Below are 450,876 nucleotides of genomic sequence, written 5' to 3'. Positions count from 1 at the left end.
CGCAGCGGCAATCGCGTTGCCTATATCGCCGAGGACGCGATGTCCCCGCTATGGAGCGGGTCGGACTTCCCGATCGAGAATTGCATCTCGGGCCTCGCCATCCTCGAGGGCCGGCCGATCCACATCCCGGACATCTATGAAGATGACCGGGTGCCGGTGGACGCCTATCGCCCCACCTTCGTGCGTAGCATGTCGATGTATCCGATCGGCCTGATGGGCCCGAGCATGGCGATGGGCGCCTATTGGGCGACATCCGGCCCGGCCGACCCGAGCACCACCGCCCTGCTCGGCAGCCTGGCGCGCTATGCCGGCGTCACGCTGAACCGCGTAACCGAAGGCCGCGGCGCCGATCCGGCGGCTTGACTACTAGTCCCCCTTCCGCTTGCGGGAGGGGTTAGGAGAGGGGCTATCCTCCCTGACATCGTCAGAGCCTGCTTACAGCCCCTCCCCCCACCCCTCCCGCAAGCGGAAGGGGAGCAGAAGAGCCCCCTCAGCGAACCGCAATCCCTTCCTCGATCTCCGCCTCCAGTTCCTCGATCGAGAATTTCTCCCGCGCCATGCTGAAGCCGCCGGCCGCGGCGAGGTCGATCGTCCAGTTGCCGCTCGCCTGGAGGCCCTGGTCGTCCACGCCGCCTTCGTAGAGCACCGCATCGTCAGAGCGCCCGCGATATTGCTTCACGAACTGGATCAGCCCGCCGCTGCGCCGCCCGGCGACCGAGGCGCGGCGCACCCCGCCCCCTCCGTCGGGCTCGCTGATCGATCCGGAGAACACCCCGCCCGATTCCTCCAGCACCGCGATGAAGCCATTGTGCTCGCTGCCGGAGCTGCTCGCATAATGGCCGTACCAGACGCCGCTCATATCCCGCGGATCGCTCATGCCCGGCTCACCAGCTGGGCGAGCGCGGGCACGTCGACCGGCCCGGCGCACAGGAAGCCTTGGAAATACTGGCAGCCCTCCTTGGCGAGCAGGTCGAGCTGCTCGGGCGTCTCCACCCCTTCCGCGACCACGGCGAGCCCCAGCGAACGCGCCATGTCGATCACCCCGCGTACCACTACCCGGTCGCGGTGCGAGCCGGTGATGTCCTGGCTGAGCTTCTTGTCGATCTTCAGATAGTCGAGCGGCAGCGCCTTCAGATAGGCCAGGCTCGAATAGCCGGTACCGAAATCGTCGATCGCCACCCGACACCCTGCCGCGCGCAACAGGGTCAGCAGCCGCGCCGCCTCGCCCAGGTCGGACATGATGCCGCTCTCGGTCAGCTCCACGGTCAGGCGGTTGCGCGGGAAGCCGCTCGCATCGATCCGGCCGAGCAGCGCGTCGACGAAACCCGAGCGGGCGACATCGGCGGCGGTGACGTTGATCGACAGGCGCAGCTTGCTCAACGACATAGGCCAGTTGGCGGCCGCCGCCAGCGCGCGGCGCTGGACATGGTCCGACAGGGTCGCATCGAGCCCTGCCCGCTCCGCCGCGGCGAACAGCGTCTCCGCACCCAGCTCGCCGAACTCCGGATGGTTCCAGCGCGCCAGCGCCTCCACGCCGACGATCTGCCCCGTGGCGATCGAAACCTGGGGCTGGAACAGCACGCCGATCTCGCCGCGCTCCAGCGCGCGGTGGAGATTGTCGACCAGCGCGTCGACCGGCGGCGCGCCCTTCTCCAGCGGCACGTCGCCGAGCAGCGTCTCGCTCGCCCGGCGGAGCAGGATCGCGGCGCTGTCGCCAGCCCGGCTCTCCGCGGTCACCAGCCGGGCACCGAGCGGCGCGATGTCGCCGCCCGCGACGAAGGGCCGCGCCAGCGCATCTTCCAGCCGGGCCAGCGCGGTGCCGATCCGGGCCGCATCGGCATCGTCGCTGGCGACGAGGAATTCCGATCCGCCGATCCGCGCGACGATCGCGCCCTTGCCCAGTGCGTCGCGGGCCACTTCGCCCACCCGGCGCGATACGCTGCGCAGCAGTTCGTCGCCCACATTGCGACCATAGGCGGTGTTCACCGTGTCGAACCGCGTCAGCCCGATCAGGATCACGCCTACCTTGCCGCCCTCGGCCAGGCGCCGATCGATCCAGCGCCGTGCGCTGGGCCCATCGCGCGCGCCGGTCAGCGCGTCGCGCACCGCCGCATTGGCGTCGGGCGCCACGCCCAGCGCCTCGACCAGCGCGTGCAGCCGGTTGGTCTGCGCGTCATATTGCAGGTGCTGCACCACCCGCCCCACCCCGGCCAGATCATGGGCGAAGGCAGTGGAGGGCGTCTCGGCGTTCAACCGCTTCAATGCGCTGCGCGCGAGCGTCCGGTCGGCCGGGTCGAGCCGGGCGAAGAAGCTCCGCGTGCCCGGCGCCTCGGGCAGGCCGAGCAGGCTCGCCAATGCCGGGGTCAGCTGGAGCGAGCGCATGCCGGGATCGAAGCGCCAGCCCAGCGGCTCGGGCGGCCCCTTCTCCTGCCCGTGCCATCCCGAGAGCCGCTCGACATGGCGCTGGGCGAAGCGAATCGCGTGCGCCATTGCCGCCGAGGACATCGGGCTCGACAGGAAGTGCGTCGCGCCCGCATCGAAGAAGTGGCGCATGTGCACCGTGTCGCTCTGCGAGACGAGGATCAGCATCGCCGCGCCATGCGCCTCGATCGTGGCGCCCAGCACCTTGGAAGCATCCATCCCCTCGGAAAGCGCGCCGCGCGCGTCGATCACCGCGACGGCGGCGCCGCTCGCCAGGAAGCGCCGTTCCAGTGCATCGGAGCGTCGCGCCGCGACGACCCGCCAGCCGCCTCCCGCCGCCGCGGCCGCCACTTCGTCGCGCTGGCGGAAGCTGAGGACGAACACCGGTGCCGCATCAGCGTTGGCGCTTTCGATGACTGTGAAATCTTCAGACATTCCGCCCTCGATAACGCGAACGCTTGCCCACCGCTATCTTCAAGCTTACCTGCTCTTGTATGGCAGCCGCGCCCGCCTTGATCGACGCACATGGCCGCGCGATCCAGTATTTGCGCATTTCGGTCACGGATCGCTGCGACCTGCGTTGTCGCTATTGCATGTCGGAGAACATGCGCTTCCTGCCGCGCAGCGAATTGCTCAGCCTCGACGAGCTGGCGCTGGTTGCCGATCGCTTCGTCGCGCGCGGGGTGCGCAAGATCCGCCTCACCGGCGGCGAGCCGCTAGTCCGCAGCGACACGCTCGATCTGGTCCGCCGCATCGGCAGCCATCTCGGCCAGGGGCTCGACGAAGTCACCCTCACCACGAACGGCACCCGCCTTGCCGAGCATGCCGGCGCCCTGGCCGATGCCGGCGTGCGCCGGGTGAATGTCAGCCTCGACAGCCGCGATCCGCAGATCTTCCGCCACATCACCCGGCATGGCGACATCGCCAAGGTGCTGGCCGGGATCGACGCAGCCCAGTCAGCCGGTCTCGCGGTCAAGCTCAACATGGTCGCGCTCAAGGGGCTGAACGAGGGTGAGATTGCCCCGATGCTCGCCTGGGCGGCGGAGCGCCGCATGGACCTGACGCTGATCGAGACGATGCCACTCGGCGAGATCGACGAGGATCGCACCGATCGCTTCCTGCCGCTCACCGGCGTGCTCGCCGATCTGCGCGAGCGCTTCGAGCTGCTTCCCGACACCCACCGCACCGGCGGTCCGGCACGCTATTGGCGCGTCGCGGGCACCGAGACGCGGCTCGGCCTGATCACGCCGCTCAGCGCCAATTTCTGCGACGGATGCAACCGCGTCCGCCTCGCCACCGATGGAAAGCTCTATATGTGCCTCGGCCATGACGAGGGCGTGGATCTCAAGGCCGCGTTGCGCGGCCACGGGCTCGCCGGTCTCGACGACGCGATCGACGGCGCGCTGCGCCGCAAGCCCGCGCGCCACGATTTCCGCATTGCCGCCGGCGCCGCGCCGGCCACGCGTCGCCACATGAGCGTCACCGGCGGATGAGCCAGCTCCGCGCGCTGTTCGCATCGCCCACCGAACCTGCCCAGCTCGCCGCCGACGAGCTTCGCGAGGCGTATGACTGGGTGCCGCTCGAACAGGCCGAAGCGATCGTCGCGTTGGGCGGCGACGGCTTCATGCTCCAGACGCTGCACACGCTGCTGGAAGGGCGCCGCAACGTCCCCGTGTTCGGCATGAACCTCGGCACGATCGGCTTCCTGATGAACGACTGGCGACGCGAGGGGCTCGACGAGCGGCTGGCGCGGGCCAAGCCGTTCAAGGTCAGCCCGCTGCGGATGGAGGCGGTCAATGCCGCCGGCGAGCGGTTCGAGATGCCCGCGATCAACGAAGTCTCCTTCCTGCGCGAAACCCGCCAGACCGCGAAGCTCGAGATCACCGTCAACGATCGCGTGGTGCTGCCGGAGCTGGTCTGCGACGGCATGCTCATCGCGACCCCTGCCGGCTCGACCGCGTACAACCTCTCGGTCCAGGGCCCGATCCTGCCGCTCGGCTCGGGGATGCTGGCGATGACGCCGATCAGCCCCTTCCGGCCGCGGCGCTGGCGCGGGGCGATTCTCCCCGACAAGGCGCGCATCTCGATTCGCGTACTCGAGGCGGACAAGCGCCCGGTCAGCGCCGTCGCGGACCAGCGCGAAGTGCGCGACGTGGCGCGGGTCGAGATCGGAATCGACCATCACCGCGACCTCACTCTGCTCTTCGATCCCGAGCACGCGCTCGATGATCGCATTACGATGGAACAATTCGTCGCCTGACCCCTTGCAATCCTCGGAAACCCGCTGCATAGGGCCGCCTCCGCCGCGGTTCACCGCGCGGAAAGATGGTGATCCCTGATAGCTCAGCGGTAGAGCTCTCGACTGTTAATCGAGCGGCCGTAGGTTCGAATCCTACTCAGGGAGCCACCACAACCCCTTGAAAATTAGAGACTTTCCTAAATCGCGGCATACGTGCGTGCGCGATGTTCGTCATGTTCGCCGCACGAAAAAGCCCCGCCCGTGGGGGAACGGGCGGGGCTTCAGGGCCTTGGGGGAAGGCCCTCGGGGGGAAGGCCCTCGGGGGGAAGGCGTCAGATGAACTCGGGGCCGCGCGGCAGCGTCAGGACGAAGACCGCGCCCTCGCCCGGCTCCGAAGGCTCGATGGTCAGCGTGCCGTCATGCGCGTCGACGATCGTCTGCGAGATCGCCAGGCCGAGGCCGGTGCCGTCGACCTTGGTGCTCACCATCGGCTCGAACAGATGCTCGCGGATCGCCGGGGCGACGCCTGGGCCGGTATCGGCGACGCGGATGCGGATGCGACCGCCTTCGGTCCAGGTGGCGATCTCGATCCGCCGCACCGGGCTGTTCCACATCGCCTGCGCGGCGTTGAGCAGCAGGTTCGACAGCACCATCTCGAGCTGGATGCGATCGCCCAGCACGCAGGTCGCGCCCGGCGCGAAGCTGCGGACGACTTCGACATCCTCGAGGCTCGACAGTCGCGCGCTCACCGCGTCGAGCATCTCGACCAGGCACTCCGGGCGCGCATCGATCGCGCCGGTCTTCACGAAGGCGCGCATGCGCAGCACGATGTCGGACGCGCGCGCGGTCTGCGCCGCTGCGTCCTCGATATAGCCGAGCAGCTGCTCGAGGCCGTGGATCCGCTGGCGGATCACCGCCGCGCAGCCTTCCATGTAATTGCTAGCCGCGGTCAGCGGCTGGGCGAGCTCATGCGCCATCGCCGCTGCCATCGCGCTCATCGCCGTCAACCGCGCGCGCGCATCGGGCGCGTTCACAGCACAGCCCGCGATAGGCGAATCATTTGCCGGAAAGGGAATCGACTCGGCCGCCAGATCCCGACCGTTACCGCTACCAACATCGCACCTGACGGCCGATGCACCATCGAACCCCATGTTATTTTCTCCGTGCCCCGACCGGTTCCTGCCCAGGAAACCGGTTCCCAAGTCTTCTTTATGACGAGCTGCGACAAGCTGCTTTGCATTTCACGCCAGCCACTTGGCAGTTTGCGCCACGCTGCATAAGATTCGGAATGTTCCGGATGCACTCCGGGCATGGGGAGGGCCCTGCATGACCTCAGGACGTGCAGCCATATTGATGAACTATGTGTCGGTCGCCCTCGAAGTTGGCCTCGATCCTTATCGCATTCTTGCCGACACCGGCGTCAGCCCTTCCCAATTACGCAATCCGGAGGAGCGGCTGCCCAGAGGTGCGATAGCCTCCATCCTCGAACGTTCGGCGATGGAGGCCAATTGCCCGCAATTCGCGATGCTGATCGCAGAGCGCCGCGACCTTTCCTCGCTTGGCCCCGTCAGCCTCGTCCTCCAGCAGCAGGAAACGCTCGAAGACGCGATCCGCACGCTGATCCGCTACCAGCATCTGCTCGGCGACCTGCTCACCTTCCACCTCGAGATCGAGGGCGACAGCGCCGTGGTGCGCACCCAGATCGTCAGCAACATCGATTTCGTGCCGCGCCAGGCCCACGAGGCAGTCGCCGCCATCCTGTCGCGCGCCTTCACCGAAGTCGGCGGCGAGGCATGGAAGCCCGCTTGCCTGCACTTCATGCACGCCGCCCCGCGCTCGCTCGAAGTGCATCACCGCGTGCTCGGCTGCCCGGTGATCTTCGGGAGCGACATCAACGGCGTGGTCTATAACCGCGAGGCGCTGCGCGCGCGCAATCCAAGCTACCGTCCGAACCTCGCCGCCTATGCGAACAGCTATTTCGAGGCGCAATTCCCCTCCGCGCCGCCGATCTCCGAAACCGATCGCACCCGCCGCGCCCTGTATCTGCTGCTCGCATCGGGCAACGCCTCGATAGAGAGCGTGGCACGCCAGATCGGCATCTCCCCGCGCACGCTGCAGCGCCGGCTGGAAGCGGAGGGAACCGGGTTCAGCGCGGTACTCAACGGCGTCCGGCGCGAGCTGGTCGTCCGCCACCTGCTCAACAACGTCCAGCCCGTCGCCACGGTCGGCGAGATGCTCGGCTATGCCTCGCCCGCCGCCTTCACCCGCTGGTTCACTTCCGAATTCGGCATGTCGCCCAGCGCCTGGCGCCGTTCGGCAAGCGACGACCCGCCGCCCCCGCAGCCGCCACCGGCGGAGGACGACCCAGCCCGTACCGGCTGGCCGGGGATCAATGCGCCGCCGCCTCTGTAAAGGCGAAGCGATCACGCACCCGGTGGTTGAAATAGCGGCCCTTGGAGATCGCCTTCTTCATGCCCTCGGCGATGCGCGCCGGCACCTGGTGATAGCTGTAGCGGCGCCCGCTCATGAAGACGATGTCGAGCCGGTGTTCGGCTTCGTCATAGGCCCAGCTCCGGATCACGCTCGACGGCATCCCCCTCCAACGCGCGGATAGCCGCACCGCTCCCCTTGCGACTCCCCCGCGCGCCTGCGATGTTCCGTCGATGCGCGATCTCGACACTTTCATCGCCGGGCTGCCCAAGGCCGAGCTTCATCTGCATATCGAGGGCAGCCTCGAGCCCGAGCAGATGTTCGCCTTCGCCCAGCGCAACAATGTCGCCATCCCCTTCGCCTCGGTCGAGGAAGTGCGGGCGGCCTATGAATTCTCGAACCTTCAGGACTTTCTCGACATCTACTATGCCGGCGCCGACGTGCTGCGCACCGAGGAGGATTTCCGCGACCTCGCCCTCGCCTATTTCGAGCGGGTGGCGGAGGACGGCGTGGTCCATGCCGAGATATTCTTCGATCCCCAGACCCACACGCATCGCGGCATCCCCTTCGGCGTAGTCGCCAACGGCCTGCTCGCCGGGATGGATGAGGCCGAGCAGCGGCTGGGCATCACCTCCAAGCTGATCCTCTGCTTCCTGCGCCATCTCGACGAGGAAGACGCGTTCAAGACGCTGACCCAGGCCCAGCCCTGGCTCGACCGGATCGCCGGAGTCGGCCTCGACTCGTCGGAACTCGGCCATCCACCCTCCAAGTTCGAGCGCGTCTTCGCCGCAGCCGCCGCGATGGGCCTCAAGCGCGTCGCCCATGCCGGCGAGGAAGGCCCGCCCGCCTATGTCGAGGAAGCGCTCGACCTGCTCGCGGTCGACCGGCTCGACCATGGCAATCGCAGCCTCGAGGATCCGGCGCTGGTCGCCCGCCTCGCCCGCTCGTCGATGACGCTCACCGTCTGTCCGCTCTCCAACGTCAAGCTGTGCAACGTCGAATCGGTCGACGTGCACCCGATCGACCGGATGCTGGAGCTTGGCTTGCGCGCCACGGTGAACTCCGACGATCCGGCCTATTTCGGCGGCTATGTCGCCGACAATTACCGGGCGATCGCCCAGGGCCGCACGCTCAGCAGGCGCGACCTGGTGACGCTGGCACGGAACAGTTTCCTCGGTTCGTTCCTTTCCGATGAGGAAGTTGCCGCGCATCTCGCCAAGGTAGACGCCTATGCGGAGGAACACGCTTGAGCATCGTCTTCACCCATTTCACCCATGCCGAGATGGTCGCGGGCGTCCACGCCATCGCCGAGGCCGCGGAAGCCTGGACCCCGACGCTGCTCGTCGGCATCGGCCGCGGCGGGCTGACGCCGGCGGTGTTCCTGTCGCACCGCATGGGCCTGCCGCTGGTCTCGATCGACCATTCGACCAGGATCGCCCAGTTCGGCGAGGAGCTGGTCGCGGTGCTTGCCAGGCGGACTCGCGACGGCGACCGGCTACTGTTCGTCGAGGACATCAACGACAGCGGCAGGACGATCGGCGAGATCCGTAACGCGCTGGCCGGCGAAGGCGCCATCGCCAGCCGCATCCGCTTCGCCGTGCTGCTCGACAATGTCCGCTCCTCGCAACGGGTTGATTACCGGTCCCGCCAAATCGACCGATCGGTCGACAAGGACTGGTTCGTCTTCCCCTGGGAGGCCATGGCCCCACGCGAGACCCTCGCCGTGGAGGCGATGGAAGTTCCCGAGCGACTCGCGTGACTTGCTGCAGGTCGTTCAGCCGCCGTCAATCGTACTTATGGCACGCTCCGTCGTGGACACATCCCTGCCGGCGCGCGTTCGTTCCGTCATCGCAGTGCCCAGACTTTTAAACTCCGGAGGAACCATGTTGAGAACTCCCAAGCGCCCTCGGTTCGCAGCGCTTGCTCTCATCCTCGCCGGCAGCATCTCGCTGTCCGCCTGTATGACCGCGACCCCCTACCAGCCTGCCACCGGCGCAGGCCCGACCAGCCGCAACGGCTATTCGGACACGCAGATCGAAGGCAATCGCTTCCGCGTCAGCTTCGCCGGCAACAGCCTGACGGCACGCGAGACGGTCGAGCGCTATCTGCTTTACCGGGCCGCCGAGCTGACCCTGCAGCAGGGCTTCGACTATTTCGTGCTCGCGGATCGCGATACCGAGAAGAAGACCGATGTCGTCCGCACGCCGGGCGCATGGGGCGGCCCGGGCTGGGGCGGTGGCCCCTGGGGCTATTGGAGCCCGTCCTGGCGCTTCTATCGCGGCCCGCGCTGGGGCTGGCGCAGCTGGGATCCCTTCTATGACGATCCCTTCTGGCGCGACCGCGACTGGGACTATCGCACCGTCACCCAATATGAGGCCATGGCCGAAGTGGTGATGGGCAAGGGCCCCAAGCCCGGCGACAATGTCCGCGCCTTCGACGCGCACGAGGTGGTCAACCGCCTTGGCCCGTCGATCCAGATGCCGTCGCCGAAGTAAGCGAGCATCAGAAATCCTCCTGCACGCGTGGGAGAGACCAACGGGAGGGAGGGCTGACCGGCCCTCCCTTTTCCTTTGCCCCACTCAGGCCGTTCCAACACCGGCTGCAGGCGCGACTCGCGAAAGTTCACTAAGGTCACACCATTGGCGGTTTTCGCGGCACCTCAAGTTGAGACAATTCCCGGCATCGCCGAGCATCTCGCAACATTCTTGCGAGCGCTTGATCCCATTTTTCCAACGGAATCAAAGAGCAGCCAGCCTCAAGGCTAGCCGCGCGAGCCGAGCAGACGAAATCCTACATTGCAAGGTTCCCCGACGAAGGCCGGGGAGCAAAAGGGCGCACACCCCAAGAATCATCGTCCCCGCGCAGGCGGGGATCCAGCGTTGCAGGCGGCGTTGCCCTTGGCTCTGGATCCCCGCCTGCGCAGGGATGACGGAATATGGATGGGCGGGCCTGAGACCCGCCCCTGAGCTCAGGCCACCTGGCCGTGGCAGTGCTTGTACTTGTTGCCCGAGCCGCACGGGCACGGCGCGTTGCGGCTGACCACGCCTTCCCACTGCGCCGGATCGGTGCCGAGATCCTCGGTCGACGGCTGGGGAATGCCCAGCTGCGACATGCGGGTGGTGACCAGGCCGGCGGCGCCGGCGTCATAGTCATAGGTGTCGTCCTCGCCGGTCAGCGGGTCGATGTGGGTGGTCAGGAAGTCGGGCAGCTGCGGCAGATCGGGTGCCGGCTCCATGCGGAACTGGGCGAAGGCGAGCGTGCGGGTCACGTCTTCGCGAATCTGGCCGAGCATGCGCTCGAACATCGCGAATGCCTCGTGCTTGTACTCGTTGATCGGCGTCTTCTGCGCATAGGCGCGCAGGTGGACGACCTGGCGAAGCGCGTCGAGCATCGCGAGATGCTCCTTCCAGTGATGGTCGAGATTCTGCAGCAGGATCGACTTCTCGACCTGGCGCCAGGTCTCGACCTCGAGGTCGGCCGCCTTGGCCTCGACCATCTGGTCTGCGGCCTCGCGGATGCGCTCCTCGACCATTTCCGGCTCGATCTGCGCTTCGTCCCTGATCCACTGGTCGACCGGCGCCTCGACGTTGAGGGTGCCGAGCACCTTCTCCTTGAGCGCCTCGACCTTCCACTGCTCGGGATAGGAACCGTGCGGGCAGAATTCGCCGACGATCGCGTTCACCGTCTCCGCGCGCATGTCGGTGACGACATCGCCCACGGTCTCGGCGTCCATGATGTCGGCGCGCTGCTCGTAGATGACCTTGCGCTGGTCGTTCATCACGTCGTCATACTCGACGACCTGCTTGCGGATGTCGTAGTTGCGCGCCTCGACCTTGCGCTGCGCGGTCTCGATCGCCTTGGACAGCCACTTGGAGCCGATCGCCTCGCCGTCCTGGATGTTGTTGCGCATCATCTTGGCGAACAGCGTGTTCGAGCCGAAGATGCGCAGCAGATCGTCGTCGAGCGAGAGGTAGAAGCGGCTGAGGCCCGGATCGCCCTGGCGGCCCGAGCGGCCGCGCAGCTGGTTGTCGATGCGGCGGCTCTCGTGGCGCTCGGTGCCGAGCACGAACAGGCCGCCGGCCTGCTTCACCCGCTCCTTCTCGGCCGCGATCTCGGCCTTGATCTGCTCGATCGCGGCGTCCTTGGCCGGGCCCTCCTCCATTTCGGACAGCTCGTCATGGACGCGGAACTCGAGGTTGCCGCCCAGCTGGATGTCGGTGCCGCGGCCGGCCATGTTGGTGGCGATCGTCACCGCGCCGATACGACCGGCCTGGGCGACGATATGCGCCTCATGCTCGTGCTGGCGCGCGTTGAGCACGCTGTGCTCGACGCCTTCCTTGTGGAGGAACTCGCTGAGCATCTCCGACTTCTCGATCGAGACGGTGCCGACCAGCACCGGCTGACCCTTGGCCGAATGCTCTTTGATCTTCTTGGCGATCGCCGCGAACTTTTCCTCGAGCGTCTTGTAGAACTCGTCCTCCTCGTCGACGCGCTGCACCGGCAGGTTGGTCGGGATGGTGACGACGTTCATCTTGTAGATGTCGAAGAACTCCGGCGCCTCGGTCGCCGCGGTGCCGGTCATGCCGCCCAGCTTCGGGTACATGCGGAAATAGTTCTGGAAGGTGATCGAGGCGAGCGTCTGGTTCTCGGGCTCGATCGCCACGCCTTCCTTGGCTTCCACCGCCTGGTGCAGGCCGTCCGACCAGCGGCGGCCGTCCATCATGCGGCCGGTGAACTCGTCGATGATGACGACCTTGTTGTCCTTCACGATGTAATCGATGTCGCGCTTGAACATCACGTTCGCGCGCAGCGCCTGGTTCAGGTGATGGACGACCTGGGTGTTCTCGAAGTCGTAGAGATTGGCGCCCTGGAGCAGCCCGGCGGCCTCGAGCATGCGCTCGACCTTCTCGGTGCCGTCCTCGGTCAGCACGATGGTGCGCTGCTTCTCGTCCTTTTCGTAATCCTCGGGGACGAGCTGCTTCACGACGACGTCGACGCCCATGTAGAGCTCGGACTTGTCGTCGGTCGGGCCCGAGATGATCAGCGGGGTGCGGGCCTCGTCGATCAGGATCGAGTCGACCTCGTCGACGATCGCGAAGTTGAACGGGCGCTGCGTCATCGACGCGCGCTCATACTTCATGTTGTCGCGCAGATAGTCGAAGCCGAACTCGTTGTTCGTGCCGTAGGTGATGTCGGCGCCATAGGCCTCGCGGCGCTGATGGTCCGACAGGTTCGGGATGATCACGCCGGTGGTGAGGCCGAGGAAGCGGTAGACGCGGCCCATCCATTCGGCGTCGCGCGAGGCGAGATAGTCGTTGACGGTGACGACGTGGACGCCGTCGCCCGGCAGCGCGTTGAGATAGGTCGCCAGCGTGGCGACCAGGGTCTTGCCCTCGCCGGTGCGCATCTCGGCGATCTCGCCGCGGTGGAGCACGATGCCGCCGACCATCTGCACGTCATAGTGGCGCTGGCCGAGCACGCGCTTGGCCGCCTCGCGCACGGTGGCGAAGGCTTCGGGAAGCAGCGCGTCGAGCTTCTCGCCGTTCGCCAGGCGCTCGCGGAACTTGATGGTCTGGCCCGAAAGCTCCTCGTCGCTCATCGCCGAGATCGCCGGCTCGAAGCCGTTGATCTTGTTCACGATGCTGCCGAGCGATTTCACATAGCGATCGTTCGAGGAACCGAAGAGGGACTTGGCAATGCCGCCGAGCATGGGTTTTCCAGTCTAAATCTAGGGTGGTCGGACGGGCGCGCCGCTGCGGTCGGCGCCCGTTTGGATGCGAGAACGGTGGAAACGGCCTCGCGGTTCAGCGGGCCGTGGAAAAGCTCATTCGAGCCGGCGCTCGAAGGGCAGGCGCAGTTCGCCGAGCGGAAGCTGCACGGCCGCGAGCGGGGCGGCCTTTTCGGGCCGCAGCAGCGGCACGGGAAGCGCGGGCGTCGCGCGGCGGGCGGGAAGCACCGCCGCCTGGGCCGCCTGCGCAGCCTGGACCACCGCGACACCCTGGACCTGCCGGATTCCACCACGATCGGCCTGACCGACACCGGTCAGGCTCGCGAGGAAGGCAGTCAGGAGAAGCAGCAGTTCCAAACGGCAAGTCTCTAAAACGGCACGGACAGTCATCCGTGCAATAGCTTGGGACATAGTGACTCGATTCGGCTTCGCCAATCGGAAATCGTCGCGACGAAGCCCGGCCCGCATCCGATCGCTGGAACCGGATGCGGTCGGCTCAGGGCCTGGCCTGGTCGATCACTTGGCGGGCGCGGCGCCCGTCACGAAATCCACTGCCGCCGAACGCGATTCGGGCGCCTTGCCCTTCTCGACCGGCAGGGTGATGGTCTGCACCTGCTGGCAGGCGACCTTGTCGATACCCGGGCTGCCGCTGCTCTGCTCGAGCGTGCACGCCGAAACCGCGCCCTTGTCGGTGAAGTCGAGATGGACGACCGGCGCCTGGTGATAGGTGGCCGGCAGCTTCTGCACGGTGACGGTCATGATCGTGGCTGGCGCGGCGGTCTGGCCGGCCAGGGCCAGCAGGGTAGCGAGAATCATGAGATGCCTTTCGTATCCTTGGCGACTGACGCATTGCTATCAGTCGCCGGGCCGATGTCCATGCGACCGGACTATTTCGACGCTTCGAACCGCGCCGACACCATGCGGCTGTCGGGCTGCGGGAGCGATGCGCCATCGATCTTGAACATCTCCACCTGTGCCCTGGCCTGCTCGCAGGCGACCGCGTCCAGCCTGGCGTTGCCGGTGCTCGCCTCGATCCTGCAGGCCTTCGCCTTGCCATCGGCATATACCAGCCGCAGCAAGGCGGGCCCGGCATAGCTCTTCGGCACGGCCTGCAGCCCCACGGTCAGATCCAGCGGTGCGCTGGCGCGTGCAGCCACCGGGCTCGGCGCACGCGTGCCGCCCGGCAGGACCCAGGTGAAGGTGCCGTTATAGTCGCCTGGAGTGTCCTTGCCGGCGCCATCGCGCGCCGGTGTGAAGACCGCACGCCTGAGCAGCATCTCGCAGACCTTGTCGTCCAGCGTGGAATAGCCCGACGATCCCGTCACGCTGCAGGCAGTCGGCTTGCCCTGCGCATCGACGGCGAGCCGGAACTTGACCGCGCCGAACTCGCGGCGCAGCAGCGCGCCGCCGGGATAGTCGTCGTCGGTCAGCCAGGCCTGCGGGCGGCCGCGCGGCTGCGGCTTGCTCGTCAGCGGAGGGATCACCCCGTCCTGCGCTGCGGGCGCGGCCTGCATGACCAGCGCCGCCAAGACCGCCAAGACCATTGATCTTTCCCCCCACTTGCCCGAAGCGGTCGCCAACTTAGCAACAGGTCCGGCCATGTCCATCGAACGCTCCCCGCTCGCGCTGCCCTTCCCCGCCCTGCCGGCCATTCCCGGCGTCACGACGCGGGTCGCCCGGGCGCGCTACAAGGCGTGGGACCGCTGCGACCTGACCTTTGTCGAGCTGGCGCCGGGCACTGCGGTGGCGGGCGTGCTGACCAGCAGCAAATGCCCCTCGCCCGAGGTGGAATGGTGCCGCAAGGCGCTGCCGCTTGGCACCGCGCGTGCGCTGGTGGTCAATGCCGGCAACTCCAACGCCTTCACCGGCAATCGCGGCCGCGCCGCGGTGGAGGCGATCGCCGCCCGCGCCGCGGCGCATCTCGGCTGCCAGCCCTCCGACGTGTTCGTCGCCTCCACGGGCGTGATCGGCGTGCCGCTGCCAATCGACAAGGCCGAGGCCGGGCTCGACAATGCCTTCACCGCCGAGCCGTGCAGCTGGGAAGACGCTGCCGCGACGATCATGACCACCGACACCTTCGCCAAGGGCGCGGTGACGCGCGCCGTGGTCGGCGGCAAGACCGTCCAGCTCGCCGGCATCATCAAGGGTTCGGGGATGATCGCGCCGGACATGGCGACGATGCTCGGCTTCGTCTTCACCGACGCCGCGGTCGATCCGGCCTGGCTGCAGACCGCGCTCGGCGACGCCAACCGCAAGACCTTCTCGTGCATCACCGTCGATGGCGACACCTCGACCAGCGACACGGTGCTCGCCTTCGCCACCGGCAGCGCGGGCAATGCGCCGCTCGCCAGCGACGAGGATGACGGCGCCGACGCCTTCCGCGCCGCGCTCCGGGACCTGTGCCACCAGCTCGCCCTGCTCGTGGTGCGCGACGGCGAAGGGGCCCAGAAGCTGATCGAGATCACCGTGGAGGGCGCCGAGAGCGACGCCAGCGCGCACCGCATCGCCATGTCGATCGCCAATTCGCCGCTGGTGAAGACCGCGATCGCCGGCGAGGACGCCAATTGGGGCCGCGTCGTGATGGCGGTGGGCAAGGCCGGCGAGCCCGCCGAGCGCGACCGGCTGGCGATCCGCTTCGGCGCGACCCAGGTGGCGCGCGACGGGCTGGCGGTGGAAGGCTATGACGAGGCGCCGGTCGCCGAGCACCTCAAGGGCCGCGAAATCGAGATCGGCGTGGAACTGGGCCTCGGCGAAGGCCGTGCCACGGTGTGGACCTGCGACCTGACGCACGGCTATATCTCGATCAACGCCGACTATCGAAGCTAGAAGTCGGCCTGCAGTCCCGCCTGCTTCTGCGCCGCCGGCATATCGGCAGCCGGGATGGGCGCCGCCGAGATCACGCGATCGACGATGATGGCGCTTGGGGCGCCGAAATTGGCCGGATCGGAGGTACGATCCAGTACGCGCCGGCCCATGAACACGATCCGGACAAGGTCGACCGAATAGCGGGTGCGATAGGCAGGCAGACGCACGGCGTCGCGGGTCTGTTCGTCAAAGACCAGGGCAAATCCGCGATCGACATCCGCGGGCCCCAACGCGCCCTCGCGGAAGCTTCCGCCTTCGATATGGCGGAGATAGGTGCCCGTGTACCGGCGCGGCTCGCCCAATCCGGCGCAGGACCGCAGGGGCTGTGCCGAAAGATATCCACCGCAGCCATGTTCGGCGGCTTCATTGTGGAGATCGAGATCCACGACCGTAACCCGCTCGCGGCGCGCAACATTGCCGATCGAGCCAGTATCCTCACAGCCGGTGAGGCAGGCGAACACCCACAGGGTGCCCGCCCGTATCGAGAGGCTCAGAGCTGGGCTTCGAGCCACTTCTTGATGCCGCTCTTGGGCATCGCGCCGACCTGCGTCGCCGCCGGCTGGCCGTCCTTGAACAGGATCATGGTGGGGATGCCGCGCACGCCGTACTTGGTGGGCGCGTCGGGATTCTCGTCGATGTCGAGCTTGATGATCTGGACCTGCTCGCCCAGTTCCTCGGCGAGCTCTTCCAGCGCCGGGGCGATCATCTTGCACGGCCCGCACCACTCCGCCCAGAAATCCACGAGCACGGGCTTGCCGGACTCGAGAACGTCACTGCTGAACTGGGCGTCGGTGGTCGCCTTGGTGGCCATGTTACTACTCCTGATACGATGTCGGGGGTTAATTTATGTCGGCACTGCGCCGGGTCAAGCGCGCAGGCCCAAGCTTTGCTCCTTATCCGCGAAGCCGGGCTTGTGCGCGGCCAGCAACTCGGCGGGCAGCAGATGGAGAGTCGGCCCCGACACGTAGAGCAGGCCCGCCTCCACCGTGCGACCGGGGAAAATCACCGCGAGCGCAGCGACATAGGCCGCCATCTGGCGGAGATGATAGGGTGGGATCGCCTCCAGCCCGACAGGCGCGCGGCGGCCGGTCTTGAAATCGATGACCCGGACATGGCTGTCGGTCACCACCAGCCGGTCGACCGTGCCCGAGACGACCAGCCCCTCCCCCACAACCGCGGCGATCGGGGCCTCGCCGAGGGAGTCGGGGCCGAAAAGCGCGGAGAAGCGCGGGTCCTCGGTCACTGCCAGGGCGGCGGCGACCAGCTCGGCGCGCTGGGCCGGGTCGGAGACGCCGCCTGCCCCGGCCAGCCAGCGCTCGGCGGCGGCGGGGCGATCCGCCGGGCTAACCGACGGCAAACGCTCGAAAAGGGCGTGGAGGAGGCACCCGCGCTCGGCGGCCGCGCGGAGGGCTGGCGTGGGGGGCGGATCGGCGACCGCGTCGTCGCCCAGCGAGGAGGGCGCGAGGGGGCGCGGCGGGCGGGCTTCCTCTGGCGCGGGGCGGCGGGCCCAGTCGGGGAGCGCCGCCACCACCGCCGCGCCGGCGGCCGTGCGGGGCCTGGCGGGGACCGGCGCCTGAGGGTGCAAGCCCTTGAATTCGCGGGTCTCACCCTCGGCCACACCGAGGGCGTCGAGCGCGGCGGCGCTGGCGGCGTACCAGCTCTTGGCCGGGGGTACGCCCTTGGCTATGGGACCCAGCGCGCCGGCGATGACGAGGCGCTCCTCGGCACGGGTGGCTGCGACGTAGAACAGACGCCAATGCTCGCTAAGTTCGCGCGCATCGGCATTTTCGAGGACCTCGCCGAGCACGCCCCGCTCAGCGGCGCGCGGACGGAAGATCGGCAGCTTTCCGGACGCAGCGGACGGTTCCCAACCCAGAAAGTCGCGCGGGGACCTGGTCGGGTCCACCGTAGCGTCCGCCAGGATGACCAGGGGCGCCTGGAGACCCTTGGCGCCGTGCGCGGTCATCACGCGCACCGCCGCCTGGGGCTGGGCCGCATCGCGGACGATCTCGACATCGCCGCGATCGAACCAGTCGAGGAATCGCTGCAACGAAGGGGTCGCAACCTTTTCGAAATTGAGCGTCGCATTGAGCAGCTCCTCGATCGGATCGCGGGCTTCCTCGCCCAGCCGGCGCAACAGCTTGCGGCGACCATCCAAAGGACCAGAAAGTAGTTCTTCCAGAAAGCGATAGGGCGTGGCGATGTCAGCGCGTGCGAGGAGCGCGTAGAGCGGCGCCAGGCGCTCCTCGGGCTGGGTCCTGCGCAGGTGCCGCCACAGTCCGCCACCGGAGCGCACCGCAGCGTCCATAAGCGCCTCCTGCGTCCAGCCGATCAACGGTGACACCAGGAGCGAAGCGAGCGACAGATCGTCCTCGGGCTGGAGCGCGAAGCGGATCGCGGCGAGCAGATCCTGCACCGCAAGCGGCGCGTTCAGCCGCAGGCGATCGACGCCCGCCACCGGCACGCCCTCGGCATAAAGGCGCGCGACGATCAGCGAGGCGAGCTCGCCGCGGCGCTTGACCAGGATCATCACATCCTCGGGCGCCAGCTTGCGGCCCTTGCTCTCCAGGTCGAGCGTGCCGATCCAGCCCTTGATCGCCCGGGCGATGTCGCCGGCGAGCTTGCGGGTGGCGTCGCTGACCCATTCCTCCTCGTCGGCCTCGCTGCCGCCCTCGGTGACCGGGGGCCAGAGCGTGACCGTGCCGGGGCCGGGCACTTCGCTGGCATGTTCCTCGGCATCGGAGAGATCGCCCATGCCGGGCATCGGCAGCGCGCCGATCGCGGCATCGACGAACTCGAGCACCGGACGAGTGGAGCGGAAGCTGTGGGTGAGCGACAGCTCCTCGACCTCGCGCGGCTCGGGCTTGTCCGCATCGAAATCATAGTCGAGGTCGGCCTGGATCCGCGACTTGGCGAGGAAGCGCTCGAAGGCGGCGCGGAAGAAGATCGGATCGGTGCCCTGGAAACCGAAGATCGCCTGCTTGTAGTCGCCGACGGTGAACAGCGTGCGCATCGTCTGGGCGCGCACGCCCTCGCCGACGAAGAACTCGTCGGCGATCGCGCTGACGATCGCCCATTGCTGGGGATTGGTGTCCTGCGCCTCGTCGATCAGGACATGCTCGGTCGCCTGATCGAGCTTGAAGCGTACCCATTCGCCCATGCCGGGCTCGGCGAGCAGCGCGACGGTGGCTTGGATCAGGTCGTTGAAGTCGACCGCGCCGAGGCGGCGCTTGGCCCGCTTGTAGGTATCGGCATAGATGCGGCCGGCCTCCAGCCCGGAAGCGAGCAGGTCCGCATAGGCCGCCTGGGTCTTCATGCCGAGCAGCTGGCCGCAGGTCTCGAACAGCCGCATCGCATAGTCCGCATAGGATGGATCCTGCGGCGCCTGCCCCTTGCCGAAGGAGCGCGGCTCGCCCTTGGCGGTGGCCCAGATCGAATGGAGATCGGCAAGGCTGGCGGCGCGGGCATCGGGGCTCCTGCCGAGCCAGGCTGCGGCGATGTCGGCGCGCTCGAGCCCCCTGCCCGTGCCCCAATCGGCATTCATCACGGTGAGCGCGCGCAGGCTGGCAAGATCGAAGCTGTCGTCGGCGCAGCGGCGGGCGATCTCGGCATCGACGTCGCCCAAGGGAAGTCCCAGCGCTTCGCGGAGGAAGGGCTGGATCAGGACCGGCAGCTCGGCGAGCGCCTCGCCTTCGCGGGCGCAGGCCTTGAGGAAATCCTCGGCCTTGCCTTCGCCCAGCCGCAGCGACAGCGCGCCGACCGCATCGACCACCCAGGCGCGATGATCGCGCTCGGCATCGACGAGCATCTCGGCCAGCGCCTCGCGCGCCAGCACGGCCTCCTCGCGCTGGTCGAGCGGGCGGAAGCCTGGGACGAGGCCGGCCTCCATCGGGAAGGCGGCGAGCAGCGACTGGCAGAAGCTGTGGATCGTCTGGATGCGGATGCCGCCACCGGGCGCGTCGAGCACCTTGGCGAAGAGCTGGCGGGCCTTTTCGCGGCCCGCGGGCGAGATGTTCTCGCCCAGCGCCTCGAGGTCGGCGGCCAGCTCGGTGTCGGACGCGCGCACCCAGCGGGCGAGCCGGCTGGTGATCCGCTCGGACATCTCGGCCGCGCCTGCCTTGGTGAAGGTGAGGCAGAGGATCGCGCCAGGATCGGTACCGTTCAGCAGCAACCGCCAGACGCGCGCGGCAAGCACCTGGGTCTTGCCGGTGCCTGCGGACGCGGAGAGCCAGATATGGCGGCCTGGGTCGGACGCGGTCTTCTGGTTGCCCTTTAGTTTGTGGAGGGGGCGGACTTCAGACATGGGGGTTTCCGCCGAGATACAATCCTCCCCCGCCAGGGGGAGGTGTCAGCCAAAGGCTGACGGAGGGGGAGGCAAGCGACAAACAGGCGGTTCGCTTACCTCCCCCTCCGTCACGCTGCGCGTGCCACCTCCCCCTGGCGGGGGAGGATAAGTGAAAGCCGCCCTCACTCACGGCCATACCATTCGTCGCGGCGCATCAGCTGGTCGTACTCGGCATAGGGAGCGTATTCGGGCACCAGCTTGGCGGTGAAGGGCTCGTCGCCGGTGAGCCAGGCATTCACCGCCTCTGCGAAATGGTGCGCGGCAATGTCGACGAACTCCTCGGCGGGGATCGGCTCCTTCTTCTTCGGGTCGACGGGGCTGTCGACATAGCCGAAGCCACCGGTGCGCGGGGAACGGGCGAGCGACCAATATTCGAAGGCCCGCGCGACGCCCTCGATATCCGTGAACCCGCCGCGCTCGGCGATCAGGCCGAGCAGGCCGAGCTGGAGGCTGAACCCGGCGCGGACGGCACGAGTGCTGGGGGGCTGGCCGGTCTTGTAGTCGACGATCGCCAGGCTGCTATCGCCCAGCCGGTCGATCCGATCGAACTTGCCGCGCAGCTTCACCCCGGCGAACTCGATCTCGCCGTCCAGCTCGACCGCGAGGACCTTGCGGTCGGGATTCTCGGCGATCTGGCGGGCGATCCAGTCGATCGCCTCCATCAGCCGCGGCTGCCAGAGCGCGCGCATCATCGGATGGGTGCGCTCGTCGACCAGCATCGCCTCGGCGCGGGCGCGAAGTCTGGCCGGATCGCAATTGTCGAGTTCGAACCATTTCTGAAGAACGTCGTGCACCGCCGTGCCGCGCCACGCCGCGCTGGGATCGGCATCGACCGGATCGAGCGGCATGAGCTTGAGCATGCGGCGGGCGTAGAAGGCATAGGGATCGGCCTTGAGCCGATCGACCTCGGTGACCGAGATCGCCTTGGGCCGGTCCTCGACCGGGGGCGAAGGCTCCGGGCGCTTAGCGGGCTCAGGCGCGCCGGGGTCGTCGATCGCATGGACCCAGGCGGCAAGATCGGGTGCGCGATCGAGGCGGCCGGACAAGGCTTCGAGGCGGAGCCAGAAGCGCGAGGCGATGGTCGGCGCGGTGGCGTCGCGGCGGGCGCGGGTGAGGAGGACTTCGGGTGCGCCGAGCGCGCCGGCCAGGTCGTGCGCGGCGAGGCCGATGCGCCGTTCCAGCCCCGGCAGGCCCAGTTCGGCGCGAATGCGCGGGGCGAGCCAGGGATCGGGCGCGGGCAGGCCCGGCCAGACGCCTTCGTTGAGCCCGGACAGGATCATCAGGTCGGCGGTCTGCAGGCGCGCCTCAAGCTGGCCGAGGATGGCGAGGCGCGGATGTCCGCCCTGGGGCGGGCGGACTGCGATCTGGTCCATCAGCGTGCGCAGCATCGGGGCGAGCGTGTCGGGATCGGCGCGGTGCGGGCCATCGACGCCCTCGCGCTCGAGATCGTCGAGCAGGGTCGCGGCGGCGCGGCCCTCGGCACGGCTCCACAGCCCATCGCCGCCAAGCGCCTGGGCGGCTTCGCGGAGTGCAGCGAGGAGGACGGGGATCGGCTGGGCGCCGGCGCTGAAGGCGGCTTCGAGCGGGGTGAGCAGCGCGCGCGCCTCGGGCCACCAGCGCAGCGCCGCCTGACGGAGCGGGCCGTCCCTGCCCTCCTGCTCGGCGAGATGACGATCGATGCCGGCAAGATCGGGCGCCGGGCGCGGGCCCCTGAGGGCACGATCGAGCAGGCGGGCGCCGTCGAGCCATTCGGTGCGCGCCTCAGGCATCACCAGCGGGTGCTTGAGCAAGGTGAGCAGCGGCAGCGGGGCGAAGCGCTGGGCGGCGGCATCGGCGAGCGCGAGGAGCAGGGTGCCCGGCGGCAGGATCGATAGCGGCTGGCCGGCGGAATCGTCGACCGCGATGCCCCAGCGGGCGCAGTGCGCGGCGACGCGGCGGGCGAGCGCGCGGTCCGGGGTGACGAGCGCGGCGGTCCTGGCCGGCGTCTCCAGCACCTGGCGCAGCGCCAGGGCGATGGCCTGGGCCTCCTCGGCCGGGGTGGCGACTTCGAGGACGCGGACGCCGTCGAGCTTGCGCTCCTTCTCGGGGAGCGTAGTCCAGCCATGGGTCAGCTCGGGCGGCTGCATCGCCGAGGCGATCGCCTTGCTGCGCGAGGGCGCCGCGTCATGCTCGCTCATCGCCCGCCAGGGATCGAACTCGCTGCGGTGGACGCCCATCCGCTCGAGGAGCAGCTTGAGGTGGAATTGCGGATGGGTCTCGAGGTTGCGCTTGCGCCGGCCCGAGGGATCGGGCGCGTGCGGGCCGAGCATGTCCCATTCGGCATCGGAGATGGCGATGGCGAGATCGGGGAGGACGACCATGCCTTGGGGCAGCCCGGCGACGACGCGCTGGAGCCGGGCAATGGCGGGCGCGCTGGCGGTGATGCCGGCGGCGCAGACGAAGCCGGCCGGGGGTGCGGTCTTCCAGCGCTTCGCCACCTTGTCGATCAGCAGGCGGCGGCGATCGGCGAGGTCGATGCGGCCGAGCCGGGCGAGTTCCCTGGGCCAGCCTTGCAGGACGATCTCGAACAGGTGGAGCGAGCGCTCCCAATGGGCGGAGAGCTCGGGGCCGAGATCGAGCTCCTTGAGGCGGCGCGGCGGGACTTCCTCGATGAGGAGCTGGTCGAGCGTGGCGGCGAGGTCGCCGGCCAGGCGGACGGCTTCTGCGGCGTCGTGGCGGGGCTCGGCCTGCTGGATCAGCCGGGCGAGGATGAGCTGGCGCTGGAGCGGGCCGACCGCGGGGGCGACGGGCTCGGGGTCGCCGGCGGCATCGAACACCGCCTCGTCGAGCTCGGGATCGCCGACCGCGACGAGGCGCGGAAGGAGCAGGCCGCCGCCGCTGGCACGGACGAAGGCGTCCTGGATGGCGCGCTTGGCGCGGTTGTTGGGGAGCAGGACGATGCCGCGGGCGAGCGCCATCGGATCGGCCCCGAAGCGCTGGATCAGCCCGTTGGCGAGCGCATCCGCGAAGGCGCGGTGCGGGGGGATGGTGTAGAGGTGGAGGGCTTCGGGCATGGGCTTGGGCGACACCCTAGCGCCCATTTATTCAGCTAGGGAGTGGGGCAGCACAACGCGACTGTTGAAAACAGAAAACCACTCGTTGCGATAATCGCATGAAGTGAGATAGGCTCTGACGGCGTCGGTTGCCCGCCTAGGAACGAAATGGTTTTGGAGACCCTTCGTTGGACACCCGCGGGGGCAACCGACGCAGCCAGCCCGAAAGATGTTTGGACCACCTGTCGGACACTGAGTTCGTCAGTGCAGTAATGATTCTATTGCCGTTTCAGGCCGGAACAAGAGGAGATTGGTTAATCGACGCCCCTTTGGGGGTTTCGTGCACAGGAAAATCGCCTGTGGACGACTGAGCCCTCAAACCGCCGCCAATATCTCTTCGGCTTCCTTGACTGCCCCCGGCGTGCCGACATCGAACCACAGCCCCTGGTGGACCGTGCCCCACAGCCGCCCCTGCTCCATCGCGCGGTTCCAGAACAGGTTGGTCGAGAACGGGCCCTCGGGCCAGTCGCGGATCACGCGGGGGTGGAGGATCTGGGCGCCGGCATAGACGAACGGCGCGAGGCGGCCGGGCTTGCGGCGCTCGGTGATGCGGCCGAGCGGGTCGAGGCGGAAATCGCCCTGGCCCTTGTGGCTGTATGCGCGGGCAAGGGGCACGAGCAGCAGCAGCGCGTCCATCTTCTCGTCGTCCCAGGCGGCGGCGAGCGCGTTGAGCGAGCCGATCGGGCCGTCGACCCAGAGCGTGTCGCTGTTCACCGTGAAGAAGGGCTTGTCGCCGAGCAGCTCGCGGGCCTGGACGATGCCGCCGCCGGTCTCCATCAGCTGGGCGCGCTCGTCCGAGATCAGCACCTCGACATCGCCGGCGCGGACCTTGAGGTGCGCCTCGACCTGGTCGGCGAGATAATGGACGTTGACCACGGCGCGCTGGATCCCGGCCTCGCGCAGATGATCCATCGTATGGTCGAGCAGCGTCTTGCCGGCGACCTCGACCAGCGGCTTGGGGCGCGTGACGGTGAGCGGGCGCATGCGCTTGCCGAGGCCGGCGGCCATCACCATCGCGGTCTCGGGCAGGGCCACGTCCGGGTTCGGACGCAGCGAATAGGTGGCGGAGGGTTTCATGCGCCTGCGCCGGAACCTGCTATGGTGAGTGGGTCGCCGCGCATGTCGGCGGGGATGTTCGCCTCGAACCAGTCGGCGACCGGCTTGAGCGCCGGATGCTGGAGATCGCGGTTGAGATAGGTCCAGACGCGCGGGCAGAGGCCGGGGTAGCGTGGCTTGCCGTCGCGCTTCCACAGCCGGGTGAAGATGCCGACGATCTTGGCGTTCCGCTGGGCGCCAAGCACGTGATAGGCCACGTCGAACGCGTCGCCGGCGCCGGTGATGCGCTTGTAGCGATCGAGCATCGCGGTCTCGAGCTCGACCGGCACGTCGCGGCGCGCGTCCTGCAGCAGCGAGACGAGGTCATAGGCGGGATGGCCCGCCAGTGCGTCCTGGAAGTCGAGCAGGCCCAAGGTCTCCGCGCTACCGTCGATCAGCATGATGTTCTCGACATGGTAGTCGCGCAGCACCGTGACAGGCGTGTGACCCGTGAGCACCGGCGCGAGCACTTCGTCCCAGGCGGCGCGATAGCCCTCCATGTCGACGTCGAGTCCGACCGCGGGGCAATACCATTCGGGAAGCAGGTTCGCCTCGCGGTGGTACTCGGCGAGGCTGTAGGGCTTGAGCAGATCCGCCGCGGGGTGCCCGGCGAGGCGGATGATCAGGTCGATCGCTTCTTCGTAGAGCCTGAGCTCGCTCTCGGGCGCGGCATCGACGGTCTCGCGCATGCGGGCGTCGCCGAAGTCCTGGATGAGGACCAGGCCCTCGGTCAGGTCCTCGTGCAGGATCTCGGGCGCGGCGAAGCCATGGTCGGTCAGCCAGCGGGCGATGTTGATGAAGGGGCGCGGGTCCTCGTGCGGCGGCGGCGCGTCCATCAGGATCGCGGTGCGGTCATGCTCCACCACGCGGAAATAGCGGCGGAACGAGGCGTCGCCGGCGAGCGGACGGATCTCGGCGCCACCCCAGCCGGCGGCAACGAGGAAGTCGGGCGCCGCGGCGGGCGGATTCATGTCAGGGACCATCGGTCCTTCCATGCCGCGGGCACCTTCGCTGTCAAGACGCGCGCGCCGTCCGGTGCCACATCCAGGGACAGCCACAGCGCATCGTGCCACGCCGCCGCGCCCAGCCGCTCGGGCCATTCGACGATCAGCAGCGAATCGTAGCGGGCGTCGTCGAGGCCCAGCTCCTCGGCCTCGGACGGATCGTCGATCCGATAGAGATCGACGTGCAGCACCGGGAAGCGCACCTCGGGCGGCTCATAGGGCTGGACGATCGCGAAGCTCGGAGACGGCGCCTCCTCCTCCAGCCCGAGCGCCGCCAGAAGCCCGCGGGCGATGCTGGTCTTGCCGGCACCGAGCGGGCCGGACAGCGCGATCACGTCGCCGGGGCGGGCGAGACCGGCGAGGCGACGGCCGAGTTCGAGTGATTCTTCGGGTGTGTGGAGGTGCATGGTCATCAAAATCCTCCCCGAGCTTGTCTCGGGGAGGGGGACCATTCGCGCAGCGAATGGTGGAGGGGCGCGACAGTGAAACCGGCGCGGTGCGCCGGCCCCTCCACCACCGGCTTCGCCGGCGGTCCCCCTCCCCCAGCAAGCTGGGGGAGGATTTGAAGGGCGCCCTTCCTCATTTCCGCGGCAGCTCCACCGTCACCAGCGTCCCCTCCCCCGGCTCGGAGATTAGCTCGATGCGGCCGCGGTGCGCGTCGACGAACTGCTTGGCGATCGGGAGGCCCAGACCCAGCGAGCGCTGGTTGCCACGGGCATTGCCGAACTGGGCGAAGCGGTCGAAGGCGCTCGCCACCTGCTCCCGCGTCATGCCCGGCCCATTGTCCGAGACGATCACGCGGGCGACGCGCTTGTTGCCGTCGAGATGGAGCAGCACCCTGCCCCCGTCCGGCGTCGCCGAGACCGCGTGGCGCAGCAGATGCTCGATCACCTGGCGGACGCGGCGCGCATCGCCGGTGATGCTGCCCGCGCTGCCGGCATCCTCGACCACCAGCTCGATGTTCTTGGCCTTGGCGAGCGGCGCGACCGCCTCGGCGGCGTTCTGGGCGGCATGCTCGATATCGACCGGCGCCTTTTCCAGCGGAGCGCCCTCGCTCTGGGTCAGGTCCAGCACCTCGTCGATCATCGTGCCCAGCCGCTCGACCGAGACGAGGATCGCCTCCGAATATTCCTGGCCGCTCTCGCTCAGCTGGCCGGCAAAGCCGCCGTGCAGCATCTCGGCGAACCCCTTGATCGAAGTGAGCGGGGTGCGGAGCTCGTAGCTCATGTTCGCGAGGAACGAGGTCTTGACCCGGTCCGCCGCCTCCAGCGCCTCGTTGCGGGCGCTGAGCGCACGCTCGGCGCGGTGATGATCGGTGGTGTCGAGCATGGTCACCAGCGCATTGCCGTCGGGCAAGGGCACCGCGGTGATGTCGAAATGCCGGCCATCGGCAAAGGCGATGCTGGAGCCGCGCGACTGGCGATCCTGCGCGGCGATGCGGATCAGGTCGCCGATGATGTCGGCACGCGATGCCTTGACCAGCTTCGGCCCGAAGGCGCGGACCAGCGCCTGCACCTGGGGATGGCCATCGAGGAACGCGTCCTCGAAGCCCCAGACCTGGCGGAACTTGCGGTTCCACAACTGGAGCCTGCCCTTGCCGAACACGGCGACCGCCTCGGCCAGGCCCTCGAGCGTGGCGGTGCGCACCTGCTGCATCTCGCCATGCTCGCGCTGCAGCTCGAACTGCTGGGTCTGGTCCTCGAACAGCAGCAGCAGCCCGCCTTCGGGCAGCGGCTGGGCGACGACGCGCATGTGCGTGGCGCCGAGGCTCCAGGTCTCCTCGACCGCATCGGGCGCGACGAACCATTCGCGCCGCTCCGCCTTCCAGGCCGGATAGTCGCGCACCTCGGGCAGGCGATTGGCCTCGCGCATGCGATCGAGCACCCGGTCGAACTCGGGGCGGTCGGCCAGCCATTCGTTCTTCATCGCGAACATGCGGCGGAACGGCTGGTTGGAGAAGATCAGGCTGCGATCGGCACCGAACTGGGCGACGCCCGCCGAAATCCGGTCGAGCATCGCGCGCTGGGCGGCGGCGAAGCGCTTGAGCCCACCCCGCGCCTGTTCGAGCTCCTCGATATCGACCGCGAAGCCGGCGACGCCGCCGGTGCCGAGCGGCATGTCGTGGAGGCGCAGCATCCGGCGCTTGCCGCCGATCGTCGCGGGCATCGCCGCGGTCTGGGGCTCGCCGGTGTCGCGCGCGATCGCGGCATTGGCGAGCGGCCCGCCCATGCCGACGCCCTCGACCAGCTCGAGCCCGCGGGCGACAACATCCTCGGAATCCTTGCCCTCGACCGCCTCGACATAGGCGGTGTTGACCATGAGCAGGCGCAGGTCGGCACCGCGATACCACATCGGCATCGGCGCAGCCTCGATCAGCGCGGTGAGCGCGTCGAAGGCAGCGCGCAGGCGGGTCGCCTCCCGCTGAAGGCGGTTGATCTCGGACTGGCTCTCGGTCGCATCGAGGAACCAGAGGACGACCCCACCGGGGGCGTTTACGGCCTGGGGCGCCCGCTCGCCGATCACCAGCAGGGCACGCTCGGAGCCGTGCGCGCGCACGGAAAGGCTGAACGGCTTGCCGGCCTTCTGCGCTGCGGAAACCTGGACGCCCAGCGCATCGGCGTCCTCGGGCAGCAGCCCGGCATCGACAGTGCTGAGATCGCCCAGCTCGCGCGGCAGGTCCCGGAAGCCCAGCCAGTCGCCCAGCCGGCGCGGCAGCTCGATGCGGCCGTCGGCACGGACCAGCATCGCCTGGGCGGGCGAACCGCTGATCAGCGCGGCAAGTTGCGCATTGGTCTCGGCGATCGTGGCAGCCTCGGCCCGGGCGCGCAGCCCGGCGAACAGCGCCCATACCCCGCCGATGACGAGCAGCGCGAGCACGGCGCCTGCGACCACCGCAGCGGATTGCGCGATGTGGATCACAATTGTCGTTCGCCAGCCGGAAGCATCGACCACCCTTAGGCCAAGTTTCCCACCGGCGGAAAGCGCTCGCGCAACAAAAAGGGCCGGGCGGAAAACCGCCCGGCCCCGATTGCCTGAACTCGGGTTCGCTTAGAAGCGAATGGTCGAGCCCACGTGGAAGTAACGACCCAGTGCGCCACGGAAATAGACGTCGCTGGTGCCCGAGGACGGGAACGGCGGCGCCGTGTCGAACAGGTTGTCGACGTTCAGACGCACCTGGAAGCGCTCCGCCACGTCCATGGTCACGCCCATGTTGGTGAAGAAGATCGCATTCTCGTGGTTGAACGGCTCGTAGTTCGGAGCAGCGTTCACCGAACGCAGCGCCGGGCCGATATACTGGCCCTGCAGGAACAGCCCGAAGCCCGAGTTGTCATAGGTCAGCGAGACGACGCCCTTGTCGGTCGAGTAGCCGACCGAACCGTTGGTCGTGGTCTTGGTGCCAGCGGTCGTGCTCGAGAGCTCGAACAGGTGCTGGTAGCTGACCGAGAGGCCGATCGAGCTGTTGGCGCCGAGGAACGGCGTCTTGCTGCGATACTGGCCCTGGGCGACGATGCCGCGATAGCGCAGCTCGTCCTGGTTCACGTAACCGGTGACGATGTACGAGAGCTGGCCCGAGCTGTCGCGCAGCTGACGGCTGCAGAACGGGTTCGACGGATAGGCCGAGCTGTCATAGCAGCCATTGACCACGTCATCGCCGCTGAACGAGGTGATGACGCCCTTCACCCGGATATCGACATAGTCCGCGGTGAGCGAGAAGCCGCGGAGGAAGGTCGGCTCGAACACCGCACCCACCGTCCAGCTGTTGGCGGTTTCGTTGTTGAGGGTCGGCGAGCCCTGGATCGCCTGGGTGAACGAACGCTCGTCCGACAGCGCGTCGAAATTGGCGATCTGCGCCGGGGTCAGACCCGCCGCGGCCAGCGCCGCGGTGCAGTTCGCCGCACGGGTCGTCGGGTTCGGGCCGTTGGCACGCTCCAGACGGTCGCACGGATCGGTCGCGAAGCCGAAGAAGCTCTGCGCCGGGGCCGAGCTCTCGGTGATCGAGGGCGAGCGGATCGAGTGGGTGTAGTTGCCGCGGAAGGTGATGTCCGCGATCGGCTGCCAGCGGCCACCCGCCGTCCAGGTCACCGCGCCGCCGTTCACCGAGTGATCGACATAGCGGATCGCGCCCTGGAACTGCAGCGAGCGGATGAGCGGGATGTTGTTGTCCGGACCGATCAGGTCGGCCTGGATTTCGCCGAAGATTTCGTCGGTGTTGTAGCCCGCGTTGATCGGCGCCATCGGCACGTTCTGGCCGTAGGAAACGCGATCGTTGTTCGGGATGCCGTCGCCATTCTCGTCGACGTTCGACGTGGGATCCGGACCGCCGAGGAAGATCGCGCCCGGATCGAACTTCTGGTGCTCGTCGCGGTGCTCATAGCCGATCGCGAACGACAGGTCGCCGCCCGGCAGCTTGAAGAGCGGACCGGTCAGCGAGGCGGTGAAGTCCTTCTGGGTGTTCACCGAACGCGGCGTGGCGATGCCGGTGATATAGTCGCGAGCCGCCTGGCTGGCGACGCCCGAACCGAACAGGTTGAGCGGCGCGCAGGTCGAGCTGACCGTCGGCGCGCTCGAGTTCGGCAGGCCGGCAAGGCACGGCGTGCCGGTCGGGTTCGCGGCGGTGATCGCGCCCACGGCGTTCAGGAAGTTCTGCTCGACGATGGTCGGCTGGCGGCTCTTGACCGTCGACCGGCCATAGTTGCCGACGACTTCCCACTTCCATTCCTTGTCGCCGAACACGTTGAACGACCCGTCGAACCCGCCGACGAAGCGGACGATGTCCACCTGGCCACGGACGCGGCCGGTGGTCAGGTCGGTGTTCGCGCGGCCGAGGTAGAAATAGTCCTGGTTGGCCGTGTAGCCCATGCACTGGTCGCTGAGCGTGAAGCAGTTCGGATCGTTGATCGACTGGACGATCGACGCCCGCGCCGCCGGCGACAAGAACGGGTTGTTGATGCTCAGGATGACGTCGCCCGAGGGGGTGCCCGGCGCGCCGAAGAAGCCCGACTTGTATTCCGGCTGATCGCGCAGGTTGGTGCCTTCGGAGTGCGAGTACCAGGCCTCGCCGAAGAAGCGGATGTCGTCGCTGACGTCATAGGACGCCATCGCGATGCCGCTGTAGCGCTTGGTGTTGGTCAGCAGGTTCGACAGCTCGGTCAGGCTGAAGCCGTTGCCGCCCGACGCGTTGGTGAAGCTGGTCGGGGTGCCGAAGTTGATCGGAACCAGGTTGCCGTTCGCATCGAAGCGCAGGTTCTGGCCGGGGGTGCCGCCGTTGACGCCGGGACTGTAGGGGCCGCCGAAGAACGAGTTCTGGTAGCGCGGCGACAGCACCGAGTTCACGCCGAGCGCGTCATAGAGATAGCGGCCGACGAGCGGGATGCCGTACTGCGAGATGCCCGGGATGCGGCGGTCGTTGTAGAACTGGCGCGAGAAGGCGTAGCTCGAATCGACCTTGGTGTCGAAATAGCGGCCGCGCGCGGCGAGGTCGCGATCGGTGTAGAGCAGGCCGTCGGACTCGTTATACTCGCCCGCCACGGTGATGTTGAGGCGGCCGAAGGTGTGGCCGGCCAGCGCGCGGACGCGGAAGTCGGCGGCGTCGCCGCGATCCGAGATGCCCTTCTGCGCGTCGATCTCGAAGCCCTGATAGTCGCGCTTCAGGATGACGTTGATCGTGCCCGCGATCGCGTCCGAACCGTAGATCGGCGCGCCGCCGACGGCGACGGTCTCGACGCGGTCGATCAGCTTGGTCGGGATGACGTTAAGGTCGACCTGGTCGCCGCCCGAGCCGGTCGGGCCGAAGATCGCCGAGGTGTTCGAGCCGACGAAGCGGCGGCCGTTGACCAGGGTCAGGGTGCGCTGCGAGCCGAGGCCGAAGAAGTTCACGAAGCTCTGGCCCGGGCCGAAGCTCGACTGGAGGCCGACCGGCGACGAATCCGCGACGCCGAACGAGGGCAGTTCGTTGAGCGCCTGGCCCAGCGTGTTGAAGCCGCGGGCTTCGATCTGCTCGCTGCTCAGCGTCTGCACCGGCTCGACGGTGTCGTTACGGTTGCGCGCGATGCGCGAGCCGGTGACGATGATGGGGGTGTCGTCGGCCTGGGTGGCCGCCGGGGCGGCCTGGGTGTCGGACTCGGGCACCTGCGCGGTGTCCTGCGCCTGCGCAGCCCCGCTCGTGAACATCAACGCGAGCGCAAGCGTCGATGCAGAGAGGGTTGCGGCACGGCGCCGCGAGAAGGATTGGTTCATGTTTCGCCCCTTACTTGGTTCTTTAACCATTTCATCCGGTCTCGATCCTGCAAAAGATCGGACTGGCGATCACCTGAGCCTGCAAGATCAGCACATCATTCATCAACGAGCAATGTATCTCGCAACACCGGGGAAACACTTTAGGTTTGGCGGTGCGACATTTTTGACACGCCGATGCACGAAAGACGCTTCTTTTCGTGTTTTGCGGCGCACAATGCGCAATAAACGGAAAAGGGCCGCGCGACCTTTCGGCTGCGCGACCCTTTTGCACCGCAGCGGCCCGAAGGCCGCGCGCGGGATCAGTAGCGATAGTGATCCGGCTTGAACGGACCCTCGACGGTGACGCCGATGTAATCCGCCTGCTTCTGCGTCAGCTTGGTGAGCTTCACGCCGAGCTTGTCGAGGTGGAGCGCCGCGACCTTCTCGTCGAGGTGCTTCGGGAGCACATAGACGTCGTTCTTGTAGGTGTCCGACTTGGTCCACAGCTCGATCTGGGCGAGGACCTGGTTGGTGAAGGACGACGACATCACGAACGAGGGGTGGCCGGTCGCGTTGCCGAGGTTCACCAGGCGGCCCTTCGACAGCACGATGATCTTCTTGCCATCCGGGAACTCGACTTCGTCGACCTGCGGCTTGATCTCGGTCCACTTGAAGTTGGCGAGGCCGGCGATCTCGATCTCGCTGTCGAAGTGGCCGATGTTCGAGACGATCGCCATGTTCTTCATCGCGCGCATGTGATCGACGGTGAGCACGGCTTCGTTGCCGGTGGCGGTGACGAAGATGTCGGCGCGGGTGGCGGCCTCTTCCATCGTCACGACTTCATAGCCTTCCATCGCCGCCTGCAGCGCGCAGATCGGATCGATTTCGGTCACGAGCACGCGGGCGCCGCCGTTGCGGAGCGAAGCGGCCGAGCCCTTGCCGACGTCACCGAAGCCGGCGACGCAGGCGACCTTGCCGGCGAGCATCACGTCGGTGGCGCGACGGATCGCGTCGACCAGCGATTCCTTGCAGCCATAGAGGTTGTCGAACTTCGACTTGGTGACGCTGTCGTTCACGTTGATCGCCGGGAAGGGCAGCTTGCCCTTCTTCGACAGCTCGTACAGGCGGTGGACGCCGGTGGTGGTCTCTTCCGACACGCCCTTGATCGTGGCGACGGTCTTGGTCAGGTAGCCCGGACGCTCGGCGAGGAAGCGCTTCAGCGTGGCGACGAAGATCTCTTCCTCTTCGTTCGACGGGGTGAACAGCGCTTCACCCGCCTCGACGCGCGCGCCCCACAGCGCGAACATGGTGGCGTCGCCACCATCGTCGAGGATCATGTTGCAGGTCTGGTCCTGGCCCCAGTCGAAGATGCGGATGACGTAATCCCAATACTCCTCGAGCGTCTCGCCCTTGACGGCGAAGACGGGGATGCCGGCCTCGGCGATGGCAGCCGCGGCGTGGTCCTGGGTCGAGTAGATGTTGCAGGTCGCCCAGCGCAGCTCGGCGCCGAGTTCCTTGAGGGTCTCGATCAGCACGGCGGTCTGGATCGTCATGTGCAGCGAGCCGGTGATGCGCGCGCCCTTGAGCGGCTTCGAAGCGCCGAACTCGGCGCGGAGCGCCATCAGGCCGGGCATTTCGGTCTCGGCGATCTCGATCTCCTTGCGGCCAAAGGCGGCAAGCGAGAGGTCCTTGATGACATAGTCCTTGTCGAGCACGGTAGCCACGAGCTGTCTCCAGATGTGAATCGGTTACGCGCCGGGAATCGCCGGCTGCGGATGCGGGCGCCCTACAGGCTTCGCGGGAGGCACGCAACCCGGATATAAAGATATCTTTATATGTCGTGGCGAGCCGGTCTTTGTACAGGACACAGCAGCGTGATAGCCTCGCGCCATGCAGTGGCTGATGCTTCCGCTCCTGACGCTCACGGCTCCGGCTGAGCCGGCGCAGCAGAGCTATCCCCTCCCCTGCTTCCATGCCCCGCGCGGCGGCGAGCTCGACACCTTCCCGGACTGCGCCGCGCAGGCGAACGACGGCACGCTCCGGCTGGCGCCAGCGCACCTGAAGCGGCTGGACTTCGACCGCTCGGGCCTCGCCACCATCCATGTCGGCAAGAGCTTCCACTATGTCCGCCGCAACGGCCGCACCGCGCCGGTGATGACGATGGACAATGGCGCCGATCCGTTCGTGAATGGGCGGGCGCGGTCCGAGTGGCAGGGCAAGATCGGCTATGTCGACCGGACGCTGCGGCTGGTGATCGCGCGGCGCTATGACGGGGCGATGCCGTTCGAGAAGGGCTTTGGCGAGGTTTGCATGGGATGCTCGCTGACGGGGGATGGCGAGCATCACTGGTATGCCGGCGGGACGTGGCTGCGGGTGGACCGGGCTGGTCGGGAGGTGGCTGGGAAGCGTTAAATCGCCGCCGCCCCCTTCTTCCTCCATCATCCCCATCCCTATCCGCCGTCATCCCCGCGAAGGCGGGGATCCAGAGTCACGAAGGACATCGCTCTGCCACCCTGGATCCCCGCCTTCGCGGGGATGACGGAATGGAGTGCGCGAGGAGAGCCCCCTAGCCACGGACATAAAGACATAAAGAAATCTTTATATCACTCTTGACGCGCGACCCCGGCGCGCGGATGCTTATAGCGTCGAAGGTTCTTCCGGCTTGCCCGGAAGCCAAGACGGGAAGCCGGTGCGAATCCGGCGCTGCCCCCGCAACTGTAAGCGGCGAGCGGCGGTCCAGCATGTCACTGGGGGCAACCCTGGGAAGACGGATCGTCCGCGCTGACCCGTGAGCCAGGAGACCTGCCTTTGACGCGATAACGTCCACCGGCGGGGTGCCCGGTTTGGCCGCCTGCTTGCCGCGGCCGGGCCATCCGTCCGTTCGCGGTGCGTGTGCGTGTCCATGCCGGCCTCCCCCGCCCTTCATCGGGGTATGAAGACCATGACCGTCACTGTTGCCACGCTCGGCTTTCCGCGGATCGGTCCGCGGCGCGAGCTGAAATTCGCTCTGGAGAAATTCTGGAGCGGCAAGTCCACCGAAGCCGAACTGCTCGATTCCGCCGCCGGCCTGCGCGCCGCCGCCTGGGCCCGCCAGGCCGCGATCGGCGTCGATTGGCTCCCGTCGAACGACTTCTCCTTCTATGACCATGTGCTCGACACCAGCCTGATGCTGGGCGCGATCCCGGAGCGCTATGGCGTCGCCGCCGGCACGGCCGACCTCAGCACCTATTTCGCGATGGCGCGCGGCACGACGGGGGAAACCAGTGGCTGCGCGCATGGCCATGGCCACACCGCGCAGGAAATGACCAAATGGTTCGACACCAACTATCACTACATGGTGCCCGAGCTGGTCGCCGGGCAGCAACTCGCCCTCTCCTCCTCCAAGATCGTCGACGAATATCGCGAGGCCAAAGCGCTCGGCTATGAGACGCGGCCGGTGCTGCTCGGGCCGGTCACCTGGCTGAGCCTGGCCAAGGGCCGCGACGTCGATCCCTTCGACTATCTCGACGAAGTGCTCGGCCTCTATTCGGCAGTGCTGACCCAGCTCCAGCACGCCGGCGCGCAGTGGGTGCAGATCGACGAGCCGATCCTCGTCACCGACCTGAGCGACCGCCAGCGCGCCGCGATCACCCGCGCCTATGCCAAGCTGCCGCGTCTCGGCCTCAAGATCATGCTCGCCACCTATTTCGGCGCGCTGGAGGACAACCTCACTCTGGCGGTGAACCTGCCGGTGGCCGGGCTGCACGTCGATCTCGTCCGCGCGCCGGACCAGCTCGACAAGCTGCTGGTGGCCGCGCCCAAGGGCCTGTTGCTGTCCCTCGGCGTGATCGACGGACGCAACATCTGGCGGGCCGACCTGGAAAAGCTGCTCGACCGGCTGGAGCCGATCGCAGCGACCCGCGACCTGGTGCTCGCACCGTCCTGCTCGCTGCTGCATGTGCCGGTGGACCTGGCGCTGGAGCCGAAGCTCGACGAGGAAGTGAAGCAGTGGCTCGCCTTCGCGGTGCAGAAGATCGACGAGCTGGCGACACTCAAGGATGCGCTCAATGGCGGGCGCGGCCGGGTGGCGGACAAGCTGGCCGCATCGAGCGCGGCAGCAGCGGCGCGCAAGGTCTCGCCGCGCATCCACGACCCCAAGGTCGCGGCGCGGATGGCTGCGGTGACTGCAGCGATGCGCGAGCGGACCTCGCCCTATGCGACACGCGCCACCGTACAGGCGGAAGTGCTCGACCTGCCGCCCTTCCCGACCACCACGATCGGCTCGTTCCCGCAGACCGCCGAGGTGCGCCACGCACGCGCCGAACATAATCGCGGCAACCTCGACAGTGCGGCCTATCAGCAGTTCCTGCGCGAGGAGACCGAGCGGACGATCCGCTGGCAGGAGGAAGCCGGGCTCGACATGCTGGTGCACGGCGAGTTCGAGCGGAACGACATGGTCCAGTATTTCGGCGAGCAGCTCGCCGGCTTCGCCTTCACGGTGAATGGCTGGGTGCAGTCCTATGGCTCGCGCTGCGTGCGGCCGCCGATCCTCTATGGCGACGTCTCGCGGCCCGAGCCGATGACGGTCGAGTGGTGGCGCTATGCCCAGTCGCTGACGACCAAGCCGATGAAGGGCATGCTGACCGGGCCGGTGACGATCCTCAACTGGAGCTTCGTGCGCGACGACCAGCCGCGCTCGGCATCGTGCCGGCAGATCGCGCTGGCGATCCGCGACGAAGTGCTCGACCTGGAGGCGGCCGGCTGCAAGGCGATCCAGATCGACGAGGCGGCGCTGCGCGAGGGCATGCCACTGCGCAAGCGCGACTGGCAGGCCTATCTCGACTGGGCAGTCGATGCCTTCCGCCTGACCGCTTCGGGCGTGGCCGACGCCACGCAGATCCACACGCATATGTGCTATTCGGAGTTCAACGACATCCTGCCGGCGATCGGCGCGATGGACACCGATGTGATCTCGATCGAGACCGCGCGCTCGCAGATGGAGCTGCTCCAGGGCTTTGCCGCCTATCGCTATCCGAGCGCGATCGGGCCGGGCGTGTACGACATCCACGCGCCGCGCGTGCCGGGCGTCGACGAGATGGTCGAGCTGATGCGGCTCGCCCAGGCGCATCTCGCGCCCGAGCAGCTGTGGGTGAACCCCGATTGCGGGCTCAAGACCCGGAAATGGGAGGAAGTGAAGCCGGCGATCGACGCGATGGTCGCGGCTGCGCGGGTCCTGCGCGTCCGCGTGGCCGAGCCGGCCTGACGATCGGCGCCGCCCGGCCCGCAAACGGCCGGGCGGCAATTCGCCGGAAATGATGGTACCCCAGATTATGGCCCGTGACGAAAGCCGCGCCGTCGCGCAGGATAGCGGCGTCGTTCCCGATAGGTGAGGCCGCCATGTTCCGGTTCCTAGCGTCTGCCCTGCTCGCTTCGCTTGCCTTCGCCGCGCCCGCCAAGGCGCAGATGGAATTTGCCGGTTCGGTGCCGCAGCATGGCGTGGCGGACCAGGATGCCCGCTCGATGATCTGGGCACGGCTCAACGCGCCCGAGCACATCAAGGTCAATTGCTGGAAGCTCGGCTGCGTGCTGATCGTCAACGAGACCGCCACCTATGACGTGGTCGGCTTCTATGTCGACAACGCCAAGCCGGGCAGGAAGCCGCGCTGGAGCAACAACGAGTTCCGCCAGCCGCTGCTGCCGAGCAAGGCGACCTTGCGCTTCAAGGCGGGTGGCGCCAGCACCTGCAGCATGCCGGTGCGCTTCGTGCTCAAGAAGCGCGAGACCGAGGAAAGGGCCGAGATCAACGGCGTCAGCAGCTTCTGCACCGCGCCGCACACCGACACGCTGATCCGCATCCGGATGCAGGAAGGCAAGGTCTATGTCCGCGGCGACGACGAGCCGGATCCCAACGAGACCAACTAGGCTATCGCCTCAGCTGCACCACAGGACCGACTTGACCAGATGCGGCCTCGGACAGGCACGCCCGGCGGGCAGTGGCAACGGCTTGCCCGGCCGCCACAGCCCCAGGCGCTGCTGGAGGTTGGGCATCTCGGAATCGATCACCGCCAGCGGGTTGCGGTCGCCATAGATGGTCGCGCTGCGGAAGCGCAGCACCTGGCTGTAGCGCAGGCCGGCATCGGGCCGGCTGACGCTGATCCAATAGCCGAACGGCGCGTCGGCGGTCGGCTCGGCGAAGATCATCGCGCCCTTCAGCGCGCCGTCAGCGACATAGCGGACCTCCTCGTTGTTGTTGCGCCCGGTCCGCTGCGCATAGGCGGTGACGAAGCCGTCCCTCGCGCGATCATAGGCGAGCAGCCGGGTGGCGACGCGCTGGTTGCCGTTGCCGCTATGGACGCTCGCCACCCGCAGGAGCAGCAGCGCCCGCCCGGATGCCGGATGCACGATCTCGGGCGGATCGAGATAATGGGGATCCGAGAAGTAGTCGGGCTCGCCCGCGAGCAGCAGACCGGCCAGGCCCGGGTCGCAGCTGCGTCCCGCATCCTTGCTCAGGCACAGGGCGATCTTGCCGGGTTCCTGGTTGCCCGCAACGCCCTCGACATCGGGGCCCTGCGTCGCGGTCAGGCGCCAGGGCGAGCGCGTGGCGAACGGCTTGGCGAGGTCGATCGAGGCGACGACCTTCCCTTCCGGCGGCGCCACCCCGCCGGCGAGCAATATTGCGCCGGCCAGGAGCAAAAGGTGCTTCACGCCGTCCCCGCGCTGTTCGCAAGCAGCCGCGGATCGATGCCGGCCCCGGCAAAGGCGACCGCCCAGCGATCCTCGGCGTCGATGTCGTAGATCAGGTCGGGCGTGCCGTCGGTGTTGAACCAGCCGTGCCGCGCCAGCTCGCTGTCGAGCTGGCCCTCGCTCCACCCGGCATAGCCGAGCGCGACGATCCATTTGGACGGGCCGGTCCCTTCGGCGATCGCGCGCAGCACGTCGATCGTGCCGGACAGCGCCCAGCGCCCGCCAACGTCGATAGTATCCTGCCCGCCCCAATCGGGCGAGTGCAGTACGAATCCCCGCCGCGGCTCCACCGGCCCCCCGAAATGCACCGGCGTGTCGGGGGCGAGGCCGGGCTCGATCTCGAATTGCTTGAGCAGGTCGTGCAGCGTCAGCCCGTCGATCGTGTCGCCGATGCCGATGCCGAGCGCGCCCTCCCCGTCATGCGCGCACATCGCGATCACGGCGCGTTCGAAGCGCGGATCGCCGATGCCCGGCATTGCGAGGAGAAACTGGCCGGTGAGGAAGCGCGTCGAGTCCATCGCCGATCAACGTAGCCGCACCGTTTCGGCTCCGCCACGCTTGAAAATCATCCCCGGCGCGCCGATTGAACGGCTCCACTGAATTTCCAGACTCGAATTTCCAGGAGAGCAAGATGACCATCCAGGTTGGCGACCGCATCCCCAGCGTCAATTTCGTCAAGGTGACCGAGGGCGGCCCGGAGCAGATCGCCTCGGACGATTTCTTCGCCGGCCGCAAGGTCGCGCTCTTCTCGGTGCCGGGCGCCTTCACCCCCACCTGCTCGGCCAAGCACCTGCCGGGCTTTGTCGAGAAGGCCGAGGAGATCAAGGCGAAGGGCATCGACGAGATCGCCTGCACCGCGGTCAACGACGCGTTCGTGATGGGCGCCTGGGGCCAGCAGAGCGGGGTCGCCGGCAAGGTGACGATGCTCGCCGACGGCAATGGCGATTTCCCCAAGGCGATCGGCCTGACCATGGACGGATCGAAGTTCGGCATGGGCACGCGCGGCCAGCGCTTCTCTATGCTGGTCAATGACGGCGTGGTCGAGCAGCTCAACGTCGAGGCGCCGGGCCAGTTCGAAGTCAGCTCGGCCGATTATCTGCTCGGCAAGCTGTGATCTGAACACGGTGGCGTAACGGAACCGTCGGAGGCTCGCCGGAGTTGATTCGGCGAGCACTTCAGAAAGGGACCGTCATGGCCGATACCGAAACTGCCAACGCTACGCCGACGACTTTGGAAGAAGCGACCGAGAACGCCAAGAGCTTCCTCGCCCAGGCGCAGGAAGCGATCGGCGACGCGGTCGATGCCACCGTCACCGCGGTGAAGGAGCATCCGATCGCAGCGGCGGGCATCGCCGCGGGCGTCGCAGCCGCCGTCGGCGGTGCCGCCTATGCCGCCACCCAGCTCGGCGGCGACAAGGAGCCGGCGCCCAAGGCGAAGAAGTAACCTCTGAAAGCCCCTCCCCTTCAGGGGAGGGGCTTGGGGTGGGGGATGTCTCGCACCGCACTGCCCCTCCCCAACCCCTCCTCTGAAGGAGAGGGGCTTTTGAAGGGCAGTCTTGCCAGCGTCATCTTTGGGCACTAGCCCTGCAAGATGACTCAAGCATCCGACATCGTCGCCGATCTCGAGCGCCTCTACAACGCCTCGGTCGATCGCCTCAAAGCCGCCCTCAATCGCTATATCAACGAAGGCACGCCGCCGAGTCCCGAGGACCGGACGGACGGCAGCTTCGCCTATCCCGAGCTGCGCCTCACCTATCGCGGCGGCACCGATCGCAACCGCCCCACCCCGCGCCGCTCGTTCGGCCGGCTGGTCGAGGAAGGCGAGTATCGCATCTCGGTCACCCGCCCGGCGATGTTCAGCCGCTACCTCACCGAGCAACTGACCTTCCTGATCGAGGATTATGACGTCGAGGTCCATGCCGTCACCGGGCGGCAGGAGATTCCCTTCCCGTACGTGCTCGATCCCGGCCACATCGCGGCGATGGACCAGATCTCGGTCACCGAGCTGGGCCGCCACTTCCCGGCGACCGAGCTGGCGCATATCGGCGACGAGATCGCCGACGGGTTGTGGATGTCGGTGGACGAGACCCGCCCGCTGGCGCTGTTCGACGGGCTGCGCACCGATTTCTCGCTGGCGCGCCTGCGCCACTATACCGGCACGCCGGTCGAGCATTTCCAGCAGTACATCCTGTTCACCAACTATCACCGCTATGTCGACGAGTTCGTCCGCTGGGCGGTCGACCAGCTCGGCGAAGGCTCGCGCTTCACCGGCGTATCGGGCGCGGGCGGCATCCTGGTCGAGGCCGGGGACGATACCGACCGGCTGCTCAACGACACCTCGGCGTGGCGGCGGCACCAGATGCCGGCCTATCACCTGATGGCCAGGGACGGCACGGGCATCACGCTGGTCAACATCGGCGTCGGCCCGTCCAACGCCAAGACGATCACCGATCACCTCGCGGTGCTGCGCCCCGAGGCCTGGCTGATGATCGGCCACTGCGGCGGCCTGCGCCCGAGCCAGCGGATCGGCGACTATGTCCTCGCCCACGCATACCTCCGCGACGACCATATCATGGACGACGTGCTGCCGCCGGAGATCCCGATTCCGGCCATCGCCGAAGTCCAGCTCGCGCTGGCCCGCGCCGCCGAGACGGTCTCGGGCCAGTCGGGCGAGGAGCTCAAGCAGCGGCTGCGCACCGGCACGATCGTCACCACCGACGACCGCAACTGGGAGCTGCGCTACTCGAAGTCGGCGCTGCGCTTCTCGCTGAGCCGCGCGGTGGGCATCGACATGGAAAGCGCGACGCTGGCGGCACAGGGCTATCGCTTCCGCGTGCCCTACGGCACCTTGCTCTGCGTCTCGGACAAGCCGCTCCACGGCGAGCTGAAGCTGCCGGGCCAGGCCAATCGCTTCTACGAGCGCGCGATCGCCGAGCACCTCAAGATCGGCATCGAGACCTGCGAGGAACTGCGCCGCGAAGGCCCCCGCCTCCACTCGCGCAAGCTGCGCGCGTTCAACGAGCCGCCGTTCCGCTGATCGAGCGCGCGATCACCAGGATGCCCGTACGACAGGCGGCAATGCTGATCCGTATCGGAGACATCTGCCGCCTGCGCAGGTGGGCGCCGGGTTAAGCTTCCCTCGGAAGGGAGAATGCGATGCCCTATGCGCTCGCCGATGCAATCGCGGATCTGGAGATCGTCCTGGACAAAGCGCCGCCGGGCGCCGTCAGCGGCGAATGGATCGCCACCCCGCTGCAAGCCGCAGTCTCGACTTGCGAGGGCGGCTACCGGAACGCCGAGGGCACGTACGTGACCGGCCTGGACGACAGCGCGGCCGGCGACACGATCAGCGAGGTGGTTGAAAGGCTGGCGGAAGCGCCGACCGAGAGGTTCAACAAGGTCACGATCCGATGGAGTGCCCAGGCTGGCCAAGTGACGCTGGACACGGAATTCGACCCGGCGATCGTCCCGCGGGGGCCGGACGATCCTATCTACGAGGCTGCTGCCGCGGCGAGACGGGCCTTCTGGCAAACGCAAGGTGCGCTTGCCCCCGATTTCGTTTCCGATCGCAGCGAGACGAACGACCACAATCAGACGGAATGGGGCGGACCGCATCGACGCGTGTACGCCATCAGCACCGCGGAGGGGCTCACGCTCGCGACCGATGGCCTCTCCACGCCCTGGGCCGGCATCGCGGCGCCGGAGAACGGCTCGCAGTGCGAGCTGTTCATGGAGTTCGAAGATGGGGAAGCGCTGGATGCCCGACAGATCGAGAGTTGGGCGAAGGCACTGATCGACATCGGCGATTTCGTCTCAAGCGGCTTCGAGACAGCCCAGGACGTCGAGACGCATGGAGCAATTCTGTTTTGCGGGCTTGCTGACGACCATCGCCCCTTGAGCCATATCATTCTCAGCCGCGACGTGCGGACAATCGAAGGAGTGGCTTTCGGCTCCGTACCGCTGATCCGCGCGACCCCGGTCGCGGAATCCGAACTGGGCGACGAGGACCCTTCCGACACCTATTCGGCGCAGGCCGCCAGAAAGGCGCTTGCAGCCCGGGGCATCAAAACCGAGGGCTGAACGGTCTACAATGGCGGCACATCATGGTATCATGCATCCAGCCTTTTAGGAGATGCACGATGATCGATCCCGAGAAGCAGCCCGAAGCCGAAGCACCGCGCGCGCACCAGCCCGACGGCACCGACAGTTCGGCGGAGTGGGATGCGCAGATCATCGACGAGAACATGATTCCGGATGGGGAGGCCCCTCAGGAATCATGAAGCGTGACGGGCGACAGGACATAATGGTCCGAAACGGCCCGGCACACTTGTTGCCCCACCTGAAAGATGAGCAAAATTCCACTGACCGAAACCCTTCGGTCAGGCAGGAGTGCTTCTATGAAAATGCTTGGTGTGGCAGCCCTTTCGATACCGCTGATGCTGGTGACCACGACGGCATCGAAGGCGGACAATCTTTCCTACGCGCAATGCCAGACCATCGCCACTCGGTGCATCAACGCCAATCCCGAAGACTATGACGCGGCGCGTCAATGCTTCGAGTCGGATGTCGGCGGCGATACATGCCTCGGACCGGACGGTCCGCCGGACTACCTTCCGTCCCTGTTTCTCACATTCTGGAACGAGAACAGCACGCATTGCTCCAGCCGCCTCTGCGCCTGATCCAGGCGGATTGCGGCACGCAATCCCTGTGCTGACGGACCTTCTCCGACCGGCCCAATCCTCCCCCTTTCGAAAGGGGGAGGATTGAAAACGGGGCCGTTCCGGTCTTCCTTGCCAGGTCTCGGGTGCCCCTCGTTCTACCAACCGAACCGGTTCTCTAGCGGCTCAGCTGGAATTCCACCGACAGGTTGGCGTTCACCGTCACGCTATCCGAGCCCGCCCCCGGCTTGCTGGCGAACATGCCGATCAGCTCGAGGAAGAAGCTCATAGAGCCGGCGACCATGTCCTGCTTCTCGCTGATCCGCACGATCGACGCCTTGCGCAGTCCCAGCGCGGACGCATAGGCAGCCGCCTCGCCGCGCGCCTTGGCGATGGCGTCCGCCTTGGCCTGGCGCGTCGGGCCGACATAATCGTCGAGCAGCGCGATCACGTCGTCATCCTTCTTGCCGCTGTTCGCCTCGGCGATCGGCCCGGCGGCAGCCGCCGCGGCCCGGCTGGGCGCATCGAAGAACAAAGTCTCGCTCGCCGTCGATTGCGGCTTCTCGCCATCCTCCAGCGCGTCGAGCGAGAAGCTCGGCTTGCCGCGCCCGGTAAAGGCGCCGAACAGGCTGGCGAGCGGGTTGGAGGCAGCACCGGTGAGCGGCAGGCCCTCGCGAATGCCCTTCGCACCCAGCGCCGCCACCAGCCGGGCACGGTTGGCCGCCAGTGCGGCCTCCGCCGCCTTCTCGTCCGCGCCCTTGCCGGTGACCTTCACCGAGAAACGGAAGCGGTTGGCCGGCACCTTGACCTGGCCGGCGGAGACGATCTCCACCGCCACGGGGCCGTCGATGGGTGCGGACTGGGCCATTGCCATGTTGGGCACGGCAACCGAGGCGAGCACGAGCGCATATTTGAGCATGTCCGGAACTCCCTGAACGAAAAAGGGCGAGCCAGCGGCCCACCCCTCGAATGATCACCAGCCCTGAGTCTGGCCCTTGTTCTGCTGGTCGAGCCACTTCTTCAGCGGAGCGAAATATTCGGCCATCGCCTTGCCCGACATCTCGCGCGAGCCGGTGAATTCCTGCAGCGCGTCCGGCCAGGGCTTGGAGGCGCCCATCGCCAGCATCTTGTCGAGCTTCGCGCCGACTTCCTTGTTGCCGTAGAAGGAGCAGCGGTGGAGCGGGCCCTTCCAGCCGGCCTGGTCGCACGCCGCCTTGTAGAACTGGAACTGGAGCACCCGCGCGAGGAAGTAGCGCGTGTACGGCGTGGTCGCCGGGATGTGGAACTTGGCGCCCGGGTCGAACTTGCTCTCGTCTCGCGCCACCGGCGGCACGATGCCCTGGTACTGGAGGCGCAGCTTGTCCCAGCCGGCCTGGTAGCCATTGGTCGGGATCTGGCCCGAGAACACGCCCCAGCGCCACTTGTCGACGAGCAGGCCGAAGGGCAGGAACGCGACCTTGTCCATCGCCTGGCGGAGCAGCAGGCCGATGTCCTTGTCGGCACTCGGCACCTGGCCCTTGTCGAGCAGGCCGATCTGGACGAGATAGTCGGGCGTGATCGACAGCGCGATGAAGTCGCCGATCGCCTCGTGGAAGCCGTCGTTCGCGCCATCGAGGTAGAGCGGCGACTGCTTGTTGTAGGCGCGCTGGTAGTAGTTGTGGCCGAGCTCGTGGTGGATCGTCACGAAGTCGTCGGCATTGACCTTGATGCACATCTTGATGCGCAGATCGTCGACATTGTCGATGTCCCAGGCCGAGGCGTGGCAGACGACTTCGCGGTCCGCGGGCTTCACGAACTGCGAGCGCTGCCAGAAGGTCTCGGGCAGCTGCTTGAAGCCGAGCGAGGAATAGAAACCCTCGCCGGCCTTGACCATCTTGATGTGGTCGTAGCTCTTCGCCTTGAGCAACTCGCCCACGTCATAGCCGACGCTGCCGGCACCGGCGGGTGCGACGATGTCGTAGATATTGCCCCATTCCTGCGCCCACATGTTGCCGAGCAGGTCGGCGCGGATAGGACCCTTGTTGGCCTGGACGGCGTCGCCATATTTCTCGTTGAGCTTGTGGCGCACATAGGTGTGCAGCGCGATGTAGAGCGGCTTGAGGTCGTCCCAGATCTTGTCGGTCAGCGCGGCGAAGGCCGCCGGGTCCATGTCATAGCCCGAGCGCCACATCGCGCCGACATCGGCATAGCCCAGGCCCTTGGCGCCATCATTGGCGATGCCGACCAGCTTGGCGTAATCGGGGCGCATCGGCGCGCCCACATTGTCGTTCCAGCTGACCCACATCTCCTTGAGCTTGGCGGGATCGCGCACCTCGCCCATCGCTGCCTCGATGTCCGAGCCGTTGATCGGCTTGCCGTCGAGCGTGCCCTTGCCGGCGCCGTAGATGCCGGTGATCTTGGCCGAGAGGCCGGACAGTTCTTCCGCCGCACCCGCGCGGGTCGGTGCCGGCAGCACGATCTTGTTGCGGAGCATGCCGAGCTTGCGGGCGGTGTCATAGTCGAGCCCGGCGACGTTGCTGTACTTGGCCGCCTGGAGCGCGAGATCGACCTGGAGCTTGGTGAGCGCCGCGCCTTCGCGGGCGGTCATCGCCTCGGTGTCCTGGGTGATGAAGGTGTTGTAGACCCAGTCGGCCCGTGCGGCGACGACGCCCTGGGCGAACAGCTTCGCCTCGGCATCGGCGACGAAGGCCTTGGCCTCGGCGGCGGTGGGCGCGGCCTGGACGGTATCGCCGTCGCGGCCGCGCGCGCCCAGCGGGGCGGCGGCGAGCAGCGAGGCAAGCGCGAGCATCGAAATGCCGGTGCGGATCATTTGAACGGATTCCCCTCGGATTTTCTGGATGGCGGGACGATGCTCGCGCCCCGCCAGCCGGTCAAGCCGAGAAGAAATCCGCGATGGCGCGCCCCAGCTCGGGCCGGGTGACGGCGCTCATGTGGTTGCCCGGAATCTCGACGAAGGTGGCGTTGGGCAGCAGGTCGGCCAGCTCGTGCGCCGAGCCGTTGTGATCGTCCTCGACGCCGGCGACGACCAAGGTCTCCTCGGTCAGCCGCTGGAGATGCGCCTCCTGCGTGTCGACGAACGTGTCGAGCACCGGCAGCAGCGCCAGCGGATCGGCCTTGGAGGTCTTGAGGAAGGCCTCGGTCAGCCACTCGCTCGAGCCGCGCTCGAAGCTGCCGAGATTGGTGAGGATGCGGCGGAAATAGGTGCCGGTGCGCGAGGCGGCGACCAGGCCGGACAGCCCCATGCCGGCGAGCATCACCTTGCGCGGCGTGGCGCCGCCATCGACGATCATCCGCACCGTGGTGCGCGCGCCGAGCGAATAGCCGCCCAAATCATAGTCGGTGAGGCCGAGATGCTCGACCAGCGCCAGCCCGTCGCGTGCAGTCACGTCGGGCGGGTAGCTGGCCGCGTCGTGCGGCGCCGCGCTCATCCCGTGGCCGCGCAGATCGGGCATGATCACCCGGAAGCCCTTCTCCGCCAGCTTGGCGGCGTGCCCGTAGCGGATCCAGTTGATCTCCGCGGTCGAGGCATAGCCGTGGATCAGCACCGCATCCCTGCCCTGCCCCATCTCGGTCCAGGCCAGCTCGGTGCCGTCGAAGCTCTGGAAGCGGTGCGTTTCAGTCGGGAAGTCGGCCAACTTTGTCCATCCAGCGTTTGACGAGGCTCGGGTTCTCGTCGGTCCGTGATGCCGGCAGGCGGCTCGTGTCAAGCCACGCCCGGTGCCAGCTCTCGCACCCCGAATGCTCGGTGGGCACGAAGCGGCCGGGCGCGTCGAAGCTGCCGACGGTCAGGTCCATATAGGGATGGCCATCCGCTTCGTAAGTGAGCGGCGTGCCGCATTCCCGGCAGAAGCCGCGCCGGGCGATCGGCGAGGAAGCGTAGCGATCGGGCTCGGTCTCCCAGCGGACGTCCGCCTTGCGCAGGTTCTTGAACGCGATCGAGACGCCGCCGGTGGCGCGCTGGCACATGCGGCAATGGCAGAGATAGGCCTCGTCGTCCGCGACCTGCGCCGTGTAGCGCACCCGGCCGCACTGGCAGCCACCGGTCATTTCCTCCGCCATGTCGGCGCTCTCCTCATTCCCATTCTACCTCTGGTCGTCATCCCGGCGAAAGCCGGGATCTCGTGCGGCTCTTTTCCCGCCTCCGCCTGAGATCCCGGCTTTCGCCGGGATGACGGATTAGGTTGGATTGCGCCCCACGCAATTGCCGCATCGCACAATGCACTCTGGTTGCAGATTGCAATCTATAAGTATGCTTATTATGTGCGCGCTATGGCCGAGAGTCTTGGATTCCTCCTGAGCGATACCGCGCGCCTGCTGCGCCGCCGTTTCGACGAGCGCGCGCGCAGCAGCGGTGCCAGCGTGGCGCAGTGGCGCGCGCTGAAGATCCTGTCGCGTCATCCCGGCATGAACCAGGGCCAGCTTGCCGATCAGCTCGAAGTCGAGCCGATCACCGCCTGCCGGATGGTCGATCGCCTGGAGGAAGCCGGCTTTGTCGAGCGCCGTCGCGATCCCGCCGATCGCCGCGCCTGGCGGATTCACGTGACCGACAAGGCCAGCCCGGTGCTCGACGAGCTGCAGGTGCTGGCCGAGGTGATGATCGAGGACATGCTCCGGGGCCTGACGACGGAGCAGCGCGAGCAACTGACAGGATCGCTGCAGACGGTCCGCGACAATCTGAGCAACGTTCAAGAGGGCAATGAGGCCGCAAATGGCTGACGCAGATCCGAAGATCGAGAAGTCCGAAGAGACCAAGATCACCATCCCGACCGAAGGCACCACCGTCCCGGAGGCGCCCGAGGCCCCGGCCAGGCCGAAGCGCAGCCTGCTGCGCCCGCTGCTGATGTTCGGCGTGCCCGCGATCCTGCTGGCGATCGTCGGCTATTTCTACTTCACCGGCGGCAACAGCGTCTCGACCGACAATGCCTATGTCCAGCAGGACAAGAGCTCGGTCTCGACCGATGTCGGCGGCCGCATCGTCTATGTCGGCGTGAAGGAGAACCAGGCGGTCAAGGCCGGCGACGTGCTGTTCCGCATCGATCCCGAGCCCTACAAGATCGCCGTCGCCCAGGCCCAGGCCGCGATTGCCGCGGCGCAGGTGCAGCTCAACACCGACCAGGTGAGCGCGCAGGGCAAGGGCGCCGACATCCAGGCGGCGCAGGACGCGATCCAGAACGCCCAGGAGAATTACGAGCGGCAGTCTGCCCTCATGAAGCAGGGCTTCACCACTCGCGCCAATTTCCAGTCGGCGGAGCATGCGCTGGAGCAAGCGCGCGCGCAGCTGCTCAACGCGCAGGCGAGCGCGAGCGAGGCACGCGCCAAGCTCGCCACCGGCGCCGCGGTCCCGGGCGAGAACCCCGCGATCGCCGCCGCCCGCGTCCAGCTCGACAAGGCGCTGCTCGACCTGCAGCGCACCACCGTGGTCGCGCCGGTCAGCGGCATCGTCAGCCAGACCAAGAGCCTGCAGGTCGGCCAGCAGATGATCACCGGCCTCGCCGCGGTGACCATCGTCTCGGACAAGCCGGCCTGGATCGACGCCAATTTCAAGGAGACCGACCTCAACAAGATGCGGGTCGGCCAGTGCGCGATGGTCAGCTTCGATGCCTATCCGGGCCTTGAGCTGAAGGGCCATGTCGAGTCGATGGGCGCCGGCACCGGCTCCGAATTCTCGGTGCTGCCGGCGCAGAACGCCAATGGCAACTGGGTGAAGGTCACCCAGCGCGTGCCGGTGCGCATCGCGATCGACGAGAAGAGCCAGCGCGCCCTGATCGCCGGCCTCTCGGCCGATGTGAAGGTGATCTTCAGCGGCGCCTGCAAGTAACATGGCGACGGCTGCCCCCGGCCGCGCCACCAGGGCGGGTGAGGCGTCTCCCCCCACGCCTCCCCGCCCGCAAGCCGCGCCCTCGAGCGGGGGCGGCGCTGCACTGCCGGTCAAGTACCGGGGCCTGCTCACGCTCGGCGTGATGATGGCGACGATCATGCAGATCCTCGACACGACGATCGCCAATGTCGCCATCCCGCACATGCAGGCGTCGCTCGGCGCCACGCGCGACACGATCAACTGGGTGCTGACCAGCTATATCGTCGCCTCGGCCATCGCGATCCCGATCACCGGCTGGCTGTCCGACCGGATCGGCTCGCGCAACCTGTTCCTGATCTCCACCGTCGGCTTCGTCATCGCCTCCGCCCTGTGCGGCGCGGCGCAGAGCCTGGAGGAGATGGTCGCCTTCCGCATCCTGCAGGGCATCACCGCGGCGTTCCTCAACCCGCTGAGCCAGACGGTGATGCTCGACATCAACAAGCCCGAGGACCAGCCCAAGGCGATGTCGATCTGGGGCATGGGCATCATGGTCGGCCCGATCATGGGCCCGCTGATCGGCGGCTATCTGACAGACAATTTCAACTGGCGCTGGGTGTTCTACGTCAACCTGCCGGTCGGCGTGGTGTGCTTCGCCATCCTGTGGTGGCTCCTCCCCTCGCGCCCGATCCGCAAGCGCCAGTTCGACGCGTTCGGCTTCGCGCTGCTGGCGATCGGCATCGCCTCGCTCCAGCTGATGCTCGACCGCGGGCAGGACCAGGACTGGTTCTCCTCGACCGAGATCTGGGTCGAGATGCTCGTCTCGGTCGTCGCGCTGTGGATGTTCTTCGTCCATCTGTTCACCGGCAGGAACCCGATGTTCGAGCGCGAGCTGTGGAAGCACCGCAACCTCGTCACCGGCATCTTCTTCATGATGGTGATCGGCCTGGTGATGATGGCGACGATGGCGCTGCTGCCGCCGATGCTGCAGAGCCTGTACGGCTATTCGGTGTTCGACACCGGCCTGCTGCTGATGCCGCGCGGCGTGGGCGTGGTTATCACGATGTTCGCGGGCGCGCAGCTGATCCAGCGCGGCTGGCTCGATCCGCGCTGGTCGGTGGGCATCGGCCTGGCGATCGCAGCGGTCTCGCTGTGGGAGATGTCGGGCTGGACGATCGAGATGGGTAGCACGCCCTTCATCCTCTCGGGCTTCGTCCAGGGCCTGGGCCTGGGCCTGGTGTTCATGCCGCTCAACGGCCTCGCCTTTGCCGGCCTGCCCCCGCATTTCCGCACCGAAGGGTCGAGCCTGCTCAACCTGACCCGCAACATCGGCGCATCGGTGGGCATCTCGGCGGTGAGCGCGATCCTCGCCCAGAACATCCAGCGCAGCCACCAGTATCTGGGCGAGCACGTCACCACCCAGACGATGAACGGCATGGGCGTGATCATGCAGCAGCTGGGCGCGCAGGGCGCGATGATCACCGGCATGGTCGATGCCGAGGTCAACCGCCAGGCGGCGATGATCGCCTATCTCAACGACTTCTGGCTGATGGCGATCGTCACCGCGGTCAGCGTGCCGCTGGTGGTGCTGCTCCAGAAGCCGGGCGGCAAGGTGGAGAACGACCCGGCTGCGGCGGGGCACTAGGGCTCGGCCCTTCCCCTCCCTGAAAGGGAGGGGCCTGGGGGGGGTTCCAAACGGCCGGGCTCGATGCCCGGCCTTTTCTTTTTCACCCACCGGCTCGCTGGGCGCCTCCGGCATGCGCCGGGGTCGCAACCCACCCCCAACCCTCCCTTTCAGGGAGGGGAGCGACTAAGCCGCAACGGCGCGGGATGTCCCGGAAGTATCGTCCCTCACCCGCACCAACGGCTGCCACCGCACATAGGCCAGGCTCCGCCACACCCATTCCAGCGGACCGCTGACGAAGTAGCGCATCCACCAATTGGCGAAGCCGACCAGCAGCACGATGCCGATCGTCGAAACCAGGGCCGATTCCGCCCAGCCATATCGGCCCCAGGGCAGCAGCCCCCAGGGCGCGAACAGGATGTACTTCCCCACCGCCTGCTCGAGGAAATAGAGCGAGAAGGCCATACGGCCGGGCGCCTTGAACACCGCCAGCAGCGCGGCGCCGGCGCGGCCCTTCACCAGCAGGTTGACCAGGGCGAGATGGCCGAGGCCGATCGCGATCCGGGCGAACTCGCCGGTGATCCAAAGCGTGCGCGGGCCGGCGGTGAAGCTCAGCGTCTCCGAAATGCCCCAGGCGCGCGCGACCACGCCGAAGCCGTACCCGCAGGCGAGCAGCCACAGATAGAAGCGCGCGCTGCGCTGCCCCTGGATCACCCCCCATTTCCATAGCGCGATGCCGATCAGCATCGTGCAGAACGCCTCCAGCACGTCCCAGATCAGCCAGTTGCTGGCGAGATAGCTCCAGTAGTTCCACGCTTCCTTGGCATAGGGCAGCAAGCCGCCCTGATGCGCGGCATGCTCGCGCGCGACCAGCGTGGCGTCGGGCACATGGGCGGAGAGCTTGCGCCATTCGGCGAGCGCGGCGGGCTCGCCCTGCGCCACCTGCTGCACCAGCACCGTGCGCTCGGCATATTCGCGCGCGCCATATTCGGGGATGCCGATGCCGGTGAGCACCGCCCAGCCCAGCCCCAGCACCACCAGGGTCTTCGGCCCCAGCGTGCGGAACGGGAAGAGGAACAGCGCGGCGAGCGCATAGATGTGCAGGATGTCGCCCGGCCAGAGCAGCACGAACACGTCGAACAGCCCGAATGCCAGCAGCCACAGGTTGCGGCGATAATAGAGGTCGGCGACCGCCACCGGCCCGTCCGGCGTCATCGCCTTGCGCGCCAGCACCATCATGCCGGCGCCGAACAGGAATTCGAGCAGGCAGCGCTGCGTACCGGCGAGGAAGAGGTTGATCAGCACCCAGGCGTCGCGGTCCGCCGCGGTCCAGCCGATCAGCCGGACATCGGCCGAGAAGGTCCAGACGCTCGCCGCCATATAGGGCACGTTGATGAAGAAGATGCCGAGGATCGCGATCCCGCGCAGCATGTCGAGCACATCGATGCGCGCCTTGCCCCGCACCGGGGCCAATCCGGCATTGCTCGTTTCCACCACGCGACGCGACCCACCCCAGTGAACGCGCCTGTCTAACCTCGATCAGTCAATTCCCGGTAAAGATGTCTGCGACTTCCGAGGCGCCACGCCGTCTCGTCCTGCGCGCCGATTCAGGGTAGGACCGGGCGACGAAGAGGGGGATGCAGATGCGGATCAAGATGCTCGCCATGGTTTCCGCCGCGCTGGTGCTGGGCGCCGCCGCGCCGATGCGCCCTGCCCCCATCGAGCAGCTCGACGTCGCGCTGCGCGAGCTGGTGCCGGGCGAGGCGCCGTTCACCCTTGCCACCATCCCCGCGGAGGAGCGCGGCGCCTTTGCCCGCGCCCGGGTCGACCGGATCGAAGTCGATCCCGACGCGCTGGCGCTAGTCGAGGACCGGCAGAGCGCCCGCGCGCTCGCGGCGCTGCTGCTCAGCTATTATGCGATGCCCGATCCCGACCGGGTGAGCAAAGGTCCCTCGCGCGTGGGCACCATGGCCGCCGCCGCGGGCGCGATCCTGCTCGGCACCCAGGTGATCGATCCCATCGACAAGAAATATGCCGGCCAGGACGATCGCATCCGCCCCGCGCTGGAGCTCGGCTGGTTCCTGCCGGCGCGGGAGAGCGCGGAGGAGGGCGCGGTCCGTGCCTCGCGCATGGTCGCGCTGCTCAACAAGGTCGGTGGCTGCTCCGGCCCGCTCGCCGATGTGCTCGACCATGCCGAGAAGCTCGGCAACCGCGCGGCGACCAGCCTGGCCCGCCGCGTCCGCAAGGATCTGGGCCGCTCGATATACCCGCCCGACTATAGCTGCGACAGCTGATCCCCCGCACGAATAGCGCTCCATTCAAGTTGTTGCGCCAGCGTAACTTCGCGTGCGGCACGCGGCTGCCTGCGACCGCCCTATAATGATGGAAATTCCGACTTTTCGGCGTCGCTTCGGCGCCGCTCAACGAGATTTCCCATGCGCGAACGCCTTGCCAACCTGCCGCTTGCCACCAAGACCATGATCATCACCATCGCCAGCCTGTTGCTGCTGGCGCTGGCCACCTATGTCCTGAGCGACCGGGTGCTGACCGCCGATGCCGAGCGCATGGCGGCCGAGCGCCAGGAGACCAACATGCGCGTCGCCTGGAAGGTGCTGCGCGACCAGGGCGACGGGTTCCGTGCCGAGGGCGGCGACCTCTATGTCGGCAGTCACAAGCTCAATGGCTGGACCCAGCCGGTCGACGAGATCAAGACCCTGGTCGGCGGCACCGCGACGATCTTCGCGGGCGATACGCGGATCACCACCAACGTGCTCAAGCCCGACGGCAGCCGCGCGGTGGGCACGCCTCTGGCGGCGGGTCCGGCCAAGGATGCGGTGCTGGGCGAAGGGAAACCGTATCGGGGGTCCGCCGACATCCTCGGCAAGCCCTTCTTCACGGCCTATGATCCGATCAAGGATGCCAGCGGCAAGGTGGTCGGCGTGCTCTATGTCGGCATCCCGCGCTCGGATGTTCTGGCCGGAATTCAATCGGTTCGCAGCTCGATGGCGATCGCCGCGACGCTGATCACCCTGCTCGTCACGGTGATCGGCTTCCTGATCTGCCGCGCGATGTTCCGCCCCCTCGCCCAGATGACCGAAGCCATGCAACACCTCGCCGCCGGCGACGCCGCGATCACCGTGCCCGAGCATCGCAGCGCCGACGAGATCGGCCAGATGGCCCGCGCGCTCGAGCGCTTCCGCGTCGCCGCCAATGACAAGGCCGCGGCCGAGGCGAAGCACCGGCTCGGCGAAGTCGAGCGCGAGCGCGCGATGGCGATGCTCGGCGGTGCGTTGGAGCGCGTCGCGGGCGGCGACCTTACCGCCGATGTCGGCAGCGACTTCCCCGCCGACTTCGCCCTGCTCGGCGGCAACTACAATGCCGCGCTGGCCAGCCTGCGCGAATTGATCGGTACGGTTCTGGAGAGCACCGGCGCGATCCAGACCGGCTCGACCGAGATCGCCGCCGCCTCCGAGGATCTCGCCCGCCGCACCGAGGGCAATGCCGCCAGCCTGGAGGAGACTTCGGCAGCGGTGACCCAGATGAACCAGCGGCTGCGCGCCACCGCCGAGGCGGCCGGCCAGACCGTCACGCGCGCCGATGCGGCGATCGCGGTGGTCGGATCGGGCCGCGCCACCGCCGACGAAGCGGTGCAGGCGATGAACCGGGTGAGTGACAGCGCCAAGGGCATCGACAGCGTGATCGAGGGCCTCGACAAGATCGCCTTCCAGACGCGCGTCCTCGCGATGAACGCGGCGGTCGAAGCCGGCCGCGCCGGTGAAGCGGGCCGCGGCTTCGCGGTGGTCGCCGACCTGGTTTCCGCGCTCGCCATGCGTGCGGAAGAAGAGGCGAAGCGCGCCCGCGATCAGCTCACCGTCACCCAGGCCGAGGTCGAGACCGCCAAGGGCGCGGTCGAGCGGGTCGACAGCGCGCTGTCCGACATCGTCGACACGGTTGGCGAGGTGCACCAGCTGCTCGGCACGATCGCGTCGGACAACCAGGCCCAGTCGATGGCGATCAGCGAGGTGAGCGTCGCGATCGGCACGATGGACCAGGCGACCCAGCAGAACGCGGCGATGGTCGAGGAAACCTCGGCGGCGGCGCGGGCGCTGACCGACCAGGTCGGCCGGCTCGATGCCCAGGCCAGCACCTTCCGCATCGGCGACGGCCGCGGCGCGTCCGCCCCGCGCAGCTTCAAGCCGCTGACGAGCACGCGGCCTGTGCCGGCCAAGCCGGTCGGCAATGCGGACGCCTGGGCGAGCTTCTGACGAAAGCGCCGCGCCAAACACCCGTCATCCCGACGAAAGTCGGGATCTCAGGCGATGGCGCGGGAAAGAGCCGCACGAGATCCCGGCTTTCGCCGGGATGACGGATTGGGGCCGGATGACGGACTGAACCGGATAACGGATTGGTCCCCCGGTACAACCGGCACAAAAAAGGGGCGGTGGCGCGATGCCACCGCCCCCTTCCTTTGTCGTAGCGGCCTATGCCTTCTTCAGATGCCGGCGGCCGAGCAGCTCGGCGATCTGCACTGCGTTGAGCGCCGCGCCCTTGCGGAGATTGTCCGAGACACACCAGAGCGACAGGCCGTTCTCCACCGTCGAATCCTCGCGGACGCGGCTGACGAAGGTGGCATATTCGCCGACGCACTCGATCGGGGTGACGTATCCGCCATCCTCATGCTTGTCGACGAGCATGATGCCCGGCGCCTCGCGCAGGATGTTCTTGGCCTGCTCGGCCGAGATCTCGTCCTCGAACTCGATGTTGATCGCTTCCGAATGGCCGACGAACACTGGCACGCGCACGCAGGTGGCGGTGACCTTGATCTTCGGGTCGAGGATCTTCTTGGTCTCCACGACCATCTTCCATTCTTCCTTGGTCGAGCCGTCGTCCAGGAAGCTGTCGATGTGCGGGATCACGTTGAAGGCGATCTGCTTGGTGAACTTCTTCGGCTCGGCCTGGTCGCCGACGAAGATGTTGCGCGATTGCTCGAACAGCTCGTCCATGCCCGCCTTGCCCGCGCCGGAGACCGACTGGTAGGTCGCGACGACGACGCGCTTGATCCTGGCAGCGTCGTGAAGCGGCTTGAGCGCGACGACCATCTGCGCGGTCGAGCAGTTCGGGTTGGCGATGATGTTCCGCGCCTTGTAGCCGTCGATCGCCTCCGGGTTCACCTCGGGCACGATCAGCGGCACGTCCGGGTCCATGCGGTAGAGCGACGCATTGTCGATCACCGTGCAGCCGGCGGCGGCGAACCTGGGCGCGTGGAGCTTCGAGCCGTCCGAGCCGATCGCGAACAGCGCGATGTCCCAGCCTGCGGGATCGAAATGCTCGATGTTCTGGATCTTGTACTGTTTCCCGGTCTCGCCGAAGTCGACCATGTCGCCGGTCGAGCGCGACGAGGCCAGCACGGCCAGGTCGTCGATCGGGAATTCCCGCTCGGCCAGGATGTTCAACATTTCGCGCCCGACATTGCCGGTGGCGCCTGCGACGACGACACGGTAGCCCATTTCGTTCCTTTCCGAACCTCGCAGATACTCCGCGAGGACGCCTATCTGTCAGAGAGTGTCGGAATGCCAGTGCATTCCTGTGCTTCGCGGCGAGAATACCGCGTCGGCGCCCATTACGGGCGCGCGGTAATTCGTTTGCTAGTTCGTTTGAGCGTGCGAAGCATGGCGGCGGCCCTAGCAGAAGAAAATTGCGGTGGCGAGACGCTGGGTGAAACTTTTTGTCTCGGAATACCCAAGTGTGGCTTCTCGCCATCCCCTCCCCTTCGTCATCCCCGCGAAGGCGGGGATGACGGATCGGATAATGGAGCTACTTCGCCTCCGTCTTCCGCTCCAGGAAGTCGAGGATCGTGTTCCACAGGTGCACGCTGATGCCCGGGCCGCCGACGCGGTGGGTGTGGCCGGGGTAGAACATCATCTCGAACGGCACTTCGGCCTTTTGCAGCGTCGCCGCCATCGCGGTGCTGTTCTCGAACACGACGTTGTCGTCGGCCATGCCATGGATCAGCAGCATCGGATCGGCGATCTTCGCCGCCTCGCCGATATTGTCCGAAGCCTTGTACGCCTCGGGCACCTTGGTCGGGTCGCCCATGTAGCGCTCGGTATAATGGGTGTCGTACAGTTCCCACTTGGTCACCGGCGCGCCGGCCACGCCCGCGGCGAACACGCCCGGCGTCTTTTCGAGCATCTTCAGCGTCATGTAGCCGCCGTACGACCAGCCATAGGTGACGACCTTGTTCGCATCCACATAGGGAAGCGTCTTCAGGTAGCTGGCACCCGCGACCTGGTCCTCGACCTCGACACTGCCCATCGCGTGCCAGATCTGGCTCTCGAAATCGACGCCGCGATTGGCCGAGCCGCGATTGTCGAGCTGGAACCAGATATAGCCGCGCGAGACCAGATACTGCTGGAGCGCGCCGCCCCAGGCCTTGCTCACCGTCTGCGAATGCGGGCCGCCATAGTGCTGGAAGAACACGGGGTATTTCTTGCCCGGCTCCATCTTCGGCGTGATCATCTCCCAATTGAGCGTCGAGCCGTCGGCAGCCTTGATCGTGCCGAACGTCCGCTCGCGGTGCCCGGCGAGATAGGCGCTGTAGGGATGATCGGCGGCGGTGACCGCATTCTCGTTCACCCAGGCGATGCGCTTGCCGCTGGCATCGGCGAGATAGGTCTGTGGCGGCTGGTTCGGGTTGGAGCGCTTGACGATCGCGCGCGTGCCCGAGGGATCCATCGTCGCCTCGTTCCACCAGCCGGCCTCGGTCAGCCGGGTGATCGCCCCGCCCTTCCTGTAGTCGACCGAATAGAGGTGCCGCTCGAGCACGCCGTCCTTGTTGCCAAGGAAGAAGACGCGGCTCCTGGCCTCGTCCACGCCGACCACGTCCGGAGTCACCTCCCAGTCGCCCTTGGTGATCTGGGCGAACTTGCCCTTGGCGAAGCGATAGAGATGGCCGTGCCCGTCACGCTCGGACCACCAGAGCAGGCTGCCGTCGTCGAGCGGGGTCAACGCGCTCGACAAATTGACCCAGCTCTTCGCACGCGCCTTCTCGCTGAACAGCACGACCGACTTGCCGGTGGCCGGATCGACCTGGAGCAGGTCGAGCACCGTCTGCTCGCGGTTCTCGCGCTGGACGTAGAGCGTCCTGCCGTCCTTCGACCAGTCGACGCGGGCGAGGTAGATGTCCTTGTCGGCGCCCAGGTCGACCTTGACCTTGCCGGCGCCCGACGGGTCCATGACGTAGAGATCGACCAGCGCGTTGGGCGTGCCGGCCTTGGGGTAGCGCTGCTGGAACAGCTGGGTGCCCTCGGCGCCGATCGCGGCGCGGGTGACGATGCCGACCGGCGCCTCGTCGAAGCGCTCGACCGCGACATGCTTGTCGTCAGGCGACCACCAATAGCCCTTGAACCGGGCCATTTCCTCCTGCGCGACGAACTCGGCCTCGCCCCAATGAACGGTGCCCTGGCCGTCATCGGTGATCGGCTTCGGCGCAGCGCCGGCCAGGCCCATCACGACGAGGTTCTGGTCCTGCACGTACGAGACATAGCCGCCGGCCGGGCTGATCTCGGCGTTGAGCTTGGGGCCGGCATTGGCGGGCAGCTTGGCGACATTGCCGTCGAGCCCGGCACGGTAGAGTTCGCCGTCGAGCGGCACGAGCACCGACTTGCTGTCCGGCGCCCAGTCATAGGCGACGATGCCCTTGGTGCCGGCGATGCGGGCGCGCTCGCGCTGCATCTTCTCGGCCTCGGACATCTCGGCGCCGGTGCCGAACTTCTTGGAATCGACCAGCATCCGCCATTCGCCGGTGCGCGTGTCCATCGCCCAGAGGTCGAACCGTTCCTTCTCGTCGGCGCGGTTGCGCAGCAGCGTAAGGAACTTGCCGTCGGGCGAGAGCTTGGCCGCGCGCGGCTGCGGACCGTTCAGATCGGGGCTGGCGAACACGCGCTCGAGCGTGAGGTCCTTATTCTGCGCCAGCGCTTCATTCGCCATCAGCGGCGCTCCCATCATTGCAAGCCCAACCAAGTATTTCCGCATAGACCCCGATCTCCTTGGGGCCGCGTTATCGCGAGGTACGGGCGCGGGGTAAAGCGGCAGGCTGGAGGAATCTTGCGCAGGGCCGCAATAAAACCACGCGTTCAATCCAGCCCCAGCGCCACCTTGCGCGAAACCAGGATGAAGCGCGGGCCGGCGCCATTGCGGGCGGCGCGGTCGTCTGGATTGTATAGCGCGCATTTCTTCAGGCTCAGGCAACCGCAGCCGATGCAGCCATCGAGATCGTCGAGCGTGCGCTGCAGCCGGGCGATCTGCACTTCGATCCGCCCCCGGATGCCCTTGCTGATCCGTTCCCAGTCCTCCGAGGTCGGCGTGCGCCCCTCGGGCAGCTTGCCCAGCTCCTCGGCGATCTGCGGCAGGGTAAGCCCAAGCTGCTGCGCGATCAGCGCGAAGGAGATGCGGCGGATGTCCGAGCGCAGGAACCGCCGCTGGTTGCCGCCGGTGCGGATCGGATGGACGATCCCCTTCCCCTCGTAGAAGCGCACCGCCGACACCGCGATACCCGTGCGCGCCGCCAGTTCGCCGATCGTCAGAAGCTCGTTCCCGCGCACCGAAATTTCCCGCTTGACCTCAACTTAGGTTGAGGTTGTAGCTGCTCGCGGCATGGCATCCAACCGGAAAGGAAATCCATGTCCCAGCCCTATATCGAGCATGTGAACATCACCGTCCGCAGCCCCGAGCGCGCGGCGAAATTGCTCGGCGACCTGTTCGACTGGCATGTCCGCTGGGAAGGTCCGGCGCGTGACGGCGGGCGCACCATCCATGTCGGCGACGAGCGCACCTATCTCGCGGTCTACACTCCGCCCGAGACGCCCGACCAGGCGACGTTCGAGAAGGGCCGGCCGCTCAACCATGTCGGCATCCTGGTCGACGACCTCGACGCCATCGAGCGGCGGGTGGTGAAGGCGGGACTGATCCCCTTCGCCCATGCCGATTACGATCCCGGCCGGCGCTTCTATTTCCTCGACCATGACGGCACCGAGTTCGAGATCGTCAGCTACGCCTGAATACCTGGCTAACCATCAATTTTCGGCAACCCGCGGATGGTGCGCGGGGTTCTCCCTGCAATGACTTGCGAGGAGAGCCCGCGTGACCACCAACCATGACGTGTCCAAGCTCGACGACCTGATCGTCACCACCATCGACAGCGTGCGCGGCTACGAGCATTCGGCAAAGCACGCCGATGCCGGCCGCTTCCAGAAGTTCTTCGAGGACATGGCCGACGAGCGCCGCCGCGTGATCGAGGCGCTCTCGGCCAAGAGCCGCGAACTGGGCGGCACGCCGGCCGAATATGGCTCGACCGCCGCGACGATCCACCGCCGGGTGGAGGATTTCCGCCTGGCCCTTGGCGGCGGCGACAACGCGATCCTCAGCGAGATCGAGCGCGGCGAGGACTATCTGAAGGAGGAATTCGACCGGGTGCTCGCCGACGAGCGCATGTCGCCGGGCGCGCAGGGCGTGGTGCGCGAATGCTATACGTCGGTGCTCCGGGGGCACGACACGACCAAGAAGCTGCGCGACCTGTTGCAGGCAGCGGACTAGGCGCTTCCCTGCCGCCGCTTGCGGAACTCGGCGACCTTGGCCTTGTTGCCGCAGCGCTTCATCGAGCACCAGCGGCGCTCGCCGCTGCGCGAGGTATCGAGGAACAGCATCGCGCATCCGTCCGCCTCGCAGCGGCGGATGCGCACGGCCTGATCGCCGCCGAGCAACAGGGCCGCCTCCCCCGCCAGCGTGGCAAGCAGCGCGGATACGCCGCCCTGCAGCCGCGCACGCCCATCCACGCCGATCTGAGGTACTGCTGGCGCGCCTGCCGCAGCCGCATTGACCTGGGCGATATCGGCCGGCGCATCCGCTCCGCCAGCGAGCCGGGCATCGACGACCGCGTGGATCGCCTCGCGCAGCACCCGTGCGCGCTCCAGATCCTCGGGTGTCGCGGCGAGCGGCGAGCCCGTGAAACCCGCCACGACCAGCCAGCGGGCGAGATCCCCCGGCTCCGCCAGCAACTCGCGCTGCACGGGTTTCAGCCGGCCGGTACGCGTCGCCACCAGGTCGAGCGCCGGATGCCCGCCCCGGAAATGGAAGCCGTCGCGCAATTCGGCGGAAGGTTCGTCGCTGGTCATGAAACTCCATTGACAGGTTACGCTCAGCGCCGCAACACATCCATGTAACCGATTTGACAGGTTACATGGAGGAACGAGAGATGGTGAAACAGCTCATCCTCGCCGCCGGCATGCTTGCCGCGGCGGGCAGCGGAGGCGCGCATGCGAAGGACGGCGAACCGGGCCTGGCCGGCACCTGGGTGATGGATTCGGCCTATGAGATCCTTGCCGACGGGCGGCGGGTGACCAATTATGGCGAGCATCCGCTGGGCCTGCTGATCATCGACCAGGCCGGGCGCTACAGCCTGCAGATCTTCCGCCGCGACCGCCCCGCCTTCGCCGCCGGCGACAAGGCGCACGGCACGCCCGAGGAGTTCCGTGCCGCCGCGCTCGGCTCGAGCACACATTTCGGCCGGCTCCGTATCGATGCGGGCGCGAAGCAGCTCATCTTCGACATCGAGGGCGCTTCCTTCCCCAATTGGGAAGGCCGGCGGCAGGTGCGCGACTATGTCCTGCAGGACGGGCTGCTGCGCTACGCCGTGCCGGCCAGCGCCTCGGGCAACGGGACGACCGCCTATTCGATCTGGCGGCGCGTCGAGCAAGGGGACGGCGATGGATGATTTCTACGGGCGCGACTGGGCGGAGCATCGCCACAAGCTGTTCGATGCGATCGGGGTGGTGATCGGGTGGTTTTCCCTCTCCCGCTTTCGCGGGAGAGGGAGGGAGCCGACAAAGTCGGCGGAAGGGTGAGGGCCTGGAATGCGAGCAAGGCACCTGCTTCCAGGTCAGCCCCTCACCCGGCTCGGCTTCGCCTTGCCCCCCTCTCCCCCCAAAGCGGGAGAGGGTTGAAAAGAAAAAGGGCGCGGTGACCATCGCCACCGCGCCCTTTTCGATACCGTGAAGCCGGGAGCTTACTCGGCCGCGGCGACTTCCGTCGGACGCGGATCGCGGCGCTCGGCGATACGCGCCGACTTGCCGGTGCGGCCACGCAGGTAATAGAGCTTCGCGCGACGCACGACACCGCGGCGAACCACCTCGATGCTGTCGATGTTCGGCGAATAGAGCGGGAAGACGCGCTCGACGCCCTCACCGAACGAGATCTTGCGGACGGTGAAGCTCGAACCCATGCCCTTGTTGGCACGGGCGATGCACACGCCCTCATAGTTCTGCACGCGGGTACGCTCGCCTTCGACGACCTTCACGCCGACCTTGAGGGTGTCGCCCGGGCGGAACTCCGGAATCTTCTTCGCCTCGTTGAACTTGGCGATCTGCTCGGCTTCGAGCGTCTGGATCAGGTTCATTTCTTGTCGTCCTGTTTACGTCGCCGCGCGCCAGAGGGAGACTGGATCCGAGCGCCCTCATGGCGCTCCCAAAGATCCGGTCTCCGTGACCGTGTATCGATCTCGGCACGCTGGCGTCGCCAGGCCTCGATCTTCGCATGATCCCCCGATCGCAGCACTTCGGGGATCGTGCGCCCTTCCCATTCGACAGGTCGGGTATATTGCGGATATTCGAGCAGCCCCGTTTCGAAGCTCTCGTCCATGCCGCTGGAAGGCGCGCCCATTACTCCGGGAATGAGGCGAATGCAAGCGTCAAGGAGGGTGAGCGCCGCCATCTCGCCGCCCGAGAGGATATAGTCGCCGATCGAGACCTGCTCGATCTCGCGCGCCTCGAACAGCCGCTCGTCGATCCCCTCGAACCGGCCGCAGAGGATGACCGCGCCAGGGCCCTCGGCCAGCGCGCGGACCCGGTCCTGCGTCAGCGGCTTGCCGCGCGGGGTCATCGCCAGGATCGGACGCCCCCCATTTTCTCCATGGCTTGCGACGCTGTCGAGCGCCGCGGCGATCACATCGGCCCGCATCACCATCCCGGCGCCGCCCCCGGCAGGCGTGTCGTCCACCGAACGGTGCTTGTCGGTGGCGAAGTCGCGGATCTGGACGGTTTCCATGGTCCAGAGGCCTTCGCGCAGGCCCCTGCCCGCGAGCGATATGCCGAGCGGCCCGGGAAACATCTCGGGGTAAAGCGTCAGGACGGTGGCAGCGAAGGTCATTTGGTCCAGTTCTCGACTTCGAGGCCGGGGATGTCGGCGAAGTCCTTTTCGTTGTTGGTCACCAGCGTAAGGCCGAGCGCCAGCGCATGCGCGGCGATCAGGCGGTCGAAACTTCCACGACGAAAGGGGAGTTGGGCATAGTGCTTGGCTGCCAGAACGTCGAAAGGCAGTGGCGGAAAGCGTTTGGGGAGCTGATCCACTATGACAACTGACGGCGCCTTCCCACGCCAGCTGCCAATCGCGATTTCAGCAAATACGATCGCCGAAAGCGCCAGCTCGCCTTCAAGGCACTCAGAAACACGCGCCACGACGTTCGTGTGGCCCGCCAAAAGCAGGATCCACGTGTTGGCATCGAGCATGTATTTCATTCGGAGAGCTTTTTCCAACCGGGCCAGTCGGGGTCATCCCAAACACGCGGCGAATCTTCAAATTCACGCTCCTCGCGCGTCAGCGGCTTCAACCATGGCAGCGCCCCCGCAATCCCGGTCAGGTCGATCTTCTTCGGAGTCTCCGGGACCGGCTCGACGCTGAACCCGGTGCGCTCCTCGCGAAGCACGACTTCCGCACCTTCCTTCAGCCCAAGCGCCTTGGGCAGGCGCAGCGCCAGCGAATTGCCCGATTTGAAGATCTTGGCGCGATATTCCTCGCCCATCACTGTCTCCTGTATATACGCCATGTATATACACCCTCCGTCACCGTCAAGGAACCACCCTGCCCGCCAAGCGCTTCGCCGCGGCATGGACGATTGCATCATCATCGGCGGCGGCCCCGCCGGCCTTACCGCCGCGATCTATCTGGCGCGGTTCCACCTTGGCATCCGCCTGTTCGATTGCGGATCGAGCCGCGCAGCGCAGATTCCCTGCACCCGCAACCATGCCGGCTTCCCCGAAGGCATCTCGGGCAAGGACCTGCTCGCGCGGATGCTGGCCCAGGCCGAGAAATACGGCGCGGTGCGCGAACTGGCCGAGGTCGAGAGCCTGAGACTGCTCGATGACGGGTTCGGCGTGCGGGTCGGCGCGCGCGAGCATGCGGCGCGGACGGTGCTGCTGGCAACCGGCGTGGTGAACAACCGGCCGGACATGCCGCGCGACCTGCACGACGCGGCCCTGGCACGTGGACTGCTGCGCTATTGCCCGATCTGCGACGGCTATGAGGTGACCGACAAGCGGATCGGCGTGATCGGCACGGGCAGCCACGGCGTGGCCGAGGCGCTGTTCCTGCGTGGCTACAGCGCGGAGGTGACGCTGGTCGCACCCGAGGCGCATGACCTGTCGGAGGAGGATACCGCGAAGCTCGACGCGGCCGGGATCGCGCGGATCGACGGCCCGTGCGGCGGCTATGCGATCGAAGACGACCGGTTCGCCTTCGATACCGCCAAAGGGCGCCTCGCCTTCGACAGCGTCTATCCGGCGCTGGGCTCGAAGATCCGCTCCGGCCTGGCGATCCAGGTTGGCGCGCGGGCCGATGAGAACGGGTGTCTTGAGGTGGACGACCATCAACGCACCAGCGTCCCCGGCCTGTTCGCAGCCGGGGACGTGGCGCGGGGGCTCGACCAGATCAGCCACGCGATGGGTGAGGCCGGCGTCGCCGCCACCACCATCCGCAACCTGCTGGCCGAGCAGAGGCCGATCCGGCGCTAGCCGCCGCACCCGCCGCAGCCGCCTCCCCCGCAGCCGCTTCCGCCACCGCCGCCATCTCCGCCGCCGCTACTGCCGGCGTCGCCGCCCGAGCTGGCGGTGCGCATCTGGTGGAAGTCGCCCCAGTCCGATCCGACCAGCACCGCGGTGCCGAACAGCGCCACCGCAAGGTCGGTCTCGCCGCCCGCCGGCGCGCGCCGGATCCGCTCGCTGTGCTCGCGTGCCTCTGCCAGCGCCTCGTGCCCGGCGCGGGTCCGCCGGTCGAGCGCGGCGAAGCGGATGAAGGCGAAGATCGCCGTGACGATCAGGAACATGGTCAGGAAGCCGACCGGCTTGCCCCGCGCCTCGCCGATCAGCAGCTTGGTGTAGCCGAAGCCGATCAGCAGGAAGTAGGGCAAGGTCTGGAAGAAGCGCATCTGCAGCGCCTCGCCGGAGCCCATCAGCAGGTCGCCGGCGATCAGCCGCTCGCGGATGTTGCCGGCATGCTGGCCGACCGCTCCCTCGACCATGCCCCAGTTCGCCCCGTCGGGCAGCGCGAGTACGCTGCGCTCCACGGGCGTGCCGTTGCCGAGATGGCTGGGAGTGAACTTGTTCTTGCCGTCCATCGCCAGCTGGTTGGTCGAGAGCAGCCGCGCGGCGACGGTCTCGGCGAAGCGGGTGCTGCCGCCGGCGAGATAGGCAAGGTCATCAGTGTCGATGCGGCGCGGGGTGCGGCCTTCGGGCCGGATCCAGCGCGGGATGAGGAAACCGGCGAGGATCGTGACGACCAGCAGCCCGCCATAGAGTTGGAGAAACGGCCCGCCGGTAAGATCGAAGGGCGACATAAAGTCCTAGCTCCTCAACAAGAGCCCCAGGACCAGGACGAAGAGCGCTGCGAACGCTACGGGCAGCGCGATCCGGAATGGCCTCCGGGGCACGATGAATGCGTCGCGCGGATGCACGCGGCGCGCCTTGTGGTCCTCGAGCAGTCGCCGCCCCGCGTCGGGCCACAGATCCGCGGGCGGCGTGCCGAAGACGCGCTCGTAACTGCGCAGCGTCTCGGCATATTGGGTGAAGTAGCGATGCCCCTCCTCGCGCCCGCCGGCCGTGGGGCCGTGGTGGAAGGGGCGACCCAGCACCTGGGGGCAGAAGCGCTCCCAGTAGTCGCGGGTATAGGTGAGGTGCAGGTGCCAGGCCTGGTCGACCTGGTCGGAAGGGGTGACCGGATGGTCCGCGGTCGCCGCGAGGAAGCAGAAGCGCCTGTATTCCTCGATCACCCGATCGGCCTCGGCAAGGCTCCAGCCATTCTCGCGCGCGAGGCGCTGCGCGAAGCTGAGCTCCGCGTCCTCGGGGCCGATGGTATAATGGGAAAGCGCCGTCCAGACCGGGTGGTCGGTGGGGGTTCGAGAGAGACCAGGGGCCTTGCTCATCTATAATTCCCACTAACATAGTGGATTTAACTTGTCAATCGGCAGCATGGTAGCGCCCGGCATCGACCTGGACCACCTCCTGGCGTGTACTTCGTGTACTTTGAGCCTGGGGCTATCGAGCCATCCGGCCGGTGGCGAGCCCGACCGCCCAGTCGGAGCGGCCCTCCGCTTCCGCCTTCCGGGCCGCGGCGAGGTGATCATAGGCCACTGCGTGGAGGCTGATCTCCTTCCCGTCGATCACCGCATAGCGCGCCAGCGGGTCGCCATTCTCGACCGTGTAGGGCCACGGATGATCGTCATCATAGGCCTGTAGCCCGACGCTGCCGGGGTTGAGCACCCGGCGCCCGTCGGCAAGTGCGAGCAGCCGCGGGACATGGGTATGGCCGCACAGGATGAGCGGAGCCTCCTGCCCCACCAGTCGCTCGGCCAGCTCCACCTCGCTGGCGACGCGCAGGGTGTCACCTTCCAGCGTGTCGGTGAGCGGCGTCACGTCGCTCGCCGGCGTGCCATGGCAGAGGAACATGCCGTCCAGCGTGAGCGTCTCGGGTAATGCTGCCATCCACGCAAGCGCCTCGGAACCGAGCGCCGCCCTGGTGAACGCGTCGGAAGCGTTCATCCGCTCTACCGGCAGGGTCAGCACCTGGCGCTCGTGATTGCCGGCGATGGTCGGCCAGTCGCGCGCCATCAGCCATTCGGCGGTCTCGTCCGGCCAGAGCGGGCCCGACAATATGTCGCCCAGATTGAGGAAGCGCGTGCAGCCGCGCGCCTCGGCATCGGCGACGACTGCGATCAGGGCCGGCAGGTTGCCGTGGATGTCGGAAAGGACGGCGGTCTTCGTCATTCGACGAAGGCGGCGCTCACCACGAGCCGCTCGGCATCCCATTCGGGCACCGCGGCGGGGGTCATCGGCACCATGAAGCGCTTGGGCTTCTCGCCCTCGGCAGCCGGCCGCTCGATCTCGATCACGTCGCCCGCGCCGAAATCGTCGATCGCCACAACCTTGCCCAGCGCCTCGCCTTCATCGGAGACAGCGGGAAGGCCGAGCAGATCGACATGATAATATTCGCCCTCGCCGAGCGGGGGCAGCGCCGATCGGGGGACGCTCAGCTCGGTCCCGCGCAGGGCCTCGGCCGCATTCCGGTCGGCCACTTCGGCGAAGCGGGCGATGACTCCGTTGGAGCCACCGCGCAGCGACTTCAGCGTCAGCGCACCGCCATTGAACTGGCGGTGCACCGACAGGTCCTCGGCGAAGACCTTGAGACGGACCTCTCCCGTCACGCCGTGCGCACCAATGATGACGGCGAGGGTGACGGGAGAATCGCCGGACAAAGCTTACGCCTCGGCCGCCGGGGTCTCTTCGGCAGTCGCTTCTGCGACCTGCTCGGCTTCCGCGGTCGGCTCTTCGGTCGCGGCTTCGATCTCGGCGCCCAGCACGGCTTCGGCTTCCTCGTTCGAGCCCTCGGCCGGAGCCTCCTCGACCGGGGCCGGCGCAGCAGCGGCGGCAGCGGCAGCAGCCTTCGCCTCGGCGGCGGCTTCCTCGGCGGCCTTCAGCTTCTCGGCACGCTCCTCGGCGCGCTCGACGGCCTTCTCGCCCGGCTTGCCCTTGTTCGGGTTGCTCTTGGCGGCGCGCTCCTTGAGGCCTGCGGCGTCGAGGAAGCGGGCAACGCGGTCGGTCGGCTGCGCGCCGACGCCTAGCCAGTACTTGGCGCGCTCACCGTCGAGCACGACGCGCTTGGCATCGTCCTTGGCGAGGAGCGGGTTGTAGGTGCCGATCTTCTCGATGAACTTGCCGTCGCGGGGCGAACGGGCGTCGGCAACGACGATGCGGTAGTACGGACGCTTCTTCGAGCCGCCGCGCGACAGACGCAGGGAAATAGCCATTACAATCTTCCTTCTTCGTATTCGTCAGCCCGACCGTGACCGGGTCTGCTTTGGTTGTTGCCCCGCCGCCTGACGGCTGGGCGGGGTAATCACTTCTTCTTGATCAAATTCTCGAAACCGGGCGGGAGCTGCGGCGCGCCGGGGCCGCCAAGGCCCGGGAGCCCGCCCGTGTCCAGCTTGCCCATCATGTCGCCGAGACCGGCACCGCCCAGCGCGTTGCCGATGCCACCCATGCCGCCACCGGGACCGCCCTTGCCGAGCATGCCCAGCATGCCCTTCAGGCCACCCATCTTCTTCAGCCGCTTCATCGCGGTCTGCATTTCCATGTGCATCTTCAGCAGCTTGTTGACTTCCTGCACGGTGGTGCCGGAGCCCTTGGCGATGCGGATCTTGCGCTTGGCGTTGATCAGGTCCGGCTTGGCACGCTCCTTCGGCGTCATCGAGGTGATCATCGCGTCCATGCGGATCAGCACCTTGTCGCCACCAACCTGGTCGACCGCAGCCTGCGCCTTCTTCATGCCCGGCATCATGCCGGCGAGCGCGCCGAGGCCGCCCATGCGGCGCATCTGGGCGAGCTGGCCGCGCAGGTCGTTCATGTCGAACTGGCCCTTGGCCAGCCGCGCCGCCATCTTCTCGGCGTCTTCCTCCTGGATCGCAGCCGCCGCCTTCTCGACGAGGCTGACGACGTCGCCCATGCCGAGGATGCGGCCTGCGACGCGCTTGGGGTGGAAGGCCTCGAGCTGGTCGAGCTTTTCGCCCATGCCGGCGAACTTGATCGGCTTGCCAGTGACCGCGCGCATCGACAGCGCCGCGCCGCCGCGGGCATCGCCGTCCATGCGGGTGAGGATCACGCCGGTGAGCGGAACCTGCTCGGAGAAGCTCGACGCGACGTTCACGGCGTCCTGGCCGGTGAGCGAGTCGACGACGAGCAGGATCTCGTTCGGCGTCGCGATGTCCGCGACCGCCTTCATCTCGTCCATCAGCGCCTGGTCGACATGGAGTCGGCCGGCGGTGTCGAGCATCAGGACGTCATAGCCCTGGAGCTTGGCGGCGTTGAGCGCGCGCTTCGCGATCTCGACCGGCTGCTGGCCGGCGACGATCGGCAGCGTGTTGACGTCGGTCTGGGTGCCGAGGACCGCGAGCTGTTCCTGCGCGGCCGGACGGTTCACGTCCAGCGACGCCATCATCACCTTCTTGCCCTGGCTCTTGAGCAGGCGCGCAAGCTTGGCGGTGGTGGTCGTCTTGCCCGAGCCCTGAAGGCCGACGAGCATGATCACGGCGGGCGGGGTGACGGCGATCTCGAGCTCGGCCGTGTCCGGGCCGAGCATGTCCACGAGCGTGTCGTGGACGATCTTGACCACCTGCTGGCCCGGCGTGACCGAGCGGAGCACTTCGTGGCCGATCGCCTGCTCGGTAGCCTTCTCGACGAAGTCGCGCGCCACCGGAAGCGCGACATCGGCCTCCAGCAGCGCGATCCGCACTTCGCGCATGGCGGTGCGGACATCGGCTTCGGTCAGCGCGCCACGACCACGCAGGCGATCGAATACGCCACCCAGCCGTTCGCTCAGAGACTCGAACATTGACCCAAACACTCCAAATTCAGGACCGCGATTCGCCAAACGCAAAACACGCCGGCGGACGAAACCTCGTCGGCCGGCGTCACCCCTTGGGGTGGCAAATGTCTCGCGTTCAAAGAGAACGGTCGCGGCGGACCTACTCCATCCGCCCGCGCGAGGCAAGCCCGGGGCGCGGACGCAAAATATTGCGCGAACGTGTCGCCAGCTTAACCCGTTTTATACCGTACGCATGAGAAACGACCCCGATCACAGTTGGGGATCGTCGCCGGCATGTCGCTGGACTTCGAAGAACAAGCCGTATCGCAAAACCCTTCACGCCCGGGCCTGCTCTCGGGCGCGATCAGCGTGGCCGCGATCCTGCTGTTCGTCGGCACGGGCAGCGCCGTGCTGTCCAAGACGCTGCAATATTATTTCGAGGGCGGCGCGCCTGCCGATCGCACCCTGGTGATCGCGCTGCTGCTCAACGTCGCGCTGATCCTTTTCGGCTGGCGCCGCCATGCCGCGCTCAGCCAGGAAGTGCTGATCCGCACCGCCGCCGAGGAGCGCGCCCAGCAACTCGCCAACCGCGATCCGCTGACCGGCTTCCTCAACCGCCGCAGCCTGGCCGAGGAAGGCGCGGCGATGTTCGTCCGGGCCCAGCGCCGCCGCAAGGCGATGGCGCTGATCATGCTCGACCTCGACCACTTCAAGACGATCAACGACATGCATGGCCATGCCGTGGGCGACGCGCTGCTCCGCGCCGTCGCCGCCGAGATCGCCCATGTCCTGCCGCCGATCACACTCACCGCGCGGCTGGGCGGCGACGAGTTCGCCTGCGGCTTCCTGTTCGACCCCAGCGAGCCCGGCGTCGTCGAGCGCATCGCCGAGCGGCTGGTCAGCCGCATGGCCCAGCCCTTCGAGGCGGAAGGACTGCGCCTGCACATCTCCTGCTCGCTCGGCATCGCCCGCTCGGACTTCGACTGCGCGAGCATCGACGCACTGATGCGCTCGGCCGACATCGCGATGTACGCGGCCAAGAAATCGGGCCGCAACCGCTATGCCTGGTTCGATCATTCGATGGAGCGTGAGCTCCAGATGCGCAACGATCTGGAGAATGGCCTGCGCACCGCTATTCCGCGCGGCGAGATCGTCCCCTATTTCGAGCAGCAGATCGACCTGAGCACCAACCGTCTGCACGGCTTCGAGGTGCTGGCGCGCTGGGAGCATCCGACGCGCGGGCTGATCAGCCCCGAACAGTTCATCCCGATCGCGGAAGAGACCGGCATGATCGCCGACCTCTCGCTCTCGATCATGCGCCAGGCCTTCCTCGCCGCGCGCGACTGGGATCCCTCGCTTACCCTGTCGATCAACATCTCGCCCTGGCAGCTGCGCGACGCCTGGCTGGCGCAGAAGATCATCAAGGTGCTGGCCGAGACCGGCTTCCCGGCGAGCCGGCTCGAGGTGGAGATCACCGAAAGCGCGCTGTTCGACAATCTCGCCCTCGCCCAGTCGATCGTCGGCAGCCTGAAGAACCAGGGCGCCCGGCTGGCGCTCGACGATTTCGGCACCGGCTATTCCTCGCTGGCCCATCTGCGCGCGCTGCCTTTCGACCGGATCAAGATCGACAAGAGCTTCATCCTGTCGCTCAATTCGAGCGCGGACTCGGCGGCGATCGTCAACGCGATCATCAGCCTGGGCGAGAGCCTCAACTTGCCGATCACCGCGGAAGGCGTGGAGGATGCCGCGATCGAGGAGCGGCTCCGCGCCGCCGGCTGCGCCAAGGCGCAGGGCTGGTACTATGGCAAGCCGCTGTCGATGAGCGGCGTCCGGCGTCTGCTCGCCGAGCGCCGGCTGATCCTCGCCGCCGGCAGCACCCCGGCCGGCCCCGAAGCCAGTTCAGGCCAGCGCCTCGTCGGCTGAATCGCCGCTTTTCCGCACCTTCGACATATTCTATACTGCGTCGTTAATCAGGCGGAGAGTCGAGATGCTCGATCGTCGGACGACCCTGATTCTATTAGGCGGCGCGGCAGGCGGCCTTGTCGGAGTGGTGGCACTTACCCCCTCCCCCGGCAGCATTCGGGACGAAGCGCGGCCCGATCTCTACAATTGCGAAGGCTGCGCGGCGGTGGCCGAGCGCAACGCCCGAGGCCTTTCCGCCCGGGTCCGGCTCGCCTCGGCGCAGGAGCCGGGCGAGCGGATGACGCTGACCGGACGGATACTGACACGGGATGGCGCGCCAGCAGCCGGCGTGATCATTTATGCACATCACACCAATGCGGCGGGCCTCTATGCCGATGGCACGCCCGAGACCGAGTGGAGCCGCCGCCATGGCAGGCTGCGCGGCTGGGCGCGGACCGGGGCGGACGGGATCTACACCTTCGAGACGATCAAGCCGGCGCCTTATCCGGACCGGAGCATGCCGGCGCATGTCCACCTCTTCATCGGCGAGCCGGACAAGCGCCCATACTATATCGACGACGTGGTGTTCGACGGCGAGTTCGGCGTCACCGCCGCCTATCGCGCGAAACAGGAACTGCGCGGCGGCAGCGGGATCGTGCACCTGTCCCGCAGCGACGGCGGCGTGCTGCTGGCGCGGCGGGATATCCGGCTGGAGCGTCATCCGGGGAGTGCGGGGCTCGGAGCGGGCTAGCCCTTCACCACCCCGCCCCTGCCTCGCTTAGGAATGCCCGCTCCTCGGCCGTCGACTCCCGCCCCAGCGCCGCATTCCGGCTCGGGAAGCGCCCGAACCGCGCGATCACCTCGGCATGCTTCTGTGCGAAACCCAGCACATAGGCATCCCCCAGCGACCCGAACTTCTCTACGCTCAGCGCCTGGATCGCGGGATTTTCGGCATGTTCGAGGGGCAGATAGAGAAACTGGCGCCGGTCCTTGTCCATGCCAGCGTCCCAGCCCTTGCCGATCGCCTCCAGCGCCAGTTGCAGCGCGAGCGGATCGGCGGCGAAGGCCTCGGCGGTACCGCGGTGGATGTTGCGGCTGAACTGGTCGAGCAGGACGATCGCCGCCAGCAGCGTCTCGGGATCATCGCGCCAGCCCGCCGCGCCCGATCCCAGCACCAGATCGCGCAGCGGCCCGAAGCGCGCCCCGATCTCCGCATCGAGCCTGGCGGAGGTCGCGAAATGCTGCTCGGGGGTGAGCCCGAACCAGAAGCCCAGCACTTCACGGGCCTTCGCGTGGACATCGGGTGTAGCTACGCCTAGATCACCGGCCAAATGTCATCCCCTCACGTCATCAGTCTGGGTTGTCGCCTCAACCTCGCCGAAAGCGAGACGATCCGCACCTTATTGTCGGATCGCGACACTGTCGTGATCAACAGTTGCGCGGTGACCAACGAGGCCGTCAAGCAGACCCGCCAGGCGATCCGTCGCGCCCGCCGGGAACGGCCGGGCGCCGAGGTGGTGGTGACAGGCTGCGCGGCGCAGATCGATCCCCAGGCCTTCGCCGCGATGCCCGAGGTCGACCGGGTGATCGGCAATGCCGAGAAGCTGCAAGCCGCCGCCTGGCACTCGCCCGAGCCGGTGGCGGTGCAGGACATCATGGCCGTGCGCGAGACCGCGCCGCACCTCGCCGCCAGCTTCTCGACCCATGCCCGGGCGTTCGTCGAGGTGCAGAATGGCTGCGACCATCGCTGTACCTTCTGCGCCATCCCCTATGGCCGGGGGAACAGCCGCTCGGTGCCGGCAGGCGCGGTGATCGACCGGGTCGCCGCACTGGCGGAGAGCCATGCCGAGGTGGTGCTGACCGGCGTCGACCTGACCAGCTACGGCCCCGACCTGCCCGGTGCGCCGAACCTCGGCCAGCTGGTCGAGCGCATCCTGGCACATGTGCCGAAGCTCCAGCGCCTCAGGCTTTCCTCGCTCGACGGGATCGAAGTCGACGACCGGTTGTTTGCGCTGCTCACCGGGGAACCTCGCCTGATGCCGCACGTCCATCTCTCGCTCCAGGCGGGGGACGACATGATCCTGAAGCGCATGAAGCGCCGCCACAGCCGCGCCCAGTCGGTCGCGCTGGCGTCTCGATTAACAGTCGAGCGGCTCGATATCGCGATCGGCGCGGACCTGATCGCCGGCTTCCCGACCGAGACCGAGGAAATGTTCGAGAACACGCTGCGCCTTATAGAGGATTGCAACATCGTCCACGCCCATATCTTCCCCTACAGCCCCCGCAGTGGCACCCCGGCGGCGAAGATGCCCCAGGTGGAGCCCGAGATCGTCAAGGCCCGCGCCGCCCGCCTCCGCGCCGAGGCCGCCCGCGTAAGGGACAATTGGCTGCAAAGCCTGGTAGGCAGCACCCAGCAAGTGCTGGTAGAGCGCCCCGGAGAGCGGGGCCATGCCGGCAATTTCGCCGAGGTTCGCCTCGCCCCCCAAGAAGTCGGAGAGATTGTGAGCGTAAAGATCGTCGATGTCCGGGACGGGAAGCTGATCGCATGAGCGGTCCCAGCTGGCACGAGCGCCTTCTCGGCGGCTTCCGCAAGACGTCCGACCGGCTGATCGGCAACCTCGCCGGCCTGGGCCTGGCGCGGCTAGACGAGGCGACGCTGGACGAGATCGAGGAAGCGCTGATCGCCTCCGACCTTGGCCCCACCACCGCCGCGCGAGTCCGCCAGCGGCTCGCCGAGGGCCAGTTCGAGCGCAACATGGAGGAGCTGGGCATCCGCCTGGTCGTGGCCGAGGAAGTCGCCAAGGTGCTCGCCCCCGTCGCCCGCAAGCTCGAGGTCGAGGCGTTCCCTCGCCCGCAGGTTATCCTGGTGATCGGCGTCAATGGCTCGGGCAAGACCACGACGATCGCCAAAATCGCCAATCTGCTGATGGAGCAGGACTATTCGGTGATGCTCGCCGCCGGCGACACCTTCCGCGCCGCCGCGATCGGCCAGCTACGCACCTGGGCCGAGCGCATCGGCGTGCCGATCGTCTCGGGTGCCGAGGGCGGCGATGCCGCGGGCATCGTGTTCGAGGCGGTGAAGCAGGCGACCGAGAAGGGCACCGACGTCCTGATCGTCGACACCGCCGGCCGCCTCCAGAACAAGACCGAGCTGATGGACGAACTGGCCAAGATCCGCCGCGTACTCGGCCGGCTCAACCCGGCGGCGCCGCACGACGTGGTGCTCGTGCTCGACGCGACCACCGGCCAGAACGCGCTCAACCAGATCGAGGTGTTCAAGGAAGTCGCCGGGGTCACCGGCCTCGTCATGACCAAGCTCGACGGCACTGCGCGCGGCGGCGTGCTGGTCGCGGCGGCGGAGAAATACGGCCTGCCGATCCATGCGATCGGCGTGGGCGAGAAGGTGGACGATCTGCGCCCGTTCAACGCCGAGGAAGTCGCACGGATCATCGCCGGCGTGGAGGAATTGACCAATGGCTGAGAAGAAGGCCGCCTCGCCCGGCGTGCGGATGCTGATCGATTACGGGCCGCTCGCGGTGTTCTTCGCAGTGAACTCGCTGGCGCAGGGCCCCGTGCTCGCCCGCGTGTTCGCCGCGACCGTGGCGTTCATGGTGGCGATGGCCGGGGCGATCGCGCTCTCCTGGTGGAAGACCCGCCATGTCTCGCCGATGCTGTGGATCACCGCCGCCTTCGTGCTGCTGTTCGGCGGGCTGACGCTCTATTTCCACGACCAGACCTTCATCCAGATCAAGCCGACGATCATCTATGCGATGTTCGCGATCGTGCTGGGATACGGGCTTATCGCCGACAAGCCATTGCTCCAGACCCTGCTCGAACAGGCCTATCCGGGGCTTTCGGCCAAGGGCTGGCGGTTGCTGACGATCAACTGGGCGGCGTTCTTCGCGGTCGCCGCGGTGGCGAACGAGACCGTCCGCCATTTCGTCACCTGGGACCAGTGGGTGATCTTCAAGACCTGGATCATGATCCCGGTCACGCTCGTCTTCGCGATGCTCAACATCCCGATGCTGCTCAAGCACGGGCTGCAGCTGGAGACGCCCGAGGAGGCGCCGATCCCGCCGCAGGAGTAGTTATTTGCGCTGGCCGCTGCGCTTGGCGACCACGTCGTTGCGCAGCGCCTCGCGGCGGGCGAACAACTCGGCTTCCTCCGCAGGCGAGAGCCCGCCGGCGGTGTAGCGCTCCTCCAACGTGTCGATCTGCCCAGCCTCGCGCTTCAGCCTCTTCGCGTCGCGCCGAGTGAGCTGGCCGCTCGATCGGCCGTTGCGGATGTCGTCGCGGATCTTCGAAGTCTCGCCATAGCCGCGATCCTGCGCCATCGAGCCGCCCGAAGGACCGTGCATGGTCGGCCCGCCCCAGATCTGCGCGGAAGCCGGCGCGGCGACGAGCAGCAAGGGTGCGAGGATCAGATAGCGGCGCATCACGACTTTCCCCGAAGAAGTGTGGGCGGAGGTTCGCGTTCTGCGGTTGAATATGGGCTGAATGTCGTCCGCAAGGAGAAGCCGTCCCCGGCGAAAGCCGGGGCCCAGGGTCTCAAGCGACACGGCAGAGAAACCCTGGACCCCGGCTTTCGCCGGGGAACAGAACAAAAAAAGGGCGCCCGATCGCTCGGACGCCCCTTCCTTAAACCGGATCGCGAAAGATCAGCTGTCCTGATCCGCGCGGCTCACGCCGGCACCATCGAGGTTCTGCGACACGAAGTCCCAGTTGATGATGTTCGCGGTGATCGTCTCGAGATACTTCGGACGCAGGTTGCGATAGTCGATGTAGTAAGCGTGCTCCCACACGTCGATCGTCAGGAGCGGCTTCATGCCCTCATAGACCACCGGCGTGTCGGCGTCGTGCAGCGAGGTGACCTTGAGCTGGTCGCCGTCGAGCACCAGCCAGCCCCAGCCGTTCGAGAAGTGGGCGGTCGATTCGGCAACCAGCTTCTTCACCAGCTCGTCGGTCGAGCCGTACTGGCTGGCGATCAGCTCGGCGAGCTTGCCGCTCGGCGCGGTCTTCTCGCCGGTCAGGCCCTGCCAGAAGAAGCTGTGGTTCCAGATCTGCGCCGAGTTGTTGAACAGGCCCTTGTCGCCCGTTTCCTTGGCGTGCGCGATCACTTCGCTGAGCTTGCGCCCCTCGAGGCCCTTCTCGGCGATGAAGCCGTTGGTCTTGTCGACATAGGCCTTGTGGTGCTTGCCGTGGTGAAGCTCGAGCGTCTCGGCCGACATGTGCGGCGCCAGCGCGTCCTTGTCGAAGGGAAGCGGGGGAAGTTCGAAGGCCATTTGGTCTCTCCAGGGTTCACCAGGGGGTTCACCCGGGCAACGAACCGCCGGGCGATGCGGTCCCTCCCCTAGCGCGCAAAATTCACCGCTGTCGCGGAAAAATCGTTGCGTCGTGCAAATGAAAATTCCGATCGGGTGCGATTGGCGGAATTACTGTTGCGAACGCTAATCATTAGCTTGGAATTACTGGCCTTCTTCTCCCTCTCCCCATCGGGGAGATGGCCAGGGAGAGGGGCTGTGTCTTGATCAATGAGCCTTGGGACTAGTGGCACCGTCCGGCCCCTCTCCCAACCCTCTCCCCGATGGGGAGAGGGCTTTTTGCTCAGCCTCCCACCTGCAGAAGCTCGTGCCGCTTCAGCGCATGACGAAGCTGGTCATAGGTGAGCCCCAGCGCCTCCGCCGTCGCCCGCTGGTTGAAGCGGTGATCGGCGAGCGCACGCTGGAGCAATTCCTTCTCGAACCGCGCCACCCGGCCCTTGAAGTCGGTCGCCCCGGCAAGCGCCGGCTGCGCTTCCAGCACCACTGGTGCGGACGCGGCGGTAGCGGCCGGCGCCGGCGTGCTCGAGGCGCTGCCTTGCATCGTGCGCAGGCGGAACGGCGACTGGAAGGGATCGATCTCGATCGCGTCGATCGGCCCGTCCTGCTCCCAGCGATAGACGGCACGCTCGACGACATTGCGCAGCTCGCGGACATTGCCCGGCCAGTCATAATGGACGAGGATATCGAGCGCGTTCGGTCCCCAGCCCGGCCAGTCGACCCAGCCGATCTCGGACGCCATGCGCCGCCCATAGAATTCGGCGAGGACCTCGACATCGCCCGGCCGGTGCCGGAGCGGCGGAATGGTCACCACTTCGAAGCTCAACCGGTCGAGCAGATCGGCGCGGAACGTCCCCTTCTCGACCCGCTCGGGCAGATGCTCGTTGGTCGCCGCGACGATGCGGACATCGACCTGCACGGCCCGCGACGAGCCGATCCGGGTGATCTCGCCATATTCCACCGCACGCAGCAGCCGCTCCTGCGCACCCATCGAGAGCGTGCCGAGTTCGTCGAGGAACAGCGTGCCGCGATGCGCTTCCTCGAACCGGCCGATCCGCGCCTTGGTCGCGCCGGTGAAGGCGCCCGCCTCATGGCCGAACAGTTCGGCCTCGATCAGCGTCTCGGGCAGCGCGGCGCAGTTCATCGTGACCAGCGGCTGGTCCCAGCGCGGCGACAGGCGGTGGAGGCGCTCGGCGACCAGCTCCTTGCCGGTACCGCGCTCGCCGATCACCAGCACCGGGCGATCGAGCGCGGCCGCCCGGCTGGCACGTTCCAGCGCGTCGAGGAATGCCGAGGACTGGCCTATGACCTGGGTTACGCGCTCCATGCCAAATCCTTGGTGTATTTTCCTAACACTTGGCAAGTTAAATCCGCTACCTGAACGCCTTATGAACGGCAAAAACGGCAGATTTCTGCGGTTTTCACAATTTGGCACGCCCCCTGCAATGCATATGGCAAGCCCGCTGACGGGCCTGGAAAAACCAAGGTTCAGGGAACAAGATCATGAACGCCAACGCCGCCTACTACCGCAACGCCTTCTTCTCGGTGGCACTTTCGGTAGCCGCCAGCCTGGTCATCATGGCCGGCACGGCCGGCCTGGTGACGGCCTGAGAAACAGGGTCCCCGCTCGCAGCCCCTCGCGAGCGGAAACCTGACGGGAGGGGTCACCCCCTAGGCCCCTCCCGGCAGGAAACGAAATACGAAGGAGTAACGACGAAATGGGTATCTTCTCTCGAACCCGCGACATCATCGCCGCCAACGTCACCGATCTGCTCGACAAGGCGGAGGATCCCGCGAAGATGATCCGCATGATCATCCTCGAAATGGAGGAGACGCTGGTCGAGGTCCGCGCTTCCGCGGCCCGCACCATCGCGGACCAGAAGGAAATGCGCCGCCACATCGCCAAGCTCGAGAAGCTCCAGGAGAGCTGGACCGAGAAGGCGGAGCTGGCGCTCTCCAAGGGCCGCGAGGACCTGGCCAAGGCCGCGCTGGTCGAGAAGCAGAAGGCTTCGGACATGTGCGAGCAGCTGAACGAGGAGATCTCGGTGCTCGACGAGGCGCTGCGCGCTGCGGAAGAGGACATCAACAAGCTCCAGACCAAGCTGCGCGAGGCCCGCGCCCGCCAGAACTCGATCGTCACTCGCATGGAGAGCGCCAACAACCGGATGCGCCTGCGCGAGATCACCAACGGCTCGCGGGTGCAGGATGCCTTCTCGCGCTTCGATGTTCTCGAGCGCCGGGTGGACTTCGCCGAAGGTCGCGCCGAGGCTGCCGGCCTGGGCGGCGCCCCGAAGACGCTCGACGAGGAAATCGCCGAACTCCGCTCGTCGGAGAAGGTGGATGCCGAGCTCGAGGCCCTGAAGGCCCGCCTCAACAAGGGAGCCTAAGCGATGGAGGAAGTCTTCCTTCCGATCGTCATCGTCGGGATGCTCTTCATCGGGCTGCCCTGGGTGATCATGCACTATATCACCAAGTGGAAGCAGTCCGGCACGATCACCAACGAGGACGAGAAGCTGCTCGACGAGCTGCACTATACCGCACGCCAGCTCGAAGAGCGCCTGCTCACCGTCGAGCGGATCATCGCCGCCGACAACCCCGATTTCCGCCCTGTCCGCGACGTTCGCCCGGAACAGAGCCCCTATGACATTTCCCGGAGGAATTGAGATGTCGAGCCGCACCAAATTCTATCTCGACAAGGCCAATGGCAAGTTTCTCGGCGTCTGCTCGGGCCTTGCCGACTATACCGGGATCGACGTCATCTGGCTTCGCCTCGGCATGGTGATCCTGGCGCTCTCGACGAGCGGCACCGTGATCGTCGGTTACTTCCTGGTCGCCTGGCTGGCCTCGAACAAGCCGGCCGGCCTCTACGAAGGCCCGGAGGAAGCCAAGTTCTGGCAGGGCGTCCGCGCCAACCCGACGCGCTCGACCGCCGAGGTCCGCTCGAAGTTCCGCGACATCGACCGCCGTCTCGCCGATATCGAGATGTACTATACGAGCCGCAATACCCGGCTCGCCGATGAGATCGACAGCCTGCGCTGAGCCAATCGCCAGGTAAGTCAACAGGGAGGAAGAAATGAGGGAGTTAGCGTGGCTGGTACCGGTTCTGATCGTCACTGCGGTGATGGCGTCCAAGGCGTTCCAGACCTGGGTCCGCGCCAAGCACGGCTACCCGATCGAGAATGAAGGCATTCACGGCCTTCGCGGCCGGCGCAGCTTCCAGGGCGAAAAGAGCGACAATCTCGAAGCAGACCGCAAGATCGCCCTTCTCGCTTCGGAGAATGAGCGCCTGACCGGTCAGATCAGCCGGCTCGAGGAGCGGATCGCGGTCCTGGAACGGATCGCCACCGATCCCGCCGAGCGGGTCGCCCGCGAGATCGACAGCCTGCGCTGAGGAGTGACGAGATGAGCTTTCCCTTCGCAGCCTTCGCCCCCGTCGCCCTGATCATCGGTGCGCTAGCGGTGGGTGGCTGGGTCTTCACCACCTGGCTCCGGATCAAGCATGGCTATCCGCTCGATGGCAGCTGGGGCCAGGCGCTCTATCCGAAGACCAATGACGCGGCGATGGAGCGGATCAAGCTCCTGAGCCAGGAGAATGCCCAGCTCCGCGCCGAACTGGGCTCGATCAAGGACCGGCTCGCCAATGTCGAGCGGATCGTGACCGACGGCTCGCACCTGCTCGATCAGGAGATCGAGAAGCTGCGCAGCCCCCGCAACTGAGGAGGAAGCAATGGAGATCAGTCCCATCCTCGTTCCGATCCTGGGCATCCTGTGTGGAACGATCGCCGTGATCGGCGGTGTCTATCTCAAGCCCTGGTTCGCCCTGCAGCAGCGCAAGCTCGAGCTCGAAGCCCAGATGGTCGCCGAAAAGGCCGCGCAATATGCGGCCCAGACCGAACGGCTGGAGCAGCGGGTGCGGGTCCTCGAACGGATCGTCACCGACAAGGGCGTCGACCTCGCCGACGAGATTGAGAAGCTGCGGGATGCACCCCCGCTGAACTGAAATTCCCACGCGGCGCCGACAAGGGCCGCCAGTATTGAGGAAGTCCACCATGATTGCCATCGTAGTGTTCGCAGTGCTGTGCGCACTGTGCGGGGGAGCTATTGTCCTCGCCGAAAAGCGGGATCGCCCCGTCCGCCGCGCCGCGCGGCTCGCCCGGGCCGGCCAGCAGAACTGATCCAACGACGCGTTTGAAGGAGTAGTGGAATGAACCCGTTCGAGATGGTTGTCGCGATTATCGTGATCGTCACGATCGGCAGCGTGCTCAAAGCGCGCTACGGCATCCACAAGGACAAGGACGGCAACGAGGTCTATCGCGGCAACGCCGCGGACAGCGCCTCCGTCGCCGAGAATGCCCGGCTCCGCGACGAGGTCCGTGCGCTCAAGGAGCGCGTCCAGGTGCTCGAACGCGTGATCACCGACACCGAAGGCAGTGTTCGTCTCGACCGCGAGATCGAATCGCTGCGCGACAAGAACTGAATGCGTCAGACCAAGGGAGGCATGACGTGACCCAGGATCCGACTCTCTACCTCACCCTCGCCCTTTCCAGCCTCACCGGGCTGGGCATGCTGATCGCCGCCGGGCTCTCGGGCTGGCGTGGCTGGCTGGCCCTTAAGCGCCAGGAGCTCGATGTGCACCATGTGCCGGAAACGGCACCCGCAATGCCCACCGCGGCCTCGCGGATCGAGATCGCCGATCTCAAGGAGCGCATCCGCAAGCTCGAAGCGATCGCGGCCGGGGTGGACCTCTGAGGTCCATCCGGCTAGCGGCGGGGCATGAACAGCCTCGCCGACCTGCAGGACGAATATGCGTTCCTCGAAGCCGATGACCGCTATCGCCTGCTGATCGATCTGGGCCGCGGGCTGGAGGCAATGCCCGACGCGCTCAAGACCGACGCCACCTTGGTCCGCGGCTGCTCTGCCGCGGTATGGGTCTACCCCACCCGCCTCGACGATGGCCGGCTCCACTTCCTCGCCGACTCCAACGCGGCGATCACCAAGGGCATCATCGCACTGGTGCTGCTCACGGTGCAGGACAAGGCCCCGGCCGAGATCCTGGCGAGCGACATCGAAGGCGCTCTGGCGCCGTTCGACCTGCGGAACCAGCTCAGCTCGAACCGGACCCAGGGCATTCCCAACATGATCGCCCTGGTGCGCGAGACGGCGCAGCGTTACGCGGGCTGACATTCCCCTCCCTGGAAGGGAGGGGAATAGAATCGGCCTAGTCCTTCGCGAGCCCCAGTTCCTCCGCCACGCCATCCAGATCCGCGCCCTTCGGCACCAGCAGCCATTCCTTCGGCCCGCCGGCATCGATCACCGTCACCGCGCCGCGCGGGCAGACGCCCATGCACTTGACCTCGACGATCCCCGCCTCGGCCTTGCGGCCCTTCTTCAGGCCCAGATGCTTGCGCAGTGCCTTGGCGAGTGATTGCTTGCCCTTGGGCCCGAAGCCTCCATCCAGCTTCTTGGAGCATTTCGCGCAGACAAGGACGGCATGGTCCCAGTTGGAATGGACGCGGTGCTTCAATCGCCCTTCCACGTCCGCCGTTCCTCGGCGGCCTTGAGCACGTCATAGGCGGCCTGGATCGCGTGGAACCGCTTCGCCGCCTCGGCATCGTTGGGGTTCACGTCCGGATGGTTGACCTTGGCGAGCCGGCGATAGGCCATGCGCGCCGCGTCGAAATCGCTGTCGACCTCGAGCTCGAGTACTTCCAGCGCGCGCATCTCGTCGCGCGAGCGGCTGCCGTCGCCCGGCCCTGCCCAGCCATTATACTTGGCTTCGGCAAAGCCCGACGCGTCACGCCGCTCGTCCGCCTCGCGCTTGGCCGCTTCCTCGGCGGTCAGGCCGGCGAAATAGTCCCAGTTGCGATTGTATTCAGCGGCATGCGTCTCGCAGAAATACCAGCGCTCGGGGCTGTTGGGCGACTTGGGCGCGGGCCGGTCGCCCGGCTGGTCGCAGCCATGGCGGTCGCACAGGCGCACCTTCACGGCCTCGCGCTCGGCGCCATATTCGCGCCAGCGTGGAAAGCCCCAGTCTGAAGATCGCGTCTGCCTTGCCATGCCGTCCAGATAGCCACTCGTTCGGATGGCGCAAGCATAGCACCGCCGTGTTACGTGAAATGCCAGAGGATCTATAAGCCGGGTTCTGTCCACCCTCGAAAGGGATGGGCGACCATTCCTCTAGGCGACGGATCGCTCCGCCGCTCCAGCAACCAACCCGGGCGACGGGCCGGAACCAGGCCCATGCGCCGCCCCTATTCGGTCTTGCTCCCGGTGGGGTTTACCATGCCGCTTCCGTTACCGGTCGCGCGGTGCGCTCTTGCCGCACCCTTTCACCCTTGCCCTTAGTCCCGAAGGACCAGTGGGCGGTCTGCTCTCTGTGGCACTGTCCCTGGGGTCGCCCCCGCCGGGCATTACCCGGCACCGTGTTTCCGTGGAGCCCGGACTTTCCTCGCGTGCTTGCGCACCCGCGGCCGCCCGATCCTCTGGCACGGACCGCTCTAGCGAAGCGGCGCGTTACTGCAAGGGCTAGGAAATCGAACGGACCACGGCATCCGACAAATCCGCCCTCGCAAAATGATGTCCATCGCACGTGATCAGCATCGTCTCGCCTTGGACTGAGCGGAGCATCGAATAGTTTCCGCCGCATCGGCGCAATTGCGCCGCCGCTTCTTGCACCCCCTCCCGCCAACCAAGGCGCTCGAATGCCTCGAGCGCATGGCTGGAGCAGGTCTTGCGGAACAGACAGGTTCTGCCGCTGCGCGCAGAAAGGTGCCGCCGATATAGTCCGATCAGCGAGATTGCCCATCGCGCGGCAACCCGGTCCAGCCGACCCGGAACGCGATCATGATCGGCGGCCCACAGGACCAGCCTGACGACCGATTTGCCGATCACGTCAATTTAACCGCGGTACCCCAGGCATAGACCTCGAACGAAGGCTCGGCGGTGTTGCAACCCACCTGACTGGTCGCCATCCGATAATCATACCCGACATGAATTAGAGCGTCGGCATTGGAGAGCCTCGCCGCCTCCTGCAGCGCGACGGTGGCCGCCTGATACGCCGCTTCAACGGGGATGCCCCGGCTGTTACCGCAGCCTCCCTTTTCCGCAACACGCGCGGCTGTGGCGTGCACGACGCCGATGACTTCATATGGTTGATTGATGTTCCCGGTTGCCGTCAGCATGGCCCGTCCCCCCCCGGCATCTAGCTGAGGACAAATCTGACGGGCGGACAAGCGCCTTCTAAACCATTTCCGTACAAGCGCCGTGCAAGGGTTTCAGGCTTTTCCGTCACCATCCGGATCGGCGGCGCGCAGCACGGCGGTGCCCCAGGCCATCACCTCGACCTTCCACTGCACGCTGAGACCCGAGGCGAGTGCGATCCTGCGATAGTCCGATCCCAGGCCGACCACACCATCGGCGCCGCGCACCTGCGCGACACGCTCGACCGCTTCGGTCGCCTCGCTCACCGTGGGAATGTTGACCGAGGACGGCACCTCGCCCTTCGCATCGGCGCGCGCCACGCCGGAAAGATAGGCCTGGACCGGGCCAAGGGATGTCGAAGAACCGATATTGCTCAAGGCGAAACAACCTCCGCCTTCCTATAGATCATCCTATACTTGCAGAAGCCCGCACGAATTTAGTGCACGGACCCGTAACTAAACCGGCTCAGTCGTCACCCTGCGGCTTGGGCAGCAGCAGCGCGAGCAGCAGGCAGCGGCATTCCATGTCGATCTCGCCGTCGATCATCTCGGGACGGAAGCGGCGCTGGAAGGCGGTGACGGCGGCAGTCTCGTCGGTCACGTCGTACCCGAAGCGCTCGAGCGCCATGATGAAGCCGGCATCGGGCCAGCCCGGATCCATCAGGTTCCGGGTCGGCCGCGGCAGCGCAAGGCGCAGGCGTGCGAGCGCATGCCAGTTGAACAGCTCGCCGGGATCCTGCTTGCGCGCCGGCGCCACGTCCGAATGGCCGACGACATTGCCGCGGGTGATGCCGTAGCGCTCCTTGATCTCCGCCACGAGCGGGATCAGCGCGCCCATCTGCTCGGCTGGGAACGGGCGATAGCCATGCTCATGCCCGGGATTGACGATCTCGATGCCGACCGAGGCCGAGTTGACGTCCTTGATCCCGCGCCAGTGCGATCGGCCGGCATGCCAGGCGCGCTTGTCCTCGGCGACCAGCCGATGGATCGTGCCGTCCTCCTCGACCATGTAATGGGCGGAGACCTTCGCCTCAGGGGCGCGCAGCCGCGCCAGTGCCGCGTCGCCGCTTTCCATGCCGGTATAGTGCAGCACGATCATCGTGACCGGCAGCGCCCGCTCGTCGAAATTGGGCGAAGGGGCGTCGAGAAAGGCCAGGCCGTGGTGCATGGGCCGGAAGCTAGACCCGCAACGACACCGCGATCAACCCGCCGCGCGCACCGATCCCGGTGCCTCGACGCCGCGATAGAAGCCGCGATAGCGCTCGCAGGGGGTGAAATGCTCGGTCTGGCCGATCACCGTCTCGCCGGCGCCCAGCGCAAGCAGCCCGCCGGGCCGCATCGCCGAGGACAGCGTATCGAACACCTTCCGGCGCACCGCGACCGAGAAATAGAGCATCACGTTGCGGCACAGGATGATGTCGAACACGCCCGCAGGAGCGGGATCGAGGGTGAGGTTGTGCTGGCGGAACTGAAGCTTGCGCACCAGCTCGGGCTTGGCGACCCAGTCGGCGTTGACCGAGTCGAACCAGGTCATCATGCGGCGGACCGGAAGCCCGCGCTGGATCTCGAACTGCGAGAAGCGGCCGCTCCTGGCCCGGGCAAGCGCCGCGGGAGATACGTCGGTCGCCACGATCTCGGGATCGGGCATGCCGCGCTCGGAGAACAGCATGGCGAGGCTCAGCGGCTCCTGCCCGGTCGAGCAGCCCGCCGACCAGATGCGCAACCGGCGGTGGCCGGCCTCGGCCTGCATCGCCTGGGCGGCGTCCGCCACCATGTCGAGCACCGCGGTATCGCGGAAGAAGCTGGTTTCCTGGTTGAGCAGCGCATCGACGACCTTGTCCGCCAGCTCGCCGGTTCGCGCCGAGATGAGCTGGGCGACCAGCTCGTCGAGGCTCGCCAGCCCGCGCTCGCGCAGGATCGGCTTCAGCGCCGTCTCGATCCGCCAGGTGCGGTTGGCCGCGATCTGCTGGCCGGCGCGCTGCTCGAGCAGCGCCGCGATCATGTTCATCGCGCCAGCGGAGGCGATCGGCGCGGCGCCCGGGGTCGGGATCATGCCACGCCTCCGCGCCGGGCGATCAGGCGCCCGATCTCGTCCGGCGGCAGGATCGCGCTCGCCCGCCCGGCATTGGCAACGGCGCCGGGCATGCCCCACACCACCGAGCTCGTCTTGTCCTGCGCCAGTACGCGGGCGCCGGCGTCGATCAGGTCCTTGGCGCCCTCGCAGCCGTCACGCCCCATGCCGCTCAGCACCACGCCGAGCGCGCGGGCGCCGAACACCTGGGCGACGCTCTCGAACATCGGATCGACCGAGGGCATGCAGCCGCTGGTCGCCTTCTCGTGCGTCAGGCGGATCGCTGAGCCGTCGGAAGTACGGACCACGCGCATGTGTGCGTCGCCGGGCGCCACGATGATGCGGCCGGGCCGGATGCGCATCCGGTCGGCAGCGACGTCGCAGGGCCGCCCGCCGAGCACGGCGAGCTGGGTGGCGAAATAGCTCATGAAGGAGACCGGCAGATGCTGGGTCACCAGGATCGGCACCTGGAAGCGCGCCGGGATCGCGCGGAGCAGCTGGCTGAGCGCGTGGATGCCGCCGGTCGAGGCGCCGATCGCTACCAGCTCGAAATCGTCCGGCAGCTGGACCGGGCCGTGATGCTGGGTGTTGGCCGTCACAGGCGCGGGATGCACCGGCACCGCGGGCTCCGGGACCGAATGGCCATGCGTCTCGAGCAGGCGCGACAGCCGTTCCTCGAGCACTTCGGCGAAGCGGCCGCCGAACGCGCCGATGCCGGGCTTGACCAGCGTGTCCGCCGCGCCGAGTGCCAGCGCCTGCACCGTGACCGCGGCGCCCTGCTCGGCCGCAGAGGAGACGATCAGCACCTTGGCGCCCCGCCCTGCCCAGATCACGTCGGGCAGCGCGGTCAGGCCGTCGATGCCCGGCATCTCGATGTCGAGCAGGATGATGTCGACGTTATTGGTCTTGAGATAGTCGAGCGCCGCGCGCACGTCGCTATAGGCGGCAGCGACGCGGAAGCGCCGCGTGCCTTCCACCATGCGCCCCAGCACCGAGCGTGCGACGACGGAGTCGTCGACGATCAGCACCTGCGCCGGCCCGGCAGCTGCGCTGCCGAACCCGGTGTCCGCAAGAGATGCGTGCGCCACTGGGGCCTCTCCTATGCGTCGCTCAGGCGACGCCGACGATCTGCAGCTTGCTTTCCAGCGTCTCGCGGTCGAACGGCTTCATGACATATTCGTCGGCACCGGCTTCGATGGCGGCGCGGATATAGGCCATGCCGTTCTCGGTGGTGCAGAACACCACCTTTGGGCGCTGGGGGAGCCCCGAGTCCTTGAGCGCGCGCAGGAAGTCCATGCCGCTCATCACGGGCATGTTCCAGTCCAGCAGGATCACGTCCGGCGGGGTCTGCAGGCAGGAGTCGAGCGCCTCGCGACCGTCACCGGCCTCGCGCACTTCGAAGTCGAGAGTCTCCAGGATGTGCCGGGCGACCTTCCGGATCACCTTGGAGTCGTCGACGACCAGACAAGTCTTCATTTTCCCCTGTTCCCCGCTTTCAGGTGTCTAGGTTGGGATTGGACAGTGCACGAAAGATGTGAGTGCGACGTTAATCTTGCGAACTAATTGATCCCGGCATGGCCGGGGACGAGGCTGGCGAGGTCGATCGCGAGGATCGGCTCGCCGTCCCGCTCCACGATGCCCCGCCCTGCCCCGCGCCAGGCGGGATCGAGCGTGACGCCGTGCGCCAGCGGCAGCAGGTCGAACGGCGCGACATCGTCGAGCGCGTCGACCAGCATCGCATAATGATGCCCCTCGACCTGGGTGATCACCGCACGGCGCGCCGGACTGCCGCCCGCCATGCCGAGCGCCGACTGGGTGTCGACCACGGTCACCACCCGGCTGCGCAGCGCGGCAAGCCCGCGGACATGCTGCGAGGCACGCGGCACCGCCGTCACCTCGCCGATGTCCACCACGGACTCGACCTGCTCGGAGTCGATCGCAACGGCGCGGCCCGCTACCTGGGCGATGAGATAGAGATGCGACATCAGCGACCTGCCTTGCCCGAGACCCGGGCTTCGAGCGCGGAAAGCAGTCCCGCCCTGTCATATCTATAGACGCTGTCGTCGCCCGACCCACCCGAAGCGCGCTTCTTTCGCAAGCGGACGACCGGCGCGGGTGCGCCAAGCACGCCCTGCGCCTCCTCGGTGGAGAGCACCACGGCGGGCGTCTCGCCCGGCGCGAGGCGGAGCGCGACACGGTATCCGGAGGCCTCCAGAAGCGGCTTCACGAACGACGCCATCCAGCCATCCTCGTCGCCCGAGATCAGGCAGAGCGGCGGCGTGTCCTCCACCTCGCGCTCGGCATGCTCGTCGAAGATCCACAGCATGTCGACCAGCTCGATCTGCTCGCCATCGACCAGCACGACGCCGGCGATCGGCCCTGGCTCGCGCGCCGGCGCGATTTCCTCGGGCAGCACGACGATGTCGGCGGCTTCCTCGATCGCATAGGAGACTTCGTTGGTGCCGTCCTTGAGGCGCAACACGTTGATCCGCTCAAGCCCGTCCAGGTCGCCATGGGCGGCTAGCGGCAGGATACGGTCGTCGATGGTGATGCGGAAGCGGCCGGCGGCGAAGCGGACATTGGCCGCATCGACCTGCTCGACCCGATCGACCGCCGCCAGCGGCACCGCACGGCGCACGCCGTCCAGGTCGCGGAACAGCAAGGCGGGCAGGCCCTGCTCGACTTCGATCTCTTCCTCTTCCTCGAACAGCTGCTGGCTGTCACGGCTGAAATCCAGGCTCGCCGCCTTGGCCATGCCGGCGCAGTCGAGCAGCAGCATCGGCAGGCCCGAATCCGGCAGCGTCTGCCCGGCATAGAGGCCGGTCGACATCACCGCGGGCGAAGCCGGCTTGATCACCAGCTCCTCATTGTCGAGCACCGTGTCGACGGCGAGCGCATAGCTGCCCTCGCTCACGCTGACGATGGCGAGCATCTGCGCCCCCTCCTCGCGCGCAGTGCTGGCGGGCACGCCGAGCATCGAGGCCAGGTCGATCAGCGGCATGCGCCGCTCGCGCACCGAGGCGACCGGCGAGCCGCCGATCACGTCGACGCGGATCGCATCGCCGCGCTCGGTCACGATCTCCTCGATAGACTGGCGCGGGATAGCGAAGCGCTGGCCGCCCACGCCCACCACGATCGTCGAGATGATCGACAGGGTCAGCGGCACATGGATGGCGATGCGCAGGCCCTTGCCGGGATTGCTGTCGAGCTCGACGCGGCCGCCGATCTGCTCGATCGCCGCGCGCACCACGTCCATGCCGACGCCGCGGCCCGAGACTTCGCTCACCACGTCCTTGGACGACAGCCCCGGCTCAAACACTAGGTCGAGCTTGGCGCGCGCCGAGAGGCTGCGCAGCTTGGCCTCGTCCCGGCCCTGGATGACGAGCTTCTGGATCAGCCGCTCGGTATCGATACCGCGGCCGTCATCGGCGATCTCGATGATGATCTGGTTGCCCGACTGCCGTGCCGAGACCGACAGGCGGCCATTCTCGCGCTTGCCGCCGGCGCGGCGCTCGCCCGGCGCCTCGATGCCATGATCGATCGAATTGCGGATGATGTGGACCAGCGGGTCGCGCATCACTTCGATCATCTCGCGGTCGAGCTCGACGTCCGAACCCTCGACCTGGAGCATCACCGACTTGCCCAGCCCCGCCGCCGTGTCGCGCACCATGCGCGGGAGTGCGGAGAACAGCGCGTCGATCTTCTGCATGCGGGTGCGCGTAACCGTGTCGCGCATCTCGCCGACGGTGAGCGAAAGCCGCTCCAGCGCCGCCTCGATCGCGGGATCGATCTCGCCGTTGCGCAGCCGCCGGGCGAGCTCGTTGCGGGCCAGCACCATGTCCGACATGCCGGACATCATCCGGTCGAGCAGGTCGACGTTCAGGCGGACGCTGCGCGCCGGCGCGCGGCTGACGATCGGGCCGGCATGGGCGATTTCCTCGGCCCCTTCGGCCAGCGCCGCAACCAGCAGCTCGTCGCCGCTGTCGTCCAGGCTGGTGCCCGATTCGATCGCCTCGACCAGCTCGCCGATCCGGTCGACCACCGCCAGTACGGCGTTGACCAGCGCACGATCCGGCGCGCGCTTGCCCTCGCGCACCTGCGCCAGCACGTCCTCGGCGGCATGGCTGAGCCGGCCCAGGCGCGGCAGGTCGAGAAAGCCGCAGCTCCCCTTCACGGTGTGCACGAAACGGAAAATCGCATCGAGCCGGGCGCGATCCGCCGGATGCGCTTCCCACGCGACGATCTCGCCCGAAAGCGCTTCGAGCGTCTCACGCGTCTCGGCGATGAATTCCTGCAGCAGGTCGTCCATGGGGCCCCGGAAAGCAAATTTGCGCAGGTCTTGTGCGGGATGGGTGGTTAAAAGGGCGTTAGTGGAGGGACAGAACGGGGGCGTGGATGAATCCGGCAGGCTTGGAATGGCAGGGTGCGGCGGCAAATCTCGCCGGGGGCATTCTCTTTCTGCTCGGCCTTGGGTGGGCAATGTGGCGGCTCGGCACGCGCGGCCGCCGGCCCCGAGGCAACCGCATGGCGAAGGACGGCCCGGCGGACGAGCCCTACCGAGCCTTCACACGCGCCCATGACGTCGAGCTCAGCGCCGCGGACATTCCCGCGCGCCTTCGCGAACTCAGCCCGTTCCGGCCCACCCATTATGCCAAGGCAGAGCTGTGGGCGGCGCATCGCAATCACCTGCAGCGCTTCGATGCCGCCCAACCTCCCATAGCCGGGATCGAGCAGAGGCTTCGCGACGTGATCGCCGATCCGGTCGCACTGGCAGTCTGCCTGCTGGTCGATCAGTCCGGGTCGATGAAGGGCGCGCCAATCGCCGCCACCGCCAGCGCGGTCCGAGCCGTCAACGAAGCGCTGGTGCGGATCGGCGCGACCACCGAGATCCTCGGCTTCACGACCGCCGGCTGGCACGGCGGCTTCGCGCGCGAGCAATGGCTGAAGCAAGGCCAGCCGCGGCGCCCTGGCCGGCTCTGCGCGCTGGCCCACATCGTCTACAAGCGCGCCGACGAAATGGAATGGAGCGCGGAATCACGCGACGCCTTCCTCCATCCCGACGTGCTGCGCGAGAATATCGATGGCGAAGCGCTCGAATGGGCCGAGGCCCGCTTCGCGGCCCTGCCGCCACCCCGCAAGCTGCTCGTCATCCTTTCCGACGGCGCGCCAGTCGATGATTCCACGCTGCAGCAGAACGGCCCCAGCTATCTGATGCGACACCTTCGTGCGACGATCGCCCGCATCGAAGATGAGCGAAAGATCATGCTCGGTGCGATCGGTATCGAACATGATGTCGGCCAATGGTATAGCAACGCACGCAGCGCGCATGTCGATACGCTCTCGGCTTCCCTTGCCGACCTGATCGCCGACATCGCGGCTTAGTGCTTCCCTTGCGTAACGATCTGCGCTAATGGCCCGCCCGCTATGAAGACCAGCCTGCCCCTTAGCCTGCGTAATGCAGTCGGTACCCGCTTCGGGTAACGGACGGGTCGCTGCACCCGTCGGGGTGCAGCTTGATTGGGCACAAGCAACTACCGCGAGACCGCGCGGGCACTCCTGAAAAGCAGCACACCACAGGAGTGAGCAATGAACCAGTATAGCATTCACGAGACCCAGGGAGCGCCCCTCAAGCTGTGGGACAGCGCCGGCCCGTTCGAGGCCGGTGCTATGCAGCAGCTCCGCAACGTCGCCGCCCTGCCCTTCGTCTTCCGCCATGTCGCCGGCATGCCCGATGTCCATTGGGGGAAGGGTGCGACGGTCGGCTCGGTGATCGCCACCAAGGCGGCGATCGTGCCGGCCGCGGTGGGGGTCGATATCGGCTGCGGGATGATGGCGGTGCGCACCTCGCTCACCGCCGGCGACCTTCCCGACAGCCTCGCCGCGATCCGCGCCGAGATCGAGCGCGCCGTGCCCAAGGGGATGGAAAGCAGCCAGACTGCCAACCACACCAAGGGCGGCTGGTCGATCACGCCCAATTCGGTCGCGCGCGCCTGGTACGACAAGTTCGAGGCGCGCTGGCGCAGGATCGTCGCGCGGCATCCGAAGGTCGACGGCAAGACCAGCGACCAGTTGGGATCGATGGGCGGCGGCAACCACTTCATCGAGGTCTGCCTCGACGAGGAGGATCGCGTCTGGGTGATGCTCCACTCGGGGTCGCGTGGCACGGGCAACCGGATCGGCACCTATTTCATCGACGCGGCCAAGGAGGCGATCGCGAAGCAGCGGCTCGACTTCCACATGGCCGATCGCGACCTGGCGTTCCTGAGCGAAGGCTCGCAGCTCTTCGAGGACTATATCGAAGCGATGCACTTCACGCAGGACTACGCCATGGTGAACCGCGAGCTGATGATGATCCGGGTGCTCGAGGCGCTGCGCACGCATGTGCGCGGCTTCAAGACCGACAAGCAGGCGATCAACTGCCACCACAATTACGCGACCCGGGAGACGCATTTCGGCGAGCAGGTGTGGGTGACCCGCAAGGGCGCGGTCAGCGCGCGGGCGGGCGAGCTGGGGATCATCCCCGGCTCGATGGGCACCGGCAGCTTCATCGTCGAGGGACTGGGCAACGAACAGTCCTTCTGCTCCTGCTCGCACGGCGCCGGCCGGGTGATGTCGCGCGGCGAGGCCAAGCGGCGGATCACGCTCGACGAGCATGTCGCGGCGATGAAGGGCATCGAGGCGCGGGTGGACGAAGGCGTGCTGGACGAGAGCCCGGCCGCCTACAAGGACATCGGCGCCGTGATGGACGCGCAGCAGGACCTGGTGGCGATCCGCCACCGGCTCCGGCAGATCGTCAACATCAAGGGGTGAGGAAGGGTCGGCGCCGGCAACGGCGTCGGCCCTTTCCGCAACGGGCTTGCACGAGCCCGAACCGCATGGAAGCTACGCAGATGGACGGCACGCGCGCATTCAGGAAATCGGTCGGCGTCTTCGCGGATTGCGAGAAGGCCCCCGACTATGCCGAGCTGGTTCCGCTCCGCATCCCCGCGGGCTGGCAGATCGGCTGGAACACGCTCCACCGCGACAAGCGCGTCGAGGACGGCGATTTCGGCGGCTCCAGCGTGTTCAACGCCACCAACCAAGGTTGCCGCTTCGTCATCGACGTGGAGTTCAGGCCGGAGCACGACCCCGAGGGCCATTTCGAACTGAAGGTCGAGTATCAGCCCTGGCCACGGGATGCGCGCGGCAGGCGGCGCAACGACCTGCCCTTCCGCTTCGATGCCGACGCGAAGCTGATGCACAGCTTCAAGACGCGATCCTGTCTCGAACTGATCGAGCAGCTCGAAACCTGGATCGCGCGTTGCACGATCTGGACGGTGGAAGGCAACTAGCACGCCCGAAGGCATGCTTTTCGAGTTATTCCAACCCGATCAGATCGACAAATGCCTCGAAGTTCGCCGCCAGTGAGGCGACACTCTCCATAGGGTTGATATTCGTCATGTCGAAATAGACGATCCGATGGCCGGGATCCTCGGCATCGATCGCTATCGCTTCGCCGCCGCCATTGCCGCCGATCACAAACAGACCAGGGAAATGCGCGTGAAAATCGCCGTCCCGTGCGATCTGGGCTGTTTCAGAGGCCGGATACAGGCAGAAATAGCCCGGCCGGGTGGGCAAGGCCCCTTCCCCACCATTGCTCAGCTCCAACAATGCGACATAGGCTGCGGGCAAAGGGATCGGCGCCACCGCACGTAGCGCGGCTATCTCTCCCGGACTCGCTCGGGCGAGCCCGGTCCAATCGCGCCCTTCCAGCATTACCCGACCCGGAACGACGCCCCGAACAGCAGCACCTCGGCATCGGGCGGGCTCACCTGGAGCATGCCGCCGCCCTGCGTGACCAGCGCATGGACCAGATAGGCCGCTGCCGCGCGCGGGGTGATCGGCAGATCGTCCTTGCCGCCGGCAAGCGCGCTGCGCAGCTCGGGGTCGAGTACGATGCGCGGGCCGTCGGCGCGCACGACGATCTCAATCTGGCCATCGATGATCTCCGCGCCGATGTCGAGCTGGCCGCCGCGGATCAGCGCGTCGCCGCCGATCAGCGACAGGTTCATCAGCACCTTGATCGCCTGCTTGGGGAGGACCGGGTCCTCAACCATCCAGCCGACATTGACGCGGTGGTTCTCGCCGAACAGCCCCTCGATCGCCGCCTGCGCCTCGCGCGTATCAACCGTTTCGCCGAAGCCGCCCGCCGCGCCGAACGCCAGGCGGAAGAATTTCAGCTTGTTGGCGCTCGCCTTGGCGCTCTCGTTGAGCAGCTCCAGGCAGCGCGCCCGCATCTCGGGGTCATGCTCGTCGGCGAGCAGCTCCAGCCCGTTGTTGAGCGCACCCACCGGGCTCAGCAGGTCGTGGCAGAGCCGCGAGCAGAGCAGGCTGGCGAAATCGGTCGGACTGATGTTCAAGATGCGCGCTCCCCGGCAGGTACAGCTTCTTTGGCCCAGAGGGCGCCATGCTGCAAGCGCACAGCACCGGGCGCGACAAAGGTCGGGCTTGCCGGCCCGCCGAAGGTAGCGCTACCACCACCGAAAAATATTGAGAGGAGAGCCTATGCGCCCGATCCTGCCTTTCGTCGCCGCGCTACTGATCGCGCAGCCCCTGCCCGTGCTGGCGCAGGAGAAGCCCGCCGCCACCGCCAGCTTCCGGATCGACAAGGCCCGCCTCGACAAGGCGCTGGCCGAGATGGTCTCGAGCGGCCGCGCGAGCGGGGTCGAGGCGCTGGTCTGGAAGGACGGCCGCGAAGTCTATTTCGGCGCCAATGGCCTGGCCGACCGCGAGGCCAACCGGCCGATGAAGCGCGACACGCTGGTCCAGATCTATTCGATGACCAAACCGGTCACCGGCGTCTCGCTGATGCAACTCTGGGAACAGGGCAAGTTCGGGCTCGATGATCCGCTTTCCCGCTATCTCCCCGAGTTCGCGACGATGCTGGTGCAGGACGGCACCGATGCGAACGGCCAGCCGATCTGGCGCCCGTCGAAGCGCCCGGTGACGATCCGCGACGTGCTGCGCCACACCGCCGGCTTCGCCTATGGCGACGGCCCGAGCGCCGCCGAAAAGGCCTTTGCCGCCGCCGATCCGCTCGGGCTCGATCACGAGCTGACCGAGTTCGGCCACCGCCTCGCCCATTCGCCGCTGATCTACGATCCGGGCACCGAGTGGCGCTACAGCTCGGCGGTCGATGTGCAGGCGCTGCTCGTCGAGAAGCTCTCGGGCCAGAAGTTCGAGGACTATGTCCGCCAGCACCTCCTCGCGCCGCTGGGGATCAAGGAAGCCGCCTGGACCCAGCCGCAGGAACGGCTCGACCGCTTCGCCGCCACCTATCTTCTCGGCACCGACGGCAAGCTCACCCGCGAGCCCGACGCGGTCACCCGCGCGCGCAACTTCCCCAAGCCCGCGATGACGATGGGCGGCGCGGGCATCGTCGCGCCGATCGACGATTACATGCGTTTCGCCCGCATGCTGCTCGGCCAGGGCACGCTGGACGGCGTCCGCATCCTCAAGCCCTCGACGGTGCGGCTGATGTCGACCAACCAGCTCGATCCGCGGATCACCGAGCGCAGCTGGCTGCCCGGCAAGGGCAATGTCGGCTTCGGCTTCGATTTTGCGGTGCGCATCGGCCAGCCCCAGACACCCGAGGAACAGCGCGGCGCGGTCGGCGAGTTCTTCTGGGACGGCGCCGCCTCCACCCTGTTCTGGGTCGATCCCGCCAACAAGCTGACGGCGGTGTTCTTCGTCCAGACCAAGCCCTTCCAGGTGTCGCTCCACCGCGACTTCCGCAAGGCGGTCTATGGCGAGGGTTATCTGGGTCCGCAGGGAGATTAGGATCGCAGTCCCTATTCTTCCTACTCTCCCGGTTCCCCGGCGAAAGCCGGGGAACCGGATGCATCCTGATCCGGAATCCCGAACAGCGACCGCATCGAACTTCGGGAAACGAGCAGGTCTGCCAGCGTATAGCGGTCCAGCACCCCCAGGAACGCTTCCAGCGCCTCGTTGAGCGCGCCCTGCAGCCCGCAGGCTGGCGCGATCACGCAGTTGGGGCAATCGGCGAGACGGAAATCATCCTCGGTGTGGCGGACCACCTTGCCGACATTGATCTCCTCCGCCGGCGCGCCCAGCCTTATCCCACCCGATCGCCCGCGCACGCTGGCCACATAGCCGGCACGAGCTAGGTCGTTGACCACCTTCATCAGGTGATTCTGCGAGATGTGGTACGCCGTCGATATCTCGGCGATCGAGCTGAGCCGATCGGGCCGCGTGCCCAGGTAGAGCAGCACCCGCATCGCATAGTCGGTGTAGCGCGTCAGGCGCATCCTCAGCCTCTTTTGATCCCGGTCAATATTAGATGCATTTTTCTTGCATGTTTTAATGCGAGTGAATAGATGCATTTTCAAGACATGATTTGGAGTCGCGGCGATGGCCGAGCTTTCCGAACTCGACGACCCCGGCCTGCGCCGGGTGGTGGATGCCTTTTACGACCGGGTCCGGGCCGATCCGCTGATCGGCCCGGTGTTCAACGATGCGATCCATGACTGGCCTGCCCACCTGGTGCTGCTCGGCGATTTCTGGTCCTCGGTGATGCTCACCTCGGGCAGGTACAAGGGCCGGCCGGTGCCCGCCCATTTCCAGCATCGTGACCGGATCACCCCGGCGATGTTCGATCGCTGGCTCGCGCTCTGGGCGGCGACCACCGACGAGCTGATGGAGCCGCGCACCGCCGCCGCGCTCCAGGACCGGGCCGCCCGGATCGCCGAGAGCCTCCAGCTCGCCCTGTTCTTCAAGGTCCCCGCGTGATTTCACCGAAGGAGTAGTTCCATGTCCAACGCCCCGCTCGTCGACCTGTCGGTCCACCACAAGCCGGTCGACTTGTCGGACCGCATCGCGTTCGGCTTCACCAAGATGCTGCGCTTCTGCGCCGATACCTTCTTCGCCCAGCGCTACGGCCACCGGGCGATCGTACTCGAGACGGTGGCGGCGGTGCCCGGCATGGTCGGGGCGACGATCAACCACCTCCAGGCACTGCGCCGGATGCGGGACGACAAGGGATGGATTCGAACGCTTATGGAGGAAGCGGAGAATGAGCGCATGCACCTGATGACCTTCATCGAGGTGGCGAAGCCGACGCTGTTCGAGCGCTTCGTGATCCTCGCGGTGCAGTGGGTATTCTATCTCGCCTTCTTCGCGCTCTATCTGGTCAGCGCCAGGACCGCGCACCGTGTCGTCGGCTATTTCGAGGAGGAGGCGGTGATCAGCTACACCCATTACCTCGCCGAGATCGACGAGGGCCGCTCGCCCAACGTCCCCGCCCCGGCGATCGCGAAGCACTACTGGAAGCTGCCGGACAGCGCGACGCTGCGCGACGTGGTGCTGGTGGTCCGTGCCGACGAGGCGCACCACCGCGACGTCAACCATGGCTTCGCCAGCGAGCTGGCCGGGCTCGACGTCGATGCGGCGAAGATCGCCCCCTATCCCGCCCATGCGGCGGAGCTGGACATCGCGGCATGAGCCCGGCGCCCTATCGCTCCACCCCGGTGTTCGACGAGGGCTCGCTCCCCGCCGCGCTCCGGGGCGAGCACAGCACCAAGGCCGGCGTATGGGGTGTGATCCGGGTGCTGGAGGGCAAGCTCCTCCTCCGCCGGTCCGATCCGCCCGCCGAGCAGCTGCTCGAGCCCGGTTCGCCCGGGCTCGTGCTGCCGCAGCAGCCGCACCACGTCACCCCGCTGGGGCCGATGCGGATGCAGGTCGATTTCTACGATGCGGAGCCGGAGCTCCCCTAGACCACCCTGCGGCCGGTGAAGAGCTGGATCAGGCCGACCACCACGGCGATCACCAGCAGGATGTGGATCAGCCCTGCGCCGACATGGAAGGTGAATCCCAGCAGCCACAGGATCAGCAGGATGACGACGATCGTCCAAAGCATCGGCACGCTCTCCGTTTAGAGTTTCTCCCTCAACGGGTTGCGGCGCCGGAACGTTCCGTGCCGCGCGCTGGGGTTTTTCCGGATTTCGCCGCGTGGGGCGCTTCCTGCTACAAGGTGCAGGAAAGGGCGTGGCCCGGCCCCGGGAACGATCCATGACGAGTGCGGCGACGAACAGGCAAGGAAAGGCGGCTCCCGACCATCGTTGGGCGAGCCTCGGCGCGGCCAGCCTGCCCCAGTGGTTCACCGGCATCGGCTTCCTCATCCTCTCCGCGCCGCTGTTCGGCTGGCTGCTCGGCATCCCCCTGCTGCGCGGCTTCGGAGACCCCAATTACGCCGTGGCACCGCTCAGCGCGATCAACGGCGCCAGCGTGACGCTCACCGCCTTTCTCGCGGTGAGCGGCCATCCCCGGCTCGCCCGCCTCGCCTTCGCCCCGGCGGCGATCCTGCTCAGCCTGATCACGCTCCAGTACATCACCGGCGCCATTGCGGTGGAGCAGCTGTTCTTCCCCGAGTCCGTCCAGCGCCTGGGCGTGCGCAACAACGGGTTGCCCCCCGGGGGCGCGACCATGGTGCAGGCGGTGGGCGGGCTCGCGGCGGTCGCCATCACCTCGGACCGGCGGATTCCCCGCATCACCGCTTTGCTCCTGTCGAGCGCGGCAATGGCGCTCACCCTGCTCGCCGCGGCCGCCCTGCTCACCACCGGGCCCGGCCTGATCTCACCCGCCTTTCTCGGCAAGTCGACCATCTCCACCGCGATCGCCCTCCTCCCGCTCGCCGGGCTGACGCTCCACGCGATGCGACACCAGGCCGGCGAGCGCGGCTGGCACGTGCTGGTGCAGCTCGCCCCGGCGATCATCATCCTGCCCGCCATCCCCTCGCTGATCGGCATCGCCGCCCATCAGACCGGGCTGGTCGGCTTCGGCGCCGCGCAGTTCTTGGTCCTGGCCGGCGACGTGCTGATCCTCGCCCTGGTGCTGATGCGCGCCATCCGCCATGCCGACATGCAGAGCAGCGCCCTCGCCCTGCGCGAGGCGAAGCTCAGCGCGGTGCTGGCGATGGTGCCCGACGCGGTCATCCTGATCGAGGAGCAGGGCACGATCCTCGAGTTCAGCGCCGCCGCCGAGCGGCTCTGGGGCTATCGCGCCGAGGACGTGCTCGGCAAGCCGATCACCATGCTCGGCCCCGAGGCCCATGCCGATCGCTACCAGCGCGAGCTCTGGGACCTGCGCGAGCGCGAGCTCAGCCCCTGGGATGCCGAGCCGCTCAGCGTCATCGGCCAGCGCCGCGACGGCTCGGTCTTCCCGCTCGAGGCGCGCGCCGGCCGGGTGAAGGCCGACGCCGTCCAGTATCTGACTATCTTCATGCGCGACATGTCGGCCCAGTTCAGCGTCGAGGACCAGGTCGCCCAGCTCAACGCCGAGCTTGCCCATCTCGCCCGCCAGAGCGCGATGGGCGAGGCCGCCGCCGATCTCGCCCACGAGCTCAACCAGCCCCTCGCCGCCGCCGCCAATTATCTCTCGGCCGCGGTGATGATCGCCAAGGCCAGCGGGTCGGAGGGGCCCGGCACCGAGATGGTCGGCAATGCCCGCGAGCAGGTGATGCAGGCCGGCGAGATCATCCGCCGCCTGCGCAGCTTCACCGAGCGCAACGACACCGAGCGCAGCATCGAGCCGCTCCAGCCGATGATCGAGGACGCCGCGCGGCTCGTCCTGGTCGGCTCGGGCCGCCTCGCCGCCCAGATCGAATGCGACGTCGAGCCGCCGAACCTTCGCGTCTTCGTCGATCGCGTCCAGGTCCAGCAGGTGCTGGTGAACCTGATGCGCAACGCAGTCGAGGCGCTGCGCGAGACCGGCCAGAAGGACCCGCGCATCTGGATCACCGCCCGCCCCGCGCCCGACGCGATGGTCGAGGTGCAGTGCCGCGACAACGGCCCCGGCCTGCCGCCCGAGACGCTGGCCGAGCTGTTCAAGCGCTTCTCCGCCAACAAGACGAGCGAAGGCATGGGCATCGGCCTGTCGATCTCGAAGCGCATCGTCGAGATGCACGGCGGCGCCTTCTCGGCGGCGAACGCGCCCGAAGGCGGCGCGATCTTCACCTTCACCCTGCCGACCCTCGACCGCGAGGAAGCCGGGGAGGGCTGAACTGCCAGTCCCGATTTCTGCTGATTCAATCCTAGCCTAGACGAAATCCGCCACGCCTAGCAGCACCTCGCGCCCCGGCACGATCCGCACCCGGCGCGCCTTCCCGCCCAGACGGACCTCCCGCTCCCCCGCGATCGTGCCGCGCAGCCGGAGCTGCTCCAGCCGCCCGCCCCGCCAGCTGAGATCGAGCGTGCAGCCCCCGCGGGTGCGAAGGCCGGTCACCCGCCCCTCGGGCCAGGCGCGGGGCAAGGCCGGCAGCAGGTCGATCCGCTCGCCCTGATTCTGCACGAGCATCTCGACGATCCCCGCCGCGCCGCCGAAATTGCCGTCGATCTGGAAGGGCGGATGCGCATCGAACATGTTGGGATAGGTGCGCTCCGACCCGAGCAGGAACTTCAGGATCGCATGGGCATGGTCGCCGTCGCGCAGCCGCGCCCACAGGTTGATCCGCCACGCCGTCGCCCAGCCGGTCGCCTTGTCGCCGCGTATCTCCAGGCTGCGCTTCGCCGCGGCGGCCAGCTCGGGGGTACGCTCGGGATCGATCTGGCGGCTGGGATAGAGGCCATAGAGGTGCGAGACGTGGCGGTGGTGCACATCCTCGGCATCGGCATCCCAGTCAAACGGCCATTCCTGCAGCTGACCCTGCTTGCCCACCCGCATCGGCGGCAGCTTGGCCCGCGCCGCCTTGATCTCCCTCACCAGCGCCTTGTCACGCCCCAGCACGCCCGCCGCCGCGATCGTCTGGTCGAACAGGTCGCGCAATATCTGGCTGTCCATCGTCGGCGCGAAGATCAGCGACGCGCCATGGCCATGGTCATTCTCCGGCGACAGCGAGGGATTGGTGACGAGCTGCCCGCTCGCGGGATCGACCTGCAGCGTATCGAGGAAGAACAGGCAGGCGCCGCTCAGGATCGGCCAGATCGATTCCAGATAGGCCCGGTCGGGCGCATATTCGTAATGCTCCCACAGATGCGTGCAGAGCCACGCCCCGCCCATCGGCCAGAGCCCGTATTTCGCCCCGTCGATCGGCGCGGTCGCGCGCCACAGGTCGGTATTGTGGTGGCACACCCAGCCGCGCGCGCCGTACATGTCGCGCGCCGTCTTCGCGCCGGTCACCGCGATCTCGCGCACCAGCTGGACCAGTGGCTCGACGCACTCGGCCAGGTTCGTCGTATGCGCGGGCCAGTAGTTCATCTCGGTATTGATGTTGATCGTGTACTTGCTGCCCCAGGGCGGGCTCGGCTTGTCGTTCCAGATGCCCTGCAGGTTCGCCGCCTGCGTCCCCAGCCGCGACGAGCAGACCAGCAGATAGCGGGCGTACTGGAAGTAGAGCGCGGCGAGCGCCGGATCGTCGCTGGTCTCGGACTCGCGAATGCGCCGGTCGGTCGGCAGCGCCGCCGCCGGCGTGCTGCCCAGGTCGAGCGTCACGCGCCGGAACAGCCGGCGATGCTCGGCCGCAGTCGCGGCGGCAAGCGCCTCGAACCCCTTCTTCCTCGCCGCCGCGATCTGCCGCCCGGTGATCGCGCCCGGATCGCCACTGACATCGTCGAATCGCCTGTAGCTGGTCGCCATCGCGACCCGCAGCACCACGGCATCGGCGCCCTCGACCAGCAGCGCATCGCCCTCGGCACGCACCCGCCCGCCCTTGGCCGCGACCTCCACGCGCGCCTCGAAGCGCAGCGCGCCGGCAATGCCGCCATGGGGATCGTTGCGCCCGCCCAGCACCAGGGTCGCGCCCTCCGCCCGCACCTGCCACTGCTTCTCGGGCGAGGTGAAGGACAGCCGGCACGACACCGAACCGCGCCGGCTCGCGCTCAGCTCCATCGCGATCACCTGGTCGACCGGCGAGGCGATCACCCGCCGCCGATGCGTCACGCCGTCGAGAATGAGCAGCGTCTCGGCCAGCGCCGCGTCGAGATCGAGGCTGCGCCGATAGTCCGTCGCCTTCGCCGCATCGATCCCGGGCAGCGCGATCTCCAGGCTGCCGATCGTCTGGTACGCCGCCTGGCGCAACGGCGTCGCCATCACCTTCTCATTGGCCAGCTTCTCGGCCTCGGCGAACCTGCCTTCGAAGATCAGCCGCCGCACCTCGGGAAGCGCGGCCTTCGCCGCGGGATTGACCGGATCATAGGGCCCGCCCGCCCAAAGCGTATCCTCGTTGAGCTGGAGCCGCTCCTCGGCGATCCCGCCGAACACCATCGCGCCGATCCGGCCGTTGCCGATCGGCAGCGCCTCGGTCCATTCCTTCGCCGGCTGCTCGTACCAGAGCAGGTTGGCGGCCTGCGCGACACCCTTTGCCCGGGCGCCGGGCGCGGCAAGCACGGCCGCCGCCGCCGCGAACAATCCCATCGCCCCGCGCCGGTCGCACGCCATGTCCCGCATCGCCCTCTCCTGCTCGTTATCGGATGCATGATACCGGTATCATCAGCGAATGCGAGCCGACAAGTTGCGACAATTTCGGCTCCTCAACGAGAAATCCGCGCGACACTCCCGGCCTAATTCTCCGTCATCCAGACATCACTGGAGCGGAGAAAAGGCATGATGAAACTGAAACTCGCCGCGCTGCTCGCTGCCGGCGCCCTCACCTTCGGCACCGGTGCCGCGATGGCGGCCCCGCAGGACCGCGCCCCGCCCCGTGCCGAGAAGGCCCAGGGCCCCCGGCACAATCCGATCGACCTCAACAAGGACGGCTTCGTCAGCAGGGACGAATGGATGAAGGCCGCCGCCGCGCGCTTCGAGAAGTTCGACGTCAGCAAGGACGGCAAGCTCTCCCGCGAGGAGCTGCGCTTCGGCCGCTTCGAACAGATGCGCAGGTACGGTCGTGGCCATGGCGGCCGCGGCGGCTGGCATCGCGGCCCGCATGGCGGTCCCCAGGGCGGCCATGGCTTCGGCCCCGGCCGTGAAGGTCCGGGCGGCCCCGACCACCGCATGGGCCCGCCGCCGCCTCCCCCCGCCGACGCACCGGCGCCGGATGCGCCTGCCGGCAACTGAGGCTTCCCGCGCCATCCGGCGGGCCCGTTCCCCGGCGAAAGCCGGGGCCCAGGGTTTCTCTGCCGCATCGCGTGTGACCCTGGGCTCCGGCTTTCGCCGGAGAACAAGGTAGATGAATGCCTGAAGCCCTAGGCCGCGATCTCGATCGGATCGAAGCGCCCGTGGAGCGCACCCCGCTCCACGGCGCGCCAGGCGGTGACCGCATCGCCCCCGACAACCAGCCAGACCTTGCCGTCGGGCGCGGCCATCGCCGCATCGGTGGCCGAGGGCGTCGGGTCGCCGCTCGGATGCGAGTGCCAATAGCCTGCGATTTGGGCGCCGCCTGCCCGCTCTGCCTTCAGCGCGGCGAACAGTGTAGGAGGATCGATCTCGAAATGTATTTCTGGTGTTTCAGCTATATTTTCAGCCACTTGCCAGCCGGAGATCAGATCCGTCGATCCGAACAGCAGTCCACAGGCCTCACGCGGCGCCGCAGCCGCAGAAATCTGCCGAATACCGATCAGTACATATCTTGAAATTTCCAACACCATGCCCATTTACGATAAAACATGAATCCGGGGGTTTCCATCATCGAAGCACGTATCGCGGACACAGCCGATGGCTGGCGTCTGGATCGTGCGCTCGCCGACGCCGTGCCGACCATGTCGCGCGAACGGCTGAAGGTGCTCATCTCGTCCGGCGCGGTCACCGGCCCCCAGGGCCTGGTCCGCGATCCGGCGAAGAAGGCGCTGGGCGGCGGGCTGTACAGCGTCGAGGTGCCCGATCCCAAGCCGGCGCACAACGAGGCGCAGGAGATCCCGCTCCAGGTGGTGTTCGAGGACGAGCATCTGATCGTGATCGACAAGCAGGCCGGGCTGGTCGTCCATCCCGCCGCCGGCAATCTCGACGGCACCCTGGTCAACGCGTTGCTCCACCATTGCCAGGGCTCGCTTTCGGGCATCGGCGGGGAGGCGCGGCCGGGGATCGTCCACCGGATCGACAAGGATACGTCGGGACTGATGGTGGCGGCCAAGCACGACCGGGCGCATGTCGGCCTGGCCGCGCAGTTCAAGGCGCACTCGATCGACCGGCGCTACAAGGCGATCGTCAGCGGCAAGCCGCGCACTTTGCAGGGCGTCGTCGATGCCCCGCTTGCCCGCTCGCCGAACAATCGCAAGAAGGTCGCGATCGTGAAGAACGGCAAGCGCGCGGTCACGCATTGGCGTGTACTTCGTGAACTTCGCGACGCGGCGCTGGTCGAATGCAGGCTGGAAACCGGCCGTACCCATCAGGTGCGGGCCCATATGGCCTCTTTGGGTCATCCGCTCGTCGGCGATCCGGTTTATGGCAGCGTCCGCAAGGCGCACCGTGAACTTCTGGAAACCCTGAATTTCCGGCGCCAGGCCTTGCATGCGGCTCATCTGGGGTTCATCCACCCCATCAATAGTACCGCTTTGGCGTTCGAAAGCGAAATCCCTGCCGACATGCAGGAACTGTTCGATAACCTCATAGTATGATTTCGGGCGGCGCTGGCTTCGGCTATGCGCGCCCTAGGTAAAGGGAGAATAGATCATGGCTAGCGGCAGCAACGTCCCGGCGACGATCCCCGCGCTCGGTGGTGAGCAGAGCCTCAACCGCTATCTGGCCGAGATCAAGAAGTTTCCGATCCTGAGCCCCGAGCAGGAGTTCATGCTCGCCAAGCGCTTCCAGGAGCATGGCGACACGGATGCCGCGGCCCAGCTGGTCACCTCGCACCTGCGTCTCGTGGCGAAGATCGCCATGGGCTATCGCGGCTATGGCCTGCCCGTCTCCGAGCTGATCTCGGAAGGCAATATCGGCCTGATGCAGGGCGTGAAGAAGTTCGAGCCCGATCGGGGCTTCCGCCTGGCGACCTATGCCATGTGGTGGATCCGCGCCTCGATCCAGGAATTCATCCTGCGCTCCTGGTCGCTCGTGAAGATGGGCACCACCGCCGCGCAGAAGAAGCTGTTCTTCAACCTGCGCCGGATGAAGGCCAAGCTCGACGCGTTCGAGGATGGCGATCTGAGTCCTGAGCACCTCACCAAGATCGCCACCGATCTCGGCGTCACCGAGGAGGAAGTCACCTCGATGAACCGCCGCATGGCGATGGGCGGCGACACGTCGCTCAACGTGCCGATGCGCGAGGATGGCGAGGGCCAGTGGCAGGATTGGCTGCAGGACGACAGCGCGCTCCAGGACGAGCAGGTTGCCGAGGCGCAGGAGGCCGATGTCCGTCACGAGATGCTCGTCTCGGCGATGGAGGACCTCAACGAGCGCGAGAAGCACATCCTCACCGAGCGCCGCCTGACCGACGATCCCAAGACCCTCGAGGAGCTCTCGCAGGTCTATGACGTCAGCCGGGAGCGCGTCCGCCAGATCGAGGTGCGTGCTTTCGAGAAGCTGCAGAAGGCGATGATGCGCATCGCCGGCGAAAAGCGCCTGCTCACCGCCTGACGGACGACGTGGGGGATCAAGATCGCGATTCCGGCGCGGAAGGTCCGCGCCAGCCTGAGGCGTCGGCGGACATCCCGCCGGCGCCTTCCGCGTCTGCGCCTCGCCCGCGCGATTGGACGCCGCGCGCGACCACGGCCGGGCAGTCGGAGGAGCTCGGCGCTTCGCCGATGCCAGATCTTCGCCCGCTGGGGACAGACGCAGATCCATTTTCTTCTCCCCGGCGAAGGCCGGTGCCCAGCCCTGAATCAGACTCAGGCGCGGCAGCGCCTCTTCCAGACTCCAAGTCTGGGCCCCGGCCTTCGCCGGGGAAAGAAGAGCGCAAGACCAAGCCCCGCAGGCCGCTGCTCCGCCGCATCCTGTTCTGGATCCTCAAGGCGATCCTCGCCTTCCTGGCCGTCTCGATCGGCATGGTGGTGATCTACAAGTTCGTGCCGCCGCCGATCACCTGGACCCAGATCGGCGACGTGGTCGAAGGCCACGGCGTCACCAAGCGCTGGATGTCGATCAGCCGCATCGATCCCAACATGGCCCGCGCCGCGATCGCCGCCGAGGATGCGCGCTTCTGCACGCATCACGGCTTCGACTTCACCGCGATCGAGCAGGCCTATGCCCGCAATGCCACCGGCAAGAAGAAGATCCGCGGCGGCTCGACGATCAGCCAGCAGACCGCGAAGAACGTCTTCCTGTTCCAGGGCGGCGGTTATGCCCGCAAGGCGCTGGAGGCCTATTTCACCGTCCTGATCGAGAATATCTGGGGCAAGCGCCGGATCATGGAAGTCTATCTCAACGTCGCGGAGACGGGGATCGGCACCTACGGCGTCAATGCTGGCTCCATGCGCTACTTCAAGCACGACGCCTCGCAGGTGAGCCCGCGCGAGGCCGCCCAGATCGCCGCGGTGCTGCCGCTGCCCAAGAAGCGCGCCGCCATCGATCCGCGCGGCTTCACCCGGCGCTACGGCAATGCGATCACCGCGCGCATCGGCACGGTGCGCGGCGACGGGCTCGACGCCTGCATCCGCTGATGACCGCGCCGATCCGCATCGCCGCCGCGCTGATCGACGATGGCGAAGGGCGCATGCTGCTTGTCCGCAAGGCGGGCACCTCGGCCTACATGCAGGCCGGCGGCAAGATCGAGCCGGGCGAGACGCCGCTCGAGGCGCTGCGCCGCGAACTGGCCGAGGAGATCGGCCTGGTCCCTGCCGCCGATCCCGCCTGGCTCGGCCGCTTCGAGGCACCCGCCGCCAACGAGCCCGGCCGCATCGTCGAGGCCGAGATCTTCCACCTCACCGCCGCGCACCAGCCGGTGGTCGCCGCCGAGATCGCGGAGGCCCGCTGGGTCGAGATCGGGCAGGCCGACGCGCTGCCCCTCGCCCCGATGACGCGCACCCACGTTCTGCCGATCGCGCTGGCTATCTCGAAAGCGGTGGGCAGCGCGCCTCGATGAGCCGGGCAGCTTCCGGATCACCCTCCGCCATGAAGACCGACACCTCAGCCGATCCCAGCACCACATAGGCCGTCCCGTTCCGCCAGCCCCAGGGCCCGGTAGCGGATGGCGCGTAGCAAGGCGCCCCGAGCCTTGCCCGAAGTGCCTGGGCCGCCGCGTGCTGCCTGTCGCGCCCGTGGAAGCCGAGCCGCACCGACAGCACCCGCCCGTCCTTCGCGCCGACCAAGAGCGATGCGCCATCGGTGATCTTGGCGCCCAGCCAAGCATCCGAGCCGGCGACGAACAGGCGGCAAATCTCCAGCCCCGCGTCGAGGACCCTGCACGCCCGCTCGCGAAATCCCGAACTGCTGACCGAGGCTCCCAGCACCACGCCGGTATCAGAAGCGAAACGACCGAACACATGCAGCGGATCGTTGGTTGCACCATCTTCGGGCATCCACAGGAACGGCGCCCGCGCGATCCGCGGGCCAGCCCCGGCCGCAAGGTTGAACTGGGCGCGGCTCCGATAGACTGCGCAGGCCCGCGCATCGAGCGAAGCATAGCCGCTGCTCGCGAACACCTCGCATTTGCTCACCCGCCCGTCGGGCCCGACTTCCAGCGTGAGTATGCTGCGACCACCCAGCCCGTGCTCGATCGCCCAGCGCGGATAATCCTCGCTACCGGCGCCGAGCGGCACCACGAGATGCAGCTGCTCCGCATCCTGTGCCGCCGCCGGCGCCGCAGCCATCGCGGCCAGCCCCAACATCGCGTGCTTCATCGCTTCCCCCGGATCGCCCGCAGGAAGCTTCGTCGATCATGATATCGGGTTCAAGCCGGCTTCAGGTCGTCACTCGACCTTCTTGGCGGCATCCTGCGCCGCGTCGCCCACATCCTTGGCGGCGCCGCCGACATCCTTGGCCGCCTGTGTGACGGCGTCGGTCTTGGCATTCTCGCGGTTGTTCGCGTTGAACAGATAGACGGCGCCGATCACCACCGCGATCAGCAGCACCAGCCCGATGATCAGGCCGGTGCCGCCGCCGCCGCGCTCGACCACCACGGTGCCGCCGCCACCCGTCTCGGTGACGCGCTCCGCGGTCACGCCGTCGCTACGCTCGGTTACTCGTTCGACCATGTGCATCCTCCTCTATCTTTGCCGTAGCAACCGTGGAGGAAGAGCGATGGTTCCCCGTGACTTAGAAGGGCAGCTTGAACCCCGGGGGCAGCGGCAGGCCGCTGGTCATCTTCGCCATCGACTCCTGCGACGCCGCATCCGCCTTCGCGCGCGCGTCGTTGAACGCCGCCGTGAGCAGGTCCTCGAGCATGCCCTTCTCGCTCGGGTTGAGCAGCGAATCGTCGATATGGATGCCGATGATCCGGCCCTTGGCCGAGGCCTGGACCTTGACCAGCCCGCCACCCGACGCGCCCTCGACCTCGATCTTGTCGAGATCGGCCTGCGCCTTGGTGAGTTCGGCCTGGACGTTCTGCGCCATGGCCATCATCTTTTCGAGATCCATACTCAACTTCCTGTCTTGGACCAGCCGTTCAATTCGGCTCCGGGAAAGGCTTCCATTGCGGCGGCGACCATCGGCGAAGCGAGCACCGCATCGCGCTCAGCCTTGGCGTTCGCCGCTTGCTCCTCGCGCAGCGTCATCGCCTCCGCGGGCACATCGACGCATTGGAGCTTCCAGTTGGTGCCCGTCAACTCCTTGAGCGCGGCACCCAGCTCCTTCATGAAATCGAAGGGCAGGGGCCGCGCCGCGGCGAACTCGACCTCGGTGCCCTCGAAGCGCACCGGGCGGAGATAGTCCCGCACCTGAGTCGCCAGCTGGAAGCGGCGCTTCTCCTCCAGATAATCGGCGAGCTGGCCAAGCGAGGTCGGCATCGCCGAGCCATTGGGGCCCGGTGCCGCGGCCGGCGCGGCACCGCCGGAGATGGTGACGCTGCCACTGGCGATCTGGCGGGCAAGCTCGCCCGGATCGGGCAGCTGCGAGGCATGGATGACGCGCAGCAGCGCCATCTCCGCCGCCTCGATCGGCAGCACCGCCTTCGCCACTTCGTCATGCCCACGCAGCACCAGCTGCCAGAGGCGATGGAGCGCCGGGAAGCTCAGCCCCGCCGCCCAGCGCTCGAGCGCCTTCAGTTCCTCGGCCGACTGGCCCGAGCTGGCCTGGGTGCCGAGCTTGGCGAGCGTCACCGCGTGCACGGTCTCCAGCAGGGTGCGCAGGACCGCCTGGGGATCGACGCCAAGGTCGTACTGCCCGCGCAGCGAGGCCAGCGCACCCGCCGCATCGCCTTCGAGCAGCAGCCCGAACAAGGTCCGGATCGCGCCGCGATCGGACAGGCCGAGCATGTGGCGCACGGCGTCCGCCTTCACCCCCTCGCCCTCCAGGCCCGCATGCGCGATCGCCTGGTCGAGGATCGACAGGCCGTCGCGCGCCGAGCCTTCGGCCGCACGCGCGATCAGCGACAGCGCCTCGGGCTCCGCCTCGAAGCCTTCGGCCTGCGTCACCCTGGCGAAATGCTCGGCGAGCAGCTCGGCCGGGATGCGGCGCAGGTCGAAGCGCTGGCAGCGCGACAACACCGTCACCGGCACCTTGTTCACCTCAGTCGTGGCGAACAGGAACTTCACATGCGCCGGCGGCTCCTCGAGCGTCTTGAGCAGCGCGTTGAACGCGCTCTTCGACAGCATGTGGACTTCGTCGATGATGTAGATCTTGTAGCGCGCCGAGACAGCCGAATAGCGCGACGCTTCGATGATCTCGCGGACATCGTCGACGCCGGTATGCGACGCGGCGTCCATCTCGATCACGTCGATATGGCGGCCCTCGGCGATCGCCCGGCAGGGCTCGCAGATACCGCAGGGATCGATCGTCGGGCCGCCCTGCCCGTCCGGCCCGATGCAGTTGAGCGCCTTGGCGATCAGCCGCGCGGTCGAGGTCTTGCCGACCCCGCGGACGCCGGTGAGCAGGAAGGCGTGCGCCAGCCGGTCGCGCTTGATCGCGTTGCCCAGCGTGGTGACCATCGCATCCTGCCCGATCAGCTCGGAAAAGGTCTGCGGCCGGTATTTGCGCGCCAGCACCCGATAGGCGTTGTCGCGCGGCTGCGGGGGTTCGTCGAGGCCAAGCAGGGAATCGGACATTATGGTCCTATCTAGGGGCCCGCGGGCCGATTGTCGAAGCCCGGCAGCGATCCCGTTGGACTACATCGATACGGCCTCGATGACGGTCGCGGTCAGGATCGAGATATGATCGTAACGCGGCGCCCGGACGGCCTTGCCCTGGGCATCGCGCGCCGGCTTGAACCGTCCCTTGGCCTTGAGTTCGCTGCAGAAACCCTTGTCCAGCGCATCGCGGCGGCTGGGCAGCAACAGGCGGCAATCATCGACCCGTCCCTCTGCATCCACCCAGTAGAAGGCCGCGAATTCAAAGCCGCCATTCGCCGGCGGCAGCTTCACGAAATCGGTCACATCCCCTTCGGCCTGTGTCGCTATCTGGGCCATAGCGGCAGCGTCGATCCCCAACGTAGCATCAAGGTCCTTCCGGCAGGTATCGAGCGCGGCCCAGGCTGCCGCGAAATTGCCGAGCCGGAATTCGACATCGCCATTGCCGCGGCTCCAGAAGCGCAGACTCGACTTGACCGCATCGGGGTGGTGCGCGGCCAGATCGAGTCGATAGTCTCGTATCCGCGCGCCCGAAGCCGGCCTGACATGGAAGGTCACCGGCTTGCCGATCCGGCTGCCGTCGGCAAAGAGCACGGCCTTGTCGTCGATGGCCTTGCGGGCTTTGCCTTTATCGGCGAACCGCAAGGAAACCTCGGTAGCGAGCGGCTCGCGTTCGAGCGAAAAGATGGCCGGCTCGCCATCGACCAGGAACTTGCGGTTCAGCACGCATTTCCAGTCGGCATAATCGACCGACCATGCCCCGCCCTTCTCGATCACCGTCTCAGACGCAGTCGGGATGTCCTGCGCAAAGGCCACGACAGGCGCCGACAAGGTCATCAATACGGTCAGCCAGCGATGCATCTCGATTCCCCCATTTCGCCGCAGAAGAACGGACCACAGTGACGACTGTCAAGCACAGCACACGCGGCGCCGGACCCGGGCGAATGGATCGAGTTCTTCGTCGGGCGGAAATCCAGCGCATCGCGCAGGCCCGATCGGGCCGGCATCATCGCCAATGCTGCGTGGAAAGGTGGGAGCCGGAACGACCCGCAGCGAAATCGTTGTGGCTGCTTCGTTCCCGATCTGACCAGGTTGGCGACGACTACGTCCGCCCGACTCCCGCGGCGCATATGGGCAAAGTCAGACGGTTAGGCAAGGGCGGGAACGCAGGCACGTTCCCGCCCCCGGAAATTAACGCCAGTAACGGACCTTGCGGCACACGCGCTGGCGGTGGCCGTGGCGCCAGGTGGTCTTGCAGACATTGCGCCAATAGACGCGCTTGCGCGCATGCGGACGGTGGTGCTGGAACTCGGCCTTCGCCGCGACGGCGGGAGCCGACGGTGCGGCAGCGGCATTGGCGGCCGGAAGCGCAAGCGTCGCGGCAGCAGCGGCCGCGAGGATCGGAAGCAGTTTCATGGTGTTCTCTCTCCTGCTGGCGGGGGAAAGACCCGCATGGGCGGAAACCGGAACGATCGTTTCGGTTCCATGCACGATCCTGAAACGAGACGGATTGCGCGTGCCTGAATGTCTGGTTCGTTGCCGCAATGTGTTAAATCTGGCGACAGGGCGCTGCGCCATCGCTTCCGCCCTTCCGCGATGCTAGCCCGCCGTGATGGACAAGGCAGCAATACGGCGTTTCGTGCCCGCCGATCAGGACGGCGTGGCCGCGCTGATCGTATCGATCCAGAATGAGGAATTCGGCATCGCGATCACCGCGGAGGACCAGCCCGACCTCCACGAGATTCCGGACTTCTACCAGCGCGACGCCGGCGACTTCTGGATCGCCCAGGCGCCTGGCGGCGAGATTGTCGGCACGATCGGGCTCAGGGACATTGGCGAGGGTGCCGCGGCGTTGCGCAAGATGTTCGTCCACTCCGGCTATCGCGGTGCCGGCGGCCTGGCCCGCGCGCTGCTCGACACCCTGCTCGACCATGCCCGGGCCCAGGGCCTGTCGCGCCTCTATCTCGGCACGACCGACCGCTTCCTCGCCGCCCACCGCTTCTATGCGCGCAACGGCTTCCAGCCGGTCGACTCGGCGCTGCTGCCGCCGACCTTCCCGCGCATGATGGTGGACACGCGCTTCTACGCGCTGGCGCTCTAGCGGCCCTGCATGTCGCGGTGCCCGGCTGGCATCCGCACCACGAGCCCGTCCAGCTCGGGCGTGAGCAGGATCTGGCAGGCGAGCCGGCTGGTGCGCACCGCGCCCACTGCCAGGTCGAGCATGTCCTCCTCTTCCTCCGCCGCGCGGGGGAGCCGGGCGAAATGCTCGGGATCGACGATCACATGGCAGGTCGAGCAGGCCATCTGCCCTTCGCAGGTGCCCTCGAGCGGCTGGCCGTCATTCTGCGCGACCTCGAGCAGGCGCAGACCTTCCTCGGCCTCTACCTGATGCGAGACGCCATCGGCGCTGACGAAGGTGACGCGGATCATGCGGCGCGGCTCTGCGCGCGGGCAGCGGCGACGATCCGGTCGATCGCGTGGAGCAGCTCGTCCTCGCTGGTGTAGCGGCCAAAGCCGATGCGGATGCTGGAGCGCGCCTCGGCATCGCTGAGACCGATCGCAGCCAGCACATGGCTCGGCCGTCCCGATCCGCTCGCACAGGCGGAGCCCGCCGAGAAGGCGACGTCACGAAGGTCCGACATCAATCGCGCCACATCGAGCCCGTCATGGCGCAGGTTGAGATTGCCGCGATAGCGGTCCTCCTGCGCGCCGTTGAGTACCCAGTCGCCCGCGATCCGGCTCAGCGCCGCGCGGTAGAGCTGCTCGACATGGGCATGGTCGGCACCGAAGCGCTGCTTGGCGAGCTTCGCCGCCGCGCCGAACCCCGCGCAGAGCGCCGGCGAGAGCGTGCCCGAGCGCCCGGCCGGCTCCTGCCCGCCGCCATGCATCAGCGGCTCGATCGTCACCCCGTCACGGATCCACAGCGCACCGACGCCCTTGGGTCCGTGGATCTTGTGCGCCGAGACTGCGATCAGGTCGCAGCCATCGGGCATGCGCACCCGGCCATAGCCCTGTACCGCGTCGCACAGGAACAGCGCGCCGGCTTGGTGGGCGAGATGCGCCAGTTCCTCGACCGGCTGGATCACCCCGATCTCGTTGTTGACCAGCATCGCGGCGACAAGGCCGACGCCCGGCTTGATCGCCTCCCGCGCCGCGGCGAGATCGACCAGTCCTTCCGGCCCTACCGGCAGCACGGTCACTTCCCTGCCCTTGCGCGCTTCCGCAGCGACCGTGTCGAGCACCGCGGCATGCTCGGTGGCGATCGTCACGATCCCGCCCATGCTGCCCTTGATCGCCCAGTTGAGCGCCTCGGTCGCGCCGCTGGTGAAGCTGACCTTGCCCCCCGGCGGCAGCAGCCCGGCGACCTCGTCGCGCGCAACCTCCACTGCCGCCCTGGCCGCGCGGCCGGGGGCGTGCGCGGAGTGCGGATTGGCGAAATTGATCTCCAGCAGCGGCAGCATCGCGGCCAGCGCCTCGGGGGCGAGCGGCGTGGTCGCCTGATAGTCGAGATAGGTCATGCAGCCCTGTTTCTGGCCTCGATCGCGATCTGGCGCCAGAGGGTCGTGAAGGCATCGACCTCGACTTCGGTCGTCCCGCGTCCGAAACTCACCCGCACCACCTCGCGCAGCGCCGGCTCCTGCCAGCCCATCGCGGTCAGCACATGGCTGGGCCGCATGCTCCCCGAGGAGCAGGCGCTGCCCGCCGAGATCGAGATGCCGGCCATGTCGAAGCGGATCAGCTGCGCGGCCGAGGACACGCCCGGCATCCGGTACGCCCCGATCAGCGGGCTGCGCGACGTGCCCGCGCCAACGACTTCGCCGCCCTCCGCCAGGATCACCGCCTCGAGCCGGTGGCGCAGCGCCGCCATCGGCGCGAGGTCCTCGGGCAGAGACACCACGGCAGCATAGCCGAGCGCGCCGGGCAGGTTCTCGGTCCCCGCGCGATAGCCCTTTTCCTGCCCGCCCATCGGCAGCAGCGTGCCGAAGTCGCGGACCAGCAGCGCCCCGATCCCCGGCGGGCCGCCACGCTTGTGCGCCGATACCGCGACCAGGTCGGCATGGCGCAACACCGCCGCCGAGGCGCGGGCCGGCATCTGCGCCGCGTCGACGAGCAAGATCCCGCCCGCCGCGCGGACGATCTCCGCGATCGCCTCGATCGGCTGAATGACGCCTGTCTCGCTGTTCGCCCATTGCACGCCGACCAGCGTGCGCGGCCCGTCCGCCAGCGCGGCACGCAGCGCGCCGAGGTCAAGCACGCCGTCCGCATCCACCGGCAGCACCTGCGCGCCCTCGGCATGGCGCAGCACCGAATCATGCTCGACCGCGCTGATCAGCCGGCGCGGCGCCATCGACCGGGTCAGCGCCATATGCAGCGATTCGCTCGCCCCGCTGGTGAAGATCAGCTCGTGCGCCCAGCCATAGGCGGCGGCCAAGTCGGAGCGCGCCTTTTCCAGCGCGGCGCGGGCGGCGCGGCCCTCGGCATGGGGCGAGCTGGGATTGGCCCAATGGCGCATCCCCGTCTCCACGGCCGCGAGGGCTTCCGGCAGCATCGGCGTGGTCGCGGCGTGATCGAGATAGATGCGGTCGGCCAAGTTGCTCTCGTAATAATTGCGTAAGACGGCGCGGTGCCTATATAGCGCCCAACTCACCGCGCTCCACTGCGCGCCTCCAATTCTACAGGGACCTGCCTTGCCCGAAGTCATCTTCCCCGGCCCCGAAGGCCGCCTCGAAGGCCGTTTCGCCCCCGCGCCCAAGCCGCGCGCGCCGGTCGCCATGATCCTCCACCCGCATCCCAATGCGGGCGGCACGATGAACAACCGCATCGTCCAGGAACTCTACAAGACCTTCCAGCGCCGCGGCTTCGCGACGCTCCGCTTCAACTTCCGCGGGGTCGGCAAGAGCCAGGGCACGTTCGACAACGGCATCGGCGAACTGTCCGACGCCGCCTCGGCGCTCGACTGGGTGCAGAGCTTCCATCCGGAAGCGAGCAGCACCTGGGTCGCCGGCTTCGGCTTCGGCGCCTGGATCGGCATGCAGCTGCTGATGCGCCGCCCGGAGATTCGCGGCTTCATCTCGGTCGCCCCGCCGGCCAACATGTTCGATTTCACCTTCCTTGCCCCCTGCCCGTCCTCGGGCATCATCATCCAGGGCGAGCAGGATGAAGTGGTGACGCCGGGCGCCGTGCAGAAGCTGGTCGACAAGCTGCGCACCCAGAAGCACATCACCATCCACCACGACACCATCCCGGGCGCGAACCATTTCTTCGAGAACGAAATGGACGACCTGATGAAGAGCGTGGACAAGTATCTGGACATGCGGCTCGATCCAAACTCGCCGATCCGCTGAGTTCGGACGTCACCCAATATTCTGCGTCACCCCCGCGAAAGCGGGGGCCCATCTCGTGGACTATCCATCAACGCACGGTTGTATGTGCCGATCGCGCAGGAGATGGGTCCCCGCTTTCGCGGGGATGACGATAGAGCGCCGCGCCGCTCAGCCCTTCTTCAGATTCTTCGCCCCGCCGGCCAGCATCGCCGCCGTCGCCTCGGGCGCCCCGCGATAGGCTTCCTGGAACTCGGCGCTCCAATATTTGAGCTGGTCGAGCGGGATGGGCTCACCGCTGACGGCGCACAGCACATAGCTGCCGGGGCGGACGATATCGACTTCGGGCGTGCCGTAATGGATCTGAGCGGGACCGTTCATCGCGCCTATCTAGGGAAGCAGACGCAAAGGTCCAATATCCTCGGCGGGATCGGCGAACGGCAACGCTGCACAGCGGTCCGTGCGCGTCAGATCCGCAGGATCAGCAGGTTGCCCAGGATCACCACCGCGCAGACCCACATCAGGATCGCCTTGGTCCGGTCCGCGCGGAACTGCTTCCACCCGCCCCAGACCAGCGCGCCCATCGCCAGCACCGCGATGCTCAGCCATAGCGGCTCGAGGCCGGGATCGGGCATCAGCGCGCGATCAGCCAGATGATCAGCGCAATCGCCCCGATCACGCCGCCGAACAGCGCGATCATCTTGAGGTCGCCGCGATAGATGATGCGCAGCAGGCCCCAGAGGAAATAGCCGAGCGCGCGCGCGCCCACGCTCATCACGTTCGCGATAACGGATCCGAAGCGGTTCGCCACCGGGTCAGTCTTTCCCGGAAAGGACTTGGGCATAGGCATCGGGATCGGCATTGCCTCCCGAAAGCAGGACGAGCAAGCCCGGCCTGAAATCGACCTTGCCCGCGAGCAAAGCCGCCAGCGCCACCGCGCCGCCCGGTTCCACCACCACGCGCAGCTTCGCCGCGGCCCAGCGCTGCGCGTTGCGGATCTCCGCTTCGCTCACCGACAGGCCGGTGGCACCCCGCCGCGAGAGCACGTCGAAGGTCAGCGGCGAGACACGCGTGGTCTGCAGCGCATCGCAGGCAGTCGGCGGCGGATTCTCGCCCACCGGCTCGATCCAGCCCGCTTCCAGGCTGCGGCGCATATCGTCCCAGCCCTCGGGCTCGACCGTGACGATCTCCGAATCGGGCAGCGCCAGCGCGATGCCCGACGCCAGCCCGCCGCCGCCGCACGGCACCAGCACGTTCAACGGATCGGGCAGGCGCGCCTCGACGATCTGGGTCATCGCCTCGATCCCGGCGCTGCCCTGCCCCTCGATGATCCAGGGATCGTCGAAGCTCGGCACCAAGGTCGCGCCACGGGCATGGGCGAGATGTGCAGCGATCTTCTCGCGACTCTCGGTCGCGCGGTCGTAGGAGACGATTTCCGCGCCCATCGCCAGCGTCGCGTCGCGCTTCACCCTGGGCGCATCGGCCGGCATCACGATCACCGCGGGAATGCCCAGCTTCTTCGCCGCCCAGGCGACTCCCTGCGCATGATTGCCCGAGGAGAAGGCGACCACGCCCCGCTCGCGCACCTCGTCATCCAGGGCGGTCAGCCGATGCCAGGCGCCACGGATCTTGAACGCCCCGATCGGCTGCAGGCACTCGGCCTTGAAGCACACCGGAACCCCGTGAATTTCATGAACGAACATAGGGGTTTGCGGCAGGATGCTGGCGATCTTCGCAGCGGCGTCCCGCACCCCTGCCCGAGTCGGTTGTCGCACAATCGTCACACTTCACCCCCGCCGTAAATTTCCGGACCCCGAATCGCTTTACACAGGGGACCGACGTCCTTATGTGCCGCCTTCCGCTGCCCCATGGGACTTCCAACCGCAAGGCAGCTTTTGTCAACGATCGCCGTAAGGCACTTGGAGGTCCCTTGAGTTGCACAAGCATCATCGCGCGCTGGGGTTAGCGCCCCTCTCGACCGCCGGCTCCTCCGTGACCGGCATCGACATCGCTAAGCAGGGTCCGGTTCAGCCGGTCACGCTCGTCCGTCCGCACGCCGCGGCTCGGGCCGCTCGGTTCTTCGTCGAGAAGTTCCCGGGCAAGGCAATGTATGCCGTGAAGGCGAATCCCTCGCCCGAGCTGCTGCAGATCCTGTGGGAAAACGGCATCACCACCTATGACGTGGCGTCGATCGGCGAAGTTCGCCTGGTCGCGCGCACGCTCCCGGAAGCGACGCTCTGCTTCATGCACCCGGTCAAGGCCGAGGAAGCGATCGAAGAGGCGTACTTCACCCATGGTGTCCGTACCTTCTCGCTCGACAGCCTCGAGGAGCTGGAGAAGATCGTCCGCGCCACCAGCCGCGACGGCGTGGCCGCGAGCGACCTGACGCTCTGCGTGCGCCTGCGCGTCTCGTCGGACCATTCGAAGCTGAGCCTCGCGTCGAAGTTCGGCGCCGGCCCGGGCGAAGCCGCCAAGCTGCTGTTCGAGACCCGCCAGGTCGCCGACGCGCTGGGCATCTGCTTCCATGTCGGTTCGCAGGCGATGTCGCCGGAGGCCTATTCGAACGCGATGGAGCGCGTGCGTGCAGCGATCGTCGAGTCGGCGGTCACCGTGGACGTCATCGACGTCGGCGGCGGCTTCCCCTCGGTCTATCCGGGCATGACCCCGCCGCCGCTCGAAGCCTATTTCGAGACGATCCACCGCGCGTTCGAGAGCCTCCCGATCTCCTATTCGGCCGAGCTCTGGGCCGAGCCGGGCCGTGCGCTGTGCGCCGAGTACAGCTCGATCGTGGTGCGCGTGGAGCGCCGCCGCGGTGCGGAGCTGTACATCAACGACGGTGCCTATGGCGCGCTGTTCGACGCCGCGCATATCGACTGGAAGTTCCCGGTCGAGCTGCTGCGCGAGCCGGAATCGAACGCCAAGGACGTCGAGTTCAGCTTCTACGGCCCGACCTGCGACGACCTCGATTTCATGAAGGGCCCGTTCCTTCTGCCGGCCGACACCCGTTCGGGCGACTATTTCGAGATCGGCATGCTCGGCGCCTATGGCTCGGCGATGCGCACCGCGTTCAACGGCTTCGGCACGGACGCGACCGTCATCGTAGCGGACGAACCGATGGCCTCGATGTATGTCGAGCTCACGGAACGCCAGCCGGCCTGGAACGTCGTCAAGCTGTAACGCAACGCACGCTACTACCTCGTCACCCCGGCCTTGAGCCGGGGTCCCGCTGCCTTTACAGGCACCAGCAAGCGGGACCCCGGCTCAGGGCCGGGGTGACGAATGCTTTGGGTTTCCGCGTCCCCTTTTCTAAATGACGGCGGCCAAGAAGATGGGAGAAACCCCATGACCGACACCAACACGCTCAACAAGCAGGCGAGCGCCAACGCCCCGATCAACGACACCCGCAAGGCGGAACTGCTGTCGAAGCAGGTCAAGCACATCGACATCACGTCGTTCGACGCGCGCCCGATCGTCGACGCAATGGCCGATATGAGCTTCACCAGCCGCGACCTCGGCCGCGCCACCAAGATCTACAACGAGATGCTGGCCGACAAGGACTGCACTGTCGTCCTGGTGATCGCGGGCTCGACCTCGGCCGGCGGCTGCATGGACCTCTATGCCGAGCTGGTGCGCAACAACATGGTCGACGTGATCGTCGCCACCGGCGCCACCATCGTCGACATGGATTTCTTCGAGGGCCTTGGCCACAAGCACTATCAGGCGCTCGAGATCCCCGACGACGACACGCTGCGCTCGCTCTACATCGACCGCATCTACGACACGTACATCGACGAGGAAGCGCTCCAGAACGTCGACCACACGATCTTCGAGATCGCCGAGACGCTGGAGCCCAAGGCCTATTCGTCGCGCGCCTTCATCCGCGAGATGGGCAAGTATCTCGTCGAGCATGGCAAGAAGGACAACAGCCTGGTCAAGCTCGCTTACGAGCATGACGTGCCGATCTTCTGCCCGGCGTTCGTCGACTCGTCGGCCGGCTTCGGCCTGGTCAAGCACCAGGTGGACCGCGCCAAGGAAGGCAAGCCCTACCTGCTGCTCGACGCGATCGCGGACTTCCGCGAACTGACCGAGATCAAGATCCAGGCGGGCACCACCGGCCTGCTGATGATCGGCGGCGGCGTGCCGAAGAACTTCATCCAGGACACCGTCGTCTGCGCCGAGATCCTCGGCCATGAGGACGTGGAAGTGCACAAGTACGCCGTGCAGATCACCGTCGCCGACGTGCGCGACGGTGCCTGCTCGTCCTCGACCCTCCAGGAGGCCGCCTCGTGGGGCAAGGTCAACACCGGCATCGAGCAGATGGTGTTCGCGGAAGCGGGCTCGGTCATGCCGCTGCTGGCGTCGGACGCCTATCACCGCGGCCACTGGCGCGAGCGCGTCAAGCGCGGCTGGGCGAAGCTGTTCGCCTGATCGCCTGACGATCGGATGAGAAACAGGGCGGCCGGGACATCCCCGGCCGCCCTTTTCTTTTGCCTGAAGAAATTCGCAGGCCGCTGTCGATTCCGGGAAGCTTCGCTCGTCGTTCCGATGCGCGGCCAATGGGCCGCCCGACCAGGGAGACAGGCGATGCGCGTGATGGTGTTCGTGAAAGCCAGCGAGGATACCGAGAATGGCATCCCGCCCGCGGCCGAGGCGTTCGCGGCGATGGACCGCTTCGCCGAGGAGCTGGCCCATGCCGGCCTGCTGGTCGCCGGTGCAGAGCTCCAGCCGAGCGCCTCGGCAAAGCGCATCCTGGTCGATGGCTCCGTCCGCACCGTGATCGACGGCCCCTTTGCCGAAGTGCGCGAGATGGTCACCGGCTTCTCGATCTGGGAGGTCAAGGACATGGACGAGGCCGTCGCCTGGGCCAGGCGCTGCCCCAACACCATGGCCGTGCCCAGCACGATCGAGCTTTGGCCCTTCCTCGAAGCCGAGGACCCCGCCACATAGTGCAAAGGTGAACGCGATCGGTTCGGCGTCGTCTGAGACACTTGCCGGCCAGGCCGCCTTGTCCGACAAGGCCGCATGACCGCAGGCGAGACGCACCGGGCGATCGAAGCGACCTTCCGCATCGAGCGGGCCAGGCTCATCGCGGGCCTCGCCCGGCTGGTGCGCGACATCGACCGGGCCGAGGAGATGGCGCAGGACGCGCTGGTCATCGCGCTTGCCGAATGGCCCCGGACCGGCATCCCCGCCAATCCCGGCGCCTGGCTGATGACCGCCGCCAAGCGCCGCGCCATCGACACGATCCGCCGCGACACGATGCGCAGCCGCAAGCACGCGGAGATCGCGCGCGAGCTGGACGGCGCTATCGACGATCCGGCCGAAGCGATCGAGGCCAGCATGGACGACGATCTTGGCGACGAACTGCTCGGGCTGCTCTTCACCGCCTGCCACCCGATCCTCTCGGCCGAGGCCCGCGCGGCGCTCACCCTGCGCGTGATCGGCGGGCTGACCACCGACGAGATCGCCCGCGCCTTCCTGTCGAACGAGCCGACCATCGCCCAGCGCATCGTCCGCGCCAAGAAGACGATCGGCAAGGCCGGCCTCGCCTTCGCCGTGCCGCGCGGCGCCGAGCGGGCGGCGCGGCTCGCCTCGGTGCTCGAGGTGATCTACCTGATCTTCAACGAAGGCTATGCGGCGACGGCGGGCGAAGACCTCGTCCGCCCAAGCCTCTGCATGGAGGCGCAGCGGCTCGGCCGTATCCTCGCCGGGCTGATGCCGCAGGATGCCGAAGTGCTCGGCTTGCTCGCCCTGATGGAGATCCAGGCCTCACGCCTCCACGCCCGCGCCGGACCGGACGGTGCCCTGCTCACCCTCACCGAGCAGGACCGCACCCGCTGGGACCGGCTGCTGATCCGCCGCGGCCTCGACGGGCTCGCCCGCGCCGAAGCGCTGGGCGGCGCCGACGGCCCCTATGCGCTCCAGGCCGCCATCGCCGCCTGTCATGCCCGTGCAGCCAGGGCCGAGGATACCGACTGGGCGCGGATCGCGTCGCTCTACGACCGGCTGCGCGAGGTGATGCCGTCGCCGGTGGTCGATCTCAACCGTGCGGTCGCCCATTGCATGGCCTTTGGGCCGGAGGCGGGCCTGAAGCTGGTCGACGATCTCGCCGACGCGGCTGCCCTGCGCAACTATGCTCCCCTGCCCGCCGCCCGCGGCGACTTTCTGTTCCGTGCCGGCCGGCTCACCGAAGCCCGCACCGAATTCGAGGCGGCGGCGAAGCTCACCCGAAACGCACGCGAGGCCGCTTTCCTCACCGCTCGCGCCGAGGCGTGCGGCGGATAGGCACGAAAACTGTCCCGCCCCGGGAAAACAAACCTCCCGGCCTCCTAGATCTGCATGCGCTGCAACATGCGGGCATCAATCCCGGTGCAGCCTGTGGTTGATGCATCAGTGAGAGTTGAATGCCCCGTCTTACCGAAGCGACGGCCGCCAAGCGCCGCATGCACATTCTCGAGGCCGCCGCGCGCAGCCTGTACGAGCGCGGGCTGCTCGCCACCTCGGTCGACGACGTCTGCGCGACGGCAGGCATCAGCAAGGGCGCCTTCTACAGCCATTTCCCGAGCAAGGAGGCGCTGATCCATGCAGTGACCGACATGCTCTCCGCCGAGCTCGGTCCCGTCGAGGAAACCAGCATCGCGGCGCTCGCCGACTCCGTCTTCGATCACCAGATCGCCCCTGCCCTGCCGCCTGCGAATGCCCGCTTCGGCATCGAGATCACTGCCGCCAGCGCCGGCGACGCCGGGCTGCGCGAGCGCAACACCGCCAATCTCGAGCGGCTCCGCCAGGCCGTGGAAACGGCAGTCCGCGGCCTGATTACGGTCGGCAGCGCCCGCGCGGACGCCGACGCCGAGGCGATCGGCTGGCTGGTCCAGGCGCATGTGATGGGCGTGCTCTGCCGCAATGCGGTCTGGCCCGCCCAGGACGCAGCGGCGCTGCGCCGCGCCACCCATTTGCTGCTCGAAAGCCTGCTCTCGCCCGTTTAGTTGTATTCCCGAACTGATTGCGGCAGCCTCCCCCTACAGAAAGCAGTGGAGGGGGGACTGCAAATGCACAGCGAAATCCTGGCGCCGGTGGTGGTGCTCGTGGCCTGGACCCTGGTGATGCTGGTCTGGATGCTCGCCCTGCGCATCCCGGCGATGAGCAAGGCCGGTGTCGACCTGGGCAAGCTGGTCGGCTCCAAGGGCGCCGACGCCGACAGGATCCTGCCCGCCGAGGCGCAGTGGAAGGCGCACAACTACAACCACCTCCACGAGCAGCCGACGCTGTTCTACGCGATCGCACTGACGCTCGCGCTGCTCGGCCAGGGGCACGGCCTCAATTTGTGGCTGGCCTGGGCCTATGTCCTGCTGCGCATCGCCCACAGCCTGGTGCAGGCGACCTTCAACAAGGTCTCGGTCCGCTTCCTGCTGTTCCTGCTCTCGACTCTGGTGCTGGTCGCGCTGACGCTGCACGCGGGCGTGGCGGTGCTGCACCAGCAGACCGCGCCCTCGATCGAGGCGGTTGCAACGGTGGTGAACGACTAGCCCCTGCCCTTTCCCCGGCGAAGGCCGGGGCCCAGACTTGAAAGTCACGCGCCTTTTGGCGCGTCTGCGACGCGCACGCTTAGTCTGGGCCCCGGCCTTCGCCGAGGAAACAGGACCGGAAATTCAGCTCAGCCAAACAACCGGTTCAGGCTCCGCTCCAGCATCAGCAGCTGCCACAGTGTCCGACCGTGCTCGGCCCTGCCCGCCTTGTGGTCCGCGGCGAGCTTCTCGATCGCGTGCAGGTCGAACCAGCCGGTGCTGTGCAGCAGCTTCGAGCGCCCCAGCGCCGCCGCCTCGTCGGCCAGCGCCTTGCGGAACCAGGCGCTGATCGGCGTCACGAAGCCCATCTTGGGCCGGTAGAGCACGTCCTTGGGCAAATAGGGCTCGAGCGCCTTCTTCATCAGCCACTTGCCCTGCCCCGCCTTGATCCGCAGCGCAGGCGGCAGGGTCGCCATGAACTGGACCAGTCGATAGTCGAGCAAGGGCTCGCGCGCCTCCAGGCTCACCGCCATGCTGGCACGGTCGACCTTGGTGAGGATGTCCCCCGGCAGCCAGTGCTGGATGTCGGCATATTGCGCCCGGTCGAGCCCGTCGCGCGCCGGTGCCTGGCGCATCGCGTCGGTATAGCGCTGCTCGGCGGTGTGACCCGCCAGCGCCTTCTTCATCGCGTCGCTGTAGAGCGCATTCCGCAGCGCCGGCCCGGTGACGCCCACCGCCTTGGGATAGGCATGCTCGCCATTCTCGGCGAGCGCGAGCAGCGTCGTCTTGGCGCGGAACGGACGCGGCGCCCAGTCGGCCTTAGGATAGAGCCGCCCCAGCGTGCCGAACACATTCTCGCGCACGCCCTGCGGCAGCAGCGAGCGCGCCCGCTCCTCGGCCGCGAAGAACTTGTACCGCCGATAGCCCGCCATCGCCTCGTCCGCGCCATCGCCCGAAAGCGCCACCGTCACGCTTTCGCGCGCCAGCTCGCACACCCGGTAGGTCGGCAGCGCCGAGGCATCGGCAAAGGGCTCGTCGAATGCGCCGACCAGCGTATCGATCAGCGCGAAATCGTCCGCCGCCACCTTGCGCGTCCGGTGCGCGGTGGCGAAGCGCTCCGCGATCGTCTGCGCGTACGCCGTCTCGTCGTGATCCGCCTCGTCGAAGCCGATCGTGCAGGTCTTCACCGCCGCCTTGCTCGCCTCGGCCATCAGCGCAACCACCGCCGAGCTGTCGACGCCTCCGGAAAGGAACGCCCCCAGCGGCACGTCCGCGATCATCCGCGCGCGCACCGCGCTACGCATCATGTCGAGCAGCTCTGCCTCGAGGTCCTTGATCTTCCCCGTCGCGCGCCGGGAGAAGTCGATATCCCACCAGCGCTGCGGCCGCGGCACCGGCTTGCCACGCTCGAGCAGCAGGAAATGCCCCGCCGGCAGCTTCTTCACCCCGGCGAGGATCGAGCTGTCGTCGGGCACGTAACCGAGCCCCAGATAATCCTCGACCGCCTTGAAATCCGGCGTGCGGCGGAACAGCGGATGCGCGAGCAGCCCCTTAAGCTCGGAAGCGAAGGCGAGCGCTCCGTCCGACAGCTCGGCATAATGGAGCGGCTTCACCCCGAACCGGTCGCGCGCCAGGAACAGGCTCTGCGCGCCCGCATCGTAGAGCGCGAAGGCGAACATCCCGTTCAGCCGGTCGAGCATCCGCGGCCCCCAGGCCCGCCAGCCATGGAGCAGCACCTCGGTGTCGCTGCCGGTGGCGAAGCGCGCGCCCTTGGCCTCCAGCTCTGCGCGGACCTCCTGGAAATTGTAGATCTCGCCATTGTAGGTGACGACCACGCCCTGGTCCGGCGTCGCCATCGGCTGCACGCCGCCTTCCAGGTCGATGATCGCCAGGCGGCGATGCCCCAGCCCCACGCCCGCGGTCGTCCACACGCCCGACCCATCGGGCCCGCGATGGACCAGCGCGTCGGTCATCTGCACGATCCGCGCCGGGTCCACCGGCTTGGCCAGCGCGTGATAGTAAAGGCCGGCGATGCCGCACATGCTAGGCGAAGTCCCCCACGTCTTCAGTCGTCACCCCCGCGAAAGCGGGGGCCCATCTCCCGGACTGTCCACAAACGCACCGGCTCATATGCCGCACACGCAGGAGATGGGTCCCCGCTTTCGCGGGGATGACGGAAATTGGCAAGATCAGCGCGTACCCGCCATGCGATCGGCCAGCCCCTCGACGGGACCAAGCGCGCCCAGGAAATCCTGGATCGCCGCATGCGCGCCATTGTCGCCGCCCTGCTCGGCCGAGAGCAGCACGGCCACGCCGGCCTGGTTGCCGCCAAGCAGCTTGGTCCTGAGCGTCTCCAGCTTCACACGCTTCTCGCTACCGGTCAGCACGCCGCCGATCCGGTACCAGGTGACGACTTCACGCTCGACGCGCCCCGGACCGGTCATGCGCAGCGCCGCACCGCGCCGCACCGGACCTAGGTCCTCGATCTTCACCCAGCGGTCATTCTCGCGGATCGCGCCGATGCCGAAGCCGACCAGCTCGCGCCCCTCATGCTGCGTGGCATAGACCGCCACCGCCAGGTCCACGGCCCGCCCGCTGTCATCCGCATAGCGCCCGACCAGCATATGGTCCGCACCCGGGAAGTTCGGCGACCAGGGTGCACGGGCGCTGGAAACCACCCGGCGCCAGCCCGGCACCTCGGGCAAAGCGATATGCGCCGGCAGCTTCGAGGCGCGTGCATCGTTGAGGCTCGACCAGCCCAGGAACAGGCTCGCCACCAGCAGCACCAGCACAGCAGCGATCGGCGCATCGACGCGCTTCGCCGGCACCGCCTGCAGCTTGGCGGGATCGAACCAGCGCGCATCGGGGTCGCGGTCGAACCATTTCCAGCCGATCGCCAGCACCGCCGCCATCACGATCGCGAAGAACACCCAGCCATAGACGATATGATCGAAGCCGGTGGCCGCCTCGACCGAAGTCCACCAGGCCGCATAGATCGTCCCGAAGGCGCGCAGGCCGTTGGCGAGGATCGGCACCACGATCGCCGCGACCATGAACCCTGCGCGCCGCTGCCACGAGACATAGCAGACATTGGCGACCAGCACGCCGAACGCGACCATCGCGATCACGAACTTGGCGCCCGAACAGGCCTCGGCAACTTCGAAATAGCCGTTGGAGGTGGTGATCAGCACCCCGTCGACGCTCGCCGGCACGCCGAAAGCATGGAGCATCGGCATGATCATCGTGATCGTGATGTCCTGAAGCGGCCCTTCCATGAAGTCGCCGAACGGCACCAGGAACGCCATGTAGCAAAGCGGGAACAGCAGCGCCCGGGCGACGTTCGGCCCGAGCACGCTCACCACCGCGCCCTGCAGCATCAGCACCAGCCCGGCATGGCGGAACAGCGCGACTCCGGCGGCATCGCCGACCATCCAGCCGAGCCCGCCGCACGCCACGATCGCGAGCCCCGGCCACCAGCCCTGCGGCACGACTTCGCTCAGCTCCACCCGCCGCTGCCACACCAGCCATGCGATCACCGGCGCGATGAACAGGCAGTGCCCGAAGGTGGTGTTGGTCCAGTAGATCGTCGCCAGATCGCCGGTGTCGCGGCGGAAGATGACGAGCAGTGCCAGCCAGACGGCAGCCAGGATCGCGGCATGCCGCTTCCAGCGTGCGTCGAAGGTCGCGGTGGCGCGTATCTCGCTGCCGGCACCTGCGCCTGAGGGAATCGATATCTCGGCCACGCAAATTCTCCCGTCATCCCCGCGCAGGCGGGGATCCAGAGCCAAGCAGGACGTCGCTCATGACCCTGGATCCCCGCCTACGCGGGGATGACGAAGGAATAAGCGGGGATGACGGAGAAATGGTGAACGCCGCGCTTTTTTGAGCGCACGCCGCCTTTCAGGGCTCACGCCGCCCGGCGCGGCTTTTTCGGCACGTCCGTGACGCGCGCAACGCGTTCCGCCTTGGCGGGGCGCATCGGCTCGCCGAGCACCGCGTCGAGCGGGCTCAGCCGGGCTTCCCAGCTATAGCGGTCGATCACCCGCTGCCGTGCCGCCTCGCCCAGCTCGGCGCCCTTGCTGCGGTTGGCAAGCAGCCGCGTCAGATGCTCGGCGATCTCGCCCACCGTCGATCCGACCAGGATCGTGCCACCATGGTCGATGCCCGTCGCGGCGGCTTCGGAGGCGACCACCGGCCGCGCCATCGCCATGCCTTCCAGCACCTTGTTCTGGATGCCGCGCGCCAGCTTGAGCGGCGCGACGACCACCGCGGCCTGGGCCAGCCAGCCGCGCACGTCGGGCACTTCGCCGATCACCGCCACGCCCGAATGCTTGGCCAGCGCCTTCACCGCATCGGTCGGGTTGCGGCCGACGATCATGAAGCGGGCATCGGGATGCGCCAGGCGAACGTGCGGCAGAATCGTCTCGACGAACCAGGTCACGCCCTCGATGTTCGGGCGATAGTCCATCTGGCCGGTGAAGACGATCGTCGATCCCATCACGTCGACGCGCTTGAAGGTCGCCGCGGGGTCGAAATATTCGGTGTCGATGCCGTTCTCGAGCACATGCACCCGGTCGGCCCCGGTGCGCTGGCGGAACAGCTCGGCTTCCGCCTCGCTGACGAACAGGTTCGCATCGGCGCGCTGCGCGATCGCCTTCTCGTGCGCGAGCAGCATCCGCGCCTCGCGGCCGAGCATCCAGCTCATCGGGCCCTTCGAACTCTTTGCGTAGGCCGCGAACTTCGCCGAATCCATGTCGACGAAATCCATGATCACGCGCTGTCGCGGCCGCGGCGGCAGATACTGCGCCATCTGGCTGGAGAAGACATAGATCGTGTCGATCCGGTGCCGCTCGAGGATATTCTCCACCGACTGGCGCAGCGCGTCATTGTCGAACGCGGTCAGCGAGACCGGCCGGTGCTGGACCAGCGCCTGGAACCCCGCGACCAGCTGCGACTTGGCGCGCCACACGATCGATCGGTTGCCGGTGTACCTGGTCAGCCCGCCCTTCTGCTTCAGGTCGGCGGGGTCGTCGGCAAAGGCGATCAGGTGCACCCGCTGCTTGGTCGACAAATACTTCAGGACGTTGAAGCCGCGGATCTTGTCTCCCCGGTCGGGCGGATAGGGCACGCGGTGCGCAAGGAAGAGAATGTCGCCCATCAGCCCAGGCCCTTCGCGATCAGGGGACCCGCGCGATTGGCGATCCACAAGGGAAGCTTGCTCCAGACGCGCACCTGCAGCGAATATTTCGGGTTCACCGGGCTCGCGTCGCGCGGCTTCGCGCCTTCCGCCACCCGGTCGTAATAGCTCAGCGGCTTCGGCTCGAAGCCCCAGTTCTTCTTGTACGCCGCCGGACCGGTGCCGACCTTCGAGCGGCCGAAGTCGAAGCGCCTGCAGCCTTTGGTCCGGGCGTGGCGCATCAGCTCGAAATACATCCGGTCGTTCGCGCGCAGGCCGCGCGCCGCCTGGGTGCCGCCGCCCCAATAGGGGTACACCGTGCCCTTCCAGTAAAGGCTCAATACGCTCGACACTGCCACCCCGTGGTGACGGACGACCAGCACGTCCGCCGAGTTGCCAAATTCCCGTAAAACCTCGGAAAACAGACTCCGGGGAAATACCGGGGTGCCGAGGTTGCGGACCGATTCGGCATAGACGGCATAATGCGCGGCCACGTCATCCGCGTGACAGCCGGTGGAAATCTGGAGATCGGTCTCCAGCGCCTTGCGCACTTCCGCACGCTGCTTGCGTGGGATGGCGAGCAGCTGGGCGTCGTCGTCCGCGGCGAGATCGCGCACAAAGCCCAGATAGCGGGTGTCGTCCACGCTCCATTCCGGCCCCGGCAGCGGGCCGCCGCGCACTTCCATGACCGGGCATTTCAGCTGCTGGGCCAGCGCCCAGGCATGCTCGGCCATCTGCGAGACGATGCGCGGGTCGTGGGTGAGAATGCCCCCGCCCACGCCGAAGCCGGCTGAGGCGAGCACCTTGCCGAAGATCGGCGAATAGATCTCGGTCAGCGGCATCACGCCGGCCAGCTCGCCCCGGGCGTCCTCCGCGACGAGGTAATGGCTCTTCTGCCCGCAACCCCGCGCCACCGCGACGCTCCAGGCCGGCAGATGGAAGGGCGTGCCCTCGGGATGCTCGTGGACGAACGCGCCGATACGGGCACGCTCGATCTCGTCGCCCAGATCGGCGATGCGCAGCTGCACGGGCTTGGCGAGCAAAGGCGCGTTCACTTGGCGCACTCCGCCTTCAGCCGCTCCGCCTCGCCCTTCGCGATCTCGTCCATCCGGCCCCATCGATGCCCCGCGATCAGCGTCTCGAGCTTGCCTGCCATCGCGCCCAACCGGCTGTAATGGCGCAGCTTCGACTTGAACGGCGCATCCTGCACGCGCGGCTGGCCCGGGTCGATCTCCCAGGGATGAAAGTAGAAGATAGCGGGACGAGCCGCACCATTGGCGGCGCGAACGGCACGATAGGTCACTTCGCCCGGCAGCAGGCGGAAGAAGCCGCCGCCGGTGGTCACCTCGCGCCCGAAGAAGCTTGCCAGCGTGATCGGAATCTCGACGAGTTCCGCCCCCGGCACCGGCCAGAAGGCCCCGCGCGGCGCATCGTGCCAGCCATAATGATCATGCTTCACCGGCGCGACGCTCGACGAGTAGGTGTACCCCTCCTCCGCCAGCACCTCATGCGCCCAGGGCGTGCGGCGGTCGATCGAGAAGCTCGGCGCGCGGTAACCGCTGACCTTCTGCCCGCTCGCATCCTCCAGCGCCTTCTTCGCGGTGGCGAGGTCGGCGCGGAACTGCTCGGGGCCCATGGTGAAGACGCGCTGATGGTCCCAGCCATGGCTGGCGACCTCGTGCCCCGCCTCGGCGATGCGGCGGATCAGCGCCGGATAGCGCTCAGCCACCCAGCCGAGCGTGAAGAAGGTCGCCTTGACCCCGCCCGCCTCGAACAGCGCCAGCACCTTGTCGGTGTTCGCCTCCACCCGGTGCTCGAGCGAATCCCAGTCATCGCGCGCAATCGTGTTCTCGAAGGCGCCGACCTGGAACCAGTCCTCGACATCGACCGAGAGGGCGTTGACGACCATCGGATCAGCGCTCCCCGCAAGCCTTTTTGCGCTCCTGCGAAAGCAGGAGCCCAGAGCCAAAAGCGGCACCCTTCGTAACCCTGGGCTCCTGCTTTCGCAGGAGAACAAGAGAAGAAGTGCCCACAACCATCAGGCCACGTTCCCGCGCACGGCGGACAGGTCGGGACGGCGGCCCTGCGCCTCGCCCTGCTCCACCCAGTCGACCAGCAGGCCCAGCACGCGGCGCAGCGCCTCGTCCTGGTCGCGCAGCTGCGTCTCCAGGTCGGAGATGCGGCGCTGGAGCGTGTCGTCGCTCGCCGCCGCGGGCACCGGCGGGTGCGCGGCAAAGGCCGGACGCAACGGCACCGGGTCAGACGGATGCGGATGCGGCGAGGGCACCGGCGCGCCCATTCCCATCGGCGCCACATCGGTCAGCTCATAGGGCTCCGGCTCGGCGACCGGGGGCGGCGCGAAAGCCGCCGGCGTCTCGATCGGCGCCGGGCGATAGGCGGAGACCGGCGTGTCCTGATTGAGGTCGGCGATCACCGCCGCCAGCTCGTTCGCGCCGAACGTCTCCATCTCCTCGACCGCACCGAACAGCAGCACGCGGCTGGCAAGCTGGTTGATCCGGCGCGGACTGCCACCCGACCAGCGATGGATCGCCGCCACCGCGTCGTTGGTGAAGCGCGGCTTGCCCCGCCAGCCGACGCAGGACAGGCGGTGGATCAGATAGGGCTCGACTTCGTCCGCCTGCATCGGATCGAGATGGTGCATCGCGATCACCCGCTGGCGCAACTGCTCCAGCTTCGGGTCGCTCAGCGTCAGCCGGAACTCGGGCTGGCCGAGCAGGAATATCTGCAGCAGCGGATAGCCGCCCGCCTGGAAGTTGGAGAGCATGCGCAGCTCCTCCAGGCTCTCGATCGGCAGCGATTGCGCCTCGTCGACCACGACGAGCGTCCGCCGGCCGGTGCGCGCCACGGCATGCAGCCCGCGCTCGATCTCGCCCAGCATCTCGGCCTTGTTCAGGCCCGAGCTGTCGATCCCCAGCCCCTGGCAGACCAGCCGCAGCAGGTCCTCGGGGCGCAGTTGGGTCGAGACGATCTTGATCACGTTCAGCCGTTCGCGGTCGATCTCGCCGAGCAGATGCCCCATCAGCGTGGTCTTGCCCACGCCGGGATCGCCGGTGATCACCACAAAGCCCTCGCCCTGGCTCAGCCCATAGCCGAGATAGGCCATCGCCTTGCGGTGCGTCGCCGTGTCGAACCAGAATTTCGGATCGGGGGTCAGCTGGAAGGGCCGGCCGGTCAATCCATAGTGATCGTCGTACATGTTTTCGTCCCGACGCTTAGAAGCCGTAGCGCAGGCCGAGCAGCGCCTGGGCGCTGGCCGAACTGTCGCCATCCCGCTCGAACCCGAACACGCCTCCCGAGAGAGTCGCGCCCAGCCGTCCGAAGCGGTGGGTATAGGCCGCATTCGCTCCCCAACCGTAAATGCCGTCATTCCCGGGCAGGTCGCTATTGTAATAGCTGCCGAGGATGCTGCCCTGGAGCGAGCCGTTCGCGCCGACATCGGTCGAGGCAAAGGCCTGGGCATAGATGCTGGTGTCGCTGGTGCCGTTGGTGGTGAAGGCAGTGCCGCCCGACGGCGCGATGAAGTCGCGCCGCGCCCAGCCGCCGCCGATGCCGAAGCGGGTGCCGCCACGGCCGGCGACCATTACGCCGGTCACGCCGCGTGCGCGATAGGCCGAAGTCGCCGCCGAGGCGAAGATGCCGTTCATGCAGCCGCCCGCCGCCGCGCCCGTCGTGCCGTAGATGCAGCCCGAGAACTGGTTGCCGAACGGATCGGTGGTGCTGGCAAGCGCGGTCGGCAGCGTCGAGAGCTGGCCGTTGAGCTGCTGGCCGAAGGTCTGGACGGTGTCATAGACGCCGATCTGGATGCCGCTGCCCGGGCCCGCCTGGTAGCTGAGCGAGCCGGTATAGCTCATCGAGCCATAGCGCCGGCCGACGCGCGCCTCGAGGAAGGTGCGGCGGCTCGGCTTCCAGATCACGCCCGCGTCCCAGAACACGCCGTCCAGGTCGTATGCGATGCGGCGCGGCGAGTTCGGATCGGTCTGGAAGCGGCCGTTGCGGTCCACCACCGGCTGGCCCGCGCCGTTCAGCAGCGCGTCGCGCTGGGTGATCTTGATCCGCTCGTAGCCGACGCCGCCCGCCAGCGCGAGGCCGCGCAGCACCGGCAGCACCACGTCGCCGCGGCCCCACTTCCCTTCGAAGCGCTGGTCGAGCTGTCCGGCATCCTCGCGCGTGTACGATCCGCTGGCGGTGATGCCGATCGGCAGTACCGTGCCCGACTTCACGCCGACGCTGGCGGTCGCGACATGCACCTTGGAATCATCGTAATAGTCGAGCCGCGGCTGGCCCGGCGCCACGCCGGTCTGCCCCGGCGCCTCGACCTTGGTATAGCCGAAGCGATAGGCGCCGTTGATGAACATCGGCCCCAGATGCGTCGCCAGGTTCGGCCCGATATAGCCGGAGAAGACCTGCGCCGAGTTGCTGAAATTGCCGACCTGGCTGGTCTGCACGTCGCCGCGGATGTCCGAACGGGTGCGCGTCGCGATGCCGCCCGCCTCGATCGACAGGCCCGGCGCCACCGCCGCCTTCACCGTGGCGAGGCCGCTATGGGTATGGTCGTTGTTGAGCTTGTTCTGGTAATCGAAGCGGTGCTCGTAGCGATAGCTCACCTGCACCTCGACGCGGCGCGAATGCACGCCCACGTCGATGCCCGCGCCGACGGTCGAATAGGTCAGCACGTCGCCGCCGTTCAGGTCGGCCGCGACCACCTGGCTCGCCTCGATATAAGGCGCGACCTGCACCCGCTGCGCGTGCGCCGGCAGCGCGGCCCCCGCCGCGATGCCGGTCAAGATGATCAGCCGCTTCACCGGCTTTCCTCCCCATATTCGTAATAGCTGCCGAACCGGCGACCGCCGGGCTGGAACGAGACCGAGTTGAGCACGAGCTGGATGTCCTCGCAGCCGTCGAGCGTGTTGACCGCCTGGCGCAGGTCGCCTTCGCTGGTCCGGTCGGCGCGCACGACGAGCATCACCTGCCCCACGTGCAGCGCCAGCACCGAAGCGGGCGACGCGGCGAGCGCCGGCGGCGAATCGAAGATCACGATGCGACGCGGATTGGCCGTGGCCAGACTGTCGATCACTGCGCGCGCGCGGTCGCTCGCCAGCAGCTCCGTATCGCTGACCGAGCGGGTGCCCGCCGGCAGCACGGAGAGCTGCGGGATATCGGTGTCGATGATGCAGTCCTCGACGTTCGCCACCGATCCGGCCAGCACGTCGAGCAGCCCGGGGCCGTTCGGCAGGCCGAGACGCGGCAGCACGTCGGGCTTGGGGAAATCGGCGTCGACCAGCAGCACCTCGACGTCCCTCTCGGTCGCCATCGAAAGCGCGAGGTTGATCGCGCAGAAGGTCTTGCCCTCGCTCGGCTGGGCCGAGCAGACGAGGATCATCCGCGCCCGGTCCGCCGCCTTGGCGGTATCCTTGGCGGCGACGGCGCGCGCAGTGAGCAGCAGCTGGCGCTTCACCATGCGGAACTCCTCCGCCAGCGGCGTGATCGCCGCCCCGGGGATCAGCATCCCGCCACGCTCCAGCACGTCCCGATCGATCGGCGCGACATGGCGAATGCTGGTACGCGCCGTCGCGATCTGCGGTTCGGGTGCAGCGATCTCGGCCATTTCTGCTCCCCGGCGAAGGCCGGGACCCAGGGTTACAGGCGACTCATTGCTTGGCTCTGGGGCCCGGCTTTCTCCGGGGAACTGCTCAGCTTGGGGCAAAGGCTGCGACAGAACCATCGGTTCGACTGCCACAGGAGCAGGCGCAGCCACGGGAGCCGGCTCAGGCGCCGCCACCGGAGCGGCAACCGGCGTCTCCACAGGCGGTACGACCGGCCGCGCCACCGGCGCCTCGGCGCGCTTCGGCGCCGGCTTGGCAACCGGCGCGGCAGGCGCTTCCTCGACCGGCGCAGGCGCATAATGGAAAGACGGCGCCGCCCGTTCGAGCAGCGACCCCTTCAGGCGGCGGGGCGTGTGATCGTTCATCTCAGGCTCCCATGCCCCGCTGGAGGAACTCGACGCCGATCAGCCCGACATAGGCGACGGCCAGCGCCGCCACCCCGCCGGCGAACAGGGTCAGCGTCTTGCGCCGCATCGCGGTCTGCGTGGCGGTCACCACTTCGCCGATCGACCCGATCACCGGCATGCCGCTCGCCTTTTCCAGCTTGGCGGCGGTCGCGAAGGTCGTGGTCAGCTTGCCCAGCGCGAACGCCGCGGCGACGCCCGCGCCTAGCCCGGCGATCAACACCGCGGTGAGCAGCAGCGGCCGGTTGGGCGAAGTCGGCCCGCGCGGCTGGGTCGGCGGATCGACCACGTTGAACTTGTCGGCATCGGCGACATTCTGCGCCTGGCTGGCGATCTTCATCTGCTCGCGCTGGGCGAGCAGCGTGTCGTACTGGCCCTTGAGCACCTGGTACTGGCGCTCGATCTCGCCCTGCTCGGCAGCCACGCCCGGCGCCTCGGCCAGTTTTGCCTGGAGCAGGTTGAGGTCGCCTTCGATCTGCGCCTTGCGCTGGATCAGCGCGGCGACGGTCGCCTGCTTGTCCGCCCGCATGGACTGCAGCCCGATATAGACCGGATTGGAAGCACTGCCCGCGCCGCCGCCCACCAGCGGCTCACGCGCCGCCGCACCCTGTGCCGCGGAGAGCTGGTTCTTCAGCGCGATCATGTCGGGATGGCTGTCGGTATAGCCCTTGGCGCGCGCATCGGCGATCTGGCCCTGGATCGCCTGGAGCCGCGCCCGGGCCGGGCCGGCCACAGCACTGCCACCGGCGCCCGCAACGCTGGCCGGGGTGCCCGCCATCTGGGCATTGACCACGTTGAGGCTCGACTGCGCCGCCGCCAGGTCGCCCTGGATCTGGCCGAGCTGGGTGCGCGCCGCGGAGACGCGGTCGTCGATCGATCCGGTGCCCGGCAGCGATCCGAGGAACTTGGCCTGGAAGTCCGCCCGCTTGGTATCGGCGTCCTGCAGCTGCTTCTGCCGCTCGGCCAGCTGCTGGTCCATGAAGTCGAGCGATTGGCTCGACTGGTCGCGATTGTCGGAAAGGTTGGTCTCGACGAAGATGTCGATCAGCTTCTGCGCGATCTGCTTGGCCAGCTTGCCGCTCGGCGCCGTGACCGTGATCTCGAAGAGGTTGTCCTGCTGCGCGGTCAGCTTGATCGCCGCCTGCAGCCCGGCGACCCGGTCCGCCACGTCGCGGTCCGTCGCCACGGTCCGCGCCAGGTCGGTGCCGCGCACCACCTTCTCCAGGTTCACAGCAGACGTCAGCGTCTGGCGGATCCGGTCGAGGTCCTTCTGCTGGTTGAGCGCCGTCGTCCCGTCGGTCGGGATGATCTGGCGCAGCTGCACGAAGATGCGCGCGCGCGACTCATATTTGTTCGGCATCTGCGACACGACCAGCCAGCCGGCCAGGCAGATGCACCACGCCACCGCCAGCGCGATCCAGCGCCGTTGCCATACCGCGTGCAGTGCGCCGCGCAGCTCTTCGTAGAGGTTCCCCACCCGCGCTACCTCAGAACATGCTCGTAGGAATGATGATCACGTCGCCCGGCTCGAGCTTGACGTTGGCCCGGATGTCGCCGTCCTTGAGCAGGTCGCCCAGGCGCACCTTGTATTCGGTCTGCTTGCCGGTCTGCCGGTCGTAGCGCACCAGCCGCGCGCGGTTGCCCGCGGCGAACTCGCTCAGGCCGCCCACCGCGATCATCGCGTCGAGCACGGTCATGTTGGCGCGGTACGGGATCGAGGCGGGCTTCTCGGTCGCGCCGACGACGCGGATCTGCTGGCTGTAGGTGCCGTTGAAATTCTCGACGATCACCGAGACGATCGGGTCCTTGATATACTCGCTGAGCGCGTATTTCAGGTCGTCGGCCAGCATCGCCGGGGTCTTGCCCACCGCCGGCATGTCGCTGATCAGCGGCACGGTGATGCGGCCGTCGGGGCGCACCTGCACCTTCGCCGAAAGCTCGGGATTGCGCCACACGAAGATCTGGAGCTGGTCCATCGGCCCGATGACATATTCGTCGCTGGGCGTCTCGCGGCCCGCCACCGCTGCCGCGGGGGGCAGTTCGGGACGACCGCCGCCACCGCCGCACGCGGCAAGCACAGCCGCCATGCCGAGAGCCAGAACAGTCCTGCCGAAACCGATCAAACGCATACCGAGCTCCTTTTCCTGCCGGGCCGAAGCCGCCAACGTCTCGGCAGCAACCCGCACAGGATCAGGGTCAGCTATGCGCTTGAGAGGTAAACATCGGGTTAGGGGTCGCCGGGATTATCCCGCTCGGGCACGCGTACCGGGGCGGGACTAGCTACGGATGACGAGAGACTCTCCTCAAAAGGACCTCGTCACCCCGGCCTTGTGCCGGGGCCCACCGTTAGGCGAGTCATGGACAAGAGGGGTAAAGACAATCCGCGCGGCATAGTGGCCCCCGGCACAAGCCCGTCCTGAGCTACGCCGAAGGGGCCGGGGTGACGATTGAGTTGTCATTCCAGTCCCGATGAATTTTACTTAGCCTCCGGAACCAATCCCCCTGCCACGCGTTCCGCCCCCAACTGTGTTGCCCCAGCGCAACACCGCAGAAACGCCCTTTTGCCCGGACCAAGCTTTCCTTTCTATCAATTCCCAGTGGATTGGTAGAAATTCCGCTCACCATAAGAAAAGGTGGGCCATCATCATGCGTTTCCGTACCCCCTCGCTCCTCGCCATCGCCACCACGCTGGCGGTCGCAGCCTCCCCCGCCCTCGCGCAGGAAACTCCCGCCGCGGAACCGCAGGCCGACCAGGCCGCGCCGTCCGCCGAGGACACCCAGATCGTCGTCACCGGCACCCGCGCCCAGGGCCGCTCGCGGCTCGACACCGCCTCGCCGGTCGACGTGCTGAGCGGTACGGCGCTGCGCAACCAGGGCACCACCGAGCTCGGCGCCGCGCTCTCCACCGTCGCCCCCTCGATCGATTTCCCGCGCCCCTCGGCGGTGGACGGTACCGATGCGATCCGTCCCGCCACGCTGCGCGGCCTCTCGCCCGACCAGACGCTGGTCCTGATCAACGGCGTGCGCGCCAATGCCTCGCCGTTGCTCAACATCAACGGCTCGGTCGGCCGCGGCTCGGCCGCCGTCGACCTCAACACCATCCCGGCCACCGCGCTCGAGCGGATCGAAGTGCTGCGCGACGGCGCCTCGGCCCAGTACGGCTCGGACGCGATCGCCGGCGTGATCAATGTCCGCCTCAGGGAAGCCCGCTCGGGCGGCGGCGTCACCGCCACCTATGGCTTCTACGCCACCGATATCGACACCGCCCGCGGCAGCCGCTCGATCACCGGCGAGCCGACCTTCACTGCCTCGGCCTGGCAGGGCATCGGCTTCGGCAATGACGGTTACGTCACCGTCTCGGGCGAATATACCAAGCGCGAGCCGACCAACCGCGCCGATTATGATCCGCGCGTCACCCCCAGCCGCGTCACCGGCCGCTTCGGCGATCCCGAAGTCGAGCAGTATACCGGCTACGTCAACGCCGGCACCGGCATCGGCGACAATTTCAAGCTCTATGGCTGGTTCGGCTATCAGGACCGCGACAGCCGCAGCGCCGCCTTCCCCCGCCTCGCCAGCGCCGCCACCGCCGTCTCGGGCATCTATCCGAACGGCTTCCTGCCAATCATCAACACCAAGTCGACCAATGCCAATGGCGCGCTCGGCCTGAAGGGCGATCTCGCCGGCTGGAACGTCGATCTGAACGTCGCCTATGGCCGCAACAAGATCGCCTATTACACCCGCAATTCAGCCAACTACGCCTATGGCAACGCCTCGCCGACCAGCTTCTATGACGGCGCGCTGATCTACGACCAGTGGGTCGCCGGGCTCGACGTGTCGCGCAAGTTTGATGTGTTCCAGTCGCTCAACGTCGCCTTCGGGGTCGAGGGCCGCCGCGAAGGCTTCAAGATCACCCCGGGCGAGCAGGCCTCCTGGGACTATCCGGCCACCGGCGCGGTCGCCGGCCAGGCGCCGGGCGCTCAGGGCTTTGGCGGTTTCTCGCCGCGCAACGCGATCGAGCGCAGCCGCAAGAACGTCTCGGGCTATGTCGATCTCGAGGCGCAGGTCACCGACAAGCTCCTGGTCGGCCTCGCCGGCCGCGCCGAGCATTACACCGATTTCGGCGACACCGGCACCGGCAAGGTCTCGCTGCGCTATGACGTCACGCCGTGGTTCGCGCTGCGCGGCACCGCCTCCACCGGCTTCCGCGCGCCCAGCCTGCAGCAGCAATATTTCACCTCGATCGCCTCGGTGATCCAGAACGGCGCCCCCGTGCTCACCGGCACCTTCCCGTCGGTCAGTCCGGTCGCGGCCGCACTCGGCGGCCTGCCGCTCGAGCCGGAGCGCTCGACCAACCTGTCGCTCGGCACGGTGATCCGCTCGGGCGGGTTCGACCTCACCGTCGACGCCTATCAGATCCGCCTGCGCAACCAGCTCGCCCTGTCGGAGAACATCAGCGGCTCGCTCACCTCGACCGATCCGGTCAGCCGGCAGATCGCCCAGCTGCTGCTCAACACCAACACCGGCGCCACCGCGGCGCGCTTCTTCATCAACGGCCTGCGCTCGCGGGTCCGCGGCGTCGATGTCGTGGCGCATTACAAGCTGCGCGCGGACGATGCCGGCACCTTCGACTTCACCCTCGCCGGCAATTTCAACCAGACCAAGGTCGATCGCAGCTCGGTCCCCACCGGCACCGGCGTGATCAGCCCGGTCACCCTGTTCGCCCGCAGCCGCATCTACTCGATCGAGCAGGGCACGCCCGGCGAGAAGGTCACCGGCACGATCGACTGGTCGCTGGACAAGCTCGCGATCACCGCGCGCGCCAGCTATTATGGCAGCGTGATCCAGCCCGGCACCACCGCGGCGGGCGACATCCCCACCGGCAAGCACACCATCGCCGATCTCGAGCTGCGCTACCAGGCGCTCAAGGGCGCCCAGTTCGCGCTCGGCGTGAACAACCTGTTCGACGAATATCCCGACTATACCGTCGCCGCGAACAACACGACCGGCGTGGTCGGCTTCCCCTATTACTCGCCCTTCGGCTTTGGCGGCCGCTACATCTACGCCCGCCTCGGCCTGAGCTGGTAAGCGCCACTCGGGAGCGGTGGAAACGCCGCTCCCGAGCCTAGGGCAAGATCACATCACCGGCGAGCCTGTTGCCCCCGCGCCGCCGCCACACCCTGCAGGATATTGTCGACCACGAAGTCGGGCGCCTCATGCGGCAGGCCATGCCCCGCGCGCTCGGCGACATTCTGGTGGGCATTGGTCGACAGCGACAGGAACTCGCGCTGCATCCGCTGGGTGGCATCCTCCAGCTTGACCGCCAACGGCTCGGACAGTCCGGGCACCATGCGGAAGCGCGGGCTGTGCGTCGCGACGATGACCGGCTTGCTGCCCAGCGTGCCGAGCCGATGCGCCTGCGCCGCGCTCGCCCGCATGTCGAGCCGCTCCTCGTTCCGGCTCGGGTCCGCCTGCACATTGGTCAGGAAGGCGCGGGCTTCGGTCACGGCCTTTTCCTCATTCGGCACCGGGGCCGGCAGCAGCGCCAGCCAGCGCGAGAACTGGTCGGGATGCGTCGTCGATACCAGCACCAGGCCGGCCGTGTCCGCCGGATACTCGGCCGCGAACACCTGGGCATGCAGCCCGCCCAGCGAGTGGCCGACCAGCAGATAAGGCCCCTTCACGCCGGCCGCCGACAGCGCGGCATGGAGGTCGTGCGCGGCATCGAGGCTGGAACGCGTGCCGGCAGGCGCCGGATCGCTCCCGCCCAAGCCTGCGCGGTCATAGCGGCAGACGCGTGTGGTTCGCGCCACCCGGTCCGCAATGCCCCGCCAGCCCGGATCCTCCACCGGCGCCGTCCCCATGCCCGCGTCGATCACCGCGACCGGAGCGCCCTCGCCCTGGCAGGCCAGCCGGATCGACCGCCCGCCGACATCGAAGCGGCCGTCCACGGGCTCGTCGCCCGGCGCGACAGGCGCGGCCGCGGAGAGCAGGGCGATACAGGCGACGAGCCTGGCGGTGAGCAGATGGTGCAATGGAGCAACTCCGTCGGAAGCAAAGACATAGGCGGCGTGGCCGCTACGAAACGCGCGCGCTCACTTCTTGCCCGCGCAGGCGGCGCGCAGATAGTCGAAGACCTCCGCGAAGTTCGTCGCCTGATCCGCCAGGTCGACCTCGAAGCGCATCGCCTCGGATGGCTTGCCCGCCGTCAGGTCCACCTGATATTTCTGCGCCGTCACCGCCTTGATCGAGGTCCAGTCGAGGATCACGCTACCCTCCTCTTCAAGGATGAACTTGGTGCGGCACCGGCCGGCATTCTCCGCGCGCGCGATGGCGCGGGTAACGCCCTTGTATTTCAGCCCGACATCCTCGTCATATCTGTAGCCCTCGACATCGGCTTGCGTCGATTTGATCGCAGCTTCGCGCTGGTCCTGAAGCGGCAATTCCAGCAGAAGGGCGAAGGGCAGGATCAGTGGCAAGATTGTTCCCCCGGGCAGCATGGTTGGTCAGGCGCAGGACGCGGCCAGGCGTGGACGCGCCGACATGAGTTTCTTCCCGACGACTTCATAGGTGCCGTCATCGGCACTTCTGAGCACGAACAGGAAATCGCGATCTTCGCGCAGATAGCTGTGCTCGAAATAGCGGACCGGGATCACCGAAGCGCCCGATGCCCCGTGCACGCGCTTGCGGATCTTCAGCGTCGCTGAGGCCCAGCCGTGCCCAAGCAGGTCGTCGGCAATCGCGAAGTGCATGCCCCAGTCTAAGTCGAAAGGCGGATCATCGGCAATCCGCTCAATCTCCGCCGTTCGTCAGAGGCCTCTCAGCGCTCCGCTGAACTTGCCGCAGTCACATTCGTGCCAGGTGGTCGCATCCTGCTGTCGAAACCGGATGACGGATCCGCATTGGTCGCATGTTATTGACGCAACGTGATTGTTCGCAGCCCATGTATCGAGCGCAAGCAGGAAGCGCTCTAGATCCAGGTTGTGAACTCTCTGATTGGACACGCCCAAGGCTATCATTTGCCAAGTGGTGGCCAACGTCCGCCTTCCACCGAATATCAACCGTTCGACTGGCGCGCTTGCCGGGAAAATGCCACCCTAGAGATACCGCATCCACCACGCCCCGCTCGCCCGCTTCACCCCGCCGAACCACCGGCACGCGAACCAGCACGGCACCGCCACCGCCGCCGCGACCAGCCACAGGCTCGCCACGTTCGGCAGGGTCGCCAGCCCATCCACGCCCGTCGCCAGCGCCGCGATCCGGTTGATCGCATGGAGCAGGTAGAGATGGAGGATGTAGAAGAACAACGGCGCCGATCCGTACACCGCCAGCAGCGCGACCGGCCGCGCCGGCAGCTTCTCCAGCGCGGCCAGCAGCCAGGCGCCCACGCCCAGGGTCAGCAGCAGGAAGTCCGCCGAGGGCGGGTATTTGGTGACGTTCAGGAAGCCCATCACGCTGCGCAGCCCGTCGCTGCCCGCCTGCCACGCCGTCGGGTCGCCATAGCCGTTCGCGGCCCGCAGCACGACGAACCCGGCCAGCGCCACCGTCCCGGCCACCCCCAGCGCCCGCAGCCGCCACGCTGGCTCCGCCCCCTTCGCGAACCACGGCCCGATCGCATAGCCGAGCGCGATCACCCCGATCCACGGCAGCAGCGGATAGGACGTCCGCACATCTCCGCCCCAGGGCAGCGGCAGCAACGTCCGCTCGTGCAGCACCGCCCAGATCACCTGCCCCGACCCGCCGGGCGCGACATGCACGCCGTCCAGCAGATTATGCCCCAGCGTCAGCACCAGCCCCACCGTGACCAGCCCCCAGCGCGGCAGATGCACCAGCGCCGCGAGCGCCAGCATCGAAAGCCCGATCGCCCAGATCACCTGCAGGAAGAACCGGTCGGGCAGCAGCTCGAAGCTCCAGGCGAAGCTCACCACGGTCAGTTCCAGCACCACCAGGAACAGCCCGCGCTTCCACAGAAAGTCCGATGCAGCCCGAGCCCCGCCCCGGGGTGCCGCATAGAGCCACGCCCCCACCCCGGTCAGCAGCACGAAGATCGGCGCGCAGAGATGCGCCGACAGCCGGGTGAAGAACAGTTCCGGCACGGTCGCCTCCACGTCCATCGGGTCGCTGACCGGCACATGGCGGAAGAAGAACTCGCGCGCGTGATCGACCAGCATCAGCAGGATCACCAGCCCGCGCAGCGCATCGATCGAGACGATCCGCGGGGCACGCGCCGCACTGTGTGGAATTGTTTCGGCACCGGGGTTCGGGGTTGACAGCATCGGCTTCCTTTCGCCACACGAAATGTTACATCATATCACGAAAGGCAAGCCCTTGTTCCGACATTTCCCGGCGGCAGCCCTGCTTTCGCCGCTGCTGTTCTGCACCTTCCCCGCTTTTGCCGAGCCGGAAAAGGAGGAAGCCGCCGTCGAGGAAGGCCAGGAGATCGTCGTGCTCGGCACCCGCCGCACCGGTGCCGATCCCACCCTCTCCTCGGGCCCGGTCACCGAGCGCATGTCGCAGTCGAGCCGCTCGATCGAGCGCGACCTGCTCGTCGCGGCGGGCACCTATCGCCTGTCCGATGCGCTCGAGCTGGTCAGCGGCGTCAGCAACCAGAACAACCGTGGCGGCATGCTCGACAATTTCGCGATCCGCGGCTTCCTCGGCACGCCCGATGGCGGCGCCGAATATTATGTCGATGGCTTCCTCGCCAATCGCGGCATGGGCCCGCCCCGCGACCCGTCCACGGTCGAGCGGATCGAGCTGCTCAAGGGCCCGGCTGGCGCACTGTTCGGCGACATCGATCCAGGCGGCCGCGTCAACATCGTCAGCAAGACGCCCGGCTTCACATCGTCAGCCAGCGCCGTGCTCACCTATGGCTCGTTCAACACCCGCCGGGTCGAGCTCGATGCCAACCTGCCGATCTCGCGCAGCTTCGCCGCCCGTATCGTCGTCGCGGGCGAGGACAGTGACGGCTGGCGCGACCATGTCACGCTCAGCCGCCGCACCGTCGCCCCCTCGCTCACCTGGCGCCCCAGCGACAGTTTCCGCCTCACCTATGTCGGCGAGATCACCCGCTTCGACGCCCCCTTCGATCGCGGCATCCCCGCGCTGAACGGCGACGCCAACGCCCTGCCCCGCGCCAATTTCTATGGCGAGCCGAATGACGGCGTTACCCGCTTCCGCAACGAACGCCACCAGATCACCGCCCTCGCCGATCTCGGCGGCAGCTGGAGCCTCAATGCCGGCCTCGCCTGGCGCACCGGCTCGCTCAAGGGCTTCTCCTCCGACCAGTCCCGCCTCGTCGGCACCAGTCTGTGGCGCCAGCGCCGCTCGCGCGACTTCGTGGTGGACGATCTCTCCGCCCGTATCGAGCTCGCCGGTCGCATCGGCGCGCACCAGCTCAGCATCGGCGCCAAGGGCTATCTGCTCGACTATGCCGAGCGCTGGATGCGCCGCAATCCGAGCGCGAGCGCGCCCTATGCGATCGACATCTTCAACCCCGTCTATGGCGGCGCCCCGCCCGTGCTGCTCCCCTTCACCAACAATCACGAGAAGCGCTGGTCGGGCACGCTCTACGTCCAGGACATGTGGGAAGTCACCGATCGCCTGACCGTCACCGGCGGCGTCCGGCTCGACGCCTATCGCCAGCGCATCCACAACAACAACACGGGCGCCACCGGCCGCGCGGTCGACCAGCCCGCCAATTTCCGCCTCGGAGCCCGCTACCGGCTCGACGACAATTTCGCCCTCCACGCAAATTGGGGCGAGAGCCTCCTGCTGAACTCAGGGACGGATCGCTTCGGCCAGGGCTTCGCGCCCGAGCGCGGCAAGGGCTATGAGCTGGGTGTCACCGGCGCCTGGGCGGGCGTGGACGTCGCGCTCACCTGGTTCGACATCCGCAAGCAGGGCATCCTGACCAACGATCCCACCGACCCCAACTTCCTCGCCCCTGTCGGCAATCTCCGCAGCCGCGGCATCGAGGCGGACGCCTCGATCAGGCTCGCCCCGCACTGGCAGATCGTCGCCAACTACGCCTGGACCCACGCCCGCACCGACGATGCCAGCTTCGCCACCGATCGCGTCCTCGACGTGCCCGAGCATGCCGGTACGCTCTTCGTCCTTGGCCGCTTCCAGAATACCGAGGGCCGCGGCCCCTCGCTCAGCGCCGGAGCCAGCTACATGGGCGACCGGGCCGGCGCGATCGATGGCAGCGGGTTGGTCCTGCCAGCCTATGTGAAAGCCAAGGCATCGGTCGAATACGCCTTCTCGCGCCAGCTGACCCTGCGGCTGGAGGCCGATAATCTGTTCGACGCGCGTTACGCGCAGAGCTCGTACAGCCCGGTATGGATCTTCCCCGGCGCCCCGCGCACCCTCCGCGCCTCGCTGCGGATCGCGCTCTGATCCCTTCCCTGGGGCGCCCCGTGTGCCCCGGGATTATGCAGAGTGCCGCGCAAATATCTGCGGACGCACGAATTCCCCTCTCGGCGCCGAACAATGGTATTCTTTCAATTAATCCAATTAAAATCCGAAATGGATTTATAATCAATATTGGTGAAATGACTCGAAAATCCAAATAAACTTTGAGTCACTTTCAAAGAACTTGCGAATCCTGTACGTTTTCCCTGCGACTCGATGTCGCTTTATACGGGAGAAGGCTTATGGCAATTCCCAAGATACAGCGCGAAGCACTCACGCTGGAACGGCTCCATCTTCTGCTTGATCCGGGCCGGGTCTATTATCGTCCCGTCGTCTTCGACATTCTCGAAAGAGCCAACGTCGCGGAGCTGCAGGCGCTGATCACCGGCGCCAAGGAGCTGAAGGCGGAGTACAAGGATCTCGACGGCATCATCCACGCCGCCGAGGGCGTGCTGCGAAAGACAGCCGCCAAGTGACGGCCCTGCGGACAAGCGAAACCCTGCCTGTCCGCTATTCCGGGCTCGACGACATAATGCGGCGCGTGCCGGTCAGCGTGGTCTGGGAGATCACCCTGGCCTGCGATCTCGCCTGCCAGCACTGCGGGTCGCGGGCTGGCAGGCGACGCCGTGACGAACTCTCCACCGCCGAGGCGCTCGACCTGGTCGAGCAGATCGCCGAGCTCGGCGCGCGCAGCGTCGGGCTGATCGGCGGCGAGGCCTATCTGCGCAAGGACTGGCTCCAGATCATCGCCGCGATCCGTGCCGCCGGCATGGAGTGCGACCTGCAGACCGGCGGGCGCAACCTCAGCGAGGAGCGCGTCGCCCAGGCCGCAGCGGCGGGGCTCAACGCGGTGGGCATCTCGCTCGACGGGATCGGCGCCACCCATGATCGCCTGCGCGGCGTCATCGGCTCGTTCGAGATGGCGCTGGCGGCAATGCGCCATGTCCGCGCGCACGGGCTTGAGGTCGGGGTCAACACCCAGATCAACGCGCTCACCCTCACGCAGCTGCCCGAGCTGATGGACATCATCATCGATGCCGGCTGCCGCAACTGGCAGCTCGCCATCACCACTGCGATGGGCAATGCCGCCGATCACCCGGACATGCTGCTCCAGCCCTGGCAGATGCTCGAGGTGATGCCCCTCCTCGCCGATCTGGCGCGCAAGGGCCGCGAGCGCGGCCTCTTCCTCCAGCCGGCCAGCAATATCGGCTATTTCGGCCCGCACGAGAGCGCGCTGCGCAACGTGATGAACGAGGAGATCCATTTCCACGGCTGCAACGCCGGCGACACGGTGATGGGGATCGAGGCGGACGGCACGATCAAGTCCTGCCCCGGCCTGCCCAGCCCCTATGCCGGCGGCAATGTCCGCGAGCGCCGCCTGCGCGACATCTGGGAGAATGCCGAGCCGATGGCGTTCAACCGCCGCCGCACGCTCGACGATCTCTGGGGCTATTGCCGCGGCTGCTATTATGCCGAGACCTGCATGGCCGGCTGCACCTGGACCGCGCATGCGCTGATGGGCCGCGCCGGCAACAATCCGATGTGCCATCACCGCGCGCTCGACTTCCAGTCGCGCGGGCTGCGCGAGCGGCTGGTCAAGGTGAAGGAAGCCGAAGGGCGCTCCTTCGATCATGGCGAGTTCGAGATTGTCGTCGAGGCCTTTGCCCAGGCCCCGGTCGATGCCTGAGCCCGGCCGCATCCCGGTGCCGCTGCGCCTCTGCCGCGGCTGCCAGCATTTCGTCCGGATCGAGAACGAAGCCTGCGACTTTTGCGGCGGCGACCTGGCCGCGCTGGAAGCGGCGCACCAGCTCCGCAGCGCCGAGGTTCGGGACATGATCGCCAGGCTGCGCGCGGCGCTGACCGCGCATTGACCTGCCGGCCCGGCAGCCTATTTTCCCCGCCATGCTGCACGATCTCCCTTTGGGCAGGGCGCTGCGCCGCTTCCGTCTGCTGAACGGGATCAAGCAGGGCGACGTCGCCGGGCGCCTGGCGGTGACCCAGGCCAGCGTGTCGCGCTGGGAGAGCGGCGCGCACCTGCCCGATCCGGCGATGCGCGACCGCATCCTCGCGATGATCGCCGCCCATGCCGGCAACGATGCCGACGCTGCCCTCAAGCGCCTGATCGAGAGCTCGACCGCCCCGGTCCACCTGGTCTGCGACGCCACCCACCGCCTGCTCGCCGCCTCCCCCGCCCGCGTGGCGGGCTGGCCCGGCGGCGCCGAGGCGTTCCTCGACCGCTCGCTGTGGCGCTTCGCCAGCCCCGAGATCGTCGCCGCCGAGGAGGGGCTCGCCGATCGAGGCTGGTACGACCGCCCCTTCCAGCGGCTCGAGTTCCACACCGGCCATAACGGCAATGCCGTGATCGCGGTGCTGCCCAGCACGATGCGCTGGGAGACGGTGCCCCTCGCCGACGGCCGGATCGGCCGCATCACCACGACGATCGCCTCCGACCCCGTATAATCTATTCGTGGCCATCCACGCCCGCCGCCCCTAGCAGGGCCCGCATGCGCACGCCCTGGCCCCGAATCCTGACGCTCTGGCTGGTCGGCATCCTCGCCGCCGCGCAGCTCGCCAAGATCTCCGCCATCGCCCCGATCCTGCGCGAGAGCTTCCACCTCACCCTCCCCCAGATCGCCCTGCTGATCTCCTTGCTCGAGGTCGGCGGCGGGCTGTTCGGCTTCGTCGCCGGGCTCGGCCTCGCCCGCTTCGGCATGCGCGCCTTCCTGCTGGCCGGCGGCGCGACCCTGGCCGGCGCCAGCCTGGCCGAGGCGATCGCGCCCTCTCCGGCGATCCTCTTCGCCGCCCGCGCGGTCGAGGGCGTGGGCTATCTCCTGATGGTCATCGTCGCCCCCACCGCCATCGCCGCCCTCGCCACCGACCGTAGCCGCGGCCGCGCGCTCGCCTTGTGGAGCACCTTCGTCCCCGTCGGCCTCGCACTCGGCAGCGCCGTCACCGCCTCGCTGGTCACGCTGGCAGGACCGCGCGGGGTGATGCTGCTCTGGGCCGTCGCGCTCGCCGTCATCACCGCGCTGCTCACCCGCTTCCCGCTCCCCGGTGCCGGCGGCCAGCGCATCACCCTCCCCGCCCCCGCCGCCTGGGTCTCCACCCTCGCCTTCGGGCTCTACACCCTGTTCGTCTGCGCGCTGCTGATGCTGCTACCGAGCTTCCTGGTCGAGCGCAGCGGCGCCCCGATCGGGCAGGTAGGCCTGATCACCGCGCTCGCCTCGCTCGCCGCCCTGCCCGGCTCCGCCGCCGCGATGTGGCTGATGCGCGGCGGGCAGCTGAGCCGCCGCCGGATGATGCTCGTCTCCACCCTCGCCCTGCTCGCCACCCTTCCCCTGGTCTTCTGGCTTTACCGCCACGCCGCCGCGAGCCTGGTCGAGAGCGGCGCCCTCGCCATCGCCGCCACCCTGGTCAGCGGCCTCGTCCCGCCGCTGATGTTCGCCCGCCTCCCCGCCCAGGCCGGCGCGACCACGCCCGACGACCCTCGCATCGCCGCGGCCAACGGCCTGATCACCCAGTTCGGTGCGGGCGGCGCGCTGCTCGGCCCGCCGCTCGCCGGCATGGTCGTCGCCATATGGGGCTGGCCGGCGCTCGGCATCGCGCTGATCGCGCTGGTGCTGGCGATGCTCGCCTGCCTGCTGGTCGCCGAGCGGCTCTGAACCGCATCAAGGCGATTGCCCTCGCCACCCCGGCCGCTAAGCTGTTCGCGAACGATAGAGGGGGCAATGCGCATGTGGCGAACATCCTTGTTGGCGGCCCTGATCTGCGCGGGCGCCCTTCCGGCACCCCAGGCCCAGGCGCAGACCGCCGGGCTCCGCGCCTTCACCAGCGACCAGGAGCTCGCGACCTTCCTCAAGCGCCGCGCCCGCCAGCGCCCGACGCCGATGCCGGCCGACCTGCCGCCTCCCGCCCCCACGATGGTGATGGCCCCGTCGTCCGCACCAGGCGCCGCCAACGAGGCCGTGGTCGTCACCGGCACTCGCGCGACATCCCCGAGCATCACCAACACCCAGGAAGCCGATGTCGACGAGGGCGGCATCGTCAAGGTCCATGGCAACCATCTGGTCGTGCTGCGCCGCGGCCGGCTGTTCACCGTCCGGGTCGGCGACGGCGCGATGCGCGCGGTCGATCATGTCGACGCCTTCCCGCCGGGCACCGATGGCGACGCCTGGTATGACGAGATGCTCGTCTCCGGCGACCGGGTCATCGTGGTCGGCTACAGCTATGAACGCGGCGGCACCGAGATCAACCGCTTCCGTATCGATGCCGCCGGCCGGCTGCGCTACGAGGACAGCCACCACCTGCGCTCGAACGACTATTATTCCTCGAGCAACTATGCCTCGCGCCTCATCGGCAGCCAGCTGATCTTCTACACCCCGCTCGACCTTGATCCCTACACGCCGATCGTCGCGCAGCTGCCCGCGCTGCGCCGCTGGACCGGCAAGGACCTCGATCGCTATGCCGGCCTCGGCAAGGACGGCTTCCAGCGGATCACCCCGGCCACGCGCGTCTATGTGCCCGAGCCGATCCGCCGCAATTCCGAAGCCGACATCTCGACGCTCCACACCGTGACCGTCTGCGATCTCGCCGCGCCCCGGCTCTCCTGCCGCGCCACCGCCGTGCTCGGCTCGGATTCGAGCAACTTCTACGTGTCCGGCAACGCCGTCTATGTCTGGATCGGCGAGGCCCTGCCCGGCGGCAAGGGCCATGACCGGGCGATGCTCTATCGCATGCCGCTCGACGGTTCCCGTCCCGGCGCGCTCCAGGCCTGGGGCGGCCCGGTCGACCAGTTCTCCTTCCGCGAGGACCGCGCCGCCCGCGCGCTCGACGTGGTCGTCCGCGCAGAAAGCCGCGGAGACTGGATGTGGCGGCCCGAAGTCAGCTCCGGCGATGCCGCGCTGCTCCGCCTGCCGCTTTCGGCATTCGGCAACGGCGCCTATCTCGCGCCCGGCCGCGCCTATCGCCCGCTGCCGCTCGGCAACCAGCCGGACTGGTCGTTCCACAACCGCTTCATGGGCCGCCACCTCGTCTATTCGGCCGGCCGCTTCGCCGGCGAGCAGAATGAGGCAGCCGTCTTCGTCGTCCCGCTCGACGGCGGCCTGATCGGCCGTATCCGCGCACCCCACGGCGTCGACCGGATCGACATCATCGGCAACGACGCCGTCGTCATCGGCAACGACGCGAAGAACCGGCTCGGCTTCTCCTCGATCGAGCTGGCCGGCGGCCCGCCCCGCCTCGGCGACACCTCGTTCCTGCCCACCGCGCGCGAGGGCGAGCGGCGCAGCCAGGCCTTCTTCTACCGCCCGGACGCGAACAGCCCCGATGGATCGTCGGGCACGCTCGGCCTGCCGATCACCCGCGACCTCGGCAACAGTCCTGCGGCGCGCTTCCTCGGCAGCGGCTCGGCAGTCGCCTTCCTGCGCCGCGACGCCCGCCGCCTGGCCCCCGCCGGCGAGCTCGCCGCCAATGCCGAGACCGCGCGCGACGACGCCTGCAAGGCCTCCTGTGTCGACTGGTACGGCAATGCCCGGCCGATCTTCCTCGGCGACCGGGTGTTCGCGCTGATGGGCTATGAGCTGGTCGAGGGGAAGCTGAGCAACGGGCGCATCCGCGAATATGCCCGGCTCGACTTCGCCCCTACCGCCGCCACCCGGAAATAGGGGCCGGGCCCTCCCCAGCGCGGTTTGACAAGCCGCACCCCGGGTTCCATCCTCCCGGCATGACGTTTCGCGCACCCTCGCTGCGATACCGCGTCCATGCGGGACAGCTCCTGGCAGGCAGTTAGCCCCGGGTTCTCCTACGGCACGTCCCGGAGACCCGGGGCCAAGCAACGCGCCGTCGTTCGGCGCCCCGGCGGCACTGCGCCGCCTCTGCCTGGGAGATCCAAAGATGAGCAAGACCCGCAAGGCGGCCGGCCGGCCGCCGATCGACATGATCGATTCCGAAGCCGAGCAGCTCGCCGGCCTGGCGCTCAGCGTCGCCCGCCGCTTCCCCGCGGTCAGCGCGCTGCTGCTCCGCGAGACCGAACGCGCCCGGCTGCACAGCGCCACCAGCATCTCGCCCGACACGGTGACGATGGGCGCCACGGTGGAGTTCCTCGACGACAGCAACGGCACCCGCCGCACCGTCACCCTGGTCTACCCGTCCGAGGCGGATATCGCCCAAGGCCGCATCTCGATCCTAACCCCCGTCGGCGCCGCGCTGATCGGGCTCAAGACCGGCCAGTCGATCCTCTGGCCCGACCGCTTCCTGACGGTGCTGGGGGTGCGGCGGGCCTAGCGCCGGCCCCCTGCGACGCACCCGACGTCCTCGCACCGACGCATTCTTCCATCGTCACCCCGGCCTTGGGCGGGGGTCCACCGGGAAGCAAACGCTGGACAAGAGATCGTAGGGCATTGGATGCGGCGTGGTGGACCCCGGCACACGGCCGGGGTGACGGGTATGGAGCAACCTTCGTCAGGGGGATCAATCTTGCGGGCGGTCGCCCTCACGCTTCCGCTCTGTCCCGTTGAAGCGCGATCCGGCTGTTCCGCTCCGACAGCGCCTCCACCGCCTTCAACGCCGCCAGTTCCTCGTCACTGGGCCGACGCCATCCGATCGCCTCGAGTTCCGCCAGCACCTGTGCCGGCTCGGTTCGCAGCGGCCGGGGTGCGATGCTGTGCACAAAGGAAAGGTAATCCTCTCCACGCCCTCGCAGATGCGCGATCACCGCCCGGGCGGAATCCGAACTGCAGCGCAGCAGTATCTCGCCGCCCAGCGTGCAGAAATTGCCGATGGAGCTCGCCAGCATGTCGGCGAGCTGCTGCGCGAAATCATCGTCGCGCAGCAGGTCCATCATCCGCGCGCTGGCGCGAAGGTTCGCCTCGAGCAGCAGCACCGTGGGATTGTAGAGAAACTCGTCTTCCCGGTGCGACCATTCCGACTCGGACGCCTCGCGGCGCCTTCCGGCAAAGCCGAGCCCCGCCCCGACAATCGCACCCGCCAGAAAAGCCGCACCGCTACGCATCGCCATTCCGCCCTCACCAAACCATCCGGCGGCTCTAGCGGCGGGAAGTTAATTCCGCGGAACGGCAGCGGCTAGACCAGCAACTCCCCCGCCGCCGGATGCCCCAGGAACGCGCTCGGGCTCGCGGTCGCGCCATAAGCCCCGGACGCGAACACCGCGATCACGTCCCCCACCTCCGCACGCGGCAGCGCCACGCGGTCGGCGAGCCGGTCGAGCGGGGTGCACAGCGGCCCGACCACGGTCACCACTTCCTCCGCCGGGTCCTGCATCCGGTGCGCCACCGCCACCGGATAGTTGCGCCGCACCACCGTGCCGAAATTGCCCGTCGCCGCCAGGTGATGGTTCAGCCCGCCCTCGACGATCAGGAAGGTCTCGCCCTGGCTCTCCTTCCGGTCGACCACCCGGGCGAGATACACCCCCGCCTCGCCGACCAGCCAGCGGCCCAGCTCGATCGCATATTCGCTGTCCAGCCGCCCGACCGCGCCCGCCAGCGCCGCGCCGATCGCGCCGACGTCCACCGGCGTGTCGCCCGGGAAATAGGGGATGCCGAACCCGCCGCCCAGATTGACCAGCGGCGGCACCGCGCCGATCTCGTCCGCCAGCCGCGCGGCCAGCTCGATCGTTGCCGCCTGGGTCGCGATGATCGCCTCGGTGTCGAGCGACTGGGATCCGGCGAAGATGTGCAGCCCGCGCCACTCCGCGCCTTCGCCGCGCAGCAGCCGGACCAGCTCGGGCACATGCGCGCTTTCGATGCCGAAGGGAGACGCGCGCCCGCCCATCTTCATCCCCGATCCGCGCAGCTCGAAGTCCGGGTTCACCCGCACCGCCAGCCGCGGCGTCCTCTCCAGCGCCTGGCCGATCGCCAGCGCGCGCTGTCCCTCGGCGATCGATTCGAGGTTGATCGTCACGCCCTCGCGGATCGCCGCTTCCAGCTCGGCGTCGCGCTTGCCGGGCCCGGCGAAGCTGATCGCGGTCGCCGCCATGACGTCGAGCGCCCGTCCCATCTCGCCCGCCGAGGCGACGTCCATCCCGTCGACCAGCGGCGCGATCCGCTCGAGCAGCGGCGGGAACGGGTTGGCCTTGATCGCATAATGCACGCCTACCCTGCCGGGCAGCGCCGCGCGCAGCAGCGCGATCCGCGCCTCGACCACGGCGAAGTCATAGACATAGGCCGGGGTGCGGACGTCCAGCCACGGAAGTTGGCGCAGCTCCGCGAATTCCGGCGGGATCGGGCCAAAGGGTTTCGCGGTGATGGTCATTCAGCCCCCAATCGTCATCCCCATACCCCTTCGTCATCCCCGCGAAGGCGGGGATCCAGAGTCACGATGTACGTCGCTCTGCCACCCTGGATCCCCGCCTGCGCGGGGATGACGGTGTAGAAAGACAGCCTCACGCTAGGCTAGCCCGCAACGCCGTCCGGTCCAGCTTCCCGTTCGCGTTTCTGGGCAGTTCCGGACGCCAGTCATAGCGTGCCGGCTGCATGAAGCTCGGCAGGTCGCGCCGCAGCCGCTCGCGCAGCGCGGCCTCGCGGCTGCCGTCGCCGCGGGCGATGACCAGGATCGCCTGGCCCAGCCGCGCGTCCGCCACGCCGAACGCCGCCGCCTCGCCGGTCTCGCCGCCCGACAGCACCGCCTCCTCGATCTCGGTGGGGCTGATCCGGTTGCCGGCCGACTTGATCATCTCGTCGTCGCGCCCGACGAAGCGGAGCAGTCCGTCCTCGCCCAGCCGCACCGTGTCGCCCGACCATACGGCCATGCCGCCGCTCTTCGCGAAGGCCGGCGCCGGCCGGAAGCGCTGTGCCGTCCGCTCGGGGTCCTGCCAGTAACCTTGGGCGACCAGAGGGCCCGCATGGACCAGTTCGCCCTGAGAGGCCGGCGCCCCGTCCGGACCGACCACGACAATTTCCGCGAACGGAATGGCCGTTCCGATCGAATCGGGATGCGTGTCGACCAGCGTAGGATTCAGATAGGTCGATCGGAACGCCTCGGTCAGCCCGTACATCGGATAGAGGTCGGCCGCGGGGAAGCGCGCCCGCAGGTCGCGCACCATGCGCGGGGTAAGCGCTCCACCTGAATTGGTTAGGCGCTGGAGTTTAGACGCAGTCTCAACCGGCCACTCCGCCTCGAGCAGCTGTACCCAGAGCGGTGGGACCCCCGCCAGGCTGGTGATGTCGAACCGCTCGACCGCCTTGATGACGTCGCGCGCGGTCAGATAATCGAGGGGGACCACCCGGGCGCCGGCGGCCCAGGTCGAGAAGAGCTGGTTCTGTCCGTAATCGAAGCTGAGCGGCAGCACGCCGAGCACCCGATCCTCAGAATTGATCTCAAGATAATGCGCCACGCTGATGGCACCGAGCCATAAATTGGCATGGCTCAGCATCACCCCCTTGGGCCTGCCGGTCGATCCCGAGGTATAGAGGATCGCCGCCAGCGTATCGGTGCCAACATCCGAGGGTGGAAGTGTCCGCTCGGCGGTGAGCGCGTTTTCCTCGACCACCCGGCACTGGTCGCCAACATCGCCAACTTCGAGGGACTGAAGGCGTACGCTCTGCGACACCAGCGCCTTGGCCCCCGAGTCCGCCAGGATATGCGCCACCTGCGCCCGCTTGAGCACCGGGTTGACCGGCACATGCACCAGCCCCGCCCGCACCGCCGCCAGCGGCATCAGGCAGGCAGTCCGGGTCTTGGGCAGCCAGGTCGCCACCCGGTCGCCCGGCTCAAGGCCCAGCGCCCTGAGGGCATGGGCCATCTCGCCCACGGCCCGTTCCAGCTGGGCGTAAGTCATTGTCCCGGCTTTGTCTTCCAGCGCCACGGCGTCAGGCGCGCCGCGCAGGGTCAGGCTGTCCAGGGGCCGGGGAACGGGGTCGAGCGGTATCACGGCATTACCCTTATACTTGGCAGCGCCCGCGCCAAGTCTTACGGGAACGAAAAAACCGGCAGGGGAAATACATTGCAGCCCGATGGGTCGCTCCAAGTCGAAAACACCGTTCGCGCCGTATTGCGCGACGTGCTGGGCCTAAGTGCCGACAGAGTCGCGGAATTCCGCGAGGACACGCCGTTGTTCGGTGCCTTGCCCGAGCTCGATTCGCTCGCCGTGGCCGGCGTGCTCACCGAGCTCGAGGACCGGCTCGGCATCCTGATCGAGGACGACGAGGTCGATGGCGAGATGCTCGAGAGCTTCGGCGCCCTCACCCGCTTCGCCGCCGCCAAGGCGCTCGGGTGATCGACAGCTATGACTGGGCGGGCGGGCGCGAGGCGATGATGCGCTTCGGCCCCGATGCCGGCCCGGTCGTGGTCGCGGCGCTGCCGCTGTTCGAGGAAGCCAACCGCACCCGCAGCTTCGTGGTGACGATCCTGCGCCTCCTCGCCGCGCGCGGGATCGCCGGGGCGCTCCCCGATCTGCCCGGCCAGGGCGAGAGCCTGGTGCCCACGCACCGCACCTCGCTGCTCAAGCTGCAGGACGCCTTCAACTTCGCCTGCGACAGGTTCGATCGCGAAGACCGCCCCTGCTACGCCCTGGCGCTGCGCAGCGGCGCGCTGCTCGATGTGCTCGCCCCCGTCGCCGGCCGCTGGCACTTCGCACCCATGCCCGGCGAGAAGCTGCTGCGCGAGCTGAAGCGCACCGCGCTCGCCGCCGATCCCCAGCGCAAGGACCTGGATTCGCTGGTCTTCGGCGGCGAGGTGCCGATCGAGATCGCCGGCAATTTAGTCTCACCCGCGCTGCTCGGCGAGCTTGCCACCGCCCGCCCCGCGCCGAATGCGCGGATCGTCCGCCTCACCACCGACACCGCCGACGCCGCCCTCAAGGTGGAAGCCAGCCCGCTCTGGCGCCGCGCCGAGCCGGACAATGATCCGGCGCTCGCAACCCTGCTCGCCGACGACATCGCCGCCTGGATCCGCACATGCGCAAGCTGATCGAGTTTGGCTGCGGCGACGAGACTTTGGTCGGCACGCTTGACGATGCGGCCGGGACCACCGGGCTGCTGATCGTCTCGGGCGGCAACGAGATCCGCATCGGCGCGCATCGCGGCATGGCGCAACTCGCCGAGCGCGTAGCCCGCGCCGACCATCCGGTGCTGCGCTACGACCGCCGCGGCATCGGCGATTCGACCGGCGACAATGGCGGGTTCGAGAGCAGTGCGACCGACATCGCAGCGGCGGCGCAGGCCTTTCGCGAGACGGGGGTCGAGCGCATCATCGCCTATGGCAATTGCGACGCCGCCACCGCCCTTGCCTTCTTCCACGCCCAGGCCGGGATCGACGCGCTGATCCTCGCCAATCCCTGGACGGTCGAGACCGTGGACGAGATGCCCCCCGCCGCGGCGATCCGCTCCCACTATGCCGCCAAGCTGCGCGACCCGAAGGAGTGGCTGCGCGCCGCCCGCGGCGGCGTGAACATCGCCAAGCTCGCCAAGGGCTTGGCCAGGATCTCGAAGAACGCGCCGCAAGGCGACACCTCGCTCGCCGGCCGCCTCGCCGCCGCGCTGGGCGAGGTGCAGGTGCCGGCGACGATCCTGCTCGCCAAGGGTGACAACACCGCCATCGCCTTCGCCGATGCGTTCAAGGGACCGGCGTTCGACGCGGCACGTGCGAAGGCAAGTATCGACCAGCTCGACAGCGACAGCCACAGCTTCGCCACCGCCGCCGACAAGGACTGGCTGTTCGAGAAGGTGGTAGAACAGCTCGTCACCCCGGCGAAAGCCGGGGTCTCAGGCAACTAACGCCTGCGGCACGAGGTCCCGGCTTTCGCCGGGGCGACGGTCTTGCTCACTCCGCCGCGTGCTGGACCACCGTCTCGAAGTCCGCCTCCGCCAGGAAGCGCTCGGCGTCGAGCGCGGCCATGCAGCCCGTGCCCGCAGCGGTCACCGCCTGGCGGTAATGCTTGTCCATCACGTCGCCGCAAGCGAACACGCCGGGCACGCTGGTCTTGGTCGTGCCGGTCTCGACCACGATATAACCGTCCGAATCCAGCTCGATATGGCCGCGGAACAGCTCGGTCGCCGGGTGGTGACCGATCGCCACGAAGCCGCCATCGACGTCGATCGTCGAGAGCTCGCCGGTCTCCATGTCCTTCAGCTCGATGCCCACCAGACCCTCGGGCTGGCCGCCACCGATGAAGCGCTCGACCTTCTTGTTCCACAGCACGCTGATCCGCTCATTGGCGAACAGGCGCTGCTGCAGGATCTTCTCGGCGCGGAACGAATCGCGGCGGTGGATCACGGTGACGTCATGGCTGTGGTTGGTGAGGTAGAGCGCCTCCTCCACCGCGGTGTTGCCGCCGCCGATCACCGCGACCTTCTTGCCGCGGAAGAAGAAGCCGTCGCAGGTCGCGCAGGCGCTCACGCCCTTGCCCTGGAGCAGCCGCTCCGAATCGAGGCCGAGCCACTTGGCCTGGGCGCCGGTGGCGATCACCAGCACGTCGCCGAGATAGACGGTGCCGCTGTCGCCGACCATGCGGAACGGGCGCTGCGAGACGTCGACCTCGACGATCGTGTCCCACATCATCTGCGCGCCGACATGCTCGGCCTGGGCCTGCATCTCCTGCATCAGCCACGGGCCCTGGATCACGTCACGGAAGCCGGGATAATTCTCGACATCGGTGGTGGTCATCAGCTGGCCGCCGGGCTGGATGCCCTGCACCACGATCGGCGCCATGCCGGCGCGCGCGCCATAGATGGCGGCGGTGAGGCCGGCGGGGCCGGAACCGAGGATCAGCATGCGAGTCGAATGGGTGGCGGTCATAGGGCTTTCCGAGTGCGGGCAACTACCCGCATCTAGGGGGTGGAGAAGGTGCGAGGCAACATGGGGTGTATCTCCCGCCCCGCAATGGCTGTGGACAACAGCTTTGGCTGGGGGCCTGAAAGCGCTTCTAGCGGACTGGTGACGCCCACTGGACGCCGCCCGGCCGGCACGCGAGAAGGGCCGCCATGTCCGAACCAGACCTTGCCGCGCTGCTCGCCGATCCGCGCTGGCTTCCCCTCCGCTATGATTATCGCCGCGACGAGATCCATTTCGCCTTCCTCCCGCGCGCGCAGCACCGGGCGATCGGCTTCCTCACCCAGCTCGACGCGATCGAGCCGCTGCCCCGCCGCGTCGTCCCCCGCCGCGCGCTTGCCGGCATGGCGATCCCGCGCGCACCGCTCCACCTGATCCTCCATTCCGGTCTCACCGGCTCGACCCTTTTCGCCCGCGCGCTCGACGTAGAAGGCACGGTGTTCACGCTCAAGGAGCCGCCGATCCTCTCCGACATCATCGGCTGCCGCGTCACTGGCGCCCCGCACGACCGCAACGGCGAGGCGAGCGAGGCGATCCTGGCGCTGCTCGCCCGCCCCTTCGCGCCGGGCGAGGCCGTGGTGATCAAGGCGGGCAGCGTCGGCAACGCGCTCGGCGCCGAGATTCTCGCCCGCCGCCCCGACAGCCGCGCGCTCTGCCTCTATTCGCCGCTGCCCGTCTATCTCGCCTCGATCGCGCGCCGGGGGCTTTGGGGCCGGGTCTGGGCCCGCAAGCTGTTCACCAGCCTGCGGGGCGGACGCCTCGCCGAACTCGGCTTCAGCGAGCCCGACCTGTTCGAGCATACCGACCTCCAGATCGGCGCCGACGCCTGGCTGGCGCTCCACCGCATCCTGGGCGAGACGCTCGGCCGCCACCCCCAGCGCGCCCGCTGGATCGACAGCGAGGCACTGATCGGCGCGCCCGCCGCGTCGCTGCGCGCCATTGCCGGCCATTTCGGCCTGGCGCTCGATGCCGATGCGAGCGCCGCCGGGCCGGTCTTCACCCGCCATTCCAAGACCGGCGTCCCCTTCGACGCCGCCCGCCGCGCCGCCGAACTGGCGACGGCCGCCGAAGCGCATCGCGAGGAGATCGCCCTGGTGAACGACTGGGCGCGCAAGGTCGCCGAAGGGCTCGGCATCCGCTGGGAGTTGCCATCCCCGTTGGCAGGCTGAGCGATTCCAACAGGACTTGATCGCTCAGCTGGCGATCAAGCTCGATACGGAAACTGGGAAGGCGCCCGGCGCATCGTCTGCACCAACGGTGCAGGTGGTAGCGGAGGAGGGACTTGAACCCCCGACACGCGGATTATGATTCCGCTGCTCTAACCAACTGAGCTACTCCGCCCCAAAGAGGCTGTCGCCGAAGCGAGGGGGCCCAATAGGTCCGGCCTCGCTTAAGGTCAAGCGAACATGTGACGGGAATGCGCTTCCCACGGCCCGCCGCGATAATGCCAGCTCGCCAGCCCCGCGATTTCCACCTCGCGAGGGACGAAATCGCGGGAAAGCGCGATCAGCACCGCCTTGGCGAGAACCGGGCGCACCTTGTTCTGGATCGTGACATGCGGCCGCCAGCGGCCGGCATCTTGCGGCGTGAGCAGTCCCGCGAACGCATCGAGCAGCCCCTCGCGAATCGCCACCAGCTCGGGCGCCTCGATTCGGTAGGCCACCCCACCGCCCAGCGACATCAGCCCGGTCACCTTCGCCCGCGGCGCCCGCACCCCGCGCGTCTCCACCGAAAGCCGGTGCTTGAGCTCGTCCGCCACCGAGGGCGGCAGCTGGTGGAACAGGGTGAGATGCGCGTCGAGCACGTTCCGCTCGGGCGGATAATGCTCGCGGCGCAGCGCGTTGAACCAGGCCTGGTCCTGCCGCCCGAGCAGCGCCGTGACGATCAGCGGCGCCGCGCGCTCGGTCAAATCTCGACCTGGCTGCCCAGCTCGACCACGCGATTGGTCGGCAGGCGGAAGAACTCCATCGCGCTTTCGGCGTTGCGCAGCATCCAGGCGAACAGCTTCTCGCGCCAGATCATCATCCCCGGCCGCGACGAGGGCAGCAGGGTCTGGCGGGCCAGGAAGAAGCTGGTCTCCATCATCTTGAACTCGGCGCCGCACGCGTTGACCGACTTGAGCGCGGCCGGCACGTCTGCCTCCTGCATGAAGCCATAGGCCAGGATCATGCGGTGGAAGCCCTTGCCCAGGTCCTCGATCATCATCCGGTTCTCGTCAGGGACATAGGGCACGTCCTTGATCTTCACCGTCAGCAGGATCACCCGCTCGTGCAGCACCTTGTTGTGCTTGAGGTTGTGGAGCAGCGCGTGCGGCACGCCCTCGGGGGTCGAGGTCATGAACACCGCGGTGCCGGGCACGCGCGTGGCGGCGGTGGCGGCCGAGGTGATGAAGATCTTGATCGGCATCGCGCTCTCGCGCAGCCGGTTGATCATCAGCTGGCGGCCCTTCGACCAGGTGGTCAGCAGGGTGAACACCACGAAGCCGACGAACAGCGGGAACCAGCCGCCATCGGGCACCTTGGTCAGGTTCGCGGTGAAATAGGCCAGGTCGACGGTGAAGAACAGTGCGAGCAGCGGGATCGCATAGCGCTTCTTCCACTTCCACAGGCCGAACAGCACCACCGCCAGCAGGCAGTTGTCGATCAGCATCGCGCCGGTCACGGCGATGCCATAGGCCGCGGTGAGGTTCGACGAGGTCTGGAAGGTCAGCACGAGCAGGATGACCATGATCATCAGCGCCCAGTTGATGAGCGGGATGTAGATCTGCCCTGCGGTCGAGGCGCTGGTATGCTCGATGCGCAGCCGCGGCACGAAGCCGAGCTGGATCGCCTGCTGGGTGACCGAGAAGGCACCCGAGATCACTGCCTGCGAGGCGATCACCGCCGCCATCGTGGCGAGGATGACCAGCGGGAACTGCAGCACCTCGGGGGCGAGCTCGTAGAACGGGCTGTGCAGTGCCGCGGGGTCGCGCATCAGCAGTGCGCCCTGCCCCATGTAATTGAGGATCAGCGCCGGCAGCACGAACCACAGCCAGGAGATGCGGATCGGCTTGCGGCCGAAATGGCCCATATCGGCATAGAGCGCCTCGGCACCCGTCACCGCCAGCACGACCGAGCCCAGCGCCAGGAACGCCTTGATCGGGTCCGCGGCGAAGAAGGTCAGCGCATGGTGCGGCAGCAGCGCGTTGAGGATCGTCGGAGTCTGCACCAGGCTCAGCGTGCCGAGCGTCGCGATCGTCAGGAAGTAGAACAGCATGATCGGGCCGAAAAAGGCGCCGACTCGCGACGTGCCCGTCCGCTGGATCGAAAAGAGCAGCACCAGGATCACCACTGCGATCGGCAGCACCAGCCGGGCGAAGCCCGGCGCCGCGACCGACAGGCCCTCGACCGCCGACAGCACCGACACCGCCGGGGTGATCATCGAGTCGCCATAGAAGAGCGCGGTGGCGAAGACGCCAAGCAGCACGATCCCCTGCGTCCAGCGCTTGGGATTGCCGCTGCTGCGCGAAATCAGCGCGAGCAGCGCCAGGCTGCCGCCCTCGCCCTTGTTGTCCGCCCGCATGATGATCGTGACGTATTTCAACGTCACCACCACCATCATCGACCAGAACATCAGGCTGATGACGCCCATGATGTGCATCGTGTCGAGGTCGAGCTTGTGGTGCCCGGCAAAGGTCTCGCGGAAGGCGTAGAGCGGGCTGGTACCGATATCGCCGAAGACGATGCCGATCGCGCCGATCGCCAGTTTCCACGTCGCGTCATGGCTATGGCCATGCGCGGCATGCGCGTCGAGCGGAGCTGGAGCCGACTCGTCGGCTCCTTCTTTGGGGATGTTCACGGGCGCGGGTGTCGCGTCGGAAAGGAAACGGACCTGGTCATGCGACCTGCGTTCTCGATCTTCTAATTGCGGGCGGGCCGTTAGCACGCGCAGCAAAGGCAATCAACGAATGTCGTTACGCAGGGCCCGACGCGCAAGAGGCCCGGCTGGTTCCGTTGCGAAAATGCGCGTCCGTCATTTCGGCGCGGACGATGCCCCCGCGACTCGCACCAGCGCCTGGAGATCCTGCCCGCCGGGCAGCTTGCCCGACGCGGAGAGTCGCCCTTCCCGGTCGTTCCAGCGCAGCTCGGTCCGCGTCCCTGCTCCCTTGCGATAGGCGTTGGTCACGCCGTCATCGTCATACAGGGCGAAGCTGACGTCCCGTCCCGGATAGACGCGGATAGCCTCGAGCGGCTGGCGCGCCGAGGTGTTGGGCACCTGCGCGCCCAGCGGCACGATCGATCCGGCACGCACGAACAGCGGGATCCGGTCGATCGGCGCCGCGGCGGTGACCCACTGGCCGCCCGCATGCTTCTCCTCGGTCCAGTAATCATACCAATCCGTACCGGCGGGCAGGTACACTCGCCGCGCGGTCACCCCCTGCTCGGTCACCGGCGCGACCAGGAAGGCGGGCCCGAACATGTATTCGTCGCCCAGGTTCGCGACATTGGGATCGTCCGGGAAGTCCATGAACAGCCCGCGCATGAACGGCGCGCCGGTCTCGTGCGTCTTGTACCCAAGCGAATAGAGATAGGGGATCAGCGCGTAGCGCAGCCGCAGGAACTTCGCGAGCACCGGCTCGGCTGCCGCGCCATATTCCCAGATCGCCGTGCCCGGGCGCTGGCCATGGATGCGCAAGGTCGGAGTGAAGACATTGTAGGCGAACCAGCGGGTGAACAGCTCGGGATAGTCCTTGTAGTCCGCTCCCATCGCGGTGGCGCCCGCCGGATCGAGCAGCACCGGTCGCTCGGCCGCCGGGCCATTCGGCCACTGCCAGCCGCCGGTGTCGCTGCTCCAATAGGCATGGCCGCTCGCGGTGAAGTTGAGCCCCGCCGGCACCTGGCGCCGCAGCGCTTCCCAGGTAGCCTGAACGTCCGAAGACCAGAACAGCGCGCCGCTATGCTGCGTGCCCAGATAGGCGGCACGGGCGAGGATCAGGTTGCGGAAATCAGGCCGGTCGCGCGCCGATCCCTCCATCACGCTGGCGGTGTGCACCAGCGGATAGAGGTTGTGGTACCGGTCGCCCGATCCGATCGAGTAGAAATTGCCGTCGGGCACCAGGTCCGGCTCGGTCTCGTCGAGCCAGAACCAGTCGAAGCCCTGGCTGGCGATATTGTCGCGGATCTTCTCCCAGAACCACGCCCGTGCCTCGGGATTGGTGCTGTCGAGCAGCGCCCCGGCCCGGTCCGCGCGCACCGGCAGGCCATCCACGACTCCTCCGTCCTTGTCCTTCAGCAGCCAGCCCTTGGCGCTCAGCAGGTTGAAATAGCGCGATTCGCGCTCGAAGCGCGGCCACACGCTGATGATGCTGTGCATGCCCTGGTCGTGGAGTTGCTTGTTCATCCCCGCAGGGTCCGGGAAAAAATTCCGGTCGATGTCGAGCTGCCCCATCCGGGTCCAATAGAACCAGTCGAGCACCATCACGTCGAGCGGATAGCCGCGGCTGCGATAGCCCTCGGCCACGCCGAGCAGCTCCTTCTGGCTCTCGTAGCGCGCCTTGCTCTGGATCAGCCCGAAGGCGGCCTTGGGCGGCAGCGGCGTGTCGCCGGTCAGCCGGGCATAGCCGGCATAGATCTCGTCGGTGGTCGCCCCGGTGATCACGAAGAAGGACACCCGCTCGCCCACTTCGGACTGCCAGTGGGTGCTGCCGTGCAGCCCGGGCGAGACGATGGTGGCGGAGGGATTGTCCCACACCACCGCATAGCCCTTGTTGGTCATCAGGAACGGGATGCACACCGTCTCGCCGGCCGGCGCGTCGTAATAGTGCCGGCAGTCGACCGTCCGCCCGCGCAGATCGAGCGCGCCTACGCTCTCCTGGTTCTGGCCGAGCCCGTAATAATGCTCGTCCGTCGGCGCGGCGAAGCTCGCCCCGGCCTTGAACGTCTTCTCGCCATTCACCGTGTGCGGCGCCAGCTCCCAGCCGTTCATCTTGGTGAGCAGCCGCCCGTCCGCCCCGCGCACCGACAGCGACACCCGGGGCAGCGACGGCACGAAATAGCGCTCCATCTGGCTCGGCGCCTTGGGCCAGGGCTGCGGATCGACGGTGAGCGTCAGCGCCGGCGAGGCGAACACGTCGCCGCTGCCGTCCGCCTTGTGCGACCAGCCCTTGGCATCGGCCTTGCCCGAGATGCCAGGGCCCGGCGCCGCATCGCTCAGCGCCCGCTCGAGCGAGATCGTCACCCGCACGATGTTCGGCGCATAGGGCTCGACCGCGACAAAGGCGCCATTGCGCTCGACCGTAGCCAGCGACTGGGCGCCAGCGGAGAGCGGCACCAGCGCCAGGGCGAGACCACAAACAACCTGGACAATCCGCATCGTTCGACTCTCCCCTGCCCCTTGCGTTGCGCGAAACTTCCGCCACCGCAAGCACGGCTAAGGTCGTAGCCCTTTCCCGTCGCCCCGGGCTTGACCCAGGGGCTCGCTTCTTATGTCTTGGCGTGGACGGACCGGCAGAGGAGAGACGCAGTGAAGACCATGGCAAAGACCCTCGCGCTCCTCCTCGCATGCGCGTCCGGCATCGCCTCGGCCCAGACGACCACCGACCCGACCAGCTTCGCCGCCAGCACCGAGGTCCAGGCCCAGACTCGCGCGATGCTCGCAGAGATGAAGCCCGACCAGGGCTTCATGTGGCGTCCGCTGGTGCGCGACGGCGATCGGGTCGCGGCGATCGAGATCTGGAAGAAGCCGGGCCGCCCGGCGGTCCACCCCGCCGAGGCCGAATATGCGATCGTGCTGGAAGGCGCCGGCACCCTGGTCTCGGGCGGCACCCTGGCCGACCCGGCGACCCGCAATCCCGGCCTGGTCGAAGGCAGCCGGATCGAAGGCGGCACCACGCGGACGCTCGGCCCGGGCGACGTCATCCTGGTCCCCGCCGGCGTGCCGCACTGGTTCGGCATCACCGGCGAGCGCCTCATCCTGCTCGGCATCAAGCTGCCCGGCGCCAAATAGCCGGCGCGTCAGGCCCAGAGATCGCGCACCGTGCGTCCGCTCGGGGGCAGGTCCTCGAACGTGTCGAGCCCGTCGAAATGGTCGATCGGCAGGTCGGCGACCGCGTCGAGCTCGGCAAGGCGAAGGTTCACCGCCATGCGCCGCCGGCCATCCTCCTCCAGCCGCAACCCCCGCCAGGCCAGCACGCCCGCGCAGCTCGGACAGAACAGGATCTCGAGCGCCGGATCCGCCTTGCCGACCCGGCGGAAGCTCGACGTTGGCCCGGTCACGGCAATCCGCTCACCCTCGAAATCATAGGCCCATAGCGCACCATAGCGCCGGCACAGCGTGCAATTGCATGCCGTGATCGAGCCCGGGCCCCCGGTGAGGGTCCAGCCCGCCGCGCCACAATGACAGCTTCCCTTCAGCATGCGGTCCGCTCCGGTTGCCCTGGCGCCATCCTGCCAGCAGCGAGCCGTGACGGCCAGAGGCGCGTCTATGCCTTCTTCGCCACCGGGAAGCTGGTGATCCTGAGCTTCGGCGCGGCATAGGGCATCAGCACCAGCTTCTCCGGCGCACCCTTCACCATTGCCGTCTCGGGAGGGGGCGCCGCGGCATTGTCGCGCTCGTCCCAATCGGCGGCGGTCAGGCGATAGCCTTGCGTCACCAGCACCACCGGCGGGCTGCGGCGGGAGAAGGGCACTGGCCCGATCGCCCGCTCGACCCGCTCGATCGGCGCATCCTCGGCCAGCGCATAGCGCCACTCGCCCTCGGGCAGCACCGCCCAGTCGGCGGTCAGCCCGCGGTCGCGCAGCTTCTGCCACTTCTCGGGGATAGGCAGCGAGAACACCAGGGGGCCCTGCTCGACGAAGCTGCCATGCGGCGAGGCGACCCGGCGGGCCTCGGCGGCGAAGCGCAGCTCGATCCTGTCTCCCGCCTTCCACTCACGATCGATCGTGGCGAACTGCCCCGCGACCGCACCGGCGACCGCCTTGCCATTGACGCGGATGCTCGCCGTCCTGGCCCAGCCGGGCACGCGCAGCGCGATCGGGAACCGCGTCGGCCGCGCCGGATCGACATGGATCGTCACCTGGTCGCGGAACGGATAGTCGGTCTCCTCGCGCAGCGTCACCGGCACCTCGCCGACTATGGTCGTTACTTCGCACGGGCCATAGATCGTCTTGGCCAGCCCGCCCTCGGCCGTCGCCATCCACAGGCTGGCGACCAGCTTGGGCCAGCCCTGGTGGAAGTTGGCGGTGCAGCAGCCGAAATTGGGCTCCAGCCCGAACAGGTTCGCCTCGGGACCATTGGTCGTCCACGGTCCCTTCTCGTGCGCGCAGCGGATCTGGTTGGGCTGCTGGTCGTACTGGTGCGCCCACATGTCGTCGGTGAAGGTCGCCTGCAGCGCATTGTACGCGATCCGCTCGATCCGATCGCCCAGCACCGCATCGCCGGTGATGGCGAGGCCGAGTTCGAGCGAATACATCGCCTCGACGATCGCGCACAGCTCGACGCCCTGGCTCGGGCTGCGCCCGGCAAGATGCTCGTCGGCCGAGTAGATGCCGATCGGCAGGCCGTGATAGCGGTCGAGGATCGCCAGCTGGTTGTGGATCGCCCTGCGATCCCCGGCGCTGCCCGACATCACCGCCCATACCGGCGAGGCCTTCAGCGCCTGCGCATTGTTGACGCCGTGCAGCGTCTGCGCATGGTCCGCGAGCCCGTTGGCGGTGCCCTCCTCCCCCGTCTTGTCGAGGCCGACCTCCGCCTTGATCGTCTTGGTGCGATAGGGATAATCCGGCCCGAACAGTCCCTGCCAGTCGGTGCCCTGCTGCTTGAGCAGCCGGGCCAGCTTGAGCAGCTTCGCATCGCCGGTGCGGTTGTAGAGCCAGATCACCGACACGACTTCGTCCTGCCAGCGCGACCGGCCCCAGTCGCGCAGCGGGCGGCCCGGCATCTCCGCCAGCTGGTGATGGAAATAGCGGGTCATCACCGGGATGACGCGCGGGTCCTGGGTCAGCTCATGATATTGGGTGAGCACTTTCAGCATCACCATGCGCGGCCACCAGTCGTCGTTGCTGCGCGGGCCGATCATGCCGTTGGGGGCCGGGTTGTCGAGCGTCCAGTCGATGAACTTCATCGCCTTGGCCTTGAGCGCCGCCGAATCGAGCATCCACGCCAGCGGCACCAGTCCGTCGAGGAAATAGGGTCCGCGCTCCCAGCTCTCGCCCTTGCCGCCCAGCCAGCCGCTGTCGGAGCCGAGATCGGGCCAGGTCTCGTCGATCCGCCCGCCCATGCCATCCGCCTGGATCTGCAACTGCCTGCGCAGCCATCCGCCCGGCCGGACCGCACCGGTCGGCAGCGGATAGAAGGGCTGCGGCGCAAGCGGCGCGCGATTGGGCGGCGGTGATGCGGCGATCACGGGAGCGGCGGACCCCGCCGCGGCCGGCATGCCAGTCGCTGCCACTGCAACTGCAGCGGTGCTGCCCAGGAACGCCCGGCGATTGGTGTGATGGCTGCCCACGGCCTCGCTCTCCCATTATACGACTTATATGATTCGGTCGCAGAATGGCTGCTGGCCCATCACCGTTCAAGTGTTCGCGGTCAGCGTGCGACCGGCCTAACCGGATTTCGCCACGGTTCCGCGGCGCGGCAGTCGCCTTGCCAGTTGAGAGCTCCGCCCCTTACCGCCCGCCGAACAGCGCCTCCGCCTCGCTCCGCGTCGGGATCGCGCGCAGCACGAAGCTCGAATTGATCGTCACCACGCCGGGCAGCCGCCCCAGATGCTCGCGGTGCAGCCGTTCGTAATCGTCCAGGTCGCGCGCCAGTATCTTCAGCCGATAGTCCTGCCCGCCCGAGACCAGCGCGCATTCCACCACCCCGTCGATCTGCGCCACCGCCGCCTCGAACCGGGCTAGGTCCTCCTCGACCTGGGTGCCCAGCGTGATGTCGACCAGCGCGGTGATCCGATAGCCCAGCCGCCGGTGGCCGAGTCGCGCGCCATAGCCGAGCAGATGCCCCGACGCCTCCAGCGCCTGGATCCGCCTGGTGCAGGCCGATTGCGAAAGCCCCACCTCGGCTGCGATGGCACTCACCGGCGCACGCGCGTCCGCGGCGAGCGATTTGAGGATAGCTGCGTCGATCCTGTCCATCCTGCATGAATAGCGCATTTTCAGGCTGATTACAGCAATTCCATGCGCACCACCGCGCCGCCTGTCATATCTTTGCAGGGATTCGCGGCCCGCCATGCTATATTCTGCACGCCAATCGCTTTCAGGAGAGGCTCCCATGCGCATCGGCGTTCCCAAGGAAATCAAGAATCACGAATATCGTGTCGGCCTGACCCCGGCTTCGGTGGCCGAGCTGGTCCATGCCGGCCACGAAGTGCTGGTCGAGACCAAGGCCGGCATGGGCATCGATTTCGACGACGCGGCCTATACCAAGGTCGGCGCGAAGATTGCCCCCGACGCCGCTTCCGTGTTCGCCGGGTCGGACATGATCGTGAAGGTCAAGGAGCCGCAGCCGCAGGAAATCGCGCTGCTCGAGCCGCGCCATGTGCTGTTCACCTATCTCCACCTCGCCGCCGACAAGCCCCAGGCCGAAGGCCTGATGGCCTCGGGTGCGACCTGCATCGCCTATGAGACCGTCACCTCGAACTCGGGCGCCCTGCCCCTGCTCAAGCCGATGTCGGAAGTCGCCGGCCGCATGTCGGTCCAGGTCGCTTCGCATTATCTCGAGAAGGAACAGGGCGGCCGCGGCGAGCTGCTCGGCGGCGTGCCGGGCGTGGCGCCGTGCAAGGTCGCGATCCTCGGCGGCGGCGTGTCGGGCATCAACGCCGCGCAGATGGCTACCGGCCAGCGCGCCGACGTCACCATCTACGACATCAACAATGAGCGCCTGGCCGAGCTCGACATGCATTTCGGCAGCCAGATCAAGACCGCCTACGCCTCCAAGGCCGCGATCGCCGAGGCGGTGAAGACCTCGCAGGTCGTGATCGGCGCGGTGCTGGTGCCCGGCGCCGCCGCGCCCAAGCTCGTCACCCGCGACATGCTCAAGACGATGATGCGCGGCTCGGTGCTGGTCGACATCGCGATCGACCAGGGCGGCTGCTTCGAGACCAGCCATGCGACCACGCATGACAACCCGGTCTACGAAATCGACGGTATCATCCACTATTGCGTCGCCAACATGCCGGGCGCCGTCGCCCGCACCTCGGCCTTCGCGCTCAACAACGCGACGCTGCCGTTCGTGCTCAAGCTCGCCAACTTGGGTGCCGAGGGCGCGATGAAGGCCGACAAGCACCTCGCCAACGGCCTCAACGTCTACAAGGGCAAGATCGCGTTCAAGGCCGTCGCCGACGATCTCGACCTGCCGTACGAGGCTTGGGCGGGCTGATCGTCTCCGGCCTTGTAATGTAGGATTTCATCTGTTTGCGTGGAGCGGTCGGGATCATGTCCCGGCCGCTCTTTGCTTTTGTTGGAAAGATAGGATCAGCCGCGCGACAGCATGTTGCGTATCGCCCGCTTTCGGGCGCCGCAAAGCCCGCCAATGTCGTGACCTTAGTGAACTTCCAGCGGCGACTCGGGGCGCCTCTGTTGGAAAGGCCTCACGGCTTCGGCGTTGCCGTCGGGCCATTCCCCGGAGCCGGCTGCGGCTCCCCCTGCATGCCCTGTTGCCGCGCCTGGTCCGCCAGGAACATGTCCAGCACCATCAGCCGCGCCGCCAGCTGGTCGCGGTAGCTCGCCTTTTCCGGGGTCAGCGCCAGCGCCTTCTCCCACCAGGGCTTGGCCTCGGCGTAGCGGCCGGCACGGACCAGCGCGAGGCCGTAGAAGAAGCGCGGGCCGGGATGATCGGGGCCGATCGCCAGCGCCTTGTCGAAGGCGAACTGCGCAGCCGGCGAGATCTGGTTGCCGTCATATTCGGCAAGCGCCGCGCCGAAGCCGGTCCACAGCGCGACGTCCCCCGGCACCTGCCGCACCGCGCCCTGCCACACCTTGGCCGCCCGCTCGCGGTCGCCCAGGCGGAGCATGCCGTCGGCAAGGTTGCCATAGCTCCAGGCATAGGTGCCGTACTTGCCGAACATCGCGTCGCGCAGGTCGACCATCTCCTGGTTGACCAGGTTCTTCTCCGCGCCCGCCGCCACCGGATGGCCTGGCAGCGCCGGACTGCCCTGCCAGGCATAGCCCGCCGCGCCGAGCATCATCGCGGTCGCCGGCACGGTCCACAGCTTGCGGGGATAGCGCAGCAGCACGAGCGCCAGCGCCGCGACCAGGGCCACCAGGGCGAGCATCAGCCAGCCCATCACGCGCCTCCCTTGCGGAACAGCCGCCGGGCGAGCAGCAAACCGATGGCGAGCAGCAGCAGCGGCGTGATCCACAGCGGCGCGGTCACCCAGCTCAGCGGCGGGTCATAGGTGACGTAATCGCCATAGCGCTGGACCAGGTAGCTGCGGATCGCCGCCGGCTGCTCGCCCTTGGCGATGCGCTCGCGGACCAGCGCCCGCATGTCGCCGGCCATCTCGGCATCGCTGTCGGCGATCGACTGGCCCTGGCAGACCAGGCAGCGCAGCGTCTCCATCAGCGCCTTGGCCTGCGCCTCCTGTGCCGCATCGGGCAGCTGGCTATAGGCGAGCGGCGCCGCCGGCCGGTTCGAATCGGCAAGCACCGGGCTGGCGGCAAGCAGCGCAAGCAGGATCGCGGGCCGCTTCATTTCGCCGCCTCCAGCCTGGCGAGGATCGCCGGGATGTCGTCGGCGCGGATGTCGCCGATATGCTGGTCGACGATCCTGCCCTGGGCGTCGATCAGGAAGGTCTCGGGCACGCCCGACGAGCCCAGCGCGATCTGCGCCTTGCCGGTCGGATCGTCTCCGATCCGGGCGTAGGGATCGCCGTTGCGCTGCAGGAACGCCTGCACCGCCTCGGGCGTGTCGCGGATTGCGATCGCGTCGATCTCGACGCCGGCCTGCTTGAGCTTGAGCAGCTGCGGCGCCTCGGCGATGCACGGGATGCACCAGCTGGCGAAGACGTTGAGCAGCCGCGGCTTGCCCTTCAGCGCCGCGCTGTCGATGCCCGGCTTGGTCGCCAGCAGCGGCTTCATCGCCAGCGCCGGCAGCGGCTTGCCGACCATCGCCGAGTGGATCGTCCGATCGGCCGGCTTGATCAGCCCGCCCGCCACCAGGGCGAAGACCAGGCCGAACAGCGCCAGCGGCGCCCAGATCAGCAGCCGCCTCATGCGTCATTCTCCGCGTCGCGCCGCTCACGCCGGACGCGGCCGACCAGCGAAAGCAGCCCGCCCAGTGCGATCAGGAAGCCGCCGGCCCAGATCAGCGTGACGAACGGCTTCCACCACGCCCGGATCTGCCAGCGCCCCGCCCCGTCGCCCTGGCCGATCACCGTGTAGAGCTGGCCGTCGAGCAGCGTCGCGATCGCCGCTTCGTTGGTGTTGGTCGGCGGGTTGGCGAAGAAGCGCTGCTGCGGGAACAGGTCGATAGTCTCGCCGCCCCGCGTCGCCTTGAGATGCGCCTCGAGCGCCGACCAGTTGGGGCCGACCGCCGGCCGCACCTCGAGCAGCTCGACGCGGTACGGCCCGACCGTGACGCTCTGCCCGACCGAGATCGCCGCCAGCCGCTCGACCTTGAAGGCGCCGTCCGCGGCCATGCCGGCGATGCTCACCGCGATGCCGAGATGGGCGACGACCATGCCGTAAATGTGCAACGGCGTGCGGCGCAGGTTGCGGCGGAACAGCGGGATGACGCTGGCGACGGCGAGCATGGCGGCGAGCCCCAGTGCCAGCGACGGCATCCAGTGCGCCCCGCCCAGCGCGAGGACCAGGACGAAGGCGATGACGCCCGCCCCGACCGGCACCAGCAGCTTGCCGAACAGCGTCTTCCACTGGTCGCGCCGCCATTTGAGCAGCGGCCCGGCCGCAGTCGCGGCGACCAGCGCGAGGCCGACGGGCACCGCCGCCTTCTCGAAGAAGGGCGCGCCGATCGACAGCTGCACGCCGGCCGCCTGGGCGACGAGCGGATAGAGCGTGCCGATGAAGACCACGCCGAGGATCACCGAGAGCAGCAGGTTGTTGAGCACCAGCGCGCCTTCGCGGCTGACCAGCTCGAAGGTCGCGCCCTGCTTCACCGTGCCGATCCGCGCGCCGAACAGAGCAAGCGCTCCGCCGATATAGAGGCCGAGCAGCGCAAGGATGAACCCGCCGCGGGTCGGGTCGACGGCAAAGGCATGGACGCTCACCAGGATGCCCGAGCGGACCAGGAAGGTGCCAATCATCGACATCGAGAAGGCCACGACGGCAAGCATCACCGTCCAGGCCCGCAGCCCGTCGCGGGTGGCGAGCACGGTCACCGAATGGAGCAGGGCGGTCGCCGCCAGCCAGGGCATCAGCGAGGCGTTCTCGACCGGGTCCCAGAACCACCAGCCGCCCCAGCCGAGCTCGTAATAGGCCCAATAGCTGCCCGCGGTGATGCCGATGGTCAGGAAGATCCACGCCGCCAGCACCCAGGGCCGCATCGCCCGGGCAAAGGCGGGGCCGACATCGCGCATCAGCAGCGCGCCGACCGCGAAGCTGAACGCCACCGAAAGCCCGACATAGCCCAGATAGAGCGTCGGCGGGTGGAAGGCGAGGCCGGGGTCCTGCAGCAGCGGATTGAGCCCCCGCCCGTCCAATGGGGCCGGATTGACGCGGACGAACGGGTTGGAGGCGAAGGCGAGGAAGGCATAGAAACCGATCGCGATCGCCGCCTGAGCGCCCAATGTCGCGGCGAGCGTCGCGGTCGCCAGGCGCCTCTCGAACAGCGCGACGCCTGCCCCCGCGGTCGCCAGCACGGTGACCCAGAGCAGCATCGAGCCCTCATGGTTCCCCCAGGCACCGGCGATCTTGTAGATCAGCGGCTTCATCGAATGGCTGTTCTCGACGACCAATTCCACCGACATGTCCGACAGGACGAACAGCGTGATGAGCAGCCCGAAGGCGGCGAGCGCCAGCATGCCCTGGACCACGGCAACCCGGCGCAGCGCGGTCATCACCATCGCCCCGGTGCCCTGCATGGCACCCTTCGCCGCCCCCCAGGCAAGCATCACCTGGACGAGCGCGAAACCCGTCGCGAGCCACAGGGCGGCGAGACCGGCTTCGGCGATCACTGCTCTAGCGTCTTCGTCTCGTGCATGTTGCCGGCAGCCTGGGGCGGCATGTAGCGCTCGTCATGCTTGGCGAGGATATTGTCTGCGACGAAACTGCCGTCCGGCTGGAACTTGCCCTCGGCGACCACGCCCGATCCTTCCTTGAACAGGTCCGGCGTCACGCCCTTGAACGCGACCGGCACCGTCGCCTGCCCGTCGGTCACCACGAAGCGGATCGAAACGCCGTCGGCGGCGCGCTTGATCGAGCCCTTCTCGACCATCCCGCCCAGCCGGACATGCCGGTCGAGCGGCAGCGGCTTCCCCTTCACATCGGCGGGCGCATAGAAGAACGCCGCCTGATCCTTGAGCGCGGACATCGCCAGCGCCGAGGCGCCGAGGATCGCCCCCAAGGCAAGCAGCGCGAGGACCAGCCGCTGGTGCTTCGCCTTCATTCGCGGCCACTCCGCAGCGCTTCGGCCGCAGCCTCGGCCCGGCGCATCGCGGCATAGCTGAGCGCGGCGAGCCCGGCGGTGCCGAGAAGCACGACCAGATAGGCGGCAGTGATGAACGGCCAGTGGTTCATGCCGCCGCCATCCGCCGCAGACGGGCCTCGACCTTCTGGCTCGCCAGGATCGCACGCATCCGCATCAGCACCACGCCGGCGAAGAACAGGGTGAAGCCGCCCAGCGTGAAGAACAGCGGCCAGAGCAGCGAGATATGGATCTTGCCGGTTACCACGCTTTCGCCCTGGTGCAGCGTGTTCCACCAGATCACCGAATAATGGACGATCGGCAGCAGCGCGCTGCCCGCCACGCCGAACAGCGCCGGCACCCGCCCGTCGCCCGACCGCTCGGCATCGGCGCGGTCGAGCGCGATCCAGGCGACATAGACGAAGAACAGCAGCAGCATCGAGGTCAGCCGCCCGTCCCATTCCCACCAAGTGCCCCAGGTCGGACGGCCCCAGATCGAGCCGGTGAGCAGGCAGAGCGCCGCGAAGGTCGCCCCCGCCGGCGCGATCGCCCGGGCGGCGACACTCGCCAGCGGATGCCTCCAGATCAGATAGCTCAGGCAGGCGATGGCGAGGCCGCTCCACCCGCCCATGCCCAGCCAGGCGCTGGGAACATGGATGTAGAGGATTCGCGCGCTCTCCTTCTGCACCGCGTCGGGCGGGGTGAGCGTCAGCCCGGCCCAGCAGCCGAACAGCACCAGCGCCAACCCGACCCAGAACAGGATCGGCGTCAGCGGCCGCGCAATCCTGAGGAAGCGCGCGGGGTTGGCAAGGGCATGCAAGGCAGGCACGCGCAACGACTAGCGGGGTTCGGATGCGGAATCCATGCTGAGAATTGACAGGTTCCGTGAGTTGCTGCGAGCCGCTCAGCCGGGGCAGCGGCGCAAGGTCATCGCCGGGAAGCCACCCTCTCCCACCGACACCGGCAGCAGCCGGTCGGGCGCGCCCTGACCGACCAGGCGGAGGCTGTCGCCTTCGATCCGGAACGCCATTGCCACGTCGGCGGCGTCCTTGCGCGACTCCGGCCGGGTGGCGAGCGCGCTGTCGACCTCGATCACGAACATCACCGTATTGGAGTCCGAGGGATCGGTGACCACCCGCCGTACCGGCAGCGAGTTCACCGCCCGCCCCTTGCGGACGAAATCGATCACGTCCGGCGAGAAGGTGAAATAGGTATCGCCGCATTCGGCCGCGGCACGCGCCCAGCGATGGCCGACAATGTCGTCCTTGGCCTTGCCATTGGTCTGGTTGCAGGCGGCGAGCGCCAGCGGGACTAGAAGCAGGAGTGCGGCGCGCATGTCCCCCGCCTGACCCATCCGGCGTTTCCAGCGGCATAACGGCGAGGGTTAATGTTTGGAGACATTGCCGCGATGGGCAATCACTCCCCTCCCTGAAAGGGAGGGGCCGGGGGTGGGTCCTTGCCACCGATACGGTGAGATCAGGCCCAGCTCGGCAGTATCGCCAAGTCTCCACCCACCCCTAGCCCCTCCCTTTCAGGGAGGGGAATCACGGTGCTCTTCCCTTAATGCACCGCACCGAGATGCCCCAACTTGTCCGGATTGCGCGTCACATAGATGCCGGTGATCCTGCCGTCCTCGATCGCCAGCGCCGTCGTCTGGAGCACGCCACCCAGCTCTATCGAGACGAAGCCCGGCAGCCCGTTGATCATGCCGTAGCGCACGATCCTCGACATCTCCTTGGCAAAGAAGCGCGCCAGCGAGGCATAGAGCTTCATGTTGTCGTCGACGCCGTGGATCGGACGCAGCCCCGCAGGGACCTTGCCGCCGCCGTCCGACCAGGTGGTGACGTCGTCGGCTAGCAGGCCGCGGAACGCGGTCATGTCGCCGCTGCGCGAGGCGGCGAAGAAGGCGGCGACGATCTCCATCCCCTTCTCCTTCGGCATCTCGTAGCGCGGGCGCGCGGCGCGGACATGGGTGCGGGCCCGGCTGGCGAGCTGGCGTGCCGCGGCGGGATCGCGGCCGATCGTCTCGCCCACCTCGTCGAAGCTGACCCCGAACACGTCGTGGAGCAGGAAGGCGGCCCGCTCGAGCGGCGACAGGCGTTCGAGCGCCATCATCAGCGGAAGTGTCACGTCCTCCACTTCGTCCTCCTCCTCGACCACGGGCTCGGGCAGCCAGGGGCCGACATAGGTCTCGCGCCGCGCCCGGGCCGACTTGAGCTGGTCGAGGCACAGCCGCGTCACCACCCGGCGCAAGAACGCCTCGGGCTCGCGGACCTGGTCGCGGTCGGTGTCGAGCCAGCGCAGGAACGCGTCCTGCACCACGTCTTCCGCGTCCGCAACCGAGCCGAGCATGCGATAGGCAATACGCGCCAGCCGCGGACGCAGCGGATCGAAGACGGCCGCTGCGTCCGCGCCGCTCACGCTGCCGCCACCATGGCCGGCTTGGCCTCGTAGAACAGGTCGAAGCCGACCGCGAGGCGGTTCCAGCCGTTGATCACGTTGATCATCAGGGTGAGCTGCACCTGTTCCTCCGGGCTGAACTCGAAGGCGAGTTCCTCATAGACCGCCTGCGGCGCCCGCGCCGTGGATACCAGAGTCATCGCGTCGGTCCATGCCAATGCGGCGCGCTCGCGCGGCGTGAAGCAGGGCGCCTCGTGCCAGGCGCTGAGCAGATAGAGGCGCTGCTCGGTCTCGCCGGCCTTGCGGGCATCGGCGGTGTGCATGTTCAGGCAGTTGGCGCAGCCGTTGATCTGCGAGGCACGGATCTTCACCAGTTCGAGCAGGCTGTGCTCGATCTTGGGGGCGATCTTGAGCGACATTTCGAGCCACACCTTCATCTCGGCGGGGGCGGCGGTGTAGAGGTCGAGGCGGCCGGTCATCATGCATCTCCTTGGTTGGATGCACGCATGACGAGACGGCCGCGCCGAATGTGACATGCCGCCGCGATTTTTTCGCGAATCTGCGAAAATATCTTCGCTCAGGGTGTCGACCAGGCCCCCTCGGAATAGAGCCGCGTCGCCGAACTGGCATCGGTCAGGTCGATCTCGACCGCATTGGTGCGCGGCGTCATGAAGATCGTCGAAGTCTCGATATTCGGCTCGAACCAGACGAGCACGGTATCGATCGGCTGGAAATCGACCGTCCCGGGCACCGCCGCATAGGGCAGGACGAAAATCGGCAGCGGCTGCATGCTGCCATCGATCCAGGTAAGCCATTGGTTCAGCCCGGGATGGATCGGGCCGAACTCATTCACCATGACGAACCCCATGGGCGGTCCGCCCGGGACGGCCTCGTGCAATATCCCGTTCTGATCGAGCGTGCTCGTCTCGCCCTGGCCGATCACCACGACATTGGTCGCGGGATTGACCAGCTGGCCCTCGGCGAACTGGTTCGTCGCGAACAGCTGGAAATCCGGGATCCAGCTCAGCGTGTTGGACGGGAGAAAGTTCGGGCTCGAGCGCCAGACGACGTCATAGTCCACACCGCCCGCGGCGAGCTTCTTGGCCAGGCAGAGCGAATAGCCCCCCTGGCGGAGCGCCTCGAAATCCTCCGTGGCGATCTCGATCGTGACGTTCTTCTGGCCCGTAACGGCTTCCACGCAGAATTCGGACATCGCCCCTCCCCTTCCGGCCCGGAATATCATGCCGGGCACGGGGGGCGTGGGGCTTTTCGGTCCGTATCGGTGCCGGCGGCTATTTCCCCTCGGCCGGTGCCGCGAACGGATCGGTGACGCTCGGCTGGGTCGGGATCGGCAGGCGCGGCAGCGGCTTGTCGGCATTGGCGGCGTCGAGCAGGAATGCCGCCAGGATGATCGCCGCCTGGCGCATGTCCGTCGCCTTCAGGTGATCGAAGGTGTCGAGCTGCGTGTGGTGCACCCGGCTCTCATAGTCGAGCGGATCCTGGATGAACTGGAACGCCGGGATGCCGACCGCCTGCATGAACTGGTGGTCGGTGCCCTCGGTCTTCTGGATCGCCACGGTCGACGCGCCCATCGACGCGAAGGGGGCGAGCCATTCGCGGAAGATCGGCACCACCGCCATGTTGTTCTCGGCATAGATGCCGCGGATCTTCCCCGAGCCATTGTCGAGGTTGAAATAGGCGCTCAGCTCCCTGTGGCCCGGCAGCGGCGTGATCGGGAAGCGGGTCGCCCAGCTATAGTAGAATTCGTCGGCGCTCGGCACATGATCCCAGGCCGGGCGCTTCGCCAGGTGCTGCTCGATATACGCAATCGAGCCGTAAAGGCTCTGTTCCTCGCCGGCCCACAGCGCGAACCGTATCGTGCGCTTCGGCTTGATCCCGCTCGCGGCGATGATCCGCGCCGCTTCCATCACCACGGCGCTGCCCGCGCCATTGTCGGCGGCGCCGTCGCCCGCCACCCAGCTGTCGAGATGCGCGCCGGCCATGACATAGCCGGCCTTGGGATCCCGTCCCTTGATGTCGGCGAGGATGTTGTAGGCCTTGGTGTCGCTGTCGTCGAAATGGACGTTGCTGTCGATCTCGAGCGTCGGCGCCTTGCCGGTCCAGGCCAGGCGGACGAGGCGGCGATAATCCTCGGCCGCCATCTCGATGCCGGGCACCTTGGGCGTCTCGCCGACATGGTGGAGATAGCCCTCGCCATGGATCAGCTTGCCGTCGCTGCGCGAGCGGGTGACATAGGCGACCGCGCCTTCCTCGGCCAGGAACCTCGCGAGCTGCCCCTCGAACTTGGCGCGGGACAGCGACTGGTCGAGCTTGGCCGGATCCCAGCCCGGTTCCTCATAGACGTCGAGCTTGGCTAGGTCCTCGTCGCTCAGCCGCTGGAACGGCGCTTCCTTGGGCTCGGAGCCGGTGCCGGGCGCGGAGGTCAGCACGATCTTGCCGGCAAGCTTGCCCTTCCACTGGGCGAAGTCGCCGGGGCTGCGCAGCGGCGCCACGATCACCGGGGCGGTGACGGGTCCGTTGGTCGCCGGTGTCCAGGCGATCGGGATGGCGGTGAGCTGGACCGGACGCGGCGCGACCATGCGCACGCTCGACTTCTCGATCCACCAGCCCCGGCCGAAGTCGAAGCCTTCCTTGTGGACGTCGCTGAGGCCCCAGCCCCTGAACTTCTCCTGCGTCCACTTCTCCGCCTCGCGCATCGCCGGCGAGTTGGTCATGCGCGGGCCGATCACGTCGGCGAGATATTCGGCGGTGGTCATCACCTCCGAATGGCTGGTCCCCTGGTCGACCAGCACGGCGACGGTGGCGGGGTCGATCGACTGGGCGGCGGCCGGTGCGATGGACAGCAGGGCGGCGGTGACGAGGAGAAAGGTGCGCATGGGGCTCCGCGGAGGTGCGAGGGATGCGCGACGCTATTGGCGGCACATGTCTGGCGCAAGTCCGCTGGACGGCGGCAATCGACCTGATATTCGTTCGTGCAAAGGGGGGAATCAAGATATGCGTAACCTTGCGATAGCCGCCATGGCGGCTGCGTCGCTGTGGCATGGCGCGGCCATGGCCCAGACCGCGCCCACCCTGCCCGACCCTGCGACGATCACCGTGCCCGACCTCTCGCACTCGGGCGATCCCGAGGTCGTGGCGAATGGCTGGAAATATTTCTTCTTCCAGCGCGAGGGCGTGAGCTTCGCGGAAGCCCATGCCGATCTCAGCGACTGCTATCGCTTCCTCCAGTCCAATGGCTGGGAATCGGTGCAGCTGAACCGCTTCGTCCCGTGGTCGGGCAAGACCGGGCGCAAGCACGTCTATTCCAACGATTATGGCCTCACGGGCGTGCTGATCATGTCGTTGATCGAGGGCACTTTGGCCCGACGCCAGCGCCAGGCGCGCATGCTCCGTTGCATGGGGACCCGAGGTTATGTCCGCTACAGCGTTCCCGAAGAAATCTGGGAGAATGTGATCGCCCTTCCACCAGCTGAGTCGATCGCGGTCCAGGCGAAGATCGCCTCCGGTCCCAATTTCGGCGGAAAGGTGCCCACCAAATGAATAAGTACCGCGCAGCCGCACTGATGCTCTGCTGTCATCTGATCGCAGCCCCTGTAGTCGCCCAGGAATCGCCTCCGCGGATTCGGGCGATCAAGGCCAAGGGTCCGGTGTCATTGCGCCCGGATCGCGCATATCTTCTGTTCCGTTCCGATGCCCCCAGCCTGAGCCCGGTTTTCCTTCGCATCCCGACCGATGCCGAGACGGCAAGCTATGAAGAGGCGCGCCGCAACGCCTTCATCAAGGCGGAGCCTGGGCTGATCCGGAAGCGGCAGCAGCTACTTGCCCAGAAGACAGAAGCGGAAAAGGCGGGGCTCAAATTCAACAAGCCGATCCCGCCCGTCCCCAGCCTCGACACATTCGACTTCGCCTACGACAAGATCATCAACGCCCAGACCGTTGGCATGGGCAGCACCTTCGAGCGCTCCGATCGTGACCGGACGATGCTGCTCGAGGCGCTCCCCGGCGACTATGTCCTATATGGAATCGGCTGGAACGACATCTTCGAGACGTGCTTCTGCCTAGGCACCGTTTCCTTCCCTGCCGAAGCCGGCAAGATCACCGATATGGGATCGCTGTTCATCGCCGGTGCGGGACCGCAAAGCGACATACCCGAACTCGCAGGAGAAACCGGGTTCGGCGAGTCCAGCATGAGCGACTTTCTGCCGGTATGGACCGCGGCGATCCGGCCGGCAAATGCATCGACCAAGATACCGGCGTTGCTGGTCGACAAGCCGATTGTCCCGGCTGCCTATCGCGCGCAGGGTAAGTTCGTGGCGGGCTTCTCGTTCGCGATCAACCGGCTGGCGCCGATCCCGGGCGTGCTCGGCTATGACCGGGGCAAGGTGATCGACCTCGCCACCGGCAAGGTCGCACCCAATCAATATGATTGAATGACCGAATCGGTCGGGGCCCGCGCCCCGACCGATCAGTGCGGCCCGATCAACCCCGGCCGATCAGCCGCTGGGCGATACGGTCGGCGACTTCGCTCTCGGGATCGCCGGTGCGGGCGCTCTCGTCCCACACTTCGATCAGGCGCTCGGGGATCTTGTCCACGCGCGCCTGCACCTCGGCCATGTTGCCCTGGCCCAGATATTCCAGGCCGACATTGATGATGCCGCCCGCGTTGATCACGTAATCGGGGGCATAGAGGATGCCACGGTCGTGGAGGCGGTGGCCGTCCTGGCGGGTGGCAAGCTGGTTGTTCGCACCGCCGGCGACCACCGTGGTCTTCAGCGCGGCGATCGACTGCTCGGTGAAGATCGCGCCCAGCGCGTTGGGGCTCAGCACGTCGGTCTCGATGCCGAGGATCTCGGCGGCATCGACTGCCTCGCCGCCCAGCTCCGCCGCCAGCGCCTTGGCGCGATCGGCATTGACGTCGGCCAGCACCAGCTTCGCGCCGTCAGCGGCGAGCAGGCGTGCGACGCCGCCGCCGACCGAGCCCACGCCCTGGATGGCGACGCGGACGTCCTTCATCGAATCGGCACCGAGGCCGCGCTTCGCCGCTGCCTTCACGCCCAGATAGACGCCGCGCGCCGTGACCGGGCCCGGATCGCCGCCGGCGCCGCCGGCCGCGACCGGCAGGCCCGAGACATGGCGGGTCTGGGTCGCGACGACCTTCATCCGCTCCTCGGACATGCCAACATCCTCGGCCGTGACGTACTTGCCGCCGAGCGATTCGACCGCGCGGCCGAACGCCTCGAGCTGCGCGGTGGTGACGGTCGCGCCCGGCTGGCTCGCCAGGATCACGCCCTTGCCGCCGCCGAGCGGCAGATTGGCCATCGCGTTCTTGTAGCTCATGCCGCGCGACAGACGCAGCGCGTCAGTGATCGCGGCGCGGTGGTCCGCATAATGCCAGAAGCGCACGCCGCCAGCGGCGGGCCCGAGCTTGCTGGAATGGACTGCGATGATTGCGCTCAGCCCCGATTCGCGGTCGCTGAACAGATGGACGCCCTCATGGTCGTCGAAATCGGGGAAACCCCAGTCGGTGATCACGCGCTACATTCCTGCGGAGAGTGCCACACGTCTGTGGGCCGCGTGCGGTCACAAGGGGAAGAAATGGGGCGGATGACGGGACTTGAACCCGCGACCCTCGGTACCACAAACCGATGCTCTAACCAACTGAGCTACAACCGCCGTGAAGAAGGCGCGCTTAGCCGGGGCCGAAGCGAAGCGCAAGATAATTACCCCACATATTTCGGGTTTATCCGCGGGAAATTCGCACGGCCTCCTCCGGGGTGGTCACGCCCTCGCGCACCAGTGCCCGTGCGGCCGATCCGAGATTGGGTGCACGCAGGAAGGCGTGGCGGGCCAGGATCGCCTCGTCGCCGCCGTCGTTGATCAGCCGGCGGATCGCGCCATCGGCGACGATCGCCTCGAACACGCCGGTCCTGCCGGTGAAGCCGGTGCCCTCGCAACTCTCGCAGCCCATCGCCTCGAAGACGATCGCGCCCGAATCGAAGCCGAGCAATGCCGAGACCGAGCCCTGCGCCTGTACCGGGCGGCGGCACTCGGCGCAGAGCCGGCGGACCTGGCGCTGGGCGAGCACCGCCGCGACGGTGGACGCGAGGCGGAACGGCTCGACGCGCCAGTCGCGCATCCGCCGGATCGCCGAGACGGCGTCGGGGGCGTCAATCGATGCCAGCACCAGATGTCCGCTCTCGGCAGCCTCGGCTGCGGCGGCGGCGGCCTCACGGCCGTCCAGCCCGTCGAGTGCGATGATGTCGGGATCCTGCTCCAGCGCGGCGCGAATCGCAGCGGCGCCGGCAAGCCCCTCAATCCGGGTCGCGCCCTCCACCGGCGGCGTGCCGATCGTCACGATATGGCGCGGCGAGCCGGAGAAATGCCGGAGCAACGCGGCGATGGTCGTGCTGCGGCCGGCGCCCGGCGCGCCGGCGATGAGCACCAGCCCGCCGCGGCGCAGTGCGGGCAACAGCGCATCGACCAGCGTTCGGCTCATCCCGATGGCCTCGAGCGCGCGCTCGCGCTGCTCGCCGCCATCGATGCGCAGCACGATGCGCTCGCCCTCGCCCTGGGTCAGGATCGCGGCACCGGCCAGGGCGCTGAATTCTGCGGCCAGCGCGGGATCGGCGTGATAGTGGCGGGGCTCGGTGAGCTGGCCGGCAATGCGCATGCGTACGATCATCGCCGCCGGGGCGGTCTCGATATGGATATGCGAAGCGCGGCGCCGGCGGGCCTCGGCGATCAGCGCCTCTGCCGGCGAATCGCCCCGGGCGCCGACAAAGAACAGCGGCTGCGGCGTTTCCGCTACCGGTGCCAGCGCTTCGGCTTCCATTTCCATAGGGTCCCCTTTGCGGAGCGCCCTTCGCTAGGCAGGTCGTGTGACATCGCGCTTGCGATTTTGTGACTGTTTCGCGTCATGCTGGCGCGCCCGCGTGGCTTTTGGCAGAAAGCCGCCATGCAGAATGCCGCCTCCCCGCTCCTCAATCTGGGCTCGGGCCATCCGTCCGAGCCGGTCGTCGATCACATCATGCGCTGGCCCGGCGTGCAGCGCGTGCCGCATCCCAAGATCCAGATGTTCATCGCCAAGAACTTCCTCGAGCCCGAGCTCTGCCAGCTGCTGATGATCAAGATCGATGCGGAGCGCCGGCCCTCGACGATCGCCGACGCCAATGACGATTATGCCTTCCGCACCAGCGAGACCTGCGACTTCAGCGCCCAGGATCCGGTCGTGACCGAGCTGAAGCGGCGGATGACGGCGTTCACCGGGCTCGACCCGACGCATGGCGAGCCGATGCAGGGCCAGCGCTACGAGATCGGCCAGGAGTTCAAGGCGCATACCGACTATTTCGAGCCGCAGGGCCGCGACTATGACAAGTACTGCGCGGTCGCGGGGCAGCGCACCTGGACGGTGATGCTCTACCTCAACGAAGTCGAAGCGGGCGGCGCGACGCGGTTCAAGGCGGTCGACAAGATCATCCAGCCCGAAACCGGCAAGGTAGTGGCCTGGAACAACCTCCGCCCCGACGGCACTCCGAATCCCTCGACCATCCACCACGCCATGAAGGTCCGTGCGGGCCTGAAATACGTGGTCACGCAATGGTACCGCGAGAGGACCTGGGGCTGGTGAGACCCCGGGCCTGACTACACGAAAAAGGGAGCGGCACCGCCAGGCGGGCCGCTCCCTTTTCAGTTCCGGACGCTCGCGATCAGAAGGTGGTCGAGAGCGAGAAGTTGAACGTCGGGCCCACCGAATAATTGTTGTAGATCACGGTGTTCTTGCCCAGCGTCTGGGTTTCCTTGTGCTTCCGGTTCGTTATGTTGCGCGCCTCGAGCTTCAGGTCGAGCTGACGGCCCACCACCTTCACGCCCTGACGCAGCACGAAGTCCAGGTTGAGGCCCGGATATTCATACACGTCCGGCTGACCGCTGTTCGCCAGGCCGCGGCTCGTCACGCGCTTGCTGGCATAGGAAAGGATCAGGGTCTGCTGCGAGAGCGAGGCCTTGTCTTCCATGCCGAACTGGAAGTTGACGAGGTGATCCGACTGGCCCGTTAGCGGCGAACCGTCCTGGAAATAGTCGGTCGCCAGCGTCGACGACGCTGCGAACATGCGGGTCTGATCACCCGGCTGCACCTTCAGCTTCGACTTGGTGTAGGTGTAGTTGGCGATCGCGATCAGGTGGCGATCCGCGAAGAAGTTCGAGCCCGACCAGTTGGAGAGCGGGAACTTCTTCACCGCTTCGAGCTCGGCACCGTACAGGTCGGCACGCGGCGCGTTGGCGAAGCTGGTGACGAAGTCGCTGCCGGTGATGAAGGTCTCGATCGGGTTCTTGATCCGCTTGTAGAAGCCCGCGACCGTCAGGCGCTGCTCCGGCGCGAAATACCATTCATAGCGCGCTTCGGCGTTCACCAGCGTGCTGTCCTGGAGCAGCGGGTTGCCGCGATACTGGCGGTTGCTGTCCGGGTCGAAGTAGAATTGGTAGATCAGCTCGCGGAACTGCGGGCGGGCGATCGTCTTCGACGAGCTGAGGCGAACCTGCATGTCCGGGCGGAACTGCCAGGTCAGCGTGGCGGCCGGCAGCCAGTAGCTGTTGTCGAGGTTGGTCGCCGCGGTGCTACCGGTCGGGGTGTTGAACACCTGGAGCGGAACCACCGTCTCGGTCGCCGTCTCGTAGCGGACGCCGAAGTCGAGCGAGAGCTCGGGCGACACCTGCCAGTTCACCTTGCCGTAGCCGGCATGGTTCTCCAGCTCGGCGCGGAACGCCGGGGCGCCTTCGTTCGTGTCGATCAGCGCGATGTTGTAGTAATCGATGATCGCCGAGCCGAGCAGCAGGTCCGGACGCAGCATGCCGACCGCGGTCGGGAAGCTGCTCGGTGCCGTGAACTGGAAGTCGCGGCGCGAGCTGTCGCGCTTGGTCTTGAGGTACGAATAGCCCGCCGTCAGCGCCAGATCGGTGATCGGCTTGAAGGTGAGGTCCGCGCCGCCCGAATACAGGTCTTCGTTCAGGTCCGAATAGCTGATGTGCGCATCGCCATTGTTGCCGTTGTTGAGGCGATTGACGAAATAGGCGCCATAGAGGTCCGACGCGACGTTGGTGCGGACATATTCCAGCGTAAGCTCGCTCGGGGCCTTGCGCTTCGAGTTCGCATAGCTGGCGCGAAGGTCGAGGCTCCATTCGGGGCTGAACTTGAACTCGCCGACCAGCTGGGTGTTGACCAGCTGGCGCTCATACCAGGCGGTATCCTGCTGCATCACATCGGTGACGGCATTGTTATTGGTCTTGCCGAGGCCGAGACGCGCACGCTTCAGCGTGTCGTGGATGTAGAGGTTGGCCCAGCGGATCTTGTTGTCGCCGAACTCGAGGCCGAGGCCGAGGAGGGCGTTGGTGACGATACGATTGTCGGTGGAGACCCGGCGGAAATCATTCTCCAGCGTCGAGATATCGCTGTTCAGCGAGGTCTGCTGGATCGCGTCGCGCGTCGTCCACTTGTTGCTGTAGCCGCCGGTCGCGATCACGCCGAGCGTGACGTCGTCGCTGACCGGGATGGAAGCCCCGCCCGAGATCGTCGCCGACCAGTTCGGGCCGATGCGCGACTGGCGCTGGACCAGCGCGTTCTTGGCATTGACCAACTGGCCCGCGATCGCCTGGGTATCGATGTTGCCCGAGCTGATCTTCTCGCCGCTGGCGAAGAAGGCCGCGAGCGCCGGAGGCAGATCGCGCGAGCCGTCGTCATAGCCGGTCCAGTCATGGCCGCCGCCGGCATAGACATAGCCGACATGGCCGGTGGTCACGAGATTGGCGCCGACACCGCCGCTGACGGTGAGGAAGCTTTCCTTCGGCACCGAATTGGTCGTCAGGTTGATGACGCCGCCGCCGAACTCGCCGGGGAAGTTGGTCGAATAGCTCTTCTGGACCAGCGAGGACGAGACCACGTTGGTCGGGAAGATGTCGAGCGGCACGACGCGCTTGAGCGGCTCGGGGCTGGGCAGCGGCGAGCCGTTGAGCAGCGCGAGCGAATAGCGATCGCCGAGGCCGCGGACATAGACATAGCCGTTGCCGACCACGCTGAGGCCGGTGACCCGGCCAAGGGCGCCGGCGATGTCGCCTTCGCCGGTACGGGCGATATCGGCGCTCGACAGCACCGAGACCACCTGCGGGGTGTCACGCGCGACGTTGACGCGGCGACCGGTCACCACGATGGCGTCGCCGCCCGGAACCGAGACGTCCGGAGCCTGCTCTTCCTGAGGCGCAGCCTGGTCCTGGGCGGGAGCCGGCGCGTCGGACTGGCCGCCGGACGTGTCCGGCGTCGAAGGCGTGGTCTGCGCCCAGACAAGGGAAGGCGCAACGAGCGCCGAAGTGAAAAGGAACAGGCTGGCAAGCCGGAGCGGCTTCGTCATGGTAACCCCCAATGCAAATCCTGAAAGGGCGGAGCGTTGCCCGTGGCCACGCCCCGCCCAGTCTCAGATCGGGCTGGCCTCAGTTCGTCGGGAGCGACGAGCAGCGGCGGTTGGCATTCGTCGTGTCGTCGAAGCCCGCATAGCCGGAGTTGCAGGTCCAGACCTTGTACCAGTTGTCATTCGCGTCCTTGACCGCGCCGGCATAGGTCGTCGTGTCGAAGAAGCCGGTGGCGTCCACCGTCTTCGGATCGATCGCGGCGATGGCCGTCTCGTTGGCGCCGTTGATGAACAGGCTGGTCAGCGACGGCGTGAACGCGTCGTTGTTGCCGTTCGCACCGGTGCCGAAGAAGGTCTGCACCTGAGCGGCGGTGTAGCTGCCGGTGCCGAGATACTTGGTGGCATTGCACTGCATCGCGACCGCACGGGCGATCAGGGTGGCCGCATTGGCGCCGCCCGAACCGTTCATGCGCAGGCACTCGTTGGCCGGGCTGATCACCAGGCCGTTGACCAGGGTCAGATCGGCATTGCCGCGCAGCAGGATCGAGGCCTGGTCATTGGCTTCGTTGTTCGCGCTGGTCTGCGGCTGGATCGCCGTGAAGTTGGCGACGCGGGTCACCTGACGCGGCGTGTCGGCTTCGTTGTTGTTGCTGTCGACTTCCATCAGGGCGTCGCCCTGACCCGGACGCTGCAGCAGCAGGACGTACTGGAAGAAGCCCTGCAGGCCGGTGTCGATGTCGAGGCTGTCGTCATCGGCGCCGGTGGCGACGTAGCGCTTGAACTTGACGGTGCCGCCGAAGAACTCCGCGCCGTCGTCCGAGCTGTTGTGGCTCTGGATCGAGTCGAGCGTGGTGCCGCTGCCGACGCCCTCGGTGGTCAGGCCCTGAAGCTCGATGTTCGCACCGAGCACGTAACCCGAATAACGGATCTGCGTGAACTTGATGCTGCCGGCATTGTAGGTGTCGTCGGTGCCGCCGAAGGTGGCCGGGCCGGTGCCCGAGGCGCCTTCGGTCTCACGCTCGCAGGTGCCGGCCGCGGTGGTGCCGGTGTTGCAGTCGGTGATCTTGGCGCGGCCCATCAGCACCACACCGCCCCACTGGCCGATCGAGGTGTCGTCGGCGAGGCCGAGCAGGTTGTCGCGGCTGGTGAAGATGATCGGCGCGGTGGCGGTGCCGTTGGCGGCGATCTTGTTGCCGCGGTTGACCGCGAGCCAAGAGGTGCCGGTGCCACCGAACAGGATCACGCCCGGCGCGATCGTCAGCGTCACGTTGGTGTCGGCGGTCAGCTGGCCGGCGCCGTTCAGGGTGAAGCCGTTCGCGGCGGTGCAGCCCACGGTCGAGCTGGCGCGCGGCGCGCCACCGGTCGGCGCGGTGAAGCCGCCGTCGCAGCCGACGTTCACGCGGTCCTTGAGCTGATAGACCAGGCCGGCGATCTTCGGCAGCGTCACGCTGGCCGAGATGATCGACGGCAGGGTGCAGACGCGCCATTCGCCGGTCGGGCCCTTGATGGTGCCGTCGTTGGTCAGGCCCTTCGGATCGGCGATGGTCGGGCAGCCCGTGGCCGGGGTCACCAGCGCCGTGGTCGGCGTCGGGGTCGGCGACGGCGTCGGAGCCGGCGGGTTGTTGATGATGACGTTGCCGCCGGTGCCCGGCGAGGCGATGTCGTTCGCGCCATCGCAGGCCGCCAGGGCGCCACATGCAATGGTAGTCATCATGATAAGGCTGACGCGTTTGAAGCTGGCCATAGGATCTCCGTTCCGGCGGACGCCGGGTTGCACGAATTCGAAATACGGTGCGGGATCGACTCGGCTTACCCCCGTCGGCCGCAAGGGCGCGCTAGGGACGCATTGTTACTCGTCGGCGCGGAATCGAAGACGTTTCGGAGACAGTCACATGACTGGATTGTGACATCCGGGGCGGAATGCCCCGAAACGGTTCACGGTTTGGTGACGATGTTGCCCGATTGCATCACGAGCCGGACATTTTCGAGCGCGGACAAATCCTTGAGCGGATCGCCCGCGACCGCGACGAGATCGGCGATTCGGCCCGGCGCGATGCTGCCGATGCGATCCGACATGCCGAGGATCGCCGCATTGCCCGCCGTCGCCGTCCACAAGGCCGCGTCCGGCGCCATGCCCCAGGCCGCCATCAGCTCGATCTCGCGCGCATTGGCGCCGTGCGCGAACACCCCGGTATCGCCGCCTACGCACATCGTGACGCCCGACCCGAGCGCGGCGGCATAGCTCGCCCGCTTGGCGCGGATCGCCTCGGGCTCGGGCGCCGCGCCATTCCAGCCGCCATAGCGGGTGATCGCGTCGGTGGCGGCAAGCGTGGGGCAGAAGGCGACCTTGTGGGCCTTCATCAGCGCGAAGACTTCGCCGGTCGCGTCATTGCCATGCTCGATCGTGTCGGCGCCGGCGAGGATCGCCCGGCGCATCCCCTCGGGCGTGCTGGCATGGACCGCGACCTTGCGCCCGGCGTCATGCGCGGCGGCGATACCGGCCTTCAACTCGTCGAGGCTGAAGGTCGCGCGGCTCGGCTCGCCGGGCCCCCAGCGATAATCGGCATAGAATTTCACCCAGTCCGCGCCGTGCGCGATCTGGCGGCGGACGGCGGGGACGATCCCCTCTCCACTCACTTCCTCGGCGCCCTGGGGCACATCGAACGCGTAGCCCTTGGGGCCATAGGCACCGGTGGCGACCAGCGCGCGGCTGGCGATGAGCAGGCGCGGCCCTGGCACGATGCCCTGCTGGATCGCCGCCTTGAGCCCGGCATCGGCATCCCCCGCCCCCTCGGTGCCGAGATCGCGGACGGTGGTGAAACCGGCGAACAGCGTCGCGCGCGCGTGCGCGACCGCGCGGGCGGTACGGAGCGCCAGCGGCTCCTTCATCACCTGATCGTTCCAGCTCGTCTCGTTATACGGGTGGAGGAAGAGATGGACATGGAGGTCTATCAGCCCGGGCAGCAGCGTGGTGCCGGGCAGCGCCAGCGTCTCGGCACCGGCGGGCGCGGCGACGTCCGGGCCGACCGCGACGATCCTGCCGTCGGCGACCAGCACCTTCCAGCCGGGATGGACGGTGCGATCGGTCGCGGTGAAGACGCGGCCGGGCACGAGCAGCACCGGCACCTTCTGCGCCAGCGCGGTGCCGGGAAGGACGAACGCGACAAGGGCGGCAAAGGCGCGGAGCTTGGTCATGGATGGGAGAGTGGCAGCACGCACGCACCGACGCCACCCCTCCCGTCATCCCGACGAAAGTCGGGATCTCAGGCGATGGCAGGAAAAGAGCCGCACGAGATCCCGACTTTCGTCGGGATGACGGCTAGAAGGCGGCCGTCATCGCCACGCCGGCGGTGATCACCAGCACGCCGAGGATCTGCTTCGTGCTCAACTTCTCTCGGAACAGCCGGTGGCCAGCCGCGGCGGCGATCGGCATCTCGATCACGCCCAGCGCCCGCACGGCCGCAGCGGGGGCGAGGTTGAGCGCGAGGAACCAGCCCGAGGAGGCGAGCGCGCCGAACAGCCCCGCCCCCAGCGACTGGCGCCAGCCCCTGGCCACCGCGGCCAGCGCCGCACGGTCCCGCACGGCAAGGTAGAGCCCCAGCCCGGCGGACTGCACCGCCTGGACGATGGCGACGCAGGCCATGGCCGAGAAGACCGGATGATGCGGCTCGAGCCGCAGCCCGGCATGGCGGAAGGCGTTGAGGGCGAAGCCGAAGAGCAGGCCGGACAGGACGCCATAGGTGACGCCCAGCACCGGATGATGCGCGCCTTCGATCTTCTTCGGCCAGACCAGCAGCGCGAGCCCGAGGGTGGTCACCGCCACGCCCGTCCAGCCGAGCACCGAGAGATTGTCGCCGAACACGACCAGGCCGACCGTGGCGGCGAGCGGCACCGAGCTTTGCTGGAGCGCCGTGCCCACCGCGAAGCCGGCATGATGCATGGCGAGCAGCAGCGCCGCCGTCGCCAGCACCTGCGCCACGGCACCGGCGAGCGCCGGCCACCAGAACGCCCAGCCGAACTGCGGATCGAGATGCGGGCTGAGGGCGAAGGCGATCGCGGTGAAGACGATCGAGAAAGGCAGGCCGAACAGGAAGCGCACCAGCGTGGCGCCCCAGGGGCCGGTGTTGGACATCATGCCCCGCTGCAGCGCGTTGCGCCCCACCTGGAACGCCGCCGATGCCACCGTCGCCACTGCCCAAAGCACGCTGTTTACTCCCACAACCTCTTGATTCGGGCGCCATACCCGCTCCCGTCCTCCCCGCGAAGGCGGGGATCTCTCTGCTGGGATGCCCGTGGCTCTGGATTCCCGCTTTCGCGGGGATGACGATGTTTGGATTGCCCCTTGGAGAACCCAGCCATCAATCCAGCTAATGGCTCTTCCGAGAAATGGTGGTTTGTGCGGAGCCGCCCGGATGGATCATTCCACCCGGGCAGCAACCAAGGAACCCCGGATGAAGTCGATCCACCTCGCCGCCCTCGCCCTGCTCACCAGCGCCGCCACGGCACAGCAGGACGATCCGCTCACCCGCCCGATCGAGCCCGAGGCCGCCGCCAAGTGGATCGGCCCGCAGGCGCCGATCCGGGTGTTCGGCAACAGCTATCTGGTCGGCTTCGAGGGCATGAACGTCGGGCTGATCGACACCGGCAAGGGGCTGATCCTGATCGACGGCGCGGTGCCGCAATCGGTCCGCTCGGTCGAGGCGAACCTGCAGAAGCTCGGCTACCGCATCCAGGACGTGAAGCTGATCCTCAGCACCGAACCGCATTTCGACCATGCCGGCGGGCTGGCGGCGCTGGTGCGCGACAGCGGCGCCACGGTGCTGGCCGGCGGCTGGGCGGTGACGGCGCTGAAACAGGGGATGAGCACGCCCGACGATCCCCAGGCGGCCTGGCTGGTCCCCTTTCCCGCCGTCTCGCGCCTGCGCGCGGTGAAGGATGGCGAGGTGATCCGGCTCGGCAATGTCGCGGTCACCGCTCGGGCGACGCCCGGGCATACGCCGGGGAGCATGAGCTGGACCTGGCGGAGCTGCGAGGGGCGGGTGTGCCGGACGATGGTGTTCGCCTCGAGCCTCAATCCCGTGGCGGCGAACGGCTATCGCTTCACCAGGCACCCGGAGGTGGTGGCGAGCTTCCGCTCGACCCAGGCCAGGGTGCGCGCCATGCCCTGCGACATCCTGTTCAGCGCGCATCCGGACAATTCGGGCGGCCCGGAGAAATATGCGCGCTTCGCCAGGGGCGTGCGGCCGAACCCCTATGTCGATCCGGGCGCCTGCCGCGCCTATGCCGACCGGTCGGCGACGGCGCTGGGCAAGCGGCTGGCGGACGAGAAGGCGGGCAAGGCGAAGTAGCTCAGGCGCGGCGCGCGGCGGCGCGGAACAACGCCGCCGCGAGCAGCCAGGGCAGCGCGAAGGCGCCGATCAGCGGCGCGGTGCGCGGCTCCTGGGCGAGCGCGGGCAGGATGGTGGCGGCCTGCGCCGCCGCCGTCGCCAGCATCGCCCAGGCCATGCCGGCCGGACGGAAGCGGGCGAGCAGGCTGCCTGTCGCAGCTACGGCGAGCACCCCGGCGAAGACCAGGTTGATCGGGTTGTCCTCGTTGCCGATCATCCCGACGGCGAGGTTGACCCAGACAGTGAGGAAGGCGGTGAGCAGCGCCACCGCCGCGCCGGCGCGATAGGCGGCACTCTGATGCGTGCGGACGGCAAGCTCGAAGGTCAGGCCGACGCCGCCGATCAGCGCGCCGGCGGCGAGGAAGTCGATCGGCCCCCAGACGACTTCGCGGGTGAACTGCATCGCGATCGCGGGCAGCATCAGCAGCCCCGCCGCCGCGCTCCACGCCGCGATCCGCAGCCGGTTGCCGGTGTGCGGGTGGTTCATCGTCTGCGCTGCCATGCCTGCCTCCTGTGTTGGTGCTGCCGGTCTGCGCTTCGAGGTGCGCGAACGCCAACCAAGCTTTGGAGGAATCGCCGTGCAGAGGATGTGCAGGCGGGGCATGAAAAAGCCCGCCGGCATTTCCACCGGCGGGCTCGTTCAATCCGTGGCGATCAGCTCACCAGATGCGGACGCGCTTGTCCGGCGCGACATATTGCTTCTGGTCGGGCGTGATCTTCCAGGCCGCGTACCAGGCATCGACGTTCCGCAGCGGGTTGATCGCGCGGATCTGGCCCGGCGAGTGCGGATCGCCGACCAGCTGCTGGCGCAGCGCCTCGGTGCGGAACAGCGTACGCCACACCTGGCCCCAGCCCAGGAAGAAGCGTTGGTCGCCGGTATAGCCGTCGATCACCTTGGCCTTCTTGCCCTTCAACGACTGGTGATAGGCATCGAGCGAGATCAGCACGCCGCCGAGATCGCCGATATTCTCGCCCATCGAGGCGCGGCCGTTGATGTGGACGCCGGGCAGTCCGTCAAAGGTATAGGCCTCGTACTGGGCGCCGAGGATCGAGGCCTGGGCCTCGAACTTGGCGGCGTCCTCCGCCGTCCACCAGTCGCGCAGCACGCCATTGCCGTCGGACTTGCGGCCCTGGTCGTCGAAGCCGTGGCTGATCTCGTGGCCGATCACGCCGCCGATGCCGCCATAGTTGACCGCGTCATCGGCCTGCGGATCGAAGAAGGGCGGCTGCAGGATCGCGGCCGGGAAGACGATCTCGTTCTTCACCGAGTTATAGTATGCGTTCACCGTCTGCGGGGTCATGCCCCACTCCGCCTTGTCGACCTGCCCGCCCAGCCGGTTGCGGCGATAGTCCCATTCGAAGCGGCCGGCACGCTCGGCATTGCCGACCAGGTCGCCCGCCTTGACCTCGAGCGCCGAATAGTCGCGCCACTTGTCCGGATAGCCGATCTTGACGGTGAAGCCCTTGAGCTTGGCCTGGGCCTGCTCCTTGGTTGCCGGGCTCATCCAGGCGAGGCCGTTGATCCGGCCGGCAAGCGCGACGCGCAGGTTGCTCACCAGCGTGTCCATCTTCGCCTTGGAGGCCGGCGGGAAATAGAGCGCGACATAGTCGCGGCCCACGCCCTCACCGACGCCGCGCTCGGTGAACGCGACCGCACGCTTCCAGCGGTCGCGCTGCTGCGGCTGGCCGTTCATGAACTTCGAGCGGAACTCGAACTGCGCATCGACGAAGCGCTTCGACAGCAAAGGCGCGACGTCGTCGGCGGTGCGGAAGGCCTGCCAGGCCTTGAGCGTGTCGAGATCGGTATCGGCGAAGACCTTGGCGAGCAGCGGGATCGCGCTGTTCTGCGCGACGATCACGCGGTCCGCCTTGGTGAGCCCCGCGGCCGCCCAGAAGCTGTCCCAGCCGAAGCCCGGGGCCGACGCCTTGAGCTCGGCGACGCTGGTCGGGTTGTAGGTCTTGTCGCGGTCGCGGCTCTGCGCGCGGGTCCAGTGCGCCTTGGCGATCTGGGTCTCCATCGCGACCACCTTGGCGGCCGCCGCATCGGCATCCGCCCAGCCGGCCATGCCGAGCATCTGCGCGACATATTGCTGGTAGCGCGCCACCTGCGGCGCGAACTTGGCATCGAGATAGAGGTCGCGGTCGCCCAGGCCCAGGCCGGACTGGCGCAGGTAGAGGGCGTAGACATCCGGGTTCTTGGCGTCGTCGTTCACGCCGATGCCGAAGAAGCTGCCGCCGAAGCCACCGGTCGAGGCACCCATCAGCTTCGCCAGGTCGTCCTTGCTCGCCGCCGCCTTGACCGGCGCGAGCCGTTCGGCGAGCGGCTGGGCGTCGAGCTTCTCGACCGTCGCCTCGTCCATGAAGCCATTGTACAGGATCGCCGCCTTCATCCGGTCCGGATGCGCGGTGTCGGTGGCGCTATAGCCCGAGATCAGGCTGCGCATGCGCACTTCGGACAGGTCGCGCAGCACCGCGAAGGCGCCGAAGGACGAGCGGTCGGCCGGGATCGTCGTGCGATCGACCCAGGCGCCGTTGACGAACCGGTACCAGTCGTCGCCCGGCTTCACGCTCTTGTCCATGCCGGTGAGGTCGAAGCCCCAGGCACCGTAGCGGGTGGCGCCGGCATCAGCAGTGGCACCCGCGGCGACGGGCGCGGCCGACTGCTGGCTGAAACCAATGGCGGGCACCGCGAGCACGGCCATGGCCGAGGCGAGCAGCAGAATCTTCTTCAATGGAGGTCCCCCGAAATTGAGACGTTAGGCGCGTCTGGAAACAGACTGTCACGCCGTCGGGAGACGCGCAATATCCTTGCGCGAGCCGCTATCCTTCGTTCACCTGCTGATAGATGATCCGCACGCCGGCCTCTTCCTCGCGCCGAAGGAAGATGCGCGTGCCCGATGCATAACGGATACGGAGGCGATCCGGGCCGAGCCAGCGAATCTCCGCCCAGGACCCGCCCCAATCGCCGGCCCTTGCCGCACCATGGTCATCGTCCGCGATGAAGGCGTTGCCCATGCCGGTAGGCAGCTCGCCGGGACGAAGAATCGAGACCTGGGTGGTGAAGCCGGTCGTCGCGCCACAGTCCCGCTGGAACATCACCGCGCTCAGGGCGCCACCCGGCGCATAGGCCCTGGAGACGAGATAGTTCCCACAGACATCGCCACAGGCACCGAGTGGCGCGGACAGCGCAATCGTCATGGCGAGCTTGCGAAATACCATATGCTTCCCCCTTCGCGGGAAAGGCCTGGCGCGGACAGGTGCAGGCGTGATGCAGAGGGCGTCCGCGTTCGATCGAGCCAAACCAAAAAAGCCCGCCGGATCACCGACGGGCTTTGAAATGGTGGGCGCGGTAGGGATTGAACCTACGACCCCACCCGTGTGAAGGGTGTGCTCTACCACTGAGCTACGCGCCCATTGGCCAGGTCCTTGAACCCTTGGCGGCCGAAATGGGAAGCGGGCCTTTAGGCGGCGCAGCTCCAGCTGTCCAGTCCCAAAACCCGCATTTGTACGGTCTTAGTTGACCGCGTCCTTGAGGCCCTTGCCCGCCTTGAACTTCGGCTGGTTCGACGCCTTGATCGTCATCGGCTCGCGGGTGCGCGGGTTGCGGCCCGTCGACGCCTTGCGCTTGCTGACCGAGAAGGTGCCAAAGCCGACCAGGCGAACTTCGTCGCCCTTCTTGAGCGCCGTCTGGATGGCATCGAACACGGCTTCCACAGCCTTGCTCGCATCGCCCTTCCCGAGGCCCGAGGTATCGGCGACCTGTCCGATAAGCTCTTGCTTGTTCATTTCGTGACTTTCCCCCTCATGAATTACGCAGAAATACGCGAGTCGCGGCGGCAGGCCGAGCGATCACGTCAGCACGCCGCCGCTGGGGCTGTCAAAACGTTTCGCCCCGCTTTTCCCTCCAAATGACGAAAAGGTTACGGTGTCCGAACGGTTAGGCCTAACCTGGATCAGTGGTGCACGGCGTCTCCCAGACCGGCCGTGCCGGTCGTGGGCTGGGCCGCCAGTTCGTCCGCCTCGCTCCAGTCGATCGACACGAGCGGCTCGGTGAGCGCCAGGCGCAGCACCTCGTCGACATGCTTGACCGGCACGATCTCGAGACCGTCGCGGATGTTCTGCGGGATCTCGGCGAGGTCCTTCTGGTTCTCCTCCGGGATCAGCACCGTCTTGATGCCACCACGCAGCGCCGCGAGCAGCTTCTCCTTGAGCCCGCCGATCGGCAGCACACGACCACGCAGCGTCACTTCGCCGGTCATCGCGATGTCCTTGCGGACCGAGACGCCGGTCAGCGTCGAGACGATCGCCGTGACCAGGCCGATGCCCGCCGACGGACCGTCCTTGGGTACCGCGCCCTCCGGCAGGTGGACGTGGATGTCCTTGCGCTGGAGCAGGCTCGGCTTGATGCCGTAGGCCGGGCTGCGCGCCTTGACGAAGCTGAACGCGGCCTCGACCGATTCCTTCATCACGTCGCCCAGCTTGCCGGTCGTCTTGATCATGCCCTTGCCGGGCACGGTGACGCTTTCGATGGTCAGCAGCTCGCCGCCCACCTCGGTCCAGGCGAGACCCGTGACCGCACCGATCTGGTTCTCCTCCTCGCCGAGCCCGTGGCGGTACTTCTGCACGCCGGCGAACTCGTGGAGGTTCTGGGGCGTGATCGTCACGCTCTCGGCCTTGCCCTCGAGGATCTTGCGCAGCGCCTTGCGGGCGAGCTTGGCGATCTCGCGCTCCAGCGTACGCACGCCCGCCTCGCGGGTGTACTGCTGGATCAGCTTGCGCAGCCCTTCCTGGGTTAGGACGAACTCGCCCTCCTTCAGGCCATGCGCCTCGATCTGCTTCTCGATCAGGTGCCGCTCGGCGATCTCGACCTTCTCGTCCTCGGTATAGCCCTCGAGCCGGATGATCTCCATGCGGTCGAGCAACGGCTGCGGCAGGTTCAGCGAGTTCGCGGTGCACACGAACATCACGTCCGAGAGATCGATGTCGATCTCCAGATAGTGATCGTTGAACTTGTTGTTCTGCTCGGGATCGAGCACCTCGAGCAGCGCCGAGGCGGGATCGCCGCGGAAATCCTGGCCGAGCTTGTCGATCTCGTCGAGCAGGAACAGCGGGTTGGAAGTGCCGGCCTTTTTCAGGTTCGACACGATCTTGCCCGGCAGCGAGCCGATATAGGTGCGGCGGTGGCCGCGGATCTCGGCCTCGTCGCGCACGCCGCCCAGCGACTGGCGGATGAACTCACGGCCCGTCGCCTTGGCGATGCTCTTGCCCAGCGAGGTCTTGCCGACGCCCGGCGGGCCGACGAGGCACAGGATCGGTCCCTTCAGCTTGTTGGTGCGCGCCTGGACAGCGAGATACTCGACGATCCGGTCCTTGACCTTCTCGAGCGCATAATGGTCCTCGTCGAGCACACCCTGCGCCTCGGCGATGTCCTTCTTGAGCTTCGACTTCTTGCCCCAGGGCAGGCCGAGCAGCACGTCGAGATAGTTACGCACCACCGTCGCCTCGGCGCTCATGGGCGCCATGGTCTTGAGCTTCTTGAGCTCCGACTGGGCCTTGGTGCGCGCTTCCTTCGACAGCTTGAGCGTGGCGATCTTCTGGGTCAGCTCGGCGACTTCGTCGCCATCGCCTTCCTCGCCCTCATTGCCCAGCTCGCGCTGGATCGCCTTGAGCTGCTCGTTGAGGTAATATTCGCGCTGCGTCTTCTCCATCTGGCGCTTCACGCGGCTGCGGATCTTCTTCTCGACCTGCAGCACGCCGAGCTCGCCCTCCATGAAGGCGAACACCATCTCGAGGCGCTTCATCGGATTGGTCTCGACGAGCAGCGACTGCTTCTCGGCGACCTTGACGGCAATGTTGGCGGCAACCGCATCGGCGAGGCGCGATGCGTCCTCGAGCTCGGCGAGCTGCACCGCGGTCTCGGCCGGCAGCTTGCGGTTGAGCTTGGCGTAATTCTCGAACTGGTCGACGACCGAGCGCATCAGCGCCTGGATCTCGGTGCCTTCGACGGCATCGTCGTCGATCGGCTTGACGCTCGCGGTGAGGAAGGCGCCGCCCTCCTCCATCGTGACGAGCGCGCCGCGCTCCTTGCCGGCGACGAGCACGCGGACGGTGCCGTCGGGCAGCTTGAGCAGCTGGAGGACTTCGGCGGAGACGCCGGTATCATACAGGTCCTCGCGGCCAGGATCGTCCTCGGCCGGATCGAGCTGCGCGACGAGGAAGATCTCCTTGTCATCGGCCATGGCGGCCTCGAGCGCGGCGACCGACTTGTCGCGGCCGACGAACAGCGGCACGATCATGTGCGGGAAGACGACAATGTCCCGAAGGGGAAGAACGGGGTAGGACTGCTTCATGAATACTCCTGAGCCCGCACAGGGCTCCTCTCCTCCATTATATGGGGGTCGTGGAGCCCGCATCAATCTGCGAACGCTCTTAGGCTGTGGAGTGTTGCTTGCCGTAGCGGCACGGGCAAGCATTTTTCCGCCTCAGCCGGCCATGCGCGCGCCGAATGCGGCATGATCCCCCGGAAATCGCCCTGGATTCGAACAGGCCATTGCCGGGTCCGTTCCGTTTCCGCATCACTCTCGACAATCGCACCGTGATTCCCGCCTGAAGGAGGCTCCCATCCGCACGTCCCTGTCCCTCGCCGCCTCAGCCCTGGCGCTCGCCGCCCTCCCCGCCGCCGCGCAGACGGTAAAGCCCGGCGAGCCGCCGATCACGCCGACCACGCAGGAATCGGGCGGCCCGATCAGCCCCGAGCGCGCCGCGCTCCACCTCGACCATGCCGACCTGGCGATCGAAGTGTTCCCGGCGACCCAGCGCATCGCCGGCGTGGCGACGCTGACGATCACCAGCGCGATCGCCCAGAAGGTCCTGCAGATCGATCTCGACCGGAACCTGCCGGTCACCGCGGTGAGCATCGACGGCAAGGCGCTGACGCCGCAGGAATGGGCCAATCCCGAGGGCCGGCTGATGATCACCCTGCCCCGCCCGCTCAAGGCCGGCGGCAAGGCGGAGGTGAAGATCAGCTATGGCGGCACGCCGCATGTCGCGGTGCGCGCGCCCTGGGACGACGGCATGGTCTGGGCGAAGACGCCTGGGACGGATCGCCAGCCCTGGATCGCGACCACTGCAGAGGGCTATGGCTGCGACCTGTTCTGGCCCTGCCTCGACTTCCCCCGCGGCGAGCCGGACACGGTCGACATGCACATCACCGTGCCCAAGGACCTGAAGGTCGCCGGCAACGGCAAGCTGATCGGCACCGACACGCTTGCCGATGGCCGCACCACCTGGAACTGGCGCACGCGCAGCCCCAATCCCTATTCGGTCACTCTCCAGATCGCGCCCTACAGGCTGATCGAGGCGGACTATAAGAGCCGCTACGGCAACACGATCCCGATGCAATATTGGTATCTGCCGGGCCGCGACGACAAGGCGAAGAAGCTGTTCGCCGAGTTCGCCCCGACGCTCGACTTCTACGAGAGCCTGATCGGCCCCTATCCGTTCGGCGACGAGAAGGTGGGCGTGGCCGAGACGCCGCATCTGGGCATGGAGCACCAGACGATCAACGCGTACGGCAACAACTACAAGCAATATCCCTCGGGCTTCGACGAGATATTCCAGCACGAGCTCGGCCATGAGTGGTTCGGCAACCAGATGTCCGCGGGCAACTGGGACGATTACTGGCTGCACGAGGGCTTCGCCCAGTACATGCAGCCGCTCTACGGCCGCTGGCGCGAGGGCGAGGCGCGCTATGCGATCATGATGGACGAGTTCCGGCTCCAGATCACCAATCACGCCCCGATCGTCTCGGGCCAGATCCGCACCGAGGAGCAGGTCTATGAGGAGGAGAATGGCGGGCCGGGCCAGGACATCTACGTCAAGGGCGCCTGGATTCTCCACACGCTGCGCAACCTGATCGGCGACGACAAGTTCTTCGAGGCCACTCGCCTGCTCGTCTATGGCCGGACCGATCCGAAGCCTGGCAACTTCACCCCGCGCTTCGCCGCCACGCCCGAGTTCATCGCCGATGTGAACAAGGTGACCGGCAAGGACCTGCAATGGTTCTTCGACGTCTATCTCTACCAGGCGCCGCTGCCCGAGCTGGTCGAGACGCGCCAGGGCGACACGCTGGCGCTGCGCTGGAAGATGGCGAACGACAAGCCCTTCCCGCTGCCGGTGGAGGTCTCGATCGATGGCAAGGTGCAGAAGGTCGAGATGCCGGGCGGCACCGCGACGCTGAAGGTGCCGGCCGACGCGCATGTGATCGTCGATCCGGACTCGCGGATCCTCAAATATTCGGCGGCCGTCGAGGCCTTTCAGCGCTACGCGTACCGGCGGTAGGGCAAAACCCCTTTTCCCTCTCCCCTCCGGGAGAGGGTCGGGGGCAATGTCCCTCGCCGGCAGCTAGCCTATTCCTCGATCAGCCCGCCGTCCGGCCGCAGCACCTTGGCCAGCACGAAGCCGAAGCCGATCTGCCAGGGCACGTAGATCTTGAGCAACTGGAGCCAGTTGCCCGGGAAGCCCTGGTTGCCCGAGCCGGTCGTCATGTAGAGATAGACGACCAGCGCACCGAGGCCCGCCAGCATCGCCGTGCCGAACACGGCGAAGATCGCCGTCGCCAGCCCGTGCCGGCCCAGCCCGCTGCCCAGCACGAACAGCAGCCCGAGGCCCGCGCCCACCGCGCCGCCGACAAGGCCCGGCAGCATCGGCGTGGCGGCCGCGTTGACCTGGCTCGCCAGCTGGGCCGCCGCCCAGTGCGCGAAGGTGAGGCCGACGATCAGCACCGCGACCTTCATCGCCAGCTTGTGGCTCCGCCCTGCCCAGACCAGGGGCAAGGTAAGAAGCGGGGTAAGCCATACGGCCCCGTTGGCGACATTCGCCAGGGTGAGCACGCACAACCCCGCGATGAAGAGCAGGTGGCCGAGGACCAGCCACTTGAAAGCCGTGCCCGCGGCGGAATCGAGAGCAAGATTGAACGACGAGTGATACTCGCGGGGATCTTCGTCCGCGAGGATTGCAGCATCAGACATAGGACGACTCCTTTATCCGGCTAATACAGCGAGGGTGCGCCTCAACTTGAGTCGCGTCAACAAAAGTCGATCTTGCAGCGCAGCGTAGATCGCGCGACATTCCAGCGCGTTGGAGCCTGCATTTCGGGGGGAAGCATGGCGGACGAAACGCTCTGGAACACCGACCTCGCACCGACGGGCCCGGAGCAGCGCAGCTGGGCCTGGTATCACTATGCCGCGCTGTGGATCGGGATGATCGTCGCGGTGCCCGCCTGGATGCTCGCGGCGGGCTTGGTCGAGCAGGGCATGTCGGCCGGACAGGCCGCGCTCACCGTGCTGCTCGGCAACCTCGTCGTCCTGGTGCCGATGCTGCTGATCGGCCATGCCGGCGCCCGCCACGGCATCCCCTATGCGGTGCTGGTCCGTGCCTCGTTCGGCACCACCGGCGCGCGGCTTCCTGCCCTCGCCCGCGCGCTGGTCGCCTGTGGCTGGTACGGCATCCAGACCTGGATCGGCGGCGAGGCGCTGCTTACCCTGCTCGGCGTGCTGCTGAAGACCGATCTGCGCGGCGATCCCCTGCCCCTGCTCGGCATCGGGATCGGCCAGCTGGCCGCCTTCCTCGCCTTCTGGTCGCTCCAGCTCTTCTTCGTCCGCAAGGGGCTGCTGACCATCCGCCGGCTTGAGACCTGGACCGCGCCGGTCAAGATCCTGGTCTGCATCGCGCTGGTCTGGTGGGCGGTGCAGACGGCGGGCGGGTTCGGCCCGATCTTCAACGCCCCCTCGGCCTTCGTGCCCGGCGGCGCCCGGGAGGGTCAGTTCTGGGTGGTGTTCTGGCCCGCGCTCACCGCGATGATCGGCTATTGGGCGACGCTGGCGCTCAACATCCCCGACTTCACCCGCTTCGCCCGCTCGCAACGCGACCAGGTGATCGGCCAGTCGATCGGCCTGCCGCCGATGATGGGGTTGATCGCACTGGCCAGCGTGATCACCACCAGCGCCACCGTGGTGATCTATGGCGAGGCGATCTGGGACCCGGTCGCACTGTCCGGCCGGTTCGAGGGGCCGCTGGTGCTGCTCGGGCTGATCGTGATCAGCGTCGACACCATCTCGTGCAACATCGCCGCGAACCTGGTTTCCGCCTCCTACGACTTCTCCTCGGTCGCGCCGAAGCGGATCAGCTACCGCACCGGCGGGATGATCACCGCCACCATCGCGATCCTGATGATGCCGTGGAAGCTGCTCGCCTCGACTGGCGGGTACATATTCGTCTGGCTCACCGGCTATTCAGCACTGCTCGGCCCGATCGCCGGCATATTGATCGCCGACTATTGGCTGATCCGCCGCACCCGGCTGCAGGTCGCGGACCTCTACCGGACGGACGGCGCCTATCGCTACCGCTCGGGCTGGAACCCGGCGGCGCTGATCGCCTTCGCGGCCGGCGTGCTGCCCAACCTGCCGGGCTTCCTCGCCACCGCGGCGCCCTCGGTCTTCTCCGTCGGACCGGTCTGGGCAGCGATCTACAGCTGGGCCTGGTTCGTCGGCCTGTTCATCGCGCTCATACTCTATGCCGTGTTGATGCGCCTCAAGCCCCAGGCCGCCGCCCCAGCCGCATGAGCCAGGCGAGGAAGAACGCCAGGCACGCCTGCCAGGGCAAATGCACGCACTCCAGCCAGAAGACGAAGCGCGCCGAGCGGAGGGGATATTCGAGCGCGTTGGTGAGGAGCAGCCCCTGCGCCATGCCCAGCGCACCGAGAAGGGTGAGCGTGACGATACCAAACAGGATGATCGCGCGGCTGCCGGCAGTGAGCGAGGTCAGGCGCAGCGGCACGAGCAGCATCAGCGCCAGCGTGCCGCCCGCAAGGCCGCCCACCGCGCCGGTGCCGAGATCGCGCAGATAGGCCTGGGGATCGGGCTCGAGCGGAAAGCTCAGCATCGCGTGCCGCCAGGCGAGATAATTGGCCGCGACATGCGCGACCGGCAGCGCCACGCAGAAATAGACCAGCCGCTGCACCCAGCCGCGCTGGCGGATGGAGGCGAGCAGATAGGGCAAGCCGAACAGCGGCGTCAGGTAGAGGCTGGGGCCGATCACCGGTGCCAGCACGTCCTTGGGATCGGGATAGAGCAGCACCGCGATCGCCAGGGCGATCGCGTAGAGGACCGCGCCGATCAGCAGCCAGACGAACGCATGCAGGAAGCGGACATTGCGACGTCGCGCCTGCCGGACGGCAAGTTTGTCGGTTCTGTTCAGCCCCCGCCGCATAGGAGCATGATGGCAGAGGAATGCAGCGGAACAAGCGCGAGATAGAAAGGCGTGCCCCTTCCCCTCATCCCGGCGAAAGCCGGGATCTCAGGCGGTGGCGCGGGGATAGAGCCGCACGAAATCCCGACTTTCGTCGGGATGACGGAAGTTGTGGATACCGGGATGGCAGGAAGTGGCGAATAGCACGAATAGCAGAAGGCCCTCCCCGCTTCCGGGAAGGGCCTTCCAAAATGCTATCGGTAAAGCCGAGCCTCAGCCCGCCTTTTCCTTCTTGGCATAGACGCGAACCGGGTCCTTCGAGCCGGCGACCACGTCCTTGTCGACCACGACCTCGTCCACCCCGTCCATCGACGGCAGGTCGAACATCGTGTCGAGCAGGATGCCCTCCAGGATCGAGCGGAGGCCACGCGCGCCGGTCTTGCGCTCGATTGCCTTCTTCGACACCGCGGTGAGCGCGTCGTCGTTGAAGCCGAGCTTCACGCCCTCCATGTCGAACAGCTTCTGATACTGCTTGACCAGCGCGTTCTTCGGCTCGGTGAGGATCTTCACCAGCGCCTCGACATCGAGGTCCTCGAGCGTCGCGATGACCGGCAGGCGGCCGACGAACTCGGGGATCAGGCCGAACTTGAGGAGATCCTCCGGCTCGACCTGCTTCAGCGTCTCGCCCGTGCGGCGCTCGTCCGGCGCGGCGACATGCGCACCGAAGCCGATCGACTTGCCCTGCAGGCGATCACCGATGATCTTCTCTAGGCCCGAGAAGGCGCCGCCGCAGATGAACAGGATATTCGTCGTGTCCACCTGCAGGAATTCCTGCTGCGGGTGCTTGCGGCCGCCCTGCGGCGGAACCGAAGCGGTCGTGCCTTCCATGAGCTTGAGCAGTGCCTGCTGCACGCCCTCGCCCGACACGTCGCGGGTGATCGACGGGTTCTCGGCCTTGCGGCTGATCTTGTCGATCTCGTCGATGTACACGATGCCGCGCTGCGCCCGCTCGACGTTGTAGTCGGAAGCCTGGAGCAGCTTGAGGATGATGTTCTCCACGTCCTCGCCGACATAACCGGCTTCGGTCAGCGTGGTCGCGTCCGCCATGGTGAACGGCACGTCGAGGATGCGGGCGAGCGTCTGGGCGAGCAGGGTCTTGCCGCAGCCGGTGGGGCCGACGAGCAGGATGTTCGACTTGGACAGTTCGACGTCCGCGCCCTTGGCGCCGTGGTTCAGCCGCTTGTAGTGGTTGTGCACCGCCACCGACAGCACGCGCTTGGCGCGCTTCTGGCCGATCACATAGTCATCGAGGACGTCGCAGATCTCCTGCGGCGTCGGAACCCCGCCGTCCTTCTTGCTGACGAGCGCCGACTTGGTCTCTTCCCGAATGATATCGTTGCAGAGCTCGACGCACTCGTCGCAGATGAACACGGTCGGGCCCGCGATGAGCTTGCGCACTTCGTGCTGCGACTTGCCGCAGAACGAACAATAGAGCGTGCTCTTCGAGTCACCGCCGCTGAGCTTGGTCATTCACTTCCATCCTTCGTGCGTCGCGCGCACGTTACGCCACCCGCCATCCTACACGCGGGCGATATTCCGGCAAACCGGAATCTGGCTATTACGCCAGACTCCTTAAATAGGTCCTGCCGATCAGGCTGCGGCAGCCTCGCCGTCGGTCGGAACCGGCCGCTTTTCATAGACTTCGTCGACCACGCCGAACGCCTTGGCTTCGTCGGCCTCGAAGAAGCTGTCGCGGTCCATGACCTGCTCGATTCGCTCGAGCGGCTGGCCCGTGTACTTCGCATAGAGATCATTCATCCGCTTGCGGATGCGCAGGATCTCCTTGGCCTGGATCTCGATGTCCGACGCCATGCCCTGCGCGCCGCCCGAGGGCTGGTGGAGCATGATGCGGGCATTGGTGAGCGCGACGCGCAGGCCCGGCTCGCCAGAAGCGAGCAGGAACGAGCCCATCGAGGCGGCCTGGCCGATGCAGACCGTGCCGACGCGCGGACGGATATACTGCATGGTGTCGTGGATCGCCATGCCGGCAGTCACCACGCCACCCGGCGAGTTGATGTACATCCAGATGTCCTTCTTCGGGTTCTCGGACTCGAGGAAGAGCAGCTGGGCGGTGATCAGCGAGGCCATATGGTCTTCGACCGGGCCGGTCACGAACACGATTCGCTCGCGCAGCAGGCGCGAATAGATGTCGAAGCTGCGCTCGCCGCGGCTCGACTGTTCGATCACGATGGGCACGAGGCCGCCGGTCACGGGATCAATGGTCATCTGATCGGAAAGCGGATGCATGGGTGAAAATCTCATTATGTCTGTTTTGCCCAGGCCAACATCGGCGCTTGACGTTCGGAGTTCAAGCCTTGGTTATGGTTAGCCTCGACAAGGGGTTTTGCGGGAGGGCGCCATCGCCGGGGACGAATCGGGGCAGCTATTGAAGGCGACGCAGAGGGTGGCGGTACGGCTGGTGCTGGCCGGGCTGATCCTGCGCATCGCCTGGCTCGCCCTGGTGGGCGCTCTGGTCCACCCGCTCCAGCTCGGCGAGGCAAGCCAGGCCGCGTCGGCGCTGGCCCGCACCGGCACGATTGCCGATGCCTTCGGTCCCGGCACCGGCCCGACCGCGCATCTGATGCCGGTGGTGGTGGTGATCGTAGGCGCGGTGCAGCGCGTGTTCGGCGCAGATTCGGCGCTCGGCAACCTGCTGCTGAGCCTGTGGACGCTCGCCCAGCTCGCGGCGATCTGGCTGCTCGCCCGCGCCCTGTTCGCCGGCGCGGGCTGGAACCGTGCCGCGCTGATCGGCGGGCTGGCGCTGCTCTGCCTGATCCCCGCGCATATCTCGCAGGAGGCCGCCGACTTCCGCGTCTGGGAAGGCGGGCTCGCCACGCTGCTCGCTCTCGCCAATCTCTGGCTGATCGTCACGCTCGAGCGGCGCGCGTCGATCGACTGGCAGCCGCTGCTGCTCGGCGCGGCGCTGTCGGCCGCCACCTTCTTCGTCAGCCCCACAACCGGGCTGGCGGTGGATGCCTGCTGGGCCTGGCTGGCGCTGCGTCGCCTGCCCTTCCGTCAGGTCGTCGGCTTCGCCGCCGCCGCAGCGGCAGCACTAGCGCTGGTCCTCGCCCCCTGGGTGCTTCGCAATGCCCAGGTGATGGGAAAGCCGATCCTGCTGCGCGACAATTTCGGGCTGGAGACCGCGCTCGCCAACTACCCCGGCGCGCTCGACCCTACCGATCCGCACGCGGAATCCCAGGCGCGGATGCGAGCGATCCACCCCTATCAGAACCCGGAGGTGCTCTCCCGGCTCCGCGCAGCGGGCGGCGAGGTCGCCTATGCGCAGGGGCTGGGCCGCGAGGCCTGGGCATGGATCCGCACGCATCCGCTCGACTTCGCCCGGCTGGCGCTGCGCCACTATCGCCAATTCTACTTCCCCGATCGCTGGCAGGGCGCGCTGACCAACTGGCAGGCCTTCCCGACGCTCCGTATCGAGGCTATCCGTGCCATTGCGGCGCTCGGCCTGCTCGGCCTGCTGATCGGCCTGGTCCAGCGGCGGCGCCATTACGGGCTGCTCGCGCTCTATATCGCGCTGGCCGGCCTGCCCTATGCGCTCGTCCTGCCGATCCCGCGCTATGCCTATGTCGTCTGGCCGCTGCTTGCCTTCCTGGCGGCCCGGCTGCTGGTCGACGCCTTTGCCGCCTTGCGGGTCCGACAACGCCGCCGCATGATGGCGCAATGACGACGCACACGGTCCTGGTCACTGGCGGCTCCGGCTTCGTGGGCAGCCATGTCATCCTCCAGCTGCTGGCGGCAGGGCACGAAGTGCGCACCACCGTCCGCAGCCTCTCCCGCGAGCCCCAGGTCCGCGCGACGCTGGAAAAGGCCGGCGCCGACACTAGCCGACTACACTTCTTCGCCGCCGATCTGGAGAAGGACGAAGGCTGGGCCGAGGCGGTGGCCGGCTGCGACTATGTCCAGCACGTCGCCTCCCCCTTCCCCCAGAGCCAGCCCGAGGACGAGCAGGAGCTGATCCGCCCGGCGGTGAACGGCACGCTGCGCGTCCTGCGCGCCGCGCGCGATGCCGGGGTGAAGCGCGTCGTCCTCACCTCCAGCTTCGCGGCGATCGGCTATGGCCATGGCCAGCGCCACAGCGACTATACCGAGGCCGACTGGACCGATGTGAACGGCCCCGCCGTCCAGCCCTACATGAAGTCCAAGACGCTGGCCGAGCGCGCCGCCTGGGACTTCGTCGCGGCCGAGGGCAACGGCATGGAGCTGGCCGTGGTCAACCCCGTCGGCATCTTCGGCCCGGCGCTCAACGACGATCTCTCCACCTCGATCTGGCTGGTCAAGTCGATGATCGAGGGCAGGATGCCCGGCCTGCCCGACCTGTGGTTCGGCGTGGTCGATGTCCGCGACGTGGCCAGCCTGCAGGTCGACGCGATGACGCATGAGAAGGCAGCCGGCGAGCGCTTCCTCGCCGTGGCGGGCAAGGCGATGTCGATCCCCGAGATGGCGGAGGTGCTGCGCAGCGGCCTGGGCCCCGCCGGCGCCCGGATCACCCGCCGCCGCGTGCCCAGCTGGGTCGTCCGGATCATGGCGCTGTTCAACCCGATGGCGCGCGAGGCGGCGCCGCGGCTCGGCATCCGCTCCAGCGCCAGCAACGCCAAGGCGCGCAAGCTGCTCGACTGGCAGCCGCGCAGCAACGAGGAGGCGATCCTCGCCACCGCCCACAGCCTGATCGATCTGGGACTGATCGAGGCGCGCGGCTGAGCGCTTTCGCATCGACCTTTGCGCGGCCGCTCTCTACAGCGGGGCGAACTCCGCGCGGATGCGAATCTTGAGCAGCCAACCCACTCCCGAAGAACCCGTACGCCTCCTCTTGGTGGAGGATGACGAGCCACTCCGCCGCCTGCTGGGCGAGCAGTTGCAGGCACTCGGCTATGAGGTCCAGTCGGTCGGCGACGGGCGCGCGGCGATCGCCGCGGTCGGCGGCGATCCGTTCGACATCGTCATCCTCGATCGGATGCTCCCCTTTGTCGACGGCGTCGACGTGCTGCGCTGGCTGCGCGAGCAGGAAGTGATGACCCCGGTGATCCTGCTCACCGCTCTGGGCCGCCTGCCTGAGCGGGTCGAGGGGCTCGAGGCGGGTGCCGACGACTATGTCGTCAAGCCGTTCGAGATCGACGAGCTGCACGCCCGCATCCGCGCCCTGCTCCGCCGGCGTCAGGCAAGCAGCGCCGACAGCGCCACGGTGAGCGCCGGCGACGTAACGGTGAGCGTCGCCCGCCACCGCGTCACCCGTGCCGGCCAGCCGGTCGAGATGCACAAGACCGAGATCCGGCTGCTCGCCGAACTGGTCCGCGATGCCGGCACGGTACTCAGCCGCCCCCTGCTGCTCGAGCGCGTCTGGGGCTATGACTTCGTGCCCACCACCAACATCGTCGATGCCTATATCCGGCGCCTCCGCCAGCGGCTCGAGCTGCCCGGCCTGCCCGATCCGATCGTGACCGTGCGCGGGGTCGGCTACATGTTCCGCGTCTGAGCCATGGCGCCGCTGCGCTCGCTCCGGGCGATCGCATTCGCCTTCCTCACCGCCATCGCGCTCGCGACGGTGCTCACCTGCCTCGCCGTCTATCTGGCGCTGCTGGCCACGATCGATCGCCAGATCGACAAGCGGCTGCACGGCGAGGCCGCCGAGCTGCTCGCCGACGATCCGGACCAGACCCTGCTCATGCAGCGGATCATGGAGGAGACGCAGCGGCGCGACAGCGGCGACATCGGCTTCCTGCTGACCGACCGGAGCGGGAGACACCTCGCCGGCAACATGACGCCGGCGCACGGCCTCCCCCCCGGCCTCTCGACGATCGACCACAGCGCCGGCATCCCTGGGCTCACCCGCGGCCGCGCCCTCGTCCACGCCCTGCCCGAGGGCATGACGCTGGCACTGGCGGCGGAAAGCGAGCCGATCGACGATCATGACTCGCAGCGCCTGCTGATCCTCGCTTCGGGCTTCGGCGCGATCCTGCTACTCGTCGGGCTGGGCATCTTCGCGCTCAGCCTGGCGATCCGCCGGAACATCGAGGCGGTGCGCGACGCGGCGGAGGCGATCGTCGACGGAGACCTGCGCGCCCGCGTGCCGGTGGAAGGCGCCGGCACCGCCTTCGGGCGCCAGGCCCAGGCGTTCAACCACATGCTCGACCGGATCGAGGCGCTGATGACCAGCCTCTCGCAGATCTCGAACGACGTCGCGCACGATCTGCGCACGCCCCTAGCCCGCCTGCACGGCCAGCTCTCCCGCCTGGCCGCCCAGCCCGCCGCCGATGCGCTGCGTCCGCAGGTCGAGGAAGCGCTGGCGCAGAGCGAGGAGATATTGGCGATGTTCGCCGCGATCCTGCGCATCACCGAAGTCGAGGGCGGCGATCGCCGGGCAATGTTCCGCCGGCTCGACCTGAGCGGGATTGCCCGGGACGCCGCCGAGGCGATCGAGGCACTGGCCGACGACAAGGCCCAGATTCTGCGCCTCAGCCCCTGGGAGGCCGCCCCGATCGATGGCGACAAACGGCTGCTCACCCAGTTGGTGGTCAATTTGGTCGAGAATGCGGTCAACCACACCCCTGCCGGCTCGACCATCACCGTCTCGGTGGTGCGCGGCGGCGATGCCGCGGTGCTGACGGTGGCGGACAATGGCCCCGGCATCCCCCAGGACGAGCAGGCACAGGCACTGCGCCGCTTCGGCAGGCTCGAAGCCAGCCGAAGCCGGCCAGGCCACGGTCTCGGCCTGCCTTTGGTCCAGGCAATCACCGCGCTGCATCGCGGGACGCTGGAACTGGTGGACGCCGCGCCAGGACTAGCGGTGCGGGTCCGGCTGCCGCTGGCGCGCTGACCGGGCCTTCCCCACCTTCTTTCCCCGGCGAAGGCCAGGGCCCAGACTAAGCGTGCGCGTCGAAGACGCGCCAAAGGCGCGTGACGTTCAAGTACTGGGCCCTGGCCTTCGCCGGGGAAAAGCAGAAACTTGCAATCGGCTCCAAAAACGAAACGGCCCGGATGTCGCCATCCGGGCCGCTCGCATTTCCCTTCAAGCCGGGCGTCAGAACTTGACGCTGGCTTCCGCGCCGAAGGTGCGCGGCGGGTTGAAGTTGGCATAGTCGCCCAGGATGCCGCCATAGGCGGTCGACACCAGCGCGCCATTGGCGCCGTAGTTGGACACCGGCGACGAGTTCGCGTTCGACCGGCGGTAGATATAGGTGTTGTCGAGCAGGTTGCGCGCCCAGAGCGACAGCGTCACCGAGCTCGTCTCGTTCATCTTGATGTCCGCCAGCGCGATGCGGCCGTTCACCACGAAGCTCGCATCGGTCTTGGTCGGCTCGAGCTGGAAGCTGTACTGGCTGCTCGCATAGTTGCCGTCGAGGTGCAGGCGCACATTCGCGCCCCCCGCCAGGGTGAGCGGCAGCACATAGTCGATCGCGCCCGAAGCGGCGTTCTTCGGCGTGTAGACGATGTAGAGCTGCTGCGGCGCGCCGCCGGTGATCGGGTTCACCGCCGCCGGTGCCTTCCAATAGGTATAGGCATAGGAGGCCGACAGGGTGAGTGCCGAGGTCGGCTTCACGGTAAGATCGGCTTCGATGCCGCGGATCTTGGTGTCACCGGCGTTCTGGGTCTGCTCGATATGGCTGCCCTGGGTCGGACTGCCACCGGCAGTGTCGAACAGGTCGAAGTCGAACTGCGTGTTCTTGCGGTTCATGATGTAGCCGGCAAGGTTCAGGCGGGCGTGGTGATCGAAGAAGTCCATCTTCGCGCCGATTTCATACGACTTCACCGACTCCGGACCGAAGGCGTTGAACTGCTGCGAACGGTCGTTCGCACCACCGGCGCGGAAGCCGGTCGAGTATTTGGCGTAGAAGTGGATGTCCTGGCTCGCGTCGAACGCGACGTTGAGCATCGGATCGAAACGGCTGATGCTGTTCTCGAACTGGAACGGCACGAAGCCCGGCTGGAAGGTGCTGACGGGGGGCGTGCCTACGGAGACGTAGTTGTTGTTCACCACGAACAGGCTGCCGTGGCGCTTGTCCTTGGTGAAACGGCCACCGGCAGTGAGGTGCAGGCCGGTGCCTTCCGGCGAGAAGGTCAGGTTACCGAACGCCGAGTAGTTGTGATCCCATGCTTCGCTGGCGCGGGTGATGAACTGGCAGCTGTTGGCGAACTGCGGAACCGTGGTCGCCAGCAGGTTGTTGCACGAAGCCGCGTACGGCTGGGAGGACGAGTTGTTGCCCGAGTTCACCGTGCCGACGAAGATCGGGCTGCGGATCGTATAGGCCGTGCCGTCCGCGTTCCACTGGTTGGTCAGCGGGGTCGCGGCATATTCGCTGGCGTGCTCGGTGTAGTAATAGGCGCCGACGACGAAATCGAACTGGTCGAAGCTGCCGACCGCCTGGAATTCCTGGCTGAACTGGTGCTGGTCGAGGAACGACAGGCTGTAGCGGCTGAAGAAGCCGTTGGTGCCGTTGGTGTTCGGCGCGAAGCTGCTGCGCTCCGGGCCGCCCGAATTGTCCCACTGGTCGGTGCTGACGCCGCGCCATGCGGTGATCGAGCGCAACTCGATGTTCGGCGAGACCTTGTACTTCAGGTTCGACGTGAAGCCGTGGGTGATGTCGACGCTGGGCTGCTGCGGCACGCCGACATCGGCAACCGTCTGGCGATCCGGATGCACGCCGACGATCGGCGCGCGCGGCGCGATGCAGATCGGGGTGGTGGCGCCGGTATTGATCGTGCCGCCGCAAGCGATGGCGACGCCGGTGGTGCTCGGCAGGTACAGCTGGGTGCCGACCACGCCGGTCGCCGGGTTGGTATAGGTGCCGACGGCGTAACCGTTCGGGTTGTAGTTGATCAGCTGGCTGTACTGCGGGGTGTTGTCGTCCTTGGCATAGTCGTAGGAGAAGTCCGCGGTCAGGCCGTCGATCGGGGTCCAGCGCGCAGCGACGCGGCCGCCCTTGCGGTCGTAATAGTTCCAGCCGGTCGAGCCCGCGAGCGGGTCCTTCACGGTCGGATCCTGATGCTGGTACACGCCGTCGAACTTCAGCGCGATGTTCGCGAATGCCGGCAGGTCGAGATGCGCTTCGGCGCTGCGGCTGCCGTAATTGCCGACGCCGGTGGTCACGCGGCCGTCGAACACGCCGGTCGGCGCCTTGGTGACCAGCGACAGCGCGCCGCCTTCGGTGTTGCGGCCGAACAGCGTGCCCTGCGGGCCCTTCAGCACTTCGATGCGCTCGATGTCGAACAGCGCGGCGTTGAGGCCCTGGGTCTTACCGAGCGCGACGCCGTCGATATAGACGCCCACGCCGGCGTCGCGCGCCGTCTGGTTCTGGTCATAGGGAACGATGCCGCGGATGCCGATGGTCAGCGCCGACTGGCGCGCCTCGAAGGTCGCGACGCGCAGCGACGGCACCGAGCCGTCGGCGAGGTTGAACAGGCTCTGGACGTGGCGGTCCTGCAGGTTCTCGGTGTTCAGCACCGAGATCGAGATCGGGGTCTCCTGCAGGTTGGTCTCGCGCCGCTGCGCCGTGACGACGATCTCGGTCAGGCCGCCTTGGTCATTGTCGGAAGCCGGGGCAACGGTGGACGTCGCCGCCTGGTCCTGCGCCAGCGCGGGCGTCGCAGACAGAGCGAGCAGCGTCGTGCCCGCGAGCAGCGACAGACGGAAGCGGGAGAGATTTGGCATTTGGGGTATCCCTGAAGCTCAGGTTTATTCCTGATCGGGGCCGCCCCTACGCATTGTTGTTGGCACTATTGTTACGCCTACAGTAGCACCACAGTAATGCCCGTTTCATTTTCATTTCATCTGACAGTATTTAAAAGTAATTCTGCAGTTAACCTCGAAATACTACCGCCAGAAAATTATGAATCCTCTTAGTTGAAATTGATCCATGTTCAGAACGACTGAAATCGGCGCGCAACCCCAGCCGATAAAGCAAGACTCACCGGATCCCTTTACACCCGCTAATCTTGAAATGGATTATTTGAGCGGCCCGGGCTGGGCCAGATAGGCGAGCCGCCGCACCTCACGCCGCCCGCGCACCACCGTATCGAGGATCAGCCCGGTGAACAGGTTGAGGAAGGCGAGGATCATCAGCCCCGTCGCCAGGATCGCGGTCGGGAAGCGCGGCACCAGCCCGGTCTGGAACCAGGTGACCGCAAGCGGAATGCTCATCCCGATCGCCAGCAGGGCGAAGGTTGCGGCGATCCAGCCGAAGAACAGCATCGGCCGCTCGATCCGGTAGAGCACCGCGATCGTTTTCAGGATGCGCCAGCCGTCGCGATAGGTGTTGAGCTTCGATTCGGAGCCTTCGAGCCGGGCGAAATAGCGGGTCTCCACTTCCCCTACGGGCATCTTGAGCTCCAGCGCATGGACGCTGATCTCGGTCTCGATCTCGAAGCCGGCGGAGAGTACCGGGAAGCTCTTCACGAAACGGCGCGAGAAGACGCGGTAGCCCGAGAAGATATCGGTGAAGCTGCGCCCGAACAGGCTGGCGAGGATACCGGTCATCATCCGGTTGCCGAGCACGTGCCCGCGGCGATAGGCCTCGGCCGCCTCGTGCACGCGGGTGCCGACGATCATGTCGAGCCCCTCCTCCGCCACCCGCGCGACCATCGCCGGCGCCGAGGTCGCGTCATAGGTCGCATCGCCATCGGCCATCACATAGATGTCGGCGTCGATGTCGGCGAACATCCGGCGGACGACATTGCCCTTGCCCTGCATCCGCTCGCTGCGGACCACGGCGCCGGCCGCGCGCGCGACCTCGATCGTCCGGTCGCGGCTGTTGTTGTCATAGACATAGATGGTCGCGTCCGGCAGCGCGGCGCGGAAGGCGGCAATCGTCTGTCCGATCGCGGCTTCTTCATTGTAGCAGGGCAGGAGAACGGCGACTTTGGGCATGGTCATGCGCCAGCCATAGGGCCGAAACGGCTGCGTTTCGACAGCAATTTCACTTGGCAGAAACTGCATCTCCCACGCATGCTTGCAAGGGTGGGAGCAGCGATGAGTAGAGGTGGGTTCTGGCTACTGACATGGATCACGATCGCCATGGTGGCGATCGATGCCGCCACCAACCCGGCATTGCTGATCGCCTATCAGCTTTCCCCGGACCTGTACGAGCTGCACGCATATTCTGACATGGCATCCATGCGAGTCGATCTCGCGATGCTGGCCTGGACGCTCCTGACAATGTGCGTCTTCGCTTTCTGGATATTTCGCGCTGGCAGGAACCTGGTCGCGCTCGGCCACGGCTCGCTCGCCTTCAGGCCAGCCACGCGAATCCTCTGGTTCCTCGTTCCCTTCGCCAACCTGATTATCCCCTATCACTGCATGCGCGAGCTTTGGAACGCCAGTCACGCCAAGACGGACCTGGGTGAAACCCCGCCGCTCGTCGCGATCTGGTGGGGCATGTGGTTGTTCAGCTTCTTCGACCTGATCGTCCTCGGCGTGTTCGCAGGGCCATTCGAGCTGATGACGATCATATGGATCCAGTCGGCGACCGGCATCGCCCTCGCGGCCCTCGCAATCCCGATGCTGTGGCGCATCGCCCGTGCCCAGGCCGCGCAACGCAGCTCCGGACTTACGGCCATCTTCGCCTGATCCCAAAAGCAAAGGCCCCCGCTCCGCAGGGAGCGAGGGCCTGAACTTTTCCCGAAGGAGAAAGCCTTAGTCGGCCTTCTTCTTCGCCGGAGCCTTCTTCGCAGGCTTGGCTTCAGCCTCGCCCTCGGCGTCGTCCGCCTTCTTGGCAGCGGCCTTCTTGGCGGCCGGCTTCTTGGCCGGCTCGGCCTCGGCTTCCGCGGCCGGTTCCTCAGCCTTGTCGGCCTTCTTCGCCTTGGCAGCCGGCTTCTTCTCGGCCTTGGCCTCGCCGTCCTCGGCCTTCTTCGACTTGCGCGGCTTGTGGTTGTCGTGATCGTGCGTGTGCGTGCCGGTTTCGAATCCGTCATCGCTCTCGATCGCGGCTTCCAGCTCGTCGCGGGTCACTTCGCGATCCGAAATCTCCGCCTTGTCGAACAGGAAGTCGACCACCTTGTCCTCGAACAGCGGCGCGCGCAGCTGGGCAGCGGCCATCGGCTCGTTGCGGACATATTGGTAGAAGCGCTCGCGATCGTTCGGCGAATACTGCTGGGCCGCCTGGGCGATCAGCTGGTTCATCTCGTTCGAGCTGACCTCGACGCCATTGGCGGTGCCGATCTCCGAAAGCAGCAGGCCCAGGCGCACGCGGCGCTCGGCGATCTTCACATAGTCCTCGCGCTCGGCGTCCAGCTCGGCCTTGGCAGCGGCCGGATCGGCCTCATGCTCGGCTTCGTGCTGGAGCTGGTGCCAGATCTGGTCGAACTCGGCTTCGACCATCGAGGGCGGAACCTCGAAGTCATGGCCGGCAGCCAGCTGGTCGAGCAGCTTGCGCTTCATGTAGGTGCGGGTCAGGCCGTTGAGCTGCTGCTCGAGCTGGCCCTTGAGCAGGCCGGTGAGCTGCTCGAGGCTCTGCAGGCCGAGCGTCTTGGCGAAGTCGTCGTTGATCTCGGTCTCGCCGGCGGTCTTCACCGCGGTGATCTTGAGCGCGAACTGCGCCGGCTTGTCGGCCAGGTCGGCAACGCCGTAGTCGGCCGGGAAAGTGACGTCGATCGTCTTCTCGTCGCCGGTCTTCACGCCGACGAGCTGGTCCTCGAAGCCCGGGATCAGCCGGCCGGTGCCGATCTCGACCGACATGCCCTCGCCGGTGCCACCGTCAAAGGCGACGCCGTCGACGGTGCCGACGAAGTCCATGGTCACCTGGTCGCCCTCGGCGGCCTTGTGCTTGGCCGGGGCGTCGGTCCAGGCCTTCTGCTGGCCGGCGAGCTGCTTGAGCTGGGTGTTGACCTCGTCGTCGCTGACCGGAACGGTCAGGCGCTCGAGCTTCAGGCCGTCAATCGACGGAGTCGGAACCTCGGGGAGCACTTCCAGCTCGACCTTGATCTCGGCGTCGCCACCCGGCGCATATTCGCCTTCCAGGCTCACCGACGGCGACACGGCCGGGCGCAGCTTGTGGTCGGCGATCAGCTTCTGCACGCCTTCCTGGATCGAGTTGTTGAGCGCGTCCTGCGCGATCGCATCGCCGTGCATCTTGCGGACCAGGTTGGCCGGCACCTTGCCCGGGCGGAAGCCCGGCATGCGCACCTGCGGGGCGACCCGCTTGACCTCGGCATCGACCTTCTTGTCGATGTCCTTGGCAGTGATCTTGAGCGTGTAGGCGCGCTTCAGGCCCTCGTTCAACGTCTCGACAGTCTGCATTTTTCTCAGGCTTCCAAACTTCAAGAAAAGGAATTGGCAGGCGTCCGGTGACGCGGGAAACGAGCGGCGATGCTGGTGCGGGCGAAGGGACTCGAACCCCCACACCTTTCGATACCAGAACCTAAATCTGGCGCGTCTACCAGTTCCGCCACGCCCGCACAGGGCACCGCCGGTCGGCGGGCTCTATAGCAGTCGGGTGCTTCATCGCAAGGGCGCAAGAAACTTCATCGCAATACGAAGCGTTGGTCAGGCGAAACAAGGAGACTGATCGTGCCCGTTGAGCCGCCCGTACAGCCGACTGTGCCGCCCGCCGAGCTACCCCCGGCGCCGCAGCCAGGCCAGCCGACGAGCCCGCCTCCCGAGCTCGATCCACCCGCCCCGGACATCGACGTGCCCGCGCCCCAGCCGGCCACGCCCAGCGTCCCGGCGCCGGGCCAGCCCATCGCGTGACAAGGAGAGAGAGGATGAACGACGACAAACGTGAAGACCCGCGCTCCGATCTCCAGCAGATCGCCGAAGCGCGTGCCGATGCCGTCAAGCGCGGCGAAGGCGGCAGCGGCCATTCGCCGCTCGAGGACCCAGGCGCCTCGGACGGCGTCGGCGGCACCGCCGGCGACGTGAAGAACCAGGATTCGGAAGCGCAGTAACGCCCGGCCGCCCATGATCGACAAACATTTGAAAAAGCTTCGGCTGCGCTGCGAAGTCAGTGCGTCGGAGGAAGAGGCGCTGCGCGCCGTGCTCCAGGGTCCGTTCGACCACCAGGCCGAACAGGTGATCGTGCGGCGCGGGGAGCGGCTGAACAGCTCGATCCTGCTGCTCGAGGGCCTGCTCGCGCGGTACAAGGACCTGAGCAACGGCCAGCGCCAGATCACCCATATCCATGTGCCCGGCGATTTCGCCGACCTGCACGGCTATACGCTCGGGTATCTCGATCACAATCTGATCACCCTCACCCCGTGCCGCATCGCCCGTGCGCCGCACACGGGATTGCTGGCGATCACCAACCGCTTCCCGCACCTCACCCGCGCCTTCTGGTTCTCGACCAATCTCGACGCGAGCATCCACCGCGAATGGGAAGTCTCGCTCGGCCGGCGCAACGCGATCGAGCGGGCGGCGCACCTGCTGTGCGAGATCCAGTCGCGGCTGCTGGTGGTCGGTGCCGCGGAGGGCGACAGCTTCCGCCTGCCGATCACCCAGAATCAGTTCGCCGAGTGCCTGGGCCTGACGGGTGTGCACGTGAACCGCGTGCTGCGCGAACTGCGCGAGGCGGGACTCGCCGATTTCCGCGGCGGCCGGGTGACGATCCACGACCGGCCGGGATTGGAGGCGCTGGCCGAGTTCGACCCGCTCTATCTGTACCTCGACCGGCCGGCGAACTGACGCGGCCGGGCGGACCTAGGGCTTGACCCGGCGCGCGCTCAGGATCTTCACCGGCACCGCCGGGATCTCGCCCTTGAAGGTGCCGCTAAGCGTGGCGGTCGGGGAATTGGGCGCGTCGAAGATCTTCACCACCACGTCCTTGCCCTCGACGACATGCGCGAAGGCGGCATAGCCCAGATTGTCGCCCGGCTTGCTCGGATCGGCATCCATCGACGGAGTCTGGTCGCCCAGCATGATGGTGAACTCGCCCTGGGCCGAGCCGGGCTTGTTGCGCGGCTGCGACAGGGTGAAGTCGAGATGCCTGATGCCGGTCTGGGTGGTCGGCTCGTGCTTGATCGGCGGCAGCACCTTGGCCCGCGCATTCTGCACGCCGAACTGCACGAAGCCGAAATGGTCGATCACCTTCACCACCCGGTAGAAGGTAACGCCGTCGAGCCGCTTCTGGTCGACATAGCGCAGGAAGTTGTTGCCGGTGATCGGCGCGCGGACATTGTCCACCTCCACGGTGATCGTCCCCACCGAGGTGACCAGCGCGACGCGCGGCAGCGCAGCGGCGGGAGGCGACGCAGGCGCGGGCGCAGCCGTCTGGGCGAGCGCAGGCAGCGCGAACAGGCTCGGCACAAGAGCGGCAAACCAGCGCATGCTATTCCTTCTCCCCCCCGACGGCAGGCGCATCCCCCAGCGCCGCGCTTTCCCGCTTGAGCGGACGCGAGACCGGGCAGACTTCCTGCACATAGTCGTTCAGCACATTGGCCAGATGCTCGCGCACCAGCCGGTAATGGACATATTGTCCGCGCTTCTCGCTGGTGACCAGCCCCGCATTCTCCAGCACCGCGAGATGCTGCGACACCGCCGGCTTGGAGATGTCGAACCGCGCCGCGATCTCGCCCGCGGTCAGCTCGGCATGGGCGAGATAGGCCAGGATCTTGCGGCGGACCGTGGACGACAAGGCTTCGAAGACGCGTTGCATGAAAAGGTATTTAAGCAATTTCTTCATTGCCTGCCAGTGCAAAGAGCGTAATTAGGTAATTCCTTAACTACCTATGAGTCGCGCCATGAACGATCCGCATGCCGTGAACCACCTGGTCGAGACCCCCGGTGCCGATCCCGTCCGCGGGACGGTGCGCTGGGCGCCTGTGCAATCGCTCTGGAACGGCAGCATGGCGGCGGCGACGCTGATCCTGGGGCCCCTCACCTTCTCCCCCGCCGCCCTCGCGCTGTTCCTGGGCACGACCGGGGCCACGCTGCTGCTCGGCCATTCGGTCGGCTATCATCGCCGGCTGATCCACAACAGCTTCGGCTGCCCGCTCTGGCTGGAGCGCGTGCTGGTCTGGTTCGGTGCGCAGGCCGGGCTGAGCGGCCCCTTCGCGATCATCCGCACCCATGACCTGCGCGACTGGGCGCAGCGCCGCAGCGACTGCCACCCCTATCTCAGCCACGCCAACCGTCCGCTGAAGGATGCGTGGTGGCAGATCCACTGCCGGCTCGAACTCGCATCCCCGCCCCGCTTCGATATCGGCCGGATCGGCCAGGACCGGTTCTATCGATTCCTGGAGGCAACCTGGATGGCGCAGCAACTGCCGATCGCGGCGCTGCTCTATTGGGCCGGCGGCTGGAGCTTCGTCGTGTGGGGTGTCTGCGCCCGGGTCTTCGCTTGCGTGCACGGCCATTGGTTGGTCGGTCACCTCGCCCATAATCGCGGGCCGCAGAGCTGGATCGTGGCGGACGCCGGCGTCCAGGCGCACGACGTGCCCTGGGCCGGGCTGATTACCATGGGTGAGGCCTGGCACAACAACCACCACGCCTTCCCCGGCTCGGCGAAGATAGGGCTCTATCCGGGCCAGAGCGATCTGGGCTTCGTCTTCATCCGACTGCTGGAGCGGCTGGGACTGGCCTGGGACATCCGCACGCCGGGCACCCTGCCTGCACGCGCCAGCCTGCACGCGGTCGAGGCACACTAGGATGGCGCACACCCCTCGCCTGGCGCATGCGATGCTCTCGGCCACCGCCGTGGCCGCGCTAGTCGTCTCGATCTCCTACGGCGAGCTGGCCCCGATCGCATTCCCGTTCGCCTTCGCGGCGATCTACCTGATCGCCGCGCTCGTCGGGCTTCCGCTCTACTTCCTCGCACGACGCACGGGCATCGCCGGCTGGCCAATTGCGGCCCTGGCCGGCTTGGCGATCAGCCAGATACAGCCGCTGCTCGATCGCACGCCTCCGGGAGCAGGCGTTCTGGTCGAGCCCGCATGGCTGGCTGTCGCAGGCATTGCCGGAGGGTTGATCTTCTGGAAGACCGTCCGCCCGCCGGTGGAGATGCCCTAGCCCGCCAGCGCCTTCTTCAGCAGCTCGTTGACCACCGCCGGATTGGCCTTGCCCGCCATCGCCTTCATCGTCTGGCCGACGAAGAAGCCGAACAGTGCTTCCTTGCCGCCGCGATACTGTTCGAGCTGGCCCGGATTCTTGGCAAGGACCTCTGCGATCACTGCCTCGATCGCGCCGGTGTCGCTGGTCTGCTTGAGCCCGCGCTCCTCGACGATCTTGCCCGCTGCATCGCCGGTCTCGAGCATGATCTCGAACACCTGCTTGGCCAGCGGACCCGACAGCGTGCCGTCGGCCGCCAGCGCCAGCAGCTCGGCGCCCTGCTCCGGGCTCACCGGCGAGGTGTCGAGGTCCTTGCCCAGGCGGTTGAGCGCGCCATAGAGGTCCGACAGCAGCCAGTTCGCCGAAGCGCGGGCGACTTCCTGCTCGCCCTTCTTCTGGATCCGCGCGCCCTCGGCAAGCAGCGCCTCGAACCAGCGGGCAGTATCCGCATCGGCGGTCAGCGTCGCGGCGTTATAGGCCGAAAGCCCCAGCTCCTGCTCGTAGCGGCGGCGCTTGGCATCCGGCAGCTCGGGCAGGCTGGCACGACATTCCTCGAGGAAGGCATCGTCCAGCTCGAGCGGCAGCAGGTCGGGATCGGGGAAGTAGCGATAATCGTGCGCATCTTCCTTCGAGCGCATCGACCGGGTCTCGCCCTTGTCCGGATCGAACAGGCGCGTTTCCTGGACGATCTTGCCGCCGGCCTCGAGCACCTCGACCTGGCGCCGCGCCTCGATCTCCACCGTCTGCATGACGAAGCGGACCGAGTTGACGTTCTTGGTCTCGGTGCGCGTGCCGAACTCGGCACCAGGCTTGCGGACCGAGACGTTCACGTCGGCGCGCATCGAGCCCTGGTCCATGTTGCCGTCGCACGACCCGACATAGCGCAGGATCGCGCGCAGCTTGCTGAGATAGGCCCCGGCCTCCTGCGGCGAGCGCATGTCGGGCTTCGACACGATCTCCATCAGCGCCACGCCCGCGCGGTTGAGATCGACGTACGAGCGCGTCGGATGCTGGTCGTGCATCAGCTTGCCGGCATCCTGCTCGACATGGATGCGCTCGATGCCGATCGTCTTGACGTTCGCCTCGGGATCCTTGTCGTCCAGGCTGATGTCGATCTGCCCCTCGCCCACCAGCGGGTGGAAGAGCTGGCTGATCTGATAGCCCTGCGGCAGATCGGCGTAGAAATAGTTCTTGCGGTCGAAGCGCGACCATTTGTTGATCACCGCGCCGATCGCCATGCCGGTGCGCACCGCCTGGCGGATGCACTCCTGGTTCGGCGTGGGCAGCATACCCGGCATCGCCGCGTCGATCAGACTCACCTGGCTGTTCGGCTCCGCGCCGAACGCCGTTGCCGCGCCCGAGAAGAGCTTGGCGTTGGAAGTGACCTGGGCATGGACTTCGAGGCCGATCACGACCTCCCATTCGCCGGTTTCGCCCTGGATGCGGTAGGTGGACTCGGTCATTTTGCTTCTTCTCAAGCTTAGCGCGGTCTCAGCATCGCTGCGACTGCACTCCAAAATCGATGATCGTCCGGGTCTTCCTTCGCACCGGCTTCTTCCGAAAGCCGCTGCGCATAGCGGTAAGCCCCATCGCCATGACGCACCTCCAATTCGTGCGCCTTCCGGCCAACCTCGACATGATCGAAGCCGGCCTTCTCAATCACCACCATTGCTCCGGCCGCGCCGCGAAGCCCGCGCGCTGCTCGATCGCCAGGCCGGCATTGAGCACGCCCTGCTCGTCGAGCGGACGCCCGATGATCTGCAGGCCGAGCGGCAAGCCGCCGGCGTCCAGCCCCGCCGGCACGCTCATCGCCGGCAGGCCGGCCAGGCTGGCGGGCACGGTGAACACGTCGTTGAGGTACATCGCCAGCGGATCGGCCGACTTCTCGCCCAGCGCAAATGCCGAGGACGGCGCCGTCGGGGTCAGCAGCAGGTCGCACATCGAGAAGGCATTCTCGAAATCCTGCGCGATCAGCGTGCGTACCTTCTGCGCCTTGGTGAAATAGGCATCGTAGAAGCCCGCCGACAGCACATAGGTGCCGATCAGGATGCGGCGCTGCACCTCGGGACCGAAGCCTGCGGCGCGCGTCGCCGCATACATGTCCTGCAAATTCTGCCCATCGGCCAGCTCACGCAGGCCGTAGCGCACGCCGTCATAGCGGGCGAGGTTCGACGAAGCCTCGGCCGGCGCGATGATGTAATAGGTCGGCAGCGCGTATTTGGTGTGCGGCAGCGACACCTCGATCACTTCGGCGCCGGCATCCTTCACCCAGGCGATGCCCGCTTCCCACAGCTTGGCGATCTCGGTCGGCGTGCCGTCGATGAGGTACTCGGCCGGAATGCCGACCTTCTTGCCGGTCAGGTCGCCCGAAAGCGCCTCTTCCCAATTGGGCACCGGCAGGTTGAGCGAAGTCGAGTCCTTCGGGTCGAAGCCCGCCATGTTCTCGAGCAGGATCGCGCAGTCGCGCACGTCACGCGCCATCGGCCCGGCCTGGTCGAGGCTCGAGGCGAAGGCGACGATGCCGTAGCGCGAGCAGCGGCCGTAGGTCGGCTTGATGCCGGCGATGCCGGTGAAGGCCGCAGGCTGGCGGATCGAGCCGCCGGTGTCGGTGCCGGTGGCACCCGGCACCAGCCGCGCGGAGATCGCCGACGAGCTGCCGCCCGACGAACCGCCCGGCGCCAGCGGGGCATTGTCGCCGCCGCCACGCCGCCAGGGCGAGATCACGTTGCCGAAATACGAGGTCTCGTTCGACGAGCCCATTGCGAACTGGTCGAGGTTGAGCTTGCCGAGCATGCCGGCACCGGCGTCCCACAGCTTCTGCGAGACGGTCGATTCATAGACCGGCTTGAAGCCCTCCAGCATGTGGCTGGCGGCGGTGGTCTGCACGCCCTTGGTGGCGAACAGGTCCTTCATGCCCAGCGGCACGCCCGAGAGCGGCTTGAGCGGCTCGCCCTTGGCGATCGCCTCGTCCGCGGCCTTGGCGGCGGCGAGCGCATGCTCGGGGGTCTCGACGATGAACGCGTTGAGCGCCTTGCCCTGGCTCACCTTGACGATGAACGCATCGGCCACTTCGCGCGCCGAGAACTTGCCCGTGCGGATGCCGTCGCGCAGCTCGGCGACGCCCAGTTCGGTGATGTCGCTCATTCGACCACCTTCGGCACGGTGAAGAACCCGTGCTCGCCCTGCGGCGCGTTCTGCAGCACGGCGTCGCGCTGGTTGCCCTCGGTCACCACGTCCTCGCGGAGGCGCAGCTTGTTGGGGATCACGGCGGTCATCGGCTCGACCGACGAGGTATCGACCTCGCCGAGCTGCTCGATCCAGCCCAGGATGTTGTTGAGCTCGGGCGCGAGACGCTCGGCATCGGCATCGCTGATCGCGATGCGGGCCAGGCTCGCCACCTTCTTCACGGTTGCGGTATCGACGGACATGGGAGGCGCCTAACAGGGGCGCCTCCCACCTTCAAGCATCGGTTACTTGAAAGGCCGTCCCTGCGGCTTGTCGCCGACGAACACCTGCCGCATCTCGACCTTGCGCACGGTGACGCCGTTGCCGGTGATCGCCGCATATTCCTGTTCCAGAAGTGCGCGTACCTGGCCGGCCGGCATATTCGCGGGCAATTCCTTCGCCTCGGGATCGATCGGCTGAGGCAAGTTGTCCAGGTCCTTCCAGCCGCCTGCCGTCAGCAGATAGGTGCGAAGCATGACCGGGCATTTGTCCCCGGGATCGTTCTGCCTTTCGGGCGGCAGCCTGGCGCAGCTATCGTCGATCACCGTCACCGTCTTCGCGTCGTGCAGATAGACGCGGCAGAGATGATCCTCCTCGCACGCCCTTTCACGGAGCATCATCGTCTTCAGCGCAGCCGGCAGCGTCGTGCCGGCCGGCCGCACGTCATAATCGCCGACGAACGGCTTCTGCTGCTCGCGCAGTTGCAGCGTATAGGGGCTTTCGGCCTTCTCGGTTTCCGCCGCCTTCGCCCGGATCGCGGCGTTGGCCGAGCGCTTGAGCCGCGCCAGCGCCTCCCGGCCCGGCTTGCCGAACTCGAAGGCCAGCGCAGACCAGTCGAACTTGTCCGGCGCGATCTTCCCCGATTCGAGCCGCGCGACCTGATCGGCGGTCGAGATCGCGTTGAAGCTGATCAGTGGCGTCGCCAGCACGAAGCCCAACGCACAGACCAGGCAGGCCAGCGCCAGGTTCGCCGGGCGCACCAGCCGTGTCCAGCCGAGCCGCCGCAGCGCCAGCGTCGCGAAATAGGTGAGGCCCCAGCACAGCGCGACGCCAACGAAGATGACGCCCCAGAGCCGCTCCGGCGTATAGCCATATTGGTCGATTCGCAGCCCGGTCGCCACCGCGGCCAGCACCGCCAGCGGCAGGATCACGGCGGCCAGCACCATCGCGCCGTAGCGGAGCAGCGGATTGCGGCGCTCGTCCGCATCTTCCCGGCCGATCACCACATTGGCGAGGATCAGTGCGCCCGCCGCACAGGCGAGCAACAGCGGCGTGGTCTCCGAGGTCGCGTCCCACAATGCCTGCACGCCGCTGAAGGGCAGCGCGATCAGGAAAAGGCCGAGCCCGATCGCCAGAACCGGCGCGAGCACCGCGAGCACGATCGCCACCACGCGCTGAAGCGTCCGTACCACCGCGTCATGCTCGCGCAGCAATCCCAGCGCTGCGCCGAACGCCAGTCCGGTCATCGCGCGGGCGAACCAGTCCTTGGCCAGCAGCTGCTGGACGAAGTCCATCTTGATCAGATGGAACAGGCTGGCGAGCAGGATCGCCATCAACCAGACCAGGCCCACGAACGCCCAGCTCGCGCACCACAGCACGACATTGGCCCAGACATGGTCGTGCACGCCGATATAGGAAGGACGTAGCGTCCCCTCGTCGCGCGCGGCCTGGAACAAGGGCGCAGCGATCGCGAGCGCGAGCGCGAGGCTCATCGTCCGCCAGCCCTCGACCGATCCCCAGCCTCCCGGCGAGCCATTGCCCAGCGTGACGAGGAATCCGACAATGCCCATCACGCCGCCGAATAGCAGGGCGGCCCACCATAGCCGCCGCTCGATCGTGAAGCCGATCAGCACCGCGGCCAGGGTTATGCCCAGGGTCAGCCCCGCCCGGATCACGCCCAGGCCGTTGTAATAGATCTGCGCCTTGCCCAGGATCAGGTGGACGACGATCCCCGTCGCCAGCCCCAGGCCGGCGAGCAGCAGCGGGCGCCAGGTCCAGCGCCCCGCCTCGCCCGACGGCGCGGTTTCGATTTCGTCCATGAAAATCTCCCCTCGCAGGCATGCTCTCGCATCGGGCACGGGCGGTAAAGTGGATTTCCGGTGCAGAATGGCCCGAACCGCAATCGCGGTTGCATCCGGAGAAATCGTGCCCGATGGGAATGCGATTGCAACAAAGCGGCACTATGCTGCATTGCACAATGGAGAGTGGGGCTTGGCCCGTAAATTCCTCTACGTCATCGTAGGACTCATCGTGCTCGCAACAGCCGCCACCTTCGCCTTCCGCTTCTGGGGCGCCGAGCTGCTCCGCCAGGCGCTCGTCCCGACGACCGAGGTGGCCCGGCTGTCGCCCCCCGGCGACTATTCGAAGCCCGAGCTCTGGCTCGCCCGCCCGGACCGGCCCGGCAACCCGGCGCTGTGGACGCCGGAGGGCTTCCAGCCGGCCGAGAACCCGCCCGCCGCGGTGTTCTTCATCCACCCCACCTCGTTCCTCGACCGCACCCAGTGGAATGCCCCGCTGAACGACGTGACCGCCAATGCCCGGGCCGAGCTGTTCCTGCGCGGCCAGGCCAGCGCGTTCAATTCCTCGGGCCTGGTCTGGGCGCCGCGCTATCGCCAGGCGACCTTCGGCGCCTTCCTGACCAGCAAGGCCCAGGCCCAGCAGGCGCTCGACTTCGCCTATCGCGACGTCGCCGCGGCGTTCGACCAGTTCCTGAAGGAGGCCGGCAACCGCCCGATCATCCTCGCCGGCCATTCGCAGGGCGCGCTCCACCTCACCCGCCTGCTCGTCGACCGTATCGCCGGCAAGCCGCTCGCAAAGCGGATCGTCGCCGCCTATGTCGTCGGCTGGCCGGTCTCGATCACCGCCGACCTGCCGAAAATGGGCCTGCCCGCCTGCACCGGCCCCGACGACAGCGGCTGCATCCTCTCCTGGCAGAGCTTCGCCGAGCCCGCCGATCCGTCGCTGATCATCGACACGTTCGACCAGACCCACGGCTTCACCGGCCAGCCGCGCAAGGGCACACCGATGGTCTGCACCAACCCGATCACCGGCAAGCCGGGCGACAGCGCCCCGGCCGAGGCCAATCTCGGCGGCCTGATGCCGAGCAAGGACCTGACCAGCGCGGTGCTCCGCAAGAACCTCGTCCCCGCCCGCTGCGACGGCCGCGGCTTCCTGATGATCGGCACCACCCCGCCCGACCTCGGCCCCTATGTGCTGCCGGGCAACAATTACCATGTGTTCGACTACAGCCTGTTCTGGGCGAACGTCCGCGCCGACGCCGAACGCCGGCTCAAGGCACGCCGCAAGTTCTGGCCGTTCTGACAAAAGCCGTCATCCCGGCTAAAGCCGGGATCTCAGGCGGCTCTTTCCCCGCCATCGCACGAGATCCCGGCTTTCGCCGGGATGACGATTGGGGCTAGAGGATCTGGCGTGATCACCACCGCCCCCGCAGACTTCCGCGCCGCACTCCCCGCCGGCGGCCGCCTGATCGGCCTCGACGTCGGCACCAAGACGATCGGCACCGCTTTGTGCGACGCCGGCTGGAGCTTCGCCAGCCCCGCCGAGCTGGTCCGCCGCACCAAATTCTCCAAGGACAAGGCCGCGCTCCAGGCGCTGATGGCCGCGCAGCAGGTCAGGGGTCTCGTCATCGGCCTGCCGCTCAACCTCGACGGCACCGACAGCCCCCGCACTCAGTCCACCCGCGCCTTCGCCCGCAACATGGACGATATCGGCATGCCGATCCTGCTCTGGGACGAACGCTGGTCCACCGTCGCGGTCGAGCGCACCTTGATCGAGCAGGACTTCAGCCGCGCCCGCCGCGCCGAGATGATCGACAATATGGCGGCGGCGCACATCCTCCAGGCCGCGATCGACGCGCTGGTGAACGCCGGATAACTCCCCTCCCTGGAAGGGAGGGGTCGGGGGTGGGTCGCGTCCAGGCGATACTGCCAAGGCGCCGCTCGACGCCGCCATGTCGCGTGTATCCACCCACCCCTACCCCCCTTCCAGGGAGGGGAATCATCCCCGGTCGAACCGCGCGATCAGCGCATCGAGCGACCGCGCGCCCCGCTCGCCCCGCTCCCGCGTCTTGTAGGCCACATCCCCCGCATCCGCCGGCTGCAACCGCCCGCAGAAGCGCCGCACGTCCGCACCGAGCATCGCCACGTCGCCGCCGATCCGCTCCAGCTCGCCCCGCACCGCCTTGCACCCCCGCCGGCCCAGCGCCGCCTCCAGCCGCCCGCGATGCCCGGCCGCCGCCTCGGCGAACCCGTCCGCCAGCGCCTCCATCTCGGCAACATAACCGAGCGAGACCAGCTGCGCCGGCGCATAGCCCAGCGCGTCGTCGCCATGCACGGCGTTCGCCCCCACCCGCACCACCGCCTGCCCCAGATAGAGCCGCGTCAACCCGGAAAGCGTCCGCTCCGCCAGCTCGGCCAGCGCCGCGGTATCGGCAAGCAGCGCCGCATGCCGCGCATCCACCGCCGGCGCATAGACGGACACCGCCCGCCCGAACCGCGCGCCGTCCGCCCGCTGCGCCTCGATCGCCCGCCGCGCGCGGAGCAGCCGCTCGAGCGGCGAGGCCTCGTTCTCGCGGAAGAATTGCCGCGACAGCGCCACGACATTTGCCCCGCAATCGCGGTGCGCCTGCAGCGCCGCCAGCGCCAGCATGTGCCGCATCGGCCGCCAGCGCGCCTGCTCCACCCGCGCCAGCCACCAGGGCAGCAGCACGAGCACCAGCACCAGTCCTACCACGAAGAAGAACGCCCCGGCCTGGAACGCCGCCCACCACGCCGGATCGCGCGTCATCCAGCCGAGAAACCCAGTCCAATAGCCCTGCACGAACGCTCCCCCCGAAACGCAACGCGGCTGGCTTCCTATCTGCGATTTGCGGCAGGCGCGAGACTCCTTGCGCCCGCGCGTCGGCAGGTCTAGGCGACGGCTTTAATGCAAGCCTCCGATCATCGCCCCGCGGCCCAGATACAGGGTCGCGCCGTCTTCCCGCACCGGCACCTCACCGGCATTGCGGGTCTCCAGCCCCATGAGATCATGTTCCTGCTCGACGAAGCGGAACAATGGATCGAAGCGAACCGGACGCGCGCCCGCAGCGACCGCCGGCTGGAGGGCATCACCCAGATCAACGCCTTTTTCGAGAACAGCACCCGCACGCTCCTCTCCTTCGAGATCGCCGGCAAGCGGCTGGGCGCCGACGTGGTCAACATGCACGCAGCGCAAAGCTCGGTGAAGAAGGGCGAGACGCTGATCGACACCGCGGTGACGCTCAACGCGATGCGCGCCGACGTCATCGTCATCCGCCACATGGCCTCGGGCGCGGTGCAGCTGATCGCCGACAAGGTCGATTGCCCGGTGCTCAATGCCGGCGACGGCTGGCACGAGCACCCCACCCAGGCGCTGCTCGACGCGCTCACCATCCGCCGCCGCCGCGGCAGTGTCGCCGGCCAGCGCGTGGTGATCTGCGGCGACCTGCTCCACAGCCGCGTCGCCCGCTCGAACATGCTGGCACTCACCGCGCTCGGCGCCGAGGTCCGCGTCGTCGCACCCTCCACGCTGATGCCGCCGGCGATCGACGGGCTGTTCGTCACCCCCTTCACCGATTTCGACGCCGCACTCGAAGGCGCCGATGTCGTAATGATGCTCCGCGTCCAGAACGAGCGCATGGCCGGCGGCTTCATCCCGTCGACCCGCGAGTTCCACGCCCGCTACGGCCTCACGCCGGAGCGCCTTGCCCGCGCGCGCGAAGATGCCCTGGTCATGCACCCCGGCCCGATGAACCGCGGCGTCGAGATCGACAGCGCGATCGCCGACCATCCGGAGCGCAGCGCGATCACCGAGCAGGTCGAGATGGGCGTGGCGGTCCGCATGGCCTGCCTCGACGTGCTGACAAGAGCCGAACGCGGCGTGGAGGGCTGGGCATGAGCCGCCTCCTTTCTTCGTCACCGCGCCCCCTTCCCGTCATCCCCGCGAAGGCGGGGATCCAGGGTAACAAAGCGACGTCCTCAGTAACCTTGGATCCCCGCCTTCGCGGGGATGACGAGGGTAATTGGAACGCCGAAGGAATTGCCGCGTGACCCGCCTATTTGAAAACGTCAAAGTCCTCGGCGGCGCCACCCGCTTCGCCTTCTCCGGCGAAACCATCACCACCGACACCGCAAATGCCGAAGCCATCGACGGCGGCGGCCTGCACCTCGCCCCCGGCATCATCGATCTCGGCGTGTTCGCGGTCGATCGCGCCGCCTGCCGCGCCGGCGGCATCACCCGCGTTGGGCTGATGCCCGATCAGTCGCCGATCCTCGACGATCCCGGCATCATCCGCCGCGCCGCGCTGATGGGGAAGCCGGACCTGTGGGTCCACCCCCTCGCCGCCGCCACGCGCGGGCTCGAGGGCACCGACCTTGCCGAGATGGCGATCAACGCCAGCGCGGGCGCCAAGGCCGTCGCCACCGGCCGCCGCTGGATCGCGGACGCCGGGGTGATGCGCAAGGTCCTCGCCTATGCCAAGGATTGCGGCCTCACCGTGATCGCCCATGCCGAGGACGGCAATCTGGCGCGCGACGCCGTCGCCACCGAAGGCCTCACCGCCACGCTCCTGGGTCTTGCCGCCGCGCCTGCCATTGCCGAGGCGCTGGCGATCGCCCGCGACACGATGCTCGCCGAGGATACCGGCGCGGCCATCCATTTCCGCCAGGTCACCACTGCCGCCGGCCTCGACCTGGTCCGCCAGGCCAAGCGACGCGGTGTACGGGTCACCTGCGGCGTCACCCCGGCGCACTGGCTGCTGTCGGACATCGATATCAGCGACTATCGCACCTATGCCCGTCTCTCGCCGCCGCTGCGCAGCGATCATGATCGCCAGGCGGTTCGCGCCGCGCTGGCCGACGGCACGATCGACGTCATCGCCTCGGGCCATGATCCGCGCGGCCCCGAAGGCAAGCGCCTGCCCTTCATCGACGCCGATGAAGGCATGTCGGGCGCCGAGACGCTGCTCGCGCTCTCGCTCGGCCTGGTCCGCGAGGGGCTGATCGGCATGGAACGGCTGTTCGAGCTGCTCGCCGCCAACCCGGCGGGCATCCTCGGCCTCGACGCCGGCACGCTCGCCCCGGGCAAGCCCGCCGACTTCATCCTGTTCGCGCCCGACACACCCTGGGTGATCGACGCCGCGAAGATGAAGGCCCGCGCCGGCAACACCCCGTTCGACACGCTGCCGGTCCAGGGCAAGGTCCACCGCGTGTTCAAGGGCGGGCGGGAGATCGAATAGGCGCCGGGCCGACCTTCCTGCCTTCCTTCGATACGGGCTTCGACAAGCTCAGCCCTACTCAGGATGATCGGATAGAATATGAACCCCGATTATCCTGAGTAGCCATTGAGCTTGTCGAAATGGCGTATCGAAGGGCCCAAATCCGTCATCCCGGCAAAAGCCGGGATCTCAGGCGAAGGCGCGGGGAAGGAACCGCACAAGATCCCGGCTTTCGCCGGGATGACGATCAGGCGGCGATACCCTGTGCTGGAGCCACAAACGCCCCGATCACCCCCATCGCCCGCTCGACGTACAATTCCTTCTCCCCCACCGGCGCGACATAATGGATCGCCGCCCGGGCATCCTCCAGCGAAGCCCCGCGCGCGATCAGCCAGCTCGCCAGATATTGCGAGGCCAAGCACCCGCCCGCCGTCGCGACATTGCCATGCGCCACGAACGGCGCATCGATCACTTCGACGCCCGCTTCGATCACCCAGGGCTTGGTGGTCAGGTCGGTGCAGGCCGGCAGCGATCCGATCAGCCCCAGCTTCGCCAGCAGCAAGGTGCCCGAGCATTGCGCCCCGATCAGTTGGCGCGCCGGATCGAGCCGGATCTGCGCGAGCATCTCGGCATCGGCGGCGATTTCGCGCGTGCGGATGCCGCTGCCGATCAGCACCGCATCCGCCTCGGCGGCGAATTCGAGCGGCTTCTGCCGGGTGATCGTCACCCCGTTCATCGAGGTGACCTGCTCGCTCGGGCAGGTGATATGCGCCGCCCAGCCCCTGGCCTTCATCCGGTTGAGGATCCCCGCCGCGACGAAGCTGTCGAGCTCGTTGAACCCGTCGAACGTCAGCACCGCGATCTGCATCTGGAACCTCCCATCAACCTGCCATCCCGCCCTATCAGGCGGCGCGCGGCGCAACCATGCCTTAATCGGCGCCGGCCTAGGCAATGCCATGGCTATTCCTATAAACATTCCGGCGCTGGTCATGGGCACGCTGCTCGTGGCGAGCTGCACCTCGGCCCAGGCCGATGGCCTGAACCCGAAGAACAAGCTCCACTGCGCAGCGGCACTCGGCGTTGCCGGCCAGAATGCCGAGCGCACCAATGCCCCCGCCGAGCAGCGCCGCACCTTCTTCGTCGGCAACTCCTGGTACAGCCAGCGCGTACCGAAAGGCGCGCTCGAGACGCCGGAGGCACGCCAGGCCGTCGCCCTGGCCCGGCAGGACATCCCCGCCCTCGAACCGATCGCCGCCGCCTGCATAAAGCGCGCATCCCGCGAGGCCGGCTTCGCAGGATTCCGCCGCCGGATCGGCGCCGCCTATGACGAGGCCGACGCGGCGCGGCGTTCCAACTAATCCTCCCCCGCCAGGGGGAGGATTCTTCGGTACCGATCCCCTACTTCCTCCCCCGCGCCGGCTTCGCCAGATTCGCCGCCACTGCCTCGCGGATCAGCGCCTTGAGCGCCTCCGCGTCGATCGTCTCGCCCTCATGGATGTCGATCGCCCGGCGGACATTCCCGTCCAGGCTCGAATTGAACAGCCCCTTCGGATCCGCCAGCGCCGCGCCCTTGGCGAAGGTCAGCTTCACCGCCGCCTTGTAGGTCTCGCCGGTGCACAGGATCCCGGCATGCTCCCACACCGGCACGCCGCGCCACTTCCACGTCTCCTCCACCTCGGGATCGGCCTCGTGGATGATCGCGCGCACCCGCGCGAGCGTCTCGCCGCGCCAGTCGTCCAGCGCCGCGATACGGGCATCGATCTGCTCGGCTGCGGTCTTTTCCTCGCTCATGCGTTCCTCGCGAAATAGGGCCGTGCGAACATGTAGAGCCCCGTCGGCAGCAGCACCAGCAGCGGCGCCACCGCGAGCAGGCCCAGCCACTGCGCATTGGCCTGCAGGATCACCGCGACGATGTTCACCACCGCCATGATGCTGAAGATGAAGCCGCTCCAGCGGTGGACCTGACGTAGCATGACACTCTCCCTCAAATGCATAACCGTTTGGCTATGCATTTCCATAACCATCCAGTTATGCGTTCGTCAAGCGCGCACGAAAAAGGCCGGAGCGTCGCCGCCCCGGCCTTTCCTATTTCCCGATGGGAGTGGGAAAATTCGTCAGCGCGAAGCCATGCGCACGCCGGGCTTCACCCAGGCGGCGGTCGCGTCGCCCGCGCCGGCGCGGACGAAGCAGGTCTGGCCGCTGGCCTTGATCTGCTGGCACAGCGCAGTGGCGCCGCTGCGGTCATAGCCGCCGACCGACAGGCGATAGAAATTGCCCGCCTTGGTCGAGACCTTGGCGCCGTACGGGGTCTGGCTGGCCAGCGCCGGCACGCGGTCGTCCATGCGGTTCCACGCATCGCGCGCCACCGCCGGGCTCACATAGGCGCCGAGCTGGACATAGAAATTGCCGCGCGACGGCTTGGCGGTGGCCGCCTTCTCGATCGGGGCAGGTGCACGGGCGCTCAGCGAAGCCTTGGCGGCTGCGGGCACGCGGACCGCGGCGACCGGGACGGTCTGCACCACTTCCGCACGCGGGCCGAACACGACGCCGGCATTGGTGCCGGCCACCGGCGCGGCTTCGGCCAGGGCGACCGGAGCGGCTTCGGCGGCGGGCGCTGCGACGCTCGCCTCGGCGGCAACCGCCTCGGCATTGGCGGGCACGCCCGGCATATAGGTGTCGACCGCATCCTGCGCCGGCACGGTCTGCACCGGCTGGGTCGCGGCGGCGGCGAGCATGACGTTCTGCTGGGCCAGCGCCAGGCGCACCGGCTGGCCGGCATCCTGCACCGGCGTGACGTTGAGCAGCGCGGCGACCTGGTCATAGGCGTTGGTCGGGCGGGCGAAGTTCACCCACTGGAGCATCCGCGCATTGATCTGGTCCGGCGCGACGTCGACCGAAGCGACCTGCTTGGCCTCGGCCCAGCGGCCCGAAAGCGCGAGTGCGAGCGCCAGGTTCTGGCGGGTCTTGGCAGTGGCGTCCTCGGCGCGGGCGGCCGGGCCGAGAATCTCCACGGCCTTCACCGGATCCCCGGCCAGCGCGAAGGCCAGGCCGCGATCCGCAGCGGGGATCGTATCCTGATGGCTGTCGAGCATCGCCCGCGCACCCGCCCAGTCGCCGCCGGCGATCTTGGCGAGCACCTGGTTCAGCGCCACGCGGCCGTCGCCCGGGTTGAGCGTCAGCGCGTCGCCCAGCGCCTGGTTCGCCGAGGCGAAGCGGCCGGCGAGCAGATAGGCCTGGCCGAGCAGCGCGCGATAGTCGGCGTTCTGCGGATCGTTCGCCACCGCGGCCTCGGCATGGGCGACCGCGTCGCCGGCCTTGCGCTTGGCGATCGCCTTGCGCGCCGCACCGGCTTCCTGCGCCGCCTTCTTGGCGTTGGGCGCGTCGGTCGCGAAGGCCGAGAGCGCGAAGCCCTGGGTGGCGATGCCGGCTGCCAGCGTGCCGCCGGCGCAGAGTGCCGACAGGCCGATCACGAGCTTGCTACGGGTCTTCATCATCCGTTCCTTCAACGGTTCCCGGCCGGGACCTGGCGCGCGAGCGCCTCGACCTCGGTCAGCGATTCGAGAAAGGCGTCGAGCGCCTCGGTCACGATCTGCTGCGCCGAACGATTGGTGACCGCCGATGCGAGGCGCAGGCGCAGATGCCGGTCATTGTCGAGGCGGAGCGTGAACGCCGCCTTGGATTTCTTGGCCACTTCCCGGGCGAGCCGCTCGGCAGTCACCGGCGGCAGCGCCTGGCGCTTCGCCACCGGGGCGGGCGCCGGCTCGGGCTGCGGCGCGGCGACCGGCGCGGCGACCGGCTGCGCGGCGACCGGCTCGGGCTTGCTGAACCGCTCGTCGAGCTGCTCGATCTGGCGCAGCACCTGCGGCTTGGGCACCGGGTGCTGGATCGGCTGCGGCTCAGGCGAGAACTGCTGCACGTGTGCGGCATGCGCCGCATCGTCGCCCATGTCGTTCCAGCCGAGATCTTCCTGGGCGGTCGCCGGGTTGAGCCCGACGAAACCCTGGGGGCGCATCGCCGGGCGTGCCTGGCCCTTGCGGGCGAGCAGGCTCGAGGAGAGCGACGCGGTGGGCTTGGGGGTGCCGAACATCAGCTCACCACCCTGCGGCCGAAGCCGCCATTGGCGCGCGGCGCGCCGAACTGGTTGACCGGGGTCGGCGCCGCGAACACGGTGCGGCGAAAGTTCTTCTCGAGCCGGTCGTTGATATAGGTCCACAGCGCCTCGACCTCGGCGGCCGAGCGGCCCTTGGGGTCGACTTCCATCACGGTGCGGCCGTCGATCATCGAGGCGGCGAAATCGGTGCGGTGGTGCAGCGTGATCGGCGCGACCGTGCCGTGCTGCGACAGCGCGACGGCGGCCTCGCTGGTGATTCGCGCCTTCGGCGTCGCGGCGTTGACCACGAAGATCAGCGGCTTGCCCGCGCGCTCGCACAGGTCGACCGTGGCGCCCACGGCGCGCAGGTCGTGCGGGCTCGGGCGCGTCGGGATGACGATCAGCTCGGCCACCGCGATCACGCTCTGGATCGCCATGGTGATCGCCGGCGGCGTATCGATCACCGCCAGCTTGAATCCCTGCTGGCGCAGGATCTCGAGGTCCGAAGCCAGCCGCGCGACCGTGGTCTGCGCAAAGGCCGGCAGGTCCGTCTCGCGCTCGTTCCACCAGTCCGCGAGCGAGCCCTGCGGATCGATGTCGATCAGCACGACCGGGCCACAGCCGGCCCTTTCCGCCTGAACGGCCAGATGCCCCGACAAGGTCGTCTTGCCGGATCCGCCCTTCTGCGATGCCATCGCGAGAACGCGCATGAACCCCCTCGAAATACCAGTTACCCGAGGGTGGAGATGCCATGCGGTCGTCTAAGAATGCGTTAACGGCGTTCCGCCCCGGGATTTCCCTGAGGACATCGGGCTAAGGATTTCTTTCCCAAAGGATGGTAAACGGGCATTTATCCAATCTTGCCGGGGTGGGAGTCGAAGGTCGCATGAAGCTTCTTGGGTTGATCGCTGCTGCGGGGATCGCACTCGCCGCCCCGCTTGCGCTCGCACAGGAAAACCCGGTCAAGGCCGGGGTCGAGGCCTGGGAGCGGGGCGACTACAAGGCCGCCGTCGACCGCTGGCGCAGCCCGGCGCTGAAGGGCGATGCCGACGCCCAGTTCAACCTCGGCCAGGCCTATAAGCTCGGCCGCGGCGTGCCCGCCGATCTCGACCAGGCCGAGGCCTGGTATGGCAAGGCCGCCGCCCAGGGCCATGAGCAGGCCGAGGCGAGCTACGGCCTCGCCCTCTTCGCCAATGGCAGGCGCGACAAGGCCGCACCCTGGCTGCAGCGCGCCGCCGGCCGCGGCGATCCCCGCGCCCAGTATGTGCTCGGCACGATGTACTTCAACGGCGATGCCGTCCCGAAGGACTGGGTGCGCGCCTATGCGCTGGTCACCCGCTCCTCCCAGTCGGGCCTGGCCGAGGCCTCGGGCGCGCTCGCCCAGATGGACAAGTACATGTCCGTGCAGGACCGCCAGGCGGCCCTCACCCTCGCGCGCAAATATGAGCAGGAGGCGAACCGCGCTCCGCTGCCCGGCACCGACCGTCCGCCGGTCGAGGTCGCGAGCGCCCAGCCGCCGCGCCGCACCCCGCCCCGAGCCACGCCGAGCCCGACGCCCGTCCCCGTCCGCACCAACCCTGCCCCTGTGCCGGCCGGTCCTGCGATCCGCGACGGCGGCTGGCGCCTCCAGCTCGGCGCGTTCGGCGATCCCGGCAATGCCCGCAAGCTGTGGAGCCAGGTCGGCGGCCGCTTCCCGGGCCGCTCGGTCGCCTATGTGAAGTCGGGCACCCTTACCAAGGTGCTGGTCGGCCCCTTCGCCAGCCGCGCCGATGCCGCGGGCGCCTGCCGCGGCGTCAGCCCCTGCGTGCCGGTGAGCAACTAGAGCAAGTCCAATTCCCCTCCCTGCAAGGGAGGGGTTAGGGTGGGTTAGAAAAGGTCGGGCTCGATGCCCGGCCTTTTCTGTTTCACACACCGGCTCGCTGGGCTCGCTACGCTCGCAACCCACCCCCAGCCCCTCCCTTGCAGGGAGGGGAGCAACAGGAGCAAAACGGCGCAAATCCCCCCACTCCGGTCATATCGCAGTTGCAACAAATCCCGGATCGTGGCGTTAGGAGCGTCATGTATCGCATGCTCGCGCTCGCACCGCTCCTCGCGCTCGCCCTCCCCGCTCATGCGCAGGAGGGGGAAAGCAAGCCGCCCAAGCGCTATCGCATCTCGCTTGGCCCGCAGGTCTCGCCCAATTATCCGGGTTCGGACCAGATCCAGCTCAGCCCGCTGGTCGATGTCGCGATCGCGCGCGGCGACGAGCCCTTCGCCTTCGAGGCCGCGGATGACAGCTTCGGTTTCCCGGTGCTCAAGACCGGCGGGTTCGAATTCGGCCCCGCCGCGAACTTCCAGGGCTCGCGCAAGCGCAGGGAATCGCACGCCGCGATCGACGAGGTCGGCACCACGGTCGAGCTTGGCGGCTATGCGCAATATTGGCTGGCCAGGTCGCTTCGCCTCCACACCGAGCTGCGCAAGGGCGTCAACGGCCACAAGGGCCTGATCGGCAGCGCCGGGCTCGACTATGTGATGCGCGACGGCGACAAATGGCTGGTCTCGATCGGCCCGCGCGTGACTCTGTCGGACACCAAATACCGCCGCGCCTATTTCGACGTCTCGCCCGGCGCGGCCGCCCGCACCGGCCTGCCGGTATATCGCTCGGACGGCAGCGCAGTGAGCGCGCTCGGCGTGAGCAGCACCACCACCTGGCAGTTCAGCCGGCGCTGGGGCCTGTACGGCTATGCCCGCTACGACCGCCTGACCGGCGACGGCGCGGACAGCCCCCTCACCCACGGTTCGCTCGGCACCCGCGACCAGCTCTCGGGCGGGCTCGGGCTCAGCTTCACCTTCGGCAAGGGCGTGCGGTAGCCTTCGCAGGAGGCAAGCACCTCTTCTGATTCCCCTCCCTGAAAGGGAGGGGTTAGGGTGGGTTAGCGAGCGGAGCTCGCTTCTGTTACGCTTACCCATTGCTCCGCCGCATCGATCCCGAACTCGTTGCACGCGCCCGCGACCTGCGGAATAATCCGACAGAGACCGAGCTTGTCGTCTGGCACCTGATCTCGCGCTACCGGCCGCCCTTCACGCGCCAGCATATCGTCGCACCCTTCATTATCGATCTGGCCTGCCGAAAGGCGAAACTCGGCATCGAATTCGACGGCAGCCAGCACATCGCTAACGCACAGCAAGACGAACGCCGGACAGCATATCTCCGAACGAAGGGCTGGCGGATAATACGGTTGTGGAACTCTGAGGTGCTGTCGAATCCGGAAGGCGCGGTTCGGCACATTCTGGATCGAGCAGCTGAAGGCTTGGACGGCGTCTATCCCGAACCCATTCCTTCAAGAGAAAGAAGAGAACGAAAGTCGCGCTGGAGCTGATCCCTATTACTCCCCTCCCTGCAAGGGAGGGGCTGGGGGTGGGTTAGAAAAGACCGGGGGCGATGGCCGGGGTTTTGTTTTTTCAGCGGCGGGTAGCTGAGCTCGCCATGCTCGCCACCCACCCCTAACCCCTCCCTTGCAGGGAGGGGGAATGAGAGCATCAAGCCTCCACCCAATCCCCCCGCGCGATCCCCTGCGCATAGAGCAGCGCGGTCAAATCCCCATGGTCCACCCGCGCGCCGGCAGCCGCCGCCACGATCGGCTTCGCGTGATAGGCCACGCCAAGCCCCGCCTCACGGATCATCGCCAGGTCGTTGGCACCGTCGCCTACCGCGAGCGTATCCAAAGCCCCCAGCCCCAGCTCGGCCCGCACCGCCAGCAGCGTGTCCAGCTTCGTCCCGCTGTCGACGATCGGCCGCTCGACCGTGCCGTCCAGCGCGCCCTCGGCGATCACCAGCCGGTTGGCGATCACCCGGTGGAACCCGATCTCCGCCCCCACCGGCTCGGCGAACCGCGTGAACCCGCCCGAGACCAGCACGCAGGTCGCGCCCCGCGCCCGCATCGTCTGTACCAGCGCTTTCGCCCCCGGCATCAGCCGAACCCGCTCGGCCAGGCACTGCTCGATCGCGCTCTCCGATAGCCCCTTCAGCAGCGCCACCCGCGCATCCAGCGCCGCGCCGAAGTCCAGCTCGCCGCGCATTGCCCGCTCGGTCACCTCGGCGATCTGCGCCTTGATGCCGGCATAGTCGGCCAGCTCGTCGATGCACTCGACGGTGATCATGGTGGAGTCCATGTCCGCGACGAGCAGCTTCTTCGCTCGCCCCTCGGCCGGCTGTACCACGATGTCGGTAGAGGGAAACGCGCCTTCCAGCGCCCCGCGCGCCGCGTCCGGATGCATCGCGAACTCCAGGTCCGCTGCGCGCCCCTCGTCGATCCAGCGCCAGCTTCCCGGACCGCAATGCACCGAAGCCAGCCGGTCACTCGCTTCCGAAAGCTGCCCTGCGGCCAGACCATCTGCTATAAGCGTCGCAATGAACATCGGATCCCCTGACCTGCCTTTGGTGGCGCTCATCGCAGGGCCGACCGCGAGCGGCAAGTCCGCGCTCGCCCTCGCGCTCGCCGAAAGGCACAACGGCACCGTGATCAACGCGGACTCGATGCAGGTCTATGCCGATCTCCGCGTGCTCACTGCCCGCCCGCCGGTCGAGGAGGAGAAGCGCGCCCCGCACCGGCTGTTCGGCCATGTCGACGGCGCCGAGGCCTATTCCGCCGCGCGCTGGGCGGCCGAGGCCCGCGCTGCGATCCACGAGGCGCATGCGGACTCCCGCCTCCCCATTCTGGTCGGCGGCACCGGCATGTACCTGCGCACCCTGGTCGAGGGCATCGCGCCGGTGCCCGAGATCGATTCGATCATCCGCGCCGAGGTCCGGTCGCTTGCGGTCGCCGACGCGCATGCCGAGCTGTCGCGGCTCGATCCCGCGACCGCCGCGCGCCTCAAGCCCGCCGACACCGCCCGTGTCTCGCGCGCGCTCGAAGTCGTCCGCTCCACCGGCAAGTCGCTCGGCGAATGGCAGGCCGAGCGGCATGGCGGGATCCATGCCGAGGTCCGCATCGCCGCGACCATCCTCCTCCCCGACAAGACCTGGCTCGCCGACCGGATCGACCGCCGCTTCCGCCACATGGTCAAGGTCGCGCAGGCAGAGGTCGAGGCGCTGCTCGCCCGCACCGACGTGCCCGACGACGCGCCCGTGCTCCGCGCGATCGGCGTGCGCGAGATCGGCCTCGCGCTCTCGGGCGAGAGCGACCTCGACGAAGCGCATTTCGCCGGCTCGCTTGCCACCCGCCAATACGCCAAGCGCCAGTATACCTGGTTCCGCCGCCAGCCTCCGCCTGAGTGGGAGCGCACGGAAGAGACACAAACGAACAGACTCGTCGAGCAATTCGAAACAAAATTACTATAATACGGCTTGACGCGTAGTTTTCGTGCGGGTAGCAGCGCCCTTCGGCGGTGTTTCCCGCACCGCAACAACGGAGGCCGATTGTGACCGAGAAGAGTGGAGCAGACATCCTGATCGAGACGCTGAGCGATCTCGGTGTGGAAGTCGTGTTCGGCTATCCGGGCGGCGCAGTGCTTCCGATCTATGATGCGATCTTCAAGCAGGACCGCATCAAGCACATCCTCGTCCGCCACGAGCAGGCGGCGACGCATGCGGCGGAGGGCTATGCCCGCGCCACCGGCAAGCCGGGCGTCGTCCTCGTCACCTCGGGCCCGGGCGCGACCAATGCGGTCACCGGCATCACCGATGCGCTGATGGATTCGATCCCGATGGTCGTCATCACCGGCCAGGTGCCGACGGCGCTGATCGGTACCGATGCGTTCCAGGAAGCCGACACGGTCGGCATCACCCGGCACTGCTCGAAGCACAATTACCTGGTGAAGGACCCCGCCCGGCTCGAGCCGACGATCCGCGAGGCCTTCTACATCGCCACCTCGGGCCGCCCCGGCCCGGTCGTGATCGACATCCCCAAGGACGTCCAGGTCGCCACCGCGCGGCGCGGCGAGAATGCGCCGATCTCGCACAAGACCTATCGCCCGCAGACCGAGCCGGACATGGCCGCGATCGAGCGTGCGGTCGACATGCTGGCCGCGGCCGAGCGCCCGATCTTCTACACCGGCGGCGGGATCATCAACTCCGGTCCCGAAGCGGCGCGTCTGCTCCGCCAGCTCGCCGATGTAACGGGCGCGCCTGTTACATCGACCCTGATGGGCCTCGGCGCCTTCCCCGCCTCGGACGACAAATGGCTGGGAATGCTGGGGATGCACGGCACCTACGAAGCCAATATGGCGATGAACCAGGCCGACCTGATCATCGCCCTGGGCGCGCGTTTCGACGACCGCGTCACCGGCCGGCTCGATGCCTTCTCGCCCAACAGTGCAAAGATCCACGTCGATATCGACCGCTCGAGCATCAACAAGAACGTTCGCGTCGATCTGCCCATCGTGGCGGACGTCGGCCGGGCGATCCAGGCGATGATCGATGCATATCAACTTCGCAGGCATCCGCGTCCGGACCTGTCCGAGTGGTGGAACCGCATCCAGGGCTGGCGCCATGTCGGCTGCCTCGATTTCCAGGAGAGCGATCCCCAGGTCATCATGCCCCAGCGTGCCATCCGTGCGCTGTGGGAGGCGACCAGGGACAAGGCGCCGATCATCACCACCGAGGTCGGCCAGCACCAGATGTGGGCGGCCCAGCACTTCCACTTCGACGATCCCAACAAGTGGCTCACCTCGGGCGGACTCGGCACGATGGGCTATGGCCTGCCGGCCGCGATCGGCGCCCAGCTGGGCAATCCGGACACGCTGGTCATCGACATCGCCGGCGAGGCCTCGATCCAGATGAACATCCAGGAGCTGGCCACCGCGACCCAGTACCGGCTGCCGGTCAAGATCTTCATTTTGAACAACGAATATATGGGCATGGTCCGCCAGTGGCAGGAGCTGACCTACCAGTCGCGCTACTCGGAGAGCTACAGCGACGCCCTGCCCGACTTCGTCAAGCTGGGCGAGGCCTATGGCTGGAAGGGCATCCGCATCGAGACGCGCGACCAGCTGGATAGCGGGATCGCCGAGATGCTCGCCCATGACGGCCCGGTGATCGTCGATTGCCGGGTGGCGAAGCTCGCCAACTGCTTCCCGATGATCCCGTCGGGCGCCGCCCATACCGAAATGCTGCTCCAATCGGCCGAAGTCTCGGGCGAGATGGACGACGAAGCCAAGGCGCTGGTCTGAACCCATGCATATCAAGGAAGAAGCAGTCGAGCGGCACACGCTCGCCGTCATCGTCGACAACGAGCCGGGCATCCTCGCCCGGATCGCCGGCCTGTTCACGGCGCGCGGCTACAACATCTCGTCGCTCACCGTGTCGGAGATCAGCGACGACGACCTGATCAGCCGGATCACCATCGTCACCCACGCCTCGGCGCCGGTGATGGAGCAGATCATCGCCCAGCTCGAGCGGCTGGTGCCGGTGCACAAGGTGACCGATCTCACCGCCTTCGGCCCGCATGTCGAGCGCGAGCTCGCGCTGGTGAAGGTCTCGGGCACCGGCGACCACCGGATCGAGGCGCTGCGCCTCGCCGAAGTCTACCGCGCCCGGGTGGTCGACGCGACCGTGTCGAGCTTCGTGTTCGAGGTCACCGGCGGCTCGGAGAAGCTGGACAAGTTCGTCGAGCTGATGCGCGACCTCGGCCTGGTCGAAGTCGCCCGCACCGGCATCGTCGCGATTGCGAGAGGGGCCGAGGCGGCCTGAGTTTTTCATTCCGTCACCCCCGCGAAGGCGGGGGCCCGGGGTCACAGGCGACACCGTTCTTGGCTCTGGATCCCCGCCTTCGCGGGGATGACGATCACATAGGGAAGAGAAGAGAAATGCGCGTTTACTACGATCGCGACGCCGATCTGAACCTGATCTCGAACAAGAAGATCGCCATCCTCGGCTATGGCTCGCAGGGCCACGCCCATGCGCAGAACCTGCGCGACAGCGGCGTCAAGGAAGTCGCGATCGCACTGCGCCCCGGCTCGGCCTCGGCCGCCAAGGCCGAAGGCGCCGGCTTCAAGGTGCTGCCGAACAAGGAAGCGGCCGCCTGGGCCGACATCCTGATGATCCTCGCGCCGGACGAGCACCAGGCCGCGATCTACGAGAACGACATCAAGGGCAATCTGCGCCCCGGCGCCGCGCTCGCCTTCGCGCACGGCCTCAACATCCATTTCGGCCTGATCGAGGCCCCGGCCGACATCGACGTGATCATGATCGCGCCGAAGGGCCCGGGCCACACCGTGCGCAGCGAATATGCCCGCGGCGGCGGCGTGCCCTGCCTGATCGCGATCCACCAGGACGCCTCGGGCAACGCGCATGACATCGCGCTGGCCTATGCCTCGGGCGTCGGCGGCGGCCGTTCGGGCATCATCGAGACCAATTTCCGCGAGGAATGCGAGACCGATCTGTTCGGCGAGCAGGCCGTGCTCTGCGGCGGCGCCACGGCGCTGGTCCAGGCCGGCTTCGAGACGCTGGTCGAGGCCGGGTACGCCCCCGAAATGGCCTATTTCGAGTGCCTCCACGAGCTCAAGCTGATCGTCGACCTGATGTATGAAGGCGGCATCGCCAACATGCGCTACTCGATCTCGAACACCGCCGAGTATGGCGACATCAAGACCGGCCCGCGCATCATCACCGAAGAGACCAAGAAGGAAATGAAGCGCGTGCTCGCCGACATCCAGTCGGGCCGCTTCGTGAAGGACTTCGTGCTCGACAATCGCGCCGGCCAGCCAGAGCTCAAGGCCAGCCGCATTGCCGCGAAGCGCCACCAGATCGAGCAGGTCGGCAGCGAGCTGCGCGCGATGATGCCGTGGATCGGCGCCAACAAGCTCGTCGATCAGACCAAGAACTAATCGCTTTGCCGGGGCCGGCGGTGCGCGCCGGCCCCGGCCCTTTTCCCGGCAGCAGCCGCCTGTGCGGCAAGCGCCACTGCCGGAACGTGCGAGGCCTCCTGACGAGGCTGAGGCAGGTGGAAGAAATATCCCATGGCGCGACTCCGGTAAGCGTCGGGAGAGCGTCTCACCCGCGCATCGTCGGCACCAGCGCGGAACTCCCCGGACCCCGCGTTTAGCTTCCCGTTCACCGTGTCTCCGCGGCTCGCGCCTGGTTTCGGAAACCATGCGTTGCCGTCTTCGGGATTTTCCGGCGGACCCCGCATCCCCACAAGACGCGCTCCTTCCCCACAGAGGAGTTCTCATGCGCGTTCTGTTCGCAGTTGCCTTGCTTGCCGCCACCCCGCTCGCCGCCGTCGCCGCCCAGCAGGCGGCCCAGCTTCCCGGCCAGCCCGATCCGGCCCGCATTGCGGCCGGCACCTATGCCGTTGACGGCGGCCACACCCAGGTCAGCTACACGGTCGACCATTTCGGCTTCAGCAAGTTCACCGGCCAGGCCGGCGGCGCCACCGGCACGCTCGCCATCGACCCGAAGAAGCCCGCCGACGCCCGGCTCGACGTGACCATCCCGGCCTCGGGCATCGTCACCACCGTCAAGGCGCTCGACGAGCATCTCGGCACCGCCGACTTCTTCGACGCGGCGAAGTATCCGGACATCCGCTTCGTCTCGACCAGCGTGGCCGTGAAGGGCACGACCGCCAAGGTCACCGGCAATCTCACCCTGCACGGCGTCACCCGCCCGGTGGTGCTCGACACCAGGTTCGTCGGCGCCGGCGAAAACCCGATGAGCAAGAAGCTCAACTTCGGCTTCTCGGCCACCGCCACGATCAAGCGCAGCGACTTCGGCATGGACAAATATGTCCCCTTCGTCTCGGACGAAGTCGCCCTGCAGATCAACGCGGCCTTCACCGCCCAATAACCCGAACGGGGCTTCCCCTCGCATGCGATCCCGACGAGAAGGCGGGAAGCGCATGCGAGGGACATTGGAATGAGTGAGACCGACGAGGGCCGTGGCGGCGTCACCCGGGTGGAAGCCTTTTCCGACGGCGTGATCGCGATCATCATCACGATCATGGTGCTCGAGATGAAGGCGCCGGAGGAGCATGGCCTCGAGCATATCTGGGCGCTGTGGCCGGTCTTCACCGCCTATGTGCTCAGCTACGCCTATGTCGCGATCTACTGGGTCAACCATCACCGCCTGATCGGCCTGGCGACCCGCGTCACCAATGCGCTGGTCTGGTCGAACATCCTGTTGCTGTTCACCCTGTCGCTGGTGCCCTTCGCCACCGCCTATCTGGGCGAGCAGCATTTCAGCCATGACGCGACGCTGGTCTATATGGGCGTGATGATGCTGCCGAGCTTCGCCTATGTCTGGTTGCAGACGGTGGTCCGCCGCACCGGCCGCCAGAGCGAGGCGGCGGAGGAATATCACCAGCGCATGCTGCGCAAGGGCCTGGTCTGCTCTGCGATCTATGCCAGCGGCATCGCCCTCACCTTCGCCTCCCCCTGGGCCGGCCTGGCCTGCGCCGCGCTGGTGGCGGTGCTGTGGTTCCTGCCGAAGAGCCCGATCGACAGGTTGTTCGGGGGGTGATCGAGGCGCTGCACTAGCCTTACCCCGGCGAAGGCCGGGGCCCAGACTTGGAGTCTGAGAATGGAGTTGCAGGGCTATGTCTACATCATGGCAAGCGGCCGGAATGGCAGGCTCTATGTCGGCGCCACCAGCGACTTGGCCAAACGCGCATAGGAACACCGCAACCGCGTGATCGAAGGCTTCACCAAGAAATACGGCTGCCGGTTGCTCGTCTGGTATCAGCCCTTCGAGAGCCTCGAAGCGGCGCGGTTACGCGAAAAGCAGATGAAGGAATGGAAGCGCGTCTGGAAGGTGCGTGAGATCGAGACGATGAACCCGAACTGGGATGATCTCTACAGCAGTATCGCAAGGCCCTGAAATCTTCCCTCTTCTTTCCCCGGCGAAGGCCGGGGCCCAGACTTGAAGTCTGGAAAGCGCATATCGAGCTTTGAGAAGTTCGACGCGCGCACCGCGCCCTGGAACCGCTTATCTCGATTTCAGATTCCAAGTCTGGGCCCCGGCCTTCGCCGGGGAAAAGCACCTCCCTCCCCTGCGTCACCCCAAAAGAAAAGGCGCCCCGGTTTCCCGGAGCGCCCATCCCCGCCCGAAGGCCGGTATCAGAAGCCGAAGCGCAGCCGCGCGCCGTAGAAGCGCGGATAGCCCGGATAGCCGTTATAATTGCCGGTCTGCTCGGGCACCGCGAAGCCCGAGATATAGTAGAAGGTGTTGGTGATGTTCTCGACGAAGAACTCGCCGCGGATCTTGCCGTCGTTGGTCTGCAGGCCGATCGCGCCGTTGAGCAGGCCATAGCCTTCGTTGCGGATCGCGGTGCGGCCGGTCACCGGGTTCGGGTTGCTCGACGGGATGTTGACTTCGCTGTTGTAGCGGAAGTCGAGGTGCACCAGGCCCTTCAGGTTGCTCGATACGCGCGGCTCCCAGGTCACCGCGCCCGTCACCGTGTGCTTGGGCTGGTTCTGGAACTGCTTGCCTTCCTGGCCCTGCAGTGGCGTGCCGGTGAAGTTGTTCGACTTGGCGTATTGCGCGTCGATATAGCTGTAGGCGAGCTGGATGGTCAGGTTGTTCGCCGGCCGGATCGAGGATTCGACTTCGACACCCTTCGACACGCTCTTGTCGACATTCTGGACGACGAAGTTGTTGCCCGAGAACACCAGCGACTGCAGGCCGTAGAAGTTCATGTAGAACGCCGCGACGTTCAGCGTGAACGCGCGGGTCGGGCTGGCCTTGAAGCCGACTTCGAACGCGTCGTTGGTCTCGGCGCCGAAGCGCAGGTCGCGGCCCTGCGCGCCGTTGCCGCCGAGCAGCACCGAGTCGAAGGTCGCCTGGTCGAGATTGTAGCCGCCCGACTTGTAGCCGTGATCGTAGCTGCCATAGACCATCAGCTTCGGCGAGAACTTGTACGCCAGCTTGACAGTGCCGGTGATCTCGTCGTCGGTGAAGCTGTCGGTATAGTTGCCGTTGAACTCGCTGTTCACCGCCGGGTTGCAGCTCAGCAGGAACAGGTTGTTGAACAGCCCCGGCACCTGCTTGAGGACATTGGCATAGGCCACCGCCGCGGCGTTGCCCGCACGCACCTGGTTGAAGAAGGTGCAGCTGCCGGTGTTGCTGTTGATCGACGCGTTCATCGTCTTGCGCTCGTGGTTCCAGCGCGCGCCGAGGGTCAGCGACAGATTGTCGGTGACGTTGACGATGTTGTGGGTGAACAGCGCGATCGCGTCGGTCTTCACGCCGAACACGTCGTTGTTGTTGCCCTGGCCGGCCGTCGCGCCCGGCAGCGGATTGGCCGCCAGCGCCGCGAGGCCCGGGATCGGCGTCGACGGATAGCCCGGGATCACGCAGAGGCTGCCTGGCGCCGTGCCCGCCTGGGCACGGAAACAGCCGACCAGCGGGGCGAGCGTCGCACCATAGACAGCCTGCAGCGCCGGCAGGCTGTTCGGCACCGCCGGGTTGAGCAGCGCGGCGCCGAGCGTCGGCACCGTCGGCCCAAGCGAGCCGTAGAACTGCAGCGGCGTGCCGAAGGCGGCGCCGAGCTGGCCGGCGAAGATCGTATCGACATAACGGTTGGCGTCGGCGCCGAAGCGCACCGTGTCGGTCAGGTCGTTCTTCTCGTTCAGGTAGAAGCCGCCGATCAGCCAGTCGAGCTTGCCGTTGAGCGCAGAGCCCTGGAGGCGGATTTCCTGGGTGAAGTCCTTCAACTCGGTGCGATAGCCGTCACGATAGGCGCGATCGATGCCCGAGAAGTCGATGTCCTGGCTGCGCAGCGCGCGCCAGTCGCGATAGGCGGTGATCGAGGTCAGCTTGACGTCGCCCAGATCCCAGTTGAGCTCGCCCGAGAAACCCCAGTCCTTCACCTTCTCGCCATAGTTGCGGTTGGGCGAGGCGGCCTGGATGCGGTCGCTGCCCGGGCCGGTATAGATGCCGGTACGGCCCTGCGAGGCGGCGATGCTCTGGATCACCGGCGCGAGCGGACCGCGCACCACCGAGACGGTGGCGCAGCAGACTTCGTCGGTCTGGTAATAGTCGGCGATCAGGCGGAAGGTGATGTCGCCCTTGTCGAGCAGTGCCTGGCCGCGCAGCGCCCAGCGATCGACATCGTTGAAGCGGCGGCTGCTGTTGGCGTCCTTGATATAGCCGTCGCGCTTCCGGTAGCTGCCGTCGAGGCGCAGCGCGATCGACTCGCTGACCGGCCCGGTGATCGCACCCTTGACGCCATAGGCATTGTAGTTGCCGTACGAGCCCTCGACATAGCCATGCGTCTCGAACTGCGGCAGCGCAGTGTAGATGCTCAACGCGCCGGCCGAGGTATTGCGGCCGAACAGCGTGCCCTGCGGGCCGCGCAGCACTTCGACGCGCTCAAGCTCGGGAAGCTCGGAGATGGCGACGCCGGCACGGGCGCGGAACACGCCGTCGATGAACACGCCGACCGCCGGCTCGAAGCCGGGATTGTCGCCGCCGGTGGTGATGCCGCGGAGATAGATGGTGGTGCCGGTCGCCGAGGACTGGCCGGTCGAACTCTGGATCGACGGGGCGAGCTGCTCGAGGTCGCGAACATTGTCCACGCCCGAATTCTGCAGTTCCTGCGCGCCGATGGCGGTGATCGCGATCGGCACGTCCTGCACGGTCTCGTTACGGCGGGTCGCCGTCACGATGATCTCGTTCGAGGACTGATATTCCTGGCTGTCGTCGGCGGGCGCCGGTGCCGGCGTGCCCTGCTGGGCAAAGGCTGGCGTCGCGAGGAACAGCGTGATCGCGGTTGCCGCGAGCAGGTCGAGCTTCTTCATCTGGTGCATCCCCTCCTCTTGGGTGCCGGCGCCGGCTGTTACCGGTCACGGCGTTGCTTTTATCGCCAGCGAAACTAACGCTGCATTTTTCAGCCCGTCAACGGGGATAAGCGCCGGAACTCTGCGGTTTCCGGCCATTTTTCCCGGGGAGATACAGTTGGGCCACACCCGGTTTCTGCAAGAAACGCAGTTGCCGTAGCGTAAAGCCCGGAAGCGGTTAGGAAGAGACGAAAATGGTGCATGATCAGGACGGCCCCGAAGATGGCGACATCGTTGCGCCGTCGCCCAAGATTCCGGTCCCGGCCGAGGTTTCGGACGCGATCCGTACCCTGATCCGCTGGGCCGGCGACGATCCCGGCCGCGAAGGCCTGCTCGACACGCCCGAGCGCGTCGCCCGTGCCTGGAAGGAATATTGCCAGGGCTATGACGAGGATCCCGCCCACCACCTCAATCGCGTGTTCGAGGAAGTCGGCGGCTATGACGACATCGTCCTGCTGAACGGCATCCCGTTCCAGTCGCACTGCGAGCACCACATGGCACCGATCACCGGCAAGGCCTCGATCGCCTATCTGCCCAAGGACCGCGTCGTCGGCATCTCCAAGCTCGCCCGCGTCCTCCACGGCTTCGCCAGCCGGCTCCAGGTCCAGGAGCGCCTCACCGCGCAGGTGGCCGATTGCATCTGGGAGCGCCTGAAGCCCCAGGGCGTCGCGGTGGTGATCGAGGCGACGCATGGCTGCATGACCGCGCGCGGCGTGCGCACCCCCGGCGTCGGTATGGTCACCAGCCGCATGATGGGCGTGTTCCGCGACGACGAGCGCAGCCGCCAGGAAGTGCTCAAGCTGATGGGCTATTGATGAGGGTTCTCGTGACCGGCGGCGCGCGGCGGATCGGCGCGGGCATCGCCCGCCGCCTCGCCCTGCGCGGCCATCAGGTGGCGATCCACCACCACCACGCCCCCGAGGACGCCGAGGCGCTCGTCGCGCAGATCGCTGCGGAAGGCGGCACCGCCTGCGTGGTGACCGGCGAGCTGGCCGAGGCCGGAACCGCCCCCGCCCTGCTCGCCGCCGCGCGCGAGGGGCTTGGCGGCCCGATCGAGGGGCTGGTCAACAACGCCTCGCAATTCGCCTGGGACGCCCTGCCCCTCACCGATTTCGCGCTGCTCGACCGGCACATGCAGGTGAATTGCGGCGCGCCCGTCGCGCTCGCCTCCGCCCTCGCCGCGCAGGACGACCTCGACCAGGGCGCGGTGGTCAATCTGCTCGACCAGAAGCTCGCCAACCTCAACCCCGACTTCCTCACCTATACGCTGAGCAAGGCCGCGCTCGCCACCGCCACCGAGCTGCTCGCCCGCGGGCTTGCCCCGCGCATCCGGGTCAATGCCGTCTCGCCCGGCCTCACTCTCCCCAGCCTCGACCAGACCGCGGAAGAATTCGCCGAGCATGCCCGGCAGAACCTGCTCCAGCGCCCGGTCGCGCTGGCCGACATCGCCGCCGCGGTCGAGATGCTGCTCGTCACCCCCAGCATCACCGGGCAGAATATCTTCGTCGATTGCGGCCAGCGCTTCCTGCAGCGCGGCGGCGACGTGATGTTCGAAGGCCGGGAGCGCCCGCATGGCTGAATATACCATCCTGCTCGACGGGCTCGAGGTCGCGATGGGCCTGGGCATCCACCCCGAGGAGCGCGCCGCGCCCCAGCGGGTGACGCTCCACGTCGCGATGACCTGCCGCTACGCCAGCCCGCCCGAGGACCGGATCGACGCCGTGGTCGATTACGACTTCCTGCGAACCGGCATCCGCAAGCTGGTCGAATCGCGCCATTTCGAGCTGCAGGAAACACTCTGCGAGCAGGTCGCCGCACTCGCCCTGGCCGACGAACGCGTCCAGCGCGTCACCGTCCGCTCGATGAAGCTCGACATCTATCCCGACGCCCGCATCGGCTGCGAGATCGTCCGCAGCCGCTAGGCCGCGGCCCGCGGCGGCTGCCGGACCACCGGCACCATGCTCCAGGCATGGAATATGGCAACCCGGTTCCGCCCCTCGCCCTTGGCCCGGTACAGCGCGACATCGGCGCGGATCAGCGCTTCGGCCGGCGCCTCGTTCTGCGCATAGTCGGCCACCCCGAAGCTCGCGCTCAGCCGGTGATCGGGCGCCAGCGCATCATGCGTGCTGTTGTGGAAATGCATCCGCAGCACTTCGGCGAGACCCGCGGCATCGCTGGCGCTGTTGCCCGGCAGGAAAATGGCGAACTCCTCGCCGCCCAGCCGCCCCACCCGAAAACCGGTGGCGGCAAGGATGTCGGCGAACAGCCGGATCACCTCGTCGCCGACATGATGGCCATAGCGATCATTGACTCTCTTGAACCGGTCGATGTCGCAGAAGATCACCGATCCGCCGCGCAGCGGCTCACCCCGCACCGCCTGCTCGAAGGCCTGGCGATTGAGCACCCCGGTCAGGTGATCGCGCTCGGCCCGCAGCCGGTAGCGCGCGATGATCCCCATGATGATCTTGGCGAGCAGCAGGAATATCGAAGGCGGCGTCAGCAGCGCCGAGACGAGCAGCAGGCTCCGTTCGAACGCCGACGGCATGACCGCGGCATAATGGACATCGACGCCGAACAGCGCGGGATAGAGCGGGATGCGGACCAGGAAGAGCGTCGCGAGCAGGCAAAGGCAGCCGAGCAGCGCGCGATCGATGATCCCCTCTGGCCGGCGCCCCAGATGCGTGATCCCATCGGCCAGCGCCAGCGCGCATCCCAGCTGGAAGGGTATCGTCATCAGCACGAAGGGCGCGGCCGCCGCCATCAGCGCCAGCGCACAGAGGACCAGCCCGATGCTCGTGCCGATCAGGCCCCAGTTCTGCCTGCCGCCGGTCGATATGCGCAGCGCCTGTCCGAAGCAGAGATAGGCCGGCGGCACGAGCAGCATCGCGGCGAGCAGCTCGCCTCGCCCATGCCGCGCCAGCGCGAGGACCAGCATCTCGGTGGTGCCGCAGAGCAAGGCAGCGACCATCCAGGACAGCGCCGATTCCTTGCGCATGCCGATGCGGATCGCGCCCACGAGCAAGGCGAGCGTCGCGAAGACGCATGCATGCACCGCTGTGAGACTGACGAACAATCCACTTCCCCCGACGGCGCGACCTTGCCGGGGAAGGCGTTAACACCAGCCTTACCAGCTACGTATTTTCCCCGGGGAGCGCTGGACGCCGCTGGCAAGCGCGATATCTAGAGCAGGACGCGCGCCCGGAGCCGCGACGCAACATGGCCAACAGGAGAGTGCAATGGCGAACCCGCTGACCGGCCTCGAGCTACGCTCGACCATTTCGAGCGACGGCAATCTCACCCTCTCGCTGGAGCCGGTGACGCTGGCCGCGCCCGGCCCCGACGAAGTCATCGTCCGGGTCGAGGCCGCGCCGCTCAATCCGTCCGATCTCGGCCTGCTGCTCGGCCCCGCAGACATGTCAACGCTCAAGGCCGGCGGCACCGCCGACCACCCGACGCTCACCGCCGCGATCCCGGCCGCGCGCATGCCGGCGATGAAGCCGCGGCTCGACCAGTCGATGGCGGTCGGCAACGAAGGCGCCGGCACCGTGGTCCTGGCCGGCGAGAATGTCGCCGGGCTGCTCGGCAAGAAGGTCGGCATGCTCGGCGGTTCGATGTACGCTCAATATCGCAAGATCGCCGCGCGCGACTGCATCCCCCTCCCCGAAGGCGCCACCGCGGCCGACGGCGCCTCGATGTTCGTCAACCCGCTCACTGCCCTGTCGATGGTCGAGACGCTGCGGATGGAGGGGCACAAGGCGCTGGTCCACACCGCCGCCGCCTCGAACCTCGGCCAGATGCTCAACCGCATCTGCATCGCCGACGGCGTACCCTTGGTGAACATAGTGCGCAGCGAGGCCCAGGCCGCGATCCTGCGCGAGATCGGCGCGAAATACATCGTCGACAGCAGCGCGCCCGATTTCCGCGAGAAGCTGACCGACGCGATTGCCGAGACCGGCGCCACCCTCGCCTTCGATGCGATCGGCGGCGGCAAGATCGTCAATTCGATCCTCCACGCGATGGAAGCGGCAGCCAACCGCACCGCCACCGCCTATAGCCGCTACGGCTCCTCGACCTGGAAGCAGGTCTATGTCTACGGCATGCTCGATACGTCGCCGATGGAGCTCGATCGCGGCTATGGCCTTGCCTGGGGCGTCAGCGGCTTCCTGGTCACGCCCTTCCTGATGAAGCTAGGCCTCGAAGGCACGCTACGCCTGCGCGCCCGCGTCGCCGCCGAACTGACGACGACCTTCGCCAGCCACTACACCAACACGATCTCGCTCGCCGAAGCGCTCGATCCGAAGGTGGTGGAAGCTTATGCGAAGAAGGCGACGGGCGAGAAATACCTGATCGATCCGAGCCGCTAGGCCGGGCGCAGCGCGGCGCGGATCCGGCGCTCGATGTCGCGGAAGGTGGCGTTGCGATAGGGCGAACGGGCGCGCACGGCCTTGCGCATTGCGCGCAGTTCGGCCTGCATGCCCGCTTCGTGACCCTGAACGGCGAGCACCGAGGCCCTGGCGGCATGCTCCATCGACTGTGCCCCCGGATCGGGCTCGCCCTTCCATAGGCGCGCGGCGGCGCCCGCGGCATCGCCCTCCCCGATTGCCGCGAGATAGGCATCGCAGGAATCGAGCCATGCGCTACCGCCGTAACGGGTCCGATAGGCATCGATCCGTTCGCGGGCACGGGCGAAGTCGGGTCGATCGGCATCGAGTATCCGCCCGATGTCGATCCCTTCTCCGTGCCGGTCGGGCTCGGCCCCGGGATGCGGCACCGCCCGCTGCGCCGCGATCAGCCATTCGGGAAGGTCGCGCAGCCGGACATTGTAGTGGAGCTGGGTCGCCATCCAACCGCAGGGAGCGTGCAGGAGCCGTTCCGAATCGGGCCGTGCCAGCACAAGCAGTTTTTCCCCATCGCTCCCGTCATAGGGAAGCAGCGAAATCAGCCCCGACACGCATGCCTGGACGGCGATGGCCAGGCCGAAATTGCTTGCGACCAACAGCCGCGTGTCGATCCCGCGCAGCCACAGTTCACGTACGACCAACGCGGCGCCGGCAAGCACAAAGCACGCCGCCGGCCCACTCGCGACGATGATGAACCTGCGCGCGCGCGTCCCGCGCGCCTGACTGCGCGGTACACTGGCGACAAAACCGCCAGCGTCTTCCCTGTAACCGCGCGGCAGGAACGTGATCGTCCGGGTCGGCAGGTGCAGCCCGAAAGGGCAGACCGCGAAGACCAGCACCCGCCAGCCGCAGGCGATCGCCGCCGCGGCGTGGCCGGTCTCGTGGATCAGGATCACGAAGACCATGCCAGCGATCGTGCACGATATCGGCACCCACAGCGTGGGGTACGCCACAAAGGCAAGCCCGTAGAGCATGAAGGCCCAGAAGGTACCGGCCCACCAGATCAGCGCAGCGAGCCTGGACCAGCGCAGGATACCGGAGAGCATCCCGCGCCGGTTCCCGATCAGGCCCGGTTGGCCGCGCTGAGCACCGCGCGCACCGAAGCGGTCGCGATATCCGCGTCGATGCCCACGCCGAACACCGTCCGCCCATCGGCGGTGCGGCATTCGACATAGGCGGCAGCCTGCGCATCGGCGCCGTGGCCGATCGCATGCTCGCTATAGTCGACCACGTCGAGCGCCGGCCCGGTCGTTCCCGCAAGCGCATCGATCACGCCCGAGATCAGGCCGTTGCCGCGCCCGGAGATCGAGCGTGTCTCGCCGTCCACCGCGATGCGGCCGACGAACACGCGGCTGCCGGCCGCGCCGCTCTCCTCATAATCCTCGAGGACGAAGCGGTCCTTGTCGCCCGGCAGATAGGTCTGCTCGAACCGGCCCCAGATGTCCGCGGCGTTGAGTTCGCGGCTGGTCTCGTCGGCCAGCGCCTGCACATGGCGGGAGAAGTCCGCCTGCATGCGCTTGGGCAGCTTCAGGCCCTTGTCCTGCTCGATCACCCAGGCGACGCCGCCCTTGCCCGACTGCGAGTTCACCCGGATCACGGCCTCGTAATCGCGGCCCAGATCCTTGGGATCGATCGGCAAATACGGCACGTCCCACAGCTCGTCGTTGCGCGCTTCCTGCGCCGCGAAGCCCTTCTTGATCGCGTCCTGGTGGCTGCCGGAGAATGCGGTGAACACCAGGTCGCCGGCATAGGGGTGGCGCGGGTGGACGGGGATCTGGTTGCAATACTCAACCGTCTGGATCACCTCGTCGATGTCCGAGAAATCCAGGCCCGGATCAACGCCTTGCGTGTACATGTTGAGCGCAAGTGTCACCAGGTCGACATTGCCGGTACGCTCGCCATTGCCGAACAGGCAGCCCTCGACGCGGTCCGCGCCGGCCAGCAGGCCCAGCTCCGACGCGGCGACGCCGGTGCCGCGGTCGTTATGCGTGTGCAGGCTGATGACGACCGTGTCGCGGCTGCGGATGTTGCGGCAGAACCACTCGATCTGGTCGGCATAGATGTTCGGCGTCGCCGCCTCGACCGTGGCCGGCAGGTTGAGGATCAGCGGCTTGTCGGTGGTCGGCCGCAGGACGTCCATCACCGCCTCGCAGACCTCGACCGAGAAATCGAGCTCGGCGGTCGAGAAGGTCTCGGGGCTGTATTCGAAATGCCAGTCGGTGTCGGGCTGCTTGGCGGCCTCGTCGCGCAGTACCTTGGCGCCGGCGATGGCGATCTGCTTGATCTCCTCGCGGCTCATGCCGAACACGATACGGCGCCATGCCGGCGACACGGCGTTGTAGAGGTGAACGATCGCCTTCTTCGCGCCCTTGAGGCTCTGGAAGCTGGTCTCGATCAGGTCCTGGCGCGACTGCGTGAGCACCTGGACGATCACGTCGTCGGGGATCTTGTCCTGCTGGACCAGGCCCGAGATGAAGTCGAACTCGGTGGCGCCGGCACTCGGGAAGCCGACCTCGATTTCCTTCACGCCCACCTTGCACAGCAGCTCGAAGAAGCGGGTCTTCTTCTCGGCATCCATCGGGTCGATCAGCGCCTGGTTGCCGTCGCGCATGTCGGTCGACAGCCAGCGGGGCGCCTTGGTGATGGTGCGGCTCGGCCATTGGCGGCCGGGCAGGTTTACCTGGGGAAAGGGACGGTACTTGATGGACGGATCGCGCAACATGACAGCTCTCTCTCGGCTGGAGACTTCGATTTCAATCGTGAAGTGCCCTTAGGGGCGCGCGCATGTGCGTCCTGCCCCTAAGGGCGGATAAGTCGCAGGCCGAGAAGTGCGCGGGTCATCATGTTGGGCATGCCTTTAGACAGGCCCGCGCCGCCTTGTCCACTCACATTGTGTTTGTGGCTGCCGTAGCGTCGCTATTGGTGAGCGTGTCGTCGGCCTCGCTCGCCGCCTCGACCGTATTGACCGCCGCTGCGTCCGCCTCGGGGGTCTCGCTCGCCCTGGGGCTGGGCGTGGCGACGATCTCGGCCATGGGCGGGGGGTCGGAATAGTTGGTGCCGGTCGTCCCGCCACCGCCGCATCCGGCCAGAATCACCAGTCCGCCGAGCACCAGAACGCGCATCCCGCTCTCCCCTTTTGCCGTGAAAATCCCCCTTAGCATGGCCTTTTCCCCTCTCCTACCGGCCGTTTAACCCGACTTATCCCCAAAATGTCGCTCTCTGGGGGCGTCTCGGCGCATCTGCTCTCTAGACAGACGCGATTTGTGACGATCAAAGGGTGTGCAGGTGAGGAGTAACGCTCTCACCGCGGTACATCGTAGGCGCGAAAGGCGGCGGAAGGGTTCGCACACGCCGCTGGCGCTAACGAAGGCATAGCCCGTCCAAGGGCAGGAACAGGAGAAACATTATGGCCGAGACCAAAGCACGCGGCGGCATCGCCAAGCCGGTGACCCCTTCGCCCGAGCTGGCCAAGATCGTCGGCACCGCGGATCTTCCGCGCAGCGAGATCGTCAGCAAGCTGTGGGAATACATCAAGAAGAACAACCTGCAGAACCCGGCGAACAAGCGCGAGATCCTCGCCGACGACGTGCTGCGTCCGATCTTCGGCGCCGACAAGGTGACGATGTTCGAGATGAACAAGCACATCGCGAAGCACGTCAAGTAAGCCGGGCCGGGGCGATGCGCCCCGCCGCTGAAAACGCGAAGGGCGGGTTCCCCACGGGGCCCGCCCTTTTGCTTTAGGAGACCGACATGGCCGAGAAGTTCGAACGCCACCGCCAGCCCTGGCGCGCCGACGAGATCCAGAAGCTCCACACGCTCGCCAAGAAGGGCATGGCGCTGAAGGCGATCGCGAAAGCGCTCACCCGCTCCGAGGAATCGGTCAAGGACCGCGCCAAGCTCGACGGGCTCAGCATCGCCAAGCTGCACTAGGGCCCGGGCTTCGGCCCGATCTCGATGCGCAGGATCCGCCCGACATGGGCGCGTTCGCTGCCGCTTTCCTCCAGCTTGAACACCAGCCCGCCGCCGGTGACCACGCTGCGCGCGAGCCCCGGCCAGGGCTCGCCCGGCGCGATCGTCGCGCCCGGCAGGCACGCCGCGATGCGCTTCGCCATCGTCTCGTGCGTGATCTCGAGCGGCAGCATCGTCTGGCTGCAGAAATAGCCGTCGCTGCGGAAGCATCCCCGCAACAGCCGCGGCGCGAAGTCGGAGCGGTACAGCGCCTTGTACGCCACTGGATCGGCCGTCGCCGCAGAGAGCCGCTGCAGGTCCGCGCAGATCGGATCGTCCTGGACGACGGGTGCCGCCAGCAGCGCCAGGCCAAGCAGAAGATGCATCCCCAATCTCCTTCCGGATCCGCAACGTCCGTCACACCCGCTTGCCGCAGCCTGAACAACTGCTAGGCGCAGCCCGATGTACGACGCGATCATCCTGGGAGCCGGCGCCGCGGGGCTGATGTGCGCGCTCACCGCCGGCCAGCGGGGTAAGCGCGTGCTGCTCGTCGATCATGCCGATGCCCCGGGCAAGAAGATCCTGATCTCGGGCGGCGGGCGCTGCAACTTCACCAACATCGGCACCGCTCCCGACCGCTACCTCTCGCAGAACCCGCATTTCATGAAGTCCGCGCTCGGCCGCTACACCGCGCAGGATTTCCTCGATCTGGTCGAGCGCCACCATATCGCCTGGCACGAGAAGACGCTCGGCCAGCTCTTCTGCGACGGCTCGGCCCGCCAGATCGTCGACATGCTGCTCGACGAGTGCGCGCAGGGAAAGGTCGAGATCTGGCTCGGCCACGCCCCCCAGGTCGAGCATGGAGACGCCCGCTGGCGCATGACCTTCGGCCCCCGCACCGCCGAGGCCAAAGCGCTGGTCCTCGCCACCGGCGGCCCCTCGATCCCCAAACTGGGCGCGACCGGCTTCGCCTATGACTTCGCCCGCCGCTTCGGCCTCAAGATCATCGAGCCCCGCCCCGCCCTTGTCCCGCTCACCCTCAGCGGCGAGGAGGCCCTGTTCCGCGAGCTCTCCGGCGTCTCCACCGACGTCATCGCCCGCGCCGGCAAGACGAGCTTCCGCGAGGCCGCGCTCTTCACCCATCGCGGCCTTTCCGGCCCCGCCATCCTCCAGGTCTCGAGCTATTGGCGGCACGGCGAGCGCATCGGCATCGACTTCCTGCCCAAGGCCGAACCCGGCTGGCTGCCCGCCGCCAAGCGTGCCCGGCCTCGCGTCACGCTGCGCAAGCTGCTCGGCGAAGCCCTGCCCGATCGCCTCGCCGACGCACTCGCCGAGAAGCTCGCCCTCCCCACCGAGCTCGCCAACACCCCCGACCGCAAGCTGGAAGAAGCCGCCCGCCGCCTCGCCGACTGGCCGTTCCTGCCCAATGGCACCGAAGGCTATGCCAAGGCCGAAGTCACGGTCGGCGGGATCAGCACCGCCGAGCTCAGCTCGCAGACGATGGAGGCCCGGAAACTCCCGGGCCTCTATGCGATCGGCGAGGCGGTGGACGTCACCGGCTGGCTCGGCGGCTACAATTTCCAATGGGCCTGGGCGAGCGGCCGCGCAGCCGGGCTCGCGCTCTAGCCGGATATCGCAGAAACGGGCGCCAAGCCGTTGCTTTCCCGTTTTCCTGCATTTCCATGCACTTGCACCATTTCGAAGCAATTGCTTCCGTAAATTCCCGTAGTGAATTTGGTGCAGCTGCGAACGTTTCGCGTCTGGACCTCCTAAAAAGGGCTTGTCCGACGGGCCTGCCCGCCGACGCCAAGGCTTGCCGGGGTGCGTACCTCCCGGGGCCGCTCAGGAGGATTTTCGATGCACTGGTTCCAGGCCACCGCGCCTATCCGCCTCAAGCTCTACGTCGCCTTCGGCTCGCTGATCGGCGTCATGACGCTGGTCGCGCTGGTCGCCTTCCTCGCGCCGGTAATGATCGCCCTGCCGCTGGTCGCGCTGCTGATCGGCGGCGCCGCGGTCCAGTGCGTCCGCTACCGTGCCGCGATCGCCGATCCCTATGTCGCCACCGTGGTCCGCATGGAGGCGCTCGCCGCCGGCGACCTGGACAGCCCGATCCAGTTCACCGACTATCGGGACTGTGTCGGCCGCATGACCAAGGCGATGCACACCTTCCGCGACAATGCGGTCGAGCAGCAGCGCCAGGCGAAGGAACAGGCGGACGCCGTCACCCATCTCGGCACCAGCCTCTCGCGCCTTTCGCAGGGCGACCTGACCGCCGAGATCGGCAGCGACTTCCCGCAGGGCTATGCCGAGCTACGCACCAACTTCAACGCCACGCTGGTCGCGCTGCGCGGGCTGATCGGTGCGGTGATGGAGAGCACCGCTGCGATCCAGACCGGCTCGGGCGCGATCGCCGAGGCGTCGGAAGACCTGTCGCGCCGCACCGAGGCCAATGCCGCGAGCATCGAGGAAACCAGCGCCGCGGTCGCCCAGATCGACAATCGCCTCAAGGCTACCGCCGCAGCGGCCAGCCGCACCGTCGAGCGTGCCGATGGCGCCATTGCCACCGTCGCCGGCGGCCGAGTGATCGCCGAGGAGGCGGTAGAGGCGATGACCCGCGTGGCCGACAGCGCCAAGGGCATCGACAGTGTCATCGAGGGTCTCGACAAGATCGCCTTCCAGACCCGCGTCCTCGCGATGAACGCCGCCGTCGAAGCCGGCCGCGCCGGCGAGGCGGGCCGCGGCTTCGCGGTCGTCGCCGACCTGGTCAGCGCGCTCGCCATGCGCGCCGAGGAAGAGGCCGGTCGCGCCCGCGACCAGCTCACCCATACCCAGGCCGACATCATCACCGCGGTCGAGATGGTCCAGAAGGTCGACGGCGCGTTCGCGGGCATCTCGGGCGATGTCGGCGAGGTCCATGCGCTGCTCAGCGAGATGGCCGGCGACAACCAGGCCCAGGCGACCGCGATCACCCAGATCAGCACCGCGATCGGCACGATGGACCAGTCGACCCAGCACAATGCCGCGATGGTCGAGGAATCCGCCGCCGCCGCGCGCAGCCTGGCCAGCGAAGTCGCCGCCCTCGGCGAGCAGGCCGCCAAGTTCGAGGTCGGTGCCACCCCGCGCACCAGCCTCCCCGCGCGCGCCCAAAAGCCGCGCGGCTACGTCTCCCCGGTCAAGCCGCTCGCCACGGCCAGGCCGGTGGCCCGGGCCTCGACCGAGGAATGGGCGACGTTCTGAATTTACTAAAGCCTGCCCCCCCTGAGATTCCCCTCCCTGCAAGGGAGGGGCTAGGGGTGGGTTAGGAAAGGTCGGGCTCGATGCCCGGCCTTTTCTGTTTAAGGCTACCGCTCGCTGGGCTCGCTACGCTCGCCACCCACCCCCATCCCCTCCCTTGCAGGGAGGGGAGCGGAAAAGAACCGCGCGTCCTCCCCTCTCGGCGCAGACAGGAGTGACGCGCAGGAGCAGAGATCGCCTTACGCCGCCACCCTAGCCGCCTGCGCATCGCAAATATCCGGCAGCCTTACTTCGATCCAGTCGGCCAGCGCGCGGATATGCCCCGCCGCCTCGCGCCCGATCGGGGTCAGGCTGTATTCCACATGTGGCGGCACCACCGGATAGGCGATCCGCTCGACCAGCCCGTCGCCTTCCAGCCATTGCAGCGTCTGCGCCAGCATCCGCTCGCTCACCCCGTCCACCTTGCGGCGCAGCTCGCTGAAGCGGTGGGTGCCGCCTTCCAGCACAATCAGGATCAGCACGCCCCATTGGCTGGTGACGTGCTTCAGCACCTCGCGCGAGGGGCAGTTACGCTCGAGCAGCGCACCACGGCGCACCCGGGTCGAGAAGGGTTCGCCCAAAGGCTCAGGAGTTTTTTCCATACTTACTTCGATGTATGTACTTACGAATAGTAAGCAAGGCCAATATCTGGATGTCCGTCACCAGCCAGAAGGAACGGACAATGACCATCGCCATCACCGGAGCCACCGGCCAGCTCGGCCGCCTCGTCATCGACAAGCTCAAGGGCAAGCTGCCCGCCGACCGGATCGTCGCGCTCGCCCGCAGCCCCGAAAAGGCAGCCGATCTCGGCGTCGAAGCCCGCGCCTTCGATTATGACCGCCCCGATGCCGCCGCCCTTGCCGGCGTGGAAACGCTGCTGCTGATCTCGGGCAGCGAAGTCGGCAAGCGCGTACCGCAGCACGAAGCGGTGATCGCCGCGGCGAAGCAGGCCGGTGTCGGTCGCATCGTCTATACCAGCCTGCTGCGCGCCGACACTTCGCCGATCAGCCTCGGCACCGAGCACAGCGCGACCGAGCGCGCCCTCCTCGCCTCGGGCGTCCCCTACACGATCCTGCGCAACGGCTGGTATATCGAGAACTACGCCGCCGGCGTCGCGGGCGCGCTCGCCCATGGCGCGCTGATCGGTGCGGCCGGCCAGGGCCGCATCGCCGCCGCCGCCCGCGCCGATTATGCCGATGCCGCAGTCTCCGTGCTGACTGGCACCGGCCATGACGGCAAGGTCTACGAACTGGCCGGCGACGCCGCCTTCACCCTCGCCGATCTCGCCGCCGAACTCTCCCGCCAGACCGGCCGCGACATCCCCTACAACAACCTGCCCCGGGCCGATTACGCCGCCGCCCTCACCGGCGCCGGCGTCCCCGCCCCCTTCGCCGAGCTGCTCGCCGGCTGGGACGTGGACACATCGAACGGTGCGCTGTTCGATGATGGCAAGGCACTGTCGCAGCTCATCGGCCACCCGACCACCAGCCTGGCGGACGGCGTCAAGGCACTGATCGGCTGACCCCTTAACTCCCCCTCCCTGCAGGGAGGGGGCCGGGGGGTGGGTAGCGTCCAGGCGATACGGCCAAACGCGGGTCCGACAGCTCCGTACCGCCAGGCATCCACCCACCCCCAGCCCCTCCGTTGCAGGGAGGGGAGCCTGCTCTGGCAAAATAGGATTTCGTCTGATCTACCCTCGGAGATGCAACCGCACCCCGAGTCCCTGGCCCCGCGCACCCGAGAGAGATTCAAGGGATTCAACATTTACGTTGTAAAGAATTTACAAGCGACAACCGAAAACCGCCGAAATCCGCCATTTAGTTGCTCAACCACCCGGCCACGCGACACAAAGCGACGTCGCGAGCCATCAACCCTCTTTTCCCTTGCGATACGCCCCCTTCGAGCCCATGTGCGGGGTCTCATGTCATTTGCTGAACTCCCTGCGCTTCTCGCCGAAGCGCTCGCAGCGCGTGGTTACGCCGCGCCCACGGCCGTCCAGGCCGCCGTCATCGCCCCCGAAGCCACGGGCCGCGACCTCATCGTCTCCGCCCAGACCGGCTCGGGCAAGACGGTGGCCTTTGGCCTGGCCATGCATCCCGAGCTGCTTGGCGAGGATGGCAAGATCGCGCCGACCCGCGAGCCGCATGCGCTGATCATCGCCCCCACCCGCGAGCTCGCCCTGCAGGTCAGCCGCGAGCTGATCTGGCTCTACGGCCCCACCGGTGCGCGCATCGCCACCTGCGTCGGCGGCATGGACGCCGCCAAGGAGCGCCGCCAGCTCAATTACGGCGCGCACATCGTCGTCGGCACGCCCGGCCGTCTGCGCGACCATCTCGAGCGCGGCGCGCTCGACCTCACCGCGCTGCGTGCCGTCGTCCTCGACGAGGCCGACGAGATGCTCGACATGGGCTTCCGCGACGATCTCGAGGCGATCCTCGACGGCGCGCCCGACACCCGCCGCACCCTGCTCTTCTCGGCGACCATGCCCAAGCCGATCGTGGCGCTGGCCAAGCGCTATCAGAACGACGCGCTGCGCATCTCGACCGTCGGCGAAGACCGCGGGCACGGCGACATCAGCTACCAGGCCGTCACTGTCAGCCCGTCGGACATCGAGCATGCGGTGATCAACCTGCTGCGCTTCCACGAGGCGGAGACCGCGATCCTGTTCTGCGCGACTCGCGACAATGTCCGCCACCTGCATGCCACGCTGGTCGAGCGCGGCTTCTCGGCGGTGGCGCTGTCGGGCGAACATAGCCAGAATGAGCGCAACCACGCCCTCCAGGCGCTGCGCGACCAGCGCGCCCGGGTCTGCGTCGCCACCGACGTCGCCGCGCGCGGCATCGACCTGCCGACGCTCACTCTCGTCGTCCATGTCGAGCTGCCGCGCGACGCCGAGACGCTCCAGCACCGCTCGGGCCGCACCGGCCGCGCGGGCAAGAAGGGCACCGCGGTGCTCATCGTCCCCTATCAGCGCCGCCGCCGCGTCGAGATGATGCTCAAGGGCGCGCGCATCCCGGTCGAATGGGCGGACGTGCCCAGCGCCGAGGCGATCCGCGAGAAGGATCGCGAGCGCCTGATCACCGCGCTGCTCGCCCCGGTCGAAGTCGATGAGGAAGATGCCGCCATCGCCGAGCGCCTGCTCGCCGAGCGCACGCCGCAGGAGATTGCCGCCGCGCTGGTCCGCGCGCATCGTTCCGCAATGCCGGCGCCCGAGGAGCTCAGCAGCCAGGGCGATCGCCGCGAGGAACGCCAGGCCGGCCAGCACCGTCCGGGCTTCGACGACGTCGTCTGGTTCCGCATGGACATCGGCCGCCGCCAGAACGCCGATCCCCGCTGGGTGCTGCCGCTGATCTGCCGCCGCGGCCACATTACCAAGAACGAAGTCGGCGCGATCCGCATCGGGCCGAACGAGACCGCCTTCCAGATCCCCCGCGCGCTGGCGAGCAAGTTCATCGCCGCCGTCGCCCGCACCACCGAGGGTGAGGAAGACGTTCGCATCGAGCAGTCCGATGCGCCGCCGGCCCAGGGTCAGGGTCCCCGTCCGCAGCGTGGTGGTCCGAACCGTCCCGCCGGCGGTCCCGGCGCACCGCGTCACCAGGCCAAGCCCTATCGCAAGGCACCGCCGCCCCGGGGCCCGTCGCACCGGTGAGGGTTCTCGTCGACGCCGACGCCTGCCCGGTGAAGGACGAGGTCTACAAGGTCGCCTGGCGGCACGAGGTGCCGGTGGTGATCGTGAGCAACAGCTGGCTCCGGGTGCCGCAGCACCCGCTGGTCAGCCGGCAGGTGGTCAGCGACGGCTTCGACGCTGCCGATGACTGGATCGCCGAGCAGGCCGGCGCGGATACGGTGGTGATCACCGCCGACATCCTGCTGGCCGACCGTGCCTTGAAGGCCGGCGCGAAGGTGCTGGCCCCGACCGGCAAGCCGTTCACGACCAGCTCTATCGGCTCGGCAATCGCCACCAGGGCGATCATGGCCGATCTGCGCGCCGGCGGCGACCAGATCGGTGGCCCCCGCCCCTTCTCGGCGGCGGACCGCTCGGCGTTCCTCCAGGCGCTGGACCGCGAGCTGGTAGCCTTGAAGCGGCTTACCTAATCTTAGGAGACGTGCAGGCATAAGTTCGGCAACGGGGATGAGGGACCTTGCCGGGGACATGCACAATCTACCGCTGATCGCGCCGCAGCCGCCGCGCCTGAGCGAAATGACCGAGGCACTGCAGGCCATCGAGGCACGCGGCGTCTACAGCAATGGCGGTCCGGTCGTCCGCGCGTTCGAAGCCCGGGTCGTCGCCGAGCTCTTCGGCGGAGTGGGCGCGGCGCTGGCGGTCAACAACGCCACCATCGGCCTGATCCTGGCGATCCGCCAGGCCGCCCAGGGCCGCAAGGGCAAGTACGCGCTGGTCCCCAGCTTCACCTTCGCCGCCACCGCCCATGCCGCGATCTGGGCCGGGTTGACGCCGATCCTTGTCGACAGCGACCCCAATGACTGGGCCGCCAGCGCCGAGGCCGAGGAGACAGCCCTGGCCCGCCACGCCGGCGAAGCCGCGGTGCTGGTCCCCTACGACACCTTCGGCACCTGCATCGACCTGGCCCGCTATGCCCACCTCTCCGAGCAGCACGATGTCGGCGTGGTCGTCGATGCCGCCGCGTCGCTCGGCAGCCTCGACGCCGACGGTCGTGGCTTCGGCACCGGAGCGGCTTTCGCCAGCGTCTTCTCGATGCACGCCACCAAGACCTTCGCCACGGCAGAGGGCGGGTTGATCTACAGCGCCGACACCGAGCAGCTGGAGGCACTGCGGCGCATGCACAACTTCGGTTTCGGCGCCCCTCGCTCGGCGACCGAGCCCGGCACCAACGCCAAGCTGCCCGAGGTCCTCGGCCTGCTCGCCCTCGCCAAGCTCGACGGGATCGATGCGGTCGCCGAGCATCGCGCCGCGCTCGACAGCGCCTATCGCACCAGCCTGGGAGACACCGTCGCTTTCCAGACGACCAGGGCCCGGCGCCAGGTCGCCCAGTTCATGCCGATGCTGCTTCCCCAGGGCAGCGACCGTGGCGCGGTGATGGCCGAGCTGGCGGCACAGGGTATCGGCACCGGCCATTACTTCGCGCCGCACCTCGCCCAGCAGCCCTATTTCCAGCGCGAGTGCCTGCTCACCCCAACCCCGGTGGCCGACGATCTCGCCGCCCGGATGCTCTCGCTTCCCGTCACCGACGCGATGACCGAGCGCGACGTCGCCACCATCTGCGACGCGCTCCACGCCGCGCTGCGCAAGCCACGGATCGTGGTGCCGGCCGCGCCGCAGAAGATCCTCTCCACCGTCCTTGTCGGCGGCGGACCGGCGGGCGTCGCCTTCCTCATCTCGGCGAGCAAGAAGGGCAAGCTGCGCGAACTGGGCGCTTGCCTCGCCGTGGTCGAGCGCGGGCCGAGCCTGGGCGCCGGCGAGCTGCCCGGCTATGCCATCACCTCTGACAGCACCGCCGAGACCTTCCTCAGCGCGGTGAAGGACAATCCCGAGCCCGGCATCGCCGCGCTGATCGACCACCCCGCAGCCCGCGAGATCGCCCACTATGTCGGCAAGCTCGGTGTACCGCTCTATCGTACCGGTCCCTTCCTCGAGGCGATGGGCCAGCGCGTCGGCGCGATCGTCACCGAGGCGGGCGGCCGCGTGCTGACCGGCCATGAGGTGATCGACTCCCGCCGCACCCCAGCCGGCCTGTGGCAGACCCGCATCCGCGACCGCGCCACCGGCGCCGAGCAGGACCTGCTCTCCGAGAACATCGTCATCGCCACCGGCGGCTACCAGTCGGCAAGCGACGTCACCGCGGCGTCCGTCGCTGGCACACCGCTCGGCGAGCAGGTCGGCGAACGGCTGATGCTGTGCGACGACATGCTGCGGACCGGCGGCATGGACCGGCTGCGCGAGCGGATCGCCGGCAAGCGCGCGCCGCGCATCGCGATCATCGGCGCCTCGACCTCCGCCATCGCCTCGGCCGTGCTGCTGCTCAAGTCCGACATCCCGTTCGGCACCGAGAGCCTGACCCTGCTCCACCGCGAGGCGCTGCGGCCCTGGTACCCCAATGCCGAGGCCGCCCGTGCCGACGGCTTCACCGACTTCGGCCCCGACGACATCTGCCCGCTCTCGGGCTTCGTCTACCGCCTAGCCGGCTTCCGTCTCGAGGCACGCGAGCTGGTGTTGCGCATGCTCAGCATCGGCGGACGGACACCGGACCCGCGCGTCCGCCTCCACCAGCTGGACGGTCCCGCCCCGGAGACCAGCCGCATCCTCGCCGAAGCCGATGTAGTCGTCGCCGCGCTCGGCTATCGCCCGCATGCCCTTCCGCTGCTCGACGCAGCAGGAAACCGCATCGCGCTCAGCGCCCATGCCCCGGGCCGCCCGCGGCTGGCCGACCAGCTCTGCCGCGTCACCGATGCCGAGGGCCAGCCGATCCCCGGCGCCTATGGCATCGGGCTTGCCGCCGGCTTCGTCCCCGAGGGACGGCTGGGCGGCGAGAAGAGCTTCAAGGGCAAGGCCAACGGCCTGTGGCAATGGCAGAACGATGTCGGCCAGCTGATCGTCGACCAGTTGCTCGGCCAGAGCGTGAGCCTCGCCGCATGAGCGCCGCCCCCACCGTCTCGGTCATCATGCCCGCATACAATGGCGCAGCGTGGATCGGCGCGACGATCGACTCGGTCCTCGCCCAGGACTTCACCGACTGGGAGATGGTGATCGTCGACGATTGCTCGACCGACGACACCCGCGCCCTGCTCGCCACGCTGACCGATCGTCGCATCACCGTGCTCCATGCCGAGGTGAACGGCGGCCCGGTCGTCGCCCGCAACATCGGCTTCGCGGCGGCACGCGGGCGCTACATCGCCGGGCTCGACCAGGACGATCTCTGCAAGCCCGGCCGCTTCGCCGCGCAGGTCGCGCATCTCGAGGCCAATCCCGGCACCGTGCTCGTCGCCACCGCTGCCGAGCTGCTCGAGAATGGCCATGCCGCGCCCTGGCCCGGCGACCGCCCGCTCACCCCGGCGACGATCGACTGGCTGATCCTCACCCAGAACCCGCTGGTCTGGTCCACCGTCATGTTCCGCGCCGAGGCCGCCCGGCTGCTCGATCCGTTCGAGCGCCCCCAGGTGCGCTATGCCGAAGACTTCGACCTCTACCACCGCCTCAGCCGCTTCGGGCGGATCGCTCGACTCGACGACGCGCATCTCCTCTATCGCTGCCACCCCGGCGGCGCCTCGAAGAAGTTCGCCGAGACCATGGCGGCCAGCGCCGCGCGGGTGCTGACCGAGCGCTACCAGGCGGTGTTCGGCGACGAGAGCCAGGGCAATGCCGAGCTGGTCGTGCGCTATTTCATGCAGCGCGACCCGGCGCCCGACCTGGAGACGCTCGGCCGCCTGTCGCGCATCCTGGCCGCGCTCCATGCCGACCATGTCGCCCGCACGCCGCTCACCCCGCAGGAGCGGATCGAGGTGGATGGTGAGCATGCCCGGCTGTGGTGGCTGGTCGCCCGCCCCGCCCTGCGCCAGGGTGCGGTGACGATGCGCGAGGCGATGGCGGTGCTGCCTGAAAGCGTGCGCCTGCCCGCCAACGACCCCGACCGCCTGATCTCGCCGCTGATCGGCCGGGTGCGGGCGATCGGGCGCGGCTTCGGGGTGGCGCTCTAGCCAAAGTACACGAAGTACACGCCAAAAGCCGGTTTTCGAGCCCAAGGCACCCAAACCCATTCCGCCTTACCGAATCGATATTTCGACGATATTCGAAGTATCGAAGCAAGGAGGTCCGGGATGAAGCGGCTACATCTTCACATCAGCGTCCCCTCGATCGATGACGCCATTGCCTTTTACAGCACGCTCTTCGACGCGCCGCCCGTGGTGGTGAAGGACGATTACGCGAAATGGATGCTGGACGATCCGCGCGTGAACCTAGCCATCTCCTCGCGTGCCCGCGCCACCGGCATCGACCATGTCGGCGTGCAGGTGGACAATCCCAATGATCTCGCCGCGCTGGCGACGCGATTGAAGGCCGCAGGATCGACCACCTTCGACCAGGACGCCACGACCTGCTGCTATGCCCGATCGGACAAGTCCTGGGTGACCGACACGGCGGGCGTCCGCTGGGAAACCTTCTTCACCCATGGCGATTCGACCGCCTATGGTGAGGACGAAGTTCTGCCTGAGCCCAGCGCGGGCGCCTGCTGCCCCGCCCCCGCGCCCGCCAAGGCCTGCTGCTGATGCAGATTCCCGCTGCCGTCGAGGCGCTGTCCGCCCTCGCCCATGGCCATCGGCTCGCCGTTTTCCGCCTGCTGGTGCGCGCGGGCGCAGACGGCGTGCCGGCCGGCGAGATCGCGCGGGAGATCGGCGTATTGCCCAATACGCTATCGACACACCTGACCATCCTGGGCCATGCCGGGCTGATCCGATCGCGGCGCGAAGGCCGGTCGGTCCGCTATTCTGCCGATTATGGCGGCATGCGCGACCTTCTCGGCTTCCTCGTCGCCGATTGCTGCGCGGGACAACCCGAAATCTGCGCACCGCTTGCCGAGGTCGCGCAAGGCTGCTGCCCGCAGCCATGATGCGCCGCCTCGCCGCCGAGACCATGGGCACGGCGCTCCTGCTCGCCATCGTGGTGGGATCCGGCATCATGGGCGCGCGCCTCGCTGCCGGGATCGACGGGATTGCCCTGCTCGGCAACACGATCGCGACCGGCGCGGGGCTGATCGTGCTGATCCACCTGTTCGGCCCGATATCCGGCGCGCATTTCAACCCGGCGGTGACCCTGGCCTTCTGGATGCGCGGCGAGATCGAGCGCCCCGCGGCGATCCGCTATGCCGGTGCGCAGTTCCTCGGCGCCGTGACCGGTGTATGGGCCGCGCATCTCATGTTCGCCGAGCCGCTACTGCAGGTCTCGACCAAATTGCGCGACGGCCCGTCCCAGGGCTTTGCCGAGTTCGTCGCGACCTTCGGCCTGATCGGGACGATATTGGGCACGCAGCGATCCCGCCCCGAGTTCACCCCCGCCGCGGTCGGCCTCTACATCACCGCTGCCTATTGGTTCACCGCCTCGACCTCCTTCGCCAATCCGGCGGTCACGGTCGCGCGTAGCCTTTCCGACACCTTCGCCGGCATCGCGCCGGCCTCCGTCCCGCTCTTCATCGCCGGGCAGATCGCCGGCGCCGTCACGGCCGTCGCCTTTTTCGGCTGGCTGTTCAGCAAGGAAGCTCCGGAATGACCGACGATTTTCCGATCACCATCTATCACAACCCGGACTGCGGAACCTCGCGCAACGCGCTGGCGATGATCGAAGCCGCCGGCTACGCGCCTGCCATCGTCGAGTACCGCAAGGCGGGATGGACACGCGCGCTGCTGCAGGAACTGCTGGCTGCGCTGGGCGTCGCCCCCCGCGACCTGTTGCGCGAGAAGGGCACGCCCGCAGCGGAGCTGGGCCTGCTCGATCCCGCCACGCCGGACGCAGAGATCGTCGAGGCGATGCTGGCGCATCCGATCCTGGTGAACCGCCCCATCGTGGTGACGCCGAAGGGGGCGAAGCTGTGCCGCCCGTCCGAGGTGGTGCTGTCGCTGCTCGAGTGCCAGCCGGAGCAGTTCGCCAAGGAAGATGGCGAGGTCGTCCGGCTCACGCCCTGACGCCTCGCCCCTTCCGCCTCACCCCTTCCGGCTGAAGGTCAGCCAGAGCGTCGAGACCAGGAAATAGAAGGCGCCGAACGCGGCATAGGGCGCGATGTCGGTGATGCCCGGCAAATGCGATCCCAGCGAGCGCGAGATGAAGAAGCCGCCGGCCAGCGCCGATTGCGCGCCGCTCAGCACCATCGCCCATTGCGCGCCGTAAGCCTTCCAGCGCCGCACCCCGGTGCCGAGCTGGAGCAGGCCGGCGAAGATCGCCCAGCCGCCATAGATGGCGAGGACCGCGTGCATGTCGCCCATCCGCGCGGCGACCGCCAGCGCGGTGGCAAGGCTGACCAGGGTGTTGAGCGCCTGGGTGCGGTTGCGCGCCAGCCCGCCGCTGCCCGCCGCGTCGATCAGATTGGCGAACGCGTCCCAGGCCGGATAGACGATCAGCAGCAGCGCCGCGACCCAGCCGAGATCCTTGCCGACAGTGAAGGCGGCAGCCACCCACACCGCCGAGACGAGCGCGCGCAGCAGATAATAGTTGCGGAGCCGGATGGCCTCGCCCGCGGAAACCTGCGGCGCGGCGGTGGCGGCACCCTGCTCGATGACATGGGACATTTGCGAATCCTTCAATCTACCTTCCAGTTGGTAGGCCGCTAGCCCCTTGCCGGGCGCAGCGCAAGCGAATACCTACCTATTGGAAGGTAGGAAAATGACACGAAGCACGGCGGAGCAGATCGTCGATCAGGCGCGCCACCTGATCATGACGCGCGGGTATAACGGGTTCAGCTATGCCGACATCGCCGAGGCGATCGGCATCCGCAAGGCGAGCATCCATCACCATTTCGCCGGCAAGAGCGACCTGGCCAAGGCGGTGGTGGACCATTCGCGCTCGCTGATCCACGCACAGGTGGAGGCGCTGGCCCAGGCCGAGCCCGATGCGAGCGCGCAGCTGCGTGCCTATGCGCACTATTGGGAGCGCTGCATCCTCGACAACAGCGCGCCCTTCTGCGTCGCCGCGATGCTCGCCGCCGAGCTGCCAAGCCTGCCCGAGGATGTCGCGGTGTCCGTGCGCGCGCATTTCGCCGAGCTGACGAGCTGGCTGGCGCAGTTGCTCGCGCTCGGCGTGCGCCAGGGCAGCGTGACGCTGGTCCGTTCCCCGGCGGAAGAGGCGGACGCGTTCATGTCGGCGGTCTATGGCGCGATGCTGTCCGCCCGCGCATTCGGTGAGCCGGCGCGCTTCGGCGCGATCACCGAGACCCTGCTTTCGCGCACGCTCGCGCTGCATTGAGGCGGAGGGGCGCCCTGCCCCTCCCCTCGCTATTACGTCGGAAAAGGCTTTCTGCCCGTCATCCCCGCGAAGGCGGGGATCCAGAGTCACAAGGGACGTCGCTCTGCCACCCTGGATCCCCGCCTTCGCGGGGATGACGATCTAGTTGGTGCAAATCAGAACAACAGGGTCAGCGCGTAGAACAGCGCGCCCACCGCCGCCGAGGCGGGGATGGTGATGATCCAGGCGGTGATGACGTTGCCCGCCACGCCCCAGCGCACTGCCGAGGCGCGCCGCGCCGTGCCCGCGCCGATCACCGCGCCGGTGATGGTGTGCGTGGTCGAGACCGGAATGCCGAGCGCCGAAGCGGTGAACAGCACGATCGAGCCAGCGAGCGAGGCGCTGAAGCCCTGGTGCTGGGAGAGCTTGGTGATGCGGCTCCCCATCGTCTCGATGATCTTCCAGCCGCCGCTCAGCGTGCCGAGCGCGATGGCGATGTAGCAGGAGATCGCCACCCAGTGCGGCACATGGAACTCGCCGTGCAGATAGCCGGTCGAATAGAGCAGCACGGTGATGATCCCCATCGTCTTCTGCGCGTCGTTGAGGCCGTGGCTCAGCGAATAGGCGCCCGAGGAGATCAGGTGCAGGGTGCGGAAGCTGCGCTCGGCGGTGCGCGAATTGGCGCGCATGAACAGCCAGGAGGTGACCAGCATCACCAGCATCGCCAGGATCATGCCGATCGTCGGCGAGAGCACGATGGCGATCAGCGTCTTGTTGAGACCGGTCCACTTCACGCCCGTCAGTCCGGCATGGGCGACGCCCGATCCGATCATCCCGCCGACCAGTGCGTGGCTGGACGAGGACGGGATGCCCTTGAGCCAGGTGACGACGTTCCAGAACATCGCACCGATCAGCGCGCCGAACACGACCCCAGGGGTGACGAAATTCTTGTCGATCAGCCCCTGGCCGATCGTGTCCGCCACCTTGTGCAGCGCCGGGAAGGCGATGGTGAGGAAATAGGCGGCGAAGTTGAACACCGCGGCGAAGGCGACGGCGTGGACCGGCTTGAGCAGCCGCGTCGCCACCACGGTGGCGATCGAGTTGGCGGCGTCATGCAGGCCGTTGAGGAAATCGAACGCCAGCGCGACGATGATCAGGCCGATGAGCAGCGGGAGGGCGAGTTCGTGCATCGCTCTGGGCCTCGATCAGGCGTGGTCGATGACGATGCCATCGATCTCGTTCGCGACATCCTCGAACGCGTCGACGATCCGCTCGAGATGCTTGTAGATCTCGCGCTGGACCGAGAAGCTGAGCGCATCGACGGGGCCGAGCTCCTTGAAGGCGCGCTTCAGGCCGTCGCGGTGGATCTCGTCGGCATGGCTCTCCATGCGGACCAGCCGCTCGGTGAGCTCGTGCAGGCGCGCAGCATTGCGGCCGACGTCGCGCAGCAGCGGCATCGCCTCGACGACCAGGCGCGAGGCATCGACGATGATCGCCACCATGTCCTGCATCTCGCGCTCGAACTTCGCGACCTCGTACAGGTCGATCGCCTGGACGGCGGCCTGCATCTCGTCGATCGCATCGTCCATCGAGCCGATCAGCGAGGTGATCGCGCCGCGGTCGAACGGCGTCAGGAAGGTCTCGCGCACGGTGCGCAGCATCTCGCGGATGATCTCGTCGGCATCATGCTCGCGCTCTATCACTTCGCGGACATGGTCGCGGTTGCCGTCCTGCACCAGGCGGGAGAGCGCCTCGGCGCCCGCCGCGACGGTGACTGCGTGCGCCTCGAACAATTCGAAGAAATTGCCCGTCTTGGGCAGGAGGCGCTGGAACCAGGCGAACATGGATTTCACTTTCGATTTTTCGGCGACAGCGGCGAGGATGCCGATGCGCTGGGTGGCTGCCTTGAACTCGGACGGGCCGAAGGAGCGGATGAGGTCGCGCAGATCCTCCTCGTCGACCGCGTCGGCGGCCTCGGCGAGGCTGAACCAGCGGCGCTCGCGCTGCGACTGCTCCTTCCACGACGACAGCTCGGCGCTGACCGCCAGCGGGAAGACCTCGACGTCGAACATCAACGAGGCGCCGTTGGGGCGCTTCTTGCGATAGCGATAGGTGCCGAGCGGCGTCGGGCAGACGAGGCCGAGCACGCCCGCCTCCTCCTTCGCCTCGAGCGCGGCGGCGCTGTGCAGGGTGATGCCGCTGGGCGGATTGCCCTTGGGAATCACCCATCGGCCGGTCTCGCGCGAAGTCACCAGCAGGACGCGCACGGGCGCATCGATCGTGGTGCCCTCGGTACGATAGGGCAAGGCGGCAATCTGGCGAATGGCAACGGCTCCCGAGGGACAAGCGTGCGCGTTACAGGTTTATGACATGCAGCCGCAAGGGCGCTGATCGCGAAATCCGGCACGGGCGCGCGGCGGGATGGCCGAAAATGGTGCCCCCGGCGAGATTCGAACTCACGACCTGCGGTTTAGGAAACCGTCGCTCTATCCTGCTGAGCTACGGAGGCACGGCGCAAGCCCTAGGGGATGCACGCCCCGGCGGTCAATCGCCGGAGCGCGCGTTCCGGCGCGTCAAGGCCGCCAGGTAACCGAATTGAAGAAGCGGTCCTTCGGCCAGCTCCTGTCCTTCTCGAAATGGCGGACCGAGACCGACAGCCATTTGTTGCCGACATACATGTTGCGCGAGGTCTCGATCTGGTTCCCGTCCGAGCCGAAGCCGCTGTAGGTGTAGACCAGCTCGGTGCCGCGCATACCGGGCAGCGGCATCTCGGACGGCTTGAGCGCGCGCTGGCTGACGAAGGTCTTCCCCACCGCCGCATCGCCGCCGCCCTTGGCCTCGGCAATGTCCGCGGCGATCTTCGCGTCGACGTCGAAGGGATGGTCGGCGATCACCACCTGGAGGAAATAGAAGGACCGGAAATCGCCGTTCGCGTCGCGGCCGGTATGGTTGAGCTGGATCACGCGGCTCTTTATCGCCTCGTTACGGACATCGACGCGTTCGGGCGCGCCGGGCAGTTCCGCGGAAAGGTTGGTCGGCTGGGTGTAGCGCTGCCAGCTCTGCTGCATCGGCACTGCGGAGGCCGAGAGCAGCGCGGCGACGGGCAGGATCAGGTGCAATGGCGTCATGGATGGTCCCCTCTTCATCCCCGGACCCGCAATGACGCGCGTCCGGCCGGCACATGATTACGCTGCCGGAATGTCCGCGCAATGAACGTAGGTTAGGGGTGGCCGCTCAGTTGCACGCCTCGGGCGGCACCACCGGCAGCGGCAGCGGCGCGACGGGCACGCCTTCCTCGATCAGCGCCTTCGCTTCCGCCGCGCTGGTCTGGCCGTGGATCGGGGCGGCAGGCGCCTCGCCGAGGTGCATCGCCCGCGCCTTCTCGGCAAAGCCGGTGCCGACCCATTGCGAGCCCTCCAGCGCCCGGGCCTGGGCCGCGGCGAGCGCGGCGATGGCCGGCTTGATCCCTTCGGGCGGCACCGGCGCCTCCCCCGAGGCCGCAAGGGCCGCCACGGTCGGCGCCTGGTTGCCCTTCGCCCCGACATTCGGCGCCATCACCGCCTTCTCCACCTCGGCGCTGCCGCACATCGGGCAGGCGACCAGCCCGGCGGCGCGCTGGCCTTCCCAGGCCGCGCTCGATCCGAACCATGCCTCGAAGACATGGCCCTGGCCGCATTTGAGGTCGAAGACGATCATCGCACCGGCCCGCCCTCAGGCGAGCAGCGGATCGAGCCCGCCGCGGGCATCGAGCGCCGCGAGATCATCGGACCCGCCGATATGCTTGCCGGCGATGAAGACCTGGGGAACCGTGGTGCGGCCATGCGCACGGTCGATCATCTCGGCGCGGCGCGGGCCGCCCATCGAGATGTCGATCTCCTCATATTCGGCGTGCTTGCCGTCGAGCAGCGCCTTGGCGCGGTAGCAATAGGGGCAGAACGCCTTGGTGTAGATTTCGATCTTGGGCATTGCAGCGTACACCTGTGGTCGCCCGGGTCGCTTGTCAATCCGGGCTTTCCTCGCTGTCCAGAACGCGCGCCCAGCACAGAAGGATCACTTTCGCCGCCCCGCCCCGCTTGAGCAGCCGCGCGCAGGCGCCCCCGGTCGCGCCGCTGGTATGGACGTCGTCGACCAGCACGACCGTCCGCCCCGCCAGCTTCTCCCGGGCACCCGGCGCCAGCGCAAAGGCCCCCGCCACCGCCCTGGCCCGCGCCCGCGCGCCGAGCCCGCGCAGCACCGGCGTCGCCTTCACCCGGCGCAGCAGCTCCGCCTCGAGCGGCACGCCATGCGCCCGCGACAGCGCCGCGCCGATCAGCACCGACTGGTTGAACCCCCGCGACCACAGCCGCCAGCGATGCAGCGGCACCGGCACCAGCAGTTCCGCCTCCGCCGGCATCAGCCGCGCCATCGCCCGCGCCATCGTCTCGGCACAGGCGAGCCGCCCGGCATATTTGAGCTTGAGCGCCACCCCGCGCGCCACTTCGCCATAGGCCACCGCGGCGCGGATCCCGTCATGCGGCGGCGGCGCGGCGATGCAGGCGGCGCAGCGCGCGCCCTCTCCCCGGTCATGCCCGAACGGCAGATGGCAGGCCGCGCACCAGGGCGGGCCGAGGAACGCCAGGCTCCCCCAGCAGGCGGCGCAGAAGCGATGGTCGGCCGGGGTGATCGCGCCGCAGCCCGGGCAGCGCGGCGGCAGCGCCAGGTCGGCGATTCGCCCAAGCGGCCGGGCAACCGGCCATGCCAGCGGACGCGCAAGGGGCAGATTCCACGCCATCCCCGCCTTGTCCCCGGCGGCACGCGGGCGCACAAGCGCGCCATGCCCCAGAATGGACCGACTGATTCCGCCGAGATCTTCGACCGTGCGCTGCGCCGCAAGCGCCGCGACCGCGCCGCCCGCCGCTACGAGGGCTTTGTCCGCGAGCACATGCTCGAGGGGATCCACGACCGGCTGGTCGGCGTGAAGCGCGACTTCCGCGACGTGCTCGACCTGGGCAGCTTCGGCGGCGGCTTCGACCTGCCCGGCACCGCCATCACCCGGATCGACGCGGGCGCGGCCTTCGCGGCGCAGGCCGGCGGCGTCCATGCCGACGAGGACCGCCACCCCTTTCCCGAGGCCAGCTTCGACCTGGTGGTGAGCATCGGCGTGCTCGACCAGGTCAACGACGTGCCGGGCGCCCTCGCCCTCGCCCGCCGCGCGCTCCGCCCCGACGGGCTGTTCCTCGGCGCCTTCCTTGGCGCGGGCACGCTGGCGACCCTGCGCAGCGTCTTCCTCAAGGCCGAGGGCGAGCGCCCGGTGGCGCGCTTCCACCCCCAGATCGACGTGCGCGCCGCCGGCGACCTGCTCAGCCGCGCCGGCTTCGCGCTGCCGGTGGCCGATGTCGAGCCGCTGACCGTGCGCTATTCGAGCATCTTCTCGCTGCTGAGCGACCTGCGCGGCATGGCGGCGACCAACCTGCTGCCGGGCACCCCGCCCCTGACCCGCGGCACCCTGGCCCGGGCAGCGGAGGGCTTCGCCGAGCGCGCCGACCCGGACGGCAAGACCGCCGAGCGCTTCGAGATCGTCTACCTGACCGGCTGGGCGCCGGACGAGTCCCAGCCCAGGCCGGCGCGGCGCGGGAGCGCTACGGTTTCGCTGGCGGAGGCTTTGCGCGGGAAGGGGTAGACCTATTGCAGTGACGTGGTCACGGCCTAGCCACAACAGTTGGAAGATACTCTCTTAAAGCGGAATGAAGCACGGAACTATCGTCCGATCGCAAAGTCCGCCCTACGAATTCCTCAAGTGGCCTCTGCTGGAAGTCAAGCAGCTTAGCCGCCTCACTCAAGAGGCCTTTATTATCGTAAACCAATAGAACCTTTTCATATTCTCGAGATGCTATCGCAGCCTCCAAGTCTACTTTGGCCTTCTCAAATATCTTGTTTGGCTCGATATTTTCTGTAGCCTGCCGGAAGCTCGCACCCAGTGCTACGATATCGTTCCCCGATAGACCTATCTTTTTCATCTCAGCGTCTACGCGACGCTTCGTATATCGTAGGCAGATGGCGTCAATCTGCTGAGCAGCAAGGGTGAATACCACATCACGAAGCGTGGCTAGTCTCGCCTGCGCATCGTTAGCAGGAAATTTTAACGCCGCTGCGAGCGCAAGGAATACTCCCGGCAGCAATAGCAGATTCTCGACTTCAGAAACCGGAAGGCAGTAAATTCCCCTAGCCTCCAAATATGCAGCCTCCTCGCTCGTACGGCCGTCCGCATCCACTAGCCCCGCGCACCCAACGCGGTGCAATTCGGGCCTAGCGGCAAATGCTGCGACGGAGTGAATCACCTGTTCGCAGGAGCCGGCGGGGATGACAGTAAAAAGGTCGTAGACACGCCGATATAAAGCGGAGTCCAAACTACCTCCATCTCCCTCAACTATCAGGACTGGAAGGCGACTGCCTACGATAGTCGCAACGACGTCATCGGGTAGGCTGCTGTCCTCGGGCACGATTTCAATATCCCAGGCATCATCTGGCTTTCGCCGAAAAGCTCGGAGGGCGTATTTTGTGGCCGCATGTCGCGAGCTAGCAAACTCAACATCATGCGTAATATATAAAAAACAACAGTCGGATCGATTGCACTCAATTTCATCCCAAAGCCTTGCGAGTATTGAACGATTTATATGCAACTCGGGCTCGTCAAAAATGAGCAGCGTATCTGGCTTCGCAAGCAATGCCTGCGCGATAAGATAGAATACTACACGCTCCCCGTCACTCATATCCGATGATGAATACTCGTCACCGCCAGGTATTCTTGTTCTTATATTATTCCCAAGAACAACTATCTCCCTATGTGGCAGGACCTTTTCCCAAATTTCCTTCAGCGTATCAATTTTTGCCCTTGGAGGAGGAAGAAAACCATTTAAACCTACATCTTGCCGATATTTGATCGAAATATCGTTGTTCTCAGCATACAAAGCAGATAGCAAATGCTCAAAGTCAGATATCAGACCCGTCTCAGGCTTTTGCCCGTACCTATAAATACGCTTATTTTTATAGTTTCCGTCATCCTTCCCATAAAACAAGCGAGCAGTCGCGGTCTCAAAACTTGGGGGAACGATTCCTGGATTAAGATCCAGCGACCGATGGGCAGCAATTCGATGAACTTCAATCCCAGATTCGGATAGCTTCGTATCTAAAAAGACACCAAGCCTAGTTTTTCCCGCTCCATTCGCACCAACGAACACAAGACTTGTGCCAGCACCGATTGCTATAGGGAGTGCCCCGTTAAAAGTAGGCACGTCAATTTTTCCTGTTAGCGCCAACTTTACCCCCTATCTCACCCTTCATCCGAGAATTTTTTAAGAGTCTTCTTTTTGTGACATCCGTATCATAGCTCTAGTTGCTCGCGCTGCCTAAGTCACCACAAGACCACACGATAGCCAAGCCCCTCACCCCACCCCCACCAGCGCCTCCACCAGCGGCACATCCGCCGGCGGCATCGGCAGGTCGCGCATAGCGGCCGGGGTCACCCAGCGCAGCTCGGTCGCGTGATGGGCCTGGGGTTCGCCCTGCCAGATGCGCAGCGTGTAGAGCAGGAGCAGCAGGTGGCGGCCGGCCAGGGGTTCGCTGGCGAAGGCGATCGGCCTCAGGTCTTCACCGCTAAGGGTTATTCCCAGTTCCTCGTGCAGCTCGCGCGCCAGGGCGGATTCGGGGCTCTCGCCCGGCTCGATCTTGCCGCCGGGGAACTCCCACAGCCCCGCCATCGGCTTGCCAGGCGGGCGCTGCTGGAGGAGCACGCGGCCCTCCCCGTCGATCAGTGCGGCAGCGACCACGAGCAACATGTCAGACGCATCCATCAGCTTTTCGTTAAGGCTCTTTGGCTAAAATCACGCCACCATTGGAGAAGAAGTGCCCGAGATGCGAGCCTTTGTACGAGCGATCCGTGAAGTGATGCACGACCGCCGCGCCGCGACCGCGGTGGAATATGGCTTCATCCTCGCCCTCATCGTCATCGCGATGATGGTCAGCCTGATGAGCGTGGCCAACCAGACCACGAGCATGTGGGGCAACGTCACCAACAAGGTGCAGGCGGCCTCGACTCAGTCGTGATTTGGTTACGGCGCCGTAACACTCGCCCTTAGCCGTTTCTTTACTTCCAGATCGTAGTTTCGACTCGCCGAACCGGAGTCTTCCGGGGAGGCCGGGTGAATGAAGCTGTTTTTTGAACACTGGAGACCGGTTATGATCATGAAGATCCGCAACTTCCTGAAGAATTCCAAGGGCGCCACCGCGATCGAGTACGGCCTGATCGCCGCTCTGATCGCCGTCGCCGCGATTGCCGCCATGCAGGGCCTCGGCAACTCGCTGAAGTCGACCTTCACCAACGTTTCGTCGAGCATGAAGGTCTAAGTCCTTCCGACGAAGCGAACGAAATCGGGCGGCGGGACAGGTTCCCGCCGCCCTTTTTCTTGCCTGGGCTCCCGGGATCGGGCCCCGGAAATCCACGACCTCGTATTTTTCCTGAACCGCGCCGGACCGCCCGCTTAAGCCGGCGTACAGACCTTGCGTCCTATAAGGACAGGATGAAGCAGCTATCCTCCAAGAAGGCGGTGACGCCGATCGAGATCGCGGTGGTCGCGTTCCTCGCGCTTTGCGCGGTGCTCGCGGTCGTGCAGGGCCTGGGCATGCTCGGTGCGAGCATCGCGGCCACCGAGCACAGCGCCCCGATCCGCTAAGCGCGGGCCCAGGGCTCTACGGCCGGGAATGCGCCCTTCCGCGCGTTCCCCAGACTTTCCTCAGATACGCCCCATCGCCAGGAACTTGGCGCGGCGGGCCTGGCGCAGGCTCTCGGGCGACATGCCGTCGAGCTTCTGCAGCGACTCCTCGATCGCATCGCCCAGCGCATGGACCGCGGCGCCCTGGTCGCGGTGCGCGCCGCCCAGCGGCTCGCTCACGATCCGGTCGATCACCTTCAGTTCCTTCAGGTGCTGCGCGGTGACCTTCATCGCCTCCGCCGCATCGGCCGCCTTGTCGGCGGTGCGCCACAGGATCGAGGCGCAGCCTTCGGGCGAGATCACCGAATAGACCGCATGCTCCATCATCAGCACGGTGTTGCCCGCCGCGAGCGCCACTGCGCCGCCCGAGCCGCCTTCGCCGAGGATCGAGGCGACCAAGGGTACGCCCAGGTTGAGGCAGGCCTCGGTCGAGCGCGCGATCGCCTCGGCCTGGCCGCGCTCCTCGGCCTGCACGCCCGGGAAGGCGCCCGAGGTGTCGACCAGGGTGATCACCGGCAGGTTGAACTTGTTGGCGAGTTGCATCAGGCGGATCGCCTTGCGATAGCCCTCGGGCTTGCCCATGCCGAAATTGTGCTTGAGGCGGCTGGCGGTGTCGTCGCCCTTCTCATGGCCGATCACCATCACGCGGCGCCCGCGGAAGCGGCCAAGGCCGCCCTGGATGGCATTGTCGTCGGCAAAGGCGCGGTCGCCGCCCAGCGGCATGAACTCTTCGATCAGCCCGGCGACATAATGCTTGAAGTGCGGGCGCTCGGGATGGCGCGCGACCTGGGTCTTCTGCCAGGGCGTGAGCTTGGCATAGGTGTCGCGCAGGAGCTTTTCCGCCTTGGCCTGGAGCGGGGCGATCTCCGCGTCGATGTCGACTGCGCCGCCCTCGGCGGTCTGGCGCAGCTCGTCGATGCGGGTCTGAAGCTCGGCGATCGGCTTCTCGAAGTCGAGGAAAGTGGTCATCGGTGCGGGGGCTAACCTTGCCGTGGGGCTACGTCAACGAGCGGGTGGATTGCTGGGTCCCCGACACCCTCTTCGTCATCCCCGCGAAAGCGTGGACCCATCTCCCGAACCGTCCCAGAATCGCTCCTGCGCGTTTGCCGATCGCGCAGGAGATGGGCCCCCGCTTTCGCGGGGGTGACGGTTACCGATGCTTCCCCAGCGCCTCCCCCAAAGGATGTCGCTGGTTGACCAGCTCGACCAGCCGCCGGCTGTCCACGTGCGTGTAGATCTCGGTCGTCGCGATATCGGCATGGCCGAGCATCGCCTGGAGCGCGCGCAGGTCGGCGCCGCCCTCGAGCAAATGGGTGGCGAAGGCGTGGCGCAGCACGTGCGGGCTCACCCGGTCGGGCGGGATGCCCGCCTCCCCCGCCAGCGCGCGGACCAGCTGGTAGAGCCGCACGCGCGAGAGATGTCCCTTGCCCGAGGGGAAGAGGAAGGGCCGCCCCGAATCGACATGCGCGCGCCAGGCCGAGACGGCGGCGCGGGCGCGGTCCGAGATCGGCACCAGCCGCTCGCGCCCGCCCTTGCCCTTGAGGATCAGATACGGCCGGTCGGGCGTCACGGCGTTGCGGGGCAGCGAGACTAGTTCGGTGGCGCGCAGGCCCGAGCCGTAGAGCAGCTCGATCAGCGCCTGGAGCCGCAGGTCGTTGGGATCGGCCGGCACTCGCGCGATCCGGTCGGCGATCGCCGCGAACATCCGGTCGACATCCTCGACGCTGAGCACCTTGGGCAGCGCGCGCGCCGTGCCGGGGCGCGGCAGGGCGGCGCTGGGATCGTCGGTGCGCAATTTCTCGTCGGCAAGAAAGGCGAAGAAGCGCCGCAGCGCCGCGGACTTGCGCGCGACGGTGGCGCGGGAGAGCGGCTGCCATTCGCCGCCAAGTCTCTCCAGCTCCGGCCGCCCCGCCCCGCCCAGCCCGCCGCCGAGGAACTCGGAGGCGAGGCGCAGGTCGGTCTGATAGGCGGCGATGGTGTTGGCGGCGGCCCCCGCCTCCGCCCGCATCATCTCGAGGAAGCGCTCGATCAGCGCGCGATCATCAGAGAAGCTCAAGCCGACCGCGTGACCGCCTCCACGGCGATCATCCGCGCATAGCTGGTCATCCCCGCCGCGCGCATCGCCGCGACGATGTGGAACAGCGCCTCGGGGGCTACATTGTCCCAGACGCGCGACTGCATGCCGACCGCGGCGAGCAGCGCGACCATGCCCGAATCGCCGCGCTTGCCGGCCGCGTCGATCGCGCGGGTCCAGTCGTTCTGCGCGCCGATCGCCACGTTCAGTGCCTGGGCACCGCGCTGCGCGTCGCTCGATTCGAAGCGGCCGAGCCCGGCGAGCCCGGCAAAGGCGAGCTGCGCGCGGCGCTGGCCGGCGGCATCCTTGAACGCGTCGAAATCGCCGTACGCGACCGGCCCCTGCGCCACCGGATCGCCGAGCGCGAGCAAGGCCCAGCCGATGCTGCCACGCGGCACCACGTTGCGCCACTCCATCGCCTTGGCCTCGTAGCCGGCGGAGAGCATCGAGGCGATCAGCTTCTCCGGCTCCTCGATCTTGGCATCGGCCGGAATCCAGGAGGCGGCACGGGCGGTGAGGATCAGCCGGGCGTACTGGGTGCGCGGCGTCGTCGCCTCGCTCCACAAGGTCTGGATCGCCTTGAGCCGGTCGGCAACCTGGACATCGACATAGGCGGTGCGCAGGTCGCGGGCGACGCCGCCCTCGGTGCTGTTCGCGTCCTCGCTCTCGGCGATCTCGCTGTAGAGATCGACCAGCCCGGCGCTGGAGAAGACCCCGGCGGTGGCGGCGAGCTCGGCAGCGGCGGCGCGGGCGCGCGGCGTCAGCTGCGGGGCGAGCGCCTGCCAATAGCGGACCTGCGGGCCGGCGGTGTTGTAGAGCGACGCCGGTACTTCCTGCCCGGTCGCGGTGGCGAGGCCCCAGCGCCAGGCATTGAGCCGGCTGATCCCGCTCCATTCGACCGTGACCGCGCGGCGACCCTGCGCGCCGGTGCCGAGCACCTTCTCGGCGAGGAGATTGTCGATGTCGCTGGCCGGCGTGCCGCCGCGCGCCTGGTCGAGCAGCTGGCCCGCCTCGTTGGGCTTGCCGGCAAGGCCCGCGCACATCGCCCGCGCGAGCGCCCAGCCGCGCTGGTGGACATATTGGTTGCCGCGCTCGGCGATGCCGCACAGCCCGCCCGGATCGGCCGAGGCGAGCGAGGACTGCATCGCCACCTGGAGCAGGCGCGTCGTGTAATTGTCGGCATCGACGTCGTTGATCACCGCGCGGGCGGCATTGGCCTCGCCCATGCGCAGCAGCAGCCAGGCGCGCTCCGCGGCGAAATCGGCGCCGTTGATGTGCTTCGGCGTGTCGAGCGGCGACATCAGCGCGCGGCGCAGCGCGATCGACACCCAGCGCGAGGCGACCGGGGCACTCAGCCGCTGCATCAGCACGCCGAGGGTGCGGCCATCGGTGGCACCGAACGCCTTTGCCGGGAACGGCGCATTGCCCGCGGCGAGCACGCCCGTGCGGTTCAGCGAGTGCTTGGCGAAGTCGGGCAGCTCGTAGCGCGAGAGATCGACCGGCCCGCTGGGCAGGGTCTCTTCGACCGCAGCGGTGTTCGAGAGCGCGCCGTCACCGCTCAGCACCGGTACGCTGGTGATCGGCACGGCACCGGGCGCCGGGCTCGATGCAGGCGCGGTCGCAGCCGGCGCAGGTGCGGGACGCGGCGCGGGGGCCGGCGCCTGCTCGGGCTGGTCGAAGCCCGGCGGCAGCAGCGATTCGGGCTTGTCCTGCTGCCCCAGCGCGGGCACCGCCGCCCCGGCGAGCAGCAGCGCGCCGAGGGCGAGGTGGCGACCCTTACTTCGCGAGATTTTCAAGCGGGACCACCTTCTCCATGCGCACCGGCTCCTTCTTCGTCTCGCGGCCCGCGAGGAAGAACAGGCCGCCGACCAGGACGACGAGAATGACGATCAACGCAACGATCAAGCGGGACATGAAAACCGGTCCGGAAATTGTGAGTTCGCGGGCCTTTTGCCCGACGACCGACCTCGCTGTATAGCCCTTCCGAACATGTTACAAACACAGGCAGCGAATACCGCATGGACGGGCAAGGCGATCGTGCTGATCGGCCTGATGGGTGCGGGCAAGACCACGGTCGGGCGGCGCCTGGCGCAGCGTATGCGGCTGCCCTTCGTCGATGCGGACCATGAGATCGAGGCGGCGGCGGGGATGACCGTGGCCGATATCTTCGAGCGGTTCGGCGAGGCGCATTTCCGCGACGGAGAGCGCAGGGTGATCGCCCGGCTGGTCGATGGCGCCCCCAAGATCATCGCCACCGGCGGCGGCGCCTTCATGAACGAGCATACCCGCGCGCTGATCCTCGAGCATGCGATCGCGGTGTGGCTCGATGCCGAGCCGGCGGTGCTCGCCGACCGGGTCCGCCGCCGCGACACCCGTCCGCTGCTGCGCGGGCGCGACCCCGAAGCGGTGCTCTCCGAGCTCGCCGCGGTCCGCAATCCCTATTACGCGCTTGCGCCGATCCGGGTGCCCAGCATAGCAGCGCCGCACGACACCACCGTCGACGCGATCCTGAAGGCGCTCAATCCGTGACAATCGTTCCCGTCGCCCTGGGCGACCGCAGCTATGACGTCCGCATCGAAGCCGGGCTCCTCGCCCGCGCCGGCGAAGCGCTCGCGCCCTTCGACAAGGGCCGGCGCTGGGTGATCGTCACCGACGAGAATGTCCTGCCCCACCTCGCCACGCTGCAGGCGAGCCTCGGCCCGAGCGAGGCGATCGTGCTCAAGCCCGGCGAAGGCACCAAGAGCTGGGGCCAGCTCGAGGCGCTGCTCGACAGGCTGCTCGAGCTGGGCGTGGAGCGCAGCGACCATGTCATCGCGCTGGGCGGCGGCGTGATCGGCGATCTCGTCGGCTTCGCGACCTCGATCCTCAAGCGCGGCTGCAACTTCGTCCAGGTGCCCACCACCCTGCTCGCCCAGGTCGACAGCTCGGTCGGCGGCAAGACCGCGATCAACACGCGGGCCGGCAAGAACCTGGTCGGCGCCTTCCACCAGCCGAGCGTAGTACTGATCGACCCGCAAGTGCTCGACACGCTTCCGGCACGCGATCTGCGCGCCGGCTATGCCGAAGTGGTGAAGTACGGGCTGATCGACGATTTCGCCTTCTTCGAATGGTGTGAGGCCAATGCGGCTGCGCTGATGGCCGGCGACCCGGCGGCGCGCGAACATGCGATCGCCCATTCGGTCGGCGCCAAGGCCCGCATCGTCGCGGCCGACGAGCGCGAGACCACCGGCACCCGTGCGCTGCTCAACCTCGGCCACACCTTCGGACACGCACTGGAGGCCGAGACCGGCTTCTCGGACAAGCTGCTCCACGGCGAGGGCGTCGCCGCCGGCATGGCGCTGGCGTTCGGCTTCTCGGCGGCCAAGGGCATCTGCCCCGGCCAGGACGCCGAAAGGGTTGCCGCGCACCTGGCTGCTGTCGGCCTGCCGGGTGGGCTGAAGGCGGCGGGGATCACCGCCTCCGGTGCGCGGCTCGTGGAGCACATGCTCCACGACAAGAAGATGAGCGCGGGCACCCTGCCCTTCCTGCTCGCCCGCGGGATCGGGCAGACCTACCTCGACAAGACGGTGGACCTTGCCGAGGTGGCGGCGTTCCTGGACGCGCAGGAGCGCTGATATCTCCCCACACCGTGTTCCTGCGAAAGCAGGAACCCAGGGTCATCCGGTACTTCGCTACCCTGTGCTCCTGCTTTCGCAGGAGCACAGGAAGCGGGGGACCAATCAGATCTCCCCCGTCAGCGTCAGTGTCAGCGTCCGTGGCAGGATCGGCGTGATCAGCCCGGAATTGGTCGGGTTCCAGGCGAACCTGTCAGTCAGGTTGGTCACCCGTGCGCGCAGCGTCACCGGATGGCCGTCCAGCTCGAAGGCCTGGCGCAATCCGAGATTGAACAGCGCATAGCCCGGCAGCGACACCCGGTTCTCGCGATCGGCATAGCGTTCGCCGCGCACATTCACCCCGCCATCGACGGTCAGCCCTTCCACCCCCGGCACCCGCCAGGTGAGATTGGCCAGCGCCGTCACTTCCGGCCGGCCGATCGGCCGCGTGCCGATCACGCCGCGGTCGACCAGCTCGCCCTCGATCTTCGCGTCCAGATAGGTCGCCCCCAGCACCGCGCTCAGCCGCGGCGTCAGCGGCCCGGCGAGCGACAGCTCCACCCCGCGGTGCCGCACCGTGCCGACAAAGTCGAACGCCCCGCTCGCGTCCATCCCCGGCGTCGGCTTGGAGAGGTCGAACACCCCGGCGATCAGCGTCGGCCCGCCCTCGAACCGGTATTTCACCCCCAGCTCGGCCTGGCGAGAGATGGCAGCGGGCAGCACCGTGCCGCGATTGCTGGCATTGGCGGGAGCGACGCCCGCTTCCTCCAGTCCGCGCGCATAGCTGGCGAAACCGGTCAGCCGCTCGTTGATCGCTACCGACAAGGCCCCGCCATAGAGCCAGGGCCGCGTGGTCTGCTCGGTCACCCGCCCGTCCACCGCGCGGACGCGCTTGGCATAGTCGACCCGCTGCGCATCGAGCCGCAGCTCGGCCAACGCGCCGATCGACAGGCGATAGCCGATCCCGCCAGTCCATTGCCCGACATCGTCGCGCATCCGCGCCGTGCCGCGCGAGACGGCCGGCGCGGTGACTTCGGGGATATGGTTCACATCGGCATAGGTGCCAGCGGAATAGGCCACGCCCGGATCGGCGATCACGGTCGAATCGCGCCGCCGCGCCATGGCGAGGATGCGGTGGGTGAGATTGCCGGTGGTGAACTGCTTGGCGGCGGTCACCTCGCTCGACACCGCCCAGCGATTTTCCGGGCCGAACAGCAGGCCGCTCTGCGCAACCTCGGTGCCGTTGCCGGTGAAGCGCAGCAAGTTGAACGCGCTATAGTCATAGGGCAACGCGTTGCGGAACACCGAGGCGCCGAACCGCCAGCCTGCGCCCGCATCGACATCGGCAAAGGCGCCGATCAGGTCCGACCCGTTCTTGTTGCCCATCCAGCTCTGCGTGCGCTCGGTCCAGCGCTTCACTTCGCGCGGCGCCGCGGCGGGATTGGCGAAAAAGGTATCGCCCTCGCGCGGGAACCAGTTGTGGCTCCACAGGCCGGTGATCTGCACGCCCGGCGCCGGCGACCAGCGCGGCACCAGCCCGGCCGCGATGAAGTCGCCCCCCGTCCCGTCGGTATAGCGCTGGCTGATGCCAAGCTGCACGCCGCCGGCAAGGGACAGCTTGTCGGATCCCACCGCGCCGCGCAGCAGCGCCACCGGGCCCGAACCGCCCCACCAGCCCGCCTCGAGCGAGGCCCGCGCGCCCGCGCCGCCGCTCGGCAGCGCATATTGCACCACGCCCGAGGGCGCGGCGAAATCGGTACGCAGGCCATTGGCGCCGACCCGGATCGCGGTGCCGCCGTTGAGCGGCTGGAGCATCCCGGCGACGCGGACATAATAATGGTCCTCGATCCGGTAGTTGCCCGCCGCCTGCAGGTCGAAGCCGCGCACCTCGCTCTCCGAATAGAGCCCGACCTCCTCGATCCCGACCCGCCGGCCAAAGGCATCGTCGGCGGCGCGCACCACATCGCCATTGGCGGGCGGCTGGGGCGCCCGGGCGGTTTGCGCATGCGCGGCGGGCACCGCGAGCAGCGATAGGCAGAATACCGAATGACGCATGACTGGAACCCTCATCCCTGACCCCCCTGTCGGCGCGGATTTGCCGCCGCGCGGGGGGCCCGGTGGAGCGGACTGGGACGAACGGGCGACCGGTGTGACGAACGGCAGTTCGCGCGCGCGCGTTCGCGGGTTATCCTGCGTGCATGGAGAGGGCGGCGAACGAGTCGATCTGGGACATTCGGGTCCCGCTGAGTGCAGCGGCGGCGCTGGCGCTGTTCACCTTCCTGCTCGGCTTCGGCATGGGCGGGATGCAGGCCGGTGCCGACAGTTTCGCCACCCAGCATCCGGACGAGGCGCGGCTCGCCCGCCTGCTCGTCTGGGGCGCGATGCTCACCATTGCCTGGGCCAGTCGCAAGCCGGTGCAGGAGATGCTCCAGGCGCCCCGGCAGTCACCCCTGCTGCTCGGCGCGCTCGCCTTCGTGCCGGTGACGCTCGCCGAGCTGGCCAGCTCGCGCTTCGCCTTCGCCATCCTGCCCTATGAGCTTTGCGGACCGGACGGCCCTGCCCTGCCGCCGTCGCTGATCAGCTTCCTGCCGCGCTCGGCGATCCTCGGCTCGACCGCGCTGCTGACGCTGATGGCCTGGGGCCGGCACCTGGCCGACCGCCGCCGCGCCCAGGATCCGGACGACTATTACGAACCGCTGCCGATCCTGCTGCCCCCGGCCAATGCACGAGTCGATGGCGAGCAATGGCTCGACCTGCCCGAGACACCGTTCCTGCGCGTGCGTGCCTGCGACGTCGCGCAGATCCGCTCGGCGGGGAATTACAGCGAGATCCTCGCGCACGGCCGCGTCCATCTGGTCCGCGCGCCGCTTTCCGAACTGGCCGAGCGCTTCGCCGGGCTCGGCTTCGTCCGGGTGCATCGCCAGGTGGTGGTGAACCGCGGCCATGTCTCGCAAATCTATCGCGAGGCCGGCGGTCGCCCCGCCGTCCAGCTGCGTTGCGGCACGATCGTCCCGCTCGGCCGCAGCTATCGCACCGCGCTCGCTACCTTCGGCCACTGATCCACCGATTTCCGCTGCGTCCCGGGAGCAGAACGACGCGCCCCGCGTTGATGCATCCAGCGGGTTCGATTTCGCCTGCGCAACGATAGAGACTCATTCGGGAACCGCATGGCCACTGCGATCGCATCAGCCGCTACGTTCGACGCCTTTGGCGAACTGGGCCGGCTGACGTCCGCGATCGGCGAGGAATCCCCACTCGGCCAGGTTTGCGACTGGTCGAACGCGCTCACCGCCGCCGTGCGCCTGATGCTGCCATCGCATGCCGAGATCGTGATGTTCTGGGGTCCGCAATTCTGCGCGCTCTACAACGACACCTATGCCCCCACGATCGGCGACAAGCACCCCCGCGCGCTCGGCCAGCCGGCGAGCATCTGGTGGGGCGAGCTGTGGGACGATCTGGGACCCTTGCTCCAGGGCGTGCGCGATACCGGCGAGCCGTTCTGGGCCAAGGACCGCCCCTTCTATATCGAGCGCGACCAGGGTCGCGGCGAGACGGTCTATTTCGACATCAGCTATTCGCCGGTGTTCGACGACGACGGCTCGGTCGGCGGTGTGCTGTGCATCGTCAGCGAGACCACGCTCAAGGTCCTTGCCGCACGCGAGGCGCTGGCCGATCGCACCCGGCTGTGGACGCTCGCCCGCGATCCCTTCCTGATCGCCGACAAGCAGGGCATCTGGCGCAATGCCAGCCCGGCCTGGACCGAGATTCTCGGCTGGAGCGAGGCCGAACTGGTCGGCCGCAGCTCCGAATGGATCGAGCATCCCGACGATCGGGCGCGCACCCATGCCGAGCTCGAGAAGCTCCAGCAGGGCGAGCCGACCTGGCGCTTCGAGAACCGCCTGCGCGCCCGGGACGGCAGCTATCGCTGGTTCAGCTGGACGACGGTGCCCGAGGGCAATCTGCTCTACTGCGTCGCGCGCGACATCACTGCCGAGCGCGAGGCGGCGGAGGCGCTGGAGACCGCCGAGGACGCGCTGCGCCAGTCGCAGAAGATGGAGACGGTCGGCCAGCTCACCGGTGGCGTCGCCCACGACTTCAACAATCTGCTCCAGATCGTCACCGGCAATCTCGACATCCTCCAGCGCAACCTGCCCGAGGACCAGCCCCGGCTGGCGCGCGCGGCGGGGGCGGCGATGAACGGGGCGCAGCGCGCGGCGGTGCTCACCCAGCGCCTGCTCGCCTTTTCGCGCCGCCAGCCGCTGGCGCCCGAGCGGGTCGATCCCAACCGGCTGATCGCCGGCATGTCCGACCTGCTCCACCGCAGCCTGGGCGAGACGATCGAGGTCGAGATCGTCCAGGCCGGGCGCGTCTGGCCGGTCGAGGTCGATGCAAACCAGCTCGAGAATGCGCTGCTCAACCTGGCGATCAATGCGCGCGACGCGATGCCCGAGGGTGGCAAGCTGACGATCGAGACCGCCAACACCCATCTCGACAGCCACTACACCGCGCGCGACATCGAAGTGACGCCCGGCCAATATGTCCTGATCAGCGTCTCCGACACCGGCAACGGCATGGATGCGGACACGCTCGCCCATGCCTTCGAGCCCTTCTTCACCACCAAGGATGTCGGTCGCGGCACCGGGCTCGGCCTGTCGATGGTCTATGGCTTCATCAAGCAGTCGGGCGGGCACGTCCGCATCTATTCGGAGCCCGATCACGGCACGAGCGTGAAGATCTACCTGCCCCGCTTCCGTGGCACGACCGGCACGGCGGCGCCCCAAGCCCCGGCCGAGCTGGTGCCCCAGGGCAGCGTCCATGAGACGATCCTGGTGTGCGAGGACGACGAGAATGTCCGCGCCTATACGGTCGAGGTGCTGCGCGAGCTCGGCTACCGGGTGATCGAGGCGGGCGACGGCCCCGCCACCCTCGCGGCGCTCGACGCCGAGCCGGGCAGGATCGACCTGCTGTTCACCGACGTCGTCCTCCCGCGCGGCATGACCGGCGCGGTACTCGCCGCCGAGGCCCAGGCCCGGCGGCCCGACATGAAGGTCCTCTTCACCACCGGCTATGCTCGCAACGCGATCGTCCATCACGGCCGCCTCGATCCCGGCGTCCAGCTGCTCCCCAAGCCCTTCACCTATACCGACCTGGCGGCGAAGGTACGGGACATGCTCGACGGGTGATCGCGAGGGTTCTGACCGGCTTCGTCTCTGCCACGGCCGGCATCGTCACCACTCAGTTGCCGTTCATCGCCGATCCGCTTAGCACGCCACCATGCGCATCCTCCCCGCCCTCGCCGCCGCGATCGTGATCGCCGCGCCCGCCGCCGCCCAGACCGGCAAGCCCGCCCCGATCCTCACCACGCCCGAGGCGAAGGACGTGTGGACCCATGCCCAGCCCGAGGCGGCGCGCGTCACCCATGTCGACCTCAACCTCGACGTCGATTTCGCCAGCAAGACCCTGTCCGGTATCGCCACGCTCGACGTGCTGGCGGCCAAGGGCGCAACCGACATCGTCCTCGACATCGACGATCTCGATATCGAGAGCGTCACCTGCCCCAAGGGCAAGCCCCTCCCCTACAAGATCGGCCCGCGCGAGACCGAGATCGGCCTCGGCTCGGCGCTGACCGTCCAGCTCAACGGCAACAAGCAGATCCTGATCCGCTACAAGACCAGGCCCGGTGCCAGCGCGCTCGGCTGGCTCGCGCCCGAGCTGACCGCCGGCAAGCAGAAGCCGTACCTGTTCAGCCAGGGCCAGCCGATCAACAACCGCAGCTGGATCCCCACCCAGGACAGCCCCGGCATCCGCCAGACCTGGTCCGCGACGCTCACCGTGCCCGACGGCTTCGTCGCGGTGATGAGCGGCGACCGGCTCGACGGCGCCACCGGCACGCTGGTCCCGCACCAGAAGCGCCGGTTCCGCTTCAAGATGGACCGGCCGGTGCCGCCCTACCTCATCGCCTTCGCGGTGGGCGACCTCGCCTTCAAGGCGACGGGCCCGCGCTCCGGCGTCTGGGCGGAGCCGAGCCAGCTCGATGCCGCCGCGCACGAAGTCGCCGATGTCGAGAAGATGATCGACGCCGCCCAGGCGCTCTACGGCCCCTATCGCTGGGGCCGCTACGACATGCTCGTCCTGCCGCCGAGCTTCCCCTATGGCGGCATGGAGAACCCCACCCTCACCTTCCTAACCCCGACGATCATCACCGGCGATCGCTCGAACACCGACGTCGTCGCGCACGAGCTGGCGCACAGCTGGTCGGGCAATCTCGTCACCAACGCGACCTGGTCGGACTCGTGGCTCAACGAGGGCTTCACCACCTATTTCGAGAACCGGATCATGGAGGCGGTCTATGGCAAGGAGCGCGCCGCCATGTACGCCGATCTCGACTGGGACGGGCTGCAGAAGGACATCAAGGACGCCGGCGGCAATGACGCACCGACCACCCGCCTGCACGGCGATCCGGGTGCGACCTTCGGCCAGCTCGACTATTTCAAGGGCTCGACCTTCCTGCGCACGATCGAGGCGGCGGTGGGCCGGGCGAAGTGGGACGCCTATCTGCGCTCCTATTTCGACCGCCACGCCTTCCAGCCCCAGACCACGGCCGGCTTCCTCGCCGACCTGCGCGCCAACCTGATCAGGGGCGACAAGGCGCTGGAGGCCAAGCTCGAGCTCGATCGCTGGGCCTATCAGGCCGGCCTCCCCGACAATGCGGTGCACGTCACCTCGGCGACGCTCGCCGCGGTCGATGCCAAGCTCGCCGCGTTCAACGCCGGCGGCCCGGCGAGCGCGGTGCAGCCGACCGGCTGGGCGACCCAGCAATGGCTGCGCTTCCTCAACGGCCTGCCCCGCCAGCAGACCCCGGCCCGTCTCAGGGAGCTGGACGAGACGCTCGGCCTGTCGGCCTCGAACAACGCCTATGTCCGCTCCGCCTGGGCCGAGCTGGCCATCGCCAACCGTTACGAGCCCGCACTCCCGAGCATCGAGGCGTTCGTGAAGCATGTCGGCCGCGGCCTGCTGATCTACCCGATCTACAAGGACCTGATGGCCCAGGGCGAATGGGGCAAGCCGATCGCGGTTCGCTTCTACGAGGGTGCCAAGACGGGGTACCACCCGAATGCGGCGGCGGGTGTCGCGAAGATCGTCGGGGCGGAGTGACCCTTCTCCCTCTCCCCTCCGGGGAGAGGGTGGCGACCCCGGCGAAAGTCGGGAGAAGCCGGGAGAGGGGCAAGCGCGATGCCCCATCGAAAGGCCCCTCTCCCCGGCCCTCTCCCCAAAGGGGAGAGGGAGATTACTCGAACCCGAAAACCTCGCTGACCCGCATCACCCCGCTATCCGTCTCGGCGAACGCATATTCCGCCAGCCCCCGCAGCCGCTCCAGCGGCAACGGCGCCCGCCGCGGATCGCCGACCAGCACCTCGATCCCCGCCGCCCGGCAGCGCGCCAGGAACGGCGTCACCCGCGTCGCCGGCTCGGGATCGTAGAACACGTCTCCCGCCAGGATCAGGTCCACTTCGGGCACTGGCCCCTCGGTCAGGTCGCCCAGCACCGCCTCGACCGCCACGCCGTTGGCCGCCGCATTCACCCGCGTAGCCGCCACGGCATAGCGATCGACATCCACCGCCAGCACGCTCGCCGCCCCGGCCCTCATCGCAGCAATCGCCACCAGCCCGGACCCGCAACCCAGGTCCAGCACCCGCCGCCCGGCCACAACCTCCGGCCGGTCCAGCACGAACCGCGCCAGCGCCAGCCCGCCCAGCCAGTAATAGGCCCAGTAGGGCGATCCGAACGCGTCGTCCTCCGCCGCCAGCCGTCCCAGCCCGCTGGACGGCGCCGCCTTGTGCAGGCGTATCTCGGGAATGCCGGGCACGGGCAGCAACGGCAGCCGCTCCCGGATGAAGTCGCTCGGGTTCAGGCCGGTCGCCTCCACGCCCCCACCGCCAGGCAGACCCAGCCGGCGATCAGCGCCACGCCGCCGATCGGGGTGATCGCCCCGAACCAGCGCGGCCCGCCAAACGCCATGGCATAGAGCGTCCCGGCGAACAGCGCACCGCCCGCCACGAACAGCCAGGCCGGCACCCGCCCGCCCATTCGCAGCGCGACCAGCGCTGCCACTGCATGGATCAGCTGATACTGCCCACCGGTCTTCAGCCACTCGGCCGCCTGTCCGCTCGCGCCATGCGCGGCAAAGGCTCCCGCCGCCACGGCAAGTGCCCCCGAAAGCGCCGCCAGCACCGTCACGATCCTCACAGCCCGATCTCCTTCAGAAACCCCGGTCCGCTCGCCACCACCATCGCGACCCCCACCGCGAGCGCGGCGAAGCTCATCACCAGCACCGCGCCGGCGAGCATGTCCTTGGCCACCTTCACCGACGGATGGATGCCCGGATGGAGCAGGTCGATCACCGCTTCCATCGCCGAGTTGACCAGCTCCAGCGCCAGCACGATCGCGCAGCAGACCGCGACCAGCCCCCACCAGACCGGCGCCGGCCGCAGCACCAGCAGCGCGACGATCGCCGCCACCGCGAGCCGCGCCTGGCTGCGAAAGCTCGCCTCGCGTATCCAGCCGGTGCGGATGCCGGTGAGCGCAAAGCCCATCCGCTCGCGGAAGGGCCGCCCCTTCACCCGGAGCTTTCCAGATCGACCTCGATCGCCGCCGCCCGGCTGGCATGGGTGATCATCCCGTCGATCCCGGCGCGCAGGTCGCCGGTCTCGCGCTGTACGTCGAGCCGGGCATTGTCACGCCGGCGATATTCGGCCTCGGTCTTGTCGATCTCGCGCTGATCGACGCCCACGGCCTGCATCGCCTGGCGCGCCATCATCACCGCGCTTTCCAGCAGCTCGCGGACCACGCCGCCCACCGGCGCACCCTTCATCTTGATCACGCTGCGCCGGTCATAGGCACGAACGAACACCGTCGCCTTAGGGAAGGCATAGTGCACCGCCTCGAGGAACTCGGTGTCGATCTTGTCGCCGTCGTTGCAGAACAGCACCAGCTCGGCCTCGGCAGCACCCGCCTGGCGCAACATGTCGATGCGCAGGCCGTCGCCATAATAGACCTTCATGCCGAAGTCGTTGGCGGTCTGGATCATCTCGACATCGGTATCGATGATGGTGACGGGGATGTCCTGTGACAGCAGCATCTGCGCCACCGTCTGGCCGAACCGGCCATAGCCGACCACGACGGCGTTCGACCCCTCGTGCCGCGGCAGGTCGAGCCCTGCCGCGCTCGGCGCCGGCTCGGTGCGCAGCTTCTTGGTCGCCATCATCAGGAACGGCGTGGTGGCCATCGACAGGGTGACGATCGCGCCGAAGATGCTCGCCGCCTGCCCCTCGATCAGCATCGCCGACTGGGCCTGGGCGAACAGCACGAAGCCGAACTCGCCGCCTTGGCTGAGCAGCACGCCAAGCGCAAAGGCCTGGCGCCGCGGCATGCCGAACAATAGCCCCAGTCCCATGATGATCGCGGCCTTGGCGGCGATCAGCGCCAGCGCCATGCCGATCACGAAGAAGGGCCGCTCGGCGATCGCATGCAGGTTGAGCGTCATGCCCACCGCGAGGAAGAACAGGCCGAGCAGGATCGAGCGGAACGGCTCGACATCGGCCTCCAGCTCATGCCGATAGGGCGAGTCCGCCAGCATCACGCCGGCGATGAACGCCCCCAGCGCCGCCGACAGCCCGAGCATCTCCATGATCGCCGCCGCGGCGATGACGGTGAACAGCCCGGCAAAGATGAACATCTCGCGCTCGCCGAGATTGCCGATCAGCCGGAACAGCGGGCGCAGCAGATAGCGGCCGGCCAGGATCAGCCCGATGATCGCCGCCACCGTGTAGATGCCGAGCAGCCATCCCGGCGGACCGCCCTGGTCATGCGGGTTGCGCGACAGCGCCGCGACGATGGTGATCAGCGGGACGATCGACAGGTCCTGGAACAGCAGGATCGCAAAGGCGCGCTCACCGAACGGGGTGCGCAGGCGCCCCGCCGATTGCAGCAACGGCAGCACCTGGGCGGTCGAGGAAAGGGCAAGCGGCAGGCCCAGCGCCAGCGCCGCGCCGATCGAGCTGCCGGTCGCGACCCAGACCATCGCGGCGACCACCAGTCCGCAGATCGCCACCTGGAGCAGGCCGAGCCCGAAAATGTCGCGCCGCATCCGCCACAGCCGCCCGGGGCTCAGCTCGAGCCCGACCAGGAACAACAGCAGCGCGATGCCCAGCTCGGCAATGCCCATCTTGCTCTCGGCATCGCCGACCAGCCCGAGCACCTGCGGGCCGACGACCGCGCCGGCGACGAGATAGCCGAGCGTCGCGCCGAGCCCGAGCCGGCGGAACAGCAGCACGAACAACAGCGCAAAGCCGAGCAGCGGAACATATTCGCCGAGCAGCGAGGCTTCCGAATGTTCCATCAGCCGCGCGCCTTTCGCGCCGCTTCGGCCACCGCCTCGAAGGCGAGCCGGATCGCCGCATGGCGCCCGCGATGCGAAAGCGCCGGCGTGAACAGGTCGAGCCCCGGCCAGTCGGGCGGCGTCGTCCGCTCGCCGGCGAGCCAGGCGGTGAGTTCGTCGCGCGCCGCCTCCAGCTCGTCCAGCGAGCGGCCCACTGCATGGGCCTCCATCAGCGCCGACGATGCCTGGCCGAGCGCGCAGGCGCGCACCACCATGCCGATCTCCGCGATCCGGCCGGTGTCATCCAGCTTCACGTCGACAGTGACGCGGCTGCCGCACACAGGCGAGCGCTTCTCGGAAGAGGCCATCGCCCCCTCCAGCCGCGCCTCGAACGGCACGGAGGCCGCCAGGCGCAGGATTTCGGTGTTGTAGAGGGGTGCGTTCATTCCGCTCCCGACTTAGGGGAGCAAGTCGCGATGCGCGACCCCCTATCGGGTAGAATTTGCCTCGCTGCGATTGGCGATGCTGCCATTGTCGCTCTCGTCGCCGAACACCGGCTCGCCCTTGCGGCGGCGGTCGACGAAATCGGCGATGCTCGCGCTGGTCGCGTTAAGCAACGGATAGGTGGTCGACTTGGTGATCCATTGCGGGCGATTGGCCGGGCCGCCGCTCACCGTGTCGAACAGCAGCACGACCAGCAGGAAGCCGATGCTGACCAGGATCAGGCCCTTCAGCGCGCCGAAGCCCAGGCCCAGCGCGCGGTCGATCGGGCCGAGGAAGCTCTCGCGCGTGCGCGATCCGATCGCGCGGGCGAGCAGGCGGCCGCCGAAATAGGTCACGCCGACCAGGATGACGAAGGCGAGGACTGCCCCGCCCTGCTCGGTACCGACCATCCCGGCCAGGCCCGCGGCGAGCGGGGTGTGGAACAGCTTGAGCGCGAGCACGATCAGCAGCCAGGCGACCAACGCCAGCACCTCGGTGACGAAGCCGCGGATGAAGCCCAGCACGGCCGAACCGCCGATGGCGAGCAGCACGATGATGTCTAGCCCGGTCAAAGTCATTGGAACACGTCCCTCCCGCGACGGGCTATGCCTCAAGCCGATCGGGAGCGGAAGCCATTCTCCCTCTCCCGTTCGCGGGAGAGGGTCAGGGCGGAAAGCAAGCCCCGTCCGCGCACGCCGGGCTACTCCGCTTGCAAAATAGGATTCCGCCTGCTTGGCTCGCGCAGCTGGGCTCATCGGCCGGCCGCTCTTTGATATTGTTGGAGAAATAGGACCCCATCGGTGTAATAATATTACAAGCCGCTTGCGTTCGCCGGATTTGGGCCTGTTTGGGTTCCGCAGAATCAGCTCTTGGCGTGTACTTCGTGTACTTTGGGGAGCCGGCTCCGGCGCGCGCTGTTGGACCTGGTCACCCCTGCCGGGTGATGCGCAGCGCCCAGCGGTCATAGCCAAGTTCCTCGACCCGCTTCATGACCGCCTGCGCCAGCGCCGAGGACGGCACCGCCTCGCGCGACAGCACCCAGAGATAGCGGCCGCTCGGCTCGCCGACGATCGACCATTCATAGTCGTCGCCGTGATCGAGAACCCAGTAATCGCCGGTGTAGAGCGGCCCGAAGAACGAGACCTTGAGCTTGGCGTTGGTCGCCTCGTCGGCGACGATCGCCTTGCCTTCGGAGACGCTGCGGTCGCCATCGGGCCAGTTGTGCGTGCCGCTGTTGATCACGCTGATCTTGCCGTCGTCGAGCAGCGCATATTCGGCGGTCACTGCGTCGAGGCCCTTCTCGAAGTGGTTCTCGTGCCGGGCGAGCTCGTACCATTTGCCGAGATAGCGGGTCAGGTCGACCGGCCTGGCCGGCTCGGGCACCTTCTTGTTGATCACCGGCGGACGCGTCGCGCGCGAATAGAGGAAGATGCCGCCGATCGCGGCGACAGCGACGCCCGAGGCGATCGAGATGGCAGTGGAACGCTTCATGGACCGCACTCTGCGGCCTAAGTTGCGGAAAGCAAAGCCCTCAATGCCAAGGTTTGCAGCTGCGCTCCGTGTCCTTCCACAGCGGCATGATCCGCACCCGGCGCTTGCCATAGTAGCTCAGGTCCATCCACGCGCGCACCGGCACCCCGGCGCGACTATAGATGTCCTGGTCGCCCCAGCGCTCGTTGCCGGTCTCGCAATGCCGCCAGCCCCGGCGTTGCAGCGCCTCGACCAGCTTGTAGATCTCCTCCTGCCCGCCATTCTTCCACAGGATCAGGTGATCGAAGCCGCCCTGCCCCCTGCTGCCGATCAGGTCGATCGCCGCCTCATACGACCCCTCCCCGAGCACCAGCACCTGTTCACGAAGGCAGCGCGTGCGGAAAGCGTCGATCTTGACGCATTTGGTGAAGCCGGCGCGCCGCGCATCCTCCGCGCTGCCGCTCACCGGCAGCCCCGCAAAGGCGAGCGACGGCGGCGGCGTGCGCGCAGGCTCGCGGCCGGCCACCAGGATCGCCGCCATCAGCACGACGGCGCAAAAGGTCGGCACCAGCATCCCGGGACGCGCCCAGTCGGCGGCCAGTTCTCGCAGCATGGGTCGCTCCGGCAGTCTCTCCTGGTGACGATATTCCATCACACCGAAAGCGATTACAACCCCGTAGCGGCTGTCAGGCGCCGTACCTCACCGCCCCAGCAGGTGATCGACGAACTGGCCGAGCGACTTGAACCCGGCGAGCTGCAGCCCGCCCTTGTCCTTGACCTGTGCCATCGGGGCGAGCGCGCGGCCGAAGCCGAGCTTGGCAGCCTCCCGGCAGCGCAACGCGCCATGCGCGACCGGGCGCACCTCGCCGGACAGCGCGATCTCGCCGAACACCACTGCGTCCACCGGGATCGGCCGCTCGGACAGCGCCGAGACGAGCGCCGCCGCCACCGCCATGTCCGCCGCCGGGTCCTGCACCCGGTAGCCGCCGGCGATGTTGAGATAGACTTCGCAGGTCGAGAAGCTCAGCCCGCAGCGCGCCTCGAGCACCGCGAGGATCATCGACAGCCGTGCCGAATCCCAGCCGACCACCGCGCGCCGCGGCGTCGCCCCACTCGCCAGTCGCACGGTGAGCGCCTGCACCTCGACCAGCACCGGCCGCGTACCCTCCAGCGCGGGGAAGACCACCGTGCCGGTGACGTTCTCGTCGCGCGAAGTTAGGAATAGCGAGGAAGGGTTGGAGACCTCCTCCAGCCCTTCGGTCTGCATCGCGAATACGCCGATTTCGTCGGTGCCGCCGAAGCGGTTCTTCACGGCGCGCAGGATGCGGTACTGGTGGCTGCGCTCGCCCTCGAAGGCCAGTACCGTGTCGACCATGTGCTCGAGCACGCGCGGGCCGGCGATGCTGCCGTCCTTGGTGACGTGGCCGACCAGCACCACCGCGGTGCCGCGCTCCTTGGCGAAGCGGATCAGCTCGCCCGCGCTCGCCCGTACCTGGCTCACCGTGCCCGGCGCGCCCTCGATCAGGTCCGAGTGCATGGTCTGGATCGAATCGATGATCAGCAGCGCCGGCGGCGCGCCCTCGCCCACCGTGGTGAGGATGTCGCGCACCGAGGTCGCCGCGGCGAGCTGCACCGGCGCCTTGCCCAGGCCCAGCCGCCGCGCGCGCAGCCGCACCTGGTCCGCCGCCTCCTCGCCCGAGACATAGGCGACCGACAGCCCGCGCAGCGCAACCTTGGCCGCCGCCTGGAGCAGCAGGGTCGACTTGCCGATGCCCGGATCGCCGCCGATCAGCGTCGCCGATCCCTCGACGAACCCGCCGCCCAGCGCGCGATCGAGCTCGGCGATCCCGGTCGCCATGCGATCGGGCAGCGCGATGTCGGTGTTCAGCCCGGTGAGCATGATCGCCCGCCCGCCCGACTGGAGATTATGCCGCGACTGGAACGGCGTCACATTGGCATTGGCGTCCTCGACCAGTTGGTTCCACTCGCCGCAATCGCCGCATTGCCCCGCCCATTGCGCGGTGACCGAGCCACAGGCCTGGCAGACATAACGCTTCTTCGGTTTCGCCATGCGCGAGACCTAGCGCGAGAACAGGAAGGGAACAAGAGCCTAGTCGGCCTTGAGCTCCTTGCCCAGCTTGAGCAGCTTGGTCCCGTCCTCCTGCGCGATCAGATAGGCCGGGTCCTCCGCGCTGCCGTTGCGCACCACCTTCGCCCCCTTGAAGGTCCGCTGCACCCGGCGCTCGAAGCGCTCCTGGATCTTGCCATGGGCGATGTCGTCGGCCCAGGTCCAATGGACCCTGGCGCCCTTGCGAAAGCTGTTGGTCATGCCGGGACAATTCGCCACACCGCCACAAGGTTGCCCCCCACGCGCGCGGACTGTATGCGCCCGCCATGAAGCCCACCGACCTCCGCGTCGCGCTGTTCAGCGGCAACTACAATTACGTCCGCGACGGCGCGAACCAGGCGCTCAACCTGCTTGTCGGCTACCTCCTGTCGCAGGGAGTGGCCGTCCGCGTCTATTCGCCGACCACGAGCACGCCCGCCTTTCCGCCGACCGGCAACCTGGTCAGCGTGCCATCCTGGCCGGTTCCGGGCGGGCGCGAGGAGTATAAGTTCGCCACCGGCCTGCCGCGCAGCACCCGCGAGGACGTCGAGGCCTTCGCCCCCAACATCGTCCATCTCTCGGCGCCCGAGTTCCTCTGCCACGGCGCGCTCAAATGGGCGGACCGCAACAACATCGCGACGCTCGCCTCGCTCCACACGCGCTTCGAGACCTATCCGGCCTATTATCATCTCGGCTTTCTCGAAAAGCCGCTGATCCGCCTGCTCACCCGCTTCTACAATCGTGTCGATCATGTCGTGACGCCGGGCAAGTCGACCGCCGACCTGATCCGCGGCTGGGGCGTCACCACGCCGATCACCACCTGGGCGCGCGGCGTGAACCATGCGCGGTTCAATCCGGGCGCGCGCAGCCTCGAATGGCGCCGCTCGCTCGGCATCGGCGACGAGGAAGTCGCAGTCGGCTTCCTCGGCCGGCTGGTGCTGGAAAAGGGGCTCGACGTGTTCGCCGAGGTGATCGGCGCGCTCCGGCAGCGCGGCGTGCCGCACCGGGTGCTGGTGATCGGCGAGGGCCCGGCCCGCGAATGGTTCGCCGAGCGCGTGCCCGAAGCGGTGTTCACCGGCTTCCAGCGCGGCGACGATCTCGGCCGCGCCGTCGCCTCGATGGACGTGTTCTTCAACCCGTCGCTCACCGAGACCTTCGGCAACGTCACCTCCGAGGCGATGGCCAGCGGCGTGCCCGTCGTCGCCGCCCGCGCGACTGGCGCGATCGATCTTGTCGAAGATGGCGAGAACGGCTTCCTCGTTCCCCCGCGCGACGTCCAGGCCTATGCCGACGCGATCGCGCGCTTCGTCGCCGATCCCGACCTGCGGCGCCGCGCGGGCGCCGAAGGCCATGCCCGGGCCAGCGCGCTGATCTGGGACGACGTCAACCAGAAGGTGCTCGATGCCTATCTGGGGGTGATGGAGCGCCGGGGCGGATAAGGCCTTTGCGGGTCCTGCCGCAGATGCAATGATCCTCGCCTCTCGCAGCGCCACCGTTTCGAAGGGCCCTTGCTTTGATCTCGCATTTGGCGGTCGCCGGCTATCGTTCGCTGCGCAGCGTCACGCTCGAGCTGGGGCAGCTGAGCCTGGTCACCGGCGCGAACGGCAGCGGCAAGTCGAGCCTCTACCGCGCCTTGCGCCTGCTCGCCGACACGGCGCAGGGCCGGCTGATCGGCTCGCTCGCCGCGGAAGGCGGCCTCTCCTCCACGCTCTGGGCGGGCCCGGAGAAATTCAGCCGCGAGATGCTGCGCGGCACCCAGCCGATCCAGGGCACGGTCCGCTCGGGTCCGGTGAGCCTGAAGCTCGGCTTCTCCGGGCCGGACTTCGGCTATGCGATCGATCTCGGCATGCCCGATCCCACCTTTCCCTTCACCCGCGATCCCGAGATCAAGGTCGAGACGATGTGGACCGGCCCGCTACTTGAGCGGGGCAATGCGTTCGCGGAACGGCGGGGGCCCGCGGTGCGGCTGCGCACGGCTGCCACCGGGGAATGGCGCCGCGCGATGGACAATCTGCTGCCCTTCGACAGCATGGTCACCCACTGCGCCGATTCCGTCGACGGCCTCGAGCTGCTGCTGATGCGCGAGCGGATGCGCAACTGGCGCTTCTACGACAATCTGCGCACCGACATCGATGCGCCGGCGCGCCGCCCTCAGGTAATGACCTACACGCCCGTGCTGAGCAGCGACGGCGCCGACCTGGCTGCCGCCATCGCCACGGTCCTCGCGATCGGCGACGCGCAGGCGCTGGAGGAGGCGATAGACGACGCCTTTCCGGGCTCGCGGGTCATCGCGCACCCCGGGGAATATGGCATGGTCGAGATGCGGCAGCCCGGCCTGCTCCGGCCGCTCGGCGCCAAGGAATTGTCGGACGGGACGCTGCGCTACCTGCTGCTCATCGCCGCGCTGCTCTCACCGCGCCCGCCCGAGATCATGATCCTCAACGAGCCGGAAGCGAGCCTCCACCCTTCCCTGCTCGACCCGCTGGCGCGGCTGCTCGTCCGGGCGTCGCGCCATTGCCAGATCGTGCTGGTCTCGCACAGCGAGCGGCTGATCGAGAGCCTTGGCGGCGAACGCGGCGTGCGCGAAATCACCCTGTCCAAGCGGCTCGGCGAGACGCAGATCGAGGACCATGAAGCGCCGCGCTGGTCCTGGCCAGCGCGGTAGCCGGCCTACTTCCAGTCGTACTTCAACCCTTCCTCGCGGAAGGCGAAGCGGTCGAGATGGCGTTCCACCGCGCCCTTCAGCCCTTCGAGCTGCTCGGTCGAGCTGGCGTCGATGCGGATGTCGAGCCCGGTCTCGGCGACGTTGAAGGTCACCACCGCGTCGCCCGGATGATTGGCGCCGCGCGCGTCCCTGGGGAAGATCACCGTGCCGTTCTCGGGGGTGAACTCGACCTGGAGGTTGTGCTCCCAATGCTTGCACAGCTGCTGAAGGTAGCGGCTGGCATGGCCGGTCGGCGCCAGCGTCTCGGCCGAGAAGGTCGTGATGGTCATGGATATCGTCTCCTTCGGCGGCGGCACGATCCCGAGCCGCCGCCGCAACAGTTCCAGCCGAGGCAAGCTCAGAGCCGCTCGATCTTCCGCGCCGCCTCGTCGAGGATCTCGGCGACGTCGTGCAGCATGTCGGCACTGACGCCTTCTGCCGCAAGCCGCTCCTGCAGGACGGTGCGCAGATTGCCCATCGCCCGGCGGATCGGCCCGCCGTCGGAACGCTCGCGCATGTTGGCGAGCTGCTTCAGCCGCTCGAACAGCGCCTCCACTTCCTCGGCCCGCTCGGCAAGGTGCGCGGTGCCGTCCGCGGTGATCGCGAACTGCTTCTTGGCGCCCTCGGTCTTGGCCTCTTCGATCAGGCCCATCTCGTCGAGCATGCTCAGCGTCGGATAGACCACGCCCGGGCTGGGGGCATAGGCGCCGCCCGAGCGCTCCTCGATCTCGCGGATCAGGTCATAGCCATGGCGCGGCTGCTCCTCGATCAGCTTGAGCAGGATGAGACGGAGCTCGGTGCCGTCGAACATGCGGCGACGGCCGCCGCGCTCGCCCTGGCCGAAGCCACCGCGCCCGCGGGCACCCATGCCCCAGCCCATGACGAAGTCCGGACCACCGCCAAAGCCGCCGCGGCGGCCGAAAACAAAGCCCCGCGGGCCGCAATGATGATGTCGCATAATATCTCCTGTACGACTCTTGATGCGCACAAGATATATCTTGAAAGGATTTTGACAAGTGCCCTGACAGAATTTGTCGTCGCTTCTCTTGTCCACCCCCCGCCAGGGGGAGGTGTCAGGCCCCGCGCCAGCGGGGAATGACGGAGAGGGGTAAGCGGCCAATTATCGGCTCGCCCACCTCCCCCTCCGTCACGCTGCCCGTGCCACCTCCCCCTTGCGGGGAGGATCATCAGATCATCGCGCCATCAGCATCCCCCGCACGCCCGAGCGGAACAGCGGCAACCGTGCACCCAGCCGCAGCGCCGCATGCCGCACCGCCCGCGCGAGCGGGCGTTCGTCGGTGTAGAGCTTCACCAGCAGATTGGTGCCAAGCCAGAGCGGCCGTGCGTCGGCGCGGTGCGCCTCCTCATAGGCGCGGATACCCCGCTCGCCGCCCGGATCGCGCCCGCGCCGGGCCGCCTCGCAGACTTGGGCGGCGAGCAGCGCCTGCCCGCTCAGGCCGAGGTTGAAGCCATGCGCGGTCACCGGATGCATCCCCACCGCCGCGTCGCCGATCAGCGCCGCCCGTCGTGCCCCGAAATGCTTCGCCCAGCTGGTGACCAGCGGATAGACGTGCCGTGATCCGGCCACTTCCATCGCCCCAAGCAGGTTCGCCGATCGGCGGGTCAGCTCCTTGCCCAGTTCCGCGTCGGGCAAGGCGGCAAGCTGGTCGATCTCGTGCTCGGGCAAGGTCAGCACCACCGAGGACATGCCGTTGTCGAGCGGCAGCAGCGCAATCGTCTGGCCGTGGCCGAACCATTCGGTGGCGACCTGTCCGTGCCATTTCGAATGCGCGACGCGGCAGACCAGCATCGAGCGGCTGAGCCGGTTCACCTCCGCCGCGATGCCGAGCTGCTCGCGGAGCGGCGACATCCGCGAATCCGCCCCGACCAGCAGCCGTCCGCGCACCGCCTCCCCGCTCGACAGCATCACCTCGGCAAAGCGCCGCCCCGTCCGCGCCGAGACCAGGCTGGTCCCGCAGGCAAGCCGCAGGCCGGGCTGATCGGCCGCCATCTCGAACAGGGCGCGGCGGATATGATGATTGGGCACCAGCCAGCCCAACGCCTCCCCTGCCGGCCCCGGCTCGAAGTCGAGCGCGAAGGCGGAGCGACCGTTGCGCACCCGGGCGGCCCGGAGCGGTGCGATCTCGGGCAGGCGCTGCCACGCGCCGAGCCGCTCGAGAATGGCGCGCGAGCCGTGGGTCAGCGTGATCTCGCGCCCGTCATAGGCCGGGTCGGCGAGCGCCGCATGGGGCTGGCGCTCGACCAGCAGCGTCTCCAGCCCCTGGTCGTTCAACGACCGTGCAAAGGCCAGTCCCGCCGGGCCAGCGCCGACGATGATGACGTCATAGTCCAATGTCCGTCTCCTTCGCCGGACAGGATGCACCTTGGCGCGCCCACGCCAATTGCGTTCGATCAAAGCTTGGGATGCAGAAATCGTCCGCTGCGCCTATCTTGGCGGAATGGCCGACCTTTTCGCCGCCCAGGAACCGTCCCACCGCCCCGAAGCCGCGCCGCTCAACGGCCCGCTCGCCGATCGCCTGCGCCCGCAGCAACTCGCCGATGTCGTGGGACAGGAGCATCTCACCGGGCCGGAAGGCCCGATCGGCCGGATGGTCGCGGCGGGCAAGCTTTCCTCGATCATCCTCTGGGGCCCGCCCGGCACCGGCAAGACCACGATCGCCCGTTTGCTCGCCGATGCCGTGGGGCTGCGCTTCGTCGCGATCAGCGCAGTGTTCTCGGGGGTGGCGGACCTCAAGAAGGTGTTCGCCGAGGCAAAGGAATATGCCCGGCTCGGCCGCAAGACGCTGTTGTTCGTGGACGAAATCCACCGCTTCAACCGCGCCCAGCAGGACGGCTTCCTGCCCTATGTCGAGGATGGCACCGTCACCCTGGTCGGCGCGACTACCGAGAACCCGAGCTTCGAGCTCAACGCCGCGGTGCTCAGCCGGGCGCAGGTTCTGATCCTCCACCGGCTCGGCCCCGAAGCGCTGACCCGGTTGCTCGACCGTGCCGAGGCCGCCGAGGAGCGTCCCCTGCCGCTCACCCCCGAGGCGCGCGACGCGCTGGTGGCGAGTGCGGACGGCGATGGCCGCTTCCTGCTCAACCAGGCCGAGACGCTGTTCTCGGTGCAATTCGAGGAGCCGCTTACTCCGGCCGCGCTCGGCGAGTTCCTCCAGCGCCGCGTCGCGGTCTATGACAAGGACCGCGAGGGGCATTACAACCTGATCTCCGCGCTCCACAAATCGGTGCGCGGCAGCGATCCCCAAGCCGCGCTCTACTATCTCGCGCGCATGCTCACCGCGGGCGAGGAGCCGCTCTACGTGCTGCGCCGGCTTGTCCGCATGGCGGTGGAGGACATCGGCCTCGCCGATCCCAACGCGCTGGTGCAATGTCTCGCGGCCAAGGACACCTATGAGTTCCTCGGCTCGCCCGAGGGTGAGCTGGCGATCGCCCAGGCCTGTCTCTACGTCGCCACCGCGCCTAAATCGAACGCGGCGTACATGGCGCAGAAGGCCGCGTGGCGGAGCGCGAAGGAAACCGGCTCGCTGATGCCGCCGCAGAACATCCTCAACGCTCCCACCAAGCTGATGAAGCAGATCGGCTATGGCCAGGGCTATACCTATGACCATGACGCCGAGGGCGGCTTCTCGGGCGACGATTACTGGCCGGAGGAGATGGCGCCCCAGACCTTCTACACCCCCACCGACCGCGGCCATGAGAAGCGCATCGCCGAGCGGATCGCCTGGTGGAACGAGATGCGGGAGCGGAAGCGCGATGGATGACTGGGACGACGCCACGGCCTTTGCCCGTACCCTGCCCGATGTGGTGATGGAAAGCTGGTGGGGCACGCCTTGTCCCAAGATCAACGGCAAGGGCCTGATGTCGCCCGGCCGCGAGAAGGGCAGCTTCGGCCTGATGGTCACCCACCCCGAGAAGGAGATCCTGTTCGAGACCGATCCGGACACCTTCTGGCAGACCGACCACTATGCCAACTATCCGATGCTGCTGGTGCGCTACGGCACCGGCAGCCGCGAGCGGATCGCGCTCTACATCCAGCGCGCCTGGTGGGACCGGGCGAAGAAGCCCCAGCGGATCGCTGCGGGGATGGAAGAACGCCCCTGAACTTCACCGACTTCATCGCGATCGACTGGTCCGGCCAGGCGGTCGAGCGGCCGAAGGGGCTCGCCGTCGCCCGTGCCGAGGCGGGCAGCGCCGCGCCCGTGCTGGTCGAGCGCGACTGGTCGCGCCAGGACATTGCCGACTGGCTCGCCGAACTGGCGGACAAGGGCATTCGCGCGCTGATCGGGCTCGACCTGTCCCCCGCCTTCCCGCTCGTCGATGCGGGCGCCTATTTCCCGGGCTGGGGGATGTCCCCGCCCGACGGCCCGGCGCTATGGGAACTGGTCGAGGAGCTGTCGCAAGGCGATCCGCATCTCGCCGCGACCAGCTTCGTGCAGCACCCGGATGCCCGCCGCCATTTCCGCCAGATGGGCGATTGCGGCGACCTGTTCCCGCCCGGGCGCGGCCGCTTCCGGGTGTGCGAGCATGGCCAGGCGGCGATGCGGCTGTCGCCGTACAGCTGCTTCAACCTGGTCGGCGCAAGCCAAGTCGGCAAGTCGAGCCTCACCGGCATGCGCGTGCTGCACCGGCTGCGAGGCAAGCTGCCGATCTGGCCCTTCGATCCGCTGCCCGAGACCGGCCCGGTGCTGGTCGAGATCTACACCGCGCTCGCCGCCCGCGCCGCGGGAATGCGCAAGGGCGTCTCCAAGATCCGCGACGCGACGACGCTCGACGCGATGCTGGCAGTGCTGGGCTCGGAGCCGCACGCTCCGCTCGCCCGCTATGACGACCACGCCACCGACGCGATGCTCAGCGCCGCCTGGCTGCGCGCGGTGGCGGACGATGCCGGGCTCTGGGCGCCGGAAGGCCTGACGCCGGAGCTGGCGCGGACCGAAGGGTGGACGTTCGGGGTTCGCTAGCTCCCTCTCCCCTTCATGGGAGAGGGTCGGGGAGAGGGGAAAGTAGCACAATCTCGATATGCCCCTCTCCCCAGCCCTCTCCCCGCAGGCGGGGAGAGGGAGAAGGATTACCCCACCTCCGCCGCGATCTGGCGGAGTGCGTTCTCGAAGGCCTCGGGCGGCTGGCCGCCGGAGATCAGCCATTTGTCCTCGATCACGATCGCCGGCACCGAGTTGATACCGCGGCTCTGCCACAGCTGCTCGGCGGCGCGGACCTCTTCGGCATAGCGGCCCGAGGCCAGCACCTCGCGCGCCGCCGCGCCGTCGAGCCCCGCCTTCTCGGCCGCGGCGACCAGCACGTCCTGGTTCGACGGGTCCTTCTGCTCGGTGAAATAGGCCTCGAACAGCGCATGCTTGAGCGCCGCCTGCTGGCCCTCGATCTCCGCCCAGTGGAGCAGCCGGTGCGCGTCGAAGGTGTTATAGATCCGGCTGTCGGCCGAGCCGTTCATCGTGAAGCCCAGCGCCGCGGCGCGATCGCGGATCATCTGGCGGTTCGCAGCCGACTGCTCAGGCGTCGAGCCATATTTCTTCGCGATGTGCTCGCCGATATTCTCGCCCTCGGGCGCCATGTCCGGATTGAGCTCGAAGGGCTGGAAATGGATCTGCGCGTCGACCACGCCCTCGGTCCGCGCCAGCGCTTCCTCCAAGCCCTTCAGCCCGATGATGCACCAAGGGCAGGAGACGTCGGAGACGAAATCGATCTTCAGGAGACGAGACATCGGGAATCCTTGTGCTGACGTTCCCGGCAAGATGGGAAGCGCCCGCCCCGATGCCAACGGTCAGGCGACCTTGGCGGCCTCCGCGCGCCGGAGATATTCGTCGGCCATCTCGAAGCGGATCCGGCGCACCGCGGGATCGTCGCTATTCGAGGCGCGAGCGCGTTCTTCCCGGGCGCGGCGCTGGAGATAGGCCTGCTCGTCTTCCTCGGGCTCGGGCTCATGGACCTTCGCCTCGCGCTGCGGCCCATCCGGCTTCTTCGGCTCGGTCGCCAGCGCCTCGTACATCGCCGCAAGCGTCAGATATTGCTCGCGCGCGGACCCGCTCAACTGCTCGGCCATCTCGCGCTGGCGCGCGGCACGGGCCTGATAATAGTCGTGCTGCTTGCTCATCGACCCAATCCCCGCGTCGCGGGTTCATATTAGGAGACGTCGCGCAAAAGCGAAGATTATCGACGCAGCAACGGTCGCTCGTCGGCGGCGGTCCGTCGCATATCATGGACCGCCGCCGCCATTTTGGGAAGAGCCTTGCTCAGGGGATGAGCAGCAGCTTGCCGGTGCTCGCCCGGCTCTCCATCGCCGCATGCGCCTGCACCGCATCGGCCAGCGCATAGTCGGTCGCGGGAGCGACCCGCAGCTTGCCCTGGCGCACCCAGTCGAACAGCCGGGCGGTGCGGGCACGGAGCAGTTCGGGAGTGTGGATATGGTCGAAGAAGGTCGCGTAGCCGATCTTGATGCTGCGCGGCAGGCTCATGATGTCGATCCGGCCGGGCCCGCCCAGCACCGGGCCGAACCAGCAGAAGGTACCCGAGCGGCGCAGCGACGCCAGCGAGTCTTCGAAGGTCGCCGGGCCCGAGCCGTCATAGACGACATGCACGCCCTCGCCCCCGGTCAGCCGCAGCACCTCGGCGGCGAAATCGCCCTCGGCATCGACGATGACATGGTCCGCCCCCGCCGTCCTGGCCGCCGCGACCTTCGCCGTGCTCGAGACCCGGCCGATCACCGTGCCGCCGCGCAGCTTGACGATCTGGGTGAGCAGCTGCCCCAGCCCGCCAGCGGCGGCATGGACGAGGGCGACGTCGCCGGGCTGGACCGGGTAGAAGTCGGTGGCGAAGTGGCTGGCGGTGAGGCCCTGCATCATCAGCGAGGCGGCGGTGCGGTCGTCGATGTCGTCGGGGACCGGGACCAGCGCGGCGGCCGGAATGGCAAGGCGCTCGGCATAGCTGCCCGGGGCATAGACCCAGGCGACCCGCTGGCCGATGGCCAGATCGGTCACCCCTTCGCCCAGCGCCAGCACCCTGCCCGCGCCCTCGACGCCCAGGGCGCGGGGCAAGGGCAGCTCGTGCCAGGCCATGCCGTTGCGGACGCCGATGTCCATGAAGTTCACGCCGGCGGCAGCAATCCCGACCAGCACCTCCCCGGGGCCCGCAACAGGCTCATTAAGTTCAAATATATCAACGACTTCCGGACCACCAACTGCGGTCATGACGACGGTCTTCATATGCGGACTCCTATATTGAACGGTCATTCCAGAATTAGTCAAAAAAACTCAGCGCAGGGCGCGCATCGCAAGGCCCACCAAGGCAGAGAGCTGCGCCGGCCCCGCCCCCGCACGCGCGGCGAGGCGGATGCTGGAGATGGTGGTGATCAGGAAGGCGGCGAGGCTATCCATGTCGAGATCGGCGGCGACATCGCCCTGCTCGCGGGCCAGGGCCAGCGCCCCCTTAATCGCGCGGACCAGCGTGGCCGACGAAGCCTCGCGCAGCTTGACCAGATCGGGCCGGCTGCAGCCGAACTCCACCGTGGAGCCGACGCCGAGACAGGCACTGTCCGCCTCCGCCACCACCCGATCGAACATCGCACGGATGCCCTCGATCGCGCGGTCGCGGCTCGCCAGCAGATCGGCGTGCGCCCGCACCTCTTCCTGAGAATAGCGTTTCACCGCAGCGAGATAGACGCCCCATTTGTCGCCGAACGTATCGTAGAGGCTCTGCCGGCCGATCCCCATCGCATCGACGAGCATCTGCGCAGAGGCGCCCTCGAAGCCATGCTCGCGGAAAACCTCCACGGCAGACTGGACGGCGGTATCGACATCGAATTCGCGGGGACGTGCCATGCAGGGGAGATAATGTACTGGAACGATCGTTCAAGATGTGGTTCAGGAAGAAATGGACACCGGAACATTCGCACACCGATGATTGCACCAGGCTGGTATCGCGACCTCGATCCGAACGGCCGGCGGGCGTTCGGCTCCACCTATGCGGCGTTCAGCATGGACGCCATGAACATCCAGCTCTACTCGTTCACTTTGCCGGTGCTGCTGACGCTCTGGCAGCTCTCCCCTTCGGCCGGCGGACTGCTCGCGACGGTGACCCTGGTCGCCTCCGCCGCCGGCGGCTGGCTGGCGGGCCTGCTCTCCGACCGGCTCGGCCGGGTCCGGGTGCTGCAGGCGACGATCCTGTGGATGGCGCTGTCGACCATGGCCTGTGGCTTCGCCCAGAACTACGAGCAGCTGCTCGTCTCTCGGGTGATCCAGGGCGTGGGCTTCGGCGCCGAATGGGCGGTGGGCGCGGTGTTCATGGGTGAGATCGCCGCGGCGGCGACGCGCGGCCGGCTGGTCGGCACCGCGCAGAGCGCCTGGGCCGTCGGCTGGGGGCTGGCCGCGGCGAGCTCCACCCTCGCCATCGCGCTGCTGCCGCCGGAGCCGGGCTGGCGCGCGGCCTTCTTCCTGAGCCTGCCGATGGCCGCTGTCATCTTCCTCGCCCGCAAGCGTCTGCACGAGTCCGCGACCTTCCTGGCCTGTCCGGGCGCGGACGACTGGCACCGCATCTTCGCCGCCCCGATGCTGGGCAACACCCTGCGCGGCTCGCTGCTCGCGATCGGCACGCATGGCGGCTATTGGGCGCTGGCGACCTGGTGGCCGACCATGCTCAAGCTCGAGCGCGGGATGACCAACGCCCAGGCCGCCACCCATATGGCGATGCTCGTCGGCGGATCGCTGGCCGGCTATGCGCTCGGCGCGACGCTTGCGGACCGTATCGGACGCCGAGCGACACTCGCACTGTTCGCGACCGGCGGGATCGTGACCGTGCTGGCCGCGACCGAGCTGCCGGTCTCCGATGCCGTATTGCTCGCGCTCGGCGCGCCGCTCGGGCTGTTCGCCATGGGGCTGTACAGCGCGATCGGCCCGGTGCTGAACGAGCTCTACCCGACGCGGCTGCGCGGATCGGGGCTGGGCTTCTGCTACAATGTCGGGCGCGGCGTGGCCGGGCTGGCGCCGTTCGCGGTGGGCGGCAGCATCGCGACGTACGGGATCGCGCATTCGATCGGGATCTATGTTTCGGTCGCCTATGTGCTGGTGCTCGCGGCGGCGGGGGTGCTGCGGGAGACGCGGGGGTTGGAGTTTGTGGGGGCGTAGGCGGGCTAGCTTCTGTTTTCGTCATCCCCGCGAAGGCGGGGATCCAGGGTAAGGGAGGACGAACGAAGAAATCGAGCACATGCCAGACGGAGATTCCAAGGCAAGCCGTCAGCGCACAGCGTGTGACTCTGGATCCCCGCCTTCGCGGGGATGACGATTGAAGGGAGGGAGCGGCCTTGCCCCTCTCCCCGGCCCTCTCCCCTGAAGGGGAGAGGGAGATTCTGGCTAAAACCCCAATTCCGTCAGGCTTGGATGGTCCGCCGGCCTTGGCCCGGCCGGCCAGCGCAGGGCGCGTTCGCGTTCCTGGATCGGGTGCTCGTTGGCGGCGGTGAGGCGGCGGCGGATGAGGCCGGCATGGTCGAGCTCGATCTCCTCGCTGCCATAGGCGCGGAACCAGGTGCCGCTGTCGCTGTGGAATTCGGCGGCGTAGCGGACGCTGAGCCGCCCGGCGCTTTCCGACCAGGGCTCGTGCAGCACCCGCAGGTCGAGCGCGCGGCGGAACTGGCGGTCGAGGAAGCCGCGGATCTGCTCGCGCCCCCACAGGAAGGTCACCCGGTTGCGCCACTGGCAATCGATCGTGTGGCTGAGCAGCAGCGCATCGAGGTTGCGCATGTTCCAGGCATTCTCGGCATCGCGGACATGCCATTCCGTCGCCGGACTGAATTGGGGCATCGGTCTTCCAGCTTCACAGGGCGTATTGCCGCTTATGGCGCGCGTGCCAGAGTGGTAGCCAGTTAGACGCTGTTAGTTTCCGCCCGGAGCGGGCCGCCCCTCACAGCGGATCACAGCGATTAACGGGCGGCCGGTGCCTGGCTGGACTATCTCGGACCGGTACCCACGCTGCCCCGAAAGGACCGATCATGTCGAACCTGATGCCCGAAACCGTCACCGATCGCCGCGGCTTCGTCCATGGCGCCGCCGCCATCGCCGCCCTGCTCGGCGGCGCCGTCACCGCCCAGGCCGCCAGCGCCTCGCGCGGCGCCGCGCCTGCCCCGGCCTCGTTCGGCCCGGTCAAGCAGGTCGATGCCGGCCCGCTCAACATCGGCTATGTCGAGATGGGACCGGCGACCGGCCCGGCGGTGCTGCTGTTCCATGGCTGGCCCTATGACATCAACGCCTTTGCCGAAGTCGCCCCGCTGCTGGTCGCGCGCGGCTACCGCGTGATCGTCCCCTATCTGCGCGGCTATGGCAGCACCGTCTTCCGCTCCGCCGATACGTTCCGCAACGCGCAGCAGGCCGCGATCGCGATGGACGGGATCGCGCTGATGGACGCGCTGGGCATCAAGAAGGCGATCGTCGCCGGCTTCGACTGGGGCGCCCGCACCGCCGACATCATGGCGTTGCTCTGGCCCGAGCGCTGCACCGCTTTGGTCTCGGTCAGCGGCTATCTGATCGGCAGCCAGGCCGCCAATGCCGCGCCGCTGCCGCCGGCGGCCGAGCTGCAATGGTGGTACCAGTTCTACTTCGCCACCGCGCGCGGCGAGGCCGGCTATGCCAAGAACACCGATGCGTTCAACAAACTGATCTGGCAGCTCGCTTCGCCCAAGTGGAATTTCGACGATGCGACCTATGCGCGCACTGCGGCGTCCTTCGCCAACCCCGACCATGTCGCGCTGGTGATCCATAATTATCGCTGGCGGCTGGGTCTGGCCCAGGGCGAGGCGAAATATGATTCGATCGAGGCGAAGCTGGCGACCACGCCGGTGATCACCGTGCCGACGATCACGATGGAAGGCGACGCCAATGGCGCCCCCCACCCGGCGCCCGAGCAGTATCGCGGCAAGTTCACCGGCCCCTATGAATTCAGGCTGATCAGCGGCGGCATCGGCCACAACCTGCCCCAGGAGGCCCCGGCCGCCTTCGCCAAGGCGGTGCTCGACGTCGCCAGGATGGTGGGGTGAAGGGCATGAAGATGCAGCGTCTTTCCGCCGCCGGCCTTGCGCTCGCGACCCTGGTCTTCGGGGTCGCGGCCAGCTGGCCCAGGCAGGAGCAGCAGCCCCAGCGCTCGCCGGTGTTCGGCGTCGAGCTGCCCAAGGGCTATCGCGACTGGCAAGTGATCAGCGTCGCGCACGAGGCGGGCAAGAACAACGATATCCGCGCCATCCTGGGCAACGACATCGCGATGAAGGCCTTTCGCAAGAATATCCGCCCCTTCCCCGACGGCGCGATCATCGTCCGCGTAGCGTGGCAGTATGAGTCGTCGCCGCGCAACGACAGCGTCTTCCCGGCGCCCCAGTCGTTCGTGGCGGGTGCACCGACCAATGTGCAGGTGAGCGTGAAGGACTCCAAGCGCTATGCCGCGACCGGCGGCTGGGGCTATGGCCAGTTCGAAAAGGGCGTGGCGGACCAGAATGTCGCGCTCACCCAGTCCTGCTTCGCCTGCCACATCAAGCTGGACGCGATCGACAAGCAGGCGGACCTCGTCTTCACCAACTATTCCGAATAGCTCCAGGCACAAAGAAGCCGCCCGTAGCGGAGCACGGGCGGCGAGGCTTGGGTGCCGATCTTGGAGACCATCGGCACCTCGGGAAAACGGAGGGGCTCCGGGCGCGGGAGGAACGGCCGCGCCCGGAAACTTGCTTACATGCGGAACGAAGCGCTCAGCGAATAGACGCGCCCGTTCTTGTAGACCGAGGTCGGGAACTTCGGATCCGAGCTGTACTGGTAATAGGTCTCGTCGAGCAGGTTCGATGCCGAGGCACTGACCTGCAACCTGTCGGTGACGTTGTACGAAACCGAGGCATCGAGCTGGCTGTAGCCGTCGGTATAGTCCTGCGACTGCTGGCGGCCGAAGCGGTAGAAATACTTCGAGCGCCGGTTGAAGCTGACCCGTGCCTGGAACGGCCCCTTCTCGAAATAGGGGACGAGGGTGAAGGTGTCGCGCGACAGATAGGGCAGGCCCGTGGGCGAGCCGGTATCAGCATCGGTGAAGGTGTAGTTGGACTGGATGCCGAAGCCCCAGAACAGATTGGCGTTCGCGGTGAGCGAGAAGCCGGTGACCTTTGCCTTGCCGCCATTGACCGGCCGCGAGATCGAATATTCCAGCGTGCGGCCGGTCACCGTGTTGGTGAGGCTGACGCCGTCCTGCACCGCGTTGCCGATATAGTTCGACACGTCGCGGTAGAAGACTTCACCCGAGATGTAGCTCGCCGGGGCGAAATACCATTCGGCGGACAGGCCGAAATTGGTCGCCGCATAGGGCTTCAGGTCCGGATTGCCGCCGCTGCCCGAGCGGGTGGTGTCGTCGAGCGAGAGCGAGCCGGCGAGATCCGAATAGCGCGCACGCGCCATCACCTTCGCCGCCGAGGCACGCAGCACGACATTCTCGCCCGCCTGGAAGATCAGGTTCGCGGCCGGCAGGAAGCGGTTGTCGTCGGTCGTCACCTGGGTCGGTGCGAAGACGCCGCCGCTCTGCACGTAGAATTGCGACTGGTCGCGGGTGAAGACGTAGCGGCCACCGATATTGCCGCGGAAACGGCCGGCCTCGAAATTGGCCTGGACATAGCCGGAGACGATCGTCTCCTTGACGTGGAAATACTGGTCCTTGGAGAGACCGCGGTTCACGTTGATCGTGCCGTACTTCTCCAGCGTCGCGCGGATCGCATCGGCATCGAGCGTAGCATAGGGCGTGCCGTTGCCGCTCACCCCGAGGCCGTCGAACAGGTTGCTGTCGAGGACATAGGGGTTGAGGTCGGCGAGCGTGAAGTTCTGGTTGGTGAACGCCGCGCCGCCATAGGTGGTGTTGCTGTTGTTGTGGCTGGCGAAGCGCGCGCCGAACAGGATCTTGTTGATCGGGCCGAGATTGACGGCACGCGACACGTCCGCCTGGCCGAACAGCTCGCGGTCCTGCGTCTTCTCCGCGAAGGTGATGCCGCCGATCTGGCGCCCGAAGAACGGGTTGCCGCCATTGGCCGCGAGCACCGCCGGCTCGCTCTGGTTTTCGCCGCCGAGCGCCGTGAAGTTGCCCAGCCAGTGCGACGGGTCGCTCGCCGGATACTGCCAGTTGACCAGCGTGTCCTTGCCGTTGGTCCCCGAGGTGAACCCCTGCTGGGTGCGGAAATCGAGGAGATATTCGGGGTCCTTGCCGCCCGAGGCGCGGGTGCCGCCGAAGTTCGCGGTGATCACCCAGTCACCCGGCTTCCAGTCGAGCATCAGGGTGAGCGAGTCGTTCTTGACCCGGGTGCGGCGGAAGTTGGTGTCGAGCTGGCCGGTGGCGCCGGTGCTGCCGGCGGGGAGGCCGGCGAAGGTCGCCGAGGTGACCATGCCGTCGGCATAGGTCGCGCTCTGGAGCAGCGAGCCCTCATAGCCATAGGTATATTGGGAGTTCGACAGATTGTCGTAATTGCCGCGGATCACCAGCGCGGTGCCGGTGAGTGTAAGGTTGTCGGCGGGGCGGACCTGGATCGCGCCGGAGAAGCCGATGCGCTCGCGCTCCTGCTTGAAGAATTCGCGGGCGAGGAACGAGGCGACGCGCGCCTTGCTGAACTCGGCGATCATCGCGGCATTGGGCAGCTGGCCGTTCAGGGTCGGACCGCTGGTGACGCGGCCGTCCGCGCCATAGATGATGTTGCCGTTGGCGTCCTTCGGATAGCGGTCGAGCAGAGCATCACCGGTACGGTACCAATAGACTGCCGAGCCGGCGCGGCTGAGCTGCTCCTTGTCGTAGTTGACCGCGCCGAGGAAGCCGATCGTGTCGTCCTCGTTGTGCCAGCTGTAGAGCGCCGAGCCGCGGAAGCTGCCGCGCTTGGCACGGCTGTTATACTCGCCGCCGCCGGTGATCGCGACGGTGTTGGGCTTCAGGTCGAGCGGCTTGCGGGTGACGATGTCGACGCTCGCGCCGATCGCGCCTTCCTGGAGGCGTGCCTCGGGGGTCTTGTAGACGACCGCCTGGCTGATGATCGTCGGCGAGAGCAGCGAATAGTTGAACGAGCGGCTGGAGCGATCCGAGGGGTTGCCGCCCCAGTCTGCGGAGGCGACCGAATGGCCGTCGATGGTCAGGCGGTTGAGCGCCGGCTCGACGCCCGCGATGGAGAGCTGCTCGCCCTCACCGAACTGGTGGTCGACGGTGACGCCGGGCAGGCGCGAGAGCGACTCCGCCACGTTGCTGTCGGCCAGCTTTCCGACATCCTCGGCGCTGATCACGTCGACGATCGAATCGGCGCGCTTCTTGGTCTCGATCGCGTCCTGAAGGCTCTTGCGGATACCCGTGACGACGATCTCGCCTTCCTGCTGGGAAGGCACCGAATCCTGCGCATAGGCCGGGATGGCAGCACAGGTGAATGCCGTGCCGATCAGGAACTTGAGTCGTAGATTCATCTATCAAACCCCCCTCGCTTGCATCGCAGGGCTGACCCACGCCAGCCCGGATTTCCTGCGGATACAGATTGTCTGCAGCGCCTCTCCCGACCGGTTTTTGCGAATCCGGGCTTCGGGGCGCCTGAGGACCATTGTGTAACCACGAGGGAACCAATCACGCAACAGTTTTTGCAAATATATTTTGTATATGAAAACTAAGCGTGTCATTTGGCCTTCAGGACAGTATGTTGCGCCGGGCAGGACGAGCCGAAGGAGGGGACAAATGTACGAGACAGGCACCTTCGCGCTGACCGCGGCGACGCGCGCGGAACCGCTCCGGCAGGAGCAGCCCGCCGAGTCGATTGGTCTCTTCCGGTCCGAGCCCGGCGAGGCGATTCCGGCGAGCCGTCCTTCGCTGGGCGCGCTCGTGGCGCACGGCCGCAAGCCGCTCTATGCCCAGTTCGCCGAGCTGCTGCGCAAGGCGATCCGCGACGGGCGCCTTGAGGCCGGCGCCACCCTGCCCGCCGAGCGCGACCTGGCCGCCGAATATGGCCTGTCGCGCATGACCATCCGCAAGGCGATCGCGGAGCTGGCGGAAGACGGGCTGCTGTCGCGCAAGCAGGGCGCGGGCACCACCGTCACTCGCCGCATCGAGCAGAATTTCTCGCGGATCAGCTCCTTCTCCGAGGAGATGGCGGCGCGCGGGCAAGTGGCGAGCAGCAGCTGGATCCTGCGCGCCCAAGGCATCGTCACGCCTGCCGAGGCGATGCAGCTCAACCTCTCCCCCGGCGCGCCAGTGATGCGGTTCCACCGCGTCCGCATCGCCGACGGCGCGCCGATGGCGATCGAGTTCTCGACCGTCCCCGCCTATTGCCTGGACGACGTGCACGAGGTTTCCGAATCGCTCTATGCCGCCCTCGCCCGCACCGACCACCGCCCGGCACGCGCCCTGCAACGGCTTCGCGCGGTGCCCTTCACCGCGTCCCAGGCGCGGCTGCTCCATGTCGATCCCGGCACGCCCGGGCTGCTGATCGAGCGCTGCGGCTTCCTGCGCGACGGCCGGCCGGTCGAATATACCCAGTCCTGGTATCGCGGCGACGCCTATGACTTCGTCGCGGAACTCTCGGACCTCTGACCGATGGCAGCACTCGCAACGCCCATGCGCGGAAGGCATGACAAGCCGTTTCCGCTACGCTAGCGTTCCCCGATGCCCCCCAAGCCCGCATCCCAGCGCAAGCCGGCCGCAAAGACTAGCCAGTCGGACGACAAGTCCGCGTCGCCCAACTACAGCGCCCCCGCGCTGGAGAAGGGCATCGACGTGATCGAGCTGCTCGGAAACGAGCCGTTCGGCCTCACCATCACCGAGATATCGCAACGCCTCGGCCGCTCGGTGAGCGAGCTGTTCCGCGTGATCGTCGCGCTGGACCGCCGCGGATGGCTGCACAAGGATGCCGCGAGCGACCGCTACCGCGTCACCTACAAGCTGCTCGAGCTCGCCCACCGCGCCACGCCGGCGCAGGAACTCACCTATGTCGCCGCGCCGCGCATGCACGACCTGGCGGTGGCGACGATGCAGTCCTGCCACCTCGCGGTCGTCAACGAGAGCCGCGGCCTGATCGTCGCGCGCCAGGAAAGCTCGGGCCCGACCGGATTCGCCGTGCGCCTGGGCACCGAGATCCCGCTGGAGAACAGCTGTTCGGGCCATGTGCTGCTGGCATTCATGGACGAGGCGCGGCGCGAGGAAGTGCTCGGCGAAGCGCCGTCGAGCAAGCTCGCCAAGCGCCTGGCGACGGTGCGTGCCCAGGGCTATGAATCGATCGCCAGCTCGCGGCTCGCCGGCGTTTCCGACCTTTCCTGCCCGATCTTCGGCTTCAACGGCAGTGTGGTCGCGGCACTCACCATCCCGTATCTGGCGGTGATCGACGATGCGCCGCATCTGTCGCTGGAAGAGACGCTCGCGCTCCTGAAGGCGGCCGCGCTCGACATATCGACCGTGCTGGGCTGGTACGACCGCGAAGAGGCGCCGGTGGTGCCGAGCCTCTCGGTGCCGGAACCGAAGCGCGTGCGCCGGAGCCGCAAGGCCGGCTAGATTCGCGGCGCACGCCGGCCGGGAAACCTGCCCTGCGACGTGCGGAATCGCGCGATGGATGGCGCCCGCGCCCTGGATCGACGACAATGGCATTTGGCGGGTCCGCTCCGCAGCCGCGCGCCTGTGCCTTGCGCCCCTCCGAGAGGAGAAACATCCGATTTCATCTAGAAATCATATTTCCATATACAAAATGAACTTGGCTTAATATGGAAAGTCTCCAATCGTACCCGATGTTTGTTTCCTCCAGTCACAGAGAAAAATCGCCAATGACCGTGATCACCGGCCTGCGCGTGCTGGATATCAGATTCCCGACCAGCCTTTCGCTGGACGGCTCGGATGCGATGAATCCCGATCCGGATTACTCCGCCGCCTATGTGATCCTGGAGACGGACATGCCCGGCCTCAGTGGCCATGGCCTGACCTTCACGATCGGCCGCGGCAACGAGGTCTGCGTCGCGGCGATCGAGGCGCTGCGCCCGCTGGTGGTCGGCCAGTCGCTCGACACGATCCGTGCCGAGCCCGCCGCTTTCTGGCGCCATATCACCGGCGACAGCCAGCTCCGCTGGATCGGCCCCGACAAGGGCGCGATCCATCTTGCCACCGGCGCGATCGTAAACGCTGTCTGGGATCTCTGGGCGAAGGCCGAGGGCAAGCCGGTGTGGAAGCTGGTCGCGGACATGTCGCCGGCCGAGCTCGTCGGGGCGATCGACTTCCGCTACATCACCGACTGCATCACGCCCGAGGAGGCGCTGGCGCTGCTCGAGGCGCGTGCCGCCGGCAAGGAAGAGCGGATCGCGCTGCTCCGCGCCGAGGGCTATCCCTGCTACACCACCTCGGCCGGCTGGCTCGGCTATGACGACGCCAAACTGCGCCGCCTGGCGCAGGAAGCGATCGACGCCGGCTTCCGCCACATCAAGCTCAAGGTCGGCGTCGACCTGGCGGACGACGTGCGCCGCGTCGGGATCGCCCGCGAAGTGCTGGGCCCCGACCGCACGCTGATGATCGACGCCAACCAGGTCTGGGAAGTCGACCAGGCGATCGAGTGGGTCAACGCCCTCGCCTTCGCCAAGCCCTTCTTCATCGAGGAGCCGACCAGCCCGGACGACGTGCTGGGCCACGCCCGGATCCGCGCCGGCATCGCCCCGGTCAAGGTCGCGACCGGCGAGATGTGCCAGAACCGCATCCTCTTCAAGCAGTTCATCATGAGCGGCGCGATCGACGTGGTGCAGATCGACGCCTGCCGCCTGGGCGGCGTCAACGAAGTGCTGGCAGTGCTGCTGATGGCGACGAAATACGACCTGCCGGTCTGGCCGCATGCCGGCGGCGTCGGCCTGTGCGAATATGTCCAGCATCTCGCCATGATCGACTATCTCTGCTTCGCCGGCACGCGCGAAGGCCGGGTGATCGAATATGTCGATCACCTCCACGAGCATTTCCTCGATCCCTGCGTGATCCGCTCGGCCGCCTATATGCCGCCCGAGCGCCCGGGCTTCTCGATCGAGATGAAGCCGGAAACGCTGACCCGCTACCAGTACCGGCCGGGGCGCGGCCAAGCGGCCTGAGCGGCTGGGACTCAACTAGCATGGACCCCAAAAGCCCTCCCCCTTGATGGGGGAGGGTTGGGTGGGGGTGACCTCTCCTCATAGGACAGCCTCAGGAGGAGAGGTCACCCTCACCCTCCCACCGCCTTTGGCGGCGGGCCCCTCCCTCTCCCATCAAGGGAAAGGGGTTTATTCATCAAAGGCATTAGCGCCTGTCGAGCAACGAGGAATCGATCTCCGCGATCGTGCGCGCGCCGGCCAGCGCCATGGTGGTGCGCATCTCGGCGGCGAACAGATCGAGCAGGCGGGCGACCCCCGCCTCCCCCGCCGCGGCCAGCGCATAGGCCCATGCCCGGCCAAGCAGCACGCCCTCGGCGCCCAGCGCCAGCATCCGCACGACGTCGAGCCCGGAGCGTATGCCCGAATCCGCCAGCACGGTGAGTTGCCCCCGCACCGCTTCCGCCACGGAGGGCAGCGCACGTGCGGTCGAGAGCGCGCCATCGAGCTGGCGCCCGCCATGGTTGGAGACGACGATGCCGTTCGCGCCAAGCCGCGCCGCATCCCGCGCATCCTCGGGATCGAGAATGCCCTTGATGATCAGCGAACCGTCCCAGGCCTCGCGGATCCATTCGAGGTCGCGCCACTGGACGGTGGGATCGAAATTGGCGGCGAGCCAGCCCATGAAATCCTCGAGCCCGCTCGCCTCGCCCAGCACCGGCGCGACATTGCCGAGGATATGCGGCCGTCCGCGGACACCGACGTCCCATGCCCAGCCCGGCCGGCCCGCCGCCTGCAGGAGGCGCCGCATGCCTGCCATCGGCCCGGAAAGCCCGCTATGCGCATCGCGGCGGCGTGCGCCGGGCACCGGCATGTCGACCGTGAACACCAAAGTGTCCACGCCTTGCGCCTTGGCGCGGGCGAGCAGGTCCCGCATAAAGCCCCGGTCCCGGATGACGTAGAGCTGGAACCAGATCGGCCTTGAGGATGCCGCAGCGACCTCGTCCAGGGCGCAGACGGATACCGTGGAGAGACAAAAGGGTATGTTCCGATCCGCAGCCGCACGCGCGGCCTGCACTTCGCCGCGGCGCGCATACATGCCCGTCAGGCCGACCGGCCCGAGCATGAGCGGAAGCGCGAGCTGCTGCGAGAACAGGGTGCAGGACAGGTCGACCTGGCTCACGTCGCGAAGGACGCGCTGGCGGATGGCCAGCGTCTCCAGATCGGCCTGGTTGCGCCCCAATGTCAGCTCCGCCCCGGCCCCGCCATCGACATAGTCGAACAGGAAGCGCGGCAGCCGCCGCTGCGCCGCCCGGCGGAAATCACTGGTCGAAGTGGCGATCATCAAGGCGTCCCTATCTTGTTTTTTCCTATGAACTTGTATTTTAAATACGCAATTATAAAAGAGCATATCCGGCCTTGCCGGGGGAGGAACCTGTAATGGCCAGTAGCGCGTCCACAGCCGCACCGCCGATCATCGAGCGCCGCTATGCGGTCGCCTTCGCGCTCGTCACCACGCTGTTCTTCTCCTGGGCGCTGGCGGCCGCGCTCAACGACGTGCTGATCCGCCAGTTCCAGAAGGCGCTCGACCTCACCCGCACCGAAGCGAGCCTGATCCAGTTCGCCTTCTATGTCGGTTATTTCTGCGCCGCCATTCCCGCCGGCCTGCTGATCCGTCGCCTGGGCTACAAGAACACGATCCTGATCGGGCTGGCCTGTTATGCGGGCGGCGCCTTCCTCTTCTATCCGGCGGCGGCCACCGAGCAATATGGCCTGTTCCTCGCCGCGCTCTACGTGATCGCGATCGGGCTCGCCTTCCTCGAGACGGCGTCCAACCCCTATGTGACGATCCTCGGCGCCCCGCAGACCGCCTCCGCGCGGCTGAACCTGGCCCAGTCCTTCTACGGGATCGGCGCGGTGATCGGCCCGATCATCGGCGGGCTCTTCATCTTCTCCTCGAACGAGCGCACCCAGGCGCAGATCGCCGCGATGGCGCCGGCCGAGCGCGCCGCCTGGCGGTCCGCCGCGGCGACGGCGGTGCAGGGCCCCTATGTCGCGATCGGCGTGGCGGTGTGCCTGCTCGCGCTGCTCATCGCGCTTACCCGCTTCCCGGTGCTCGAACAGGCGAAGAAGACCGCCGGCAGCGGCCGCCCGCTGTTCGCCGTGCTGCGCCATCGCCGGCTGCGCGCGGCGATCTTCGCGCTGTTCCTCTATGTCGGGGCCCAGGTCGGCGTGTGGAGCTTCTTCATCGACTTCGCCAAGAGCCAGGCGCCGCAGCTGAGCGAGCAGGCCACCGCCTTCCTGCTTTCCGCGAGCCTGGGGATGCTGATGATCGGCCGGTTCAGCGGCGCCTTCCTGCAGAAGCGGATCGCGCCGGCGCGGCTGCTCGCCGTCTATGCGGTGGCGAACGTGGTGCTGTGCGGCTTCGCTGCCTTCGCCACCGGCATGCCCGCGGTCGGCGCGCTGTGGCTGACCAGCTTCTTCATGTCGATCATGTTCCCGACCATCTTCGCGCTCGGCGTCGAGGGGCTTGGCGAGGAGACCGAGAGCGGCGCGGCCTTCCTGATCATGGCGATCATCGGCGGCGCGGTGTTCCCGCCGCTGATGGGCCTGGTCTCGGAGCGGATCGGCGGCGTCCACCACATGATGCTGGTTCCGATGCTCGCCTTTGCCGGCGTATTGGGCTTTGCCGTGCTGCGACTGCGTGAAGGACTGGCCAAGTGACGCGTGCCCTGTTCGCCCTCGACCTGGAAGATGATCCGGACCTGATCGCCGCCTATGAGGCGCGCCACGCGCCGGGATCGGTATGGCCGGAGATCGTGCGCGACATCCGCCGGCGCGGCTATCGCGAGATGGAGATCTGGCGCGTCTCCAACCGCCTGGTGATGCTCGCCGAGATCGCGCCGGAGGGTCTCGCCCCTTCCGATCCCGAGATCCAGCCGATCGTCGACCAATGGGAAGCCGAGATGGACGCCTATCAGCGCCCGATCGCGTCCGGCAGCCCGAAATGGCTGCCGATGACACGGATCTTCGCGCTCGACGAGCAGCCGCCGGCATGATTCCGACACGGACGATTCCCCGCGCCAAGATCGAAGTCAGCGAGATCGGGTTCGGCGCCGCGCCGCTGGGGAACCTGTACCAGCCGATCACCGACCTCGAGGCGCGCGCCACGCTCGAGCATGCGCTCGCGGCGGGGATGAACTATGTCGATACCGCCCCGCATTACGGCCATGGGCTGAGCGAGCGGCGGACCGGCGATACGCTGCGCGCGCGCGCCGGCGTGGTGCTCTCGACCAAGGTCGGGCGGCTGCTGCGCGCCGATCCTGCGCTGCGGGGCGACGGCGAGCGGCAGGGCTTCCGCTCGCCGCTGCCCTTCGAGCGCCATTTCGACTATTCGCATGACGGCGTCCTGCGCTCGTACGAGGACAGCCTGCAGCGCCTCGGCCTGGCGCGGATCGACCTGCTCTATGTCCATGACATCGGGACGCGGACGCATGGCGCGGACAATGCGCGCTATTTCGACCAGCTGACGAAGGGCGGCGGTTTCCGGGCACTGGAGCGGCTGCGCGACGAGGGCGCGATCGCCGGCTTCGGCGTGGGGGCGAACGAGTGGCAGGTCGGGCTGGACGCGCTGCGCGCGGCGGACTGCGACGTTATGCTGCTCGCCGGGCGCTACACCCTGCTCGAGCAGGGTGCGCTGGCCGAGTTCCTGCCGCTCTGCCTCGCGCGGCAAGTCGCGGTGGTCATCGGCGGGGCGTATAATTCGGGCATCCTCGCGACCGGCACCGCGGCGGGGACCGGGCTGCGCTACGATTATGGCGAGGCCCCCGCGGAGATCGTGGCGCGCGTCGCCCGGCTCGAGACGGTCTGCCGGGAATATGGCGTGCCGCTCGCCGCCGCCTCGCTGCAGTTCCCGCTCGCCCATCCTGCGGTGGCGAGCGTGCTGCTCGGCCTGGGTGCGCCGCGGCAGGTCGAGGAGACGATCGGGCTGCACGCGTTCCGCATCCCGCCGCAATTCTGGCTGGACCTGCGCGACGCGGGCCTGATCGCCGAAGACGCGCCGATCCCGGCAGATCGCTGACGATGCGCGTCGACTCGCACTTCCACCTCTGGCGGCCGGCGCGCGGGGACTATGGCTGGCTGACACCAGCGACCGGCATCCTCTACCGCGACTATGAGCCGCAGGAATTCGCCCCGCTGCTGGTGGCGCACGGCATCGATGCCGCGATCCTCGTCCAGGCGGCGCCGAGCGAGGCGGAGACCGCCTTCCTGCTCACCCATGCCGAGACCCGCCCCTGGATCGCCGGCGTGGTCGGCTGGACCGACCTGGCGGCCGAAGACGCTCCCGCCCGTGTCGCGGCGCTGGCGGGAACGCCCAAGATCCTCGGCCTGCGCCCGATGCTGCAGGACCTGGACGACCCGGACTGGATCCTGCGCGACGCGGTACGCCCCGGCCTGGAGGCGATGGCGGCGCGCCGGCTGGTCTTCGACGCGCTGGTCCGCGCGGAGCAACTGCCCGCGATCCTTGTCCTGGCCACGCTGCATCCCGACCTGTCGATCGTCCTCGACCATTTCGGAAAGCCGCGGATCGGCGATGCGCCGGACCCCGCCTGGCTCGACGCGATCTCGGCACTGGCCGGCATGCCCAATGTCACGGTCAAGCTCTCGGGCCTGCTCACCGAGGCGCCGCCGCATGCCGATGCGGCCACCCTCGCCCCCTGGTTCGACCATGTCGCGCGCAGCTTCGGCACCGAGCGGATCCTGTGGGGCAGCGACTGGCCGGTGCTGACCCTGGCCGGCAGCCACGCCGGCTGGATCACCATCACGGACACCCTCCTCGCCGGCTGCGACCGCCGTGCGCGCGAGGCCATTTTCGGTGCCAATGCGGCACGCGTCTACAAGCTCTGACGGAGACAAGGAATGACAAAGGCTGGCCGGCTGGCGGGCAAGACCGCGCTCGTGACCGCAGCGGCGCAGGGTATCGGCCGGGCGACCGCGGAGCTCTTCGCCGGGGAAGGCGCCACCGTATGGGCGACCGACGTCAACCTCGACGGCCTGTCCGACCTTGCCGGCTGCCGGACCGCGCGGCTCGACGTGCGCGACGAAGCCTCGATCGCCGAGGCGCTCGCAAGCGCAGGCCCGCTCGACGTGCTGTTCAACTGCGCCGGCGCGGTGCCGGGCGGCACGATCCTCGACTGCACGGCCGAGCAATGGGCGCTGGCTCAGGACCTCAATCTCACCAGCATGTACCGGATCATCCGCACCGCCCTGCCCGCCATGATCGCGCGCGGCGGGGGCAGCATCGTCAACATGTCCTCGGTCGCCAGCTCGATAAAGGGCGTGCCCAACCGCTTCGCCTACGGCGTCACCAAGGCGGGCGTGATCGGCCTGACCAAGGCGGTGGCGGCCGATTTCGTCGGCCAGGGCATCCGCTGCAACGCGATCTGTCCGGGCACGATCGAGACGCCGTCGCTGCACGAGCGGCTGCGCGCCACCGGCGACTATGAAGCCGCCCTCTCCGCCTTCGTCGCGCGCCAGCCCATGGGCCGGCTCGGCCAGGCCGAAGAGGTCGCCGCCCTCGCCCTTTATCTCGCCTCGGACGAGTCCGCTTTCACCACCGGCCAGATCCATGTGATCGATGGCGGCTGGACCAACTGATTCCGCATCCTGAAGGAGCCTTGATATGAAATTGCTGCGCTTCGGCCCGAACGGCAACGAGAAGCCCGGCCTCGTCGATGCCGAGGGCAATATCCGCGACCTGAGCGGGATCGTCTCCGACATCGACGGCAGCACGATCACGCCCGAGAGCCTGGACCGGCTCCGCGCGATCGATCCGGCGAGCCTGCCGCTGGTCGAAGGCGATCCGCGCCTCGGCCCCTGCGTCGCGCGCCCGGGCAAGTTCCTCTGCATCGGCCTCAACTATGCCGACCATGCCGCCGAGACCGGCGCCGCGATTCCCGAAGAACCGATTATCTTCATGAAGGCGACCAGCGCGCTCTCCGGCCCGAACGATCCGATCGTGAAGCCCCGCGACGCGACCAAGCTCGACTGGGAAGTCGAACTCGCCTTCGTCGTCGGCACCGAATGCCGCTATGTCGACGAGGCGCAGGCCGAAGCGGCGATCGCCGGCTATTTCGTCTGCAACGACGTGTCGGAGCGCGCCTTCCAGCTCGAGCGCGGCGGCACCTGGGACAAGGGCAAGGGCTGCGACAGCTTCGGCCCGATCGGCCCCTGGCTGGTCACGGCGGACGAGGTGGGCGACACCAGCGACCTGCACATGTGGCTGGAGGTCAACGGCAAGCGCTACCAGGACGGCTCGACCTCGACGATGATCTTCCGTCCCGCCTTCATCCTGTCCTATCTCAGCCGCTTCATGAGCCTGCAGCCGGGCGACATCGTCACCACCGGCACGCCGCCGGGCGTCGGGCTTGGCCAGACCCCCAATGTCTGGCTCCACAAGGGCGACCGGGTCGCGCTCGGCATCGCCGGCCTGGGCGAGCAGCGCCAGGAAGTGATCGACGCCTGATCCGGAGACCGGGCCTGGCCGCATCACCGCGGCCGGGCCCGTGCCCCGTCAGATCCCATAGACTTGCGGGATCGCCGTATCGAGATACCAGGTCCAGAACGCCCGCCGCGCCACTGCGTCGGCGGGCCGGTCGTTCAGGCCGCGCGCCGCCGCCGAGGCGCACATATAGCTGGTGTCATAGGCCTCGGGATCGAGCTGCTCGTCGTCCTCCGCCTCCGGGATCGCGTCCTCATTGTCCTCGATCCGGGCTTCCATGACGGTGTTGGCGGCGGCGAGGCCGACGAACATCGCGGAGGCGTCGCCGGGATAGCTACGGCTCTCGACCACCTCGACATAGAAGCGGTCCCGCGCATCGCCGGCGGCCTCGTCCTCGATCGTTCCCGCGACACGCTGCGCGGCGATGTCGAGCATCTGGGTGACGCCCGCATCTCCCGGGAAACGCTCGTCCCAGCGGCCGATCACGTGCCGCACACAGGCATCGTTCAGCCGCACCCGGCGCACATAGCCGGTCCGCGCGTCGGACAGCGCAGCGAGATCGCGCCAGATCGCCGTCCGGCGCCCCAGCGACAGCGCGCCCTCCGGATTGCGCGCGAGATCGTCCCGGGCCGCCGCGATACTGTCTTGGATTGCCATTCAGTCCTCTTGTTCAAGGCTTGGGATCGCCCGGCTTCAGCACCGAGCCATCCGATTTGAAGATCCAGGTGCCGTTCGGATCGGTGACGACCTGGTCGGCGCCATTGTGCTGCGCCAGCTTGGAGAAATAGCCTTGGCAATCGGCGCACATCGGCTTGGACACGCCGATCGGGTGATCCGGGCTGAGCACCGACATCTGCTTCTCCGCGTGGGAGGCATTGTACTGGCCTGGGAAATCCTTGTCGAAGGGATGCGGCTCGAGCTCGTGGCCGATCTGGCTGGCCTTGTTCTGCACCTGCTGTGCCGTCGCGCCGTCGAACCCCTCGGGCCGGGGCTGCTTCCAGCCGCTCAGCGTCTTCGCATCGTTCGACGAGGTCGTCTTGACCGCATATTCCTTCTTGGTGAGGCCCGCCTTGGCGGTGTTCGCCCGGCCCAGCGCGGCCTGCGATTCCGCCACGTCCGCCGCGGTCGCCGCGCGCGGGGCGACCGGCGCCGTCTCCTCGGGCACCACGCCTCTGCCCGTGCCGGTGCGGCCGCCGCTGATATAGCGTCCCGCAGCACCAAAGGCGCCGCCCAGGCCAGTCGAGATCGCCGCGTCCTTCCAACTCCACGGGCGTGGCTTGCCGGTGGCATTGTCGATGCCCCAATCGGCAGCGTAGCCAATGAACCCGCTCGAAGCGCCTGCCGCAATGAAGGCGCCCAGCCCGGCGATCTCGGGCAGCAGCAGGAACGGCACCGATGCGATCGCACCGACCACCGCACCCTTGAGGCCGGCGAGCAGGATGCAGGAGAGGCAGAACTCCTTCTGGTTGAGCGCCTCGTTGACCATCGCGCCCGCAGCACCTGCCGCCGCGCCGGCGGCGACGATCAGCAATGGCCCCGAGATCGGCGCGGTCAGGACGACGACCGCTGCCACCGCCACCGCCGCGACGATCGCCAGCGCGGCCTTCCACCACAGGCCCGTCGGATCGGCACGGTTGACCGGATCGTTGCCGGCATAGGCGTAGAAATTGAGCCCGCCCGCCACGCCGATCGGATCGCGGCTCAGATAGCGGCCAAGCGCCGGGTCGTAATAGCGGAAGCGGTTGTAATGGAGGCCGGTCTCGGCGTCGTGATACTGGCCGGGCAGGCGCAACGGCTGGTCGATCCCGCCGGGCAGCGCCGCCATCGCGCCGAAGCCGCTGCGCTCGGCCTCCCAGGTAACCTTGCCCGCCGCATCGGTGAGCCGCATCGGCACGCCCAGCGGGTCGCAATGATATTGGTGGATCGCGCCGCCTTCGCGCAGGAACAGCGGCTTCCAGGTCTGCGGCCAGTAGCAATAGTCGCGGGCACGCTCGGTGGGCCCGCCCTGCCAGTCGCGGCCCTCGCCATGGACCTGCTCGACTTCGCGGATCAGCTGCTCGCCGGCCCAGACATAGCGGGTGATGCGCTGGGTGCCGCCCTGGCTGACTTCCTTCCAGATCCGCCGGCCGAGCGGGTCATAGCCGAAGCGGACCAGCCGGCCGCCATCGTCCTGGGCGCGGACCAGCCGGTCGAACCCGTCATAGGCATAGCGCCAAGCCTGCGCGCCGCCGCTGCGGGCGATGCAGTTGCCGCGCCCGTCATAGTCGAAGCGCTCGCTCCCCTGCCCTATCAGGCGGTTCAGCGAGTCGAACTGCGCCGGTCCGGCGGGGCCCGAGACGCGGTTGCCGGCACCGTCATAGGCGAAGGCCTCACTCGCCCCGTTCGAACGCTCGACCGCGAGAAGCTGGCCTTCCGCATCATAGCCGAAGCGGGTGGCGCCCAGCCTTGTATCACGCTGCTCGACCAGCCGGTCGTCGCCGTCCCAGGCGAAGCCCTGCTCGAACACCGGCTTGCCCGCCGCCTCGACGCGGACGCCGGTGGTGAGGCCGACGGGATTTTGGAAGGTGCTGGTGGCCAGCCCTTCGGGCGAAGTCAGGCGCCAGCCGGCGTCCTCCGGCGCATAGTCGATCGTGTGGCGCCGCCCGGCCCAGTCGGTGACGCTCGACAGGCGGAGATCGGCATCACGGGTGTAGCGGATCGTCTCGCCGGTGGGATAGGTCAGGCCGGTCAGCGTGCCGGCATCGTCATAGACATAGGCGACGCTCTGGTCGCCCTGCCGCTCCTCGATCAGCCGGCCGCCTTCGTCATAGGCCCAGGCGAGCGTGGCATCGCCGTTCCTGGCGGCGACGAGTTGACCCTTCTCGTCATAGGTGAAGGTCGCGACTTCCCCGTCGGGCGTCGCCAGCCGGATGACGCGTCCGGCCTCGTCCTGGACGACGTCGAGCACATGCCCGTCGGCGCGGGTGATCTGCTGGAGCTGGCCGGCGGGATCGAAGGCATAGGCCTCGCGGCGGCCATCGGCCTGGACCATCGCCTCGGGCCGCTCGCCCGCGCCATAGTCGAAGCGGGTGGCGTTGCCGTTGCCGTCGACCATCGCGACGAGCGTGTCGCCGTCATAGTCGTAGCGCTCGACCCGGCCGATCCGGTCGCGCTGGGCGGCGATGAACTTGCCCCGCGTGTCGCGCGTCGCCTCGATGCCGGTGTCGCGGTAGCGGATGCCCGAGAAGCTGCCGTCCGGGAAGTCGATGCGGGTCAGCCGGTGCTGCTCGTCATAGCCCGCCCGGAACCGCGTCTCGCCGCCGCGCGAGACATGGGTGATGTCCCCCGCCGCGTCATAGTCGAGGCCGAGCGTCAGCCCGGAAGGGAGCTTGAACCCCTTGAGTTGCCCTCTTTCGTTGCTCGCCACCCGCCATTGCCGGCCGAGGGGGCTGGTGACGCGATCGAGCATGCCGCTCGCCCCGAAGCCCAGCCGCATGACGCCGCCATCGGGGTTGGTGACCAGCACATCGTCCGATTGCGGCTCGCGCCGGGCCTTTTGCGGGGTGCCTTCGAAGCTCGCGGCGATCCGGTCGCCGAGCGCGCGGCGGCGAAAGGCGGCGACGTTCGCCTCACTGATCCGGTGGCGGGCGCCGACGGCGGCGCGCGGCGCGGCGCGGACGATCTCCGGCGCGCGATAGGCCATCATGCCCTCGCCGCGGGCATCGACGGTCAGGAAGGCCTGGACCGGGCCGAAAAAGGCGTTCAACTCGTCCGGGGTCGAGCTGCGCAGGAAGGCGGGAAGCAGCCGGGGATCGTAGAAGCGGAACAGCCAGCCCGCCCCTTCGGGCGAGCGGACCTTTAGGAAGCGGCGCAGGTGCCGCCGGGTCGCGTCGAACCCCGCGCTGGAGATCAGGAACACGCCCCAGGGCTGGCCGTCGAAGCGCGTCGCCAGCGCCTCGGCCTGGGCGGGGTCGACGCGGAACAGATAGGGCGCCTGCTCGCGATAGTTGATCGCGGCACGGCCGAGATAGAGGCAGGCCGCCCGCCCCGGCCCCGCCTGCTCGGCCATGGCCGGGATGTCGGGCGAGATGCAGCCGTCGACCAGCGCATAGAGCTGCCCCGCCGCCGCCCAGCCGGCGACGTCGCGCGCGGCGACGGGCGCGAACAGGATCGGGGGCGCGGCGCTGGCCATCCGTTATTCGGTGACGAAGGGCGCGCCGCTGCCGTGCGCGTCGCCAAGCGTGGAGCTGCGCGCCTTGGCGCCGTCGCCGATCAGCACGGTCGGCGCGCCGGTGGCGATCTTGCCGCCATGGCAGGTGCTGTCGCCGATCCGCGCCGCTTCGTTGTTGCCGATCTTCACCGTCGGGCAGCCGCTCTCGATCTGGCTGGGGCTGCCGCAATCGAGCGTGTCGCCCTTGCGCGCGGCGGGCAGGCCGCAGATCAGCACCGACTTCTCGCCGGTCATGATCGTGCCCTTGTTCTTGATCGGGCAGGCTTCGGTATCGGTAATCCGTGCGGCGGGCGGCATGGTCTACTCCCAGATACGCGGGGTGAGGCTGGAACGCTCAACGGCCATTGGCGGACCAATGCGGCGGATCGCTCGCGAGCTTGAGCAGGCCATAGGTCGCGCCCACGGCGTGGAGATCGGTGTTGGTGTTGCCCGATCGCGGCTGGTCGATCCTGTGGGTCTGGCCGGCAGCGTCGAGGATGTCGATCGGGCCGTCCCAGCTTATCGTCATGTCGATCGCGGTGCCCTCGATATGGTTCGAGGTGAGCGAGGGCTTGAAGGCGATGTGGAACAGGTTGACCATCGCCTGGGCCGCGCGGCGCGAGACGGTCGGGTCGCCATGGTCCCAGAGGATGTCGACCTCCGGATTGGCGGGCACTGCGCCGGGCTGGACCGCACCGTGGGCGACCTGCCAGGCATAGTGCATGATCCAGGCGCGGTTGCGGTTGCGCAGGGTCGCGCTCACCCGGACGGTCGCGCCGGCGCGCTGGAGCGCGGCGATGAAGCTGCTCGTCTGGGTGGCGAAGGCAGGCGCCAGGTCGGCGACGCGGTCGCTATTCGGGAAGCGCGCCTCGTTGGCGCTGAACCAGGCCGCGCCGCTTAGCCTCGGCAGTGCCGCCTGGGCGCGGAGACGGTCGCGCAGCAACGTGGTCGGCTGGGTGTCGGCCAGCGCGGTCCAGGTCCGGCCATTGGGATCGACCCGCCCGTCCGAGCGCCCGCCCAGCACCAGCGACTGGTAGCGGCCGATCGCGGCCATAGTGGCGTTGTCGATCACGCCATTGGTCGGCAGCGGCTGCAGCCCCATCTCGCCGACGCGCAGGTTGAGCAGTTCCTGCACCTGCGCGACATCGGCGGGAACATTGGCGCCGCCTCGGCCTACGGATCCGGTGATCGGCACGTTCAGTCCTCGATCCGCGGGTCGTAGCGGCCAAGCCGGCGCTGCACCGCGCGGTTATGCGCATATTGGCGCTTCAAACGGGCCAGTTGCCGGTCCGCCCCGGTGCAGAACCGTATCGTGGCCGCCTCGATTTCCTTCTGCCGCGCTTCGTCGGGCGAGTCCTCGCCGCGGAAATGGTCGCACTTTTCCCGCCGCGCGACATAGGCGCGGACCTGCCTCGGCAGGGTCTGCGGCGCCATCGCAAGGGCGAGGAACGCGGTCAGGATCATGCCGCGATCAGCCCCTCGGTCACCAGGGTGCGCAGGCCCTTGTCGAGCGCCTCGTCGCTGTCGAGCCCGGCCTCGCGGGCCACCGCTGCGAGGGCGGCACGGTCGCGGGTGCCGTCGAGATGCGCGAGGACATGGCGCGGGCCGAACTCGGGAATGGTCATCAGCCGGTGATCGAGCGTGCAGATATTCTCGAGCCCCTCGCCGAGCATCGCGCGGATCAGCGGGCTGGCGCGGGGGCGCTCGCTGACCTCGGCGGCATAGGGCGCGGGGGCGGTGCACAGGTCGATCAGGCCGGCGTCGAACATCTCGAACAGCGCGAGCTTGCGGGCGGGCGTGTCGACCAACTCGCCGACCCGGATGCGCGCCGGGCGGGCATCGACCAGCCGGCCAAGCGCCTCGGCGAGCGGCGCGTCCTGCACCTCGAAGACATTGGCGTTCATCCGGAACATGCCGTCGGCGTCGCGGTGGCAGCGCGTTACCGCGTAGAGTCCGCCGAGCGCGTCGAGGTCGATGCGGCGCTTCGGCGTGGCGGTGTCGCGGACGAGCAGGGTCTGGCGGAAGAAGCGAAAGTCGTGAACATCGCGCACATGGAGCAGGCGGACCAGCTGGGCGGTGGTATCCCCCTGGGGCATCACATCGTCGGGCAGGAAGGCGTCACCCATCCGCTCGCGATCGGCATCCCCCAGGAATTGCAGGCCGTTAGCGGATGCTTCTGAGACGACATTGGAGAGCGATTGCGGGTGGAAATGCGGGCCGAGCTCGTCATGGCACAATACCGACCAGGGCTTGTCGAGCGTGTGCTTCGCCGCGTCGCGCAGCGCGGCCTGGGCGGGGTTCTCGCGCCCCTCGGGCTCGGCGGCGAGCGCAGTGAGATAGTCGCGCGCGGCCTGCCAGCGCTCGGTGCCTTCCAGCCCCTCGAGCCGGAGCAGCAGCGCCTCGCGCAGCACCAGCCGGATATGGCCGCCGGGCATCGCATTGTAGCTGACAAAGGCGACGCCGTCCGGCGACAGCAGCCGGCCGATCAGCGCCATCGTCGCCTCCCGCACCGCCTGCGGCACCCAGGCATAGACGCCATGCGCGACGATATAGTCGTACGGCCCATCGAGATGATCGGCGGCGGTGAGGATGTCGAGCACCCGTAGTTCGGCATTCTCGATCCCCGCCAGCGCCCGCCAGCGCTCGCCCCGCGCCACGGCGGTGGGCGCGAGGTCGAAGCCGGTGAAATGCGCCTGCGGCCAGGCGGCGGCGAGCGCGAGCAGGTTCATCCCGTCGCCCGCGCCGATCTCCAGCACGCGGGCGCCGGCTATCGGCGGCGGCGACAGGCCGGCCAGCCGCGCGATCGTCGCCAGCCGATCGGGCGCCGTCTGGCTGAAGATCGCGCTGGGATAGGCGACCGCGTCATAGGCCGTGGGCGCGGCTTCGCTCATTCGACCTGCAGATCGAGCTGCTTGGCCGCATCGGCATAGAAGCGCGCCGAGGCGGCATTCTTCTGCGCCTGGAACCGCGCGCTCGCCGCCCGCGCCGCCTTGGCCGCGACGTTGAACGAGTCGATCCGCACCTGCGGCTCGAGATCGCCCTGGACCAGATCGTCGCCGGTGAACTTGCCGACGACATAGCCGCCATCGACGTTGATCGCGCCGATCACCGGCACGCCCTCGCGCAGTTCGCCATAGAAGGTCGCGGTCGCCTTGCCGCCGTCACGCCGCACCAGCACGCCAAGGCCCGATGCCTTGCCGCCCGGGCACTCGCCGATCCAGTTGGTCGGCCCGGCGGTCAGCGACTTGGGCGCGACGAAGCGGCACTTGCTGCCGGGATCCTGCGACCAGGCCAGCTGGCCATCGGCGGCAACCGATGCGTTCACGGGCGCGGCGACGACGGGCGTTTCAGCCGCGACATTCGCCGGCGCCTGGTTGTTGCCCGAGGCGACGACGGGATGGCAGCCGAGCAGCGCGGCGGCGGCAAGGCCGCCCAGGATCATCCGCGCGCTCATGGGTTGGGGAAAGTCGCGATGAGTGCGGCGCCACATTCGAAATGCATTGCATCCTCCGTTCGGAAACCAGCGCCCCAATACCAGCCACGCGCATTGAAGAAGGGAGCGAGCAGGACGAGGCCGTGATAGACCTTGTTGTCGCCGCGGACGTCGAGCTTGCCGTTGATCTTTAGGTCGATCGCGGTGCCCCAGCTGTGGTTCGAGATCGAGGTGGACGAGCCGCGCACGTTGCGGACCACCTTCATGCCCGCCGAGCTGAGCGAATTGTAGAGATCGGGGATCGAGCGCTGCACGTCGGACAGCACCTCGCGCAGGCTGGCCACCGCCGGGCGCAGACCGGTGACGCGGAACGGGCCGACCGACTCCGTGCTCATCATCGCCGCCAGCTTGGCGTTGGTGATCGGCTGGTCGTTCTGGCTGTAATTCTCGCGCGGGGCGCCGAACTTGGCGAGCAGCACGCGGTTGGCCGGCGAGGTCAGCCCGCGGTTGAGCGTGGTGCGGTCCGGACGCGGCACCAAGGTGGTGTAGGAGGTCGAGCTGTTGCCGGGCGTCGGCGCGGCAGCCGCCGGCGGCGTCGCGCGGCCGATGATCGCCGGCGCGCCGCCACCGCCATTGCCATTGCCATTCGCGGCCACGCGCGGTGGCGTGCGGACGGGCGTGACGTTGCGGGTCGGCGTGGACGGACGGACGCCGCCGGGCGCAGCGGTGCGCGCGGCGCTGCCCTGCCCGGTCAGGTGCCGCCAGGTCGTCGCGTTGGGCTCGACCAGACCGTCGGGATTGCGCATCAGGTTGCGCTGGTAATTGACGATGGCCGAGATCGTCTTCGGCCCGCATCGGCCGTCGATCAGGCCGAGCTTCATCCCGGCGCGCGTGAGCAAACTCTGCACCGCGATCGTATCGCCGCGGGCATTATTGCCATTCAATCCGACTGAACCCTGCAAGGCCGCTGACATACCCCTACTCCCTACTGATGCCGTATTGGCATGACTAGATATGCTTCTTTGCGTTATCTTGCAGCGGAATGACTATCTACTGCACGATCTGTGAATTATCCTTCGTTCACCGCTTCAGGAACCCGTTCCACCGCATCATTATTCTTCTCGGTCGGTTCCGGCTTCCTGTCGCGCGCGCTTTCGAACCCATAGCTGAACCCCTCGGGCCCGGCATCGACATGGATGGCATCGACATCCTCGCCGCGCATCTGGCGCTCGAGGAGCGCGATTGACATTTCGGGGAGCATCGTGTTGGTGAGGATCGCATCGATCACGCGCCCGCCCGAGGCGACCTCGTTGCAGCGCGAGACGATCAGGTCGACCACCGAGTCCGCGAAGCTGAGGCGGATCTTGTGGTTATCGGCGAGGCGCCGGACGATGCGGCCGAGCTGCAGCTTGACGATGCCGGCGAGCATCGCCGGGCTCAGCGGATAATAGGGCAGCACGAGCAGGCGGCCGAGCAGCGCCGGCGGGAACACCTTGAGCAGCTCGGGCCGCAGCGCGGTCGCCAGCCCCTCGGGCTCGGGCTTCATCTCGTCATCCTCGGACAGGTGCATGACAAGATCGGTGCCGACGTTCGAAGTGAGCAGGATCAGCGTGTTCTTGAAATCGATGAACCGCCCCTCGGAGTCGTTCATGAACCCCTTGTCGAACACCTGGAAGAACATCTCATGGACGTCCGGGTGCGCCTTCTCCACCTCGTCGAGCAGCACCACCGAATAGGGCCGGCGGCGCACCGCCTCGGTCAGCACGCCGCCCTGGCCGTAACCGACATAGCCGGCGGGCGCGCCCTTGAGGGTGGAGACGGTATGCGCCTCCTGGAACTCGCTCATGTTGATGACGATCAGCGAATCATCGCCCGAGAAAAGCAATTCGGCCAGCGCATGCGCAGTCTCGGTCTTGCCGACGCCCGAGGGGCCGCAGAGCATGAACACGCCGACCGGCTTGTTGGGATTGTCGAGCTTGGCGCGGCTGGTCTGGATGCGCTTGGCGATCGCGTCCATCGCATGATCCTGGCCGACGACGCGCGCCTTGAGCTGGTCGGCGATCGTCAGGACGCTCTGGATCTCGTCCTTGACCATCCGGCCGACAGGGATGCTGGTCCAGTCGCCGACCACCGCGGCGACCGCATCGGCATCGACCACGCCGAACACCATCGGGGTGTCCTCCTGCGCCTCGCGCAGCGTGGCGATCGCGATATCGAGCGCGTCGCGCAGCTCGGCTTCGTTGGCCGGCTCGCCCTCGGCCTCGGCTCGGGCATCGCGCAGCGCGGCGCGAGCCTGGACGACCGTGTCGAGCGCCTGCTCCTCGCGCTTCCACTTGGCCTCGACCGCGTCGCGGGCGGCGCGGGCCTCGACCAGTTCCTCGTCGATCTTGGCGAGGCGATCGTCGGCGCGGTACTGGCCGCTCGCCTCGCGGGCGACGACCTCGCGCTCGACCTCGAGCAGCTCGACCTTGCGGCGGCGATCCTCGACCGCGGCGGGCGTGGCATGCTGCGACACCGCGACGCGGGCGCAGGCGGTGTCGAGCAGGCTCACCGCCTTGTCGGGCAGCTGCCGCGCCGGGACATAACGCTGCGACAGGGTAACCGCTGCTGCCACCGCTTCGTCGAGCACCACGACCTGATGATGCGCCTCCATCATCGGCGCGACCGAGCGGATCATGTCGATCGCCTTGTCGGTCTCGGGCTCGCTCACATCGACGGTCTGGAAGCGGCGGGTGAGCGCCGGGTCCTTCTCGAAATATTGCCGGTATTCGGCATAGGTGGTCGCCGCGATCGTGCGCAGCCGGCCGCGGGCCAGCGCCGGTTTGAGCAGGTTGGCGGCATCGCCCGTTCCCGCCTGCCCGCCCGCACCGATCAGCGTGTGCGCCTCGTCGATGAACAGGATCACCGGGGTGGGCGAGCTTTCGACTTCGTCGATCACCTGGCGCAGCCGCTTCTCGAACTCGCCCTTCACGCTGGCGCCGGCCTGCATCAGCCCGATGTCGAGGGTACGGAGCGAAACGCCCTGCAGCGCCGGCGGCACGTCGCCATCGGCGATGCGGCGGGCAAAGCCCTCGACCACCGCGGTCTTGCCGACACCCGCCTCGCCGACCAGGATCGGGTTGTTCTGGCGGCGGCGCAGCAGGATGTCGATCACTTGGCGGATCTCGGCGTCGCGACCGACGATCCTGTCGAGCTCGCCCGCCTTTGCCTTGGCGGTGAGGTCGATCGAATACTTCCCGAGCGCCTCGCCCGGGCCGGCGACACCGGTGCTGGCGGGGGCATCTTCACCGCCTGCTGCGGCGGGCGCCGCGTCGCGCTGGGTGGTCTCGGCGGAGGACTGGACGACCAGGTCGAAGTCGCTGCCGAGCTTCTCGGCCTGGACCTTGCGCCATTCCGGGCTCAGCGCGAACAGCGCGTTGCGCAGCGTCGGCGTCTTGAGCATGCCGTAGAGCAGATGGCCGCTGCGCACCCGGCCTGCGCCGAACTGGAGCGAGGCGTAGAGCCAGCCCTTCTCGATCGCTTCCTCGATCTGCGGCGCGAAGTCCGAGATCGCGGTGGCGCCGCGGGGCAGTGCGTCCAAGGCCGCGACCGTGTCTTCGATCAGCTTGCTATCGTTGAGGCCAAAGGCGGTGCGGATCGCGGCAGCGTCATTGCGCGGGTCCTGGAGCAGGATGTGCACCCAGTGCGCCAGCTCGACATAGGGATTGCCGCGCATCTTGCAGAAGCTGGTCGCAGTCTCGATCGCCTTGAGCGGCACGGGACCCAGGCGACCGAACAGAGCAGAGCGGCTGATTTCCGTCATCAAAGTCCCCCAAGTGCGGCATGGGCGGGCTTGAGCCGCCGCAGGTGCGCGTCCGATCGGATGCGGTCGCTCGGCTGCGGGCCTATCCAGCCCGTCCAGCCCAGCCGCGTGCGTCCGTCCAGCCGCGCGGCTGGAACGTTCCGCTCGGCGATTTCGATCCGCATGTCCCATTCGAGATGGCTCGGCGCGAAGGCATCAAGCGCTTCCGACGCGATGGCGAAGCGCGGGCCCGAGGGCAGCAGCTTCTCGAACTCGGCAAAGGAGCGCGCTTCGATCACCACGCTGAACGCGTCCGAGGCCATGCGGATGCGGTCGCCGAGCACCAGGTCGCCGCCCAGGGTGGCGAAGCTGCGGCCGAGCCGGCTGCGGTCTTCCTTCGGGATGTCGCGCCACCGGGGGCGGTATTCGATCACCTGGACCGGCTGGCCGAGGAGATGGCCGAGCGCGTCCTCGATCGCGATCGCGCTGCGCCGGCCGGCGAACAGTGCGGCGTAATGGACGCGCGCCTGGGCAGTGAACAGCGCCCTGGGCGAGACGCCTTCGGTCGCGCCCGAGAGCGCAGCGAGATAGCCGGCGAAGCGATCATCCTCGGGCCGGTCGGCATGGACGACCGGCTGCGAATCCCCCCATGCGCGGAAGAAGAATTGCAGCATCCGGTTCGCCAGCACGTCGAGCCAGCGCCCGAACGGGCGCCGCTTGGCATAGCGATGCTCGAAGGTGGCGAATTCGGTGAGGTGGATCGGCAGCGGGCCGTTGGGGCCGGTGAGCCCCAGCCAATAGCCGTTGAGCTGGATGCGCTCGCCGCGCTGCTCGGCGGAGTGGAGGGTCGGCGCCGGGAAGTGCATCGCCGGCACCTGGGCGAGGTCGACGACGCTCTGGTTGGGGCGGCGCGCGCGGCCGAGGCGCGGCAGATGGGGGGCACGCGCCTCCGCCCCGCGAACCGCGGGGAACATTCCGAACTTCCGTGCCTGCTCGCCGACGCGGCGCAGGAAGCTCAGATGTTGTGCTGGCGCCCCATCCTCGGCGGCCATTGCGCGAACTCCCCTTCGTTCGGACTGAAGAAACTGCACTCGGTGAAGGCGTTGATGCTGGCGAACTCCGCCAGGAAACGCTCGAGCACGGCGGTGAACAGGAACATGCCGCCCTTGTCGAAGGCGGCATCGTCGAGCTTGATGCGGATCTTGTGCCCCCGGGCGAGCGCCATCCGGTCGAGCCCGGGCACGCGGCGCATGACCTTGGACGAGCTGATGCCCAGCACGCCGTCGATCTGGCGGCGGAGGACGGCATCGTCCTGGCGGCCGTAGAGCGCGAGATGGTCACGCAGCGCCGAGGGGTCGTCATGATCCTCGGGCGCGAGCGTGACGTAATTGGGGGTGAGGTGCGCGATCACGCGCCAGGCGGCGTCGCCGAGACCGAGCGGCGGGCGCGGCCGGGTCGGCGCGCGCAGCACCGAGACGGCGCGGGCAGGCACGCCCGAGACGGTGAAGTGCTTGTCGCCACGGAAGGTGAGCAGCTCGGGCAGCTCGCGATTGGTGACGAGCCCGCGAACGGCGAGTTCATGAACGTCATCGAGCCGCGAGGCGTCGCCGGGCGAGGTCAGGCTGATCCAGGTCTCGGTGCCGACATATTCGCTGCGGCGGCGGAGGCGCTGCTCGCGGGTGGAGAGGCGGCGGGGACGCAGCTGGGTCGAGTAGAACAGCGCCTCGCGCCAGTCGTAGAGCAGTGCCCCGAAAGCGTAGAGCGGCGCCACCGTGCGGGCATCGACATTGTCGCGGGCATAGGCCTTGACCTCGGTGAGGCGGAACACCTCGAAGTCGTAGCGCTTGGTGCGGTCCGGGATGACGTGCAGCTCATGCTCGTGCGGGCGGACCTGGACGCGGTCGAGCTGCTTCTCGAACAGGTTGATCGCGGGCGTGGCGAACAGTTTGAAGTTGCTGGCGTCGACCGCCCGGGCGAGCGCCGGCGAGGAACGGCCGAACAGCAGGACCACGTCGCAGGCGCGCGGGGAGGACTGGAAGGCCCGGTGCAGGTCGCGGAGCTTCGCGAACAGGAAGCGCTCGGGACAGGCGAAATATTCGGAGAGCAGGCGGTAGCCGCGAAAGGCGCGCTGGTCGGCGGGGAGCAAAGCCTCCTCGTCGGCGAACCCGACCTGCTCGGGGACCGGCAGCGCGACCCAGGGGGCGTTCGGCACCGCATCGGCGGAACGGCCGAGCACCGCCAGCGTCTCGCCGATCAGCTGGCGGTAGAGCTCGTTCGGCACCGCCTCGGCGCCGTGGAGATAGAGCGGCAGCTCCTTGACCGGCACCTTGGGCAGCTCCGCCCCCGGCGTCGCCACGAAGCGCAGGCGGAGGCCGGCCTCGGCCCGGACGTTCGCCGCCGCAGCATAGGGCGCCACCGCCGCGCGGGTAGAAAGATATTCCGCCTCGGCGAGCTTGATCGGCCACAAAGTCACGTCATGGCCGGTGCGGAAGATGACCGGCGCATTGTCCTGGCTGGCGGCGAAGGCGGTCAGCTGGGTGCCGTGCGGGACCTTGTGGCCCTTGAGCAGCACCTGGTCGCCTTCCTTGGGATCGAAGCCGGCGACGCAGATCGACGGCATCGGCGCGAGGTAATGCGGCTGGATCGCATGGAGCAGGTGCGAGGTGAACTCGGGATACTGGTCGGCGAGCTTGAGCTGCACCCGCGCACCGAGGAACGCCACGCCCTCGAGCAGGCGCTCGACATAGGGATCGGGATCGGTCGGAGTCTTGAGGCCAAGCCGGCCCGCGACTTCCTCATGCTCCTCGCCGAACTCGCGCGCGGCTTCGCGGAGATAGGCCAGCTCGTCATTGTAATGGCGCAGCAGGCGCGGATCCATCTGCGCTACTCCGTGACGTCGACAGCGACGGTCTCGGGATCGACCTCGGTGCGGAACTTGACCGGCATGGCGTGCGCGGCGGCGGTGATGTCGCCGCGGATCACGAAGGTGATCGTGTTCGGCTTGTCCGGGTTCTCGGCGGGATCGACGGTGAGCGACTCCCCCGCCAGCCGCGGTTCGAACCGGCGGATCGCCTTGCGCAGCTCGCGGGCGCGCTGGAGGATCGCCCGCCGGGTCAGCGCCTTGCCCGCCAGGTCGCTCAGCCCATAGTTGAGCACCGAATCCTGGACATACGGATAGGGCTCGAGATCGTGCAGTGCCTCGATGTTGGTGGTGTTGAGCAGCCAGGCCAGCTCGCGCCGGATCGTCGCGCGCAGCGCCGCCTCGTTGAAGCGGTCGAGCCTGGGCACCGCATAGTGGCGGAACTTCTCGCGCGCGACCTGGGGCGTCTCGGACTCGATGTCGCGCAGCCCCGATATCTCGAGGTCGGCGACCAGCTTGTCGAACAGCGTCGGCGTGAGGCGCTGGCGGACGGCCATGGCTAACGCAAACTCAGGGTGCGCAGCGACAGCAGCGCCTGATCCTCGCCATCGGACAGAGTCCAGAGCCGCTGGCCCGATCCCGCCTGGCCCCATTCGGTATCTGCCCAGGAGGTCGTGCGGCCAAGCCGCTCGGAGACCTCGGCAGCGGCTTCGGAGCCGGGATAGCGGGCGTGCAGGAAAGCGGCGACCGACTGGCCGGAGCGGAAGGCGATCTGCACCGGATACCAGATCAGGTCGCGCAGGTCGCGCGGCCCCTCGCTGGTGATGCTGGCCACCTGGTCGAAGGCCTGGAGGCCATAGCGGCCGCCGATGATCGCCTCGAAGCTGGGCCCGAAGCGCGCATCGGCGTCGGCGATCCAGTCGAAGTCAATGTCGTTGAAGCTGCCCGCCACATCGGGCGCGGCATCGAAGGCAGCGTCGCGAGCGCCCTCGCCCTCCGCGATGCGGCCCTGGGCGAAATGTTCGATGGCGTCGATCACGCCCTCGAGCCAGTCGCTGGCGACGTGCTGGCGCGCGCGGGCGCGGCCGGCAAAGACCTCGGCACGCTCGCGCTCGGCATCGATCGCCTGGCCATAGGCCACGGCGAGCATCTGCGCCTCACCCGAGAGCTGTGCGAGGGTATCGAGCTGGCGCCGGGCCTTGTCCCATTCCCCCGCCGCGGCGAGAAGCTGGAACAGGAACATCCGTGCCTGCTGGTTGGCGGGCTCCGCCCGGACGGTCTCGACGAGCGCGGAGCGCGCACCGTCGAGATCGCCGGAACGAAGCAGCGTGTCGGCATCCGACATCGGCGCTGAACCTTTCAGGATCAGGCGGCGACGTTCTGCCGGATGTCGTAGCTGGCCGTGACCACGCCGCCATCCTTGCTGCCGGAGCGGCTCTGCGGCTGATAGTCGAAGGTCACCTTGGCGGTGTTGAACACGATCGATTCCATGATCGCATCGCCATGGCTCGCGCCCTGGTTGTCGACCGAGGACACGATCACGTCCTCCAGCTTGATCTTGTAATAGGTCAGCGGCTGCTGATCATCACCCGCCTTCTGCGAGTAGATGATGATCTCCTTGATGTGCTTGCCCGAAGCACAAGCGCTGAACAGCTTGGGGGAAGACTTGTCGACTTCCTTGACGATCGAGATGTCGCGGATCTCGGCCTTGCCCGAACCACCGCCAGCACCGCCGGTGTGGAACGAGCCATGTTGGGCCGCGCCGAAGTTGAACGACACGATGTCGATCTCCTTCTCATGGCCCTTTTTCTGGCTCTCACCCTCGATGCCATCGATCTTCAGGAACAAATCAACTGCCATCACCTACCTCCATAGATACGCGGACTTGCGTGACGTATATTTACTTGCACTATTGCAGATATGCTTCAGTACAACGCCCTAGCGACCAAATGACCTAAAGTTCAGTTGGCCCGTGGGAGTCTGGAAACCATGCTCAGGGCAATATCCATTCCCTCCAGCTGATAGTGCGGAACGAACATGAACTTGCCCTTGTAGTAACCCGGATTCTCTTCATCCGGCGTAACTTCGATCTTGGCGTCCTTCAGCGGCAGGCGCGCCTTGGTCTCCTCGCTCGACGAGCTTGGCGCACCGTCGACATATTGGAGCACCCAATTGTGCAGGTCGCGCTGCAGCTGGTCGGCCTCGCGGTTGCCGCCGACCCAGTCGCGCACCATGCACTTCAGGTAATGCGCGAAGCGGCAGCTCGCGAAGATGTACGGCAGGCGGGCCGAGAGATTGGCGTTCGCGGTCGCGTCGACATTCTCGTAATTCTTCGGCCGGTGCAGCGTCTGCGCGCCGATGAAGGTCGCCTGGTCGGTGTTCTTGCGGTGGATCAGCGCGAGCATGCCCGCCGCCGAAAGCTCCGCCTCGCGCCGATCCGAGATCGCGATCTCGGTCGGGCACTTCTGGTCGATGCCGCCCTCGTCGGTCGGGAAGGTCGCGGTCGGCAGGTCCTCGACCGTACCGCCCGATTCCACGCCGCGGATGCGCGTGCACCAGCCATAGGTGTTGAACGCCTCGGTGATCCGGGTGCCCATCGCATAGGAAGCGTTGAGCCACAGATGCTGGTCGTGCGCGCCCTCGGTCTCTTCCTCGAAGTCGAACTCGTCGACCGGCTCGGTCTTCGCGCCATAGACGGGACGGCCGAGGAAGCGCGGCATGGTCAGCGCCATGTAGCGGGCGTCTTCCGAGTTACGGAACGAGCGCCAGGCCATGTACTCCTGCGCGTCGAACAGCTTGCCCAGGTCGCGCGGATTGGCGAGCTCGGTCCAGCTCTCCATGCCGAACAGCGGCGGGGCCGCGGCGGCGATGAACGGCGCATGCGCCGCCGCGCCGATCTTGGCGAGGCCCTTCATCACTTCCAGGTTGGGCGCGGTGTGGTCGAAATAATAGTCGCAGACGAAGGCGCCGTACGGCTGGCCGCCGAGCTGGCCGAACTCGCTTTCGTACACCTTCTTGAACAGCGGGCTCTGATCCCAGGCCGCATCCCGATACTGGCGGAACATCTTGCGACATTCCTCCTTCGAGATGTTCATGACCCGGATCTTCATGTCCTTACCGGTCGAGGTGTTCATCACCATGTAGTGGAGCCCGCGCCACGCGCTCTCGAGCGCCTGGAACTCCTCCTGGTGGATGATCTGGTTGACCTGCTCGGTGAGCTTGCGGTCGATCGCCGCGCGCATCGCGTCGACGGTCGCATAGACGTCGTCGCCGATGATCGCCGCGTCCTGCAGCGCCTGCTGCGCCAGCGTCTGCACCGCTTCCTCGATCCGGTTCTTGCGGATGTCGTCGGCGGGCTTGAACTCCTTCTGGAGGAGCGCCGAGAATTCGTCGAACTGGACGGCCTCGGCCTGGGGCTGCGCCTGCTGAAGTGCCTCTTGCGCCATATCGCCTATCTTCCCTTTCAAGCCTGCTCGACCGGAGCCGCGCTCGCGGTCTCGTCATTCGCCGCCGCCTTGGCCGAACTGAGGGCCGAGAGCAGCGCGGGGTCCTTGAGCACCTTTTCGAGCAGGTCCTGCGCGCCTTCCTTGCCGTCCATGTAGATCAGCAGGTCCTGGAGCTGCTGGCGCGCCTCGAGCAGCTGGGCGAGCGCCGGCACGTTCTTGACCACCTCGCCCGGGGTGAAGTCGTTGACCGACTTGAAGGTCAGGTCGACGCCGAACTTGCCCTCGCCGGTCAGCGTGTTCTGCACGGTGAAGGCGGCGCGCGGCGCGATCGCCTCCATGCGCTCGTCGAAATTGTCCATGTCGAACTCGACGAAGTCGCGCTTCGACAGATCCTTCTTCTCGACATGGCTCTTGCCCGAAAGGTCGGAGAGCACGCCCATCACGAAGGGCAGTTCAATCTTCTGCCGCGAGCCGTAGGTCTCGACCTCGTACTCGATATGGACGCGCGGCGCCCGGTTCTCCTTGATGAAACGCTGTCCACTCTTTGCAACCATCGGATCCGCCTTTCGTCGCCCCTTTCGGGCATCATCCAAAAAAGTCAGGGATTTGAGGGATCTATTTCAGTATCCGGAGCTTTCTTCCTCCGGGCGCGCAAGCAATACGGAACCCGCCTCGTGCATGCCGCCCGGTGCGATGTCCCGTAGAATTGCGAGGAAATCCATGTTGATCCACCCCCTTACTCGACGCAGTGCAACGGGTATCGGGCTGGTTGGTTCCCTGCGTGCATAATATTCAACGATTGCGTCGAGCGCACGCGCAACATCTTCACGCGATTCCACGCGCCCGAAACTTTTCTGCGGGGCGGATATAGTTTCCGATTCGTTTCCAGAATCTACACCTTCGGCCGAGGCTTCCTCCTCTGGATTTGCCGAATAAGGCGTTATCCAACGCAGCATGTTATCGATAACTTGGTAGGCCGACCGGAAGTCGGTGCCGGTGTCGCCCTCGGCATGCGCCATCAGCGCCTGGTCCGCCCGCTCCATCGCCGATCGCATCGCGCGCAGCGACACCATCGTGCCGGCGAGCGCATCGGCCGGCAGTTCGCTCACCGCATGGCGGAACATGCCGAACCCGTCAGCGCCCTCGCCCTCATTCTCGAACCGCTCGAGATCCTCGGCGCTGTAGTCGCCCAGCCGGGCATGCTCGATCAGCGCGATCCGCTTGAGCGGCCCGAGGAAGGTGCCGATCCGAGTAAGCGATTCGCACGGCGCCTTGCGCCCCTGCAGCCCATATTCCTCGAGCGAGGGGTGGAGCACGTCCCAATAGGATTCCAGCAGTCCGGCCAGCATCTCGCAGCCGGTGACGACGACATCGAGCCGCCCCATCCGCGCGCCGGCGCGGGCGAGATAGACGGCGAGCCAGAGGTCCTTGGTGCGCTGGCTCTGCGCCTCGATCTTCGAGACGATCTCGCGCCAGTCGACGCCCGCAGGTTCCTCCTCGAACGCCTGCTCGATCTGCTGGCGCTCGGGATCGTCATACAGGTCGAGCCCGCCCGGAGACTCCTCCGATACGGGCGCGAGCAATTCGCCAATCGGCATCAACACCTGCACATTCCCGACAAATCCCTCTCCTTCGAAATCAAACGAAAGCCGCGACGGGATCAGGAAATCAGCTTGGCCTCCACACGACGGTTATGCGGGTCGTCGGCACGGCGGCCGGGGAGCGGAATGCTCGGCCCAAAGCCGCGGATCTCGACGCGAGACCGCTCGACGCCCTGGCTGGAGAGATAGGCCGCCACCGCCTCGGCACGGCGGCGCGACAGCTCCATGTTGAACGGCACGCCGCCCAGCGAATCGGTATGCCCCTCGATCAGGAAGCGCTTGTCGCGCAGCTCGGGCATCAGCAGCGAGCGCGCGAAGATCCGCGCCTTGGCCATGCCGTCGCCGGTCAGCTGCGCGGAATTGAGCTCGAATCCGATCATCAGATCGGCGCGCGGCCCTTCGGACACGCGCGAGGCCGGGGTGTAGTTCGGATAACCGCTCCCGCCGCGACGCGGCACGGGTGCGGCCGCGCGCGGGGCGCGATAGTCGCTGCTCGCGGCACGGACGGCAGGCCTGACGGCCGCGGCAGGCGTGCCGGGCCGCGCGATCCGGAACCCCTTGGTCGCCGGCGCGGCCCGAGTCGGCTGCTCAGCCTCCGGCGCCTTGCCGCACTTGCCGGCAAAGGTGCAGAGATATCCCTCGACGCTAGGCTCGGCCTGTTGCTGCGCAGCCGCGGGCGGAACGCCCAAAAGCAACGCAGTGCCGGCAATCGTCGACAGGTACGCAATACGCATGCACGTCCTCGCTGGCTTCCCACCCCCGGAGAACGCGCCAAGTCTAAAATGGGTCCGTAACGTTCGCAAGCCGGCTTAACGACGGGCCGTTACGATAGAACGGTCGAAATGAAAGTGGAACGGTTCGTCGCGCCGACTTGAACCGTTTCGCTCCCCAAGCGTAAGAGCATCGGGCAAGAGTAAGGTCGGAGGCCGCGTTGTCAGGCACGTCAAGACTTTCAGAAATGACGATCGATTTGGAGGACGAGCAGGTAGAGCTCGAACGAATCGACTCCATGGAGACCCTTAGTTCTCCTTTCACCATAACCGTCGACATATTCTCGCCATTAGAGGTCGACATTCAGCCACATTTGGGGAAACCCTGCGGCCTGAAGGTGAGCGAGGACGGCGAGTTGCGCCGCCACTTCCACGGGCTGGTGATCTCGGGCGAATATATCGACGAATCGCCGACCGGGCATCGCTACCGGCTGGTGCTGAAACCTTGGAGCTTCTTCCTGGCGCAGGGCCGGTCGATGGCGATCTTCCAGGACCTGACCGCACAGGACATCATCAAGCAGGTGTTCCAGAACGCCGGCATCTCGGATTTCGAATTCAAATTGTCGGGAACGCCGCGCCCGCGCACCTATTGCGTCCAGTATCAGGAAAGCGACTTCGCCTTCGCCTCGCGGCTGATGGAGGAGGAAGGCTGGTATTATTTCTTCCGCCACGGCGCCGACAGCCATGTGATGGTGATCTGCGACGCGCCGTCGTCGCATGTCGCCGGCACTCCGCCTAGCATCACCTATGCGCCCAATTCGGTCTCGGTCTTCTCGGCCGACTCTGCCGAGCGCGCCAGCCAGGGCAAGTTCTACCTGCAGAGCTGGCACGAGCGGGTGAGCACCCAGGCGGGCTCCAAGGTGACGGTGCGCGATTGGGACTTCCGCGCGCCCAACCGCTTCGTCGAGGCCAAGTCGGAGAGCGAGGGCCAGCACGAGCGCGACGACCGCGAGATCTATGTCTATCCGGGCCGCTTCTACCATGAGTCGATCGACCCCGGCTCGGTCGAGACGCATGGCGGGGAGCGCAGCGAGACGATGCTGGCCGGCGCGCGGGCGCAACGGCGGGTGTTCACCGGCTCCTCGCAATCGGCGGGCCTGTCGACCGGCTTCAAGGTCGGCGTGACCAACCACCATGTCGGCCGGATGAACGGCGACTATCTGATCACCTCGGCCTATCACAGCATCGTCGCCGAGAGCTATCGCAGCGGCCAGAGCGCGCGCGAGACCTCGTTCAACGTGCGGTTCGAGGCGATCCCGGCGGAGACGCGCTTCCACCCGGCGCAATCGACTCCGCGCCCGGTGGTGCAGGGGCTGGAGACCGGCATCGTCGCCGGCCCGGCGGGCGAGGAAATCTACACCGACAAGTACGGGCGGGTGAAGGTCCGCTTCCACTGGGACCGCGGGCCGACGCCGGGCGAGTCCGCGACCTGCTGGATCCGCGTCTCGCAGACAGGCGGCCTGGGCAACCTGATCCTGCCGCGCGTCGGGCATGAGGTGCTGGTCGACTTTCTCGGCGGTGATCCCGATCGCCCGGTGGTAGTCGGCCGCGTGTTCAACGCCAACCACATGCCGATCTACGACCTGCCGGGGAACAAGACCCGGGCGCTGTGGCGCACCAAGCGCTATGGCGAGACCGGCGACTATCCCAACGCCCAGCCGCTGGACAGCGGCGCGCCCGGCGCCAACGAGATCCGCTTCGAGGACAAGGGCGGCGCCGAGGAGATCTACGTTCATGCCGAGCGCGACATGAACACGCGCATCCGCCTGGCCGAGACGCACCATGTCGGCCAGGACCAGACGGTCAATGTCGGGCACGACCGCACGCGCGGGGTGGTCAATGACGAGACGGTCGAGATCGGCAACAACCAGAACCTCACCATCGTCGCCCAGCGCCACTCGAAGGTCGGCAAGGACGACATCATCGACGTCACCCAGTCGTTCAAGCTGACCGCCAACACCAGCATCGTGCTGCAGGTCGGCAATTCGAAGATCGAGATGAAGCCGGGATCGATCTCGATGACCTCGCCGGTGATCGAAGTGAACGGCAACAGCTCGGTGACGATGAACTCGCCCGAGACCGCGGTCGACGGCAAGGGAACGCTGACGCTCACCGGGGGTTTGGTGAAGATCAACTAGGGGGCCGTGCATGGAGCCGTGGCGTAGCGTGCATCTCACTCGGGCACGCCAGGTCGGGGAATTGATGGAGTTGCGCGGCGCCGAGCTGCCGGCGCCGGACGTCCCCGTGCGTGCGCATTACGCTGCGTTGCGCGCGGCCGATCCCGCAAAGGCCGTCGCCTATATCGGCCATGCCCTGCCCCGGCGCGAGGCGATCCACTGGGCGGCCGGGCTGATCGACCCTGCCGCCACCACCCCTTCGTCCCCCGAGCGCACGGCGATCGAGCGGGCACGGCTGTGGCTGAAGGATCCCGACGACGCGAAGCGCCGCGACGCCTATGCTGCAGCCCAGTCCGCCGATCGCGAGGCGCCCGAGCGGACGCTGGCGACGGCGATCTTCTACAGCGGCGGCTCGATCGCGCCCGAGGGCGTCGCACCCGTCCAGCCCGCCCCCGGCCTCGCCAACCGGCTGGCGGTTGTCGCGGTCGTCCAGGCGGCCTGGCGCAGCACCGATCCCAGGGGCTTCTTCGCCCAGGCGCTCGAACGCGCCGAGGCGATCGCCGAGCACGGGATCCAGCCCCGGCAATGACCCTCCGCCTCGCCATCGCCAATCTCGGCCGCACGACGCTCGACAATGGCGTGCCCGCGGAGATCGTACTGGACGAACGCGGCGCGCTGATCGGCCGCTCGCCCAATTGCGACTGGTGCCTGCCCGATCCGCGCAACCACATCTCGTCGCGCCACTGCGAGATCCGCTACCAGGACGGCGCCTATCTGCTCAGCGACCTGAGCATGAACGGCACCTTCGTGAACGGCCGTCCCGAACGCCTGACCCAGCCGCACCGCTTGGTGGACGGCGACATGCTGACGATCGGCGGATACGAGGTCCGCGCAACGCTGGGTGCCGCCGCACCGGTGCATGCCCATGCGGCTTCGCAATGGGATGGCTGGGGGAATGCGCCCTCCGCGCCGGCTCCGCTCCCGGCAGAACCGGTCTCGCACCGCCCCGCCACCGGCTGGGATCCGCCGCCCTCCCCCGGCAATTGGGGCGCCGCACCGATCCCCTCGGCGCCGAGCGACAATGACAGCTGGGGCCCGCGCTCCGACAGCGCGCAGGGCTGGGCACCCGCCCCGCCCGCGCCCGAGGCGCCCGTCGCCTCGGCCTGGCATACGCCCGCACCCGACGCCCAGCCGGCCTCGGGCTGGTCGAGCGCCGCGCCGGACCGCCCGCCCGCGCCGGCGCCCGACGACATCTGGGGCCGGCTCGCCGAAGGCAATGTCGTCGACTGGGCGCGCGGCGGCTTCGGCCAGCCGATCCAGGAGAATGGCGACCCGCTCGGCATCCGTCCGGTCGGCACCGAACAGGCGCTCGGCGTTGCCCCTGCCCGGCCCTTCGGTGCGCGCGACATCCCCGCTCCCACGCCGATCGGCGCGCCGGTAGCGGAACAGCATTTCGCCATGCCTGCGGCCAGCCCCGCCGGGCCGAATGGCGCCGCCCAGCCGGCCCCACCAATAGTCCCGCCACCTGCACCGGATTATGCGCTGATCGAGGCATTCCTGCGCGCCGCGGGGGTCGAAGGCAGCGTCAAGCAGCGCAATCCCGCCTTGCTCGACCGCGCCGGGCAAGTCCTGCACCGGCTGGTCGCCGGGCTGGTGGTGATGCTCGAGGCGCGGGCGCGGGCCAAGTCGCAGATGGGCGCGGAATCGACCGCGTTCGAAGTCGACGGCAACAACCCGATCAAGTTCGCGCGCACGCCCGAAGAGGCGATCGCGGCGCTGCTCAACCCGCCGGCACGCGGCTTCCAGGACGCGGGGCCGGCGATCGAGAACGCGTTCTTCGACCTGCAATCGCACCAGATCGCGACACTGCGCGCGATGCAGGGCGCGCTGCGGGCGACGCTCGACCGCTTCTCGCCGACCGCGATCCGCCAGCGGGCGGAGAGCCGCGGGCTGCTCGCCCGGATCCTGCCCGGCGCGCGCGACGCTGCCTTGTGGCAGGCCTATGAGAAGGAGTTCGGCGGGGTCGCGCAAGGATCGGACGAGGCGTTCATGGACGTCTTCGCCAAGGAATTCCGCCGCGCCTATGAGGAGCAGTCGCGGGCGCAGCGAAGGGGGTAGTTTCAAGCAGAACCCCGTGCTCCTGCGAAAGCAGGAGCCCAGGGTCACGAATGATGCGCTTGCGGCTCTGGGCTCCTGCGTTCGCAGGAGCACGGGTTATTTTCACGGGAGCCCGGTCTACTCCGTCACCTCATCCACCACCTTGAACCACACCATCTGGGTCTGCCAGCCATTGGCGGCCGCCTGGGAGACGAACTTGTTCGTCCATTCCGGCCCGCGGCCGCCAAGCGGCGGGGCGATCAGGGCCTGGTCGAACGGTCCCTTGCCGCTGATCATCAGCACGCCCGACCAGCCGGGATGGTTGACGTCGAGCTGGATCTGGAAGCGGTCGCCGCCGCGATCGGTGACCATCCGGGTCTGCCCCGCGAGTTTCTTCAGCCCCTCGCGGCCCAGCACGCCGGTGCCGGGGCCCGAGAATTCGGGATCGATCACGCCCGAGGGCTCGAGCCCGATCAGCGCGATATCGTCCTTGGGATTGGCGATGGCGATCTGCAGGACGACATTGGCCGCCTTCTCGCCCGGATAGCCGCTGAGCGTCGGGTCGGCGGGCTGCATGCGCATCTCGAACTTGCGCTGGGGGACGCTGAGCTGGTGCGAGTCCGGGGCGCGGACCTGGCGATAGGTGTCGAGCGCGGCGCAGCCCGACTGGGTGATCTGGGCGACTTCGCTGAAATCGATGCTCGCCCCTTCGATCTTGCGCTGGGCAAGTACCTGGGAAATCTCGTTCTGCGAGGCCGACGGGTTGCCGGCCACACCGGTCAGCCGGGCGACCGGGCCGGGTTTGCCCGGGGCGACCTCGACGATCTGGAGCCAGGTGCAGCCGACCGAGGGCAGCGCCGCGTCAATGGCCGAGCGGGCGAGCTGGACCGGGTCGTTCGACGTGGCTGCGGGGGCCTCGGTCTTCGAGGGGGCCGGGCCGCGCGGGGTCAGCATCAGGCCCGCGCCGGCGAGCACCACCGCCAGGACACCGACGCCGCCACCGATCAGCCACCAGCGCTTCGGGTCGGTTTTTGAAGGGGTTACGGCCTCGATCTTCGCCACCTCGGCCAGCACCGCTTCCATCGACTGGAGGCGCTCGGCCGGGTTGGGGGCAAGCATCCTGGCCAGCACCCCGCGCAGGGGCTCCTCGACCGCGCTGAGGTCCGGGCCCGCCCTCCGCTTGTCCACAGCATCGACCAGCGAGCCGCCCATCTTGACGTCGCCGCGCTGGGCCAGGGCCAGGATCACCAGGGCCAGGCTGTAGACATCGGTCCAGGGGCCGATCGAGCGGCCGAAGTCGCCGAGCTGCTCGGGGGCGACATAGTTGAGCTTGCCCGCGAACCCCTCGCCGACGATGGTCGCGGTGCCCGGGTCCATCTCCTTTGCGATCCCGAAGTCTATTATCTTTGCGCGGTCGAGCCTGCCGTCCTCGAGCAGGATATTGTCCGGCGCGATGTCCCGGTGGATCGCGCCAAGGCGGTGCGCGGTGTCGAGGCCGGCCGCCAGGCGCTTGAGCAATGCGAGCAGTTCGGACGAATCCGGCCCCAACTGGCGCATTTCGAGCGATAAGTTTGCACCGTCGATAAATTCGGTGACGATGTAGAGCACGCCGAGCTGCGGCTCCTCGGCGAGCACGATGTAGTGGACCAGCGCATCGTGGCGGAGCCGGCGCAGGGTCTGCGCCTCGCGCCGGAACATCGAGACGACGTTGGGGTCCTTGGCGAGCGCGGGGAGCATCACCTTGATCGCGACGCGCTCGTCGGTGTTGATGTTCACGCCCTCGAAAACCTCGCCCATCCCGCCGCGGGCGATGAAGCGCTTCACTTCGAACAGATGGTTGAGGACGTCGCCGACCTGGATCGTCGTCCCCTCGCCGCGCGGCGCGAAGCCGGTGCCGCCGCCGGGCTGGAACTCCGTCGCAGGCTCGCCCGGCTGGAACGCGGTGGCCGGTTCAGGCGCCGGCTCGGGCGTGGACGGCACGAACACCGTCTTCGGATCGTCCTTGGGGTCGCTCATCGCGCCAACCCGGTAGCGGCAAAGCTTAGCTGGGTTGTTTCGCTGACCCCGATGATCACCGCGGTGACATTGTCCGGCGCGCCGCGTTCGAGGGTGAGCGCGATCAGCCAGTCGAGCGCCTCGCGGTGGCCATGCCCGTCCAGCGCCTCGGCGATCTCGGCATCGGAGACGCGGTTGGTCAGCCCGTCGCTGCACAGCAGGAACACGTCCCCAGGCTGGGCCTCGTCGACGATGACGTCGACCTCCACCTCGGCCTGCGCACCGACGGCGCGGGCGAGGATGTGCGACATCGGGTGGCCGGCCGCCTCTTCGGGCCGGATCAGCCCGCGATCGACCATCGCCTGGACCTGGCTGTGATCGCGGGTGAGCTGGTGGAGCACCCCGTCTCGCAGCACATAGCCGCGGCTGTCCCCCACCCAGAACAAGGCGAAGGCGCTGCCGTTGAAGTGGAGCGCGACGAAGGTCGAGCCCATCTGGATGCCGCGCTGTGCCGCCTCGCCATGGATATGGGCATTGGCGGCGTGGATCATGTCGGCGATCGCGGTGCAGGCCAGGTCGAAGTCCGTCGGCAGCACCAGCGCGCCTGCCGCGTCGGTGAGCGCCGCCGAGGCCCATTCGCCCTTGTCATGCCCGCCCATGCCGTCCGCAACCGCCCAGAAGGCAAGCTCCGGACGGACGGCGTAGCTGTCCTCGTTGTTGGTCCGCACCCGGCCGACATGGGTGCCGCCGACACTATCGAGACGCAGCTGCGCGCTCATGCATTCACCTCGGAAATCAACATCTTCGCGAGCAGCCCCTCGGGCCGGTCACCGTCCTGGAACGCGGGCATGAAACCCTCCCCGCCCAGCGTCCACCAGCGCGGCGCCGAAGTGCCGGATTCGGCGGCCGGATCGAGACTGCCAACTTCCGCGGCCAGGCGATCCGCATCCCAGCCTTCTCCGAACGCGCGATAGACGAGGTCCTCGATCTGTGCGGCGACATCTTCGCCCGCGCCAGCCAGGACCGCTGAGCGGGTGGCGTCAGGCAATCCTCCCCCGCCAGGGGGAGGGGGACCGCCGAAGGCGGTGGAGGGGGAGGCATGCGACCCGGTAGCTGGTTGCGTACCTCCCCCTCCGTCGCGCTGCGCGCGCCACCTCCCCCTTGCGGGGGAGGATGACGGAGAGCCGAGCGCCAGATAGAGCGGAAAGCGCCGCCCTACCCCGTCGACCGAGGCGACCAGCACGCCCGCCCCGTCGGTGCCGGCGAAGCGCCAGGGCGGCGCACGGTCGTAGCGGTCCTCGAAATCACTGCCGAGCGCCTCGCGGGCGGCAAGCATCTCGGCCGACAGCCAGGCATCGAGCGCCTCGCGCTCCGCCGCACCGAGCCCGCGCGCGACGAAATCGCCATGCGCCGGCAGCTTGCCGAACAGGCGCGCGCTCATAGCGCCGCCGGACAGCGGAACGACCAGAGGTCGCCGCGGCTGAATGGGTTGCGCTGGCTGGGCAGCTGGATCGCCAGCGTGGCGCTGCCGGTGCCTTCGCCGAAGGTCGCGCGGATCCCCTGGGCGCCGGCATTCTCCATCTGCGCCTGCCCCATCAGCCGGAACAGCGCCCAGGGACCTTCGGCCTCGAAGCGGCGCAGCTCCTTCCCATCGGCCTGGTAGAGCACGACCGACGCCTCGGGCAGGCCGCCCGAGACCGACCACAAGAGCGGCTTGGGCAGGTTGTTGGTCGCATCGAACTTGTAGGTGGAGCCGCCATTCGACACCTCGACCGCGGTCACTCCGGGACCGAACCTGGCCATCGACACCTTGATCGGCAGCCCGCCGGCGAGCAGGTCGCGGATCTGCGCTGCCTTGGCGAGCTGCTCGGGGCTGCCCGGATCGAGCGTGCGCGCGATCGGATCGTCCTGCTTCCAGCGCCAGACCGGGCCGCTGGTGTCGATCAGCGGCTTCAGCCGCTGCTGGACGAAGCCATCGAGCGTGCCGCCCATGCCGAACACGCGGAGCACATCAACCGCCGGGGCATCCTTGGCCGCGGCGGCCCCGAAAAAAGGGAAATGCTCCTGCGCGACCTCCTGGCACGCCGGGAGGACAACCTGGGCATAGGCTTCGGAGACGGCGCCCTTGGCGGCGCTGATCTGCGCCGCCGATCCGCCGCCGGCCGCGGCGTTGACGAAGCCCTGGAGCTGGGGCGGCGCGCCGGCGGCGGCTGCCTTCACCGAGGCCATGGCGGTGGCCATCTGGGCCTGGGTGGCGTCCGATCCGCCGCCGCCGCCGACCGACTGGGCAGCGATCACCGCCTGGCCGGCCTGCTTCACCGCGGCGACGAACTCGTCGATCGGCGCCGATCCCTTGCCGTCGCCGACATAGTCGTGGAGCGGCTGGAAATAGGCGGTGATCTCCTCGCCGGCATCGAGCCCCGCTGCCCGGCCATTGGTGGCGTCGCCGGCATAGCGGCCGATGCGCGAGCGGTTGATCCGGTCGCGGATCATTCGCTTGCCGACCGCCTGGGCGCCACCGGCGAAGATGGTGTTCTTGCGCAGCTCGAGCAGCACGCGCTTGATCGGCGACGGGCTCTTGGTCATCGCACCGAAGGCGGAGGGGTCGCGGAAATAGTCCGCCGGCTGCATCGCCGCGATCACGCTCTCCCAGGCGGCGATATAGTCCTTGGCATAAAGGCCGGCGACGCCGGGGCGGATGTTGCTCATCTCGTCGCGCACGCCGCCGGTATCGGCATCGCCGCCGAGCACCCAGAGATCGCGCTTCAGGTCTTCCTGCACGGTGGCGAGGCCGAGCGTGTAGCTTTTCTCGAAGCCGTCGCGGGTGAAGAAATAGGGCACGCGGGTGGAGAGCACCTTCTCGCGATCGGCGAAGGCGATGGCATCGCCCTGCGAGAGGATATTGGCCGCTTCCCAATCGGCGCCGGCGGTGGCCGCCTTTTGCTTCATCACCGCATAGGCGCGATCGGCGAGCGAGAGCGTGCCGATCGCGGCGCGGGCGCTGGCGACGAGCGCGCCATCGAGCGGCGGCTTGCGATCGGCCCAGACGCCGGCGAGGTTCTTGTCCTCCAGCAGCGCATCGAGGTGGCGGGAAAGCTGGCCGCGCTCGGCATTGCTGTCCGAGCCCGGATAGACTTCGGTCGCCCAGTCGGTGGTGATCCAGCGCTTGACCGTCTTGGCGTCCATCGGGCCCTGCTGGCCGAGCATCAGATAGACCTTGAGCGGCTCGTACAGCGCCATCGCGTCGCCGCCATGGCCGCGCATGTACTGCTCGAGCCGCAGCATCAGGCGGGGGAGCATCACGCGGCGCAGCGCCTCGCGATAGGTCTCCTCGGCCTGGCTGCTGAGCCCGCTTTCGTAGAGGCCGAAAGTCATCATCAGCGGCGGGCCGCCTTTCTGGCGATCGGCATAGCCGCGCGGCAGGCTGCGCAAAGCGTTGAGGCCGGGGAGCGCAGCGCGGAGGTCGCCATCGCTCTCGCGGACCTGTTGCAGGTCGATGCCGGCTTCACGGAACTGGCCGCGCGCGGCCTCGGTCTTCGCCAGCAGGTCGTTCTGGAAGCCGCGATTATTGGCGAAGCTGACACCCCAGGCAGTGAAAGTGAGCAGCACCACCGCCGTGATCGCGGTGAGACCGGCAACCAGCCGGGCGCGCTGGCGGCGGCGGGCGGCGGGGTCCATCGTCACCAGCCCGGCCTCGCCGAACATCACGTCGCCGAGCAGCCGGTTGAGGAAATAGGCACGGCCGGAGCTGCCGCTGCCCTGGGCCGGCTGGGCGGGACGATCATAGATGTCGGCCATGCCGGCCAGGATGCGGTCGAGCGGCGCGCCCTGCTGGACGCCGCTGGTCAGGTAGAAGCCGCGCAACTGGCCGCTCGGCTCGTCGCCGCTGGTGAAGGCGCCTTCGAGGAAGCGGGCGACGCGGGCGCGCAGCGAGCCGAGCTGGGCGGGGAAGCCGAGCAACAGCGCGCGGCGCAGCGGATCGACTTCGTCGAACAGCCGCTTGGCCTGGCGATCGGCGACGGCCTGGGTGACTTCGTCGAACGCGCTCGCCACGTCATCGGCCGAGGGGCGGCCGCGCGGCTGATCGAAGCTGTGGCCGAGCACGGCGCGGCGGCCCTCGACGTCGAGATCGTCGAAATACTCGGTGAAGCCGGCGAGCAGGTCCGCCTTGGTGAGCAGGACGTAGATCGGGGCTGCGACTTCGAGCGTCTTGCGCACTTCCACGAGCCGGCGGCGGACCGCAGCGGCATGCGCGTCGATCTTCGCGCAATCGCTGGCGAGCAGCTCGTCCACCCCGATCGCGACGATCACGCCGTTGACCGGCTGGAGCGGGCGGTTCTTTTTCAGGAGCGACAGGAAGGACGTCCAGCCGCGGCTATCGACCTGATAGTCGGAGTCCTGGGTGGTGTAGCGGCCGGCGGTGTCGACCATCACTGCTTCGTCGGCGAACCAGAAATCGAGATTGCGGGTGCCGCCCACCCCTTTCATCGCGGTGTCGCCGAAGGGGAAGCGCAGGCCGGAGTTGAGCAGCGCGGTGGTCTTGCCGGCGCCGGGCGGGCCGATGATCACGTACCAGGGGCGCGTGTAGAGGTAATTGCGCTGCTTGCCCGAGGCGGACTTCAGCTGGGCGACGGCTTCGCGCATCCGTGCCCCAAGCGCCTTGCTCTCCTCGCCCGCCGGATCGGGCGCGGCGAGCTCGGCGGCGATCGCATCGGCGGCGCGCTTGTGGCGGCGGTGGCGGAGGTACGCGAACAGGCCCCAGATCGACGCGACTACGACGACGCAGAGGATCCGCACCCAGAGCGGGCGCAGGAACTTGACGAAGATCGGCAGGCCGAGGGCGAACAGCAGCGCGACGATCAGCGCGCATGTGATGGTGACGAACCACCAGTTCTTGAAGAGACGACGCATTCGCTCTGCTCCGCTCAATAACGCCGCGGCACGATGATCTCGACGCGCCGGTTCTTCGATTTGCCTGCCGCCGTGTCGTTCGACGCGATCGGGACGGTTTCGCCGAGCCCCTTGGTAGTGACGCGGTTCGGGTCGCTGAGCGACGCGCGGATGATCGTGCCGACGGTCTCGGCGCGCGCCTGGGAAAGCGCCATGTTGTCGGGGAAGCTCAGCGTCGCGACGCGGTCGCTGTCGGCATGGCCCTCGATCGTGACGGCGCCCTTCTCCTTCTCGATCGCATCGCCGATCCGCCTGAACAGCGTCTCGCGGCCGGATTCGAGCTGGTCCGAGCCGGACTGGAAGAGCTGGCCGACGGTGGTGCGGACGCGGACGGTCTGGGCGTCTTCCTCGACGGTGACGAGATGCTCGCGGATCTCGGGTTCGAGGAACTTGCGCAGGCCAGCGGCCTGGGCGCTGCCGGTGGCGGGCAGCGCGGCGGCGGGGCGCGACAGGGTCAGCGGCGCGCCGGGGGAAACGCTGGCGAGCGCGGAGGACGGCGCCTCGCCGCTCGACATCAGGATCAGGCGCAGGATGATGAAAACGAGTAGCAATAGCGCCGCGGCGCCGGCAGCGGCGAGCGCGATCAGGTTCCACAGGCCGAGGCGCTTGAGCGGCGCCGCGACGCCGCGCCAGTGCGGCACCAGCTCGGTCTGCGAGAGCGCGCGGGTGTGGGTGAGCGCGCCCTGGAGCTTGGCCATGATCTCGTGCAGGCGGCGCTTGCCGTCCGGCATCACCCGGAAGCGGCCCTCGAACCCGGCGGCGAGGCAGGCATGGTAGAGCTCGATGATGTCGAGATTGTCGGCCGGCGCGCGCAGCATGTCGTCGGTGAGCTGCCAGAAGCGGTCGCCGCCGATATTCTCCTGGAAGAACTGGACGACCATCGAGCGGCGCGCCCATTCGGCGCCGTCGGTGCCGATGTTGGGCAGGTTCTGGGCGATGTCGTCGATCGTCGCGCAAACCGCGTATTTGGCGCGCTGGCGGGTCTCTTCCGAATAATGCGGGGCGATGGCGCGCTCGAAGGTGGCGATCAGCTGGGTGGCCTCGCGGTGGAACTGCGGCATCGGCGCGCGGACGCGACCGGCGCGGATGCCGGCGGCGAGCGCGAGCACCGGCGCCGCCTCGGTGAGCATGACGTTGCGAACGGCGCGGGGCTTGGCGGGACGCGGCACGTCGTCCTCGGCGAGGCGCGAGGGATCGAGGCGGACGCCCGCTTGCTGGCCCTGGCCGGTGCGCGAGAGCGGCGGGGCGGGATCGTAACCGCCCTGCCCTTCATTGCCGCGCAGCCCCTGCAGGGGCGACGGGCGGAAGACGGTGCGGTTGCCGTCGTTCGGGTCGGTCATCGGCCGGACCTCTTCACGCACCAGAGCTCGAGCTTGAGCTGCGGCCAGTCGCCGGCGACGTGCAGGCCGAGCGCGGGCGCGGTGGTGACGTCGCGCCAGTCGGCGGCGCCGCGATCGAGCTCGAAATAGACGAATCCGGGCAGCACGCGGATCTGCGGCGGCGGCGTGGGGGTGTGGCGCAGTGGGACGCCGGGCAGCGCGCTGTCGACGATCTGCCGCATCTTGCCGATCGCGCCGATCTTGGCGACCGAGGGGAACAGCCCGCGTATCTCCTCGAGCGGCGCCGAGGCAGCGACGGCGAGGTAGAAATAGCCGTTCTGGAACAGGTTGTGGTCGGTGATCTTCGACACGTACGCACCCGGCCCGGCATTATCGAGCGGGAGCTGGATTGCCGAACGGTCGAACACCGCCGCCAGCATCGACTGGAGCAGGTCGAGCACCGGATCGAAGCAGGTCTGGGGATGCTCGTGATCGTAGCGCGGCAAGGGCGGCGGCTTGCGCTCGGGGCGGATCATCGTGGCGATCTCGCCGGCCATCGCGACGAAATTCTCGTAGAGCCGCTCGGGATGGAGCATCGGCAGCCGCTCGGCATGCTGGAGCACGGGCACCCAGCGGTTGAGCGACTGGAGGAGCAGGAAGCTGCCGAAGGTCTCGGCACCGCCATCGGTCGCCTCGACCGCGCGGATCGCCAGCTCCTCGGCGCGCTGCTCGGCCCGGCCGAGAATGTCGGTCACCGCGCCGCGCAGGCGCTGGGAAGCGTTCTTGTCGAGCGTCGGCGGGATGAAGCGATCGTCGAACATGACGCGCTTGTTGTGGACCTCGCGCACCCGCACGACGCCGAGCGTCACCCGGCCATAGATCTGGTCGCGCAGGATGCCGTAGCGCAGGTTGGGGCGGCCATAGTCGATGCCCTCGGTGGTGCGGTCGTCCGAGAAGGCATCGGCGGTCTCGCGCTCGTCGACCAGGAAGCGCGCGTCGAGCGCATTGGTCTCGGCATCGCGGAACTCGGTGACGCCATCCTGGTGGGCGGGGAGCGTCAGGTAGATCACCGAATCGCGCGCCTCGGCCGGCACGTCGAGCGGCTCGGGCGGGGGCATGTCGTCGGGGATGGCGAAAGGGGTGCCGTCGGGCAGTACGCCCGTCGCGCGGACCACGCCGAACTTGCCGAGGCTCGCCAGATCCTCGTCAATCACCAGCTCGGTGAAGCCCCAGGGCCAGGGGCAGACGCTGTTGACCCGGGCGCGGACCAGCGCGTCGATATAGCGGTCCTGCGCCTGGAAATGCTGCGGCCGCAGGAACATGCCCTCACGCCAGGCGACGCGGTTATTACCGGCCATATCCCACTCCTTCGAGCAGAGGGCTTTGTTTAAGCACAGCTTCCGATTCCCATAAAGCAAGGTTATCTGGGGCACCTGCGGGCAGCACCGCCCGCGCGTGGAACAGGGCGCGTAGATGCAGGATCGTGACGAGCCTTCGTTCGACCCGAGGACCTGGGGCTCGAGCAGACCCGCTGCCGCCACGCAGGATGCGTCGTTCGACGTGCGCAGCTGGGGCCGCGGCCCGACGCCACCACCTCCGCCGCCGCCGATCCGTCGCGAGCCGATCGACCCGCGCCTCCGCGGCTATGGCATCGCGCTGGGCACCGGGGCGGCACTGGCGCTGGCCGGCGCGGTGATCGCCTTCGCCAATCGCTCCACCCACCCGGTCGCGCCCAGGGCCGAGGCAAGCGCCGCGCTGCCCGCCGAGCCGGTCGCCACGTCGAGCCGCCGCACGCTCGTCCTCGCAAGTGCCGCCGAGATCGAGGACACGCTGCGCTCGGGCGGCATCGTCCCGGCCGAGGCGAACGAAGCGGCCCGCCAGGCCCGCACGGCACTCGGCACCGCGCCCGGTGAGATCCGCCTGATCTTCGACCTGCACGGCGAGCCGGGATCCGCCCAGCTGGACTCGCTCGAGGCCACCCGTGCCGACGGCGCCGGGCTCGTCCTGCGCCGCACCGCGGACGGCAGCTTCGACGCGAAGAAGCTCGCCGCCGCGCTCAAGACCCGCGTCACCGTCGTACGCGGCGAGCTGGACAGCAACAGCTTCTACAGCTCGGCGGTCTCGGCGGGCGTGACGGACAGCCTGATCAGCGACTTTGCCAATGCCTTCAGCTTCGATTTCGACATGCAGCGCGAAGTCGCGCCCGGCGACATCTTCGAGGCGGGGTTCGAGCAGGCCTATAACCCCGCCGGCGAGGCGGTCGGCGTGCCGCACCTCGTCTATGTCTCGCTGCGCACCGCCGCCAAGTCGCGCGCGCTCTACCGCTTCACCCCGCCCGGCGAGCGCGAGGCGGGCTGGTTCGACGGCAACGGCGTCAGCACCATCCGCTCGCTGATGCGCACGCCGGTCGATTCCGCGCGCATCACCTCGCGCTTCGGCATGCGCGAGCATCCGATCCTGGGCTATCAGAAGATGCACCGCGGCACCGATTTCGCCGCGCCCACCGGCACGCCGATCTACGCCTCGGGCAGCGCCACGGTGGAGTTCTCCGGCCCCAAGGGCGCCAATGGCAATTTCGTCCGCCTGCGCCACGACAATGGCTGGCAGACGCTCTACCTCCACATGAACCGCATCCTGCCCGGCGTCACCGCCGGCGCGCATGTCTCGCAGGGGCAGCAGATCGGCGAGGTCGGCACCACCGGCCGCTCGACCGGGCCGCACCTCCATTACGAGGTCCATATCGACGGCCAGCCGGTCGATCCGATGACGATCCCGACCGGCACGGGCAAGACGCTCGAGGGCAAGGCGCTCGCGGCTTTCCGCAAGGAACGGGATCGGATCGACCAGCAACGCGCCGCTACCTCGAACTGACCGCAGGCGCCGGCGCGGAGGTGCGCGCCAGCATCGCGAGCGGGACGAGCACCACCACCAGCGCCATCGCCATGGCCCAGCTGGCATTGAGCCCCTCGGCCGAGCCACCCCAGGCGGCGGGGCCGGCCAGGTCGAGATCGAGCAGGCTGCCGAAACTGCCGATGCCGGGATTGGGATCGAGCCCGAACACCAGCTGCTCGGTGCCGTTCCAGGCGAAATGCGCCCCGATCGCGCCGGCAAGTCCCCCGCCCTGCGCGGCCAGCGCGCCGAAGAACAGCCCGCCGAGCAGCAGGTTGAGGAAGGACAGCGGCGCCATCGCCGCGCCGAGCATGTGGAGCGCCGCGAAGCCGAGCGCGGTCACCCCGATCGCCGGCAGCACGCCCCAGGCGCGCGCCAGCACCGGCTGGATCCAGCCGCGGAAGTAGAGCTCCTCGGCGGCGGCCTGGAAGAACACCAGCACCAGTCCGAAGAGCAGCACCGCCGCACCGCCGCCGCCCGTGCCGAAGCGCAGTCCGCCGGCGATCGTCGCGAAGGTGGTGGCAAGGCAGATGCCGAGCAGGCCGAGGCCGAGGCCGGCCGCGAACCGCCAGCCCGGGCTCGCGCCGAGCTCCGCGACCCTGTGGTGCAGCACCGCGCCTGCTGCCAGCGCGACGGCGACCATCGCACCGTAAAGGGCGAGGACAAAGGCGGTCTCCTGCCCCGCCGCGGACCAGGTAGCCGGCACCAGCGGCGCGACGAGCCCGGGGCCGGCGAGCAGGATCGCGGCCATCAGGCCGAGCCCCGCTCCCAGCGATCCCGCCGCCGCAACCTGTTCGCGCATGCCGGTGCCGGGTCCGGCCATCAGCGGCCCGCCACCACGGACGGCCTGGATGCGCCCGAGAGCATCGTCTTGGTGCTGTCGCCGACGATGAAATAGGGCGCCCAGTAGAAAGGATGCGAGTATTTCGGATCGCGCATCAGCGTCTGCTGCGCGCTCTGCAGCGCCTGGCCGATCGTCTGGGTGCGCGCGGCACCATAGAAGGTCCGCATCAGGTCCTGCGATTCCTGCTCGGCCGAGACCTGCCAGTATGTCGCCATCACCGAGCGGGCATTGGCGGCGAGGAAGGCGCGGACGAGACCCTCGAGCGTCGTCCCCGATTCCTCCTGGCCCGAGGCGCGGGCGAGGCCCTGGTCACGCACGCCGCTGATCGTGTCGCAAGCCGAGAGCACGACGAGATTGGCGTTGAAGTGGAGCTGGGCGATCTCGGAGAAGCTCAGCAGCCCGTCCGACCCGGCATCGCCGAACGAAGTGACCAGAGCCGGCGGCGACTTGGCGCAGCCCCATTGCCCTTCCTGCAGGCCGTGGGTGGCGAAGTGGATCACCTGGTAATCGGCAAGGTCGCCGCGCTGCTCGATCGCCGTGTCGGTGAAGGCGGCGGCGGTGACCAGGGGCGCATCGGGATCGCCGAGCGCCTGGGCGGCGGTGACCAGCTCGGCCTTGTCGATCGGCGCAAAGCCGCGCGAGATCGAGGCGAGCTGGTTGTAGCCGACGGTGCAGCCGAAGCCGACATCGACCATCCGGTTCACCCCGGCATTCTGCACCGGCGGGGTATGCGCACCGAAGCCGAGCAGTGCGTGGCGCGCGGTCGATTGCGGCAGCCCGCGCGAGACGAGGAACGAGCGCGGCGACAGCGCGGTCGAAATGGTCGTCTTCGCCGCCAGGAAGGCGGTCTGCGAGAAGTCGAACGGATCCTCGTGGACGACCTTGGGATCATAATCGGTGACCAGCGCGCCGATCGGCAGCATGGTCAGCGGCCCGGCCGGATCGACGACCAGCGATCCGGTCCGCAGCATCGCCTCGCGCGCCGGCCCGGCGATCAGGCGGAACAGCACATGCGCGCCGCCCGCGTCATAGGGCACCAGCTGGCCATCGGCGAGGCGACCGTCGATCGAGCGGCGGACGGTGTCGGCCAGCCCGTCGAGCTCGGTGCGCTCCTTCGCGCTGGCGACCACCGGATAGATGAAGGTCTGCTCGCGGGTGATGTAGATGCCATAGACGCGGTTGCTGAGCTGGTAGAGCTTCAGATAGCCCTCGCCCGGGTGCAGCGCGTCTCGGATCGCGGCGACGGTCGCCGGGGTGTCGTCGACCGCGCGGAAGCGCTGGTTGCGCGAGAGCTGGTCGTTGACCACCAGCAGCTGTCCCTCGGCGCGCTGGCGCTGGTTCTCCAGGTCGCCCACCGTCTCGCCCGGCGCAGCTGCCTTGTCGGCAATGGCATAGCGCAGCCGGGTGATCTCGCGCTCGAGCGTAGCGCGGCTGCGGACCAGGTTGGCGAGCTCGGGATCGGCGGAAACGACGTTCTGCAGCTGGTTGAGCTGGCGCGCCACGCCCGGCTGACCGCCCGACTGGACCGCGCGGAAGAACAGCTCATAGGTGTCGGCACGCGGCTTGGCCTTGGCCTCGGCGACCAGCACGTCGAGATAATTCTCCAGCCCGGTCGGCAGGATGCTGCCCGTGCTGTTCGAAGCGACCAGCGCATCGACCGCGACGGCATATTCCTGGCGGATCTGCGCGGCGGAGGCGCCGCTGCGGGCGAGCACGCCGGCGCGCTCCAGCTGCGCCTCGGCGATCGCCGGCTCGCTGCCGGTGCCGAGCGAGCCCACCGCGCTGCGGCGGAGATATTGCAGCGCCCGGTCGAACGAGGCGAGCGCGACCGGCCAGTCCTTGCGGCGCGCGGCGAGGCGGCCGCGCTGGCGCTCGATACGCGCGCCGAGCCACAGCGACTGGGTCGGGTCGATCGGCTCCCCGAGCAGCGCGCGATAGGCGCGGGTCGAGGCATCGAGCGCGGCAGTGGCGCGGTCGTCCTGCCCCAGCGCGAGCAGCGCGACGCTGCGCGCCCAATTGGCCTGGGCATCGATCACCAGCTGCGAGAGCTGGCGCGTGTCCGGCACCGCCACGGCATTGCTCACCTTGCCGGGACGCGACTGGTTGAGCTGGCGGATCGTCGAGACGTCCATCAGCGGCTGGTCGGCGCGCGCCTCGACCGAGACCAGCCGGTCGAGCGTGGTCAGCGCCGCGGCGAACTGGCGGCGGTTGAGCTGGTCGAGCGCGACATAGGCGTCGCGCTTGCGCTGCAGATAGGCGGCGCGCTCGCCTTCGTTCTGGCCGATCAGCGCATCGGCCTGGGTGAAGCGCTGCTGCGCGCTGTCGTTGAACGAGACGTTGGAATCGGCGAGCCCTGCCTCGAGCAACAGCTCGGTGCGGGTCGCCGGGTCGATGCCCTGGGGCAGGCGGCTGATCGCGTCGTTGAGCAGGCGCGAAGCCTCGGCATAGCGGCCATTGTGGTTGAGCTGGATGCCCTGGCGCAGCGATGCGGCGGCGTCGAACGCCTCGCCGCCGCTGTCCGCCACCACCGGCGCGCTGCCGGGGCCGGCCGGGAGCGCGGCGAGGTCGATCGTCGCCTTCACATCGCGCCGCGGATCGCCGTCGAGCTTGCGGCGGCCGGTGAGCATGCCCACCCCTTCCTCGAGCTGGCCGAGCAGCGAGGGCGTGGCATTGGCGATCAGCTTGTCGCGGCCCATCGGCACGTCGACGCGGACGGTCTCGATGCCCAAGGTCTTGTCGGTGCAGCGCCGCGCGCGGGCGGGGGCGCCGGCGATCGTCACCTCCGCCTCGGCCCCGCAATCGAACAGCGCGTCCACCGCCTTGAGCGCGTCGGGCGTGTCGCGCACCACCCGCATCGCGCCGAGCGGTCGGCTGGCGGTGACGTTGCGGCAGGTGATCAGATAGGCGCTGTCGAACAGGTCCTTGGCGCCCGCATCGCGCCAGGTACGGCTGGCGATGCAGGGCTCGTCGGCGGTGTTGCGTCCCAGGCTCAGGCTGTCGAGCTGGGTGCGCGGCCGCCCGCCTTCGGACGCGCATCCGGCGAGCATCGCGAGGATCGCGGTGGTGGCGGCCAGCCGGGTGCGGGCATGGGGCATGCGCATCGTCACTTCTGCTCCTGGGGGATGGGCTGGGGCTCGATGCCCGGCGCGCCCGGCTCGGCGATCGAGCCGACGCCGGCGAACAGCGCCTCGTTGTTGCTGCCGAGCACCGGATCGAACGGCAGGGTGAAGTCGGCCTCGGCGCGGAACACGACGAGCCGGCCGGGGTCGAACACGTTGAGCGTCGGCTGCGAGATCGTCGTGGTCAGGCAGCCCGCCGCCGTACCGAGCACGCAGCCATTGACCCGGGCATTGGCCAGGTCGATGCCGTTCGCGTTGATCACCGTGTTGCCGAGGATCGCAGTGGAGGTGCCGCCGACGCCGTTGATCGTGCCGAACAGCGCAAAGGCGGTGCGGGTGCCGTTGCCGGGACCGAACAGGCTGAGCGCCGGGCCGCCGGCCGGGCTGCCCGTCAGCACCACGCCGGTGTTCATCCCGCGCGTGCCGGTGTTCTGGAACAGCGCGAAGTCGTTGAACCGCACGGTGAGCCGCGCCGCGGTGAGCGTCGTCTCCTCGCCGGTGACATAGGGCGAGCCGCCGGCAAGCGCGCTGTAGAGCGGCGAGTTGGAATTGCCGATCAGCGCCGCCGCCTGGTCGGCCGAGGCGCCGCCATTGGCGAACAGCCCGTCGAGCAAGCCGCTCTGGCCGAGCGCGATCTTCGCCCCGCGCAGCTCGACATCGGCATTGCTGAAGAACAGCCGCCCGCCGGCATCGGCGGTGGCGAGGATCTGGATCGTACGGGCCAGCGTCGTCGCGTCGGTGGCCGCGCCACCGAAGCGGAACAGCCGCCCCACCCCGTCGCCCTCGACCACGCCGACGATCTTGAGGTCGCCGGTGGTGAGGATGTCGACATGGCTCCGGCCGGTCTGGGCGCCAAAGGCAAGCGTGCCGATCGTCACATCGCCGGCACCGCCATCGAACACGGCGCGATCCGCGTCGATCCGGGCGATCTCGCTCGCGCTCAGGCCGGGGCCGACGCCCCCCGCATCGGCTGCGGTGCCGAGACGCAGGCCGCGGGCGGGATCGCTGCTGCCGACGGTGACGATGGGCGCGCGGAGCGTGCCGTTCAGGACGAGGTCGCCGGCACGCACGGTGAGCGCATTGGTGGCGGTGAGGCCGCCAAGGGTCGCGGTGCCCCCCGCGCGCAGGGTGGCGGTCGCGGCGGTCAGCTTGTCCAGCCCGAGCGCGCCGGTCAGATCCACCGTGGCGTCGCCGCTCACCGTCGCATCGGCGATCGTCGCGGTGACGCCGCTCAGGTTCAGCGAACCCAGGTTGAGCATGCCCAGCGTCATGGTGCCGCCCTTGAGTACGGCATTGGCCGCGCGGAGCCTGGTGATCCCCAGGGTGCCGGTGGAGGTCAGGTTGGCGTCGCCCGTCAGATTGCCGTCGGCCAGCTGGATGCTGCCCGCCGTGACGCGCAGCCCGCTGCCCGTACCGGTGCCCAGGTCGACGGCATTGGCGGCGGTGACCGTCATTCCCGCCGGCGCCTGCCAGCTGTCGATCGCCACGCCCTGGGCCGAGCCCAACGTGATCGCGCCGGCGCTGGTCAGCTGGCCGAGGTCGATCATGCCGGCGGTGCTGGTGAGGGTGGTGGTGCCGGTCGCGGTCAGGCCGTCGGCAGTGATGCTGGCCGCCCGGAAGGCGAGGTTGCCGCCGCGCAGCGCCTGGACGTCGAGCGCGCCGCTCGCGGTGAGCGTCGCGTCGCCCGTGACGGTGGCGTCGGTAACGGTGATGCCCCTGCCCGTCACCGCCAGCAGGCTCGAGGTTCCGGTGCCGAGGGCCACGTCGCCGAGCGCGGAGACGGTCAGCCCGGCGGGCGCCTGCCAGCTGTCGAGTGAGACACCCTGTGCCGAATCCAGCGTGACCGCGCCGGTGCTGTCGAGCTGGCCGAGATCGATCGCACCCGCCGTGCTGGTGAGCGTGGTGGTGCCCGTTGCGGTCAGGCCATCGGCAGTGATGCTGGCCCCGCGGAAGGCGAGATTGCCGCCGCGCAGCGCCTGGACGTTGAGCGCCCCGCTCGCGGTGAGCGTCGCGGCACCCCCGACGGTAGCGTCGGTAACGGTGATGCCCCTGCCCGTCACGGCCAGCAGGCTCGAGGTTCCGGTGCCGAGCGCCACGTCGCCGAGCGCGGAGACGGTCAGCCCGGCCTGTGCCTGCCAGGTGTCGAGCGAGACGCCGGTCGCCGAGTCCAAAGTGACCGCGCCCGCGCTGTCGAGCTGGCCAAGGTCGATCGCTCCCGCCGTGCTGGTGAGCGCCGTCGTGCCGGTGGCGGTGAGGCTGTCCGCGGTGATGCTCGCCGCCCGGAAGGCGAGATTGCCGCCCCGCAGCGTCTGGACGTTGAGCGCGCCAGTCGCGGTGAGCGTCGCGGCGCCACCGACGGTGGCGTCGGTAATGGTGATGCCCCTGCCGGTCACGGCCAGCAGGCTCGAGGTACCGGTGCCCAGCGTCACGTCGCCGATCGCCGAGATCGTCAGCCCGGCCGGCGCCTGCCAGCTGTCGATCGCGACGCCGACCGCCGAATCCAGCGTGACCGCGCCGGTGCCGGCGAGCTGGCCGAGATCGATCGTCCCGCCCGTGCTGGTGAGCGTGGTGGAGCCGCTGGCGGTGAGGCTGTTCGCGGTGATACCCGCCGCGCGCAGCGTCACATCGGCGCCCGTCAGCGTGTCGATCGTCAGCGTGCCGGCCAGGTTCGATGTGGTCGCGCCGGTCACCGTCGCATCGGCGATGGTGGCCGACCCGCCCTGGAGCGTCAGCGTGCCGAGGGTGAGCGAACCGAGCGTCGCCGAGGCGGCATTGCTGGTCAGCCCGGCGGCCTGCACTTCGTCGAGCGTCAGATTGGTGCCCGCCCGCGCAGTCACTGCGCCCGGCGCGGTCAGCTGGTGGACGGCAAGCGCCGCGCCCGAATCGAGCGTCACGCCGCCGCCGCTGGTCAGCGTACCGACATCGATCCCGCCGGTCGCGGTCAGGCTGATCGCACCGCGGGCAGTCGCGCTGCCCAGCGTCATCGCGCCGCTCACCGCGGTCAGGCTCAGCGCCGCGCCGGCGTTGACGCTGCCGATGTTCATCGATCCCGAAGTGATGCTGAGGCCGCCCGGCGAGGTGATGCTGCCGGTGGTCAGGTTGCCGATCACCTCCAGCACCACATCGGTGCCGGCAAGCCCGGGGCTGGTGCCGCTGCGGCCGCGAATGTCGCCGCCCGACTTGAGCGTCAGCGTCGCGCCCGCCGTCGCGCTGTCGGTGAGGATGTTGCCGGCCAGTGCGATCAGCGAGACATTGCCGCCCGCGCTCGCGGTGCCGACCGACACGTCACCGCCATTGGCGGTCAGCACCAGGTCGGTCAGGGCATGGGCGGTGTCGATCGACAGCGTGCCCGAGCTGGTCGTGGCGCTCGCCGCGCCGCCGGTGCTGTCGAGCCCGACGAGGGTGATCGTGCCGCCGGTGAGCACGGCATTGCCGCTCGCCGTCCAGGAACCGCCCTTGAGCGCGCCGCCGTTGACGGTCAGCGTGGTGCCGTTGAGCGCCCCGAGATCGACCGTGCCGCCGCTCGCATCGATCGCCACCGTGCCCACGCCGTTGAGCGCGGTTCCGGTGAGGTTGCCGTTGGTCAGGTGGAAATCGACCGCGCCTGTGGAATCGAGCGTGCCGAAGCGCAGGCTGCCATTGTGGGTGAGCGAAGCGGCGATCGCGGTGTGGCCGGCATCGACCGAGCCGACCGTCCCCGCCTCCACATTGTCGCCCAGGTCGATCAGCTGGCCATTGCCCGCGCGCAGGCCGAGCTGGCCGGTGCCGGTGCTGCCCGCCTGGAGCACGCCCGCGCCGAAGTCGATCCCTCCCGCACCGTCGAGGATCAGCGCGCCGCTGCCGCTGCGCAGGGTGAGCCGGTTGCCGCCGGCGATCGCGCCGCTGGTCGCGACGATGTCGACCACGCCGGCGGCCGACTGGAGCTCGGCGTCATTGTCCACGCCCAGCGCCACCGTGGTGCCGCGCACGCGATAGTCGCCGCCGGCGCTGATCGCATCGGTGACCGACACCGCGCTGCCTTCGACGCGGATATCGCCGGTGGCCGTGCCCGAGCCGAGCGTCACCGTGCCGCCGGTCGAGGCGAAATGCGCCGCCCCCGCGGTGGCGGTGAAGTCGCCGAACGTGAGGTGGCCCTGCATGGCCACGTCGATCGTGCTCGCCGAAAGCGTGCCGATCGTCGCGCCGCCGCCGCCGCTCAGCGAGATCGCGCCGCCGGTGCTGGTGATCCCGGTGCCGGTGATCCCGCCATCGACGACCAGATTCACCGCGCCGTTCACCGTCACGTTTCCGAAGGTCAGGCTGCCGGCCAGCGGCGCACCGCCGGCGATCACCAGGCCGTTCGCATCGACGTCGCCGAGGCGGAAATTGCCCGTCGTCGCCGAATCGATCACCACCAAGGATTGCCGGCCCGGCCCACCGCGCAACAGGCTGTCGGTGCCGAGATTGGCGCCACCGTGCAGCGTCAGCGCCTCGGTGCCCACCCCGTCGGAATTGGCGGTGAGCTGCAGCCCGGCGATGCTGGAGATGGTGCTGCCATTGGTCGCGGTGATGTCGACCGTGCCGGTCGCATCCTGGGTGCCGCCGAGCGTGACGCCCCTGCCGGTCACTGCGTAACTGCCGGCGATCGAGACCGGTCCGTCGATCGTCACCGCGCCGCTCGCGGTGACGCTGGCATTGCCGCCGGTGGTGGCGAGCCCGTCGAGCGTCAGCCCGCCCGCGGTCGCCTTCAGCGTGATGCCGCCCGCCCCGCTCACCGCGCCGGCGTCGATCGTCGCGGCCTGGAGGTTGACCGTGCTGCCGCTGACCGCGGCCAGCCGCGCATCGCCGCCCGCCGTCACCGAGAGCGCGCCACCGGCGCCCAGCGCGGCACGGCCGCCGCCGGTGCCCGTGATGTCGTCCGCTGCATTGAGTGTCACCGTGCCGCCGGTGCTGGAGAGCGATCCGATCGCGATGTCATCGCCGCTGGTCAGCGAGACATTGCCGCCCGCGACAAAGGTGTTGAAGCCGATGTCGTTCGAGCCGGTCGTGGTGATCGTCGCCGCGCCGGTCACCACCACGGTATCGAACGACACCGCGCCCGCCGAGGCGACGGTGAGCGAACCGGCCGCGAGCGGGCCGACCGAGATCACCCCGCCGCTGCTGTTGAGCGTCACCGCCCCGGTGGCGGTGATCGACAGGCCGGCCAGATAGCGCGTGCCGCTGCCGCCGGTGGTCGAGAGCGTCGCCGTGTTCGTGGTGATCGCGTCGAAATCGACCTGCCGGCCGGACAGGATCACATTGGTCGCGCTGTTGATGTTGCGCGTGTCGAGGACCGGCGCCTGCAGGCGGATCTGGCCGCCGCTGCTGAGGTTGCCGGTGGTGATCGACGCGCTCGATACCAGGTCCAGCGCCGCGGTGGTGCTGACATTGCCGAGCACCAGGTCTCCAGTGAGCGGCGCGCCGCCGGCGATCGACAGCGAGGCGCCGTTGATGTTGCCCAGGTTGATGTCGTTGTTCGCATTGGTGTCGATCACCACCGCGGACTGGTTGGCGATGCCGCCGTTGAGTGTGGTGGTGGCGCCCAGCGTCATCCGCCCGCGCAGGGTCAGCGCCTCGGTGCCGACGCCGTCGACATTGCTGGTCAGGCCCAGTACGCCGCTGTTGCTCAGCGGGCCGCTGCGCGCGGTGACGGTCACCGCCCCGCCCGCCTGTTGGCCGCCACCGAGCGTCACCGCATCGCCGATCACGCTATAGTCGCCGCTGACCGAGACATTGCCGACGACGAAGGCGTCATCCTCGGCATTGAGCGCCGCCGTGCCGTTCGTCACGCTCAGCCCGCCGAGCCGCGCGTTGCCGTTGTGGCTGGTGAGCGTGGCGCCGGTCACTGCCTGTACATTGGACGCATCGAACGATCCGGCGTCGAGCGTCACCGCCCCGCCGGTCGAGCGCACGGTGCCGAGCAAGGCGCTGCCGTCGACGTCGATATCGACCGTCCCGGCGGCGGAGACGCTGGCGCGCGTGCCGCTGGTCTCGCCGGTCAGCGTGGTGGCGTCGAGCATCACCGCGCCGCCGTTCGAGGCTACCGCGCCCGCGCGCAGCGCGTTCGCCGCCTCGAGCGTCACCGTTCCGGCGGCGGTCAGGCTGGTCAGGGTCAGGTCGTCGGCTTCGATCGTCGCCGCGCCGCCCAGCGTTACCGTGCCCAGCGTGATGTCGCCGCCATTGCCGAGGAACGCCGCGCGGGAAAGCTTGCCCTCGAGCGCGCCGCCCGACAGCCCGCCGTCGAGGGTCAGCGCCTCGACGTCGCCGAGCCGGATATTGGCGCTGCGGTCGCCGGTGAAGATGTTGACCGCCGAGGCCAGCCCCGCGCCGCCGGCCTTGAGCGTGGTGCCGGTGCCGAAGTCGATATCGTCATCGGCGTCGAGGACGAGCGCCTGCCCGCCGCCGCCATCGCCGTCGGCCTCGAGCAGGAGCGAACCGATGCCGCTGATATCGCCGTCATAGGCCACTACCGACACCGCGCCATTGGCCCGCTGCAGGATCGTGCTGCCGATCTTGCCCAGGACCACGCTGGGTCCGCGGACCTTGTAGTCGCCCTGGCTGGAGACCGTGCCTTCGACCGTGACCGTGCTCGTCCCGCCGATATGCACCCCGGCATTGCCGGCGCCGCCCTGATAGGTCAGCGTGCCGCCCACCCGCACGCCGACGCTGTTGTTGGTGTTGACGCCGGTCGCCCGGATGTCTGCATCGATCGAGGACTGGCCGCCGACGATGACGATGCCCTTGTCGCCGGCGACGGCGCGGACATTGGCGTCGACCTGGAGCAGCGAGTTGGTCGCCGATCCCCGCGTCGCCATCGCGAAATAGACGTTGCGGCCCTGGATCGTCCCGCCGACGATCTGCATCGCCTGGCTCATGTTGGTGCCGCGGGTGATCTGGATGCCGAGCGGACTGCCCGGCGTGAAGTTGAGCGTCACGTCGTCGGCGGCGACCAGCGCGGTGTCCTGCGTGCCCGAATCCAGCGTGCCGTTGCTGATCACCTGCCGCCCGAGCAGGATCAGGCCGATGCCGGTCCCGCGCGTGGCGATGCTGCCGTTGACGGTGATGTCGCCGCTGCCGTTGCCCGAGAACTGGTAGGTGCCGGCGAGGAAGTCGCTGTTCGAGATGTCGCGCGTCGAGGCCACGAACGAGCCGGTCGAGACGCTGCCGGTGCCGCTGATCATGATCCCGTTGGGATTGACCAGGAACACGCTGACATTGGGATCCGAGTTGAGCGCGCCGCGGATGTTGGAGGCGCCGGTGCCGGTCACCCGGTTGAGCACCGCGACCTCGCCGGCCAGCCCGGTCTCGAAGTTTACCCGGCTGCCCTGGGCGATGTTGAACCGGTCCCAGTTGATGATCGTGCTCTGCGCGCGCAGGTCGACGTCGAGATTGGTCGCGTTGCCGCTCAGATTGCCGGTGCCGCCGTTGAAGGTCGGCGCGCCGGCGCCGGTGGGGGTCACCACGGTCTGCCCGCCCGGCGTGTTGTTCTGCGCGCGGGCCATGCCCGGCATCAGCGTCATGCCGCCGGCGAGCGCGGTGGACAATGCCAGCGCCCGCAGGGTCGAGGATCGCGCGGCGCGGGCCTTGGCGGGGGTGGTCAGCATGATACGCTCCTCGAACAACAGGCCGGACTCAGCGGGCAGCGTCGCTGAACCGCAGCGACAGGGACACAAGCAGGCGATTGGGCGGGCGCCGCTGGTCGATCGTCAGCGCCTTGTCCTTGGGATGGGCATAGGTCACCTCGAGCAGCGCCATGCCCGGCAGGGTGAGCCGCACGCCGCCGCCGAAGCTGGAGAGCTTGCGGTTGCGCTCGGTCGCGCCGCGGTCGAGATTGTCGAGATAGACGAAGTCGTAGAAGCCGAAGGGCTGCACGGTGAAACTCTGCGAGATCGGCAGGGTGAACTCGGCCTCGGCGCTCAGGCCCACCGCCCGATCGCCGCTATTCGCGCCGGGATCATAGCCGCGCCCGATCGTCAGGTTGCCGAGCGAGAATTCCTCATAGTTGAGCAGCGAGACATTGGTCCACTGGACCTGGCCCTTGCCGATCAGCCGGAACCAGGGGCTGGGTCCCACGATCCCCTCGACGCTGCCGCGCGCGACGAACGCGTCCGAATTGCCGTCGATGCGCGACTGGACGTGCCCGTCGACGAATCCCTGCTTCGACGCGCCGAGGATGTCGAATCCCTTGCGCAGCTCGATGGCGGTGCGCAGCGACCAGATGACGCTGCCGTCCTGCCGGAGGTCGCGCATGTCGCCGCTCACGCTGGCATAGACGATCCGCATCCGGTCGCGGGTCAGCGGCAGCTTGGTGCCGCCCGAATAGATGTTGGTGTCCTGGTCGATATAGTCGACGCCCGCGCCGACCGAGATGTTGGTGTTGAGCGAGCGGACCAGCGGCCGGGTGAAGTCGAAGCCGGCGATCAGCGTGTCGGTGCGATAGTCGAGCGCGCCGAGATCGGGCCGCGACCAGGCGTAGCTCAACCGTCCGCCAAAGGTGGAACCCTGCCCGTCCAGGCTGATGATGTGCCCGGCCTGGAGGATCTTCTGCTCGTGGAAATCGGCAGTGCTCGACACGCCGAGATAGGTCAGGTCGCCCATGCCCGTAAGGCCGTAATATTCGCCGCGGACATAGGCGGTCTCGCGGCCGAGCACCTTGGAATTATAGTTCTGCGCGTTGGCCAGCACGGTGAAGCGGCGATAGTTGATCGTCACTTCGCCGATCACGTCGCCCTGGCGTCCGCCGGCCGGGCGCAGCGCCAGCTGCACGTCGAGCCCCGGCACGTCGCCGGCGAGCAGCAGCAGCCGCTCGACCGTGCGCTCGTTGAGCGGGTCATAGGCCTGGAGCTGGGCGAGCCGATCGCGCAGCAGCGTCTCGTACGGCCCGGGATTGCCGCGCACGCGGGTCTCGACCATCCGCGCGGTGACGATCTGCAGCTTGAGCACCCCGTCGGTGATCTCCTGCGCGGGGATCTGCACCGAGGCGATCCAGCCGCGCCGGCGCAGCGCAGCGTTGACGCTGTCGCGCAGCTCGCAGACCACGCGGATCGACTGGTCGCCGCTCGGCAGCCTGAGGTCCGATATCGCCGCCGCGATCTCCGGCTGCAGCGCCGAGCCGTCGGGGCGCGAGAACTCGACCTTCTTCAGGTCCAGCCGCAGCGGTGAATCCTCGAACGGGCAAGTCTCCGCCTGGAAGGCGCTGCGCGAGTCGACATTCACCGTCGAGCGCTTCTGGATCTCCGGGGTCGGCGGGGTCACCTGCTCCGGTGATGGCAGGCTCTGCTGCGGCGGATTGGTCTGCGCCGCGGCCGCGCCGCTCCACAGCAGCCCGGCGAGCAAGGCGCCCATGCCGCAACCATTACGATAGAACCACCCTGAACGATGCACGCCGCGCTTCCCCTTAAAACGCCTGTGGCACCAGAACGGTGCCAATCCTGAACGCACGAACCCACAATCGCCATTTGGCGATTTTCTTATAATTTATGATTATTTTACTACGCGGTAACCCGATATCTGCAGATATGTTAGTAAGCTAATCTTTCAGCTTTGTGTCGCGACCGGAACATTCAACGCTCCTGATAGAAACTGTTTCCCGCGAGCGTCTTGTAAAGTGTGACATCGCTGCTCGGCGCGCCGCTGCCGGCGGTGCGCCACCAGTAGAGCTTGCCGCCCGTCGGGTCGGGCGGGCGCGGCCCGCGGGCGATCTGGAGCACCGCCTCGACATGGGCGCGCAGCACCGGCTGGCGCTGGTCGCCCGCCTCGTTGGCAAGGCGCAGGATGTTGTTGATATTGGCCAGCACGTCGCCGGCGATCGTCGGATAGCTGCCCAGCCCATGGAACTGGCCGGGTGCGCGGATCACGTCGGCCAGGCTGGTCGCGCCCTGCGAGCCCCAGCGGCTCGACGGCTTGGCGCGGCGATTCTCGACCACCACCCGCATCAGCCGCAGCGATTCGCCGATCTCGGCCTGGGCATTGGCCGCCACCAGCGTGGGGTTCGGCGCCTCGGCGAGCAGCAGGCGGGCGAGCAGCCCGGCATCGGTGGTCTGGTCCGGCAGGGTCAGCACCGGCTGCACCCGGACCTGCACCGGCCCATAGACGACCCGGTCGCCCGAGCGGATCGACAGGCTGGTCTCGCCGCCCAGCACCGCATGCAGGATGAAGGTGGTGAAGTTCGGCCCCATCCGGTTGTTGACCTCGACCGCATTCGCCACCGCCGGGGTGGAGGAGACGATGGTCAGCGGCAGCTTCTCGCCGGCGCCGGGCAGCACTTTCAACCTCAGGGAATTGCCCGCCACCGCGACGATCGGCGTCGCGACGGACTGTCCGGACAACCATTGCAGATCGGCCATTCGCGTTCCCCTCGCCTGCCGTTCAGGATGCGCTGATCGTGTATTTGTCACCCCTGGCAGCGCAGTCGGCGAGCTTCGCAGCGACCCAGGCGCGGGTGACGAGATAGGTACTGCCCGCTACATCGGCCTCGGTGGCGACCACATCGGTCTTGAGGTTCAGATTGCGGTTCGAGCGCAGCAGCGCGTCGGCGGAATCGCTGCCGTCGCCCCGGCCGAGCCAGAGGATCAGCCGGTCGCCCTCGCGCCAATGCACCCAGCCGGTGGCGCCTTCGGGACCGCGATAGCCGATCGCGCAGAAATGCTGGAGGCCCCTGGGGCGCGGCGTCGCCTCGGCGAGCAACCGCCGGATCGCCGGCGCTGCATCGCCGAACGCCGGATCGCCGCGCGGGGCAAAGCTCGCCTCGGCCTGCACCGGGGGCGACGAAAGCGCCGCTGGGGCACAGGCGATTGTGAGGGAGGCTAGCGCAGTCAGGAACAAGGCATGCCGAAATCGCGTCAAACCAGCTCCCCCACGCAACGCAACCGTCAAAAGGCCCGTCTTGTGGCCCCGCAGTCGAACCCCTTTCGCGGCAGAAAGTTCCTCGCTTTGCGGGCAGTTGATGCGCCATTCCGGCTCGATCGGGCGCAGAGGGGGCCGCCCGAAAGGCTCGTCGGAAAAAAAATGCCCACGGTCGGCGACGCTGGTGGCCGACCGTGGGCTTGGGCGCCGGCGCGAGGGGGGCGCTCGGGGACCGCCGGCGCCTCAACTCAGTGCGCGGTCGCCGCCTTCTCGATCTGGCTGGCCACGGCCTGGGCGTGCGAGACCATCACCACGTGCGAGGCGCCCTTCACCACCACCGTGGCGCGCGACTTGGCGCGATCGGCCATGAACGCCTGGGCGGCGGGCGGGATGTTCTTGTCCGCGTCGCCATAGATGAACCAGGACGGGATGTGCTTCCACGCAGGCGCGGTGCTCGCCTCGCCCAGCGCCGTGTCGGCGATCGGGCGCTGGCCGGCAGCCATCAGCTTAGCATCGGCCAGGGGCACGTCCGCCGCGAACTGGTCGTGGAACTTCGCCTGGAGGATGTAGAGGTCATTGCCGCCACCGGCGAGCTTGACCGGCGGGGCGAGCGTCGGCGGAAGGGTGCTGCCCGGGAACTTGCCGGTAAGGGCAAGGGCGCTCTCGCCCTCTTCCGGGGCAAACGCAGCGACATAGACCAGCGCCTTGACGTTCGGGGCGCCCTCGGCCGCCTCGCTGATCACCGAGCCGCCATAGCTGTGCCCGACGAGCACGACCGGCCCGTCGATGCTCTTGAGCAGGTCGGCCACCGAGTCGGCGTCACCGCGCACGCTGCGCAGCGGATTGGCGGCGGCGATGACGGTATAGCCGTCGCGCTCGAGGATCTTGATCACGCCGTTCCAGCTCGACGAGTCGGCAAAGGCGCCGTGGACGAGGACGACGGTCGGCTTGACGGCCTGGGCCTGCGCAGCGGGCGCCAGGGCGGAGGCGGCGAGCAGGAGCCCGCCAGCGATGAGCTTCTTCATGGTGATACTCCCTTCAGCGCCGCGCTCAGACGAGCGCGACGACGGCGTCGATATTGCCCTTGATCGCCTTCGAATAGGGGCAGGTGCGGTGCGCGGCCTCGATCAGCTGGCGGGCGATCTCCGGCTCCACGCCGGGGACGCTGACGTTGAGCCGGGCGGCGAGCGAATAGCCGTCATCGCCGTGGCGCAGGTCGACCTCGGCATCGATCGCGAGGTCGGCCGGCAGGGTGATCCCCTTCGCCTTGGCGGCGATGCCCATCGCGCCTTCGAAGCAGGCGGACCAGCCCGCGGCGAAGAGCTGCTCGGGATTGGTGCCCGCGCCGGCGCTGCCGGGCACGGCGAGCTGGACGTCGAGGCGACCGTCCGAGCTGCGGGCGGCGCCTTCGCGGCCACCGGTCACATGGACATGGGCGGTGTACAGGGTCTTGTCGGACATCGATATTCTCCTTGGGATCGGTTGATTCAGCGCAGCGGACGGAAGGCGGCGCGCACTTCCTCGGCGAAGATTTGGGGCTGTTCCCAGGCCGCGAAATGGCCGCCGTTGCTGGCTTCGTGGAAATAATAGAGGTTGGTGTAGCAGCGCTCCGCCCAGCTCTTCGGCGCGCGGAAGATCTCGCCGGGGAACACGCTCACCGACACCGGCAGGTCGATGACGCCACGCGCGTTGAAGTTGTTGGTGTGGTCCTCCCAATAGATCCGCGCGGCGGAGGCGCCGGTCTGGGTCAGCCAGTAGAGCGACATGTCGTCGAGGATCGCGTCGCGGCCGAGCACGCGCTGGGGATTACCGGCGGGATAGGTCCACTGGCCGATCTTCTCGTACATCCAGGCGGCCATGCCGACCGGCGAGTCGACCAGCGAATAGCCGATCGTCTGCGGCCGGGTGTTCATCATCGCCGCATAGGCCGAATTGTCGCGGTAGAAGGCGACGAGCTGGTCGAAGGCAAACCGCTCCTTCTCCGTCAGACCCGCCGGCGCCGGATCGCCCGCGGCGAGGATATGCGCGATCTCGGCGGGGACCACCGCGGGCATGGTCAGGTGGATGCCGATCAGCCCCGGCACATGCTGGAGCGCCATGCGCTGCGAGATCACCGAGCCGCAATCGCCACCCTGGCTGACGAAGCGGTCATAGCCCAGTCGCCGCATCAGCACGCTCCAGGCGCGGCCGATATGGTCCGAGCCCCAGCCCGGCACCGTCGGGCGGGCGGAGAAGCCGAAGCCGGGGATCGAGGGCACCACGACGTGGAATGCGTCCTCGGCCTTGCCGCCATGCGCGGTCGGGTTGGTCAGCAGGTCGATCACGCCGAGGAACTCGATGATCGAGCCCGGCCAGCCATGCGTCAGGATCAGCGGCATCGCCTTGTCGTGGCGCGAGCGGACATGGATGAAGTGGATGTCGAGCCCGTCGATCTCGGTCAGGAACATCGGCAGCGCGTTGAGCCGCGCCTCGAACTTGCGCCAGTCATAGCCCTGCGCCCAATAGCGCATCAGCGGCTCGAGCTCCTGGCGGCGCACGCCCTGGCTGTCATCGGCGACCGGCTGGGCATCGGCCCAGCGCGTCTCGGCGATCCGCCGCTTCATCGCGCGGACCTCCGCCTCGGGGATCGCGGCCCTGAACGGGCGGACCGCGTCGCTGCCCGCCTGGGCGAGCACCTGCGACGGCATCGCGCTCACCGCCCCGGCGATGGCGGCACCGACCACGAACTGGCGGCGTGTCGCTTCATTGTCTCCGAACACTTTGCACTCCCTCCGAAACTGATGGAGGCACAGATAGGGAAATGCCGGCGCGGCGCCCGTTAAGTGGAGTGATGCGGCGTTAGCGCGCGTGGGCGACGGCTTTCAGGAACTAACGCGCGCCCGGCGAGGGCTAACGGGCGCCGGCGCGCGGGCGGCCTACATCGGCGTTCAACCGCAAGATGAGGCAGGCATCATGAACCAGAAACGCTCCCTAGGCTTCGCCGCCGCCGCCGTCGTGGCCGCGGCCGCCACCACCGCCATCTGCTTCGGCGACGCGCTCGGCCTCGTCCGCTCCTCCGCCAAGGCGAGCGAGGACATCGCCTCCGCCCCCTTCGGCGCCACCGGGCGCCCGATCGACGCGCTGGAGGGCGCCGCCCCCTGGCTCACCCCCGTGCCCGGCAGCCCCAGGGCGCTTCGCGGCAAGGTCGTGATCGTCAACTTCTGGACCTATTCCTGCATCAACTCGCTGCGCGCGCTTCCCTATCTGCGCGCCTGGAGCGAGCGCTATGGCGACAAGGGCCTCGAAGTGGTCGGCGTCCACGCTCCCGAGTTCGGCTTCGAGAAGAACCCGGCGAACGTCCGCCTGGCCGCCGGCCAGCTCGATGTCCGCTACCCGAACCTGCAGGACAATGATTATGCCGTGTGGCGCGACTTCGCCAATCAGGGCTGGCCCGGCATCTATTTCATCGACGCGAAGGGCAAGGTGCGCGGCTATCGCCTGGGCGAAGGCAAATATGACGAAGGCGAGCGGCTGATCCGCACGCTGCTGGCCGAAGCCGGCCAGGACGTGTCCGACATCCCCCTCGCCCCGATCGAGTCCAAGGGTGTCGAGGCGCAGGCCGACTGGGCCGATCTCCGCTCGCCCGAGGCCTATATCGGCTATGACAAGGCCGTCGACTTCGCCTCCCCCGGCGGGCTGAAGCATGACATGGCGCACGCCTATAGCTCGGCGGCGGATCTCTCGCTCAACCAGTGGGACCTGGCCGGCAGCTGGAAGGTCGGCGGCGAATATGCGCTGCTCGAGAGCGGCCCCGGCACGATCCGCTTCCGTTTCCACGCCCGCGACGCGCATCTCGTTCTCGGCGGCGCACCCGATGGTCAGCCGGTCCGCTTCCGCGTGACGATCGACGGCCGCGCACCGGGTGCCCGCCACGGCGTCGACGTCGACGCCCAGGGCTGGGGCCAGGTGAAGGAGGACCGGCTCTACCAGCTCGTCCGCCAGCCCGGCATGATCGCCGACCGCACCGTCACGATCGAGTTCGCCCGCCCCGGCGTGCGCGCCTATGTCTTCACCTTCGGCTGATGGGAATGGAACCATGACACGGACCTGGCTGGTCACCGGCAGCTCGCGCGGCTTCGGGCGCGCGCTGTGCGAGGCGATCCTCGATGCGGGCGACAACCTGCTGGCGACGGCACGCGATCCCGAGCATCTCGCCGGGCTGGGCGACGGCCGGCCAGGCCAGCTCGCCACCGCGCGGCTCGACGTGACCTGCGAAGAGGACGCCGCCGCCGCGGTCGCCGCCACGATCGAGACGTTCGGCACGCTCGATGTGCTGGTCAACAATGCAGGCTACGGCGATGTCGGATCGGTCGAGGACACGCCGCTCGCTTCCTTCCGCCGCCAGATCGCGACCAATTTGTTCGGCACGATCATCATGACCAAGGCAGTGATCCCGCACATGCGCGCTCGGCGCAGCGGGCACATCGTACAATTCTCCTCGGTCGGCGGCCGGCTCGGCGCCCCGGGCCGCGCGCCCTATTCGGCGGCGAAATGGGGCGTCGAGGGCTTCTCCGAAGTCCTCGCCCAGGAGATGAAGCTGGTCGGCGTGCGCGTGACGATCGTCGAGCCCGGCGGCTTCCGCACCGATTTCGCCGGCGCCTCGACCACGCTCGAGGCCGGCCGTCCGGAATATGACGCCGTGGTCGGCAATGCCGCGCGGATGCAGGCGGCCTATCACGGCAACCAGCCCGGCGATCCCCGCCGCGGTGCCCAGGCGATCCTCCAGCTCGTGGCCGCCGACGAACCACCGCTCCGCCTGCCGCTCGGCAGCGACGCCGTCGCCGCGATCGAGCGCAGCGACAAGGCGCGGCTCGACGAGCTGGACCGCTGGCGCGCGCTCAGCCTGTCGACCGATTTTCCGAAGGAGTAGGCGTATCGCCGTCGCAAATCCTCCCCCGCCAGGGGGAGGTGGCGCGCGCAGCGCGACGGAGGGGGAGGTAAGCGAGCCGATAGTTGGTCGCTTACCTCCCCCTCCACCGCCTTCGGCGGTCCCCCTCCCCCTGGCGGGGGAGGATTAAAGGTTCGAACCGCCTGAACGCAAAGAATAACACCTAGGTAGGATTGAGGTGCGCCACCCCGCGCGGCATGGAACGCTCGACCAAAATTGGGGTAATGGCAGATCGTGGCGGACGTGGATCAACAGCTTGGCGAACGCATGTGCTTCGGGCCCTTCTGCCTGGCGCCGGGCGAGCGGCTGCTGACGAAACATGGCGAGCCGGTCGAGATCGGCGGCCGCTCCTTCGACCTGCTGGTCGTCCTCACCGAGCAGCCCGGCCGCGTCCTGTCCAAGCGCGAGCTGCTCAAGCGCGTCTGGTCCGACGTCGTGGTCGAGGACGGCAGCCTGCGCTTCCACATGGCCGGCCTGCGCAAGCTGCTCGGCGACGGCACCGACGGCGCGCGCTACATCGCCACCCAGGTCGGCGTCGGCTATGCGTTCGTCGCGCCGATCGAGCGCCAGGGCGGCACCGCCCCGCGCCGCCCGGCGGACGAGAGCATCAAGCCCCCGGTCAGCACCACCAACCTGCCCGCCCGCCTGCCCCATCTGATCGGGCGCGAGCGCGACGTCGAATTCCTGGTCGAGCGCGTCACCGACACCCCGCTCTTCTCGATCGTCGGCGCCGCCGGCGTCGGCAAGACCTCGCTCGCCATCGAGATCGGCCACCGCCTCGCCCCCGCCTTCACCGACCAGGTCGCCTTTGTCGACTTCAGCATGCTCGAGAACATGGCGGTGGTGCCCTCGATGATCGCCGGCGCGATGGGCATCGCAGTGCAGAGCGAGGACCCGCTCGCCGTGATCCTCGGCCATATCCGCGACCGGCCCTTCCTGCTGATCCTCGACAATTGCGAGCATGTCATCGAGCCGGTCGCCGCCATCGTCGAGCGCATCGTCGAGGAAGCGCCGCACGCCCGCATCCTCGCCACCTCGCGCGAGCCCTTGCGTGTCCGCGCCGAGCATGTCCTGCGGCTGGACGCACTGGCCTATCCCGAGGAGCTGCCCGGCCTCACCACCGAGCAGATCCTCGCCTACCCCGCCGTCGAGCTGTTCCGCGAACGCGCCACCGCTGCCGACAGCGCGCTGGTGATCGACGCGGAGGCCGCCCGGCTGATCGCCGAGATGTGCCAGCGCCTGGGCGGCATGGCGCTGCCGATCGAGCTCGCCGCCGTCCGCGTCGCGACCCACGGGATCGAGGCGACCGCCCGCCAGCTCGGCGAGCGGTTCAGCCTCGGCTGGTCGGGCCGGCGCACTGCCCAGCCGAGGCAGCAGACGCTCCAGGCGACGCTCGACTGGAGCTATGAGCTGCTCTCCGATGTCGAGCGGATCGTGCTCGAGCGCCTGTCGATCTTCGTCGGGCCCTTCTCGATCGACGCGGCGCTGGACGTGGTCGCGGATGCCGAAATCGGATCGGACGCCGTCGCCTTCGCGCTCGACGAGCTGGTCTCCAAGTCGCTGATCTCCCCGGACCGTTCGCGCCGCACCGGCACCTATCGCCTGCTCGAGATGACCCGCGCTTATGCGCGCGAGAAGCTGTTCGCGCGCGGGGCGGAGGCGCAGGCCGGCATCGCCCGCCGCCACGCCGCCTATTTCCTCGCCGAGCTGGTGATGGCCGAGCAGGACGAAGGCGTGCTGCAGGACGCCCGGCCGCTCCGCCTGCAGCTCGGCAACATCCGCAGCGCGCTCGACTGGTGCTTCGGCCCGCATGGCGACCGCCGGATCGCCGTGCGCCTCGCCGCCGCCAGCGCGCCGGTGTTCCTCAACCTCTCGCACCTGATCGAGTGCCGCACCTGGTGCGGCCGCGCGCTCGCCGAGATCGAGGACGGCCAGCGCGGCACCGCGGTCGAGCTGGAGCTGCAGGCCGCGCTCGGCATCACGCTGATGTTCACCCGCGGCAACAGCGAGGCGGCGGGCAGCGCGCTCGCCCGGGCGCTGGAGATCGCCACAGCGCTCGAGGATCGCTGGAACCAGCTGCGCCTGCTCGGCCGGCTCCACATCTTCCATGAGCGGATTGGCGAATATGCCACCGCGCTGGGCCATGCCCGGCACGCGGTGCAGGTCGCCGAGCAGATCGGCGCGGCCGAGGCGCTCGGTGTGGCCTATTCGCTGCTCGGCATCTCGCACCATCTCGGCGGCGACCAGAAGAGCGCCCGGCGCGAGCTGGAGCTGTCGCTGCAGAACAGCCCGCCCTCGGCGCGCAGCCGGACGATCCATTACGGCTTCGATCACCGCAACCGCTCGGGGATCGCGCTGGCCCGGACCTTGTGGCTCTCGGGCCATGCCGAGCAGGCCGGCCGCCAAGCGGGCCAGACGATCCGCGAGGCGGCGCAGCTCGATCACTCGGTGACCTATTGCATCGCGCTGATCTGGTCCTGGGCGGTCTATATCTGGATGGAGGACTTCTCCGCCGCAGAGGAGGACCTCGCCGCCTTCAGCGCCTGTGCCGAAGCCAACGCGCTCGGTCCCTATGTCGCCGCGGCTTCGGGCTTCCGCGGCGAGCTGGCGATCGCGCGCGGCCAGGGCGGCGAGGCGCTGGGCGCGGTGGAGGAAAGCCTCTCGCGCCTGCGCGCCGCCCGCTACGAGCTGCTGACCACCCCCTTCTCGATCGCGCTCGCCCGCGGGCTGGTGCTCGACGGGCGCTGCCCCGAGGCGCTCGACCTGATCGACGCCGCCCTCGCCCGCTGCAACGCCAATGGCGAGCGCTATTCGGTGCCCGAGCTGCTCCGCCTCAAGGCCGGCATCCTCGCCCGCTGCGACTCGACGCCCGAGGCGGGCCGCGCGGTGCTGGAGGAGGCGCTGGCCCTGGCCCGCGAGCAGGGCGCGCGGGCGTGGGAGCTGAAGGTGGAAGCGGACCTGGCTCGGCTGACGGGCTGAGAGCCAAGCCCCACATTACTCCGCCATTCCTCCACTCCGTCATCCCCGCGCAGGCGGGGATCCAGGGTAGCTCGGGGAAACGATGCAATTGAGCGCGCCACTCCCCGGATCCGCCAAGGCCAGCCGCGCACGCATGATCCGCGGCTCTGGATCCCCGCCTTCGCGGGGATGACGAAGGGAATGTGAGGCGCTCACTCTCGATAAGCGCAACATGCCACTTGCGCGCGCTACAAATGTAGCGCATAGCTACAAATGTAGCTGAGAGAGATTCCCATGTTGAACAACCTCCCGCCCCGCGAACGCCAGATCGTCGACCTGCTCTATGTGCACGGTTCGATGGCCGTGGCCGATGTCTGCGAAGCCCTGCCCGACAAGCTCTCCGCCTCGGCGGTGCGCGCGATGCTCACCCGGCTCGAGCAGAAGGGCGCGGTCAAGCGCACGATGAGCGAGCGCGGCTATGTCTTCGCGCCGGTCGAGGCCGAGAGCAAGGCGAGCGTCACTGCGCTCGGCCATGTCGTGCGGACCTTCTTCAACGGATCGACCACCCATGCCGCCAGCGCGCTGCTCGGCATGAGCGAGAAGCTCGACGACAACGACCTAGACGAGCTGGAGGCGATGATCGCCGCGGCCCGCGCCAAGAAGGGAGCCTGAACATGACCGCATTGCTCGGCCTCGTGCTCAAGTCGCTGGTGATCGCCGGCATCACCCTGCTCCTGCTGCGCCTTACCCGCGGCCGTTCGGCGGCAGAGCGCTCGCTGATCGCGCATCTCGGCCTCGCCGGGCTGGTGATCCTGCCGCTCGCCACCTTGCTGCTGCCCTCGATGCCGCTGCCCGTGCCCGAATTCGTCCAGAGCCGGTTCGAAGCACCCGCCACCGATACCGCGCTGCTCCCCAGCACGGACCTGCCCGCACGCCAGGCCACCGTGCCGAGCACGACGACGACAGTCGTCACTGCCGACACCGCGGAACCCTGGTTCACCCTGCCCCAGGGCTGGGAACGCTATGCCTATGCGCTGCCGGTGCTGGCGCTGCTGCTGCTCACCGCTGTCGCCCTGCTCCGCCTCGTCCGCTTGCGCGCCGGTGCCGAGGTGCTGGTCGATCCGGTCTGGCTGAGCGCACTCGCGCACGCCCAGCGCCGCATGGGGATGAAGAGCGGCACCGCCCTGCTGGTCAGCGACGCCCTGCCCTCGCCGATCTCCTGGGGCCTTGCGCGCCCGACCATCCTGCTCAGCGCCGATGCGCTGGCGGCGACCGACGAGGCCGAGGCGATCATCGCGCATGAGCTGGCGCACGTCTCGGCGCTCGACTGGGCCAAGCTGATGCTCGCCCGCGTCGCCACGGCGATCCACTGGTTCAACCCGCTCGCCTGGCGCCTGGCCCGCGAGGCGCACCAGCTGCGCGAGGAAGCCGCCGACGACGCGGTGCTCGCCGCCAATATCGACGCGCCGGACTATGCCCAGCTGCTCGTCCGCGTCGCCCGGCACGAGAGCAAGGGCCTGCTGCTCGGCGCGCACGGCGTCGCCCCCGGCAAAGGCAGCCTGAAGCGCCGCGTCGGCCGCGTGCTCGACGCGACCCTGCCGCGCGGCCGTGCCCAGGGCTCGTGGGTGGCGGGCTTCGGCGCCGGCATGCTGGTGATGGCCGCCCCGCTCGCCGCGCTCACCGTCGGCGCCACCGAGCGCCACGCCGCCGCCGATACCGCCCGGCACGACGCCGAGGCCCGCACCAACCCCGCCGTCGCTGCCACCACCGCGACCGCGCCCGCCCGCACCGCCTCCGCCGCGGCACCTGCTCCTGCGGCGAGCCCGGCACCCGCCGCGACGCCCCAGGACCACCGCGCCGATCGCAACGATCAGCAGCACCGCGAGCTCGATGCGATCATCGGCGCCAAGGCAGTCGGCGTCACGCCCGACTATATCGAGGGCCTGCGCCGCGCCGCGCCGCAGCTCGGCATCGGCCTCGACGAGGCCACCGGTGCCCGCGCGCTCGGCGTCACCCCGGAATATGTCCAGGCGATGATGGCCACCGGCCTGCGCATCCGCTCGTTCGACGACATCATGGGCGCCCGGGCGGTGGGGGTTAACCCCGCCTATATCCGCAGCATCGTCTCCGCCGGCTATCGCGGCGACCTCGACGACTACATCGCGCTCGCCGGCATGAAGGTGACCGCCGACGATGTCCGCCGCCTCAAGCGCGCCGGCATGCCGGTCGGGGTCGATAGCCTCGCCCTGATCAAGCACGGCGCCAGCCCGGCCCCCGATCCGGACGCGGACTCCGATCCGGATTCCAACGACTAAACCCGCCTAGCCCGACCCCCACTGCCGAAAAACAACACCCCCGCCGGGGTGAACGCCCCCGGCTTGCCCTTTGCATCCAGGAGAAATGCCATGAACCGCATCCTCGCCGTCATCGCCTCCCTCGCGCTCTTCGCCACCACCGCCATCGCCGGCGACCGGGCCCGCGACCGCGATCCCGTCACCGCCGCCAGCCCGATCAGCTTCCGGCTCTCGCTGGAAGCCAGCGGCAGCCGCTTCGAGCTCAAGCTGTCGATGGGCGAGCGCCACAACATGAACACCCAGATCAAGGGCGAGCAGCTCGGCCTCGACAGCGGCGCGCTCGGCGCCAACGGTCCCCTGCGCTTCGCCCTCGCCCGCGAGCCCGGCCGGCTCGACTGCGCCGGCGACACCGCCAGCCGCGTCGCCACTGGCAAGTGCAGCTTCACCCCCGACACCGGCTTCTCCGGCTATCTCGCCAGCCGCGGCATCGGCACCCCCAGCTTCGAGCAGTCGCTCGACCTGGCGCTGACCGGCGCGAACAAGGCACTGGTCGATGCGCTCGCCGACGCCAACTATCCCAAGCCGAGCATCGACCAGCTCGTCGCCCTGTCCGCGCTCGGCACCTCGCCCGCCTATATCGCCGACCTCGCCCGCCAGGGCGTCCGCCCCGACGACCTGGAGGACCTGATCGCCTTCACCGCGCTCAAGATCGACGCGAGCTATGCCGGCGCCATGCTCCGCGCCGGCCTGGGCGAGGTCCGTCCGCACGACCTGATCCAGCTCAAGGCGCTCGACGTCTCGCCGGACTTCCTCGCCGGCATGAAGCAGGCCGGCCTGCGCAACCTCAGCGCCGACGACGCGGTCCAGCTCAAGGCCGTCGGCGTCACCCCCGCCTATGTCCGCAAGATCGCCGATCTCGGCTATCCGAACCTGCCGGCGAACAAGCTGGTCGAGCTGCGCGCCGTCGGCGTCACCGCGGAGGATGTCCGCCGCGCCCGCAAGATCGGCATCGAGAAGCCCTCCACTGAGCAGCTCGTCCAGCTGCACGTGCTCGGCCACTGATCGCGCGCCTGTCCGGAAAGCCCCAGTCCATGCGTCTCGCCGCCCTGTTCCTCGCCGGCACCGCGCTCCTCCCCTGGAGCGCGGCAGCCCAGACCGCCCCTGCGGCGGCAACCGCCAAGCAGGTCCACACCCCTGCCGACTTCGCCCGGTTCGCGCCGAAGACCGCCTATGACATGCTCGTCCAGGTCCCCGGCTTCACCATCCGCGAGGCGGACCAGGAGCGCGGCCTCGGCCAGGCGTCGGAGAATGTCCTGATCAACGGCGAGCGCATCGCCAACAAGACCGGCGGCGCGATCGCCGAGCTCCAGCGCATCGCCTTCGCCAATGTCGAGCGGATCGAGATCGTAGACGCCTCCAGCCTCGGCATCGCCGGGCTCGCCGGCCAGGTCGCCAACATCATCCTCAAGGACGCGCGCAAGGCAGGCGGCCAGTTCGAATGGCGCCCGGACTTCCGCGCCCATTACTCCCGCCCCAACCTGTTCCGCGGCAACATCAGCTACACCGGCAAGACCGGCGGGATCGACTATACCCTCTCGCTCGAGGACCAGGCCGGCCGCGGCGCGATCGGCGGCCCCGAGCATTTCTACGCCGCCGACGGTTCGCTGATCGAGCGGCGCGAGGAAGTCTTCCACCAGGAATCGGACACCGTCACCGCCAAGCTCCGCCTGGCGTTCGACGGCCCGGGCACCGCCAAGGGCAACCTCACCCTCGGCTATTCGCCCTATTGGAACCCGGTCTACGATTATGAACAGCGCTTCCGCGCCGACGGCAATGACGGCACCCGCCTTCGCCTCCAGAAGCTCGACGGCTGGATGTACGACATCAATGCCGATTACGAATTCGCCTTCGGCCCCGGCCGGCTCAAGGTGATCGGCCTGCGCCACTTCGATCACGAGCCGATCGTCTCCACCCAGGTCGACAGCTTCGCCAGCGGCGCGCCCGACCAGGGCACCCGCTTCACCCGCAACTCGCACGTCACCGAGACGATCGCGCGCGGCGAGTATCGCTGGAAGATGGGGAAGAACGATCTCGAGGTCTCGCTGGAGCGCGCAGTCAACGGGCTCGACCAGCGCGGCGCGCTCGCCACGCTCGATCCCCAGGGCGATTTCGTCCCCGTCCCCTTCCCCGGCGGCAGCGGCATCGTCCGCGAGGTCCGCTATGAGGGGATGACCACGCTCAGCCGTCCGCTCGGCTCGGGCTTCAACCTCCAGCTCGCCGCCGGCGGCGAGACCAGCACGCTGGAGCGCGTCGACGGCGACCTCGCCCCGCGCCGCTTCTTCCGCCCCAAGGGCAGCCTCACGCTGGGCTGGCAGCCCGACAAGAACTGGGATCTCAGCCTGAAACTGCGCCGCCGCGTCGGCCAGATCAGCTTCTACGACTTCCTCGCCCAGCCCAACCTCAAGTCGGAACGGCAGAACAGCGGCAATCCCGATCTCGTCCCGCCGCAGAGCTGGGAAGTCGAGCTGGAGGTCGGCCGCTCGCTCGGCGCCGCGGGCAAGACGCGGCTGCGCAGCTATTATTACGCGGTCGAGGACATCGTCGACATCGTGCCGATCGGCGCGGACGGCGAAGGCGTCGGCAATCTCCCCCATGCCACCCGCTTCGGCATGGAGAGCACCAGCACGATCCAGTTCGCGCCCCTCGGCCTGCCCGGCGCCAAGCTCGATGCCAAGCTGGGCTTCGAGATCGCCCGGGTCCGCGATCCGCTGACCGGCGAGATGCGCCCGATCAGCGGCACGCAGGATCGCTGGGCCGAGCTCAACTTCCGCCACGACATCCCGAAGAGCGACTTCGCCTGGGGCGCCACCGCCAGCCTCTATCACTATACCAGATACGTCTATCTGACCGAGGTGAACCAGGAGAATGAGGGGCCGTGGTTCGTCAACGCGTTCGTCGAGCACAAGGACGTGTTCGGCCTCACCCTGCGCGCCCAGGTCGGCAACATCTTCAGCGCCCGGCATTATTTCGACCGCACCGTCCATGACGGCCGCCGCAACGCGAGCCCTCTGCTCTTCCGCCAGCGCAACGACCAGCTGATCGGCCCGATCTTCACCTTCACGGTGCGGGGGAGTTTCTAGCCCTACCCCATGTCCCCACCCATGTGCTCCTGCTAAAGCAGGAGCCCAGGGTTACTATGTCTGTCGCTCGCGACCCTGGGCTCCTGCTTTCGCAGGAGCACGGGACATTGGCGGGAGGGAGAACTCACCCCACCCACCGCCAGATCAGCCAGACATTCGCCCCCGCAATCAGCCCGAACAACGCCCAGGCGATCACCTTCACCACCAGCCCGTTCGCATACACCCCCATCACCCCGCGATCGCTGGTGAAGCGGATCAGCGGCCAGATCGCGAAGGGCAGCTGCAGCGACAGCACCACCTGGGTCAGCACCAGCAGCCTGCCCACCCCGTCCTCGCCCATCCAGACCACCCCGATCAGCGCCGGGATCAGCGCCAGCCCGCGGGTGATCACCCGGCGCAGCCAGCAGGGGATGCTCAGGTTGAGGAACCCCTCCAGGATCACCTGCCCGGCGATCGTCCCGGTGAAGGTCGCGCTCTGGCCCGATGCGAACAGCGCGATGCCGAACAGCAGCGCCGCCGCCGCCGCGCCGGTCAGCGGCTCGAGCAGCCGGTACGCGTCATCGATCTCCGCCACGCCGGTATAGCCGTTGCTGTGGAAGGTCGCCGCCGCCAGCGTCAGGATCGCGCAGTTCACCAGGGTCGCCAGGAACAGCGCCACCACGATGTCGATCGTCGCGAAGCGCAGCGCCTCGCGCGTCGCCGGCTCGCCGCCCGCGGTCACCCGGGTCTGCACCACCGAGCTGTGCAGATAGAGATTGTGCGGCATCACCGTCGCCCCAAGGATGCCCACCGCAAGGTAGAGCGCGTGCGGGTCCTGGAAGATGTGCAGCTTCGGCATCGCCCCGTGCAGCAGCCCCTCGACGCTCGGCCCGACGATCGTCAGCTGCACGGCGAAGCAGATCGCGATCGTCGAGATCAGTCCCAGCACGATCGCCTCGAGCTGGCGGAAGCCCTGCCCCTTCAGCCCCAGCACGATCAGCGTGTCGAGCCCGGTGAGCAGCACGCCCAGCCAAAGCGGCACCCCGAGCAGCAGGTTGAAGGCAAGCGCCGATCCCAGCACCTCGGCGACGTCGGTGGCGATGATCGCCAGCTCGGCGAGCAGCCACAGCGTGCGGGTGGTCCCCACGCTGTAGCGGTCGCGCGCCATCTGGGCGAGGTCGCGCCGCGCCACCAGCCCCAGCCGCATCGCCAGCCATTGCAGCAGCATCGCCGCCACGCCGCAGAACAGCACGACGAACAGCAGGTCGTACCCGTAGCGCGAGCCTGCCTCGATATCGGTCGCCCAGTTGCCCGGGTCCATGTAACCGACCGCGACGAGCAGCCCCGGCCCCGCCGAGCGCAACAGCCGCCGCCAGCCCGGCATGCCCGCCGGCACCGCGACGCTCCCCTGCACCTCGGCCGGACAGAATGGGGCGGTCGCGATGCGGGGAAGCGAAATGCGCATGCCGCTCCCTAACGTCCGCGGAGGCGCCCAGGCAACGCTACCAAGGGATGAGAATCTCCCTCTCCCCTTCAGGGGAGAGGGCCGGGGAGAGGGGGAGTGTGTCTCAATCGATAGCCCGGGGAAGCCGAGGCAAAGTCCCGCCCCTCTCCCCAACCGTCATGGCGACTATCCCGCTTGAACAACGCTTTTTGTCGTCATCCCCGCGAAGGCGGGGATCCAGAGCCACGAAGGACATCGCTCTGCCACTCTGGATCCCCGCCTTCGCGGGGATGACGATCTATTTGCCTCAAAGGGACACGTGCCAGCCATCATCAGGTAAACGGCACCCCGCGCTCTTTAGGTCGTGCGGGGACGTGACCGACTGACGATCCCTGAAGGAGAGAGGGAGAAAACCCAACCCACCCCAAACCAACGTACAATACCCCCCACCCCTCAATCGGCGCATACCAACCTCGCAAGGTCACGATGCCAACTCAGCCCCCTCGGCATCGGGGCCTTGCCAAAGGCTTCCGCCCCCCGGAAGCTGCGGGAGCGCCCTCCCCCCTCCGGCGCTCCCGCATCCTTTCAGTCCAGCCCCGTCTTTCCCGGCGCCCAATAGGCCTTGGTCGCGATCCGGTTGCCAGGCACGCCCAGCCGCTTGAGTTCCCGCCGCAGCTGCTGGATCGTTCCCGCCTTGCCGGTCAGCACGAACGAAGCGCCCGCGGCTGCCAGTCCGTCCAGCCGGTCGAGCATCTCGTCGAGATGCGCCTCCCCCGGCACCCGACCGAACAGCGCCACCCGGTCCAGGCCCAGCTGCTCGGATGCCAGGCAGCTGCTCTCGGCGTCGCCCACCTCGAAATAGCCGGCCACGCTGCGGCTGCGGTCCTGATAGGCGAGCGCATGGGCGAGCCCGATCGAGGTCTCGTCGCCGAACACCGCCAGCGGCCCCGCCATCCGGCTCGCATCGAGCGAGGCGCGCGGGCCGAAGATGTCGCAGACGTCGCCCGGCACCACGTCACGCACCCAGGCGCTGCCCGGCCCGTCGCCATGGACATAGCCCAGGATGCAGGCACGCCCGGTCAGCGGGTTCCACTCGATCGGCGTATAGGTGCGCGCGGTGAACGCCGATCCCATCGCGATCTGGATCTTCTGCCCCGGCGTCCAGCCCACGCCTTCCAGCGCCGGCCCTTCCAGCGTGATCAGCCGGAAGGGCCCGGCCAGCTGCTCGACTGCGCTCACCGTCGCACGCTTCATCAGCAGCCGGATCAGCGCCTGGCTGATCGGTCCGGGCGCTCTCGCCACGGGTCGTTCGGGGGATTGCATTGCCAGCATCACTTGGTCCTCACGCTGAATTCATTGCCGCGCCCCTCGTCGATCGCGAGCGTGCGCGAGCGATAGCCATTGGCGGGATCGCGAACATAAGCCTGGTATTCGGGGTCGAAGGCGTTCTCGCCGAGCACCACCGCGCCGGGGCGCAGATGCGGCTCGAGCAGCTTGAGCACCGGCAGATAGAGCGAGAAGGCGCCGTCGAGCAGCACCAGGTCGATCAGACCGCCCAGCGCGGTGCCAACATCGGCGAGTGTTTCGCGCGCATCGCCTTCGCGGATCTCGACCAGGTCGGAGAGGCCCGCGGCTTCCAGATGCCCGCGCGCTCTGGACACCTTGCTTGGCTCCAGCTCGCTGCCGATCAGCCTGCCGCCGCCATTGTCCCTCAGCGCCGCCGCCAGATAGACGGTCGAGACCCCCATCGAGGTGCCGAACTCGACGATCCGGACGGCATTGTTTGCACGTGCCATCGCGTAGAGGAATTCGCCGTACCCGGGGGTGACCGACAGGAAGTGCCCGGCATAGCCCTGATAGACCGGGCGGAGCCCTACCCTCTCCTCGACAAGCAATGCTTCGGCCCATTGCTCGGCGGTCTGGCCCGACGTCTCGATCTCGGCCATCACCTGCTCGAAATGCGCATGATCGGCCGCATGCGCCTCGCGGTGCAGCCGTTCGAGCAGCTGCGCGACAATATCCGTGTCCAATGTGTCCATTCGTGCGGCCCTTCCCGGCTCGACTGTTCCGGAAAGAACTGATAATGGCTCGCAACAACGGCGTCATTGCGAAGCCCGGACAGAATATTATTCAATCCCGCCAATCGGACGGACCTGGCTGATGCCCATCCTGACTAAACATAGCAAAGATTCGGAGTGGGTGGATCCGGACGAAGTGCCCCGCCCGGTGGTCACCTATGGCTTCATCACCGACGATTTCGACAGCATCGAGCTCGACCTGCATCGCCATGCCAAGGGCCAGATCATCCTCGCCCAAAGGGGCGCGCTCAGCTGCGAGGTCGAAGGCGGACTGTGGATCGTCCCGCCCCGCAGCGCCCTGTGGATCCCCGGCGGCGCCCTCCACTCGGTCAAGGCGACCGGGGTGCTGGAAGGCTACAACGCCTTTGTCGGGCCGGACGTCGAGGCGGGCCTGCCCCAGGCCTGCTGCGCCCTCTCGGTCACCCCCCTGCTGCGCGAGCTGCTCACCCGCGCCGCCATCCTGCCGGTGCTCTATGCGGAGACCGGCGCCAATGCCCGGCTGGTCGCGGTCCTGCTCGACGAGATCGCCTCTGCCGGGGTCGAGGATCTCCACCTCCCCATGCCCGTCGACGCCCGGCTGCGCCGGGTGGTCGATCTGCTGATGGACGCTCCCGCCGACCGCGGCACGCTCGACGTCTGGGCCCGCCGCGCCGGCCTCAGCGAGCGCACTTTGGCTCGCCTCATCCACCGCGAGACCGGCATGAGCTTCGGCCGCTGGCGCCAGCAGCTGGCGGTGATGCTCGCGGTCAAATGGCTGGCCGGCGGCGCCTCGATCCAGCAGGTCGCCGGCGACCTCGGCTATGAGAGCGTCCCCAGCTTCGTCACCATGTTCCGCAAGGCGCTGGGCACCTCGCCCGGCCGCTACATGGCCGAGCGTCATGCCAGCCGGCATTGATCCGCGCAGGCGCCGCTGGCACAGTCGCGCCACCAAGGAGATACCCGTGACCGCCTCCCTTCAGGCCTGCCGCCATCCCGCCTGAGCCGCGCCTCGGTCACCGCGCCATGCGCCTGTTCTGGGTGCTGCTGGGGTTCTTCTTCGTCGCGCTCGGCGTGATCGGGGCACTGCTGCCCGTCATGCCGACGACGATCTTCCTGATCCTCGCCGCCGGCTGCTTCGCCCGCGGCTCGGCCCGGCTCGAGGCCTGGCTGCTCGACCATCCCAAGGTGGGCCCACCGATCCGCCAGTGGCGCGAGCAGGGCGCGATCCCGCGCAAGGGCAAGATCGCCGCCTGTGCCGGCATCGCGTTCGGCTATGCCGTCTTCTGGGTGACGGTGCGCCCGCATCTCACCCTTGCGCTCGGCGTGGCGGCGGCGATGGCCGCCTCGGCGCTGTGGATCGTCACCCGCCCCGCACCGATCGGCCCTTGACCACCAAGCCCAAGCCGATCAAGGGCGGGGCCGTGCCGGTTTAGCTCAGCTGGTAGAGCAGCGGTTTTGTAAACCGAAGGTCGCGGGTTCGATTCCTGCAACCGGCACCATTCACGCCATCAGGCGGTATCCCACCCCGGGCTCGTTGCGGATCGCCGAGGGCATTGCGGGATCGTCCTCCAGCTTGCGCCGCACCCCCCGCGCCGCCACCCGCAGATACTCCACGTCCCGCTCGTGCCCCGGCCCCCAGACGGTGCGGAGCAGCTGGCTGTGCGTCACCACCTTGCCCGGATGCTTGGCCAGCTCGGCGAGGAAGCCGAACTCCTTGGGGGTCAGGTGCACCTCCTCCCCGCCCTTGCGGACCAGCCGCGCGCCGAGGTCTATCTCGATCGCGCCGATCCGCACCACCGGCATCTCGGCCTCGGCGGAAAGACGGTGGCGCAGCGCGGTGCGGATGCGGGCGAGCACCTCCTCGGTGTCGAAGGGCTTGGTGACATAGTCGTCCGCACCCAGGTCGAGCGCGGTCACCTTCTGCTCGGTCGCGTCGCGGGCGGAGACGACCAGCACCGATGCCCCCGCCGCCTTGAGCAGCGGCACCAGCTCCAGCCCGTCGCGATCCGGCAGGCCCAGGTCGAGCAGCACCGCCTCGGGCTTGTCGATCTGCATCGCGCTCAGCGCGTCGCGCGCGGTGCCGGCCTCGACCACGCGGTAGCCGACCCGGGTCAGTCCGGCGCTCAGCAGGCGCCGGATCGCCGGCTCGTCATCGACGACGAGGATCTTGGCCTGGTTACTCATCGCTCGCACTCATCTTGCGCAACAGCGCCTCCGGAAACCGTATCGTGAAAATCGCCCCGGCAGGGTCATTGCGGTTCGCGGCGGAGACGCTCAGCCCCATCGCCTCGGCGAAACCCTTGACGATGGCGAGCCCCAGCCCGGTGCCCCCCTTGCGGTCAGACCCCTCGATCCGGGTGAAGGTCTCGAAGATCCGCGTCTCGTCGCCGGGCGGCAGGCCGGGGCCTTCGTCCATCACGCTCAGCGTCATGCTGCCCGGCTGGCGACGCGCGGCGATGGTGATCGGCGAGCCGGGATCGCCATATTTCCCTGCATTCTCAATGAGGTTGATCAGGCAATGATGGAAGAGCTGCGGGTCGACCGAGACGAAGGGAAGCTCGGGCGACACGTCGAGTTGCACCGGATGATCCTCCAGCACGCGCCGCAGATCGTGCACCGCGGCGGCCACCGCCTCGGCCAGGTCGACCGGCTCGATCGACTGGTGCAGCGCCCCTGCCTCGATCCGCACCATGTCCAGCAGATTGGCGACGAAGCGGTTGAGCCGCTCCGCCTCGGCCCGGGCTGCGGCGAGCTGTTCGCCCTGCCCCTCGCCCACCGGCTGCATCTCGCCCAGCATGCCCAGGATCGTCGTCAACGGAGTACGCAAATCGTGGCTCACCGAGGAGAGCAAAGCCGCCCGCAGCCGGTCGCGTTCCTTGAGCTGGGTGACCGTCGCCATCTCGCTCTCCAGCGCGATTCGCTCGAAGGCGAGCGCGGCCTGGTCGAGCAGGCTGAGCAGCAGCGGCAGCTGGTCCGATCGCAGCGGATTGCCCGCATCGATCCGCGCCACGCCGAACACCCCCAGCGCGCGCCCGCCGGCCGCCAGCGGGTGGAACAGCCATTCCGATGCGGTCAGCGTATCGGAACCACGCCCGGCCGGGCTGTTATGGTCGAACGACCATTGCGCCGCCGCCTGCTCGATCATCTCCAGCCGGTCCTCGGGCGGATAGGCGGCACTGAGGATCAGCTGGCTCCGCTCGGGGAGCAGCAGCACCGTGCTGACGTCGAGCAGCCGCGCCACCTCGGCGCACAGGGTCTGCCCGAGATCCTCCTGCGTGCTCACCCCGGTGAGCAGCCGGGCGAAGCCGGCGAGCGTGCTGTTCTGCGCGGCGCTGCGCTGGGCCAGTTCCGCCTGCGCCCGCACCCGCGCAGCGAGCTGGCTGGAGACCACCGCCACCCCCATCAGCACCAGCACGGTGATGATGTTCTGCGGGTCCTGGATGGTGAACGTATGGGTCGGCGGGATGAAGAAGAAGTTGTAGGCGAGCGACGAGATCAGCCCGGTCGCCACGCCCGCGCGCACGCCGTAGCGCGTCGCCGCGACCATCACCGGCAGCAGGTAGAGCAGCCCGATATTGGTGATGTTGCCCAGCGAGAAGATCGTCGCGCCGAGCAAGGTGACCGCCGCCACCAGCCCGAGCGACGCCGCATATTCGGTGGGCGAGCCCCATTGCCCGGCCGGCCGGCGATGCGCCGCGGCGGGCTTCGGCGCCTCCAGCATCGGCAGCACATGCACCGCGACGCCCGGCGTCCCGCGCACCAGCTGGTCGACCACCGAGCCATGCCGCAGCTCGAACCAGCGCGAGCGCGCCGACTTGCCGACGATCAGCTGGGTCGCCCGCGCCTCGATGGTGAAGCGCTTCAATCCCTCGATCACCGATTCCGCCGGCACCGTCGCAACCTGCCCGCCCAGCTGGCTGGCGAGGTGGAGCGAAGCGGCGACCTGGGCATTCTCGGCGTCGCTCAGCCGGGCGGTGCGCGGCGTCTCGATGTGCACCGCGGTCCAGGGTGCGCGCAGCCCGTCGGCAATGCGCTTTGCGGCGCGGACCAGCTCGGCCGATCCGGGCAGCTCGCTCACCGCCACCACCAGCCGCTCGCTCGCCGCCCAGGTCCCCGCCAGCGCATGGGTGCGCAGGTAATCGAGCATCTGCGCATCGACCGCCTGGGCGGCGCGGCGCAAGGCCAGCTCGCGCAGCGCAGTCAGGTTCGACTTGGAGAAGAAATGCCCGAGCGCCCGGGTCGCCTCCTCGGGCACATAGACCTTGCCCTCGCGCAGCCGCTCGATCAGCTCGTCGGGCGGCAGGTCGACGATCTCGATGTCCGCCGCCTCGAGTACGCGGTCCGGCACCGTCTCGCGCACCCGCACCTTGGTGAAGCTGGCGACGACGTCGTTCAGACTTTCGATGTGCTGGATGTTGACGGTGGAATAGACGTCGATCCCCGCGACGAGCAGCTCCTCGACATCCTGGTAGCGCTTGTCGTGCCGGCTGCCCGGTGCATTGGTGTGGGCGAGCTCGTCGACCAGCACCAGCTGCGGCGCGCGGGCGAGGATCGCGTCGATGTCCATCTCGGCGATGCTGCGGCCGTGATACTCCACTGGCCGGCGCGGCACGATCTCAAGGCCGTGGACCAGCGCCTCGGTCTCGGCGCGGCCATGCGTCTCGACCACGCCGATGACGACATCGATGCCCGCCTTGCGCCGCGCCGCGGCCTCGGTGAGCATCTCATAGGTCTTGCCCACCCCCGGCGCCGCGCCGAGGAACACCTTCAGACGGCCAACGCCCTCCTGCGCGGCGGCGCGCAGAAGGGCATCGGGATCGGGTCGATTGTCTTCCGCGCTCACTCAGCAGCTTTTGCGCCGAGGGCCACCTGCTTGTCGAGGTCGCGATTGAGCGCGAGCACATTGACGCGCGGCTCGCCGATGAAGCCGAACAGCGGCTTCTCGACATGCGCCTCGGCGATGCGCCGCACCTTGTCCGCACGCACCCCGCGCGCCTCGGCGACGCGGTCCACCTGGAAAAAGGCCGCCTCGGGGCTGATGTCAGGGTCGAGCCCCGAGGCGGAGGTGGTCACCAGATCGGCGGGAACCGAACTTCCTGGTGTGTTGCGGAGGGCCGCGACGTCCTTGGCGACACGGTCGTGCAGCGCCTGGGAGGTCGGGCCGAGATTGGAGCCGGAGGATGCGGTGGGGTCATTGCCGTCCGCGCCGGCGGCCGAAGGGCGGCCATGGAAATAGGTGGCACCGGCGAAGTTCTGGCCGAGCAGCTCGGAGCCGCGGACCTTGCCGTTCTCGACGATCAGGCTGCCGCCCGCCTGGTGCGGGAAGGCGACGCTGCCGATCCCGGTGAGCGCCGCCGGATAGGCGATGCCGAGCAGGGTGGCGAACAGGATCGTCAGGACGATCGCCGGACGAAGCGCAGTGGTGAGGTCTTTCAACATCTCTTTTTCCTTCTAAGCCCCTCCCCTTCAGGGGAGGGGTTGGGGTGGGGCCTGTCCGCGCGGTCAGGTCTGGGTGAGACACCTTCCCCACCCCCATTCCCTCCCCTGAAGGGGAGGGGCGACTAAGGTCACGCCAGGTGCAGCCCCGCCACGACCAGGTCGATCAGCTTGATCCCGACGAACGGCGCGAGCACGCCGCCCAGGCCGTAGATCGCGAGGTTGCGGGCGAGCAGCGGGCCGGCACCGATCGGGCGATACTTCACGCCCTTCAGCGCCAGCGGCACCAGCGCCGGGATGATCAACGCGTTGAAGATGATCGCCGAGAGGATCGCACTCTGCGGGCTCGCCAGCTGCATCACGTTGAGCACGCCGAGCGACGGATAGAGCACGATGAACATCGCCGGGATGATCGCGAAATACTTGGCGATGTCGTTGGCCACCGAGAAGGTGGTCAGCGCGCCGCGCGTCATCAGCAGCTGCTTGCCCAGGCCGACGATCTCGATGAGCTTGGTCGGATCGCTGTCGAGATCGACCATGTTGCCCGCCTCGCGCGCAGCCTGGGTGCCGGTGTTCATCGCCACGCCGACGTCGGACTGGGCGAGCGCCGGGGCGTCGTTGGTGCCGTCGCCGCACATCGCGACCAGGCGGCCGCCCTGCTGCTCCTTGCGGATCAGCGCGAGCTTGTCCTCCGGCGTGGCTTCCGCGAGGAAGTCGTCCACGCCCGCCTCGGCCGCGATGGCGGCGGCAGTGAGCGGGTTGTCGCCGGTGATCATCACGGTGCGGATGCCCATCCGGCGCAACTCGCCGAACCGCTCACGCACGCCGGCCTTCACCACGTCCTTGAGCGCGATCACGCCGAGCAGACGGCCATCCTCGGCCACCGCCAGCGGGGTCTGGCCCTGCCGCGCGATCTCCTCGGAGACCCGGCGCATGTCCGAAGCCACGGCGGTGTCGCCCAGCCCCGGATGAGCACGCAGGATCGCATCGACCGCGCCCTTCTGGATCAACGTGGTGCCAATACGGACACCCGAGATGCGGGTCTGGGCAGTGAAGGCGATGATCTCCGCCGTCTTGGGCAGCTCGCGGATATCCACCGCATATTTGCCCTGGGCGAGCGTGACGACCGAACGGCCCTCGGGCGTCTCGTCGGCCAGGCTGGCGAGCAGCGCGGCACGCGCCAGCTCGTCGGTGGTGACGCCGCCCAGCGGACGGAAGTCGCTCGCCGCACGGTCGCCGATCGTGATCGTGCCGGTCTTGTCGAGCAACAGCACGTCGATGTCGCCCGCGGCCTCGACCGCACGGCCCGACTTGGCGAGCACGTTGAAGCGGACGAGACGGTCCATGCCGGCGATGCCGATCGCCGAGAGCAAAGCCGCGATCGTGGTCGGGATCAGCGTGATCAGCAGCGCGGCGAGGATCGCCACCGGCACCTGGCCGCCCGCATAGGACGCGAAGCCCGGAATGGTCGAGACGGCGATCAGGAAGATGATCGTCAGGCCGACGAGCAGGATGGTCAGCGCGATCTCGTTCGGGGTCTTCTGGCGCTCGGCGCCTTCGACCAGCGCGATCATGCGGTCCAGAAAGCCCTGGCCGGGCTCCTGGGTGATGCGGACCTTGATCCGGTCCGAGATCACCCGAGTGCCGGCGGTCACCGCCGAGCGGTCGCCGCCCGCCTCGCGGATCACCGGCGCGCTTTCGCCGGTGATCGCGCTTTCGTTGACCGAGGCGACACCCTCGATCACCTCGCCATCGGCCGGGATCAGGTCGCCGGTCTCGACCAGCACCGTGTCGCCCTTCTTGAGCTGCGAGGCCGGAACGGTCTTGCCGTTGGGCAGCCGCGCGGTCAGCTCGGACTTGGTGGCGCGCAGCGAGGCGGCCTGGGCGCGCCCCCTGCCCTCCGCCAGCGCCTCGGCAAAGGTGCCGAACAGGACGGTCAGCCACAGCCACACGATCAGCTGGATCTGGAAGGCCATGGAGAGATTGGTGCCGCCGATGAACAGCAGCACGGTGAGCAGGAGGGCGACCACCGCGGTGGTGAAGAGCACGGGGTTCTTCACCAGCTGGCGCGGGTCGAGCTTCTTGAACGCGTCGCCGATGGCCGGGCCGATCAGGGACGGTTTGAACATGGTTGCGGTCGTCATGGAATTGGACCTCAGAAGAGCTGGCCGTGGATCATCGCGAGATGATCGGCGATGGGACCGAGCGCGAGGCTGGGGAGGAACGTGAGTCCGCCCAGGATCAGGATGATGCCGACGAGCAGGCCGATCCAGAGCAGGCCGGTCGTCGGGAACGAACCCGCGCTTTCCGGGTGCACCTTCTTCGCGGCCAGGCTGCCGGCGATGGCGAGCACCGGCACGATGATGAAGAAGCGGCCGATCCACATCGCGACGCCGAGCAACCCGTTGTAGAAGGGCGTGTTCGCGCTCAGGCCGGCAAAGGCGGAGCCGTTATTGGCCGTGGCGGAGGTGAAGGCATAGAGGATCTCGCTGAAGCCGTGCGGCCCCTTGTTGAGCGGACCCGCCAGGCCGGCCGGCAGCACCGAGGCGAGCGCGGTGAAGCCCAGGATCATCAGCGGCAGCACCGCGATGGCCAGCACCGCGAGCTTCACTTCGCGGCTCTCGATCTTCTTGCCGACATATTCCGGCGTGCGGCCGACCATCAGGCCCGCGACGAACACCGCGAGGATGGCGAAGAGCAGGAAGCCGTAGATGCCTGCTCCGACGCCGCCGATCACCACTTCGCCCAGCTGCATGTTGAACAGCGGGATCAGGCCACCCAGCGGGGTCAGGCTGTCGTGCATCGCATTGACCGCGCCGCACGATGCCGCCGTGGTCACCACGCTGAACAGCGCGCTGGCCGCGATGCCGAAGCGGACTTCCTTGCCTTCCATGCTGCCGCCGGCCAGGCCCAGCTGGTGGAGCATCGGAGTGCCCGCGGCTTCCTGCCAATAGGTGATGGCGGCACCGCCGACGAACATCACGAGCATCGCGGCAAGGATCACCCAGCCCTGGCGCGTGTTCCCCACGGCCTTGCCGAAGGTGTAGGTCAGGCCTGCGCCGATCGCGAGGATCGACAGCATCTGGATCAGGTTGGTCAGCGCGCTCGGGTTCTCGAACGGGTGCGCCGAATTGACGTTGAAGAAACCGCCGCCATTGGTCCCGAGCATCTTGATCGCTTCCTGCGAGGCGACCGGACCCATCAGGATGGTCTGCTTGGCACCTTCCAGCGTGGTCGCGTCGACCGAGCTCAGGAAGGTCTGCGGCACGCCGCTGGCGATCAGGTAGACCGCATAGACTATGCACGCCGGCAGCAGCACGTAGAGCGTCACCCGGGTCATGTCGGCCCAGAAATTACCGATGCCGTTCGCCTGCTTGCGGGCAAAGCCGCGGAACAGCGCGAAGGCGACTGCGATGCCGGTGGCCGCCGACAGGAAGTTGTGGATCGTCAGGCCGAGCATCTGGCTCAGGATCGACAGTGTCTCGCCCGAATAGCTCTGCCAGTTGGTGTTGGTGGTGAAGCTCACCGCCGTGTTGAAGGCGAGGTCCGGCGACTGGCCGGCCAGCCCGCGCGGATTGAGCGGCAGCAGGTCCTGGAAGCGCAGGACGAAATAGGTGAAGGCGAAGGTCGCGACCTGGAAGGCCAGCATGTGCAGCGCGTAGCGGCGCCAGCCCTGCTCGGCATTGGGGTCGACGCCCGCGAGCTTGTAGAAGCCGTGCTCGACGGGGCCGAGCACGGTGTGGAGCGGCGTGCGCCGCCCTTCATAGATGGCGAACAGCCACAGCCCCACCGGCTTCGCGAGCGCGACAAGGATGAGCGTGAAGACGAGGATCAGCATCCAGCCTTGGACGGTCATGGAGATTTCCGATCAGAAGCGCTCGGGCCGGACGAGCACGGCCACGAGGTAAAGGAGCAGGCCCAAAGCGGTGAGCCCGGCGAGAATGAGCGGCAGCGGCATGGCGGTTCTCCTCAGGCCCGGTCGCAGAGGCGGACAAAGCCGAGGGTGAGCAGGACCAGCCCTGCGAGTGCCCCCAGCCAGATCAGGTCGTTCATGATTTTCTTCCCTATTTCGAACGGGGTACGTCGAAGCGCGATCTGTCGAAGCGCCCCTTGTCAAAGCGAACGTGGCGGGGCGGCACCGGGATGAGGCGGAATAGGCCCGGCCCCTCGATCAGCAGCGCCCAGCCCAGCATCCAGGCAGCGACGGAGGAGACTGCCTCGCCGAATTCGGCGGGGCTGGCGCTGTGCTCGGGTGGGCGATGCATCGAGACGACCAGCGCCCACACCGCGAGCGCACAGGCACCGAGCAGCAGCGCGCCGCCCAGCCGGAGCCCGAGCTGGGCACGCCAGCCGCCGGTTCCTTCCTCCAGATGACGCAACGACAAACCCACGGTGAAACTCCCACATTGTCGCGTGGCGATGTGGTCCGGGGGGGAGTTAAGGTTCCACGGGGAAGTTGGTACCCACCATAAAGATTCCATAAAATCGTTGGCTGGGGCCGGAACCTCTGGATACTAGGCGGGTTCGAGGGCGCCGAGGGCGGTGCCGGAAGTGAAAGCTACGCCTTGGACACCACACATTCGGCCGAACCCGGCCATCAGGATCGGCTCGGCACCCTGGCGGTAGGCGCGATCGGCGTGGTGTTCGGCGATATCGGCACCTCGCCGCTCTATTCGCTCAAGGAAAGCTTCATCGGCCACCACCCGCTGGCGGTGGACCGGGCGCACATCTTCGGGGTGCTGTCGCTGGTCTTCTGGACGATGATGCTGGTGGTGACGGTCAAGTATGTCTTCATCATCCTGCGCGCGGACAACAAGGGCGAAGGTGGCAGCCTGGCGCTGCTCGCGCTGATCCAGCGCAAGCTCGGCGAGACGCGCTGGACGCCCTGGATCGCCGCGCTGGGCGTGACCGCCACCGCGCTCTTCTATGGCGACGCGATCATCACGCCTGCAGTCTCGGTGCTGTCCGCGGTGGAAGGCCTCGCCACCGTCCAGAGCTCGCTGTCCGAGCTGGTGCTGCCGATCAGCATCGTCATCCTGATCGGCCTGTTCGCGATCCAGTCGCACGGCACCGCCCGGGTGGGGAAGCTGTTCGGTCCGGTGATGGTCTTCTATTTCCTGGTGATCGCGGTGCTCGGCGCCTTCGGCATCGCCAAGAACCCCGAGATCCTCTGGGCGCTCAACCCCTGGTACGCGCTCAACTTCTTCACGCTCGATCCGCTGCTCGCCTTCCTCGCACTCGGCTCGGTGGTGCTGGCGGTGACGGGTGCCGAGGCGCTCTATGCCGACATGGGCCATTTCGGCCGCAAGGCGATCATGGTCTCCTGGCTCTACATCGCCTTCCCCTGCCTGATGCTCAACTATCTCGGCCAGTCGGCGCTGCTGCTCAGCCATCCCGCAGCGGTGGAAAACCCGTTCTTCCTGCTGGCACCCGACTGGGCCCGCCTCCCCCTCGTCATCCTGGCGACGATGGCGACGGTGATCGCGTCGCAGGCGGTGATCTCGGGCGCCTTTTCGGTCACCCAACAGGCCGTCCAGCTCGGCTTCCTGCCCCGCCTGCGCATCCTCCACACCAGTGCGAAAGCGGCGGGCCAGATCTATGTCCCGCTGGCCAACTGGCTGCTGCTGGTCATGGTCATCCTGCTCGTCCTCGGCTTCCGCAGCTCGAGCAACCTCGCCGCGGCCTATGGCATCGCCGTCACCGGCACGATGTTCATCACCGCCTGCATGCTCGGGGTGCTGACCTTCGCGGTGTGGAAATGGCCGCCGGTGGTCGCCGGGCTGGTCACCGGCGGCTTCCTGCTGATCGACGGGCTCTATTTCGCCTCGAACGTCACCAAGATCCCCGATGGCGGCTGGTTCCCGCTGCTCGTCGCCGCGATCGCCTTCACCCTGCTCACCACCTGGGCGACCGGCCGCAAGCTGGTCCGCGCCCGGCTGCACGAGGGGGCGATGCCGATCCAGGTCTTCATCCAGTCCGCCGGCCATTCGGTGCAGCGCGTGCCCGGCACCGCGGTGTTCCTCGCCAGCACCGACGACATTCCCCCGGCCCTGCTCCACAACCTCAAGCACAACAAGGTGCTGCACGAGCGCGTGGTGATCCTCACCGTGGCGATCGAGCAGGTGCCGCACGTCGCCCCTGAGGCCCGCAACGACGTGACCCAGCTCGGTGCCGGCTTCTATCGGGTCGTCCTGCACTATGGCTTCATGGACGAGGTCGATATCCCCGCCGCGCTGCGCGGACTGGGTGCCGAGGCAGGCGAGCCGTTCAAGCCGATGGAGACCAGCTATTTCCTCGCCCGCCAGACGCTGATCGCCTCGTCACGCCCCGGCATGGCGATCTGGCGCGAGAAGCTGTTCGCCTGGATGGTCCGCAACGCCGAAAGCGCAATGGAGTTCTTCAAGCTGCCGACCAACCGGGTGGTCGAATTGGGCAGCCAGGTGGAGATTTAGCCCCACCCCTCCTCCCAATCGTCATCCCGGCGAAAGCCGGGATCTCATGCGGTTCCTTCCCCGCGCCACGGCACGAGATCCCGACTTGCGTCGGGATGACGGCTATCCACACACAAAGCTGCCGGCGCACGGAGGCGTGACGCCGGCCAGGAAGCAAGGGAATTGCCGGGGGCCAGAATGGAGCGGCACCGGCCGGTACCGCTCCACGCCCTCCCCCGAAGGTCAGAAGGTCATGCGCAGGCCGGCGGTGATGATCCGCCCGGTGCTGGCATAGGTCTGCGAGACCGGGTTCGCCGCATACATGGTGCGATACTGCGGCGAGTTGGTCATGTTGCGGCCCTCGACCGACAGCTTGGCGAAGTCGGTCACCGCATAGGACAGCGCGAAGTCGATGTTCAGCTGGTCCTCGTTATAGCCGAAGTCCGCGAACACCGGCGAGTTGCAGGGGCCGCCGCCGACGGTGGTGGTGCCCACCGAGCAGGTGCCGGTCGAGAGCGGGAAGCGGTTCACATAGCGGGCGCGCCACGAACCCGAGACGCGCGCCGAGAACTTGCTGTCCTCGTAATAGAGCGTCGCGTTGAACGCGTCCGGCGAGGTGTTGAGGAACGGCCCCTCGGCATAGCTGTTCACCGCCGTGCCCGAGATCGTCTGGCTGGTGTTGAGCACCGTGCCGGTCAGATAGCTCAGGTTCGAGTCGATGTGCGTGTAGTTCGCCGTTACGCCGAAATGCTTGAGGAAGCCGGGCAGGAAGAAGAAGTCGGTCTGCAGATTGACTTCGATGCCCTTGATGTCGCCACCCGGCGCATCCTTGAACTGGCGGATCGCCCAGGTGCCGCCCGCCGTGGTGTAGTTGAGCAGCGCGGGATTGGTGATGAAGCCAAGCACCTGCTGATAGACTTCCGGCTCGAACACCGCGCCCAGCGGCGCCTCGAGCGCGACCTGCTGCGGGAAGCTGTCGATCTTCTTCTTGAACAGGTTCACCGCGATCAGGCCGTTATGCGCGAAATACTTCTCGACGCTCAGGTCGAGATTGGTCGCGCGGAACGGGTTGAGATAGGGATTGCCCACGGTCAGCGACGGCGCCGTGCCATTGGCGTTCAGGCTGGTGGTGAATGCCGTGGTGCCCGGCGTCAGGCTGGAGAGCTGCGGCCGCGACATCACCTTCGACGCAGCGAAGCGGACGAGCAGGTCGTCCATCACCTCCCAGTTCGCGTTCATCGAGGGCAGCCAGTCCCAATATTCGTTCTTGGCGGTCACCGCCAGGCCGGCGACGCCGTCCGCGCCACCGACATTGCCCGCGCCCGAGACGCGGGTATTGGCGACGCGCAGGCCGACATTGCCGCGCAGCGGACGGCCGAGCAGGTTGACGTTGTAGTCGACCTGGAAAAAGCCCGACACGTCATTCTCGGTCACGCCCGAACGCTGGCGGCCATCGACCACGGCACGGAAATCGCCCCATTTGTTCACGCAGTTGCAGTTGATGCCGAACTGGCTGATGAACTTGTTGATGTCCGGCGCATAATAGCTGGTCGGCGTGCCCTGGGTCACGTTCAGGCCCTGGCCGAAGCCGATCGTCTGGCCCAGATCGGTGATGTTGAGCTTCGCCTCCGCCAGCGTCGGGTTGATCGCCTCGATCGACTGGTTGCGGCGGCCCTGGTCGCCTTCATAGGAGAATTGCTTGGCCGTGCCGCCGAAGCGGATCGACATCTCGGGCAGCGCTTCGTAGGTGAAATTGACCCGCGCCACCTTGAACTCGTTGTCCACCGTGTTGGTGAAATAGCGGATCGTCGACAGGCCCTTGACCAGCGACCAGTTGTTCGGGTTCGCCACGTCGAAGCCGGGGTTGAACACCGGCATCTTGCCGCCGTCGCGCTCGTCGAACGTATAGCCATCGCGGTCGATCGCGTTGAACTCGGCGAGCAGGCCATAGGCGCGGAATTCGGACTTGGACCAGCCGCCGGTCGCATCGGCATAGAAGCCCGGCGCGAATTCCTGGTGGACGTTCAGCGTCACCTGCTTGAAGTCGGTTCGGCCGAACTGGGTGTCGGCGAAGCTGCGCCAGTCGACGTCGTCGAGGATCAGATAATCGGCCTGGCCGGCACCGTTGACGTGCGCCGCGCGGATCTTGGTGTTCGGGCGGCCGAGCAGCTCGTTGTAATAGCCGGTCTGGTTCGCCGTCGCGACATAGCCCGGCGAGGCCGGATTATTGTAGTAATCGAACGGGTTGAGGTTGTTCGGGTTGAGGCTGTTGAGGTAGCCCGGCAGCGCCGCCTGGCCGACGCCATTGCCTGCCTGCTCGCCATTGCAGTCGATGATCGCGCTGGGCACGCAGTTCGCATAAAGCGCGACGCGGTCGGCATTGCCGTTGGTGGTGCCGATCGCACGCAGGCCGGCGCTGCCCGTTCCGATGACGCGGGCATTGGTGCCGTTGCGGTTGAGGCCGATGGGCGTGATGCCGGTGTTGTTGCTGTTCTGGTCGTAGCGCGACCAGACACCATCCAGCGTGATTTCGGTGCCGGCGCTCGGCTTCCACTGCATCGTCGCGGTGGCGCCGATCCGCTCATAATCGAGATACTGGCGGCCGATCGAGGGCAGGCCCGGGATGATCGTGGTCGGCGTGACCAGCGCATAGGCGGCCGGATCGGAGCCGAAGGTCGCGCCGGTGCCCTGGTTGCTCGGGCGCGCGAAGCCGAACACGTTCGGAGTCACGCCGGCGATCTGCGAGTTGCGATAGGCATATTCGAACACGCCGATATTGCGGCGATAGGCGTCGATCTGCTGTTCCTGCTTCTGATAGGCGCCGGAGACCAGGATGCCGAAATTGTCGGTCACCCGCACCGATGCCAGGCCGGTGAAGCGCGGGTTCCACTTCTTGCCGTTCTCGCGATACTCGGCCTCGGCACCCACCGCGAAGCGGTTCTTCTTGTACGAGAGCGGCCGGCCGGTGGTCAGGTCGATGATCGCGCCGAGCGAGCCCTCGTCATTCTCGGCCGCGGTCGACTTGGTCACCTTGATGCCGCCGAACAGCTCCGAGGCGAAGGTGTTGAAGTCGAAGCCACGCGAGCGGTTGGCGCCGGCGTCGGACTGGTTGCCGCCCGCGACGTTCTGCGCGTCGGCACCGTTCAGGCGCACCGCCTGGAAATCGCCGCCCAGGCCGCGCACGGTGATCGTGCGGCCCTCGCCATTGTCGCGGTCGATCGAGACGCCCGGCAGGCGCTGGATCGATTCCGCCAGGTTCGCATCCGGGAAGTCGGCGATGTCCTCGGCGGTGATCGCATCGACGATCTGGTTCGAGTTGCGCTTGATGTTGACCGAATTGGCCAGCGAGGCGCGGAAACCGGTGACAACAATCGAATCGCCGCTCTCGGTCTGGTCCTGCGGGCGCGCCTGCGGATCGTCCTGGGCAGCGGCGGTGACCGCGGTGGTCGCCCCGGTGGTCTGGGCCCAGGCCGGCGCGGCCATCAGCAGCGCCATGCCGAGCGCGCCCAGCGCCGTCGTGCCACGCAGCGCGGAACGGCGCAGGGCCAGAGTGTCAGCGGTAGAAATCATCGATATCCTCCCCAAGGATCTTTCATCGACAAGCACTGGTCGATGCGCCCCGGGAAGCCTGGAATCAGGGTACGACATAGCATCGCGGAAAACGACCTCCGTCGCCCCGCAAGTTTCCAGCCATGTCGCGACTTGCCCCCTCCCACGCCCCTTTGTGCGAATCTTCTCGTCCGCTTGGGCGCAAGCGTATCAGTCACGCTTGTTCACCCTATTGATCACGCTACCAATCACCGATGTCAACCGGTGTCATTGAAGAAAATGTCACAATCGGGGGATTGCGGCATTTCAGCAACATCGGGGAAATGCCGGCGTGCAGCGCCCAAATCCAGCGCGGGCACGCTCTTCTACCTCCCCTCCCTGCAAGGGAGGGGTCGGGGGTGGGTTGCGAGCGCAGCGAGCCCAGCCGACCGGTAGCCGAAAACAGAAAAGGCCGGGCATCGAGCCCGACCTTTTCTAACCCACCCCTAGCCCCTCCCTTGCAGGGAGGGGAATGCAGCTACCCCTCGCGCGGCGGGGCGACCGAGGCGCGGTGGATCAGCGTCGAGGGGAAGAGCGACGGCTCCTCCACGGCGCTGCCATCGTCCCCGAAGAACTCGGCGAGCAGCTTGAGCGCCGCCGATCGCGCCATCGAGATGATCGGCCAGTGCACCGTGGTGAGCGGCGGCCAGATGTGCGAGGCGATGGCGGTGTCGTCGAAGCCGACGATCGACAAATCCTCGGGCACGCTCATCCCGCGGCGGCGCGCGGCGTGGAGCGTGGCGGCGGCCATCTCGTCGTTCGACGCGAAGATGGCGGTGGGGCGCGGCGACAGGTCGAGCAGCCGGTCGGCGGCGGCGAGCCCGGTCTCGAACGTGTAGTTACCGTCCGCGATCAGGCTGCGCGGCAGCTTGATCCCCGCCTCTTCCAGCGCATTCTCGAATCCCTTCCGGCGTTCGCGGGCGGAGCGGAACCCGTGCGGCCCCGCGATCAGGCCGATGCGGCGATGGCCAAGCGAAATCAGATGGTTCACCGCCTCGGTCACCACGTCGCTATCGTTCGAGGCGACCATGTGCTCGGAGCTGTCCAGCGTCGCCGATCCCATGCGGACATAGCGGATGCCCAGCTCACGGCAGAGCTCGGCCACCATCTCGTTCTCCGAGACCGGCGGCAGGAACATCACGCCATAGAGGCGCTGACGCTCGAGGAAGTTGCGCACATCCTCGAGCATGGTCGAGCTGCCTCGGTCGATCGGGCGGACAATCAGCTCGAACTCGGTGTCGCGCATCGCCTCGAGCATGCCGGCCTGCACGTTCATCACCATCTGCGCGTTGGGATTGTCGTGGATCAGGCCGATCAGGAAGTTGCGCCGCAGCGCCAGCGCGCGCGCCTGGACATTGGGGACATAGCCCAGGTCGGCAATCACCTGCTCGACCTTGGCCCGGGTATCGCCGTTGAGCAGCGGCGAGCGATTGATCACTCGGCTGACGGTTTTTTTCGAGACGCCCGCGATACGCGCGACGTCGTTGATCGTGGGCTTTCCGGTTCTCTCCATCTGCCAACCATAATGGCTCGTGGGACAAAGACAAACCTGCTTGCGCGCGCAGCAATATGGAAACCGGTGTCATAAACTCTCACCGTCATCCCCGCGAAGGCGGGGATCCAGAGTTGCGGGCGAGCCGGCAGAGAAACCCTGGATCCTCGCCTCCGCGGGGATGACGATTAATTCGCGAGAATGACGATGGGCGCCTCAACTCCCGGGCTGGATGTACGGCACCCTGCCCCACAGCTCGCGCTCCCATTTGCGCGGGTCGTTGGCCAGCCGGCTCGGCGCGTCGAACAGCATCGTCGCGCGGTTGGGCAGCGTATAGGGCGCCCAGGCGGGTAGCCCCTTCGCCACCGGCCGCCCCGTCCGCGCCAACGCCGCGAAAGCGGCCATCACCTGCCCGCTAAGCTTCTGCGCCGCCGCTCCGGTGCCGGTGAACGATCCCGGCGCGTCGAGCGTGCCGAAGGCCAAGGCGATGTCCATCGTATGCGGCGCGCCTCGCTCCGGCTTTGTCGGCGACTGGAAGTCGACCTGATAGACCCAGGTCGCCTTCGCGCCGGCAGCAGCCCGGGCATCCGCCTCGAGCCATTGCCCCGGCCAGCTCCGCCCGGCGGTGGTGGCGCGGTAGAAGAGCTGCTCGGGCGTGTCCGAAGGGAAATGCGCGCGATACTGCCCCACCACCCATTCGGGCAGCAGGTCCATGCGCAACTCGGGCGCCATCCGCGCGGCGACATTGTCCCAGGTCAGGCCCTTCACCTTCGCCGAATTGGGATCGATGAAGGCGCGTGTCTCGTCATGCGTATTGCCGAGGATCATCGGGATCGACAGGCTCTGCGGATTGGCGTCGGGCCAGAAGGGGTGGCGAGTGAGCCATTTCATGTCGAGCACCGGCCCGAAATAGAGCCCCCCGCCCAGGATCGGATCGGTCGCGTCGAGCGCATCGACCAGCTTCTCGGTGGGCATGTCGAGCAGCGGCTGAAGATTGTCCTCCTTCACCCCCAGCTTCGCCAGATAGGCCTGGGCGCGCTTCGTGGCGTTGATCGGACCCGATGCGGTGACCTGCTGCCCGCTCATCGTCGCGGCGGAGTGGAACAGCCCTTTGGCCGCAGGCATGCCCATCAGTGTCGCGATCTTGGCGCCGCCGCCCGACTGGCCGAAGACGAATACCCGCCGTGGATCGCCGCCGAATGCCGCGATATTGTCCCGCACCCATTGCAGCGCCAGGATCAGGTCGAGCTGGCCGAGATTGCCGCTGTCCGCAAAGCGCGGATCGAAGCGGGCGAGGTAGAGATAGCCGAGCGCGTTGAGCCGGTGGTTGACCGTCACCACCACCACATCCTCAGTCGCAGCCAGCTTCGCACCGTCGTTGAGCGGCACGGTGACGGTGCCGTTCGAATAGGCGCCGCCATGGATGTAGAGCATAACCGGGCGCTTCGCCCCAGGGTTCGCGCCGGGCGTCCAGACATTGAGGAACAGGCAGTCCTCGGACTGGGTCTGGTCGCCCCTGCCCTGCGGACAGATCGGGCCATAGTCATGCGCGGGCACATTGACGCCCGGCGTCGCGAACGCCACCGGCGCGCGGAAGCGGGGCGCGTTGCCATAGCGGATGCCGCGAAAGCGCAGCATGCCGCCGCCGAGCGCGTCGCCCTCGAACCGCCCTGCCCGCGTCTCGACCACCGCTTCGCCCGAAGCCGCCCGCGCGATCAGCGGCGTAGCCGCCAGCGCCATGCCACCCGCCACCACGCTACGCCGTGTTACGCCACTCATTGGTCCGCTCCCGTCATGATATGTCCCGTCGCCTGTTCGATCCGGCCGAGTGCCTCACGGGTCAGCGCGACATGCTGCCCCGCCTCCTCGGCCTCGCTCGCCAGTCGCCCGACATGGCTGCTGATCGTCGCGATCAGCGCAGCGATCTCGCGCGAGGAAACCGCCGTCTCGTCGATCGAGGCGAGGATGCCCGACACGGTCGCCATCTGCGTCTCCATCGCGCCCGAGACCGCACGGACGCGCGCCAGCAACTCGGTGACCACGCCAAGGATCGCCCGGTTGGTCTCGGCCATCGCGCCGCTCGCCTGCTGCGCCTCGCGGATCGTCGCGGTGATGTCGCCGCTGGCATTGGCGGCCTGCTCGGCCAGGCTGCGCACCTCCTGCGCGACCACCGCGAAGCCGCGTCCGCTGTCCCCTGCCCGCGCCGCCTCGATGCTGGCGTTCAGCGCGAGCAGCTTGGTCTGATAGGCGACGCTGGAGATCAGCGTGACGACATCCTCGATCCGCGCGGTATGCGCCGCGAGCGCCTCGGCACTGCGCGCGCCCTTGGAAGCGATCGCATCGGCATTGCCCGCCACCTCGGCCGCCGCGGAGGCATCCTCGCGAGCCCGCTCATAGGCAGCGATCAGCCCGGCGGCGTTCTGCGCGGATTCGCCCATCGCCACCGCCGCCTGGTCCGCCGCCGAGGCGACCTCCGTGGCCGGCGCGCGCAGGCTGAGCAGGTCGGACGCCGTGCGCTCGGTGAACTGGGCGATCTCGCGGCTCGCCCTCGCCGTGCTGGCGATCGACTCGTTGAGCTCTGCACGCACCTCGGCCAGTTCCTGCCGGCGCGTCGCCTGCGCGCGCAGCCGCGCGATCTGGCGGAGCCGGCTGGCGATGATCTCGAACTCGATCACCGCGAGCTTCTGGGTGGCGCGGGTCAGCCGCTCGAGCTGGTCGGGATCGCGGCTCAGCTCGAAGAACAGCGCATGGATGCGCATCTGCGCGACCAGCATCGAGGCGGCGACGGTGGAGAATTCCAGCCCGTTCTCGGCGATGCGGTCGGCCTCGGCAACGATCCGGTCGATCCAGGCCTGGTCGATCGGCCGCGACAGCTTGGCGCGTGCATAATCGACCCGGCTCGCGACCAGCGCTTCAGGCACCGTATGCCCCTCGCGCCGCTCGAGCAGCTCGCGCGCCACCCCGGCGATGCGCGGCTCGATGAAGCGCCAGGCCTCGCCGAGCTCCGCCTCGAACCCCGCGTCTATCCCGTAGGACCGGCGCAGTTGCGCGGCATCGCATGTTTCCAGCGCGCCTTCAGCCGCGTCCGCGAAGAAAATCCCTCCCATCGGCCATCCCCACCCTTGCCGGGGCGATGTTTCGCCTCCGGTCGATCATCGGCGGACGTCGAGCCCGCCCTCGGCGAACGCGGCCAGGTCGGCGCGCGTGAACAGGCTCGCATCGCCCGGCAGCGAGTGCTTGAGCGCGGTGAGCGCCAGACCGGCATGTGCCGCGGCCTTCGCATCGCCATCGCTCTCGATCAGCCCATGCATCACCCCTGCGGCAAAGGCGTCGCCCGCGCCGATACGATCGACGATGCCGGCGATCAGAACTTCGTCGGTCTGGTAGCCGCCCGCCCTCGTATCGACCCGTGCCGAGATGCGATGGCTGTCGGCATCGTCGACATGGCGCGCGGTGTTGGCGATCGTCTGGAGCTTCGGGAAGGCCGCGAACGCCGCCTCCGCCGCCTCGCGCCGGCGATCCGGACCGTCGCCCGAGAACACGCGCCCGAGCAGCAGCGAAATGTCGCGGTGGTTGCCGAACAGCAGGTCGGCATGGCCGATAAGCTGCGTCAGCACCGCCCTGGGATCGCTGTCCCAGCTCTCCCACAGCTTCGCGCGATAGTTGCCATCGAACGACACCGGGATGCCGCGAGCACCTGCCGCCTCGGCCGCGGCGATCGCGGCAGCGGCAGTATTGTGGCCGAGCGCCGGGGTGATCCCCGACAGATGCAGCCGCGTGGCGCCCTGGAGCAGGACATCCCAGTCCCAGCTGTCCGCCGGGCGCCGGGCGAACACGGAGTGGGCCCGGTCATAGACGACCTCGGAGGCACGCAGCCCCGCGCCGGGCGTCAGGAAATACAGGCCCAGCCGGCCGGGCTCGGATGCGACCGTCGCGGTATCGACACCGCGCCGGCGCAGCTCGCCGATCACCGCGCCGCCCAGCGGATTGTCCGCCACCGCGCTGATCATCCGCACCGAATGCCCCAGGCACGCCAGCCCCGTGGCGACATTCGCCTCGGCCCCGCCGACATTCACTTCGAGCTTCGGCGTCTGGAGCAGCAGCTCGCGCCCCGGGGGCGAGAGCCGCAGCATCAGCTCACCGAAAAAGGCGATGCTCATCGCGCCAGCCACCCGCCATCGACCGCCAGGATATGCCCCTGGACATAGTCTGCGGCCGAGGAGGCGAGGAACACCGCCGCGCCGCCCATGTCCTCGGGCGAGCCCCAGCGGGCCGCGGGGATGCGCTCCGTGATCTGGCGGTTGCGCGTCTCGTCGGCCTGCAGCGCCGCGGTGTTGTTGGTGGCGATATAGCCGGGCGCGATCGCGTTCACGTTGATGCCCTTGCCCGCCCATTCATTGGCGAGCAGCTTGGTCAGCCCGCCGATGCCCGACTTGGAGGCGGTGTAGCTCGGCACGCGGATGCCACCCTGGAAGGTCAGCATCGAGGCGATGTTGATGATCTTGCCGCCGCCATTGGCGACCATGTGCCGGCCCGCGGCCTGGCAGAGGAAGAACACCGACTTGAGGTTGGTATCGACCACCGCGTCCCAATCCTCCTCGGTGAAGTCGAGGCTGTCGTTGCGGCGGATGATCCCGGCATTGTTGACCAGGATGTGGAGCCCGCCCAACTTATCCACAGCTTCGTCCACAACCCTGCCCACAGGCTCGATGGTCGAGAGATCGGCCGAGATGATCTCGGCGCGGCGGCCGAGCGCACGGACCTTCTCCACCGTTTCCTCAGCCGGCGTGCGGCCCACGGCGGCGACGTCCGCCCCCGCCGCGGCGAGCGCCAGCGCGATGCCCTGGCCGATGCCGGTATTGGCGCCGGTCACCACGGCAGTCTTGCCCGAAAGATCGAAGGGATTGGTCATTCTGAACTCCCCACCCTCGCCACTTTCGCTCCCCTTCCGCTTGCGGGAGGGGTCGGGGGAGGGCCTGAAACAACGGGAGGGCGTCACGTAAGGCCACGCCCTCCCCTGACCCCTCCCGCAAGCGGAAGGGGAACAAGAAGGCTTACGCCAGCTGGCAGATGTCCAGCACGTTCATGTCGGTATAGTCCTGGTTCTCGCCGGCCATCGCCCAGATGAAGGCATAGGCCTTGGTCCCCGAACCCATATGGACCGACCAGGGCGGGCTGATCACAGCCTCCTCGTTCTGGACCACGATGTGCCGCAGCGCATCCTCCTGGCCCATGTAATGGAACACCCGGTCCTTCGCGAGGTCGTCGAGCTCGAAATACAGGTAGATCTCGCTACGGCGCTCATGGATGTGCGGGGGCATGGTGTTCCATACCGAGCCCGGCTTCAGGACCGTCAGGCCCATCACCAGCTGCGCGCTGTCGCACACGCCCGGAATGACGAGCTGGTAGATCGAGCGCTCGTTCGATTCCTCCAGCGTGCCGCGGTCCAGCCGGTTGGCGTCGGCGATGCCGAGCTTGCGGGTCTGGAAGCCCTTATGTGCCGGGCACGAGACCAGGTAGAAGCGCGCGCCGTCGCCCGAGAACTGCACGTCCTTGGCGCCCATCGTCACGTACAGGCAGTCCTTGTTGCCGAGCGTGAAGCTCTCGCCGTCCACCGTCACGGTGCCTTCGACACCGCCGATGTTGACCACCGCCAGCTCGCGGCGCTCGAGGAAGGGGTGCCCCGCAGCCGAAGCCGGCTCGGTCTGGTCGGGCAACTTCACCGAACCGCCGGCGACTGCGACGCCGCCGATCACCATGCGGTCGGCATGGGTATAGTTGAGCACGACCTCGCCGTCGCGGAACAGGTCGGTGATCAGATAGCGGTCGCGCAGTTCCTCGTTCGAGACGCACTCCATCATGTCGGGGTGCGTGGCGTAATAGGTACGGTCGAACATGGGTGCTCCGTTCAGGCAGCGGCGGCGACAGGCGCCGGCGCGGGTTGGTCGAGCTTGTACGCCTTGCGCACCAGCCCGTTGGTAAGTTCGTGCGCCAGCTCGGCCGCTTCCCAGTCGAGCAGCCGCCCCTCGGCGACCAGTCGCGCAAGGAAGGCGCAATCGACGCGGCGCGCGACGTCGTGGCGTGCCGGGATCGAGAGGAAGGCGCGGGTATCGTCGTTGAAGCCGACGGTGTTGTAGAAGCCGGCGGTCTCGGTCACCTGCTCGCGGAAGCGGCGCATGCCCTCGGGTGAGTCATGGAACCACCAGCTCGGGCCGAGCTTCAGGCACGGATAATGGCCGGCCAGCGGCGCCAGCTCGCGGGCATAGACCGTCTCGTCGAGCGTGAAGAGGATGATCGAGAGATCGGTCGAGGTGCCGAACCGGTCGAGCAGCGGCTTCAGGCCGTGCACGTAATCGGTGCGCATCGGGATGTCCGCGCCCTTGTCACGACCATGGCTCTCGAACAGGCCGCCATTGTGGTTGCGGAAAGATCCCGGATGGATTTGCATGACCATCCCGTCCTCGACGCTCATCGCCGCCATCTCGGTCAGCATCTGCGCGCGGAACAGCTCGGCATCCTGCGGGGTCCAGCGATCCGACAAGATTGTGCGGAACAGCCGCTCGGCCTCATCCTTGCTCAGGTTGGCCGTGGCCGCCGTCGGGTGGCCATGGTCGGTCGCAGTCGCACCCGCAGCGCGGAAATCGGCGCGGCGCTTGCGGTGGGCGGCGAGATAACCGTCCCAGCTGTACACGTCCTCGCCGGTCTTCTCGGCGAAAATCTTCATCGCGCCGGCGAACTGCTCATGCTCGACGTCGATCACCGCGTCCGGGCGATAGGTGGTGACCACCCGGCCGTTCCAGCCGCTGGTGTGGATCGCGTGATGCGGTGACAGATCGTCCTGCGGCCCCTCGGTGGTGGCGAGGAAGCCGATGTTGAAGCGGTCGAACAGCGCGCGCGGCCTGAACGCGTCGCTCGCAAGCTTCGTGTTGATCGTGTCGTAATAATGATCCGCCGTGGAAGCATCGAGCGCCACGTCGAAGCCGAACACCTCGCCGAACACATGCCCCAGCCACATCGCCGAAGGCGTGCCGCGGAAGAGGTAGGTATGCTCGGCGAAGGTCCGCCACGCCGCTCGCGGGTCGGTCGCCGGCATGCCGGCCTTGCTCGGCACGCAGAGCGAGTCGAGCGACACGCCCTGCGAATAGAGCATGCGGTAGATGTAATGATCCGGCGAGAGCAGCAGCTCGGTGGCATTCGACCAGTTGGTATTGGTCGAGAACCAGGTCGGATCGGTATGCCCATGCGGGCTGATGATCGGCAGCCCGGCCACCTCGGCATAGAGCGCACGCGCGATACTCCGCGAACGATCCTCCGCCGGGAACAGCCGGTCAGGGTCAAGCTTCAGGGGCCGGGCCATCTCTCAATCCTCTCGGTTACACGACGTCCGCGCGCTCGAGGCGCGGCGACAGCAGGTGGATCGAAAGCAGCGCCAGGAAATACGCCGCACCCGCGACGATGAAGAGCGGCGCATAGCTGCCGATCACGTCGAGCACATAGCCGGCGTACTTCGAGAAGACCATGCCGCCCACGGCGCCGACGGTGCCGCCGATGCCGATGACCGAACCCACCGCGAAGCGCGGCACGGTGTCCGACGGGATGGTGTAGAGCGTCGCCGAGAAGCTCTGGTGCGCCGCCGCGGCCACGCCGACCACGAACACGCTGAGCCACAGATTGCCGTAGAAGGTGGTGAACATCACCGGCAGCACGAAGCAGGCCGAGATCAGCATGGTCAGCTTGCGCGCCTTGTTCACGCTCATGCCGGTGCTCATCAGCTTGCCCGAGAGCCAGCCGCCCGCGATCGAGCCGACGTCGGAGATCAGGTAGATGGCGCCCAGCGCGATCGCCGCCGTCGGCGTGTCCCAGCTCGTCAGGTTGAGGCCATATTCCTTGCCCAGCCAGCTCGGCAGCCAGAACAGATAGAACCACCAGATCGGGTCGATGAAGAACTTGCCGAGCGCGAAGGCCCAGGTTTCCTTGGTGCGGAGCAGCTTGCCCCACAGGTTCTTCACCTTGATCTCGGGATCGGCCGGATCCTGAGTGATATAGGCGAGCTCGGTCGCGCCCACCCTGGGGTGGTCCGCCGGCTTGTCGCGGAAGATGGCGAGCCAGGCGATCAGCCAGATCACGCCGAACACGCCGGTGATCACGAAGGTCATGCGCCAGCCGAACGCGGGCACCATCGCCCAGATCAGCAGCGGCGTGAGGATCGCGCCGACGTTCGAGCCGGCGTTGAACAGGCCGACGGCGAAGGCGCGTTCCTTCGCCGGGAACCAGTCCGCCACGGTCTTCACGCCCGCCGGGAAATTGCCCGATTCACCGATGCCCAGGCCAAAGCGTGCCAGGGTGAACTGCATGACGCTGTGCACGCCGCCATGCGCCACGTGCGCGATCGTCCAGATCACCACCGCGATGGCATAGCCGAAGCGGGCGCCGATCGCGTCGACGATCTTGCCGAAGGCGAGATAGCCGATCGCATAGGCGGCCTGGAAGTAGAAGACGATGTTGGCGTAGTCGGTCTCGGACCAGCCGAGTTCCTTGGAGAGATCGGGCTTCAGCACCGCAATCATCTGCCGGTCGACATAGTTGATGGCGGTGGCGGCGAACAGCAGCCCCACGATCACCCAGCGGTAGCGACCGACGCGCGAAACCGCGCCGGAGACTGCCGCCTCTCCCTTACTCGCCATCATTCTCTCCCTTTTATTTTTCTTCCGCGACCGCCGAATCAGGCGTCGTGAATGCCGACGATACGGCACCTGACGCTGTAGTCATCGGCGAACCGTGCCTCCACCAGATCGCCTACGCGAACTGGATGGACACCCGTGACGGCACCAGTGGAAATCCACTGGCCCTTCGCGAGCGGAAGCTGCCGGTTAGCCGCAAGCTCGAACAGGAAGCGGACGGCACCGAACGGACCGTCGAGCATGGTGCTCGCCGTCGCCTCGCCGGCCACTTCGCCTTCGATTGTTAGCGCTACCGGCCACTCAAGGAAATCCATGTCGCGCGGAATTTCCGCGCCGATCACCAGGCCGTTATTGTTGCCGAAGTCGGAGACGGTCACGGCCGGGCCATGCTCGTTGATCCCCGGGAAGGGCGAACTCGCCACTTCGATGCCGACATGGACGGCATCGACATATTCGGCGACTTCGGCATTGGTCCAGGCGCGGTCGAAATTCTCGGGCAGCGTGCCCAGGCGCAGCAGATACTCCGCCTCGCCCGCCGCGAAACCGCGCTCGAACACCGGCATCACGGGCACGTCCCCCTCGGCGGCGGTCACCACCGAATCGGCGAAGATCGGGCCGGCCAGCCGGTTGGAGCCATAGGTGGCATCGAGCGGCGCCGGGATCTTGCCGACCTTCCAGCCGGCGACCTTGTCGCCGAACAGTTCGATCGCACGCTCCTGGATGCCATAGGCCTCGTCGAGCGTGCCGGGCAGTTCGCCCGGATAGTCGATCGGTGCATTCCCTGCCTGTCGGGCCGCAACAAATGCTTGGGCGATGGCCTCGGCCGGTTCCCGTCCTTCAATCAACGCTAAATTCCCCATGTTCCGGTCGCGTGAGGGTCGCCCGCCATGTCTCGACCGCGCAAACGCAGCCGTCGCCCGACATCGCCCTTCCACCCGCTTCGCACCCTCCGGGGACCGCTCGCCTCCTGCGATCCGCGAATATGTGGAGAAGACAGGCCGAACCGGTGCCGGACCATGTCGAGTAACTTGCGCGCGATCTCCTCTCCGAGTGGCCACGGCCGGCTTTGCGCGGGTCCGCGGAATGTCGGCATGATGCTACCGGTGTCAGATGCGCACGTCAACGCATGTCGAAGCCCTCGCGATGTTGGTAGCGGAAACATTGGAACGCCCCGATCCCCGCCCGTCTCGCCCAGGAACGTACCTTGGCGCGACTTCAACCCGGACATCGCTGGGAAATGAGAAAGCTGTTGTCACCGGTGTCAAGCGCCGTCATGCTTGACAATAAGGGCGGCTGAGACCGTCCTGCTATGGTTCAGAGAGGCATGTCATGATCCGCACGTCCACCAGCATCGCTCTGGCATGGGCACTCGCGCTCGCCGCGAGCCCCGCCTTCGCGCAGGGCACGGACGACGGCCTGCTCTTCCGCGCTTCGGGCGACAAGGGCAGCACCGCGGAGAAGGCTGGCGGCGACGCGGTCCCCAATTTCCAGACCAAGGTGACCAATGTGCCGGACGGCGCGATCGGCGGCGCGTTCCGCTGGGCGGACGACGGCTATCTCGCCTGGAACGCGCCGGGGAACATCCAGGCGCAGCGCGGCACCCTCTCCTTCTTCTGGCGTTCGCGCGAGCCGGTGGGCGAAGCGCCCTTCGTGATCTTCCGCGTCGGCTATGCCGATCATTCGAGCTGGGACATGGCGTTCCTGCGCATCGACTGGAACGGCCACGGCTTCGACGCCTTCGTGACCGACGCCAACCTCTCGCGCGTCCGCGTCTCGTTCAAGCTCCCCGCCAACCCCGCGCCCGATGCCTGGCAGCACATCGCCTTCGCCTGGGACGAGGCAGTAGGCGTGCGCCTGTTCGTCGACGGCAAGGAAGTCGCGCGCAAGGACCAGAAGGCAGATCTCGACACCGGGCTCGACCAGTTCGGTCTCGCAGGCCGGGTGATGGCGCCGCACCAGGTGCAGAGCCGCTACAATTTCATGCGCGGCAGCGATCTCGACGAGATCCGCGTCTATGACCGCATGCTCGATGCCACCGGGATCGCAGCGCTCGCCGCCAGAGCCGAACCCGCCCCCTCCCCTGCCATCGCCGAAGCCGGCAAGCGCGCCGCCTGGCTCCACCGCTTCGGCTGGGACAGCGCCTCGCCGCCGGTGCTTAGCGACAAGGTCACCAGCGTCCGCAAGGTCGAGTTCGCCGATGCGAAGGACCTGAAGGAATGGATGTGGAAGGGCGTGGACGGCATCGCCGAGACCACCTGGCCCGGCGTCTACAACCGCTCGCGCCTGCCCGGCCGCGACGATTATTTCGAGCTGCCCGACTGGAACGTCTATGTCGAGGGCGGCAAGACCTACACGCTCGCCGTCCCCAAGGGCGAGAAGTTCAACCGCGTCGAAATCCGCGGCGCCGCCTATGGCGCGCTCGACTACAGCACCGACGGCTCCAGCTTCCGCAGCCTGGCCAGGCGCCCCCAGGGCGTGGTCCGCAGCGTGACCTCGCTCGGCGAGGCGCAGGGAGGCACGCTCCGCTTCACCAATGCGATGCAGGAGCAGCCGGTCCAGGAAATCTGGGCCTATGATGTCGGCGCCGGCAAGGAACCCGAGGGCGCCTACAAGCTCAGCTACACGGTGAACGCCGGCGTCTCCTCGGATCTCGCCGCGCTTGCCCCGCTCAACAGGTTCATCCGCGGCCGCTATCCGGCCGACGAGCGCAACACCGTGCTGGCCCTGCCCCCGGGCGCCGGCTCGGCCGCGGCGGGTGCCGGCAGCGCCGCCTCGACCGGTGCCGCCGCGCATGTCGAAGGCGCGATGCCGATCGTCCATGTCCTGATCCCCTCGGGCTTCGGCGACGCCTTTGCCGGCCGGGCGCTTGCCCGCGCCTGGAACTATGGCTGGGAGAACAGCCGCGACGGCCTCGACGGCATCGCAATCGACATCCCCGCGCTCAAGGCCACGCCCGGCAAGGACGGGCTGATCCCGCTCAACATCAAGGTGAAGGACCCGATCTGGCCGGGCCGCGACATGATCGATCTGTCGGTCTCTGTCCGCCCGAACGAGGCCCGCACGCTCTGGCTCGACCTGCGGGACCGCATCCTCACCAACGACAGCCTCTACCTATCCCTCGCCTCCGCCGCCGCCGACTTCGGCCCGGCATCGCTCGACGGGATGAACATCCGCCTCGTGTTCAAGGACCGCAAGGACGCGCTTTCCGAGCACATCGCCGACCGTTTCAACCAGGTGAAGGACAATTGGGGCTTCCTGGTCGAGGAGCACACTGCCTCGAAGCGCGCCGCGATGTACGCCCGCGTCTTCGCCGATGCGCAGGACCTGCTCCGCGTCGATCCCGACAATGTCGAAGGGCGCCGCTACTGGGCGGACATCAGCTACGGTCCGCAGAACCTGCCCGAGTTCAAGCAGCCCGAAGCCCCCGCCGGCGTGCCGCTCTGGGCCTTCCGCCAGCTCGAGGACCTCAGGATCACTCGCCAGTTCGTCAACTGGTGGATCGACAATCGCCAGGTCCCCTATGGCGATTTCGGCGGCGGCATCTCCGACGATACCGACCTCACCCAGCAATGGCCGGGCCTCGCGCTGATGGGCGTCGATCCGGACAAGATCAACGCGTCGCTCCGTGCGCTGTCGGAAGCCGTGTACAGGAACGGCATGATGGTGAACGGCCTCGGCCACATCACCACCGACGAGCTCCACACCTATGAGGAGGGCATGAACTCGGACGCCGAGCGCCTCTACCTCAACTGGGGCGAGCCGCGGGCGGTCGAGCGGCTGATGGCGACGGTGAAGGCGCTCAAGACGATCATCCTCCCCAACGCCGCCGGGCACATGCACTTCGCCAGCAACTGGTACGGCGCGCAGAAGATCTACCGCGAGGGGCCGTTCGAATGGCAGAAGCCCTATAGCTGGGTGGTCCTCCACGCCCCGACGCTGCTCGGCGTCTATAACGGCAATCCCGATGCGAAGGGCCTGATCACCGGCACGGTCGACGGTCTGCTCGCCCATGGCAAGCAGGACGCCAAGGGCAATTGGAGCTACCCCAACGAGATCAACTGGCGCAGCGATGCCGAGCGCGCCGGCGACGGCGGCGGCGCCTCCACCCCGATCCAGGCGGTCTGGTCGGCGTACCGCTTCACCGGCGACGCGAAGTATCTGGACCCGATTCTCGCCCGCGTGGGCAAGAGCGGCCCCGCCTCGGTACAGGACATCAACGAGAACGTCATCCGCCTGCTAGGCAGCGACAAGGACTGGGCGAAGGCGCTCACCGACCGGGCGAAGAAGGGCGGCGCCTTCGAGCAATGGGCCGCCTGGGACGCGACCGGCGACACCAGATACCTGGAGTCGCTCCACGCCGCGGCGATCGAGGACAAGTCGCAGCGCCAGTACATGTACACCGAGGGCCATTGGTGGTCCGACCGGGTCGACCAGCCCAATGAGATCCTCCAGCGCGAGCGGCTCGGCGGCATCGCACTGCGCCGGAACCAGACCTGGCCGGGCAATGCGGTGAGCTGGCGCTTCGACGATCCCGAAGGCGCGCTCAAGACCGCGATTCTCGTCCCTGGCGCCACGCCGACCCACTTCAAGGTGATCGCCTACAACACCGGCGACACGCCGCAATCGGCCGAGATGTCGACCTGGAACGTGCAGGCCGGCGAATGGGAGATGGTGACGAACGGTACCACCACCCCGCTCCATCTCGAGCGCAGCGCCGCAACCCGCGTCACCTTCGCGCCACACGCCACGACCGAGATCGAGTTCACCCTGAAGACCCCGGGCGGAGAAGTCGCCACGCGCCCGGATCTCGGTATCGGCAGTGACGATGTCGCGGTGAAGGGCGGTAGGCTCGCCGTCATCGTCCACAGCCTCGGCGCGAAGGACGCGCCTGGCGGCACCCTCACCGTGGAGGATTCTTCGGGCAAGGCGCTCGCCACCGCGGCGATCCCGGCCCTCGCCGCCCCGCTCGACCTCACCCCCAAGACCGCGACGGTAAAGCTCGCGCTGCCCAAGGGCGCCGCCCGCATCCGCGTCGCGCTTCCCGGCAATGCGCCGGAGGTGACGCAGCTCAACAATCTGGTGAAGCTGCCCAACTGAACCGGAGGCCCTTGATGCACCGCCGCCAGTTCCTCGCCGCCGCCAGTGTCGCCGCGCTCCCGCGCGTCGCCCTAGCCGCCCCCGACCGCGACGCCGAGCTCAAGGCGATGCTCGATGGGCTTTCCGGCACCCCTTCGGTGAAGCTGGGCCGGGTCTCCGGATTCGATCCGGGCGGGCTTTCGGCATCGTCGCGGATCGACCTGGATACGGTTCGCGCGGGGTTAGAGGCCGATTCCGCGATGATCCGGCTGTTTCCCATCGGACGATTCGGCCGCTCGCCCTATGTGATCGCGCCGAATGCGGGCGCCTGGCGCGAAGCCGCGCCCTCTGCACAGCGGGTCGAAGCCGAGACCGCACAGATCGAGGCCGATGCCCGGCGCGGCGTGATCCTCCCCGCGCCGCTACTGGCGAAAACGCGCGCGGGGATCGACGCGGCCGCCGACAAGGCTGGCGGTGCCGCTACCGAGGCCTTGCGCAGGCAGGCAGCTTTGCTCGCCGAGCTTGCCTCCAAAGCACCCGCCGAGCCGGGAACCGGGCGTTTCCCCGGGGGCCGCGACTATTTCGCGCTGCTGCTCGAGCGCCATTACGGCCGGATCGACCCGGCGGAAGCGCACCGGATCATGCTCCACAAGGCACGCGAGCTCACCGCTCGCGCCGATGCCGTCCTCAGGCGCCTCGGCTACACCAAAGGCAGCGTCGGCGCGCGGATCAGCGCCGCGTTCAAGGACCCGCGTTTCCTCTACAGCGACGACGATGCCGGCCGCGACCGCGCCGTGGCCGACATGAATGCGGCACTCGCGCGGGTCCCCGCCCATCTGCCCGCGCTGTTCGGCCCGCTGCCGCCCCAGTGCCTGAACGTCGCCACGGTGCGGATGACCCGGGCCGAGGAGGCCGAGAGCAAGCAGGGCTATCGCACCGTCCCCGCGCCCAGCACGGCCGGCGCCTATTACCCGGACCTCAAGCGCATCCGCGACCGCCCGTCCTGGACCTTGCCCGCCGTGGTCCATCACGAATTGCTGCCCGGCCACATGATCCAGCTGCCGATCGAGGCCGCCGCCAACCCGCATCCCCTGCGACTCGAATATGCCCCCGCCTTCGCCGAGGGCTGGGCGATCTATACCGAGCAGCTGATGGCCTCCGAAGGCGCCTTTGCCGGCGACGATCGTGCCCTTCTGGGGCATTTGCACTGGTTGCTGTTCCGGATTGGCCGCGGACTGGTTGACACCGGTGTCCATATCGGACAAGAAACACTGGCACAGACGAGCAGCAAGCTCGCGAAACTGCAGGGAGAGGCGGCCTATTTCGCGCCGGTGGCGCAGGATATCGAGCGAATCTGCATTGAACCCGCCATGCGCGCCGCGGAGGCGCTCACCTGGCTGGGGCTGGCCCGCATGGGGGCCGCTGCGCAGCGCAACGGTCCGGAATCGCTCAGGAAATTCCATCGCAAGGTGCTGGCCGACGGTCGCAAGCGCCTCGCGATGATCGGATAAGGGCCGACGCAAGCCGGCCAGGACGAGCAGAGAGCCGGCATCAGCCGGCCAAGACACCAGGCGAGCTGCGTGCGCGGCGGGACCTGGACACTGACCATGGGAGAATTGGGATGCGTAAAGGAACTAAGAGGCGGAATCTGTGGTGTGCCGGCGCGTCGCTGGCGGTGATGGCCGGCGCGAGCATCGCGTCTCCGGCGCTGGCGCAGGACACGCAGGCTCCCGCCCCCGCCGATACGACCGTGCAGGAGCAGGACCAGGCCACCGACGGCGCCATTGTTGTCACCGGTTTCCGCCAGTCGCTGCAAAAGGCGCTCAACCTCAAGCGCGAGTCGATCGGTGCGGTCGATGCGATCGTCGCCGAGGATATCGCCAAGTTCCCCGACCAGAACCTCGCGGAATCGCTGCAGCGCATTCCCGGCATCTCGATCCAGCGTGACGGCGGCGAAGGCCGCGCGATCACCGTGCGCGGTCTCGGCGCGCAGTTCACCCGCGTCCGTCTGAACGGCCTCGAGACCGTGGCGACGTCGAGCGACGGCGCCAGCGCCAATCGCGATCGCGCCTTCGATTTCAACGTCTTCGCCTCCGAGCTGTTCAGCTCGCTGGTGGTCCACAAGACCGCGGAAGCCTCGCTCGACGAAGGTTCGCTCGGCGCGGTCGTCGATCTGAACACCGGCAATCCGCTGGCCGGCAAGTCCGGCCTGCACGGCGTGGTCTCGGTGCTGGGCTCGTACAACGACCTGTCCAAGGATCTCGGCCCGCGCGTTGCCGGGTTGCTGAGCTGGAAGAACGATGCCGGCACCTTCGGCGTCGCGGTCTCGGCCGCCTATTCGAAGGTCAACACGCTCGAGCTGGGCAACAACTCGGTGCGCTGGGCGCAGGCGCGCTTCGACTCGGTCAACGGCACGCCCTGCTTCTACAACACCAGCGCGCCGCCGCCGAACGTGGTCTACACCACGCCCCGCACGAACAGCGGCGGTACCTATCGCCCCAGCGCGGCCTGCGACCAGGCGACGCTGTCCTTCCACCCGCGCATTCCGCGCTATGGCCAGGTCGAGCACCGCCGCGATCGCCTGGGCCTGACCGGCTCGATCCAGTTCGCGCCGACCGAATCGACCAAGATCTCGCTCGACGCACTCTATTCGCGCTTCAAGGAAGACCGCGAGGAGCGCTGGGGTGAAGTGCTGCTGCGCTCGAACGAGCGCGCCGTCGACGTCGTGAACCCGGTGTACGACGCCAACAACAACATGATCTCGGCGACGCTCAACGACGTCTATGTCCGCACCGAGCATTACCTCCGCAAGTCGAACACCCAATTCTATCAGTTCGGCGGTACCTGGGATCAGGACGTCACCGACAAGTTCCGCTTCACCCTGCTGGGCGGCCTGTCCAAGTCGGATGCCGATATTCCCGTCGAGACGACGATCGCCTTCGACGATCGCGACGCACAGGGTTACAAATACGACTATACCAACATGAAGAGCCCGGTGCTGACCTTCGGCACCAGCGTGACCGATCCGGCCAATTTCCAGCTCGCCGAGATCCGCGATCGCCCGTCGAACGTCACCAACAAATTCAAGACCGGTCAGCTGCGCACCGAGTGGGACGTGGCGGAAGGCTTCCAGATCAAGGCGGGCGCCATGTGGCGGCGCTTCAACTTCGATACCAAGGCGTACATGCGCGACACCGCGGTGTGCGGCAATGGCGGCGCCGATCTGGTGCTCGGCACGATCACCTGCTCGGCCACCACGGTCTTCGGCCCCGGCGCGGTCTATGGCTTCCCGGTGACCTCGGCCCTGTCGGAGCAGTTCAACCTGGGCAGCGCCGGCCAGCCTTCGGGCAACACCAACCAGTGGCTGGTCGCCAACCTGCCGGCAGCCGCTGCCTATACCAAGCTGTACAGCCGCCCGCTGCTCCTCGATGTGGGCAACAATCGCAGCGTGCAGGAGACGGTGAAGGGCGGCTATCTGCAGTTCGACGTGAAGGGCAACCTGCTCGGCCTCGAATTCGCTGGCAATGCGGGTATGCGCTACGCCAAGACCGACCAGTCCTCGACCGGCGTCCTGAGCGGCACCACCGTCACGGTGGAGCGCACCTATGACGACTGGCTGCCGTCGTTCAACCTCGCCTTCTATCCGACGCACGACATCACCGTCCGCGGCGCGATCGCAAAGGTCATCACCCGTCCCTCGCTGGGCAACCTGACCCCTGGCGGCACGATCGACGGCTTCAACTACCGGATCAGCTACGGCAATCCGCAGCTCGATCCGTACCGGGCGACCAATTTCGACCTGGCCGTCGAATGGTATTTCGCGCCCCAGTCGATCTTCTCGGTGGCGCTGTTCCAGAAGAACATCGCCAGCTTCCCGATCTCGCGCGCCTTCACCGCGAGCTTCGCGTCGACCGGTCTGCCGAAGTCGGCGCTGCCGACCAGCTCGCCGGCCTATATCAACTTCGATCCCAACCAGGAGTATACGATCACCGCGAACGTGAACGGTGCGGGCGCCAAGCTGCGCGGCGTGGAAATCGCCGCGCAGGTGCCGCTGACCTTCCTGCCGGGCGTGTTCAAGCACTTCGGCGTGCTCGCCAACGCGACGTTCATCGATTCCACCGCGAGCTATACCACCCAGGGGCCGATCACGGTGGCCTATGTGCCGGCCACCGGCGCGCTCGGCCCGCTCACCAATGTGACGCGTGACTCGACGCTGTTCGGCGTGTCCAAGCGCGCGTTCAACGGCACGCTCTACTATGACGACGGCCGCTTCAGCGCCCGCGTCATGGGTACCTATCGCGGGCCCTATGTCGATGCGAACAGCGGCACCGGCAACGTGTTCGAAGGCTATGGCTCGACCGTCAACGTCGATGCCTCGGTCCGCTACAAGGTCAACGAGTGGCTGGAGCTCTCGGTCGAGGGCAACAACCTGACCGACGAATATCGCTACCGCTACACCGACGTCGATGCCGAGCGGAGCTACGAGAACAACCATTTCGGCCGCACGATCCTGTTCGGCGCCCGCCTGAAGCTCTGATCGCCTCCGCGATCCAACTAGGGGGCCGTCGCATCACCCGATGCGGCGGCCCTTTCTTCTGGCCACGCGCGACAAGGCGCGCCCGGGCTAGCCGGACGAATCTGCTGGTTGTCTGGAGACTGGTACGGGTGGTCGGACTCGAACCGACATGTTGTTGCCAACGGCGGATTTTGAGTCCGCTGCGTCTACCATTCCGCCACACCCGCAGCGAAGCGGCTGGCTAGACCATGGGACGGGTAAGGGCAAGCCGCTGCTGCTGGCGACCCGAAGCGAAATCGCGCATGGGAAAGCCATGAGTGCAAGCGAACCCATTGGCGTCCCCTATGACGGCACCGCGCCCGAAAGCATCGACGCCTGGTCCCGGCTGATCTTCGATGCGCTGTCGCCGTGGCCGATCGCCCAGGCCGGCATCTGGACACGCTGGGATCCCGGCTATCTGCTGCTTCAGATCGACACATCGGGGGAAACGAAGATCGAACCGATCTTCATCGACACCGCCGATGGTGTCCTGACTGTGATGTTCGGTTATTGGGAGGACGCGTTCCCCGATACCGAAACCGGCTCAACGGAAGAGGATGCGGCCGTAGCGGCGGCACAGGCCGAACGGCTGGTCGAACAATGGCTGGGCGGCGATTTGCGTACCGCGGTCTATTACCGGGCTGATGGAGAATGGTGCGGCAGCATCGCGATCGAAGGCCCCGACACCGAATTGCAGCTACGTCACGCCGCATCGGAACTGCGCGGCTTCGTGCCCGCCCGGATCGAGCTGCGCAGCCCCGCACGCAAGGACTGGGAGGAGATCGCCATTCCGCCCGATTGGCTGACGCGACCCGCCTGACAGCTCATCCTCGCGGTGCCTGGCGCCTATAGCTCAGCGCCTCGGCGACATGGATCCGCCCCACCCCCTCGGCACCCGCCAGGTCAGCGATCGTCCGCGCCACGCGCAGCACCCTTGTATAGCCGCGCGCCGATAGCCGCATCGCCTCGGCCGCCTGCGCCAGCAGCTTGCGCCCGGCCTCGTCGGGCATGGCATGGCCGGTGAGCGCATCGCCATCGGCCTCGGCATTGGTCCGCGCCGACACGTCCCGGTAACGCGCCGACTGCACCGCCCGCGCCTCGGCCACCCGTGCAGCCACTTCGGCCGAACCCTCCACCGGCCGGTCGAGCACCAGGTCCGCCGCGGTCACCGGCTGGACCTCGACATGCAGGTCGATCCGGTCGAGCAGCGGGCCCGAGACCTTGGCCTGGTAATCCGCCGCGCAGCGCGGCGCCCGGGCACAGGCGAGCGCGGGGTCGCCCAGATGCCCGCACCGGCAAGGGTTCATCGCCGCGACCAGCTGCACCCGCGCGGGGAAGGTGACATGCGCATTCGCGCGCGCCACGCTGACCACCCCCGCCTCGATCGGCTGGCGCAGCGAATCGAGCACCGCGCGCTGGAATTCGGGCAGTTCGTCGAGGAACAGCACGCCGAGATGCGCCAGGCTCACCTCGCCCGGCTTCACCCGAAGCCCGCCGCCGGTGAGCGCCGCCATCGAGGCTGAGTGGTGCGGCGAACGGAAAGGCCGCGCTCGGGTGAGCCGCCCGCCCTGCAGCGTCCCCGCGACCGAGGCGACCATCGACACTTCCAGCGCCTCGCCCGCATCGAGCGGCGGCAATATCCCCGGCAGGCACGAGGCGAGCAGCGACTTGCCCGCACCCGGCGGCCCGCACATCAGCAGGTTGTGTCCGCCCGCCGCGGCGATCTCGAGCGCCCGCCGCGCCGTCTCCTGCCCCTTCACCTGCGCAAGGTCGGGCCCCGGCACCACCGTATCGACCACCCCCGCCGCCGGCATCGGCAGCAGCTGGTTGCCCTTGAAATGGTTGAGCAGCGCGATCAGGTCGGGCGCCGCCACCACCTCGACCTGCCCGGCCCAGCTCGCCTCGGGTCCCTGGGCGGCGGGGCAGACCAGCCCCTTGCCCGTCTCGGCGGCATGGAGTGCCGCGAGCAGCACGCCCGGGCTCGGCGCGATCCGCCCGTCCAGCGCCAGCTCGCCGACCACGACATAGCCCGACAGCGTCTCGGCATCGACCACGCCCATCGCCCCCAGCAGCGCCAGCGCCACCGCCAGGTCGAAATGCGATCCTTCCTTGGGCAGGTCGGCGGGCGAGAGGTTGAGGATGATGTGCTTGGGCGGCAGCGCCAGCCCGATCGCGGCCATCGCCGCGCGCACCCGCTCGCGGCTCTCCGCCACGGCCTTGTCGGGCAGGCCGACCACCACGAACTTGGGCAGGCCGGCGACGAGGTTGCACTGCACCTCCACCGCCCGCGCTTCCAATCCCAGATAGGCAACCGTCGAAACGCTCGCGACCAAGCCCTGCCCCTCCCCCGGAAACCCCGACGATAGCGCCCGATTCCCCCGATGCGGCGAGGGATGCGACCGGAACGGATGCATCCGGCGGCACGACGAAACCGCGCCCGCGCGCGACCAGCCGCACGCATGTGTCTTGCACAACCAACACACGCTCCCCACCTGCTATCCATGGCACGCAAGCGCAGCCCGCTGGTCCGCACGATCCTGGTCGTCACCGGGTTCGTCGTGATCGCCCTGTCGCCGCTGGTCGGCATCATTCCCGGCCCCGGCGGCATCCTGGTGTTCGCCGCCGGGCTGGTGCTGGTCCTCCAGAACGCCAATTGGGCGCAGCGCGCCTTCTGCCGGATGAAGCGGCGCTGGCCGCGATTCGGGCGCTATGCCGACATGGCGCTCCGCCGCCGCAGCGCCCGGCGCCGCCGCCAGCGCGAAAAGGAGGCGGAAATCGCCCGCGCAGAGGCCGAACTGCTCGGTTTGGGGAACGGAACGCGTTGACTCGTCCGGATCGTCCCACTATGGGCACCCGACACGCGGCCGCCCCTGTGGTGGCCATTTTACGTTCTAGATACTCGAGGATGAGCGATGAAGCGGACTTTTCAGCCGAGCAACCTGGTGCGTGCGCGCCGGCACGGCTTCCGCAGCCGCATGGCGACCCCGGGCGGCCGCAATGTGATTCGCGCCCGCCGCGCCCGCGGCCGCAAGAAGCTGTCGGCGTAATCACCGACGGTGAAGTCGTGAGCCTCGCCCGGCTCACGCAGCGCAAGGATTATCTCGCGGCGAACGCGGGCAAGCGGGCTCCGATGCCCGGCTTCGTCCTGATCGTCCGAGTACGCGACGATGCCGATCCGTTGATGCGGGTCGGCATTACCGTATCCAAGAAAGTCGGCAACGCGGTGGTCCGCAACCGGATGAAGCGCCGGTTCCGCGCGCTCGTCCGCGAAGTGCTGCCTGTGGCCGGCCTGCCCGGCGCCGATCATGTGCTGGTCGGCCGCGCCGGCGGCGTCGAGCGCCCATTCGACGATCTCAAGGCCGAACTGGCCAAGGCGCTGGGGAAGGTGAAGCGGTGATCGCGCGCCTCCTCATCCTGCTCGCCCGGGCCTGGCAGATCGGCCCTTCGGCGGTGCTGCCGCCCAGCTGCCGCTACCAGCCAAGCTGTTCGGCCTATGCAATCGAGGCGCTTCGCCGCTATGGGGCTGTCAAAGGCAGCTGGCTCGCCGTCCGGCGGATCGCCCGCTGCCACCCATGGGGCGGGCACGGCTACGACCCAGTGCCATAAGTTTTTCCGGGGAATCGGTACGTGAAGGAAGACCAGAAGAATTTCCTGCTGTTCGCGGTCATCGCGGGGTTGCTGCTGTTCGCATGGCCGATGGTGGCCAACTGGTTCTTCCCGCAGCAGAAGCAGGCCACCTCCACCCAGATGGTGGACGGCAAGCAGGTGCCCAAGGCGATTCCGACCGCGGCGGCCCCGGCTGCGCTGCGCGAGCGCGCCATCGTGCTGGCCGAAAGCCCGCGCGTGGTGATCGACACGCCCTCGCTCAAGGGCTCGATCAACCTCAAGGGCGCCCGGATCGACGACCTGGTCCTCGCCAAATATGACGAGACCACCGCGAAGAACTCGCCCCCCATCCACCTGCTGAGCCCGAGCGGCGCCCAGGGCGCCTATTTCGCCGAGTTCGGCTGGGCGGGCGCCGGCGTGAAGGCGCCGGATGCCAACACCGTGTGGCAGGCCAGCGGCACCAAGCTGACCCCGACGACCCCGGTGACGCTGACCAGCAAGTCCGCGACCGGCCAGATCTTCCGCATCGAGCTGTCGGTCGATCAGGACTATATGTTCTCGATCCGCCAGACCGTCGCCAATCTCGGCCAGGCGCCGGTCTCGGTCACCCCCTATGCCTCGGTCTCGCGCGCCGATCGTTCGAAGGACGCCGGCCAGTGGGCCGCGCGCGTCGGCCCGATCGCGGCGACCGCCGACAAGGCCCATTACCTCGGCTGGACGGACGTCGAGACCACGGCCCAGAGCTACAAGACCAGCGGCGGCTGGGCCGGCTTCACCGATCATTACTGGCTGACCTCGCTGATCCCCGATCAGCGCGTGCCGGTCACGCTCGGCCAGCGCCAGAACCCGAGCAAGGCCTATCAGGCCGATTATCAGCTCGATCAGCCGCTCATCATCGAGCCGGGCAAGCAGACCAGCTATTCCAGCCGCTTCTTCGCCGGCGCGAAGGAAGTGAAGCTGCTCGATTCCTATCAGAAGAATCTCGGCATCGCACTGTTCAGCTATGCGCTCGACTGGGGCTGGTTCGGCGTGATCGAGCAGCCGATCTTCTACTATCTCGACTGGCTGTTCCGCCTGGTCGGCAATTTCGGCGTGGCGATCATCCTGCTGACGATCACCATCCGCGGCCTGCTCTTCCCGATCGCGCACAAGCAGTTCGAATCGATGGCGCGCATGCGCGTCATCCAGCCGAAGATGAAGGCGCTGCAGGAACGCCACAAGGACGACAAGCAGCGCCAGCAGCAGGAGATCATGAAGCTGTACAAGGAAGAGAAGGTGAACCCGCTCGCGGGCTGCCTCCCGATCCTGCTGCAGATTCCGATCATGTTCGCGCTCTACAAGGTGCTGCTGCTCACCATCGAAATGCGCCACCAGCCCTTCGCGCTGTGGATCCGCGACCTTTCCGCGCCCGACCCCGCGACGATCATCAACCTGTTCGGCTATCTCCACTTCACGCCGCCTTCGTTCCTGGCGATCGGCGTGGTGCCCGTGCTGCTCGGCGTGTCGATGTACTTCCAGATGAAGTTCAACCCGGCCCCGATGGACGAGATCCAGAAGCAGGTCTTCGCGATCATGCCGTGGATGCTGATGTTCCTGATGGCGCCGTTCGCCGTCGGCCTGCAGCTCTACTGGATCACCTCGAACGTGATCACCATCCTGCAGCAGCAGTGGCTCTATTCGCGCCACCCGGTGCTGAAGCAGCCGATGAAGAAGGAAGCCAAGGCGAAGTGAGCCATTTTCTGTCCGTCATCCCGGCGAAAGCCGGGATCTCGTGCCGCGGGCGCGCGCTCCTGATGGAGATCCCGGCTTTCGCCGGGATGACGGCTCATGTCTGATCCCTTCGACGCCGAGCAGCTGGAAGCCGCGCGGAAGATCTTCGCCGGCCCGGTCGCCTTCCTGAAATCGGCTCCCAAGCTCGAGCACCTGCCCAGCCCGGTGGTGCCCGAGGTGGCGTTCGCCGGCCGATCGAACGTGGGCAAGTCGTCGCTGCTCAACGCGCTCGCCAACCGCAACGGCCTGGCGCGCACCTCGAACACCCCGGGGCGCACGCAGGAGCTGAACTTCTTCGACGTAGGCGATCCGCTCAAGTTCCGCCTGGTCGACATGCCGGGATACGGCTTCGCCAAGGCGCCCAAGGACATGCTGCGCCAATGGCGCTACCTGGTGAACGACTTCCTGCGCGGACGCGACGTGCTCAAGCGCGCGCTGGTGCTGATCGACAGCCGCCACGGCATCAAGGAAGTCGACAACGAGATCCTCGACATGCTCGACACGGCGGCAGTGAGCTACCGGATCGTCCTGACCAAGACCGACAAGATCAAGGCGAGCGAGCTGGCCGAGGTCCTCGAGCGCACCCAGGCGGCGGCCCGCAAGCGCCCCGCCGCGCATCCGGACATCATCTCGACCTCGTCCGAAAAGGGCATGGGCATCCCCGAGCTGCGCGCCGCGGTGCTCGAGGCGATCGGGTGAGCCAGGCTGAGGCCCTGCTCTTCTCCTACGGCACGCTCCAGCTGGAGAATGTGCAGCTTACCCAGTTCGGCCGGCTGCTCGAAGGCCACGACGACACGCTCCACGGCTACCGGCAGATCGAGATCACGATCCGCGATCCGGACGTGCTGGAAGCCAGCGGCATCGAGGTGCACCTGGCGCTGGTCCCCGACGCCGACGCCCCGCCCATCCCCGGCAAGGTCTTCCGCCTGACCGCCGAGGAACTGGCCGCGGCGGACGTGTACGAGAGCGAGAATTACGTGCGTGTCGAGGCGCCGCTGGCGAGCGGCACCAGTGCCTGGGTCTATGTGAAGGCCTGACAACACACCGTCACACCGGCCCCTTCCGCATAGCTCGAGATGGAAGCCCCGTACGGGCGGTAGACCCTGCCCGCATCGTCACCGCTTGCAATGTAGGATTTGGCCTGATTGGCTCGTGCGGCCGGGGGAAGCGTCGCGCCGCTCTTTCCCATTGTTGGAAAAATAGGATCACGACCGCGCAAGCATGTTGCGCGGCGGCCAACGGACAAGCCGTCACTGGTGTGACCTTAGTGACCTTCCGCCGGCAAAAACCGGCTCCAGGCGTGTACTTCGTGTCCTTTGGCCGAGTCGCCGCGCCGTCGATGTAGGAAGCGCCTTTTGACCTCTACCGCCAACCGCGCCACACTCCCCTTCAACCGGAGGGGATCGCCAATGACCGAAGCGCCCAGCGCACCCGCCCGCCTTGCCGGGCTCGACCTGTTCCGCGGGCTGACTATGGCCTTCATGGTCATCGTCAACACGCCGGGCAGCTGGTCGCATGTCTGGTGGCCGCTCGATCATGCCGAGTGGCATGGCTTCACCCCGACCGACCTGGTCTTCCCCGCCTTTCTCTGCGCCATGGGCGTGGCGCTGGGCCTGTCCTTTCCCCGCAGGATCGACGCAAGGCTCTGGAATCGCGTGCTTCGCCGTACGCTATTGCTAATCATTATCGGATGGGCATGGCAGATGCTCGCCCGCCCGGGCCTAGCGGATTTCCGCGTGTTCGGTGTCCTCCCCCGGCTGGGCATCTGCTACGGCCTCGCCGCCGCGCTGGCGATCCTCACCGCACGCATGGACGCCGATGGCCGCGCGCATCTCAACGCCCCCGCGCTCGGCGTCGCCAGCCTTGTCCTCCTGCTCGGCTATTGGGCGCTGCTCAGCTTCGTCGCCACGCCCGGCCATGCCGCAGGCGATCTGAGCCCCGAGGGCAATCTCGCCGGCTATGTCGACCGGATCATGGTCACCACCCACCACATGTACCGCATGGGCACCGATGCGGCGGGCAATGTGGTTTACGACCCCGAGGGGCTGCTCTCCACCCTCCCCGCCTTGGTCAATGTCCTGCTCGGCGCTCTCGCCGCTTTGTGGTGGAAGGCCGCGCCGGATCGCGCGACGATGCGCATCCTGCTCGCCGGGATCGCGCTTGCCGCGCTGGGCTATGCCTTCTCCTTCGCCTTCCCGCTCAACAAGAAGCTGTGGACCAGCAGCTTCGCGCTCTGGACCTCGGGCCTGTCGGCGATCCTGTTCACCGGCTGCATCGTCGCATCGCGCAGCGCAGCGGTGCGCAAGGCGCTATGGCCGCTCGACGTGCTGGGGATGAACGCGATCCTCGGCTATCTCCTCTCGCTGCTCCTCTCGCTCGCCGCGATGCGCACCGGCTTCCAGGCCTGGGCCTGGGAGGCGCTTTCCGCGCTGCTCCCCGGCAACCTCCTCCTCGCCTCGTTCCTGTTCGCGCTGGCGGTGCTGCTGCTGGTGATCGCCCTGCTCATCCCGCTCCACCGTCGTGGAATCCATATGCGACTGTAAACGGGCTGGTAACCATGCCCGGTTAGAGAAGGACGGATGGGAGAGGCGAGACTCGAGGCCCTGAAAGGGGCGTTCTGGGGCAGATGGGCGGCGCTGCCGACCAGCCTGATGCGCGCCCATGGCATCGCCATCCAGCGCGCCTATCCCGTGTCCTTCGTCGCCAGCATCTTCGTCAGCCTCCTGCTGATCCTGACGATCCACGGCAATGGCTATCTGTCCTGGCAGATCTCCACCTTCTCGCTCCACCTCGCGATTAGCACCGCTGTGCTCGTCCGCTGGCGCAACGGCAGGGCGCGCGACTGGCAGGTCGCCGATACCGGCGCCGCCCTGCGCGCCACGGTGATCGAGGCGGCCGCGGTGTCGCTCGGCTGGTTCCTGTTCCTGTCGACCCTCGGCCTCGGCGCCACCGATCAGCAGCTGATCGTCACGACGACGACCATCGCCGGCGTCGCCGCGATCGGCGCGCTGCGCTATGCGCCGCTGCCGCCCGCCAGCCTCGCCTATCTCGGCATCGCCGTCGTGATCTGCGCGCTCTATGCCATCTTCGCCAATATCCCGGCAGGCGTGTTCGTCTTCCTCGCCGTCTTCGTCGCCCTTCTCGCCCGCACCGTGATCGGCCAGGCCGCGCTGGTCAGCGAGCAGTTCGCCCAGGGCGAGGCGCTAGCCCGTGCCGCCAGCGAGCGCGACCTGCTGCGCGCCGCCGCCCAGCGCGAGGAACTGCAACAGGCTGCCTCCGCCGCCGAGGCCCGCCACCGTGCCCAGATCGAGGGCGAGCGCGATCGCCGCGCCGAGATCGCCCGCATCGCCGACCGGTTCGAAAGCCAGTTCGTCTCCGCGATCAGCGAGCTCGCCGCCGCTGCCGAGCAGACCCGCGTTTCGGCCGAGGGGCTCAAGACCTCCACCCTCGCCACCCATGACGAGATCCGCGGCATGGCCGGCCGGGCGGTGCGCGCCGATACCGGCGCCACCACACTGCTCGAGGAATCGGCCAATCTCGGCCTGTCGCTCGTCGCGGTCGAGGCGAGCCTCGGCGCCCAGGCCGAGACCACTGCGCATCTCCACACCCTCTCCCGCTCGGCCGATGCCCGCTTCGCCACCCTGGTCGAGCACAGTGCCAGCGTCGGCAGCATCGCCGACATGATCGCCGAGATCGCCGCACGGACCAACCTGCTCGCGCTCAATGCCAGCATCGAGGCGGCCCGTGCCGGCGAGGCCGGGCGCGGCTTCGCCATCGTCGCGCAGGAAGTGAAGAGCCTCGCCGCCCAGACCGCCCATGCCACCGACGACATCCGCGCCCAGCTCAGCCGGATGAGCGGCGCGGTGCAGGCGACCACCTCGATCGTCGGCGAGATGCGCGGCAGTTTCGACCGGATCGGCGAAGTCGGCGGCGCGGTCGGCGATGCGATGACGCGACAGGGCGACGTGATCCGCTCGATCCAGAGCTATGCCGGCACCGCCGCCTCGCTCACCGCAGATCTCCAGGCCGGCGCCGCCAGTGCCGAGAGCGCCACCGACGCCGCGGCCCGCACCACCGCCGAGATGGACGCCGCCACCGACGAGCTGGTCGGCCAGGCCCGCCGTCTGCTCGGCGAGATGCAAAGCTTCCTGGGAACGCTGCGCGCGGCCTAGGCCAGCGCCATCCGCGTGCCCGGCTTCTCCGCCCGCGCCGCCAGGATCGCCACCGCCGCGACCAGCCCGAAGGCGCCCGCCACCAGGAAGGCCGGCGTGTAGGTCCCCGTCCAGGCCCGCACCGCGCCGGCGCCGAACGCCGCGGTTGCAGCGCCGATCTGGTGCCCCACCATCACCCAGCCGAACACGATCGGCGCGTCCCGCTCGCCGAAATGGACATTCGCCAGCTTCACTGTCGGCGGCACCGTCGCGATCCAGTCGAGCCCGTAGAAGATCGCGAAGATCAACAGGCTGGAGGCGCTGAAGTCGAGGAAGGGCAGCGCCAGCAGCGACAGCCCGCGCAGGCCATAATAGACGAAGAGCAGTTTGCGCGGGTCATAGCGGTCGGTCAGCCAGCCCGATGCGGTGGTGCCGATCAGGTCGAACAGCCCCATCAGGCTGAGCAGCCCCGCCGCCTGCACCGGCGCGATGCCATGGTCGCCACAGAAGGCGATCAGGTGGGTGCCGACCAGCCCGTTGGTGGTCAGCCCGCAGACGAAGAAGGTGCCGAACAGCAGCCAGAAGGTCATGCTCTTCGAAGCGCGGAACAGCGCGGTGAAGGCCAGCGCCGGGGTAGACGCCTGCTTCATCGGCGGCGGCGGCGCGCTCTCGGCGGTCTCGCCGAAGCGGCGCACGCCAAGGTCCTGCGGATGCTCGGGCACGAAGAACAAGACGAACGGGATCACGCAGGCGCTGGCGATCGACACGGCAAGCGCCACCGGCCGCCACGCCCCACCCTCGGCCAGCCAGGCGAGCAAGGGCAGGAAAACCAGCGCGCCGGTCGCGGTGCTGGCGGTCAGCATGCCCATCACCAGGCCCTGGCGCGTCGCGAACCAGCGATTGACCACCGCCGCGCCCAGCACCGACGCCACTGCGCCGCTGCCGACACCCGAGAACACGCCCCAGCTCAGCACATATTGCCACGGCTCGGACATCCACAGGCTGGAGAAGGTCGCCAGCGACATCAGCAACAGCCCGCCGAGCATCGTCCGCTTGATGCCCACGCTGAGCATCAGCGCAGCGGCGAACGGCCCGACCAGCCCGTAGAGGAAGATGCCGATCGCGGCGGCGGCCGAGATGGTCGCACGGTCCCAGCCGAAATGCTGCTCGAGCGGCAGCATCATCACGCCGGGCGCCGAGCGCAGCCCCGCCGAGACCAAAAGCGCCACGAAGGTGATCGCCGCGACGATGCCGGCATAGCCGCGCGCGCCGACCGGCAGGCGGGAAAGCAGCGCGATCATGCCCGGCCTCCCGCACGCTCGACGCTTTCGGTGAGCGACTTGAGCCCGGCCTTCATCACCGACCAGAGCGCCGAACCTGCCTCCTCCTCGACCCGCCGCTGGATCGCCGCCCAGTCGGGCTCGGCGGCATGGAGCGCCGCCCTCCCCACCTCGGACAGGCTCGCGCACTTGCTGCGGCCGACGCCCGGCTTCACCACCACCCAGCCGCGCTTCTCAATCGGCGCCAGCGCCCGGTAGAGCGAGCTGCGGTCCATCTCGAGCTGCTCGGCCAGCCGGCTGAGCGCCAGCGGCTCATCGCGGGCGACATGGCGGAGGATCGAGAATTGCGCGGTGGTCATGCCGTGACCGGCCAGCGCCTCGTCATAGACGCGGCCGACGGTACGCGCGGCCTTGCGCAGCATGGTGCAGGCGCAGACAGCAGGGAGGGACTCTTGATGCATACACATCATGTATATGCATCAAGAACATCGATCAACGATGTATATGCATCATGCGTACACATCATGCATATACATCAAGCGCGAGTCCCGCTCAGGCCGGGTTGTATTTCGCCAGGAACGCCTCGAGCGCCTTGAGGAACTCTAGCCGATCCGCCTCGCGGGTGAAATGGTGATCGCCCTCGGGTTGCTCGATATAGGTCGCATTCCTGCCCGCCTCCTTCAGCCGCTTGGCCATCAGCCGCGATTGCGAGACGGGGACGGTGCGGTCCTTCTTGCCATGGACGATCAGGATCGGCGCCGAGAATTGCTCGGGGAAGTTGAGCGGCGACACGCCCTTCAGGTCCCCCACCTGCTGGCGCAGCCAGTCCTGCCGCGCCCCGGCACCCAGGAAATTGCCGTTGAAGCGCAGCATCCGGTTGAGGTCGGACACCCCGGCATAGGAGACCGCGCAGCGATAGCGTGACCCGTCCCGCTGCGCCGCCCGCATCGCGGCATAGCCGCCATAGGAAGCCCCGACCATGCAGACCCGCTTGGGATCGATCAGCCCCTGGGCGGCGAGCGCGGTCACCGCATCGTCCAGGTCGTCCTGCATCGCCAGGCCCCATTGCCCGATCCCCTTGCGGGTGAACTTGGTGCCATAGCCCGAGGAGCCGCGATAATTGGGCTGGATCACCACATAGCCGCGGTCCGCGAGGAACTGCGCCCACCAGTCCCATTCCTCGGTGTCGCGCGCGAAGGGGCCACCATGCGGCATCACGATCAGCGGGGCGTTGTGCGGATCGCCATTGGGCAGGGTCAGCACCGCCGGGATCTCCAGCCCGTCGCGCGCCTTGTAGCGAATCGTGCGCACCCGGTGGACCAGCTTCATCCCGAGCGTGCGGTTGACGCTGCCGATCGCGTCGACCGTGCCGTCGGCGGCATGGAACAGGAAATAGCCGCCTGGCCCCGACGCCGCACCAGCACGGAAGATCACCGTGCCATGGTCACGGCTCATCGAGACGATCTCCGGCTGCCCGCCCTTGATCATGCCGTCGAGCCGCTTCTGCAGCTCCACCATCGCCGGGTCGGTCCACACCATGCCCGGCTTGTCGCGGGTCACGTCGATGCCGAGATAGCCGGTGTCGCTGGCATCGCTCCACAGGCCGTCAATGTCATAGCCCTTGGACGCGAACAGCTGCTTGCCGCGCTCCAGCTTGGTCAGGTCATATTCGTACAGCGCCGAATAGCCGTCGGCATCGTCGCCGATGATCAGCGCCTTGGTCGGGTCGCCCAGGAACATCGCCGGCATCTCCAGCGAATCGTCGATCGACGTCGCCCTGTCGATCACCTTGAAACTGTCGCCGCGCTGCTGGCGGTAATAGAGCCGCCGCTTGCGCCCGTCGTCGGACAGGGCATAGCCCATGCGGACCGTGCCGTTGCCATCGGCATACCAGTTCCAGACACCGGACTGGCCGGCCTGGACCCGCTTCGCCCGGCCAGTGGTGACGTCGATCTCGTCGACCCGCGGCCAGAAATCGGCATTGTCGCCGTAGATCGAGTTCTGCGAGCCCAGCAGGATCCGCGGCGAGCCATCGCGCGCCACCCAGATCAGGTCGGACGCATTCTGGCCGGCGGTATCCTTGTTGAGCTTCACCAGCTTCTTGCCGTCGGTCTTCACGCCAAAGGCGCGGGTAAGATACCATTCCTCGTCCTGCACCGGCACGGTCTGGCCGATGCCGATGACCAGCCAGTCGTCATTCACCCAGCGCCACCAGTTCAGGTCGGTGTCGCCCAGCGCCACGATCGCCGGATCGCCGCCGGCCACCGGATAGATGCCGAAATACTGGACGCCGTTCACCGCGATGCGCGCGGCGATCTTGTCCCCCGAGGGCGAGAGCGAAGGCGCCTCGATCGCGGGCAGCTCGGCGAAGACCGATGTGTCATAGCGTGTCGGCCGCGCAGCCGGCGCGGCGGCGGGTGCCGAAGACGCCGCCGGGGCCGTCTGCGAAGAAACAGCCGCCGGAAAACCGATACCAAGGGCCACCACGGCCAATGCCGTCGACCCGAACCACTTGCCCTGCATGGATTCCCCCAAATCTTGCAATCACGATTCTTCGTGGGATTTCGTTACGTTGGCAAGACAAGATGCCACCGTTTTCACTTCGGCACACCGCGCGCGATTGCCCCCTGCGCAACCGCTCGCTATCCCGGCTGCCATGAAGCTCTACATCGGCAACAAGGCCTATTCCTCCTGGTCGCTGCGCGGCTGGCTCGCTTGCAGGCAATCCGGCCTGCCCTTCGAGGAAGTGGTGGTGCCGCTGTACGACCAGGACTGGGAAAAGCGCCGCGAGGGCGACGAGTTTGCGCCTTCCTCGGGCAAGGTGCCGATCCTGTGGGACGGCGACGCCGTGGTGTGGGACAGCCTGGCCATCGTCGAATATCTCAACGACAAGACCGGCAACACCAGGTTCTGGCCGGAAGACCCGGCGGCGCGCGCCATGGCCCGCTCGATGGCGGCGGAGATGCACTCCAGCTTCGCGGCGCTGCGCCGCAAGCACAGCATGAACGTCCGCCAGGTCTATCCGCCCAAGACGCCCGATGCCGACGTGATCCAGGACATCGGCCGGATTATGGAGCTCTGGGCCCAGGCCCGTGCCCGCTTCGGCGGCGATGGCCAGTTCCTGTTCGGCGCGTTCGGCGCGGCGGACATCATGTTCGCGCCGGTGGTGACGCGCCTCGTCACCTATTCGCTGCCCGTCGCCCGCTTCGCGCCTGCCTATATGAATGCGGTGCTCCAGCACCCCTTCATGCAGGACTGGATCGCCGCGGCGCAGGAAGAGGATTGGGTGATCCAGCAATTCGAAGCCGATACGGTCTGATATACTTGCGCGGCCCTGCAGCCGCGTCCAGATTCCACCGGGCAACAATCCACCGGATCGGGCGGATCAGTCGGGGGATCATCCATGTTCGACGTGAAGAAGCTGCAGCAGCGGCTGGGCGTGACGGCAGACGGATCGCTCGGACGCGGCACGCTTGCCGCCTTGTTCGTCAAGGCGGGGGCATCGGCGACGATCGCGCCCGAGCTCGGCCTCGCCGCGAACGTCCATTTCCGCAGCTATGGCATCGTCGAGAACGGCCTGCGCCTCGCCCATTTCATGGCGCAATGCGCGCATGAGAGCAGCGGCTTCCGCTACAATCGCGAGATCTGGGGCCCCACCGCCGCGCAGAAGAAGTACGAGATGAACGCGGCGCTGGGCAATGATCAGCCGGGCGACGGCCTGCGCTATCTCGGCCGCGGCCCCGGCCAGCTCACCGGCCGCGCCAATTATCGCCTCTATGGTCGCAAGCTCGGCATCGATCTGGAGAGCAATCCCGAACTGCTCGAGATCTGGTCGCTCGGCCTGCTCGCCTTCTGCGCCTATTGGGACAATTGCAGCCTCAACAGCTGGGCGGACCAGGACAATCTCCGGGCCGTCTCCAACGGCATCAACCGCGGCGATCCGAAGTCGACCAGGGACCCCAATGGCTGGGCAGACCGCCAGGCGCGCTACGCCGCCATGAAGGCGCTGATCCTCTGAACCACTTCGGACCGGGTTCCGATTGATCCGGCAAGCAGATCATCGCCTGATCCGACTTCCCAAATCGAGGAGTCGGCACATGAAAAAAGCGCTCAAGATCATCGGCCTTTTCGCGGTTCTTACCGCAAGCACGACCCTGCCTGCGCAGGCAATGCATGGCCAGCAGGAATATGTCGTCGTCTTCTATGACGACGAGAACCACACCAACATCGTCGGCCACAACGTCATCTATTGCGACGGCCATTTCGTCCATGTCGGCGAGCGCACGCTCTACACCGACGAAATCTATTACGGCTGCGATTGATCCGGATGTTTCGGGAGCGCGGTGATCAGAACCCGCTCCCGTCCTTCCGCCGGAACCCCTGCCCCGTCGGCAGGTGCATGTCGATATCGGGATAGTGGCAGTCAGTCACGGACGGCCTCCCCACTGCGATGTAGACGCAAGGCGCATCGCTGCGGTTCTGCAGCACATGACCGTTGCCGTCATTCTTGGGAAAGGCGGCAACGTCGCCCGGCCGCATCACTGTCTCACCGCCATCATCGACCAGCACCGCCTCGCCGGCGAGCATTACGACGAACTCGTCCTCCCCCTCATGCCAGTGCCGCTGGGCAGACCAGGCGCCGGGCTCGAGCGTGACATGGCTGCAGCCGAAGTCGGTAATCCCGCTGGCGGGCGCCAGCCGGCGATACCAGCGCCCCTGCACCGGCCCGGCAAATTCCGCCGGATAGCCCGTCGCATTGGTCTGTGGGATGGTATCGAGATCGAGCTTGGGCATGTCGGCACCTATCGCGGCAGGTCGCGGCACGCTGCCGCAAGATTGAGCATCGCATCATTGTCGAGACTGTCGCTGCGCTGAAGCTCGGCACGCGAGGGCTGCGCGGTGCCGAACCGGGTCTTCAGCGCGGCCGCCAGCTTCTCCAGCATCGCATGTCGCGCCTCGCCGAAGCGCTCGCCCTCCACGGTACGGTATCGGCCACGGGCAAGCGTCTCTGAGTCCGCAAGCATCTCGACCTTGATGCCGGTCAGCCGGCAAAGGCCTCGCGTAGGCGTTGGCGCCGCTTCCTGGCCAGGCATCAGAAGCGCTGCGAACAACAGCAGCGTCATGTGCCGATCCACCAAGCTGGGATTGTATCCTCGTCGCGCTTGGGCAATGCCACCTCCACCAATGCCGGAGACCATCTTGCCCGACGTCATCGAACTCACCAAGGCCCTGATCGCCGCCGAAAGCGTCACCCCCGCGCGTGGCAGCGTGTTCGACGTGCTCGAGGCGGCCCTGCTCCCGCTCGGCTTCAAGGTCGAGCGCTTCGTCGAGGGCGAGGCGCCCGAGGGACCGGTCGAGAACCTGCTCGCGGTGCGGGGCACCAGCGGCCGCCACTTCGCCTTTGCCGGCCATCTCGACGTGGTGCCGCCGGGACAGGGCTGGACCAGCGACGCCTTCCAGCCCGAGGTGCGGGGCGACCTGCTCTATGGCCGCGGCGCGGTGGACATGAAGGGCGCGATTGCCGCCTTCGTCGCCGCGGCGGCGCAGGTCGAGGGCGGCGTGACCACGCTGATCATCACCGGCGACGAGGAAGGCCCCGCCACCTATGGCACGCCCCGCCTGATCGAGCGGATGGCGGAGCGCGGCCTGCTGCCGGACCTGTGCCTGGTCGGCGAGCCGACCTCGCAGCACCGGCTCGGCGACATGATCAAGATCGGTCGCCGCGGATCGACGGTGATCGACATCACCGTGCCCGGCAGGCAGGGCCATGTTGCCTATCCCCATCTCGCCGACAATCCGGTCCCGCGCCTCGTCCGCGCGCTCGCCGAGATCGACGCCATCGAACTCGACCAGGGCAATGCCTGGTTCCAGCGGTCGAACATCGAGATCATCGACCTGACGGTGGGCAATCCCGCCACCAATGTCATTCCCGGCGAGGCCAGGGCGCGGATCAGCATCCGCTTCAACGACCAGCAATATGGCCCCGACCTGATCGCCCGGATCGAGGAGATCGTGCAGCGCCACGCGCCACTGGGGATCGTCAAGGGTCGGGTCTATGGCGAGGCCTTCCTCACCGAGCCCGGAGAGCTCTCCACGCTGATCTCCGGCGCCATCCAGGACAGGCTGGGCGTCACCACCGAGCTGTCGACCACCGGGGGCACCTCGGACGCGCGCTTCCTCTCTAAACTCTGCCCAGTGGTGGAGTTCGGCCTGCTCAATGCGACGATGCACAAGCTCGACGAGGCAGTGGCGCTTCCCGATCTGGTCGCGCTGGCCGATGTCTATGCGGAAATCCTGAAGCGGGCCTACGCTTCTTGAAGCCCCTCTCCTGAAGGGGAGGGGCTAGAAATTTACCCCGCGATCCGCTGCGGTTCCACGCCGCGCGCCCATTCGAGGAACGCGTCCTCTTCCATCGGCGTCGCCACGGCATAGCCCTGGAGGATGTCGCAGCCGATGACGCGCAGCACCGTGGCCTGGGCCTCGCTCTCGATGCCTTCGGCCACCGCCTCGCAGTTCAGGCCGTGGATCAGCCCGATCAGCGCCTGGGCGATCGTCCGCGCGTCGGCGCTGTTGGCGACATGCTCGATCAGGCTGCGGTCGAGCTTGATCCGGTCGATCGGCAGCTTGCGCAGGCGCGCGATGTTCGAATAGCCGGTGCCGAAATCGTCGATGGCGATGGTCGCGCCGTCATGGCGGAGCAGCGCAATCGCCTCGAGCACTTCGCTCGAGCAATGCATCGCCAGCGTCTCGGTGATCTCCAGCTCGAGCAGGCTGGCCGGGGCATTGGCCGCACGCATTGCCTCGCGCAGCTTGCGGAAGAAGCTGGCATGGTCGAGCTGGCGCGGGCTGATATTGACCGCGAGCCGCTGCTGGATGCCAAGGCGTCCCCAGCGCGAGATCGTCTCGGCGACGCTCTCGACCACCCATTCGCCGATCTCGACGATCAGGCCAGTCTCCTCGGCGCGCTGGATGAAGGTGCCGGGCATCTTGAGCCCGTCCGGATGGCGCCAGCGCAGCAGCGCCTCGGCGGCGACGATGCGGCCGTCGGCGGCGGAGACCTGGGGCTGATAGACCAGGGTGAACTGGTCCTTGTCCACGGCCTCGCGCAGGTCGCTCTCCAGCCGCGCCCGGTCGGCGATCTCGGCGGCGAGAATCTCGGTGAAATGCTCGGCGCGGCCACGGCCCATCGCCTTGGCATGGTACATCGCGGCGTCGGCGGCGCGCATCAGGTCGTGCAGCGTGGTGCCATGCTCGGGGCGCAGCGCGATGCCGATCGAGGCGCCGATCGACACTTCCTGGTCGGCAAGGTCGAACGGCTCGGACAGGGCATAGAGGATGCCGCGGCCGATCCGCTCGGCGTCGCGCACGTTGCGCAGCGTCGGGAAGAACATGGTGAACTCGTCGCCGGCCAGGCGCCCGATCAGCGGCGGCCGGGCATCGGCCTCGGCGGCGAAACGGTCGGCGACAGCACGCAGCCGGTTGGCCACCATGGCGAGCAGCGCATCGCCCGTGGCATGGCCCAGCGTGTCGTTGACATGCTTGAAGCGGTCGAGATCGATGAAATAGAGCACCGCGACATTGCCCGGCGGCAGGTCGGCGAGCATCCGCTCGGCGGTGCGGCGGAAATTGGTGCGGTTGGGCAGCGAGGTCACCGGATCGAACATCGCGAGCCGCTGGACGCTCTCCAGATTGGCGTGGAGCTGGCGGAACAGCCCGTCCATCGCCCGCGCCAGGGTCGGCACCGATTCATGCACCTGGGGCGGGATGCCGCTCTGCAGATCGCCATTGGCGGCGCCCTGGAGGCGCTCGATCGCGGCGTCGATGGCTTCGGCGGTCGAGGCGATGCTGCGCTCGGCCGAGGCCCAGCACATCACGCCGCAGACGATCGCGGCGATCAGTGCGCGGCCGGCGCTCTCGACGCTGATCATGCCCGGCGTGGAGGCGGCAGCCAGAGCGAGAATGAACGCCACGGCACCGGCGCACATCGCAAAGGCTATCGCACGGCTCTTGAGCGAGAATCCTTCCACTATGCTCCGCCCGTCCCCCAGAATCCCTCGCCGGCCGTAAAACCCGGCGGCGACCCGGGGACGATCTTTCGCAGAGAGAGGTTAAGATTTCTCTCGGGGCCGGCGCAGGACTATATAGAGGGCTCCGGTCCCACCGTGGCGGGAATGCGCGGTTCTTACGGCAGCGATACGATCCGAAAAGCGCGATGCGGCCAGCCAGTCGCCCACCGCCGCGCGGATCGCGCCGCGGGCGTGCGGGCGCTCGGATTCCGGCCGCGGCGGCTTGCCGGTGACGAGCAGCAGCACCCGGTCGCCCCGCGCCAGCGCCGCCTCCAGCCCGAAATCGAGCCGGTCATAGGCCGAGGAGAGCGTGTGGCCGTGCAGGTCGACGGTCGATTCGGGCGAGACCAGCCCGCGCCCCAGCCGCCGGTCCCAGGAGGCGTCGAGCGTGTTGACCGCCTGCCCGCGCGCGGGCTTGGCCGGCGCAGGTGCGGCAACGCGCGGCGGCGGCACCCGCCCCTTCACCTTGGGCGCCCCCGGCACCGGAACAGGCGCCGGCGTCGCGGACTTCTCGATTGCCTCGACCGACTCGACCGGACGTGCCTCAAGCGGCGTCACGCTGGCGATCACGCGTTTCCACAGCGCCGCTTCCTCGGGCGCGAGGCGCCTCACCGCTGGCGGGTCGGCGCCGGCACCGTGGCGATCGGCGCCCCGCCCAGCCGGCTGAGCGTCCCCACCGGCAGCAGCAGCCAGGCGGTGCCGCGCGCATTCATCCCGCCCGCGATCGCGCGCGCATCATCGCCCGCGCCCCAGAAGGTATCTACCCGGTTGCTGCCCTTGATCGCCCCGCCGGTATCCTGCGCGATCCACAGCCCGTTCGCCTCGGCCCGGTCCATCGAGAGGAACACCGGCGCGCCCAGCGGGATGAACTTGGGATCGACCGCGGCGCTCACCTGCCCGGTCACCGGCAGCCCGAGCGAGCCGTTCGGCCCCGCCCCCTTCAACTCCTGGAAGAACACATAGCTCTTGTTCTCCCACATGATGTCGCGCCCCTCCTCGGGGTGGGTGCGGAGATATTCCATGATGCCCTGCATCGAGGCCTTGCCCGGTTGGAGCAGCCCGCGCTCGCGCATCAGCGCGCCGATGCCGACATATTCGCGGCCATTCTGCCCTGCGAAACCGATGCGCATCACCTGGCCATCCGGCCCGCGCAGCCGTCCCGAGCCCTGGATCTGCAGGAAGAACAGCTCGATCGGATCCGCCGCCCAGGCGATCTCCAGCCCGCGCCCGTCGAGCGCGCCCTGGTCGATGTCCTTGCGGTCGTAATAGGGGAGGAAGGTCTTGCCCGCGACGCGGCCGCGGATCTTCTTGCCCTTCATGTCCGCCGAGAACTGGCCGAGATCGACTTCGATGATGTCGTCCGGCTTGGCATAGACCGGCACTCCATAGCCCGAGCGGCGATGCCGCGATCCGGCGATCTCGGGCTCGTAATAGCCGGTCGCCTGGGCCTTGCCGTCGGCGACCTGCACCGTCTCGAACCAGCGCGCGAAGAAGGCCCGCGCATCGCGCTCGGGCCAGGTCTTCGCGGCGTCGCACGAAGCCTGCCAGTCGCGCCCCTGGGTCAGCCCGCTCGCATCGGTGCGCCGCACCAGCGAGGGGCAGCTCAGCCGATAGGCGACCAGCGCCCGCGCCGCGCCATCGTCGCTCAGCGGCAGCGAATCGAACGAAGGTCCGGCGAGCAGCCCGGCCGAGGAAGCGGTGAGCGTCCCAGCAGGCGCGGCCGGCGCCGGAAGCGCGGCCAGCGGCGTCGCCGGGATCGGCTGGCGCACGGCGGGATTGCCATGCGGCTCGGAAACCCGCGGATTTTCACGCGGGGTCTCACGCGGCACATTGCGCGGCGGCGGATTATAGCCCGGCTCGACCGAATGCGGCACCACGCCACCCGAACAGGCGCTCAGCAGCGCCGCGAGCGCGACTCCCCCCCAGATTCGCATAATGGCCCTCTTCAGGCTTCGTCGGTCTCGACGAGCTTCCAGTTGGGATCGTCGCTGCGCAGGTTCCGCGCGAAGGTCCAGATGTCGTGGGTCTCGACTGCGTCGCTCAGCGAACCGGCGACCACATTGCCCTCGGCATCGCGCGTCACCGCGGCGATATCGGCATCGAAGCGCACGGTGATGCGAGCGGCCTTGCCCTCCACCACGGCGTCCGAGATCAGCGCGCGCTCGATCGCGACCAAGCGATTGTCCAGCACATGGCCGGCGGCCTTGCGGTCGGCGATCGCCTGGGCGAAGCCGGCGCGGACATCGTCCTCCACCAGCCAGGCCAGGGTTTCCTCGTCGCCCTTCCAGAAGGCCTCGAGGATCATCTTGTACGCGCTCTTGGCGCCGTCGACGAACTGGGCGACGTCGAAGCTGGAATCGGCGGCGATCACGGCCTTCAGGCCCGATTCCGCGCCGTTGCCGATCACCCGGGCACTGGCTTCGCGCACGTCGGGGGTCTGGTCGATGGTGCGGGCCGCGGGCGGCACCGCCACGCGCTCCTCGCTCGGCTTGGGCAATGCCTGCTCATGGCCGGTGCGCTTGCCGAGCACGGCATAGAGTCGGAGTGCCAAAAAGCCGGCCACCATTGCGAACAGGATTATCGTGTACACTACGCCTCCAAACGCTTCGCCGGTTAACATAGGCCCAAGCGGCGCCGGTTTCAAATCCGGCCAAAACCGGGGGCAATTGAAACCGTTGCGCCCGCCTGCTAGGCGCGCAGCCGATCCAACGCTTCAATAGCGCGAAACTTTCCGAAAAGAGGATTTTGTAATGGCCGAGAACGACACGATCGCCGGATTCGGCGAGCCCGCAGCCAACGGTGAGGACACCACCCCGGCCGCCGGCCTGCTGTCGCAATATGTGAAGGACTTCTCGTTCGAGAATCCGAACGCCCCGGCCATCTTCCAGAGCCAGACCGCGCCTGCGATCGACGTGCAGTTCAACATCGGCTCGGGCAAGGTCGCCGACGAGGTGTTCGAAGTCGTGCTCAAGATCGAGGTGCGCGCCACCGCCGAGAGCCAGACCGCGTTCATCGTCGACCTGTCCTATGCCGGCCTGTTCGGCATCCGCAACGTGCCCGAGGGCGAGGCGCTCGACGGCTTCCTGCTCGGCGAGGCCCCGCGCCTGCTCTTCCCGTTCGCCCGCCGTGTGCTGGCCGACGCGGTGCGCGACGGCGGCTTCCCGCCGCTGATGCTCGAGCCGATCGACTTCGGCGGCATCTACCTCCAGCAGCGCGCGGCCAACGAGTCGGGCCTGACCGGCGAAGTGGCAGGCGAAGCCTGATCCGATAGTCGGGAGACCGGGCCTCGTGACCCCTGATCGTCACCCCCGCGAAAGCGGGGGCCCATCTCCCACACTATCCACCGGCACCGCCGCGGTTGCTCGCGGCTTCTCTCCGACCTGGGTCCCCGCTTTCGCGGGGATGACGGAAGCGGCATGAAGCTCGCCCGCAGCCTCGGCTCGGTCGGTGGCCTCACCCTCGCCAGCCGCATCCTCGCGCTGGTCCGCGATTCGCTCCAGGCGCGCTATGTCGGTGCGAATTTCGCGTCGGACGCCTTCCTCGTCGCCTTCCGCCTGCCCAACATGTTCCGCGCCTTCTTCGCGGAAGGGGCCTTCTCCTCGGCGTTCATCCCGATGTTCAACCGCAAGCTCGCCGAGCATGACGGCGAGCGCGGGCCGGCCTTCGACTTCGCCGAGCGCACCCTGGCGGTGCTGTTCACCTTCCTCGCAGTGATGACGGTGGTGATGCTCGCTGCCGCCTGGCCGCTCACCGCCCTGCTCTCGGGCGGCTTCCACAAACAGGCGCCGACGCACGAGCAGTTCGCCTTCGCGGTCGAGCTGAGCCGGATCACCATCCCCTATCTGATGCTGATCTGCCTGGCCTCGCTGCTCGGCGGCCTGCTCAATTCGCTCGACAAATTCTGGGTCAACGCCGCCGCGCCGATCCTGCTCAACG

432 protein-coding genes, 8 tRNA genes, 2 other RNA genes and 1 riboswitch (2 of these 443 cut by a window edge) are annotated in these 450,876 nt (G+C 67.8%); of the genes, 188 read left to right on the top strand and 254 right to left on the bottom strand.

Features of this window, described 5'->3' with window-relative positions:
* Positions 1–363, top strand: partial view of a GAF domain-containing protein gene (locus ACEN8G_RS07365; RefSeq protein WP_413418901.1) — the 3' portion only. The gene continues 114 nt to the left of window position 1, outside the view; only the last 363 of its 477 coding nucleotides appear in the window; its start codon lies beyond the left edge, outside the window; it ends in the stop codon at positions 361–363.
* A 127-nt stretch (positions 364–490) separates the two neighbouring features.
* Here the strand turns inward: ACEN8G_RS07365 and ACEN8G_RS07360 are convergent, their stop codons facing one another.
* On the bottom strand, positions 491–877 hold the full coding sequence (locus ACEN8G_RS07360; protein ID WP_413416938.1) for a hypothetical protein: 387 nt from the start codon (positions 875–877) through the stop codon (positions 491–493).
* Positions 874–2,856 (bottom strand): putative bifunctional diguanylate cyclase/phosphodiesterase, encoded by a 1,983-nt coding sequence (locus ACEN8G_RS07355; protein ID WP_413416940.1) that lies wholly within the window; start codon positions 2,854–2,856, stop codon positions 874–876. Before ACEN8G_RS07355 ends, ACEN8G_RS07360 begins: the two co-directional genes overlap by 4 nt.
* A gap of 59 nt (positions 2,857–2,915) precedes the next feature.
* Between ACEN8G_RS07355 and moaA the strand changes: the two genes are divergently transcribed.
* The 3 genes from moaA to ACEN8G_RS07340 all read left to right on the top strand — a co-directional run bounded on the left by moaA (position 2,916) and on the right by ACEN8G_RS07340 (position 4,828).
* Entirely contained in the window at positions 2,916–3,914 is a 999-nt protein-coding gene (gene moaA / locus ACEN8G_RS07350) for a GTP 3',8-cyclase MoaA (RefSeq protein ID WP_413416942.1), read from the top strand.
* Entirely contained in the window at positions 3,911–4,681 is a 771-nt protein-coding gene (locus ACEN8G_RS07345) for an NAD kinase (protein WP_413416944.1), read from the top strand. The genes moaA and ACEN8G_RS07345 overlap by 4 nt, the downstream gene beginning before the upstream one ends.
* Before the next feature lie 72 nt (positions 4,682–4,753).
* Positions 4,754–4,828, top strand: a tRNA-Asn gene (locus tag ACEN8G_RS07340).
* Positions 4,829–4,992: 164 nt separating this feature from the next.
* Here the strand turns inward: ACEN8G_RS07340 and ACEN8G_RS07335 are convergent.
* Positions 4,993–5,694 (bottom strand): sensor histidine kinase, encoded by a 702-nt coding sequence (locus tag ACEN8G_RS07335; RefSeq protein ID WP_413416946.1) that lies wholly within the window; start codon positions 5,692–5,694, stop codon positions 4,993–4,995.
* Positions 5,695–5,986: 292 nt separating this feature from the next.
* Between ACEN8G_RS07335 and ACEN8G_RS07330 the strand changes: the two genes are divergently transcribed.
* Positions 5,987–7,072, top strand: coding sequence for an AraC family transcriptional regulator (locus ACEN8G_RS07330; RefSeq protein ID WP_413416948.1), 1,086 nt, complete (start codon positions 5,987–5,989; stop codon positions 7,070–7,072).
* Here ACEN8G_RS07330 and ACEN8G_RS07325 read toward each other — a convergent pair.
* Positions 7,050–7,241 carry a KTSC domain-containing protein gene (locus ACEN8G_RS07325; RefSeq protein WP_413416950.1) on the bottom strand — a complete coding sequence of 64 codons (192 nt, stop codon included), beginning with the start codon at positions 7,239–7,241 and terminating at the stop codon, positions 7,050–7,052. The genes ACEN8G_RS07330 and ACEN8G_RS07325 overlap by 23 nt on opposite strands.
* An 82-nt stretch (positions 7,242–7,323) precedes the next feature.
* Between ACEN8G_RS07325 and ACEN8G_RS07320 the strand changes: the two genes are divergently transcribed.
* The 3 genes from ACEN8G_RS07320 (at position 7,324) to ACEN8G_RS07310 (ending at position 9,585) form a co-directional block, all read left to right on the top strand.
* On the top strand, positions 7,324–8,340 hold the full coding sequence (locus tag ACEN8G_RS07320) for an adenosine deaminase (protein ID WP_413416952.1): 1,017 nt from the start codon (positions 7,324–7,326) through the stop codon (positions 8,338–8,340).
* A complete protein-coding gene (locus ACEN8G_RS07315; RefSeq protein WP_413416954.1) occupies positions 8,337–8,849 on the top strand; it encodes a phosphoribosyltransferase in 513 nt (170 codons plus the stop codon). Before ACEN8G_RS07320 ends, ACEN8G_RS07315 begins: the two co-directional genes overlap by 4 nt.
* Positions 8,850–8,973: 124 nt before the next feature.
* On the top strand, positions 8,974–9,585 hold the full coding sequence (locus ACEN8G_RS07310) for a CC0125/CC1285 family lipoprotein (RefSeq protein WP_307118753.1): 612 nt from the start codon (positions 8,974–8,976) through the stop codon (positions 9,583–9,585).
* Positions 9,586–10,058: 473 nt separating this feature from the next.
* Here ACEN8G_RS07310 and secA read toward each other — a convergent pair whose 3' ends face one another.
* From secA to ACEN8G_RS07290, 4 genes are all read right to left on the bottom strand, one after another.
* Entirely contained in the window at positions 10,059–12,800 is a 2,742-nt protein-coding gene (secA, locus tag ACEN8G_RS07305) for a preprotein translocase subunit SecA (protein WP_413416956.1), read from the bottom strand.
* 114 nt (positions 12,801–12,914) lie between these two features.
* The gene (locus ACEN8G_RS07300; RefSeq protein ID WP_413416958.1) at positions 12,915–13,175 is read right to left on the bottom strand and encodes a hypothetical protein; all 261 of its coding nucleotides are present in this window, start codon (positions 13,173–13,175) and stop codon (positions 12,915–12,917) included.
* A 159-nt stretch (positions 13,176–13,334) separates the two neighbouring features.
* A complete protein-coding gene (locus ACEN8G_RS07295) occupies positions 13,335–13,634 on the bottom strand; it encodes a hypothetical protein (protein ID WP_413416960.1) in 300 nt (99 codons plus the stop codon).
* A 71-nt stretch (positions 13,635–13,705) separates the two neighbouring features.
* Positions 13,706–14,362, bottom strand: coding sequence for an energy transducer TonB (locus tag ACEN8G_RS07290; protein WP_413416962.1), 657 nt, complete (start codon positions 14,360–14,362; stop codon positions 13,706–13,708).
* Between the two features lie 55 nt (positions 14,363–14,417).
* Between ACEN8G_RS07290 and argJ the strand changes: the two genes are divergently transcribed.
* Positions 14,418–15,644 (top strand): bifunctional glutamate N-acetyltransferase/amino-acid acetyltransferase ArgJ, encoded by a 1,227-nt coding sequence (argJ, locus tag ACEN8G_RS07285; protein ID WP_413416964.1) that lies wholly within the window; start codon positions 14,418–14,420, stop codon positions 15,642–15,644.
* Here argJ and ACEN8G_RS07280 read toward each other — a convergent pair.
* From ACEN8G_RS07280 to ahcY, 10 genes are all read right to left on the bottom strand, one after another.
* Positions 15,641–16,069, bottom strand: coding sequence for a hypothetical protein (locus tag ACEN8G_RS07280; protein ID WP_413416966.1), 429 nt, complete (start codon positions 16,067–16,069; stop codon positions 15,641–15,643). The two genes, argJ and ACEN8G_RS07280, sit on opposite strands and share 4 nt — an antisense overlap.
* Before the next feature lie 104 nt (positions 16,070–16,173).
* Positions 16,174–16,494 carry a thioredoxin gene (gene trxA / locus ACEN8G_RS07275; RefSeq protein ID WP_307118746.1) on the bottom strand — a complete coding sequence of 107 codons (321 nt, stop codon included), beginning with the start codon at positions 16,492–16,494 and terminating at the stop codon, positions 16,174–16,176.
* 54 nt (positions 16,495–16,548) lie between these two features.
* Entirely contained in the window at positions 16,549–19,986 is a 3,438-nt protein-coding gene (gene addA / locus ACEN8G_RS07270) for a double-strand break repair helicase AddA (protein WP_413740764.1), read from the bottom strand.
* Between the two features lie 164 nt (positions 19,987–20,150).
* Positions 20,151–23,081 (bottom strand): double-strand break repair protein AddB, encoded by a 2,931-nt coding sequence (addB, locus tag ACEN8G_RS07265; RefSeq protein WP_413418449.1) that lies wholly within the window; start codon positions 23,079–23,081, stop codon positions 20,151–20,153.
* Positions 23,082–23,435: 354 nt separating this feature from the next.
* Entirely contained in the window at positions 23,436–24,197 is a 762-nt protein-coding gene (locus ACEN8G_RS07260; protein ID WP_413418447.1) for a nucleotidyltransferase family protein, read from the bottom strand.
* Positions 24,194–25,198, bottom strand: coding sequence for an aminoglycoside phosphotransferase family protein (locus tag ACEN8G_RS07255; RefSeq protein WP_413418445.1), 1,005 nt, complete (start codon positions 25,196–25,198; stop codon positions 24,194–24,196). Before ACEN8G_RS07255 ends, ACEN8G_RS07260 begins: the two co-directional genes overlap by 4 nt.
* The gene (tsaE, locus tag ACEN8G_RS07250) at positions 25,183–25,626 is read right to left on the bottom strand and encodes a tRNA (adenosine(37)-N6)-threonylcarbamoyltransferase complex ATPase subunit type 1 TsaE (RefSeq protein ID WP_413418453.1); all 444 of its coding nucleotides are present in this window, start codon (positions 25,624–25,626) and stop codon (positions 25,183–25,185) included. Before tsaE ends, ACEN8G_RS07255 begins: the two co-directional genes overlap by 16 nt.
* A gap of 172 nt (positions 25,627–25,798) precedes the next feature.
* Positions 25,799–28,138: an ATP-binding protein gene (locus ACEN8G_RS07245; RefSeq protein WP_413416312.1), complete on the bottom strand. Its 2,340-nt coding sequence runs from the start codon at positions 28,136–28,138 to the stop codon at positions 25,799–25,801.
* 129 nt (positions 28,139–28,267) lie between these two features.
* Positions 28,268–31,390 carry a TonB-dependent receptor domain-containing protein gene (locus ACEN8G_RS07240; protein ID WP_413740763.1) on the bottom strand — a complete coding sequence of 1,041 codons (3,123 nt, stop codon included), beginning with the start codon at positions 31,388–31,390 and terminating at the stop codon, positions 28,268–28,270.
* A gap of 365 nt (positions 31,391–31,755) precedes the next feature.
* A complete protein-coding gene (gene ahcY, locus ACEN8G_RS07235) occupies positions 31,756–33,159 on the bottom strand; it encodes an adenosylhomocysteinase (protein WP_413416310.1) in 1,404 nt (467 codons plus the stop codon).
* 178 nt (positions 33,160–33,337) lie between these two features.
* On the opposite strand from ahcY, the gene ACEN8G_RS07230 reads away from it, so the two are divergent.
* The 3 genes from ACEN8G_RS07230 (at position 33,338) to ACEN8G_RS07220 (ending at position 37,336) form a co-directional block, all read left to right on the top strand.
* Positions 33,338–33,847, top strand: a complete 510-nt coding sequence (locus ACEN8G_RS07230) for a WG repeat-containing protein (RefSeq protein WP_413740762.1) — start codon at positions 33,338–33,340, stop codon at positions 33,845–33,847.
* 220 nt (positions 33,848–34,067) lie between these two features.
* A riboswitch (cobalamin riboswitch) is annotated at positions 34,068–34,260 on the top strand.
* A gap of 116 nt (positions 34,261–34,376) precedes the next feature.
* The gene (metE, locus tag ACEN8G_RS07225) at positions 34,377–36,677 is read left to right on the top strand and encodes a 5-methyltetrahydropteroyltriglutamate--homocysteine S-methyltransferase (RefSeq protein WP_413416308.1); all 2,301 of its coding nucleotides are present in this window, start codon (positions 34,377–34,379) and stop codon (positions 36,675–36,677) included.
* A 134-nt stretch (positions 36,678–36,811) separates the two neighbouring features.
* Entirely contained in the window at positions 36,812–37,336 is a 525-nt protein-coding gene (locus ACEN8G_RS07220; RefSeq protein ID WP_413416307.1) for a hypothetical protein, read from the top strand.
* A gap of 9 nt (positions 37,337–37,345) precedes the next feature.
* On the opposite strand, the gene ACEN8G_RS07215 is transcribed toward ACEN8G_RS07220, so the two are convergent.
* Positions 37,346–38,119 carry a hypothetical protein gene (locus tag ACEN8G_RS07215; RefSeq protein WP_413416306.1) on the bottom strand — a complete coding sequence of 258 codons (774 nt, stop codon included), beginning with the start codon at positions 38,117–38,119 and terminating at the stop codon, positions 37,346–37,348.
* Positions 38,116–38,676, bottom strand: a complete 561-nt coding sequence (locus ACEN8G_RS07210) for a YqgE/AlgH family protein (RefSeq protein ID WP_307118734.1) — start codon at positions 38,674–38,676, stop codon at positions 38,116–38,118. The genes ACEN8G_RS07215 and ACEN8G_RS07210 overlap by 4 nt, the downstream gene beginning before the upstream one ends.
* Positions 38,677–38,789: 113 nt before the next feature.
* Between ACEN8G_RS07210 and ACEN8G_RS07205 the strand changes: the two genes are divergently transcribed.
* The 6 genes from ACEN8G_RS07205 to ACEN8G_RS07180 all read left to right on the top strand — a co-directional run bounded on the left by ACEN8G_RS07205 (position 38,790) and on the right by ACEN8G_RS07180 (position 42,836).
* A complete protein-coding gene (locus tag ACEN8G_RS07205) occupies positions 38,790–39,272 on the top strand; it encodes a peroxiredoxin (protein ID WP_413416305.1) in 483 nt (160 codons plus the stop codon).
* 77 nt (positions 39,273–39,349) lie between these two features.
* Positions 39,350–39,601, top strand: a complete 252-nt coding sequence (locus ACEN8G_RS07200) for a hypothetical protein (RefSeq protein WP_307118732.1) — start codon at positions 39,350–39,352, stop codon at positions 39,599–39,601.
* Between the two features lie 147 nt (positions 39,602–39,748).
* Positions 39,749–41,194: an AMP nucleosidase gene (locus ACEN8G_RS07195; RefSeq protein WP_413416304.1), complete on the top strand. Its 1,446-nt coding sequence runs from the start codon at positions 39,749–39,751 to the stop codon at positions 41,192–41,194.
* A gap of 119 nt (positions 41,195–41,313) precedes the next feature.
* Positions 41,314–42,237, top strand: coding sequence for a hypothetical protein (locus tag ACEN8G_RS07190; RefSeq protein ID WP_413416303.1), 924 nt, complete (start codon positions 41,314–41,316; stop codon positions 42,235–42,237).
* 59 nt (positions 42,238–42,296) lie between these two features.
* Positions 42,297–42,437 carry a hypothetical protein gene (locus tag ACEN8G_RS07185; RefSeq protein WP_413416302.1) on the top strand — a complete coding sequence of 47 codons (141 nt, stop codon included), beginning with the start codon at positions 42,297–42,299 and terminating at the stop codon, positions 42,435–42,437.
* A 117-nt stretch (positions 42,438–42,554) separates the two neighbouring features.
* Positions 42,555–42,836 (top strand): hypothetical protein, encoded by a 282-nt coding sequence (locus ACEN8G_RS07180; protein WP_413416301.1) that lies wholly within the window; start codon positions 42,555–42,557, stop codon positions 42,834–42,836.
* A gap of 157 nt (positions 42,837–42,993) precedes the next feature.
* Here the strand turns inward: ACEN8G_RS07180 and ACEN8G_RS07175 are convergent, their stop codons facing one another.
* The 4 genes from ACEN8G_RS07175 to ACEN8G_RS07160 all read right to left on the bottom strand — a co-directional run bounded on the left by ACEN8G_RS07175 (position 42,994) and on the right by ACEN8G_RS07160 (position 46,874).
* The gene (locus ACEN8G_RS07175; protein ID WP_413416300.1) at positions 42,994–43,734 is read right to left on the bottom strand and encodes an SIMPL domain-containing protein; all 741 of its coding nucleotides are present in this window, start codon (positions 43,732–43,734) and stop codon (positions 42,994–42,996) included.
* Between the two features lie 54 nt (positions 43,735–43,788).
* A complete protein-coding gene (locus tag ACEN8G_RS07170; RefSeq protein WP_413416299.1) occupies positions 43,789–45,624 on the bottom strand; it encodes a M2 family metallopeptidase in 1,836 nt (611 codons plus the stop codon).
* Positions 45,625–45,685: 61 nt separating this feature from the next.
* Complete coding sequence (locus tag ACEN8G_RS07165; RefSeq protein ID WP_413416298.1) at positions 45,686–46,450, bottom strand: alpha/beta fold hydrolase; 765 nt, start codon at positions 46,448–46,450, stop codon at positions 45,686–45,688.
* A complete protein-coding gene (locus ACEN8G_RS07160) occupies positions 46,431–46,874 on the bottom strand; it encodes a GFA family protein (protein WP_413416297.1) in 444 nt (147 codons plus the stop codon). Before ACEN8G_RS07160 ends, ACEN8G_RS07165 begins: the two co-directional genes overlap by 20 nt.
* A 210-nt stretch (positions 46,875–47,084) precedes the next feature.
* Here ACEN8G_RS07160 and ACEN8G_RS07155 point away from each other — a divergent pair, with 210 nt between their 5' ends.
* Genes ACEN8G_RS07155 through ACEN8G_RS07145 form a run of 3 tightly spaced genes read left to right on the top strand, consistent with a single transcriptional unit; the run spans position 47,085 to position 50,254 of the window.
* Entirely contained in the window at positions 47,085–47,531 is a 447-nt protein-coding gene (locus ACEN8G_RS07155; RefSeq protein WP_307118724.1) for a MarR family winged helix-turn-helix transcriptional regulator, read from the top strand.
* Positions 47,524–48,633: an HlyD family secretion protein gene (locus ACEN8G_RS07150; protein WP_307118723.1), complete on the top strand. Its 1,110-nt coding sequence runs from the start codon at positions 47,524–47,526 to the stop codon at positions 48,631–48,633. Before ACEN8G_RS07155 ends, ACEN8G_RS07150 begins: the two co-directional genes overlap by 8 nt.
* 1 nt (position 48,634) lies before the next feature.
* Positions 48,635–50,254, top strand: a complete 1,620-nt coding sequence (locus tag ACEN8G_RS07145) for a DHA2 family efflux MFS transporter permease subunit (protein WP_413419242.1) — start codon at positions 48,635–48,637, stop codon at positions 50,252–50,254.
* A gap of 165 nt (positions 50,255–50,419) precedes the next feature.
* Here ACEN8G_RS07145 and ACEN8G_RS07140 read toward each other — a convergent pair whose 3' ends face one another.
* Positions 50,420–51,730, bottom strand: a complete 1,311-nt coding sequence (locus ACEN8G_RS07140) for a DUF418 domain-containing protein (protein WP_413418934.1) — start codon at positions 51,728–51,730, stop codon at positions 50,420–50,422.
* Positions 51,731–51,876: 146 nt separating this feature from the next.
* Between ACEN8G_RS07140 and ACEN8G_RS07135 the strand changes: the two genes are divergently transcribed.
* Complete coding sequence (locus tag ACEN8G_RS07135) at positions 51,877–52,527, top strand: hypothetical protein (protein WP_413418932.1); 651 nt, start codon at positions 51,877–51,879, stop codon at positions 52,525–52,527.
* Between the two features lie 141 nt (positions 52,528–52,668).
* Positions 52,669–54,498: a cache domain-containing protein gene (locus ACEN8G_RS07130; protein WP_413418930.1), complete on the top strand. Its 1,830-nt coding sequence runs from the start codon at positions 52,669–52,671 to the stop codon at positions 54,496–54,498.
* A gap of 216 nt (positions 54,499–54,714) precedes the next feature.
* Here ACEN8G_RS07130 and ACEN8G_RS07125 read toward each other — a convergent pair whose 3' ends face one another.
* The 3 genes from ACEN8G_RS07125 to soxR form a co-directional block, all read right to left on the bottom strand.
* Complete coding sequence (locus ACEN8G_RS07125) at positions 54,715–55,740, bottom strand: aspartate-semialdehyde dehydrogenase (RefSeq protein ID WP_413418928.1); 1,026 nt, start codon at positions 55,738–55,740, stop codon at positions 54,715–54,717.
* Between the two features lie 307 nt (positions 55,741–56,047).
* Positions 56,048–58,267: a DPP IV N-terminal domain-containing protein gene (locus ACEN8G_RS07120; RefSeq protein ID WP_413416501.1), complete on the bottom strand. Its 2,220-nt coding sequence runs from the start codon at positions 58,265–58,267 to the stop codon at positions 56,048–56,050.
* A 101-nt stretch (positions 58,268–58,368) separates the two neighbouring features.
* The gene (gene soxR, locus ACEN8G_RS07115) at positions 58,369–58,836 is read right to left on the bottom strand and encodes a redox-sensitive transcriptional activator SoxR (RefSeq protein WP_413416500.1); all 468 of its coding nucleotides are present in this window, start codon (positions 58,834–58,836) and stop codon (positions 58,369–58,371) included.
* A gap of 78 nt (positions 58,837–58,914) precedes the next feature.
* Between soxR and ACEN8G_RS07110 the strand changes: the two genes are divergently transcribed.
* Positions 58,915–59,292 (top strand): VOC family protein, encoded by a 378-nt coding sequence (locus tag ACEN8G_RS07110; RefSeq protein WP_307118714.1) that lies wholly within the window; start codon positions 58,915–58,917, stop codon positions 59,290–59,292.
* 82 nt (positions 59,293–59,374) lie between these two features.
* A complete protein-coding gene (locus ACEN8G_RS07105) occupies positions 59,375–59,827 on the top strand; it encodes a ferritin-like domain-containing protein (RefSeq protein ID WP_413416499.1) in 453 nt (150 codons plus the stop codon).
* Here ACEN8G_RS07105 and ACEN8G_RS07100 read toward each other — a convergent pair.
* Positions 59,824–60,405, bottom strand: coding sequence for a CGNR zinc finger domain-containing protein (locus ACEN8G_RS07100; protein WP_413416498.1), 582 nt, complete (start codon positions 60,403–60,405; stop codon positions 59,824–59,826). The two genes, ACEN8G_RS07105 and ACEN8G_RS07100, sit on opposite strands and share 4 nt — an antisense overlap.
* 80 nt (positions 60,406–60,485) lie before the next feature.
* On the opposite strand from ACEN8G_RS07100, the gene ACEN8G_RS07095 reads away from it, so the two are divergent.
* Positions 60,486–61,004 (top strand): lipocalin-like domain-containing protein, encoded by a 519-nt coding sequence (locus ACEN8G_RS07095; protein ID WP_413416497.1) that lies wholly within the window; start codon positions 60,486–60,488, stop codon positions 61,002–61,004.
* The gene (locus tag ACEN8G_RS07090; RefSeq protein ID WP_413416496.1) at positions 60,997–61,134 is read left to right on the top strand and encodes a hypothetical protein; all 138 of its coding nucleotides are present in this window, start codon (positions 60,997–60,999) and stop codon (positions 61,132–61,134) included. The genes ACEN8G_RS07095 and ACEN8G_RS07090 overlap by 8 nt, the downstream gene beginning before the upstream one ends.
* Before the next feature lie 161 nt (positions 61,135–61,295).
* On the opposite strand, the gene rplS is transcribed toward ACEN8G_RS07090, so the two are convergent.
* Genes rplS through ACEN8G_RS07070 form a run of 4 tightly spaced genes read right to left on the bottom strand, consistent with a single transcriptional unit; the run spans position 61,296 to position 63,086 of the window.
* Positions 61,296–61,685, bottom strand: a complete 390-nt coding sequence (gene rplS / locus ACEN8G_RS07085) for a 50S ribosomal protein L19 (protein WP_183994760.1) — start codon at positions 61,683–61,685, stop codon at positions 61,296–61,298.
* Positions 61,682–62,434: a tRNA (guanosine(37)-N1)-methyltransferase TrmD gene (gene trmD / locus ACEN8G_RS07080; RefSeq protein WP_413416495.1), complete on the bottom strand. Its 753-nt coding sequence runs from the start codon at positions 62,432–62,434 to the stop codon at positions 61,682–61,684. Before trmD ends, rplS begins: the two co-directional genes overlap by 4 nt.
* Positions 62,431–62,802 carry a type II toxin-antitoxin system VapC family toxin gene (locus ACEN8G_RS07075; RefSeq protein WP_413416494.1) on the bottom strand — a complete coding sequence of 124 codons (372 nt, stop codon included), beginning with the start codon at positions 62,800–62,802 and terminating at the stop codon, positions 62,431–62,433. Before ACEN8G_RS07075 ends, trmD begins: the two co-directional genes overlap by 4 nt.
* Entirely contained in the window at positions 62,799–63,086 is a 288-nt protein-coding gene (locus ACEN8G_RS07070; protein WP_413416493.1) for an AbrB/MazE/SpoVT family DNA-binding domain-containing protein, read from the bottom strand. Before ACEN8G_RS07070 ends, ACEN8G_RS07075 begins: the two co-directional genes overlap by 4 nt.
* A gap of 85 nt (positions 63,087–63,171) precedes the next feature.
* Here ACEN8G_RS07070 and ACEN8G_RS07065 point away from each other — a divergent pair, with 85 nt between their 5' ends.
* Complete coding sequence (locus tag ACEN8G_RS07065) at positions 63,172–64,074, top strand: NAD(P)/FAD-dependent oxidoreductase (protein WP_413416492.1); 903 nt, start codon at positions 63,172–63,174, stop codon at positions 64,072–64,074.
* On the opposite strand, the gene ACEN8G_RS07060 is transcribed toward ACEN8G_RS07065, so the two are convergent.
* The 6 genes from ACEN8G_RS07060 to ffh all read right to left on the bottom strand — a co-directional run bounded on the left by ACEN8G_RS07060 (position 64,071) and on the right by ffh (position 68,941).
* Positions 64,071–64,895 (bottom strand): TIGR04222 domain-containing membrane protein, encoded by an 825-nt coding sequence (locus ACEN8G_RS07060; RefSeq protein WP_413416491.1) that lies wholly within the window; start codon positions 64,893–64,895, stop codon positions 64,071–64,073. The genes ACEN8G_RS07065 and ACEN8G_RS07060 overlap by 4 nt on opposite strands.
* A 6-nt stretch (positions 64,896–64,901) precedes the next feature.
* The gene (locus ACEN8G_RS07055) at positions 64,902–65,480 is read right to left on the bottom strand and encodes a glycine-rich domain-containing protein (RefSeq protein WP_413416490.1); all 579 of its coding nucleotides are present in this window, start codon (positions 65,478–65,480) and stop codon (positions 64,902–64,904) included.
* 112 nt (positions 65,481–65,592) lie between these two features.
* Positions 65,593–66,321: a metallophosphoesterase family protein gene (locus ACEN8G_RS07050; RefSeq protein ID WP_413416489.1), complete on the bottom strand. Its 729-nt coding sequence runs from the start codon at positions 66,319–66,321 to the stop codon at positions 65,593–65,595.
* Positions 66,318–66,809 carry a ribosome maturation factor RimM gene (gene rimM, locus ACEN8G_RS07045; protein WP_413416488.1) on the bottom strand — a complete coding sequence of 164 codons (492 nt, stop codon included), beginning with the start codon at positions 66,807–66,809 and terminating at the stop codon, positions 66,318–66,320. The genes ACEN8G_RS07050 and rimM overlap by 4 nt, the downstream gene beginning before the upstream one ends.
* Before the next feature lie 3 nt (positions 66,810–66,812).
* Complete coding sequence (rpsP, locus tag ACEN8G_RS07040; RefSeq protein ID WP_413416487.1) at positions 66,813–67,361, bottom strand: 30S ribosomal protein S16; 549 nt, start codon at positions 67,359–67,361, stop codon at positions 66,813–66,815.
* Between the two features lie 89 nt (positions 67,362–67,450).
* A complete protein-coding gene (gene ffh, locus ACEN8G_RS07035; RefSeq protein WP_413416486.1) occupies positions 67,451–68,941 on the bottom strand; it encodes a signal recognition particle protein in 1,491 nt (496 codons plus the stop codon).
* 267 nt (positions 68,942–69,208) lie between these two features.
* On the opposite strand from ffh, the gene ACEN8G_RS07030 reads away from it, so the two are divergent.
* Together ACEN8G_RS07030 and ACEN8G_RS07025 are read left to right on the top strand one after the other, a co-directional pair.
* Positions 69,209–70,837 carry a putative bifunctional diguanylate cyclase/phosphodiesterase gene (locus tag ACEN8G_RS07030; protein WP_413416502.1) on the top strand — a complete coding sequence of 543 codons (1,629 nt, stop codon included), beginning with the start codon at positions 69,209–69,211 and terminating at the stop codon, positions 70,835–70,837.
* 127 nt (positions 70,838–70,964) lie between these two features.
* Positions 70,965–71,567, top strand: a complete 603-nt coding sequence (locus tag ACEN8G_RS07025; RefSeq protein ID WP_413740761.1) for a hypothetical protein — start codon at positions 70,965–70,967, stop codon at positions 71,565–71,567.
* A gap of 4 nt (positions 71,568–71,571) precedes the next feature.
* Here the strand turns inward: ACEN8G_RS07025 and ACEN8G_RS07020 are convergent, their stop codons facing one another.
* A complete protein-coding gene (locus ACEN8G_RS07020; RefSeq protein ID WP_413416484.1) occupies positions 71,572–72,147 on the bottom strand; it encodes a DUF924 family protein in 576 nt (191 codons plus the stop codon).
* Between ACEN8G_RS07020 and mtaB the strand changes: the two genes are divergently transcribed.
* From mtaB to ACEN8G_RS07005, 3 genes are read left to right on the top strand one after another with little or no spacing between them, the layout of a single operon-like run.
* Entirely contained in the window at positions 72,148–73,365 is a 1,218-nt protein-coding gene (mtaB, locus tag ACEN8G_RS07015; protein WP_413416483.1) for a tRNA (N(6)-L-threonylcarbamoyladenosine(37)-C(2))-methylthiotransferase MtaB, read from the top strand.
* Positions 73,362–74,297, top strand: coding sequence for a signal recognition particle-docking protein FtsY (gene ftsY / locus ACEN8G_RS07010; RefSeq protein ID WP_413416482.1), 936 nt, complete (start codon positions 73,362–73,364; stop codon positions 74,295–74,297). The genes mtaB and ftsY overlap by 4 nt, the downstream gene beginning before the upstream one ends.
* On the top strand, positions 74,290–74,904 hold the full coding sequence (locus tag ACEN8G_RS07005) for an inner membrane-spanning protein YciB (RefSeq protein WP_413416481.1): 615 nt from the start codon (positions 74,290–74,292) through the stop codon (positions 74,902–74,904). The genes ftsY and ACEN8G_RS07005 overlap by 8 nt, the downstream gene beginning before the upstream one ends.
* Here ACEN8G_RS07005 and ACEN8G_RS07000 read toward each other — a convergent pair whose 3' ends face one another.
* From ACEN8G_RS07000 to pspF, 3 genes are all read right to left on the bottom strand, one after another.
* The gene (locus ACEN8G_RS07000) at positions 74,905–75,252 is read right to left on the bottom strand and encodes a hypothetical protein (RefSeq protein ID WP_413416480.1); all 348 of its coding nucleotides are present in this window, start codon (positions 75,250–75,252) and stop codon (positions 74,905–74,907) included.
* 222 nt (positions 75,253–75,474) lie between these two features.
* Entirely contained in the window at positions 75,475–76,098 is a 624-nt protein-coding gene (locus ACEN8G_RS06995) for a superoxide dismutase (RefSeq protein ID WP_413418581.1), read from the bottom strand.
* 322 nt (positions 76,099–76,420) lie between these two features.
* Entirely contained in the window at positions 76,421–77,461 is a 1,041-nt protein-coding gene (gene pspF, locus ACEN8G_RS06990; RefSeq protein WP_413418579.1) for a phage shock protein operon transcriptional activator, read from the bottom strand.
* Between the two features lie 391 nt (positions 77,462–77,852).
* Between pspF and pspA the strand changes: the two genes are divergently transcribed.
* From pspA to ACEN8G_RS06940, 10 genes are all read left to right on the top strand, one after another.
* Positions 77,853–78,521: a phage shock protein PspA gene (pspA, locus tag ACEN8G_RS06985; protein ID WP_413418577.1), complete on the top strand. Its 669-nt coding sequence runs from the start codon at positions 77,853–77,855 to the stop codon at positions 78,519–78,521.
* A gap of 3 nt (positions 78,522–78,524) precedes the next feature.
* The gene (gene pspB / locus ACEN8G_RS06980; RefSeq protein WP_307118687.1) at positions 78,525–78,797 is read left to right on the top strand and encodes an envelope stress response membrane protein PspB; all 273 of its coding nucleotides are present in this window, start codon (positions 78,525–78,527) and stop codon (positions 78,795–78,797) included.
* Between the two features lies 1 nt (position 78,798).
* A complete protein-coding gene (pspC, locus tag ACEN8G_RS06975; protein ID WP_307118686.1) occupies positions 78,799–79,173 on the top strand; it encodes an envelope stress response membrane protein PspC in 375 nt (124 codons plus the stop codon).
* An 82-nt stretch (positions 79,174–79,255) separates the two neighbouring features.
* A complete protein-coding gene (locus ACEN8G_RS06970) occupies positions 79,256–79,525 on the top strand; it encodes a hypothetical protein (RefSeq protein WP_413418583.1) in 270 nt (89 codons plus the stop codon).
* An 11-nt stretch (positions 79,526–79,536) separates the two neighbouring features.
* Positions 79,537–79,851, top strand: coding sequence for a hypothetical protein (locus ACEN8G_RS06965; protein WP_413418575.1), 315 nt, complete (start codon positions 79,537–79,539; stop codon positions 79,849–79,851).
* A gap of 10 nt (positions 79,852–79,861) precedes the next feature.
* Positions 79,862–80,134 carry a hypothetical protein gene (locus ACEN8G_RS06960; RefSeq protein ID WP_307118684.1) on the top strand — a complete coding sequence of 91 codons (273 nt, stop codon included), beginning with the start codon at positions 79,862–79,864 and terminating at the stop codon, positions 80,132–80,134.
* A gap of 49 nt (positions 80,135–80,183) precedes the next feature.
* Positions 80,184–80,309: a hypothetical protein gene (locus ACEN8G_RS06955; RefSeq protein ID WP_413418573.1), complete on the top strand. Its 126-nt coding sequence runs from the start codon at positions 80,184–80,186 to the stop codon at positions 80,307–80,309.
* Between the two features lie 29 nt (positions 80,310–80,338).
* Complete coding sequence (locus ACEN8G_RS06950; RefSeq protein WP_307118682.1) at positions 80,339–80,611, top strand: hypothetical protein; 273 nt, start codon at positions 80,339–80,341, stop codon at positions 80,609–80,611.
* An 86-nt stretch (positions 80,612–80,697) separates the two neighbouring features.
* Positions 80,698–80,883 (top strand): hypothetical protein, encoded by a 186-nt coding sequence (locus tag ACEN8G_RS06945; protein WP_307119581.1) that lies wholly within the window; start codon positions 80,698–80,700, stop codon positions 80,881–80,883.
* A 24-nt stretch (positions 80,884–80,907) separates the two neighbouring features.
* Complete coding sequence (locus ACEN8G_RS06940; RefSeq protein ID WP_413418570.1) at positions 80,908–81,315, top strand: SufE family protein; 408 nt, start codon at positions 80,908–80,910, stop codon at positions 81,313–81,315.
* 37 nt (positions 81,316–81,352) lie between these two features.
* Here ACEN8G_RS06940 and ACEN8G_RS06935 read toward each other — a convergent pair whose 3' ends face one another.
* The 12 genes from ACEN8G_RS06935 to ACEN8G_RS06880 all read right to left on the bottom strand — a co-directional run bounded on the left by ACEN8G_RS06935 (position 81,353) and on the right by ACEN8G_RS06880 (position 89,713).
* A complete protein-coding gene (locus tag ACEN8G_RS06935; RefSeq protein WP_413418568.1) occupies positions 81,353–81,658 on the bottom strand; it encodes a (2Fe-2S) ferredoxin domain-containing protein in 306 nt (101 codons plus the stop codon).
* Positions 81,655–82,191: a J domain-containing protein gene (locus tag ACEN8G_RS06930; RefSeq protein ID WP_413418566.1), complete on the bottom strand. Its 537-nt coding sequence runs from the start codon at positions 82,189–82,191 to the stop codon at positions 81,655–81,657. The genes ACEN8G_RS06935 and ACEN8G_RS06930 overlap by 4 nt, the downstream gene beginning before the upstream one ends.
* Positions 82,192–82,249: 58 nt before the next feature.
* An RNA gene (gene rnpB, locus ACEN8G_RS06925) (RNase P RNA component class A) lies at positions 82,250–82,620 on the bottom strand.
* Between the two features lie 39 nt (positions 82,621–82,659).
* Positions 82,660–83,025 carry a membrane protein insertion efficiency factor YidD gene (gene yidD, locus ACEN8G_RS06920; protein ID WP_413418564.1) on the bottom strand — a complete coding sequence of 122 codons (366 nt, stop codon included), beginning with the start codon at positions 83,023–83,025 and terminating at the stop codon, positions 82,660–82,662.
* On the bottom strand, positions 83,022–83,315 hold the full coding sequence (locus ACEN8G_RS06915) for a hypothetical protein (protein WP_413418562.1): 294 nt from the start codon (positions 83,313–83,315) through the stop codon (positions 83,022–83,024). The genes yidD (ACEN8G_RS06920) and ACEN8G_RS06915 overlap by 4 nt, the downstream gene beginning before the upstream one ends.
* 93 nt (positions 83,316–83,408) lie before the next feature.
* Complete coding sequence (locus ACEN8G_RS06910) at positions 83,409–83,711, bottom strand: hypothetical protein (RefSeq protein WP_413416503.1); 303 nt, start codon at positions 83,709–83,711, stop codon at positions 83,409–83,411.
* 88 nt (positions 83,712–83,799) lie between these two features.
* Positions 83,800–84,501, bottom strand: a complete 702-nt coding sequence (locus ACEN8G_RS06905; RefSeq protein ID WP_413416504.1) for an N-acetylmuramoyl-L-alanine amidase — start codon at positions 84,499–84,501, stop codon at positions 83,800–83,802.
* A gap of 33 nt (positions 84,502–84,534) precedes the next feature.
* A complete protein-coding gene (locus tag ACEN8G_RS06900; RefSeq protein ID WP_307118676.1) occupies positions 84,535–85,386 on the bottom strand; it encodes a CheR family methyltransferase in 852 nt (283 codons plus the stop codon).
* The gene (gene cheB / locus ACEN8G_RS06895; protein ID WP_413416519.1) at positions 85,383–86,432 is read right to left on the bottom strand and encodes a chemotaxis-specific protein-glutamate methyltransferase CheB; all 1,050 of its coding nucleotides are present in this window, start codon (positions 86,430–86,432) and stop codon (positions 85,383–85,385) included. The genes ACEN8G_RS06900 and cheB overlap by 4 nt, the downstream gene beginning before the upstream one ends.
* Positions 86,433–86,514: 82 nt before the next feature.
* Positions 86,515–86,880 (bottom strand): response regulator, encoded by a 366-nt coding sequence (locus tag ACEN8G_RS06890; RefSeq protein WP_086129096.1) that lies wholly within the window; start codon positions 86,878–86,880, stop codon positions 86,515–86,517.
* 83 nt (positions 86,881–86,963) lie between these two features.
* The gene (locus ACEN8G_RS06885; protein WP_307118674.1) at positions 86,964–87,389 is read right to left on the bottom strand and encodes a chemotaxis protein CheW; all 426 of its coding nucleotides are present in this window, start codon (positions 87,387–87,389) and stop codon (positions 86,964–86,966) included.
* The gene (locus tag ACEN8G_RS06880) at positions 87,389–89,713 is read right to left on the bottom strand and encodes a chemotaxis protein CheA (RefSeq protein WP_413416505.1); all 2,325 of its coding nucleotides are present in this window, start codon (positions 89,711–89,713) and stop codon (positions 87,389–87,391) included. Before ACEN8G_RS06880 ends, ACEN8G_RS06885 begins: the two co-directional genes overlap by 1 nt.
* Positions 89,714–89,799: 86 nt before the next feature.
* Here ACEN8G_RS06880 and ACEN8G_RS06875 point away from each other — a divergent pair, with 86 nt between their 5' ends.
* From ACEN8G_RS06875 to ACEN8G_RS06865, 3 genes are all read left to right on the top strand, one after another.
* Entirely contained in the window at positions 89,800–90,786 is a 987-nt protein-coding gene (locus ACEN8G_RS06875) for a cobaltochelatase CobT-related protein (RefSeq protein WP_413416506.1), read from the top strand.
* Positions 90,787–90,990: 204 nt separating this feature from the next.
* The gene (locus ACEN8G_RS06870) at positions 90,991–92,214 is read left to right on the top strand and encodes an RtcB family protein (RefSeq protein WP_413416507.1); all 1,224 of its coding nucleotides are present in this window, start codon (positions 90,991–90,993) and stop codon (positions 92,212–92,214) included.
* Positions 92,215–92,279: 65 nt separating this feature from the next.
* Positions 92,280–92,735 (top strand): hypothetical protein, encoded by a 456-nt coding sequence (locus tag ACEN8G_RS06865; protein WP_413416508.1) that lies wholly within the window; start codon positions 92,280–92,282, stop codon positions 92,733–92,735.
* A gap of 25 nt (positions 92,736–92,760) precedes the next feature.
* On the opposite strand, the gene ACEN8G_RS06860 is transcribed toward ACEN8G_RS06865, so the two are convergent.
* Positions 92,761–93,159: an SMI1/KNR4 family protein gene (locus ACEN8G_RS06860; RefSeq protein ID WP_413416509.1), complete on the bottom strand. Its 399-nt coding sequence runs from the start codon at positions 93,157–93,159 to the stop codon at positions 92,761–92,763.
* Positions 93,159–93,803, bottom strand: a complete 645-nt coding sequence (locus ACEN8G_RS06855; protein ID WP_413416510.1) for a histidine phosphotransferase family protein — start codon at positions 93,801–93,803, stop codon at positions 93,159–93,161. Before ACEN8G_RS06855 ends, ACEN8G_RS06860 begins: the two co-directional genes overlap by 1 nt.
* A 145-nt stretch (positions 93,804–93,948) precedes the next feature.
* On the opposite strand from ACEN8G_RS06855, the gene ACEN8G_RS06850 reads away from it, so the two are divergent.
* Positions 93,949–95,223, top strand: a complete 1,275-nt coding sequence (locus ACEN8G_RS06850) for a serine hydrolase domain-containing protein (RefSeq protein ID WP_413416511.1) — start codon at positions 93,949–93,951, stop codon at positions 95,221–95,223.
* A 20-nt stretch (positions 95,224–95,243) separates the two neighbouring features.
* Here ACEN8G_RS06850 and ACEN8G_RS06845 read toward each other — a convergent pair whose 3' ends face one another.
* The gene (locus tag ACEN8G_RS06845; protein ID WP_413416512.1) at positions 95,244–95,711 is read right to left on the bottom strand and encodes an Rrf2 family transcriptional regulator; all 468 of its coding nucleotides are present in this window, start codon (positions 95,709–95,711) and stop codon (positions 95,244–95,246) included.
* A 103-nt stretch (positions 95,712–95,814) separates the two neighbouring features.
* Between ACEN8G_RS06845 and ACEN8G_RS06840 the strand changes: the two genes are divergently transcribed.
* The 3 genes from ACEN8G_RS06840 to ACEN8G_RS06830 are packed head-to-tail and all read left to right on the top strand — an operon-like array spanning position 95,815 to position 97,175.
* Positions 95,815–96,192: a group III truncated hemoglobin gene (locus ACEN8G_RS06840; RefSeq protein WP_413416513.1), complete on the top strand. Its 378-nt coding sequence runs from the start codon at positions 95,815–95,817 to the stop codon at positions 96,190–96,192.
* A gap of 21 nt (positions 96,193–96,213) precedes the next feature.
* Complete coding sequence (locus tag ACEN8G_RS06835) at positions 96,214–96,903, top strand: alternative oxidase (protein ID WP_413416514.1); 690 nt, start codon at positions 96,214–96,216, stop codon at positions 96,901–96,903.
* Entirely contained in the window at positions 96,900–97,175 is a 276-nt protein-coding gene (locus ACEN8G_RS06830) for a DUF1971 domain-containing protein (RefSeq protein WP_413416515.1), read from the top strand. Before ACEN8G_RS06835 ends, ACEN8G_RS06830 begins: the two co-directional genes overlap by 4 nt.
* Here ACEN8G_RS06830 and ACEN8G_RS06825 read toward each other — a convergent pair.
* Positions 97,172–97,318, bottom strand: coding sequence for a lmo0937 family membrane protein (locus tag ACEN8G_RS06825; protein ID WP_183994681.1), 147 nt, complete (start codon positions 97,316–97,318; stop codon positions 97,172–97,174). The two genes, ACEN8G_RS06830 and ACEN8G_RS06825, sit on opposite strands and share 4 nt — an antisense overlap.
* 152 nt (positions 97,319–97,470) lie before the next feature.
* Here ACEN8G_RS06825 and ACEN8G_RS06820 point away from each other — a divergent pair, with 152 nt between their 5' ends.
* Positions 97,471–99,459 carry a sensor histidine kinase gene (locus tag ACEN8G_RS06820; RefSeq protein WP_413416516.1) on the top strand — a complete coding sequence of 663 codons (1,989 nt, stop codon included), beginning with the start codon at positions 97,471–97,473 and terminating at the stop codon, positions 99,457–99,459.
* 36 nt (positions 99,460–99,495) lie between these two features.
* On the opposite strand, the gene ACEN8G_RS06815 is transcribed toward ACEN8G_RS06820, so the two are convergent.
* On the bottom strand, positions 99,496–101,841 hold the full coding sequence (locus tag ACEN8G_RS06815; protein WP_413416517.1) for a glycosyl hydrolase family 95 catalytic domain-containing protein: 2,346 nt from the start codon (positions 101,839–101,841) through the stop codon (positions 99,496–99,498).
* Between the two features lie 156 nt (positions 101,842–101,997).
* Between ACEN8G_RS06815 and ACEN8G_RS06810 the strand changes: the two genes are divergently transcribed.
* Entirely contained in the window at positions 101,998–102,450 is a 453-nt protein-coding gene (locus ACEN8G_RS06810; RefSeq protein WP_413416518.1) for a hypothetical protein, read from the top strand.
* A 128-nt stretch (positions 102,451–102,578) separates the two neighbouring features.
* Here ACEN8G_RS06810 and ACEN8G_RS06805 read toward each other — a convergent pair whose 3' ends face one another.
* Positions 102,579–102,986, bottom strand: a complete 408-nt coding sequence (locus ACEN8G_RS06805; protein ID WP_413740760.1) for a Mov34/MPN/PAD-1 family protein — start codon at positions 102,984–102,986, stop codon at positions 102,579–102,581.
* A 12-nt stretch (positions 102,987–102,998) separates the two neighbouring features.
* Here ACEN8G_RS06805 and ACEN8G_RS06800 point away from each other — a divergent pair, with 12 nt between their 5' ends.
* The 4 genes from ACEN8G_RS06800 to ACEN8G_RS06785 all read left to right on the top strand — a co-directional run bounded on the left by ACEN8G_RS06800 (position 102,999) and on the right by ACEN8G_RS06785 (position 106,348).
* Positions 102,999–103,946, top strand: coding sequence for an RluA family pseudouridine synthase (locus tag ACEN8G_RS06800; RefSeq protein WP_413416448.1), 948 nt, complete (start codon positions 102,999–103,001; stop codon positions 103,944–103,946).
* Positions 103,947–104,001: 55 nt separating this feature from the next.
* The gene (rpoH, locus tag ACEN8G_RS06795) at positions 104,002–104,904 is read left to right on the top strand and encodes an RNA polymerase sigma factor RpoH (RefSeq protein ID WP_307118663.1); all 903 of its coding nucleotides are present in this window, start codon (positions 104,002–104,004) and stop codon (positions 104,902–104,904) included.
* A gap of 341 nt (positions 104,905–105,245) precedes the next feature.
* On the top strand, positions 105,246–105,926 hold the full coding sequence (mtgA, locus tag ACEN8G_RS06790) for a monofunctional biosynthetic peptidoglycan transglycosylase (protein ID WP_413740794.1): 681 nt from the start codon (positions 105,246–105,248) through the stop codon (positions 105,924–105,926).
* Positions 105,926–106,348: an NUDIX hydrolase gene (locus ACEN8G_RS06785; RefSeq protein ID WP_413415053.1), complete on the top strand. Its 423-nt coding sequence runs from the start codon at positions 105,926–105,928 to the stop codon at positions 106,346–106,348. Before mtgA ends, ACEN8G_RS06785 begins: the two co-directional genes overlap by 1 nt.
* On the opposite strand, the gene ACEN8G_RS06780 is transcribed toward ACEN8G_RS06785, so the two are convergent.
* The 7 genes from ACEN8G_RS06780 to ACEN8G_RS06750 form a co-directional block, all read right to left on the bottom strand.
* Positions 106,314–107,105, bottom strand: coding sequence for a TonB family protein (locus tag ACEN8G_RS06780; RefSeq protein WP_413415052.1), 792 nt, complete (start codon positions 107,103–107,105; stop codon positions 106,314–106,316). The two genes, ACEN8G_RS06785 and ACEN8G_RS06780, sit on opposite strands and share 35 nt — an antisense overlap.
* 69 nt (positions 107,106–107,174) lie before the next feature.
* Complete coding sequence (locus ACEN8G_RS06775) at positions 107,175–107,459, bottom strand: hypothetical protein (protein ID WP_413415051.1); 285 nt, start codon at positions 107,457–107,459, stop codon at positions 107,175–107,177.
* Between the two features lie 61 nt (positions 107,460–107,520).
* Positions 107,521–107,841 carry a YbaB/EbfC family nucleoid-associated protein gene (locus tag ACEN8G_RS06770; RefSeq protein WP_307118659.1) on the bottom strand — a complete coding sequence of 107 codons (321 nt, stop codon included), beginning with the start codon at positions 107,839–107,841 and terminating at the stop codon, positions 107,521–107,523.
* A 2-nt stretch (positions 107,842–107,843) separates the two neighbouring features.
* Positions 107,844–109,466, bottom strand: coding sequence for a DNA polymerase III subunit gamma/tau (locus ACEN8G_RS06765; protein ID WP_413415050.1), 1,623 nt, complete (start codon positions 109,464–109,466; stop codon positions 107,844–107,846).
* A 60-nt stretch (positions 109,467–109,526) separates the two neighbouring features.
* Positions 109,527–110,348, bottom strand: a complete 822-nt coding sequence (locus ACEN8G_RS06760) for a hypothetical protein (protein ID WP_413415048.1) — start codon at positions 110,346–110,348, stop codon at positions 109,527–109,529.
* Between the two features lie 165 nt (positions 110,349–110,513).
* Positions 110,514–110,611: signal recognition particle sRNA small type (gene ffs, locus ACEN8G_RS06755), an RNA gene on the bottom strand.
* 67 nt (positions 110,612–110,678) lie between these two features.
* Positions 110,679–110,903 carry a hypothetical protein gene (locus ACEN8G_RS06750; RefSeq protein WP_413415047.1) on the bottom strand — a complete coding sequence of 75 codons (225 nt, stop codon included), beginning with the start codon at positions 110,901–110,903 and terminating at the stop codon, positions 110,679–110,681.
* Positions 110,904–111,099: 196 nt separating this feature from the next.
* Here ACEN8G_RS06750 and ACEN8G_RS06745 point away from each other — a divergent pair, with 196 nt between their 5' ends.
* Complete coding sequence (locus tag ACEN8G_RS06745) at positions 111,100–111,588, top strand: GNAT family N-acetyltransferase (RefSeq protein ID WP_413415045.1); 489 nt, start codon at positions 111,100–111,102, stop codon at positions 111,586–111,588.
* Here ACEN8G_RS06745 and ACEN8G_RS06740 read toward each other — a convergent pair.
* From ACEN8G_RS06740 to ACEN8G_RS06730, 3 genes are read right to left on the bottom strand one after another with little or no spacing between them, the layout of a single operon-like run.
* Positions 111,585–111,917, bottom strand: coding sequence for a 2Fe-2S iron-sulfur cluster-binding protein (locus ACEN8G_RS06740; protein ID WP_413415044.1), 333 nt, complete (start codon positions 111,915–111,917; stop codon positions 111,585–111,587). The genes ACEN8G_RS06745 and ACEN8G_RS06740 overlap by 4 nt on opposite strands.
* Positions 111,914–113,005, bottom strand: coding sequence for a cysteine desulfurase family protein (locus ACEN8G_RS06735; protein WP_413415043.1), 1,092 nt, complete (start codon positions 113,003–113,005; stop codon positions 111,914–111,916). Before ACEN8G_RS06735 ends, ACEN8G_RS06740 begins: the two co-directional genes overlap by 4 nt.
* Positions 113,002–114,078, bottom strand: coding sequence for a cysteine desulfurase family protein (locus ACEN8G_RS06730; RefSeq protein WP_413415042.1), 1,077 nt, complete (start codon positions 114,076–114,078; stop codon positions 113,002–113,004). Before ACEN8G_RS06730 ends, ACEN8G_RS06735 begins: the two co-directional genes overlap by 4 nt.
* A 97-nt stretch (positions 114,079–114,175) precedes the next feature.
* Between ACEN8G_RS06730 and ACEN8G_RS06725 the strand changes: the two genes are divergently transcribed.
* The gene (locus ACEN8G_RS06725) at positions 114,176–114,832 is read left to right on the top strand and encodes an alpha/beta hydrolase (RefSeq protein WP_307118652.1); all 657 of its coding nucleotides are present in this window, start codon (positions 114,176–114,178) and stop codon (positions 114,830–114,832) included.
* A gap of 147 nt (positions 114,833–114,979) precedes the next feature.
* Here the strand turns inward: ACEN8G_RS06725 and ACEN8G_RS06720 are convergent, their stop codons facing one another.
* The 4 genes from ACEN8G_RS06720 to ACEN8G_RS06705 form a co-directional block, all read right to left on the bottom strand.
* Positions 114,980–115,189: a DUF2093 domain-containing protein gene (locus ACEN8G_RS06720; protein WP_413415041.1), complete on the bottom strand. Its 210-nt coding sequence runs from the start codon at positions 115,187–115,189 to the stop codon at positions 114,980–114,982.
* Between the two features lie 86 nt (positions 115,190–115,275).
* Positions 115,276–115,443, bottom strand: a complete 168-nt coding sequence (locus ACEN8G_RS06715) for a hypothetical protein (RefSeq protein ID WP_413415040.1) — start codon at positions 115,441–115,443, stop codon at positions 115,276–115,278.
* Positions 115,443–115,583: a hypothetical protein gene (locus tag ACEN8G_RS06710; protein ID WP_413415038.1), complete on the bottom strand. Its 141-nt coding sequence runs from the start codon at positions 115,581–115,583 to the stop codon at positions 115,443–115,445. Before ACEN8G_RS06710 ends, ACEN8G_RS06715 begins: the two co-directional genes overlap by 1 nt.
* Positions 115,584–115,623: 40 nt before the next feature.
* Positions 115,624–116,592: a threonine/serine dehydratase gene (locus ACEN8G_RS06705; protein WP_413415036.1), complete on the bottom strand. Its 969-nt coding sequence runs from the start codon at positions 116,590–116,592 to the stop codon at positions 115,624–115,626.
* 151 nt (positions 116,593–116,743) lie between these two features.
* On the opposite strand from ACEN8G_RS06705, the gene ACEN8G_RS06700 reads away from it, so the two are divergent.
* From ACEN8G_RS06700 to ACEN8G_RS06675, 6 genes are all read left to right on the top strand, one after another.
* Entirely contained in the window at positions 116,744–117,985 is a 1,242-nt protein-coding gene (locus tag ACEN8G_RS06700) for a type III PLP-dependent enzyme (RefSeq protein WP_413415034.1), read from the top strand.
* 165 nt (positions 117,986–118,150) lie between these two features.
* The gene (locus ACEN8G_RS06695) at positions 118,151–119,236 is read left to right on the top strand and encodes a 1,9-bis(guanidino)-5-aza-nonane synthase (RefSeq protein ID WP_413415032.1); all 1,086 of its coding nucleotides are present in this window, start codon (positions 118,151–118,153) and stop codon (positions 119,234–119,236) included.
* Between the two features lie 156 nt (positions 119,237–119,392).
* Positions 119,393–119,755 (top strand): YciI family protein, encoded by a 363-nt coding sequence (locus ACEN8G_RS06690; protein ID WP_413415031.1) that lies wholly within the window; start codon positions 119,393–119,395, stop codon positions 119,753–119,755.
* A 75-nt stretch (positions 119,756–119,830) separates the two neighbouring features.
* Positions 119,831–121,093 (top strand): RNA polymerase sigma factor, encoded by a 1,263-nt coding sequence (locus ACEN8G_RS06685; RefSeq protein WP_413415030.1) that lies wholly within the window; start codon positions 119,831–119,833, stop codon positions 121,091–121,093.
* Positions 121,094–121,212: 119 nt separating this feature from the next.
* A complete protein-coding gene (locus ACEN8G_RS06680) occupies positions 121,213–121,794 on the top strand; it encodes a TetR/AcrR family transcriptional regulator (RefSeq protein ID WP_413415029.1) in 582 nt (193 codons plus the stop codon).
* A 63-nt stretch (positions 121,795–121,857) separates the two neighbouring features.
* Positions 121,858–122,334: an MAPEG family protein gene (locus ACEN8G_RS06675; RefSeq protein WP_413415028.1), complete on the top strand. Its 477-nt coding sequence runs from the start codon at positions 121,858–121,860 to the stop codon at positions 122,332–122,334.
* Positions 122,335–122,462: 128 nt separating this feature from the next.
* Here the strand turns inward: ACEN8G_RS06675 and ACEN8G_RS06670 are convergent, their stop codons facing one another.
* From ACEN8G_RS06670 to ACEN8G_RS06625, 10 genes are all read right to left on the bottom strand, one after another.
* Positions 122,463–124,355 carry an XrtA/PEP-CTERM system amidotransferase gene (locus ACEN8G_RS06670; protein ID WP_413415027.1) on the bottom strand — a complete coding sequence of 631 codons (1,893 nt, stop codon included), beginning with the start codon at positions 124,353–124,355 and terminating at the stop codon, positions 122,463–122,465.
* A 147-nt stretch (positions 124,356–124,502) separates the two neighbouring features.
* Positions 124,503–126,056: an exosortase A gene (gene xrtA / locus ACEN8G_RS06665; RefSeq protein ID WP_413415025.1), complete on the bottom strand. Its 1,554-nt coding sequence runs from the start codon at positions 126,054–126,056 to the stop codon at positions 124,503–124,505.
* Positions 126,057–126,220: 164 nt separating this feature from the next.
* The gene (locus ACEN8G_RS06660) at positions 126,221–127,471 is read right to left on the bottom strand and encodes a TIGR03087 family PEP-CTERM/XrtA system glycosyltransferase (protein WP_413415024.1); all 1,251 of its coding nucleotides are present in this window, start codon (positions 127,469–127,471) and stop codon (positions 126,221–126,223) included.
* A complete protein-coding gene (locus ACEN8G_RS06655; RefSeq protein ID WP_413415023.1) occupies positions 127,471–128,544 on the bottom strand; it encodes a FemAB family XrtA/PEP-CTERM system-associated protein in 1,074 nt (357 codons plus the stop codon). The genes ACEN8G_RS06660 and ACEN8G_RS06655 overlap by 1 nt, the downstream gene beginning before the upstream one ends.
* Positions 128,541–129,398, bottom strand: coding sequence for an XrtA system polysaccharide deacetylase (locus tag ACEN8G_RS06650; RefSeq protein ID WP_413415022.1), 858 nt, complete (start codon positions 129,396–129,398; stop codon positions 128,541–128,543). Before ACEN8G_RS06650 ends, ACEN8G_RS06655 begins: the two co-directional genes overlap by 4 nt.
* A gap of 129 nt (positions 129,399–129,527) precedes the next feature.
* On the bottom strand, positions 129,528–130,706 hold the full coding sequence (locus ACEN8G_RS06645; protein ID WP_413415021.1) for an XrtA/PEP-CTERM system-associated ATPase: 1,179 nt from the start codon (positions 130,704–130,706) through the stop codon (positions 129,528–129,530).
* A 16-nt stretch (positions 130,707–130,722) separates the two neighbouring features.
* On the bottom strand, positions 130,723–132,312 hold the full coding sequence (locus tag ACEN8G_RS06640) for a hypothetical protein (RefSeq protein ID WP_413415020.1): 1,590 nt from the start codon (positions 132,310–132,312) through the stop codon (positions 130,723–130,725).
* The gene (locus tag ACEN8G_RS06635) at positions 132,309–133,115 is read right to left on the bottom strand and encodes an AAA family ATPase (RefSeq protein ID WP_413415019.1); all 807 of its coding nucleotides are present in this window, start codon (positions 133,113–133,115) and stop codon (positions 132,309–132,311) included. Before ACEN8G_RS06635 ends, ACEN8G_RS06640 begins: the two co-directional genes overlap by 4 nt.
* A gap of 364 nt (positions 133,116–133,479) precedes the next feature.
* The gene (locus tag ACEN8G_RS06630; RefSeq protein WP_413415018.1) at positions 133,480–134,994 is read right to left on the bottom strand and encodes an XrtA system polysaccharide chain length determinant; all 1,515 of its coding nucleotides are present in this window, start codon (positions 134,992–134,994) and stop codon (positions 133,480–133,482) included.
* Positions 134,995–135,004: 10 nt separating this feature from the next.
* The gene (locus tag ACEN8G_RS06625; protein WP_373422990.1) at positions 135,005–135,604 is read right to left on the bottom strand and encodes an XrtA/PEP-CTERM system exopolysaccharide export protein; all 600 of its coding nucleotides are present in this window, start codon (positions 135,602–135,604) and stop codon (positions 135,005–135,007) included.
* A 559-nt stretch (positions 135,605–136,163) separates the two neighbouring features.
* On the opposite strand from ACEN8G_RS06625, the gene ACEN8G_RS06620 reads away from it, so the two are divergent.
* Complete coding sequence (locus ACEN8G_RS06620) at positions 136,164–138,602, top strand: TonB-dependent receptor plug domain-containing protein (protein ID WP_413415017.1); 2,439 nt, start codon at positions 136,164–136,166, stop codon at positions 138,600–138,602.
* A 53-nt stretch (positions 138,603–138,655) separates the two neighbouring features.
* Here ACEN8G_RS06620 and ACEN8G_RS06615 read toward each other — a convergent pair whose 3' ends face one another.
* The 4 genes from ACEN8G_RS06615 to ACEN8G_RS06600 form a co-directional block, all read right to left on the bottom strand.
* Entirely contained in the window at positions 138,656–139,549 is an 894-nt protein-coding gene (locus tag ACEN8G_RS06615; RefSeq protein WP_413415016.1) for an alpha/beta fold hydrolase, read from the bottom strand.
* A 60-nt stretch (positions 139,550–139,609) separates the two neighbouring features.
* The gene (locus ACEN8G_RS06610; protein WP_413415015.1) at positions 139,610–139,993 is read right to left on the bottom strand and encodes a hypothetical protein; all 384 of its coding nucleotides are present in this window, start codon (positions 139,991–139,993) and stop codon (positions 139,610–139,612) included.
* Positions 139,994–140,020: 27 nt separating this feature from the next.
* Complete coding sequence (locus ACEN8G_RS06605) at positions 140,021–140,266, bottom strand: hypothetical protein (protein WP_413415014.1); 246 nt, start codon at positions 140,264–140,266, stop codon at positions 140,021–140,023.
* 345 nt (positions 140,267–140,611) lie between these two features.
* Positions 140,612–141,790 carry a DUF1624 domain-containing protein gene (locus tag ACEN8G_RS06600; RefSeq protein WP_413415013.1) on the bottom strand — a complete coding sequence of 393 codons (1,179 nt, stop codon included), beginning with the start codon at positions 141,788–141,790 and terminating at the stop codon, positions 140,612–140,614.
* A gap of 52 nt (positions 141,791–141,842) precedes the next feature.
* On the opposite strand from ACEN8G_RS06600, the gene ACEN8G_RS06595 reads away from it, so the two are divergent.
* The 8 genes from ACEN8G_RS06595 to rnk all read left to right on the top strand — a co-directional run bounded on the left by ACEN8G_RS06595 (position 141,843) and on the right by rnk (position 150,209).
* Positions 141,843–143,912, top strand: a complete 2,070-nt coding sequence (locus tag ACEN8G_RS06595; protein ID WP_413415012.1) for a TonB-dependent siderophore receptor — start codon at positions 141,843–141,845, stop codon at positions 143,910–143,912.
* Positions 143,913–144,169: 257 nt separating this feature from the next.
* A complete protein-coding gene (locus ACEN8G_RS06590) occupies positions 144,170–144,403 on the top strand; it encodes a hypothetical protein (protein WP_413415011.1) in 234 nt (77 codons plus the stop codon).
* Positions 144,404–144,459: 56 nt separating this feature from the next.
* The gene (locus ACEN8G_RS06585; RefSeq protein ID WP_413415010.1) at positions 144,460–145,614 is read left to right on the top strand and encodes a radical SAM protein; all 1,155 of its coding nucleotides are present in this window, start codon (positions 144,460–144,462) and stop codon (positions 145,612–145,614) included.
* The gene (locus ACEN8G_RS06580; RefSeq protein ID WP_413415009.1) at positions 145,607–145,798 is read left to right on the top strand and encodes a hypothetical protein; all 192 of its coding nucleotides are present in this window, start codon (positions 145,607–145,609) and stop codon (positions 145,796–145,798) included. The genes ACEN8G_RS06585 and ACEN8G_RS06580 overlap by 8 nt, the downstream gene beginning before the upstream one ends.
* A 31-nt stretch (positions 145,799–145,829) precedes the next feature.
* On the top strand, positions 145,830–146,387 hold the full coding sequence (locus ACEN8G_RS06575; protein WP_413415008.1) for a helix-turn-helix domain-containing protein: 558 nt from the start codon (positions 145,830–145,832) through the stop codon (positions 146,385–146,387).
* 44 nt (positions 146,388–146,431) lie between these two features.
* The gene (locus ACEN8G_RS06570) at positions 146,432–147,589 is read left to right on the top strand and encodes a CynX/NimT family MFS transporter (RefSeq protein ID WP_413415007.1); all 1,158 of its coding nucleotides are present in this window, start codon (positions 146,432–146,434) and stop codon (positions 147,587–147,589) included.
* 90 nt (positions 147,590–147,679) lie between these two features.
* Positions 147,680–149,590, top strand: a complete 1,911-nt coding sequence (locus ACEN8G_RS06565) for a beta-propeller domain-containing protein (protein ID WP_413415006.1) — start codon at positions 147,680–147,682, stop codon at positions 149,588–149,590.
* Positions 149,591–149,819: 229 nt separating this feature from the next.
* Positions 149,820–150,209: a nucleoside diphosphate kinase regulator gene (rnk, locus tag ACEN8G_RS06560; RefSeq protein WP_413415005.1), complete on the top strand. Its 390-nt coding sequence runs from the start codon at positions 149,820–149,822 to the stop codon at positions 150,207–150,209.
* 208 nt (positions 150,210–150,417) lie between these two features.
* Here rnk and ACEN8G_RS06555 read toward each other — a convergent pair whose 3' ends face one another.
* The 3 genes from ACEN8G_RS06555 to ACEN8G_RS06545 form a co-directional block, all read right to left on the bottom strand.
* Positions 150,418–150,942 (bottom strand): hypothetical protein, encoded by a 525-nt coding sequence (locus ACEN8G_RS06555; RefSeq protein ID WP_413415004.1) that lies wholly within the window; start codon positions 150,940–150,942, stop codon positions 150,418–150,420.
* Between the two features lie 65 nt (positions 150,943–151,007).
* A complete protein-coding gene (locus tag ACEN8G_RS06550; RefSeq protein ID WP_413415003.1) occupies positions 151,008–152,195 on the bottom strand; it encodes a pyridoxal-dependent decarboxylase, exosortase A system-associated in 1,188 nt (395 codons plus the stop codon).
* Between the two features lie 130 nt (positions 152,196–152,325).
* The gene (locus tag ACEN8G_RS06545) at positions 152,326–153,813 is read right to left on the bottom strand and encodes an acyl-CoA ligase (AMP-forming), exosortase A system-associated (RefSeq protein WP_413419222.1); all 1,488 of its coding nucleotides are present in this window, start codon (positions 153,811–153,813) and stop codon (positions 152,326–152,328) included.
* 72 nt (positions 153,814–153,885) lie between these two features.
* On the opposite strand from ACEN8G_RS06545, the gene ACEN8G_RS06540 reads away from it, so the two are divergent.
* The 3 genes from ACEN8G_RS06540 to ACEN8G_RS06530 are packed head-to-tail and all read left to right on the top strand — an operon-like array spanning position 153,886 to position 155,656.
* Entirely contained in the window at positions 153,886–154,158 is a 273-nt protein-coding gene (locus tag ACEN8G_RS06540) for an acyl carrier protein (RefSeq protein WP_413419220.1), read from the top strand.
* The gene (locus ACEN8G_RS06535; protein ID WP_413419218.1) at positions 154,155–154,850 is read left to right on the top strand and encodes a hypothetical protein; all 696 of its coding nucleotides are present in this window, start codon (positions 154,155–154,157) and stop codon (positions 154,848–154,850) included. Before ACEN8G_RS06540 ends, ACEN8G_RS06535 begins: the two co-directional genes overlap by 4 nt.
* The gene (locus ACEN8G_RS06530; RefSeq protein ID WP_413419216.1) at positions 154,838–155,656 is read left to right on the top strand and encodes a hydrolase 1, exosortase A system-associated; all 819 of its coding nucleotides are present in this window, start codon (positions 154,838–154,840) and stop codon (positions 155,654–155,656) included. The genes ACEN8G_RS06535 and ACEN8G_RS06530 overlap by 13 nt, the downstream gene beginning before the upstream one ends.
* Positions 155,657–155,702: 46 nt before the next feature.
* On the opposite strand, the gene trxB is transcribed toward ACEN8G_RS06530, so the two are convergent.
* The gene (trxB, locus tag ACEN8G_RS06525) at positions 155,703–156,677 is read right to left on the bottom strand and encodes a thioredoxin-disulfide reductase (protein WP_413416660.1); all 975 of its coding nucleotides are present in this window, start codon (positions 156,675–156,677) and stop codon (positions 155,703–155,705) included.
* 185 nt (positions 156,678–156,862) lie between these two features.
* Between trxB and ACEN8G_RS06520 the strand changes: the two genes are divergently transcribed.
* Positions 156,863–157,879 carry a hypothetical protein gene (locus ACEN8G_RS06520; protein WP_413416662.1) on the top strand — a complete coding sequence of 339 codons (1,017 nt, stop codon included), beginning with the start codon at positions 156,863–156,865 and terminating at the stop codon, positions 157,877–157,879.
* Positions 157,880–157,974: 95 nt separating this feature from the next.
* Here the strand turns inward: ACEN8G_RS06520 and ACEN8G_RS06515 are convergent.
* From ACEN8G_RS06515 to ACEN8G_RS06500, 4 genes are all read right to left on the bottom strand, one after another.
* Positions 157,975–158,051 (bottom strand) — tRNA-Met (locus tag ACEN8G_RS06515).
* 55 nt (positions 158,052–158,106) lie between these two features.
* Positions 158,107–158,619 (bottom strand): 2'-5' RNA ligase family protein, encoded by a 513-nt coding sequence (locus ACEN8G_RS06510; protein ID WP_413416664.1) that lies wholly within the window; start codon positions 158,617–158,619, stop codon positions 158,107–158,109.
* Entirely contained in the window at positions 158,616–160,547 is a 1,932-nt protein-coding gene (locus ACEN8G_RS06505; RefSeq protein WP_413416666.1) for a potassium transporter Kup, read from the bottom strand. The genes ACEN8G_RS06510 and ACEN8G_RS06505 overlap by 4 nt, the downstream gene beginning before the upstream one ends.
* 174 nt (positions 160,548–160,721) lie before the next feature.
* The gene (locus ACEN8G_RS06500) at positions 160,722–163,061 is read right to left on the bottom strand and encodes a TIM-barrel domain-containing protein (RefSeq protein WP_413416668.1); all 2,340 of its coding nucleotides are present in this window, start codon (positions 163,059–163,061) and stop codon (positions 160,722–160,724) included.
* A 159-nt stretch (positions 163,062–163,220) separates the two neighbouring features.
* On the opposite strand from ACEN8G_RS06500, the gene ACEN8G_RS06495 reads away from it, so the two are divergent.
* Positions 163,221–163,694, top strand: a complete 474-nt coding sequence (locus tag ACEN8G_RS06495; protein WP_413416690.1) for a cupin domain-containing protein — start codon at positions 163,221–163,223, stop codon at positions 163,692–163,694.
* An 8-nt stretch (positions 163,695–163,702) separates the two neighbouring features.
* Here the strand turns inward: ACEN8G_RS06495 and ACEN8G_RS06490 are convergent, their stop codons facing one another.
* The 3 genes from ACEN8G_RS06490 to ACEN8G_RS06480 form a co-directional block, all read right to left on the bottom strand.
* On the bottom strand, positions 163,703–164,104 hold the full coding sequence (locus tag ACEN8G_RS06490; protein ID WP_413416670.1) for a GFA family protein: 402 nt from the start codon (positions 164,102–164,104) through the stop codon (positions 163,703–163,705).
* Between the two features lie 65 nt (positions 164,105–164,169).
* Positions 164,170–166,194 (bottom strand): beta-L-arabinofuranosidase domain-containing protein, encoded by a 2,025-nt coding sequence (locus ACEN8G_RS06485; RefSeq protein ID WP_413416672.1) that lies wholly within the window; start codon positions 166,192–166,194, stop codon positions 164,170–164,172.
* Positions 166,195–166,354: 160 nt separating this feature from the next.
* Entirely contained in the window at positions 166,355–166,822 is a 468-nt protein-coding gene (locus ACEN8G_RS06480; RefSeq protein WP_307118610.1) for an Lrp/AsnC family transcriptional regulator, read from the bottom strand.
* Positions 166,823–166,958: 136 nt separating this feature from the next.
* Between ACEN8G_RS06480 and ald the strand changes: the two genes are divergently transcribed.
* Positions 166,959–168,065: an alanine dehydrogenase gene (gene ald, locus ACEN8G_RS06475; RefSeq protein WP_413416674.1), complete on the top strand. Its 1,107-nt coding sequence runs from the start codon at positions 166,959–166,961 to the stop codon at positions 168,063–168,065.
* Between the two features lie 211 nt (positions 168,066–168,276).
* On the opposite strand, the gene ACEN8G_RS06470 is transcribed toward ald, so the two are convergent.
* From ACEN8G_RS06470 to ACEN8G_RS06415, 12 genes are all read right to left on the bottom strand, one after another.
* Complete coding sequence (locus tag ACEN8G_RS06470; RefSeq protein WP_413416676.1) at positions 168,277–168,972, bottom strand: tetratricopeptide repeat protein; 696 nt, start codon at positions 168,970–168,972, stop codon at positions 168,277–168,279.
* Positions 168,972–169,379 (bottom strand): cytochrome c-type biogenesis protein, encoded by a 408-nt coding sequence (locus tag ACEN8G_RS06465; RefSeq protein WP_413416678.1) that lies wholly within the window; start codon positions 169,377–169,379, stop codon positions 168,972–168,974. The genes ACEN8G_RS06470 and ACEN8G_RS06465 overlap by 1 nt, the downstream gene beginning before the upstream one ends.
* Positions 169,376–169,900 (bottom strand): DsbE family thiol:disulfide interchange protein, encoded by a 525-nt coding sequence (locus ACEN8G_RS06460; protein ID WP_413416680.1) that lies wholly within the window; start codon positions 169,898–169,900, stop codon positions 169,376–169,378. Before ACEN8G_RS06460 ends, ACEN8G_RS06465 begins: the two co-directional genes overlap by 4 nt.
* Positions 169,897–171,819 (bottom strand): heme lyase CcmF/NrfE family subunit, encoded by a 1,923-nt coding sequence (locus ACEN8G_RS06455; protein WP_413416682.1) that lies wholly within the window; start codon positions 171,817–171,819, stop codon positions 169,897–169,899. Before ACEN8G_RS06455 ends, ACEN8G_RS06460 begins: the two co-directional genes overlap by 4 nt.
* Positions 171,816–172,250: a cytochrome c maturation protein CcmE gene (gene ccmE, locus ACEN8G_RS06450; protein WP_413416684.1), complete on the bottom strand. Its 435-nt coding sequence runs from the start codon at positions 172,248–172,250 to the stop codon at positions 171,816–171,818. The genes ACEN8G_RS06455 and ccmE overlap by 4 nt, the downstream gene beginning before the upstream one ends.
* Complete coding sequence (locus ACEN8G_RS06445; RefSeq protein WP_307118603.1) at positions 172,247–172,381, bottom strand: hypothetical protein; 135 nt, start codon at positions 172,379–172,381, stop codon at positions 172,247–172,249. The genes ccmE and ACEN8G_RS06445 overlap by 4 nt, the downstream gene beginning before the upstream one ends.
* Positions 172,378–173,097 (bottom strand): heme ABC transporter permease CcmC, encoded by a 720-nt coding sequence (gene ccmC / locus ACEN8G_RS06440; RefSeq protein WP_413416686.1) that lies wholly within the window; start codon positions 173,095–173,097, stop codon positions 172,378–172,380. Before ccmC ends, ACEN8G_RS06445 begins: the two co-directional genes overlap by 4 nt.
* Before the next feature lie 75 nt (positions 173,098–173,172).
* A complete protein-coding gene (locus tag ACEN8G_RS06435; RefSeq protein ID WP_413416688.1) occupies positions 173,173–173,604 on the bottom strand; it encodes a hypothetical protein in 432 nt (143 codons plus the stop codon).
* Positions 173,605–173,828: 224 nt separating this feature from the next.
* On the bottom strand, positions 173,829–174,689 hold the full coding sequence (locus ACEN8G_RS06430) for a sigma-70 family RNA polymerase sigma factor (protein WP_413414721.1): 861 nt from the start codon (positions 174,687–174,689) through the stop codon (positions 173,829–173,831).
* Positions 174,686–175,147: a carboxymuconolactone decarboxylase family protein gene (locus ACEN8G_RS06425; protein WP_413414722.1), complete on the bottom strand. Its 462-nt coding sequence runs from the start codon at positions 175,145–175,147 to the stop codon at positions 174,686–174,688. The genes ACEN8G_RS06430 and ACEN8G_RS06425 overlap by 4 nt, the downstream gene beginning before the upstream one ends.
* A 98-nt stretch (positions 175,148–175,245) precedes the next feature.
* The gene (locus ACEN8G_RS06420) at positions 175,246–175,881 is read right to left on the bottom strand and encodes a hypothetical protein (protein WP_413414723.1); all 636 of its coding nucleotides are present in this window, start codon (positions 175,879–175,881) and stop codon (positions 175,246–175,248) included.
* A gap of 79 nt (positions 175,882–175,960) precedes the next feature.
* Positions 175,961–177,565, bottom strand: a complete 1,605-nt coding sequence (locus ACEN8G_RS06415) for a M20/M25/M40 family metallo-hydrolase (protein WP_413414724.1) — start codon at positions 177,563–177,565, stop codon at positions 175,961–175,963.
* Positions 177,566–177,683: 118 nt separating this feature from the next.
* Between ACEN8G_RS06415 and ACEN8G_RS06410 the strand changes: the two genes are divergently transcribed.
* Positions 177,684–178,229 (top strand): hypothetical protein, encoded by a 546-nt coding sequence (locus ACEN8G_RS06410; RefSeq protein WP_413414725.1) that lies wholly within the window; start codon positions 177,684–177,686, stop codon positions 178,227–178,229.
* Positions 178,226–179,119: a hypothetical protein gene (locus ACEN8G_RS06405; RefSeq protein ID WP_413740759.1), complete on the top strand. Its 894-nt coding sequence runs from the start codon at positions 178,226–178,228 to the stop codon at positions 179,117–179,119. Before ACEN8G_RS06410 ends, ACEN8G_RS06405 begins: the two co-directional genes overlap by 4 nt.
* A 49-nt stretch (positions 179,120–179,168) precedes the next feature.
* On the opposite strand, the gene ACEN8G_RS06400 is transcribed toward ACEN8G_RS06405, so the two are convergent.
* The 3 genes from ACEN8G_RS06400 to ACEN8G_RS06390 all read right to left on the bottom strand — a co-directional run bounded on the left by ACEN8G_RS06400 (position 179,169) and on the right by ACEN8G_RS06390 (position 181,521).
* Positions 179,169–180,221, bottom strand: coding sequence for a Leu/Phe/Val dehydrogenase (locus tag ACEN8G_RS06400; protein WP_413414727.1), 1,053 nt, complete (start codon positions 180,219–180,221; stop codon positions 179,169–179,171).
* 64 nt (positions 180,222–180,285) lie between these two features.
* Positions 180,286–180,362, bottom strand: a tRNA-His gene (locus ACEN8G_RS06395).
* Positions 180,363–180,429: 67 nt separating this feature from the next.
* On the bottom strand, positions 180,430–181,521 hold the full coding sequence (locus tag ACEN8G_RS06390; RefSeq protein ID WP_413740758.1) for a GspE/PulE family protein: 1,092 nt from the start codon (positions 181,519–181,521) through the stop codon (positions 180,430–180,432).
* 123 nt (positions 181,522–181,644) lie between these two features.
* Between ACEN8G_RS06390 and ACEN8G_RS06385 the strand changes: the two genes are divergently transcribed.
* Entirely contained in the window at positions 181,645–182,316 is a 672-nt protein-coding gene (locus ACEN8G_RS06385) for a prolyl hydroxylase family protein (RefSeq protein ID WP_413414729.1), read from the top strand.
* Between the two features lie 79 nt (positions 182,317–182,395).
* Here ACEN8G_RS06385 and ACEN8G_RS06380 read toward each other — a convergent pair whose 3' ends face one another.
* The 4 genes from ACEN8G_RS06380 to ACEN8G_RS06365 form a co-directional block, all read right to left on the bottom strand.
* Positions 182,396–185,086: a TonB-dependent receptor domain-containing protein gene (locus ACEN8G_RS06380; RefSeq protein ID WP_413414730.1), complete on the bottom strand. Its 2,691-nt coding sequence runs from the start codon at positions 185,084–185,086 to the stop codon at positions 182,396–182,398.
* A gap of 79 nt (positions 185,087–185,165) precedes the next feature.
* On the bottom strand, positions 185,166–186,827 hold the full coding sequence (locus ACEN8G_RS06375) for a hypothetical protein (RefSeq protein WP_413414731.1): 1,662 nt from the start codon (positions 186,825–186,827) through the stop codon (positions 185,166–185,168).
* Positions 186,828–187,018: 191 nt separating this feature from the next.
* Positions 187,019–188,278 (bottom strand): amidohydrolase family protein, encoded by a 1,260-nt coding sequence (locus ACEN8G_RS06370; RefSeq protein ID WP_413414732.1) that lies wholly within the window; start codon positions 188,276–188,278, stop codon positions 187,019–187,021.
* A gap of 124 nt (positions 188,279–188,402) precedes the next feature.
* Positions 188,403–189,287, bottom strand: a complete 885-nt coding sequence (locus ACEN8G_RS06365; RefSeq protein WP_413740757.1) for an EamA/RhaT family transporter — start codon at positions 189,285–189,287, stop codon at positions 188,403–188,405.
* A gap of 247 nt (positions 189,288–189,534) precedes the next feature.
* Here ACEN8G_RS06365 and bla point away from each other — a divergent pair, with 247 nt between their 5' ends.
* Entirely contained in the window at positions 189,535–190,431 is an 897-nt protein-coding gene (gene bla / locus ACEN8G_RS06360; RefSeq protein WP_413414734.1) for a subclass B3 metallo-beta-lactamase, read from the top strand.
* A gap of 1 nt (position 190,432) precedes the next feature.
* On the opposite strand, the gene ACEN8G_RS06355 is transcribed toward bla, so the two are convergent.
* The 6 genes from ACEN8G_RS06355 to lon all read right to left on the bottom strand — a co-directional run bounded on the left by ACEN8G_RS06355 (position 190,433) and on the right by lon (position 196,820).
* Entirely contained in the window at positions 190,433–190,972 is a 540-nt protein-coding gene (locus ACEN8G_RS06355; protein WP_413414735.1) for a hypothetical protein, read from the bottom strand.
* Between the two features lie 157 nt (positions 190,973–191,129).
* A complete protein-coding gene (locus ACEN8G_RS06350) occupies positions 191,130–193,172 on the bottom strand; it encodes a M13 family metallopeptidase (RefSeq protein WP_413414762.1) in 2,043 nt (680 codons plus the stop codon).
* A gap of 118 nt (positions 193,173–193,290) precedes the next feature.
* Positions 193,291–193,689, bottom strand: coding sequence for a hypothetical protein (locus tag ACEN8G_RS06345; protein WP_413414736.1), 399 nt, complete (start codon positions 193,687–193,689; stop codon positions 193,291–193,293).
* A 119-nt stretch (positions 193,690–193,808) separates the two neighbouring features.
* Positions 193,809–193,883: transfer RNA gene (locus ACEN8G_RS06340), tRNA-Val, on the bottom strand.
* Between the two features lie 100 nt (positions 193,884–193,983).
* Positions 193,984–194,256, bottom strand: a complete 273-nt coding sequence (locus ACEN8G_RS06335) for an HU family DNA-binding protein (RefSeq protein ID WP_307118586.1) — start codon at positions 194,254–194,256, stop codon at positions 193,984–193,986.
* 167 nt (positions 194,257–194,423) lie between these two features.
* The gene (gene lon, locus ACEN8G_RS06330) at positions 194,424–196,820 is read right to left on the bottom strand and encodes an endopeptidase La (RefSeq protein WP_413414737.1); all 2,397 of its coding nucleotides are present in this window, start codon (positions 196,818–196,820) and stop codon (positions 194,424–194,426) included.
* 271 nt (positions 196,821–197,091) lie between these two features.
* On the opposite strand from lon, the gene ACEN8G_RS06325 reads away from it, so the two are divergent.
* A complete protein-coding gene (locus ACEN8G_RS06325; RefSeq protein WP_413414763.1) occupies positions 197,092–198,810 on the top strand; it encodes a M1 family metallopeptidase in 1,719 nt (572 codons plus the stop codon).
* A 68-nt stretch (positions 198,811–198,878) separates the two neighbouring features.
* Here ACEN8G_RS06325 and ACEN8G_RS06320 read toward each other — a convergent pair whose 3' ends face one another.
* Positions 198,879–199,499 (bottom strand): hypothetical protein, encoded by a 621-nt coding sequence (locus ACEN8G_RS06320; protein ID WP_413414738.1) that lies wholly within the window; start codon positions 199,497–199,499, stop codon positions 198,879–198,881.
* A gap of 135 nt (positions 199,500–199,634) precedes the next feature.
* On the opposite strand from ACEN8G_RS06320, the gene ACEN8G_RS06315 reads away from it, so the two are divergent.
* Positions 199,635–201,092: an NCS1 family nucleobase:cation symporter-1 gene (locus ACEN8G_RS06315; protein WP_413414739.1), complete on the top strand. Its 1,458-nt coding sequence runs from the start codon at positions 199,635–199,637 to the stop codon at positions 201,090–201,092.
* Here ACEN8G_RS06315 and ACEN8G_RS06310 read toward each other — a convergent pair.
* From ACEN8G_RS06310 to ACEN8G_RS06300, 3 genes are all read right to left on the bottom strand, one after another.
* A complete protein-coding gene (locus ACEN8G_RS06310) occupies positions 201,061–201,738 on the bottom strand; it encodes a hypothetical protein (protein ID WP_413414740.1) in 678 nt (225 codons plus the stop codon). The genes ACEN8G_RS06315 and ACEN8G_RS06310 overlap by 32 nt on opposite strands.
* 252 nt (positions 201,739–201,990) lie before the next feature.
* On the bottom strand, positions 201,991–203,247 hold the full coding sequence (clpX, locus tag ACEN8G_RS06305; protein WP_307118581.1) for an ATP-dependent Clp protease ATP-binding subunit ClpX: 1,257 nt from the start codon (positions 203,245–203,247) through the stop codon (positions 201,991–201,993).
* A 120-nt stretch (positions 203,248–203,367) separates the two neighbouring features.
* Positions 203,368–204,003 (bottom strand): ATP-dependent Clp protease proteolytic subunit, encoded by a 636-nt coding sequence (locus ACEN8G_RS06300; protein WP_413414741.1) that lies wholly within the window; start codon positions 204,001–204,003, stop codon positions 203,368–203,370.
* A 178-nt stretch (positions 204,004–204,181) separates the two neighbouring features.
* On the opposite strand from ACEN8G_RS06300, the gene ACEN8G_RS06295 reads away from it, so the two are divergent.
* From ACEN8G_RS06295 to ACEN8G_RS06280, 4 genes are all read left to right on the top strand, one after another.
* The gene (locus ACEN8G_RS06295; RefSeq protein ID WP_413414742.1) at positions 204,182–205,459 is read left to right on the top strand and encodes a hypothetical protein; all 1,278 of its coding nucleotides are present in this window, start codon (positions 204,182–204,184) and stop codon (positions 205,457–205,459) included.
* Positions 205,456–206,493 (top strand): SDR family oxidoreductase, encoded by a 1,038-nt coding sequence (locus ACEN8G_RS06290; protein ID WP_413414743.1) that lies wholly within the window; start codon positions 205,456–205,458, stop codon positions 206,491–206,493. The genes ACEN8G_RS06295 and ACEN8G_RS06290 overlap by 4 nt, the downstream gene beginning before the upstream one ends.
* A 67-nt stretch (positions 206,494–206,560) precedes the next feature.
* Positions 206,561–207,265 carry a response regulator transcription factor gene (locus tag ACEN8G_RS06285; RefSeq protein ID WP_413414744.1) on the top strand — a complete coding sequence of 235 codons (705 nt, stop codon included), beginning with the start codon at positions 206,561–206,563 and terminating at the stop codon, positions 207,263–207,265.
* A gap of 3 nt (positions 207,266–207,268) precedes the next feature.
* Positions 207,269–208,606 (top strand): ATP-binding protein, encoded by a 1,338-nt coding sequence (locus tag ACEN8G_RS06280; RefSeq protein WP_413414745.1) that lies wholly within the window; start codon positions 207,269–207,271, stop codon positions 208,604–208,606.
* Positions 208,607–208,810: 204 nt separating this feature from the next.
* Here the strand turns inward: ACEN8G_RS06280 and ACEN8G_RS06275 are convergent, their stop codons facing one another.
* Positions 208,811–211,438, bottom strand: a complete 2,628-nt coding sequence (locus ACEN8G_RS06275) for a TonB-dependent receptor (protein WP_413414746.1) — start codon at positions 211,436–211,438, stop codon at positions 208,811–208,813.
* 294 nt (positions 211,439–211,732) lie between these two features.
* Positions 211,733–212,659 carry a glycosyltransferase family 2 protein gene (locus ACEN8G_RS06270; protein ID WP_413414747.1) on the bottom strand — a complete coding sequence of 309 codons (927 nt, stop codon included), beginning with the start codon at positions 212,657–212,659 and terminating at the stop codon, positions 211,733–211,735.
* A gap of 141 nt (positions 212,660–212,800) precedes the next feature.
* On the opposite strand from ACEN8G_RS06270, the gene ACEN8G_RS06265 reads away from it, so the two are divergent.
* A complete protein-coding gene (locus tag ACEN8G_RS06265; protein ID WP_413740756.1) occupies positions 212,801–213,352 on the top strand; it encodes a DUF4328 domain-containing protein in 552 nt (183 codons plus the stop codon).
* A gap of 66 nt (positions 213,353–213,418) precedes the next feature.
* On the opposite strand, the gene tig is transcribed toward ACEN8G_RS06265, so the two are convergent.
* The gene (gene tig / locus ACEN8G_RS06260) at positions 213,419–215,020 is read right to left on the bottom strand and encodes a trigger factor (protein WP_413414749.1); all 1,602 of its coding nucleotides are present in this window, start codon (positions 215,018–215,020) and stop codon (positions 213,419–213,421) included.
* 73 nt (positions 215,021–215,093) lie between these two features.
* Positions 215,094–215,178, bottom strand: a tRNA-Leu gene (locus ACEN8G_RS06255).
* A 306-nt stretch (positions 215,179–215,484) separates the two neighbouring features.
* Here ACEN8G_RS06255 and ACEN8G_RS06250 point away from each other — a divergent pair.
* Positions 215,485–215,667, top strand: a complete 183-nt coding sequence (locus ACEN8G_RS06250) for a hypothetical protein (protein WP_413414750.1) — start codon at positions 215,485–215,487, stop codon at positions 215,665–215,667.
* 28 nt (positions 215,668–215,695) lie between these two features.
* Entirely contained in the window at positions 215,696–216,400 is a 705-nt protein-coding gene (locus tag ACEN8G_RS06245; protein WP_307118569.1) for a Crp/Fnr family transcriptional regulator, read from the top strand.
* A 15-nt stretch (positions 216,401–216,415) separates the two neighbouring features.
* Here the strand turns inward: ACEN8G_RS06245 and ACEN8G_RS06240 are convergent, their stop codons facing one another.
* On the bottom strand, positions 216,416–217,042 hold the full coding sequence (locus ACEN8G_RS06240; RefSeq protein WP_413414751.1) for a peptidylprolyl isomerase: 627 nt from the start codon (positions 217,040–217,042) through the stop codon (positions 216,416–216,418).
* 1 nt (position 217,043) lies between these two features.
* Positions 217,044–217,370, bottom strand: a complete 327-nt coding sequence (locus ACEN8G_RS06235; RefSeq protein ID WP_413414752.1) for a metalloregulator ArsR/SmtB family transcription factor — start codon at positions 217,368–217,370, stop codon at positions 217,044–217,046.
* A gap of 85 nt (positions 217,371–217,455) precedes the next feature.
* Here ACEN8G_RS06235 and ACEN8G_RS06230 point away from each other — a divergent pair, with 85 nt between their 5' ends.
* Together ACEN8G_RS06230 and ACEN8G_RS06225 are read left to right on the top strand one after the other, a co-directional pair.
* Positions 217,456–218,361, top strand: coding sequence for an acyl-CoA desaturase (locus ACEN8G_RS06230; protein ID WP_413414754.1), 906 nt, complete (start codon positions 217,456–217,458; stop codon positions 218,359–218,361).
* A 1-nt stretch (position 218,362) separates the two neighbouring features.
* Complete coding sequence (locus tag ACEN8G_RS06225) at positions 218,363–218,722, top strand: hypothetical protein (RefSeq protein WP_413414755.1); 360 nt, start codon at positions 218,363–218,365, stop codon at positions 218,720–218,722.
* Here the strand turns inward: ACEN8G_RS06225 and gatB are convergent.
* Genes gatB through ACEN8G_RS06200 form a run of 5 tightly spaced genes read right to left on the bottom strand, consistent with a single transcriptional unit; the run spans position 218,719 to position 224,025 of the window.
* Positions 218,719–220,224: an Asp-tRNA(Asn)/Glu-tRNA(Gln) amidotransferase subunit GatB gene (gatB, locus tag ACEN8G_RS06220; protein WP_413414756.1), complete on the bottom strand. Its 1,506-nt coding sequence runs from the start codon at positions 220,222–220,224 to the stop codon at positions 218,719–218,721. The genes ACEN8G_RS06225 and gatB overlap by 4 nt on opposite strands.
* Positions 220,225–220,241: 17 nt before the next feature.
* Entirely contained in the window at positions 220,242–220,430 is a 189-nt protein-coding gene (locus ACEN8G_RS06215; RefSeq protein WP_413414757.1) for a hypothetical protein, read from the bottom strand.
* Positions 220,421–221,905 carry an Asp-tRNA(Asn)/Glu-tRNA(Gln) amidotransferase subunit GatA gene (gene gatA / locus ACEN8G_RS06210; protein ID WP_413414758.1) on the bottom strand — a complete coding sequence of 495 codons (1,485 nt, stop codon included), beginning with the start codon at positions 221,903–221,905 and terminating at the stop codon, positions 220,421–220,423. The genes ACEN8G_RS06215 and gatA overlap by 10 nt, the downstream gene beginning before the upstream one ends.
* On the bottom strand, positions 221,902–222,189 hold the full coding sequence (gatC, locus tag ACEN8G_RS06205; RefSeq protein WP_183994508.1) for an Asp-tRNA(Asn)/Glu-tRNA(Gln) amidotransferase subunit GatC: 288 nt from the start codon (positions 222,187–222,189) through the stop codon (positions 221,902–221,904). Before gatC ends, gatA begins: the two co-directional genes overlap by 4 nt.
* Before the next feature lie 42 nt (positions 222,190–222,231).
* A complete protein-coding gene (locus ACEN8G_RS06200; protein WP_413414759.1) occupies positions 222,232–224,025 on the bottom strand; it encodes a DUF4153 domain-containing protein in 1,794 nt (597 codons plus the stop codon).
* 172 nt (positions 224,026–224,197) lie between these two features.
* On the opposite strand from ACEN8G_RS06200, the gene ACEN8G_RS06195 reads away from it, so the two are divergent.
* Together ACEN8G_RS06195 and ruvX are read left to right on the top strand one after the other, a co-directional pair.
* Entirely contained in the window at positions 224,198–225,307 is a 1,110-nt protein-coding gene (locus ACEN8G_RS06195) for a DUF3089 domain-containing protein (protein ID WP_413414760.1), read from the top strand.
* A 108-nt stretch (positions 225,308–225,415) separates the two neighbouring features.
* Positions 225,416–225,880, top strand: a complete 465-nt coding sequence (ruvX, locus tag ACEN8G_RS06190; RefSeq protein WP_413419446.1) for a Holliday junction resolvase RuvX — start codon at positions 225,416–225,418, stop codon at positions 225,878–225,880.
* Between the two features lie 123 nt (positions 225,881–226,003).
* Here the strand turns inward: ruvX and ACEN8G_RS06185 are convergent, their stop codons facing one another.
* On the bottom strand, positions 226,004–226,825 hold the full coding sequence (locus ACEN8G_RS06185; RefSeq protein WP_413740755.1) for a hypothetical protein: 822 nt from the start codon (positions 226,823–226,825) through the stop codon (positions 226,004–226,006).
* Positions 226,826–226,930: 105 nt separating this feature from the next.
* Between ACEN8G_RS06185 and ACEN8G_RS06180 the strand changes: the two genes are divergently transcribed.
* Positions 226,931–227,920 carry an aspartate carbamoyltransferase catalytic subunit gene (locus ACEN8G_RS06180; protein ID WP_413419387.1) on the top strand — a complete coding sequence of 330 codons (990 nt, stop codon included), beginning with the start codon at positions 226,931–226,933 and terminating at the stop codon, positions 227,918–227,920.
* A 148-nt stretch (positions 227,921–228,068) separates the two neighbouring features.
* Positions 228,069–229,259, top strand: coding sequence for a dihydroorotase (locus ACEN8G_RS06175; RefSeq protein ID WP_413418672.1), 1,191 nt, complete (start codon positions 228,069–228,071; stop codon positions 229,257–229,259).
* A gap of 226 nt (positions 229,260–229,485) precedes the next feature.
* Here ACEN8G_RS06175 and ACEN8G_RS06170 read toward each other — a convergent pair whose 3' ends face one another.
* The gene (locus ACEN8G_RS06170; protein WP_413418670.1) at positions 229,486–230,106 is read right to left on the bottom strand and encodes a DJ-1/PfpI family protein; all 621 of its coding nucleotides are present in this window, start codon (positions 230,104–230,106) and stop codon (positions 229,486–229,488) included.
* An 88-nt stretch (positions 230,107–230,194) separates the two neighbouring features.
* Here ACEN8G_RS06170 and ACEN8G_RS06165 point away from each other — a divergent pair, with 88 nt between their 5' ends.
* Positions 230,195–230,596 (top strand): hypothetical protein, encoded by a 402-nt coding sequence (locus ACEN8G_RS06165; protein ID WP_413418668.1) that lies wholly within the window; start codon positions 230,195–230,197, stop codon positions 230,594–230,596.
* Between the two features lie 40 nt (positions 230,597–230,636).
* Here ACEN8G_RS06165 and ACEN8G_RS06160 read toward each other — a convergent pair whose 3' ends face one another.
* From ACEN8G_RS06160 to ACEN8G_RS06140, 5 genes are all read right to left on the bottom strand, one after another.
* Complete coding sequence (locus tag ACEN8G_RS06160) at positions 230,637–231,029, bottom strand: DUF1801 domain-containing protein (protein WP_413418665.1); 393 nt, start codon at positions 231,027–231,029, stop codon at positions 230,637–230,639.
* Positions 231,026–231,211 carry a hypothetical protein gene (locus tag ACEN8G_RS06155; RefSeq protein WP_413418663.1) on the bottom strand — a complete coding sequence of 62 codons (186 nt, stop codon included), beginning with the start codon at positions 231,209–231,211 and terminating at the stop codon, positions 231,026–231,028. Before ACEN8G_RS06155 ends, ACEN8G_RS06160 begins: the two co-directional genes overlap by 4 nt.
* 141 nt (positions 231,212–231,352) lie before the next feature.
* Positions 231,353–232,729, bottom strand: coding sequence for an SPOR domain-containing protein (locus ACEN8G_RS06150; RefSeq protein WP_413418661.1), 1,377 nt, complete (start codon positions 232,727–232,729; stop codon positions 231,353–231,355).
* 11 nt (positions 232,730–232,740) lie between these two features.
* Positions 232,741–233,325: a hypothetical protein gene (locus ACEN8G_RS06145; protein ID WP_413418659.1), complete on the bottom strand. Its 585-nt coding sequence runs from the start codon at positions 233,323–233,325 to the stop codon at positions 232,741–232,743.
* A complete protein-coding gene (locus ACEN8G_RS06140; protein WP_307118549.1) occupies positions 233,325–234,038 on the bottom strand; it encodes a ParA family protein in 714 nt (237 codons plus the stop codon). The genes ACEN8G_RS06145 and ACEN8G_RS06140 overlap by 1 nt, the downstream gene beginning before the upstream one ends.
* A gap of 176 nt (positions 234,039–234,214) precedes the next feature.
* Between ACEN8G_RS06140 and ACEN8G_RS06135 the strand changes: the two genes are divergently transcribed.
* From ACEN8G_RS06135 to ACEN8G_RS06125, 3 genes are all read left to right on the top strand, one after another.
* Positions 234,215–235,150: an SPOR domain-containing protein gene (locus tag ACEN8G_RS06135; protein WP_413418657.1), complete on the top strand. Its 936-nt coding sequence runs from the start codon at positions 234,215–234,217 to the stop codon at positions 235,148–235,150.
* 236 nt (positions 235,151–235,386) lie between these two features.
* The gene (locus tag ACEN8G_RS06130) at positions 235,387–236,178 is read left to right on the top strand and encodes a MipA/OmpV family protein (protein ID WP_413418820.1); all 792 of its coding nucleotides are present in this window, start codon (positions 235,387–235,389) and stop codon (positions 236,176–236,178) included.
* A 98-nt stretch (positions 236,179–236,276) separates the two neighbouring features.
* The gene (locus ACEN8G_RS06125; RefSeq protein WP_413418818.1) at positions 236,277–236,687 is read left to right on the top strand and encodes an endonuclease domain-containing protein; all 411 of its coding nucleotides are present in this window, start codon (positions 236,277–236,279) and stop codon (positions 236,685–236,687) included.
* A gap of 160 nt (positions 236,688–236,847) precedes the next feature.
* On the opposite strand, the gene serB is transcribed toward ACEN8G_RS06125, so the two are convergent.
* Positions 236,848–237,726: a phosphoserine phosphatase SerB gene (gene serB, locus ACEN8G_RS06120; RefSeq protein ID WP_413418816.1), complete on the bottom strand. Its 879-nt coding sequence runs from the start codon at positions 237,724–237,726 to the stop codon at positions 236,848–236,850.
* Here serB and miaA point away from each other — a divergent pair.
* From miaA to ACEN8G_RS06080, 8 genes are all read left to right on the top strand, one after another.
* Positions 237,719–238,648 (top strand): tRNA (adenosine(37)-N6)-dimethylallyltransferase MiaA, encoded by a 930-nt coding sequence (gene miaA / locus ACEN8G_RS06115; protein WP_413418814.1) that lies wholly within the window; start codon positions 237,719–237,721, stop codon positions 238,646–238,648. The genes serB and miaA overlap by 8 nt on opposite strands.
* An 80-nt stretch (positions 238,649–238,728) precedes the next feature.
* Complete coding sequence (gene ilvB / locus ACEN8G_RS06110; RefSeq protein WP_413418812.1) at positions 238,729–240,477, top strand: biosynthetic-type acetolactate synthase large subunit; 1,749 nt, start codon at positions 238,729–238,731, stop codon at positions 240,475–240,477.
* 4 nt (positions 240,478–240,481) lie between these two features.
* Positions 240,482–240,997, top strand: coding sequence for an acetolactate synthase small subunit (gene ilvN / locus ACEN8G_RS06105; protein WP_413418810.1), 516 nt, complete (start codon positions 240,482–240,484; stop codon positions 240,995–240,997).
* A 116-nt stretch (positions 240,998–241,113) separates the two neighbouring features.
* Positions 241,114–242,133 carry a ketol-acid reductoisomerase gene (ilvC, locus tag ACEN8G_RS06100; RefSeq protein WP_413418808.1) on the top strand — a complete coding sequence of 340 codons (1,020 nt, stop codon included), beginning with the start codon at positions 241,114–241,116 and terminating at the stop codon, positions 242,131–242,133.
* Between the two features lie 343 nt (positions 242,134–242,476).
* Complete coding sequence (locus ACEN8G_RS06095) at positions 242,477–243,091, top strand: YceI family protein (protein WP_413416450.1); 615 nt, start codon at positions 242,477–242,479, stop codon at positions 243,089–243,091.
* 69 nt (positions 243,092–243,160) lie between these two features.
* A complete protein-coding gene (locus ACEN8G_RS06090) occupies positions 243,161–243,763 on the top strand; it encodes a TMEM175 family protein (protein ID WP_413416451.1) in 603 nt (200 codons plus the stop codon).
* 60 nt (positions 243,764–243,823) lie between these two features.
* Positions 243,824–243,916 (top strand): GIY-YIG nuclease family protein, encoded by a 93-nt coding sequence (locus tag ACEN8G_RS06085; protein ID WP_413416452.1) that lies wholly within the window; start codon positions 243,824–243,826, stop codon positions 243,914–243,916.
* Positions 243,917–243,931: 15 nt separating this feature from the next.
* Positions 243,932–244,120: a hypothetical protein gene (locus ACEN8G_RS06080; RefSeq protein WP_413416453.1), complete on the top strand. Its 189-nt coding sequence runs from the start codon at positions 243,932–243,934 to the stop codon at positions 244,118–244,120.
* A gap of 239 nt (positions 244,121–244,359) precedes the next feature.
* On the opposite strand, the gene ACEN8G_RS06075 is transcribed toward ACEN8G_RS06080, so the two are convergent.
* On the bottom strand, positions 244,360–247,041 hold the full coding sequence (locus tag ACEN8G_RS06075) for a TonB-dependent receptor (RefSeq protein ID WP_413416454.1): 2,682 nt from the start codon (positions 247,039–247,041) through the stop codon (positions 244,360–244,362).
* 233 nt (positions 247,042–247,274) lie between these two features.
* Here ACEN8G_RS06075 and folE point away from each other — a divergent pair, with 233 nt between their 5' ends.
* Genes folE through ACEN8G_RS06060 form a run of 3 tightly spaced genes read left to right on the top strand, consistent with a single transcriptional unit; the run spans position 247,275 to position 249,002 of the window.
* Positions 247,275–247,895 (top strand): GTP cyclohydrolase I FolE, encoded by a 621-nt coding sequence (gene folE / locus ACEN8G_RS06070; RefSeq protein ID WP_413416455.1) that lies wholly within the window; start codon positions 247,275–247,277, stop codon positions 247,893–247,895.
* Positions 247,895–248,659 (top strand): SDR family oxidoreductase, encoded by a 765-nt coding sequence (locus ACEN8G_RS06065; protein WP_413416456.1) that lies wholly within the window; start codon positions 247,895–247,897, stop codon positions 248,657–248,659. The genes folE and ACEN8G_RS06065 overlap by 1 nt, the downstream gene beginning before the upstream one ends.
* Positions 248,652–249,002 carry a dihydroneopterin aldolase gene (locus ACEN8G_RS06060; RefSeq protein WP_413416457.1) on the top strand — a complete coding sequence of 117 codons (351 nt, stop codon included), beginning with the start codon at positions 248,652–248,654 and terminating at the stop codon, positions 249,000–249,002. Before ACEN8G_RS06065 ends, ACEN8G_RS06060 begins: the two co-directional genes overlap by 8 nt.
* Here the strand turns inward: ACEN8G_RS06060 and ACEN8G_RS06055 are convergent.
* Positions 248,999–250,153 carry a diguanylate cyclase gene (locus ACEN8G_RS06055; RefSeq protein WP_413416458.1) on the bottom strand — a complete coding sequence of 385 codons (1,155 nt, stop codon included), beginning with the start codon at positions 250,151–250,153 and terminating at the stop codon, positions 248,999–249,001. The genes ACEN8G_RS06060 and ACEN8G_RS06055 overlap by 4 nt on opposite strands.
* A gap of 163 nt (positions 250,154–250,316) precedes the next feature.
* On the opposite strand from ACEN8G_RS06055, the gene ACEN8G_RS06050 reads away from it, so the two are divergent.
* Positions 250,317–251,444, top strand: coding sequence for a zinc-binding dehydrogenase (locus ACEN8G_RS06050; protein ID WP_413416459.1), 1,128 nt, complete (start codon positions 250,317–250,319; stop codon positions 251,442–251,444).
* On the opposite strand, the gene ACEN8G_RS06045 is transcribed toward ACEN8G_RS06050, so the two are convergent.
* The 3 genes from ACEN8G_RS06045 to ACEN8G_RS06035 all read right to left on the bottom strand — a co-directional run bounded on the left by ACEN8G_RS06045 (position 251,441) and on the right by ACEN8G_RS06035 (position 254,602).
* The gene (locus ACEN8G_RS06045; RefSeq protein ID WP_413416460.1) at positions 251,441–252,526 is read right to left on the bottom strand and encodes a M50 family metallopeptidase; all 1,086 of its coding nucleotides are present in this window, start codon (positions 252,524–252,526) and stop codon (positions 251,441–251,443) included. The genes ACEN8G_RS06050 and ACEN8G_RS06045 overlap by 4 nt on opposite strands.
* A 17-nt stretch (positions 252,527–252,543) precedes the next feature.
* A complete protein-coding gene (leuA, locus tag ACEN8G_RS06040) occupies positions 252,544–254,202 on the bottom strand; it encodes a 2-isopropylmalate synthase (RefSeq protein WP_413416461.1) in 1,659 nt (552 codons plus the stop codon).
* A 163-nt stretch (positions 254,203–254,365) separates the two neighbouring features.
* Complete coding sequence (locus ACEN8G_RS06035; protein WP_413416462.1) at positions 254,366–254,602, bottom strand: hypothetical protein; 237 nt, start codon at positions 254,600–254,602, stop codon at positions 254,366–254,368.
* A 284-nt stretch (positions 254,603–254,886) separates the two neighbouring features.
* On the opposite strand from ACEN8G_RS06035, the gene ACEN8G_RS06030 reads away from it, so the two are divergent.
* Both ACEN8G_RS06030 and ACEN8G_RS06025 read left to right on the top strand, forming a co-directional pair.
* Positions 254,887–255,144, top strand: coding sequence for an SWIB/MDM2 domain-containing protein (locus ACEN8G_RS06030; RefSeq protein WP_184167796.1), 258 nt, complete (start codon positions 254,887–254,889; stop codon positions 255,142–255,144).
* 86 nt (positions 255,145–255,230) lie between these two features.
* Positions 255,231–255,410: a hypothetical protein gene (locus ACEN8G_RS06025; protein ID WP_116840469.1), complete on the top strand. Its 180-nt coding sequence runs from the start codon at positions 255,231–255,233 to the stop codon at positions 255,408–255,410.
* Here ACEN8G_RS06025 and ACEN8G_RS06020 read toward each other — a convergent pair.
* On the bottom strand, positions 255,407–255,814 hold the full coding sequence (locus tag ACEN8G_RS06020; RefSeq protein ID WP_413416463.1) for a hypothetical protein: 408 nt from the start codon (positions 255,812–255,814) through the stop codon (positions 255,407–255,409). The two genes, ACEN8G_RS06025 and ACEN8G_RS06020, sit on opposite strands and share 4 nt — an antisense overlap.
* A gap of 76 nt (positions 255,815–255,890) precedes the next feature.
* On the opposite strand from ACEN8G_RS06020, the gene ACEN8G_RS06015 reads away from it, so the two are divergent.
* Positions 255,891–257,054, top strand: a complete 1,164-nt coding sequence (locus tag ACEN8G_RS06015; RefSeq protein ID WP_413416464.1) for an NAD(P)/FAD-dependent oxidoreductase — start codon at positions 255,891–255,893, stop codon at positions 257,052–257,054.
* A 231-nt stretch (positions 257,055–257,285) separates the two neighbouring features.
* Positions 257,286–258,665 carry a methyl-accepting chemotaxis protein gene (locus tag ACEN8G_RS06010; protein ID WP_413416465.1) on the top strand — a complete coding sequence of 460 codons (1,380 nt, stop codon included), beginning with the start codon at positions 257,286–257,288 and terminating at the stop codon, positions 258,663–258,665.
* Positions 258,666–258,901: 236 nt separating this feature from the next.
* Here the strand turns inward: ACEN8G_RS06010 and ACEN8G_RS06005 are convergent, their stop codons facing one another.
* The gene (locus ACEN8G_RS06005) at positions 258,902–259,303 is read right to left on the bottom strand and encodes a winged helix-turn-helix transcriptional regulator (protein ID WP_413417976.1); all 402 of its coding nucleotides are present in this window, start codon (positions 259,301–259,303) and stop codon (positions 258,902–258,904) included.
* An 80-nt stretch (positions 259,304–259,383) separates the two neighbouring features.
* Here ACEN8G_RS06005 and ACEN8G_RS06000 point away from each other — a divergent pair, with 80 nt between their 5' ends.
* The 9 genes from ACEN8G_RS06000 (at position 259,384) to arsC (ending at position 268,352) form a co-directional block, all read left to right on the top strand.
* On the top strand, positions 259,384–260,223 hold the full coding sequence (locus ACEN8G_RS06000; RefSeq protein WP_413417974.1) for an SDR family oxidoreductase: 840 nt from the start codon (positions 259,384–259,386) through the stop codon (positions 260,221–260,223).
* Between the two features lie 399 nt (positions 260,224–260,622).
* Entirely contained in the window at positions 260,623–262,350 is a 1,728-nt protein-coding gene (locus ACEN8G_RS05995; RefSeq protein WP_413417972.1) for a DEAD/DEAH box helicase, read from the top strand.
* A complete protein-coding gene (locus ACEN8G_RS05990; protein ID WP_413417970.1) occupies positions 262,347–262,796 on the top strand; it encodes a YaiI/YqxD family protein in 450 nt (149 codons plus the stop codon). The genes ACEN8G_RS05995 and ACEN8G_RS05990 overlap by 4 nt, the downstream gene beginning before the upstream one ends.
* Positions 262,797–262,854: 58 nt before the next feature.
* Positions 262,855–265,317 (top strand): aminotransferase class I/II-fold pyridoxal phosphate-dependent enzyme, encoded by a 2,463-nt coding sequence (locus ACEN8G_RS05985; protein WP_413417968.1) that lies wholly within the window; start codon positions 262,855–262,857, stop codon positions 265,315–265,317.
* On the top strand, positions 265,314–266,375 hold the full coding sequence (locus tag ACEN8G_RS05980) for a glycosyltransferase family 2 protein (protein ID WP_413417966.1): 1,062 nt from the start codon (positions 265,314–265,316) through the stop codon (positions 266,373–266,375). The genes ACEN8G_RS05985 and ACEN8G_RS05980 overlap by 4 nt, the downstream gene beginning before the upstream one ends.
* Before the next feature lie 120 nt (positions 266,376–266,495).
* Positions 266,496–266,942: an ArsI/CadI family heavy metal resistance metalloenzyme gene (locus tag ACEN8G_RS05975; RefSeq protein WP_413417964.1), complete on the top strand. Its 447-nt coding sequence runs from the start codon at positions 266,496–266,498 to the stop codon at positions 266,940–266,942.
* Positions 266,942–267,283, top strand: a complete 342-nt coding sequence (locus ACEN8G_RS05970) for an ArsR/SmtB family transcription factor (RefSeq protein WP_413417962.1) — start codon at positions 266,942–266,944, stop codon at positions 267,281–267,283. The genes ACEN8G_RS05975 and ACEN8G_RS05970 overlap by 1 nt, the downstream gene beginning before the upstream one ends.
* A complete protein-coding gene (locus tag ACEN8G_RS05965) occupies positions 267,280–267,939 on the top strand; it encodes an MIP/aquaporin family protein (RefSeq protein ID WP_413417960.1) in 660 nt (219 codons plus the stop codon). The genes ACEN8G_RS05970 and ACEN8G_RS05965 overlap by 4 nt, the downstream gene beginning before the upstream one ends.
* Complete coding sequence (gene arsC, locus ACEN8G_RS05960; protein WP_413417958.1) at positions 267,936–268,352, top strand: arsenate reductase (glutaredoxin); 417 nt, start codon at positions 267,936–267,938, stop codon at positions 268,350–268,352. The genes ACEN8G_RS05965 and arsC overlap by 4 nt, the downstream gene beginning before the upstream one ends.
* An 18-nt stretch (positions 268,353–268,370) precedes the next feature.
* Here arsC and ACEN8G_RS05955 read toward each other — a convergent pair whose 3' ends face one another.
* Entirely contained in the window at positions 268,371–268,952 is a 582-nt protein-coding gene (locus ACEN8G_RS05955) for a DUF308 domain-containing protein (RefSeq protein ID WP_413417956.1), read from the bottom strand.
* 94 nt (positions 268,953–269,046) lie between these two features.
* Here ACEN8G_RS05955 and ACEN8G_RS05950 point away from each other — a divergent pair, with 94 nt between their 5' ends.
* The gene (locus ACEN8G_RS05950; RefSeq protein ID WP_413417954.1) at positions 269,047–269,625 is read left to right on the top strand and encodes a TetR/AcrR family transcriptional regulator; all 579 of its coding nucleotides are present in this window, start codon (positions 269,047–269,049) and stop codon (positions 269,623–269,625) included.
* Between the two features lie 155 nt (positions 269,626–269,780).
* Here ACEN8G_RS05950 and ACEN8G_RS05945 read toward each other — a convergent pair whose 3' ends face one another.
* The 7 genes from ACEN8G_RS05945 to ACEN8G_RS05915 all read right to left on the bottom strand — a co-directional run bounded on the left by ACEN8G_RS05945 (position 269,781) and on the right by ACEN8G_RS05915 (position 274,375).
* Entirely contained in the window at positions 269,781–270,794 is a 1,014-nt protein-coding gene (locus ACEN8G_RS05945; RefSeq protein ID WP_413418712.1) for an inorganic phosphate transporter, read from the bottom strand.
* Between the two features lie 15 nt (positions 270,795–270,809).
* Complete coding sequence (locus ACEN8G_RS05940) at positions 270,810–271,910, bottom strand: DUF47 family protein (protein ID WP_413418710.1); 1,101 nt, start codon at positions 271,908–271,910, stop codon at positions 270,810–270,812.
* A 126-nt stretch (positions 271,911–272,036) separates the two neighbouring features.
* Positions 272,037–272,113 (bottom strand) — tRNA-Arg (locus tag ACEN8G_RS05935).
* Between the two features lie 64 nt (positions 272,114–272,177).
* Positions 272,178–272,732 (bottom strand): hypothetical protein, encoded by a 555-nt coding sequence (locus ACEN8G_RS05930; RefSeq protein WP_413418708.1) that lies wholly within the window; start codon positions 272,730–272,732, stop codon positions 272,178–272,180.
* A 106-nt stretch (positions 272,733–272,838) separates the two neighbouring features.
* Positions 272,839–273,300, bottom strand: coding sequence for a DUF1178 family protein (locus ACEN8G_RS05925; protein ID WP_413740754.1), 462 nt, complete (start codon positions 273,298–273,300; stop codon positions 272,839–272,841).
* Positions 273,301–273,315: 15 nt separating this feature from the next.
* Positions 273,316–273,570, bottom strand: coding sequence for a glutaredoxin 3 (gene grxC / locus ACEN8G_RS05920; protein ID WP_413418704.1), 255 nt, complete (start codon positions 273,568–273,570; stop codon positions 273,316–273,318).
* Positions 273,571–273,604: 34 nt separating this feature from the next.
* Positions 273,605–274,375, bottom strand: a complete 771-nt coding sequence (locus ACEN8G_RS05915; RefSeq protein WP_413418702.1) for a double zinc ribbon domain-containing protein — start codon at positions 274,373–274,375, stop codon at positions 273,605–273,607.
* Positions 274,376–274,417: 42 nt separating this feature from the next.
* Between ACEN8G_RS05915 and ACEN8G_RS05910 the strand changes: the two genes are divergently transcribed.
* Positions 274,418–275,263 (top strand): methyltransferase domain-containing protein, encoded by an 846-nt coding sequence (locus ACEN8G_RS05910; protein WP_413418700.1) that lies wholly within the window; start codon positions 274,418–274,420, stop codon positions 275,261–275,263.
* A 19-nt stretch (positions 275,264–275,282) separates the two neighbouring features.
* Here ACEN8G_RS05910 and ACEN8G_RS05905 read toward each other — a convergent pair whose 3' ends face one another.
* Both ACEN8G_RS05905 and ACEN8G_RS05900 read right to left on the bottom strand, forming a co-directional pair.
* Positions 275,283–276,875: an AAA family ATPase gene (locus ACEN8G_RS05905; protein ID WP_413418698.1), complete on the bottom strand. Its 1,593-nt coding sequence runs from the start codon at positions 276,873–276,875 to the stop codon at positions 275,283–275,285.
* A 150-nt stretch (positions 276,876–277,025) separates the two neighbouring features.
* Positions 277,026–277,433: a (deoxy)nucleoside triphosphate pyrophosphohydrolase gene (locus tag ACEN8G_RS05900; protein ID WP_413417399.1), complete on the bottom strand. Its 408-nt coding sequence runs from the start codon at positions 277,431–277,433 to the stop codon at positions 277,026–277,028.
* Positions 277,434–277,494: 61 nt separating this feature from the next.
* Here ACEN8G_RS05900 and ACEN8G_RS05895 point away from each other — a divergent pair, with 61 nt between their 5' ends.
* The 3 genes from ACEN8G_RS05895 (at position 277,495) to ACEN8G_RS05885 (ending at position 278,312) form a co-directional block, all read left to right on the top strand.
* Positions 277,495–277,686, top strand: a complete 192-nt coding sequence (locus ACEN8G_RS05895) for a Flp family type IVb pilin (RefSeq protein WP_307119572.1) — start codon at positions 277,495–277,497, stop codon at positions 277,684–277,686.
* A gap of 135 nt (positions 277,687–277,821) precedes the next feature.
* Positions 277,822–277,986 (top strand): Flp family type IVb pilin, encoded by a 165-nt coding sequence (locus tag ACEN8G_RS05890; protein ID WP_307119571.1) that lies wholly within the window; start codon positions 277,822–277,824, stop codon positions 277,984–277,986.
* Positions 277,987–278,159: 173 nt separating this feature from the next.
* Positions 278,160–278,312 carry a hypothetical protein gene (locus ACEN8G_RS05885; RefSeq protein ID WP_413417401.1) on the top strand — a complete coding sequence of 51 codons (153 nt, stop codon included), beginning with the start codon at positions 278,160–278,162 and terminating at the stop codon, positions 278,310–278,312.
* Between the two features lie 60 nt (positions 278,313–278,372).
* Here the strand turns inward: ACEN8G_RS05885 and ACEN8G_RS05880 are convergent, their stop codons facing one another.
* The 4 genes from ACEN8G_RS05880 to ACEN8G_RS05865 all read right to left on the bottom strand — a co-directional run bounded on the left by ACEN8G_RS05880 (position 278,373) and on the right by ACEN8G_RS05865 (position 282,339).
* A complete protein-coding gene (locus ACEN8G_RS05880) occupies positions 278,373–279,320 on the bottom strand; it encodes an acetyl-CoA carboxylase carboxyltransferase subunit alpha (protein WP_413417403.1) in 948 nt (315 codons plus the stop codon).
* 181 nt (positions 279,321–279,501) lie between these two features.
* On the bottom strand, positions 279,502–280,407 hold the full coding sequence (locus ACEN8G_RS05875; protein WP_413417405.1) for a tyrosine-type recombinase/integrase: 906 nt from the start codon (positions 280,405–280,407) through the stop codon (positions 279,502–279,504).
* The gene (locus tag ACEN8G_RS05870; RefSeq protein WP_413417407.1) at positions 280,404–282,221 is read right to left on the bottom strand and encodes a hypothetical protein; all 1,818 of its coding nucleotides are present in this window, start codon (positions 282,219–282,221) and stop codon (positions 280,404–280,406) included. Before ACEN8G_RS05870 ends, ACEN8G_RS05875 begins: the two co-directional genes overlap by 4 nt.
* Complete coding sequence (locus ACEN8G_RS05865) at positions 282,202–282,339, bottom strand: hypothetical protein (RefSeq protein WP_183994400.1); 138 nt, start codon at positions 282,337–282,339, stop codon at positions 282,202–282,204. The genes ACEN8G_RS05870 and ACEN8G_RS05865 overlap by 20 nt, the downstream gene beginning before the upstream one ends.
* A 75-nt stretch (positions 282,340–282,414) precedes the next feature.
* Between ACEN8G_RS05865 and ACEN8G_RS05860 the strand changes: the two genes are divergently transcribed.
* Complete coding sequence (locus ACEN8G_RS05860; RefSeq protein WP_413417409.1) at positions 282,415–282,954, top strand: shikimate kinase; 540 nt, start codon at positions 282,415–282,417, stop codon at positions 282,952–282,954.
* On the top strand, positions 282,951–284,039 hold the full coding sequence (gene aroB / locus ACEN8G_RS05855) for a 3-dehydroquinate synthase (RefSeq protein WP_413417411.1): 1,089 nt from the start codon (positions 282,951–282,953) through the stop codon (positions 284,037–284,039). The genes ACEN8G_RS05860 and aroB overlap by 4 nt, the downstream gene beginning before the upstream one ends.
* Before the next feature lie 105 nt (positions 284,040–284,144).
* On the opposite strand, the gene ACEN8G_RS05850 is transcribed toward aroB, so the two are convergent.
* On the bottom strand, positions 284,145–286,073 hold the full coding sequence (locus ACEN8G_RS05850) for a TonB-dependent receptor domain-containing protein (protein ID WP_413417413.1): 1,929 nt from the start codon (positions 286,071–286,073) through the stop codon (positions 284,145–284,147).
* A gap of 143 nt (positions 286,074–286,216) precedes the next feature.
* On the opposite strand from ACEN8G_RS05850, the gene ACEN8G_RS05845 reads away from it, so the two are divergent.
* The 3 genes from ACEN8G_RS05845 to ACEN8G_RS05835 all read left to right on the top strand — a co-directional run bounded on the left by ACEN8G_RS05845 (position 286,217) and on the right by ACEN8G_RS05835 (position 291,173).
* On the top strand, positions 286,217–287,077 hold the full coding sequence (locus ACEN8G_RS05845) for a LytTR family DNA-binding domain-containing protein (protein WP_413417415.1): 861 nt from the start codon (positions 286,217–286,219) through the stop codon (positions 287,075–287,077).
* 108 nt (positions 287,078–287,185) lie between these two features.
* Positions 287,186–289,201 carry an ATP-binding protein gene (locus tag ACEN8G_RS05840; protein WP_413417417.1) on the top strand — a complete coding sequence of 672 codons (2,016 nt, stop codon included), beginning with the start codon at positions 287,186–287,188 and terminating at the stop codon, positions 289,199–289,201.
* 91 nt (positions 289,202–289,292) lie between these two features.
* Positions 289,293–291,173, top strand: coding sequence for a M1 family metallopeptidase (locus tag ACEN8G_RS05835; protein WP_413417419.1), 1,881 nt, complete (start codon positions 289,293–289,295; stop codon positions 291,171–291,173).
* Positions 291,174–291,306: 133 nt separating this feature from the next.
* On the opposite strand, the gene ACEN8G_RS05830 is transcribed toward ACEN8G_RS05835, so the two are convergent.
* The 10 genes from ACEN8G_RS05830 to ACEN8G_RS05785 form a co-directional block, all read right to left on the bottom strand.
* Positions 291,307–291,945, bottom strand: coding sequence for a class I SAM-dependent methyltransferase (locus ACEN8G_RS05830; RefSeq protein ID WP_413417093.1), 639 nt, complete (start codon positions 291,943–291,945; stop codon positions 291,307–291,309).
* A complete protein-coding gene (locus ACEN8G_RS05825; RefSeq protein WP_413417096.1) occupies positions 291,927–292,265 on the bottom strand; it encodes a DUF423 domain-containing protein in 339 nt (112 codons plus the stop codon). Before ACEN8G_RS05825 ends, ACEN8G_RS05830 begins: the two co-directional genes overlap by 19 nt.
* On the bottom strand, positions 292,262–292,639 hold the full coding sequence (locus ACEN8G_RS05820; protein WP_413417098.1) for a diacylglycerol kinase: 378 nt from the start codon (positions 292,637–292,639) through the stop codon (positions 292,262–292,264). Before ACEN8G_RS05820 ends, ACEN8G_RS05825 begins: the two co-directional genes overlap by 4 nt.
* Positions 292,636–294,417 (bottom strand): monovalent cation:proton antiporter-2 (CPA2) family protein, encoded by a 1,782-nt coding sequence (locus ACEN8G_RS05815; protein WP_413417100.1) that lies wholly within the window; start codon positions 294,415–294,417, stop codon positions 292,636–292,638. Before ACEN8G_RS05815 ends, ACEN8G_RS05820 begins: the two co-directional genes overlap by 4 nt.
* A complete protein-coding gene (locus ACEN8G_RS05810) occupies positions 294,417–294,842 on the bottom strand; it encodes an iron-sulfur cluster assembly scaffold protein (protein ID WP_413417102.1) in 426 nt (141 codons plus the stop codon). Before ACEN8G_RS05810 ends, ACEN8G_RS05815 begins: the two co-directional genes overlap by 1 nt.
* 42 nt (positions 294,843–294,884) lie before the next feature.
* Positions 294,885–295,457, bottom strand: coding sequence for a CvpA family protein (locus tag ACEN8G_RS05805; protein WP_413417104.1), 573 nt, complete (start codon positions 295,455–295,457; stop codon positions 294,885–294,887).
* Between the two features lie 349 nt (positions 295,458–295,806).
* Complete coding sequence (locus tag ACEN8G_RS05800) at positions 295,807–296,370, bottom strand: lipocalin family protein (RefSeq protein ID WP_413417106.1); 564 nt, start codon at positions 296,368–296,370, stop codon at positions 295,807–295,809.
* A gap of 40 nt (positions 296,371–296,410) precedes the next feature.
* Complete coding sequence (locus ACEN8G_RS05795) at positions 296,411–296,962, bottom strand: hypothetical protein (RefSeq protein WP_413417108.1); 552 nt, start codon at positions 296,960–296,962, stop codon at positions 296,411–296,413.
* 87 nt (positions 296,963–297,049) lie between these two features.
* Positions 297,050–298,420, bottom strand: a complete 1,371-nt coding sequence (gene radA / locus ACEN8G_RS05790) for a DNA repair protein RadA (RefSeq protein WP_413417110.1) — start codon at positions 298,418–298,420, stop codon at positions 297,050–297,052.
* Between the two features lie 39 nt (positions 298,421–298,459).
* Positions 298,460–298,678, bottom strand: a complete 219-nt coding sequence (locus ACEN8G_RS05785) for a DUF2945 domain-containing protein (RefSeq protein WP_413417112.1) — start codon at positions 298,676–298,678, stop codon at positions 298,460–298,462.
* A gap of 65 nt (positions 298,679–298,743) precedes the next feature.
* Between ACEN8G_RS05785 and ACEN8G_RS05780 the strand changes: the two genes are divergently transcribed.
* Positions 298,744–299,895 carry a glycosyltransferase family 4 protein gene (locus tag ACEN8G_RS05780; RefSeq protein WP_413417114.1) on the top strand — a complete coding sequence of 384 codons (1,152 nt, stop codon included), beginning with the start codon at positions 298,744–298,746 and terminating at the stop codon, positions 299,893–299,895.
* 74 nt (positions 299,896–299,969) lie between these two features.
* Positions 299,970–301,121 (top strand): AAA family ATPase, encoded by a 1,152-nt coding sequence (locus ACEN8G_RS05775; protein WP_413417116.1) that lies wholly within the window; start codon positions 299,970–299,972, stop codon positions 301,119–301,121.
* 5 nt (positions 301,122–301,126) lie between these two features.
* Here the strand turns inward: ACEN8G_RS05775 and ACEN8G_RS05770 are convergent, their stop codons facing one another.
* The 3 genes from ACEN8G_RS05770 to ubiM form a co-directional block, all read right to left on the bottom strand.
* Positions 301,127–301,450: a DUF2218 domain-containing protein gene (locus tag ACEN8G_RS05770; RefSeq protein WP_413417118.1), complete on the bottom strand. Its 324-nt coding sequence runs from the start codon at positions 301,448–301,450 to the stop codon at positions 301,127–301,129.
* A gap of 68 nt (positions 301,451–301,518) precedes the next feature.
* Positions 301,519–302,118 carry a PadR family transcriptional regulator gene (locus ACEN8G_RS05765; protein ID WP_413417120.1) on the bottom strand — a complete coding sequence of 200 codons (600 nt, stop codon included), beginning with the start codon at positions 302,116–302,118 and terminating at the stop codon, positions 301,519–301,521.
* A 234-nt stretch (positions 302,119–302,352) separates the two neighbouring features.
* Positions 302,353–303,513 carry a 5-demethoxyubiquinol-8 5-hydroxylase UbiM gene (gene ubiM / locus ACEN8G_RS05760; RefSeq protein WP_413417122.1) on the bottom strand — a complete coding sequence of 387 codons (1,161 nt, stop codon included), beginning with the start codon at positions 303,511–303,513 and terminating at the stop codon, positions 302,353–302,355.
* A gap of 106 nt (positions 303,514–303,619) precedes the next feature.
* On the opposite strand from ubiM, the gene ACEN8G_RS05755 reads away from it, so the two are divergent.
* From ACEN8G_RS05755 to ACEN8G_RS05745, 3 genes are read left to right on the top strand one after another with little or no spacing between them, the layout of a single operon-like run.
* Entirely contained in the window at positions 303,620–304,942 is a 1,323-nt protein-coding gene (locus ACEN8G_RS05755) for a replication-associated recombination protein A (protein ID WP_413417124.1), read from the top strand.
* Positions 304,935–305,282 (top strand): MmcQ/YjbR family DNA-binding protein, encoded by a 348-nt coding sequence (locus ACEN8G_RS05750; RefSeq protein WP_413417126.1) that lies wholly within the window; start codon positions 304,935–304,937, stop codon positions 305,280–305,282. Before ACEN8G_RS05755 ends, ACEN8G_RS05750 begins: the two co-directional genes overlap by 8 nt.
* A complete protein-coding gene (locus tag ACEN8G_RS05745) occupies positions 305,225–306,139 on the top strand; it encodes a hypothetical protein (protein WP_413417128.1) in 915 nt (304 codons plus the stop codon). Before ACEN8G_RS05750 ends, ACEN8G_RS05745 begins: the two co-directional genes overlap by 58 nt.
* Positions 306,140–306,246: 107 nt before the next feature.
* Here ACEN8G_RS05745 and ACEN8G_RS05740 read toward each other — a convergent pair whose 3' ends face one another.
* From ACEN8G_RS05740 to ACEN8G_RS05725, 4 genes are all read right to left on the bottom strand, one after another.
* Positions 306,247–306,897 carry a DsbA family oxidoreductase gene (locus ACEN8G_RS05740; protein WP_413417130.1) on the bottom strand — a complete coding sequence of 217 codons (651 nt, stop codon included), beginning with the start codon at positions 306,895–306,897 and terminating at the stop codon, positions 306,247–306,249.
* Between the two features lie 60 nt (positions 306,898–306,957).
* The gene (locus tag ACEN8G_RS05735) at positions 306,958–307,287 is read right to left on the bottom strand and encodes a hypothetical protein (protein WP_413417132.1); all 330 of its coding nucleotides are present in this window, start codon (positions 307,285–307,287) and stop codon (positions 306,958–306,960) included.
* Between the two features lie 139 nt (positions 307,288–307,426).
* On the bottom strand, positions 307,427–308,395 hold the full coding sequence (locus tag ACEN8G_RS05730) for a quinone oxidoreductase family protein (protein WP_413419277.1): 969 nt from the start codon (positions 308,393–308,395) through the stop codon (positions 307,427–307,429).
* A gap of 48 nt (positions 308,396–308,443) precedes the next feature.
* Positions 308,444–309,010, bottom strand: coding sequence for a TetR/AcrR family transcriptional regulator (locus ACEN8G_RS05725; RefSeq protein WP_413419279.1), 567 nt, complete (start codon positions 309,008–309,010; stop codon positions 308,444–308,446).
* Between the two features lie 78 nt (positions 309,011–309,088).
* Between ACEN8G_RS05725 and ACEN8G_RS05720 the strand changes: the two genes are divergently transcribed.
* Positions 309,089–310,312: an MFS transporter gene (locus ACEN8G_RS05720; protein WP_413740753.1), complete on the top strand. Its 1,224-nt coding sequence runs from the start codon at positions 309,089–309,091 to the stop codon at positions 310,310–310,312.
* A gap of 225 nt (positions 310,313–310,537) precedes the next feature.
* On the opposite strand, the gene ACEN8G_RS05715 is transcribed toward ACEN8G_RS05720, so the two are convergent.
* The gene (locus ACEN8G_RS05715) at positions 310,538–310,984 is read right to left on the bottom strand and encodes a DUF1348 family protein (RefSeq protein ID WP_413418376.1); all 447 of its coding nucleotides are present in this window, start codon (positions 310,982–310,984) and stop codon (positions 310,538–310,540) included.
* Positions 310,985–311,172: 188 nt separating this feature from the next.
* Here ACEN8G_RS05715 and ACEN8G_RS05710 point away from each other — a divergent pair, with 188 nt between their 5' ends.
* Both ACEN8G_RS05710 and ACEN8G_RS05705 read left to right on the top strand, forming a co-directional pair.
* The gene (locus ACEN8G_RS05710; protein WP_413418374.1) at positions 311,173–312,213 is read left to right on the top strand and encodes an alpha/beta fold hydrolase; all 1,041 of its coding nucleotides are present in this window, start codon (positions 311,173–311,175) and stop codon (positions 312,211–312,213) included.
* 5 nt (positions 312,214–312,218) lie between these two features.
* Positions 312,219–312,758, top strand: coding sequence for a cytochrome P460 family protein (locus ACEN8G_RS05705; RefSeq protein ID WP_307118467.1), 540 nt, complete (start codon positions 312,219–312,221; stop codon positions 312,756–312,758).
* Positions 312,759–312,892: 134 nt separating this feature from the next.
* Here the strand turns inward: ACEN8G_RS05705 and ACEN8G_RS05700 are convergent, their stop codons facing one another.
* Positions 312,893–315,628: a TonB-dependent receptor gene (locus tag ACEN8G_RS05700; RefSeq protein ID WP_413418372.1), complete on the bottom strand. Its 2,736-nt coding sequence runs from the start codon at positions 315,626–315,628 to the stop codon at positions 312,893–312,895.
* Positions 315,629–316,001: 373 nt separating this feature from the next.
* Between ACEN8G_RS05700 and ACEN8G_RS05695 the strand changes: the two genes are divergently transcribed.
* The 3 genes from ACEN8G_RS05695 to ACEN8G_RS05685 all read left to right on the top strand — a co-directional run bounded on the left by ACEN8G_RS05695 (position 316,002) and on the right by ACEN8G_RS05685 (position 319,258).
* Entirely contained in the window at positions 316,002–316,742 is a 741-nt protein-coding gene (locus tag ACEN8G_RS05695; protein ID WP_413418378.1) for a GntR family transcriptional regulator, read from the top strand.
* A gap of 72 nt (positions 316,743–316,814) precedes the next feature.
* A complete protein-coding gene (locus ACEN8G_RS05690) occupies positions 316,815–317,696 on the top strand; it encodes an IclR family transcriptional regulator (RefSeq protein ID WP_307118464.1) in 882 nt (293 codons plus the stop codon).
* 266 nt (positions 317,697–317,962) lie between these two features.
* On the top strand, positions 317,963–319,258 hold the full coding sequence (locus ACEN8G_RS05685; protein WP_413418370.1) for an L-fuconate dehydratase: 1,296 nt from the start codon (positions 317,963–317,965) through the stop codon (positions 319,256–319,258).
* Between the two features lie 184 nt (positions 319,259–319,442).
* On the opposite strand, the gene lldD is transcribed toward ACEN8G_RS05685, so the two are convergent.
* Positions 319,443–320,579: an FMN-dependent L-lactate dehydrogenase LldD gene (gene lldD, locus ACEN8G_RS05680; RefSeq protein WP_413415772.1), complete on the bottom strand. Its 1,137-nt coding sequence runs from the start codon at positions 320,577–320,579 to the stop codon at positions 319,443–319,445.
* Positions 320,580–320,674: 95 nt separating this feature from the next.
* Between lldD and fucP the strand changes: the two genes are divergently transcribed.
* Genes fucP through ACEN8G_RS05650 form a run of 6 tightly spaced genes read left to right on the top strand, consistent with a single transcriptional unit; the run spans position 320,675 to position 325,760 of the window.
* Complete coding sequence (gene fucP, locus ACEN8G_RS05675; protein ID WP_413415771.1) at positions 320,675–321,958, top strand: L-fucose:H+ symporter permease; 1,284 nt, start codon at positions 320,675–320,677, stop codon at positions 321,956–321,958.
* The gene (locus tag ACEN8G_RS05670) at positions 321,955–322,293 is read left to right on the top strand and encodes an L-rhamnose mutarotase (protein ID WP_413415770.1); all 339 of its coding nucleotides are present in this window, start codon (positions 321,955–321,957) and stop codon (positions 322,291–322,293) included. The genes fucP and ACEN8G_RS05670 overlap by 4 nt, the downstream gene beginning before the upstream one ends.
* On the top strand, positions 322,290–323,315 hold the full coding sequence (locus ACEN8G_RS05665) for an aldo/keto reductase (RefSeq protein ID WP_413415769.1): 1,026 nt from the start codon (positions 322,290–322,292) through the stop codon (positions 323,313–323,315). Before ACEN8G_RS05670 ends, ACEN8G_RS05665 begins: the two co-directional genes overlap by 4 nt.
* Before the next feature lie 2 nt (positions 323,316–323,317).
* Entirely contained in the window at positions 323,318–324,142 is an 825-nt protein-coding gene (locus tag ACEN8G_RS05660; protein WP_413415768.1) for an amidohydrolase family protein, read from the top strand.
* A gap of 12 nt (positions 324,143–324,154) precedes the next feature.
* Positions 324,155–324,892, top strand: a complete 738-nt coding sequence (locus ACEN8G_RS05655; RefSeq protein WP_413415766.1) for an SDR family oxidoreductase — start codon at positions 324,155–324,157, stop codon at positions 324,890–324,892.
* A gap of 25 nt (positions 324,893–324,917) precedes the next feature.
* Complete coding sequence (locus ACEN8G_RS05650) at positions 324,918–325,760, top strand: fumarylacetoacetate hydrolase family protein (protein ID WP_413415765.1); 843 nt, start codon at positions 324,918–324,920, stop codon at positions 325,758–325,760.
* Between the two features lie 48 nt (positions 325,761–325,808).
* Here the strand turns inward: ACEN8G_RS05650 and ACEN8G_RS05645 are convergent, their stop codons facing one another.
* The 18 genes from ACEN8G_RS05645 to ACEN8G_RS05560 form a co-directional block, all read right to left on the bottom strand.
* On the bottom strand, positions 325,809–326,393 hold the full coding sequence (locus tag ACEN8G_RS05645) for an Imm5 family immunity protein (protein WP_413415764.1): 585 nt from the start codon (positions 326,391–326,393) through the stop codon (positions 325,809–325,811).
* A 13-nt stretch (positions 326,394–326,406) separates the two neighbouring features.
* A complete protein-coding gene (locus ACEN8G_RS05640) occupies positions 326,407–329,907 on the bottom strand; it encodes a DUF4123 domain-containing protein (RefSeq protein ID WP_413415763.1) in 3,501 nt (1,166 codons plus the stop codon).
* A 3-nt stretch (positions 329,908–329,910) separates the two neighbouring features.
* On the bottom strand, positions 329,911–330,243 hold the full coding sequence (locus ACEN8G_RS05635; protein ID WP_413415762.1) for a PAAR domain-containing protein: 333 nt from the start codon (positions 330,241–330,243) through the stop codon (positions 329,911–329,913).
* A gap of 37 nt (positions 330,244–330,280) precedes the next feature.
* Positions 330,281–331,120, bottom strand: a complete 840-nt coding sequence (locus ACEN8G_RS05630) for a peptidoglycan-binding domain-containing protein (protein ID WP_413415761.1) — start codon at positions 331,118–331,120, stop codon at positions 330,281–330,283.
* A 2-nt stretch (positions 331,121–331,122) separates the two neighbouring features.
* Positions 331,123–331,389, bottom strand: a complete 267-nt coding sequence (locus ACEN8G_RS05625; RefSeq protein WP_413415760.1) for a hypothetical protein — start codon at positions 331,387–331,389, stop codon at positions 331,123–331,125.
* Complete coding sequence (locus ACEN8G_RS05620) at positions 331,386–332,816, bottom strand: methyltransferase domain-containing protein (RefSeq protein WP_413415759.1); 1,431 nt, start codon at positions 332,814–332,816, stop codon at positions 331,386–331,388. The genes ACEN8G_RS05625 and ACEN8G_RS05620 overlap by 4 nt, the downstream gene beginning before the upstream one ends.
* Positions 332,813–333,379 (bottom strand): hypothetical protein, encoded by a 567-nt coding sequence (locus tag ACEN8G_RS05615; protein ID WP_413415758.1) that lies wholly within the window; start codon positions 333,377–333,379, stop codon positions 332,813–332,815. The genes ACEN8G_RS05620 and ACEN8G_RS05615 overlap by 4 nt, the downstream gene beginning before the upstream one ends.
* Positions 333,376–334,266, bottom strand: a complete 891-nt coding sequence (locus tag ACEN8G_RS05610) for a M15 family metallopeptidase (RefSeq protein WP_413415757.1) — start codon at positions 334,264–334,266, stop codon at positions 333,376–333,378. Before ACEN8G_RS05610 ends, ACEN8G_RS05615 begins: the two co-directional genes overlap by 4 nt.
* 161 nt (positions 334,267–334,427) lie before the next feature.
* Positions 334,428–337,160, bottom strand: a complete 2,733-nt coding sequence (gene tssH, locus ACEN8G_RS05605) for a type VI secretion system ATPase TssH (RefSeq protein WP_413415756.1) — start codon at positions 337,158–337,160, stop codon at positions 334,428–334,430.
* Positions 337,160–338,191 carry a type VI secretion system baseplate subunit TssG gene (tssG, locus tag ACEN8G_RS05600; RefSeq protein ID WP_413415755.1) on the bottom strand — a complete coding sequence of 344 codons (1,032 nt, stop codon included), beginning with the start codon at positions 338,189–338,191 and terminating at the stop codon, positions 337,160–337,162. Before tssG ends, tssH begins: the two co-directional genes overlap by 1 nt.
* Positions 338,155–340,017 (bottom strand): type VI secretion system baseplate subunit TssF, encoded by a 1,863-nt coding sequence (gene tssF / locus ACEN8G_RS05595; RefSeq protein ID WP_413415754.1) that lies wholly within the window; start codon positions 340,015–340,017, stop codon positions 338,155–338,157. The genes tssG and tssF overlap by 37 nt, the downstream gene beginning before the upstream one ends.
* A 5-nt stretch (positions 340,018–340,022) precedes the next feature.
* Entirely contained in the window at positions 340,023–340,556 is a 534-nt protein-coding gene (gene tssE, locus ACEN8G_RS05590; protein WP_413415753.1) for a type VI secretion system baseplate subunit TssE, read from the bottom strand.
* A gap of 2 nt (positions 340,557–340,558) precedes the next feature.
* Positions 340,559–341,344 carry a type VI secretion system accessory protein TagJ gene (locus ACEN8G_RS05585; protein ID WP_413415752.1) on the bottom strand — a complete coding sequence of 262 codons (786 nt, stop codon included), beginning with the start codon at positions 341,342–341,344 and terminating at the stop codon, positions 340,559–340,561.
* 20 nt (positions 341,345–341,364) lie between these two features.
* A complete protein-coding gene (locus ACEN8G_RS05580; RefSeq protein ID WP_307118442.1) occupies positions 341,365–341,859 on the bottom strand; it encodes an Hcp family type VI secretion system effector in 495 nt (164 codons plus the stop codon).
* A gap of 101 nt (positions 341,860–341,960) precedes the next feature.
* Positions 341,961–343,445, bottom strand: coding sequence for a type VI secretion system contractile sheath large subunit (tssC, locus tag ACEN8G_RS05575; protein WP_413415751.1), 1,485 nt, complete (start codon positions 343,443–343,445; stop codon positions 341,961–341,963).
* Between the two features lie 17 nt (positions 343,446–343,462).
* Positions 343,463–343,999: a type VI secretion system contractile sheath small subunit gene (gene tssB / locus ACEN8G_RS05570; RefSeq protein ID WP_307118440.1), complete on the bottom strand. Its 537-nt coding sequence runs from the start codon at positions 343,997–343,999 to the stop codon at positions 343,463–343,465.
* A gap of 66 nt (positions 344,000–344,065) precedes the next feature.
* Entirely contained in the window at positions 344,066–345,043 is a 978-nt protein-coding gene (locus ACEN8G_RS05565) for an ImpA family type VI secretion system protein (protein ID WP_413415773.1), read from the bottom strand.
* Between the two features lie 62 nt (positions 345,044–345,105).
* Complete coding sequence (locus tag ACEN8G_RS05560; protein ID WP_413415750.1) at positions 345,106–345,780, bottom strand: OmpA family protein; 675 nt, start codon at positions 345,778–345,780, stop codon at positions 345,106–345,108.
* A gap of 224 nt (positions 345,781–346,004) precedes the next feature.
* Here ACEN8G_RS05560 and ACEN8G_RS05555 point away from each other — a divergent pair, with 224 nt between their 5' ends.
* Genes ACEN8G_RS05555 through tagH form a run of 3 tightly spaced genes read left to right on the top strand, consistent with a single transcriptional unit; the run spans position 346,005 to position 350,051 of the window.
* Complete coding sequence (locus ACEN8G_RS05555; RefSeq protein ID WP_413415749.1) at positions 346,005–347,954, top strand: type VI secretion system Vgr family protein; 1,950 nt, start codon at positions 346,005–346,007, stop codon at positions 347,952–347,954.
* 10 nt (positions 347,955–347,964) lie between these two features.
* Positions 347,965–348,522 (top strand): DUF6931 family protein, encoded by a 558-nt coding sequence (locus ACEN8G_RS05550; RefSeq protein ID WP_413740752.1) that lies wholly within the window; start codon positions 347,965–347,967, stop codon positions 348,520–348,522.
* A complete protein-coding gene (gene tagH / locus ACEN8G_RS05545; RefSeq protein ID WP_413415747.1) occupies positions 348,519–350,051 on the top strand; it encodes a type VI secretion system-associated FHA domain protein TagH in 1,533 nt (510 codons plus the stop codon). Before ACEN8G_RS05550 ends, tagH begins: the two co-directional genes overlap by 4 nt.
* Before the next feature lie 117 nt (positions 350,052–350,168).
* Here the strand turns inward: tagH and ACEN8G_RS05540 are convergent, their stop codons facing one another.
* Genes ACEN8G_RS05540 through tssK form a run of 6 tightly spaced genes read right to left on the bottom strand, consistent with a single transcriptional unit; the run spans position 350,169 to position 359,652 of the window.
* On the bottom strand, positions 350,169–352,046 hold the full coding sequence (locus ACEN8G_RS05540) for a serine/threonine-protein kinase (protein WP_413415745.1): 1,878 nt from the start codon (positions 352,044–352,046) through the stop codon (positions 350,169–350,171).
* A complete protein-coding gene (locus ACEN8G_RS05535; protein ID WP_413415744.1) occupies positions 352,043–352,804 on the bottom strand; it encodes a PP2C family protein-serine/threonine phosphatase in 762 nt (253 codons plus the stop codon). Before ACEN8G_RS05535 ends, ACEN8G_RS05540 begins: the two co-directional genes overlap by 4 nt.
* Positions 352,801–353,466, bottom strand: a complete 666-nt coding sequence (gene tagF, locus ACEN8G_RS05530) for a type VI secretion system-associated protein TagF (RefSeq protein ID WP_413415743.1) — start codon at positions 353,464–353,466, stop codon at positions 352,801–352,803. The genes ACEN8G_RS05535 and tagF overlap by 4 nt, the downstream gene beginning before the upstream one ends.
* Entirely contained in the window at positions 353,463–356,936 is a 3,474-nt protein-coding gene (tssM, locus tag ACEN8G_RS05525; protein ID WP_413415742.1) for a type VI secretion system membrane subunit TssM, read from the bottom strand. Before tssM ends, tagF begins: the two co-directional genes overlap by 4 nt.
* Positions 356,937–356,950: 14 nt before the next feature.
* Entirely contained in the window at positions 356,951–358,315 is a 1,365-nt protein-coding gene (gene icmH, locus ACEN8G_RS05520; RefSeq protein ID WP_413415741.1) for a type IVB secretion system protein IcmH/DotU, read from the bottom strand.
* Positions 358,312–359,652 carry a type VI secretion system baseplate subunit TssK gene (gene tssK / locus ACEN8G_RS05515; RefSeq protein WP_413415740.1) on the bottom strand — a complete coding sequence of 447 codons (1,341 nt, stop codon included), beginning with the start codon at positions 359,650–359,652 and terminating at the stop codon, positions 358,312–358,314. Before tssK ends, icmH begins: the two co-directional genes overlap by 4 nt.
* 115 nt (positions 359,653–359,767) lie before the next feature.
* Between tssK and ACEN8G_RS05510 the strand changes: the two genes are divergently transcribed.
* Positions 359,768–361,165, top strand: a complete 1,398-nt coding sequence (locus tag ACEN8G_RS05510; RefSeq protein WP_413415739.1) for a peptidoglycan DD-metalloendopeptidase family protein — start codon at positions 359,768–359,770, stop codon at positions 361,163–361,165.
* Here the strand turns inward: ACEN8G_RS05510 and ACEN8G_RS05505 are convergent.
* The 9 genes from ACEN8G_RS05505 to ACEN8G_RS05465 all read right to left on the bottom strand — a co-directional run bounded on the left by ACEN8G_RS05505 (position 361,152) and on the right by ACEN8G_RS05465 (position 378,768).
* A complete protein-coding gene (locus tag ACEN8G_RS05505; RefSeq protein ID WP_413415738.1) occupies positions 361,152–362,006 on the bottom strand; it encodes a CPBP family intramembrane glutamic endopeptidase in 855 nt (284 codons plus the stop codon). The genes ACEN8G_RS05510 and ACEN8G_RS05505 overlap by 14 nt on opposite strands.
* Positions 362,006–365,128, bottom strand: coding sequence for a CHAT domain-containing protein (locus ACEN8G_RS05500; RefSeq protein ID WP_413415746.1), 3,123 nt, complete (start codon positions 365,126–365,128; stop codon positions 362,006–362,008). Before ACEN8G_RS05500 ends, ACEN8G_RS05505 begins: the two co-directional genes overlap by 1 nt.
* 2 nt (positions 365,129–365,130) lie before the next feature.
* Entirely contained in the window at positions 365,131–372,768 is a 7,638-nt protein-coding gene (locus ACEN8G_RS05495; protein WP_413415737.1) for a filamentous hemagglutinin N-terminal domain-containing protein, read from the bottom strand.
* Positions 372,769–372,796: 28 nt separating this feature from the next.
* A complete protein-coding gene (locus tag ACEN8G_RS05490) occupies positions 372,797–374,509 on the bottom strand; it encodes a ShlB/FhaC/HecB family hemolysin secretion/activation protein (protein WP_413415736.1) in 1,713 nt (570 codons plus the stop codon).
* A 218-nt stretch (positions 374,510–374,727) separates the two neighbouring features.
* Complete coding sequence (locus ACEN8G_RS05485) at positions 374,728–375,510, bottom strand: hypothetical protein (protein ID WP_413415735.1); 783 nt, start codon at positions 375,508–375,510, stop codon at positions 374,728–374,730.
* Positions 375,511–375,532: 22 nt separating this feature from the next.
* A complete protein-coding gene (locus tag ACEN8G_RS05480; protein WP_413415734.1) occupies positions 375,533–375,922 on the bottom strand; it encodes a hypothetical protein in 390 nt (129 codons plus the stop codon).
* Positions 375,923–376,257: 335 nt separating this feature from the next.
* Positions 376,258–377,034, bottom strand: a complete 777-nt coding sequence (locus tag ACEN8G_RS05475; protein WP_413415733.1) for an alpha/beta fold hydrolase — start codon at positions 377,032–377,034, stop codon at positions 376,258–376,260.
* A gap of 25 nt (positions 377,035–377,059) precedes the next feature.
* Complete coding sequence (locus ACEN8G_RS05470; RefSeq protein ID WP_413415732.1) at positions 377,060–377,470, bottom strand: organic hydroperoxide resistance protein; 411 nt, start codon at positions 377,468–377,470, stop codon at positions 377,060–377,062.
* A 26-nt stretch (positions 377,471–377,496) separates the two neighbouring features.
* The gene (locus ACEN8G_RS05465) at positions 377,497–378,768 is read right to left on the bottom strand and encodes an epoxide hydrolase family protein (protein WP_413415731.1); all 1,272 of its coding nucleotides are present in this window, start codon (positions 378,766–378,768) and stop codon (positions 377,497–377,499) included.
* Between the two features lie 193 nt (positions 378,769–378,961).
* On the opposite strand from ACEN8G_RS05465, the gene ACEN8G_RS05460 reads away from it, so the two are divergent.
* From ACEN8G_RS05460 to ACEN8G_RS05430, 7 genes are all read left to right on the top strand, one after another.
* Positions 378,962–380,071 (top strand): redoxin domain-containing protein, encoded by a 1,110-nt coding sequence (locus ACEN8G_RS05460; RefSeq protein ID WP_413415730.1) that lies wholly within the window; start codon positions 378,962–378,964, stop codon positions 380,069–380,071.
* Positions 380,072–380,084: 13 nt separating this feature from the next.
* The gene (locus tag ACEN8G_RS05455) at positions 380,085–380,918 is read left to right on the top strand and encodes an oxidoreductase (RefSeq protein ID WP_413415728.1); all 834 of its coding nucleotides are present in this window, start codon (positions 380,085–380,087) and stop codon (positions 380,916–380,918) included.
* Between the two features lie 261 nt (positions 380,919–381,179).
* The gene (locus ACEN8G_RS05450; protein ID WP_413418419.1) at positions 381,180–383,915 is read left to right on the top strand and encodes an ATP-binding protein; all 2,736 of its coding nucleotides are present in this window, start codon (positions 381,180–381,182) and stop codon (positions 383,913–383,915) included.
* A 273-nt stretch (positions 383,916–384,188) separates the two neighbouring features.
* The gene (locus ACEN8G_RS05445) at positions 384,189–384,566 is read left to right on the top strand and encodes a BlaI/MecI/CopY family transcriptional regulator (protein WP_413418417.1); all 378 of its coding nucleotides are present in this window, start codon (positions 384,189–384,191) and stop codon (positions 384,564–384,566) included.
* Between the two features lie 2 nt (positions 384,567–384,568).
* Positions 384,569–386,209: a M56 family metallopeptidase gene (locus tag ACEN8G_RS05440; protein ID WP_413740751.1), complete on the top strand. Its 1,641-nt coding sequence runs from the start codon at positions 384,569–384,571 to the stop codon at positions 386,207–386,209.
* Positions 386,210–386,299: 90 nt separating this feature from the next.
* On the top strand, positions 386,300–387,250 hold the full coding sequence (locus tag ACEN8G_RS05435; RefSeq protein ID WP_413419203.1) for a hypothetical protein: 951 nt from the start codon (positions 386,300–386,302) through the stop codon (positions 387,248–387,250).
* Positions 387,251–387,279: 29 nt separating this feature from the next.
* Positions 387,280–389,328 (top strand): TonB-dependent receptor plug domain-containing protein, encoded by a 2,049-nt coding sequence (locus ACEN8G_RS05430; RefSeq protein WP_413419205.1) that lies wholly within the window; start codon positions 387,280–387,282, stop codon positions 389,326–389,328.
* A 124-nt stretch (positions 389,329–389,452) separates the two neighbouring features.
* Here the strand turns inward: ACEN8G_RS05430 and ACEN8G_RS05425 are convergent, their stop codons facing one another.
* The 3 genes from ACEN8G_RS05425 to ACEN8G_RS05415 form a co-directional block, all read right to left on the bottom strand.
* Complete coding sequence (locus ACEN8G_RS05425) at positions 389,453–390,772, bottom strand: Nramp family divalent metal transporter (RefSeq protein WP_413416843.1); 1,320 nt, start codon at positions 390,770–390,772, stop codon at positions 389,453–389,455.
* A 564-nt stretch (positions 390,773–391,336) separates the two neighbouring features.
* Entirely contained in the window at positions 391,337–392,053 is a 717-nt protein-coding gene (locus tag ACEN8G_RS05420; RefSeq protein ID WP_413418782.1) for a siderophore-interacting protein, read from the bottom strand.
* Between the two features lie 29 nt (positions 392,054–392,082).
* A complete protein-coding gene (locus ACEN8G_RS05415; RefSeq protein ID WP_413418784.1) occupies positions 392,083–392,790 on the bottom strand; it encodes an O-methyltransferase in 708 nt (235 codons plus the stop codon).
* Positions 392,791–392,950: 160 nt separating this feature from the next.
* Between ACEN8G_RS05415 and ACEN8G_RS05410 the strand changes: the two genes are divergently transcribed.
* The 3 genes from ACEN8G_RS05410 to ACEN8G_RS05400 all read left to right on the top strand — a co-directional run bounded on the left by ACEN8G_RS05410 (position 392,951) and on the right by ACEN8G_RS05400 (position 394,307).
* Entirely contained in the window at positions 392,951–393,724 is a 774-nt protein-coding gene (locus ACEN8G_RS05410) for an AraC family transcriptional regulator (protein ID WP_413418786.1), read from the top strand.
* A gap of 107 nt (positions 393,725–393,831) precedes the next feature.
* Positions 393,832–394,197 (top strand): YbaN family protein, encoded by a 366-nt coding sequence (locus ACEN8G_RS05405; RefSeq protein ID WP_413418788.1) that lies wholly within the window; start codon positions 393,832–393,834, stop codon positions 394,195–394,197.
* Between the two features lie 34 nt (positions 394,198–394,231).
* Positions 394,232–394,307: transfer RNA gene (locus ACEN8G_RS05400), tRNA-Thr, on the top strand.
* Between the two features lies 1 nt (position 394,308).
* Here the strand turns inward: ACEN8G_RS05400 and ACEN8G_RS05395 are convergent.
* From ACEN8G_RS05395 to ACEN8G_RS05365, 7 genes are all read right to left on the bottom strand, one after another.
* A complete protein-coding gene (locus tag ACEN8G_RS05395) occupies positions 394,309–394,992 on the bottom strand; it encodes a response regulator (RefSeq protein ID WP_413418790.1) in 684 nt (227 codons plus the stop codon).
* Positions 394,985–397,651, bottom strand: coding sequence for a DUF4118 domain-containing protein (locus ACEN8G_RS05390; protein ID WP_413418792.1), 2,667 nt, complete (start codon positions 397,649–397,651; stop codon positions 394,985–394,987). The genes ACEN8G_RS05395 and ACEN8G_RS05390 overlap by 8 nt, the downstream gene beginning before the upstream one ends.
* Positions 397,648–398,247, bottom strand: coding sequence for a potassium-transporting ATPase subunit KdpC (gene kdpC, locus ACEN8G_RS05385; RefSeq protein ID WP_413418794.1), 600 nt, complete (start codon positions 398,245–398,247; stop codon positions 397,648–397,650). Before kdpC ends, ACEN8G_RS05390 begins: the two co-directional genes overlap by 4 nt.
* 128 nt (positions 398,248–398,375) lie before the next feature.
* Positions 398,376–400,388 carry a potassium-transporting ATPase subunit KdpB gene (kdpB, locus tag ACEN8G_RS05380; protein ID WP_413418007.1) on the bottom strand — a complete coding sequence of 671 codons (2,013 nt, stop codon included), beginning with the start codon at positions 400,386–400,388 and terminating at the stop codon, positions 398,376–398,378.
* An 11-nt stretch (positions 400,389–400,399) separates the two neighbouring features.
* The gene (kdpA, locus tag ACEN8G_RS05375) at positions 400,400–402,100 is read right to left on the bottom strand and encodes a potassium-transporting ATPase subunit KdpA (RefSeq protein WP_413418005.1); all 1,701 of its coding nucleotides are present in this window, start codon (positions 402,098–402,100) and stop codon (positions 400,400–400,402) included.
* A 12-nt stretch (positions 402,101–402,112) separates the two neighbouring features.
* Complete coding sequence (locus tag ACEN8G_RS05370) at positions 402,113–402,202, bottom strand: potassium-transporting ATPase subunit F (RefSeq protein ID WP_183994309.1); 90 nt, start codon at positions 402,200–402,202, stop codon at positions 402,113–402,115.
* A gap of 106 nt (positions 402,203–402,308) precedes the next feature.
* Positions 402,309–402,635, bottom strand: a complete 327-nt coding sequence (locus ACEN8G_RS05365) for a hypothetical protein (protein ID WP_413740750.1) — start codon at positions 402,633–402,635, stop codon at positions 402,309–402,311.
* Positions 402,636–402,809: 174 nt separating this feature from the next.
* Here ACEN8G_RS05365 and ACEN8G_RS05360 point away from each other — a divergent pair, with 174 nt between their 5' ends.
* Positions 402,810–404,696: a potassium transporter Kup gene (locus ACEN8G_RS05360; RefSeq protein WP_413418000.1), complete on the top strand. Its 1,887-nt coding sequence runs from the start codon at positions 402,810–402,812 to the stop codon at positions 404,694–404,696.
* Positions 404,697–404,918: 222 nt separating this feature from the next.
* Here the strand turns inward: ACEN8G_RS05360 and ACEN8G_RS05355 are convergent, their stop codons facing one another.
* The 10 genes from ACEN8G_RS05355 to ACEN8G_RS05310 all read right to left on the bottom strand — a co-directional run bounded on the left by ACEN8G_RS05355 (position 404,919) and on the right by ACEN8G_RS05310 (position 419,281).
* Positions 404,919–408,245 (bottom strand): TonB-dependent receptor domain-containing protein, encoded by a 3,327-nt coding sequence (locus ACEN8G_RS05355; protein WP_413417998.1) that lies wholly within the window; start codon positions 408,243–408,245, stop codon positions 404,919–404,921.
* 496 nt (positions 408,246–408,741) lie between these two features.
* Positions 408,742–409,776, bottom strand: coding sequence for a LacI family DNA-binding transcriptional regulator (locus tag ACEN8G_RS05350; RefSeq protein ID WP_413416156.1), 1,035 nt, complete (start codon positions 409,774–409,776; stop codon positions 408,742–408,744).
* Positions 409,777–409,971: 195 nt separating this feature from the next.
* Positions 409,972–411,534, bottom strand: a complete 1,563-nt coding sequence (locus ACEN8G_RS05345; protein WP_413416155.1) for a carboxylesterase/lipase family protein — start codon at positions 411,532–411,534, stop codon at positions 409,972–409,974.
* The gene (locus ACEN8G_RS05340; RefSeq protein ID WP_413416154.1) at positions 411,531–412,862 is read right to left on the bottom strand and encodes a methyl-accepting chemotaxis protein; all 1,332 of its coding nucleotides are present in this window, start codon (positions 412,860–412,862) and stop codon (positions 411,531–411,533) included. Before ACEN8G_RS05340 ends, ACEN8G_RS05345 begins: the two co-directional genes overlap by 4 nt.
* Positions 412,863–412,907: 45 nt before the next feature.
* Positions 412,908–413,915, bottom strand: a complete 1,008-nt coding sequence (locus tag ACEN8G_RS05335) for a PfkB family carbohydrate kinase (RefSeq protein WP_413416153.1) — start codon at positions 413,913–413,915, stop codon at positions 412,908–412,910.
* The gene (gene kduD / locus ACEN8G_RS05330) at positions 413,912–414,667 is read right to left on the bottom strand and encodes a 2-dehydro-3-deoxy-D-gluconate 5-dehydrogenase KduD (RefSeq protein ID WP_413416152.1); all 756 of its coding nucleotides are present in this window, start codon (positions 414,665–414,667) and stop codon (positions 413,912–413,914) included. Before kduD ends, ACEN8G_RS05335 begins: the two co-directional genes overlap by 4 nt.
* 142 nt (positions 414,668–414,809) lie before the next feature.
* Positions 414,810–415,652 (bottom strand): 5-dehydro-4-deoxy-D-glucuronate isomerase, encoded by an 843-nt coding sequence (kduI, locus tag ACEN8G_RS05325; RefSeq protein ID WP_413416151.1) that lies wholly within the window; start codon positions 415,650–415,652, stop codon positions 414,810–414,812.
* A gap of 11 nt (positions 415,653–415,663) precedes the next feature.
* The gene (gene uxaC / locus ACEN8G_RS05320) at positions 415,664–417,112 is read right to left on the bottom strand and encodes a glucuronate isomerase (protein ID WP_413416149.1); all 1,449 of its coding nucleotides are present in this window, start codon (positions 417,110–417,112) and stop codon (positions 415,664–415,666) included.
* 16 nt (positions 417,113–417,128) lie between these two features.
* On the bottom strand, positions 417,129–418,439 hold the full coding sequence (locus tag ACEN8G_RS05315) for an MFS transporter (RefSeq protein ID WP_413416148.1): 1,311 nt from the start codon (positions 418,437–418,439) through the stop codon (positions 417,129–417,131).
* 38 nt (positions 418,440–418,477) lie between these two features.
* Positions 418,478–419,281 carry a 2-keto-4-pentenoate hydratase gene (locus ACEN8G_RS05310; protein ID WP_413416147.1) on the bottom strand — a complete coding sequence of 268 codons (804 nt, stop codon included), beginning with the start codon at positions 419,279–419,281 and terminating at the stop codon, positions 418,478–418,480.
* Between the two features lie 484 nt (positions 419,282–419,765).
* Here ACEN8G_RS05310 and ACEN8G_RS05305 point away from each other — a divergent pair, with 484 nt between their 5' ends.
* From ACEN8G_RS05305 to ACEN8G_RS05295, 3 genes are all read left to right on the top strand, one after another.
* Positions 419,766–423,533: a LamG-like jellyroll fold domain-containing protein gene (locus ACEN8G_RS05305; protein WP_413416146.1), complete on the top strand. Its 3,768-nt coding sequence runs from the start codon at positions 419,766–419,768 to the stop codon at positions 423,531–423,533.
* A 14-nt stretch (positions 423,534–423,547) separates the two neighbouring features.
* Entirely contained in the window at positions 423,548–425,023 is a 1,476-nt protein-coding gene (locus tag ACEN8G_RS05300; protein ID WP_413416145.1) for a DUF885 family protein, read from the top strand.
* A gap of 110 nt (positions 425,024–425,133) precedes the next feature.
* The gene (locus tag ACEN8G_RS05295; protein WP_413416144.1) at positions 425,134–428,049 is read left to right on the top strand and encodes a TonB-dependent receptor; all 2,916 of its coding nucleotides are present in this window, start codon (positions 425,134–425,136) and stop codon (positions 428,047–428,049) included.
* Between the two features lie 120 nt (positions 428,050–428,169).
* Here ACEN8G_RS05295 and ACEN8G_RS05290 read toward each other — a convergent pair.
* Positions 428,170–428,255: transfer RNA gene (locus ACEN8G_RS05290), tRNA-Leu, on the bottom strand.
* An 86-nt stretch (positions 428,256–428,341) separates the two neighbouring features.
* Here ACEN8G_RS05290 and ACEN8G_RS05285 point away from each other — a divergent pair.
* Positions 428,342–428,887, top strand: a complete 546-nt coding sequence (locus ACEN8G_RS05285) for a hypothetical protein (protein WP_413416143.1) — start codon at positions 428,342–428,344, stop codon at positions 428,885–428,887.
* A gap of 4 nt (positions 428,888–428,891) precedes the next feature.
* Here ACEN8G_RS05285 and ACEN8G_RS05280 read toward each other — a convergent pair whose 3' ends face one another.
* Positions 428,892–430,400, bottom strand: coding sequence for a YifB family Mg chelatase-like AAA ATPase (locus ACEN8G_RS05280; RefSeq protein ID WP_413416142.1), 1,509 nt, complete (start codon positions 430,398–430,400; stop codon positions 428,892–428,894).
* A 168-nt stretch (positions 430,401–430,568) separates the two neighbouring features.
* On the opposite strand from ACEN8G_RS05280, the gene ACEN8G_RS05275 reads away from it, so the two are divergent.
* The 9 genes from ACEN8G_RS05275 to ACEN8G_RS05235 all read left to right on the top strand — a co-directional run bounded on the left by ACEN8G_RS05275 (position 430,569) and on the right by ACEN8G_RS05235 (position 437,615).
* Complete coding sequence (locus tag ACEN8G_RS05275) at positions 430,569–430,892, top strand: hypothetical protein (protein ID WP_413416141.1); 324 nt, start codon at positions 430,569–430,571, stop codon at positions 430,890–430,892.
* An 87-nt stretch (positions 430,893–430,979) separates the two neighbouring features.
* Entirely contained in the window at positions 430,980–431,114 is a 135-nt protein-coding gene (gene rpmH / locus ACEN8G_RS05270; protein ID WP_055760664.1) for a 50S ribosomal protein L34, read from the top strand.
* A gap of 17 nt (positions 431,115–431,131) precedes the next feature.
* On the top strand, positions 431,132–431,464 hold the full coding sequence (gene rnpA / locus ACEN8G_RS05265; protein ID WP_413416140.1) for a ribonuclease P protein component: 333 nt from the start codon (positions 431,132–431,134) through the stop codon (positions 431,462–431,464).
* Entirely contained in the window at positions 431,461–431,673 is a 213-nt protein-coding gene (yidD, locus tag ACEN8G_RS05260) for a membrane protein insertion efficiency factor YidD (protein ID WP_183994259.1), read from the top strand. The genes rnpA and yidD (ACEN8G_RS05260) overlap by 4 nt, the downstream gene beginning before the upstream one ends.
* A gap of 21 nt (positions 431,674–431,694) precedes the next feature.
* Positions 431,695–433,404, top strand: coding sequence for a membrane protein insertase YidC (gene yidC / locus ACEN8G_RS05255; RefSeq protein ID WP_413416139.1), 1,710 nt, complete (start codon positions 431,695–431,697; stop codon positions 433,402–433,404).
* A gap of 96 nt (positions 433,405–433,500) precedes the next feature.
* Positions 433,501–434,142, top strand: a complete 642-nt coding sequence (gene yihA / locus ACEN8G_RS05250; RefSeq protein ID WP_307118385.1) for a ribosome biogenesis GTP-binding protein YihA/YsxC — start codon at positions 433,501–433,503, stop codon at positions 434,140–434,142.
* Positions 434,139–434,480: a gamma-glutamylcyclotransferase family protein gene (locus ACEN8G_RS05245; protein ID WP_413416367.1), complete on the top strand. Its 342-nt coding sequence runs from the start codon at positions 434,139–434,141 to the stop codon at positions 434,478–434,480. The genes yihA and ACEN8G_RS05245 overlap by 4 nt, the downstream gene beginning before the upstream one ends.
* 372 nt (positions 434,481–434,852) lie before the next feature.
* On the top strand, positions 434,853–435,986 hold the full coding sequence (locus ACEN8G_RS05240) for an acyltransferase family protein (RefSeq protein ID WP_413416366.1): 1,134 nt from the start codon (positions 434,853–434,855) through the stop codon (positions 435,984–435,986).
* Positions 435,987–436,022: 36 nt separating this feature from the next.
* The gene (locus ACEN8G_RS05235; RefSeq protein ID WP_413416365.1) at positions 436,023–437,615 is read left to right on the top strand and encodes a methyl-accepting chemotaxis protein; all 1,593 of its coding nucleotides are present in this window, start codon (positions 436,023–436,025) and stop codon (positions 437,613–437,615) included.
* On the opposite strand, the gene ACEN8G_RS05230 is transcribed toward ACEN8G_RS05235, so the two are convergent.
* From ACEN8G_RS05230 to ACEN8G_RS05220, 3 genes are all read right to left on the bottom strand, one after another.
* Positions 437,612–438,895: an MFS transporter gene (locus tag ACEN8G_RS05230; protein ID WP_413416364.1), complete on the bottom strand. Its 1,284-nt coding sequence runs from the start codon at positions 438,893–438,895 to the stop codon at positions 437,612–437,614. The genes ACEN8G_RS05235 and ACEN8G_RS05230 overlap by 4 nt on opposite strands.
* Positions 438,892–439,296, bottom strand: coding sequence for a MarR family winged helix-turn-helix transcriptional regulator (locus ACEN8G_RS05225; protein ID WP_413416363.1), 405 nt, complete (start codon positions 439,294–439,296; stop codon positions 438,892–438,894). Before ACEN8G_RS05225 ends, ACEN8G_RS05230 begins: the two co-directional genes overlap by 4 nt.
* A gap of 130 nt (positions 439,297–439,426) precedes the next feature.
* Positions 439,427–441,418: an alpha/beta hydrolase family protein gene (locus ACEN8G_RS05220; protein WP_413416362.1), complete on the bottom strand. Its 1,992-nt coding sequence runs from the start codon at positions 441,416–441,418 to the stop codon at positions 439,427–439,429.
* Positions 441,419–441,530: 112 nt separating this feature from the next.
* Between ACEN8G_RS05220 and ACEN8G_RS05215 the strand changes: the two genes are divergently transcribed.
* The 3 genes from ACEN8G_RS05215 (at position 441,531) to ACEN8G_RS05205 (ending at position 443,196) form a co-directional block, all read left to right on the top strand.
* The gene (locus ACEN8G_RS05215) at positions 441,531–442,193 is read left to right on the top strand and encodes a glutathione S-transferase family protein (RefSeq protein WP_413416361.1); all 663 of its coding nucleotides are present in this window, start codon (positions 441,531–441,533) and stop codon (positions 442,191–442,193) included.
* Positions 442,194–442,277: 84 nt separating this feature from the next.
* Positions 442,278–442,892, top strand: coding sequence for a glycoside hydrolase family 19 protein (locus tag ACEN8G_RS05210; RefSeq protein WP_413416360.1), 615 nt, complete (start codon positions 442,278–442,280; stop codon positions 442,890–442,892).
* A gap of 79 nt (positions 442,893–442,971) precedes the next feature.
* Positions 442,972–443,196: a DUF6289 family protein gene (locus ACEN8G_RS05205; RefSeq protein ID WP_413416359.1), complete on the top strand. Its 225-nt coding sequence runs from the start codon at positions 442,972–442,974 to the stop codon at positions 443,194–443,196.
* A 25-nt stretch (positions 443,197–443,221) separates the two neighbouring features.
* Here the strand turns inward: ACEN8G_RS05205 and ACEN8G_RS05200 are convergent, their stop codons facing one another.
* Positions 443,222–443,668 (bottom strand): cupin domain-containing protein, encoded by a 447-nt coding sequence (locus ACEN8G_RS05200; protein ID WP_413416358.1) that lies wholly within the window; start codon positions 443,666–443,668, stop codon positions 443,222–443,224.
* A gap of 8 nt (positions 443,669–443,676) precedes the next feature.
* The gene (locus ACEN8G_RS05195; RefSeq protein ID WP_413416357.1) at positions 443,677–443,997 is read right to left on the bottom strand and encodes a hypothetical protein; all 321 of its coding nucleotides are present in this window, start codon (positions 443,995–443,997) and stop codon (positions 443,677–443,679) included.
* A gap of 61 nt (positions 443,998–444,058) precedes the next feature.
* Between ACEN8G_RS05195 and dapE the strand changes: the two genes are divergently transcribed.
* Positions 444,059–445,192 carry a succinyl-diaminopimelate desuccinylase gene (gene dapE / locus ACEN8G_RS05190; protein WP_413416356.1) on the top strand — a complete coding sequence of 378 codons (1,134 nt, stop codon included), beginning with the start codon at positions 444,059–444,061 and terminating at the stop codon, positions 445,190–445,192.
* A gap of 32 nt (positions 445,193–445,224) precedes the next feature.
* Here the strand turns inward: dapE and ACEN8G_RS05185 are convergent, their stop codons facing one another.
* The 4 genes from ACEN8G_RS05185 to ACEN8G_RS05170 all read right to left on the bottom strand — a co-directional run bounded on the left by ACEN8G_RS05185 (position 445,225) and on the right by ACEN8G_RS05170 (position 449,560).
* Positions 445,225–446,901 carry a putative bifunctional diguanylate cyclase/phosphodiesterase gene (locus ACEN8G_RS05185; RefSeq protein WP_413416355.1) on the bottom strand — a complete coding sequence of 559 codons (1,677 nt, stop codon included), beginning with the start codon at positions 446,899–446,901 and terminating at the stop codon, positions 445,225–445,227.
* 81 nt (positions 446,902–446,982) lie between these two features.
* Positions 446,983–447,552, bottom strand: coding sequence for a Smr/MutS family protein (locus ACEN8G_RS05180; protein WP_413740749.1), 570 nt, complete (start codon positions 447,550–447,552; stop codon positions 446,983–446,985).
* Positions 447,549–448,874, bottom strand: coding sequence for a murein transglycosylase A (locus tag ACEN8G_RS05175; RefSeq protein WP_413416353.1), 1,326 nt, complete (start codon positions 448,872–448,874; stop codon positions 447,549–447,551). Before ACEN8G_RS05175 ends, ACEN8G_RS05180 begins: the two co-directional genes overlap by 4 nt.
* Before the next feature lie 11 nt (positions 448,875–448,885).
* Positions 448,886–449,560, bottom strand: coding sequence for a Tim44/TimA family putative adaptor protein (locus ACEN8G_RS05170; RefSeq protein WP_413416352.1), 675 nt, complete (start codon positions 449,558–449,560; stop codon positions 448,886–448,888).
* Between the two features lie 130 nt (positions 449,561–449,690).
* Between ACEN8G_RS05170 and secB the strand changes: the two genes are divergently transcribed.
* Both secB and murJ read left to right on the top strand, forming a co-directional pair.
* Positions 449,691–450,203 (top strand): protein-export chaperone SecB, encoded by a 513-nt coding sequence (secB, locus tag ACEN8G_RS05165; protein ID WP_307118367.1) that lies wholly within the window; start codon positions 449,691–449,693, stop codon positions 450,201–450,203.
* A gap of 153 nt (positions 450,204–450,356) precedes the next feature.
* Positions 450,357–450,876, top strand: partial view of a murein biosynthesis integral membrane protein MurJ gene (gene murJ, locus ACEN8G_RS05160; protein WP_413416351.1) — the 5' portion only. It continues 1,046 nt past the right edge of the window; 520 of the gene's 1,566 nt are visible here — the first part of the coding sequence; its start codon is at positions 450,357–450,359; its stop codon lies beyond the right edge, outside the window.

The organism is Sphingomonas sp. Sphisp66, from assembly GCF_047324325.1.
Taxonomy (GTDB): domain Bacteria; phylum Pseudomonadota; class Alphaproteobacteria; order Sphingomonadales; family Sphingomonadaceae; genus Sphingomonas.
The sequence above is the reverse complement of the archived record's forward strand: the minus strand, read 5'-3'. Positions and strand labels throughout refer to the sequence as shown.

Coding starts and splice junctions, on each gene's coding strand:
- ACEN8G_RS07360 (WP_413416938.1), bottom strand. CDS start 877: ATGAGCGATCCGCGGGATATGAGCGGCGTCTGGTACGGCCATTATGCG.
- ACEN8G_RS07355 (WP_413416940.1), bottom strand. CDS start 2,856: ATGTCTGAAGATTTCACAGTCATCGAAAGCGCCAACGCTGATGCGGCA.
- moaA (WP_413416942.1), top strand. CDS start 2,916: ATGGCAGCCGCGCCCGCCTTGATCGACGCACATGGCCGCGCGATCCAG.
- ACEN8G_RS07345 (WP_413416944.1), top strand. CDS start 3,911: ATGAGCCAGCTCCGCGCGCTGTTCGCATCGCCCACCGAACCTGCCCAG.
- ACEN8G_RS07330 (WP_413416948.1), top strand. CDS start 5,987: ATGACCTCAGGACGTGCAGCCATATTGATGAACTATGTGTCGGTCGCC.
- ACEN8G_RS07320 (WP_413416952.1), top strand. CDS start 7,324: ATGCGCGATCTCGACACTTTCATCGCCGGGCTGCCCAAGGCCGAGCTT.
- ACEN8G_RS07310 (WP_307118753.1), top strand. CDS start 8,974: ATGTTGAGAACTCCCAAGCGCCCTCGGTTCGCAGCGCTTGCTCTCATC.
- secA (WP_413416956.1), bottom strand. CDS start 12,800: ATGCTCGGCGGCATTGCCAAGTCCCTCTTCGGTTCCTCGAACGATCGC.
- ACEN8G_RS07295 (WP_413416960.1), bottom strand. CDS start 13,634: ATGATTCTCGCTACCCTGCTGGCCCTGGCCGGCCAGACCGCCGCGCCA.
- ACEN8G_RS07290 (WP_413416962.1), bottom strand. CDS start 14,362: ATGGTCTTGGCGGTCTTGGCGGCGCTGGTCATGCAGGCCGCGCCCGCA.
- argJ (WP_413416964.1), top strand. CDS start 14,418: ATGTCCATCGAACGCTCCCCGCTCGCGCTGCCCTTCCCCGCCCTGCCG.
- trxA (WP_307118746.1), bottom strand. CDS start 16,494: ATGGCCACCAAGGCGACCACCGACGCCCAGTTCAGCAGTGACGTTCTC.
- addA (WP_413740764.1), bottom strand. CDS start 19,986: ATGTCTGAAGTCCGCCCCCTCCACAAACTAAAGGGCAACCAGAAGACC.
- addB (WP_413418449.1), bottom strand. CDS start 23,081: ATGCCCGAAGCCCTCCACCTCTACACCATCCCCCCGCACCGCGCCTTC.
- ACEN8G_RS07260 (WP_413418447.1), bottom strand. CDS start 24,197: ATGAAACCCTCCGCCACCTATTCGCTGCGTCCGAACCCGGACGTGGCC.
- ACEN8G_RS07255 (WP_413418445.1), bottom strand. CDS start 25,198: ATGGTCCCTGACATGAATCCGCCCGCCGCGGCGCCCGACTTCCTCGTT.
- tsaE (WP_413418453.1), bottom strand. CDS start 25,626: ATGCACCTCCACACACCCGAAGAATCACTCGAACTCGGCCGTCGCCTC.
- ACEN8G_RS07240 (WP_413740763.1), bottom strand. CDS start 31,390: ATGTTCACGAGCGGGGCTGCGCAGGCGCAGGACACCGCGCAGGTGCCC.
- ACEN8G_RS07230 (WP_413740762.1), top strand. CDS start 33,338: ATGCTTCCGCTCCTGACGCTCACGGCTCCGGCTGAGCCGGCGCAGCAG.
- metE (WP_413416308.1), top strand. CDS start 34,377: ATGACCGTCACTGTTGCCACGCTCGGCTTTCCGCGGATCGGTCCGCGG.
- ACEN8G_RS07220 (WP_413416307.1), top strand. CDS start 36,812: ATGTTCCGGTTCCTAGCGTCTGCCCTGCTCGCTTCGCTTGCCTTCGCC.
- ACEN8G_RS07210 (WP_307118734.1), bottom strand. CDS start 38,676: ATGGACTCGACGCGCTTCCTCACCGGCCAGTTTCTCCTCGCAATGCCG.
- ACEN8G_RS07205 (WP_413416305.1), top strand. CDS start 38,790: ATGACCATCCAGGTTGGCGACCGCATCCCCAGCGTCAATTTCGTCAAG.
- ACEN8G_RS07200 (WP_307118732.1), top strand. CDS start 39,350: ATGGCCGATACCGAAACTGCCAACGCTACGCCGACGACTTTGGAAGAA.
- ACEN8G_RS07195 (WP_413416304.1), top strand. CDS start 39,749: ATGACTCAAGCATCCGACATCGTCGCCGATCTCGAGCGCCTCTACAAC.
- ACEN8G_RS07190 (WP_413416303.1), top strand. CDS start 41,314: ATGCCCTATGCGCTCGCCGATGCAATCGCGGATCTGGAGATCGTCCTG.
- ACEN8G_RS07185 (WP_413416302.1), top strand. CDS start 42,297: ATGATCGATCCCGAGAAGCAGCCCGAAGCCGAAGCACCGCGCGCGCAC.
- ACEN8G_RS07180 (WP_413416301.1), top strand. CDS start 42,555: ATGAAAATGCTTGGTGTGGCAGCCCTTTCGATACCGCTGATGCTGGTG.
- ACEN8G_RS07175 (WP_413416300.1), bottom strand. CDS start 43,734: ATGCTCAAATATGCGCTCGTGCTCGCCTCGGTTGCCGTGCCCAACATG.
- ACEN8G_RS07170 (WP_413416299.1), bottom strand. CDS start 45,624: ATGATCCGCACCGGCATTTCGATGCTCGCGCTTGCCTCGCTGCTCGCC.
- ACEN8G_RS07160 (WP_413416297.1), bottom strand. CDS start 46,874: ATGGCGGAGGAAATGACCGGTGGCTGCCAGTGCGGCCGGGTGCGCTAC.
- ACEN8G_RS07155 (WP_307118724.1), top strand. CDS start 47,085: ATGGCCGAGAGTCTTGGATTCCTCCTGAGCGATACCGCGCGCCTGCTG.
- ACEN8G_RS07150 (WP_307118723.1), top strand. CDS start 47,524: ATGGCTGACGCAGATCCGAAGATCGAGAAGTCCGAAGAGACCAAGATC.
- ACEN8G_RS07145 (WP_413419242.1), top strand. CDS start 48,635: ATGGCGACGGCTGCCCCCGGCCGCGCCACCAGGGCGGGTGAGGCGTCT.
- ACEN8G_RS07135 (WP_413418932.1), top strand. CDS start 51,877: ATGCGGATCAAGATGCTCGCCATGGTTTCCGCCGCGCTGGTGCTGGGC.
- ACEN8G_RS07130 (WP_413418930.1), top strand. CDS start 52,669: ATGCGCGAACGCCTTGCCAACCTGCCGCTTGCCACCAAGACCATGATC.
- ACEN8G_RS07125 (WP_413418928.1), bottom strand. CDS start 55,740: ATGGGCTACCGTGTCGTCGTCGCAGGCGCCACCGGCAATGTCGGGCGC.
- ACEN8G_RS07120 (WP_413416501.1), bottom strand. CDS start 58,267: ATGCGGAAATACTTGGTTGGGCTTGCAATGATGGGAGCGCCGCTGATG.
- ACEN8G_RS07110 (WP_307118714.1), top strand. CDS start 58,915: ATGTCCCAGCCCTATATCGAGCATGTGAACATCACCGTCCGCAGCCCC.
- ACEN8G_RS07100 (WP_413416498.1), bottom strand. CDS start 60,405: ATGACCAGCGACGAACCTTCCGCCGAATTGCGCGACGGCTTCCATTTC.
- ACEN8G_RS07095 (WP_413416497.1), top strand. CDS start 60,486: ATGGTGAAACAGCTCATCCTCGCCGCCGGCATGCTTGCCGCGGCGGGC.
- ACEN8G_RS07090 (WP_413416496.1), top strand. CDS start 60,997: ATGGATGATTTCTACGGGCGCGACTGGGCGGAGCATCGCCACAAGCTG.
- rplS (WP_183994760.1), bottom strand. CDS start 61,685: ATGAACCTGATCCAGACGCTCGAAGCCGAGCAGATCGCCAAGTTCAAC.
- trmD (WP_413416495.1), bottom strand. CDS start 62,434: ATGACCTTCGCTGCCACCGTCCTGACGCTTTACCCCGAGATGTTTCCC.
- ACEN8G_RS07075 (WP_413416494.1), bottom strand. CDS start 62,802: ATGAAATACATGCTCGATGCCAACACGTGGATCCTGCTTTTGGCGGGC.
- ACEN8G_RS07070 (WP_413416493.1), bottom strand. CDS start 63,086: ATGGGCGAGGAATATCGCGCCAAGATCTTCAAATCGGGCAATTCGCTG.
- ACEN8G_RS07065 (WP_413416492.1), top strand. CDS start 63,172: ATGGACGATTGCATCATCATCGGCGGCGGCCCCGCCGGCCTTACCGCC.
- ACEN8G_RS07060 (WP_413416491.1), bottom strand. CDS start 64,895: ATGTCGCCCTTCGATCTTACCGGCGGGCCGTTTCTCCAACTCTATGGC.
- ACEN8G_RS07055 (WP_413416490.1), bottom strand. CDS start 65,480: ATGAGCAAGGCCCCTGGTCTCTCTCGAACCCCCACCGACCACCCGGTC.
- ACEN8G_RS07050 (WP_413416489.1), bottom strand. CDS start 66,321: ATGACGAAGACCGCCGTCCTTTCCGACATCCACGGCAACCTGCCGGCC.
- rpsP (WP_413416487.1), bottom strand. CDS start 67,361: ATGGCTATTTCCCTGCGTCTGTCGCGCGGCGGCTCGAAGAAGCGTCCG.
- ffh (WP_413416486.1), bottom strand. CDS start 68,941: ATGTTCGAGTCTCTGAGCGAACGGCTGGGTGGCGTATTCGATCGCCTG.
- ACEN8G_RS07030 (WP_413416502.1), top strand. CDS start 69,209: ATGTCGCTGGACTTCGAAGAACAAGCCGTATCGCAAAACCCTTCACGC.
- mtaB (WP_413416483.1), top strand. CDS start 72,148: ATGTCATCCCCTCACGTCATCAGTCTGGGTTGTCGCCTCAACCTCGCC.
- ftsY (WP_413416482.1), top strand. CDS start 73,362: ATGAGCGGTCCCAGCTGGCACGAGCGCCTTCTCGGCGGCTTCCGCAAG.
- ACEN8G_RS07005 (WP_413416481.1), top strand. CDS start 74,290: ATGGCTGAGAAGAAGGCCGCCTCGCCCGGCGTGCGGATGCTGATCGAT.
- ACEN8G_RS07000 (WP_413416480.1), bottom strand. CDS start 75,252: ATGCGCCGCTATCTGATCCTCGCACCCTTGCTGCTCGTCGCCGCGCCG.
- ACEN8G_RS06995 (WP_413418581.1), bottom strand. CDS start 76,098: ATGGCCTTCGAACTTCCCCCGCTTCCCTTCGACAAGGACGCGCTGGCG.
- pspF (WP_413418579.1), bottom strand. CDS start 77,461: ATGGAGCGCGTAACCCAGGTCATAGGCCAGTCCTCGGCATTCCTCGAC.
- pspA (WP_413418577.1), top strand. CDS start 77,853: ATGGGTATCTTCTCTCGAACCCGCGACATCATCGCCGCCAACGTCACC.
- pspB (WP_307118687.1), top strand. CDS start 78,525: ATGGAGGAAGTCTTCCTTCCGATCGTCATCGTCGGGATGCTCTTCATC.
- pspC (WP_307118686.1), top strand. CDS start 78,799: ATGTCGAGCCGCACCAAATTCTATCTCGACAAGGCCAATGGCAAGTTT.
- ACEN8G_RS06970 (WP_413418583.1), top strand. CDS start 79,256: ATGGCGTCCAAGGCGTTCCAGACCTGGGTCCGCGCCAAGCACGGCTAC.
- ACEN8G_RS06965 (WP_413418575.1), top strand. CDS start 79,537: ATGAGCTTTCCCTTCGCAGCCTTCGCCCCCGTCGCCCTGATCATCGGT.
- ACEN8G_RS06960 (WP_307118684.1), top strand. CDS start 79,862: ATGGAGATCAGTCCCATCCTCGTTCCGATCCTGGGCATCCTGTGTGGA.
- ACEN8G_RS06955 (WP_413418573.1), top strand. CDS start 80,184: ATGATTGCCATCGTAGTGTTCGCAGTGCTGTGCGCACTGTGCGGGGGA.
- ACEN8G_RS06950 (WP_307118682.1), top strand. CDS start 80,339: ATGAACCCGTTCGAGATGGTTGTCGCGATTATCGTGATCGTCACGATC.
- ACEN8G_RS06945 (WP_307119581.1), top strand. CDS start 80,698: ATGCTGATCGCCGCCGGGCTCTCGGGCTGGCGTGGCTGGCTGGCCCTT.
- ACEN8G_RS06940 (WP_413418570.1), top strand. CDS start 80,908: ATGAACAGCCTCGCCGACCTGCAGGACGAATATGCGTTCCTCGAAGCC.
- ACEN8G_RS06930 (WP_413418566.1), bottom strand. CDS start 82,191: ATGGCAAGGCAGACGCGATCTTCAGACTGGGGCTTTCCACGCTGGCGC.
- ACEN8G_RS06915 (WP_413418562.1), bottom strand. CDS start 83,315: ATGCTGACGGCAACCGGGAACATCAATCAACCATATGAAGTCATCGGC.
- ACEN8G_RS06905 (WP_413416504.1), bottom strand. CDS start 84,501: ATGCACCACGGCCTGGCCTTTCTCGACGCCCCTTCGCCCAATTTCGAC.
- ACEN8G_RS06900 (WP_307118676.1), bottom strand. CDS start 85,386: ATGATCCCGACCCCGGGCGCCGCGCCGATCGCCTCCGCTGGCGCGATG.
- ACEN8G_RS06890 (WP_086129096.1), bottom strand. CDS start 86,880: ATGAAGACTTGTCTGGTCGTCGACGACTCCAAGGTGATCCGGAAGGTC.
- ACEN8G_RS06885 (WP_307118674.1), bottom strand. CDS start 87,389: ATGTCGCATCTCTATCTCATCGCCCAGGTAGCGGGCCGCGCCGTTGCG.
- ACEN8G_RS06880 (WP_413416505.1), bottom strand. CDS start 89,713: ATGGACGACCTGCTGCAGGAATTCATCGCCGAGACGCGTGAGACGCTC.
- ACEN8G_RS06875 (WP_413416506.1), top strand. CDS start 89,800: ATGAATCCGGCAGGCTTGGAATGGCAGGGTGCGGCGGCAAATCTCGCC.
- ACEN8G_RS06870 (WP_413416507.1), top strand. CDS start 90,991: ATGAACCAGTATAGCATTCACGAGACCCAGGGAGCGCCCCTCAAGCTG.
- ACEN8G_RS06865 (WP_413416508.1), top strand. CDS start 92,280: ATGGAAGCTACGCAGATGGACGGCACGCGCGCATTCAGGAAATCGGTC.
- ACEN8G_RS06860 (WP_413416509.1), bottom strand. CDS start 93,159: ATGCTGGAAGGGCGCGATTGGACCGGGCTCGCCCGAGCGAGTCCGGGA.
- ACEN8G_RS06850 (WP_413416511.1), top strand. CDS start 93,949: ATGCGCCCGATCCTGCCTTTCGTCGCCGCGCTACTGATCGCGCAGCCC.
- ACEN8G_RS06845 (WP_413416512.1), bottom strand. CDS start 95,711: ATGCGCCTGACGCGCTACACCGACTATGCGATGCGGGTGCTGCTCTAC.
- ACEN8G_RS06840 (WP_413416513.1), top strand. CDS start 95,815: ATGGCCGAGCTTTCCGAACTCGACGACCCCGGCCTGCGCCGGGTGGTG.
- ACEN8G_RS06835 (WP_413416514.1), top strand. CDS start 96,214: ATGTCCAACGCCCCGCTCGTCGACCTGTCGGTCCACCACAAGCCGGTC.
- ACEN8G_RS06830 (WP_413416515.1), top strand. CDS start 96,900: ATGAGCCCGGCGCCCTATCGCTCCACCCCGGTGTTCGACGAGGGCTCG.
- ACEN8G_RS06825 (WP_183994681.1), bottom strand. CDS start 97,318: ATGCTTTGGACGATCGTCGTCATCCTGCTGATCCTGTGGCTGCTGGGA.
- ACEN8G_RS06820 (WP_413416516.1), top strand. CDS start 97,471: ATGACGAGTGCGGCGACGAACAGGCAAGGAAAGGCGGCTCCCGACCAT.
- ACEN8G_RS06815 (WP_413416517.1), bottom strand. CDS start 101,841: ATGCGGGACATGGCGTGCGACCGGCGCGGGGCGATGGGATTGTTCGCG.
- ACEN8G_RS06810 (WP_413416518.1), top strand. CDS start 101,998: ATGATGAAACTGAAACTCGCCGCGCTGCTCGCTGCCGGCGCCCTCACC.
- ACEN8G_RS06805 (WP_413740760.1), bottom strand. CDS start 102,986: ATGGGCATGGTGTTGGAAATTTCAAGATATGTACTGATCGGTATTCGG.
- ACEN8G_RS06800 (WP_413416448.1), top strand. CDS start 102,999: ATGAATCCGGGGGTTTCCATCATCGAAGCACGTATCGCGGACACAGCC.
- rpoH (WP_307118663.1), top strand. CDS start 104,002: ATGGCTAGCGGCAGCAACGTCCCGGCGACGATCCCCGCGCTCGGTGGT.
- ACEN8G_RS06785 (WP_413415053.1), top strand. CDS start 105,926: ATGACCGCGCCGATCCGCATCGCCGCCGCGCTGATCGACGATGGCGAA.
- ACEN8G_RS06780 (WP_413415052.1), bottom strand. CDS start 107,105: ATGAAGCACGCGATGTTGGGGCTGGCCGCGATGGCTGCGGCGCCGGCG.
- ACEN8G_RS06775 (WP_413415051.1), bottom strand. CDS start 107,459: ATGGTCGAACGAGTAACCGAGCGTAGCGACGGCGTGACCGCGGAGCGC.
- ACEN8G_RS06770 (WP_307118659.1), bottom strand. CDS start 107,841: ATGGATCTCGAAAAGATGATGGCCATGGCGCAGAACGTCCAGGCCGAA.
- ACEN8G_RS06765 (WP_413415050.1), bottom strand. CDS start 109,466: ATGTCCGATTCCCTGCTTGGCCTCGACGAACCCCCGCAGCCGCGCGAC.
- ACEN8G_RS06760 (WP_413415048.1), bottom strand. CDS start 110,348: ATGCATCGCTGGCTGACCGTATTGATGACCTTGTCGGCGCCTGTCGTG.
- ACEN8G_RS06750 (WP_413415047.1), bottom strand. CDS start 110,903: ATGAAACTGCTTCCGATCCTCGCGGCCGCTGCTGCCGCGACGCTTGCG.
- ACEN8G_RS06745 (WP_413415045.1), top strand. CDS start 111,100: ATGGACAAGGCAGCAATACGGCGTTTCGTGCCCGCCGATCAGGACGGC.
- ACEN8G_RS06740 (WP_413415044.1), bottom strand. CDS start 111,917: ATGATCCGCGTCACCTTCGTCAGCGCCGATGGCGTCTCGCATCAGGTA.
- ACEN8G_RS06735 (WP_413415043.1), bottom strand. CDS start 113,005: ATGACCTATCTCGACTATCAGGCGACCACGCCGCTCGCCCCCGAGGCG.
- ACEN8G_RS06720 (WP_413415041.1), bottom strand. CDS start 115,189: ATGAACGGTCCCGCTCAGATCCATTACGGCACGCCCGAAGTCGATATC.
- ACEN8G_RS06715 (WP_413415040.1), bottom strand. CDS start 115,443: ATGCCCGATCCCGGCCTCGAGCCGCTATGGCTGAGCATCGCGGTGCTG.
- ACEN8G_RS06710 (WP_413415038.1), bottom strand. CDS start 115,583: ATGAGCGTGGGCGCGCGCGCGCTCGGCTATTTCCTCTGGGGCCTGCTG.
- ACEN8G_RS06695 (WP_413415032.1), top strand. CDS start 118,151: ATGACCGACACCAACACGCTCAACAAGCAGGCGAGCGCCAACGCCCCG.
- ACEN8G_RS06690 (WP_413415031.1), top strand. CDS start 119,393: ATGCGCGTGATGGTGTTCGTGAAAGCCAGCGAGGATACCGAGAATGGC.
- ACEN8G_RS06685 (WP_413415030.1), top strand. CDS start 119,831: ATGACCGCAGGCGAGACGCACCGGGCGATCGAAGCGACCTTCCGCATC.
- ACEN8G_RS06680 (WP_413415029.1), top strand. CDS start 121,213: ATGCCCCGTCTTACCGAAGCGACGGCCGCCAAGCGCCGCATGCACATT.
- ACEN8G_RS06675 (WP_413415028.1), top strand. CDS start 121,858: ATGCACAGCGAAATCCTGGCGCCGGTGGTGGTGCTCGTGGCCTGGACC.
- ACEN8G_RS06670 (WP_413415027.1), bottom strand. CDS start 124,355: ATGTGCGGCATCGCCGGCCTTTACTATCACGCGCTGGCCAAGCCGGTG.
- ACEN8G_RS06660 (WP_413415024.1), bottom strand. CDS start 127,471: ATGGGCGACATTCTCTTCCTTGCGCACCGCGTGCCCTATCCGCCCGAC.
- ACEN8G_RS06650 (WP_413415022.1), bottom strand. CDS start 129,398: ATGGTCGTCAACGCCCTCTCGGTCGATGTCGAGGACTGGTTCCAGGTC.
- ACEN8G_RS06645 (WP_413415021.1), bottom strand. CDS start 130,706: ATGTACGACGATCACTATGGATTGACCGGCCGGCCCTTCCAGCTGACC.
- ACEN8G_RS06635 (WP_413415019.1), bottom strand. CDS start 133,115: ATGGCCGAGATCGCTGCACCCGAACCGCAGATCGCGACGGCGCGTACC.
- ACEN8G_RS06625 (WP_373422990.1), bottom strand. CDS start 135,604: ATGGCGGCTGTGCTTGCCGCGTGCGGCGGTGGCGGCGGTCGTCCCGAA.
- ACEN8G_RS06620 (WP_413415017.1), top strand. CDS start 136,164: ATGCGTTTCCGTACCCCCTCGCTCCTCGCCATCGCCACCACGCTGGCG.
- ACEN8G_RS06605 (WP_413415014.1), bottom strand. CDS start 140,266: ATGCACTTCGCGATTGCCGACGACCTGCTTGGGCACGGCTGGGCCTCA.
- ACEN8G_RS06600 (WP_413415013.1), bottom strand. CDS start 141,790: ATGCTGTCAACCCCGAACCCCGGTGCCGAAACAATTCCACACAGTGCG.
- ACEN8G_RS06590 (WP_413415011.1), top strand. CDS start 144,170: ATGGCAATTCCCAAGATACAGCGCGAAGCACTCACGCTGGAACGGCTC.
- ACEN8G_RS06585 (WP_413415010.1), top strand. CDS start 144,460: ATGCGGCGCGTGCCGGTCAGCGTGGTCTGGGAGATCACCCTGGCCTGC.
- ACEN8G_RS06580 (WP_413415009.1), top strand. CDS start 145,607: ATGCCTGAGCCCGGCCGCATCCCGGTGCCGCTGCGCCTCTGCCGCGGC.
- ACEN8G_RS06575 (WP_413415008.1), top strand. CDS start 145,830: ATGCTGCACGATCTCCCTTTGGGCAGGGCGCTGCGCCGCTTCCGTCTG.
- ACEN8G_RS06570 (WP_413415007.1), top strand. CDS start 146,432: ATGCGCACGCCCTGGCCCCGAATCCTGACGCTCTGGCTGGTCGGCATC.
- rnk (WP_413415005.1), top strand. CDS start 149,820: ATGAGCAAGACCCGCAAGGCGGCCGGCCGGCCGCCGATCGACATGATC.
- ACEN8G_RS06555 (WP_413415004.1), bottom strand. CDS start 150,942: ATGGCGATGCGTAGCGGTGCGGCTTTTCTGGCGGGTGCGATTGTCGGG.
- ACEN8G_RS06550 (WP_413415003.1), bottom strand. CDS start 152,195: ATGACCATCACCGCGAAACCCTTTGGCCCGATCCCGCCGGAATTCGCG.
- ACEN8G_RS06530 (WP_413419216.1), top strand. CDS start 154,838: ATGCGCAAGCTGATCGAGTTTGGCTGCGGCGACGAGACTTTGGTCGGC.
- trxB (WP_413416660.1), bottom strand. CDS start 156,677: ATGACCGCCACCCATTCGACTCGCATGCTGATCCTCGGTTCCGGCCCC.
- ACEN8G_RS06520 (WP_413416662.1), top strand. CDS start 156,863: ATGTCCGAACCAGACCTTGCCGCGCTGCTCGCCGATCCGCGCTGGCTT.
- ACEN8G_RS06500 (WP_413416668.1), bottom strand. CDS start 163,061: ATGCGGATTGTCCAGGTTGTTTGTGGTCTCGCCCTGGCGCTGGTGCCG.
- ACEN8G_RS06495 (WP_413416690.1), top strand. CDS start 163,221: ATGGCAAAGACCCTCGCGCTCCTCCTCGCATGCGCGTCCGGCATCGCC.
- ACEN8G_RS06490 (WP_413416670.1), bottom strand. CDS start 164,104: ATGCTGAAGGGAAGCTGTCATTGTGGCGCGGCGGGCTGGACCCTCACC.
- ACEN8G_RS06480 (WP_307118610.1), bottom strand. CDS start 166,822: ATGGACAGGATCGACGCAGCTATCCTCAAATCGCTCGCCGCGGACGCG.
- ald (WP_413416674.1), top strand. CDS start 166,959: ATGCGCATCGGCGTTCCCAAGGAAATCAAGAATCACGAATATCGTGTC.
- ACEN8G_RS06470 (WP_413416676.1), bottom strand. CDS start 168,972: ATGGGCTGGCTGATGCTCGCCCTGGTGGCCCTGGTCGCGGCGCTGGCG.
- ACEN8G_RS06465 (WP_413416678.1), bottom strand. CDS start 169,379: ATGAAGCGGCCCGCGATCCTGCTTGCGCTGCTTGCCGCCAGCCCGGTG.
- ACEN8G_RS06460 (WP_413416680.1), bottom strand. CDS start 169,900: ATGAGGCGGCTGCTGATCTGGGCGCCGCTGGCGCTGTTCGGCCTGGTC.
- ccmE (WP_413416684.1), bottom strand. CDS start 172,250: ATGAAGGCGAAGCACCAGCGGCTGGTCCTCGCGCTGCTTGCCTTGGGG.
- ACEN8G_RS06445 (WP_307118603.1), bottom strand. CDS start 172,381: ATGAACCACTGGCCGTTCATCACTGCCGCCTATCTGGTCGTGCTTCTC.
- ACEN8G_RS06435 (WP_413416688.1), bottom strand. CDS start 173,604: ATGCGCGCCGCACTCCTGCTTCTAGTCCCGCTGGCGCTCGCCGCCTGC.
- ACEN8G_RS06425 (WP_413414722.1), bottom strand. CDS start 175,147: ATGACCGGCCGCCTCGACCTCTACACCGCCGCCCCCGCCGAGATGAAG.
- ACEN8G_RS06420 (WP_413414723.1), bottom strand. CDS start 175,881: ATGTCCGAATTCTGCGTGGAAGCCGTTACGGGCCAGAAGAACGTCACG.
- ACEN8G_RS06415 (WP_413414724.1), bottom strand. CDS start 177,565: ATGCGCACCTTTCTCCTCGTCACCGCCGCCCTGCTGTCCATCGCACCG.
- ACEN8G_RS06410 (WP_413414725.1), top strand. CDS start 177,684: ATGCGTAACCTTGCGATAGCCGCCATGGCGGCTGCGTCGCTGTGGCAT.
- ACEN8G_RS06405 (WP_413740759.1), top strand. CDS start 178,226: ATGAATAAGTACCGCGCAGCCGCACTGATGCTCTGCTGTCATCTGATC.
- ACEN8G_RS06390 (WP_413740758.1), bottom strand. CDS start 181,521: ATGGAAGCCGAAGCGCTGGCACCGGTAGCGGAAACGCCGCAGCCGCTG.
- ACEN8G_RS06385 (WP_413414729.1), top strand. CDS start 181,645: ATGCAGAATGCCGCCTCCCCGCTCCTCAATCTGGGCTCGGGCCATCCG.
- ACEN8G_RS06380 (WP_413414730.1), bottom strand. CDS start 185,086: ATGACGAAGCCGCTCCGGCTTGCCAGCCTGTTCCTTTTCACTTCGGCG.
- ACEN8G_RS06375 (WP_413414731.1), bottom strand. CDS start 186,827: ATGGCCAGCTTCAAACGCGTCAGCCTTATCATGATGACTACCATTGCA.
- ACEN8G_RS06370 (WP_413414732.1), bottom strand. CDS start 188,278: ATGACCAAGCTCCGCGCCTTTGCCGCCCTTGTCGCGTTCGTCCTTCCC.
- bla (WP_413414734.1), top strand. CDS start 189,535: ATGAAGTCGATCCACCTCGCCGCCCTCGCCCTGCTCACCAGCGCCGCC.
- ACEN8G_RS06355 (WP_413414735.1), bottom strand. CDS start 190,972: ATGGCAGCGCAGACGATGAACCACCCGCACACCGGCAACCGGCTGCGG.
- ACEN8G_RS06350 (WP_413414762.1), bottom strand. CDS start 193,172: ATGGCCGTGCTCGCGGTGCCCGCCATTGGTTTCAGCCAGCAGTCGGCC.
- ACEN8G_RS06345 (WP_413414736.1), bottom strand. CDS start 193,689: ATGGTATTTCGCAAGCTCGCCATGACGATTGCGCTGTCCGCGCCACTC.
- ACEN8G_RS06335 (WP_307118586.1), bottom strand. CDS start 194,256: ATGAACAAGCAAGAGCTTATCGGACAGGTCGCCGATACCTCGGGCCTC.
- lon (WP_413414737.1), bottom strand. CDS start 196,820: ATGAAGCAGTCCTACCCCGTTCTTCCCCTTCGGGACATTGTCGTCTTC.
- ACEN8G_RS06320 (WP_413414738.1), bottom strand. CDS start 199,499: ATGTCTGATGCTGCAATCCTCGCGGACGAAGATCCCCGCGAGTATCAC.
- ACEN8G_RS06315 (WP_413414739.1), top strand. CDS start 199,635: ATGGCGGACGAAACGCTCTGGAACACCGACCTCGCACCGACGGGCCCG.
- ACEN8G_RS06310 (WP_413414740.1), bottom strand. CDS start 201,738: ATGCGGCGGGGGCTGAACAGAACCGACAAACTTGCCGTCCGGCAGGCG.
- clpX (WP_307118581.1), bottom strand. CDS start 203,247: ATGACCAAGCTCAGCGGCGGTGACTCGAAGAGCACGCTCTATTGTTCG.
- ACEN8G_RS06300 (WP_413414741.1), bottom strand. CDS start 204,003: ATGACCATTGATCCCGTGACCGGCGGCCTCGTGCCCATCGTGATCGAA.
- ACEN8G_RS06290 (WP_413414743.1), top strand. CDS start 205,456: ATGACGACGCACACGGTCCTGGTCACTGGCGGCTCCGGCTTCGTGGGC.
- ACEN8G_RS06280 (WP_413414745.1), top strand. CDS start 207,269: ATGGCGCCGCTGCGCTCGCTCCGGGCGATCGCATTCGCCTTCCTCACC.
- ACEN8G_RS06275 (WP_413414746.1), bottom strand. CDS start 211,438: ATGCCAAATCTCTCCCGCTTCCGTCTGTCGCTGCTCGCGGGCACGACG.
- ACEN8G_RS06270 (WP_413414747.1), bottom strand. CDS start 212,659: ATGACCATGCCCAAAGTCGCCGTTCTCCTGCCCTGCTACAATGAAGAA.
- ACEN8G_RS06265 (WP_413740756.1), top strand. CDS start 212,801: ATGGTGGCGATCGATGCCGCCACCAACCCGGCATTGCTGATCGCCTAT.
- tig (WP_413414749.1), bottom strand. CDS start 215,020: ATGCAGACTGTCGAGACGTTGAACGAGGGCCTGAAGCGCGCCTACACG.
- ACEN8G_RS06250 (WP_413414750.1), top strand. CDS start 215,485: ATGAACGACGACAAACGTGAAGACCCGCGCTCCGATCTCCAGCAGATC.
- ACEN8G_RS06240 (WP_413414751.1), bottom strand. CDS start 217,042: ATGCGCTGGTTTGCCGCTCTTGTGCCGAGCCTGTTCGCGCTGCCTGCG.
- ACEN8G_RS06235 (WP_413414752.1), bottom strand. CDS start 217,370: ATGCAACGCGTCTTCGAAGCCTTGTCGTCCACGGTCCGCCGCAAGATC.
- ACEN8G_RS06230 (WP_413414754.1), top strand. CDS start 217,456: ATGAACGATCCGCATGCCGTGAACCACCTGGTCGAGACCCCCGGTGCC.
- ACEN8G_RS06225 (WP_413414755.1), top strand. CDS start 218,363: ATGGCGCACACCCCTCGCCTGGCGCATGCGATGCTCTCGGCCACCGCC.
- gatB (WP_413414756.1), bottom strand. CDS start 220,224: ATGACCGAGTCCACCTACCGCATCCAGGGCGAAACCGGCGAATGGGAG.
- ACEN8G_RS06215 (WP_413414757.1), bottom strand. CDS start 220,430: ATGGTGGTGATTGAGAAGGCCGGCTTCGATCATGTCGAGGTTGGCCGG.
- gatA (WP_413414758.1), bottom strand. CDS start 221,905: ATGAGCGACATCACCGAACTGGGCGTCGCCGAGCTGCGCGACGGCATC.
- gatC (WP_183994508.1), bottom strand. CDS start 222,189: ATGTCCGTCGATACCGCAACCGTGAAGAAGGTGGCGAGCCTGGCCCGC.
- ACEN8G_RS06200 (WP_413414759.1), bottom strand. CDS start 224,025: ATGGACGAAATCGAAACCGCGCCGTCGGGCGAGGCGGGGCGCTGGACC.
- ACEN8G_RS06180 (WP_413419387.1), top strand. CDS start 226,931: ATGCAAGCCTCCGATCATCGCCCCGCGGCCCAGATACAGGGTCGCGCC.
- ACEN8G_RS06170 (WP_413418670.1), bottom strand. CDS start 230,106: ATGCAGATCGCGGTGCTGACGTTCGACGGGTTCAACGAGCTCGACAGC.
- ACEN8G_RS06165 (WP_413418668.1), top strand. CDS start 230,195: ATGGCTATTCCTATAAACATTCCGGCGCTGGTCATGGGCACGCTGCTC.
- ACEN8G_RS06160 (WP_413418665.1), bottom strand. CDS start 231,029: ATGAGCGAGGAAAAGACCGCAGCCGAGCAGATCGATGCCCGTATCGCG.
- ACEN8G_RS06155 (WP_413418663.1), bottom strand. CDS start 231,211: ATGCTACGTCAGGTCCACCGCTGGAGCGGCTTCATCTTCAGCATCATG.
- ACEN8G_RS06150 (WP_413418661.1), bottom strand. CDS start 232,729: ATGAAGACCCGTAGCAAGCTCGTGATCGGCCTGTCGGCACTCTGCGCC.
- ACEN8G_RS06145 (WP_413418659.1), bottom strand. CDS start 233,325: ATGTTCGGCACCCCCAAGCCCACCGCGTCGCTCTCCTCGAGCCTGCTC.
- ACEN8G_RS06140 (WP_307118549.1), bottom strand. CDS start 234,038: ATGCGCGTTCTCGCGATGGCATCGCAGAAGGGCGGATCCGGCAAGACG.
- ACEN8G_RS06135 (WP_413418657.1), top strand. CDS start 234,215: ATGAAGCTTCTTGGGTTGATCGCTGCTGCGGGGATCGCACTCGCCGCC.
- ACEN8G_RS06130 (WP_413418820.1), top strand. CDS start 235,387: ATGTATCGCATGCTCGCGCTCGCACCGCTCCTCGCGCTCGCCCTCCCC.
- miaA (WP_413418814.1), top strand. CDS start 237,719: ATGAACATCGGATCCCCTGACCTGCCTTTGGTGGCGCTCATCGCAGGG.
- serB (WP_413418816.1), bottom strand. CDS start 237,726: ATGTTCATTGCGACGCTTATAGCAGATGGTCTGGCCGCAGGGCAGCTT.
- ilvN (WP_413418810.1), top strand. CDS start 240,482: ATGCATATCAAGGAAGAAGCAGTCGAGCGGCACACGCTCGCCGTCATC.
- ilvC (WP_413418808.1), top strand. CDS start 241,114: ATGCGCGTTTACTACGATCGCGACGCCGATCTGAACCTGATCTCGAAC.
- ACEN8G_RS06095 (WP_413416450.1), top strand. CDS start 242,477: ATGCGCGTTCTGTTCGCAGTTGCCTTGCTTGCCGCCACCCCGCTCGCC.
- ACEN8G_RS06090 (WP_413416451.1), top strand. CDS start 243,161: ATGAGTGAGACCGACGAGGGCCGTGGCGGCGTCACCCGGGTGGAAGCC.
- ACEN8G_RS06085 (WP_413416452.1), top strand. CDS start 243,824: ATGGAGTTGCAGGGCTATGTCTACATCATGGCAAGCGGCCGGAATGGC.
- ACEN8G_RS06075 (WP_413416454.1), bottom strand. CDS start 247,041: ATGAAGAAGCTCGACCTGCTCGCGGCAACCGCGATCACGCTGTTCCTC.
- folE (WP_413416455.1), top strand. CDS start 247,275: ATGGTGCATGATCAGGACGGCCCCGAAGATGGCGACATCGTTGCGCCG.
- ACEN8G_RS06065 (WP_413416456.1), top strand. CDS start 247,895: ATGAGGGTTCTCGTGACCGGCGGCGCGCGGCGGATCGGCGCGGGCATC.
- ACEN8G_RS06060 (WP_413416457.1), top strand. CDS start 248,652: ATGGCTGAATATACCATCCTGCTCGACGGGCTCGAGGTCGCGATGGGC.
- ACEN8G_RS06050 (WP_413416459.1), top strand. CDS start 250,317: ATGGCGAACCCGCTGACCGGCCTCGAGCTACGCTCGACCATTTCGAGC.
- ACEN8G_RS06045 (WP_413416460.1), bottom strand. CDS start 252,526: ATGCTCTCCGGTATCCTGCGCTGGTCCAGGCTCGCTGCGCTGATCTGG.
- leuA (WP_413416461.1), bottom strand. CDS start 254,202: ATGTTGCGCGATCCGTCCATCAAGTACCGTCCCTTTCCCCAGGTAAAC.
- ACEN8G_RS06035 (WP_413416462.1), bottom strand. CDS start 254,602: ATGCGCGTTCTGGTGCTCGGCGGACTGGTGATTCTGGCCGGATGCGGC.
- ACEN8G_RS06030 (WP_184167796.1), top strand. CDS start 254,887: ATGGCCGAGACCAAAGCACGCGGCGGCATCGCCAAGCCGGTGACCCCT.
- ACEN8G_RS06025 (WP_116840469.1), top strand. CDS start 255,231: ATGGCCGAGAAGTTCGAACGCCACCGCCAGCCCTGGCGCGCCGACGAG.
- ACEN8G_RS06020 (WP_413416463.1), bottom strand. CDS start 255,814: ATGCATCTTCTGCTTGGCCTGGCGCTGCTGGCGGCACCCGTCGTCCAG.
- ACEN8G_RS06015 (WP_413416464.1), top strand. CDS start 255,891: ATGTACGACGCGATCATCCTGGGAGCCGGCGCCGCGGGGCTGATGTGC.
- ACEN8G_RS06010 (WP_413416465.1), top strand. CDS start 257,286: ATGCACTGGTTCCAGGCCACCGCGCCTATCCGCCTCAAGCTCTACGTC.
- ACEN8G_RS06005 (WP_413417976.1), bottom strand. CDS start 259,303: ATGGAAAAAACTCCTGAGCCTTTGGGCGAACCCTTCTCGACCCGGGTG.
- ACEN8G_RS06000 (WP_413417974.1), top strand. CDS start 259,384: ATGACCATCGCCATCACCGGAGCCACCGGCCAGCTCGGCCGCCTCGTC.
- ACEN8G_RS05995 (WP_413417972.1), top strand. CDS start 260,623: ATGTCATTTGCTGAACTCCCTGCGCTTCTCGCCGAAGCGCTCGCAGCG.
- ACEN8G_RS05985 (WP_413417968.1), top strand. CDS start 262,855: ATGCACAATCTACCGCTGATCGCGCCGCAGCCGCCGCGCCTGAGCGAA.
- ACEN8G_RS05980 (WP_413417966.1), top strand. CDS start 265,314: ATGAGCGCCGCCCCCACCGTCTCGGTCATCATGCCCGCATACAATGGC.
- ACEN8G_RS05975 (WP_413417964.1), top strand. CDS start 266,496: ATGAAGCGGCTACATCTTCACATCAGCGTCCCCTCGATCGATGACGCC.
- ACEN8G_RS05970 (WP_413417962.1), top strand. CDS start 266,942: ATGCAGATTCCCGCTGCCGTCGAGGCGCTGTCCGCCCTCGCCCATGGC.
- ACEN8G_RS05965 (WP_413417960.1), top strand. CDS start 267,280: ATGATGCGCCGCCTCGCCGCCGAGACCATGGGCACGGCGCTCCTGCTC.
- arsC (WP_413417958.1), top strand. CDS start 267,936: ATGACCGACGATTTTCCGATCACCATCTATCACAACCCGGACTGCGGA.
- ACEN8G_RS05955 (WP_413417956.1), bottom strand. CDS start 268,952: ATGTCCCATGTCATCGAGCAGGGTGCCGCCACCGCCGCGCCGCAGGTT.
- ACEN8G_RS05950 (WP_413417954.1), top strand. CDS start 269,047: ATGACACGAAGCACGGCGGAGCAGATCGTCGATCAGGCGCGCCACCTG.
- ACEN8G_RS05945 (WP_413418712.1), bottom strand. CDS start 270,794: ATGCACGAACTCGCCCTCCCGCTGCTCATCGGCCTGATCATCGTCGCG.
- ACEN8G_RS05930 (WP_413418708.1), bottom strand. CDS start 272,732: ATGACGCCATTGCACCTGATCCTGCCCGTCGCCGCGCTGCTCTCGGCC.
- ACEN8G_RS05925 (WP_413740754.1), bottom strand. CDS start 273,300: ATGATCGTCTTCGACCTCAAATGCGGCCAGGGCCATGTCTTCGAGGCA.
- grxC (WP_413418704.1), bottom strand. CDS start 273,570: ATGCCCAAGATCGAAATCTACACCAAGGCGTTCTGCCCCTATTGCTAC.
- ACEN8G_RS05915 (WP_413418702.1), bottom strand. CDS start 274,375: ATGGCGTGGAATCTGCCCCTTGCGCGTCCGCTGGCATGGCCGGTTGCC.
- ACEN8G_RS05910 (WP_413418700.1), top strand. CDS start 274,418: ATGCCCCAGAATGGACCGACTGATTCCGCCGAGATCTTCGACCGTGCG.
- ACEN8G_RS05900 (WP_413417399.1), bottom strand. CDS start 277,433: ATGGATGCGTCTGACATGTTGCTCGTGGTCGCTGCCGCACTGATCGAC.
- ACEN8G_RS05895 (WP_307119572.1), top strand. CDS start 277,495: ATGCGAGCCTTTGTACGAGCGATCCGTGAAGTGATGCACGACCGCCGC.
- ACEN8G_RS05885 (WP_413417401.1), top strand. CDS start 278,160: ATGAAGCAGCTATCCTCCAAGAAGGCGGTGACGCCGATCGAGATCGCG.
- ACEN8G_RS05880 (WP_413417403.1), bottom strand. CDS start 279,320: ATGACCACTTTCCTCGACTTCGAGAAGCCGATCGCCGAGCTTCAGACC.
- ACEN8G_RS05865 (WP_183994400.1), bottom strand. CDS start 282,339: ATGTCCCGCTTGATCGTTGCGTTGATCGTCATTCTCGTCGTCCTGGTC.
- ACEN8G_RS05860 (WP_413417409.1), top strand. CDS start 282,415: ATGTTACAAACACAGGCAGCGAATACCGCATGGACGGGCAAGGCGATC.
- ACEN8G_RS05850 (WP_413417413.1), bottom strand. CDS start 286,073: ATGCGTCATTCGGTATTCTGCCTATCGCTGCTCGCGGTGCCCGCCGCG.
- ACEN8G_RS05845 (WP_413417415.1), top strand. CDS start 286,217: ATGGAGAGGGCGGCGAACGAGTCGATCTGGGACATTCGGGTCCCGCTG.
- ACEN8G_RS05840 (WP_413417417.1), top strand. CDS start 287,186: ATGGCCACTGCGATCGCATCAGCCGCTACGTTCGACGCCTTTGGCGAA.
- ACEN8G_RS05835 (WP_413417419.1), top strand. CDS start 289,293: ATGCGCATCCTCCCCGCCCTCGCCGCCGCGATCGTGATCGCCGCGCCC.
- ACEN8G_RS05815 (WP_413417100.1), bottom strand. CDS start 294,417: ATGGAACATTCGGAAGCCTCGCTGCTCGGCGAATATGTTCCGCTGCTC.
- ACEN8G_RS05810 (WP_413417102.1), bottom strand. CDS start 294,842: ATGAACGCACCCCTCTACAACACCGAAATCCTGCGCCTGGCGGCCTCC.
- ACEN8G_RS05805 (WP_413417104.1), bottom strand. CDS start 295,457: ATGACTTTGACCGGGCTAGACATCATCGTGCTGCTCGCCATCGGCGGT.
- ACEN8G_RS05800 (WP_413417106.1), bottom strand. CDS start 296,370: ATGAAGCGTTCCACTGCCATCTCGATCGCCTCGGGCGTCGCTGTCGCC.
- ACEN8G_RS05795 (WP_413417108.1), bottom strand. CDS start 296,962: ATGCTGCGAGAACTGGCCGCCGACTGGGCGCGTCCCGGGATGCTGGTG.
- radA (WP_413417110.1), bottom strand. CDS start 298,420: ATGGCGAAACCGAAGAAGCGTTATGTCTGCCAGGCCTGTGGCTCGGTC.
- ACEN8G_RS05785 (WP_413417112.1), bottom strand. CDS start 298,678: ATGACCAACAGCTTTCGCAAGGGCGCCAGGGTCCATTGGACCTGGGCC.
- ACEN8G_RS05780 (WP_413417114.1), top strand. CDS start 298,744: ATGAAGCCCACCGACCTCCGCGTCGCGCTGTTCAGCGGCAACTACAAT.
- ACEN8G_RS05770 (WP_413417118.1), bottom strand. CDS start 301,450: ATGACCATCACGACCTTCTCGGCCGAGACGCTGGCGCCGACCGGCCAT.
- ACEN8G_RS05765 (WP_413417120.1), bottom strand. CDS start 302,118: ATGCGACATCATCATTGCGGCCCGCGGGGCTTTGTTTTCGGCCGCCGC.
- ACEN8G_RS05755 (WP_413417124.1), top strand. CDS start 303,620: ATGGCCGACCTTTTCGCCGCCCAGGAACCGTCCCACCGCCCCGAAGCC.
- ACEN8G_RS05750 (WP_413417126.1), top strand. CDS start 304,935: ATGGATGACTGGGACGACGCCACGGCCTTTGCCCGTACCCTGCCCGAT.
- ACEN8G_RS05740 (WP_413417130.1), bottom strand. CDS start 306,897: ATGTCTCGTCTCCTGAAGATCGATTTCGTCTCCGACGTCTCCTGCCCT.
- ACEN8G_RS05735 (WP_413417132.1), bottom strand. CDS start 307,287: ATGAGCAAGCAGCACGACTATTATCAGGCCCGTGCCGCGCGCCAGCGC.
- ACEN8G_RS05730 (WP_413419277.1), bottom strand. CDS start 308,395: ATGAAGACCGTCGTCATGACCGCAGTTGGTGGTCCGGAAGTCGTTGAT.
- ACEN8G_RS05725 (WP_413419279.1), bottom strand. CDS start 309,010: ATGGCACGTCCCCGCGAATTCGATGTCGATACCGCCGTCCAGTCTGCC.
- ACEN8G_RS05720 (WP_413740753.1), top strand. CDS start 309,089: ATGATTGCACCAGGCTGGTATCGCGACCTCGATCCGAACGGCCGGCGG.
- ACEN8G_RS05715 (WP_413418376.1), bottom strand. CDS start 310,984: ATGCCCCAATTCAGTCCGGCGACGGAATGGCATGTCCGCGATGCCGAG.
- ACEN8G_RS05710 (WP_413418374.1), top strand. CDS start 311,173: ATGTCGAACCTGATGCCCGAAACCGTCACCGATCGCCGCGGCTTCGTC.
- ACEN8G_RS05705 (WP_307118467.1), top strand. CDS start 312,219: ATGAAGATGCAGCGTCTTTCCGCCGCCGGCCTTGCGCTCGCGACCCTG.
- ACEN8G_RS05700 (WP_413418372.1), bottom strand. CDS start 315,628: ATGAATCTACGACTCAAGTTCCTGATCGGCACGGCATTCACCTGTGCT.
- ACEN8G_RS05690 (WP_307118464.1), top strand. CDS start 316,815: ATGCCCCCCAAGCCCGCATCCCAGCGCAAGCCGGCCGCAAAGACTAGC.
- ACEN8G_RS05685 (WP_413418370.1), top strand. CDS start 317,963: ATGACCGTGATCACCGGCCTGCGCGTGCTGGATATCAGATTCCCGACC.
- lldD (WP_413415772.1), bottom strand. CDS start 320,579: ATGATCGCCACTTCGACCAGTGATTTCCGCCGGGCGGCGCAGCGGCGG.
- fucP (WP_413415771.1), top strand. CDS start 320,675: ATGGCCAGTAGCGCGTCCACAGCCGCACCGCCGATCATCGAGCGCCGC.
- ACEN8G_RS05665 (WP_413415769.1), top strand. CDS start 322,290: ATGATTCCGACACGGACGATTCCCCGCGCCAAGATCGAAGTCAGCGAG.
- ACEN8G_RS05660 (WP_413415768.1), top strand. CDS start 323,318: ATGCGCGTCGACTCGCACTTCCACCTCTGGCGGCCGGCGCGCGGGGAC.
- ACEN8G_RS05655 (WP_413415766.1), top strand. CDS start 324,155: ATGACAAAGGCTGGCCGGCTGGCGGGCAAGACCGCGCTCGTGACCGCA.
- ACEN8G_RS05650 (WP_413415765.1), top strand. CDS start 324,918: ATGAAATTGCTGCGCTTCGGCCCGAACGGCAACGAGAAGCCCGGCCTC.
- ACEN8G_RS05645 (WP_413415764.1), bottom strand. CDS start 326,393: ATGGCAATCCAAGACAGTATCGCGGCGGCCCGGGACGATCTCGCGCGC.
- ACEN8G_RS05640 (WP_413415763.1), bottom strand. CDS start 329,907: ATGGCCAGCGCCGCGCCCCCGATCCTGTTCGCGCCCGTCGCCGCGCGC.
- ACEN8G_RS05635 (WP_413415762.1), bottom strand. CDS start 330,243: ATGCCGCCCGCCGCACGGATTACCGATACCGAAGCCTGCCCGATCAAG.
- ACEN8G_RS05625 (WP_413415760.1), bottom strand. CDS start 331,389: ATGATCCTGACCGCGTTCCTCGCCCTTGCGATGGCGCCGCAGACCCTG.
- ACEN8G_RS05620 (WP_413415759.1), bottom strand. CDS start 332,816: ATGAGCGAAGCCGCGCCCACGGCCTATGACGCGGTCGCCTATCCCAGC.
- ACEN8G_RS05615 (WP_413415758.1), bottom strand. CDS start 333,379: ATGAGCGCGCGGATGATCCTGGGCGGCCTTGCCGCCGCCGCGCTGCTC.
- tssH (WP_413415756.1), bottom strand. CDS start 337,160: ATGACGGAAATCAGCCGCTCTGCTCTGTTCGGTCGCCTGGGTCCCGTG.
- tssG (WP_413415755.1), bottom strand. CDS start 338,191: ATGGCCGCCGAGGATGGGGCGCCAGCACAACATCTGAGCTTCCTGCGC.
- tssF (WP_413415754.1), bottom strand. CDS start 340,017: ATGGATCCGCGCCTGCTGCGCCATTACAATGACGAGCTGGCCTATCTC.
- tssE (WP_413415753.1), bottom strand. CDS start 340,556: ATGGCCGTCCGCCAGCGCCTCACGCCGACGCTGTTCGACAAGCTGGTC.
- ACEN8G_RS05585 (WP_413415752.1), bottom strand. CDS start 341,344: ATGTCGGATGCCGACACGCTGCTTCGTTCCGGCGATCTCGACGGTGCG.
- ACEN8G_RS05580 (WP_307118442.1), bottom strand. CDS start 341,859: ATGGCAGTTGATTTGTTCCTGAAGATCGATGGCATCGAGGGTGAGAGC.
- tssC (WP_413415751.1), bottom strand. CDS start 343,445: ATGGCGCAAGAGGCACTTCAGCAGGCGCAGCCCCAGGCCGAGGCCGTC.
- tssB (WP_307118440.1), bottom strand. CDS start 343,999: ATGGTTGCAAAGAGTGGACAGCGTTTCATCAAGGAGAACCGGGCGCCG.
- ACEN8G_RS05565 (WP_413415773.1), bottom strand. CDS start 345,043: ATGCCGATTGGCGAATTGCTCGCGCCCGTATCGGAGGAGTCTCCGGGC.
- ACEN8G_RS05560 (WP_413415750.1), bottom strand. CDS start 345,780: ATGCGTATTGCGTACCTGTCGACGATTGCCGGCACTGCGTTGCTTTTG.
- ACEN8G_RS05555 (WP_413415749.1), top strand. CDS start 346,005: ATGACGATCGATTTGGAGGACGAGCAGGTAGAGCTCGAACGAATCGAC.
- ACEN8G_RS05550 (WP_413740752.1), top strand. CDS start 347,965: ATGGAGCCGTGGCGTAGCGTGCATCTCACTCGGGCACGCCAGGTCGGG.
- tagH (WP_413415747.1), top strand. CDS start 348,519: ATGACCCTCCGCCTCGCCATCGCCAATCTCGGCCGCACGACGCTCGAC.
- ACEN8G_RS05540 (WP_413415745.1), bottom strand. CDS start 352,046: ATGAGCGACCCCAAGGACGATCCGAAGACGGTGTTCGTGCCGTCCACG.
- ACEN8G_RS05535 (WP_413415744.1), bottom strand. CDS start 352,804: ATGAGCGCGCAGCTGCGTCTCGATAGTGTCGGCGGCACCCATGTCGGC.
- tagF (WP_413415743.1), bottom strand. CDS start 353,466: ATGAGCGCGCGCCTGTTCGGCAAGCTGCCGGCGCATGGCGATTTCGTC.
- tssM (WP_413415742.1), bottom strand. CDS start 356,936: ATGCGTCGTCTCTTCAAGAACTGGTGGTTCGTCACCATCACATGCGCG.
- icmH (WP_413415741.1), bottom strand. CDS start 358,315: ATGACCGACCCGAACGACGGCAACCGCACCGTCTTCCGCCCGTCGCCC.
- tssK (WP_413415740.1), bottom strand. CDS start 359,652: ATGGCCGGTAATAACCGCGTCGCCTGGCGTGAGGGCATGTTCCTGCGG.
- ACEN8G_RS05510 (WP_413415739.1), top strand. CDS start 359,768: ATGCAGGATCGTGACGAGCCTTCGTTCGACCCGAGGACCTGGGGCTCG.
- ACEN8G_RS05505 (WP_413415738.1), bottom strand. CDS start 362,006: ATGGCCGGACCCGGCACCGGCATGCGCGAACAGGTTGCGGCGGCGGGA.
- ACEN8G_RS05500 (WP_413415746.1), bottom strand. CDS start 365,128: ATGCGCATGCCCCATGCCCGCACCCGGCTGGCCGCCACCACCGCGATC.
- ACEN8G_RS05495 (WP_413415737.1), bottom strand. CDS start 372,768: ATGCTGACCACCCCCGCCAAGGCCCGCGCCGCGCGATCCTCGACCCTG.
- ACEN8G_RS05490 (WP_413415736.1), bottom strand. CDS start 374,509: ATGGGCGCCTTGCTCGCCGGGCTGCTGTGGAGCGGCGCGGCCGCGGCG.
- ACEN8G_RS05485 (WP_413415735.1), bottom strand. CDS start 375,510: ATGGCCGATCTGCAATGGTTGTCCGGACAGTCCGTCGCGACGCCGATC.
- ACEN8G_RS05475 (WP_413415733.1), bottom strand. CDS start 377,034: ATGAAGAAGCTCATCGCTGGCGGGCTCCTGCTCGCCGCCTCCGCCCTG.
- ACEN8G_RS05470 (WP_413415732.1), bottom strand. CDS start 377,470: ATGTCCGACAAGACCCTGTACACCGCCCATGTCCATGTGACCGGTGGC.
- ACEN8G_RS05460 (WP_413415730.1), top strand. CDS start 378,962: ATGAACCAGAAACGCTCCCTAGGCTTCGCCGCCGCCGCCGTCGTGGCC.
- ACEN8G_RS05455 (WP_413415728.1), top strand. CDS start 380,085: ATGACACGGACCTGGCTGGTCACCGGCAGCTCGCGCGGCTTCGGGCGC.
- ACEN8G_RS05445 (WP_413418417.1), top strand. CDS start 384,189: ATGTTGAACAACCTCCCGCCCCGCGAACGCCAGATCGTCGACCTGCTC.
- ACEN8G_RS05440 (WP_413740751.1), top strand. CDS start 384,569: ATGACCGCATTGCTCGGCCTCGTGCTCAAGTCGCTGGTGATCGCCGGC.
- ACEN8G_RS05435 (WP_413419203.1), top strand. CDS start 386,300: ATGAACCGCATCCTCGCCGTCATCGCCTCCCTCGCGCTCTTCGCCACC.
- ACEN8G_RS05430 (WP_413419205.1), top strand. CDS start 387,280: ATGCGTCTCGCCGCCCTGTTCCTCGCCGGCACCGCGCTCCTCCCCTGG.
- ACEN8G_RS05425 (WP_413416843.1), bottom strand. CDS start 390,772: ATGCGCATTTCGCTTCCCCGCATCGCGACCGCCCCATTCTGTCCGGCC.
- ACEN8G_RS05415 (WP_413418784.1), bottom strand. CDS start 392,790: ATGGACACATTGGACACGGATATTGTCGCGCAGCTGCTCGAACGGCTG.
- ACEN8G_RS05405 (WP_413418788.1), top strand. CDS start 393,832: ATGCGCCTGTTCTGGGTGCTGCTGGGGTTCTTCTTCGTCGCGCTCGGC.
- ACEN8G_RS05395 (WP_413418790.1), bottom strand. CDS start 394,992: ATGAGTAACCAGGCCAAGATCCTCGTCGTCGATGACGAGCCGGCGATC.
- kdpC (WP_413418794.1), bottom strand. CDS start 398,247: ATGTTGAAAGACCTCACCACTGCGCTTCGTCCGGCGATCGTCCTGACG.
- kdpB (WP_413418007.1), bottom strand. CDS start 400,388: ATGACGACCGCAACCATGTTCAAACCGTCCCTGATCGGCCCGGCCATC.
- kdpA (WP_413418005.1), bottom strand. CDS start 402,100: ATGACCGTCCAAGGCTGGATGCTGATCCTCGTCTTCACGCTCATCCTT.
- ACEN8G_RS05370 (WP_183994309.1), bottom strand. CDS start 402,202: ATGCCGCTGCCGCTCATTCTCGCCGGGCTCACCGCTTTGGGCCTGCTC.
- ACEN8G_RS05355 (WP_413417998.1), bottom strand. CDS start 408,245: ATGATTTCTACCGCTGACACTCTGGCCCTGCGCCGTTCCGCGCTGCGT.
- ACEN8G_RS05350 (WP_413416156.1), bottom strand. CDS start 409,776: ATGGAGAGAACCGGAAAGCCCACGATCAACGACGTCGCGCGTATCGCG.
- ACEN8G_RS05345 (WP_413416155.1), bottom strand. CDS start 411,534: ATGAGTGGCGTAACACGGCGTAGCGTGGTGGCGGGTGGCATGGCGCTG.
- ACEN8G_RS05340 (WP_413416154.1), bottom strand. CDS start 412,862: ATGGGAGGGATTTTCTTCGCGGACGCGGCTGAAGGCGCGCTGGAAACA.
- ACEN8G_RS05335 (WP_413416153.1), bottom strand. CDS start 413,915: ATGAGCATCGCCTTTTTCGGTGAGCTGATGCTGCGGCTCTCGCCCCCG.
- kduD (WP_413416152.1), bottom strand. CDS start 414,667: ATGACCAATCCCTTCGATCTTTCGGGCAAGACTGCCGTGGTGACCGGC.
- kduI (WP_413416151.1), bottom strand. CDS start 415,652: ATGTTCGACCGTACCTATTACGCCACGCACCCCGACATGATGGAGTGC.
- uxaC (WP_413416149.1), bottom strand. CDS start 417,112: ATGGCCCGGCCCCTGAAGCTTGACCCTGACCGGCTGTTCCCGGCGGAG.
- ACEN8G_RS05315 (WP_413416148.1), bottom strand. CDS start 418,439: ATGGCGAGTAAGGGAGAGGCGGCAGTCTCCGGCGCGGTTTCGCGCGTC.
- ACEN8G_RS05305 (WP_413416146.1), top strand. CDS start 419,766: ATGATCCGCACGTCCACCAGCATCGCTCTGGCATGGGCACTCGCGCTC.
- ACEN8G_RS05300 (WP_413416145.1), top strand. CDS start 423,548: ATGCACCGCCGCCAGTTCCTCGCCGCCGCCAGTGTCGCCGCGCTCCCG.
- ACEN8G_RS05295 (WP_413416144.1), top strand. CDS start 425,134: ATGCGTAAAGGAACTAAGAGGCGGAATCTGTGGTGTGCCGGCGCGTCG.
- ACEN8G_RS05285 (WP_413416143.1), top strand. CDS start 428,342: ATGAGTGCAAGCGAACCCATTGGCGTCCCCTATGACGGCACCGCGCCC.
- ACEN8G_RS05275 (WP_413416141.1), top strand. CDS start 430,569: ATGGCACGCAAGCGCAGCCCGCTGGTCCGCACGATCCTGGTCGTCACC.
- rpmH (WP_055760664.1), top strand. CDS start 430,980: ATGAAGCGGACTTTTCAGCCGAGCAACCTGGTGCGTGCGCGCCGGCAC.
- yihA (WP_307118385.1), top strand. CDS start 433,501: ATGTCTGATCCCTTCGACGCCGAGCAGCTGGAAGCCGCGCGGAAGATC.
- ACEN8G_RS05240 (WP_413416366.1), top strand. CDS start 434,853: ATGACCGAAGCGCCCAGCGCACCCGCCCGCCTTGCCGGGCTCGACCTG.
- ACEN8G_RS05235 (WP_413416365.1), top strand. CDS start 436,023: ATGGGAGAGGCGAGACTCGAGGCCCTGAAAGGGGCGTTCTGGGGCAGA.
- ACEN8G_RS05230 (WP_413416364.1), bottom strand. CDS start 438,895: ATGATCGCGCTGCTTTCCCGCCTGCCGGTCGGCGCGCGCGGCTATGCC.
- ACEN8G_RS05225 (WP_413416363.1), bottom strand. CDS start 439,296: ATGCTGCGCAAGGCCGCGCGTACCGTCGGCCGCGTCTATGACGAGGCG.
- ACEN8G_RS05215 (WP_413416361.1), top strand. CDS start 441,531: ATGAAGCTCTACATCGGCAACAAGGCCTATTCCTCCTGGTCGCTGCGC.
- ACEN8G_RS05210 (WP_413416360.1), top strand. CDS start 442,278: ATGTTCGACGTGAAGAAGCTGCAGCAGCGGCTGGGCGTGACGGCAGAC.
- ACEN8G_RS05205 (WP_413416359.1), top strand. CDS start 442,972: ATGAAAAAAGCGCTCAAGATCATCGGCCTTTTCGCGGTTCTTACCGCA.
- ACEN8G_RS05200 (WP_413416358.1), bottom strand. CDS start 443,668: ATGCCCAAGCTCGATCTCGATACCATCCCACAGACCAATGCGACGGGC.
- ACEN8G_RS05195 (WP_413416357.1), bottom strand. CDS start 443,997: ATGACGCTGCTGTTGTTCGCAGCGCTTCTGATGCCTGGCCAGGAAGCG.
- dapE (WP_413416356.1), top strand. CDS start 444,059: ATGCCGGAGACCATCTTGCCCGACGTCATCGAACTCACCAAGGCCCTG.
- ACEN8G_RS05175 (WP_413416353.1), bottom strand. CDS start 448,874: ATGCGAATCTGGGGGGGAGTCGCGCTCGCGGCGCTGCTGAGCGCCTGT.
- ACEN8G_RS05170 (WP_413416352.1), bottom strand. CDS start 449,560: ATGTTAACCGGCGAAGCGTTTGGAGGCGTAGTGTACACGATAATCCTG.
- secB (WP_307118367.1), top strand. CDS start 449,691: ATGGCCGAGAACGACACGATCGCCGGATTCGGCGAGCCCGCAGCCAAC.